Genomic DNA, 363,926 nt, shown 5'->3' with positions numbered 1-363,926 from the left:
CGCTGGGGGCTGACCACGTTTCGGGGGGGTTCCCCGCCTCGCTGCGCACGGGCGGGGGCGTCACCCAGACCTTCTTGGGGGCCTTCGGCCTCTGGTGACAGCCGCGGGGGGTGGGTGCCCGGCGGGCACCGACCCCTCGCGGATGTCACCTGAGGCCGAAGGCCCGCATGACGGTCTGGGTGACGCCGCCGCCGTTGCGCTGCGTGGCGGTGACCCGCACGGACACGTGGTCAGCCCGCTGCGGCGCGCTCAGGGACGTCGTCCAGACGCCCCCGCGCTCCTTGAGGTCCTGCCGGTGCCAGGTGCGCCCGTCGTCGTAGGAGACCTCCAAGCCGAGCGAGGAGACCCCGTCCCGGGCCGCGGCGCTGCCCACCACCACCGGCATGATCGCCAGGTCGGTCCGGCGTGCCGCGCGGCCCGCCAGGTCCAGGTCCGTTCCGTAGTCCAGCTGGACCAGCGGGATGGCCTGCACGCCCTCGGCCGAGCCGGAGAGGAAACTCCAGTCGGTGCGGGTGGTGGAGGAGTACGGGCTGTAGGCCAGGTTGGTCTCCGTCTCGACGACCAGCCGGTACGGCAGCGTCTGCGGTGACAGGTCGCCGGCGAAGAGCTCCGGCCAGTTCTCGAACTGGAGCAGCTGCCTGTCGCCCTGGTAGAGCGAGATCCGTTGCAACATGCCGGCGCCGCCGCTGTGCGCGGCTCCCGCGTCCCCGAACCCCTGGATGTAGGCGCTGATTCCGTACTCGCCGCGGAACGGGATGTCGTAGGTGAGCAGGCGTGGCCGGGTGATCGGCCCGAACCAACGGTCCTTCTGGACGCTGCCCGGCCGGTAGGTGATCTCGTCGGTGTTCGACCGCGACCAGTTGACGACGTCGGCGACCTGCTTCCACCTGATGCCCTCGCCCGCCGAGACCCAGTCGGTACGCGCACCCGGTGCGACCGGTTGGAACGGGAACGGGCGGGCCGCCGCCCACTCGTACGGCGGGAAGTCCATCCGCGTCTCGGCGGCCTGCTGGCCTGGCGGCGGTGCGAACTCGAGATCGATCCGCGCGAGGTCGCGGGGAGCCGTCCTGGCCGACGGGTCCCGGGGGACCCCGCCACGGTGGTAGTCCACGAGGTCGTACAGGTACGCCGACGAGGGGTGGGCGGTTACCGTGAGCCGTACGCCCTTGCGGCCGGCGGCGGTGATCTTCGTGATCAGGGTCTCTCCCTCGCCCCTGACCAGCGAGGCGACCGGGATCGGCCCGGCCGTCGTGCCGTCCGGGTTTCCGGACCACTCGCTGGCACGGCCCTCGCCGTCGTTGACCACCAGCAGCAGCGCCGCGCCGGCGGCGTGCGCCGCGGCCACCTGATCCGTGCGGGTCGCGGCGGCGTCGGCGCGGACGACCACGGCGCTGCCGCGGGCGGACACGCCTGTGTAGTCGGCCGTCGAGCCGGTGCCGGCGAAGACGGCGTCGAGGCGTACGGTGCCGTCGGGCAGCGGTCGGGAGCCGGGCTGCACGAGGGGGTCGCCGGCGCGGTGGCCGTTGTGGACGAGCTCCAGCGGCGTCTGCTCGGCGCGGATCCGGGTGGTGAAGACGAAACTGCCCTTCTTCACCGCGCTCCCGGTCGGCAGCGCCCACAGGCTGTCGTAGAGGGTGCCGGGCCAGAACGTCTCGCGCAGGGCGTTCGGGTCGCTGGGCGTCGGCTCGCTGGACGTGAAGGAGCGGTAGACGTCGATTCGACTGTTGGTGACGGCGGTGGGCTTCGCTGTCACCACCCGCACCTGGCGGGCCTTTGAGGCGTCGAGGTCCACGACCCGGTCGGCGGTCAGCTCCACCTCCGGGGCGGTGAGCATCGCGAGGCCGAGGGAGTGGGCGCCGTGCAGGCCCTCCACGTCGGCGGCGGCGACGAGAGTGTAGGAGCCGGGCTCCCAACGGCTGGTGAGCTCTCCGTCCCGCACCCACATGAAGGTGGAGACCCCGTCGGCGCTGACGATCTCCACCTCGCCGCTCATCGGACGACCGCTGCGGTCCTTCAGGTGGACGGTGAGGTCGTACTTCCTGGATTCCACCGCGACCCCGACCGCCGTGTGCACCGCACCGGCGGCGTGGCGTGCGGTGACCTGGGCGGAGAACCGGCCCGCGGCGAGACCCCGCGGGTCCACCACCACGTCGACTGCGGAGGCTCCCCGGGCCGGCACCGTAACCTGGCTGGCGTCCACCGTGAACGTCGTCCCGGGGGAGTCGCCACGATCGACGGCGAGATCAAGAGTAACCGGACTGTCAGTGGTGTTGGTGTAAGTGATCTTCCGGCTGATCCGTTGCGGCTGGGTACCGGGCGACCAACCGACCAGACCCGCGTCCACCGACCCGGTCGCGATGATCTGATCCTGGTGGTAGGCGGCGGCCACGTTCAGCCGCCCGCTGCCGGCCCGGTAGGCGTTGTAGTCCGGCGTACGCGCGCTGGTGCCCATCAGAGCGTCCTTGATCTGCTGCGCGCTCCATTGCGGGTGTTTCTGAGCCAGCAGAGCGGCGGCGCCGGCCACGTGGGGCGCGGCCATCGAGGTGCCGCTGTCCACCTGGTAGAAGCCCTCACCCCAGGGGATGTGCTGCGAGCGGGCCGCCAGCACGTCCACGCCGGGGGCGGTCATGTCGGGCTTCAGGGCGTCGTCGGTCATCCGCGGCCCGGCGCTGGAGAAGTCCGCCAGGTGATCGGTGCCGTCGACCGCGCCGATGGTGAGCGCGGCGTCCGCGGTTCCCGGCGCTCCGAGGGTGTACGGGTCGGGCCCGCCGTTGCCGGCGGCGACCACGAAGAGCGCGCCGGTCTCGGCGGTCAACTGGTTCAGGGACTGGCTCAGCGGGTCGTCCTGGGTGTGCCAGGCGCTGACACCCAGGCTCATGTTGATGACCTTGGCGTGTTCGGCACGCGCCGCCCACTCCATGCCCGCGATGATCCCCGAGATCGACCCGCTCCCGTTGCTGTCGAGGACCTTACCGATTACCAGTTGGGCGTCGGGCGCGACTCCCCGTTCCTTCCCGTCGGATGCGGCGCCCGTCCCGGCGACGGTCGAGGCGGTGTGGGTGCCGTGCCCGTTGCGGTCGACGACGTCCTCACCGGGGATGAAGCTCCTGGACGCGACCACGCGGTCCGCGAGATCCGGATGGGTCGTGTCCACTCCGGTGTCCAGGACGGCGACGCGGACGCCGCTGCCCGTACCCCCGGCGGCCCACGCCGCGGGGGCGCCGATCTGCGCCGTGGTGTCGGCGAGGGCCGCCTTCGCGCTGCCGTCGAGCCACACCCGGTCGACGCCGGCCGTGAAGGAGGGCGCCGGGGTGCCGGCGGACCGGCCGGTCGGGCGGGCGTACGCGTCGTCGCCGGTGAGGGCCGACCAGAAGTCGGCCGTCTGGGACCGGCGGGTACGGACCGCCTCGCCGCGCACGGAGGGGAGGTCCAGGACGGTCTCCGCACCCGGCAGCGCGGTTCCGCCGCGGCGGGCGACCGAGTCCGTCGTGCGGGTGACGATCAGCGGGAGTGCGCTGGTGCGCGCGTCGTCGAAGCCCTGGGCGACGAGTTGGGTGACGTCGAAGAGCTGCCGGTCGAGTCGTCCGGTCGCGAGATAGGGCAGCGCCTCGTCGGGATACACAAAGGTGTCCCCGTTCTCCGTGGCGACGCGTACGGCCCCGGTGGCGCCCGGCGCGCGCTCGACGTCCACGGTGGGCGGTGTCCCGTCGCGTCCCGGGGTCAGCGTCACCTTGTCGCCGGTGATCAGCGTGACCGTGACGGGTGCGCGGTGTGCGCCGCCGGCCGGGGCCGGTGGTGCCGGCGGCGGTGGGGACGCGGGAGCGCTGTGCGCCGCAGTGGGGGTGACCAGGGCGGCGACGAGAGTGACACCGACCGCCGCTGCCGCAGATCTTCGGATGGGAGAGAGCCGCACAGTGCCTCCAGAGTTGACCAGTTGGCGAATCTGATCACTTCCGGAGATTCATGTAAAGATCATCATCTTTGCCGGGAGGTTGCGAGATCGTTGCGGCCGGGCCGCCCGGTCCCGTGAATTCGGCATGGACTGACGTGCCGAGGTTGCGCCCTTCGGCGAAGATGGGCACATGTCTTCATTCGGTAGGTGGTGGGGCCGGCTCGGCGCGGTCCTCGGTACGGTCGTGCTGGCGGTCTTCGTGCCAGTGGCGGCCTGGGCGTCGACGGGCACCGGCGAGCTGGTGGTGGAGGCGGCGCGGCGGCGGTCCCGCGGCGGCGGCTTCGGCTTCCTCGGGCTGCTCTGCTGCCTGGTGGTGGTGGCGGTCATCGTGTTCCTAGTGCTTCGCCTGACCCGTAACCGTCGGGGCGGCCCGCCGCGCTGACCGGCCGCCGGTGCTCAGCCTGCGAGCGCCGCGATGGCCTGGGACAGGAAGCGCGCGGTGGCCTCACGGGTGCCGTCCCGCTTGACGCGGATGCGCTCGGCGGCGGTGACCAGCAGGGTCCGTACCCTGGCGTGCCCCTTGGGCGGTGGCGCCGGCGCCGGGCCGAGCTGGTCGGCGATGCTGGCGCCGAACGCGGCGGCCCGTCGCTGGACGGGGTCGGCGACGCTGCCCTCGGCGTAGCGGCGGACGGCGAGGCTGGGGTTCAGGCCACGCTCGTGGCCGAGGACGGTGCCGGCCTCGCCGTTCGTGGTCAGGAAGTTGATGACGTCGGCGACCGTGTCCGGGTGGCGGGTGCCCCGGAACGCCGCCCAGTACATCGACGCCCGCGCCCACTGCGCCCCGGACGGGCCGGGGAAGCCGACCACACCCAACTCGGCCCCGGTGAGTCGTTGCATCTCCGGTAGCTGGTGCGACCAGGCGAAGGACGCGGCGGTCAGGCCGGTCACGACCAGTTGCCGGGCCGGCTCGCCACTGTCGGCCTGCTCGATCAGCGCCGCGCCGGGCGTCGCCCGGTCGGCGCGGGCCCGCTGCCAGAGCTCGAACCAGCTGATCAGCTCGTCCGCGCCGAAGCCCAACTGCCGCCCCCGGTAGAACTCGCCGCCCTGCGAACGCAGCCACAGCCAGAGCGCGCGGTAGTCGCCGGACCCGTCCATCGTGCCGGCCACCCGGCCGTCGCCGGCCTCGGTGACCTGCGTCGCCCAGGAGATGTAGTCGGTCCAGCTCATCGCCGCGCGCGGCTCCGGCATCCGCAACTCCCGCAGCAGGTCCCGGTTGAAGACCACCCCGGCGAGGGTCTGCCCAGCGGCGACGGCCATCGTCCGGCCGTCCACAGTGCCGTAGCGGATCAGGCCCTCCGGCAGGCTGCGTAGGTCCACCCGGTGATCGGCGACTCGGTCGGTGAGGTCGAGGAGGATCTGGCGTTGGCTGTAGTCGGTGAGCACGGAGTCGTCGATCTGGATCAGATCCGGCACGTTGCCGCCGGCCGCCTGGGTGGCCAGCCGCTCGTAGTAGCCGTCGACGCCCTGCCAGGTGACCCGGAAGGTGACCCGGGGGTTGCGCGCCGAGTAGAGCCGCAGCACCTTCTCGGTGAGTTCCGCCCGCCTCGGGCCACCCCACCAGAAGACCGACAGCTCGACAGGCCCGTCCTGGCTGGACGTGGTGGCGCCGTCGCTGCACCCGGCCAGCCCGCCGGCAGCCAGCAGGGGAGCGCCGGCCAGCGCGGTGAGCAGGCGGCGTCGGCCCGGGTCGGCGTCGATCGGGGGTCGAACAACGGGCACGGGGGTCTCCTGGCACCTGCGTGGGCGGCGGTCGGACCATTCACGCAGGCGGCGCAGGAGGGTGTCAACGTCCGTCCGGTCACCCCGGCGTCCGCGCCCGGCGCGGGTGGGCGAATCAGGCTCCCCGATGCCGCGTGGTGTACTAGGGCGCGTGGAACTTCTGCACTCGGGCAAGGTTCGGGACGTCTACGCCGACGGCGACGACCTGATCCTGGTCGCATCGGACCGGATCTCGATCTACGACGTGGCGCTGCCGACGCCGATCCCGGACAAGGGTCGTCTGCTCACCGCGCTCTCGCTCTGGTGGTTCGAGCAGCTCGCCGACCTGGTGCCGAACCACGTCATCTCCGCCACCGACGTACCCGCCGAGTTCGCCGGGCGGGCCATCCGCTGCCAGCGGCTCGACATGGTCCCGGTCGAGTGCGTCGCCCGCGGTTACCTCACCGGCGGTGGCCTGCGGGAGTACGAGCAGACCGGCGCGGTGTCCGGCATAACCCTGCCCCGAGGGCTCGGCGAGGCGTCGATCCTGCCCGAGCCGATCTTCACGCCGTCGAGCAAGGCCCCGATGGGCGAGCACGACGAACCCATCACGTACGACGACGTGGTGGCGAAGGTGGGGCAGGACACCGCCGAGCGGCTGCGGCAGATCACCATCGACATCTACCGGCGCGGCGCCGAGCTGGCCGCCGACCGGGGCATCCTGATCGCCGACACCAAGATCGAGCTGGGCTGGGCGCCGGACGGCACCCTGGTCCTCGCCGACGAGCTGCTCACCTCCGACTCGTCGCGGTTCTGGCCGGCGGAGTCGTACCAGCCGGGGCGGGTGCAGTTCTCCTACGACAAGCAGTATGTGCGCGACTGGGCCACGGGCAGCGGCTGGAACAAGCAGGCCCCCGCGCCGGACGTGCCCGACGAGGTGGTCGAGGCGACCCGCGCCCGCTACATCGAGGTCTACGAGAAGCTCACCGGCAACCGCTGGGAGTGACCGCCGGGCCTCACTCCACCCAGTCGAGGGTGCGCTGCACGGCCTTGCGCCACTGGCGCAGCTCCCGCTCGCGCAGGTCCGGGGCCATGGACGGCTGCCACTGGGCGTCGGAGCGCCACTTCGCGCGCAGGGTGGCCAGGTCGGGCCAGAAGCCGACCGCCAGGCCGGCCGCGTACGCCGCGCCGAGGCAGGTGGTCTCGGTGATCCGGGAGCGGATGACAGGCACGTCGAGCACGTCGGCGAGGAACTGCATGAGCAGGGCGTTCGCGGTCATCCCGCCGTCCACGCGGAGCCGGCGCAGCGCCACGTCGGAGTCGGCGTCCATCGCGTCGACCACCTCGCGGGTCTGCCACGCCGACGCCTCCAGCACCGCCCGCGCCAGGTGCCCCTTGGTGATGTAACCGGTCAGGCCGGCGATGACGCCCCGTGCGTCGCTGCGCCAGTGCGGGGCGAACAGCCCGGAGAACGCCGGCACCACGTAGCAGCCGCCGTTGTCGTCCACGGTGCGGGCCAGGGCCTCCACCTCGGCCGCGGAGGAGATCAACCCGAGGTTGTCCCGCAGCCACTGCACGAGCGAGCCGGTGACGGCGATGGCGCCCTCCAGGGCGTACGCCGGGGGTTGGCCCTTGATCTGGTAGGCGACTGTGGTGAGCAGGCCGTGCGTCGAGGGGACCGGGGTGGCGCCGGTGTTGAGCAGCAGGAAGCTGCCGGTGCCGTAGGTGCACTTCGCCTCGCCCGGCTGGAAGCAGGTCTGCCCGAACAGGGCGGCCTGCTGGTCACCGAGCGCGCTGGCCACCGGCACCCCGGCGAGCACACCCTCGGCCGTGCCGTACACCTCGGCGGAGCAGCGGATCTCCGGGAGCATTGCCGCAGGTACGCCCATCGCGTCCAGCAACTCCGGGTCCCAGTCGAGCGTCGTGAGGTCCATCAGCATGGTCCGGCTGGCGTTCGTCACGTCGGTGACGTGCGCGCCTGTCAGCTTCCAGATCAGCCAGCTGTCCATGGTGCCGAACAGCACCTCGCCGCGTTCGGCGCGCTCACGCAGGCCGTCGACCTCGTCGAGCAGCCAGCGCAGCTTCGGCCCGGCGAAGTAGGTGGCCAGCGGCAGGCCCGTGCGGGTCCGGAACCGCTCCTCGCCGTACGTCGAGGCCAGCTCGCGCAGCAGCGGCCCGGTGCGGGTGTCCTGCCAGACGATGGCGTTGGCCACCGGGCGGCCGGTGGCCCGGTCCCAGACGACAGTGGTCTCCCGCTGGTTGGTGATGCCCACGGCGGCGAGCCCTGCCGCGTCGGTGCCGGCGGCCCGCAGCGCCTCGGCGACCACCTGCTGGACGTTGTCCCAGATCTCCTCGGCGTCGTGCTCCACCCAACCCGGTCGGGGGAAGATCTGCCGGTGTTCGCGTTGGGCCACGGCGACGATGTCCCCGGCGGAGTCGAAGACGATGCACCGCGAGGAGGTGGTGCCCTGGTCGATGGCGGCGACGTACTCGGGGGTCACCGCAGCACCGTACCCGGACCGGCGGTGCGGTGCGACCGCCGTCACGTCGGCCCACGCGTCGCCTACGATGTGCGAACGTGCGCGACATCGCCGTTTTCAGTGGAACCGCCCATCCCGACCTCGCCGCCGAGATCTGCGCCCATCTGGGGGTGCCGCTGCATCCGGTGCGGGTCTCCCGGTTCGCGAACGACTGCCTGGAAGTCCAGTTGCAGGCCAACTGCCGCGAGCGGGACGTGTTCCTGATCCAGCCGCTGGTGCCGCCGGTGCAGGAGAACCTGGTCGAGCTGCTGCTCATGATCGACGCGGCCCGGGGGGCGTCCGCCGGGCGGATCACCGTGGTGCTGCCGCACTACGCGTACGCCCGCTCGGACAAGAAGGACGCCCCACGGATCTCGATCGGCGCCCGTCTCGTCGCCGACCTGCTCACCTCGGCCGGCGCGGACCGGGTGCTCGCGATGACCCTGCACTCGCCGCAGGTGCACGGCTTCTTCAGCGTCCCGGTGGACCACCTGCACGCGCTGCGGGAGCTGGCCACCCACTTCCGGCGCTACGACCTGAGCGACACCGTGGTGGTCTCGCCCGACCTGGGCAACGCCAAGGAGGCAGCGGCCTTCGCCAGGTTGCTGGGCACGCCTGTGGCGGCCGGGGCGAAGCAGCGGTTCAGCGACGACCTCGTCAAGATCAGCGCGGTGATCGGCGAGGTGGCCGACCGGGACGTCATCGTGCTGGACGACGAGATCGCCAAGGGCAGCACGGTGGTCGAGCTGATGGAGCACCTGCGCGGCCTGAAGGTCCGCTCGATCCGGTTGGCCTGTACGCACGGACTCTTCTCCGGCGACGCCCTGCACCGGCTCAGCGACCAGGACGGCGTACTGGAGATCGTCTGCACCAACACGGTCCCCATCGCCGCCGAGAAGCGGGTGCCGAAACTCCAGGTGCTCTCGGTGGCGCCCGCCCTGGCCGAGGCCATGCGGCGGATACACAACGGGGAGTCCGTCTCGGCGCTCTTCGCCTGACCCGTCCTCGCCGATCCGGTGACCGCGGGATCGGCGCGGCGGGGCGGCGCCCGGGTCAGCGCGTGGTGCGGTAGTGGTCGGTGAGGCCGGCCATGATGCGGACAGTTGTGCCTGTGGTGCCGGTGGCGACCTCCATGGCGTCGGTCAGCTCGCGGGCCAGCCAGAGACCCCAGCCGCCGGCCGTGTCCGGCGCCGGTCGACTGCGGTCACCCAGCCGTTGCGGGCTGATCCCGTGCCCGTGGTCGGCGACCTCGCAGACCAGTGCCCCCGGCTCCTGCCAGAGCCGCAGCCAACCCCGCCCACCGCCGTGCCGCACCGCGTTCGTGATCAGTTCGTTGATCGCCAGCACGAAGTCGTCGAGCCGTTGACCGGTCAGCCCGCAGGCGTGCGCGCAGGAGGTGACCGAGTGTCGGATCTCGGTCACCTGGGCCTGGTCAAAGGCCTCGGCGATAAGGAGGGCGGGTTCGATGGGCACAACCGTACGCGGTGCGTGCGGATCTGCGTTCGTCATGGGCCCGTCCCGACGGCGAAGCTCGAAGTATTTCGCGGCATTTCCACCGTACGTCAGGGTTTCCCGAACCGCACTCGCCGGCCTACCGCGCGCCCGGCCCCGCTGTGGCATCCTGACCGCCATGTCGTCACCGTCAGGTGGTTTCGAGGTGCCACTCTGGCGTGCCCTGGCGGTGTTCCGGGTGGCGTCCCTCGGGTACGTCTGCGTGCTCTCGGTACGCGACGCCGACAGGTACGCCCACCCGTACGCCGCCGGCGCCCTGGTCCTGGTCATGATCGCCTGGACCACGGCGACTGCCATCGGCTACGCCCGCCCGGCCTGGCGGCGCTGGCCGCTGCTGCTGGCCGACCTCGGGGTGGTGGTGGCCATCGTGCTCTCCACTCCCTGGGTGGTCGGCCGGACGGCGCTCGCCCACGGCGTACCCACCCTGGGGGTGGCCTGGATGGCCGGCCCGGTGCTGGCCTGGGCCGTCTCCGGCGGACGCCGTCGCGGCACTGTGGCGGCGCTCGTGGTCGCCGGCGCGGACCTGGCCACCCGGGAACGGATCGGCCAGTCCTCGTTCACGGGCGTGATCCTGATGCTGCTCGCCGGGGTGGTGGTCGGGCACGTGGCCCGACTCGCGGTGGCCGCCGAGGAGCGGCTGCAACGCGCGGTCGAGCTGGAGGCGGCAACCCGGGAGCGGGAGCGGCTGGCGCGGGACATCCACGACTCGGTGCTCCAGGTGCTGGCGCTCGTGCAGCGGCGCGGCGCGGACCTGCCCGGCGAGGCCGGCGACCTGGCCCGGCTCGCCGGTGAGCAGGAAGCGGCGCTGCGGGCACTGATCGCGGGCACCGCCACCCCCGGCGGGTCGGACGCCGACACGGTGGACCTGCGGAGCCTGCTCGGGCGGTACGCCTCGTCGGCGGTGTCGCTCTCGGCCCCCGCCACCCCGGTGTCACTGCCCCGGCAGGTGGCCGGGGAGCTGGCGGCCGCGACCGGCGCGGCCCTGGACAACGTGGGACGGCACGCCGGCGGACGGGCCTGGGTGCTGATCGAGGACGAGGGGACGACTGTGACCGTGTCCATCCGGGACGAGGGGCCCGGCATTCCGGACGGCCGGTTGACCGAGGCCGCCGACCAGGGTCGGCTCGGTGTGAGCCAGTCGATCCGGGGCCGGGTCACCGACCTGGGCGGGACGGTCCGGATCATCTCGGCGCCGGAGGCCGGGACCGAGATCGAACTGACAGTGCCGAGGGCGCGACGATGACGCAGGTGCGGGTGATGGTCGTCGACGACCATCCGATGTGGCGCGAGGGCGTCGCTCGCGATCTCACCGAGGCCGGCTTCCTGGTGGTGGCGACCAGCGGCGAGGGGCGGCAGGCGGTCCGGGTGGCCGCCGCCGCCCGCCCCGACGTGGTCGTCCTCGACCTGCAACTACCTGACATCTCCGGGGTCGAGGTGATCCTCGGGCTGCGCGCGGCGCTGCCCGACGTGCGGGTGCTCATGCTCAGCGCCAGCGGCGAACAGCAGAGCGTGCTGGACGCGGTCAAGGCGGGCGCCACCGGCTACCTGGTGAAGTCGACCGCGCCTGCCGAGTTCCTCGACGCCGTACGCCGCACCGCGGCAGGCGACCCGGTCTTCACCCCCGGCCTGGCGGGGCTCGTCCTCGGCGAGTACCGCCGGCTGGCAGCCGGGCCGGTGGCCGGGCCGGGCGACGGTACGGAACCGGGCGCCCCCCGGCTCACCGACCGGGAAACCGAGGTGCTGCGACTGGTGGCGAAGGGGATGTCGTACAAGCAGATCGCCCAGCGGCTCGGGCTGTCGCACCGCACCGTGCAGAACCACGTACAGAACACGCTGGGCAAACTGCAGCTGCACAACCGGGTCGAGCTGACCCGGTACGCCATCGAACGCGGCCTGGACGACTGACCGGCCTCAGACCGAGCGCGGCGGCTCCGTCTCGTGGATGGCCAGCTCCTCGGCGCTCGCCCCGCCACCTGCCGAGCCGGCGTCGTACGCCACCGAGTCGGTCTCCTGGTCGGTGTGCGCCCCCTCGTCCGGTTCGACAAGCCGGCCCACAGTCGCGTCGGCCACAGTGCCGAGCTGGCCGTGGTCGTAGAGGGAGACCGGCGAGTTCGGGTCGGAGGTGGGCCCCGGGTCCATCACGTCGGCGTCGAGCTGGGCCTCCGCGGCGGCCTCCAGGTTGTCCGCCTCGAAGGCGATCTTCGGGTCGATCGTCCCGGCCAGCGGGTCGTCCGCCGGGCGTTCGTAGACCTCCCGGTCGAGCTTGTAGTCCAACGACTCGCCGTCGAGCTGCTCCTCGGCGGTGGTCCCGAACCGGTCCACCGCGACCGGCGTGCGGTCTCCGGGCAGCTGGGCCGGGTCCGGGCCGTCCGCCTCGCGCCCGGTGAGGACGTCGTCGTTGGCGGTCGAGTCGTCATCGGCGGTGTCCGGAAGCCCCTGGGACTCGGTGTCGGACACGGGGGTCGGGTACTCGTTGTCGCGCATGTCTGATCACTACCCGCTGCCCTCCCGCCGTAACCGGGCCATCCCCGCAGGTACGACGCGGAACCGGGCACCGGAGGTGAAAGCCCGGTCAGCCGGCCTCGTCGTCGGGGTGCAGCACGCACCAGACGACCTTGCCGTCCGGTACCGGGCTGCTACCCCACCGGCGGGCCACCGTGTCGATCAGCAGCAGCCCCCGGCCGCCCACCCGGTCCGGCGGGGACAGCCCCGCGAACGTCGGCTGTCGCGGGGAGTGGTCCCGGACCGCCAGGTGCAGGGCGCTGTCGTGCGGCGCCAGCCGCACCGTCATCGCCGTCCGGGCGTGCGCCACCACGTTGTTGACCATCTCGGTGACCGCGATGCACGCCGGGTCGACGAGGGTCGGCATGCCCCAGCGCTCACACCCGGTGGTGACCATCTCGCGGGCCTCCCGGGCGGCTCCCACAGCCGGAGCCAGGTCGGCGGTGAGCACCGCCGCCATCGGTGCCGCCGCGACCGCCGCCAGCGCGCCGTCCAGGGTGGGCCAGGCCGGGACGCCCGGTGCGGCGTCCGGCTGGTCGGGCCCGGCGACCGTCGGGTCGACGAGAAGCAGGTCCGCGGCCGGCCAGTCGGCGACCTCCCGGCGCACCTCGGCGAAGACGCCCCGCACGGCCGGGTCGGCGACCCGCAGCCCGGTCAGGTCGACCACCACCGGGCCGGGTCGGTCACTGAGCCGGGTGAGCAGCGCGGCGCGGACCACGTCCGCCGCGCCGGCGTCGAGCACACCCGTCAACCGGACCACAGCCGACGACTCGTCGATCTCGACGAGGCAACGCGAAGCGGTCGGCATGATCGCCCCATTGTGCGCGCCTGTGACGACTGCCGCATCCGGTCGGTCGACGCCCGACATCAGCGGACCAACCGGGATCGGCGGTTCATGGCGGCCATCGTGCCGACCGCGGTACCCGCCGCGGCGAGGCCGAACGCGGCGGTCATCCGCACCACCTGGCGACGCCGGCCGTGCCAGCCGCCGTCCCGGCGTGCCTCGGCGTCGGCGTCGAACACGTTGCCGCTGCTGTCCATCCGCGCGCCGGGACCGAACTGGGTGCGGTGGGCGTACCAGGCGAGGGTGCGTTCGACCAGGGCTGGCGCGAGCCGCCACTGAAGGCCGATGAGCCGGGCGGCGCCACCCGCGTACGCCTCGCGGCGCGGCCGGCGCAGCAGCCGGACGATCGTCTCGGCGACGACCTCCGGCGGGTAGACCGGCGGGGGTGGCGCGAGTTCGCGGCCTGTGTGGTTGGCCGTGTGCCTGAAGAACGGGGTGTCGATTGTTGCCGGCAGGACCGTGCAGACGGAGATCTGCCCCCGCCCGGTGACCCGCAGCTCCTGCCGGACCGTGTCGGCGAGCCCCCGGATGCCGTGCTTGGTGGCGTTGTACGCCGACTGGTAGGGCATCGCCACCTCGGCCAGCACCGAGGCGTTGTTGACCAGGACACCGCCGCCGGCCGCCTCCAGGTACGGCAGCGCGGCCTTGATGCCGTGCACGGCACCGAGCAGGTTGACCTCCAGCACCCGGCGGAACTCGGCGACCGGAATCTCGTCGAACAGGCCCACCGCGCTCACCGCGGCGTTGTTCACCCAGGCGTCGATCCGCCCGAACTCGGCAGCCGCCCGGTCCGCCAACTGCCGTACCGACTCCAGGTCGGTCACGTCGGTCGGCACGACAAGCGCCCGGCCGCCCAGCTCCCGGCAGCGGTGCGCCACCTCGCGCAGGGCCGGCTCGCTCCGGGCGGCCAGTACGACGGCGACGCCACGGCGGGCCAGCGCGTACGCGGTGGCCGTGCCGATCCCGCTGGACGCACCGGTGATCACCACTGTCGAATCGTCGAGACTGCGGGTCAGGGGCATTTCTCAGCGGTACCCCCGCCCGGGGCTGCTCATACCACCGGTAGGTGTCTGATCACGGCGTCGGCCGCGATGGTTGTCGTGGCGCAAGCGTCGGCGGCACCTGCGGGGACTGTTCCCGATCTGCCAGGTTTCGACTCCGGGCCCTCGGGTTAATGGGACGCTCTGACCGGGAGGACCACCGCCGAGGAAAAGATCGCAGGGAGGTGACCCATGCGCGTCGGCCTCGTCTGCGCGCACACCAGCTCGTACCGGCACGCCGACGGCCCGCCGGTCGGTACCCAACAGCACATCGCGCGGGTCGCCGCCGAGCTGGCCGGCCGAGGCCACGATGTCCGGATCTACGAGCGTCGGGACGACCCGGAGCTGCCGGCCACCACGGATGTCGACGGCTACCAGGTGCACCGGGTGTCCGCCGGCCCGCCCACCCCGTTGCCCACCGCCGAGCTGATCCCGCACGTCACGGCGTTCGGCCGCTGGCTGACCGACGAGTGGGCAGGTGCCTGGCGACCCGAGGTGGTGCACGGGCACTACTGGGTCGGGGGGCTGGCGGCCGCGCACGCCGTGCGGGAGACCGACATCCCTGTGGTACAGACGTTCCACTCACTCGGCGTCGAGCAGCTGCGACACCTGGGCGGCAGGTACGACGGCCCGGGGCAGCGCATCCCGCTGGAGCGGGCACTGACCCGGGCGGTGGACATCGCGGTCGCCCAGTGCAACGACGAGGTGGACGAGCTGACCCGGATGGGTCTGCAACGCAGCCTGGTGGCGATGGTGCCGGCCGGGGTGGACACCCAACAGTTCCACCCCGACGGTGAGGCCGCGCCGCGCGAGCAACGCTCGCGGATCCTCTCCGTCGGCGGGCTCTCCCCGGGCCACGGGCAGGAGGACCTGATCCGGGCGATGCGGCTGGTCGGCGACGCCGAACTGGTGATCGCCGGCGGGCCACCTGCCGAGGCGTTGGTCAACCACGCGGAGGCGCGTCGGCTGCGGGAGCTGGCCGAGCAGGTCGGGGTGGCCGACCAGGTACGCCTCGTTGGCGCGGTGCCACACGACCAGATGGCCACCTGGTACCGGTCGGCGGACGTGGTGGCCTGCACGCCGCACTACTCCTCGGCGGGCCGGGTGTCGCTGGAGGCGATGGCCTGCGGGGTGCCTGTGGTCGGCTACGCGATGGGCGGCCTGGCGGACGCCGTCGTCGACGAGGTCACCGGTCGGCTGGTGCCCCCCGGCGACGTGCGGACACTCGGGGTCTCGCTGCGCCGACTGCTGTCCGACAACGCCGGCCGGTTCGCGTACGGCCACGCGGCGGTGGACCGGGTCCGCAGCAGCTACACCTGGGACCGGACGGCTGGCGCGTTGGAGCGCCTCTACGAGCGGGTGGTGAGCCGGCGCAAGCCGGTCGAGGCGTGACGCGGGGAGGCGCCGGTCAGACGGGTCGGCCGGCGCCGACCATTGCCGGATCCCGGCGGCGCGGCGCCGCGCGGTGCTGCTGGGGTTGCGCGTACCGGGTCAGCCCGATCACCGCGGTCAGGGTGACCAGGAAACCCACAGCGGCCAGCCACTCCCGTCCGGGCCAGATCTTGTCGTTGAGCAGCAGCAGGCCGACGATCGCCGCGGGCACCGCCCCGGCCGCGTCCATCGCGGCGACAGCCGCGGTCGTCGAGCCCCGCTGCATGGCAAGGCCCAGCAGCAACTGCCCGACGATCGAGTGGGCGATCAGCAGGTAGAACAGGGGATCGGCGAGGAACGCCTCGGCGGACGGCGCGGAGGCCAGCGGGCGGGCCGCCACCGCCGCCGAGGAGAAGGCCAGCCCGGCCAGCGAACCGAGCGCCACCGACCCGGGCGCCCCGTGCAGCCGGACGGCGAAGACACCGACCACCGCGATGACACCCAGCGCCACCAGCAGCGCCACCGACCCGGCCGTGCCGAGCTGCTTCGACGGCGCCGGACGTGCGGACAGCACCAGCGCGGTGATCCCTCCGAAGAGCAGGGCCAGCAGCGCCACCTCGGCCACCGGCAACCGCCACTTCAGCACCACCACGCCGAGAATCGCTGTCACCCCGAGCCCGGCGGCCACGCTGGCCTGCACCAGGAACAGGGGCAGATCCCGCCGGGCCAGGAAGGCGAGCACGAAACCGCCGATCTGGCAGCTCAACCCGACCAGGTACGTCCGGTGCCCGGCCAGCCGCAGCAGCAGACCCGGATCGAAGGTGTGGTGGACCGTTGTGCGGGCCGCGGCCACCGACTGGAGCAGGTTGGCGAAGCCGTACGCGACGATCATCGCCGCGAGAAAGCACCAGCCGGAGGAGACCACCTGGCGAGGATAGAGGTTGCCGGGGGTCAGCGCTCGGCTGGTCGATGCAGCCGGGTGAGGATGTCGGCGTGCAGCGCACCGTTGGTGGCGACCACGCTGCTCTCGGTGCCCGGCTCGCCGGTCGGCGACTGCCGACCGTGCAGATCCGTGACCGTGCCACCCGCCTCCGTGATGATCGGAACCAGCGCCGCCACATCCCACAGCGACAGTTCGGGCTCGGCCATCACGTCGAGTGCACCCTCGGCCAGCAGCATGTAGCCGTAGAAGTCGCCGTACGCGCGGCTGCGCCAACTGGCCCGCATCAGGTCGAGCATCGCGTCGAGCCGCCCGGCGCTCTCCCACCCGGTCAGCGACGAGTAGCAGACGCTGGCGTCCTCGATCCGACGCACCGCGGAGACACCGATCCGCGTGCCGGCGGCCGGCCCCGGACCGGCGTACGCGCCCCCGCCCGCGCTGGCCCACCAGCGTCGGCCCAGCGCCGGCGCGGACACCACACCGACAGCCGGGCGCTCGCCGTCGTACAGCGCGATGAGGGTGGCCCAGACCGGCACACCCCTGACGAAGTTCTTCGTCCCGTCGATCGGGTCGACGATCCATCGACGGTCGTCGGGGCCGCTGGCCGGCTGTGCGCCGTACTCCTCGCCGAGCAGCCCGTCGGCCGGCCGGTGCTCGGCAAGCAGGGCGCGGATCTCCCGCTCCACGGCGGTGTCCGCGTCGGAGACGGGAGTCAGGTCGGGCTTCGCCTCCACCCGCAGGTCGAGAGCCCGGAACCGGGCCGTGGAGATGGCGTCCGCCCGGTCGGCGAGCAGGTGGGCGAGGGCGAGGTCGTCGGCGTACCCGGTCATGCCGGCAACCTAGCCGACGCCCGGCGGGTCACTCGTCGGGCCCGCGCCTGTCACCCTCGCCGGGCCCGCGCTGGTCGCTGTCGCCGCGCGCGTCGCCGTCGCCCGCCCGGGAGGCGAGCAACCGGCGGTACGACGCCAGCCGGCGCGGGTCGGCCTTGCCGGCGGCCACCCAGGCGTCCAGCCCGCAGTCGGCCTCGTCGGCCGTGTGCGGACAGTTCGGCGGGCAGTCGACGGTGCCCTCGACCAGGTCGGGGAAGCCGTGCAGCAGGCTGTCGGCCGAGACGTGCGCCAGCCCGAAGCTGCGGATCCCCGGGGTGTCGATGATCCAGCCCGGGTCGGTGTCGACGCCCGGCACCGGTGGCAGCCGCAGCGCCACCGCGCTTGTGGACGTGTGCCTGCCCCTGCCGATCGCGCTCACCACGCCTACCGCGCGCAGCGCGTCCGGAACGAGGCGGTTGACAAGCGTCGACTTGCCCACCCCGGAGTGCCCGACCATCACCGACACCTTGCCGCTCAGCAGCGCACGGAGCGCGTCCAGGTCCGAGTCCGGGCGGTTGAGCACGTACGGCAGCTCCAGCTCGGTGTAGTAGCCGAGCACCTCCTCCGGCCCGGCCAGGTCGGCCTTGGTGAGGCAGAGCAGCGGCTCGACGTCCGCGTCGTACGCGGCCACCAGGCAACGGTCGATGAACCCGGTACGCGGCGGCGGGTCGGCCAACGCGCTCACGATCACCAACTGGTCGGCGTTCGCCACCACCACGCGTTCCAGCCGGCCCTCGGCGGTGGTCTCGTCGTCGTCGGCGGTGCGGCGCAGCACCGAGCGGCGCTCGGCGATCCGGACGATGCGGGCCAGAGCGCCCTCCGCGCCCGACGTGTCCCCGACCAGGCTGACCCGGTCACCCACCACCACCGACTTGCGGCCCAGCTCGCGGGCCCGCATCGCGGTGACAGTGGGCAGGTCGGCACCGACCACGCCGCGCTCGGCCCCGGACAGCACGCACGTGTAGCGCCCCCGGTCGACGGCGATGACGAACCCGCCCACGGCGTCGGCGTGCTGCGGGCGGGTGCGCGTACGCGGGCGCGACGACTTGCCGGGTCGGACCCGTACGTCGTCCTCGTCGTACTCCCGCCGTCTGGTCGCCAGGACCTGCCCTCTTTCTCGCGTCAGTTCTTGCCGGTCACCATCGCTGACCATAGTGCCGGGAACTCGGGCATGGTCTTGGAGGTGCACCCCACGTCGTCCACCTCGATGCCGGGCACGGCGAGCCCGGCCACCGCTGCGGCGTGTGCCATCCGGTGGTCGTGGTAGGTGTGGAAGATCCCGCCGCGCAGCGGGCGGGGCCGGATCTCCAACCCGTCAGGTGTCTCGGTGATGTCCGCCCCGAGCCCGCCGAACTCGCGCGCGAGCGCGGCGAGCCGGTCGGTCTCGTGGCCCCGGATGTGCCCGACGCCTGTGAAGACCGACGGCGAGTCGGCAAGCATGGCCAGCGCGGTCAGCACGAGGGTCAGCTCGCCGACGTCGGACAGGTCGGCGGTCAGGCCGTGCACCACGCCTGTGCCCCGCACGGTCAGCCCGTCGGTGGAGAGGCTGACCTCGCCGCCCATCCGTTGCAGCAGCGAACGGAGCTGCTCGACCGGCTGCATGCTGCCATGCGGCCAGCCCTGGAGGGTCACCTCACCGCCGGTGACCAGGGCGGCGGCGAAGAACGGCACCGCTCCGGAGAGGTCCGGTTCGATCTCCCAGCCGCGCCCGCTGAGGGGGCCGGGCTCGACGGTCCACAGGTCGGGGGTGGTGTCGTCGACCGCCGCGCCGGCGGCCCGCAGCATCTGCACGGTCATCCGCAGGTGCGGCGCGGACGGCACCGGCGGCCCGACGTGGCGCACCACGACACCCCTGTCGAAGCGCGGGGCGGCCAGCAGCAGCCCGGAGACGAGCTGGCTGGAGGCGGACGCGTCGATCACCACCTCGCCGCCGGTGATCCGGCCGGTGCCGAGCACGGTCAGCGGGAGGCTGCCGGAGCCGGTGACGTCGATCCGGACGCCCAGCGAGCGCAGCGCGCCGACCAGCGGACCGAGGGGTCGGGTGCGGACGTACGGGTCGCCGTCGAAGGTGACCTGCCCGTCGGCCAGGCCCGCCACCGGCGGCACGAACCGCATCACCGTGCCCGCCAGGCCCACGTCGACGTGCGCGGGGCCGGCCAGCGGGTGCGGTCGGACCAGCCAGCGCTCGTCGTCGCTGATCGAGACGTGCGCGCCCATCGCCCGCAGGCCGGCCGCCATCAACTCGGTGTCGCGGGCGCGCAGCGGCCGGGCCAGCGTCGACGGGCCGGCGGCCAGGGCGCTGAGCACCAGGGCGCGGGCGGTCATCGATTTGGAGCCGGGCAGGCGCAGTGTCGCCGCCACCGGGTCGGACGCGGTAGGTGCGGTCCACGGCTGCGGCGGCCGGGTCGCGGTCAGATTCCCCACGGTTACATTCTGCCGTGCGGGCCGGTCGGCGGCGGGAACCGGCTGTCGTACTCCCGGTTGGCGGGACAGCCGACCGGGCGTCCGACGCACTAGCGTGTGTGCCATGTGTGGCAGGTACGCGACGACCCGGAGTTCCGGCGAACTGAGCGCGCTGTTCGAGTCGTCCGACGACACCGACGGCGGGGTCGGGCCGGATCACAACGTCGCGCCGACCGACCCGGTGCCGCTGGTCCGGGTGACCCCGGAGGGGCACCGCAGCCTGTGCGTGGGCCGTTGGGGCTTTCTGCCGCACTGGTCCCGTTCGGCGGCCGGGGCGGCCCGCATGATCAACGCGCGGGCGGAGACGGTGGCCACCAGCCGGGCGTACGCCCGGGCGTTCGCCCGTCGGCGCTGCCTGGTTCCGGCCGATGGCTGGTACGAGTGGGTCCGGCTTCCCGACGGCGGCCGGCAGGCGTACTTCATGACCCCCGCCGACGGATCGGTGCTCGCGCTGGCCGGCATCTGGTCGGTCTGGGAGTCCGGCACGGACAGCCGGTTGACCTTCAGCGTGCTGACGACGGCGGCGCTCGGCGAGTTGGCCGAGGTGCACGACCGGATGCCTGTGCTGCTGCCCGCGGACCGGTGGTCGTCGTGGCTGGAGCCGACGGACGAGCCGGAGCGCCTGCTCGCCCCACCGGCGTCGGACTGGCTGGCCGGTCTGGAGATCCGTCCGGTGGGTCCGGCGGTGGGCGACGTCCGCAATGACGGTCCGCGGTTGACCGCGCGGGTGCCTGTGGGTCCGGCGCCGCAGGAGCTGACTCTGTTCTGACGTTCACGCATCGTCGGGTGCCGATTTGGCAGGGTTGCGCGCTATTCGTCTCCCGGCCGTTCGGTCATGTTCCCGTCAGCCCCTTGTTTCGGCGCGCACAAGTGCGATAGAACACAGCGCCGGTAGTGGGTGTCGATTCGCACGGGGCGGACGACATCCACCGATCTTGCCGGTCCCACGGGGGAGGTGGGTGGATGACACGGGCACGTATGCCCCGCCCGCACGAGGTGGCTGCGGCGCGGCGAGATCCGAGACTGCTGAGAGCCTTACGGGAGCGGCGACAGGACGACGCGTGGCGCACCAGAGGCACATGTCAGAGCGTCGATCCGGAGACGTTCTTTCCAGCGCCGAACGAGCCGGCGGACGCCGCCGTCGCACTGTGCCGAACATGCGACGTGCAGGGGTCCTGCCTGGCCTGGGCGCTGGAGGTCGGTGACTGTCACGGGGTGTGGGGCGCCACCACGCCCCGGGAACGGCGGGCGATGCTCGTCGCGTGGCGCGGCGAGGTCGAACCCGACCCGGCCGCCGCCGACGAGGCCGGCCCACCGGTACGGGACCGGCTACTCACCCTGGTCCCGCTGAGCTGACCATCGGCCCGGTCGCCACCCGATCGGCATCGGAGCGGCGCAGAATGGGCCGGTGCCGCTCAGCGACCAGATAGACACCCCGCGCGGTCCGGCGCGGATCGACACCGACCTGCCGGCCCGGCCGGCCGCCGCGTTGCTGGTGCTCGGGCACGGTGCGGGCGGCAGCGTGGATTCGCCCGACCTGCTCGCGGTACGCGACGCGGCGGTCTCGGCCGGCGTGGCGGTGGTCCGGGTGACCCAGCCCTACCGGGTCGCCGGCCGACGCGCGCCGGCCCCCGCCGGCCACCTCGACGAGGCCTGGACGGCGGTGCTCGCCGCCGTCCGCGACAGGTACCCGGACCCGCCGGCACTTGTGGTCGGCGGGCGCTCCAGCGGCGCGCGGGTGGCCTGCCGGACAGCCCACGCGGTGGGGGCGGCCGGTGTCGTCGCGCTGGCGTTTCCGCTGCACCCGCCCGGCCGTCCGGAACGCTCGCGGGCCGCCGAACTGGACACCGGCCTGCCGACGCTCGTGGTCAACGGCGACCGGGACCCGTTCGGGGTGCCGCAGCCGGGGCCGTCGGCGCACGTGGTGACCCGGCCGGGGGAGACGCACGACCTGCGGCGGGATCCGGCCGGCACGGCGGACGTGGTGCGGGACTGGCTGCGCGCCCGGGGCTGGACGGCCGACTGAACCGGCCCGGGCGCTCGGGAGAACCGTGTCCGGTGCCGGGCGCGGGTCGTTGCATCCGATGGTGCCACCGGACCGATTCGGGCGGGAGGCGCCAACCCTCCCAGGCCCTTCCTGGTCCCAGCGCCGGCCGCCCGTCGGGGCCGGGACCAGGAACGGGGAGAGCCGGACGGAATGCCCCACCCGCCGTCCCGCGTTACTACCCCCGGACGACTTTTTCGAGGGGGGTGACCGGTGCCGACCGAGACACGGATCCGGGAACGGGACGAACGGGAGGCCCGGCAGCTCAAGCGGCTGCTGGACGCTCCGGAGTGGCCCGCGACGGTGGAACCGGGCGGGGTGGGAGCGGTGAGCACGGGCACACCAGCCGGAAGTGAATCTGTGGTCACGTCCGTGCGCGTATCCTCGGCGAGAAAGCATCCGACGCGAGGGGATGTGCGGTTGACCACCGAGAAGACGGACGAGCGCAGGGCCCGTTTCGAGCGGGACGCGATGCCATTCGTCGATCAGCTCTACGCTGCTGGGCTGCGAATGACACGCAACCCGGCGGATGCCGAGGATCTGGTCCAGGAGACCTACCTGAAGGCGTACGCCGCCTTCCACCAGTTCGAGCAGGGCACCAACCTGAAGGCCTGGCTCTACCGGATCCTGACCAACACCTACATCAACTCCTACCGCAAGCGGCAGCGCCAGCCCATCCAGGCGCCCACCGAGGAGATCACCGACTGGCAGCTCGCCGAGGCCGAGTCGCACACCTCCAGCGGTCTGCGTTCGGCGGAGACCGAGGCGCTCGACCGGCTGCCGGACAGCGACGTCAAGGAAGCCCTCCAGCAGTTGCCTGAGGAGTTCCGCCTTGCCGTCTACCTGACCGACGTCGAGGGCTTCTCCTACAAGGAGGTGGCGGACATCATGGGTACGCCGATCGGCACCGTGATGTCGCGTCTGCACCGGGGCCGTCGTAATCTGCGGAAGCTGCTCGAGCGCTACGCCTCGGAGCGGGGTTTCAGTGCCGCCCGCTCGTCGAAGGGCTCGACCGCTGCCGCTGCCGGCCGGGAGGTGTGACGTGAGCTGTGGGGAGCCGCACGAGACGGACTGCCGTGAGGTGCTCGCGGAGGTCTACCTCTACCTGGATCTGGAGTGCGCCGACGAGCGGCGGACGCTGATCCGGCACCACCTCGACGAGTGCGGGCCGTGCCTGCGCGAGTACGGGCTGGAGCAGGAGGTCCGCGCGCTTGTCGCCCGTTGCTGCGGCAACGAGACCGCACCGGACGAGCTGCGCGAGCGGTTGCGGGTCAAGCTCACCGAGCTGGTGGTCTTCGAGACCAGTGACTCCCGTGAGCTGGCCGACTGAGCGTCGCGCCATCCGACTGACGAAAACCGGTGGCCCGGGTCGATGTCGACCCGGGCCACCGGTGTACCCGGTGTCCGCCGGGTGCGGGCTGATCGGTGACGGGCCGTGCGGTCCGCCGCGCCGACTCAGGAGTTGGGACGCTTGCCGTGGTTCGCGGCGCTCTTCTTACGAGCCTTCTTCTTGCGGGACTTCTTCGCCATGCTGACCTCCTCGTGATGGGTCGGATCCCTCGTGCGCACAACCTCGGCGACCGTGCACCCTCCGGCCGCCCGGCGTCGGGTCCGACCCGCTGATGGTAGTGCGGCCGACGCGCGTCACCTTCCGCAGGGCTGACACCGGCAACCGGCCGCGCCGCTCCCGCACCCGCGTCCCACCGCCGCATGATTGGATACGTCGGCAGGCACATCGCGAAAAGGGAGGGCCTGGACATGGCCGAGGAGATCCGCGCCGAGATGGTGGCGAACGTCTGGAAGGTCGTCGCGACGACCGGTGACACCGTGTCCGAGGGTGACACCCTGGTGATCCTCGAGTCGATGAAGATGGAGATCCCGGTCATCGCCGAGTCCGACGGGGTCGTCCAGCAGCTCGCCGTGAACGAGGGTGACGTCGTGCAGGACGGTGACCTGATCGCGGTGATCGGTTGACCGGCCTGCTGATCCGGCGCGCCGAGCCGGTCGACTTCCCGGCGGTGGCGCGGCTGACCGTTGCCGCGTACGAGGCTGACGGTCAGCTCAAGGGTGAGAACGGGTACGGCGTGGTGCTGGCCGACGTGTCGACCCGGGCGGCCAGCGGCGAGGTGTTTGTCGCGGTGGACGAGGCGACGGGCGCGGTGCTGGGCTCTGTCACGTTCGTGCTGCCGGGCACCCCGTTCGCCGAGCTGTCGGGGCCGGGCGAGGCGGAGTTCCGGATGCTCGCTGTCGACCCGGCAGCGCAGGGGCGTGGCGTCGGCGTGGCGCTGGTCCGGGCGTGCGTGGACCGCGCGACCGGGTTGGGCTGTGCGGCAGTGGTGATCTGTGTCCGGGCTGGGATGGCCGTCTCGGCGCACCGGCTCTACGAGCGGCTCGGCTTCGTCAGGTCGCCGGAGAAGGACTGGTCGCCGGTGGAGGGCGTGGACCTGCTCGGCCTGCGGTTGGAGCTGCCCCGCGGCTGACCGGCCCGGCCGGTCAGCCGGGCGTGCCGCCCGAGCTGGCGGTGGCCGCCGTCTCGTCGGGCGCCCCGCCGATCGCGGCCAGCAGCTCGTCGGCCACCTCCAACGCGAGCCGGCGGCGGTCCGCGTCGGTCAGGTTCGGCGCGCGTACGGCGAACCAGCTGGTGTGCACGGCGAAGAGCGACAGGGCGGCGCGCAGTTGCGCGGCGGGGGAGTCGTCGCCCCGGCAGAGCGCGCTGGCGAGCTGCATCAGGCGGCCGCGCATCTGCTGGCCGGAGGAGAGACTCTTGAGCACTGTCTGGTTCTGCTCGAAGAAGCGCATCACCGACGGCATGTCGCCGCCGAACATCGTGTCGGCGTAGCGGGAGATCAGCACACGTCGGGTGGTCAGGGTCGGCGGCTGGGTCTCGGCCCAGGAGTTCAGCTCGTCCATCTGCTTCAGCCGGTCCTCGACGAAGCTGGCGACGATGTCGTCCTTGCTCTTGAAGTGGTAGTAGAGGGCGGCCTTCGTGACGTTGAGCCGCTCGGCGATCTCCCGGAGCGAGGTCTTCTCGTACCCCTGCTCGGTGAAGAGCTCGAGCGCGACGGCCTTGATGCGCTCTCGCGTCCCGCCTGTGCTCTCGCTCACGCACGCCCTCCAATTGGCTTGACCCGTTCTTGCTACCCAACTTACCGTGCGGCTAGTAAGGTAACTAGCCGGGCGGCAAGTAAGTGCGGCAACTCTCGGGGGGAGCTTACCCATGACTCAGGCAACCCAGGCCGGCGCACGACCCAACGTGAGGGTCGTGCTGTTCGGTCTGATGATCGCGATGATGCTCGCGATGCTCGACAACATGATCGTCAGCACCGCGCTGCCGCGGATCGTCGGCGAGTTCGGCGGCCTCGACCACTTCACCTGGGTCGTCACCGCGTACGTCCTGGGCACCACCGTCTCCACCCCGATCTGGGGCAAGCTCGGTGACCTGTACGGTCGCAAGTCGGTCTTCCTGACCTCGGTGGTCATCTTCCTCGTCGGCTCCGCCCTCTGCGGCATGGCCGGCTCGGGCATGTTCGGCGGGCCGCAGGACGGCATGGTCCAGCTCATCGCGTTCCGGGCCGTGCAGGGCCTGGGCGCCGGCGGCCTCATGGTCGGCGTGATGGCGATCATCGGTGACCTGGTCCCGCCCCGCGAGCGTGGGCGCTATCAGGGCATGATCGCCGGCATCATGGCCATCGCCATGGTGGCCGGCCCGCTGGTCGGCGGCTTCATCACCGACCACCTCTCCTGGCGCTGGGCGTTCTACGTGAACCTGCCGCTCGGCGGCGTCGCGCTGCTCGTGCTGATCACCACGATGCACCTGCCGAAGTACCGCACCGAGCACCGGATCGACTGGCTCGGCGCCGGGCTGCTCTCGGTCGGCATCACCGCGATCGTGCTGATCACCACCTGGGGCGGCAACCAGTACGACTGGACCTCACCGCAGATCCTCGGTCTGGCCGTGCTGGCCGCGCTCGCCCTCGTGGCGTTCGGCCTGGTCGAGCGCCGGGTTCCGGAACCGATCCTGCCGCTGGGGCTGTTCGCCAACCGCAACTTCGCGCTGATCTCGGTGATCGGCTTCCTGCTCGGCTTCGCGATGTTCGGCGCGATGAACTTCCTGCCGCTCTACCAGCAGACCGTGCAGGGGGCGTCGGCGACGAACAGCGGTCTGCTGCTCCTGCCGCTGATGTTCGGCATGCTTGTCGTCTCGCTGGTCATCGGCCGGGCGATCACGAAGAACGGCAGGTACCGGGCCTACCCGATCATCGGCGGCGTGGTGATGACCGCGGGCATGGCGCTGCTGACCCAGCTCGACCTGGGCACCAGCAAGCTGCAGTCCTCGCTCTACATGGTCGTGCTCGGCGTCGGCATGGGCTTCCTCATGCAGACCTCGATGCTCATCGCCCAGAACAGCGTGGAGCAGAAGGACCTGGGTGCGGCCAGCGGCGCGGCCACCTTCTTCCGGTCGATCGGCGGTTCGTTCGGCATCTCGCTGTTCGGCGCGATCTTCGCCAACCGGCTGGCCAACTCCAGCGCGGGCGGCGCGCTCGGTGGCAAGTCCGGCGCCGAGATGGACCTGGAGATGCTCAAGGATCTGCCCGCCCAGGCGCGGGAGCTGGTGCTCGGTGGGCTCGCCGACGCCATCTCGCACGTCTTCCTCTGGGCGGTGCTGTTCACCATCGCCATCCCGGTGCTCGCCTGGTTCATCAAGGAGATCCCACTGCGGACGGCGAACGAGGCCCCACCGCAGGCCTCTCCGGAGGAGGAGGCCGAGGTGGCCCTCGGCAAGGCACCGGTCGCCTGACCCAGGGGTGTCGCCGCGCCGCGCCGGGCCAGTCCCGGCGCGGCGTCCTCCGTTCCACCCCGCCCCTACCGTTGCCGTCACCCCGTGGGCGGCGGGTGCCGCGACTGTCCGTCGCCCGGTCGGCTCCTCGCCGTCTCGCCCGGATGGCTGTTCCGGCGGCCTCCCGGGTGACGTAGGCCTCGACGAACCAATCCATGCCCGGGCGCAGCCACGATTGACGCCTGCTGATGCTTAGCGCGGGCTGGCGGGGCACACGACATCGATCCTCGTTACTACACTCTCCGTCACCATGCTCCACAACGGATGGACGGGAGTGTCTATGCGCATCCACGCACGATTACGACGAAGGAGTCTGGCGGCGGCGGTGGCGACGGCCATCGTCGCGCAGCTGGCGATCTTCGGCGGTGAAGCGACGGCGAGCGACACGCCGCTCTGGCAGGTGGAGGTCGCGAAGATCCCTACCGCCGAGTACACGAGGGACGCCCGGCTGTACATCACCGAGGCCACCGAGGCGTTGCGCCCGTACGTCGGTGACGGGCTCGGGGACAGCCGGATCGGCCCGGTGCTGGCGGATGTCGGCAACCGCTACTTCGACGGTGCCCGGCTCGACAGCGACGCCAACGGCGAGGTCGCGTTCGACAACCTCCAGCACCTGGAGTCGTTCCTCAAGAGCCGGATGACCGGCGCCAGCCCGCCGAACGGGCAGGCGGAGCAAGCGCACATTCGTGCGCTGGTGGAGACGCTCACCGGCGTACGGCTGCTCGCCGACGCGGCGATCCAGGACGCCGAGGCGACCATCGGCCCGTTCCGGGCCAGCCCGCCACCCGCGCCCGCCCCAGCGGGGCTGACTGAGGCGTTCGCGGACCTGGCGGCAGCGAAGGTCGACCTGGCCAAGGCCGACGACATGCTCTACAAGGCCAACCCGGAACCCGCGACGATCCGGGCCGGCAGCGCCTGGCGCAACGGCTTCCACGTGCTGACCCGGCTGGGCATCACCTACGAGGGCGACCACGACAACGACGGTGTCGTGGACGTGGTGGAGCTGCGGTTCGGTGCCAGCCCGCTGCTGGTCGACTCCGACAGTGACGGTCTGACCGACAAGTTCGAGATCACCGAGCTCGCCGGTTGGACCATGCCGAACGCGGTCGACACCGACAAGGATTCGATCGCCGACGGCGCCGAGGACATCGACAACGACGGCCTCTCCAACCTCCAGGAGCAGGATCTCGGCACCTCACCCACCAACCCCGACACCGACGGCGACGGCGTCAACGACGGCACCGAGGTGGCGCGGGGCAGCAACCCGCTGGTCGCCGACCAGCCGCGTGCCCCGCCGGCCCCCGGCGCGGTGCCACCGATTGTCCCGGCGCCGAACCTCAGCGACACCGATGGCGATGGCCTCATCGACATCGCGGAGGACGAGGTTCTCACCGACAAGAACAACGTGGACAGCGACGGCGACGGCCTGTCCGATGGCACGGAGGTCAACGACTGGGGCATTAACGCTCTCGGTCAGGATTCCGACGGCGATGGGCTGCGTGACGACTACGAGGTCGCCAACGCCGAGTCCCAGGGCCTGGACCCGGGCCGCCCGGACGAGCAGATCAGCAAATGGACGTACGTCTCTGATTTCGCGCTGGGCCTGGTCGCGGGCGAGTTCGCGATGCGGGACTCGATGGCGTGGCTGGCGGGCAACGTCTGCTCCGGGGCCCTGAGCCTCATCCCGGTCGTCGGCTGGATCGTCGGCGCGGTCACCGACATCCGGGACGCCGTGGCCGCCGCGATCCGCGGCGACTGGGTTAGTGCCGGGTTCAGCGTCGTCGGCCTGATCCCGTACGCGGGCGACGCTGTCGCGATCCCGGCCAAGGTCGCCAAGTTCGCGCTCCGGTACCTGCACCGGATGGACGGCGTGGTCCGGTTCGTCACGCGCTACGACAAGCTCTCCGACGCGGTCAAGGACCTGGCTCTCGAGCTGATCCTCGGCGAAACCTACAACTACCTTCAGAGCGGCGACACCACCTTCAACTTCACCGCGTTGGCTGGCCGCTCACGCTTCAGTGATGCCGACATCCGCCAGCTGTCCCGCGGCGACCGCACCAAGTGGAAGTCGATCGAGGAAGCGATGAAGCTGCCCAACCACAAGCCGGGCGTGGCGGTCCCGCCCCAGTGGAACTTCACCGCTGGCGAGGAATACCTGAAGACGCTCCTGAGCAACTGCAAGCCACAGCACCAGGTGAACACGCCCGGTTACCCGCGGGCGGGGTCCAAGTGGCGCAAGGCCGACTGCGCGGAGGAGGACGCCGCCGACGGCTCGCTGACGTTGCACGAGGTCAAGACCGGTGTTCCCACCTGGACCGAGAGCCTGATCGACGAGTGCCTCAAGGACGCCTGGATCACCACTGACGAGGGCAGGAAGGTCCACGGCCAGGACGTCAAGAGGGTACATTGGCACTTCTTCGCGAGCGCCTCATACAACAGCATCGGTATCCACCCGCCACTGTTGGAGTGCTTGAAGAACAACAACATCGATTTCACGATCCACGCACCCAGCGAGGCGTAGTGCAGTGAGTCTGGAGATGGGCGTTGTCCCGTCCGGGGTCGAGCTGAGCAGGGGGACGGTGGTCTCCCTGCTCGGCAGGCTGCTGGGCGACGATCCGGAGCTACACCAGGGCGTTGCCGCCGGGAAGTACGCCGAACTGGTCCGGGACGGCGAGCGAATCAGCATGCAATGGTTCGTCCACCCGGGCGAGACTGGCGTGCGGGAGTTGGTGGTCTCGATCTGGGACGTCCACCCGCTCGGGCCGGCCGCGGGACTCCGGGCTGCGGTGACCCCGGTCGTCGAGGTGCTGCAGGAACTGGCGCAGGCGACCCGCGGTCGCTTCGTCGTCGAGGAGGGTGACGTCACGGGCGCGCCGCTCCGCCAGGTGCTCGACCTGATCTCCCCCGACGAGGACGGCCGAACGCCCACCGGGATGGTCCTCGGGAGCATCGCCGAGTCCGCCGAGGACTACCTGCGGCGCTACCTCGCCGCCGGGGATCAGCGGCTCGCCTGGCTGCACGGCGAGGCCACCAGGACCGGTGGCCCGCAGAGGCTCGACTTCTCCCGGGAGAGCCTGGCCCCGCTCTGGGGCTGGGCCATCGGCCGGCTCGAATCGCGCCCAGCCGACGCTCCCCGGGAGAAGGTCGTGCTGGAGGACGGGAGTGTCTTCCAGCGCCCGACGGACGCTGTCCTGCCGATGTGGTACGGGCGCAGCCCGCTCCTCGCGCCGCACATCTGGTCGGACGAGTCCCTCGCGCTGATTGACGCGGTCTCGTTCTACGCCGTGGAGTGTGTGCGCCACGCCGTACCCGGGTTGAGCTGGCAAATCGGGCGCGGAGAAACCCGGGGATACCTGTACGAAGGTCAGGCGGTGCTGGCCGGGCCGGGCCGCGACCTGGAGCCGGTCACCGCGCTGAAGCCGCTTCTCGGGAAGGTCTACTACCTGCGCAACCCCGACCCGGGGAACCCGCGCGTCCCGCCCGCCGCCGAGGACCTGCGGGACTGGTTCGACGCCGCCGTGGCAGAGCGCCGGACGGGCGGCTGATGACCGCGTAGGGCCGGCCGGCGGCGCGAGGGCCAGCCCCGGTCACGCCCGGTGCTCAGGGGCGGCGGAGGGGTCGGGTGAGGCGACGCCAGAGGCGGTGCAGCGGGTTGCGCGGGCGGGGAACGCCGGTCCCGGCGCGGAGCAGGCCGGCGGCGAGGGCGGTCGTCTCCCCGTCCAGGGCCGGGGCGGCCAGCGCCAGGTGGGCCAGCGAGGTGGCGATCGGTACCGGGCGGACCCGGGCCACCGCCGCCACGTCGGCCAGCCGCTCGGCCACTACCCGAGCCACGTCCGGCCGGACCGCCGGATCCACCCAGGCGGCGGTGACCAGGGCGAACAGCGCCGCCTCCGTGATCCAGTCCTCCACGCCCCAGACCAGGTCCACCAGCACCCGGCGTCGCGTCGAGGTGTCCCACGGCTCGTCGGTGCGGTGGTGCAGCAGACCCAGGCACGCCCACACCTGCACGCCGCGTACCCAGACCGACGGGTCGTGCGCGGCGAGCAGCCGGCCCACCGCGTTGGCGGGCGCCGCCGGCGGGTGCACCAGCAGGCCGAGCAGATCGGCCACGTCGAGGCCGGCCAGGCCGACCGCCGCGTCGTACGCTGCCGGGGGATGCGGCCACGCCGGGTGAGCGACCTGCCCGATCCGCTCGACCGCCGCCGCCGAGGGCTCCGGCAGCGCGGGCGTCGGGACGCTGTCCGCGTAGTCCCACAACCGCTGGGCGGACGCCCGGCGGGGCTCGCGAGGGTCCGGCTCCGGCGTGCCGGTGATCTCGATCCGTAGCCCGGGCGCCGTCGACGTGACCGTCCGCACGGCGCTCGGCGGCGCGGCCGCCGCCAACCGGACGGCGCTGCCCATGCCGTTGTCGTCGTCGGCCACCGCCCGGCGCATCGCGTCGATGAGTGGGCCACCGGCGGGCGTGAGCTGACCGAGCCAGGGCCGGCCCCGACAGCACTGGGCCAGGTCGCCGTGCTCGTGGCTGTCGTCCGGGTGGTCCCTGACGAAGTCGGCGAGCGCGACGAGGTGGGCCAGGTCGCCGTCGCGCTGATGCCGCAGGCGGTGGGCGGTGTGCACCGCGCAGTCGAACGACGGGTCCTTGGCCAGTGCCCGCTCGGTCCACTCCAACGCCTCGTCGAGCCGGCCGGTCTCGGCGAGGGTGCCGGCGATGTCCGCGTAGACGGCGAGGTCGTCGGGGTCCAGCGCGACGGCCCGGTTGAGGGCCGCGAGGGCGTCGCGGGTCCGGCCCGCGCTGCGGTACGCGTACCCGAGCCAGACCTCGCCCATCTTCGACGGTTGCACGCGTACGCCCCGGGCGGCCCACCGGATCGCCAGCGCGACCTCGCCGAGGCGCCGGGCCAGCGCGGACGCCGCACCAAGCAGCAGGCCGTGGTCGGGGCGGACGGTGACCGCGTTGCGGGCCAGCGTGAGGTACGGCGCCAGGGCCGCCCGACCGATCCGGGGCACCGGGTCGGGCAGCGCGGAGCAGACCTGCATGAGGATCCGGGCGGTGTGCTCCGGGTCGAGCCGCTCGGCGAGTTCGGGTGTGGTCACCCAGGGAACGGCTGCCCACTCGGTGCCGGGGGCGTACCCGGTCGCGGCGGCCAGCAGTTCGAGCCCCTCGGCGGGACGGCCGGTGGCAGCCAGCAGGTGGGCGCGGGCGACGACCGCGCCGACGAAGGTGTGGTGGTTGATCGGGAAGAGGTCGAGCCCGCCTCCGCTGGCGGCGGCCAGCCGGGCCAGCGTCTCGTGCACCTCCGGCAGGGTGGGTGCGCGGGCCAGCGCGCCGGCGAGGTGGCCGGCGGCGTGGTGCAGGTCGCCCTCGTCCAGCGCCAGCCGGGCAAGGGCCAGCTCCTCCGTCGCGGAGAGCGCGGGGTCGTCCCTTCCCTCGGGCACGGTGTCCTCTCGTCGCAGGTACAGCTGACAGAGCGGGCCAACTGTAGTTGATATTGGGATGATTAGGTGATCAACTGCGCACTACTGCTCGTTCGATTGCTCGGTTGCCCTGAAAGGTGCAAGACTGAGCAGGAAACGCGCGGCAACCGCGCAGGAGGGGAGTGTCAGTGACACGTGCAGGGGCCGGGATGGCCGCCGACATCGATGAGCAGCCGGCCGGCTACGAGCGTCTGCTGTCCGCCGCCAACGCCGGGGAGATCGCCCGGGTCGCGGCAGCAGTTGCCGAACGCCGCCCGCGGCACGTGGTCTTCACCGCTCGCGGCACCTCCGACCACGCCGCCCTCTACGGGGCGTACCTCACCGAGATCCGGCTCGGCCTGCCCGCCGGGCTCGCCTCGCCCAGCGTCGTCACCCTCTACGGCGCCCGCCCCGACCTGTCCGACGCGCTTGTCGTAGGCGTCAGCCAGAGTGGCGGCTCACCCGACCTGGCCGAGGTGCTGCGCGCCGCCCGGGCCTCCGGCGCGCTGACCCTCGCGGTGACCAACGCCCCGGACTCGCCGCTGGCCGACGTCGCCGAACTGAGCATCGACATCGCCGCCGGCCACGAACGGGCGGTGGCCGCCACCAAGACGTACACCGCCGAACTGCTCGCCCTGCTGATGCTGGTCGAGGGCGTCCGGGCCGGCGACGGCGTACTCCCGGCCGCCGAACGGAAGGCGCTCGCCGCGCTACCCGACCTGGCCGCCCGCACCCTGGCCGACGACACCCCGGCCCGGCTCGCGCCGCGCTACCGCTTCGCCCGGCAACTGGTCACCACCGGCCGGGGGTACGCGTACCCGACCGCCCGGGAGGCAGCGCTGAAGCTGATGGAGACCTCGTATCTGCCGGCGCTCGCCTTCTCCGGCGCCGACCTGCTGCACGGGCCGCTGGCCATGACCGACCCGGAGGTGCCGGTGCTCGCCGTGGTCGGCTCCGGCCCCGGTGGCCGGTCGATGGGGGAGGTGCTGCCCCGCCTCGGCGAACGCCGCGCCGACGTGGTGGTGGTGGGCTCCGCAGACGTTTCGGGCGCGACCCGGCTCGCCGTTCCCGAGGTCGACGAACGGTACGCCCCGCTGCTGGACATCCTGCCGTTGCAGCGCCTCGCGCTGGCGCTGGCGCTCACCAGGGGCGAGGATCCGGACGCGCCGCGCGGCCTGAAGAAGGTCACCGCGACGATGTGAGGCGTGGCGTGGCACGCTGGTCCCCGTGTCCACGCTGCGCGACCTCGCCGAGGAGCACACCCGTCTCCGTCCGGCCGACATCGACCACCTCCACCGGATCGCCGGCGACTGGCAGCTGCTGTCCGACCTGTCCTTCGCCGACCTGCTGCTCTGGGTGCCGGTCGACGCGGACGGCACGTTCCTCTGCGTCGCCCAGGTCCGCCCGACGACCGCCCCCACCGCGTACCAGGACGACCAGGTGGGGCGGATCGTCGGCGGACCGGAGGTGGCGCACCTCGGGGTGGCGTACTCCCAGGGCCGGATCTGGCGCGAGGGCGACCCGGTCTGGTACGGCGACGTGCCGGCCCGGCACGAGGCGATCCCGGTCCGGCTGCGTACCGCCGAGGGTGAGGCGGGCGAGGTGATCGCCGTGGTGGGGCGGGACACCAACCTCTCCACCGCGCGTACGCCCAGCCAGCTGGAACTGAACTACCTGACCACCGCCGACGACCTGGCCCAGATGATCGCGGACGGCACCTTCCCGCCGCCGCGACACCCGGGCGAGACCACCTCCGCGCCCCGGGTCGGTGACGGCCTGGTCCGGCTGGACGCCGGCGGCAAGGTCACCTACGCGAGCCCGAACGCGCAGTCCGCGTACCGCCGGTTGGGCTACGCCTCCCACCTGGTGGGGGAGGATCTGGCCGCGCTGCACCGCAGGCTGGCCGGTGACCCGTTGGACGGCACCGAAGCGGCGACAGGCATCCTGGCCGCGCTGCGCGGAGAGGCGCCGCCCCGGCGGGAGATCGACGCGCGTGGCGCCACGATGCTCACCCGGGCGCTGCCGCTGATGCCCGCCGGGGTGCCGATCGGCGCGCTGGTGCTGGTCCGGGACATCACCGAGGTCCGTCGCCGGGACCGGGCGTTGATCACGAAGGACGCCACCATCCGGGAGATCCACCACCGGGTGAAGAACAACCTCCAGACGGTTGCCGCCCTGCTGCGCTTGCAGGCCCGCCGGGTGTCCATGCCGGAGGCACGCGTCGCGCTCGAGGAATCGGTACGACGGGTCGCCTCGATCGCCCTGGTGCACGAGACGCTCTCCATGTCCAGCGACGAGGCTGTCGAGTTCGACGGCATCGTCGACCGGGTGGCGAGCGCGGCCACCGAGGTCGCGGCGACCGAGGTGAGCGTCGGCATGCGCCGGCGGGGCAGCTTCGGTGTGCTTCCGGCGGAGATCGCCACCTCGCTGGTGATGGTCCTCAACGAGTTGCTGCTCAACGCCGTCGAGCACGGCTTCCCGCCGTCGGACGAGGCGGATGAGCCATCCGGACCAGTGGCGTCGGGCGTGGTGCCGGCCGTCGTCCCCGAGGCCGACCCGTCGGAGCGGCCGGAGGTGGTCGTCTCGGCGCACCGGTTCCGCAAGATGCTGCACGTCTCGGTGGCCGACAACGGGCGTGGGCTGCCACCGGACTTCGACGCCGAGAGCGGCAGCCGGCTCGGCCTTCAGATCGTCCGGGCCCTGGTCACCGGGGAGCTGCGCGGCACCATCGAACTGCGCGCGGGCGCCAACGGGGGCACCGAGGCGGTGCTCGTCGTTCCGCTGGCCCGCAGCGCCCACGACGGCCGCGCGTAAACCTGACCCGCCGCCTGGTCGGCCGCCGCCGGAGCCGCCCGTTCCGACCGCCTGCCTGACGGCCACGGTCCCGGCGTGCCGGACTGCGCCGGGTCAGCGGTCGGGGCGGCTGGTCAGCAGGGCCACGGTCAGGCCCTGGCGCTGCCAGACCCGCGCGACTGCGAAGTCCTCGCGCAGCGCGTCCCCCTTGGCACCGGAGACGGTGGCCAGCGGCTCGGTGTGGCGGCCGGCGACGACCAGCCACACCCGTTCCGTGCCGGCCAGGCACTGCGCAGGCTGCGGGCACTCGGCGGCCCACAGGTCGCCCCGGCGGACCTCGTCCTCGGTGACCAGCACGTCGCGCGGCGGATCACCCAGGTGGTACTCGATGCCGAGGTCGAGAAAGAGCCAGCTGTGCCGGGGCGAGTAGACCACCGCGTCCCCGGGCCGTTGACCCTCGGCGATGACCCGCGCCGCGCCCGCGTAGTCCACCGGCGCGCTGCGCGGCCACTCGTGGGTCCGCCGTAGCGCGGCCTGGTCGGGAAGGCCGAGCAGACCGGCCAGGACCACCACGGCCAGCGCGGCCGGCGCGGCCACCGCGCCCAGTGCCGCGCCGGCCAGCAGGCAGGCGAAGGGCACCACGAAGACCAGGTAGCGGGGCACCCACAGGGGTACGACCGCACCCGCGGCGAAGAGCAGCAGCACCGGCAGCAGCACCGCGCTCAGCGGCAGCAGCGCCCGCCGCCCGAGCCGGGCCACGCCCAGCGCGGCGACGCCGACCAGCAGGCCACCCACCACACCGCTCTGGGCCACGCCCCCGGGCAGCGCGCTCAGATCGTCCAGCCGGGCCAGGTGGACCCAGTTCAGCTGCCGGGACTGCTGGGCCCGGGCCTTGACCAGCAGCGGACCTGCCACCAGGGCGACAGGTACCACGGCAACCACCCACCGCCACAACCGCCGATCCCGCCCGTCGGGGCGATCGGCCACCGTGGCGACGCCCGCCCCGGCCGGTCCGCACCACCAGGCCACCAGGACGACAAGCGCGTGCGCGGCGAGCAGCGTCAGCGCGATCAGGTGGATCAGACCGAGGGCGGTGACGGCGGCTGCATAGCCGGCCCAGCGCGCCCAGCTCGGCCGGCGCAGCGCGGTCACCAGCAGCAGGGTGGCGAGCACCGCGAGCATCGTGGCGAGGGCGTACGGGCGGGCCTCCTGCCCGTAGCGGGAGGTGCCGGGGAGCACCGCGAAGAGCAACCCCGCGAAGAGGCCGGCCCGCCTGTCGACAAGCGCCGCGCCGAGGACGGCGAGCAGTCCGGCGGCCACGGTCATCGCCAACACCGCAGGCAGGCGCAGGGCGATCGTGGAGTCGCCGGCGAACCTCGTCCAGCCGTGCATGAGCAGGTAGTACGGGCCGGTGGCGGCGTCGATGGTGCCGGCCAACCGGGCCAGCTCGCCGGGGGATCGGGTGGCCGCGCTCCACGTGGCCAGCTCGTCGCGCCACAGCTGGGCGGAGCCCAGCCCGGTCAGGGTCACCGCCAGGGTCAGCAGCGCCGGCGGAAGCCAGACGGGAACGCCCGACCACCGGACCCCCGTCAACCGTTGCCGCTTTTCGGACAATGCGCCCACATGTCGAGCCTGCCACAGGCCCGTGCCGGAAGCTGGCCCGTGATGTGGGATCCAGCACGCGGACATTGGCCGGCCCCCATGGGGTGTGGCAGCATGACCACATGACCGCCGCTGTCGTCCGCCGCTTCGTGGCACGTCGCCACGTCGATTACGGCCGCGTGCGCAGCGCGATCTGTCCGGCCTACTGACGACGCCCGACCAATCCGTCTCGGGCGCGCTCCGCGCCGGCTGTCTGAAGACACCGTTGTCCCGCCCGCTTCGCCGGGCCGGCCGCCGCGCCCCGCGTACCCCGAGGCACAGCAGACAACGGAGGACGCCGCGATGGCGGTCAGCAGCATCCCGGCCCGTTCCGGAGATTCGACGGCACGCCCGGCCCGGGCGCCGCGCAAGCCTCGGGGTGAGGGTCAGTGGGCGCTCGGCCACCGCGAGCCGCTCAATCCCAACGAGCGGATCAAGAAGGACGACGACCCGCTCAACGTCCGGGCGCGGATCGAGACCATCTACGCGCACCGCGGTTTCGCCTCCATCGACCCGCAGGATCTGCGCGGCCGGTTCCGCTGGTGGGGCCTCTACACACAGCGCAAGGCCGGCATCGACGGCGGGCGTACGGCGGTGCTGGAGCCGCACGAGCTGGAGGACGAGTTCTTCATGCTCCGCGTCCGCATCGACGGCGGGCAGCTCAGCCTGGCCCAGCTGCGGGTGATCGCGGACATCTCCCGGGAGTTCGCACGGGACACCGCCGACATCACCGACCGGCAGAACATCCAGTACCACTGGATCCGGGTCGAGGACATGCCGGAGATCTGGCGTCGACTGGAGTCGGTGGGCCTCCAGACGACCGAGGCGTGCGGCGACTGCCCGCGGATCGTGCTGGGCAGCCCGGTCGCCGGGGTGGCCCGCGACGAGGTGCTCGACCCGACGCCGGCGATCGACGAGATCGTCGCCAGGTATGTCGGTGACAAGCAGTTCTCCAACCTGCCCCGCAAGTTCAAGACGTCGATCTCCTGGCTGGTGGACACCCCGTACGAGTCGAACGACATCGCCCTGCTCGGTGTCGAGCACCCCGAGCACGGCCCCGGCTTCGACGTCTGGGTCGGCGGCGGCCTGTCCACCAACCCGATGCTCGCCCAGCGGCTCGGTGTCTGGGTGCCGCTGGCCGAGGTGCCGGACGTGTGGGCCGGGGTGGTCGGGATCTTCCGCGACTACGGCTACCGCCGGCTGCGCAACAGGGCGCGGTTGAAGTTCCTGGTGGCCGACTGGGGCGTGGAGCGCTTCCGCGAGGTCCTGGAGAAGGAGTACCTGGGTCGGACGCTGCTCGACGGGCCGCCGGCGGAGCTGCCGGCGAAGCCGATCGACCACGTAGGCGTGCACGAGCAGGCCGACGGGCGGCACTACGTGGGCGCCGCGCCGGTGGTCGGGCGGGTCTCCGGCGGGCAGCTCGCCCAGCTGGCCGACGTGGTGCAGGCGCACGGCAGTGACCGGGTGCGGCTGACCCCGTACCAGAAGCTGCTGGTGCTCGACGTGCCGTCGGAGCGGACGGAGTCGCTTGTCGACGCGCTGCGCGGGATCGGTCTGGAGGCCCGTCCGTCGGCGTGGCGACGCGGCACCATGGCGTGCACAGGGATCGAGTACTGCAAGCTCGCCATCGTCGAGACGAAGGCCCGCGGCGAGGAGCTGGTGGCCCGGCTGGAGCAGCGGCTGCGCGACTTCGACGCGGACATCTCGATCCACATCAACGGCTGCCCGAACGCCTGCGCGCGCACGCAGGTGGCCGACATCGGGCTCAAGGGCCAGCTGGTGGTCGGCCCGGACGGCCGCCAGGTGGAGGGCTTCCAGGTGCACCTCGGCGGCGGCCTGGGCATGGCGCAGGGGCAGACGGCCGGTTTCGGCCGCAAGCTGCGCGGCCTGAAAACCACCGCCGACGAGCTTCCGGAGTACGTGGAACGACTGGCCCGCCGCTACCTGGCCGGTCGGAGCGAGGGCGAGACGTTCGCCAACTGGGTGATCAGAGTCGACGAGGAGGAACTGCGGTGAGCAGCGAGAACCGAGCGGCACCTCTGTACTGCCCCTACTGCGGCGAGGAGGACCTGCGGCCGCACGAGGCGGGCCACGGCGCCTGGGAGTGCCACGCCTGCGCCCGGGTCTTCTCGGTGAAGTTCACCGGGCTGCTGTCGCGGGCGGTGACCCGATGAGCCTGGTCTCCGCTGCGGGCCTGGGCCTGGTGGGTCCGGGGGGCCCGACGCCCGCCGACCCGTCCCGGCGCGGCCCGGACGAGCTGCGCACGCTAGCCGAGGAGGCCGCCCGGGACCTGGAGGGCGCTCCGGCGCTGGAGATCGCCAGGTGGGCGGCGCAGACGTTCGGCGACCGGTTCTGCGTGACCAGCTCGATGGCCGACGCGGTGCTGGCGCACCTGGTGTCCCGGGTGGCCCCGGGAGTCGACGTGGTCTTCCTCGACACCGGCCTGCACTTCCCCGAGACGCTGCGGGTGCGCGACGAGGTGGCGCGGACGCTCCCGGTGAACGTCAGGTCGATCCGGCCGCGACTCACCGTGGGGCAGCAGGACGGCCAGTACGGTCCGCGCCTGTTCAACAAGTCGCCTGACGACTGCTGCCAGTTGCGCAAGGTGGAGCCGTTGGAGCGGGCGCTGTCCGGGTACGACGCGTGGGCCGCCGGCCTGCGTCGGGACGAGTCGCCGACCCGCGCCAACACGCCCGTGGTGACCTTCGACGCCCGTCGCGGCAAGGTCAAGGTCAACCCGATCGCGGCGTGGTCGCAGGCGGACGTGGACGGCTACATCGCCAGGTGGAACGTGCCTGTCAACGAGTTGTTCAAGCAGGGGTACGGCTCGATCGGCTGCTGGCCGTGCACCAGGCGGACGAAGGCGGGCGAGGACCCGCGGGCGGGCCGGTGGGCCATGTTCGAGAAGACCGAGTGCGGACTGCACGTCTGACCTCCCCGGTGTCGCCCCCGACCGGCCTCGACGCGGCCGGCGGGGCGGACCCGGTGGTGCTTGTGGCGCACGGCAGCCGCGATCCGCGGGCGGCCGAGGCCACCCGGGCGTTGGCCCGGGCGGTGTCGGCGGCCCGCCCCGGCGTCGACGTGTGGCCGAGTTGGCTGGACCACACCGAGCCTGGGCCGACCGAGGTGCTGCGTGCCCTGGCGGCGGCCGGTCACCGGCGGGCGGTGCTGGTGCCGCTGCTGCTGACCGCCGCGTACCACAGTCGGGTGGACATCCCGGCGGCCGTCGCCGAGGCGACCCGGTCCGGGCCGCCGCTGGCGGTACGGGTCACCGGCGTGCTCGGCCCGGCGGACGGGTCGGTGGACGCGGCACTGCTGGCCGGGCTGCGGCGTCGCCTCGGTGAGGTGTGCCCGGGTCGCTTCGACGCGCTGGTGCTGGCCGCAGCGGGCACCCGGGACGCGCGGGCGCGTGGCTCGGTGGGTCGGGTGGCGGACGCGCTTGGCGTCGAGTTCGGGGTGCCCTGCCGCGTGTCGTACGCCTCGGCGGCTCCGCCGGGGGCCGGTGTGGCGGTGTCCCGGTTGCGGGCGGCCGGTGCCCGGCGGGTGGCGGTCGCCGGGTACTTCCTGGCGCCGGGCCTGTTCCACGACGCGGTGGCCGAGTCGGCTCGGGCGGCTGGTGCGGTGGCGGTGTCCGCGCCGTTGACCGACGCGCCGGAGGTGGTTGATCTGGTGCTGCGCCGGGTCGACGACCGGTCCGGGCGGGTCGTGGCGCCGGCCGGGTGATTCCGGGCCGTCACCGCCGCACCCGTCTGCGGACAGCGGAACGCCCCGGCGGGCGGACCCACCGGGGCGTGCAGCTGTGTCGTTGGGATCAGGCGGAGTGAGCGCGCAGCACCCGGAGGCCGCCGCGCCGCTTGACAGCGCGCCGCTCCTCCTCGCTCATCCCGCCCCAGACGCCGGCGTCCTGACCCGACTCGAGCGCCCACTGCAGGCACTGGTCGGTCACGGAGCAGCGCCTGCAGACGGCCTTGGCCTGCTCGACCTGCAGGAGAGCCGGTCCGGACGTCCCGATAGGGAAGAACAGCTCCGGGTCCTCGTCGCGGCAGACAGCATGGTGACGCCAGTCCATGGCGGCAACACTCCTCATTCTGGATGGGTGGCAATTATTGCGTGGTCGTGCTTTTCCTATATGCATCAGCAATGCCGACGGTGACAGTTCGCGTCCGTCCATTCGGCAGTGCGTGAGCAGGCAGTTAGCTCCGGGGACCTGCTGGAACAGCTCAACCTGACGAGCATATCCAGGCAATGTCCCGGTAACTCAAGTTCGCTTGTGAATACTTTCACGAACATTGCCGATGTCAAGGGTGACGCTCGGAAAAACTCCGGGCGGTGAGCAAGCCCACAACCCATTTGTCCGGGTTCCGGTGCGTTCCCGGTTACCCGCCGTGCCACAGCCGAGGATCAATATAGTACAGTCCGCGTGACATTGCTGACATTTCCGGCACCTGCCCCTCGGTGTGGCGGCGCCGTCGCCGATGCGGTGTGGCGCCGCGTCGACCTACTGCAGTACCCGAGACCTAGCAGATTACTCTCAGTGCGGCGGGAACGGATGTGAATCTGACTTTCTCCCGCTCGCCGAGATAGTCGCCGTCCAGCTGGAACGCCTGCGGACGCGCGGAGAGCAGGGTGAACTCCGCCGTGTCATGGATTCGTAACACCTGACGACCTCGAGGATCGGGGCGCCGGGACAGGAACTGCGTCACTGTCCGTGTTGTGCTAGCCACCCGCAGCTGACGCAACGCCAGCACGTCGAGCCCGAGGTCGAACGACGCCTCGGGGTTCGGGTTCACCTCCCGGTCGCCCAGGTAGGTCCACGGCGCCGTGTTCTGGATGATGACGGTGCCCAGCTCGCCCTCCGGCGCCTCGCCCGGGCGCTCCAGCGTGATCGCCGGGTGTCGCCGATCCGAGGCGAGGAAGTACTGGTTCATGATCGAGCGCAGGTAGAGCGACGGAGTCGACACCCGACCCTTGCGCCGGGCCTGCTCGACCCGGTGGATGACCGCGGCGTCCAGGCCGAACCCGGCGCAGAACGTGAAGTAGCGGTCGTCCGCCAGGCCCAGCCCGACCGTCCGGTGCCGGCCCAGGCGCAGTCCTTCGAGGATCATGCTGGTCGCCTCCGGCCAGTCCCGGGGCAGGCCCACGGCGCGCGCGAAGACGTTCGTCGAACCGCCAGGGACTGTCGCCAGCGCGGGAAGTCGATCCGCCTTCGTGGCGCCCGTGGCACCGGCCGGCGGCTCGGCCGCCATCAGGCCGTTCACCACCTCGTTCACCGTGCCGTCGCCACCCAGGGTGACAACGAGGTCGACCCCCTCCACGGCGGCCTCCCGGGCCAGCGCCATGGCGTGCCCGCGACGGCGGGTGTAGCGCACGCTCAGATCGACTTCACTGCGCAGCGCCCGGACGAGCACGTCCCGGCTGCGTTCGCTGGTGGTGGTGGCCTTCGGATTGACCACCAGGACGGCCCGCATGGGCGGCACTGTACCTCCCGGTAGCCCAGGTATCGTGGCGCGCGTGACCATCGACTCGGCCCCGATTCCCGTCACGCTCCGCTGGGCGGTCCGGCTCCTGTGGGCGGAAGCGGTAGTCGTCGGGCTGATCGCCCTCTGGCTGATCTGGGCGGACCTCACGGCCACCACCACCGACCTGCTGTCGGCGGTGCTGGTGACGGTGTTTGCCGTCGGGGCGGCTGTCGTGCTCTGGGCCCTGGGCCGTGCGTTGCTGCGCCGCCGGGCCGGAGCGCGCGCCCCCGCCATCGTGCTCCAGCTGATGCTGCTGCCGATCGGCTGGTTCATGATCCAGGGCGGGCTGGGGTGGCTGGGCGTGCCGCTGATGGCACTCGGCCTGGGCGTGGCGTGGCTGCTGGTGAGCCCTCCGACGACCCGGGCTCTCGGCTTCGAGTGACCGGACCTGCCGGTCAGTAGCCGCCCGAGCGGCGGGTCAGCAGCGAGATCGTGGCCCGGCCGTCGGCGGCCGTGGCGGACGCCGACGTGGTCAGCGCGGTGAGCACCTTCCAGGCGAAGGACGACTCGGCGGGCAGGGTGGCGCCCCGCACGGTCGGCACCGTCACCTCGACCGTCAGCGCGTCCTCGGTGACGGCGAAGCGGCACTCCAGCTCGGCGTCACGGGTGGCGATGGCGAGCAGCATCGCGCACGCCTCGTCGACCGCGATCCGCAGGTCCTCGATCTCGTCGAGCGCGAACTGCAACCGGGCCGCGAGGCCGGCGGTAGCGGTACGGAGCACGCCTAGGTAACCGCCGTCGGCGGGCACCGTGAGGTGCACCACATCGTCGTCGGTCGTTGGCTGGCCGGTCAGTTGAGTCACGCCTCATCCCCCCGGTCGGGGACTCTACCCGGTCAGTCGCCGGAACGCGTGTTGGCGGCTGTCGCCTGACCGGCCAACTCGCGTAGCGCGTCACCGCTGAGCCGGTAGGGCACCCACTCGCTCATCTGCTGCGCCCCGATGGAGGCGTAGAACCCGGCTGCCGGATTCCAGTCGATCATCCACCACTCCAGTCGCCGGTAGCCGCGTCGTACGCAGATGTCGGCCAGGGTGGCGAGCAGCAGCCGACCAGCGCCGGTGCCCCTGGCCGCCGGCCGGACGTAGAGATCCTCCAGGTAGACGCCGTGCACGCCGGCCCAGGTGGAGAAGTTGAGGAACCACAGCGCGAAGCCGATCGGCTCGTCGCGCTCGTCGACCGCGACGTGGCCGAACAGCGCCGGAGCGGTCGAGAACAGGGCCGAGGTCAGCTGGTCGGTGGTGAGGTGGCACTCGTCCGGAGCGCGTTCGTACTCCGCCAACTCGTGCACCATGGCGACGACGGCCGGCACGTCCTCGGGACGTACCGGCCGGATCGTCGGGATGACCGGAGTGGTCACGCCTTCTTGGTCTCCCAGAAGATCTTCGCGATCTCGTCGATCTTGGCGAGCAGCTGGTCGGCGGTGGCCGGGTCGAGGCTGCCCTTGACGCCACCGGCGCCGGCGAGCTTGGTGGCCTCGTTGAACAGGGTGTGCAGGTTCGGGTACTTCTCGAAGTGGGGCGCCTTGAAGTAGTCGGTCCAGAGCACCCACAGGTGGTGCTTGACCAGCTCGGCGCGCTGCTCCTTGATGATGATCGCGCGGGTGCGGAACTCCGGGTCGGTGTTCGCCTGGTACTTCTCGCAGATCATTTTGACCGACTCGGCCTCGATCCGGGCCTGAGCCGGGTCGTAGACGCCGCACGGCAGGTCGCAGTGAGCGCTCGCGGTGACGCGGGGCGCAAGGATGCGGGGAAGTCGCATCGGGATCCTCCATGGGAAGTTTGCGATGATCAAAGGCGACATTACTCCTGAGAGTGCTCCCCGGACGGGATGGAGGTGAAACCAATGGACGCCGACCACCCGACGGAGGCGCCGCTCCTGCGCGGTCCGTTGACGGCCGTGTCGGTGACCGGCCCGTCCATGGCGCCGACGTTGCGGCACGGCGACGCGCTGCTGGTCCGTACGGGTGGGCGCCCGATCCGGCCCGGTGACGTGGTGGTCGCCGTGTTCCGGACGCGTCCGGAGTTGCTGGTGGTGAAGCGGGCGGTCCGGCCACAGGACGGCGGGTGGTGGCTGCGCGGGGACAACGACCTGGTCACCGACGACTCCCGGGCGTACGGGGTGGCCGACGTGCGGGGCAGGGTGGTGGCGCGCTACTGGCCGCGCCCCGGACGGGTGCCCCGCCCACCGTTATGACCCTGCTCACATCCGAGCGGAGGTGACGACACTATGCTCGGAAAGTGCCCGGGTGACCCCCCGCACCGCGTGCCACCGCTCGCCGCCCACCTCGCGGCGAGGCCGGCCGCCCCGTCTGCTCGACAGATCCTGGAGTCACCGCCATGTCTTCGTCCATCGTGGACCCCGCTGATCCCGTCTTCCAGCTGCACGTCGGCGGCAAGATGGCCGTCGCCTCGACGGTGCCGCTGACCAGCCGGGAGGACCTCTCCCTGGCGTACACCCCAGGGGTTGCCCGGGTGTGTGAGGCGATCGCCGCCGACCCCGACCTGGCCGACGACTACACCTGGGCGGCGCACGCCGTCGCGGTGGTCACCGACGGTTCGGCGGTGCTCGGGCTCGGCAACATCGGCCCGCGGGCCGCGCTGCCGGTGATGGAGGGCAAGGCGGTGCTGTTCAAGCAGTTCGCCGGCGTGGACGCGGTGCCGGTCTGCCTGGACACCCAGGACGTGGACGAGATCGTCGCGGTGGTGCGGGCGCTGGCCCCCTCGTTCGGCGGGATCAACCTGGAGGACATCAGCGCGCCGCGCTGCTTCGAGGTGGAGCGCCGGCTGGACGAGGCGCTCGACATCCCGGTCTTCCACGACGACCAGCACGGCACCGCAATCGTGGTGCTGGCCGCGCTGCGCAACGCCGCCGCCCTGCTCAACCGCAAGCTCGGTGACCTGCGGGTCACGGTGAGCGGCGCGGGCGCGGCAGGGGTGGCGGTGACGAAGATGCTGGTCGCCGGGGGCGTCAACCCCGACCAGGTGGTGGTCTGCGACTCGCGGGGGATCATCGGGCGGCACCGGGCCGAGCTGACCGGCACCAAGGCGGAGCTGGCGGCCACCACGAACGCCGACGGCCGCGAGGGCGACATCACCGAGGCGTTGCGCGGCGCGGACGTGCTGATCGGCGTCTCCGGCGGGCAGATCCCGGAGACCGCGGTCGCCGGGATGGCGCCCGGCGGGATCGTGTTCGCGCTGGCCAACCCGACCCCTGAGGTGCACCCCGAGGTGGCCGCCCGGCACGTCGCGGTGGTCGCCACCGGGCGCAGTGACTACCCCAACCAGATCAACAACGTGCTGGCGTTTCCCGGCGTGTTCAGGGGTGCGTTGGACGCTCGTGCCACCCGGATCACCGAGGGGATGAAGGTCGCCGCGGCGGACGCCATCGCCGGTGTGGTTGCCGAGTCGCTGACCGCCGAGGCGATCGTCCCGTCGCCGCTCGACCCGCGTGTCGCCCCGGCCGTCGCCGAGGCGGTCGCCGAGGCCGCCCGCCGCGACGGAGTCGCCCGCCGGTAGGCCGCACGGACCGGGGCGCTCGGGCGCAGCATGCGCCGCCGGCCTGTGCGTACGGGCCCTTCTTAACGAGCGCTCAGCTTGTTACCGTGCTGATCATGCGTGCTGCCTTCGCCTCCCGCCTCGACGACTCCGACCCACTGTCCGCGTTGACTGTGGGTGAGCGGCCCGAGCCGACCCTCCCGGAAGACGACTGGGTGACGGTGCAGGTCCGGGCCAGCTCGCTCAACCACCACGACCTGTGGTCACTGCGCGGGGTGGGGCTGACCGAGGCGCAGCTGCCGATGATCCTCGGCTGCGACGCGGTCGCCGTGGGCCCCGAGGGCAACGAGGTGGTCGTCTACCCGGTGGTGGTCACCCCGGGTGACCCGCGCGGGGTGTCCATCCTCTCCGAGCACTTCGCCGGGACGCTCGCCGAGCGGGTGGCCGTACCCCGGTCGAACCTGGTCCCGTTGCCCGACGGCCTGGCGGCGACCGACGCGGCGTGCCTGCCCACGGCCTGGCTCACCGCGTGGCGGATGCTGACCACCAAGGGCCGCGTCGAGGACGCCGACAGCGTGCTCGTGCAGGGCGCGGGCGGCGGCGTCGCCACCGCGGCCGTCGCGCTCGCCGTCGCCATGGGCAAGCGGGTGTACGCGACGAGCCGCGATGCCGCCAAGCGGGAACGGATCGCCGCGCTCGGCGCCACAGCCGTGGAACCCGGTGCCCGGCTGCCCGAACGGGTCGACGTGGTTATCGAGACGGTCGGCGCGGCGACCTTCGACCACTCGCTGAAGTCGGCCGCGCCGATGGCCCGGATCGTGGTGTCCGGCGCGACCGCCGGTCACGAGCCGACAGTCAACCTGCGTCGGGTGTTCGCGATGCAGCTGGAGATCCTGGGGACCTCGATGGGCACCCCGGGCGAGCTGTACGAGCTGCTGGCGTTCTGCGCGGACAACGCGGTACGCCCCGTTGTCGACAGCGTGGTCCCGTTCAGCCAGGTCGAGAAGGCCTTCGCCCGCCTGCACTCCGGCGACACCTTCGGCAAGGTCGTCGTCGACCACACCGCCTGACGAGCCGCCCCACCCACACAACCCCGCCGATCTTGCACTTTCGGTTGGTGATTTGCCGACGACATCCCTTATGTCGCGACGGTAAGTGCAAGATCGCGCAGGAGAGAGGGGCGCGGGCGCTCTCAGAGGTGGTTGTCGAAGGTGGCGATGTCGCCGCGCGTCGCGTCGGTGGAGATGCGCTCCTTCGCCGCCGCGTCGCCGTACAGCGACCAGCGGAGGAAGTCCACAGTCGTGTCCGAGACGACCCGCAGCGTCGCGCCGTCGCCGAGCAGCGCCCGCCCGTGGTCGCCCTTCGGCAGGCTCAGCATCGCCTTGGGCCAGGGCACCTTGTCGTAGGCGGCCTTGCCGGCCGCGTACTCGACCACCTCGTCCAGCTCGCCGTGCACGAAGAGCTGCGGGGCGGCCGCGCCGGCGAACGCGGTGCCCACGCCGAGCGCCGTGCCGGCGAACACCACGCCCGCGTCCAGCCGTTCGTCCCGGCCGGCGGTGAACAGGCCGATGGTGGTCACCCCACCAGCCGAGTGCCCGGCGGCTGCCACCCGTTCGGCGTCCAACCTGCCGCGCAGCGCGTCGCCGGCCTTGCCGTCGAGCGCCAGCACCTGCGTCAGCGCGTACGACACGTCTGCCGGTTGGTTGAGCACGTCAAGGATGTTGTTGTCGCCGCCCCCGGAGGTCTTCGGGAACGTCGGCGCGGCCACGACGAACCCCGCAGCCGCCCAGCGGGTCAGCAGCGTCGCGTAGTCGTCCGGCCGTCCGCCCAGGCCGTGGCTGAACATCACCACCGGGAACCGGCCCTCGGCCGCCGCCGCCGACCGCTTCGCGGCGCCACCGGCCTGCCCGGCCGCCGGATACCAGAGTGTCGTCGGCAGCGCACGGCCGTCCCGGTTCAGCTTCAGCTGGCGTACGCCCACCGCGAAGGCGCGCTGCGGGGCCTTCCCGGCGGGGACCTGCGGCGTCGGCGTGGCGGCGGCCTTCGGCTCGGCGGGTGGTGCCTGCTCGCTCCGACCCGGGCGGGCATCCGCCGAGCAGGCGACCAGGCCGGCCAGCAGCACGGTGCTGGCCATCAGTGCGGGGGTGACGCGACGTGACATGAATCCAATTGTGCCCTGCCCGACGGACCTGCCCCGCGGGCTTCGACGCGCTGTGGCCACCCGATCACGCGCCGCTGCGTACCCGCGTCAGGTGCCCTCAGGCCGCGGCGCCCACCGTCGGTCGGCCGGCGGCGTCGCGACCCAGGTACGCGACGCTGACCTCCACGTCGGCGGCGAACAGGTCGAGCTGCGAAAGCACGGGCGTTCGCGGGTCGGGAAGCCAGCCCCGGGCCAGCAGCAGGTCGGCCAGCCGGTCCGCGTCGTCGCGCCAGCAGTACCAGTCGACGTCGAGGTGCGGGCGGGTCACCGTGCCGAGCTGGAAGTCCATCGCCCAGCCGCCGCGCAGCCAAACCGGGATGCCGGTCGCCCCGGCCACCGCGACCATCTCGGCGATGCTCGCCAACTGCCGGCGCGCAAGCTCGTCCACCGAAAGACCGTACCGGTGTCGGCGGGGTCAGTGGGCCGGGCGGGACTCGTAACTGGTCAGGGCGGGGGAGTGGGCGTCGGCGGGGAGGCGGGCACCGGCGGCCCGGTCGCCGTAGAGGGTCCAGCGCAGGAAGTCGGTGGTGGTGGCGAGGACCTGGGCGAAGCCCGGGTGGCCCGGTGTGAGGTACGCGCCGTGGTCCTGACCGAGCAGGCTGAGGAACGCGGCAGGCCCGGGGGTACGCGCGTACGCGGCTCGGCCGACGGTCACCGGCACCACGGAGTCGGCCGTGCCGTGCACGAAGAGCACAGGCGCGGCCGATCCGGCGAAGCTGCCGGGCAGCCCACCCCCGGCGATGACGATTCCGGACCGCAACCGCGCCTGATGCCCCTCGGAGAACATGCCGGAGCTGGTGAAGCCACCCGCCGAGTGCCCGGCGGCGGCGATCGACGTGAGGTCGAGATGCCCGGCGAGCGGGTCGCCGCGCTCGGCGTCGAGGCGGCCCAGGTGCCTGATCAGCCGCCAGGCGTCGGCGGGCTGGTTGCGGACGTCGGCGCGGGTGAAGTGCGCGGCGCCCCGGCGGGTGTGCGGGTACGCGGGTGCGGCCACCACGAAACCGGCTGCCACCCAGCGGGTGGTCAGGCCGGAGTGCAGCTCGGGCAGACTGCCCAGCCCGTGGCTGTAGACCACCACCGGGAACCGCCCGGCCGCGACCCCGTCGGCCGAGGCCGGATACCAGATCGTCACCGGCAGGGGGCGTGCCGAGCGTGGATCGAGGGTGAGCGTACGCACGCCGACGGTGTACGACCCCTCGGGCGCCCGGCGTGACGACACCGGTCCGGTGGACCCGCCGGCCACGGCGCTCGCCGGTGCGCAACCGGCCAGCAGCAACGTCACCAGTGCGGCCGTGAGCCGCCCCGCCCCCATCGTTCCACGGTAGGTGCCCGGGCCGGCTCGGCGACCCCACCGTCCGGACCGGCTGTGCCCGCCACCCGGTCGGGTGGCCTCCGCCGCCCGGGTCGACCCGCCGGGGTGACGTGGGCGGGGGCGGTACGGCGCCACCGGCTTCGCTAGGGTCACCGCATGCCTGAGAACTACACCGACCCCAGCGGCAACACCGAGGCGTTCCGCGCCTTCTCCCAGACGCCGGAGGCGGCCGGCCCGGCGGACGCGCCGTCCCGCCTGCCGCTCATCGTCGGTGCGGCGGTGGTCGTCGTGCTGCTGGTGGCCCTCGTCGCCTGGCTGGCGATGGGCTGAGTCAGCCCGCCCCCACCACGTCCCGGGTCTGCCGGGCGATCTCCCGTTCCTCGTCGGTGCGGATGACGCAGACGCTCACCTCGGCTCCGTCGGGTGAGATCAGCCTGTCGCCCTCGCCGTCGTTGCGGGCCTCGTCGACGGTGATGCCGAACCGGTGCAGGCCGGCAAGCGCGGCCGCCCGCACCGGCGCCGCGTGCTCGCCGACCCCGGCGGTGAAGGCGATCGCGTCGACCCGGCCGAGCAGCGCGTAGTATGCCCCGACGTACTCGGTGATCCGCCGGCAGTACACGTCGAAGGCCAACGCCGCCGCGCGGTCCCCGGCGGCCCGGCGCTGGAGCACCCCGCGCATGTCGTTGACGCCGGTCAGGCCGAGCAGGCCGCTGCGGTGGTTGAGCAGGTCGTCGATGTCGTCGACCGACAGCCCACCCTCCCGGCGCAGGTGGAAGATCACCGTGGGGTCGATGTCGCCGCTGCGGGTGCCCATCACCAGCCCTTCGAGGGGGGACATGCCCATCGAGGTGGCGACGCTGCGTCCGTTGGACACCGCGCAGGCGCTGGCGCCGTTGCCCAGGTGCAGGGTGATGATGTTGAGCGTGTCGTACGGGCGGCCCAGCAGGTCGGCCGCACGGCGGGACACGTACGCGTGCGAGGTGCCGTGGAAGCCGTACCGGCGGATGCCGTACCGCTCGGCGGTGTCCCTGTCGATCGCGTAGGTCGCGGCGGCGTCCGGCAGGGTGTGGTGGAACGCGGTGTCGAAGACGGCGACCTGCGGCACGTCCGGCAGCGCCGCGCGGGTCACCTCGATGCCCGCCAGGTTGACCGGGTTGTGCAGCGGAGCCAGCGAGATCAGGTCCCGGATCGCGGTCAGCACCGCGTCGTCGATCAGCACCGGCTCGGTGAACTTCCGGCCGCCGTGCACCACCCGGTGCCCGACCGCCGTCAGTCCGGTCAGGTCCAGCCCGTCCAGGATCCGCCGGACGGCGTCGGAGTGGTCCGTCGGGCCGCCGTCGGGTTCACCGATGCGTTCGACGGTTCCCTGGTCGAGCACCCGGTCACCGTCGTAGTGGCGCCACTTCACCGACGACGAACCGCAGTTGAGCACCAGCACCCGGCTCACGAGGCCTCCTCGGTGGCTGCCTGGATGGCGGTGATCGCCACCGTGTTCACGATGTCCGGCACTGTCGCGCCCCGGGACAGGTCGTTCACCGGCCGCCGCAGACCCTGCATGACCGGGCCGACGGCGACCGCCCCGGCCGAGCGCTGCACCGCCTTGTACGTGTTGTTGCCCGTGTTCAGGTCCGGGAAGATGAAGACAGTGGCGTGCCCGGCGACGGGGCTGTCGGGCAGCTTCGTTGCCGCCACCGCCGGGTCGATCGCCGCGTCGTACTGGATGGGCCCCTCGACGAGCAGGTCGGGTCGGCGTTCCCGGACCAGCGCGGTGGCCTTGGCGACCTTCTCCACGTCGGCGCCCGCGCCGGAGCTGCCCGTCGAGTACGACAGCATGGCCACCCGGGGTTCGATGCCGAACCGGGCGGCGGTGTCGGCCGACGAGATCGCGATGTCGGCGAGCTGGGCGGCGTCCGGGTCGCGGTTGACGGCGCAGTCGCCGTAGACCAGCACCCGGTCGGCGAGCAGCATGAAGAAGACGCTCGACGCCACCGAGACGTCAGGCACGGTACGGATGATCTCGAACGCGGGGCGGATCGTCGCGGCGGTGGTGTGCGTCGCGCCGGAGACCATGCCGTCGGCTCGCCCGGTGGCCACCATGAGCGTGCCGAAGTAGTTGGGCTGGGCCACGATGTCGTGCGCCAGCTCGGCGGTGACGCCCCGGTGGGCGCGCAGCCGCGCGTACTCGGCGGCGAAGTCGTCCCGCCATTCGCTGGTGACCGGGTCGACGATTGTGGCGTCGCCGAGGTCGATGCCGAGCTCCCGGGTACGCCTGGCGATGTCGTCCGGCCGGCCGAGCAGGGTCAGTTCGGCGACGCCCCGGCGCAGCAGGATCTCCGCCGCCCGCAGGATCCGTTCGTCGGAGCCCTCAGGCAGCACCAGGTGCCGGGGCTTCGAGCGGGCGCGGTCGATCAGGTCGTTCTCGAACATCAGCGGGGTGACCCGCTCGGAGCGGCTGACCCGCAGCCGGCGGGCCAGGTCGTCGGTGTCCACGCAGCGTTCGAACGCACCGAGCGCCGCCTCGACCTTGCGCGGGTTGGTCGCGCTGGGTCGTCCCTCGATCCGGCTCGACGCCTCCACCGTGTCGTAGCTGTCGCTGCGCACCGAGAGCACGGCGACACCGGTGTTGAGCAGCTGCACCAGCCGCATCGCCCGGGGATCCGGATGTTCGCCGAGGGTGAGCACCACGCCGGCAAGTGAGACCTGTCCGGCGACGTGCGCGGCGCTTGCCGCGACCAGCAGGTCGGCGCGGTCACCGGGGGTGATGACCAGCGCCCCCTCGGTCAGGTGGTCGAGCAGGATGGGCACGTGCGCCGCACCGACGACGTAGTCGAGCACGTCCCGGCCGAGCGCGGCGTCGTCGCCGGCGAGCAGGGTGGCGTCGAGCGCCGCCGCCACCTCGGCCACCGTCGGCGCCGAGACCGTCGGGACCTCGGGGATCGCGTACGCGGGGACCGGCAGCTCCGGCAGCGTCATCGGACCTGTCACCCGGTTGGCGATCACCGCGAGCACCGTCGCGCCCAGGTCCGCCAGATCGTGGTACGCCCCACGCGCCGTCGCCGCGATCGCCTCCGGCTGCTGCCCGAAGCCGTCTACCACCGGGACCACCACGCTGCCGAACTCCGTGGCGAGCCGGGCGTTGAAGGCCAGTTCCCGAGGGCCGGCGCCGTCTCCGCCGTCGGCGAAGTCGCTGCCCACCACGACCACGGCCGGGCAGCGTCGCTCGACCGCCCGATACCGCTCGACGATCCGGGAGATCAGCTCCTCCCGGCGTCCCTCGGCGACCATTGCCGCCGCCTCGGCGTACGTCGCGCCGGTCAGCTCGGCCTCGGGCAGGTCGATCCGGTAGCGGTCGTGCAGCAGGGCGAGGATCGGGTCGGGACCGGCGCCGGAGACCAGCGGTCGGAACGCGCCGATCCGTTCGACCTGCCGGGAGAGGAGTTCCGCGAGGCCGAGGGCGATTGTCGACTTGCCGCCGCCGGACCCCACGCTGGTCAGATAGACGCTGCGGGCCACGCACCCACCCTAGAAGATCACCGCCGGGCCCGTCCGGGGTCCAATGGCCCTGTGACGTGTGCCCTCCGCCCGCCGTCCGTCGGGCGTGAGTGGTCCCCGACGACGAAAAACGTGCCGCCTTCGCCTCGCCAGGCTGCCGGGCCGGGTGGTCGAGGTGGCCCGGTCGATGGGTGACGCCCGCCGGTCGCCGGGTCGCGGCCACGATCCGGTCGGTCGACGGCGACTGTCGTTCCCGACCCGGCGCTCACCGGGGGATCCGACGATTGTTCTGCGTGCTCCGTCGGTCACGCTTAGTCATCGAGGCAGGCTGGGGGGTGCGGTCGGCATCTCATCTGCGGGGCGTCACGAGAGTCGAAAAAGTCTCACACCTAGACTCGCCTCCCATGACCGCCCGGCACCTGAGCAGCGACGATGCATCGACCGGGAGGTCGACGTCCGCAGGCATGCCCGACGGCGCTCCGACCGGACCAACCGCATCCGTCGACGAGCCGACAATGGTGATCGGTCCGTCCGACGGACCCACGGCACTGATCGCCGTCGTACCCCAGTCACCGCCGGTCTTCGTCGATCCCAGCGGCCGTCGACGCTCCCGCCTGCGCTGGCTCGCGTACGCCGTAGGCCTGGTGGGTCTGCTCTACACCGGGTTGGTGGCTGTCAGCTTCGCCGGCGGCGTGGTGGACCCGCGCACGGTGCTTCCCTTCGTGGACGAGGTCGAGCAACCCCAGCGGCCCCGGTCGCCGCAGGCCGAGGCGATCACCGTCACCCCCGACCCGTCGACGGTCCCCCGTGCGCCGACTGCCACGGTGGCTCCCAGCGTCGCCCCGGCGGCCCCCCGCTCGGTCGTCCCCAGTCGGTCGCCGAGCCGCACCCCCTCGTCGAGCGGCCGCCCCGCCAGGGCACCCGCCACGCCAACGCCCACACCGCGGCCGACGGTCCCGGCGGCACCGACACCCGCCGGCTCACCGTCGTCCCAGGACCCGCCGCCCTCGCCCGAGGAGACGCTCGTCGGGCCCGACGACCTACCCGCCGATGGCTGAGCCGACGACCGCGGCAGCCCGCCGCCGCCGCGCCGTACCGCCGCCGCGCTGGATCCTGTTCGGCATGGTGCTGGCGGTGCTGGCCGGCGTGCTCCTCGTGAACGCGTACACCAACGCGTCCTTCACCCCCGACCACCAGCGCAACAACGGCGGGCAACGGGAGGTCCCCACCTCGGTGGTGACCGGGGGACCGATCATCAGTGCCAACAGCGAGCAGGTCCGCTCCTACCGGCTGCCGGAGCGGACGATCGCGCTCACCTTCGACGACGGACCCAACCCCGTCTGGACCCCCGAGGTGCTGCGCGTGCTCGACGCCCACCAGGTCAAGGGCACCTTCTTCGTGCTGGGTTCGCAGGTCTCCCGGCACCCGGACCTGGCCCGCAGGCTGGTGGGCGGCGGCCACGAACTCGGCGTGCACACGTTCACCCACCCCGACCTCACCGAGCTGCCCGGATGGCGCCGAGACCTGGAGTACGCCCAGACGCAGCTCGCCCTGGCCGCCGTCACAGGTGTGCGGACCTCGCTGGTCCGGTTCCCCTACTCCTCGCACGCCGACGCGATCGACAACGAGGACTGGCCGGTGCTTACCGCTGCCGGTGACCGGGGCTACCTGACCGTGCTCAACGACACCGACAGTCAGGACTGGGCGCTGCCCGGCGTCGACCGGATCATCGAGAACGCGACCCCGGCCGGCACCTCGGGCGCCATCACCCTCTGGCACGACGCCGGCGGTGACCGCGCACAGACCGTCGCCGCCCTCGACCGGTTCATCCCGATGATGAAGCAACGGGGATACCGCTTCGTCACCGCGACCGAGGGACTGAACCTGGCCTTCTCCGCCGCCGGGGTCGAGCACCGGGTGGAATCCGGCGTGGCCGCCACCTCAGGGGACCGCTGGCGGGGCCGGATGCTGGTCTGGGCGGTCCGGGGCGCCGACCACGTGCTGAGCGTGTTCGGGATCCTCTTCGTGCTCGTCGGCGTGCTCACGGTGGGGCGTACCGCGGTGCTGTTCCTGCTCGCCGGGCGGCACGCCCGCCGCCGCCGGGCCAAGGACTGGACGTGGGGGCCGCCCGTCACCGCGCCGGTGTCGGTGATCGTCCCGGCGTACAACGAGAAGGAGGGCATCGCCGCCACGGTCCGTTCCCTGGCCAGCGGCGACCATCCCGGCGGGATCGAGGTGGTCGTCGTCGACGACGGCTCCACCGACGGGACGGCGGACATCGTCGACGCACTCGGCCTGTCCAACGTCCGGGTGGTCCGCAAGCCCAACGGCGGCAAGCCCAGCGCGTTGAACACAGGCGTCGCGCTGGCCCGCCACGACCTGATCGTCATGGTCGACGGGGACACCGTCCTGGAACCCGACGCCGTCCGCAGGCTCGTGCAGCCCTTCGCCGACCCGCAGGTGGGCGCGGTGGCCGGCAACGTGAAGGTCGGCAACCGGCGCAGCCTGATCGCCAAGTGGCAGCACATCGAGTACGTCATCGGCTTCAACCTGGACCGGCGCCTCTACGAGACGCTCCGCTGCATGTCGACAGTGCCTGGGGCGATCGGCGGCTTCCGGCGGCAGGCTCTGCGCTACGCCGGCGGGATGACCGACGACACCCTCGCCGAGGACACCGACATCACCATGGCCCTGGGCCGCGCCGGCTGGAAGGTGGTCTACGAGGAGACGGCCCGCGCCTGGACCGAGGCGCCGACGAGCCTCGGGCAGCTGTGGAAACAGCGCTACCGGTGGAGCTACGGCACCATGCAGGCGATGTGGAAGCATCGCCGCTCCATGTTCGACAGGGGCGCGTCGGGCCGGTTCACCAGGCGTTGCCTGTTCTTCCTCAGCCTCTTCGGGGTGCTCCTGCCGCTGCTCGCGCCGGTTATCGACCTGCTGGCCCTGTACGGCCTCTTCTTCCTCGACCGGACCGCCACGGCGGTGGCCTGGCTGGTCATGCTCGGCGTGCAGATGGTCACCGCGATCGTGGCGTTCCGGTTGGACCGGGAGAAGCTGGGCGTGCTGTGGGTGCTGCCGCTCCAGCAGTTCGTCTACCGGCAGTTGATGTACCTGGTGATGATCCAGGCGGTGGTCACCGCACTGACGGGCGGCCGGCTGGGCTGGCAGAAACTGCGCCGCACAGGCCTCGAACCGGTCGACTCCCGCACCGGCTGAGCGACCTACCGCACGACGCCGGGTTGTTCAATCCTCGTCGGGGTCGTCCAGGCGGGCAAGGTAGGTGGCCAGGCGCTCGATCGGCGTCTCGAACTCGGGGTTGAGGTCGACGAAGTCGCGCAGGCGCTCGCCCAGCCACTCCAGGGTCACCTGCTCGTCGCCCCGGCGCTCGACCAGCTCCTCGATGCCACGGTCGGTGAAGTACACGGCGTACGTCCTCGTGCTCGGCCCGGCGTGGGTGGCCGGGCGGTTGGACCGACGTGAGCCGGGGCAGGACCGTGGAAACGGCCCTGCCCCGGCTCACGCGGTGCGGTCAGGTCACGGGCGGGGAAGTGCCGCCTCGATCAGCGCGGTCTGCTCGACCTCGTGGGTCTTGGCCGAGCCGACCGCCGGGGCCGCCGCGGCCGGGCGGGAGATCCGCCGCAGCCGGACGTCCGTGAGGTGCTCCAGCAGGTTGAGCGCGACGAACGACCAGGCACCCTGGTTGGCCGGCTCCTCCTGCACCCAGGCGAAGTCCTCCGCGTTCGGGAACTGCGCCAGGGCGGCCCGGATCTCCTCCACCGGCAGCGGGTACAGCTGCTCGATCCGCAGGATCGCGGTGTCGTTGACGCCACGTTCCTGTCGGGCCTGGAACAGGTCGTAGTAGACCTTGCCCGAGCAGAGCAGCACCCGCTTCACCGCCTCCGGCGCCGGCGCGGCCGTGTCGCGCAGCACCGGCTGGAACGTACCTGTGGTGAAGTCCTCCACCGAGGAGACGCAGAGCTTGTGCCGCAGCAGCGACTTCGGCGTGAACACCACGAGCGGCTTGCGCTTGGGCGACAGGGCCTGCCGGCGCAGCAGGTGGAAGTAGTTCGCCGGGGTCGTCGGGATGGACACCCGCATGTTGTCCTCGGCGCACATCTGCAGGAACCGCTCCGGCCGGCCGGACGTGTGGTCCGGGCCCTGGCCCTCGTGGCCGTGCGGCAGCAGCAGGGTGACCGCGGAGCGCTGGCCCCACTTCACCTCGCCTGACGAGATGAACTCGTCGATCACCGACTGGGCGCCGTTGACGAAGTCGCCGAACTGGGCCTCCCAGGCGACGAGCGCGTTGATGTTCTCCACCGAGTAGCCGTACTCGAAGCCCATCGCGGCGTACTCGCTGAGCAGCGAGTCGTGCACGAAGAACCGGGAACGCTCGCCGTCGCCGGTGAGCGACATCAGCGGCAGGTAGTCCTCGCCGGTACGGGAGTCGACAACCGAGGCGTGCCGCTGCACGAACGTGCCGCGACGCGAATCCTGGCCGGCCAGCCGGACGGTCACGCCGTCGTGCAGCAGTGCCCCGAACGCGATGATCTCGCCGTAGCCCCAGTCGATGTTGCCCTCGACGGACATCTTGGCCCGTCTGTCGAGCAACTGCTGGATCCGCTTGTGCGGGGTGAAGCCCTCCGGCAGGTTGGTGTGCGCCTCGCCGATCGCCTTGACGACGGCGGCGTCGGTGGCGGTGTCGACCTGCGGCTCCGGCTCCTCCTCGCGGCGCGGCCGGTTCAGCTGGCGGGGCGAGGCGGCGGCGTCCCGGGTGGCCTTGAAGACCTTCTCCAGCTGCGACTGGTAGTCCCGCAGCAGCTCCTCCGCGTCCTCCACGGTGATGTCGCCGCGACCGATCAGCTCCTCGGTGTAGAGCTTGCGCACCGAGCGCTTCGAGTCAATGATCTTGTACATCTGGGGGTTGGACATCGACGGGTCGTCGCCCTCGTTGTGCCCGCGCCGGCGGTAGCAGACCAGGTCGATCACGACGTCCTTGTTGAACGCCTGCCGGTACTCGAAGGCCAGCCGGGCCACCCGGACCACGGCCTCCGGGTCGTCCCCGTTGACGTGGAAGATCGGCGCCTGGATCATCCGGGCCACGTCGGTGCTGTACAGGCTGGAGCGGCTGTACTCCGGCGCGGTGGTGAAGCCGACCTGGTTGTTGACCACCACGTGCACGGTGCCACCGGTGCGGTAGCCGCGCAGCTGCGAGAGGTTGAGCGTCTCGGCGACCACACCCTGCCCGGCGAACGCGGCGTCACCGTGCACCGACAGCGGCAGCACGGTGTAGCCCTCGAGCTTGAGGTCGATCCGGTCCTGCTTGGCCCGGACGATGCCCTCCAGCACCGGGTCGACGGCCTCCAGGTGCGACGGGTTCGCCACCACCGACACCTTGACGGCGTGCTCGCCGTCCGGGGTGGTGAACTTGCCGTTCTGGCCCAGGTGGTACTTCACGTCGCCGGAGCCCTGCGTCGAGCGCGGGTCCAGGTGACCCTCGAACTCGGAGAAGATCTTCTCGTACGGCTTGCCGACGATGTTGGCCAGCACGTTGAGCCGGCCCCGGTGCGCCATGCCGATGACGACCTCGTCCAGACCGTTCTCGGCGGAGCACTCGAGCACCTCGCCGAGCAGCGGGATCAGCGACTCGCCGCCCTCCAGCGAGAACCGCTTCTGGCCGACGTACTTGGTCTGCAGGAAGGTCTCGAACGCCTCGGCGGCGTTGAGCCGGTTGAGGACGTGCTTCTGCTCGTCGGCGGTCGGCTTCTCGTACTTGCGCTCTATCCGCTCCTGGATCCAGCGCCGCTCCTCCGGGTCCTGGATGTGCATGTACTCGATGCCGACCCGGCGGCAGTACGAGTCGCGCAGAACGCCGAGGATCTCGCGCAGCTTCATCCGCTGGCGGCCGGCGAAGCCGTTCACCGGGAACTCCCGGTCCAGATCCCACAGGGTCAGCCCGTGCTGGAGGACGTCCAGGTCCGGGTGCTTGCGGATGGTGAATTCCAGCGGGTCGGTGTCGGCCATCAGGTGACCGCGCACCCGGTACGCGTGGATCAGCTCGTGCACCCGGGCGGTCTTGTTGATCTGACCCTCGGAGTTGACGGCCACGTCGCGCACCCAGCGCACCGGCTCGTACGGGATGCGCAAGGAGGTGAAGATCTGGTCGTAGAAGCCGTGCTCGCCCAGGATCAGCTCGTGCATCACCTTGAGGAACTCGCCGGACTGCGCGCCCTGGATGATCCGGTGGTCGTACGTGCTGGTCAGCGTGATGACCTTGCTGACCGCCAGCTCGGCGAGGGTGGCCTCGGACATGCCCTGGTAGGGGGCCGGGTACTCCATCGCGCCGACACCGATGATCGCGCTCTGCCCCTGCATGAGCCGCGGCATCGAGTGCACCGTGCCGATGCCACCGGGGTTGGTCAGCGAGATCGTGGTGCCGGAGTAGTCCTCCATGGTCAGCTCGTTGCGCCGCGCCCGACGGACCACGTCCTCGTACGCCTGCCAGAACTGCCGGAAGTCCATCTGCTCGCAGCCCTTGATGGAGGGGACCACCAGGTTGCGGCTGCCGTCCGGCTTGGCCAGGTCGATGGCGATGCCGAGGTTGACGTGCGCCGGGCGGACCACCGCCGGCTTGCCGTTGGCCTCCGCGAAGGAGTTGTTCATCTCCGGGTGCTGCACGAGCGCCCGGACCATCGCGTACCCGACGAGGTGGGTGAAGCTGACCTTGCCACCTCGCCCGCGGGCGAGGTGGTTGTTGATCACGATGCGGTTGTCGACGAGCAGCTTGGCCGGGACCGCGCGGACGCTTGTCGCGGTGGGCACGCTCAGCGAGGCGTCCATGTTCTGGACGATCTTCGCGGCGACACCGCGCAGCGGCGTGGTCTGCGGACCGTCGGCGGTCGGGGCGGCGGCCTTCGCGGCAGGCTTGGCCGGGGCCGCCTTCTCCGGGGCCTTCTCGGCGGCCTTGGCCGGCGCGGCGGCAGGCTTGGCCGGTGCCGGCTGTGCGGCGGCGGGCTTGCCGGCCGGCTGTGCTGCGGCGCTCGGCTGGCTGACCGAGGCGGACGCCTCCGGCTGCCCGTCCGGCTCCGGAGCGGCGGCCGGCTTGCCCGACGCCTCAGCCCCGCGCGGTGTGGCGGCTCCAGGCGCCGGTCGATAGTCGGCGAAGAAGTCGTGCCAGGCCGAATCGACGCTCGTTGGGTCGGCGAGGTAGCGCTGGTACATCTCCTCGACGATCCACTCGTTCGGGCCGAAACCCGCCAGTGGGTTCTCCTGCGAAGTCTGCTGGGTCGACACGGCCGGTAATCGCCTCTTTCACGCGGGTTGTGTGTCACGCGGTGTCCGTCGCGCCCCCGAGTGGGGACTACGGACAGGACGACTCCCAGGCTACGCCGTACGGATCCCGCAGGCATTTCCGCCTCGGTCGGGTGGCCGGTTTCACAGAAGATGCCAGAAGTTCGGCAACCCCTGCGTCCACCGGCGGTGACTGCTATGGCCAACTGAGTACGGGTACCGATGTCCGGGGAGCGGTGGCCCACGAGGATCGGCCGCATGGATCACAACGGGGTACGGGGGCGCTACGGCCGGAGCATGGCGGTGGCGTCCGGTTGGTACGTGACTGTCGGCGCGGCCGTGGCGGTGGGTCTGGCGAGCGTGCCCAGCCCGCCGTCGACGGACTGCTCGGCCTGGTTCAGTTGCCTGTCGCCGGGGGAGTCCCTGGCGCTGATCATGCTGGTGTGGGGTGGGCCGGTGCTCGCCGGGCTGCTCGTCGTGACGGCGCTGGTGTCGGCGCTGCTGGTGCGCCTGGTCCCCTCGGCGGTGCTCGCCGGCACCCTGTCCGCGCTGGTCACCGTCACGATCTGCGCCGCCGTGTACGCGGGGCGCTCGTGAAGCGCCTCGGGCTCGGCGGCCTCTTCTTCGTCTGGCTGTACGGGGTGCCGTTCCTGCTCCTGGTGGGCCTGATCCGGCGAACCGCCAAGCCGTACGCGCCGACCCGGGAGGCGGCGGAGGCGTTCGGCGCGACCACCGACGCTCTGCTGATCGTCGGTCTCCTGCTCAACGCGCTCCCGTTGATCGGCCTGCTCTTCGCCGGGCTGGCCGAGGACGAGGGCTGGCACCGGCACTTCCGCTGGGCGATCGGCGGGATGGTGCTGCTCTACCTGCTTGTCGTCCTCGTCAGCCGGATGGCCACCGGCGTCCTGATCGGCCACACTCCCGCCGACGACGGGCCCGCCCCGGCGATCACGCAGTGCATACCGCGCAGCGGCGGCCACGGCTGCCCGGGCGGCTGACCGACCTGCCGTTGCGGGGTGGCGGCCGTGCCGCCGCCACCCCGGTTCGGTCAGGAGATGTCGCGCCGGCGCATCAGCAGGCTGCCGACCACACCGGTGACCACCGCGTACCCGATCAGCACGGCGGCGCCCGCCCAGCGCGGCGGGTTGCCGGGGATGTCCGCCCCGGTGACCATCAGCGACGAGGCGAGCGACGGCACCAGCAGTTGCAGGTTGTTGATCCAGTCGCCCCACCTGTCGGCCAGGATCGCGATGACGAAGATGGCGCCGATCGAGCCACCCAGGTAGAGCAGGATGCCTGTCACTGTCGCGCCGATCTGGCTGCGGATCAGCACGCCGATGCCGACGCCGAACACCGCCCAGAGCAGGTACGCGAGCAGGTTCAACCCGATGGCCCGCCAGGCCGCGTCGTTGCCCAGTTGCGAGTCCACCCCTACCGCGTTCAGCACCGCCGATCCGGCGACGAGGTTGAGCGCGGTGGTGACCAGCCAGAACAGCAGCGCCAGCACGCCGGCCGCGACCAGCTTGGCGACCATCACCGCGGTGCGGTGCGGGCTGGTGAGGAAGGTCGTGGTGACCGTCTGGTGGAAGAACTCGCTTGTCACCACGATGATGCCGAGCAGCATCACGATCAGCAGGCCGAAGAACTGCCCGGTGGTGAACAGGTTGGACGACAGCGCGTCCGGGCTGGCCGCCGCCTCGAACTGGGCGGCCTGCTCGGCCGTCACCTCGCCGATGTTGTTGCTGGTGAGGGCGTCGGCCTGCAACCAGTTGATGAGCAGGGTGAGCGCCCACAGGGGCAGCGTGATGAGCGCGAAGATCCACCAGGTGTTCGTCGTACGGATCTTGAGCAGCTCGGATCGGACGAGGTTCATCGGATGCCCGCCTTTCCGGCCGTCAGCTCCAGGAAGACCCGTTCCAGGTCGGGCCTTTCGGTGGTCAGTTCGTGCAGCTCCACACCGGCGGCCAGCGCGGCCCGGCCGATCGCCGGGGCGTCCACCCCGCTGACCAGCAGGACGCCGTTCTCGCCGGTGTCGACAGTCGCCGACTGCGCCTTCAGCGCGGTGGTAAGCGCCTCGGCCTGCGGGGTGCGGACCCGCACCTGGGCGCCCTGCGCCATCGACCCGAGCACCTGCTCGACCGGACCCTGCCGGACCAACTGCCCGGCCGCGATGATCACCACGTCGTCGGCGAGCAACTGCATCTCCGACAGCAGGTGGCTGGAGACCAGCACCGTACGGCCCTCGTGGGCGAGGTTCTTGAGGAACCCCCGCATCCACCTGATGCCCTCCGGGTCCAACCCGTTGGCCGGCTCGTCGAGGATCAGCACACGGGGGTCACCGAGCATCGCGGCGGCGATACCGAGCCGCTGCTTCATGCCCAGCGAGTAACCCTTGAACTTGCGCTTCGCCGCCGGGGTCAACCCGACCAGCTCCAGCGCCGCGTCGGCCCGCTCTTTCGGCAGCCCGGCCGCCGCGCAGATCACCCGCAGGTGGTTGATGCCGGTACGACCCTTGTGCGCGCTGGACGCCTCCAGGATCGCGCCGACGTGCCGCAGCGGGTCGGCGAGGTCGGCGTACCGGTGGCCGCTGATGGTGGCCGTACCGGCGGTGGGCGTGACCAGGTTCAGCAGCATCCGCAGCGTGGTGGTCTTGCCGGCGCCGTTCGGGCCGAGGAAGCCGGTCACCCGTCCCGGCGCCACGGTGAAGGACAGGTTGTTCACCGCCCGGACGTTCTTGTACTGCTTCGTCAGACCGGACACCACGATCTGACCGTCGCTGGTGGGGCTTCGCTGCCCGTCAGTCATCGTTCTCCTCCCGTGAGCGGCGTCGAGGTACGCCGTGGCACAGCGTGACGGTACCGAGCAACAAGGTCAATCAGGCTCGGTCCGTACGGCGTGGTCCACCTCGGGGTGGAGGCACTCATCCCCGCGGACGACGGCGAGGGGTCAGCGGGCGATCCAGGTGGCCCGGGCCGCGCCGAGCAGCGTGCCGTCCGGCCCGTACAGGCTTGTGTGCACCGACGCCTTGCGGCCGTCGACGCCGATCAACGCGCCGGTCACCACGCACTCGTCGCCGGGCGCGGGCCGCGCCGTGACCACCGCGGCGATCCGGCCCAGCAGGTACGGGCGGCCCGGCGCGAGCACCGTCCAGCCGCCGGGGCAGTCCAGGGCCGCCCAGACCGTGGCGTCGCCGATCTCGTCGGGTGCGCGGAACGGCGCGGCGGTCCGGCCGTCCGGAAGCCGGCCCGGGAAGATCCGCAGCCCGTCGGCCCGGTCCGGTCCGCAGACGTAGCAGCCGGGAAACGGATGCTCGACCAGGCCGGGATAGCCGGTCGCGGCGAGGCGCGCGGTGTCCAGGTCCACCGGGGGTACGACCGCGTCGACGGTCGCCACCTGTCGTACCTCGGCCACCAGCTCGCCGGCCGGGTCGCGGACCTCGCCGCCGGTGAGGCTCAGTTCGGTGTCCAGCGGCGGTGGCCGGCGCAACGTCACCTCGACCGGTCCGGTGCCGCCGGCCGCGGCGGCGAAGACTCCCGCGCTCCAGCCGCCGTTGCCGGAGCCGGGAGGCCCGTTGTAGCGGGACCCGATGAGCATCGTCGACCTCCGGTGGGGTGTTCCGGCACCGTCGCCGGTTCGTCCCGCAGCCTCGCACGACCACCTGTGGGACGCATCTGCCGGCCGGCGTTCACCCTGCCGACACCGGTGGTGCCCGTGGATGGCAACCCGGGGCACCTACACAGATCCCATGGCCGTTCTGCATGCCGCTGGCGCACCACTGACGACCAGCGGATACACCCTGCTGATCGCCGACGACCCCACCCAGGTCGCGGCCGCGCAACGCCTGCGCCACGAGGTGTTCGCCACCGAGTTGGGCGCCACCCTCAGGCCCGGCGGGGCCGGGTTGGACGTGGACCCCTTCGACGCCCACTGCGACCACCTCATCGTCCGCGAGGACAGCACCGGCGCGGTGGTCGGCACGTACCGGCTGCTGCCGCCCGGACGCATCGACCGGCGGTACGCCGAGGACGAGTTCGACCTCGCCGCGCTCGACCCACTCCGCGACGACCTGGTCGAGGCGGGACGGTCCTGCGTACACCCGGACCACCGTTCGGGCGCGGTCATCAACCTGATGTGGGCCGGCATCACCAGGTACCTGCACCTGCGCGGCTCCCGCTGGCTCGGCGGCTGCGCCTCGGTGCCGGTGGCCGACGGCGGTCGGACGGTCGCCGGGGTGTGGGCGCAGGCGCAGGCCCGACACCTGTCGCCACCGCCGCTGCGGGTCCGCCCGCTGCGCCCCTGGTTCGCCGAGCCGGCCGCCGTCGCCGCCGACCCGGCCGGACGGGTGGTGGTGCCGCCGCTGCTGCGCGGCTACCTGCGGCTCGGCGCGTGGATCTGCGGCGAGCCGTCGTACGACCCGGACTTCGGGTGCGCGGACTTCTACGTGCTCTTCTCGCTGGACCGGATGAACCCGCGCTACCTGCGGCACTTCCTCGGCGGGGTGCAGAGGTGACCGCCGTGTCGCACGACCTGTGGCGGCCCGTTTCCGGGTGTGACGAGGGGTGCCTGCCGACAGCCGGCGAGGTGCCCACCGTGCCCGTGGTCCGCCGGGTTCTCCGGCTGGTCGCGGCGACCGGCATGCTGCTGACCGGTGTGGGCCTGGCGGTGCTGCTGCCCGTACTCCCGGTTCGGGAGCGGCAGGCGGCGGTGCGTGGCTGGGCCCGGGGCACGGCGCGGGCGTTCGGCGTCCGCCTGGTGGTCCGGGGCCGCCTGCCCCGGCGGCGCGCGCTGCTGGTCGCCAACCACGTGTCGTGGCTGGACATCCTCGCCGTGCTGGCGGTGGCGCCGACCCGGATGGTGGCGAAGCGGGAGGTCCGTACCTGGCCCGTGGTCGGCGTGCTGGCCGCCGCGGTGGGCACGGTCTTCGTGGACCGGTCCCGGCCGCGGGAACTGCCGGCCACCGTGCGCCGGCTCGGCGACGCGCTGCGGGCCGGTCGGTCGGTGGCGGTCTTCCCGGAGGGTACGACCTGGTGTGCGGGCGAGGGCGACTGCCGCCCCGGTGGGGGGTTCCGCCCCGCGATGTTCCAGGCGGCGATCGACACGGGCAGTCCGGTGGTGCCGTTGCGGTTGGGCTACCGGTGCGAGGCCACCGGCTCGTCAACCACCGCCGCGGCCTTCCTGGGCGCGGACACCCTGCTGCGTTCGGTGGCCCGGGTGGTGGCCGCACGGGACCTGGTGGTCTCGGTGACGATCGCCGCCGCCCTGCACCCGGCCCGCGACGCCGACCGGCGGTTGCTGGCCCGGGCCGCCGAGTCGGCCGTACACCTGGTGACTGCTACCCCGACGCGGACCCGGCGGCGTCAGAGGCCCACCGCGACCCCTGCCGTCCGCGTGCCGGTACCGGCCGCAGGGAGCGAGCTGGATCTGGCGGCCTGAGGAAGCCGCCACCGCCCGCCGCCCGGGGGCCCGCCACCCGCACCCGCCGCGCGGGGCGGGGCGACACGTGACAGTCTTGTGCTATCGCGATGTATCGCGTTAGTGTCTTTCTCGTCGGGCGCGCGTCGGCGCCGTCGAGGGAGGACGCCATGGCCGGATGGACTGTCGAGAGCCCGCAGCGGCTCACCCTGGAGGGCCCGGTCACCCGACTGGACGTCCGACTGCTGAGCGGACGCCTCAACGTGGTCGCCGCCGACGGCCCGACCCGGGTCGACATCACCCACGTCGCCAGGCGGCCGGTGCTGGTCGACCACTCCGACGGCCGGCTCAGCATCCGCCAGGAACGGGGTCGGAGCTGGTCGGACGCGCTGCGCTGGCTCCGGTCGCTGCACCGCTACCCACGGGTGGACGTCTCCCTCGCCGTGCCCGCCGACGTCCTCGCCGACCTCGGCCTGGGGGCCGGCGCGGTGGTCGTCTCCGGCCTGCGCCGGCAGACCACAGTCGACATCGCCGCCGGTCAGATCACCCTCATGGGCCTGCGGGGCACCACCTCCGCGAAGATCACCTCAGGGCCGGTGGAGGCGCTCGGCGTACGCGGCGACCTCACCCTGGAAACCGTCTCCGGAGAGGTGATCATCGCCGACAGCGCCGCCGACCGGGTACGGGCGCAGACCGTCTCCGGCGCCATCACCTGCGATTTCGACAACCCCCGACGCAGCGAGATCCGGCTCACCACCATCTCCGGCAGCATCACCGTCCGGGTCCGCGAGGACAGCGACCTCGCCGTCCGGCTGAACACCGCCTCCGGTCGGATCACCAGCGGATTCCGGCAGGTGCGGGGCTCGACGTTCCCGCTGCCGAACAGCGAGGGGGTGCTCGGCGACGGCGAAGGTAAACTCTGGGCCTCCGCGACCTCGGGCAGCATCGCCCTGCTCGCCCGAGCGGTCGACGACGAATCCGAGGAGCTGCCGTGACCGCCGTGTTCAGCCACGGACGGCTCCGGCTCTACCTGCTCAAGCTCCTCGACGACGGCCCCAAGCACGGCTACGAGCTGATCCGCCTGCTGGAGGACCGCTTCCTCGGGCTCTACGCGCCAAGCGCCGGCACCATCTACCCCCGCCTGCAACGGCTGGAGGCCGAGGGCCTCGTCAGCCACACCGCGGCCGGCGGCCGCAAGACGTACGACATCACCGACGCCGGTCGTGCCGAGCTGCGCCAGCGGGCCGACGAGCTGACCGCGTTGGAGGCCGACATCGCCGCCTCGGTGGCGGACCTCTCCACCCTGGCCGGCGAGATCCGCAGCGAGGTACGCGGCTCGGTACGCGACCTCAAGCGGGAACTGAGCGAGGCGACCCGGCAGACCCGGCGTACCCGGTGGGACGCGCCCCCGCCGCCGCCCCGGCCGTCGTCGACCGACGGGCCACGCACCGCCCTGCTCGACGAGCTCGACGAGCGGCTGGCCGCGTTCACCGCCGAGGTCGGCCGGCTGGCACGGGCCCGGCAGTTCAGCGACACCCAGCTTCGGACGGCGATCCGTCTGCTCGACGGCGCGCTGGACGGTTTGCGCCGACTTCTGCGCTGAGCGACACGCCGACGGCGACTCACAGGGTTTTTGCAGGAAGCGTCCAGCGCCGGCGCAGTGAGGTCACCCATGATGGGGCCATGCCCGCTACCCAGACCGAGGCGCGACTTCTCGTCGTCGAGGACGACCCCAACATCCTCGAACTCCTCTCCGCGAGCCTGCGGTTCGCGGGCTTCGACGTGGCCACCGCGACAAGCGGCAGCGCGGCCCTGAACGCCGCCAAGGACCACAGGCCCGACCTCGTCGTGCTCGACGTGATGCTGCCCGACCTCGACGGCTTCGAGGTCATCCGGATGCTCCGCGAGGGCGGTACGCGTACCCCGGTGGTCTTCCTGACCGCGCGGGACGCCACCGACGACAAGATCCGTGGGTTGACCCTGGGCGGCGACGACTACGTCACCAAGCCGTTCAGCCTGGAGGAGCTGACCGCCCGGATCCGCGCCGTGCTGCGCCGCACCACCACCGGCGAGCAGACCCCCTCCCGGCTCACCTTCGCCGACCTGGAGTTGGACGAGGAGACCCACGAGGTGCACCGGGCCGGCCAGCGGGTGCAGCTCTCGCCGACCGAGTTCAAGCTGCTGCGGTACCTGATGCTCAACGCCAACCGGGTGCTGTCCAAGGCGCAGATCCTCGACCACGTCTGGAACTACGACTTCCGGGGCGACGACAACATCGTCGAGTCCTACATCTCCTACCTGCGGCGCAAGGTCGACACCACCCAACCCCGGCTGATCCACACCCTCCGCGGCGTGGGATACGTGCTGCGCAAGCCGGCGGCGTGAACCCGGTCCAGCAGGCCAAGGGGCGGGTCCGCAGCGTGCCGCTGCGGGTGAAGCTGGTCACCTCGGTGCTCACGCTTGTCGCCGTGGCTCTGCTGGTGATCAGTTCACTGACCGCCTACTTCCTGCGCAACTACCTCCAGGGCCAGGTGGACGGGCAGATCAGGTCGACCGCCCAGGGCCTCGGTCAGCTGCTCCCGAAGCTGCGCAGCGGGGAGGTCAACGCCATGCTGCCCAGCGACTACGTCGTGTCGCTCGCCGACGAGCGGCAGGTCTACAAGCCGGTCTACGACAAATACAGTCTCGATCCCGAGGAACTGCCCACCTTTGCGACGAGCCGCGACGGCTTCGAGGAGCTGGAGGGGGAGCCGCGGACGGTCCGCTCGCAAGACGGCCTCACCCGGTGGCGGGTCTACTACGCGGCCCAGCCGGACGGGTCGGTGCTGGCCGTGGGCCAGCCGCTGACCGAGGTGGACCGGGCGGTGAAGCAGCTCGTCTGGATAGACCTCCTGGTGGGCGGCGCGGTGCTGATCATGTTGGCGTCGGTCGGCGCGGCGATCGTCCGGACCAGCCTCAAACCGCTGGTCGAGATCGAACGGACCGCCGCCGCGATCGCCGGCGGTGACCTGACCCGCCGGGTTCCCGACCCGGAACAGGGCCAGGAGCATCCCACCTCCGAGCTGGGCCGGCTCTCGCGCGCGCTGAACGCGATGCTCACCCAGATCGAGGCGGCGTTCACAGCCAGAGCCGCCTCGGAGACCGCGGCGCGGTGGGCGGAGAGCGCCGCCCGGGATGCCGCCGCCGCGGCCCAGGCGTCCGAGGCGCGGGCCCGGCGCTCCGAGGAGCGGATGCGGCAGTTCGTGGCCGACGCGTCACACGAGCTGCGGACCCCGCTGACCACCATCCGGGGCTTCGCCGAGCTGTACCGGCAGGGCGCCGCGCGGGCGCCGGAGGAGACGGCGGGCCTGCTCCGCCGAATCGAGGACGAGGCGGCCCGGATGGGCCTGCTGGTGGAGGATCTGCTGCTCCTGGCCCGGCTGGACCGGGAACGGCCACTCTCCCTCGCCCCGGTGGAGCTGCCGGTGCTCGCCTCCGACGCGGTGGACGCCGCCCGGGCGATGGCCCCGGACCGACAGGTCGACCTGGAGATCGAACCCGGGTCGGGACCGCTCGTGGTCCTGGCCGACGACGCGCGGCTGCGTCAGATCATCGGCAATCTGATGACCAACGCGCTCACCCACACCCCGACGGACGCCAGGGTCAGCCTGCGGCTGCGCGCCGAGGAGGGGAACCTCGCCGTGGTGGAGGTGGCCGACACCGGTCAGGGCCTCTCCCCGGAGCAGGCCGAACGGGTCTTCGAGCGGTTCTACCGGGCCGACGCGGCGCGTACCCGCCGGGCCGACGGCAACACCGGCACCGGGCTCGGCTTGGCCATCGTCGCCGCCCTGGTGGCCGCCCACCACGGCTCAGTCGAGGTGGCCGAGACGCCGGGCGGTGGGGCCACCTTCCGGGTCCGGCTGCCCCTGCTGCCCTCCACCGACGACGCCGGCGAGTGACTTTCAGCCAACTTCCAGGACGGTTCCAGCTTGATCGCAGTGCCCGGGGAGAAGGTAGTGGCATGACCGAGTTCGAGTCCGACCCGCAGCGCCGGCCGGCCCCCACCGACGCCGAGCCGTCGCACCCCACCGCCGAGCTGCCGCGCGACGAGCGCGCGCAGTCCGACTCCCCGACCACTCCCGTACCGGTCGTCCCCTCCACCGGTGACGCGGCGACCACCGCCGCGCCTGCCGGCGCCACCGGGCACGACGCGCCGACCACCGCGTACGCCGGCCAGCCGGCCGCCGGGCAGCAGCCGACCGAGTACGAGCCGCTGACCGCGGCCACCCCGTCCGCGCCGCCCTACCCGGTCTCCGGCCACCCGACGCCCGGCCAGTACGGCTACCCGCAGCCGACGGCTCCCGGCGCCCCCTGGTACGCGGGTCAGCAGCAGCAGTCCGGCTGGGCCGGCGGGGGCCAGCCGGGTGCCGCCTACCCGCACCAGCAGCACGCGCACCAGCCGGGTCAGCCGGTCCCGCCGTGGGGTCCGCCTGTCGCACCGCCCGGCAGCGGCCCCCGGCCGAGCCGCATCGCGAAGTTCGCCGGCGCGGGCGTCGCCGTGTTCGCCCTGATGCTCGGCTCGGGCGTGGCCGGCGGGGCGCTCGCGCTCGCCCTCGACGGCGACGGCGGCGGTGTCACCCGCACCTACTCGGCGGCCCCCGTGCTCAACAGCGCGGACCTGCCGAAGATCGCCGCGTCCGTGCAGGACAGCGTCGTCTCGATCACCACCGACAGCGGTGAGGGCTCCGGGGTGGTGCTCAGCACCGACGGGTACGTGCTCACCAACAACCACGTGGTCGCCTCCGCCTCCGGCAACACCGTGCGGGTGGTCTTCGCCGACGGCAAGAACGCCGAGGCGAAGATCGTCGGCACCGACCCGAAGACCGACCTGGCCGTGGTGAAGGCCAACGGGGTGAGCGACCTCAAGGCGGCCAAGTTCGGTGACAGCGACGCCATGCAGGTTGGCGACCAGGTGCTCGCCCTGGGCAGCCCGCTGGGTCTGCAGGGCTCGGTGACCGCGGGCATCCTCAGCGCCCGCGACCGCACCATCCGGGCCGGCGAGGGCCAGCCGGACCCGAGCCAGCAGGGCCAGGCCGTCAGCTCCATCTCCGGCCTGCTCCAGACCGACGCGCCGATCAACCCCGGTAACTCCGGTGGCGCTCTGGTCAACACCCGGGGCGAGGTGATCGGCGTCAACACCGCCATCGCCACCTCCGGGCAGAGCACCGGCAACATCGGCGTCGGGTTCGCCATCCCCAGCAACAAGGCCAAGGACGTCGCGGGCAAGCTCCAGCGCGGCGAGAAGGTCAGCCACCCGTCGCTCGGGGTGGGCGTCAACCAGGCCGAGGGCGGCGGCGCTCTCGTCGCGTCGGTCACCGCGGGCAGCCCCGCCGAGAAGGCCGGCCTCCAGCGGGGCGACGTCGTCACCCGCTTCGGCGAGAAGGCGATAAACGACTCCGACGATCTGGTCGGCGCGGTGCAGGCCGGCAAGGTCGGCGACCGGGTCGAGGTGCAGTACAAGCGAAACGGTGTCGAGAAGACGGCAACCGTGACGCTCGCCGAGACGTCGTAACACCAGAAACCTGCTCCCTCCCTCCGGCGGCGGGTGGCGGGGCCAAGGGGGTTGGCTCCGTCACCCGCCGCTTCCTCTCATCCCGACGGCGGTTCACCCGATCCGGGTGAACCGCCGTCACCCGTGTGCACGGCAGGTTCGCCAGGACGAGCCGAGACGGGGGTGGGACCGGTGAATGCCGACGACGACCAGCGGATCCAGCGCGACGTCCTGGCCGAGCTGGCGTGGGACGCGCGGCTGCAACCGAACGAGATCGGCGTGACCGTCGACCAGGGCGTGGTCACCCTGCACGGGTTCGTGGACGGCGTCGCCCGGCGGTGGGCGGCGGCCCGCTGCGCGCAGCGGGTACGCGGGGTGCGGGCGGTGGCCGACGAGATCGAGGTACGGCTGGCGGGCACGCCGGGGCGTACCGACGCCGAGATCGCCGTCGCGGCCTCCCGGGCGTTGGAGTGGGACAGCTTCGTGCCCGCCGAGCGGCTGGCGGTGACCGTCGCCAACGGCTGGCTGATGCTGCGCGGCGAGGTGGAGTTCGGTTGGCAGCGCCGTGCCGCCGAGGGGGAGCTGACCCGACTGGACGGGGTGCGGGGCATCACCAACCTCGTCGAGGTGCGCCCGCCGGCGCCGCCCGCCGGCGATCGGCTGCGGCACGACGTCCAGCGTGCGTTGCTGCGCACGATCGGCGCGGACCGGGTGACAGTCGAGGTGGACGGCGACACGCTTGTCCTCGCGGGGGTGGTCCGCTCGTGGTGGGAACGCGACCAGGTCCAGCGGGTGGCCTGGTCCGCGCCAGGAGTACGGGTCGTCCACGACCAGCTCCTGGTCGGCGGGTGAGCGTCCGTCTTGTCCGGTTTACCCGCGACTTCACGGGGAAACCGCCGCGGACCACGCCGACCGGCGGCGACACCGGAACCGGGACAATCGGGGGAGGATCCGTGGCCGTGAACCACCCGCCCGCCGACCGCTCCGGAGAGCGGTCGTTGCGCATCGCGATGGTGGTCCCGCCCTGGCTGACCGTGCCGCCGCCCGGCTACGGCGGGTTGGAGCAGGTCGTCGCCGCCCTGGTGGACGCGCTGACCGCGCACGGGCACGCGGTGACCCTGTTCGGCGCCGGCGGTCAGCACGGCACGTCAGCAGGCGGTTTCGTCTCCACAGTCCCTGACGTCCAGTACGAGCGGCTCGGCGAATCGCTGCCGGAGCTGGCCCACCTGGCCCGGGTCAACCGACTGATCACCGCCGCCGACTTCGACGTGATCCACGACCACACCACAATCGGTCCGCTGGTCGCCGGCCGCCGGGCCGTCCCGACTGTCGCGACAGTGCACGGCAACCCCGTCGGGGAGTACGGCGACGTGCTCGGTGACGCCGACCGGGGCGTCGGCCTGGTGGCCATCTCGCACGCGCAGCGCGGCCTGAACCCCGGCCTGCCCTGGGCCGGCACTGTGCACAACGCGCTGGACATCCGAGGTTTCCCCCGCAAGACCGAGCCCGGCCCCGGGCCGGTGCTGTGGCTCGCGCGGTTCAGCCCGGACAAGGGCCCGGACGTCGCCGTCCGGGCGTGCCGCGAAGCCGGGCTGCCGTTGCTGCTGGCCGGCAAGTGCAACGAGCCCGCCGAGCGGCGCTACTTCGAGCAGGTCGTCGAGCCGCTCATCGACGACGACGTGACGGTCGTTCTCAACGCCGACCGGGCGCAGACCCTGCGGATGCTCGTCGACGCCCGCTGCCTGATCATGCCGATCCAGTGGGAGGAGCCGTTCGGCATGGTGATGCTGGAGGCGATGGCGACCGGGACCCCTGTGGTCGCCCTGAACCGGGGCGCGGTGCCGGAGCTGGTCCGGCCCGGCGTGACCGGGCTGGTGTGCGAAACCCCGGACGACCTCCCGGCGGCGTTGCGCGCGGCAGCGCAGCTCGACCCGCAGGACTGCGTGGCGCACGTCGCGGAGAACTTCTCGGTCGAACGGATGGCGTACGGCTACGAGGACGTCTACCGCCGCTTCGTCGCCGACCGGTACGACATCCGCGAACCGGCCCGCGTGTCGGCCCGCTGACCCGCCGAGGTGTGGAGCTGGGTCAGACGCCTACCGCGCCCAGCTCGCTGATGGCGACGTCGAGCCGCTGCGCGTACGCCGGGCTGATGCCGCCCTCGCCGAGGCGGATGGCCACCTTCTCCCGCAGCCGGGCCACCGGCGGCGCCAGCTGGTCCCGGCCGGAGCCGACCGCGACCGTCAGGTTCCGCAGCTCGTTGCGCAGGTCGAGGCCGACATCGGAGCGGATCTCCCCGGCGTTCAGCCCGTCGCCGATCAGCCGATCCACACGGTTGGCGGCCTCGATCAGGGTGCCGGGCTCGGAGGTGGTCGAGCGGGCGCTCGGCGGTGCGGACGGTGACGGGGTCGCGGGCCGGGACGACTCGACGGCCGACGGGCCGGACGACGGGGGCGCGACGGGGCCGGTCGACGGCTGCGTCCGGGGTGTCGATGGCTCGTCGGGCAGCAGGGCCACCCCGGCCAGTGCCACGCCGACCGCGAGGAGCGCCGGAACCAGCAGCGGCGCCAGCCGGCGACGGGGCCGAGCCGGGGACGGTGTCGCCTCCTCGGCGGGGGCGTCCGTCGCCGTGGGCCCGGGAACCGGTTCGAGGGGCATGGCCAGGGTGGACACCGGGGCGGGCCGCTCGCCCGGCAGCAGTTGGTCGCGCAGGGTGGTCGCCACCTGCCGTGCGGTCGGCCGACCCGCCGGGTCGCGGGACAGGCAGCGCAGGCAGATCCGGGCCACCGCCGGCGGTAGCTCCGGCAGGTCGGTGAGGGTCGGCGCCGGACCGTCGGCCAGCGCGGCGCTGAGCTGCTCCCAGGTGTCCGCCGGGTACGGGACCCGACCGGTGAGCGCCTCGTGCAGCAGGACGCCGAGCGAGTACACGTCGCTTGCCGGTTGGGCGGGGGCGCCGTCGAGCCGTTCCGGGGCCACGTAGGCGGGGGTGCCGAAGGTGCCGCCGTCCTCGTCCTCGTCCGGGGCGCCGATCCTGGTGGCGATACCGAAGTCGAGCACCTTGACGCCCGTCGCGGTCATCATCACGTTGGCCGGGGTGATGTCGCGGTGCACGATGCCGAGCCGGTGCGCGGCTGCCAGCGCGTCGGCGATCTGCGCGCCCACCTCGACCGCCTCGGCCCACGGCAGCGGCCCCTCGGTGAGCCGCAGCTCCAGCTCCTCGCCGCTGAGCAACTCCATCACCACGAACGAGGTGATCGAGCCGTCCGGGTCGACCGTCTCGCCGTAGTCGTGCACCGACGTGACGTGCGGGTGCACCAACTGGGCGGCGGCGCGGGCCTCCTCGCGCACCATGTCGCGGAAGCGGGCGTCGGCCGCCAACGACGGGGCGAGCACCTTGAGGGCCACGACCCGGTCCAGCACCTCGTCGCGGGCACGCCAGATGACCGACATGCCGCCGGCGCCGATCTGGTCGACAAGCCGGTACCTGCGGGCCAGTAACCGGCCCGGGTGCAGCGCTGCCTTCACGGATCGCACCTGCCTCGGGGTGGGAGCGGTATCAGGTTGCGCGAATGTGTCCGGCCTGTCAACGGCGTCCTGCTGGCCGTCGCCTGGCGGTGCCCGCTCTGCGCCGAATGCCGGTGGCGGCGGGCGCGTGCCAGGATGAGAGACATGGCGGGGGGACCTGTGGCGTTCGTGCTCGGCGGCGGGGGAGTCCTCGGCGCGGTCGAGGTGGGCATGCTGCGTGCCCTGTTCCGCGCCGGCATCAAACCCGACCTGGTGCTCGGCACCTCCATCGGCGCGGTGAACGGCGCGCTGGTGGCCGCCGACCCGACGGAGGCGGTGACCGACCGGCTGGTCCGGCTCTGGGCGTCGCCGGAGGCCAGCGAGGTGTACGGCGATTCCGTCGCCCGGCAGTTGCGCCGCTTCGCCGCCCGTACCCATCTGCACTCGCCGAGACCCCTGCGCCGGCTGCTCGAATCCGAGTTGGGCGTCGACACGACGTTCGCCGACCTGCGGGTGCCGTTTCGTTGCTGCGCCGCGCACATCGAGCGGGCCGCCGAGCACTGGTTCGACAGCGGGCCGGTGGTGCCGGCGGTGCTGGCGTCGGCGTCGGTGCCGGGGCTGCTCCCACCCATGGAGATCGATGGCGCGCACTACGTGGACGGCGGCATCGTCAACTCCATCCCGATCGGCGAGGCGGTGGCCGCCGGCGCCGGCCGGATCTTCGTCCTCCAGGTGGGCCGGATCGAACGCGAGCTGACCCCGCCCCGGCGGCCGTGGGAGATCGCCCAGGTGGCGTTCGAGATATCCCGCCGGCACCGCTTCTTCCGGGAGATGGCCGCGCTGCCCGAGGGGGTGGAGGTGCACGTCCTGCCGACCGGCGGGCTGAACCCGCGCGACGACACCCCGTGGGCGTACCGGGACATGGCGGCCGTGGGCCGGCGGATCAGCCGGGCGTACACCGCCTCGCGCCGCTACCTCGCCACCCACGTGGAACGCTGATGCCGCTGCCCCCCAGGTGGCTCCGCCGGTTGTTGATCGCTCCCGCCGTGGTGCTGCTGGCGTTCGTCGTGGTCACCACGCTGCCGGTCTGGGCGTTGCTCGCCGCCGCCGCGTCGCCGCTGGTCCCGGGCCGGTTCCGGCCGTTGCGGGTGCTCTGGATCGGCTGCGTCTACCTGGTGTGGGACGCCGCCGCGCTGCTCGCGCTGTTCGTGCTCTGGGTGGTCTCCGGCTGTGGCTGGCGGACCCGGTCGCCGGCCTTCCAGCGGGCCCACTACGTGCTGGCCGGCTGGTTCCTGCGGGTGCTGTTCTGGCAGGCCCGGTGGGCGTTGCGGCTCAGCATCGACGTGGTGGGCACCGACCCGGACACCGCGCTGCCCGGCCGGCCGGAGGTGGTGCTCTGCCGGCACGCCGGGCCGGGCGACTCGTTCATCCTGATCCACGGGCTGGTCAACTGGTTCCACCGGGAGCCGCGCATCGTGCTCAAGGACAGCCTCCAGTGGGACCCGGCTATCGACGTGCTGCTCAACAGGCTGCCCAGCCGGTTCATCGCGCCGACACCGGAGCGCGGCGAGGAGACGGTACGCCAGGTGGGGCACCTCGCCGACGGCCTGGACGACAACGACGCGTTCGTGATCTTCCCGGAGGGCGGCAACTTCACGCCCAAGCGGCGGCTGCGTGCCATCGCCCGACTGCGTTCGCTCGGCCTGGAACGGATGGCGCTGCGTGCCGAGCGGATGCGCCACGTGCTCGCCCCGCAGCCCGGCGGGATGCTCGCCGCGCTCGACGCCGCCCCGGACGCCGGGGTCATCTTCGTCGCGCACACCGGCCTGGACCGGATGCTCACCGTCGCCGACGTGTGGCGCGAACTGCCGATGGACAAGCGGATCGTGATGCGGTTCTGGTCGGTGCCTCCGGAGGACGTCCCGACCGGCAGGCAGGAACGCATCGACTGGCTCTATGACTGGTGGGCGCAGATCGACGCGTGGATCGCGGCCAACCGGTGAGTGCAGCGAAGCGGAGCCCCGCAGTCGCGAACGAAAAGCGGGCTCCGGTGAGCGCGAGGAGTGCAGCGAAGCGGAGCCCCGCAGTCGCGAACGAAAAGCGGGCTCAGCGGGACGGTGCCGCGTAGGGTGCGGTCGTGGACCAGATCTGCGTGGTGACGACTGTGGTGGATGCGCGTTCGGTCGCCGACGTGCTGGCGGCCGCGGCCGTCGCCGGGCGGCTCGCCGCCTGCGCTCAGGTCGGCGGTCAGGTGGACAGCACCTACTGGTGGCGTTCCGGTGTGGAGACCAGCACCGAATGGTCGGTGCAGTTCAAGACGGCCCCGGACCGGCTCTCCGCGTTGGTCGACCAGATCCGGGTCAGCCATCCGTACGAGGTGCCGGAGATCCTGGTGTCCAGGGTGGAGAGTGGCGACCCCGGCTACGCGACCTGGGTACACGAGCACACCCGACCATGAGTACGCGCACTCTGGGCCGCGACCCGGTGGTGTTTCGATGATGTGCGGGTGGACGACACCCGCTATCCCTGCCCCGCCTGCGGCGCCCCGGCTGACCTGAGCGCCGGCTGCGCCGGTTGCCGCCGCCCGCCCGACCCGGTCGCCGCCGAGGTGGTGCGGCTGGGTCGGGAGGTGGCCCAGCTTGAGCCGCGGGTGGAGCAGGCCCGTCGGACGTACACCGAGCTGGCCGGCCGGTTGGCGGCCACCTCGCGCCGGCGGGCCGAGCTGGCGGCGGTCGTCCGCGCCGGGGTCGCGGCGTCCGTCGTCGGGCCGGTGCCGCGAAGCGTTCCGGTGTCGACGGTCGGGAGGGAGCCGGCGCCGGGGGCGGCGGAGGCTTCGACGCGGACGATCCAGGGTCTGCTCTTCGTCCTCGGTGGACTCCTGCTGGGCACCGCGGCGGTGGTGTTCACTGCCGTCGCGTGGGCGTCGGTCGGGGTTGGTGGCCGGGCGCTGATCCTGGCGGCGTTCACCGCGCTCGCGCTGGCCGTCCCGCTGCTGGCGGTCCGTCGGGGGTTGCGCGGGACGGCGGAGACGTTCGCCGCGGTGGGGCTGCTGCTGGTGGTGCTTGACGGTTACGCGGCCTGGTCGGTGGACCTGGCCGGGGTGGCAGGTTGGCCGGGTAGCCGGTACGCCGCGCTGGTCGGGGGGGCCAGCGCGGCGGTCGCCGTGGCGTACGGGCGGTTCAGTGGGTTGGCCGGGCCGTGGTTCGCGGGGCTGCTGGGCGTGCAGCCGGTGCTGCCGTTGCTCGCCGCCGAGGCGCGGCCCGACGCCGGTGGGTGGGCGTTGGTCCTGCTCGGGGTGGCGCTGCTGGATCTGGCCGTGGTGGTGGCCCTGCGTGGCCGGCCGGGGACGGTGCCGTTGGCCGGCCGGGTGGTTGCCGTCGTCGGGCACGTCGTGGCGCTCGCCTGCGCCGCCGCCTGCGCCCTGGTGCCGTTGCTGATCGGCCGCTCCGCGGGCACCCCGCTGCTGGCGGGGGCGCCGCTGCTGCTTGTCGCGTTGGCCGCGCTCGGCGCGACCCGGGTGGTAGGCGGGCCGGTGCTGCGTGCGCTGGCCGCCGGCTTGCTGGTGCCGGTGCTGGCCGTCGCGGTGCTGCGCCCGGTGGCCGAGCTGCGGCCGGCGCTGCTGCTGATCGCGGCGGCGGTGGTGGCCGTCGTCCTGGTGGGTGCGGTGCGACTGCTGCCGGCGTCGATCCGGTCGGAGGGGGCCGGATCGACAACGGAAGGGCCGGTGGCGGCCGGGTCGGAGACAGCCGGGGCGGAGACAGCCGGGTCGGCGTCGGCCGGATCGGGGACAGCCGGGTCGGCGGTTGTTGGGGGCGGCGGCTTGTGGACCGGCCCGCGGGTGGGGGCGCTGCTGGTCGCGGCGGGAACCGCGCAGATTGCCGCGCTGATCACCGTCGCGCTTGCGGTCGCCGCCGTCGGCCGGTCGCTGCCGCCGTGGGGCGGGGCCGGGACCGGACCCGACCTGGACTGGGGCTGGCAGGTGGCGCCCGCCCTCGCGCTGGCGTTCGCGGCGACGGCGCTGCTGGTACCCCGCCGGGCGTGGGAGATGCTGGCCACTGTCGGCGCGGTGGCGGTGCTGCTCGCCGTGCCCGCCGGTTGGCCTGCCTCCTGGTCGGCCGTGCTGACAGTGGACCTGCTCGGTGGGGCCGCGTTGCTGCTCGCCGTGCTGGCCCGTCCGATGGCGCGACCGGGCACGCTGTCCAGCCGGGCCCTGGGCGGCACGGTCCTGCTCGGGCACGGACTGCTGGTGGCTCTGGCCGATCCGGTGGGTGCCCTTGTGGCGCTCGGCGTCCTGGTCGCTGTCGGTCTGGCACTCACGGTGCGGCGGGCGTCCGGGCCGTACCGCCTGGTGGCCGGTGGAGGCCTCCTTGTCGCGCAGCTCGCGCTGCCCGGGATCGCCGCGCTGGCGGCTTTCGTCGCGGGCGCGCAGCCCTGGTGGCAGGTCCGGCTCGCGTTGGCCGCCGCCGTGCTGCCGCTGGTCGCGGTCCTCGCGGCACGTCGCCACCGGGTGGAGCTGGCCGGGTACGCGGTGACCGGCGCGGTGGTCGCGGTGGCTGTGTCCGGCCTCGCGCCGCTGGTGGCGGCGGGTGACGAACCGATCGGGCTGTACGCGGCCCTGGCGGCGTTGGGCGTGGCGCTCGTGGCACACCGCGATCGGCCGGCGGTCGGGGGGACGCCGCTGGTCGGGGGGACGCCGGCGGTTGGCCGGCCGGGCGTGCTGGTGGTGGCGGGCGGTCTGCTGGCGGCGGTGGCGGTGCTGGCGACCCTGCCCGCGGTGCTGAACGCGCTCGCGTCGCCGTACGTCAGCGGGGGCTCGGTCTGGTCGGGTGCGCCGGCCGCCGTCGCGGACCCGGCGGGGTACCCCGCCGGGCTGGCGCTCGTCGCGTTGGCGGTGGCCGTGGTGCTGGCTGGTCGACGGGGTCGCCCGCCGCTGCTGGTCGCGCTGCCGTTCGCCGCTGCCGCGCTGCCGGTGCTGCTCGTCGCGGCCGGTGCGCCCTGGCCGGTGATGCCGGGTGCCGTGCTGCTCGCCGGTGTGGCCGCGCTGCTGTTCGCCGCGCTCGCCGCGCCGCGTCCGGCTCTCGCGCCGACCGCCGTACCCGTGGGGGTGGTGCTGGTCGCCGTCGGCGTGGTGTGGCTGCTCGCCACGCGGGCCGGCACGCTCGCCGCCGAGGGGGTCCTGCTGGTGGCGGCGGTGGTCGTCGCCGTGGGGGCGCGGGCTGTCGGGACGCGCGTCGCGGGGTGCCTCGCCACGGTGGGTGCGGCGTGCGCGCTGGCGGTGACCGCACTGCTCGCCGGCGGGCAGCCGCTGCGCGCGGCGGCGTACCCGCTGCTGGCGGTGGCCGCGCTGGTCCTGGCTGTCGCGGCCGTGACCAGCTCGTCCGGCGCTGTCGCGGCCGGCCCATCGCCGGTCGAGGCGGCCCGCCCGTCGCGGCCGGTCGAGGTGCTGGCGGCGCGGGCACTGCTCGGGCGGGTGCTGGACGCCGCCGCCCAGGCGGTGGCGCTCGTGGCGGCAGTGCTCACCGTCGAGGTGGCGCGGCACCTCGCGACCGTCTGCGTGCTCTGGGGTGTCGCCGTGGCGCTGCGGCTGCTGCGCCGTGGCGAGCCGGCCGGACGCCGGTGGGCGTTCGCGGGCATCGCCGCCGGCAGCGAACTGCTCGGGGCGTGGGTGTTGCTGGCCGCCGGCGGGGTGACGGTGGTGGAGGCGTACACCCTGCCGGCCGCGGCGCTGGCCCTCGGCGCGGGTCTGCTGGCGTTGCGGACCAGGCCGGGGCTGATCAGCTGGCCGGCCCTCGGCCCGGGGCTCGTCGCGGCGCTGCTGCCGAGCCTGGTGTCGGTGCTGGGCGGGCCGGATTCGCAGCCGTGGCGACGGCTGCTGCTCGGCGCGGCGGCGCTGGTGGTGGTGCTGGCCGGTGCGGCCCGCCGCTGGCAGGCGCCAGTCGTGCTCGGCGGTGGCGTGCTGGCCCTGCTCGCGCTGCACGAGTTGGCGCGCGGATGGGACCTGCTGCCCCGGTGGATCTACCTGGCTGTCGGAGGGCTGGCGCTGGTCGGGCTCGCCGCCACCTACGAGCGCCGCCGCCGCGACCTGGCCCGGCTGCGGGCCGCCGTGACGAGCCTCGGCTGAGGCGGGGGTAGGGCTCGCCCTACCCCCCATCCGGGGGTTGTCAGGGTTACTCTGCGCTACCGCTGCCGGGACACTTGGCAGTAGGCCCGAACCACCCCGGTACGGGCCCAAGTGGAACGGGAGCAGCGATGGCGCTCGGAGCGGTGGCAGAACCGCCGGTACGACGGCGAGGAAGTGACTACGCACAGTTGTCCCGACGGATCAGCCAGGCGGGTCTGCTCGAACGGCGCCCCGGCTGGTACGTCACCCGCATCGTGCTCACCCTCGGCGCCTTCGTGGCCGGTTGGGTCGGCGTGTTCCTGGTCGGCGACTCCTGGTGGCAGTTGGCGCTCGCGGCCGTGATGGCGGTGGCCACCACGCAGGTCGCGTTCCTGGGGCACGACGCCGGGCACCGGCAGATGTTCCGCAGGCGCGGCCCCAGCGAGTTGGTGGGGTTGTCGGCCGGCAATCTGGCGGTCGGGCTCAGCTACGGCTGGTGGGTCGACAAGCACAACCGGCACCACGCCAACCCGAACCACGAGGACGAGGACCCGGACGTCGGCGCGGGCGCCCTGGTGTGGACGCCCGAGCAGGCGATCCAGACGCGGGGGTTCGGTCGGTGGATGGCCCGGCGGCAGGCGTACTTCTTCTTCCCGATGCTGCTGCTCGAGGGTCTGAACCTGCACGTGGCGAGCATCCGGGCGATCGTCGGCCGGGAGAACGGCCGGTACACGACCCCGATGCGGCACCGGGCGGTCGAGGCGGTGCTGCTCGTCGCGCACACAGTCGGCTACGTGGCGTTGCTGTTGGCCGTCATGTCGCCGGTCAAGGCGCTGCTCTTCGCCGTCGTGCACCAGGCGTTGTGGGGTCTCTACATGGGCTGCGCGTTCGCGCCGAACCACAAGGGCATGCCGATGCCGACCGCCGAGGACGAGCTGGACTTCCTGCGTAAGCAGGTGCTGACCTCCCGCAACGTGCGGGGCAGCCGGCTGGTGGACACCGCGCTGGGCGGGCTCAACTACCAGATCGAGCACCACCTGTTCCCGAACATGCCCCGGGCCAACCTGCGCCGGGCGCAGCCCATCGTCCGTGCCTACTGCGTCGAGCAGGGCATCCCGTACGCGGAGACCGGGCTGGTCGAGTCGTATCGGCAGGCGCTCGGTCACCTGCACGAGGTGGGCCGGCCGCTGCGCGGCTGAACGGACCGGCTGCGGCGCGGCCGACGCGAGACGTACCGGTGGGGCGGCATCTCCTGATGCCGCCCCACCGCCGTCCCGTCTCCCGTCGGCACCGGTGGCGCGTCCGGCCCGGTGCAGGCGTCACCGGTAGGGTCTGGTCATGGCAGACCTGCTCACCGCGGACGCGGTGCGAGAAGAGCTGGGCGGGTTGTCCGACTGGTCGGGTGACCCGACAGGCATCGGGCGTACGGTCCAGCTCGGCAGTTTCCCGGACGCCATCGCGGTGGTGGACCGGGTGGCGGCGGTGGCCGAGGACCTCGACCACCATCCCGACATCGACATCCGATGGCGGACCCTGACCTTCCGCTGCGTCACGCACTCGGCCGGCGGGGTCACCCACCGGGACATCGAGTTGGCCCGGCGGATCGACGACATCGTCCGGAGTGCGGCATGAGATTCGAGATCAGCAAGGTTCTGGACGCCATCGAGGGGCGGGTCTGCACGGATCCGTCGCTGGCCCGGGCGGTGCTCGACCTGGCCGAGGTGATCCGTTACCAGGACATCGACGGCGGCCGACCGGCCAGCCTGCTGCGGCTCGGCATGGTCATCGACGCGCTCTCCCGCGAGCTGGAGGAGGACAGCGTCCAGGTGTACGCGGTCGTACACCGGGCGTTGCTCTCCGACGCGGACCTGACCTCGAACGAGCGGATGGTGGTTCGTCGTTGGGCCGACGACGGGCTCGTCGAGGTGCTCGACAACCCGGGTGACCGGATGCTGGAGGTGGCCGACCTGCTCGGGTTGCCGGTGCTCAGCCGGGTGCGTTTCGACGGGCTGCGCGGGCGGTTCCCGTGGCTGGTCGAGCAGCCCGGCCGGGTGGTCGCTCCGGTGCCCGGCGCGGGTGGGCCGGTGTTCATCGCGCACGTCGGTGGCGGGCACGCCCCGGTCGCCGGCAAGCGTTCGCCGACCGGGATGAAGCTGCTGGCCCGGCAGTGGCGGTGCCCGGAGTCGGGCTGCGCGCTGTTCGGCGGTGGCGGTGGGGGCGGAGCGTTCGCCGACCTGGCCGGAGGGGCGGACCGCAGCCCGGCCGCGCAGCCGCCGCCCTCGCTGCGCAACGGCGTGCCGACCTGCCCCCGACATGGCGCGCGTCTCGGCGACGGCGGGCCCCGGCCGCGTACGGAGGTGCTGGCGGTGCGCGTCGGCGGTCTGGTCCGGCGGCGGTTCGTGTTGAGCGAGGAGCAGCCGGTGGTGGCTGGCCGCGCGCCCGAGCAGGAAGGCGGGATCATGCTCGGGCAGTGGCTCAACGACGAGGCCCGGCGGTGGATCAGCAGGGGTCACGTCCGCTTCGAGCTGCGGGTCGGCGAGGTCATCGTGACCGACGTGAGCACCAACGGCTCGGGCATCCGGCCGGCCGGTTCGATGAACGAGGCGGACCGGATCCCCCTGGCACCGCAGCAGTCCCGGGTGCTTGGCGAGAACGACATGGTGGAGCTGTACCCGGGTGTGCAGATCGGCCGGGCCGAGGAGTTGCCGACCGGCGCCCCGTTCACGCCGACCTCGGTGATGGCCGAAGCCCCGACGATGGCCATGCGCCTGCCCCGTCCCTGACGCGAAAGGCGGGCGTCGGTGTCGACGCCCGCCTTTTTCGCGCGTTCCGGGTCAGCCGGCCAGCACCTCGGCGAGCTGGGCCACCGCCAGGTCGATCTCCTCCTCGCTGATGACCAGCGGAGGGGCGAGGCGGATGGTGGAACCGTGGGTGTCCTTGGCGAGCACTCCGCGCGCGGCGAGCCGCTCGCACGCCTCCCGGCCGCTCATCAGCGTCGGGTCGATGTCCAGACCGGCCCACAGGCCGCGGACGCGTACGGCGACGAGACCCTTGCCGACCAGGCCTTCCAGGCCGGCGCGCAGGCGCTCGCCCAGCTCCGACGACCGGCGCTGGAACTCGCCGGTGGCCAGCAGCCGGACCACCTCGATCGCCACCGCGCAGGCCAGCGGGTTGCCGCCGAAGGTGGAGCCGTGCTGGCCGGGCTTGAGCACGCCGAGCACGTCGCTGTTCGCGGCCACCGCGGAGACCGGCACGATGCCGCCGCCGAGGGCCTTGCCCAGGAGGTACATGTCGGGCACGACGCCCTCGTGGTCACAGGCGAAGGTCGCGCCGGTACGCCCCAGACCGGACTGGATCTCGTCGGCGATGAACAGCACGTTCCGGTCGGTGCAGACCTGGCGCACGCCGGGCAGGTAGCCCTCCGGCGGCACCACCACGCCCTGCTCGCCCTGGATGGGCTCCAGCAGCACGGCGACTGTGTTCTCGTCGATCGCGGCGGTCAGCGCGTCGAGGTCGCCGTACGGCACGACTGTGAAGCCCGGGGTGTACGGCCCGAAGTCGGCGCGGGCGTCCTCGTCGGTGGAGAAGCTCACGATTGTCGTGGTCCGGCCGTGGAAGTTGCCCTCGGCGACCACGATGTTGGCCTGCCCGGCGGGCACACCCTTGACCTGGTAGCCCCACTTGCGGGCCACCTTGATCCCGGTCTCCACGGCCTCGGCGCCGGTGTTCATGGGCAGCACGAGGTCCTTGCCGCACAGTTCGGCCAGTTCCCGGCAGAAGTCGGCGAACTGGTCGTGGATGAACGCCCGGCTGGTGAGCGTCAGCCGGTCCAGTTGGGCGTGCGCGGCGGCGATCAGCTGCGGGTGCCGGTGGCCGAAGTTGAGCGCGGAGTAGCCGGCCAGGCAGTCCAGGTAGCGCTTGCCGTCCACGTCGGTGAGCCACGCGCCCTCGGCGGACGAGATCACCACCGGCAGGGGGTGGTAGTTGTGCGCCGTCCAGCGCTCGGCGTCCCGGACCGCTCCCGGCGTACGCAGGATGTCATCCACGATCACTTGCTTGCCTTTCCCTGACGGAGTCGCAGCGTGCAGCACTTCGGTCCGCCGCCGGCCTTACGCAGCTCGGACAGGTCGACACCGATGGTTTCGTAGCCCCGGTCGCGCAGCTTGGCGGCGAGGTCGGTGGCCTGCGCGGGCAGTACCACGTGCCGGCCGTCGCTCACCGCGTTGAGGCCCAGCACCTCGGCGTCGGCCATGGTGGCGTGCACGGCGTCGGGGAAGAGCCGACGCAGCACTGCCTGGCTGCCGGGGGAGAACGCCTCCGGCAGGTACGCCACGGTCCGCTCGTCGAGGACTGTCAGCGCGGTGTCCAGGTGGTAGAAGCGCGGGTCGACGAGCTGCATGGTGACCACCGGGTAGCCGAAGACCTCCTGCAACTGGGCGTGCGAGGCGTGCGCCGTGCGGAAGCCGGTGCCGGCCAGCAGGTGGTCGCCGGCGAGCAGGACGTCGCCCTCGCCCTCGTTGACGTGCTTCGGGTCGTACATCTCGAAGCCGGCGGCCTCGAACCAGGCCCGGTAGGCGGGCGCCTCGTCGGCGCGCTGCGGGTCGCGGAACTGCACGGCCATCGCCTTGCCGTCGATCACGGTGCCGCCGTTCGCGGCGAAGACCATGTCGGGCAGGCCGGGCACCGGAGCGATCTCCTCGACGGTGTGGCCCAGATCGCGGTACGTCTGGCGCAGCTGCTCCCACTGCCGGACGGCCAGCGCGGCGTCGACCGGCGCGCTCGGGTCCATCCAGGGGTTGATGGCGTAGTCGACGGCGAAGTACGTCGGCCGGCACATCAACAGGCGCTGGCTGGTGGCGTCCATCGTCATTGGTCCTGCTCCCAGGGGTCGGGCGCGCCCGGCCACCGTGGCCCACGGGCTGGCGCCGTTGCTCAACGTTATGCGGCGTCAGCGGCAGGATCCACCACCGAGAGTTGCGCAGAGCGAACATTCGTTGCGTCTGAGCCACCGCCGGGAGCGATTCGTTGTGTCGGACGCGTGCCGTACCCCGGAAACACTTCAGGGGCGGCGAACCGCCGCCCCTGAAAGGGTGTCGCCCGCCGGTGAACCACCGGGTGTTCGGGCTACCGGCGAACCGCCGGCTTTTCGCCGGTTGCATCACCGGCGAGCGGAACAGTGCCCGCTAGAAACGGTCGACAAACTGTGAGTCGAGCCACTCGCGGAAGCGCTGCACCCAGTCGCCGTCGGTGGTCGGCCAGTCGAACTGGCCGGTCATCGCCAGTACGCCGAGCACCACCGCGGCGAGGCCGATCAGCACGCCGAACAGCGCGTCGGTCTTGCCGGCGATGTGCCGGCGGCGGGTGGCCATGAGGCCGAACACCGAGAGCACCGCGCCGAACGCGCCGAGCCCGATGCCGTAGCCGGCCAGGGTGCCGGTCAGCACGAACAGCGCGCCGGCGACGGCGACGATCAGGCCGAGGGTGGCGAGCAGGCTGGCCCGCGGCTTTGGGCCGCGCGTCACCTGCGGCTCCGGCGCGGTCCGGTCCGCAGTGGGGTCGACCGGGCGGTCGGTGGTGACCCGGTCAGTCGTGTCGGCGGGCCGGGTGGCGCGGTCCGTCGTGTCGGTCGGGGTCACCCGGTCCCGGTCGAGGTCGACGTCCCGGTCGGCGGTGCGATCACGGGTCGGGGTCGCCGTGGTCACGGCTCGGGCGTCGCCGTCCGCCGGTCGGGCGGTGGCGGCGCGGGCCACCGCCGCGCGCTCGGCGGCCCGTCGCTCGGTCTCGCTGGCCTGGTCGCCGGTCGCCGTGGTGCTGCGGTACGTCGTCTGGTCGGCGTCCCGGTCGGTCACCACCGGGCGGCCCGCGGTCTCGTCGTCCGTCCGGCTGCCGGTGAGCATCGTGTCGTTCCGGTCGGTGACCGGGGTGTCGCGGCCGTCCACGCGGCCGTCGAGGTTCTCGTCCCGCGTCGGTGCCGGCTCGGACCGGCGGGACAGCGAAGGAATCCTGACCACTACACACCTCCTGATGAATGCGTGGTGGCCGACGGAGAGGGTGGCATCCACGCGCTACCGCCCTGAAGTACCCACCTGGGTGTTTCCTGACACCGATTCCGGGTACGGCTGTCGCGCTCGACCCGGACGGGCCCGGGGCCCGGCCGGCCGCAGCTGACTATCCTTGGCACCCGTGCCAGAGGGACACACGATCCACCGCCTGGCGGCCCGGCACGCCGAGCTGTTCGCCGGGGACAAGGTGCACGCCGCCAGCCCGCAGGGCCGCTTCGCCGAGGGCGCCGCCCGGCTCTCCGGCAGCGTCCTGGAGGGCACCGAGGCGTACGGCAAGCACCTCCTGCACCACTACGCCGCCGACCTGACCCTGCACGTGCACCTCGGGCTGTACGGCAAGTTCACCGACGGGTCGGGCGAGCCGCCGGACCCGGTCGGCCAGATCCGGCTCCGGCTGGCCAGCGACCGCAACTGGCTGGACCTGCGCGGCCCCACGGCCTGCGAACTGCTCACCCCGCCCGAGGTGGCCGCGCTGCGGGACCGCCTCGGCCCGGATCCACTGCGCGGCGACGCCGATCCGCTGCGGGCGTACGCCCGGATCTCCCGCAGCCCGACGCCCCTGGCCGCGCTCCTGCTGGACCAGTCGGTGGTGGCCGGCACCGGCCTGATCTTCGTGACCGAGGCGCTGTTCCGGGCGGGGCTGCCGCCGACGATGCCCGGCCGGTTGCTGACCCGCGACGGCTGGGACGCGCTCTGGGCGGACCTCGTCGGGTTGATGCGGCTCGCGGCCGAACACGGCCGGATCGACACCGTGCGCGACCCGCACCTGCCCGAGGCGATGGGCCGGCCGGCCCGGGTGGACCGGCACGGCGGCGAGGTGTACGTCTACCGCCGCCCCGGCGCGCCCTGCCACGTCTGCGGCACCGAGGTCAGCCGTGGCGAGCTGGCCGGCCGCAACCTCTACTGGTGCCGTACCTGCCAGGCCGGCTGAGCCGTCAGTCGCCGCCGAGCAGCCAGCGGACCACCTCGATCTGGTGCGCGAACACGACGTCGCCGTCGATGCTCCAGGCGAGCGTCTGCCCGACCGTCCAACCGTGTACCCGCTCCCGGTCCAGCCCCAGCTCGGCGCTCAGCCGGTCGAGCCGGTGCCGGACGGCGGCCGGCGAGTGGCCCAGCTCCGGGCCGCGCACCATCGGCACGACCGAGAACTCCCGTTCGCCGGTAAGTGGCTTCGGGTCGATCGCCAGCCACGGTTCGCGGTCGGCGGCGAGCACGTTACCGGCGTGCAGGTCCTGATTGACGAGCACCTGGTCGCCCTGGCTGGACGCGAGGGCGGGGAGCAGGTCGAGCGCCGCGTCGAGCAGCCGCCGTTCGTACGGTCGGCCGGCCCGCTCCCAGCTGCGCGGTATCCGGTCGATCCAGCCGGCGGCCTCCTCGGCCAACCGGGTGAACGGCCCGCCGGCCGGTCGCCAGAGCCGGGGCAGCAGCCCGGTCACCGCGTCCAGCGCCCGGTCCATCGGCAGCTCGTGCAGGGCGGTGCTGGGTTGGCAGCGTTCCACAAGCAGGGCGCGGCGTTCCCTGTCGTGCGCGAGCAGGCGGATCGCCCCGTCGCCGTCCCAGAGGGCCAGCGCGTCGGCCTCGTACCGGCTGTCGTCGTCCGGGTACTGGAGCTTCAGCACCGCCACCGTGCCGTCGGGCAGTTCGGCGGGGAGAGCCAGAGAGGCGTACGCCTGCTCGAACGGCGGCCCGAGCCGCAGCGACCACTGCTCGGCGCACTCCGCCAGCCACCTCGGGAGCACGGCCAGCCAGTCCCGGCCGGCCGGTGACCCACGTACCCAGTCGAGACCCTTGGGTAGATCCATCCGGCCATCCTGGGGCATCCGTCGCGTCGGCGGGGCGCGCGGCAGCGGCGCGGTGTGACGCGAGCGGAGTTGACAGTGACCCGACCGCCGGAGCAGGGTTGATCAGTGACAACGATGTCAAAGGACATAACGCATGAATTAGTGCCGGGCGGGCCAACCTGGGTCCGCCGTTGCGTTCACAATGTCCCGGCGCGGACATGATCCGCACCGACCCCGACCGTATGTCCGTTCCTACCCGACGGTGAACAGCTGAGATGACCGACGTGCCCCCACCCGACGCCGACACGACCCCCGCTCCCGCCGGGTCACCCGATCTGCCCGGTCTGGACGAGTTCCTCGTCGACCAGACCCGGACTCTGCTCGACACGGCCCGCCACTCGGTGCGGCCCGAGGGCGGCTTCTGGTGGCTGGCCGACGACCGCACCCCGGATCGCGGCGAACCGGTCTTCACCTGGATCACCTGCCGGATGACCCACGTGGCCGCCCTCGCCCACCGCAATGGTGACCCTTACGCCGCCGCCCTCGTCGACCACGGGATCGCCGCGCTCACCACACTGCTGCGCGACGAGCGGTACGGCGGCTGGTTCAGTGCCGTGGACCAGCAGGGCACGCCCGTCGACGACCACAAGGCCGGCTACGACCACGCGTTCGTCCTGCTCGCGGCGTCGAGTGCCGCGCGCGCCGGACGACCCGGCGCGGACCGGTTGCTCGCCGACGCGCAGGCCGTGGTGCGGGACCGGTTCTGGGACGCCGCCACCGGCTCGGTCCGCGAGTCGTGGAACCGGGACTGGACGGTCACCGAGGACTACCGCGGCGCCAACAGCAGCATGCACATGGTCGAGGCGTTCATTGCCGCTGCCGCCGCGACCGGCGACGCGAGCTGGACCGACCGGGCCCTGCGCATCGCCGACCACCTCGTGCACGGCGAAGCCGCCCGGCACGACTGGCGGCTGCCCGAGCACTACACCGCCGACTGGACGCCGCTGCCCGACTACAACCGGGACCAGCCCGCCGACCCGTTCCGGCCGTACGGCTCCACGATCGGCCACTGGCTCGAATGGGCTCGACTGCTGCTCGACCTGGAGGCGGTCCTGCCGCAGCCGCCCCGTTGGCTGCTGGACGACGCCCGTGAGCTGTTCGCCGCCTCGGTGCGGCGCGGCTGGGCGGTCGACGGAGCCGACGGTTTCGTCTACACGATCGACTGGGACGACCGGCCGGTGGTACGCGCCCGGATGCACTGGGTGCTCGCCGAGGCCGTCGGCGCGGCGGTCACCCTGCACCGGCGCACCGGCGACGAGGTCTACGCCGACTGGTACCGGGTCTTCTGGGCGTACGCCCGCCAGCACCTCGTCGACGGCACCGGGTGGCGGCACGAGCTGGACCCGGGGAACCGTCCCGCCGACACCGTCTGGCACGGCCGACCGGACGTCTACCACGCGTACCAGGCGGTGCTGTTGTCCCGCTCGGCCCACGGCCTCGGCGGCCCCGGCCCGCTCGCCCCGGGCGAGGTGGCCGCGTGATCGTGGTAGCGGGGGAGGCGCTTGTCGACCTGGTGGTCACCGCCGAGGGGGAGCGGGCCGTTCCCGGCGGCTCCCCGGCGAACGTGGCGGTCACCCTGGCCCGGCTCGACGAGCCGGTGCGGCTGCTGGCCCGGATCGGCACCGACGGGTACGGCCGGCAGCTCACCGAGTACCTGGGCGCCAACCGGGTGGACCTGGGGTGGGCGGTGCGCGCCGAGGAGCCCACCTCGGTGGCGGTGGCCACCCTGGACGCCACCGGCCAGGCCAGCTACGAGTTCCGGCTGGCCGGAACGGCGGACTGGCAGTGGACGCCACGCGAGCTGCCCGAGCTGGCCGGATCACCGGCGACCGCCTTCCACACCGGGTCGCTCGCGCTCGCGCTGGCCCCCGGCGCGCAGGTGCTGGAGGACCTGCTCGCCAGCGAACACCGTCGGGACGGGCTGACCCTCTCCATCGACCTCAACCTGCGTCCGAGCATCGTCACGGACCGGGCGGCCGAGCAGGAGAGGGTACGGCGGCAGGTACGCCTCGCGCACGTGGTCAAGGCCAGCGACGAGGATCTGGCCTGGCTCCACCCGGACCGGACGCTCGCCGACGTGATGACCGAGTGGCGTGCGGCCGGGGTGTCCTGCGCGGTGGTGACCCGGGGTGGGGACGGCGTCGTCCTGCTCGCCCCGGACGGGTCGCTGCACGAGCAGCCGGCGGTGCCCACCACTGTGGTCGACACCGTCGGCGCCGGCGACTCGTTCACCGGCGGTCTGCTGGCCGCGCTGGTCGACCTCGACGCGCTCGGTGACCGTCCGGTCGAGCGGCTGGCCGCGGTGAGCGCCCAGCAGTGGGCTGAGGTGCTGCGGCGGGCCGCCACGGTGGCCGCGTTGACCTGCGCCCGCCGAGGCGCCGACCCACCCCGCCGCGCCGAGGTGGAGGCCCTCCTCGCTCCCACAGGCTGACCCTCCTTTGCTCTGCACCTGCGGATGCGACGGCTACGGTCCGTGACCGGTGCACATCGGGGTGCAGAGCAATGGGGGAGTAGGTGTCAGCTGCCTTGCCTGCGGTGCGAAGACGCGGTGCTCAACGCTCGCGGTGGCGGCACCGGGCGAGGTGGGGCCTGGTCAGGACAGGCCTCGGGGGAGGAGCTGGGTGGGGAGGACAGTGGTTGACGGAGGGCTGTCGTCGTCGCCGGCAATCCGCTGGAAGAGGCGTTCGGTGGCGACTCTCGCCAGCTCACGGGTGTCGTAGGCGACGACGGTCAGCGGCCTGGGCATCAGGTGGGCCAGCTCGAAGTCGTCGAAGCCGACAAGCGCGGCGTCACTGCCCCGCCGGTGCAGCTCCTGGAGCGCGCCGACGGTGAGCCTGTTGTTGGCGCAGAAGAACGCGGTGGGAGGGGCCGGAAGGTCGAGCAGTTCGGCGACCGCGCGGCCCGCCTCCTCCGGCGCGATGAGACGGTCCCGGACCAGCGACTCGTCCGGTTCCACACCGACGGCAGCCAGCGCGGCCCGCGCACCGACCAGCCGCTCGCGCATCGTGGACACGCTCGGCGCGCCGAGCAGGAGGCCCACCCGGCGGTGCCCCTCGGCCAGCAGCGCGCCGACGCCGGCCTGGCTGCCACCCCGGTTGTCCAGCAGGACGGCGTCCGCCTGCAACCCCTGCGGCGGCCGGTCCAGGAACACCACAGGCATGCCCAGCTCCACCTCCCGGCGCAGGAACGAGTGGTCGGGGCCGGCCGGCACCACGAGCAGCCCGTCGACCCGGCGCTGGGTGAAGTCCTGGAGCAGGGCGCGTTCCCGCTCCGGGTCCTCCTCCGACGAGGCGGTGATCAACATCGTGCCGTGCGCGGCGGCGATCTCGGCGGCCACACTGGCGATGGTGGCGTAGAACGGGTTGGCGATCTCCTCGATGAGCAGCCCCACCGTGGCGTTGAGCTGCCGCGAACGCAGGTTGCGGGCGATGTCGTTACGCCGGAAGCCCAGTTCGGCGATGGCGGCGAGGACCCGACCCACCAGTTCCTGCCCCACCGGTTCGTCGTTGACCACCCGGGACACCGTCTTCAGGCTGACCCCGGCATGCCGGGCCACGTCGACCATCGTCGGGCGGCGGCGTGCGGCCGGCCGGGTGGGGGTCTGCGTCACGGGGTGGTCCTCCACGGAGGCGCGGGTCAGCGGTCGAGGGCGGCGAGCGCGTCGACCGCCTTTCGGGCAGCGATGAGCACCGGATCCCACACCGGCGCGTACGGCGGAGCGTAGCCCAGGTCGAGCGCCGTCATGTCGTCCACCGTCATGCCGTTCCACAGCGCCACTGCCAGCGTGTCGATCCGCTTGGCCGCCTCGGACCAGCCGACGATCTGCGCGCCGAGCAGCCGGCCGCTGGGCCGTTCGGCGATCAACTTGACGGTCATCGGTCGGGCGCCGGGGTAGTAGCCGGCCCGGTTGGTCGACTCGGCGATCACCGAGACGAAGTCGAAACCGGCCGCCGATGCCTCGCGCTCGCGCAGGCCCGTCCGGCCCACCTCCAGGTCGCAGACCTTCGTCACAGCCGTGCCGATCACTCCGGCGAAGGTGGCGTACCCGCCACCGATGTTGATCCCGGCGACCCGGCCCTGCTTGTTGGCGTGCGTGCCGAGCGGCACGTGCACAGGCATTCCGCTGACCCGGTGCAGCGTCTCCACGCAGTCGCCGGCCGCCCAGACGCCCGGCACCTCGGCCACCCGCATCCGGCGGTCCACCCGGATCGCGCCGGTCGGACCGATCGGCAGTCCGGCCGCCTCGGCGAGCGCGGCGTTGGGGCGTACGCCGAGGCCCAGGACCACGACGTCGGCCGGAATCGGCCCCTCGGCCGTGACCACGGCGGACACCCGGCCGTCCCGTTGCTCCAGGCCGGTCACCGGCAGGCCGGTGCGGATCGTGATGCCGAGGCCCCGCATGGCCTCGGCGACCAGCTCGCCCATGTCGGCGTCCACCGTCGACATCGGTTGGTCGCCCGCCTCGACCAGGGTCACCGAGAGACCACGTTGGATCATGGCCTCGGCGATCTCGACGCCGATGTAGCCGCCACCGACCACCACTGCCCGGCGTGGCTGCGGCTCGGCGTCGAGCCAGAGGCGCAGGGCTGCCCCGTCGTCGAGGGTCTGCATGCCGAACACGCCGTCCGCGTCGGTGTCCGCCCACGGCGGCTTCACCGGCTCCGCGCCGGTCGCGTACATCAGGTCGTCGAAACGCTCGCGGACCTCGCCGCCGTCCTCCAGGTCCCGGGCCACGACCTCGCGGCGCTCCAGGTCGATTGTCGTGACCTCGTGGCGCATCCGCACGTCCATGGCGTACGTGGTGCGGAAGGTCTCCGGATCCCGGGCGATCAACGCGTCCGGGCCGGGCACCAGGCCGCTGATCCAGTAGGGGATGCCGCACGCCGAGTAGGAGGTGAAGTGACCGCGCTCGAAGACCACGATCTCCAGGTCGTCGCGGCCACGGCGACGGCGGGCCTGGGACGCCGCGGACATGCCGGCGGCGTCCCCACCGATGACGATCAGCCGTTGGGCCACGGGATCATCCTGTCACGAGGTATTCAGCCACGGGTCTGTCGTGCGACGTCCTGCACCACGTCGGTGAGCTTCCCGGTGCGGGCAAACACCGCACGCTGCCGGGCCGCGCCGGTGCCGTGGCGGCGCAGCCCACCCAGCAGGTCGGTCACCTCGGCCCAGTCGCCGTGCTGCTCCAACGCCGGCCGCATCCGCTGCACGAACTCGTCAAGCAGCTCCCAGGCCGGGCGGAGCTCCCCGGTGGTCACGTCGACACCCTCGCCCTCCAGGCCGTCGTGCGCGGCCCGCCAGTGCGCGCCGACCAGCAGGTGGTGGTCGGTCCGCAGCGCCTGGCGGCCGGCCTCGACGTCCGACATGGCGGTGGCCACCAGGGCCCGCACCAGCGCGGCGACCAGCACCGCGTCGTCCACCGACGGGCAGACGTCGCCGATCCGCAGCTCCACGGTCGGGTACTTCGCCGACAGTCGGGCGTACCAGTAGAGCATCCCCTCGTCGAGCATCACCCCGCTGGAGATCAACTGACGGATCAGCCGCTGGTAGTGCTCGTACGACTCCAGCCAGGGCGTCGGCGCCACCGACGGCCAGCGTTCCCACTCCACCGAACGCCAACTGGCGTAGCCGGTGTCCTCACCCCTGGAGAACGGGGAGTTGGTGGTGACGGCGTGCAGCAGCGGCAGCCACGGCCGTACGTGGTTGAGCACCTGCACACCGGTGTCCGGGTCCGGTACGCCCACGTGTACGTGCATGCCGTTGTTGCCGGGGCCGGGTACGAGCAGCCGGAACCGTTCGATCATCCGGTCGAAGCGGGGCTTGTCCACCACCGGCGGGACCGGGCCGTCCACCGGACCGGTGCCGATGGCCAGCAGTCGTACGCCGGCCCGCTCGGCGGCGTCGGCGAGCGCGCCGCGCAGCACGCCGAGGGAGTGTCGGATAGAGGAGAGTTCCAGGCCGGGCGGACTGCCGATCTCGATCTGGCTGGTCTGGAACTCGCGCTCCACCTGCCCGCGCAGTTCCGCCGGCACCTGCTCCAGTACCAGGTCGACGGCGGGGACCGCGGCTCCGGTGTGCGGGTCGACGAGAAGGAACTCCTCCTCGACACCCACGGTGAGCAACTCGGCCCCCGCAGTCGTTCCGCTTGGCGCCTCCGTCACCTGGCCCGTCATCGCGACACCACCGTCCGTTCCTGCCGTCCACGGTCCGTCCGCGTCGGTCGGGCCTTCGGTTACCCAACGTGGCGATGCCCGGAAACGTGATGGCGGCGCGTCGCGGGTCGTTTCTCCGGGTCGGTGCCGGCCGGCACACCGTTGCCGGGCGGCGTCGCGCCCCGCGGTGCCGGGCAGGGCCCGCGATTCGGTCAGGTGGCGTGACATGGGGTCCTATGCTCAGCCTGTGCCGGTACCGCTGGGGTTCTTCTGGGTCGCGTGGATGTCCGCGTTCGCCCAGCTCACCCTGCTCGCGGAACGCCCGACCGACCTGTTGGCGGGCGCCGCGCTCACTGCCCTGGTGCTGCTCACCACGCTGCTCGCGGCGCGGGTGCCGGGCCGTTCGGGGGCGGTGGGCGTCGCGCGTCGCTGGGCCGGGCTGCGGGCCCGCTCCCGGGGGCGTCGGATGCCCCGTCAGATCGACCCGGACGCCGCCGGACGGCCTCGCCCCCGCGCACCCGGGCTCCCCTCGGTCGCGTAGCGCGTCGCGCCGCGCGGCCGATCCCGCCGTCACCGGTCCTTTCGCCCGGCGGACACCGCCGGGAAAGGACCCCACCGGAATCGGACCGAGGGGTTTCCCATGCTCGCCTTCGCACCACTGCACGACACTGTCGCCGCCGCCGGCGCGGCGCTGTCCTGGCTCACCGATCTGCTCGAACCGCTGGCCGGCGGCATGGCCACCGCCGCCGCCATCGTGCTGTTCACGGTCGCCGTGCGGCTGCTGATCTCACCGTTGACAGTCGCGCAGGTGCGCGGGGAGCGGCGCCGCGCGGCGCTCGCCCCGCAGGTGCGCGAGCTGCAACGGCGGTACGCCGACGATCAGGCGACGCTTCAGCGGGAGGTGTTCACGCTGTACCGCTCGGCGGGCGCCAACCCGATCGCCGGCTGCCTGCCGTTGCTGCTCCAACTGCCGTTCCTGCTGGTGCTGTACCGGTTGTTCAGCACCAGCGAGGGCGGCACGGGGCTGCTGGACGAGCGGCTGGCCGGTGTGCCGCTGGGCCACCACGTCAGCGACGGGTTGACAGGTGCGGCCGGTCCGCTCTTCGCCGTTCTGCTGGTCCTGCTGCTGGTGTTGGCCTGGTGGTCGTCGCGGCGTGCGCGTCGGGCGTCGGCGGCGGTCGGCACGGTGGCCGGTACGCCCACCGAGGGGCCGGGCGCCGCCACGCTCGGCCGGCTGCTGCCGCTGTTGCCGTTCACTACTGTGCTTGTGGCGCTGGTGCTGCCGCTCGCGGCGGTGATCTACCTGGTGGCCACGACCGCGTGGTCGGCGTTGGAGCAGGTGGTGCTCCGTCGGCCGCAGGCGGTTCCGGCAAGCACCTGACAGATCGACGTTGACAACTGTCCCGGCGGGACGTACAACCACTGAGAGAGCGCTCTCTCGACCGTCCCCGCAAGAGAGGCACGTCCATGTCCCCACCTCCGGCGGCCCCCACCGCCCCGCCCGTCCGACGCCGCCTGCTGGCGTCCGCCCTGCTCATCGCCACCACCACCGCCCTGGCCGGCGTCGCCGTGACCGCGCAGGCGGCCGTTCCGCCTCCACCGACCGGCTGGAGCACCGTCTGGAGCGACGACTTCACCGGCGCGGCCGGCACCCTGCCGTCGGCCGCGAACTGGATCATCGACACCGGGCACAACTATCCAGGCGGCCCGGCGAACTGGGGCACCGGCGAGATCCAGACCTACACCGCCAGCACCGCCAACGTCAGCCACGACGGCGGCGGCAACCTGCGGATCACACCACTGCGCGACAACGGGGGCGGCTGGACCTCCGCCCGCATCGAGACCGTGCGCAGTGACTTCAAGGCCCCGGCCGGCGGTGTGCTCGCGATCGAGGGCCGCATCCAGATGCCGAACGTCACGGGTGCCGCGGCGGCGGGCTACTGGCCCGCCTTCTGGGCGCTCGGCGCGCCCTACCGCGGCAACTACCAGAACTGGCCGGGCATCGGCGAGTTCGACGTGATGGAGAACGTCAACGGCATCAACTCGGTGTGGGGGGTGCTGCACTGCGGCGTCGCTCCCGGCGGACCCTGCGACGAGTTCAACGGCATCGGCGCGTCGCGGGCCTGCCCGGGCGCGAGCTGCCAGTCCGCGTTCCACACCTACCGGTTCGAGTGGGACGCCTCCATCAGCCCGCAGCAACTGCGCTGGTACGTCGACGGACAGCTCTTCCACACCGTCACCCAGAGTCGCGTCGGTGAGCCGGCCTGGTCGCAGATGACCTCGCACGCGGGCTACTTCCTGCTGCTCAACGTGGCGATGGGCGGAGCGTTCCCGAACGGCGTGGCCGGCAGTGGTACGCCCACCGCGGCGACCGTCCCGGGTCGGCCGATGCTCGTCGACTACGTGGCGGTGTACCGCCGGGGTGGCGGAACCACCCCGCCCACCACTCCGCCGCCCACCACGCCGCCTCCCGGTGGCACGAGGGACGCGTACGGGCAGATCGAGGCCGAGGCGTTCAGCGCGCAGAACGGTGTGATCGTCGAGGCGTGCGCCGAGGGTGGGCAGAACCTCGGCGCGCTGCGCAACGGGGACTGGGTGCGGTACGACAACGTCGAGTTCGGCTCCACCGGGCCCCGGGACTTCGTGGCGCGTGTCGCCTCCGGGGCGGGCAGCGGGGTGAGCGGCCTGGTCGAGGTGCGGGTGGACAGCCCGACGGCGGCACCCATCGGCAGCTTCGCGATCGGCAACACCGGTGGCTGGCAGAGCTGGCGCTCGGTGCCCGGGAACGTCGGGGCGGTGACCGGGCGGCACGCGGTCTACCTCACCTTCACCAGCGGTCAACCGAACGACTTCGTCAACGTCAACTGGTTCACCTTCCGCCGCTGAGGCGGGCCTGTGCGGGTCTCCCGCCGCGTCGTCGCGCGGCGGGAGACCCAATCATTCGCGTCGGCCTCTGGACAGAAACAGTTAACTGTCTTAATAATTAGCGCCAACGTTGACGTACATGGATGCCCAGCCGGGCGCGGAGGGCCGCATGAAGCCTGCCAGATCCCTTGTCCTGTCCCTGGTCACCGCGGTGGCCGCGACGCTCGGCGCGGCCTGGGTCGCGCTGCCCGCCTTCGCCGCCGGTGCCACCGCCAGCTTCGTCAAGACCGCCGACTGGGGCTCCGGCTGGGAGGGGAAGTACACGATCACCAACGGCGGCGGATCGACGATCAACGGCTGGAGCCTCGTCTTCGACCTGCCCTCCGGCACCACCCTGGGCAGCTACTGGGACGCGACACTCAGCTCCGCCGGTCAGCGGCACACCTTCACCAACCGGTCCTGGAACGGCACGGTCGCCCCGGGCGCCTCGGTCTCCTTCGGCTTCCTGGCCAGCGGCTCCGGCGCCCCGACCGGCTGCCAGCTCAACGGAGCGCCGTGCGGCGGCGGCACCCCGCCCACCACGCCCCCGCCCACCACGCCCCCGCCCACCACGCCACCCCCGACGGAACCGCCCACCGGCGGGCTGCCGAAGCACCTGCTCACCGGCTACTGGCACAACTTCGACAACCCCGCCGTCGAACTGCGACTGCGCGACGTCCCCACCGAGTACGACCTCGTAGCCGTCGCCTTCGCCGAGGCCACCACGACGCCTGGCGCGCTCACCTTCGGTATCGACCCCGGGCTCTCCGCCGCGCTCGGCGGTTACACCGACGCGGACTTCACCGCAGATGTCCGTACCCTGCACAGCCGCGGCCAACGGGTCATCCTCTCCGTGGGCGGCGAGACCGGCCGGGTCACCGTCAACGACGCCGCCTCGGCCACCGTCTTCGCCGACACGGCCGCCACGCTGATCGCCCGCTACGGCTTCGACGGCATCGACATCGACCTGGAGAACGGGCTCAACCCGACGTACATGGCACAGGCGCTGCGCGCCCTGCGGGCCAAGGTCGGGTCGGGTCTGATCATCGCGATGGCGCCGCAGACCATCGACATGCAGAACCCGGCCGGCGGCTACTTCAAGCTGGCGCTCGACATCAGGGACATCCTGACGGTCGTCAACACCCAGTTCTACAACTCCGGGGCGATGCTCGGCTGCGACCAGAACGCCGCGTACGGCCAGGGCACCGTGAACTTCATAGTCGCGCTTGCCTGCATCCAACTGGAGGCCGGGTTGCGCCCCGACCAGGTCGGCCTCGGCCTGCCCGCCGGACCGGGTGCGGCCGGTGGCGGCATCGTCGCGCCGAGCGTGGTCAACGCCGCGCTGGACTGCCTGGCCCGGGGCACCAACTGCGGCAGCTTCCGGCCGCCGCGCACCTACCCCGGCATCCGAGGCGCGATGACCTGGTCGGTGAACTGGGACGTCAGCAACGGCAACGGCTTCGCCCGCACGGTCGCCCCGCACCTGGACACCCTGCCCTGAGCGGCGCCGACGCCCGTACCGGCGTCGGCGCATCACCTGCGCGGCCGGCGCACCACCCGGCCGCGCAGGGCACCATCCCCCCCACCACACCGGTCCCTGGAGGCCACAGTGAAACTCCGATCCCCCCGCGCGGCGACGTTCGCCGTCGCGCTGGCCGCCGCACTGGTGGCGGCCACCGTCGTGGCACCGCCGGCCGCGTCGGCCGCCACCGCCGCCTTCGCCCGCACCAGCAGCTGGAGCAGCGGGTACGAGGCGAAGTTCACAGTCACCAACAACACGTCCACGGCGATCACCTCCTGGGACGTGCAGTTCGACCTGCCGGCCGGCAGCACCGTCGGGTCCGCCTGGGACGCCCAGGTGAGCAGCTCCGGTCAGCACGTGACCGCCCGCAACCTGTCCTGGAACGGTGCCCTGTCGGCAGGTGCGAGCACCTCGTTCGGCTTCATCGTCGCCGGCACCGGTGACCCCACCAACTGCACGGTCAACGGCGCGTCCTGCTCCGGCGGTCCCACCACGCCACCGGGCGCCCCCGGCACGCCCGGCGGCCTGCGGGTCACCGGCACGACCGCCTCGGCGGTATCGCTTGCCTGGAACGCGGTGGGTGGCACGGTGACCGGCTACCGGGTGTACGAGGGCTCGACGGTGCGCGCCACGGTCACCGGCACCTCGACGACCGTCTCGGGCCTGGCCGCCTGCTCGGCGCACAGCTACACGGTCGCCGCGTACAACTCGGCGGGGGAGTCGGCGCGCTCGGCGGCGGTCGCCGCGAACACCACAGGCTGCACCGGTGGCGGCGGTTCGATGGCCGTCGCGCCCTACCTCTACCCGGGCTGGGGTGACCCGCCCGCCCCGGCGACCGTCATGTCGGCGACAGGCGTGAAGTGGTTCACCATCGCCTTCGTGCTCTCCGGTGGCGGCTGCACCCCGGCCTGGGACGGCGGCGGCCCGCTCACCGGCGGCGCGCACGCCAGCACCATCGCGGCGATCCGGGCGGCCGGCGGCGACGTGATCCCGTCCATCGGCGGCTGGAGCGGCAACAAGCTCGGCCCGAACTGCTCCTCGGCCAGCGCCCTGGCCGGCGCGTACCAGCAGGTGATCAACGCGTTCGGGCTCAAGGCGATCGACATCGACATCGAGAACAGCGACGAGTTCGAGAACGAGGTAGTACAGGACCGGATCCTCGGCGCGCTGAAGATCGTGAAGCAGAACAACCCGGGCCTGAAGACGATCATCACGTTCGGCACGTCGACCACCGGCCCGTCGTACTACGGCACCCGCCTGATCAACCAGGCCGCCGCGCTGGGCGCCAACATCGACACCTTCACCATCATGCCGTTCGACTTCGGTGGCGGGGCCAACATGTACCAGAGCACTGTCAACGCCGCCGAGGGGCTGAAGAACACGCTGAAGACGGCCTTCGGCTGGTCCGACGCGACGGCCTACGCCCACATGGGCATCTCCGGGATGAACGGGCTCTCCGACCAGCAGGAGTTGACCACGCCGGCCACCTGGACCCAGATCCGGGACTGGGCGAAGGCGCGTGGGCTGAGCCGGTTCACGTTCTGGTCGGTCAACCGGGACCGGCCGTGCCCGGGCGGGGGAGTCGTCTCCAACTGCTCAGGCATCGCGCAGAACACGTGGGAGTTCACGTCGATCAGCGCGCAGTTCAACTGAGCGCGACGCGGATCAGCGACCGGCGGTCACCGACCGCCGGTCGTCGCGTTCCCGGCGGCGGCGGACCTTACGGATCACCCAGGTGACGAGCATGACCGCGAAGACCGCGACGATCGCGTAGTTGAACCAGTCGCTGTAGCGCTCGACGTTCTGCCAGCGGCTGCCGAGCGCGTAGCCGGCGCCGACGATGAGGGCGTTCCACAGCCCGCTGCCGATCGTGGTGAGCAGGACGAACTCGCCGAGCGGCATCCGGTTGGCCCCCGCCGGGACGGACACCAGGCTGCGGACCACAGGCACCACCCGGCCGATCAGCACCGCCCACCGGCCGTGCCGCTCGAACCAGCGGTCGGCCTTCTCCAGGTCGTCGCGGTCCACCAGCGGGATGCGGTCCAGCCAGCGCTTGAGCCGTTCCTCGCCCAGCGCCGCGCCGAGCCAGTAGAGCACCAGCGCACCGACGAGCGAGCCGACCGTCGCGGCGACCACCACGAGCACGACGTTGAACTGGCCCTCGTGGGCCAGGAAGCCGGCCATCGCCAGCACGATCTCGCTGGGGATCGGCGGGATGATGCTCTCCAGGGCGACAAGCAACGCGACACCGACCGGGCCCATCGCCTCGATCACCGAGGCCACCCAACCGGTCAACCCGGTGAACTCGGACGGATCACCAGTCTGGGCGTACGCCATGGTCGTCCTTCCGGGTCGGCTGTCGGGGATCGGAGGGTGATACCCCGCAGCGCCGGTCCCACACCTGCGCTCAGTGCTCCGGGTGCAGCGCGGTGTCTGCCGGCCCCCGCCGCCAACCGGTGAACACCACGCTCAGGCCGGCGCGGACCGGAGCGCAGCAGAACGGGCCCGCCACGGCCTCGGCCGCCGGGTCCAGTGGGGCGAGCCGGACCAGCTGCCACGGCTCGTCGTCGGCCCGGGCCCGTACGGTGAGCGCGTCGCCGGCCCGGCTGACCCGGACGGTCACCTGCCGACCCGCCCACCTCGGCACGGGCCCCACCGACCAGTCGGAGAACTCCCTGGTCACCACCGCGCCGAGTTGCAGCTCGCCGTCGCTCATCTCGACGCCGGCCTTGGTCCAGGTCCGCTCGTCCACCCGCACCAGCGCGCCGGCCTGGTCGAACTGCCCGCTCAGATCCAGCCGGAAGCTCACCTCCATGGCGCTGCCGACCGGCAGCGGCGCCAGCAGGGCGGGGCCGTTGTCGTGGACGAAGCCGTAGCTGGTCCGCCGCCAGAAGTCGGTCTCCGCGGCGGCCTCGACGACCAACTCGCCGGCCGGGCCCTGCTCGGCGCGCAGCGGCGGGTTCAACCACCGGCCCTGGGACCAGTCCAACGGTTCGCCAGGCGGTACGAGGTCGGTGTTCATGACCGGCACGGTACTTGCCGGATCCGGTTTGCCGTCGTGGTCGTTGGGAGATGTTCCTCAGGCATGGGTGACCGTTGGTATTCCGAAGCCGTCGTCTACTGCCTCGACATCGACACGTACGCCGACTCGGACGGCGACGGGGTCGGTGACATCCGTGGGCTGATCGGCCGGCTGGACTATCTGGCCCGGCTGGGCGTGACCTGCCTGTGGCTGCACCCGATCCACCCGTCACCGAACCGCGACGACGGGTACGACGTCACCGACTTCTACAACGTGGACCCGCGCTTCGGCACCCTCGGCGACTTCGCCGAGCTGCTGCACCAGGCGCAGAACCGGGGCATCCGCGTGATCATCGACCTGGTGGTCAACCACACCTCCGACGAGCACCCGTGGTTCCAGTCCGCCCGCTCGTCGCCGGACTCGCCGTACCGGGACTGGTTCGTCTGGTCCGACACCGAGCCGGACGACAGGCACCAGGGCATGGTCTTCCCCGGCGAGCAGAAGGAGACCTGGAGCTACGACCGGACCGCCAAGGCGTGGTTCTACCACCGGTTCTACAAGTTCCAGCCGGACCTCAACTTCGCCAACCCGCAGGTCCGGGCCGAGGTCAAGAAGATCATGTCGTTCTGGCTCCAGCTCGGCGTCTCCGGGTTCCGGATGGACGCGGTGCCGTTCATCATCGAGCTGACCGAGCCGGGCAACCCGAACTCGCCGAAGGACTTCGAGTTCCTCACCGAGATGCGCCAGCACGTGCAGTGGCGGCGCGGCGACGCCGTCCTGCTGGCCGAGGCGAACGTCGAACCGGACCAGCTCCCGACGTTCTTCGGTGACGGCAGCGGCTCCGGCAACCGCATCCACATGCTCTTCGACTTCATGCTCAACGGCCGGCTCATGCTCGCCCTGGCGCGCGAGGACCCGGAGTCGCTGATCGAGGCACTGCGGGACACCCCGAAGCTGCCCGTCGGAGGTCAGTGGGCCACGTTCCTGCGCAACCACGACGAGATCGACCTGTCCCGGTTGACCACCGAACAACGCAACCAGGTGTACGCGAAGTTCGGCCCGGACGAGAACATGCGCATCTACGACCGGGGCATCCGTCGCCGGCTCGCCCCGATGCTCGGCAACGACAGGCGGCACCTCGAACTGGCGTACGCCCTGCAGTTCTCGATGCGCGGCACACCGGTGCTGCGCTACGGCGAGGAGATCGGGATGGGCGAGGACCTGTCGCTTCCCGGTCGGGAGGCGATCCGTACCCCGATGCAGTGGTCGTACCAGCCGAACGCCGGCTTCTCCACCGCGGACCCGGAGAAGCTGGTCCGCCCGGTGATCGACAAGGGTGAGTTCGGCTACCAGAACGTCAACGTAACCGCCCAGCGCAGCGACTCGAAGTCGCTGCTCGCCTGGTTCGAGCGCATGATCCGTACGCTGCGGGAGGCCCCGGAGATCGGCTCCGGCTCGACCACGCACATCGACGTGGCAATGCCCGCCGGCGTGCTGGCGCACCGGGCGGACGGGCCGACCGGGACCATGGTCTTCGTGCACAACCTCGGCACCGAGGACGTCGAGGTTGACCTGAGCAGCCTGGAGTCGGAGGCCGACATGCCCATCGACGTCCTCAGCGACAGGGGCTACGGCGAGTTGGGCAAGCTCGGTGCGGTGAAGGTCGCCGGGCACGGATACCGGTGGATTCGCCTATGCCGGGGTCGGGGGTTCTGACGCTAAGCTCCTCCGATCACCCCAAAGTTACCCGGAGGTAGTCATGTCGGAGGAGCCCCGCGTCGCCATCGTCACCGGAGCCGCGCGCGGTATCGGCGCGGCCACCGCCCGGCGGCTGGCCGCTGACGGTCTGACCGTCGCCGTTGTCGACATCGAGGAGTCGGCAACCAAGGAGACGGTGGACGCCATCGCGGCGGACGGCGGCCGGGCGCTCGGCGTGGGCGCCGACGTGTCCGACCGGGACCAGGTCGAGGCGGCGGTGGCCCGGATCGCCGCCGAGTTGGGCGCGCCCACAGTGCTCGTCAACAACGCGGGCGTGCTCCGCGACAACCTGCTGTTCAAGATGACGAACGCCGACTGGGACACCGTCATGGGTGTGCACCTGCGCGGGGCGTTCCTGTTCAGCCAGGCCGCCCAGAAGCACATGGTGGACCGCAAGTGGGGCCGGATCGTCAACCTGTCCAGCACCTCCGCGCTCGGCAACCGGGGCCAGGCGAACTACGCCGCCGCCAAGGCCGGCCTCCAGGGCTTCACCAAGACGCTCGCCATCGAGCTGGGGCCGTTCGGGATCACCGCCAACGCGGTGGCGCCAGGCTTCATCGTCACCGACATGACCGCGGCCACCGCCGCCCGGATGAAGGTCGACTTCGAGGACCTGCAGAAGCACGCCGCAGCCGAGATCCCGGTCCGCCGACCGGGCCGGCCGGAGGATGTCGCGCACACCATCTCGTTCCTGGTGAGCGAGGGCGCGGGCTTCGTCTCCGGGCAGGTCATCTACGTCGCCGGCGGCCCCCGGAACTGAGCCTGGTCAGGCGTGGTCGTGGCGGGTGCGCCACAGCCAGAACAGGCCGAGCACCGGCAGCACCAGCGGAATGTAGCCGTACCCGCTGCCGAACTGCGACCAGACCGTCTCGTCGGGGAAGAGTTCCCTGTCGACGAGGCTCAGGACGCCGACCGCGACCACGCCGACCAGCTCCACCGAGCAGCACGCCAACGCGACGCGCCGGCCGGTGTGCCCGGCCCGGGCCAGGCCCACCGCCGCCACGATGTAGATGAGCGCGGCCAGCGCGGACAGCAGGTACGCCACCGGCGCCTCGCCGAACTTCGTGGCGATCTGCAGGCCGGCCCGGCTCGTCGCCGCGATGGCGAACAGCAGGTAGACAGCGATCAGCAGTCGACCCGGGCCGGAGTTCGTGCGGGGCCTGGCCGTTTCGGTCTCAACCACCGAGCACCTCCCAGGTCTGCTGCAACCGGACCACCACCACCGGGGCCACCAGGCAGACGGCGCACACGATCGCCGACCCCCAACGGGTCGGCTCCATCCGGGCCAACACCCAGGCCAGCGGCGGCAGGCAGACAAGCGTGACCAGGTAGCCGAAGAAGGCACCGGGCTCGCCGGGCCGATCTCCGCCGCCCACCGCGACGAGCGCCAGCACGCCCAGCACGAGCAACGCCACCTCGAGGACGGCCAGACCGACGAACTGCCCCCGGTCCGGTGGCCGGTGGCGTACCGCCGCCACCAGCGCCCACGCCGCGACGAGCAGCGACAGCACGATCGGCACGGTCGCGACGATCCCGTCCACAGGCGAGTCGGCGCCCACGCCGGTCACCGGACCCACCCGGTCGTTGCCTCGGTCACCGGCACAGCCTACTAACCGTCGTAGTAAAGGCGTGCCCTGCCTCTCCGCGTGTGACGCGCGCCGTCGAGGTGCCGTGTGCCGCAAGTCCTCCGCTTCCCGGATTGGCGTCAGTCGCCTGCCTGCAGCCAGTAGACGGAGACGGCGAGGAGCGGTTCCGGTCCGTCGTTCCTGATCTGGTGCGGCACCGTGCTGTCGAACGCCGCGACGTCGCCGGCCCGCAGGACGTCCGTCCGGTCGGCGAACGTCAGGGTTCCGGTACCGGACACGATGATCCACACCTCGCGAGACCGATGGACGTCGAGGTCGTTCGAGGTGCTCGGGGCGACCGACCAGCGGGCAACCTCGAACGGGGCGGGCGCCGTCGACGGGAACGGCAGCAGGGCGCGGTATACGGGACCGCCCTCGGTGAAGTCGTACCAGTGCTCAAACGTCGCGACACCGCTGGTGATCGCTGGATCGGTGCTCGGCATGTCGTCGAGACTGCCTCGCCGCACCAGGTGCGTCTGGCGGCAATCGGACCCGGCGCTACCGGGATCAGACCAGGGTGGGCTGCTTCGATTGGTTGAACCCGCCGCCGTCACGGCCGCCTGTGCGACTAGCGTGGATCACGTCCGTGGCGTTGCCGCGGGCGGGGGAGACAGCGGAGGTACACGTGCTGCGATTCGGGTTGTTCGGCACCGGTCACTGGGCGATCGAGACGCACGGCAAGGCGTTGCACGCGCACCCGGACGCGGAACTGGTCGGGGTGTGGGGGCGCAACCCGGAGCGGGCCTCCGCGCTCGCCGAACGGTACGGGGTGCCCGCGTACGGCGACGTGGACGCGCTTATCGAGCAGTGCGAGGCGGTGGCCGTGGCGCTGCCCCCGGACATCCAGGCCGACATCGCGGTCCGGGCCGCCTCCGCGGGCCGGCACCTGCTGCTGGACAAGCCGCTGGCGCTCAGCGTCGCCGACGCCGACCGGGTGGTCGCCGCCGCCGAGGCCTCCGGGGTCGCCTCGGTCGTCTTCTTCACGCAGCGGTTCCAGCCGAACGTGACGGCGTTCCTCGCCGCCACCGCCGCGGTCGGGGGCTGGCAGCACGGGCGGACCGTCGCCTTCGCGTCGATCTTCCAGGACGGCAGCCCGTACGGCGGCTCGCTGTGGCGTCGGGAGCACGGGGCACTCTGGGACATCGCCCCGCACGCGCTCTCCATCCTGCTGCCGGTGCTGGGCCGGGTGACCCAGGTCGCCGCGATGGACGGGCCGAGCGGGATGGTGCACCTGCTGCTCACCCACGAGGGCGGTGCCACGAGCAGCGCCTCGCTCTCCCTGGACGCGCCACAGGAGTCGATGACCCGCGAGTTCGTGTTCTACGGGGAGAACGGCATCGAGACCGTGCCGTACGGCGAGAACGACGCCGCGACCGCGTTCGGCGTGGCCATCGACCAGCTCGTCGAGCAGGTCCGTGCCGGCACCCGTGACCACCGCTGCGACGTGCGGTTCGGCCGCGAGGTGGTCACCATCCTCTCCGCCGCCGAAACCGCCCGCACCGAATCCCGCACCATCCCCCTTCCGTAACCCCAACCAACCCCGGTCGGGAGGGGTGGGAGGAAATCGGTGGGGACGGGGGAGTGGGATCGGTAGGGTGGCGGGCATGTTCACGCATGCCCTGATCGAGGGGGTCGGTGCGCCGGCCGCCCGGGGTGCCCTGCTGGTGTCCCGTCCGCGAGTCCGGCGTCCGGCCCTGGCCGGCTGGGACGCAACCTGCCGCTGATCGGTCCATCCTCGCGGTGAGTCGGGGCCGTCGCCCCAACCCCGCTGATCTTCTGCAACGGCACGAGGCTGTCGCCTCGTCGTCGCGTACCCGTGCCATCGTCCAGGGCCGTCCGAGTCCCGATCCACTCGGACAGGCCCGGAATCCCGGCTGCCTGTCCAGCCCGTCGCCGAGTGGCGACAGACAGGACGACGACCCGTGGCGCCCCGCAACATTCGACGGACCGGACATGACAGGTCCCGTCGCGTACTCAGCCAGAACTTCCTCACCGACCGGGCCGCCGTCGCGCGGCTGGTCCGCGTCGCCGACCCCGACCCCACCGGGCTCCTGCTGGAGGTCGGCGCCGGCCGCGGTCAGCTGACCCGGCCGCTCGCCGCCCGCTGCGGGCGACTGACGGCGTACGAGGTGGACCCGGCCGCTGGCCGGGAGTTGGCCGCCGTCTGCGCGGCCCTGCCGAACGTCGAGCATCGGCAGGCCGACTTCCTCGCGGCGGAACCTCCACCGGAGCCGTTCGCGGTGGTCGGCAACATCCCGTGGTCGCTGACCTCCGCCGTGGTGCGCTGGTGCCTGGCCGCGCCCCGGTTACGTTCGGCGACCCTGCTCACCCAGTTGGAGTACGCCCGTCGGCGCAGCGGCGACTACGGCAGGTGGACCCGGCTCACCGTGCAGACCTGGCCGGAGATCGAGTGGCGGCTGGCGGGGCGGGTGCCGCGTACCGCGTTCCGGCCGGTGCCGGCTGTCGACGCCGGGATTCTGCGCATCGAACGGCGGCCTGAGCCGCTGCTGTCGGCGGCGGCGCTGCCGGCGTACCGGAGGCTCGTGGGGTGGGGTTTCGAGGGCCTCGGCAGTTCCCTCGACGCGACCCTGCGCCGGCACCACCCGCCGGCCCGGGTCGCGGCAGCCCTGCGGGCGACGCGGATCGCGCCGCAAACCCCTGTGGGGTACGTCTGGCCGGAACAGTGGCTGGTGCTGTTCCGGCTGCTGCACGCGCGGTGAACCGGGCGTCAGGCGAGGGTGGTCAGCGCCTCGCTCAACTCGGCAGGCGACTCGAACTGCTCCGCCGGCAACGCCTGCAACATCTGCAACATGGCCGTGCTGGCCCCGTTCTCCTGCCCCCAGCGGACGAGGTCCTCACGGGAGACCGGGTAGTCGAGCCCGGCCAGGTACTCCTGCAACTGCACCCCGGTGACGGTCATGCCGGTCGGCTACCCGCTCGGACCACACGTACACGCCGACGGCGTGTCGCCGGGCGGCGCGCCGACGGTTTGTCGGCGCGAGCGCCGGGTAGCCGCTGCCATGCTGGTTCAGCGGCTCGGCGCGCCGAGCGACTTCGACCCGTTGCTGGAGCGCGTCCGGGACGCCCGGGTGGTGATGATCGGGGAGTCCACCCACGGCAGCTACGACTACTACCGGCTGCGCGAACAGCTCACGCGCCGGCTCATCGCGGAGTGCGGCTTCTCGTTCGTGGCGGTGGAGGGCGACTGGCCGGACTGCGACCGGGTGCACCGGTCGGTGACCGCCTCGCCCGGCGGGGCCCACGATCCGCAGACCGCGCTGGAGGGCTTCGAGCGCTGGCCGACCTGGATGTGGGCGAACGCCGAGGTGTCCCGGTTCTGCCGCTGGCTGCGCGCGTGGAACCTGGAGCGGCCGGACGGTCAGCGGGCCGGGTTCCACGGCCTCGACGTGTACAGCCTCTGGGAGTCGATGCAGGCGATCTTCGACTATCTGGGGGAGGAGGATCCGACCTCGCTGGAGGCGGCGCAGGACGCGTACCGGTGCTTCGAGCCGTACGGCAAGCGGGTCGAGGAGTACGGCGCGGCCAGCCGGTTCGTCTCCGCGCGCTGTGAGGAGGAGGTCGTCCGGCTGTTGGCCCGTACCCGGGAACAGGCCATGTCGGACGGCCCGGACCGCTTCTCGGCCTGGCAGAACGCGGAGGTGGTGGCCGGCGCGGAGCGCTACTACCGGGCGATGGTGGCCGGTGGGCCTGACTCGTGGAACATCCGGGACACGCACATGCAGGACACGCTGGACCGGCTGCTCGACAGGTACGGCCCGGACGCGCGGGGAATCGTCTGGGCGCACAACACGCACGTCGGGGACGCGCGGGCCACCGACATGGCCGCCGACGGGATGGTCAACATCGGTCAGCTGGCGCGGGAGCGGCACGGCGACGATGCCGTGGCGCTTGTCGGGTTCGGCAGCTACCGGGGCACGGTGATCGCCGCGCCGCGGTGGGGCTCGCCGTCGGAGGCGATGGTCGTCCCGCCGGCCCGGAAGGGCTCGGTGGAGCGCCTGTTGCACGAGCTGATGCCGGAGCGGGCGGTGCTGGTCTTCGGTGGCGACGACCAGCCGGGGTGGGTCACCGGGACGGCGGACCACCGGGCGATAGGGGTGGTCTACGACCCGTCGTTCGAGTCCTGGGGCAACTACGTGCCCACCCGCCTGGGTGAACGCTACGACGCCTTCATCTGGTGCGACGAGACGACCGCCCTGCACCCGCTGCCCGTCCCAGCCGCCGCCGGTGAGATGGAGACGTACCCGGCGGGCGTCTGAGCACGGTCCGGACGTGACGAAGGCGCGGCGCCCGAGCGGACACCGCGCCTTCGTTCGTCTACCGGGTCACACCCGGGTCGGAGTGTGGCCCTCCAGGTGGGTGCGCAGGCCCTCGCCCTCGATGTCGACGTTCGGCAGGGCGCGGTCGAGCCAGCGGGGGAGCCACCAGGCGCGGTCGCCGAGCAGGGACATCACCGCCGGGACGATTGTCATCCGGACCACGAACGCGTCGATGGCCACGCCGATGGCGAGCGCGAAGCCCATCGACTTGATGATCGGATCGTCGAGGAACACGAAGCCGCCGAAGACGGACATCATGATCAGCGCGGCGGCGGTGACCACCCGGGCACCGTGGCCCATGCCGCTGATCGTGGCCTCGCGCGCGGTGTCGCCGTGCACGAAGTCCTCCCGCATCCGCGACACCAGGAACACCTCGTAGTCCATGGCCAGCCCGAACAGGATGCCGATCAGCAGGATGGGCAGGAAGCTGACCAGCGGCGCCGGGGTGTCCAGGCCGACCAGGTCCGCCAGGTGGCCCTGCTGGAAGATCGCCACGGTGATGCCGAACGTGGCGGCCACGGTGAGCAGGAAGCCGAGCGCCGCCTTGAGTGGCACCAGCAGCGAGCGGAACACCAGCATCAACAGCAGCACCGACAGCCCGACGACCAGCAGCAGGTAGATCGGCAGGGCGTCGGAGAGCTTCTCGGAGACGTCGATGCCGATGGCGGTGGCACCGGTGAGCAGCACGTCGACGCCCTGGACCCCGCCGACCGCGTCGCGGACCTCGTGCACCAGGGTCTCGGTGGCCTCGTCGGTCGGGCCGGTCTTCGGCACCACGCCGAGCAGCGCCGTCCGACCGTCCGGGCTGAGCTGCGGCGGCGCGACCGCGAGGACGTTGTCGGTGCGCTGGATCAGCGCGGTGACCTGCGGCAGCGCGGCTGCGGTGGCCTGCGCGTCGTCGCCCGCCACGACCACCGCGAGGCGGCCGGTGAAGCCCGGACCGAAGCCCTCGGTGGTGAGGTCGCTCGACACCCGGGCCGCGGAGCCCTCCGTCGCCGTGCTGGCGTCCGGCAGGGCCAGCCGCATGTCCGGCGTGGGCAGCGCGAGCAGCCCCAGGCCGAGCAGCGCGACCAGGATGACCGGTACGCGGAAACGGGTCACGAAGCGTGCCCAGCGGAAGCCGAACCCGGAGCGGTCCTCGACCGGCAGCTTCTCCTCGCCCACCGCGTCGCCCGGGGCTGCGGCGTCGACGGCCGAGCGCAGCCGGCGCGGGAGCACCCGGTTGCCGGCGAAGCCGAGCAGCGCGGGCTGGAGGGTGATCGCCACGAGCACGGCGATGGTGACCGTGGCGGCGGCGGCGAGACCCATCACGGTGAGGAACGGGATGTTGACCACGGCCAACCCGGCGAGGGCGATGACCACCGTGGCACCCGCGAAGACCACGGCGGAACCGGCCGTACCCACGGCCCGGCCGACCGCCTCCTCGGGGGACAGGCCCTCGAGCAGGTTCTGCCGGTGCCGGGACGTGATGAACAGCGAGTAGTCGATGCCGACCGCGAGACCGAGCATCAGCGCCAGGATCGGCGCCGTGGTGGTCAACTCGATGGCACCGCTGAGCGCGTACAGGCCGGCCATGCCGACGCCCACGCCGATCAGCGCGTTGAGCATCGTCATCCCGGCCGCCACCAGCGAACCGAAGGTGATGATCAGGACGATCGCGGCGACGAGCACGCCGAGCGCCTCGGTGGAGCCGATCTCCGGCTCGCCACCCAGCACCTCGCCGCCCGGGGCGACCTGCCAACCCTTCGCCTCGACGGCCGAGCCGACCTCCTCGTACGCGGTGCGCTGCTCGTCGGTCACCTCGTCGCCACCTGTGGCGAACTGGACCTGGATCAGCGCGTACCGGCCGTTTGGCGAGACCGCGCCGGCCTGGAACGGGTCGACGGCGCCGACCACGCCGGGCAGCGTGGCGGCCTGCTGGACCAGCTCCCGCACCACCGCCTGGCCCTCCGGCGTGGCCAGTTGGCCGTCACCCGGTGCCTTGACCGCGATGGTGCCGGTGGCCCCGCTGGCGGCCGGGAACTGCTCGGAGAGCAGGTCCAGCGCCTGCTGGCTCTCGGTGCCCGGCATGGTGAAGTTGCTCGCCGTCGGGCCGCGCAGGGTCGCCGCGGCGATGCCGGCGCCGACGAGTACGACGAGCCAGAGCGCGACGACGAGCCGTCGCCGGCGCAACGCGCCCCGGCCGAGCCGGTAGAGCAGGGTGGCCATCAGGATTCCTTGTCCTCGGTCGTGGGTGTTTGGGGCTGGGGTGCGTCGACGGGTTCGACGGCCCGCCGGACGAGGGTGAGCAGGGCGGGGCGCAGGTCGTCCTCGGGCACGTCGACGAACTCGGCGCACGCCTCGGAGATGCCGGCCAGCAGCACCAGCGCGGCGATCTGGGCGCTCGGCCGGTCGGAGTACCCGGCCAGCGCGTTCCGCAGCCGGTCGGAGATCTCCTGGATGTGCGTGAAGGCCGGCTGGCACAGCAGCTCGGGGAACTCGCCGCGCAGGACCGCGATCTCCCGGCGGAACCGGACCGCGAGATCGACGAAGCCGGTCGCGGCGACCTCCTGGGCAGCGGCCCCGGTCAGGCCGGCGAGCTTGTCGTCGAGGGACTGCAACATCGCGATGGCCGGGGCCATCAGCTCGGCGAGCAGGGCTTCCTTGTTGGCGAAGTGGTAGAGAACGCTGGCCTTGGAGACGCCGACCTCGCGGGCGATGTCCTGCAACGAGGTGCCCCGGTAGCCGGTCACCGCGAACTGTCGCGCCGCGGCGGCGAGGATCTCGCCGTGTGTCTCGGACACCGCTCTTGCCATCACCGGTCCACCTCCGTGGACCAGCATGCCTGACCGATCGGTCAGAGCCTGACCGATCGGTCAGAAAAGGCTGGTGGCGTTCCCCACACCACCTAGTGGTTTAGCCGGCGTGTTCGGCGTCGTACCTGGTCCGCGCCTCGGCGATGGCCCGGCGGTGCCGCTCGGCCCAGCTCGTCAGCGCGACAAGCGACTCGTACAGCTCCATCGCCATCGGGGTCGCCGTGTACTCCACCTTCGGGGGGACGGTCGGGTAGACCGTGCGGTGCAGGAGGCCGTCGCGCTCCAGGTTGCGCAGGGTCAGCGTGAGCATCCGGCGGCTGATGCCCTCGATGTGCCGCTCCAGTTCGGTGAAGCGCACCGGGCCGTTCGACGCGGCCACCAGGATGCCGATGCTCCACTTGCCGCCGACCCGGTCCAGCACCTCGCGGACGGTGCACGCCCGGGTCTGCCCGGGGGTGAACGGCACGTTCCCGGCTGCGCAGGTGAACTCCGCCCCGACCTGCGCGGACACATCGCTGTTCCTCTGGGACATCACAGTGCCTCCTTCCGCTCCGCCTCATGGTCACAGACGATGACGCCAGTAACAAAGCGTGCACCAAGGAGGAGGATTCTCGATGGACCGTACCGCCCCGGCCCGCTGGCCGGCCCTGCTCGTGCTCTGCGCCGGCAGCCTGATGATCATCCTGGATGGCAGTGTCGTCTCGGTGGCGCTGCCTGCCGTCCAACGCGACCTGGGTTTCACCGCCGCAGGCCTGGCCTGGGTGGTCAACGCGTACCTTGTCGCGTTCGGCGGGCTGCTGCTACTCGCCGGACGCCTCGGCGACCTGCTCGGCCGGCGCCACGTCTTCCTCGCCGGCGTCGCCCTGTTCACACTGGCCTCACTGGCCTGCGCGGCGGCCACCGGGCCGGCGCAGCTCATCGCCGCGCGCTTCGGGCAGGGCGTCGGCGGCGCGCTCGCCATGGCCGTCAGCCTCGGCATGATCGTCCGGCTCTATCCCGAACCGGCCGAGCGTGCCCGCGCCATCGCCGTCTTCAGCTTCACAGGCGCGGCCGGTGCGTCGGTCGGCACGGTGGCCGGAGGCGTGCTCACCGAACTCGCCGGCTGGCGCTCGATCTTCCTGGTGAACCTCCCGATCGGGGCGGCGATCCTGCTCGCGGCCATCCGCCGGCTCCCCGCCGAACGGGGCATCGGCCTGCGGTCGGGCCTCGACGTGCCCGGCGCGCTGCTCGCCACCGCCGGCCTGATGACAGCCGTACTGGCCATCGTGGGCACCGGCGAGCACGGCTGGACCAGCCCGCGGACCCTCGGCGCGGCGGCGCTCGCGGCGCTGCTGCTCGGCGGCTTCGCGGTACGCCAGCGGACGGCGGCCACCCCGCTGCTGCCGGGCCGGGTGTTGCGCGTGCCGGGCCTGGTCGCGGCGAACACCGTGCAGTTCCTCATGGTCGCCGCGTTCTTCGGCTTCCAGTTCCTGCTCGCCGTCGAGCTGCAACTGGTGCTCGGGCTGGACGCCGCGGCGACCGGCTGGGCGTTCCTGCCCACCCCGGTGGTGATCGCGGTGATCTCGCTCGGGCTGGCCGGGCGGCTCATCGCCCGCTGGGGTGCCCGCAGCGTGCTGCTGGCCGGGCTCGGCCTGGCGACAGTCGGCTTCCTGCTGCTCGCCCGGCTGCCCGCCGACGGCCGCTACCTGGCCGACGTCCTCCCCGCGATGGTGATCTTCGGGGTGGCCGGCGGCCTGACCCTGCCGGCGGTCACCACGCTGGCCATGGCCGGTGCCACCGATACGGATGCCGGGCTCGCGTCCGGGCTCGCCAACACCACCCAGCAGGTCGGCGGGGCGGTCGGGCTGGCCGCGTTGGCCACCCTGGCCGCCGCCCGCAGCGACGTCCTCCGGGCCGGTGGCTCGGCCGAGACGGCCGCCCTGGCGGCCGGCTACCGGACGGCGTTCGCCGTGGCCGCCGCCCTGGTGGTCGCCGCGCTGCTGGTGGCGCTGGGCACGCTGCCGCGACGGCAGGCCGGCCCGCTGACCGACGCCGATGCGCCGGCCGGCGACGGCGGGCACCGGAAACAATCCGGCTCGGAACAACGCGCCCGGTTGACCGACGACGCCGGGGCCGAGAGGGTGATCGGATGAGCGAGGCTGACGAGACCCGCGACGGGGTGGCCCTGACCAACCTGGACCAGCCCCTGTCCGACACCGCCGACGCGACCAAGCGCGACCTGGTCGACTACCTGGACGCGGTCGCGGACCAGATCCTGCCCCAGTTGCGGGACCGGCCGCTGTCGGTGATCCGGGTCCGCCCCGGCCAGCCGCCGTTCATGCAGAAGAACCTTCCCCGGTACACCCCCGACTGGGTGCGTCGGGTGCCGATCTGGGCGGAGGCGTCGCACCGGGAGATCTCCTACGCCCTCTGCGACGACAGGCGCACCCTGCTCTGGTTCGCCAACCAGAGGGCTGTGGAGTACCACCCGACTCTGAACACGGTCGCGGACCAGCACCGCCCGACCCACCTGGTGCTCGACCTGGACCCACCCGAGGGTGGTGGATTCTCCGCCGCGGTCGCCGCCGCGCTGCTGGTCCGCCAGGCGCTCGCCGACGCCGGCCTCTCCGGGGCGGTCAAGACCAGCGGCGCCAAGGGCGTGCACGTCTTCGTCCCGCTGGCCGGCGACCCCGGCGCCGAGGAGGTGGCCGCCGCCACCCGGGCGCTCGCCGTCCGCGCCGAACGGATCGACCCCGCGCTGGCCACCACGGCGTACATCAGGGAGGAGCGGGGCGGCCGGGTCTTCGTGGACGCCACCCGGGCTGGCGGCGCGACGGTGGCGGCCGCCTACAGCCCACGGCTGCGCCCCGGGGTGCCGGTCTCCTTCCCTGTCGACTGGGCCGACCTGACCGAGGTGAGCCCTGCCGACTTCACCATCCGGACCGTGCCGTCGCTGCTGGCCGGCGCCGACCGGTGGGCGGCAGCGATGCCGGCGCCGCAGCCGCTCCCCGAAGACCTGGTGGCGGAGGGCCGGACCATCCCGGTGGCCCGGGTGCAGGCCATGCACGAGGGCAAGCGCCGGGCCCGCGCCCGCCGCGAGGCCGGGTGAACGGCCTCGGTGATCTCGTACGCGGGCAGGGACGTGCGCTCAGCGGTCGGCTCGGCGTGGCCGGCTGACGGGAGCGCTGAGCATGCCGGTGATGGCGTCGACGAGGAAGTCGCCGACCTCGGGCCATCGCGGGTCTTCGCCGTCGCGTTCGGCGCGTGCCTCGACCTGCGCCGTCGCTGTGCTGACGATTCGGGTGATCAGGCGCGCCCGGCCGGCGACCACCTCCGGGTCGAGGTGCCGTAGCCGCGCGGCCAGTGAGTCGCGCAGCTGCAGCGCCTGTGGCGTGGTGTCCTGTGCCTCCCGCATGATCGGCTGGGTGGCGGGGTTGTGGAGTACGTGGTCGAGGAACCGGGCCCGCCAGCTCGGGCGCGGCAACTGGTCCAGGACCCGCATGCTCGGCTCCACGAGACCACGGATGTCGCCGAGGACGGAATCCTCGGCTGGGGGCATCCCCTCGCGTTGTTCCGCCACCTCGCGCACGTGGCGGGTCATGAGCGCCTTCAGCAGGCCCTCGCGCCCTCCGAAGTAGTACCGCACCGCCGAGTGGTTGGTGTTCCCGGCCGCCTCGGCCACCCGGCGGTCGGAGATCTCCGCGACTCCCGACTCGGCGAACAGCCGCTCCGCCGCGTCCAGCAGCGCGGTGCGGGCCGCCTCGGACCGCCTCATGCCCGGCCCCCTCGTGTCTTCGCCCGACTGTGACTCAGGTCAACCTAGCCGGATTCCCGGTCCCGGCCTTCGCCACCTACAGTTTGTAAGTCAACTGGCGTACAAACTGGTCTGGAGAGTGCATGGATACCGAAGCCGTGATCGAGGCTGCCGACGTGGTGGACGGCCGCCCGCCCGGCGCGGACCGCAAGGAACAGATCATCCGGATGGTCGCCCTGTTCGTGATGCCGTTCCTCATGGTCACGATGATGTTCGCGACCTACATGTCGACCATGCACTCGCCGCACCCCAGGGACATGCCGGTAGCGGTCGTCGGCAGCGGCGCCACGGCGCAGGCCGTCGTCGACGGGCTCAACGCCGCCCCGGGTGACAGCACCGAGGCCACGCTCGTGGCCACCCGCGACGACGCGGTCGACCTGCTGCACGACCAGGAAGCCGCAGGCGCGCTCGTGCTGCCCACCGCCGGCACCGCCGACGCGACGATCCTCACCGCCTCGGCGGCCGGAGCCTCACAGAACGCCACGGTCCAGCAGTTGCTCGCGCCGGTGGCCGTCCAGAACAGCTGGCAGAACACCACCGAGGACGTGGCACCGCTGCCCGACGGGGACCGGGCCGGCATAGCGGTCCTGTTCGCCGCCATGGGCATGATGCTGGCTGGCTACGTGCCGCTGAGCATCATGGTGATGGGCGTACCCCACCTGCTGCGGCTGCGACGGTTCCTGCCCGTACTGGCCGGCTGGTCCGCGGTCACCAGCTCGATCATCTGGCTCATCCTCGGGCCGATCGTGGGCGCCGTCGACGGCCACTACCTCACCTTCCTCGGCGTCGGCACGCTCGCCACCGCGGCCGTCGGCCTGGCCCAGCTGCTGCTCTCCAAGCTGGTCGGGCCCCTGGCGGTGCTGCCGGGCATGCTGCTCTGGGTCGTGTTCGGCATGCCCGCGTCGAACCTGGCGCTGTCCGTGCACAACATGCCCGGGTTCTTCCAGTTCCTGCACGGCGTGCTTCCGCTCCCGGCGGCAGGTGAGGCGCTGCGCTCGGTGCTGTACTTCGACGGCAACGGTCTGGGCACCCACCTGCTCGTCCTGGCCGTGTGGATCGTTGCCGCCCTGGCGCTCTGCCTGCTCAAGGAGCGCAGCGCGAGCGGCAACGTCATCCCCGGCGTACCGCCGATCCCCGACCCAGACGCGAAGGCCCCGGCCCTCGCCGGCGGGCCCCCGCGCTCCAAGCGATTCCGGTACGTGGCAGCGGCCGGCTTCCCGCTGGCCATCCTCGTGGTCGTCGTGGGCGCCATGGGATTCTCCATGCACAAACCGCAACCGCACGACATCCCTGTCGTCGTGGTCGCCGCCGCCCCGGGGCAGGCTCAGCAGACCGCTGCCGGTCTCAACGCGCAGCTTGACGGCATCCTCGACGTGACTGTCGCCGACACGGTGGACGAGGCCACCAGGCAGATCCGTGCGCGGGACACCGTGGCGGCCTTCGTCCTGCCGTCGGCACCCGACACCCCGGCGACGCTGTACTCGGCATCCGCCGCCAACGCCAGCCAGCAGTCCACGATCCGCTCGATCTTCCAGCCGATCGCCGCGGCCCAGGACCTTCCGCTCACCGTGACCGACGTGCAGCCCCTGAGCGAGACCGACACCGGCGGCAGCAACAGCATGTACGTCGGCATGTCCTGGATCATGGCCGGCTTCCTGTTCCTCGCCGTCCTGCGCGGAGGCGCCCCGCACGTACGCCGCCTGCCCCAGTTCCTGCCCCTTCTGGGCGGCTGGGCGATAGGCATGTCCGTCTGGTTGTGGTTCCTCTTCGACGTGCTCATCGGCGCGATCAGCGGCAACGCCCTGGAGATGATCGGCTACGGTGCCCTGACCATCTTCTCGGTCTCCCTGGCCACCGGCGTGCTCACCCGTACCGTGGGCCTGGCGGGCATCATCCCGATGATGGTGGTGCTGATGATGGCCGGCGTGCCCGCCTCCGGTGGTGGCATGTCGGTGTACCTGGTCCCTGAGGTGTTCCGCCCCCTCCAGGAGGTGCTGCCGCTGCCCGCGGCGGTCGACATCGCCCGATCACTGCGGTATTTCGACGGCGTCGGCGTCGGGCAGAACCTGCTGGTCATCGCCATCTGGGGCGCTGTCGGCCTGGTCCTGAACCTCGTGATCGACACGTGGCTCAAGCGCCGCGAGCGACGCTCGGGTGCCGACGGCGGCCCGGATGCCACCTCGGCGCCGGACACGCCCCTGAGGCTGGTGCCGGCCGACGCGCACTGAGCGGCACCGAAGCCCACCGCCGATCCTTCCGGGTCGGCGGTGGGCTTCTCGCTCAGCGCCCCTGCAGGCGCTTCACGTTGTCGCCGAACGTCCAGCCCTTCGACCCGTCCCAGTTCGCCGACCAGGTCATCAGACCCTTGAGACCGGGTACGGAGTTCCACGCCTGCGTGACAAGCGACGTCGACAGGTAGCCGCCGCCCGCGCCGATCTGCGCGGGCAGGCCCGGGACCTGCTTGTCGTACGGCACCCGGATGGTGGTGCCCTGGATGGTCAGGCCGTTGTTCAGGCACTGCGTCTGCACCGTGAAGCCCTGCACCGTGCCGGCGGGGTACGAGTCGCCGGCGCAGCCGTACATGCTGCCGTTGTAGTACTGCATGTTCAGCCACCACAGCCGGCCGTTGTCCACGTACTTCTTGATGATCGGCAGGTACGACCCCCAGATCGAGCCGTAGACGACGCTGCCGCCTGTGACGTAGGCCGTCTCCGGCGCCATGGTCAGGCCGAAGTTCGAGGGCATCCGGGCCAGCACCCCGTCGATGATCCGGATCAGGTTGGCCTGTGACGTGGACAGGGTGTTGATGTTGCCGCTGCCGGTCAGGCCGGTCTCGATGTCGATGTCGATGCCGTCGAAGTGGTAGGTCGTCAGGATCGGCACGATCGTGGCGATGAACCGGTCGGCCACCGCGCTGGAACTCAGGTCGATGCCCGCGGCGGCCCCGCCTATCGACATCAGGATGGTGGCGCCTGCTGCCTTGGCCTGGCACATCTCGGCCGGGGTGGCCACCTTGACGCCGGCGTCCATGCCGTTCTCCCAGAGCACCGTGCCGTCCGAGCGGATCACCGGGAAGGCAGCGTTGATCACGTTGTAGCCGTGCTGGCCGAGCCGGCTGTCGGTGATCGGGATCCAGCCGAGGCCGGGGTGTACGCCGTTGGAGGCGCCGTCCCAGTTCTCCCAGTAGCCCTGGAGCACCTTGCCGGTCGGTCGCGACTTCACCGCGCAGGTCCCGCCGGTCGGCGGGGGCGTGGTGGGCGGGGGCGTGGTGGGCGGGGGAGTGGTCGGCGGTGGGGTGGTGGGTGGTGGCGTGGTCGGCGGCGGTGGGGTGGTGGGCGGTGGGGTACTGCCGGAGCACGCGCCCAGGTCACGCCACAGCGACGGGGTCGAGGCCGGGTTCCAGCCGGCGCCGGGGTGGGCGGTGTGGGTGACCAGGGCCTGGTAGAGCCGGCCGCCGTAGGTGACCTGGGTGCCCGCCTGGTAGGTGGTGCCCTCGGCCCAACCCGGCGCCGTGCAGGCGACCATCGCGACGGCGTCGGCCGAGGACACGGCGGCCATGCTGCTGGGGACGAAGGCGACGGCGGCCGCGACGGTCATCGCCGCCCCGGCCACCACTGCGAGGATCCGACGGCTTCTCATGGCTCACTCCCCAGGCATCGACGACCCGCGACCTCCACATATTGACGTTCGTGACGCCTATTAGCAAGGGTTGTTTACAGATCCGGGGAAGTGGACGCGCACACGAACAAGGCCCCTGACCGGTGTTCCCGGTCAGAGGCCTCTGTCGTGCCGATCGTGTCTGGTGCCCCCGGCAGGATTCGAACCTGCGCCCCCGCCTCCGGAGGGCGGTGCTCTATCCCCTGAGCTACGGGGGCTCAGCGACTGGAGAAGACTAGCAAACCTCCTCCTGGAACACCGAATCGGTATCGGTGCCCCGATCGTGTCGCTGGCCCCGGTCAGGCGGCGGCGATCACCCGGCCGCAGCTGGGCAGCGGGTGCAGGACGATCCGTCGCGGGAGCCGGCGCGGCCACTCGTTGCGCGGCCAGGAGCCGTCCACGATCAGGTGCACCGTGCGCTCCTCCTCGCCGCTGAGTCGCAGCACGAAGTCGCGGGGGAGCGGCGGGTCCACGGTCGGCGTGGTGATCATGAAGCGCACCCGTCCGCGGGACGACACGGCGGAGATCACGTCGGCCGCCGGCATGGTCCCGCGCAGTCGTACCCGCCCGATCCAGTAGACCTCGGCGAGGTGCTCCTGGGCGGCCCGGGTGATCGCCGGATACTCGCTGCGTACCCACCGCTCGACCGCGCTGACGCAGAGCCCGCAGGCCCGTTCGCGGGGCTCACGCGGACCCAACCCCCAGGCCCGCAGGTACGCCCCGACCGCGCCCGCGTCCAGCGGCAGGTCGAACCGGCGCTGGATGAGCGTGGTGAGGCTCTGCCGCGTCCACAACTCCTCGTCCAGGCCGAACTCGTCGGGGTGGACGCCCCGCAGTACGTCGATCAGTTCGAGTTCCTGTTCGCGGCTGAGCATTCCCGGCTCGCCCTGCCGCTGTCCGCGACGGACGGCTGCCACCGCCCCGTCACCGCCGATGGTGTGGCGTCGGCACCAACTGGTGACCGAGCGCCGTGCGTCTCTGAGTGCAACCCCCACGTCTTGGGCAACGAGCCCGAATCGCAACTGGTCACGATATGTGGGGAGAAAACTCTCTAAGCAACGTAATCGCCTGGACCGCGCAAAACGCCCACAGGGGACACGGTGGACGTTCGGTCCCCGACATGGCACGGGCCCGCGCCCCGCCGGAGTGTGGCGGTGACGCGGGCCCGTCGTGCCCGTGGAGCGGTCAGCCCCCGGCCTGCGCCTGGAGCTGCCGGAGGTTGTTCAGCTCGCTCTGCTGGGTGGCCTTCATCGTCCGGGCCATCCGCAGCACCTCGGCGTTGTCGGTCTCGCCGAGCGCGGCGTCGATCATGTGGATGCCGCCCAGGTGGTGGGCGTACATCAGGGCGAGGAACTGGCGGTCCACCTCGATGCCCTTGGCGTCGCGCAGGGAGGCCATCTGCTGCGGGGTGGCCATCCCGGGCATCAGCCCGTTCTTGACCGTCGCCCCGTCGGACATCCACGACATCGGCGGCTGCGACCCGGTGGGGCTGAGGCCCCACTCGCGCAGCCAGGTCTGCATGGCGCCGATCTCCCCCTGCTGCCCGGTGGCGATGTCGACGGCGATCTGCCGCACCTCGGGCAGCGTCGCCGACCGGTACGCGACGAGGCTCATCTCCACCGCCTGGGCGTGGTGCGTCGTCATGTCCCGCGCGAAGCCCGCCTCGACCGAGGCGTCACCGGGTCGGGTGAGCCGGGGGGTGAGCAGGCCCCCGGCGTACCCGAGGAGCAGCCCCACCACCAGCAGGGCGGCAAGCGCGAGCAACCCGTAGCGCCGCGACGGTGCCTGACCGCCCTCCTCGGGGGCGGCCTCGACCTCGTCGTACTCGCTGTCGGTGGTGGCGGGAGCGGTCATCGCGGTCCTCGGTTACTGGGTCGGCTGCTGCTGGAGTTCGCGGGGGGTGGTGCCGGTCGCGGTGATGCCCGTGTTGCACAGAGCGGTCGGGCCCTCGACGGAGGCGTTCACCCGCAGGTCCTTGATGAAGTCGTCGATCCGCTTGTCGTCGGCGTTGTCGACCTTGAGCTGGTAGCCCCACGCCTGGAGCGAGATCGGCTTGTCCAGCCCCTCGTACGGGCTCATCAGCATCTTCTCGACGCCGCGCACCTTGCCGGCGAGCTTGTCGACCTGGTCCTTCGGCAGGTCCGGGCGGTAGGTGATCCACACCGCGCCGTGCTCCAGGCTGTGCACCGCGTGCTCGCTGGCGATCGGGGCGTCGTAGACGTCGCCCATGCAGTTCTGCCAGGCCGCGTTGTGCACGCCGCCAACGGGCGGCGAGTACTTGTAGGTGAGCGGGCCGGGCTTGTGCGACTCGTACTTCAGGCTGTCCGGGTCGCTCTTGCGGATGTTGACGATGCCGTCGATGGCGTTGGCCCGCTTGTCCCACGGCTTGGAGCCCTGGAACGACGCCCAGGCGCCGTAGCCGATGATGCCGGCGGCGAGCACGCCGACCGCGACGAAGAGCGCGATCGGGCCCCAGGCCCGGCCCTGGCTCACCTTGACCGGGGTGACCGGCTTGCGGGGGCCCTTGCCACCTGCCCGGGGCGTGCCCGCGGGCTTACCCGCCGGCTTGCCGGAGGCGGCCTTGGCGCCGGCCGCCGGCCGGCCCGCCGCCGGCTTCTTGCCGGTGCTGACCACGGTCGGGCGGCGCTCAGGGCCGCCCGGGGTGCTGATGCTCATCGTGCCTCGTCAAGTCGGTCGGTCAGGGGAGATGGCGGGCCGGTTGACGCGCAGGGTAGCCGCCGAGTGCCCGAGTCTACCCCCGATAACATGGGAGGGTGACTCCTGCAGAACTCGCCTCGGTCGTCCTCGCCGCCGCCCACGCCGTCTTCGAGCAGCGTGGCCTGGACCGCGCGGCGCTGCCGGGGCGCACCGTCGTGGAGCGGCCGCGCAACCCCGAGCACGGCGACTACGCGTCCACGCTCGCTCTGCAGTTGAGCAAGAAGGTGGGCGTCCCGCCGCGCGAGCTGGCCACCGCCCTGGCCGACGAGCTGAGCCGGGCGGCGGGCGTCAAATCGGTGGAAATCGCCGGCCCGGGTTTCCTGAACATACGGCTCGACGCCGCCGCCGCCGGCCAGCTCGCCCGGGTGATCGTCGAGGCCGGCGCCGAGTACGGCCGCAGTGACCGGCTCGCCGGGGAGAAGATCAACCTGGAGTTCGTCTCGGCGAACCCGACCGGCCCGGTGCACATCGGCGGGGTCCGCTGGGCAGCCGTCGGCGACGCGCTGAGCCGGCTGCTGCGGGCCACCGGCGCGCAGGTCGGCACGGAGTACTACTTCAACGACGCCGGTTCGCAGATCGACAGGTTCGCCCGCTCGCTGCTCGCCGCCGCCAAGGGTGAGCCGGCGCCGGAGGACGGCTACGGCGGCGCGTACATCGCCGAGATCGCGGCCGAGGTGCAGGCTCGCCGGCCCGACGTGCTGACCCTGGACGAGGCCGCCGCCCAGGAGGTGTTCCGGGTCGAGGGCGTCGCGCTGATGTTCGACGAGATCCGCTCCTCGCTGCGCGACTTCGGGGTGGAGTTCGACACCTACTTCAACGAGAAGGACCTGCACGACCGCGGTGAGTTGGACCTCGCCCTGGCCCGGCTGCGCCAGCAGGGGCACCTCTACGAGTCCGAGGGCGCCACCTGGCTGCGGACCACCGACTTCGGTGACGACAAGGACCGGGTGCTGCGCAAGTCCAACGGCGAGTGGACGTACTTCGCCGCGGACTGCGCCTACTACCTGGACAAGCGCGAGCGCGGGTTCGAGCGGGTCGTGATCATGTTGGGCGCCGACCACCACGGCTACATCGGCCGGATGAAGGCGATGGCCGCCTGCTTCGGTGACGACCCGGAGCGCAACCTGGAGATCCTCATCGGCCAGCTGGTCAACCTGGTGCGCGACGGCGCCCCGATGCGGATGAGCAAGCGGGCCGGCACCGTGATCACCCTGGAGGACCTGGTCGACGCGATCGGCGTGGACGCCTCCCGGTACGCGCTGGCCCGCTACTCCAGCGACTCGCCCATCGACATCGACATCGAGCTGTGGACCCGGGCGACCCGCGACAACCCCGTCTACTACGTGCAGTACGTCGCCGCCCGGACGGCGGGCGTGGCCCGTAACGCCGCCGAGGTGGGGCTCGTGCCGGGCGACGCCGACGCGTTCCGCCCCGAGCTGCTCGACCACGAGAAGGAGAACGAGCTGCTCAAGGCGCTCGCCGAGTTCCCGGCGGTGGTGGCCACGGCCGCCGAGCTGCGCGAGCCGCACCGGGTGGCCCGCTACCTGGAGGAGAGCGTCGCGGCGTCCTTCCACAGGTTCTACGACAACTGCCGGGTGCTGCCGCTGGGCGACGAGGAGGTCACCGACCTGCACCGCGCCCGGCTCTGGCTCAACAACGCCACCCGCACGGTGATCGCCAACGGTCTGCACCTGCTCGGCGTCTCCGCACCCGAGAGGATGTGATCGCGTGCGAGCGCGAGGAGTGAGCTTGCGAGCCCCGCAGTCGCGAAGCGGAGACAAGCGATGAGGGCTCACGAGGCTGGTGCGCTGCACGCGGACATCAGCAACCAGGGGCCGGCCTGGCTGCGTACCCCCGCCGACGTCAACGCCCTCGTGCCGGCGCTGTGGCCGCGCAGCGTGACGCGCGGCGCCGACGGCGCGGTCGCCGTCGCGGGCCTGAGCGTCCGCGACATCGCGGCCGAGTTCGGCACCCCTGTGTACGTCCTGGACGAGGCCGACCTGCGCTCGCGCTGCCGCGACTTCCGGGCGGCCTTCCCGACCGAGGACGTCTACTACGCCGGTAAGGCGTTCCTCTGCCGGGCGGTGGTCCGGATGATCGCCGAGGAGGGCCTGCACCTGGACGTCTGCACCGGAGGTGAGCTGGCCACCGCGCTGTCGGCGGGGATGCCGCCGGAGCGGATCGGCTTCCACGGCAACAACAAGTCGGTCGCCGAGCTGTCCCGGGCGCTGGACGCCGGGGTGGGCCGGATCATCGTCGACTCGTTCACCGAGATCGACAGGCTCACCGAGCTGGCCCGCGAGCGTGGGGTCCGGCCCCGCGTGCTGGTCCGGGTCACGGTCGGTGTCGAGGCGCACACCCACGAGTTCATCGCCACCGCCCACGAAGACCAGAAGTTCGGCTTCTCCCTCGCGGGCGGCGCCGCCGCGAACGCCGCCTTCAAGATCCTCGACGAGGGCGTCCTGGAGCTGCGCGGTCTGCACTCGCACATCGGCTCGCAGATCTTCGACGCCAGCGGCTTCGAGGTCTCCGCCCGCCGGGTGCTCGCCCTCCAGGCGCAGATCCGCGACGCGCGCGGGGTGGAGCTGCCCGAGCTGGACCTGGGCGGCGGCTTCGGCATCGCGTACACCACCCAGGACGACCCGGCGACACCGCAGGACCTGGCCAAGCGACTGCGCAAGATCGTCGACTCGGAGTGCGCTGCGGAGAACCTGGCCGTGCCGCACCTGTCGATCGAGCCGGGTCGGGCCATCGTCGGGCCGGCCGTGTTCACCCTCTACGAGGTCGGCACGGTCAAGGAGCTCGACGGCCTCCGCACGTACGTCAGCGTCGACGGCGGGATGAGCGACAACATCCGCACCGCGCTGTACGACGCGTCGTACTCGGCGACACTTGCCTCCCGGGCGTCGACCGCGCAGCCGTTGCTCGCCCGCGTGGTGGGAAAGCACTGTGAGTCGGGGGACATCGTGGTGAAGGATGAATTCCTGCCCGCCGACGTGCAGCCCGGAGATTTTGTCGCAGTGCCCGGCACCGGCGCGTACTGCCGGAGCATGGCCAGCAACTACAACCACGTGCCCCGGCCACCGGTGGTCGCGGTACGTGACGGCCACGCGCGGCTGATCGTCCGGCGGGAGACCGAAGAGGACCTGCTCGCATTGGATGTTGGATGACGTCACCTGTGCGCTTGGCACTGCTCGGCTGCGGCACTGTCGGCCAGGAGGTGGTCCGGCTGCTGCACGAGCAGTCGACGGACCTGGCCGCCCGCATCGGCGCCCCGCTGGAGATCGCCGGCATCGCCGTCCGGCGGCTCGGCCGTGACCGTGGTGACCTGCCGGTCGACGACGACCTGTTCACCACCGACGCGCTCGGCCTGATCAAGCGCGACGACGTGGACGTGGTGGTCGAGGTCGTCGGTGGCATCGAGCCGGCCCGGAGCTGGCTGGTCGAGGCGCTGCACGCCGGCAAGAGCGTGGTCACCGCGAACAAGGCGTTGCTCGCCGAGGACGGCGCGGCGCTGCACGACGCGGCCGCCGAGGGCGGCGCCGACCTCTACTACGAGGCTTCCGTTGCCGGGGCCATCCCGCTGTTGCGCCCGTTGCGCGAGTCGCTGCACGGCGACCGGATCACCCGGGTCACCGGCATCGTCAACGGCACCACCAACTTCATCCTCTCCGCAATGGACGCCACCGGGGCGGGCTTCGCCGAGGCCCTCGACGAGGCGACCGAACTGGGGTACGCGGAGGCCGACCCGACGGCCGACGTGGAGGGCTTCGACGCGGCGGCGAAGGCGGCGATCCTCGCCTCCCTGGCGTTCCACACCCGGGTCGCCGCCGCCGACGTGCACCGTGAGGGCATCACCGAGGTCACCGCCGCGGACGTGGCGAGCGCCCGCGCGATGGGGTGCACCATCAAGCTGCTGTGCATCGCGGCCCGGGGTGTCGACCCGACCGGCCGGGAGACGGTGAGCGTCCGGGTGCACCCGGCGATGATCCCGCGCAGCCACCCGCTGGCAAGCGTCGGCGACGCGTTCAACGCGGTCTTCGTCGAGGCGGACGCGGCCGGTCAGCTCATGTTCTACGGCCGGGGCGCGGGTGGCGCTCCCACCGCCAGCGCGGTGCTCGGCGACGTGGTCGCGGTGTCCCGCAACCGGCTCGCCGGGGTGCGCGCGGCAAGCGAGAGCGCGTACGCGGACCTTGCGGTCCGGCCGATGGGCGAGGCGCTGACCCGCTACCACGTCAGCCTGGACGTGGCCGACCGTCCGGGTGTGCTGGCCTCGGTGGCGGGCGTGTTCGCCAGGCACGACGTGTCGATCGCGACCGTGCGGCAGGGCTCGGCGAGTGGGTCACCGGGCCGCAGCGGCGACGCCGAGCTGGTCATCGTCACCCACGTGGCACCGGACGCCGCGCTCGCCGCGACCGTGGAGGAGCTGCGTGGGCTGGATACTGTCCGGTCGGTGACGAGTGTGCTGCGGGTCGAGGGCGGCGCCTGACTCGTTGGACCATCGATGGGACGCTTCCCGCGTCCCGCCAGGTGGGTAACCCGGGGTGTGCCATCGGAGCCTTCGGCAGGGTGGTCCAGGGTGACCAGGTGCTGGGGTCGAGACAGCGGTAGAGGCGAGGAGAACGACATGTGGCGGGGTTTGATCGAGGCGTACCGGGATCGGCTGCCGGTCACCGCGGCCACTCCCGTCGTCACGCTGCACGAGGGGAACACCCCGCTGCTGCCGGCACCCGTGCTCTCCAGCCGGCTCGGCTGTGACGTGTACCTCAAGGTGGAGGGCGCCAACCCGACCGGCTCGTTCAAGGACCGGGGGATGACCCTCGCCGTCTCCAAGGCGGTCGAGGCCGGCAACAAGGCCATCATCTGCGCCTCCACCGGCAACACCAGCGCCTCGGCCGCCGCGTACGCGGCGCGGGCCGGGCTGACCTGCGCGGTGCTGGTGCCGCAGGGCAAGATCGCGTTGGGCAAGCTGGCCCAGGCGCTCGTGCACGGCGCGAAGCTGCTCCAGGTGAGCGGCAACTTCGACGACTGCCTGTCGCTCGCCGCCAAGCTCGCCCAGGACCACCCGGTCGCGCTGGTCAACTCGGTGAACATCGACCGGCTGCACGGCCAGAAGACCGCCGCCTTCGAGATCGTCGAGGCGCTCGGTGACGCGCCCGACATCCACTGCCTGCCCGTCGGCAACGCCGGCAACATCTCCGCCTACTGGATGGGGTACGCGGAGGAGCGCGACGCCGGCAGCACCACCCGCGCACCGAAGATGTACGGCTTCCAGGCCGCCGGTGCCGCGCCGATCGTGACAGGTCAGGTCGTGCCGGAGCCGTCGACGATCGCCACCGCCATCCGGATCGGCAACCCGGCGAGCTGGACCAGGGCGTTGGACGCGCGGGACACCTCCGGCGGGCTGATCGCTGCGGTGACCGACCGGGAGATCCTGTCGGCGTACCGTCTGCTCGCCCGCGAGGTGGGGGTCTTCGTCGAGTTGGGCAGCGCGGCAAGCGTGGCCGGCCTGCTCCAGCAGGCCGCGGCGGGCACGGTGCCGTCCGGCTCGACAGTGGTCTGCACGGTGACCGGCCACGGCCTGAAGGACCCGGAGTGGGCGATTTCCACCGCGCCAGCGCCGCTGACCATCGCGAACGACCCGATGGCGGCGGCCCGCGCCCTCGACCTGGCCTGACCGCGCCACCGCTTGCGGTGGTGGCCGGCGGCGGGCCGGCGGCCTCCGGGACGGTGTGGGGGCGGCCGGGGTCGAGGTAGGCGAGTCGGGCACACTTTCGGGTATCCCCGCCCGCATTCTCGTTCAGGAGTGAGCCAGGCCGATGTCGCTGCTCGCCAGATTCAGCCTCGCCAACCGAGGGCTCGTGGCCCTCATCGCGGTGGTGATTACGGCGTTCGGAGCGTTCGCCGTGCCGTCGTTGAAGCAGCAACTGCTGCCGTCGCTCGAATTCCCTGCCGCGTTCATCGTGGCCGCCTACCCCGGTGCCGGACCCGAGATCGTCGAGTCGCAGGTCACCGAGCCGATCGAGAACGCCCTGCAGGGGATCCCCGGGCTGGACAAGGTCACCTCCACCTCCCGCGAGGGCTCCGCCACCGTCCAGGTGCAGTACGAGTTCGGCACCGACCTGGACGACGTGGTCAACAAGATGCAGACCGCGCTGAGCCGGATCGACTCCCAGCTTCCGGAGAACGTCGACCCGCAGGTCATCGCGGGCAGCACCGACGACCTGCCGGCGGTGGTGCTGGCCGCGGCCGGCACCGGTGACGAGCGGGCGCTCGCCGAGAAGCTGCGCGCGACGGTGGTGCCGGAGTTGGAGGCCATCGACGGGGTTCGCGCCGTCGAGGTGACCGGGGCCCGTGACGACGTCGTGGTGGTCACCCCCGACCCGGCCAAGCTGGCCGCGGCGAAGGTGCAGCCCACCGCGATCGGCGCCGCGCTGAAGACCAACGGCGTGTCGGTACCGGCCGGTGCGGTGACCGACGGCAGCGGCCTCGCCCTGCCGGTCCAGGTAGGTACGCCCGTCGCCACCCTGGACGACCTGCGCGGCATCGTGATCACGCCGGGCGCGACCCCGGTCCGCCTCGGTGACGTGGCGACCGTCGAGCAGCAGCTCGCGCAGGCCACCGCGATCACCCGCACCAACGGCAAGGAGAGCCTCGGCATCGCCGTCACCGCGGCGCCGGACGGCAACGCGGTGGCGATCTCGCACGAGATCCGGGACCAGCTGGCCGACCTCAAGAAGGCCTCCGGCGCGGAGCTGACAATGGTCTTCGACCAGGCGCCGTTCGTCGAGAAGTCGATCGAGTCGTTGACCACCGAGGGTCTGCTGGGCCTGCTGATGGCGGTCATCGTCATCCTGGTCTTCCTGCTGTCGGTGCGGTCGACGGTGGTGACCGCCGTCTCGATCCCGCTCTCCGTGCTGGTGGCGCTCATCGCCCTGTGGATCGGTGACTACTCGCTCAACCTGCTCACCCTCGGCGCGTTGACCATCGCGGTGGGCCGGGTGGTGGACGACTCGATCGTCGTACTCGAGAACATCAAACGGCATCTGGAGTACGGCGAGGAGAAGCAGCACGCGATCATCACAGGTGTTCGTGAGGTGGCTGGCGCGGTGACCGCGTCCACCCTCACGACGGTGGCGGTGTTCGCGCCTATCGCACTTGTCGGTGGGTTCGTGGGGCAGCTCTTCGCGCCGTTCGCGATCACCGTGACGGTGGCCCTGCTCGCGTCCCTGCTGGTGTCGCTGACAGTCATCCCGATCCTGGCGTACTGGTTCCTCAAGCCGCGCGGCGGCACCGCTGACGACGAGGCCGTGCGGCGCGCCGCGGAGGAGAAGGAGCTGCGCAACCCGTTGCAGCGGGCGTACCTGCCGGTGATCGGGTTCGCCACCCGCAAACGGTCGACCCGCTGGATCACCGTGGGGCTCGGCCTGCTGGTGCTCTTCGGCACCTTCGGGCTGGCGCAGAAGCTGGAGACCAACTTCCTGGACGACTCCGGTCAGGACACGCTCAGCTTCCGCCAGGAGCTGCCGGCGGGCACCGGTCTCGCGGCCACCGACGAGGCGGCCAGGAAGGTCGAGGCGGTGCTCGGGCGTCTCGACGGTGTCGAGACGTACCAGGTGAGCGCGGGTGGTGGGGACAACCCGTTCGGCGGCGGCGGCAACAACGTCGCGACCTGGTCGCTGGCGCTGGACGGTGACACCGACGCCAAGCAGATGCGCGAGAACCTGCGCGCGGAGTTCGACAAGCTGGGCATCGACAAGGAGGAAATCACCTTCGGTGGCGGGCAGGACGCCTCGACCAGCCAGCTGGAGGTGATCGTCCAGGGCAGCGACCCGGAGGTGCTGACCCGCGCCGCCGAGGCGGCCCGGTCGGCAATGGCCGGGGTGCCGGACGTCGAGGACGTGACGACAAGCCTGGCCGAGCGGGTGCCGCGGGTCGACGTCGCCGTCGACCGGGTCGCCGCCGGACGGGTCGGGCTCACCGAGGCCGCCGTGGGTCAGCTCGTGTCGCAGGCGTTCCGTGGCGCGCCGCTGGGTCAGGTGGCGCTCGACGGCCGCCAGCAGGACGTGGTTCTGCGGTTGAGCGCGAAGCCGCCGGTGTCGCTGGAGGAGCTGCGTGCCCTTCCGGTGGGACCGGTGAAGCTGGACGACGTCGCGGACATCACCCAGGCCGAGGGGCCGCAGCAGGTCACCCGGATCGACGGTGAGCGCAGCGTCTCGGTGACGGGCACGGCGACCGGCTCGAACCTGGGCGCGACAAGCCAGGAGTTGCAGAAGCGGCTGGACGGCATCGACGTACCGGGGGCGACCTTCACCATCGGCGGGGTCAGCGCCGACCAGGCGGACGCCTTCGGTGACCTGGCGCTCGCGGTGCTGGCCGCGATCGCGATCGTGTTCCTGATCATGGTGGCCACGTTCCGTAGCCTCACCCAGGCGCTGATCCTGCTGATCTCCATCCCGTTCGCGGCGACCGGCGCGATCGGCCTGCTGCTGGTCACCGGAACGCCGCTGGGCGTACCGGCGCTGATCGGTGTGCTGATGCTCGTGGGCATCGTGGTGACAAACGCCATCGTGCTGCTCGACCTGATCAACCAGTACCGCGCCCAGGGCATGGGGGTCCGGGAGGCGGTGGTCGAGGGTGGCAGGCGCCGACTGCGTCCGATCCTGATGACCGCCGTGGCGACGATCTTCGCGCTGCTGCCGATGGCGCTCGGGTTGACCGGCGAGGGCGGGTTCATCTCGCAGCCGCTGGCGGTCGTGGTGATCGGTGGTCTGCTCAGCTCGACGCTGCTCACGCTGATCCTGGTGCCGACGCTGTACACGATGGTGGAGCACAGCAAGGAGTCGCTGCGCGAGCGGCGGCGACGTCGGCGTAACGGCGGGTCGGCGACGACCGAGCCGACCGCCCCGGCGCCCGCCGAGCCGGACGGCCCGAACCAGGTGGCGGTGCCGACCGGTGCGTCCACGTCGGCCGGTACGTCTCGCTCGGCGTCGGCCGAGGGTTCGCAGCCGGCGGCGACGCGCCAGGCCCCGTCGGGCGCGTTGGTGGACGGCACGGACCAGTTCGAGGTGCTGCGACTGCCCCGGAGCCGTACCTCGCCGCTGCCCCCGTCGGAGCCGACCGAGTAGTCGGACGACATCGAACGGAACGCCCCCGGCAGGCTCGGCCCGCCGGGGGCGTTCGCCGTCGTCCATCCGGACACTCCGATGGGACGACGGAACCGGCACTTTGCGTCACGCATTGCATACTCCTAGTAGGTGTTTGGAGCGTCGGCGAGCGGGGCGGGCGGATGACCGAGAGCGCGCACGGGTGGTCCCGGCGCGATCTGCTGCGCCGAGGTGCCCTGGTGGCGACCGGGGCGATCGCCGGCGCGGGAGCCCTTGACGCGTGGTTAAGCCACCGCCGGCTGCCGCTGGCCGGCGGTCCGGCGAGCGCCACGATCGGCAACGGCCAGCAGGACGTCGGCTCCGGCGCCCTGCCTGTCGTCTGGTCGGTGTCGACGACGCGGCGGCTGGTCGCGCTCACCTTCGACGACGGCCCCGCGCCACAGTGGACGCCGATGGTGCTGGACACCCTCGCCGAGCACCGGGTGCCGGCGACGTTCTTCCTGGTCGGTGCCCAGGTCCGGCGGCACGGGGACGTCGTACGCGGCAGGCTCGCCGAGCATGAGGTGGGCAACCATAGCTGGCGGCACCGGGACCTGGCCCAGATGGACACCGCCGCGGTGTACGACGATCTGCGCCGCACCCACGACGCGATCGCCGACGTGACCGGGAGCCCGCCCCGGCTGGTCCGCCCGCCGTACGGCCACCTGGGCGGCGCGGTGCTGCAGGCGGCGGCACGGCTGGACTACCGGCTGGTGCTCTGGTCGTTGCAGATGGTGGAGCGTGAGTACCCGGGCGACCCGGCCGGTCACGCCCGACGGATCGTGGCAGGTGTCCGGCCGGGAACGATCCTGCTCGGGCACGACGTCGGCGACCCGCGGCGACTGGTGGCGCTGCGCGGCCTCCCCGACATGATCACCGGCCTGCGGGCGTGTGGTTACACCTTCGTCACCGTCTCGGCGCTGCTGGGAGCGGGTGTGACCCCCACGCAGACCGGGTAGGGTGCCGCTCCGTGGCGTCCACCCTCTCGGTCCTTACCGGCAATCGGAGCTTTCGCAATCTCTTCCTCGCCGAGCTTGTGGTCTTCGGCGCCGACTGGTTCGTCATGGTGCCGCTGCTGGTGCTGCTGCCGCAGCTGACCGGCAGCGGCGTGTGGGGCGCGCTGGTGCTCGCCGTGGACACCGGCATCGTGGCGCTGCTACTGCCGTACACAGGCACGATCGCCGACCGGTTCGACCGCCGGAAGATCATGATCGGCGCGAACGTGGCCTCGCTGGCGGGCGTGCTGCTGCTTCTCGGCGTACGGAGCCGGGACACCGCCTGGCTGGCGCTCGTGGCGATCGGCGTCGTCGCGGTCGCCAAGGCGTTCTACTCGCCGGCCGCCCAGGCCGCCCTGCCCAACGTCCTGGAGCCGCACGAACTCGCCGCCGGCAATGCCGTGGCCGGCTCGGCCTGGGGCACCATGACCGTGGTGGGCGCCTCGCTCGGCGGTGTGCTCAGTTCGGCCACCGGCCCGTACGCCTGCTTCTGGGTGGCGGCGGTGGGCCTGGCGCTCGCCGCGGGCCTGGCCACGCGGATCCGCCGGCCGTTGCAGGCGCCCCGCGACAGCGACCGCCCGGCCCAGCGGACCTGGGCGGCGGTCCGCGAGGCGCTCGGCTACATCGGCCACCGGCCGCGCGTGCTGGCGTTGGTCACTGTGAAGTCGGCGGTCGGCCTGGGCAACGGGGTGCTCACCGTGTTCCCGCTGCTCGCCGGCGTGTACGGGGTCGGTTCGCTGGGCGCCGGCCTGCTCTTCGCGGTACGCGGCGCGGGGGCGCTGGTCGGGCCCATCCTGATGCGTCGGGTGCTGACCAACAGGTCATGGCTGCTGCCCGGGCTCGCGCTGTCCATGTCGCTCTATGGGGTGTCCTACCTGGGCGCGTCGGTGGTCAGGTGGTTCCCGTTGGTGCTGCTGCTGGTCTTCCTGGCGCACTTCGCGGGCGGCAGCAACTGGGTGATGTCGAACTTCGCCCTCCAGGGGGAGGTGCCGGACCGGTTGCGAGGTCGCGTCTTCGCCACCGACATGATGCTCGCGACGCTTGCCATCTCGGTGAGCCAGCTGGCGGTGGCCCTGGTCGTGGACGTGGTGGACGAGCGTGTGGTGCTGGCCGGGTGCGGCCTGGTCACCCTCGTCTACGCGGTGGGCTGGCGGATCGCCACCCGCAAGCTGTCGCTCACCGACCCCAGCACCGAGCCGGTTCCGAACCCGGCCGGCTGAACCGGGCGGTCCCATGCTGCGGGCACCGGACCGGATCGTCGGTGCCGACCCCTAGCATGGGCGCGTGCCGACGAACTTCACCGCCGGGCCGGTCCGCGTCCGGGTTCCCGCGACCAGTGCCAACCTGGGCCCGGGCTACGACGCGCTGGGCCTCGCCCTCGGGCTGTACGACGACCTGGCGGCCGAGGTGGCGCCGGCCGGGGTCCGGGTGACGGTGACCGGGCAGGGCGCCGACGAGCTGCCCGACGATGACAGCCACCTTGTGGTACGCGCCATGCGAGCGGCCTTCGACGTGCTCGGCGCGCAGCCCGCCGGTCTGAGCGTGGAGTGCGTCAACCGGATCCCGCAGGCGCGCGGGTTGGGCTCCTCGTCCGCCGCGATCGTCGCGGGTGTGCTGCTGGCCCGCGCGCTTGTCGTCGACGGCGACCGGCGGATGGACACGGCGGGCGTGCTCCGCCTGACCGCCGAGATCGAGGGCCACCCGGACAACGTCGCCCCCTGCCTGCTCGGCGGCTTCACGGTGGCCTGGTCCGAGCCGGCCGGCGCCCGCGCGGTGTCCCTGCCGGTCGCGGCCGACGTACGACCGACGGTTTTCGTGCCGGCCGAGCGTGGCCTGACCGCCGCCGCGCGGGCCGCGTTGCCGGCCACGGTGCCGCATGCCGACGCGGCGTTGACCGCCGGACGGGCGGCGCTGCTCGTGCACGCGCTCACCACGGACCCGACGCTGCTGCTCCCCGCCACCGTCGACCGGCTCCACCAGGACTACCGCGCACCGGGGATGCCTGCCACATCGGCCCTGGTCAAAGCGTTGCGAGAGGTCGGTGTGGCGGCAGTGGTCAGTGGGGCCGGGCCGACCGTGCTGGCGCTCACCGACCCGCCGCCGGGCTTCGGGACGGGAACAGACTGGCAGATCTGGCAGTTACCGATAGACGACAGCGGCGCCCGGGTTGCCCGGGGTAGACTTGGACACGCCGAGCGGGACCCTGTTGCCGCAGGTCGGAAGAGTTGATTACGCTCTAGGCCTAGCACAGCCGCGAAGCACGCGATCTCCTGCGGGGCGGCGCACCCCCGAAGCTCTCGGCGGTCAGCCCGTCACCCCTGCCAAAGGCCCACGCCGCGCCGCAGTTTCCACAGGTCGCCGCAGACGGCGAGACCTGCTCACCGACCCTTGGTGAGTCGGGATACCGCCGGGCTGCTGTGTCACAGACTCCCGCGACGCGTCCTTGCGAGGCGGGTGCACCGAGGCCGCCCGGCCACCTGAGTTCCGACTCCGGGCAGTCCCGGCCTATCGAGGGAAGGAATCCATTGAGCGACACCACCGACGTGACGTCGGATGTTTCCAACGTCGCTGGCGATGCCACCACCGCCGCTCCCGCCCGTCGTCGGCGTAGCGGCACCGGTCTGTCGGCGATGCTGCTGCCAGAGCTGCAGAGCCTGGCCGCGTCGCTCGGCATCTCCGGCACGGCTCGCATGCGCAAGGGCGAGCTGATCGCCGCGATCTCCGAGCGGCAGGGCGGCAACGCCGCCGGAACCCCTCGACCGCGGGCCGAGGTCGCGGCTGCGGCCGCTCCGACCCGTGAGGGGGTACGCGCCGACGTGCGGGAGACCGCCGACCGGCCGGCAGCCGAAGGGCGCAGCGCCGACCAGGCGCCCGCCGAGCCGGCCGCCGGGACCGAGAGCCGGGGTCGTACCCGTCGTAGCCGCACCGCCACGGCAGAGGCTCGCACCACCGAGGCTCGCACCACCGAGGCTCGCAGCTCCGAGGCTCGTGGTTCCGAGGCTCGCAGCTCCGAGGATCGGGGTGTTGAGGCTCGCAGCTCCGAGGCTCGTACCGACGAGGCCGAGGCCGGCGAGCGGACCGATCGGGGCGAGAACCGCCGGGATCGGGCCGAGCGTCCGGAGCGTGCCGAGCGCGGCGAGCGTGCCGACCGCAACGACCGTTCCGACCGTGGCGAGCGTTCCGAGCGCAACGACCGTGGTGAGCGGGCCGAGCGCGGCGACCGGGGCGACCGCAACGAGCGTGGTGAGCGGTCCGAGCGCAACGATCGTGGCGAGCGTTCCGAGCGCAACGAGCGTGGTGAGCGGTCCGAGCGCAACGATCGTGGCGAGCGTTCCGAGCGCAACGACCGTGGCGAGCGCAACGACCGTGGCCAGCGCGCCGAGCGGGACAGCGACGACGACGACGGCGAGGGCGGCGGTCGGCGTGGCCGGCGGAGCCGTTTCCGGGACCGTCGCCGTGGGCGTGGGGAGCGCGCCGAGACCGGTGGTGACACCGGTGGACGTGAGCCCCAGGTCGGCGAGGACGACGTGCTCGTCCCGGTGGCCGGCATCATCGACGTGCTCGACAACTACGCCTTCGTGCGGACCACCGGCTACCTGGCCGGCCCGAACGACGTGTACGTCTCGATGTCCCAGATCAAGAAGTACGGCCTGCGCCGTGGTGACGCGATCACCGGTGCGGTCCGAGCGGCCCGCGAGGGTGGCAACAGTGGCGACCAGCGGCGGGACAAGTACAACCCGCTGATGCGGTTGGACACGATCAACGGGATGGAGCCGGAGGAGGCGCGTCGCCGCCCCGAGTTCTACAAGCTCACGCCGCTCTACCCGCAGGAGCGCCTGCGGCTGGAGACCGAGCCGCACATCCTGACCACCCGGGTCATCGACCTGGTCATGCCGATCGGCAAGGGCCAGCGGGCACTCATCCAGTCGCCGCCGAAGGCGGGTAAGACGATGGTGCTCCAGGCGATCGCGAACGCGATCACCCGCAACAACCCGGAGTGCCACCTCATGGTGGTGCTGGTGGACGAGCGGCCCGAAGAGGTCACCGACATGCAGCGGTCGATCAAGGGCGAGGTCATCGCGGCCACGTTCGACCGTCCGCCGCAGGACCACACCACTGTTGCCGAGCTGGCGATCGAGCGGGCGAAGCGCCTGGTCGAGCTGGGGCACGACGTGGTCGTGCTTCTCGACTCGGTGACCCGGCTCGGTCGGTCGTACAACCTGGCGGCGCCGGCCAGCGGCCGGATCATGTCGGGTGGTATCGACTCCACCGCGCTCTACCCGCCGAAGCGCTTCCTCGGAGCGGCCCGCAACATCGAGAACGGCGGCTCGCTGACCATCATCGCCACGGCCCTGGTGGAGACCGGTTCCATGGCGGACACGGTCATCTTCGAGGAGTTCAAGGGCACCGGTAACGCGGAGCTGAAGCTGGACCGGAAGATCGCCGACAAGCGCACCTTCCCGGCCATCGACATCAACCCGTCCGGTACGCGTAAGGAAGAGGTCCTGCTCGCGCCCGAGGAGCTGGCCATCATCCACAAGCTCCGCAAGGTGCTGCACTCGCTGGACTCGCAGGCGGCCATGGACCTCCTGCTGGACCGGCTCAAGCAGTCCCGTACCAACATCGAGTTCCTGATGCAGATCGCGAAGTCGACGCCGGGGGAGTAACCATTTCCGGTTGACCGACGACGAAGGGGCACGGCCATCGTGGCCGTGCCCCTTCGTCGTGCCCGCCCACCGTCCTTTGCTCTGCTTCAACCGGCGCAACACTTCGGGGCGCTTTGTGTTGCGTCCGTTGAAGCAGAGCAAAGGGGAACAAGAGGGTGCGGCCGGCCCTGCTCGCACGCCAGCAGAGGGGGTTCGGCGGGGGGCCAGGAGCCGGGGGTGGCGGAATTTTCCTTCGGTTCAGTCGACAGGTCTTGAAACTTCTATTCACTGCCGGGTTGACTGTCGTCCATGCGTACCCGCAGACGATCCGCCCGTCGCACCGGTGTCCTGCTGCTGACGCCGCTGCTCGCCCTGGCCGTGTCGCCGCCGGCCACCGCCGCGCCGCCGGCGCCGTCCGTGGCCGCCCGGCCCGTGGCGTCGCCGCCCGCGCCTCCGGCCACCGCCGCCGAGGACGCGCCTGCCGCGTCGTCCCACCCGGCCGATTCGGTAAGCCTCGCCGCCGACCCGACGGCCACGACCGCCGCGACCGCGCCGGCCGCCGCCACCGGCGGTCTGGAGCCGGCCGGCGGCCTGGAGACCACGAAGGCCACCCGGCCGGTCGCGCCGGGCGTGCAGCTCACCTCCTTCGACAGGTACGACGCCGACGGATGGCTGCGTGCCGACGCGCTCACCACAGACCTCGCCGGTGGCTCCACCGTCGACTACGTCAACTCCGGGGCGGTCAGCCGGGCCGAGCCACTGCGGACGGCGGTGGACGACTCGCGCGCGGTCGCCGCGGTCAACGGCGACTTCTTCGACATCAACAACTCGGGCGCCGCCCAGGGGGTCGGGATCCGCGACGGCGAGCTGATCCAGTCGGCGGTCAGCGGTCACCGCAACGCGGCGGCGATCACGGCGAACGGGCTCGGCCGGGTGATCGAGGTGAACTTCGACGGCACCGCGACCCTGCCCACCGGGCCGGTCCCGCTCACCCAGTTCAACAACCTGGTGCAGGCCGACGGCATCGGCGCGTTCACCGAGCTGTGGGGGACGTACTCCCGGCAGCGTGCCGTCGAGGGCGCGGCCCGGGTGGTCGAGGTCACCGTGACCGGCGGTCGGGTGGCGGCGGTGGCGGATGCGGCCGGCAGCGGCCCGATCGTCGCCGGCAGCACTGTGCTGCTGGGTCGCGACGCCGGCGCGACCGCCCTCGCGGGGCTCCGCCCCGGCGACCAGGTGACTGTGGCCTGGCGACCGAAGTCGTCCGACGGCAGCGACCTGCACGCGGCTGTCGGTGGCGGGAGCGTCCTGGTCCGCGACGGCGTCGTGCAGAGCATCGCCGACCCCACGCTGGCGCCGCGCACCTCGGTCGGGTTCAGCGCCGACGGAAGCAAAATGATCATGCTGACGGTGGACGGCCGTCAGGTCGACAGCCGCGGCGTCACCCAGACCGAGATGGGCCGGATGATGGCCGAGTTGGGCGCCCACCACGCGCTCAACCTGGACGGTGGCGGCTCGTCCACGCTGCTGGCCCGCGAGCCGGGCGCGTCGGCCGTGCAGGTGGAGAACGGCCCCTCCGACGGCAGCGAGCGGGCCGTGCCCAACGGCCTGGCGATCTACGCGCCGAAGGGCAGTGGCCGGCTCACCGGCTACTGGGTCGAGACGGCAAGCGACCCCACAGTCGCCCCGGGCGTCTCACCGGTGCGCGGTGGCCGGCCGGACCGGGTCTTCCCCGGACTGACCCGTACCCTCACCGCGGCCGGCTACGACGAGACGTACGGCCCGGCGGCCGGCGCGCCCACCTGGCGGGCCACCCCTGCGGTACGCGGCCGGGTCGACCGCGCCGGCGTGTTCCACGCGGGCGCGCCGGGGGCCAGCACTGTCACCGCCGCGCGGGGCCGCGTCACCGGCTCCCTGAACCTCACAGTCCTCGGCCCGCTGGCCCGGGTCGGCACCACCGTGCCCCGGGTCGGCCTCACCGGCCCCGACGGCAACGCCCTGGTAGGCGTGGTCGGGTACGACGCCGAGGGCAACACCGCGCCGATCGAGCCGCGGGACATGACGCTCGACTACGACAGGGAGCTGCTGCGGATCACCCCCACCGGCGACGGCAACCTGACCGTCACCGCGCTGCGGGACACCGGCTCGGCCCTGGTGACCGTCCACGTCGGACGGGCTAGCGCCGTCCTGCCGGTCACCGTCGGGCTGACCGACGTGCCGGTCGCCGGCTTCGACGACGCCGCCTCCTGGCGGTTCAGTCAGGCCCGGGCGAGCGGGTCGGTCGCGCCGGCCCCCGGGCACACCGGCACCGGCCTGAAGATGTCGTACGACTTCAGCCAGTCCACAGGCACCAGGGCCGCGTACGCCGACCCGCCCGCCTGGATCGAGGTACCCGGCCAGCCGCAGGCGTTCGGCATGTGGATCCACGGCAACGGCACCGGGGAGTGGCCCAGCCTGCACCTGCACGACGCACAGGACACCCAGCACGTGCTGCGCGGCCCCCTGATCACCTGGACCGGCTGGCGGTACGTGGAGTTCGCGGTGCCCGCCGGTGTGCAGTACCCGGTGCGGGTGCGCCGCTTCTACGTGGCCGAGACGAACGCCGCCGCGCAGTACACAAGCGAAGTGATCATCGATGACCTGGTGGCGAAGGTGCCCCCGACGGTCGACGTGCCGGCGGTGGCCCCGCGTACCGACCGGGTGGTGGTCCGCGACGGCACTGTGGACGGCGCGCCGTGGCGGTTCGCGGTGCTCTCCGACGCGCAGTTCGTCGCCGCCGACCCGGACAGCGACCTGGTCGCCCAGGCCCGGCGGACGCTGCGCGAGGTGAAGGCGGCCCGGCCGGACTTCCTGCTGATCAACGGGGACTTCGTGGACACCGCCTACCCGGCCGACTTCGCGCTGGCCAGACGGATCCTCGACGAGGAACTGGGCGACGCGCTGCCCTGGTACTACGTGCCAGGCAACCACGAGATCATGGGTGCCCCGATCAGCAACTTCGAGGCGGCGTTCGGTGCCACCTCCCGGGTGTTCGACCACAACGGCACCCGCTTCGTCACGCTGAACTCGTCCACCGGGACGCTGCGCGGCGGCGGCTTCGACCAGGTGCGGATGCTGCGCGAGACGCTTGACGCGGCGGCCACCGACAGGCGCGTGGGCTCGGTCGTCGTCCTGCACCACCATCCGGCGCGGGACCCCAGCCCGGCGCAGGCCAGCCAGCTCACCGACCGCAAGGAGGCGGCGCTGCTGGAGCAGTGGCTTGCCGACTTCCAGCACCGCACCGGCAAGGGCGCGCTGTTCGTGGGCGGGCACGTCGGCACGTTCCACGCCGACCGGGTGGACGGAGTGCCGTACGTGATCAACGGCAACTCGGGCAAGACCCCGTCCACCCCCGCCGAGCAGGGCGGCTTCACCGGCTGGACGGAGTTCGGCATCGACCCGGTCACCCCGGCCGAGGCCGACCGGGCGCGCCGCGACCCGCTCGCCGAGGGGCCGCCCTGGGTGGACGCGGAGTTCCACGCCCACGTGGACCGGCTCGCGCTGAACGCCCCGGCCAGCGTGGCGGTCGGCGTCCCGGCGACGGTCACCGCCACGCTCACCCAACCCGGCGGGCGTACGGTCCCGGTGGCCGCACCTGTCAGCGCCGACTGGTCCGCCTCGCCCGGGGTGCACATCGGCGGGTCGGCCGGGGTGCGTCCCTGGCACACGGCCCGCTTCGACCCGGCCACCGGCACCCTGACGGCACTGCGGCGCGGCGCCCCGGTACGCCTCACCGTCGCCGTCAACGGCGTCCTCGCCGACGCCACCGTCACGATCACCCGGTGAGCCGTCCGGACGGGCCCCCGCGCGCCCGGGGGCCCGTCCGGACACACCTCAGAAGTCGCCCTCGGCCACCTGGAACACGGTGAGGCCGAGTTCCCGCCACATCCGCACCACCTGGACGCGGTCGTCGAACACGCCCACCACCCGGTAGCGGTCCCGGATCTCCCGGTCGTAGATCTCCCGCTTGACGACCGAGTCCTTGCGGGAGTCGCCGACGGCCCGCAGGTGCAGCCCGAGGTAGGGGACCCGGACGTGCCGGGCCAGCCACGCCTCGGTGGCCGCCCGCGCGGTGCCGTCCCGCCCGGAACAGAACACCACCCCGTACCCGGCCGCGTGCATGGCCCGGACCGCCGCGATCACCGCCGGGTTCGGCTGGTCCTCACCCACCCGGGTCATGTCGTACGGGCTGCGGGACACGGCAAGCGCGACGGTGCCGTCGATGTCCACCAGGACGATCTCCGGCGGTTCGGAAGACGGCGGGTGCACGGCGGCGGGCCGGCCGGTGCGGGCCTGCGGCACCGGCAGTGGCAGGGCCCGCCCCGCCAGGTACCGGTCGTGCAGCCGTCGGATGGCGTCCGCGCCCACCTGCTCGCCCGCCGGGCGTGCGGCGTCGCGGCGCAGGCACTCGTCCAGGGGTACGTCGGTGAAGTCGTGCACCTCGAACTCCGCCCCGTGCCGGGCGGCCAGGTCGGCCCAGTCCCGCAGTGTCCGTGCCCGCAGGTTGGTGTCGTCCACGCACACGTCCGCCCGGGCCCGCAGCAGCGCCTCCACCTGGGCCCGCTGCACGACTGTGACCTGCGCCTCCGCCCACTGGGTGAAGAGCCGCTCGCCGTGCAGCATCCGGCGCAGGTCGTCCCTGTTCACCCGGACCACCGACGGCTGGAGCGTACGGGCGAACGTCGTCTTGCCCGAGGCGGGCAGGCCACGGGTGGCGATCAGTCGGGTCATCGGCGCCCCTCGGGCTCCACGGGCGTACCCCCGGCGGGGCACGCGACTGCGGTTCGTCGGGTGGACGAATGCCCCGCCGGGCGTCGGGAATGCGGACGGGTGGGCACGTGTTGACGATGCCGGACGAGGTGTGCGGCCCGATTGCCGGGTCGGCTCAGGCCCATGGCACACTGGTCAATCGGCCACCGGTTCCGGTTCACGCCCGAGCCCGTCGCGTACGGCGCGACGAGCGGTGACGGCGACCCGGCGACCACCAACGAGAGGACCGAGGCGAGATGAAGGCAAACATCCACCCGGAGTACGTGACCACCGAGGTCAGCTGCTCCTGTGGCAACACGTTCACGACCCGCAGCACCGCCAAGGGCGGGGCGATCCACGTCGAGACCTGCAGCGCCTGCCACCCGTTCTACACCGGTAAGCAGCGCGTTCTCGACACCGCCGGCCGGGTCGCGAAGTTCCAGCAGAAGTACGCCAAGGTTCAGGCCAAGAAGGCCAAGTAACTCCCCGTTCGGCGCCCGCGTCCGGTTTTCCACCGGACGCGGGCGCCGTCCGCGTTCCACCCGGTTTTCGCCTGGCCCGGCCGGCGCCCGCACCCTCGAAGGAGCATCCGCAGCATGAGCAGCGAGCGTCTGGCCGGCCTCCTCGACGAGTACGCCGAGTTGGAGAAGCGGCTGGCCGACCCGGCGATCCACGCCGACCAGGCCACCGCCCGCCGGGTCGGCCGTCGGTACGCCGAGCTGGTGCCGCTGCACAAGGCCGCAGGTGAGCTGGAGCAGGCGCGCGCCGACCTGGCCGCGGCCCGCGAGCTGGCCGCCGAGGATCCCTCCTTCGCCTCCGAGGCGGAGTCGATCGCGGCCTCCCTGCCGGTTCTGGAGGAGCGCCTCGCCGAGCTGCTCATCCCGCGTGACCCGCACGACGCCAAGGACGTGATCGTCGAGATCAAGGCCGGTGAGGGCGGCGAGGAGTCCGCGCTGTTCGCAGGTGACCTGCTGCGGATGTACACCAGGTACGCCGAACGCCACGGCTGGGTCACCGAGGTGATCGACGCCCAGGATTCGGACCTCGGCGGGGTCAAGGACGTGTCGCTGTCGATCAAGACCAAGGGCGTGCCCGAGGGTGGTAACGGCGTCTGGTCGCGGCTCAAGTGGGAGGGCGGCGTGCACCGGGTGCAGCGCGTCCCGGTCACCGAGTCGCAGGGCCGCATCCACACCAGCGCCGCCGGGGTGCTGGTGCTGCCCGAGGCCGAGGACGTCGACGTCACCATCGACGCCAACGACCTGCGGATCGACGTGTTCCGCTCGTCCGGACCGGGCGGGCAGTCGGTGAACACCACAGACTCGGCCGTGCGGATCACCCACGTGCCGACAGGCATCGTCGTGTCCTGCCAGAACGAGAAGTCCCAGTTGCAGAACCGGGAGCAGGCCATGCGCATCCTGCGGGCCCGCCTGCTCGCTGCCGCCCAGGAGCAGGCCGACGCCGCGGCCTCGGACGCCCGCAAGGCGCAGGTACGCACGGTGGACCGCTCGGAGCGGATCCGCACGTACAACTTCCCGCAGAACCGGATCACCGACCACCGGATCGGCTACACGGCGTACAACCTGGACCTGGCGCTGGCCGGTGAGCTGGACGGCGTCCTGGACGCCCTGACCGAGGCCGACCGCGCCGCCCGCCTGGCCGGCGACACCGAGCTGACCCGCCGCTGACCCGGCCGGCGCCGGCGGTCAGCTGGCGCGGGGCCGGGACTTGGCGCGCAGCATCTCCCGGTCGGCCACCTCGAAGGCGACGCTCAGCGCGTCGCGGAGGCCACCGCCGCCGGAGACCTCGGCGAAGCCGATGCTCACCCCGACCGGGGTGCCCGGCACCAGCGACTCCCAGTCTTCGGCGAGCACCGCCGCCTCGATCCGCCGGGCCACCTCGGCGGCCTCGGCCATCCCGGTGTCCGGCAGTACCACGACGAACTCGTCACCGCCGTAGCGGGCCACGAAGTCGCCCCGGCGCATCACCCGGTTGATCACCCCGGCGATGCGTTGCAGGACCAGGTCGCCCGAGTGGTGCCCGTGTCGGGTGTTGACCGCCTTGAACCCGTCCAGGTCGCAGACGCCGATCACCACCCGCTCGCCGCGGGTCACCACGGCGGTGATGTACCGCTCGAGTCGACGGCGGTTGGGCAGGCCGGTGAGCGGGTCGGTAAGTGCCTCACCCTCGAACCGGGCCGCCTCGCGGCGCATCTCCTCGTGGTCGATCCGGGCGGCGATGCCGTCGATGTAGACGTCGCGCAGCCGGTCGTTGCGCTGCGCGGCCAGTCGGAACGCCAGCCGGTCGGCGCGGTGCGCGGCCACGTGGTCCCCGGCGCGGGACAGCGCGATGCTGCGCAGCCGGGCCGGTTCCGCCGCGCCGAGGGTCTCGGTGGAGACCCGGATGGTGTCCAGCCGGGCCACCGCCTCGATCGGCCGGCCGGCGGCGACGGCCAGGCAGACCTGCCCGAGGTGCCGCATGTCGCGCGCCCGGGCGCTGTCACCGCCGTTCTGGAGCAGGTGGGACGGGTGGGTGTCGGGTGTCGGCTCCACCCGGTCGCCGAGCGCGGCCTGCCGGGCCGCCGCGTACCCGTACGCGGCGAGGCTGCTCGGGCGCAGCCGGTCGGCGCGACCGTTGTGCACGAACCGGGCCAGATCGGCGGCGACGTCGCGGAGCACCCGCAGGCAGCCGTCGCTGTCGCCGTTGTGGTCGAGTGCCACGGCGTTGCGCAGCCGGATGCCCGGCGCGGCGAACGTCTCCTCGGGGATCCCGGAGGTCACGCCCAGTTGCCGGGCGCGTTCGATCGCGCCGAGGGCGTACCCGTGGAAGCTGAGGTAGCTGTAGGCCATCGCCAGGTCGTGCCAGCCCCAGGCGGTGTCCCGGTCCGGGTCCTCCACGGCGCTCAGCGCCCGGGCGGCCTTCACCAGGTGGGTGACGCAGCGGTCCAGTGCGCCCTGGTGGTGCGCGGCGAGCGCCGCAAGGGCGTTGAGGTGCCCGTGCAGGTAGGGCTCGGCGAGGTCCCGGACCGCCGCCGACGCCTCTTCGATGGCCCTGGTGAACTCCGCCGTCCGACCGAGATTGATCAGCGCGGAGAGGCGTTGCACCATGGCGTCCGCTCGCGCCGCCGGGTCGTTGGTGGTGCGGATCACCCGCTCCAGCAGGCCGTACGCCTCCGCTGAGCGGCTGGCCTCCTGCAACGCCCGGGCGTGCGTCAGGGCGTCAACCTGGTCATCGACCCGGTCGAGCCAGCCCACCCGCCGACCTCCTGTCGTGTGCGTCTCGGCGCACCCGTTCGTCACGTAGCCCGCGACGCATCATGATTATCGCGTGACCACTCTGCCGCAACACCCCCCTGAAGGGACAGGGCGGCTCCGTCCGTCCGCCGCGGTGGCCCGCGCGGCCCGGGCGCTCGAAGCCTCGGGGGTGGGCCCGGCCCGGGTGGAGGCGGAACTGCTGGCGGCGTACGTGCTGGGGGTGCCGCGCGGCCGGCTGGCGCTCGCCGACGACCTGGGCGCCGACGAGCTGGCGCGGCTCGACGAGCTGGTCCGCCGGCGCGCCGGGCGGGAGCCGTTGCAGCACCTGACCGGCCGGGCCGCGTTCCGGCACCTGGAGCTGGCGGTCGGCCCGGGTGTCTTCGTACCCCGACCGGAGACGGAGTTGCTGGCCGGCTGGGGCGTCGAGCAGGCCCAGACCCGACCCGACCCGCTGGTGGTGGACCTGTGCAGCGGCTCCGGCGCCATCGCGCTGGCGGTGGCGCAGGAGCTGCCGGAGGCACGCGTGGTGGCGGTGGAGCGGTCCCCGCAGGCGCTGGCGTGGCTGCGGCGCAACGCGGCGGAACGGGCCGCGGCGGGGGACCGCCCGATCGAGGTGGTCGAGGCGGACGTGACCGCGCCGGATCTGTTGGCGGAACTGGCCGGTCGGGTGGACGTGCTGCTCTGCAACCCGCCGTACGTACCGGTCGAGGTGGTGGTGCCGCAGGAGGTTGCCGCGCACGACCCGGCGGAGGCGGTCTTCGGTGGGGCGGACGGTCTGGCGGTGATCCGGCCGGTGATCAGCCGGGCGGCGGCGCTGCTGCGCCCGGACGGCGTGGTGGGCGTCGAGCACGACGACACGCACGGCGCGGCGGTGCCCGGCCTGTTCGTCGCGGACGGCCGGTTCACCGCCGTGGCGGAGCATCGGGACCTCGCCGGCCGGCCCCGGTACGCGACCGCGTCCCGACGGGCGGACGGCCAGCACGCCCCGGGCGCGGCGGCGTGGCAGACTGACTCCTCGTGATGCTCTACGACTGCCGGTCGCCCGCCGATCGGGACCGCGGCATCGCTGCGGCCATCGAGGCGGTCAAGAACGGCGAACTGGTCGTCCTCCCGACGGACACCGTCTACGGGATCGGCGCGGACGCGTTCACCCCGTACGCGGTCAAGGCGCTGCTGGACGCGAAGGGCCGGGGTCGGCAGATGCCGCCGCCGGTGTTGATCGGGTCCCGGCACACCCTGGACGGGTTGGTCTTCTCGCTGCCCACCGCCGCGCGTGACCTGGTGGAGGCGTTCTGGCCTGGTGCGTTGACGATCGTGGTCGAGCACTCGCCGAGCCTCCAGTGGGATCTGGGCGACAAGACGGGCACTGTGGCTGTGCGGATGCCGCTGCACCCGGTGGCCCTGGAGGTGCTGCGGGAGACCGGTCCGATGGCGGTGTCGTCGGCGAACAAGACGGGTCAGCCCGCCGCGGTGACCGCCGAGGAGGCGCGCGACCAGCTCAGCTACTCGGTGCGGGCGTACCTGGAGGCCGGTCCCTGCCCGGACCCGGTGCCCAGCACGATCGTGGACCTGACCGGTGAGGTGCCGCAGTTGCTGCGGGCCGGGGCGATCCCGCTGGAGAAGCTGCGCGACGTGGTTCCGGATCTCGTCGACAGCCAGGGGGCCTGAGTGCCCCCGTTCACCGTGCTGCACGTCTGCATGGGCAACATCTGTCGGTCGCCGATGGCCGAGCGGCTGCTCGCCCTCGCGGTGCGGGAGCGGTTGGCGCGGCGTGAGCAGGACCCGGCGCGGGCGGAGGAGTTGCTGTTCAGCCACAGCGCCGGCACCGGTGGTTGGCACGCGGGCGAGGAGATGAACCCGCCGGCGGCGCGGCAGGTCGTCGGGCGCGGCGGGGACGTCGAGGGTTTCACCGCGCGCAAGCTGCGTTCGGACCACATCGACGCGGCCGACCTGGTGCTGACCGCGACCGCCGACCAGCAGGAGTACGTGGTGGCGTTGCGGCCGGACGCGGCGGCCCGCACGTTCGTGCTCGGCGAGTTCGGCCGGTTGCTCGCGGCGGTGGACGCGAGCGCGCTGCCGCCGGCCGAGGCGACCCCGGAGGCGGTGTACGCCCGGGGCGTGGCCCTGGTGGCCGCGGCGCAGGACGCCCGGCTGGGCGTCTCGGCGTTGCCTACCGACGATCTGGACGACCCGTGGGGTCGTGGTGACCAGTGCTTCAGCCGGGTCGCCGACGAGATCGAGGAGACGGTCCACCCGCTGGTCGGCGCGCTGCTGCCCTGAGCGCCGTGCGAGTTTCCTCCGGGTTTGGTGAAAACCCGGGGCGAAAGGGGCGTTCCGGGTCATTCTGAACGGGTCCTAGCGTGACCGGCTCCTGCGGGGAGAGCTGATGATCCGGGCCCATCTCGACAAACTGCTGACCGTGGTGATCGCCGGCGTACTGGCCGGGCTGGTGCTGGCCGTGGCCGCCCTGCCCGCGGCCCTGGTCTTCGGAATCGGCTTCAGCGCCCTGTCCACGCCCTACTCGGAGCTGCCGAACACCCTGCGGACGCCACCCACCGCGCAGCGCTCCAACCTCTACGCCAACGACGGCACCACCCTGATCACCTCCTTCTACCAGGAGGACCGGTGGGACGTGCCGCTGCGGGAGGTGGCGCCGGTGATGCGCCAGGCGATCGTGGCCGCCGAGGACGTCCGGTTCTACCAGCACAGCGGCGTGGACCTGCGCGGTGTGGTGCGCGCGTTCACTGTCAACAAGCGCGACGGCCAGACCCGGCAGGGCGCCTCCACGCTGACCATGCAGTACGTCCGCAACGTCCTGAGCAGCGACCCGCGGCTGACCGAGCGGCAGCGTCGGGCCGCCACCGAGGTCACCACCGCCCGCAAGCTCCAGGAGATGCGGTACGCCCTGGCGATGGAGCGGGAGCTGAACAAGGAGGAGATCCTCACCCGCTACCTGAACATCGCCTACTTCGGCGCCGGCGCGTACGGCATCGCGGCGGCGAGCAAGCGCTACTTCTCCCGCAGCCCCGCCGACCTCACCCTCGCCCAGGCCGCGCTGCTGGCCGGCCTGGTCCGCTCCCCGGACAGCGACGACCCGATCAACGGGGACGCCGACAGCGCCCTGAACCGGCGGACGTACGTGCTTGAGCAGTTGGTGGAGACCGGCCAGGTGTCGGCGGAGGCGGCTGCTGCGGCCCGGGCCGAACCGTTGCAGTTGCGGCCCAGCGAAACCCCCAACGACTGCACGGCGGTACCGGACGGGAACAACGACTGGGGGTTCTTCTGCGACTGGTTCACCAGGTGGTGGAGCGACCAGCCGGCGTTCGGGTCGACCGCCGACGAGCGGCAACGCACGCTGCGCCGGGGCGGGTTCTCCATCGTCTCCTCGCTGGACCCGGGGGTGCAGCGGGCCGCCACCGAGCAGGTCATGCGGATCTACCGGCCGACCGAGGCGCGGGCGGTGCCGACAGTCGTCGTGCAGCCCGGCACCGGCCGGGTGCTGGCGATGTCGGTGAACCGCAACTACAGCGTCGAGGACAACCCGGTCGGGCAGAAGAACCACCCGAACACGGTCAACCAGCTGGTCGCCGGCGGCGGCGCGATCGAGGGGTACCAGGGCGGGTCGACGTTCAAGCTCTTCGCCCTGCTCGCCGCGCTGGAGTCCGGGATGCCGCTGTCGACGGACTTCGTCGCGCCCACCCAGCTGCTCACCCGCTTCCCGGTGACCGGCCCGGGCAGTTGCGACGGCCGCTGGTGCCCGGCCAACGCCAGCCCTTCGTCGATGGACGGCCCACGCACCATGTGGACCGCGTTCGGCCGCTCGGTGAACACCTACTTCGCCTGGCTCACCGAGCGGGTGGGCGCCGACCGGGTGGTCGAGATGGCCGAGCGGCTCGGCATCGTGCTGCGTGCCGACTCCGACGCCCGGCTCGCCAGGTACGGCGCGAAGGACTGGGGTCCGTTCACCCTGGGCGTGGCCGCGACGACCCCGTTGGACCTGGCCACGGCGTACGCCACGGTGGCCGCCGAGGGGACCTGGTGCGCGCCGCTGCCGGTCGTCTCGATCACCGACTCGGGTGGCCGGCCGGTCGACGCCGCGAAGCCGGACTGCCGGCAGGTGCTCGACACCGACGTGGCCCGGGCGGCCGCCGACGCCGCCCGCTGCCCGGTCGGCGACCAGTCGATGTACGGGCGCTGCGACGGCGCCACGGCACCCGGCCTGCGCGCCCGGCTGGGCCGGCCGGTGGCCGGTAAGACCGGCAGTTCGGAGCGGTACGAGACGGAGACGGTCGTGGCGTTCACCCCGCAGCTCGCTGTCGCGTCGATGGCGGCGAACCCTGACGACCCCCGTGACGCGGTCGGTCAGGCGGTGCAGGCGCGGATGGTGGACGCGGTGGGTGAGGTCCTCTCCGTCGCCCTACGCGACCAGCCGGTCCGCGACTTCGTCCCCCCGAGCGAGCAGGCCGCCTTCCAGCAGACCAGCCCTCGGGGAGGCAACTGACCCCCTCGGTCCCGCGATCTTGCACTTTGTGTCGCCGTTCTGCGCTCCAGGTCCCTTTCATCCCGACTGAAAGTGCAAGATCGCGAGGGCGGGGCGGGGCGGGGCGGGGCGGGGTCAGGGGATTTGCTCGGCGTTGCGGGCTATGTTGCGGGCCATTCCGCCGAAGACCACCGCGTGGAACGGGGCCACCGAGCCCCAGTAGGCGTGCCCGGCGAGGCCGCGGGGCAGGAAGACGGCGCGTTGCTGGTAGCGGCTGCGGCCCCCGTCGGCCGGCAGGGCCCGCATCTCCAGCCAGGCCCGGCCGGGCAGCCGCATCTCGGCGCGCAGCCGCAGCAGCTCGCCGGGGACGATCTCCTCGACCCGCCAGAAGTCCAGCGCCTCGCCGACCTGGAGGCGGTGCGGGTCGCGTCGGCCCCGGCGCAGTCCGACGCCGCCGACGAGCCGGTCCAGCCAGCCGCGGATCGACCAGGCCAGGGGGAACGAGTACCAGCCGTGTTCGCCGCCGACGCCCTCGATGACCCGCCAGAGCGCCGCGGGTGAGGCGTCGACCGCCCGCTCACGCATGTCGGTGTACGTGGTGCCACCGGACCACTCCGGGTCGCTGGGCAGCGGCTCGGCGGGCGCGTCCGGGCCGCTCGCGTTCGACCAGCGGGTCTCCACCTGGGCGTCGCGTACCTTGGCCAGCGCCAGCGCCACCGCGTCGTCGAAGCCGGTCAGCCCGCCGGGCGGGTCCGGCACGTACCGGGCGATGTCGTGCTCGTGCGCGACGGCCTCGTGGATGAGGCTCTCCACCAGCGGGCGGGCGATGGCGTTCGGCACCGGCGTGATGAGGCCGACCCAGTGCGAGGAGAGCGACGGGGTCAGCGGCCGGACCGGCACGATGATCCGTCGACGTAGGCCGGCCACCCGGGCGTAGCGCTGCATCATGTCGAGGAAGGTGAGCACGTCCGGCCCGCCGATGTCGAAGCCGCGGTTGACCTCCGGCGGGAGCGCGGCGCAGCCGGCCAGGTAGCGCAGCACGTCGCGGACGGCGATCGGCTGGATCCGGTTGCGCACCCAGCGCGGGGTGACCATGGCGGGCAGACGCTCGGTGAGGTAGCGCAGCATCTCGAACGACGCCGAGCCGGACCCGATGATCACCGCGGCGCGGAGCACCGCCGTGGGGACCCCGCTGTCCAGCAGGATCCGGCCCACCTCGGCCCGGGACCGCAGGTGCGGCGAGGGGACCTCCGCGTCGGAGGCCGGCTCCGGGCCGCCCAGGTAGACGATCCGGCGTACGCCGGCCGCGCGGGCCGCCGCCGCGAAGTTGGTCGCGGCCGTCCGGTCGGCGGACTCGAAGTCGGGCCGACCCAGCGAGTGCACCAGGAAGTACGCGACGTCCACGTCGGCGAAGGCGGCGGGCAGTGTCTCCGGCCGGCTCAGGTCGCCCTCGACGATCTCGGCAGCCGAGGCCCAGGGCACGTCGCGCAGCCGCACCGCCTTGCGGGCGAGGCAGCGGACGGTGTGACCGTCGGCGAGCAGCAGCGGCGTCAGTCGCCCGCCGATGTATCCGGTGGCTCCGGTGACGAGGCATCTCACGGCTCCCAGTGTGCGGCCCCCTAGACTCGTTCGCTGTGGAGACCGAGACGAGCACCTTCTGGGGGCCGGATTTCGCCCAGCTCAGGGCCACCGACCCGGAGATCGCCGAGGTGGTCCTCGGCGAGCTGGACCGGTTGCGGGGTGGCCTTCAGCTGATCGCCAGCGAAAATCTGACCTCGCCCGCGGTGCTGGCCGCGCTCGGTTCGACGCTCACCAACAAGTACGCCGAGGGCTATCCGGGCCGGCGCTACTACGGCGGCTGCGCCGAGGTGGACCGGGCCGAGGAGATCGGCATCGCCCGGGCCAGGGAGCTCTTCGGGGCCGAGCACGCCAACCTCCAGCCGCACTCCGGGGCGAGCGCCAACCTGGCCGCGTACGCCGCGCTCGTGCAGCCGGGGGACACGGTGCTGGCGATGGACCTGCCGCACGGCGGGCACCTCACCCACGGCAGCCGGGTGAACTTCTCCGGAAAGTGGTTCCACCCGGTCGGCTACACGGTCCGCCCCGACACCGAGATGATCGACTACGACGAGGTGCGGGACCTGGCCCGGGCACACCGACCCAAAATGATCATTTGTGGCGCCACCGCGTACCCCCGGCTGATCGACTTCGCCCGGTTCCGGGAGATCGCCGACGAGGTCGGCGCGTACCTGATGGTGGACGCCGCGCACTTCATCGGCCTGGTCGCCGGCCGGGCGATCCCGTCCCCGGTGCCGTACGCCGACGTCGTCTGCGCCACGACCCACAAGGTGCTGCGCGGCCCGCGCGGCGGCATGATCCTGTGCCGGGAGTCGCTTGCCCAGCGGATCGACAAGGCCGTCTTCCCGTTCACCCAGGGCGGCCCGCTGATGCACGCGGTGGCCGCGAAGGCGGTAGCGCTGCGCGAGGCGGCCCAGCCGGAGTTCCAGACGTACGCCGGTCAGGTGGTCCGCAACGCGCAGGCGCTCGCCGCCGGCCTGGCCGCCGAGGGGATGCGCCCGGTGTCCGGCGGCACCGACACCCATCTGGCCCTGATCGACCTGCGGGAGGTGGGCGTGACCGGCGCCGAGGCGGAGAGCCGCTGCGACGCCGCGTCGATCACCCTCAACAAGAACGCCATCCCGTACGACCCGCAGCCGCCGATGGTGGCCTCCGGCATCCGGGTGGGCACGCCGAGCGTCACCACGCAGGGGATGCGCGAGGGGGAGCTGCGGCAGGTGGCCGCCCTGATCGCCCGCGCGGTACGCACCGATCCGGGCGCCCCGGGTGGCGCCGACGAACTGGCCCGTGTCGGTGCCGACGTGGCCGAACTGGTCGCCGCCTTCCCGGCGTACCCCCGTGGCTGAGCCCGGGGTGGTCGAGGCCGACACCGACCGGCGGTGGCGGCTGCGGCACCTGCCGGTGCTCCTGGTCGCGTCGGTGGCGCTGGCCGCGGTCGCCGCGGTGGTGGGCGGGGCGACCGGCGGCGTGACGGCCGCCTTCGGCGCGGCGGCCGGCGTCGGCGTCACGGTGCTCAGCTACACCCTCACGACAGTGGTGCTGGCCTGGGCCGACCAGATCAACACGCAGTTGGTGCTGCCGCTCGGGCTGGGCCTGTACGCGCTGAAGTTCACCCTCCTGGGTGTGGTCATGGTGGCTGTCGCGTCGACCGGTTGGCCCGGGTTGGTCCCGCTCTGCCTCGGCATCGTCGCCGGGGTGGCAGTGTGGACGGCGGTGCACATCTGGTGGCTGACCAGGGTGCATGCGCGCCGACCGCGGAGCTGACCTGGCGATCGGCCGGGCGTCGTCCCAGCTTTCGGACGCGCGGCAATGTGTCGGCCTCCGGTCATTCTCCGACGGGCGGAAGGGGAGTAGCGTGCCCACAGACGACGCGAGCCCAGAGATGCCCACACAACGACGGTTGTGCGGGGGGTGAGGCACAGCCTCGTCTTCCCGGCTGATATCGTTCGCCCCGTCATGGCTGGTGACCAAACCCCCCGTCCCGCCGGTGAACCGGACGACATTCCGTCCGGTGCCGGTCAGGGTTGGACCGCGCTCAGCTACCTCATCGGAGGCATGCTCGTGTGGGGTTTCATCGGCTGGCTGGTCGACCAGTGGCTCGACACCGGTGGCGTCGCCACCGGGATCGGCGTCGTGCTCGGCATGGCCGGGGGAATCATCCTGGTCGTCCGCCGACTCGGCACGCCTACTTAGGAAGGGACGCGGTGTTCGGACAGGCGAACGTCCTGGCGGCGGGCCAGGCGAATTTCCCACCCACGGTGGAGGACTTCTACCTGCCCAGCATCCTGCCCTGGGGTGCGCACGACTCGTACTGGTTCACCAAGATCACTGCGATGGTCTGGATCGCCGTCGGCGTCCTGATCATCTTCTTCCTGGCGACGTACCGGAAGCCGCAGTTGGTGCCGACCAAGAAGCAGTGGCTCGCCGAGTCGATCTACGGCTTCGTGCGCAACAACATCGCCGTCGACATGATCGGCCACGCGGGTGTGCGGTTCGCCCCGTACTTCACGACGCTCTTCTGCTTCGTGCTGCTGACGAACGCGTTCGCGATCATCCCGTTCTTCCAGATCTCGCCGAACTCGCACATCGCCTTCCCGGCGATCCTCGCGATCATCAGCTACGTGCTGTTCAACTACATCGGCATCCGGCACCACGGCTTCGTCAAGTACTTCAAGAACTCGCTGATCCCGCCGGCACCCTGGTACATCCTGCCGCTGCTGATCCCGATCGAGCTCTTCTCGACTTTCATCGTCCGGCCGTTCTCGCTCGCGGTTCGTCTCTTCGCGAACATGTTCGCCGGTCACATGCTCCTGCTGGTCTTCACGCTCGGCGGTTTCGCCATGCTGAGCGCCAACGCCTGGCTGGCTCCGGTCTCGGTGCTCTCCTGGGTGATGACCATCGCGCTCACCTTCCTCGAGTTCCTGGTGATCTGCCTGCAGGCATACGTCTTCACCGTCCTCACCGCCAGCTACGTGCAGGGCGCGCTCGCCGACGAGCACTGATCCACCGCACCAACCGTTGTCGTCCCGCGTGAGAGTCACGCGTGATAACCAGGAGGAACCACACCAATGGACGCTAGCGTTCTCGCCGCGGTAGAGGGCAGCACCGCCGCCATCGGCTACGGCCTCGCGGCCATCGGCCCGGGCATCGGCGTCGGCCTGGTCTTCGCCGCCTACATCCAGTCGACCGCCCGCCAGCCGGAGTCGTCCCGGATGACCCTGCCGTACGTCTGGATCGGCTTCGCCGTCATCGAGGCGCTGGCGCTGCTGGGCATCGCCTTCGGCTTCATCTGGGCCGGCTGATCCCGCCCATAGACCGGGAGGTAACCATGTACTTCCTCGCCGCTGAGGGTGGTGAGTCGACCCACAACCCGATCATCCCGCTCTGGCAGGAGATCGTGGTCGGTTCGGTCGCCTTCGCCGTGCTCTGCTTCGTGCTGATGAAGTTCGTCTTCCCGCGCATGGAGCAGACGTTCCAGGCTCGGGTCGACGCGATCGAGGGTGGCATCAAGCGCGCCGAGGCCGCCCAGGCCGAGGCGAACCAGCTGCTCGAGCAGTACCGTGCCCAGCTCGCTGAGGCCCGGACCGACGCCGCCAAGATCCGTGACGACGCGCGGGCCGACGCCGAGGGCATCCGCCAGGACATCCTCGCCAAGGCGCGGGAAGAGTCCGACCGGGTCATCCAGGCCGGCAAGGACCAGCTCGCCGCCGAGCGGGCCACCATCGTGCGTGAGCTGCGTGCCGAGGTCGGCACGATCGCGGTGGACCTGGCCAGCAAGATCGTCGGCGAGTCGCTTGCCGACGAGGCACGGCGCAAGGGCACCGTCGACCGGTTCCTGAGCGGTCTCGAGAGCACGGGGGCCCGCTGATGCAGGCCGCCAGCCGGGAGTCGTACAAGGCCGCGGCGGAGCACCTGGAGACGTACGTCCGCGGAGCGGAACCGTTGGCGGTGGCCAACGCCGCCGCCGGGATCCTCTCCGTCGCCACCCTGCTGCGGCGCGAGCCGCGGCTGCGTCGGGCGCTGTCCGAGCCGGCCCGGTCCGGCGCGGACCGTGCCGGCCTGCTCGGCGACATGCTGCGCGGCAAGATCGACGCGGGAGCGTTGGACCTGCTCGCCACGTTGGTGTCCGGCCGCTGGTCGGCACCGTCGGAGCTGCTCGACGGCGCCGAGCGGCTCGGCGTGGAGGCGCTGCTCGCCAGCGCCGACTCGGCTGGCGACCTCGGCGAGGTCGAGGACGAGATGTTCCGCTTCGGTCAGGTCGTCGTGGGTCAGCCGGCGCTCTCCAACGCGCTGGCCGACTCGGTGGCTCCGATCGAGCACCGGGCCGCCCTGGTCCGGGAACTGCTCGCCGACAAGGCCCACCCGATCACCGTCCGCCTCGTCGAGGCGGCGCTCGCCGGGTTCGGCGGGCGTTCCTTCAACGGGGCGCTCACCCGGCTGGTCGAGCTGGCCGCCGAGCGACGCGACCGGCAGGTGGCGTACGTGACAGTCGCGGCCCCGTTGAGTGACGAGGACGAGCGTCGGCTGGGTGCGAGCCTCAGCGCGATATACGGTCGAGAGGTCTCCGTCAAGCAGACGGTCGACCCCCACGTCCTGGGTGGCGTGAGCGTGCGGGTCGGCTCCGACCTGTACGACGGCACCATCCTTCGCCGCCTCAACGAGACCCGCAACGCGCTCGCGAAGCGCTGAACGGCTCTGCCGTCCCGTTCCGGGGCGGCTCCGCCGCGCAGCGCCCGGATTGACAGACGCCATTCGGACCGGTCGGTACTAGGTATCCCGGGCCCCTGAATTTTAAGGAAGCAGAGGATGGCCGAGCTGACCATCTCGACGGAGGAGATCCGCGGCGCTCTGGAGCGCTACGTCTCCTCCTACTCGTCCGACGTCTCCCGCGAGGAGGTCGGCACCGTCGCCGACACCGGCGACGGCATCGCCCACGTCGAGGGCCTGCCCTCGACCATGACCAACGAGCTCCTGGAGTTCGAGGACGGCACGCTCGGCGTGGCGTTGAACCTCGACGTCCGGGAGATCGGTGTCGTCGTCCTCGGTGACTCCGCCAAGCTGGAGGAGGGGCAGCGCGTCAAGCGCACCGAGCGGGTTCTCTCCGTTCCGGTGGGCGACGCCTTCCTCGGCCGCGTGGTCAACGCGCTCGGCCAGCCGATCGACGGCCTCGGCGACATCGCCAACGAGGGCTTCCGCGAGCTGGAGCTGCAGGCTCCGAACGTGATGTCCCGGCAGTCCGTCGACGAGCCGCTGCAGACCGGCATCAAGGCCATCGACGCGATGACCCCGATCGGTCGGGGCCAGCGGCAGCTGATCATCGGCGACCGGAAGACCGGTAAGACCACTGTCGCGCTGGACGCCATCCTCAACCAGCGGGACAACTGGCGCACCGGCGACCCGAAGAAGCAGGTCCGCTGCATCTACGTCGCCATCGGCCAGAAGGCCTCCACCATCGCCTCGATCAAGGGGCAGCTGGAGGAGGCGGGCGCGATGGAGTACACGACGATCGTCGCCTCCCCGGCGTCCGACCCGGCCGGCTTCAAGTACCTGGCCCCGTACACCGGCTCGTCCATCGGGCAGCACTGGATGTACGGCGGCAAGCACGTCCTGATCGTCTTCGACGACCTGAGCAAGCAGGCCGAGGCGTACCGTGCCGTGTCGCTGCTGCTGCGTCGCCCGCCGGGCCGTGAGGCGTACCCGGGTGACGTCTTCTACCTGCACTCCCGTCTGCTGGAGCGCTGCGCGAAGCTCTCCGACGAGCTGGGTGGCGGCTCGATGACCGGCCTGCCGATCATCGAGACGAAGGCCAACGACATCTCGGCCTTCATCCCGACCAACGTCATCTCGATCACCGACGGCCAGATCTTCCTGGAGACCGACCTGTTCAACCAGGGCGTCCGTCCGGCGATCAACGTCGGTACCTCGGTCTCCCGGGTCGGTGGCGCCGCCCAGGTGAAGCCGATGAAGAAGGTCGCCGGCTCGCTGCGGCTCAACCTCGCGCAGTACCGCGAGCTGGAGGCGTTCGCCGCCTTCGCCTCCGACCTGGACCGGGCCTCCCGGGCCCAGCTGGACCGCGGTTCGCGCCTGGTCGAGCTGCTCAAGCAGCCGAACTACTCGCCGTACCCGGTGCAGGAGCAGGTCGTCTCGGTCTGGGCCGGCACCGAGGGCAAGCTGGACGACATCCCGGTGGGCGAGGTGCGCCGCTTCGAGTCGGAGTTCCTCCAGTACCTGCGGCACAAGCACCAGGGCGTCCTGGCCGGGATCGCCGACAACCAGTGGAACGATGACATCATCAACTCCCTGGACGCCGCGATCGGCGAGTTCAAGCAGGTCTTCCTCGGCAAGGAGGACGAGCGCAAGGTCAACGACGCGCCGGCCGCCCCGCTGGAGGGTGACGAGAACCGCGAGACGGTGACCCGCTTCCGCGACGGCGCGACCGACCGCCCGGCCGAGAGCTGATCCCATGGCGGCCCAGGTACGCGTTCTTCGTCAACGGATCCGCTCGGCGAAGTCGATGAAGAAGATCACCAAGGCGATGGAGCTCGTGGCGACGAGCCGGATCGCCAAGGCCCAGGCCCGGGTGGAGGCGTCCCTGCCGTACGCCCAGGCCATCACCGGTGTGCTCACGGCGCTGGCGTCCAACGCGCGGATCGACCACCCGCTGCTCACCCCGCGCGAGCGGGTGCGGCGGGCGGGCGTCCTGTTGGTCACCAGCGACCGTGGCCTGGCCGGCGGTTACAGCTCCAACGCGATCAGGATGGCGGAGTCGCTGATCGCGCGGCTCAAGGCGGACGGCAAGGAGCCGGTGCTCTACGTCATCGGGCGTAAGGGTGTCGGGTACTACCGGTTCCGTGACCGGCCGATGGAGGCGAACTGGACCGGGTTCAGCGAGCAGCCGTCGTTCGAGGACGCCCGTACCGTCGGTGAGACGCTGATCAAGGCGTTCACGGCCGGCGCGGACGACGTGGACGGTGGCGCCGGTGCGGATGGCGTGCTGGGTGTCGACGAGTTGCACATCGTCTACACCGAGTTCCACTCGCTGATGACGCAGACCCCGGTCACGAAGATCATCGGTCCGATGCAGGTGGAGGACCGGCCGCGCTCCGAGGGGCTGCTGCCGGCGTACGAGTTCGAGCCGGAGGCGGAGGCGCTGCTCGACGCGCTCCTGCCGAGGTACATCAACACGCGGATCTACGCGGCGTTGATCGAGTCGGCGGCGAGTGAGTCGGCGTCGCGTCGGCGGGCGATGAAGAGCGCCACCGACAACGCCGAAGAAATGATCGACAAGTACACGCGTGAGATGAACTCGGCCCGGCAGGCCGGGATCACCCAGGAGATCAGCGAGATCGTCGGCGGCGCCAACGCGCTGGCCGCGTCGGGAAGTGAAGTGTGATGACTGCCCCAGTAGAGACCAAGACGGCCACGGGTCGCGTGGTCCGGGTCATCGGCCCGGTCGTCGACGCCGAGTTCCCGCGCGACGCCATGCCTGCCCTGTTCAACGCCCTCAACGTGAAGGTGAACCTGTCCGGCGGTGAGAAGACGCTGACCCTGGAGGTCGCCCAGCACCTGGGTGACAACCTGGTCCGCGCCATCTCGATGCAGCCGACGGACGGTCTGGTCCGTGGCGCGGAGGTGCAGGACCGCGGCGAGCCGATCACCGTTCCGGTGGGCGACGCGGTCAAGGGCCACGTGTTCAACGCGATCGGCGAGTGCCTCAACCTCACCGAGGGCGAGACCATCCAGGCGGACGACAGGTGGGGGATCCACCGCAAGGCCCCGGCCTTCGCCGACCTGGAGCCGAAGACCGAGATGCTGGAGACCGGCATCAAGGTCATCGACCTGCTCGCCCCGTACGTCAAGGGCGGCAAGATCGGCCTGTTCGGCGGCGCGGGCGTGGGCAAGACGGTGCTCATCCAGGAGATGATCACCCGTGTTGCCCGTAACTTCGGTGGTACGTCGGTGTTCGCCGGCGTGGGTGAGCGGACCCGTGAGGGTAACGACCTCATCGCCGAGATGACCGAGTCCGGCGTCATCGACAAGACCGCGCTCGTCTACGGCCAGATGGACGAGCCGCCGGGCACGCGTCTGCGGGTGGCGCTCTCCGCGCTGACCATGGCGGAGTACTTCCGGGACGTGAAGAAGCAGGAGGTGCTGCTCTTCATCGACAACATCTTCCGCTTCACCCAGGCCGGTTCGGAGGTCTCCACCCTGCTCGGCCGTATGCCGAGCGCGGTTGGTTACCAGCCGACCCTCGCCGACGAGATGGGCGAGCTCCAGGAGCGGATCACCTCCGTCCGGGGCCAGGCCATCACCTCGATGCAGGCGATCTACGTGCCGGCGGACGACTACACGGACCCCGCCCCGGCCACCACGTTCGCCCACCTCGACGCGACCACCAACCTGGAGCGGTCGATCTCCGACAAGGGCATCTACCCGGCCGTGGACCCGCTGGCGTCCTCGTCCCGGATCCTCGCCCCGGAGTTCGTCGGCCAGGAGCACTTCCAGGTCGCCACCGAGGTGAAGCGGATCCTGCAGCGCTACCGCGACCTGCAGGACATCATCGCCATCCTCGGTATCGAGGAGCTCTCCGAGGAAGACAAGATCACCGTGCAGCGCGCGCGGCGGATCGAGCGTTTCCTCTCGCAGAACACGTACGCCGCTGAGCAGTTCACCGGTGTGCCGGGCTCGACGGTCCCGATCAAGGAGACCATCGAGGCGTTCCGCAAGATCAGCGAGGGCGAGTACGACCACTTCCCCGAGCAGGCGTTCTTCATGTGCGGCGGTCTCGAGGACCTGGAGCGTAAGGCTGAGGAGCTGATGAAGGGCTGACCAGCCCCATCGGATTCGTCACCAAAAGACTGCCCCGGCCATGCCGGGGCAGTCTTTTGTTCATCTTCGCGCCCTACCATCGTCGCGGTCCGTTCCTCGTGGTCGTCGCTCCCGCGCCGGCCGCGCTACGGTCGTTCCGCGCGCTCATGTGACACGAGCGTTCATCTTTGCAACCTTTCGGCGACGTGCGCCCGTCTTTCCCACGTGGGCGTAACGAACGGAGATGCTCGTGGCTAAGGCCGGCAAGAGTGGCCGCAGGAAGTCCGTGTGGCGGGGCGTCCCACGCTGGGCCAGGGTCTGCACGGTGTTCGGCGCCGTGTTGACCCTGCTCAGCGGGGCGGCGTTGGTCGGCACCGAGGTGCTGATGGCCCGCTACGAGGGCGCGGTCGGCAAGGCCGACCTCTTCGGCGACCAGGCGGCGGGCGCCAAGGAGAAGAAGAGCGACATCAAGGGCCCCCTGAACATCCTGCTCGTCGGCATCGACCCGCGTACGCCCACGGCGGCGCCGCTGGCCGACTCGATCATGATCCTGCACGTGCCGGCCTCGATGGACCGGGCGTATCTCTTCTCGCTGCCGCGCGACCTCTACGTCGACATCCCCGCGTTCAAGAAGGCCAACTTCCACGGCGAGAAGACGAAGATCAACGCTGCCATGTCGTTCGGCAGCCGGGTGCCCGGCGCCAACCCCGACGCGGCACGCGGCTTCGAACTGCTGGCCACGACCGTGCAGAACGTGACGGGCATCAAGCGGTTCGACGCCGGTGCGATCATCAACTTCACCGGCTTCCAGAAGATCGTCGACGCGATGGGTGGCGTCGACATGTACATCGAGCGCGAGGTGCGGTCCGAGCACAAGCAGCCGGACGGCAAGCCTCGGCCGGGCAACACGCGTGGCGAGGGCTATGTCGGGCCGCAGGCGGTCTACACGAAGGGCACCCACCACCTCAAGGGATGGCAGGCGTTGGACTACGTCCGGCAGCGCTACCCGAAGAACGGTGTCCCGGATGCCGACTACGGTCGGCAGCGCCACCAGCAGCAGTTCGTCAAGGCCATGGTGGGTCAGGCGTTCAGCGCCGACGTGGTGGCCAACCCGATCAAGCTGGACAAGGTGCTCCGCGCGGCCGGACAGTCGTTGATCTTCAATGGCCGGGGCAACAGCGTCGTCGACTTCGGGCTCGCGCTGAAGGACATCCGCCCCAACACCATTCAAATGATCAAGCTGCCCGGCGGGGGAGTGTACGACGGTAAGAAGTACCTGGGTGAACAGTTCCAGGAGGGCGTCCCGGACTTCTTCACGGCCCTGCACAACGAGCAACTGGACCCGTTCCTCCTGGAGCATCCGGAATTCCAGAACAAGACCAAGTAGGCGGGGCGCTGTTTTCCCACCCGCGTGGGGAGCGCGCCGGAGTCACGGCTAGACTTTCGGCAATCCGCCGCCGCAGCAAGGAGACAGCGTGGCACAGCAGCTTCACGTCGAGCTCGTCGCCGTCGAGGAGAAGGTCTGGTCCGGTGACGCCGAAATGGTCGTCGCCCGGACGACCGAGGGTGAGCTTGGTGTCCTGCCGGGGCACGCTCCGCTGCTCGGCCAGCTCGCCGAGCCCGGCCAGGTCCGCATCAAGCTGGCCGGCGGTGAGCAGGTCGCGTACGACGTCGCCGGCGGCTTCCTCTCGGTGAGCGCCGACGGCGTCACCGTGCTGGCCGAGAGCGCTACCCCGGTTTCCGCGCAGAGCCGCTGAGCCATACCGGGGATGGAGATCGTCGAAGGGATCGGGATCGGCGTCGCCGTCATCCTCGTCGCCGTCCTCGTCCTCTTCGTCAGGCGGGCCGTGGTCACCCGCAGCGGTGGCATCATCCGGCTCAGCGTCCGGGTCACCACAGTCCTCGACGGTCGTGGCTGGTCGCCCGGCTTTGGCAGGTTCTGCGGTGACGAGCTGCGCTGGTACCGGATGTTCAGCTTCGCCCTGCGCCCCAAGCGGGTGCTGTCCCGCAAGGATCTCGCTGTCGAGCGCCGACGGCTGCCCGAAGGGCAGGAGCGGCTCTCCATGCCTGCCGACTGGGTGATCCTGCGGTGTACCAGTCACCACGCACCTGTCGAGATCGCCATGGCGCGGTCGACAGTGACCGGATTTCTCTCCTGGCTCGAGGCCGCCCCTCCGGGGGCGGTCTCGCCGCGTATGGCCTCCCAGGACTGGCCGGCTGCCTGAGGCTCGTCGCTCTTCGGGTTTCCGGGGGAGCCCACCCGGCTCCGGGCGGTCAGGCTTGATCCCTGCGCCGGGCGCGCTCCCCCGGAAACCCTGTGGTCGCTGCACGTCGATCTGGCGCGCTTTTTTGGATCTACTGCCGTTACCTGGTGGCGACCAGTTCCGCCTCGTAGCCCTGGTTGTCGGTGAGGTAGGCGGCGTAGGTGTCCGGGCCGCCGGCGTGCGGGTGGCGGTCGGGAAAGAGCAGCGACCAGCCGTGCGCCGGCGCGTCCGCGACCAGGCGGTCCACGGCGGCCGGCGGGCCGGCGTGGAATGCCAGGTGGTTCAGCCCCGGGGCGAGCCGGTCGTGCACCGGCCCGGAGAGCGCCGGTGACTGCTCCAGCACCAGGTAGGTCCCGCCCAGGCGCCAGGAGCGGCCGGCCGGCCACTCCTGGTAGGGCGTCCAACCCAACTCGCCGAGGAGCCAGCCCCAACTACGCGTGGCAGCGGCGAGATCGGGAACCCACACCTCCACGTGGTGCAGGGCGCCCACGCTCAGGGCTTACCACCCGGGACCCATAGCACATCTCCCGCCGGATTTGCCGTTCTTGACAGGATAAAGAGCAGATCGGAGAGCCGGTTGAGATACTTTGCCGGGAGCGGGCTGGTCCGGTCCGGATCGTGGCTGACCAGCGCCCACGCCGCTCGTTCCGCACGCCGGGCAGTGGTACGCGCCACGTGCAGCAGTGCCGCACCCGCGGTGCCGCCGGGGAGGATGAAGGAGTCGAGCTTGCTCAGGCGTGCGTTGTACTCGTCGCACCAGCCCTCCAGGCGCTCGACGTACTCCTCGGTCACCCGCAGCGGCGGGTACTTCGGGTCCGGCTCGACAGGGGTGGACAGGTCGGCGCCGACGTCGAACAGGTCGTTCTGCACCGACCCCAGCACCCCCCGCAGCTCCTCGTCGAGCTGCCCCAGGGCGATCGCGACGCCGATCGCCGCGTTGCACTCGTCGACGTCGGCGTACGCGGTGATCCGTGGATCGGTCTTCGGCACCTGCTCGTTGTTGCTCAGCCTGGTCATGCCGGCGTCGCCGGCCTTGGTGTAGATGCGCGTGAGGTGGACGGCCATGACGCACAGCCTACGGATACCGGACCTGACGATCCCGGCGCGTCCGGACGCCACGACGGCCTGGCCGGCGGTGGTGGGTCCCGGCGACGCCGGCGATCCGGCGGTCAGCGACGTCGACGTCATCCGGGTACGCGGTGACGCCCGGCTGACCGGCACCGTGCACGTCGTCGGTGCCAAGAACTCGGCGTTGAAGCTGATGGCCGCCGCACTGCTCGCTCCGGGCCGCAGCGTCATCACCAACGTCCCCCGGATCACCGACATCGCGATCATGGGTGAGGTGTTGCGCCGGCTGGGTTGCGACGTCGAGTTCGACGCCGACGATCCGGTCGACCCGATGGTCGCCCGAGGGGGTGTCGCCCGGTCCCGTTCGGTGACCATCGACGTGCCCGAGCAGCCGGGGGCGGACGCGGACTACGACCTGGTCCGCCGGCTGCGCGCGTCGATCTGCGTGCTCGGTCCCCTGCTGGCCCGACGGGGGTACGTGCGGGTGGCCCACCCCGGCGGTGACGCCATCGGCTCCCGTGGGCTGGACATGCACATCTCCGGGCTGACCCGGATGGGTGCGGAGATCTCCGGCGAGCACGGGTTCGTCATCGCGTCGGCGCCGCACGGGCTGCGTGGCGCCGACATCGTGCTGGACTTCCCCAGCGTGGGCGCGACCGAGAACCTGGTGATGGCCGCGGTGCTCGCCCAGGGCACCACGATGATCGACAACGCGGCCCGGGAGCCGGAGATCGTCGACATCTGCACGATGCTCAACCAGATGGGTGCGCGGATCTCCGGCGCCGGCACGTCCACGCTGCGGATCACCGGCGTCCCCGGGCTGCGCCCGGTGCGCCACGCCACGGTGGGGGACCGGATCGTCGCCGGCACGTGGGCGTTCGGCGCGGCCATGACCAGGGGAGACGTGACTGTCACCGGGTTGGACCCGGCCTTCCTGGAGGTCGCGCTCGACAAGGTGGTCGCGGCCGGCGGCCTGGTCGAGACGCGTGGGGACGGCTTCCGGGTACGGATGGACGACCGGCCCCGAGCGGTGGATGTCGTGACCCTGCCGTACCCCGGCTTTGCCACCGACCTGCTGCCGATGGCGATCGGGCTCGCCGCCGTCAGCGACGGCGCCTCGCTGATCACCGAGAACATCTTCGACGGCCGGTTCATGTTCGCCAACGAGATGATGCGCCTCGGCGCGGACATCAAGACCGACGGGCACCACGCGGTGGTCAGGGGTCGGGACCGGTTGTCCGGCGCGCCGGTGCGGGCCACCGACATCCGCGCCGGCGCCGGGCTGATCATCGCCGGGCTCTGCGCGGACGGGGTCACCGAGGTATCCCACGTGCACCACGTCGACCGGGGCTACCCGGACTTCGTGGCCGACCTCCGGGCGCTGGGCGTGGCGGTCGAGCGGGGTACCGCGCCGGAGGAACCGTCGCTGGAGATCTGACGCCGCAGCCTGCCTTCCGGTCAGGCGGCGTGCAGCGACGCGCGTACGTGCTTTCGCGCGTCGTGGATGCGGGACTTCAGGGTGCCGACCGGAATCGCGAGATGCTCGGCGATCTCGTCGTAGGGCAACTGGCACACGTCACGGAGAACCAGGGGGGCGACCAGTTCGGGTCGGTGCGCCTCCAGTCGTTCCAGCGCGTCCAGCAGGTCGAGTCGGGAACCCGCGATCACGCTCGTGGTGCGCGGGTCGGGGGCGTCGAGCGGAAGCAGCGGCGTGGACTGCTCGTCGGCCCGGCGCTTGAGGCTCCGGTACGTCTGCCGGGCGCAGTTGGCAGTGATGACGTACAGCCAGGTGGAGAACTTCGACCGTCCCGCGAAACCGCCAATGTTGCGGGCGACCTGTAGAAGGGCGTCCTGGCACGCCTCTTCGGCGTCCTGCCGGCACGGGAGGAGGCGGAGACACTGCCGTAGGACCTGCGGACCGATCTTCATCAGCAGCGCGTCAAGAGCGGCGGCGTCGCCCGTCGCGGCGCGATCGGCCAACTCCTCGATCGCAAGATCGTCTGACATGCTCAGGCCCCGTTCCTCAGCGTCTTGTCGGACATAATACGGGCGTGTCAGTGCCCGACAAGATCGGTCGATACCGCGTTGTGCGGCGTATCGGCTCCGGAGCGTTCGCCACGGTGTGGCTCGGCGCCGACGACGCGCTGGATGCCTCCGTCGCGATCAAGGTGCTGGCAGACAACTGGTCGTACCATGCCGATCTGCGGGAGCGGTTCGAGCAGGAAGCACGGATCATGCGGCGGACCGATTCCAGCCTGCTCGTCCGTGTGCTCGACGTCGGTGAGCTGCCGGACGGACGGCCGTATCTCGTGATGCCGTACGCGGCCGGTGGCACCCTCGCGGATCGGCTCGGCTCGGGGCCGATGCCGGTACGAGAGGCGTTGCTCGTCGCGGCCGACATCGCCAGCGCCGTCACGGTGCTGCACGAGGCCGGTGTGCTGCACCGCGATCTCAAGCCGTCCAATGTGCTGTTTCAACCGGCCGCGGGCCGGGACCGGGTGCTGGTCGCCGACCTCGGCCTGGCCAAGGCGCTCGCCAACGCGTCGGGCTTCACCATCGCCGCCGGCACACCCGGTTACATGCCACCCGAGCAGGCCACACCCGGTGGAGGTCTGGACATCCGGGCCGACGTGTACGCGATCGGCGCGACCACGTACCACATGCTGACCGGGAGCCCTCCCGAGCAGGCCGGCCGGGCGGGCAGGGGTGGCCGGGCGTTGCCCAGGCCGTCCCAGGTGCGGCCCGGCATTCCGTCCACAGTGGACGACCTGGTGCGACGTGCGCTGCACCACGATCCCCGGCAACGCTGGGCGTCCGCCGCGGTGATGCTCGAGGAGCTGCACCGGGTCATCGCGTCGATGGAACGGGACAAGGGTCGCGGCCGATTCGTGCGGCGGTCGGCACGGATCGTCGGCGTCGGGGTCGCACTGGTCGCGCTCCTGGCCACGGCGGGGTCCAGCTCGACAGTGCCGGCACGACCAGGCTGGGTACGCGTGGACGACGACTCTGGTGCTCTCTCCGTCGCGGTGCCGGCGAGCTGGGCCGGCGAGGTGAAGGACGCCGGCTGGAATCCTCTGGCGCTGCGACTTCCCGCCGGCCGCGCCCCGGGCCTCGTGGTCGCCCCGGACCTCACCGCCTGGCCGGATCCGGCGAGCGCGATACCCGGTGTCTTCGTCGGAGCGAGCAAGGCCCTGCTCGCCGGCGGCCCGGCACCCGCGTTGCCCAGCCACGTCGCCTGCGTCCAACAGCCCGACCGGACCGTGGACGTCGGCGGCAACCAGGCGCGGGTACGTCGGTGGACATCGTGTGGCGACTCGGTCTCGTTCAGTGAGGTGGTGCTCTCCGTGCCGCGGCGCGGCTATGGCGTCTATCTGCAGATCAAGCAGGTCGGCGACGCCGACCTGACCGACGACATCCTTGCCGGCCTGCGGTTGTCCAGCTCACTGGCACCGCAGGCCGGCCGGGTCGGTTCCGTCTACTCGTAGCAGTCCTGGTTCGAGTACTGAAGCGTCAGCTCGGTGACAGTGCCGTTTCGCGTCGCGATGCGGTAGACGGCCCTGTCGTTGCCGGGGGTCTTGGCGAAGCCGCGACCGTCGGTGGCGTCCCCGTCGACCGCCTTCCACGTCGGGTAGATCCGCAACATGTCCGCGCTTGACATGCCGATTCGCGCTCCTTCAGGCGTCTTGATGCTGCCGTACGCGTTGATGACGGCGAGCCCCAGAGTCCCGGAGAAAATCACCAGCCCCCGATCGGTCGGGGCGGACCTCAGATGTGTCGACGCGCAGCCGTTCCCGTTGGTGGGGAACGGGCGCAGCATTCCCGTCGCGGTGGCCTGCTGACGGGACATCCCGAGCCTCAGCGTGCCAAGGCCGTTCGGGCCCAGCATGAGCGGGGCGGTGGTGGTGGGCCTGCTGGACGGCCGCGCGGACGGCGAGGGCGGGGTGGCAGACGTCGGCGGGGGCGCCGTCGGCGTCCCGGTGGTGGGCGCGGTGGGCGCGGCGGTCGTCTGCTCCGGCGAACCGGCCGGTGCCGCGTCACCGCTGCGGTGCGTGGGTGACGCGCACGCCCCCAGGAGCAGGAGGCAGGTGATTGTTCCGACCACAGGCATTGCACGCATTGTTGACTCCTGGCTCGTTCCATCGGGTTGTCGTAGGGTTCGATGCACTGGCGCGGACGTTTGTTCGCCGCGCGGAGTCGTGAATCCGTCACACCAGCGCGGCATCATGTCACGACCCGTGCCCGACGTCCTGTCGTCAGGAGCCCTTAGCGGTCGTTCAGGCTCGCCGACTAGGGTGCAGGAAGGCACTCAATCGCAGCGAGGGAGAAGTAGATGGCGGGTCGACTCGCGGTCGTCGGGGCTGGGCTGATGGGTTCCGGCATCGCCCAGGTGGCGGCGCAGGCGGGCTGGCAGGTGACGCTGCGCGACCTGGACGACGCGGCCACCACCCGAGGGCTCGGCGGCATCCGGAAGTCCCTGGAGAAGTTCGCCGAGAAGGGCAGGATCGAGGCGTCCGAGGTCGAGGCGACGCTGGCCCGGATCACCCCGACCACCGACCTGGAGGCGGCGGCGGACGCGGACATCGTGGTCGAGGCGGTCTTCGAGCGGCTGGAGATCAAGCACGAGGTGTTCCGCGCGCTGGACAAGATCTGCAAGTCGGACGCGGTGCTCGCCACCAACACCTCGGCCATCCCGGTCACCCAGATCGCCGCGGTCACCGAGCGGCCCGAGGCCGTCGTCGGCACCCACTTCTTCTCCCCGGTGCCGATGATGCAGCTCTGCGAGCTGGTGCGCGGTTACAAGACGAGCGACGCCACGCTGGCCACCGTGCGGGCCTTCGCCGAGGAGATCGGCAAGACGGTCGTGGTGGTCAACCGGGACATCGCCGGCTTCGTCACCACCCGGCTGATCTCCGCCCTGGTGGTGGAGGCGGTCAAGCTCGTCGAGTCCGGCGTGGTGTCCGCCGAGGACCTGGACACGGCCTGCCGGCTGGGCTTCGGGCACGCCATGGGCCCGCTGGCCACCACCGACCTGACCGGGGTGGACGTGCTGCTGCACGCCTCGAAGAACATCTACACCGACACGGCCGACGAGAAGTTCTTCCCGCCGGAGCTGCTCCAGCGCATGGTCACGGCCGGTGACCTGGGCCGCAAGACCGGCAAGGGCTTCTACACGTACTGAGCGACGACGGCCGGGGCGGATCCCGCCCCGGCCGGCCGGTCAGCCGTCGCGCTTGGTGGTCCAGCGGAACGTCGTCAGGCAGAGCACCAGACCGATCACGCACCACAGGCCGAGCACGAGCGCGGTCCGGCCCAGCTCGAACGAGCCCCCCGGCTCCTGGGCGCCGAAGCTCTCCGGCAGGAAGACCGCGCGCAGTCCCTGGCACATCCACTTGAGCGGGAACAGCGCGGCCACCTGCTGCATCCAGGTGGGCAGGTCGGTGAAGATGAAGAACACCCCGGAGATGAACTGGAGCACCAGGGCGACCGGGGTGACCACCGCCGAGCCGCTGCGGGCGCTGCGGGCCAGCGACGAGATCGCGATGCCGCACAGGGTGCAGGCGGTCACCCCGAGCCCGGCGACCCAGCCGAAGGTCAACCACTTCCCGGCGGTGCCCGGCAGGTCGAGGTCGAACAGCGCCACCGCGACGGCCAGCAGGAGCGCGGTCTCGGCGATGCCGATCGCCACCACCATGATCACCTTTCCGGCGAACCAGACCCACTTCGGCATCGGCGTGCCCCGGTAGCGCTTGAGCACCCCCCGGTCCCGCTCGACCGGGATCCAGATGCCCAGGTTCTGGAAGCTCACGGTCATCAGGCCGGTCGCGATCATGCCGGTGATGAAGTACTGGGTGTACTTGACCCCGCCGCCGATCTCCCCGCTGAAGATCGACGCGAAGATCAGGATCATGATGATGGGGAAACCCATCGTGAAGACCACTGACTCCCGGCTGCGCAGGAACTGGGTGATCTCCAGCCGGCCCTGGCGCAGGGCGAGCGTGCCGGCGCCGGGCCGACGGCCACGGCTCGCGGTGACCGGCGTCGCCGGCCTTGTCGTGGTCGTCATCGCGCGTGTCCGATCATCGTGAGGTAGACGTCCTCCAGGGTCGGCCGACTCACCGTGAGGCCGGGGACCTCGCCGCCGTGGCGCGCGGCCAGGTCGGCCACGAAGGCCGTCGGCGTCTCGCTCTGCGCGCTCTCCAACGTCCCTTCCGGGGTACGCCAGGAGACAGTCGCGAGGGCCTCCTGCCGGTTGCCGAGCCGGTTCGGTGCGGCCACCTCGACCAGCCGCCCGCCGGCGATCACGCCGACCCGGTCCGCGAGGGCCTCCGCCTCGTCCAGGTAGTGCGTGGTCAGCACGATCGTGGTGCCGGCGGCGGCGAGGTCGCGGATCAGCTCCCAGAACTCTCGGCGGGCCTCCGGGTCGAAACCCGTGGTCGGCTCGTCGAGGAAGAGCAGTTCAGGGCGGCCGATGATGCCCAACGCCACGTCCAGGCGGCGCTTCTGGCCGCCGGAGAGGGTGTGGGTGCGGGCCTTCGCCTTGCCGGCCAGCCCGACCCGTTCGACCACCTTGTCCGGGTCGTCGGCGTCGGCATAGAAGCCGGAGAAGTGCCGGACCACCTCGGCGACTGTCAGCTCGTCGAACTCGCCAGTGCCCTGGAGCACGATGCCGACCCGGGACCGCCAGTCCGGATCGGCCTGGGCCGGGTCCGTGCCGAGCACCGTCACCTCGCCCGAGTCGCGGTGCCGGTAGCCCTCCAGGATCTCCACCGTGGTGGTCTTGCCGGCGCCGTTCGGGCCGAGCAACGCGAACACCTCACCGCGGTGGACGTCGAGATCCACGCCCGCCACGGCCACGTTGTCGCCGTACGCCTTGCGCAGCCCTCGGACGGAGATGGCCAGCTCGTCATCCATGACGTCCAGTGTGCGTCCTTGCTGCAAGGGCCCGCTGCCCGGGGTGTGGCGGTCAGCGCCACCGCGAGCCCTTCGGACCCGGACGTCCCCGACATGGACCTGTGTGGTTTTCCACAGCTCCTTTTACTGAACGGTAACTTAGACTCCGGCCATGGATGAGACGCCGAGCCGGTTGCCCGAGCGGGACCGCCCGTGGGTGATGCGCACGTACGCCGGCCACTCGTCAGCGGCCGCCACCAACGCGCTCTTCCGCCGCAACCTGGCGAAGGGGCAGACCGGCCTGTCGGTGGCCTTCGACCTGCCCACCCAGACCGGGTACGACCCGGACCACGAGTTGGCCGCCGGTGAGGTCGGCAGGGTCGGCGTGCCGGTGGCCCACCTCGGGGACATGCGGGCGCTCTTCGAGGGCATCCCGCTCGCCGAGATGAACACGTCGATGACCATCAACGCTCCGGCGATGTGGCTGCTCGCCCTCTACGGCACGGTGGCCACGGAGCAGGGCGCCGAGCTGGCCCGCTGCGCCGGCACCACGCAGAACGACATCATCAAGGAGTACCTGTCCCGGGGGACGTACATCTTCCCGCCGGCCGCGTCCCTGCGACTGACCGCCGACGTGGTCGCGTACACGCTGCGCGAGATGCCCCGGTGGAACCCGGTCAACATCTGCTCGTACCACCTCCAGGAGGCCGGTGCGACGCCCGTGCAGGAGGTCGGGTTCGCGCTCGCCACCGCCGTCGCCGTCCTCGACGCGGTCCGCGACTCCGGCCAGGTGCCCGCCGAGCGGATGGGTGACGTGGTGCAGCGGATCTCGTTCTTCGTCAACGCCGGTGTGCGTTTCGTCGAGGAGATCGCCAAGATGCGCGCGTTCGGCGCGCTCTGGGACGAGATCACCCGGGACCGGTACGGCGTCACCGAGGCCCGGCAGCGCCGCTTCCGCTACGGCGTGCAGGTCAATTCGCTCGGCCTGACCGAGGCGCAGCCGGAGAACAACATCCAGCGCATCGTGCTGGAGATGCTCGGCGTCACGATGTCCCGCGACGCCCGCGCCCGCGCGGTGCAACTGCCCGCCTGGAACGAGGCGCTCGGCCTGCCCCGCCCCTGGGACCAGCAGTGGTCGCTGCGGATGCAGCAGGTCCTGGCGTACGAGTCGGACCTGCTCGAATATCCCGACCTCTTCGCCGGCTCGCACGTGATGACAGCGCTCGTCGACGAGATCGTCACCGGGGCCCGCGTGGAACTGGACAAGGTGCTGGAGCTGGGCGGCGTGGTGGCTGCCGTGGAGACCGGCTATCTCAAGAGCGCGCTCGTCGCCTCGCTGGCCGAGCGCCGCCGCCGGATGGAGTCGGGAGCCGACGTGGTGGTCGGGGTCAACCGCTTCGCCGAGACCGAGCCGTCCCCGTTGACCGCGGCCGGCGCGGAGGCGGTCGAGCAGGTCGACCCGGCGGTCGAGGCCTCCGCCACGGACGCCGTACACCGGTGGCGGGCCGAACGGGAAACGGCCGCCGTCGACGCGGCCCTGACCCGGCTCCGCGCGGACGCCGCGACCACCACCAACCTGATGCCGGCCACCCTGGAGTGCGTGCGGGCCGGGGTGACCACCGGCGAGTGGGCCGGCGCGCTGCGCCAGGTCTTCGGCGAGTACCGGGCACCCACCGGCCTGGCCGGCGCCACCGGGACCGGCGGAGATCCGGGTCTCGCTGCGGTCCGTGAACGGGTCGCCGCCACCGCCCGGGAACTCGGCAGCGGACGACTGCGGCTGCTTGTCGGCAAGCCCGGCCTGGACGGGCACTCGAACGGCGCCGAGCAGATCGCGGTACGCGCCCGCGACGCCGGCTTCGAGGTCGTCTACCAGGGCATCCGGCTGACCGCCGGGCAGATCGTGGCCGCCGCCGTCGAGGAGGACGTCGACCTGGTCGGGCTCTCCGTGCTGTCCGGCTCGCACCTCGCCGCCGTGCCGGCGGTGCTCGACGGCCTGCGCGCCGCCGGACGGGCCGACCTGCCGGTGGTGGTCGGCGGCATCATCCCCGCAGGAGACGCCGACACGCTGCGGGCCGCCGGAGTGGCCCGCGTCTTCACGCCTAAGGACTTCGCGCTCACCGGCATCATCGACGACCTGGTGACGGTCATCCGGCGGGCCAACGACCTGCCCTGAGGTGGGGTCAGCGACCGGAGTACGTCATGCAGTCGGCCAGGTCGTTGTCCGGGCCGACCTTGATGGACGACGCGTGGCACTCCAACTGCTCGTTGTGCCGGCAGTCGGAGCGCTGGCAGGCGCCCACCTGGGCGATCAGGCTGTCCACGCCACCCCGCACCGGTGACTCGACGAAGGTGTGGCAGTGCGCGTGATCCATGCTGCCGATCGTGATCGCAAAGGCGTGGCAGTCACCCGACTGGTTGTACGCACACGCCGCGACCACGCACTCCTGGACCCGGGGCATCTCCATCGCTGTGGTCATGCCAACCTCCTCTAGGCTCTTGTCTGATTCTAGGCATTTGTCGGCCTTGCGTAGCGCGATATGTCCGCCCCGCCAATCGGCGCACCGAAGGCCGGTCCGGTGCCGTGCTCGCGGGGTGACCCGATGCCCTCGTCCGCGCTCTGGAGGGGCATTTCTCCCTCGCCGGGCGCGATCGCACAGTCATGATCGACGCCATGTCGCTGATGTGGCGGTGTCTCGGCGTCCCGAATGGCACCGTATCGGCGATATGGAGTGGATCAGCGCCCTGAGCGCCCTGAGCGCCCCCGCCCGGCGTGTCCGGGTGGGGTGTCTGTCCGGTCTGGGGTCGTGTGGGTTGTGACCGCTCGCACCGGTGCGGCGGAATCATGGCCGGCCGGGGGTCGTTACATACCCTGACGATCGCAGGACCACGGCTCATCGCCCGGCCCCACTGCCCGGCCTGCCCGCTCGTTGCAGACCCCCCAGGCACCGCAAGATGTGGGTGCCACCGCATGGGCCGCCGCCAGGAATGACCCCGGTCCGCCGGTCGTTGCAGACCCCCGGCACCGCCTCGATGCGGTGCCGCCGGCCCCGGAATGACCCCGGTCCGCCGGTCGTTACACAGACCCCCAGGCACCGCCAAGACGCGGGTGCCGCCGGATGGGCCACCCCGGAATGACCCCGGCCCCGGCTGGTTACACCCAGACCCCGGCGCCGCGAGCCCCCGCTCGCAGGCCGCCGACCTTCCTCAAAGACTTTGTGCAGCGCCGGACGAGGTGCTACACCCGCCGTTGAGCGGTGGGTGTCCTTACCCCCGAAGGAGCTACCCCCATGAACACGATCATGCGTAAGAGTGTGCTGTCCGTTGCTGGTCTGGCCTTCGCCGGTGGCGTCTTCGCCGGCCCGGTCGCCGCCCACGCCGCGACCCCGGTCGACGCCAAGCCCGCCGCCGCCGCGGTGCAGGTGGCCGCGCCGAAGCCGCAGGGCGACCAGTCGCACATCACCCTGAACGACGAGCAGACCGCCAACGTCAAGGCCATCATCGCCGCGACAAAGAAGGCAGACCTGCCCGAACGCGCCGCGGTCATCTCCATCGCCACCAGCCTGCAGGAGTCCAAGCTGGAGAACCTCGGCCACCTCGGCGACCGCAACGACCACGACTCGCTGGGCCTGTTCCAGCAGCGCCCGAGCTCGGGTTGGGGCACGCCGGAGCAGATCACCGACCCCGACTACTCCACCACCGCCTTCCTCAAGGGTCTCAAGCAGGTCGACGGCTGGCAGGACATGGCCTTGACCGACGCCGCGCAGACCGTGCAGGTCTCGGCCTACCCGGACGCCTACGCCCAGTGGGAGCAGCAGGCCACCGACCTCGTGGCCCAGCACTGGAACAGCTGACCCACCCACACATTCGATGGCCGGCACCCCCACACGGGGTGCCGGCCATCGGCATGTTCGACGTCAGACGCGGAAGCCGGCGGCGCGGGCCGCCTCCCGTTCGCGGCGACGTTCGGAGCGGCGGCGTACGAACCAGAAGACGAAGAACACCAGGCCGAGCAGGAACGCCAGGACCAGCACCGGCAGGATGATCGCCACCAGTGAGACGACCACGCTCGTGGCGTCCTCGGCGGTGCTGGCCACCGGGGCGCCGAACCCGGCGGTGGTCGCGTTGACGACCGGGCGTGCGGCGGACTTGAGCAGGTGGACGCCGAAAGCGAGCGCGACGCCTGTGGCCACCGGCACCCACTGGTGACTGGAGAAGAAGCTTCCCGGGTCGCTGACCGTGACCGTCTCCGACGACGAGCCCGCGCCGAAGGCCAGACCGCCTGCGGTGGGGCGGACGACGGTCTGCACGACGTCGTTGATGTGGTCGACGACAGGCACCTTGTCGGCCACCATCTCCACGGCGAGCAGGACGGCGAGGATGACGATGACCCAGCCGTTGCCGAGCCACGTCCAGCCGCTGGGCAGGTCGATGAGGTCGCTGTAGCGGGCGAGCAGGCCGAGGGTGAGCAGGGGTATGTAGGCGTTCAACCCCGCCGAGGCGGCGAGGCCGGTACCGGTGAGAACTTCGAGCACGGTCTCAGCATCGCATCGACGCGCCAGTGCCGCTCGGTGGCGACCGGCGGGTGCTCGGCTACCCTCGTCGGGTGCGGTTGGTCATTGCGAAGTGCTCGGTGGACTACGTCGGACGGCTCTCGGCTCACCTGCCGCCGGCCACCCGGCTGTTGATGGTGAAGGCGGACGGGTCGGTGTCGATCCATGCCGACGACCGGGCGTACAAGCCGCTGAACTGGATGAGCCCGCCCTGTCGGCTGGAAGAGGCGCCGGGCGTGTGGCGGGTCGTCAACAAGGCCGGCGAGGAACTGCGGATCACCCTGGAGGAGATCTTCCAGGACACCTCGTACGAGCTGGGTGTGGATCCGGGCCTGCGCAAGGACGGGGTGGAGGCGCATCTGCAGGAGTTGCTGGCCGCCAACCCGGGTGTGCTGGGTGAGGGGTACACGCTGGTCCGCCGCGAGTACATGACGGCCATCGGTCCGGTCGACCTGCTCTGCCGGGACGCCAACTCCGGGGCGGTCGCCGTCGAGGTCAAGCGGCGCGGTGAGATCGACGGGGTGGAGCAGCTCACCCGCTACCTCGAACTGATGAACCGCGATCCGCTGCTCAGCCCGGTCAGCGGTGTCTTCGCCGCGCAGGAGATCAAGCCGCAGGCGCGGGTGCTCGCCACCGACCGGGGCATCAGGTGCGTGGTCGTGGACTACGATAAGCTGCGCGGCATCGAGAAGGACGAGCTGACCCTCTTCTGACCGGTCACGCACCGGTCCGTACCGCGATTAGCGATTTCGGCAGGCCGACCACGCGCTCGACGAGCATCCGCGAGTCGGGGAAGTAGTGCCGCATCTGCGAGCGGTCCAGCAACTCGGTCCACAGCACCTGGTGGATCGCGGCCTCGTGGCTGCGTGTGGGTTTGTGGCCCAGTGGCCAGCGGCGGGCGAGCGCGGTGCGCAGTCGTACCGGGAGGAACTGCATTCCGGGCGCGATCCAGTGCGGCTCGATGGGGAAGTAGCGGTAGGGCGTCTGCACCCAGTGCCTGTCGGCCAGCGCACGGGCGGTGGCGGCGAACCGTAGGCGGCGTTCGTGCCCGCCCACGTGCTCCAGCACCGAGTTGGAGAAGACCAGGTCGTAGCCGCCCCTGGCGAGGCGTGCCGGCAGTTCGCAGGCGTCGGCCTGCTCGACGTGGGCCCATTCCGGCACGGCGACTGGCGGTTGTTCCAGGTTGACGACTGTCACGCGGGCCGGTCGTACGGTGGCGCGGTGCCAGGTGCCGAGCCGGCCACCGAGGTCGACAACGTGCATGTCCCTAAGGTCGGGGAAGGTGCGCGCCAGCCAGTCCGCGCGGTGCCGCCGCCGCCGAGCGCTCCACGACTGGTCACTGTCGACAAGGCGGTAGCGCAATCGATTAGGGCCCATTTAACGCAATGTACCGCCGCGCCTACCGGGTACAAACATGTGGATACGCCGATCCCGGTGGAGATCGGTTATCCGACACTCACCTGCCGTACATCGTCTTGATGACGCGGACGAGCCGTGCCACGTCGGTCGGCGTGCGGTCGAAGGTCATCGACGGCAGCAGCGACCGTGCGCGCCGCCTGGTGATGGCCTTGGCCCTGCCGAACTCGCGCAGCCCGTCCTCTCCGTGGATGCGCCCGAAGCCCGAGTCGCCGACGCCGCCGAACGGCAGCGTGGACATCCCCGCGAAGGTCAGGCTGGAGTTGACCGAGGCCATCCCGGAGCGCAGCCGCCGGGCGATGGATACCGCGCGGCGCCGGCCGAAGACCGAACCCCCGAGGCCGTACGGCAGGGCGTTGGCACGGGTGACGGCCTCGTCGGCATCGCGGACGCGGCTGATGGTGAGCGTCGGGCCGAAGGTCTCCTCCCGGACGGCCGCCGACTCCTCCGGGACGTCCACGAGCACTGTCGGGTGGACGTACGGCGGCTGCACCGCGTCCGGGCCGCCCAGTACGGCGCGTCCGCCCGAGGCGATGGCGGCGTCGATGTGGCGGCGGATCACGTCGAGCTGCGTGGGCATCGTGATCGGGCCGATGTCGGCACCCTCCGGCCCTACGGTCAGCCGGCCGGCGCGGGTCACCACCTTGTCGACGAAGGCGTCGAAGACGGGGTCGACGACGTACACCCGCTCGATGCCGATGCAGGTCTGGCCGGCGTTCGTCATGCCGCCCCACACGCACGCCTCGGCGGCGGCGTCCAGATTCGCGTCGCTGTCGACGATCATGGCGTCCTTGCCGCCACCCTCGATCAGCACGGGGGTCAGCGTCTCGGCGCAGGCGGCCATCACCTTGCGGGCCGTCGCCGTGGAGCCGGTGAAGGCCACCTTGTCGACCCCGGAGCGGCACAGCGCGGCACCCACGTCGCCCATCCCGTGCACGGCGGTGAACACCTGATGCTCGGGCACCACCTCGGCGAAGCTGTCCACCAGCCACTGACCGCTCGCGGGCGTGTACTCGCTCGGCTTGAGCACGACGGCGTTGCCGGCGGCCAGGGCGTACGCGGCCGAGCCGATGGGGGTGAAGACCGGATAGTTCCACGGCCCGATCACGCCGACCACCCCGTACGGCTGGTATTCGAGCATGCCGGAGAACTCGGCGAGGATGAGCCGCGACCGCGCCCGACGCGAGCCGAGCACCCGGCCGGCGTTGCGGGCGGCCCAGTCGATGTGCTCGATCGCGGTGACGATCTCGACGATGGCGTCGGCGACCGGCTTGCCGCCCTCGGCGTGTACCAGTTCGGCGAGCTGCTCGATCCGCTTGGCGAGCAGGGCCCGCCAGCGCAGCAGACGCGCACGACGGCCGGCGAAGCCGAGCCCCGCCCACCACTCGCCGGCGGCGCGGGCACGCTCGACGGCCTGTCGTACGTCGGCGTCGGTGGCGACCGGGAGGCGACCGGCCTCGGCGCCGGTGGCGGGACTGGTCGAGATCAGCTGGCCCGCCTCGACGAGAGGGGCGCCGGGGACATGCACTGCCGTCATGGCGGAAGCTTAGACCCGAATACTACTCACTGGTAGGCCGCGATTCGGATCGACGGGACGGGAGTCCCACCTACCCGCCCGCTCGTTGATCAGTGCAGGTCAGGCCCCGGGTGTCGAAACTCGGCCGCCCGAATCGTCGAACGGCGGGTAGCCGGGAGGTGACGAGGAGCTGACCGGCCGGTCGGTATTGACGATTACCGTGTGATGGCAGGCTGACGCGCGGAGTGACGGTGTGGGGTGGAGGGCTGACTGTCCATGGAGGAACATCCGGAACTGATGCCGCTGTTGACGGTCGCCGGTGGGCCGATGCGCGGGGCGAGCTTTCGGCTGCGGGCCGAACCTCAGGTGATCGGGCGGGCGCCGACCGGTCACGTGGTCATCAACGATCCGCACCTGAGCCGCCAGCACGCGGAGGTGTGGCTGGCCCCGGAGGGCCCGTCGCTGCGCGACCTCGGCTCGACGAACGGCACCTGGCTCAACGACCGCCGGATCACCGGGACCGAACTGCTCTCCGACGGCGACGTGATCCGGATCGGCCGCACCGAGCTGCGCCTGTTCGACCCGGGGGTCGCGCACACCGACCCGGTGGGGCTCCGGTTCGGTCCGCCCCGGCGCGACGTCCGGCCGACGTTGCCGCTGCCGCTGGCCGCGCCGCCCACCGGCCGGCGCTAGGCGGTCGCACACCGCGACGAGCGGGCGCCGCACCTGGCTGACGGCCACACCGGGCGGGAGTGCCGAGTGGGGCCGACGCACCTGGACCGGCGCGTACCGCCGTGGCAGCATGCCGCGGATGGAAACCGAGCAGCGGACCGTCACGGCCAACGGCATCACCCAGGCGGTACGCGTCGCCGGCCCGCCGGACGGCACGCCAGTGCTGCTGATCCACGGCAACTGCTCGTCCTCGCTGTTCTGGGAGCCACTGATCCGGCGGCTGCCGCCGACGCTGAGGATCGTCGCACCGGACCTGCGCGGCTACGGCGACACCGGGACCGCACCGGTGAACGCCACCCGTGGCCTGCGGGACTTCGCCGACGACGTGGCCGCCCTGCTGGACGACCCCGCGCTCTTCGGCGCCAGCGCCGCGCGTCCGGTGGTGGTCGGGCACTCCCTCGGCGGTGGCGTGGCGATGCGGCTGCTCGTCGACCACCCGCAGCGGGTACGCGCGCTGCTGCTCGCCGCGCCGGTCTCCCCGTACGGCTTCGGCGGCACCCGGGACCTGACCGGCACGCCTACCACCCCCGACTTCGCCGGGACGGGCGCCGGCACGGCGAACCGGGACTTCGTCGCCCGACTCGCCGCCAGTGACCGGAGCGCCGAGGCGCAGGCCAGCCCCCGTGCCGTGCTGCGGGCCACCTACGTGGCGGACCCGGCGGCGCTCGGCGCGGACGAGGAGTTGCTGCTGGACAGCCTGCTCTCCACCGCGACCGGCGACGACAACTACCCGGGCACGTCGGTGCCGTCGGAGAACTGGCCGGGCGTCGCACCGGGGGAGCGGGGCGTGCTCAACGCGCTCGCGCCCACCTGGTTCCGGCTCGCCGACGAGCTGGTCGCCGTGGCCGGCAAGCCGCCTGTCACCTGGGTACGCGGTGACGCCGACGTGATCGTGTCGGACACCTCGCTGTTCGACCTGGCGTACCTGGGGTCGCTGGGCGTGGTGCCCGGCTGGCCCGGTGAGCAGGACTGCCCGCCGCAGCCGATGGTCGGGCAGACCCGGGCGGTGCTGGAGCGGTACGCGGCGGCCGGCGGCGCGTACCACGAGGTGGTGTTGCCCGGTTGCGGGCACAGTCCGCACCTGGAACGCCCGGCGGAGTTCGTCGCGGAGCTGCTGGCCCTGACCGACGTGCCCGCCGTGTAGTGGAGCTGGGGCGCGGTGGGTGAAATATGCCACGGCGTCTCGACAACCGTGCGTCACGTGGCAGACTCGCGCGCATAACCTTAGCGGCCGTTCAGTGGCCGTACGGAGTGTCTGGGGAGGCCGGTCGTGGCGCGCGAGTTCAGCACCGTGGGTGTGGTGGGGCTGGGCACCATGGGTGCCGGCATCGTCGAGGTCTTCGCCCGCAACGGCATCGACGTGGTCGCGGTCGAGATCTCCGAGCCCGCGCTGGAACGCGGCCGGGCCACCCTCACCGGCTCGACCGACCGGGCGGTCGCCAAGGGCAAGCTGGCCGCGGCGGACCGGGACGCCCTGCACGAGCGGGTGCACTTCGCGGTGGGCCTGGACGCGCTGCACTCCGTCGACCTGGTCATCGAGGCGGTGCCCGAGCACCTGGACCTGAAGCAGCGGATCTTCGCGGAGCTGGACCGGGTCTGCCGGCCCGAGGCCATCCTCGCCACCAACACCTCGTCGTTGAGCGTCACCGAGATCTCGGTCGCCACCACCCGGCCCAACCAGGTGATCGGCATCCACTTCTTCAACCCGGCGCCGGTGATGAAGCTGGTCGAGGTGGTCCGCACTGTCGTCACCTCACCCGAGGTGGTCGCCGACGTCGAGGCGCTCTGCGCCCGGCTCGGCAAGGTCGACGTCACCATCAACGACCGGGCCGGTTTCATCGCCAACGCGCTGCTCTTCGGCTACCTCAACCACGCCGTCGGGATGTTCGAGTCGCACTACGCGACCCGGGAGGACATCGACGCCGCCATGAAGCTGGGCTGCGGCCTGCCGATGGGCCCGCTGGCGCTGATGGACCTCATCGGCCTGGACACCGCGTACGAGATCCTCGACACCATGTACCGGCGCGGCGGACGGGACCGCCGGCACGCCCCGGTGCCGCTGCTCAAGCAGATGGTGACGGCGGGACTGCTCGGCCGGAAGTCCGGCCGGGGCTTCTACACCTACGAACGGCCCGGCTCCCCGGTGGTCGTACCCGATGAGGCGACGCCGCCGGCCACGGAGGCCGCGCTCGCCGACGGCGCACGCGCCATCGCCAAGGTGGGCGTTGTGGGTTCCGGGACGATGGCCACCGGGATCATCGAGGTGTTCGCGAAGGCCGGCTACGAGGTCGTCTCGGTGACCCGCGGCGCGGAGAAGTCCGCGAAGGTCTGCGAGGCGGTGAAGACCTCGCTGAACAAGGGCGTGGTGCGCGGCAAGCTCTCCGAGGCCGACCGGGACGCCGCCCTCGGCCGGATCAGCTGGTCCGCCACGCTCGACCACCTCGCCGACGTCGACCTGGTGGTCGAGGCGGTGGTGGAGGAGCTGAGCGTCAAGAAGGCGCTCTTCGCCAGCCTCGACGAGATCTGCAAGCCGGGCGTCGTTCTGGCCACCACCACCTCGTCCCTGCCGGTGATCGACGTGGCGATGGCGACCCAGCGGCCGGCCGACGTGGTGGGGCTGCACTTCTTCAACCCGGCGCCGGTCATGCCGCTTGTCGAGGTCGTCCGTACCATCCGCACCTCCCCGGAGGCCACCGCCACGGCGCGGGCGGTCTGCGCCACGCTCGGCAAGACCGGCGTGGTCTGCGGCGACCGGTCCGGGTTCATCGTCAACGCGCTGCTCTTCCCGTACCTGAACGACGCGGTGAGGATGCTGGAGGCCAGCTACTCCACCGCCGACGACATCGACCACGCGATGAAGCTGGGCTGCGGCTACCCGATGGGCCCGTTCGAGCTGCTCGACGTGGTGGGGCTGGACGTCTCCCTGGCCATCCAGCGGGAGCTGTACCTGGAGCTGCGCGAGCCGGGCTTCGCGCCCGCGCCGCTGCTGGAGCACCTGGTCACCGCCGGCTACCTGGGCCGCAAGACCCTCCGCGGCTTCCGCGACCACTCGCACCGCTGACCGGGTCAACGCGGCAGGGTCCCGGCCGCGTCTGAGGGATGTGACCTTCGAGGAGTACGTCGCCAGCCGCGGCCCGGCCCTGGTCCGGCTGGCGCGGCTGCTGACCGGTGACGAGCACCGGGCCGAGGACCTCACCCAGGAGGTGCTGTCCCGGGCGTACGTGCACTGGCGCCGGATCTCCCGCGCCGACCGACCCGACGTGTACGTGCGCCGGATGCTCGTCAACGCCAACAACTCCTGGTGGCGGCGCCGGTCGAACCGCGAGCTGGCCGTCGACACCTTCGTCGACCGGCCACAGCGTGGCGACCTCGATGGCGAGGTGGCCGACCGGGACGAGATGTGGCGGCTGATCCTCGCCCTGCCGGACCGCCAGCGGGCGGTGCTGGTGCTGCGCTACTACGAGGACCTCGACGACGCGACGATCGCGCAGATCCTGGACTGCTCGCCGGTCACCGTCCGCACCCACGCGATGCGGGCGTTCGCGAACCTCCGGGAGCGCTGCGGCGTCCCGGCCAAGGACGGGAGCCGGCCGTGATCGACCTCGACGACCAGATCGCCCAGACCCTGCGGGAGCGCGCCGAGGGCGACGTGGACACCGACCGGTTGCTGCGGGGCTCGCGTGCCCGAGGCCGCCGCCGACAGGTGCACCGCCGGACGGCGGTGGGCACCGCGCTGTGCCTCGTCGGAGTGCTCGGCTTCGTCGGGGTGACCGGGACGGGCCTCGACGAACTGGCCGGCCGGATGCCCTGGAGCACCGCCACGCCCACGCCCACAGTCGTCCCGCCGCGCGCCGACGGAGTGCCCGGGGCAGCCACCGACCCCACACTTGTGGGCGCTGATCCGCAGGTGCTGCATTTCGGCCTCGACCCGGACCGGGCCCGATACCTGGGCTGGGAGGTGATCCGGGACCAGGTCGAGACGGTACGGCTCAGCGTGGCGGGCGGCGAAGAGGTGCGCGTCGACGTGAGCACGTCGATCGAGTTGCCCAGCAGCGTCACCATCAACGGCACCTCCGTGGAGGTGACGGAGCCGGGCCGCCCGACCTTCGACGGTGCGGTACGCCCGGCCGGCGGCATGGCCCGTGGGCTTGTCACGTTGTGGCAGCCCGCGCCGGGCCTGTACGCCCGTGCCGTCATGCTGCACGGGGACCGCGCCGTCCTGGACCGGGCGGTCAAGGCCCTGCGCTGGGGGGAGGCCCGACGATGCGCGGCGCCGCTGCGGCTCGGAGCCCTGCCCGACGGGGCGAAGGTCACCGTCTGCTCGGTCGACGTCGCCTCGTACCCGCGACTGGTCACCGCCCGGTTCAACCTTCAGCGGTCCCCGATGGAGAACATGTCGGTGGAGTACCGGTACGCGAGCCAGGGGGGCACCCACACCGAGGCGGACCGGACCATCGCCGGCCGACCCGCGCTGCTCTCCGCCAGGGGGACGAGGCTGGAGCTGGCCGGCATCCCCGGGACCACCGTGTACGCCGACTTCGGCTGGCCCTGGAACGGCGAGGCACCGGCGAACATCTTCACCGAGGCGGACGCGACAGCCCTGCTGGCGGACCTGGAACTGCCCGAGGACCCGACCCGGCCGCAGAGCTGGAAGTGACCCCGGCCGCCGGGCGGGCCGGCCGGGAGGTCGTCCCGCCCGACGGACCGTACGCTTGGTGACTGTGAGCCCCCGTCGCAATCGCCCTCGCCGGGACGAGAACGCCAACCTGGACGCCGATCGGGTCCGGCAGGGCGTCGCCTCGGTGCAGCAGTGGACCGACGGCGCCTGGCAGGTACGCGGCATCGGGGCGGGAGCATCGGTCAAGACGTACCGTTGCCCCGGTTGTGACCAGGAGATCCGACCCGGGGTGGCGCACCTGGTGGCCTGGCCGGCCGACGGCCTTGGTGACCTGACCGACCGGCGGCACTGGCACAGCGGCTGCTGGCGGGCCCGGGAGCGGCGCGGCCCGGCGGTGCAGCGCGGCCGGAGCAGCCCGCGTTACTGAGCGACCCGCCCGGGGCGCATCGCCTGAGCGACCTGGATCACCCTGTTGCCGCCTGGGCGGGCGGTGGCGGCGACTTCGCGACAGACTTGGGCGGTGAGCACACCGATCCGCGCGTCGTCGATCCTGCCCGGCCGCCGGGAGGACATCGAGCTGCACACCGCCGACGGGTTGCGGCTGGTCGGCGAGTTGGCCCTGCCGGCGGAGCGGCCGCCGGTCGCCACACTGGTCTGCCTGCACCCGCTGCCCACGCACGGCGGGATGATGGACAGCCACGTGTTCCGCAAGGCGGCCTGGCGGCTTCCCGCGCTCGCCGACCTGGCCGTGCTGCGGTTCAACACCCGGGGCACCAGCAGCGTGCGCGGCACCAGCGAGGGGGCCTTCGACGGCGCGGTGGGCGAGCGGTACGACGTGGCCGCCGCCATCGAGTACGCGGAGTTCGCCGAACTGCCGAACATCTGGCTGGTCGGCTGGTCGTTCGGCACCGACCTGGCCCTCATGCACGGGTGCGATCCGGCCGTCGCCGGGGCGATCCTGCTCTCCCCGCCGCTGCGCTTCTCGGCCCCGGACGACCTGGCCACCTGGGCCGCCTCGGGTCGACCCCTGACGGCTCTGGTGCCTGAGTTCGACGACTACCTGCGCCCGGCGGAGGCCCGGGAGCGGTTCGCCGCGGTGCCACAGGCCGAGGTCGTCGGGGTGCCGGGCGCCAAGCACCTCTGGGTGGGCGACGCGGAGACCGTGCTCGACGAGATCGTCCGCCGGGTCAACCCGGCCGTCGAGGTGCCGCTGCCGACCAGCTGGGACGGCCCGATGGAGTCCGGCGACGTCAGCGCGTACGCCGACCGCACGGTCGCCGCCTTCGCCGACACGCCCGTCCCGCAGCCTGGCGACTGACGGCTCAGCGCCGCTCCTGGCGGGGGAGCACCACCTCGCGCAGGATCAGTTGCAGCGCCGCCACCGTGGGGATGGCGATCAACGCGCCCACCACGCCCAGCAGGGCCACCCCGAGCAGCGCGGCCAGCAGGGCGGCCACCTCGTTGACCTCCACCGAGCGCCGCATCACCTTCGGGTAGATCAGGTAGTTCTCCACCTGCTGGTAGATGAGGAAGAACACCACGCACGCGATGCCTGTGGGCAGGTCGGCTGCGAAACCGACAAGACTCACGATCACCGCGCCCAGGGTGGCGCCGATCTGCGGGATCAGGTCGGTCACCGCGACCACCACGGCCAACGCGAACGGGTACGGCAACCCGACGATCAACGCGAAAACGAATGTGGTCGCGCCGGCCAGCACCGCGATGCTCAACGCCCCGACCATGTACGCGCCGACCTTGGTCAGGATCTCGTCGCCGATCAGTTGCACCCGCTCCCGCCGGGACCGGGGGACCAGCGCGTAGCCCAGAGACCGCAGCCGGTTGAAGTACGCAAGGAAGTAGATGGTCAGCACCAGCACGGTGAGCGTCCGGAACACCGTGCCGAAGATCAGTTGAGCGCCGCCGAGCACCCCGCCGAGCGCCCGACCTATCGTGTCGGCGTTCGCGGCGCTCTGCACCCGCTCCACCACGTCGTACCGCTCCACCAGGTCGTTGACAGTCGGATTGCGGCGCAACTCGTCGAGCAGGCTCGGGATCTGGTCGATGAACTGCCCGGACTGCGTCACGATCGGCGGGACCAGCGCCACCACGCCGCCGCAGAGCAGCAGCACCACTGTCAACGCGACCACCGCGACCGCCAGGCCGTGCGGCACGCCCCAGCGGCGTAGCCGCACCACCGCCGGGTTGAGGCCGACCGCCAGGAAGAGCGCGATCACCACAAGCACCAGGATGCCGCCGGCGTTGCGAATCCCCAGATACAGGGTGTACGCCAGCAACACACCCAACGCGCCGGTGAAGCCGATCAGGAAGCTGCTGCGCCGCAGCGGACGCCCCGGAGTGCCGAACTTGCCGGACGGGACAGCGGGCGGCTCGTCCGGGTCGATGCCCGGCGCGGGAACCGGCACCGGCGCCGGTGTCTCGACAGGCGTCGGGTCGATCGGTGGCTGGTCGGCGGGCGGGGGACCGGGGGTCACGTCCGGGTCGTCGGCCGACGGATTGTGCTGCGGCACCAGGACCTCCGGGGCAGGCGGTGGGACGGGCGGCGTCTCTTCTCGACGCGCCAGCAGCGTAGTCACCTCATGGTCGCGACCGACCACGAGACCGTCAATCCGCTGCCGTACCTGCCCCGAGCCGACCCACGGGCACGCGTGGAGGCCGTACCCGTCAGTCCTTCTCGATGGTGACCTTGCTGGGCTTGGCGCTGCGCTCGTCGGTGGTCGGCTTGCTGGGCCGCTTGCCGTTCTCACCGGTGCTGGTGATCTTGGTCGGCTTGGCGTCCCGACCACCCACGCCCGGAACGGCGGCCACGGTCGGCTCCCCGTCCACCCCGGCGCTGGCCGCGCCTCCGTCGACTGTGGTCACCGGCTCGGCCACCGGCCGGGTGGTGGACTGCCCGGCGTCCTCGGCACCGGCGTTCACCGGCTGACGGCTGTCGGCGGGCTCGGTCTTGAGGCCGGTGGCCGCACCCGACCCCTGCGACGTGCCCGCGCCGACGGTCGCCGCGCCGTCGTCGGTCGCGCTCGTGCTCGCATCGTCGCCGGTGTCCGGCGCGGTCGGGCCGTCCAGCGGGCCGGCGGTGCTCTGCAACCGCAGGTCGGCCATCTGCCGCTGGAGCTCGTCGGACTCCTGCCGCGACTTCCAGGTCTCCTGCCGCAGGTCGGCGAGCTGCTGCTGGGCCTGCGCGATCTCCAACATCACCTGGGCGAGCTGCTGCCGGCCGGCAGCCGCCTCCTGCTGGGTGGCGGCCAGGTGCTGCTGGGTGGTGGCGAGGTGCTGCTGGGTGGTGGCCGCGTACTCCTCGAACTGGCGACGTGAGGCCGCCACGTGCTCGTCGGCCTTGCGGCGCTTGTCGCCCGCCTCGGTCTCGGCGCGGCTCAGCAGCTCGGCGGCCTCCGACTCGGCGCGCTGGCGCATCGCCGCCGCGTCCCGTTCGGCCGCCTGGCGGATCGCCTCGGCGCCCTGCTCGATCTCGTTCTTGCGGGTGGTGTACTCGGTCTCCAGGGCGTCCTTACGCGTGGAGTACTCGTTCTCCAACTCGTCGCGGCGAGCCGTGACGCCCGACTCCAGCTCCTGCTGGCGGCTGGCGAACCCGGCCTCCAACTCCTGCTGGCGGGCCTTGTGCTGCTTGTCCAGCTCGTCGCGGCGTTTCGCGTACTCCTGCTCGGCCGTCGCGCGCCGCTGGGCCAGCTCCCGGTCAGCCGCCTCCCGCCGGGAGTTGACCTCCTGCTCCACCCCGGCCCGCCACGCGCCCAACTCCTGCTGGGTCTGCGCGCGGGCGTGCTTGACGTACGCCTCGGTCTCGGTGCGCATCCGCTGCACGTACGCCTCGGTCTCGGCCCGGCTGCGCTTGGCCGACTCGGTGGCCTGCGTGGTCAGCCGCTCCGCCTCCTGCTGCGCCTTCGCGCGAGTGGCGCGGCCGGCCATCGACGCGTCGTCGATGATCTGCTTGGCCTCCTGCTGCGCCTTGGCGTGGGTGGCCCGACCAGCCTCGGTAGCGGTGTCGGTGAGCCGCTTGGCCTCCTGCTGCGCCTTGGCGTGCACCTCCTTGGCGGCCTCGCGCAGCTCGCCGGCCTCCTGCCGCGCGGTGGTCAGCGCCTCGCGGGCGGCCTCGCGCAGCTTGGTGGCCTCCTGCTGGGCCCGGGTGTGGATCTCCTTGGCGGTGTCCCGCAGCTGGGTGGCCTCCTGCTGGGCCTTCGCCAACGCGTCCTGGGCGGCCTTGCGCAGCTTCGCCGACTCGTCCTTCGCCGCCTGGAGCGTCGCCTCCGCCTCCGCGCGCCGGGCGTTGCTGTGCCGATCCTCCTCGGCGCGCCGCGCGGCGAGCGCGATCTCGAAGTCCTTCAGCGCCCGCGCGGCCTGCTCGCGGGCCTCCTCGACGATGTGCTCGGCGGCGGCACGACGGGCCTCGATCTCCTCGCTGGCCGCCGACAGGATCTGCTCGGCCTGCTCCTCGGCGAGAGTGAGGATCGATTCGACCCGGGGGCCCAGGTGTCGGAACGACGCCCGGTCCACCACGTTCATCTGCTTGCGGACCTGGGTGAGGTCGCGTTGCAGCACCTCGACCTGGCCGGCGAGCTTGTGGATCTGTGTGTAGGCCTGTTCCCGTTCGGCGGCGAGTGTCGCGATCTCGTGCTCGGCACGCGCGACGTACCTGTCAACCTGTTTCTTCTCGTACCCCCGCAGAGCGGACTCGAAGCTGGGCTCCGTCGTCACGTCCCCGCCGAGAGCGAACAGTTCCTCGCCGTGCGACATGCCCCCATCCTCACACGCATCGCCCCCGGCTGGGGCGATACGGACGCCCCTTGTGGGAGCTAGTTCACTCCGTTGCCGGTACCGAATGCCAAGGGCTGGGAAACGCATACGGCGCGAGGTCACACCGGTTACCCGGTGTCACCTCGCGCCGTCGATGCCCCAAGCTGACGCCTGGCGTCAGCCGGCGGTCTCCGCGGTGACCCGGTCCTGACCGGCCTCGGTCTTCTTGGCCTCCGCCGGCTTGGCAGCCGGAGCGGCCGCCGCCGGCACGCCGGGCACGATGCCGGCGAGCCCGGAGAGCATCTGGCCGAGCTGCGAGGTGACCGCGTCCTTCTGCCGGGTGAGGTCCTCGACCTCGCGGCGGGCGGCCTGCGTGGTCAGCTCCGCCTCGGTGCGGGCCTCGGTGAGCAGGCGCTGCGACTCGGACTTGGCCTCGTTGAGCGTCTTCTCCGACAGGGCCTTGGCCTTGTCGACAGTCTCGGCGGCGTTGCGCTCCGACTCGACCCGACGGGCCTCGGCGCGCTGCTCGATCTCCTTGGCCCGCTCCTGCGCTGCCCGCGCCCGCTGCTCGGCCTCGCTCACCAGCTTCTGGGTCTGTGCGACCTGGGCGGCGTGCCGCTCGGACTCCTCGCGCTCCGCCTTCTCCCGACGCTCGGCCAGCTGAAGCTCCAGGGCCTGCAGATCCTTGTCGCGCTTGTCGCGCGCGTCGGTGAGCAGCTTGGTCGCCTCGGCCCGCTTCTCCTCCGCCTCGCGGGCGGCCTTGGCCCGCTGCTGGGTGATCTCCCGCTCGGCGGTGGCGCGCAGGGTGGCGACCTCCCGCTCCACGGTCGACTTCAGCTCGGCCACCTCGTGCGCGGTGACCGTACGCAGCTGCTTGGTCTCGCGGTCGGCGTCCGCGCGCAGGGTGTCGGCCTCGCGGCGGGCCTGCACCCGGACCTCGGCGGCCTCGCGCTCGGCGGCGGTGCGCAGGTTACCGGCCTCGCGCTCGGCGCTCGCCTTCATCGCGGCGGCCTCGGCGCGGGCCTTGTCGGTGATCTCGCGCGCCTCGAGGCGGGCGGCGGAGAGGATGCCCTCCGACTCGCGCTTGGCCTCGTTGCGGTGATCGTTCGCCTGCTCCTCGGCGAGCCGGAGGATCTGCTCGACGCGGGTGCCGAGCCCGGAGAGGGTGGGCCGGCTGTTCTCTTCGAGCTGCTTGTTCGTGTCGGTGAGCTTCTGCTCCAGCGCGCTCATGCGCTGCTCGGCCTGGCGGAGGCGACGCTGGGCGTCGTTCATCCGCTGCTCGGCCTCGGCACGGGCCTGCTCGGACTGGGTCAGCGCGGCGGTCATCCGGCCGAGGAAGTCATCGACCTGGTGAGTGTTGTATCCGCGCAGGCCGACGGTGAAATCTGGCTGCGAGTTCGCGTTATCGAAGAACGCGAGAGGGGAGGACTGCTGCTGGGGCATTGGGACATACTGGCAGACGCCCCAGGGTGCTTCGCAAGAGCGGTGCGCAGCTTTCGTGTCCTCTTTACATGGTCAACTCCCGCGTTCGGCGATGCCGGACCAATCGCCGATCTTGGCAGGTCCCGGGCGGGACGGACGCCACGCAGCGTGACATGGAAAAGGGCCACGGGGACGACCCGTGGCCCTTTGTTCGATCCGAAGCGATGTCGCGCTATTGGGGGCGGAAGAACAATGGCCCGATCACCGCATTGGCCATCCGCTGCTCATCCGTCCGGACGGTGGCCCGTCAGTGCCCCCGGAACCGGTTGATCGCGTCCTCGTACCGGGCCCGCATCTCCCCGTCCCGGACACCGAGGCCGTCGGTGGGGGCGAGGCAGCGCACCCCGACCTTGCCCTGGTGGGCGTTGCGGTGGACCTCGTACGCCGCCTGGCCGGTCTGCTCCAGCGGGTAGGTACGCGACACCGTCGGGTGCACCTTGCCGAGCGCCACCAGACGGTTGGCCTGCCACGCCTCGTGGTAGTTGGCGAAGTGGCTGCCGACGATCCGCTTGAGGTGCATCCACAGGTAGCGGTTGTCGTACTGGTGCTGGAACCCGCTCGTGGACGCGCAGGTGACGATGGTGCCACCACGGCGGGCCACGTAGACGCTTGCGCCGAACGTCTCCCGGCCCGGGTGCTCGAAGACGATGTCCGGGTCCTCGCCGCCGGTCAGCTCACGGATGCGCTCGCCGAAGCGCCGCCACTCGTTCTGGTCCTGGGTCTCCTCGTCCTTCCAGAACCGAAAGCCCTCGGCTGCCCGGTCGATGACCAGCTCCGCGCCCATCCGGCGGCACAGCTCGGCCTTCTCCGGCGAGGAGACCACGCAGACCGGGATCGCGCCGCCGTTGAGGGCCATCTGGGTGGCGTACCCGCCGAGGCCGCCGGAGGCGCCCCAGATCAGCACCACGTCGCCCTGCTTCATGTTGGCGCCATGGTGCGAGACGAGCTGCCGGTACGCGGTGGAGTTGACAAGCCCGGGGCTCGCCGCCTCCTCCCAGCTCAGGTGCCGCGGCTTGGGCATCAGCTGGTTGGCCTTGACCACGGCCAGCTCGGCCAAGCCGCCGAAGTTGGTCTCGAAGCCCCAGATCCGCTGCTGCGGGTCGAGCATCGTGTCGTCGTGCCCGGCGGCGTCCTCCAGCTCGACGGAGAGGCAGTGCGCGACGACCTCGTCGCCGGCCGCCCACCGGGTGACCCCGGGGCCGGTACGCAGCACCACGCCCGCCGCGTCCGAGCCGACCACGTGGTACGGCAGGTCGTGCCGGCGGGTCAGCTCGGAGACCCGGCCGTATCGCTCCAGGAACTTGAAGGTGGACACCGGCTCGAAGATGCTGGTCCACACCGTGTTGTAGTTGATCGCGCTGGCCATCACGGCGATCAGCGCCTCGCCCGGCGCCAGCTCCGGCGTCGGCACCTCCTGCACGTGCAGGGCCTTACGGGGGTCCTTGTCCCGGGTGGCCATGCCGTCGAACATCCGCGACTCCTCGGCACGGACGACCACACCCCGGTAGCTCTCCGGTACGGGCAGCCCGGCGAGGCCGGCCAGCTCGCGGTCCGGATCATTCGATTCCTCCGCCGCCATGATCGCTTCGAGGATGTCCTGCACGGTGACCTCCGGTTCGTCCGCACCCGCACGGGCCCGGGTGCTGCCATCGTCGGCGCCGGTGGGCACGACCGCCATGTCGGCATTCGACACATCCGGCACCGGTCGCGCTCCTGTGGGCCGGGACGTTACTGAACGGTAGCTAAAGCCGGAAGTCCTCTGTGAAAAACTGCATCCGCCGATGCGTGAAGGTGTCCAACCAACCCGCCAACCGCGCACTGACGTGCGCGCACCCCGTCCTCCAAGGGGGCGCCACCCCTCGTTGATCAAGAGCTTTCGGTCACCTGCGACGCGCGGGATGGCACCAGCCGCTTGATCAACAGGGGGGTCGGCGGGGAGGGTCAGTGGGGGGTGGCGGCGGGTTGGACCAGCTCGACCAGGACACCGCCCGCGTCCTTGGGGTGCACGAAGTTGATCCGGCTGTCCGCGGTGCCGCGCCGCGGCTCGTCGTAGAGCAGCCGTACGCCCCGCTCGCGCAGCGCCGCGCACGCCACGTCGATGTCCGCCACCGTGTACGCGACCTGTTGCACCCCCGGCCCGTTGCGGTCCAGGAACTTCGCGATCGTCGACTCGGGCGTGAGGGGGGCGAGCAACTGCACGCAGCCACCCTCGGTGCCCGGGCCGACGGCCAGCATCGCTTCCCGTACGCCCTGCTCGGCGTTGGTCTCGACGTGCACGCAGCGCATCCCGAACGTCCGCTGGTAGAAGTCGATCGCGGCGTCCAGGTCGGCCACGGCGATCCCGACGTGGTCGATCTTGCGAAGCCCGATGTCTGTGACGTAGTCCGCACCGGGCTCGACGGGGGAGTTCTCAGTCATGGCGCTAGTCTGGCCGAACAATCGTTAAGGCGTACAGCTCGGCACCCCCCTCGGAGGCAGGCATGGCTTCGGTGATCGTCAGCGGCGCGCGCACCCCCATGGGGCGGCTGCTGGGCAACCTCAAGGACCTTCCGGCCACGAAGCTCGGCGGCATCGCCATCAAGGCGGCCCTGGAGCGGGCCGGCGTGAGCCCGGACCAGGTCCAGTACGTGATCATGGGGCAGGTGCTCCAGGCCGGCGCGGGCCAGATCCCGGCTCGGCAGGCGGCGGTCGAGGCCGGCGTACCGATGTCGGTGCCCGCGCTGACCATCAACAAGGTCTGCCTCTCCGGCCTGGACGCCATCGCCCTGGCCGACCAGCTGATCCGGGCCGGCGAGTTCGACATCGTGGTGGCCGGTGGCATGGAGTCGATGACCAACGCCCCGCACCTGCTGATGGGCCAGCGCTCCGGCTACAAGTACGGCGACGTGGTGGTCAAGGACCACATGGCCCACGACGGGCTCAGCGACGCCTGGGACTGCTGCTCGATGGGCGAGTCGACCGAGCGGATCGGCACGAAGCACGGCATCTCCCGCGAGGAGCAGGACGCCTTCGCGGCCGCCAGCCACCAGCGGGCCGCCGCCGCGCAGAAGAACGGCCACTTCGCCGAGGAGATCACCCCGGTGCTGATCCCGCAGCGCAAGGGCGACCCGCTGGTGATCAGTGACGACGAGGGCATCCGCCCGGACACCACAGTCGAGTCGCTTGCCAAGCTGCGTCCCGCCTTCGCCAAGGACGGCACGATCACCGCAGGCAGCTCCTCGCCGATCTCCGACGGCGCTGCCGCGGTGGTCGTCATGAGCAAGGCCAAGGCCAAGGAGCTGGGGCTGACCTGGCTCGCCGAGATCGGCGCGCACGGAAACGTGGCGGGCCCGGACAACTCCCTGCACTCGCAGCCGTCCAACGCGATCAACCACGCCCTGAAGAAGGGCGGCCTGAGCGTGGAGGACCTGGACCTCATCGAGATCAACGAGGCGTTCGCGCAGGTAGGCATCCAGTCCACCCGGGACCTGGGGATCAGCGCGGACAAGGTCAACGTCAACGGCGGCGCGATCGCGCTGGGTCACCCGATCGGCATGTCCGGCGCCCGGCTGGTGCTCACCCTCGCCCTGGAATTGAAGCGGCGTGGCGGCGGCACCGGCGCGGCGGCGCTGTGCGGTGGCGGTGGCCAGGGCGACGCGCTGATCATCCACGTGCCGGGCAAGGCCGAGTCGGTTCAGTGAGCGCGAGGAGTGAGCCGGGTTTGCGAGCCCCGCAGTCGCGAACGAGGATCATGCAGTGAGCGAAGCTGTCGAGAACGTCCCGACTGCGGCCGCCGGATCGGTGCGCCGCAGCCGGGACGTACCCCGGCTCGTGGAGCGGGCCCGCGCGGGTGACCCCCGCGCGGTCGCCCGCCTGATCACCCTTGTCGAGAACGGCGACGCGCTGCTGCCGGAGATCGCCGCCGCGCTCGCGCCGTACGCCGGGCAGGCCCAGGTGGTCGGGTTGACCGGCTCGCCGGGCGTGGGCAAGTCGACGACCACCAACGAGCTGGTCCGCGCGCTGCGGGCACGCGGTCACCGCGTCGGCGTGCTGGCCGTGGACCCGTCCAGCCCGTTCACCGGCGGCGCGATCCTCGGCGACCGGGTGCGTATGCAGGACCACGCCACCGATCCCGGCGTCTACATCAGGTCCATGTCCAGCCGGGGGCACCTCGGCGGGCTGGCCGCGGCGACGCCGCAGGCGGTCCGGGTGCTGGAGGGCGCCGGCTGCGACGTGGTGCTCGTGGAGACCGTCGGCGTGGGGCAGGCCGAGGTGGAGGTCGCCTCGCTGGCCGACACCACGCTCGTGCTGCTCGCCCCCGGCATGGGTGACGCCATCCAGGCGGTCAAGGCCGGCATCCTGGAGATCGCCGACGTCTTCGTCGTCAACAAGGCCGACCGGGACGGCGTCGACGCCACCGTCCGCGACATCCAGGGCATGATCGCCCTCGGTGAGCGCGGGCCGGGGCAGTGGCGACCGCAGGTCGTCCGCTCGGTCGCCGCCCGGGGTGAGGGCATCGACGACATCGCCGCCGCCATCGACAAGCACCGCGGCTGGCTGGTCGAGCACGGCGAGCTGCGCCGCCGGCAGGAGGCGCGGGCCGCCGCCGAGATCGAGGCCATCGCGCTGGGCACCCTCCGCGCCCGGATCGGTTCGCTGCGCGACGGTACGGAGCTGTCGACGCTCGCCGCCAAGGTCGCCGAGGGTTCGCTCGACCCGTACGCGGCGGCGGACGAGCTGCTCGATCAGCTCGGCTCCTGAGCCGCAGCCCCGACGGCGCACCGGGCGGTGGCTCAGGCGGCCGTGAGGGCGTCCCGTGCGCATCTGGTGAGCAGCCACGGAAGGTGCGGCGTCCCGATCCGCCCGTTGCCGAGTGCGGTGAGGACCAGCGTGATGTCACCGACGCGCAGCACCACCTTGTCGCCGCTGGCGTACGCCTCGTCGCCGATGCCCGGCAGCGGGGTGACGACGCCACGGGCGTTGGCCCGCCACGCGATCTGCCCGGCCGTACCGTCCGCCCAGGCGGCGCGCAGCACGGTGCTGTTGTCGCGCTCGGAGCGGAAGTCGACGCGTCGCGGTACGCGTCGCACCCGTACCTGTTGACCGACGACCCGTGCCACGTCCTCGACGGAGATCGGAAGCGGCCCGGCAGGCACATGATCCACCTCGCCGAACACGTCCGTGACCAGCAGGCCGGTCCGCTCGGGTTCCGGGTCCGCCGACGACCGGACGGTCAGGGTGCCGACCCGCCTGCTCCACGGCCGGCCGGTGATCGTCACGACGTCGCCCGGCCGGCAGCGGGCTCCCCACCCGCCGGGCAGCCCCCATGCGGTGGTCTCGTCGGCGGTCCCGTCGTCGAGTACCAGGTGGATCAGTCGCCGGCTGTCCCGCCCGTGTGGGCGCAGCGCCAGCACCTGACCGGTGACGGTCACCGACCGCGTCCGGTCCACCAACGCGCCGCCCAGCAGGTATGCGGCACCGGCGAGCAGCACGTACCCCGGCAGCGCATACCAGCCGGAGCGACCGGCGACGCTCAGCACGAACGTTCCCGCGACCACGAGCAGCAGCGCCTGACCGAGCAGCGCGCGGGTGGTGCTGCCGTACCCGGGCCGTACCCGTGGATAGCGCGCCCGGATCCGACGCCAGCCGCCCCGGTACGACGACCAGAGCTCACGCTGGTCGCCGACGTCGAGGCCGAGCACGTCGAGGGTGCGGCGGGTGACGCCCAGCGCGGCCCCGTACGCGAGGTAGCGGTCCCAGACCGCCACCGCCGAGGGTGGCAGCTCGGCGAACTGTTCGTGGTTGCGCAGCCAGGCACCCACCGCGAGCCACCGGGAGGTGGCGTCCAGTCCCGCCGGGGTCGCGCGCTCGCCGACACGCTGCACGAGGCCCGCGAGCACCACGGCGACGGTGAGCGAGAGAAGGAACGTCCAGCGCAGGTGCGTGCGGTACACGGCCACCAGGCCGCAGACCACGCCCACCGTGGCCGCCCCGAGGTACAGCGCGGTCATCATCGTCCGCCCGAACCGACGCCGGGACAACCCGGCCGCCCGCGCGTCGGCGACCACTGCGGCGCGCAGTTTGCCGTTCCAGTCCTTCGACTCGTCCTCGTCGCGGAAGGCCAGCGCGGTAAGTGGCACCACCCCGTCGACGGCGAGCCCACGGACCCGCGCCAGGACCTGCCGTTCGTACGGTCGTAGGCCGCTCTCGTCCGGGTGCGCCCCGGCGAGATGGATGGTGGTGCCACGGGGGTCGGCGTCCGGCTGTCGCAGCTCGTACCAGCCGGCCGCGGCCAGGTCGAGCAGGATCGACTCGGTCGTTCCCGCGCCCGTCGACCCGCCGTTGACCAGCAGGCTCACCACGGCCGGCGGCTCCGGGCCGAGGTCCATCGTCGCCGGTCCGGCCGCTCGTGGTGCCGGGCGGGTGGCGATCCGGCAAGCTCCGTACGCGAGGAGCCAGAGCCCGACGGCGACGCCGGCGAGGATGAGGTCCGCCACGGCTCAGAGACCGACCGCGACGACGCCACGGTCCGAGTCGTCGGAGGTGAACAACTCGCGCCGGTGGAAGCCGAGCGGCCCGGCGACCAGGTTCGTGGGGAAGCTCTGGATCGCCGTGTTGTACTGCTGCACGGCGTACGTCAGGAACTGCCGGGCATAAGCGATCTTGTCCTCGGTGGTGGCCAGCTCGCTCTGCATCGCCGCGAAGTTCTCGCTCGCGCGCAACTGCGGGTACGCCTCGGCGAGCGCGACGAGACGACCCAGAGCCTGACCGAGCGCGTTCTCGGCGTCGGCCCGGCCCGGGTCACCACCGGTGTGCGTGATCGCCTCACCGCGTGCGGCCAGCACGGCGGCCAGGGTGTCGCGCTCGTGCGACGCGTACCCCTTGACGGTCTCGACCAGGTTCGGGATGAGGTCGTGGCGGCGCTTGAGTTGTACGTCGATCTGGGACCAGGACGCTTCCACCTGGTTACGCATCCGCACCAGCTTGTTGTAGACCCGCACCAGCCATACCCCGACCAGGAGGACGACCGTGGAGCCCGCCAGCGCGGCGGCGGTAATTGATGCCATGGCGGGCAAGATAGCGAACCGCCGCGAGGAGTGCGCGCACGTGTCCACCGGGGACGGTTGCCGCGCGCGGGAGGCAGTAGGCTCGCGGCGCGCGGGCTCCGCCCGTGCGGGGTCCCGGTCGGGGCCGGCGCGGGACGACGGCAGGGGAGCGGTACGTGAGTGACGAGGCGACGCGCGAGCTGGGCACGGTGTCGGCGGTGGCCGGTGGGACGACGAAGGTCTCCGACGAGGTGATCGAGAAGATCGCCGTCGCCGCCGCCAGCTCGGTGCCCGGGGTGGCCGAGATGGGTGGGGACATCGCGCGGTTCTTCAACGCGGTCCTCGATCGTGTCGGGCTGGACCAGGTCGGCGACGCCCGGCGGGGTTGCTCGGCCCACGTCTCCGGGGACGCGGCCGTGATCAATCTGGTGCTGGTGATCCAGGCCGGTCAGCCCGTGCCCGAGGTGACGAGCCAGGTGCGGGCCCGCGTGACCGAGGCGGTCGAGGCGTACGGGCTGCGGGTCGACGAGGTCAACATCCGGGTCGACGACGTGGCGATGGGCGGGCCGGCGACTCCCGTGGCGTGATTTCGGACGGGCCTGCCGTCCGCGCCCGCTGCGGTGCCCACGTTACCCACCGGTACGAGTTGACTTAGCGATCGTTCAGGTCAGGGCTCTACACTCGATGGGCAATCGAGGACCCGAGGAGGAGCCCCGCGCATGGACGCCGACGAGATCGACGCCGGACGGGCACGCTGGCAGGCCCGGTACGACGCCGCGCGCAAGCGTGACGCCGATTTCACCACGCTCTCCGGGATGCCTGTCGAGCCGGTCTACGGGCCGCCGGAGGGCAGCGCGTACCCGGGCTTCGAGCGGATCGGCTGGCCCGGCGAGTATCCGTACACCAGGGGTCTGTATCCGACCGGCTACCGGGGGCGGACCTGGACGATCCGGCAGTTCGCCGGCTTCGGAAACGCCCAGCAGACGAACGAGCGTTACAAGATGATCCTCGGCGCCGGCGGTGGCGGCCTGTCCGTCGCGTTCGACATGCCGACGCTTATGGGCCGCGACTCGGACGACCCGCAGGCGCTCGGCGAGGTCGGGCACTGCGGCGTCGCCATCGACACGGCCACGGACATGCAGGCGCTCTTCGACGGCATCGACCTGGCCGGCGTCACCACGTCGATGACCATCTCCGGCCCGGCAGTGCCTGTGTTCTGCATGTACCTGGTCGCCGCCGAGCGGCAGGGCGCCGATCTGTCCACGTTGGACGGCACCCTCCAGACGGACATCTTCAAGGAGTACATCGCGCAGAAGGAGTGGCTCTTCGACCCCGAGCCGCACCTGCGCCTCATCGGCGACCTGATGGAGTACTGCGCGGCCGAGATCCCGCGGTACAAGCCGCTGTCGGTCTCCGGCTACCACATCCGCGAGGCCGGCTCGACCGCCGCGCAGGAACTGGCGTACACCCTCGCCGACGGCTTCGGTTACGTCGAGCTGGGCCTGTCGCGCGGGCTGGACGTGAACGTTTTCGCGCCGGGTCTGAGCTTCTTCTTCGACTCGCACCTCGACTTCTTCGAGGAGATCGCCAAGTTCCGCGCCGCCCGCCGGATCTGGGCCCGCTGGCTGCGCGACGTCTACGGCGCCACCAGCGAGAAGGCCCTGTGGCTGCGGTTCCACACGCAGACCGCAGGGGTGTCGCTGACCGCCCAGCAGCCGGTCAACAACGTCGTACGCACGGCCGTGGAGGCCCTCGCGGCGGTGCTCGGCGGGACCAACTCGCTGCACACCAACGCCCTCGACGAGACACTCGCGCTGCCCACCGACGAGTCCGCCGAGATCGCCCTGCGGACGCAGCAGGTGCTGATGGAGGAGACCGGCGTGGTGAACGTCGCCGACCCGCTCGGCGGCTCCTGGTACGTCGAGGCGCTGACCGACAAGATCGAGGCCGAGGCGGAGGAAATCTTCGCCCGCGTCCGGCAGCTCGGCGGGGAGGGGCCGCACCAGATCGGCCCGATGACCTCGGGCATCCTGCGCGGCATCGAGGACGGCTGGTTCACCGGGCACATCGCCGAGTCGGCGTTCGTCTACCAGCAGGCCCTCGAGAAGGGCGACAAGAAGATCGTCGGCGTCAACTGCCACACCGGCACCGTCGCCAAGGAGCTGGAGATCCTGCGCATCTCGCACGAGGTGGAGCTGGAGCAGCGCCGGGTGCTCGCCGAGCGCAAGGCCGGACGGGACGACGCAGCGGTCAAGGCCGCGGTCGCCCGGATGGTCGAGGCTAGCCGCACCGACGAGAACATGATCCCCGCGATGCTCGACGCCGTCCGCGCCGAGGCCACCCTCGGCGAGATCTGCGACGCGCTGCGCGCCGAGTGGGGCACCTACCGCGAACCAGCCCGCTTCTAACCCCACCCCACCCCACCCCACCCCGCACCCCGCACCCTCCACCCCGGCGATCTTGCACTTGCTGACGCGGCAAACGGTGCCGAATGCCGCTTTTCGGCGACCGAAAGTGCAAGATCGCGGGGTGGGCTGCGGGGCGTGAGAGTTGCAACGTCGGAGTTGCGGGTGAGCTGAGAACCCGGGCCCGCGTGCGAGACTAGGTAACCATGAGCGACCCACGGATCACCTCGTCGATCTTCACCCGCGGCGCGGTCGACCTCAGCACGCTGCGCGGCCCCGCACCAGCCAGTACCCGCCCCGGCGCACCCCCGCAGGGCGGCCCGTCCACCGGCGCGCCAGGCGCGCCCGGCGCCGGCGGTGACGGCGCCATCGTCGACGTCACCGAAGAGACCATCCAGTCCGAGGTGCTCGAACGGTCGATGGCCATGCCCGTCGTCGTCTTCTTCGGCGCGGCCGGCTTCCCCGAGAGTGACGAGTTCGCCCCGGTGCTGGAGCGGCTGGCCGCCGAGAGTGGCGGCGCCTGGGTGCTCGCCCGGGTCGACGTGCAGCAGAGCCCGCGGATCGCCCAGATGTTCCGGGTCCAGGGCATCCCCATGGTGTACGCGGTGGTCGGCGGCCAGCCCATCGACGCCTTCTCCGGCGTGGTCCCCGAGGCGCAGCTGCGCCAGTGGCTCCAGGCCGTGCTCAAGGCCGGCGGCGTGACCGTCGCCGAACCGGAGGACCCACGCCTCGACGAGGCGGACGACGCCCTGATGAGCGGTGACCTGGACGCCGCCGAGCGGGCGTACCGCAAGATCCTCGCCGACTCCCCGGCGGACGCCGCGGCCGAGGCCGGCCTCGCCCAGGTCGGGGTGGCCCGCCGGGTGGCCGGCGCCGACCCGGCCACCGCGCTGGCCGCCGCCGAGAGTGCCCCCGACGACGTGGCCGCCCAGCTGCTGGCCGCCGACATCGAGGTGCTCAGCGGCCTGGCCGAGCAGGCGTACGCCCGGCTCGTCGGCCTGGTCCGGCGGACCGCCGGCGAGGACCGGGAGACGGTCCGCCAGCACCTGGTGTCGCTGTTCACCATCGCCGGGCCGGACGACCCGGCGGTCGCCTCGGCACGTCGTGCCCTGGCCAGCGCCCTGTTCTGAGTTCGTAGCACGCCAGCGCGGGCCGGCGTTCCGGCCGGCCCGCCCGACCACCGAGGACGGGAGCTCATGATGCGCCGGATCGCCGTCCTCGACGCGCCGACAAACCTCGGTCTACGGCCGCCCACGCCCACGTCGGTCCCGGGCTGCGCCAAGGCGCCCGGAGCGCTGCGCGACCACGACCTGCTGGCCCGGCTGCGCGCCCGCGACGCCGGATGCATAACCCCACCCCGCTACGACCCGGGTGACTGGCGGCCCGGCGACGGGGTGTGCCACGCCCGGGAGATCGCCGACTACTCCCTCGCCCTCGCCGAACGGATCGGCTCGATGATCGACCGGGGCGAGTTCCCGGTGGTGCTTGGCGGCGACTGCTCGGTGCTGCTCGGCTCGGCGCTTGCCATGCACCGCCTCGGTGAAGCCGTCGGCGGGCGGATCGGCCTGGTCTTCGTGGACGGGCACTCCGACTTCCGGCACCCCGGCAACGCCTCCTACGTGGGTGCCGCCGCGGGGGAGGACCTGGCCCTGGTCACCGGGCGCGGCCAGGCCGACCTGGCCGCCCTGGAGGGACGCCGACCCTACTTCCGCGACATCGACGTGGTGGTGCTCGGCATCCGGGCGCAGGACGAGTACCGGCTCGACCTCCAGGCGGCCGGGATCACCACCCGGCCGGTGCCGGCGCTGCGCGCCGAGGGCGCCGCCCGCACGGCGCAGTGGGCACACGAGCAGCTCGCCGACTGCGCGGGCTACTGGGTGCACATCGACGTGGACGTGCTCGACCCGGCGGTGATGCCCGCCGTGGACGCCCCCGACCCGGGCGGCATCGCCTTCGCCGAGCTGGAGATCCTGCTCGCCGGCCTGGTCGACACCCCGCACTGCCTCGGCGTCGAGCTGACCGTCTTCGACCCCGACTACGACCCGGACGGCTCGTACGCCGCCGAGATCGTCAACACGGTGGTCGCGGGTCTGGCACCGGTCACCGCCCCGGAGGCGGTGCCGCCGCGTCTGCTCCCGGCCCGACCCGCGCCCGCCCCCCGACGCGACACCGGCCGCACCACGTTCGCCGCCGAGCGGTCCGGGACGCCGCGACCCGCAGCCGGGGACGGGCAGCACGACCTGGGCGACCCGGCGGGTGCGCGGAACGGTACCGACACCGCCGTCCGGTCGCTGGCCGCTGTGCCAGCGACGGCCGAGCAGTCCGGCGCCGGTACGCCGACGGACAGCGAGTCGCCAGCTGACCTCGGGCCGGCCGATGTCCTCGCGCCGGTCCACTCCGGGCCGGCCGGCACCCCGGTCGAACCGGAGCCGGTGGGCCCACCCGCGTCGGCCGGCCCCGGCCTGCTACGCCGTAGTTCGCCCTCCACCCCCGAGCACCCCACACCCGCCTAGACCGACGGGTCCAGCGTCGCCGTCGCCGAGGCGGCACCCCACTGGACGTCAACCATCCCACCGCGGTAGCGGCGCTCGGATGTTGATCGCGGTCAGGTTTCCCGCAGCCCTGTCGGGCGATCTGAGCAACCGGTAGCCGGTCCGGTCAGCGCGGCAGCGAGCGTAGCGCCTCCACCACGGCATCGGGTGCCCGCAGCGGCACGAAGTGGTCGGCGCCGGGTATTAGCACAAGGCGGCAGCCGGGAATGCGCCGCGCGGCCTCGACGCAGGACGGGACGAACGACCGCCGTTCGAGATCGCCGAGCAGCAGCACGCAGGGAGTAGCAACGTCCTCCAGCCGGGACCACGCGTCGCCGTCGTCGACGAAGGTATCGCCCCAGTTGAGCCAGAACCGGACCGCCGAACGCAGCAGATCGACGACGAGCGGGTCGCGGCCGGCCCGGGCCCAGCGGGCGACACCCTGCTCGACGAAGGTCTCCGGGTCGGCGCTGTCCGGCTCGTCATCGGGATCGTGGGAGGGCGGGGCGCCGGAAATGCCGGGACATGCCAGCACCATCCCGCGAACCCGATCCGGCTCGGCGAGCGCGAGGTCGAGCGCTGTACCGCCACCCATGCTGCAACCGACGAACAACGCCGGCCCGACGCCGAGTTGGTCAAGCACCCGACGCAGGTCGTCCAACCGGGAGAATCGCCCGGCCGGCGGCGCGGAGCGGCCGAAGCCCCGCGCGTCGTACCGGATCAGCCGGTGCTGCCCGGCGAGTCGCTCCCAGACGGGGTTCCAGATGCGGGAATCGCCGACGCCCGGATGCAGTAGCACGACCGGTGGCAGGCCGCCCCCGGTGTCCTCGGCCCAGACGCACCCGTCCCCCACATCGATCAACTCCCCCATGGCGGCGAGCCTCAGGGGGTCGGGAGGGCGCGCAGGAAGCGTTCGGCGATCGGGACGGCGGAGGCCGTGCTGGCGCCACCCTTCTCGACGAACACGGCGAACGCCACATCGCCCCGCCAGCCCACGAACCAGGCGTGCGTGTGGGCCGGGTTGTTGTCGTACTCGGCGGTGCCGGTCTTGCCGTACACCTCGCCGCCCGGCACGTCCCTGAGCGCGGTGCCGGTGCCGGTGGTCACCACCTCGCGCATCATGGTGCGCAGCGCCGAGACGGACTCCGGCTTGAGCTGTTCGCCGGCCGGGGCCGGCTTGGCCGGCGCGGGGTCCACCAGAAGTTGCGGCTGCTCGAACCGGCCGCGCGCGACTGCCGCCGTGGCACCTGCCATGGCCAGCGGACTGACGAGTGTGGTGCCCTGCCCGAACGAGGCGGCGGCCTGCTCGGCGGGGCTCCCGCCGGTCGACACCTTGCCGGTGAACGCGTCGACGCCGAGGTCCCACTGACCCTCCAGGCCCAGCGTACGACCGGCGGCGGCCAGCCCGTCGCCACCCAACTTCGGGGCCAGCGTGGCGAACGCGGTGTTGCAGGACTTGGCGAAATCGGTGCGGAACGGCACCGAGCCCAACTCGAAGTTGTCCGAGTTCTTGAAGGACCGGCCGTCGACGGTGACTGTCTTCTTGCAGTCCACCGGCCCGTCGAGGGTGACCGCGCCCCGGTCCAGCAGGCCGAGCGCGCTGACCATCTTGAATGTGGAACCGGGCGGCACCTGGGCGTTGAAGGCCAGGTTCTCGCCGGCCGGCCCGGGTCCGTTCGCCACGGCGAGCACGGAGCCGTCGCTGATCCGTACCGCCACCAGCGAGGACCGGCGCGCCTCGGGACGCAGCGCGGCGTCGGCGGCGTTCTGGGCGGCCACGTCCACTGTCGTCTTGAGCGCCTGCCCGGCCTGGGGCTCGCGGCGGAACAACTCGGTGCCGGTGGGCTCCAGCTTGCCGCCCTCGGCGGGACGTTCGACCACCACTGTCAGCCCGGGGTTGCCGCGCAGCCGCTCGTCGTACCGGCCCTGCAACCCGCCATGCCCGACCAGGTCACCCACCACGTACCGGTCGGGGTGCGCGGCCAGGTCGTCGGCCTGCGCCGGGTCGACCGAGCCGAGCAGCGCGCGGGCGAACTCCCGGGTGGGCGCCAGGTCGAGCTTGTCGGAGACGAACTTGGTGCCGGGCAGGTCGTAGATCCGGGGCTTGATCTGGCGGTACGCCTCCTCGCGGAGGGTCACCACCTCGACGAAGTCGCCCGGCTCGGCCTTGGCCACCCGCTCGGGCAGGTCGGCCAGGTCGACAGCCGGGACCAGCGCCGGACGGATCGCCTTGAAGGCCCCGTCGAGGTCCTTGGCCAGTTTCTTGATGTCGGCGACCCCGTCGGGCTGCACACCCACCCGGACCACCGGGCGGGGTGCGACGATCGGCTGCCCGGCGGCGTCCAGCACGCCGGCCCGAGGGCTGGCCTCCCGGCGCAACCCCAGCCGGTCACCTGTGGTGAGCCGCTCGTGGACGACACGGGGCTCCCAGATCACCTGCCACTGGTCGTCGTCGCCCTGGGCGAGCCGCACCTCCCGGTCGTACGCCCAGCGGGTCTGACCGGGCAGGGTCCACTCCACCTGCACCGTCGCGGTCGCGATGTCCTTGGTGATCTTCGGGTCGCCGCGGCGGGTCAGTTTGGGAGGGGTGCCGGCCAGTTCACCGGAGAGTTCCTTGATCTCGCGGCTCACGTCGCCCGCCGGAACCTTGTTGCCGGTGGGGTCGACCAGTCCGACCGCCTGGAGGTCGCCGCTGCGCCAGCCGGCGAGGAAGGCGTCGACGGTGCGCTGCGGCCCGTCGTCGCCGGAGCAGGCGACCAGGACGCCGGCGGTGAGTAGCGCCGCCGTGGCGGCGGCCACCCGCCTGCGGACGGGGTTCGGTGGGTGGGCTCGGGGGTACGACAGGAGCATGACGCGAGGTCCTTCCGATCTCGGGCTGCCCTGCACGGTAGTACGAGAACGCTGTCCCCAACGTCCCGTGAAGTGGGCCTACGTGCGGAAAGACGGACCGCGCCGCTGTGATGAACATCGCGTGGCGGGGTATTCGCCAACCGGCCAACCTCGGACCCGCAACGGGTGAAAGGACAGAGTCCCGATCCGGACGTCCGGCCAGTGGTCCGCCGACGAACGCGCAATCCGGCAGGCCTAGGCTGGGCGGCAGAGTGACCCACAACGCGGTGGGTCGAGGGGAGTGGCACCGATGGACCGGCGTCCGGCGATCAAACCGGAACCCGACCTCCGGCAGGATGACTCCGGCCGGGACGACGACAGCTTCGATTCCGCGACCGACGGGGACGGCTACGGCCGACTCGACACGGGCGTCACCGGCCTCACCGGGTCGAGCATCGACACCATCTACGATCTGGGCCTGCCGACCGAGGCGTTGGCCGACGACGTGGAGGACGCCGAACTCGACGAGCCGGTACCGAACGCGGAGCGCCTGGTGGCCCAGGCTGTCGCGCTCGCCGGGGACGACCACGACGCGGCGACCCTGGTGGGTCGTTTCTGGCGGTTCGCCCCGGACGAGGAGCTGGTCGGCTTCACGGCGGAGGAGATGCTCGACGCGGCCCGGGCGCACCGGGACCTCGCCCAGCAGCGGGTGCCCGGCGAGCTGAAGCTGCGGATCCACGAGCCACACGCGGACCAGCACCACACGGTCGTCGAGATCGTCACCGACGACATGCCGTTCCTGGTCGACTCCGTGACCGCGCTGCTCAACTCGTACCACCTGGACGTGCACCTGCTGGTGCACCCGCTGGTGGTGGTCCGCCGCGAGCCGCTGGGCCGGCTCACCGAGGTCTCCGCCGACGTGGAGCCGGACGACGCGATCGCCGGCGACATCATCGAGAGCTGGATGCGGATCGAGATCGACCCGGTCCGCGACGCGGCCGAGCGGGACCGGCTGCGCCGTGAGCTGCAACGGGTGCTCACCGACGTGCGCGAGGCGGTGGAGGACTGGCCGAAGATGCGCCAGCGCGCCCTCGCCCTCGCCGACGAGCTGGCCTCGGCCCGCACCTCGGAGAACCGCCCACCGGTGCCGGAGAAGGACATCACGGACTCGGTGGAGCTGCTGCGGTGGCTCGCCCACGACCACTTCACCTTCCTCGGCTACCGCGAGTACCGGCTGGTGGACGCTCCGGGCGGGAACGCCCCGGACCCGGTCGACGGCAAGGCGCTGGAGGCGGTGCTCGGCACCGGTCTGGGCATCCTGCGCTCCGACTCGCCGGAGGCCCGGTCGCTGTCCTCGATGACTCCCGAGGCGCACGAGAAGGTGCTGGAGAAGCGCCTGCTCATCATCACCAAGGCCAACTCGCGGGCCACCGTGCACCGCTCCGCGTACCTGGACTACATCGGCTTCAAGATCTTCAACGAGGTCGGCGAGGTGATCGGCGAACGGCGCTTCCTGGGCCTGTTCTCCACCGCCGCGTACCGCACGAGCGTCCGCGAGCTTCCGGTGGTCCGCCGCAAGGTGGCCGAGGTGCTGGACCGGTCCGGCCTCAGCCAGCGCAGCCACTCCGGCAAGGATCTGATCCAGATCCTGGAGACGTACCCGCGCGACGAGCTGTTCCAGATCAAGACCGACGACCTGTACCACGCGGTGATCGGCGTGCTGCGCATGGCCGGGCGCCGGCAGCTGCGGGTGTTCCTGCGCCGCGACGCGTACGGGCGGTTCATCTCCTGCCTCATCTACCTGCCGCGGGACCGGTTCACCACGCAGAACCGGCTGCGCATGCAGGACATCCTGCTGCGCGAGCTGAACGGCGTCGGGGTGGACTACACGACCCGGGTCACCGAGTCGATGCTCGCCCGAATCCACTTCATCGTCCGTACCGACCCCACCCGGCCGCCCGGCGACATCGACGCCGACCTGCTGGCCGAGGAGTTGGCCGACGCCACCCGGCTCTGGGACGACGACTACCGGCTGGTGTTGGAGCGCAAGCTCGGCGACGAGCAGGCCAAGCACCTGTTCGCCAGGTACGCCGACGCGTTCCCGGAGGGCTACAAGGACGGGCACACGCCGTACGAGGCGATGAAGGACCTGGCGAAGCTGGAGCTGCTGGAGGAGCCCGGCCAGCTGGAGATGCACCTGTTCCGCAAGCAGCTCGCGCCCCGGCCGGGCACGCGGACGCCCGGCACGGACCTGACCGAGACGATGAACGTCCGGTTCAAGGTCTACCGGTACGGCGAGCCGATGATGCTGTCCGCCGTGCTGCCGGTGCTGCACTCGCTCGGTGTCCGGGTCGTCGACGAGCACCCGTACGAGGTGGACCGCATCGACGGCCGGGTCTACCTGTACGACTTCGGCCTGATGCTGCCCGAGGGTCACCAGGAGCTGTCCGAGGTGCGCCCGCACGTGGAGAACGCGTTCGCGGCGGCGTGGCGTGGCGAGGCCGAGGTGGACCGGTTCAACGAGCTGGTGCTGCGCGGCGGCCTGACCTGGCGGCAGGTGGTGGTGCTCCGGGCGTACGCGAAGTACCTGCGGCAGGCCGGCACCGTCTTCTCGCAGGACTACATGGAGCAGACCTTCATCGCGTACCCGAAGGTCGCCGGTCTGCTGGTGGAGCTGTTCGAGACCCGGTTCGCGCCTGGCGAGATGAGCGCCGAGGAGCGTCAGCAGCGCAGCGGCGAGCTGGTGGAGACGATTCGGACCGCGCTGGACGACGTGGCAAGCCTCGACCAGGACCGGATCCTGCGCTCGTACCTGACGCTGATCGAGGCGACCCTGCGGACCAGTTTCTACCAGCGGCGCTCTGACGGGCGGCCGAAGGCGTACGTGGCGTTCAAGCTGGACCCGCAGGCCATTCCGGACCTGCCGGCGCCGCGACCGAAGTTCGAGATCTTCGTGTACTCGCCCCGGTTCGAGGGTGTGCACCTGCGGTTCGGGCCGGTGGCCCGGGGCGGGTTGCGCTGGTCCGACCGTCGGGAGGACTTCCGGACCGAGGTGCTGGGCCTGGTCAAGGCGCAGATGGTGAAGAACACGGTGATCGTGCCGGTGGGCGCCAAGGGCGGCTTCGTGTTGAAGCAGAAGCCTGGTGACCGGGACGAGGCCGTCGCCTGCTACCAGGAGTTCGTCGGCGCGATGCTCGACGTCACCGACAACATCGTCAGCGGGCAGATCGTGCCGCCCGAGGACGTGGTGCGGCACGACGGCGACGACCCGTACCTGGTGGTGGCGGCGGACAAGGGCACCGCGACGTTCTCCGACATCGCCAACGAGATCTCCAAGAACCACAACTTCTGGATGGGCGACGCGTTCGCCTCCGGCGGTTCGGCCGGGTACGACCACAAGAAGATGGGCATCACCGCCCGGGGCGCCTGGGAGTCGGTGAAGCGGCACTTCCGGGAGCTGGGTCTGGACACCCAGACCGAGGACTTCACTGTGGTCGGCGTCGGTGACATGTCAGGTGACGTGTTCGGTAACGGGATGCTGCTGTCCGAGCACATCCGCCTGGTTGCCGCGTTCGACCACCGACACATCTTCCTCGACCCGGAGCCGGACGCGGCCACCTCGTACGCGGAGCGGCGGCGGCTGTTCGACATGCCCCGTTCCTCCTGGGAGGACTACAACCCGGAGCTGATCTCGGCCGGGGGTGGCATCTTCCCGCGTACCGCCAAGTCCATCCCGATCACGCCGCAGGTCCGGGCGGCGATCGGCCTGGACGACGACGTCACGCACCTCTCGCCGCAGGAGCTGATGAAGGCGATCGTCACCGCCCCTGTCGACCTGTTCTGGAACGGCGGCATCGGCACCTACGTCAAGGCGTCCAGCCAGACAAACGCCGAGGTGGGCGACAAGTCCAACGACGCGATCCGGGTGGACGGGCGCAGCCTGCGCTGCCGGGTGGCGGGCGAGGGCGGCAACCTGGGCTGGACCCAGCTCGGCCGGATCGAGTACGCGTTGACAGGTGGCCGGATCTACACCGACTTCATCGACAACGCGGCAGGTGTGGACACCTCCGACCACGAGGTGAACATCAAGATCCTGCTGAACACCGCGGTGGCCGACGGTGAGTTGACCACCGCCGAGCGGGACGAGCTGCTCGCGCAGATGACCGACGAGGTCGCCGAGTTGGTGCTGCGGGACAACTACGACCAGGCGCGGGCGATCAACAACGCCCAGGCCCAGGCCGCCTCGCTGCTGCCGGTGCACCGCCGCATGATCAACGAGCTGGAACGTTCCGGCGCGTTGGACCGCTCGCTGGAGGCGCTGCCGCCGGACGAGGAGCTGGCGGTCCGTAGTGAGTCCGGCCTGACCGCGCCGGAGTTCGCGGTGCTGCTCGCGTACGTGAAGATCGTCCTGGAACGGGAGATCCTCACCGACGGGTTGGCCGACGAGGAGTGGACGACCGAGGTGCTGGTCAACTACTTCCCGACGCCGATGCGCGAACGGTTCGCCGACCGGATGGGCCGGCACCGGCTGCGCCGGGACATCGTCACCACGGTGCTGGTCAACGAGGCGATCAACAGGGGCGGCATCTCGTTCGTGTTCCGGGTCGTCGAGGAGACCGCGGCCAGCGCGGCAGACGTGATCCGGGCGTACGTGGTGGTCCGCGAGGTGTTCGGGCTGCGGGACGTCTGGGACGCCGTCGAGGCCCTGGACAACAAGGTCTCGCCGGAGCTGCAGACAAGCGTCTACCTGGACACCCGTCGACTGCTCGACCGCGCGGTGCGATGGCTGGTCACCAACAGGCGTTCGCCCATCGACGTGCCGGCCGAGATCGCCCGCCTGCGCGACGGCGTGGCCCGGCTGCTGCCGGGGCTGGAGGAGCTGTTCTACGGGAGCGAACGGCAGGGCATCGCGGCGCACATCGACTCGATGACCGAACGTGGGCTGCCCCGCGAGCTGGCCGAACGCGCTACCCGGCTGATGTACAGCTTCGGCCTGCTCGACGTGGTGGAGACCGCCACCCGCAGCGGTCGGGACGTCGGCGAGGTGGCCCCGGTCTACTTCGTGCTGTCCAACCTGTTCCGGGTGGACTCGCTGCTGTCGAAGATCTCCCTGCTGCCGAGGGAGGACCGCTGGCAGACCCTGGCCCGGATGGCGCTGCGCTACGACCTGTACGCCGCGCTTGCCGCGCTCACCGCCGAGGTGCTCGACTCCACGCCGGAGAACCTGCCGCCGCACGAACGGGTGCAGCAGTGGGAGCAGTCGAACGCCACGTCGATCCACCGCGCCCAACGGGCGATGGGGGAGTTCGACGAGTCGCGGGCCGACCTCGCCGCGCTGTCCGTGCTGCTGCGCCAGATCCGCACCCTGGTGCGGACCTCCGCCGCGGCCTGATCCGGCACGCCGCAACGGTCCGGCCGGTCGGGTCACCCCGACCGGCCGGACCGCGTTCGTGTCGGCGGCTCACGCCACCAGGGTGGCGAAGACGACCACGTTGTCCGGGTAGCTCCGGACGGCCTCGTCGAACTGGCCGCCGCAGGTGACGACCCGCAGGCCAGGCCTGTCGTTCGGCCCGTACACCAGTTCGGTGGGGAAGGCCGTCTTCGGGTACGACTTCACCGAGTCGACCTGGAAGGTGGCCGGCTGGCCGTCGGCCCGCCGAACGGTGATCGTGTCGCCGGGGGTGAGCGCGCCCAGGTCGAAGAAGACGGCCGGGCCGAGCTTCGCCGAGTCCACGTGCCCGACGATCACCGCGTTGCCTGTCTCGCCGGGGCTCGCCCCCGGCTCGTACCAGCCGGCCTGGTCGGCCTGCTCCAACGGGGGGACCTGGACGGTGCCGTCCGGGTTGGTGCCCAGCGACATGATCGTCGCGTTGACGCCGATCCGGGGGATCTCGATGCTCGTCGGGGCGGAACGCGCCAGTGCGGGGATGGCGTCCCCCTGGCCGGCGGGCGCATCGTCGAGCGGCGGTACGTCGGTGTCGGTGGCCGCCGGTCCGGTGACCTCGGGGCCGACCTGGGACTGCGGCTGTGGTGGGCGGGGAGCGGGAGTGGTCTTCAGGGCCGCGCCGATCATGCCGGCCCCGATCATGGCGGCGGTGACGACGACGGCCGCGCCGGCGGCACGCCACGGTCTCCCGTGACGGCCGCCGGCCCGTGTCGTCGTCACGTCAGACGAGCGAACCATCGGTCCGCCGACGACGCATCAGCACGATCCCGCCCAGCGCGGCAGCGCCGAGCAGGCTCGCCCCACCGGTGGCCAGGCCACGGTCGGTGCCGGTGCTGACGCCGCCGTCACCGCCGTCGACGCCACCGTGCGGCAGCACGACCAGCTCGCCCTCGCCGCACGAGCCCTTGAGCTCGTAGCGACCCGGCTTCGCGTCACGGTCGACCTTGGCCTCGCCGTAGTAGACGAACTCCCGCTCGCTCTCCCAGCCCTTGTCGGAGTCGCGCTCGTCCGAGCCGTACTCGTCGTGGCCCTTGTTCTCCCAGCCCTTGTCGGAGCCGTACTCGTCCGAGCCGTACTCGTCGTGGCCCTTGTTCTCCCAGCCCTTGTCGGAGCCGTACTCGTCGGAGCCGCGCTCGTCGTGGCCCTTGTTCTCCCAGCCCTTGTCCGAGCCGTACTCGTCGGAGCCGTACTCGTCCGAGCCGTACTCGTCGTGGCCCTTGTTCTCCCAGCCCTTGTCCGAGCCGCCCTTGTCCGAGTCGCGCTCGTCCGAGCCGTACTTGTCGGAGCCCTTCGAGTCCCAGTCCTTCTTGTCCTCGTGGCCCTTGTCGCCGCGGCTGTCCTCGGCGTCCTGGCCGTGCTCCTCGCCCTTCCAGTCCTTGCTGTCCTCGTCGCCGTAGGCGTCGGCGGCAGCGCCGCCGCCCTGACCACCGGGCTGGGCGCCGTCGGCGGGCGGCTGCGGCTTGTCCTCGCCGTTCTCGCCCTTGCCGTTCTCGTCCTTGCCCTTGTCGTCCTTGCCCTCGTGGTCCTTGCCCTTGTCGTCCTTGCCCTCGTGGTCCTTGCCCTTGTCGTCCTTGCCCTTGTCGTCCTTGCCCTCGTGGTCCTTGCCCTTGTCGTCCTTGCCGTGTTCGTCCTTGCCCTTGTCGTCGTGGCCCGAGGAGTTCTCCTCCTCGCGCCACTCGCCGCGGTCCTCACCCCGGTCGTCGCGCGCCGGCTTGAGCTTGACCTTGCCGGTGACCTTGGACCACACGTACGCGTGCTCCTGCCGATCCGGGCAGATCTCGAGGAGCTTGACCTCTTCGCCAGCCTTGACGACGTGCGGCTTGGCGTAGACCTTGCCGTCACGGTCCTTGCCGCCGTCGTGGTGCCCGTCCGCGAACGCGATTCCCGGCGTGAACACCAGGAGCGAGGCGCCGCCGAGCGCGGCGCCCGCAACGACCTTCCCGAGCATCTTCTTAGCCATGACCTGCGTCACTCCATCCCTGTTGTCCTGAGCCCGGCGACAACCGAGCTAAGACCGACGTTAGACCGTTTCATGACCTATGAAGGGAAAGATTCGCGTTTTGACCTTTACTGCTGGTAAGAGGTAAAGGGGTGGTACGCGGCTTTCACGGCTCGCCGTACCGCTGCGGCCCGGTAGCGCCGGCCCCGGCCTGCTCGTGCCACACGGGGCCGCTCGGAGGTATCGTCCAGTTCCTCCGCCTCGACGCATCGAGCCATTGCCATGGAAGCGCTCCCATGCAAGAATCGGCGCACGCGGTTCGGGGAGCCACACCGCACAGGCAGTCACCGTCGAGGGCATCCGGTCCGCCGGGCGACGCTCTGCCGCCGACCGTCCGGCCGCGTGCCGTTCGATCACCCACCACCAAACGCCCGTCCGGGTCGGGCACCCCCGAAAAATCCCGTTGGCGTCGGCGGCCGTCCGTGCAGGACGCCCACCGTGCCGTCCCGCCGGGCCGTACGCGGGCCCGGTCTCGCCCAAGGAGATCAGTGGCATGAATGTGTGGAGAAGGCTGTCCGGCCCACGCCGGGCCCTCGCGCTCGCCGGCGCGGGTGCCCTGGTCGCCGGCGGGCTGGTGACGATTCCCGTCACGGCGGCGCAGGCCGCCACGCAGTGCGACATCGCCTACTCGTCGAACGACTGGCAAGGCGGCTTCACCGCGAACATCACCATCAAGAACATCGGCGACCCGCTGAACGGCTGGACGCTCGGCTGGACGTTCCCCAACTCCAGCCAGCGGGTGCAGCAGGGCTGGTCGGCCGAGTTCACCCAGTCCGGCAGCCAGGTCACCGCGCGGAGCCTGTCCTACAACGGCAGCCTCGCCACCGGCGCGTCGACGAGCATCGGCTTCAACGGCGCGTGGAGCGGCAGCAACCCGAAGCCGACCTCGTTCACCCTGAACGGCGTGGCCTGCAACGGTGGCACCACGCCGCCGACGACGCCGCCACCGACCACGACGCCGCCACCGACCACGACCCCGCCGCCCACCACGCCCCCGCCGACCACCACCCCGCCCCCGGGGACGAAGGTGGACAACCCGTACGCCGGAGTGCCCGGCTACGTGAACCCGGAGTGGAAGGCCAAGGCGGACGCCGAGCCGGGCGGAAGCCGCGTCTCCAACAACCCCACAGCCGTCTGGCTGGACCGGATCGCCGCCATCAACGGCACCCCGAACAGCAGCTCCAACGGCGCCTTCGGCGTGCGGGACCACCTGGACGAGGCGCTGCGCCAGGGTGCCGGCTACATCCAGTTCGTGATCTACAACCTGCCCGGCCGGGACTGCTCGGCGCTCGCCTCCAACGGTGAGCTGGGCCCGGACGAGCTGCCCCGCTACAAGGCCGAGTACATCGACCCGATCGCCGCGATCCAGAGCGACTCGAAGTACCGGAACATCCGGATCATCAACGTCATCGAGATCGACTCGCTGCCGAACCTGGTGACCAACACCTCCGGCCAGGCCGGCGGCACTGTCATGTGCGACACGGTCAAGGCCAACGGCGCGTACGTGAACGGCGTCGGCTACGCCCTCGCCAAGCTCGGCGCGATCGGCAACGTCTACAACTACATCGACGCCGGGCACCACGGCTGGCTCGGTTGGGACAGCAACTTCGGGCCGACCGCCGACATCCTGAAGACCGCCGCGGTCGCCTCCGGCAGCACCGTCAACAACGTGCACGGCTTCATCACCAACACCGCCAACTACTCGGCGCTCCAGGAGCCGTACTTCAAGGTCACCGACACCGTGAACGGCCAGACGGTGCGGCAGTCCAAGTGGGTCGACTGGAACTTCTACGTCGACGAGCTGTCCTTCGCCCAGGCGTTCCGCGACAAGCTGGTCTCGGTCGGCTTCAACTCCAACATCGGCATGCTTATCGACACCTCCCGCAACGGCTGGGGCGGCTCCGCCCGGCCCACCGGGCCTGGTGCGACGACGAGCGTGGACACCTACGTCAACGGTGGCCGGATCGACCGCCGGGCCCACGCCGGCAACTGGTGCAACCAGGCTGGTGCCGGTCTCGGTGAGCGGCCTCGGGCCAACCCGGCGACGGGTATCGACGCCTACGTCTGGGTGAAGCCCCCGGGTGAGTCGGACGGCTCCAGCTCGGAGATCCCGAACAACGAGGGCAAGGGCTTCGACCGGATGTGCGACCCGACGTACGGCGGCAACGCCCGCAACGGCAACAACCCGACCGGTGCGCTGCCGAACGCGCCGATCTCCGGTGCGTGGTTCTCGGCCCAGTTCCAGGAGCTCATGCGCAACGCGTACCCGGCCCTCTGACCGGATCGCCTTCACACCAACCCGCCGCCGGCAGTAGGTGAGGCACTGCCGGCGGCAGGTTCCCCGGGGTCCCCGGTCCGACCGTCACAGGTCGGGTCGGGGACCCCCCTTGTCACGTCCCGGTCAGGGCACCGTGCGTTCGATCGCCGCCCGGCCCTGCTCGGCCAGGTCGCGGCGGGCCTTGTCCAGGTTCTCCGGGGTGAGGTCCTGCCCGCGGGCCATCACCAGGTCCTCCGGCTCCCACTGCTGCTCGGCGCCGGTACGGATGTTGTCGCCACCGGCCCCGGTGCCCGTTCCGGTCGCACCGGTCCCGGCGGCGTACGGGTCGCCGATCAGGTCGTCGGTGTCCGGTGCGAGGTCCTCCGGCCGGTTGCGGGGCTCGGCGAAGGACGGTGTGTCCCGGTCCGGCCCGCCGCCACCGCTCAACTGCGGGACGGTGCTGTCGTCGTCCACCGCCGCGGCCATCTCCGGGCTCTCCTCCAGCGGCCGTCGGCCGTCGCGATCGGTCATGGTGTCGCCTCCTGTGTCCGGCGCGGTGCGTTATCCCCCTCGGCTACCCGGTGCGGCCACGGCCATGCGCGCGAGGCGGACGGTCAGCTGCCCGGTTCCCGCTCGTTGGGGGCCGGCGGCTCGGCCGGGCGCAGCCACTGCCAGAGCAGCATGAGCAGCCCGAAGGCGAGCATCGTCAACCCCGCCCACAGGTTGATCCGTACCCCCTGGGCCTTGTCGATCTCGGCCCGGCTGTCGAAGACGCCGATCAACGTCACGATGACCCCGTACGCCACGAAGAGCCCACCGATCACCCGGCGGATGTCGAACAGCCGGGCGGCGGCGGAGCGGCGCTGCTCCGCCTGCGTCTCGTCGATAAGCGGGTCCTGCGCCGGCTGGCCGTCGTTGCTCATCTGCCGACTCCTTTCCTAGAAGACCGGGATGTAGAAGAGGGCGGCCAGCGCGACAGCGACCAGGCCGAGCAGAACGGGGGAGCGGTACCAGGCGGCGTCCCCGGCGAGCACGTCGCCCTTCAGGTCGATGCCGCCCATGCCGTACACCAGCCCGCGCAGCTCCTCGTCGCGCTTGGGGGCGGTGAGCGGGGTGATGATGGCGGCGACCACCACCGCCGTGACGAACGCGAGACCGGCGCCCCAGAAGCTCTCCTCCAGGTCGGAGTTGAAGTCGACGACGCCGCCCTTGTAGAGCAGGTAGAGGCTCAGCGACACGAGGGTGCCCAGCAGCAGCGACCAGAAGCCGGCCAGGGCGGTCATCCGCTTCCAGAACATGCCGATGATGAACGTGGCGAACAGCGGCGCGTTGAAGACGGAGAAGAGCGCCTGGATGTAGTTCATGATGTTGCTGAATCCGGCCGCGATGAACGCGGTGCCGATGCCGATCACCACGGCCGCGACCGTCGCCCACCGGCCGATCCGCAGGTAGTACTCGTCCGACCGGTCACGACGGATGTACGCCTGCCAGATGTCGTAGGTGAAGACCGTGTTGAAGCCGCTCACGTTGGCGGCCATGCCGGCCATGAACGAGGCGAGCAGACCGGTGACCGCCACCCCGAGCACACCGTTGGGGAGCAGGTCGCGCATCAGCAGCGGGATCGCGTTGTTGTACTGCAGGTCGCCGCTCTCCGCGCCCAGACCCTTGACCGTCACCAGGGCCACCAGGCCGGGGATCACCGTGACCAGCGGGATGAACAGCTTCGGGTACGCGGCGATGATCGGCGTACGCCGGGCGGCGCTCATGTTCTTCGCCGACAGCGCCCGCTGCACCTCGGCGAAGTTCGTCGTCCAGTAGCCGAACGACAGCACGAAGCCGAGGCCGAAGACGATGCCGATCCACTGCGCGCCAAGCGGGTTGGCGGTGCTGCCGGTGTCCTGCCAGGCGTGCAGACCCGCCTCGCCGAGCTTCGAGTCGCGTACGGCGTCCATGAGGCCGCTCACCCCGCCGACCTTGACCAGGCCGATCACGGTGACCGGGATGAGACCGGCCAGGATGACGAAGAACTGGAGCACCTCGTTGTAGATCGCCCCGGACAGACCACCGATGGTGATGTACGCCAGCACGATCGCCGCGCCGACCACGATCGCCGTCCAGAGCGGCCAGCCGAGCAGCGCCTGCATCACCAGGGCCAGCGCGTACAGGTTCACGCCGGCGATCAGCACCTGGGCGACGGCGAAGCTGAGCGCGTTGAGCAGGTGCGTGGGGCGGTTGAACCGCAGCCGCAGGTACTCGGGGACGCTGCGGACCTTCGAGCCGTAGTAGAAGGGCATCATCACGATGCCCAGGAACACCATCGCCGGCACGGCGCCGATCCAGTAGTAGTGGACCGTCATCACGCCGTACTGGGCGCCGTTCGCCGCCATGCCGATGATCTCCAGCGCGCCCAGGTTCGCCGAGACGAAGGCGAGACCCGTGACCCAGGCCGGCAGGGACCTGCCGGAGAGGAAGAAGTCGACGCTGGTCCGGATCGCCCGGCGGGCCGCGAAACCCACTCCGAGGACGGTGACGAAGTACAGCGCCAGGATCAGGTAGTCCAACCCGTTCATGTTGAGCCGAAGACCGCCGCCGTCCATCCCGTCACCCCTCGTCCCGACGATGTCACCGGTTTAGCGCGCGCGCCCTATTACCCAGTTCGCGCTGTCTCACGCCTGCACGCCCTGTCTGGTGTGTTTCGGTCCGCCTCGGGTGGTCACGCCGGGTCGACAGCAAGGAGCGCCCCCGCCGTTGCGGCGGGGGCGCTCGGTGTGCGTCCGTGACTCAGCGACCCAGGACCCGGTCCAGGAAGTCGCGGTAGTTGCGGACCGCCATCCGCAGCTGCTCGGTGTCCGCCGAGCCCGCGTCCTGCCAGCCGCCCAGCGTGGTCTTCTGCGCCGCCAGCGCCGAGGAGAGAGCCTGGATGGCCTCCTCCACAAGCGCCTGCGCCTCGCCGGCCGCCGCGTGCGGATCGTCGACGAAACGCAGCTGCACGTCGCGCCAGCGGTCCCGGAAGCCCTGCGCGGAGTCCGCGTCGAGGAGGGTCGCCGGCTCGGCCGCGACCGTCGAACCGACGGGCCGCGACGTCCCGGCCGACTCCAGCGAGGTGCTGGTGTCGTCGGTGGTGACCGGCTCGGCGTCGGCGTCCGGGTCTACCATCTCCGGCGCCGCGCTGCCGTAGCCGGCCGCGCCCGCCGTGGCCGCGTCGACCCGGTCGACGTCGGTGCGGTACGCGTCGGTGCGGTCGACGTCGGTGTCGTCCACGTCGGTCCGGTCGACGTCGCGGTCGGTGCGGTCGACGTCGGTGTCGTCCACGTCGACGTCGCGGCGGTGCAGCTCGGCGGTCGGGTCGGCCCGCAGGCCCTCACGCTCGCCGTCCTCGGCGCCGTCTCCCGGCTCGGCGGTCCGCTCGGCCCGCGGGTCCGGCTGGTCCTGCGGACGAGGGCTGGCCAGCGCGGACGCGGCCACCGCGTCAGCCACAGTGGTGGCGCCGAACGCGGTCGGCAGCGGCCCCGGCTCGTGGAAGCCGCCCTCGTCGTTGACCCGGTCGTCCTGCCGGTCGCGCAGGTGGGTGTCGTCGGCCCGCTCGTCGTCGGGGTCGTCCAGGGTGTCCCGCTCGGTGCCGTCGGCCCGCTCGTGGTCGTTCAGGGTGTCCCGTTCGGTGTCGTCGGCCCGCTCGTGACCGCCGGCCGACTCGTCGAAGGTGCCCCGCTCGTCCAGAGCGTCCTCGGGCAGATCGGCGTGGCCGGCACGGTCACCTGATGGTGGTACCGGAACCGGCGCGGACCGCACGGCCTCCGGGTGGTCGTTGCTCACCTGCTGCTCTTCCTGGCGCATCGGTGGCCTCCTCAGCGGCTCGTGGCGTCGTGCGGGGTGTCCGGGTGGCGCTGTTCGGGCGTGTGGTGACCCGCCGGCTCCGTACCGAGCAGGTCGGTGAAGAGCGCCCGGTAGTGCACCACCGCCTGGCGCAGCTCCTCGGTGCTCGCCTCACCCCGCGAGTTGCGCAGGTGGATCTCGTGCGCGTCCCGGTAGTTGGTGAGGGTGCGGGCGTGCTCGACGGAGAGGTGGGCGATCTGGTCGGAGAAGTCCCCGGTGGGGTAGCCCTGCTCCTCGATGAGTCGGGTGACCAGCTCATCGGCGTCGCCAACGGTCTCGCCCGGGGAGTCGATGAAGCGGACCTGGAGTTCCTCCCAGGCCTCGGCGTACCGGGCCCGGGACTCGGGGGTGAGTGGGGTGAGCGTGAGCTCGGCGTGCCGGCGTTCCCGGTCGCGCAGTTCGCGCTCCGCGGCGGACCGGCTGTCCTGCTCGGCCACCACCCGGTCGTACTCCGGTCCGAAACGGTCGCGCAACGCGCGGCGGCGACCAAGCGACCGGACGGCCACGGCCAGCGCCGCGACGACCACCAGCACGACGAGCACGATGACGATTATCTGCGTGGACGACATGGGCTCCTCCTTCGTCACCTGGTATTCCCTCGGCGCACTGATCGCCAATCCCGATCCGGGGCACTTTCCTTGCCGCGCTGTGTCCGCTGTCCGGATAATGCCCGTCCCGTCCCCTTGCCGACGTGGCCCACGTCCCTGCGGCGGCCAAAAACTTGACTCATTCCAGAAAGCGCGCTTGGGTGGGGCGATGAGCGAGTCACCGGCCGGCAAACCGACCCTCACCACCCGGCAGGGTCACCCCGTGCACAACAACCAGCAGCAGCGGACGGTGGGGTCACGCGGTCCCGCGACGCTGGAGAACTACCACTTCCTCGAGAAGATCAGCCACTTCGACCGGGAGCGCATCCCGGAGCGGGTGGTGCACGCGCGCGGCTTCGTCGCGCACGGTGAGTTCGAGGCGTACGGGACGATCGGCGACGAGCCGGCCTCGACGTACACCCGCGCCAAGCTCTTCCAGACCCGGGGCAAGAAGACGCCCGTGAGCCTGCGGTTCTCCACGGTCATCGGCGGTCGGGACTCCTCCGAGGCGACCCGCGACCCGCGCGGCTTCGCGGTGAAGTTCCGCACCGAGGACGGCAACTGGGACCTGGTCGGCAACAACCTGCCGGTCTTCTTCATCAGGGACGCGATCAAGTTCCCCGACGTGATCCACTCGCTGAAGCCGGACCCGGTCACGTTCCGACAGGAGCCCAACCGGATCTTCGACTTCATGTCCAACACGCCCGAGTCGATGCACATGCTGACCTGGCTGTTCAGCCCGCGCGGCATCCCGGCCAACTACCGGACCCAGGACGGGTTCGGGGTGAACACCTACCGCATGGTCAACGCGGCAGGCGAGGGTGTGCTCGTCAAGTACCACTGGAAGTCGCGGCAGGGCATCGAGTCGCTGACCGAGGAACAGGCCGCCGCCATCCAGGCGGGCGAACTGGGCCACGCCTCCAAGGACCTGTACGAGGCCATCGAGCGCGGCGAGTACCCGCAGTGGGAGCTCAACGTCCAGATCATGAGCGACGACGAGCACCCCGAGCTGGACTTCGACCCCCTCGACGACACCAAGACCTGGCCGGAGGACGTCTTCCCGCTGCGCCCGGTCGGCATGATGACGCTCAACCGCAACGTCACCAACTTCCACAACGAGAACGAGCAGATCGCCTTCGGCACCGGTGTGCTCGTCGACGGCCTGGACTTCTCCGACGACAAGATGCTCGTCGGGCGCACGTTCTCCTACTCCGACACGCAGCGCTACCGGGTCGGTCCGAACTACCTCCAGCTGCCGATCAACGCGCCGCGCTCCGACGTCCAGGTGAACACCAACCAGGACGGCGGTCAGATGTCGTACGGGGTGGACAACCGGGGCGGCAACCCGCACATCAACTTCGAGCCGTCCTCTGTGGCCGGTCTCCAGGAGGCCGACGACTCGTACCGGGAGTACCGCCCGTTCGTCTCGGGTCAGGTCATGCGGGCGCCGATCGAGCGGCAGAACAACTACGGCCAGGCCGGCGAGCGGTTCCGCACCATGCCCGAGTGGGAGCGCGACGACCTGGTGAAGAACATGACCAACCTGCTGGGCCAGTGCGACAAGCACATCCAGGAGAAGATGGTCTGGCACCTGAGCCAGTGCGACGAGAGCTACGGCCGCCGGGTCGCCGAGGGGCTCGGCATCGCCGCCGACGCCTGACCCGTCCCGCACCACGACGAGCGCCCCGCCGGCCACCGGCGGGGCGTTCGGCCATTCTCGACCCACCGAATGTCGGAGCGTCGATCTCGGCGCGACGGGCGGTAGTGCAAAGGGCTGTCATTACGTATCCTGCCCAAGGCGCCCGCGCCGGTGTCCGGCGTCGCCGCCGGGCGCAGGTCGGCCGGTGCGTTGCCCGGCGGTGCCGGCGCCCCTCCTGCCACCCCTTACGGGCGAGGTCTGATGAGAACCCGCGACTGGCCGATCCGCTCGAAGCTGACCGCACTCGTGGTCGCGCCGGTGACCGCGCTGCTGGCCCTGTGGATCTTCGCGACGACGTTGACCTTCGGCCCCGCCCTGAATCTGCTCTCCGCCCGCACCCTGCTGTACGACCTCGGCCGACCCGGCGAGGCAGTGGTCACCGAACTGCAACGCGAACGCCGACTCTCGGTGGTGCAGCTCGCCGGCACCACCGACCTGCCGGCCCTGGTCGAGCAGCGTCAGCGCACCGACCGGGCGGTCGCCGAGCTGCGTCGCCGGGTCGACGGGGAGGCACTGCGCGACGCCGCCGACGACCTGCTGGAGGACCGCGTCGACCGGCTGCTCACCGCCCTGGCGGCACTGCCGAGCGGCCGGGACTTCATCGACGACCGGATGATGGACCGCCCCGGCGCGATCGGCCTCTACAGCGGCATGGTCTCGGCGGCCTTCCAGGCGTTCGCCGCGATGGCCAACCTGACCGACCCCGACATCAACCGGCAGGCACTGGCGCTCACCGCGCTGGGCCGGTCCCGGGAACTGCTCGGCCAGACCGATGCCATGCTGGCCGGCGTGCTGACCGCCGGCCGGTTCGCCCAGGGCGAGCACGCCCAGCTCGTGCAGGCCATCGGCAACCAGCGGTGGCTCACCGAGAGCGCGGTGGCCGACCTGCCCGAGGCGGGGCGCGTCGCGTACCAGCGGCTGACCGAAAGCCCGGCGTTCACCAGCCTGCGCGCCATGCAGGAGGCGTTGATCGCGGCCAACCGGACCGGCCGACCACCTGTCGACGCGGCGTCGTGGCAGGAGAGCCACGACGCCGTACAGCAGCAGCTACGGGACTTCGAGCTGTCCGAGGCGGACCGTCTCACCGACCGCTCGGTGCCGATGGCGGTCCGGATCCTGGTCCGGCTGGCCGCCGCCGGTGTGCTCGGACTCGCCGCGGTGGTGGTCTCGGTGCTGGTGGCCGTACGGGTCGGTCGCACGCTGGTCCGCCGCCTCAGCGGGGTCCGCACCGCCGCGCTGGAGCTGGCCGAGCACCGCCTGCCGGACGTCGTGGCCCGGCTGCGTCGCGGCGAGCAGGTAGACGTGGCCCGGGAGGCGCCCCCACTGGAGTACGGCAACGACGAGATCGGCGAGGTCGGGCGGGCCTTCACCGAGGTGCAGCGAACGGCCGTGCAGGCCGCGGTGGACGAGGTCGCTCTGCGGCGCGGGCTCAACGAGGTCTTCCTCAACATCGCCCGCCGCAGCCAAAGCCTGGTGCATCGACAGCTGCACCTGCTGGACCGGATGGAGCGCCGCGCCGAGGACCCGGACGAGCTGGCCCAGCTCTTCCAGGTGGACCACCTGGCGACCCGACTCCGGCGGCACGCCGAGGACCTGGTGATCCTCGCCGGCTCCGCGCCCGGTCGGGGGTGGCGCAACCCGGTCGCGATGGTCGACCTGATCCGGGGCGCCACCTCCGAGGTCGAGGCGTACGACCGGGTGGACATCACCGCCGTACAGCCGGCCGGTGTGCTGGGCCGGGCCGTCGGCGACGTCATCCACCTGCTCGCCGAGCTGATCGAGAACGCGACCGCGTTCTCTCCGCCGGACACCCGGGTCACCGTCGCGGGGGAGCAGGTGTCCAACGGGTACGCCCTGGAGATCACCGACCGGGGGCTGGGGATGTCCGCCGCGGCGCTGGAGAGCGTCAACACCCGACTGGCCAGCTCGCCCGAGTTCGACCCGACGCAGAGCGCCCGACTCGGCCTGTTCGTGGTGGCCCGACTGGCGGCCCGGCACGGGGTCCGGGTGAGCCTGCGCCCGTCCGGGGACGGCGGGGTGACGGCTGTGGTGCTGCTCCCCGCCGACCTGATCACCAGCGAGCCGCCCGCCGGTCCCGACCCGGCCACGTTGGGCGCCGAGCCGGCCGGCGCGGACCGACGGCTGGCCCGCAGCGCCCGTCGCGGTGGCGTTCCGCGCCCCCGGACCGCCCGTGGCCGGACGGTCACCGGCGACGCCCCGGCGGCCGGTCCCGCGCCCGCCGCCGTACCCGCTCGCCCGGCCCGCGGGCCGGGCGACGGGGAGGCGTCCCCGCCGGCCGGTGACGAACTGGACGGCCTGCCCCGGCGGGTCCGCCGGCAGACCCCCGCGACCCGACCGCGCTCGACAGTCACCGACACCCCGTCGCCCCGCTCGCCCGAGGAGGTACGCCAGGTGATGGCGGCCCTCCAGGCCGGCACCGCCCGGGGGCGCGCCACGGTCGTCACCCCGGCTCCCGCGCCGACGACGTCGGGTGTGGACACGCCCACCGTCGCGGCGAACCCGACCACCCCGGCGGCCCCGGCCGACCGGGCGAACCCCACCGAACGGGTCAGCGCAGATCCGACCAGCCGGGTCAGCGCCGATCCGACCCCGGGGACGGCCGCCGAGCAGGAGGCCGCCGTACCGGTGGCCTCCCCGACGCCCGTGCCCGAATCCTCTACCGCGACTGAGAGGGACGCCTAGTGCCGCATTCGACGAAGCAGAGCGCCAGCCTCGACTGGCTGCTCGACGAGTTGGTGGAACGGGTCCCGGCCGCCCGGGAGGCCGTGGTGCTCTCGGCGGACGGGCTGCTGCTCGGCTCCTCGGCCGAGCTGGAACGCTCCGACGCCGAACACCTCTGCGCCCTCGCCGCCGGGTTCTCCAGCCTGGCAAGGGGTGCCAGCCGGCACGTCGACGGTGGTCCGGTCCGGCAGACCGTCGTGGAGATGGAGTCGGCGTACCTCTTCGTCACCGCCGCCGGGCAGGGCACCTGCCTGGCCGTGGTGAGCGACGCAGACGCGGACATCGGCCTGGTCGCCTACGAGATGGCGATGCTCGTCATCCGGGTGGGAGAGAACCTCACCGCGCCGGCCCGACCGTCGGCGGGTGCCGGTGACGTGGGCTGAGCCGCCCGGGCCCCAGCACGAGTGGCTGGATGGCGACGCCGGGCCGGTGGCGCGTCCGTACATCATTACCGGCGGCCGGGTGCGGTCCGCGGCCGACGGATTCGACCTTGTCGCGTTCGTGCTGGCCGGCTCGGACCTCGACCCGACGGTCCATCCCCGGCTGCTCCCGGAGCATCGGCGGCTTGTCGCGCTGGCCCGCCAGCCGGTGTCGGTGGCCGAGCTGGCGGCCGAGCTGGATCTCGCGGTCGGGGTCGTCCGGGTGCTTCTTGGTGACCTCCTCGCCCAGGGCCTGGTCGCGGTGCACGAGCCGCCGGCGGCCGGCAACCTTCCCGACGACGACATTCTCAAGGCGGTGGTCAGTGGACTGCGTGCACTATGACCAGGCGGAATCCGGCGTCACCATCCCGTTGGCGCTGAAGATCCTCATCGCCGGCGGCTTCGGGGCCGGCAAGACGACACTGGTCAGCGCCCTGAGCGAGGTCCGCCCGTTGCAGACCGAGGAGGTGCTGACCGGGGCGGGGATCGGCACTGACGACATCTCCGGTGTGGAGGGGAAGTCGACCACCACCGTGGCGATGGACTTCGGCCGGATCACCATCAACGAGGACCTTCAGGTGTACCTGTTCGGTACCCCGGGCCAGGACCGGTTCTGGTTCCTCTGGGACGAGCTGGCGTTCGGAGCGCTCGGCGCGGTCGTGCTCGCCGACACCCGGCGGCTGGCCGACTGCTTCCCCTCCATCGACTACTTCGAGCAGCGGGGCATCCCCTTCGTGGTGGGCGTGAACTGCTTCGACGACGCCCGCCGGTTCAACCTGGAGACCGTACGCCGGGCGCTCGACCTGGACCCGGACGTGCCGATGGTGCTCTGCGACGCCCGGGACCGGCAGTCCGGCAAGATGGTGTTGATCTCTCTGGTGGAGCACGTGGCCCGGCAGCGGGGGGAGCCGGTGCCGACCGCCTGAGTCGCGCGCGTCGACCCGGATCGGCGCCGACGGGATGTCGCCGCCGATCCGGGTGCCGCAAAGCGGTTAACGCGCGGGATTCGCGGGCAGCCTCTGGTTGGATCGACAAAGGAAGCCGGCGGAGAGGCGAGACGTGAGTGCGCAGAGCGAGGTCGTCCACATCGGGGGCTACACCGCGCAGAGTGGCGGCCGGGGCAGCGGCATCGTCGCGGCCCGCCGCGACCCGGTCACCGGGGAGCTGACCCCGCTCGGCACGGTGGCGGTCACCCCGTCCCCCTCCTTCCTGGCGCGGCACCCCACCCAGCCCGTCCTCTACGCGGTAAACGAGCTCAAGGACGGCGAGATCAGCGCCTGGCGGGTCGGCGCGGACGGCGCACTGGACCCGCTCGGCAGCCGGCCGACCGGCGGCGCCGAGCCCTGTCACCTGGCGGTGCTCCCCGACGGTGGTCACCTGGTGGCCGCCAACTACGGGGGCGGCAGCGTCGCGGTCTTCCCGCTCGACGCGCAGGGCGTGCCGGGCGAGCGCAGCGACCTGGTGGTGCACGAGGGGCACGGCCCGGACCCGGAGCGTCAGGAACAGGCGCACACCCACATGGTCTCGCCGGGCCCGGGCCGGGGGCCGCTGCTCGCGGTCGACCTCGGCACGGACTCGGTCTACCGGTACGACCTGGACGCCGCGACCGGGCGGCTGGTGCCCCGCGCGCCACGGGTACGCACGGCGCCCGGCACCGGCCCCCGGCACCTGGCCCGGCACCCGGACGGCAGGCGGTGCTACCTCGTCGGTGAGCTGGACGGCTCGGTCACCGCGTACGAGCTGAGCGACGACGGCGCGTTGCACCAGCGGGCGCGGGTGGAGGCGAGCGAGCGCTCGGGTCACGTGCAGCCGTCGGAGGTCGCCGTCGGCCCGGACGGCCGTTTCCTCTACGTCGCCAACCGGGGGGTGGGCACGATCGCCGTCTTCGCCCTCGCGGGGGAGTCGCCCGAGTTGGTGGCGGAGGTGGACACCGACGGCGAGTGGCCCCGGCACTTCGCGCTCATCGGGGAGCATCTGTACGTGGCCGACGAGCGGGCGGACATGGTGCGCATCTTCCGGCTTGACGCCGACACGGGTGTCCCGGAGCCGGTCGGCGAACCGGTGCCGGTGCCGAGCCCGACGTGCGTGCTGCCGTGAACGTTGTGCCGGTTTGGCAACACCCCGACGCCGCGTCATCACGCTGAGTCGTTAATCAGCGATCAACTGTCTCTCCTGCGTAACTTTAGTCCGAACGGTTGTGGCACGGACGGCACGTTGTACGCAAGATGGTCACCGTGTCAGCAGGCCGCCATCGCATGCGTTCGAAACTCCATCTAGCAGCCGCCGCCGCGACGGCGACGGTGCTCGTCGTCACGACCGGCGTCTGGTTCGGCTATCGGGAGCTGATCCAGCCCAGCTGCTCGGGCGAGATCAGGCTCGCCGTGGCGGTCGCCTCCGAACTCGCGCCAGCTGTGGACGCCGCCGCGTCGCAGTGGGTCAAGGACGGCGCGGCGGTGGGCCCCACCTGCATCCGGGTGGACGTGTCCGCGTCCGACCCGGTCGACGTGGCAGCGGTGGTGGCGGCTAAGCACGGCGCCGTACTCGCCGGCGTGGGGCAGGCCAGCGGCACCGCCGTGAGCCCGGACGTCTGGGTGCCCGACTCCTCGACCTGGCTGCTGAGGCTGAAGAAGGAGGCGAGCGCGTTCGCCCCGACGAACGGCGCGTCCATCGCGCGCAGTCCGATCGTCGTGGCGATGCCCCAGCCGATCGCCACGCGGCTGGGCTGGCCGAACAAGAAGTTCAACTGGACGGACCTGCTCAAGCAGGTGAACAACACGGGTGCTCCGCTGCGTACCGGCATCGTCGAGCCGACCCGGGACGCGGCCGGCCTGTCCGGTCTGCTCTCGCTGACCGCGGCCGCCAGCGCCGCCGGCGGCGACGCCCAGCGCAACACCGTAGGCGCGCTGCGGGCACTGGCCACGGGGCGTTCCTCGCTGCGCAACGACCTGCTGGCCCGCTTCCCGACCTCGAACGACGCGACGTCGATCGCCAGCGGCCTCGGCGCGGCGGCGCTCTCCGAGGAAGACGTGATCGCGTACAACAGCAAGAAGCCGCCGGTGCCGCTCGCCGCGCTCTACATGGAGCCGGCGCCGATGCCACTGGACTACCCGTACGCGGTCCTGCCCGGCATCGAGCCGAGCAAGGCGTCCGCGGCCCGGGTGCTGTTCGAGCTGCTCACCAGCCCCAGCTTCCGCGACCGGCTGGCCGCGCAGTCGCTGCGCGGCCCGGACGGCAACTGGGGTGACGGCTTCAAGGCGCCGCAGGGAGCGCCCAGTCCGTCCGGTGGCGCACCGACCGCGCCGGCGAACGGCGGCACCGCCGCGGGCGGCCTGGACCCGGCCGCCATACAGCGTGTCGTCTCCAGTTGGTCGATCGCCACCCAGTCCGGTCGGATGCTCGCCGTCATCGACGTCTCCGGCTCGATGAAGCAAGCGGTGCCCAGCGCCAACAACCGGAGCCGGGAGGAGGTCACCGTGGACGCGGCCCGTCGCGGTCTCGGCCTCTTCGACGACTCCTGGTCGATCGGCCTGTGGACCTTCTCCACGAAGCTGGTAGGCAACCGGGACTACAAGGAGCTGGTCGGCATCGGTCCGCTCTCCGGTCAGCGGGCCCAGCTGGAGGGGGCGCTCGCCACCATCAAGCCCTCCAGCGGCGACACGGGCCTGTACGACACCACACTGGCGGCGTACAAGGCGGTGCAGGAGGACTGGCAGCCCGGCCGGGTCAACTCGATTGTGCTGTTCACCGACGGCGAGAACGAGGACAGCAACGGCATCTCCCAGGGGCAGCTGCTCGCCGAGCTGAAGCGGATCGCCGATCCTGAGCGGCCGGTCCAGGTCATCATGATCGGTATCGGCGAGGGCGTCAGCAAGGCCGAGCTGGAGTCGATCACCAAGGTGACAGGTGGCGACGTCTTCGTCACGAAGGACCCGAGCGAGATCGGCAGCATCTTCCTCAGCGCCATCGCCCGGCGCCCCCCGGCGCCGCGCTGATCCGACGCACAGCCCAAAAGGGCCCGTCGTACCGCCATCCGGTACGACGGGCCCTTTTCGCTGCTGTGGCGGTGAAGATTCGGGGCTCCGGCGGTGAAGAAAAGTGACGGCAATACGTCCGAAGCAATCGGCAGTCATAGTTGTCGGGGCAGGATGTCGAGGTGTTCCGGCATCCTCGGTCCGCCTCCGGTCGGCCCTGTCGGCCGGGGCCGTCCTGAGCAGAGTGGGAGGGCCGGTGAGCGCGGCGACACTGTTGACCCCGTCGAGCACGTCGGCGACGCCGGAGACCCGCCCGCGTGGCCTGGTGGCGCGCGCCGACGAACGCTCGTACGTCCGGGTCCTCGTGGTGCTGGACACCACCATCCTGATCATCGCGCTGCTCGTCGGGTACGTCGCCCGCTTCGGTGACGAGGAGCCGAGCGGCTCGAAGATCCCGTACGTGCTGGTGGCCCCTGGTCTGGTGCTGGCCTGGTTGCTCTCGCTGAAGGCGTTGGGCTGCTACGACGACCGAGTGGTCGGCTACGGCGCGGACGAGTACCGCCGGGTCAGTTCCGCCAGCCTGCGGCTGGCCGGGGCGATCGCCATCGCCGGGTACATCGCCGACGTCGGCGTCTCCCGAGGCTTCCTCGGCATCTCCTTCGCGGTGGGGACGGTAGGGCTCGAGGTGACCCGGTTCGCCGCCCGCAAGCGCCTGCACCGGGCCCGTTCCCGTGGTGCCGGCTGGTCCCGCAAGGTGCTCGTGGTCGGCGACACCGCGCACGTGTTGGAGCTGGTGCACACGCTGCGCCGGGAGCCGTACGCCGGCTACCAGGTGGTCGGGGCGTGCATCCCCGACGCGCTGCTCGCACCGGTGGCGCAGCGTCTCGGTGACGTACCGGTGGTGGGGTCGTTCCGGGGCATCCCGGAGGCCGCCACCGCGATCGGGGCGGACACCGTTGCGGTCACCGCCTCCGGTGAGCTGACGGCGGCGCGGCTGCGGCGCCTCGGCTGGCAGTTGGAGGGGACGGGCGTCGACCTGGTCGTGGCGCCCGCGCTCACCGACGTGGCCGGCCCCCGCATCCACACCCGGCCGGTCGCCGGGCTGCCGCTGATCCACGTCGAGGCGCCCGAGTTCCGGGGCGCGCGCAAGCTGGTCAAGGGCTTCGTCGACAGGTCGGTGTCGTCGCTGGCGCTCGCGCTGCTGCTACCGCTGATCGTGTTCATCGCGTTGGCCATCAAGGTGGACAGCCGGGGTCCGGTGCTGTTCCGCCAGGTCCGGGTCGGTCGGGGTGGGCAGGAGTTCGGGGTTCTCAAGTTCCGCACCATGGTGGTGAACGCCGACGCGCTGCTCGCCGAGCTGACCGCCCGCAACGAGACCGACGGCCTGATGTTCAAGATGCGCGACGACCCTCGCGTCACCCGGGTCGGCCGGCTGCTGCGCAAGTGGTCCCTGGACGAGCTGCCGCAACTGGCGAACGTGCTGCTGGGGCAGATGAGCCTGGTCGGGCCGCGCCCGCCGCTGCCCTCGGAGGTGGCCCGCTACGACGGCGACGTGGCGCGACGGCTGCTTGTCAAACCCGGCATGACAGGCCTGTGGCAGGTCAGCGGCCGGTCCGACCTGAGCTGGGAGGACGGCATCCGGCTCGACCTCTACTACGTGGAGAACTGGTCCCTCGCCGCCGACCTGACCATCCTGTGGAAGACCTTCGGCGCGGTGGTGAACAGCCGCGGCGCGTACTGACGGCGTCGGTCAGGCCTGCGGCCCGGTCCAGTCCAGGCAGACCACCACCGCGTCGTCGACCAGGTCGCCGGCCACGAACGCCCGCAGGTCGCCGATCAGCGACCGGACGGCGTCCAGCGGCTCCATCGGCCCGGTCCTGCGCAGGAACCGGTCAAGCGCCGTTTCGCCGTAGCGGACGTCCTGCCCGGTGGCCTCCAGGACCCCGTCGCTGACCACGAAGAGCCGGTCGCCGCGCTCAAGCGTGAACGTCTGCTCGTGGTAGTCCGTCGCCTCGAACATGCCAAGCGGGAACTGCGCCTCCAGGGGCTGCTCGGTGACCTCGCCGTCGCGGAGCAGGACCAGTCGGGGGGAGCCGGCGTCGACCACTGTCATCACCCCGGAGCGCAGGTCCAGCTCCATCAGCAGCGCGGAGAGGTGCTGCTCGCCCCGGTACAGGTCGTAGAGCGCCTGGTCGGCGAGGGCGGCCTGGTCGGCCAGGCTCAGACCGGCCCGGCGGGCGTTGCGCAGGGCGTGGGTGGCAAGTGAGGTGAGCAGCGACGCCGCGACACCCTCGCCGCTGCCGTTGACAGTCGACAACCACAGCCGCTGCCCGTCGTCCGACCAGTCGAAGCTGTCGCCGCGCACCGCGTACGCCGGTTCGAGTTGGCCGGCCAGGCTGAACGACGGCCGGATCCGGCTGCGGCCGGGCAGCAGGTCCCACTGCATCTCCGCGGCCAGGGTGAGTCGCTGGCTGCGCCGTGCCGCGCGGTAGACGTCGGTGCCGGCGGAGACGGCGGCCAGCTCGTGGGCCAGCGCGGTGGCGACCTCGTCCAGCTCGCCGAGGACCGTCGGGTCGTCCGGGACCGGCGCGAGCCGCAGCACTCCCCGTCGCTCACCACGCATGCTTACCGGGAACCAGCCCGTGCCGTCGACGAGCAGCGGCGACTGGTGGTCGAACGAGCGCCAGGCGGGATGTCCAGGGCCCGTGATGGGGTCACCCTCGGTGAGGGGCAGCAGGTGTGAGAGCCGGTAGTCGACCTGGTAGAGCTCGACGTCGGTGATCCCGTACGACCGGGCGAGAACGGTCGCGACACCACCGACCAACCGGTCGGCCGGTGTCTCGTTCAGGGCACGTCGTGCCTGATTGACCGGTTCGCTCATCACCACTCCCTCGCTCAAAGCTCGACCACCTGTGGGTTCGGAGTACTCTCGGGCCACCATGGCCGAACTGAACGGTCCGTCGGACCCCGAGACGAGTATGGCTGCCGCGTTGGATGTGGTGGCGACCTCCCTGGTGGGCGTTTGGGAATCCGCCCGGGAGGAGACCACCAACCGACTCTCCGGAGCCCAGTTACGGGCTGTGATGGTGGTCGAGCAGTCCGACGGAATCAACCTGCGTCGTCTGGCCAACCGGCTCGACATGCTGCTCAGCTCCGCCAGCCGGCTCTGTGACCGGTTGGTCGCCGCCGGCATGCTGGAGCGGGAGCCCGGCCGCTTCGACAGGCGGGAGATCTCCCTGCACCTCACCCGGGATGCCCGCCGGCTCCTCGCCGAGCTGCGCGCCGACCGTCAGGCGCGGCTCGCCACCGTGCTGGCCGCGATGAGCCCGGAGGGTCGCGACGCGCTCCTGCGCGGGATGCGCGAATTCGACGAGACCGCTCGCCGGCAGCAGGCCCAGGTCGTGCCGGGGCCGGGCGGACCGGAGGACCCGGACCGGCCCACCGGCCGGGCGGACTGGCCGGACGACCCGGACCGGCCCACCGGCCGGGCGAGGGACCGGTCGGGCGATGCGGACCGGCAGACCCGCGGAACGTGGACGGGCGCGCCCGGCGGGCCGGAGCGGACGGTCGACGGTCACCGGGAGTGGCCCACCGGCGAGCCGCCGGTGGCCCGGACCGCCTGAGCCGCGGCGGTGGGCGTCGCCGGTCAGGCCGGTGCCGCCGCGCACACGGCCAGCATCGCGATGTCGTCGTGGGCCCGCCCGTCCGACCACTCGTCCACCAACTGGAGCAGCCGGTCGACAAGCGCGGTCGGCGGCAGGCCGGCCGCCGAGGCGAGCGCGGCACGCAGCCGCTCGGCACCGAACATCTCCGCGTCGCCCCGGCCGCCCCGAGCCTCGGTCACCCCGTCGGTGTACGCCAGCAGCAGGTCGCCCGGGTCGAGGTGGACCCGGGCCTCGGCGAACCGGGGTGCGGGCAGCGCCCCCACCGGCATCCCGCCGACCGGCACCGGGGTGACCGTGCCAGCGGGCGTGACAACCAGCGGCGCCGGGTGCCCCCCACCGGCGATCCGGACGTCCACACCGGCCGGCCCCTGTTCCAGGGAGCCGAGCAGCAGGGTGGTGAGCTGGCTGCGCCGCGCCGCGTCGGGTGCGTCGAACAACGCCCGGTTGAGCAGCTGGATCAGCTCCAGCGGGCGCTGCTCGACAAGCCGCAGTGTCTGCAACGACTGGCGGACCCGGCCCGTCAGCACTGCCGCGCCGACGCCCTTGCCGGACACGTCGCCGAGCGCGAACAGGGCACCGTCGCGGTGCGGGAAGACCTCGTAGAAGTCGCCGCCGATGCGCAGGGTGTCGCCGGCGGCCCGGTAACCGCCGGCCAGGCGCAACCCGGGCACCGTGGGCAGCTCCGGTGGCAGCAGGCTGGTCTGCAGCACCCGGGCCAGGTGGGCCTGTTCGCCGTACAGCTCGGCGGTGGCCAGCGCGGCGCCGGCCCGGGCGGCGAACTCGCGCGCCAGGTCGATGTCGCGCCTGTCGAAGCCCGCTCGCCCGGTCTGGCGGATCAGCAGCAGGGCGCCGGCCGGGCCGCCGGCGGTGCGCATCGGGCTCACCAGCACGGTGCCGGGTCGGCCGAACCCGGGCGGCAGCACGGAGGCCAGGTCGGCGAGGTCGGCGTCCAGCCAGGGGCTCGGCTCGGTGAGCTGGCCGGCCAGCGCCTCGGCCAGCCCGGGGACGGTGCCGGTCAGCTCCGCCCCGGCGAGCCCCGCGCTCGGAGAGGGCTCACCGTCGGCGTACCGGACCCAGCGCAGGTGCGGGTCGGTGGGCGTGGACGGCCAATGCAACGCCACCGCGGCGTCGGCCAGAAAGGGGACGGCGAGGGTCGTGACGGCCCGCAGCGTCTGGTCCCGGTGCAGGGACGATCCGAGTCGACTGCCGGCCTGGGCGAGGAACGCGGTGCGCGCGCGCTCGGCCAGCAGGGCGTCGTTGCGGGTCTGCTCCTCGGTGACGTCCCGGATGTACCAGGCGTACCGGTGGCCGGCGAGCTGTCGCCGTGCGCCGCGCAGCCGGCGGCCGCCGTGCTCGCCGTCGAAGTGTTCGGCGTCGTCCCGGACCGCCCGGGCCAGCGCCGGCACCGGGCACCGGCCCAGCTCGGTGCCCGTTGTGATCTCCGGGAGCAGTTCCGCCGCCATCGCGTTGACCAGGGTCACCCGGCCGGCCTCGTCGGTCGTCAGCACAGCCTCGGCGAGCCCGTCGAGCAGTTCGCGGGCGAGTCGGGAGTCGGTCGGAAGCGGCTGCTCGACCCTCCGGCGGGGGACGCGCCCACCGCCGCTGACCGGACCGGTGATGCCGCCCCGTTGGGTCGTGGTCACCGCCCGACGCCGGCCCGCGTCTGACCACCTGTGCGCATGCTGCTCCTGGACTCCTCGCCTGCGGTTCGTTGCCTGTCGGCAAGCGTACCGAGGCCCGGTGACCGAGGCCCAGCGTCCAGCGCCGGTCAGCTCGGGCGGGAGAGCCACCCGGCGGGCCGGGCGACGATGTGGCGGACCACCGAACCGGCGGCTCCCACTGCTGCCGCCTCCGGGCCGAGCGTCGACGGCCGGACCGTGACGGGTGACCAGGCGGCGGTCAGGACCCGGCCGGCGATCTCGGCGAGCACCGGCGGGCACAGCCAGGGCGCCAGCGGGGCGTACCCACCGCCGAGGACCACGGTGTCCAGGTCCAGCAGGTTGACCACGGTGGCCACCGCGACACCGAGCGCCGTCCCTGCGTCGTGCAGCGCTCGCAGCGCGCCCGGGTCGCCGGCGTCTGCCAGTTCGGCCAGCCGGGCCGTCGCGGTGTCCGCGGGAAGCTCCGCGCGGGCCAGCCCGGCGGCGGCCACGATCGCCTCCTGACCGGCGTACTGCTCCAGGCAGCCCCGTCCTCCGCAGCGGCACGGACGCCCCTGCGGGTTGACCGGCAGGTGTCCGATCTCGCCGCTCCAGCCCCGGACGCCCCGGAACAGCGCGCCGTCGAGCACGATGCCGGCGCCGATGCCGACCTCGCCGGAGATGTGCAGGAAGCTGGCCGGGCCGGGAGGCCGGGAGTGCAGCTCGCCGAGGGCGGCGAGGTTCGCCTCGTTGTCCACCACCAGGGCCGGTACGCCGGGCACCTGCTTGGTCAGCGCCTGGTGCTCGGCGAGCAGCGCGGGTACGGCGACGTCGCGCCAGCCCAGGTTCGGCGCGAGCCGGACGAGGCCGGCGTCGTCCACCAGACCTGGCACCGCGAGCGCCGCCCCGGCCAGGGTGAGGCCCTGGCGGGCGGCGTCGGCGCGGGCCTGCCCGGCCAGCTCGACGAGGTGGGCGAGAGCGTCGGCGGGCGCGACCGGGCGCAGGTCGGCCCGGTGCACGGTGCGGTGCCGCACCTGCCCGGCGAGGTCCACCACGCAGACCGTCAGGTAGTCGACGTTGACCTCCAAACCGAGCCCGGCCGGGCCCTGGTCGGCCAGGACCAGCCCGCGGGCCGGTCGACCGGCGCCGGCCCGGGGGGCGGGCTCGGCCTCATCGACGAGCCGGCCGGCGAGCAGGTCCTCGACCACCGCGGAGACGGTGGCCCGGGTCAGGCCTGTGGCGGTGGCCAGGTCGGCCCGGGACGGGGGGCGGTCGGCGGCGGCGATCCGGCCGAGCACCAGGGCGAGGTTGAGTTCGCGAAGGCTGCCCTGACGGGCTGCGCCGGCCGGGGCGTGGGTGGGGCTCACCCCTTGACAGTGCCATAGGGCGGGCAAATAATTCAATCGTTGAACAAATAGCGGACACCACCACCCGGAGGTTGCTCATGGCACCCCGTCCCACCCCCGCCGACAAGTTCTCCTTCGGGCTCTGGACCGTGGGCTGGCAGGCCCGCGACCCGTTCGGTGACGCGACGCGTCCCGAGCTCGACGCGGTCGAGGCGGTGCACCGGCTCGCCGAGCTGGGCGCGTACGGCATCACCTTCCACGACGACGACCTGGTCCCGTTCGGCGCCGACGCCGCCACCCGCGACCAGCACATCGCGCGGTTCCGCAAGGCCCTGGACGAGACCGGCCTGGTGGTGCCGATGGTCACCACGAACCTCTTCACCCACCCGATCTTCAAGGACGGCGGCTTCACCAGCAACGACCGCGACGTGCGCCGGTACGCGCTGCGCAAGGTCCTGCGCCAGCTCGACCTGGCCGCCGAGCTGGGCGCCAGCACCTTCGTGATGTGGGGTGGCCGCGAGGGCTCCGAGTACGACCTCGCCAAGGACGTCCAGGCCGCCCTGGACCGCTACCGCGAGGCCGTCAACCTGCTCACCCAGTACTCCATCGACAAGGGCTACAACCTGCGGTTCGCCCTGGAGCCCAAGCCCAACGAGCCGCGCGGCGACATCCTGCTGCCCACCATCGGGCACGCGCTCGGCTTCATCTCGCAGTTGGAGCACCCGGAGCTGGTCGGCCTCAACCCGGAGGTCGGCCACGAGCAGATGGCCGGGCTCAACTACGCCCACGGCATCGCCCAGGCGCTCTGGCAGGGCAAGCTGTTCCACCTGGACCTCAACGGCCAGCGCGGCATCAAGTACGACCAGGACCTGGTCTTCGGCCACGGTGACCTGATGAACGCGTTCGCCCTGGTGGACCTGCTGGAGAATGGCGGCCCCAACGGCGGGCCGACCTACGACGGGCCGCGGCACTTCGACTACAAGCCCTCCCGCACCGAGGACATGGACGGCGTGTGGGCCTCCGCGGCGGCCAACATGAGCACCTACCTGCTGCTCAAGGAGCGTGCGGCGGCGTTCCGCGCCGACCCCGAGGTCATCGAGGCACTCGCCGCCAGCAAGGTCGGCGAGCTGAGCACGCCGACGCTCGGCGACGGCGAGGGCTACGAGGAGTTCCTGGCCGACCGGTCCGCGTTCGAGGACGTCGACGTGGACGCGGTGGCCGCAAAGGGCTTCGGCTTCGTCCGGCTCAACCAGCTCGCCGTCGAGCACCTGCTCGGCGCCCGCTGAGGCCCCGCCATGCCGTTGGTCGCGGGCGTTGACTCGTCCACCCAGTCCTGCAAGGTGGTGATCCGGGACGCGGAGACCGGCGCCCTGCTCAGGCAGGGCCGGGCACCGCACCCGGACGGCACGGAGGTCGACCCGGAAGCCTGGTGGCAGGCGCTGCGCAGCGCCGCCGACCAGGCCGGTGGGCTGGCCGACGTGGTGGCGGTCTCCGTCGCCGGCCAGCAGCACGGCATGGTCTGCCTCGACGAGGACGGCCGGGTGGTCCGCCCGGCGCTGCTGTGGAACGACACCCGGTCCGCCGACGCCGCCGCCGACCTCATCGAGGAGGCCGGCGGCGGTGCGGCCGGGCGTCGGTTCTGGGCGGACGCCACCGGAAGTGTGCCGGTGGCCAGCTTCACCCTCACCAAGCTGCGGTGGCTTGCCACCCACGAGCCGGAGCTGGCCGCCCGGGTGGCGGCGGTGTGCCTTCCGCACGACTGGCTGACCTGGCGGCTGGCCGGCGCGGCGGGGTTGGACGCGCTGCGGACCGACAGGGGTGACGCCAGCGGTACCAGCTACTGGTCGCCGGCCACCGGCGACTACCGGTTCGACCTGCTGGAGCGGGGCTTCGGCAGGCGGCTGGTGGTGCCCCAGGTGCTCGGTCCGACGGAGTCGGCGGGCAGACTCGCCGACGAGCTGGGTGGGTCGGGCGGCGCGCTGCTCGGCGCGGGCACCGGGGACAACGCCGCCGCCGCGCTCGGCGTCGGCGCCGTACCGGGTGACGTGATCGTCTCCATCGGCACCTCCGGCACCGTGTTCAGTGTCGCCGACGTGCCGGCCGCCGACGAGAGCGGTGCGGTGGCGGGCTTCGCCGACGCGTCCGGTCGCTTCCTGCCGCTGGTCGCCACGCTCAACGCCGCCCGGGTGCTGGACGCCGCCGCCGCGTTGCTCGGCGTCGGCCTGGACGAGCTGGCCGAGTTGGCGCTCTCCGCGCCGGCCGGCGCCGACGGGTTGGTCATGGTCCCGTACCTGGAGGGGGAGCGGACGCCGAACCGCCCACTCGCCACCGGCGCGGTGCACGGCCTGACCCTGCGCACGTCGACCCCCGCGCACCTCGCGCGGGCCGCCGTGGAGGGCATGCTCTGCGCGCTCGCCGACGGCCTGGACGCGCTTACCGCGCAGGGTGCCACGGTCCGCCGGGTCATCCTGGTCGGCGGCGGCGCCCGGTCCGCCGCCGTCCGCCGGATCGCACCGCAGGTCTTCGGCTGCCCGGTGGTCGTCCCACCGGCCGGGGAGTACGTCGCCGACGGCGCCGCACGGCAGGCCGCCTGGGTCGCCCTGGGCGGTCCGACGCCGCCGGTGTGGGAGCTCAAGGGCACCGAGGAGTACGCGGCCGAGCCCGTGCCAGCCGTCCGCGAGCGGTACGCGGCAGCGAGCGGACTGGTCCTCGACCGCCGCTGACCTGTCGGAGTCGACGCGGGTGGGAGCCGGCCGGCACCCACCCGCGTGACGAGGTGCTCGACCGCGTCTGGTTGGCTGCCGGTCATGACGGTGACCAGTGACGGGTCCGGCCGGGGCGGGACCCGACCCGGCCGACGCCCGCACGGTCGGGTCGGCGGCCCGGGGCACCGGTTGTACAGCGTCGTGGTGTTCGTGCTGCTCGCCTCACTGGACAACGTGGCGATCGGCCTGGTCCCGCCGCTGTACGGCCCGATCTCCGACGCGTTCGACGTGTCGGGGCGAATGCTCGGTCTGGTCACCGCCGTCAGCTTCCTCGTCAGCGCTGTGGCAGCGGTCGGCTGGGCGTACGTCGGCGACCGGACCAACCGTAAGCCGCTGCTCATGGTGGGCACCCTGCTCTGGGCGGCGGGCACCGGCGGCAGCGCGCTCGCCGGCGGCTACCTGACGTTCTTCGCGGGACAGCTGGTTGCGGCGGTCGGCCTCGGAGCGGTCGGCTCGGTCGGCTTCTCGGTGGTCACCGACCTGATCTCACCGACGAGGCGCGGATTGGTGATGAGCTTCTGGGGGCTCTCCCAGGGCGTCGGCACCCTGGCGGGCACCCTCGTCGGAGGGCTGCTCGGCGCGACGGACTGGCGGCGGCCGTTCCTGGTCCTGACCGGCGTCGGCCTGGCCGCCACGGTGGCCTACCTGTTCACGTACGACATCCGGCGCGGCCAGAGCGAGCCGGAGTTGGCCGGCAGGCTGGACGCCGGCGCCGAGTACGACTACCGGATCAGCCGGGCCGACCTGCCGCGCATCCTGGCCCGGCGGACCAATCTGTGGCTGATCCTGCAGGGCCTGACCGCGCAGGCGGCCTTCGGTTCACTGGTGTGGTTGCCGGTGCTCTTCGCCGAACGGGCCGAGGCCCAGGGGTACTCGGAGTCGACAGCCGTGGTGGTGGGCAGCGTCTTCGCCACGTTGTTCCAGCTCGGCGGGGTGCTCTCCATCGTGGGTGGGCTGATCGGTGACGCCGTGCAGCGGCGTACCCCGAGGGGCCGTGCGCTTGTCGCAGCCGTCGGCATCCTCGCCGCGCTGCCGTTCTACCTGGTGTTGTTCTTCGTTCCGGTGGCCATCGACGTGCCCGACGGCGCGGGCGGGGGAGCGGTGGTCGGTGCGGTGCTGGCGAGTGTGTTCACCGAACCGACTGTCGGGTTGAGCCTGCTCACCGCCGTCGTGGCGCTCGCGCTGACCTCGGCCAACTCGCCGAACTGGTTCGCCCTGATCGCCGACGTCAACCCGCCGGAGCACCGGGGCACCGTCTACAGCCTGGGCAACCTGGTCAACGGCGTCGGCCGCGCGGCCGGCAACGGGCTGGTCGGGGTGGCGTTCCAAGGGCTGCGCGCGGCGTTCCCGCCGCCGCTGAACTTCGCCGTGGGGCTGGCGGCGTTCCAACTCTTCTTCATCCCCACAGGCATCATGTACTGGCTCGCCTCACGCACCTCACCGGCGGACATCGACAACGTGCACGACCTCCTGCACACCCGCGCCGACCGCCTCTGACCCCGCCCTGCCCGCCCCGGTCCACCGCGATCTTGCACATTCTGTCGCGGCAAAACGGGCATACATTCTATTCCGCCAGCCGAAAATGCAAGATCGGCGCGGGACGGGGCCGGGCGGGGGTCGGATCAGGGGCGGAGCCAGACTGTCACGTCGGTCGGGACCGCGCCGTCGTCGTCGAGCGGCCCGCTGGCGGCCAGCACCTCGGCGCCGGCCGGGACCGGCACCGGGGCGTCACCGAAGTTGGTGAGCACGGTCAGCTCGCCGTTGCGGAAGGTGAGCACCTCGTCGCCTGAGGACAGCCACTCCAGCGTGCCCCGGCCGAGCCCGTGGCCGCGGCGCAGCCGCAACGCGGTGCGGTACAGCTCGTACGTCGAGCCGGGTACGCCGCGCTGCCGGTCCAGGGCGTACTCCGCCCAGGAAGCGGGTTGCGGCAGCCAGCTCGCGTCGGTCGGCCCGAAGCCGTACGACGGGGCGTCGGCCTCCCACGGGATCGGGACCCGGCAGCCGTCCCGGCCACGCTGGGTGTGCCCGCTGCGTACCCAGGTCGGGTCCTGGCGGGCCTCGTCGGGCATCGTGGTGTGCTCGGGAAGCCCCAGCTCCTCGCCCTGGTAGAGGTACGCGGAGCCGGGCAGGGCGAGCATCAGCAGGGTGGCCGCGCGGGCCCGGCGCAGGCCGAGCGCGGCGTCCGGCTGCGGGTCGCCGACGCCGATGCCGTTGGGCCGGCCACCGGGCAAGACGACAGGCAGGCCGAGGCGGGAGGCGTGCCGCACCACGTCGTGGTTGGACAGCACCCAGGTGGTCGGCGCGCCCACCGAGTCGGTGGCCTCCAGCGAGCGGGTGATCACGGCGTACTGGGCCGGTGCGGTCCAGGCGGCCAGCAGGTACTCGAAGTTGAACGCCTGGTGCATCTCGTCCGGGCGGACGTAGCGGGCCAGCCGCTCGGCCGGCTCCACCCACGCCTCGGCGACGAGGACCCGCTCACCTGGGTAGCTGTCCAGGACCTGTCGCCACTGCCGGTAGATCTCGTGCACGCCCTCCTGGTCCCACATCGGCGGGCGCGGCTTGTCCACCTCATTGCCGGAGAGGATCTCCTGCGGCTCCTGCCAGTCGGCCAGGTCGGCCTGCTTGACCAGGCCGTGCGCCACGTCGACCCGGAAGCCGTCCACCCCACGGTCCAGCCAGAATCGCAGCACGTCGAGGAACTCCGCGTGCACCTCCGGGTTGTCCCAGTTGAGGTCGGGCTGGCCGGTGTCGAACAGGTGCAGGTACCACTGGCCGGGGCGCCCGTCCGGGTCGACGGTGCGCGTCCAGGCCGGACCGCCGAAGACGCTCTGCCAGTCGTTCGGCGGCTGGTCGCCGTCCGGGCCGCGGCCGTCCCGGAAGATGTAACGGGACCGCTCAGGGCTGCCCGGGGCGGCCGGCAGCGCCGCCTGGAACCAGCGGTGCGCCGAGGACGTGTGGTTCGGCACGAGGTCGACGATCACCCGCAGGCCACGCGAGCGCGCCTCGGCGATCAGCTTGTCCGCATCGGTGAGGGTGCCGAACAGCGGATCGACGTCGCGGTAGTCCGCCACGTCGTAGCCCGCGTCGGCCTGCGGCGACGGGTAGAAGGGGGAGAGCCACACCGCGTCCACGCCCAGCTCGACCAGGTGGTCGAGGCGGGCGGTGATGCCCGGCAGGTCACCGATCCCGTCGCCGTCGGAGTCCGCGAACGAGCGGGGGTAGATCTGGTAGATGGCGGCCTCGGTCCACCAGCCGGTGACCGGGTGACCGGAGGAGGGCTGCTGCGTCGGATCGGTGTTCAGGGTCGTCTCCCGTGTCGCGCTGTGGTTGATGTGTCAGTGTGCCCGGGGTGGTGCGGTGGAGTCCCGCACGACCAGCCGAGTGGGCAGGATCACCGGTGAGTCGCCGTCCGCGCCGCGTTGGCCGACGATCGGGCCCAGGGTACGGGCGCCGAGCGGGTCGAGCAGGATCCGCGCGGCCAGCCGGCCCTGCTCGGCGGCGGGCTGGGCGACGGTGCTGAGCCCCAGCACTCCCGCCAGGTCGTGGTCGTCGATGCCGATCACGCTCACGTCCTGCGGCACCCGCAGCCCGGCGTCACGTAGCGCGGTCAACGCGCCCATCGCCATCTCGTCGCAGGCCGCCACGATCGCGGTGGGCGGCGGGCCGCCACGCGCCAGCAGTTCGGCAGTGGCCCGGTTGCCGCCGTCGATGGTGAACGTCGACTCGACGTCCAGGCTCGGGTCCGGGCGCAGGCCTGCCGCCCGCAGCTCCGCCTGGTAGCCCCGGCGACGGTCGAGGTGGGTGGTGAAGGCCAACTCGTCGTCCGGGTCGCCGGAGATGTGCGCGATCCGCTGGTGGCCGAGGTCGAGCAGGTGCCGGGTGGCGGTCCGCGAGGCGGCCACGTCGTCGATCCGTACGCACGGCCACCTGGGGACGCGGCTGCCCGAGCTGATGGTCACCCCGGGCAGGTCCAGGCTGGCCAGCGCGGTCAGGTCCGCAGGCCGCAGCGGCGTGGCGACGAGCATCATGGCGTCGACCCGTTTGTGCAGGTTGGCCGTCCGCAGCACCCGCTGGCGTACCTGCTCCCGGCCGCCCAGGTTGTAGAGCAACAGGTCGTAGCCGGACTCGTGGAGGTACTCCTCGACCGCCTCGACGACGGTGCTGAAGAACCAGCGGGTGATCCGGGGGACCACCACCGCCACCGTGCCGGTCCGGCCACCGGCCAGCCGGGACGCGCTCGGCGACACCTCGTAGTCGAGTTGTTCGGCGGCGGCGAGCACCCTGCGCCGGGTGGCTGCCGAGACCGTCGGCAGTCCGCGCAGTGCCCGCGAGACGGTGGCCGTGGACACCCCGGCCAGCCGGGCAACATCATCAATCCTCGTCACGGTTTCCCCCGCTCGGTGCCGGCGCCCACCGCCGTCCCAAGGGGCCGGACGGCGGCGGGCGCGCGGTCAGCCCTTGACGCTGCCGGCGAGCAGACCTCGCACGAAGAAGCGCTGCAGGGACAGGAACACGATGAGGGGTACGACGATCGAGACGAACGCTCCGGCGGTCAGTCGCTGCCACTCGTTGCCCCGGGTGCCGGCCATCTCGGCCAGCCGGACGGTCAGCGGTGCGGTCTCGTTGCCGCCCCCGGCGAAGATCAGCGCCACCAGCAGGTCGTTCCAGACCCAGAGGAACTGGAAGATGCCGAACGCGGCCAACGCCGGGGTGATCAGCGGCAGCACGATGGTGCGGAAGATCTTCGGGTGGGTGGCCCCGTCGACACGTGCCGCCTCCATCAGGTCGCCCGGGAGCTGCGAGATGAAGTTGTGCAGCAGGAACACGGCGAACGGGAGCGCGAAACAGGTGTGCGCGAACCACACCTGGGCGAACTTCTGCTCGTCGACCAGGTCCCAGGCCGGCATCAGGGTGACACCGCCGACTGTGACGCCTGTGGAGAAGAACTTCAGCAGCGGCACCAGGGCCATCTGCAACGGCACGATCTGCAACGCGAAGATAGCGATGTAGAGCCAGTCCCGGCCCCGGAAGTTGATCCACGCCAGCGCGTACGCGGCGAGGGCCGCGAAGGCGAGCGGGAAGAGCACCGACGGGATGGTGATCGCCAGCGAGTTGATGAAGTAGCTGGCGAGCTGCCCGGAGGACGCCGACCGTCCGAACAGGACCTGCTCGTAGTTCTCAAGGGTGAACTGCGGGTTGGTGAACGCGGTCCACCAACCTGTCGTCTTGATCTCGTCCTCGGGTCGGAGGGAGGAGATGAACAGACCGAAGGTCGGGATGGTCCAGACCACCGCGATGACGATCGACACGAGCGTCGCGGTACGGCTGTTCAGCCGCTTGCGGACCCGACCGGCGGTGGTGGACGGGCTGCCGTCGGTCTTCTGGGTGCCGGCGGCGACGGTGGGCGTTGCGGTCGTCATCTCAGCCCTCCCGCTGTTGACGGAGGTTGCGGATCTGGTAGATCACGACCGGGATGACCAGGATGAAGAGGAACACCGCGAGCGCGGAGCCCTGCCCGTTCTGGCCGTACCGGAAGGCCTGGTTGTACATCTCGCTGGCAATCACGCTTGTGTCGTAGTTGCCGTTGGTCGAGGTCCGGACGATGTCGAAGACCTTGAGCGTGGCGATCGTGAGCGTCACGACCACGACGATCAGCGCGGGTCGGATGCTCGGCATGGTGATCTGCCAGAACATCTGCCACGGGCTGACCCCGTCGAGCCGGGCGGCTTCGACGATGTCACCGGGGATCGCCTTGATCGCCGCGGAGAGCACCACCATGGCGAAACCGGCCTGGATCCAGACCATGATGACGATCAGCAGCAGCGTGTTCAGTGGTGATTCGAGCAGCCACTGTTTCGGCTCGCCGCCGAGACTGACGACTATCTGGTTGAGCAGGCCGATCTGGTCGCCCTCGCCGCGGTAGGCGTAGACGAACTTCCAGATGATGCTCGCGCCGACGAACGAGATGGCCATCGGCAGGAAGATCAGGGACTTGGCCACCGACTCGAAGCGGGCCTTGTCCACGAGTACGGCGTACAGGAGGCCGAAGCCGGTCGCCACGAGCGGGACCAGGAGCACCCAGACCAGGGTGTTGATCAGGACCCGGATCATCGAGTTGTCGGAGAACATCCAGCCGTAGTTGCGTAGCCCCACCCATTCGGTGCTGCTCCCGTTCATCAGGGAGAGCAGCATGGTGCGGATCGCGGGCACGACCAGACCGATGGTGAGCAGCAGCAGCGTCGGCAGCAGGAAGAAGAGCGCGAAGAGCCCCTCCCGCTGTTTGGGCCGGCGGGGCAGCGGAGCGCCTCCCACGGAGGCGGCGACGAGCTGCGCCTCCCGCCGCCGGGCGAACCAGGCCGGCACGACGTCGAGCAGCAGGAGCAGACCGCCCACCACCAGCACGAAGGCGAGCAGCCCGTACATCAGCATGAGGAGCTTCGGCTGCTCATCGGCGAAGTCGAACTCCATCAACCCTCCATTTCGGGTCCGGATCGGCCGGTGGCCCGGCCCGTGAACACGGGCCGGGCCACCGCCGGGATCACTTCGGCCAGCTGCTCTCGATGCCCTGGAGCACCGGGGCGGTCTGCTTGCCGTTCAGCCAGTCGACCATGCCCTTCCAGAACGTTCCCGCGCCGACGGCGGCCGGCATCAGGTCGGATCCGTCGAAGCGGAAGGTGCCCGTCTTGTCCTGGAGGATCTGGACGGACAGCTTGTCGATCGGGCTGGCCACGTTGGCGATGTCCAGCTTGTTGTTCGCCGTGACCCAGTTGCCGAGCTTCGCGCGGCTGTTCACGTACTCGGCGGAGGCGAGGTACGTCTGCACGGCCTGCACCTCGGGACGGTCGGCGTAGGCGACGACGAACTCGCCAGCGCCCAGCACCGGCTTGCCCTTGGCCGGGTCGATGGCCGGGAAGTAGAACGCGAACGCGTCGCCGTCCTCGGCCACCTTGGTGCCCTCGGGGAACTGGTTGGCGTAGAACGACGCCTGGCGGTGCATCGCGCACTTGCCGGTGGTCACCGGCAGACCCGCCTCCTGGAAGGCGGTGGTGGTGATGCTCTTGACACCGCCGAAGCCGCCGTTGACGTACTTCTCGTTCTTGAGGATGCTGCCGGCGCGGTCGACCGCGTCGACGATCTTCGGGTCGTTGAACGGGATGGCGTGGGTGGTCCACTGGTCGTAGACCTCGGGGCCCTGCGTACGCAGGATGACGTCCTCGATCCAGTCGGTGGCCGGCCAGCCGGTCGCGTCACCGGACTCGACGCCCACGCACCACGGCTTCATGCCGCTGGCGGCGATCTTGTCGCTCAGGGCGATGAGCTGGTCCCAGCTGGTCGGAACCTCCCAGCCCTTCTCCTTGAACGTCTTCGGCGAGTACCAGACGAAGGACTTCACGTTGGCGCCGAGCGGCACGCCGTAGAGCGTCCCGTTGACGGTGCCGTACTTCAGCCAGTCGGCCGGCATGTTCTGCTCGGCCAGGGCCTTGGTGTCGGCGCCCAGGGACTTCAGCTTGCCGGCGTCCGCGAAGCGCTTCACGAGGCCCGGCTGGGGCACGAAGGCGATGTCGGGGGCGTTGCCGCCGTCGACGCGGACCGGCAGCTGCGCCTCGAACTCGCCGCTGCCCTCGTACGCGATCTCGATGCCGGTGCAGTCGGTGAACTGCGACCAGGAGCGCTCCAGCAGGTCGGCCTCGGCGTCACGGATGGACGCGTAGATGGAGACCTTCTTGCCGTCGTTGCCCTGGTACTTCTCGTATGCGGCGCACTCCGCGGAGCCCGCCTTGTCACTCTTCTTGTCGTCGCCGGTACCGCAAGCGGTGGCGCTGAGCGCCAGCCCGAGTACACCGGCGATCACGAAGGCCTGGCGTGGTCTGGCAAAGACCGCCATGCCGTCCTCCTTCCTAGCCGGCGCGGTCGTGCTCGATGACCAGTCGCCGGTCCGATTGGGCGTGCACACATGTAAGCGCTTGCATCCGGTCCGGTCCACCCCCTGTCAGACACGAGCGAGTAACAATCCGGAAACCTCGGGGCCGCCTGATGGGCGCGCTCCCGGGCCACCTCTTCGACTCTTTCGAAGATTGACGATATCTGTCAGGCTGATGCCACCTCATCGAAGGTTTTCGACATAGGAGGAGCTGTATGCGCAAGCGGTGGATCAGCCTGCTCGTGACCGGTCTGCTCGTCGGAGGAGTGCTCACACCGGCGAGCCCGGCGCTGGCCGCGCCGACCTTCAAGGTGCCGTTCCCGTGCGGTCAGTCGTGGTCCGGGCAGACCCGGTCGGACCACAGCCCGGCGTACGCCGTCGACTTCAACCGCACCGACGACGTCGGCGACCCGGTGGTCGCCAGCGCCCCCGGCACGGTCGACCGGGTGACCGACCTCGGCAACACGAGCTACGGCAAGTACGTCCGGATCAACCACGGCGGTGGTTACAGCACCTACTACGCGCACCTCAACGGCTTCAACGTCTCCGTCGGGCAGACGGTGGGCTACGGCAAGGTGCTCGGCTGGGTGGGCAGCACCGGCGGGTCGACGGGCCCGCACCTGCACTACGAGCAGCGCCTCAACGGCAGCGACATCCAGGTGAGGTTCAACGGCACCCTCGCGCTGTACTGGGGCACCAAGAGCTACACGAGCAACAACGGCTGCTCCTCGGGCACCGGCAACGCCACCGTCGACACCAGTGGCACCCCGTTGACCGTCCGCTCCGGCCCCGGCACCGGGTACGCCTCCGTGGGCACCGTGGCCGACGGCACCCGGGTGACCATCGCGTGCCAGACCAGCGGCACCAGTGTCACCGGCACCTACGGCACCAGCACGATCTGGGACCGCATCGGCGCCGGCCGCTTCATCGCCGACGCGTACGTCTACACCGGGTACGACGGCTACATCCCTGGCATACCTCGCTGCTGACCGGCGAACGACAGCGTCCCCGGCGGGTACCGCCCGCCGGGGACCAGCCCGGTCTCAGGCGTTCAGCCGCCAGATCGAGAAGTTCAACGCGGCAGCGAAGGTGACCCACGCCCAGTACGGCAGCAGCAGCGCCGTCGCCACGCGGGAGACCCGGGCGAACAGCACGACGGTCAGGGCGATCGCCAGCCACATCACCACGATCTCGGCGAACGCCAGCCCGTACTGCCCCGCGCCGAAGAACAGCGGTGTCCAGATCGCGTTGAGCACCAGCTGGGCCGTCCAGGCCCAGAGGGCGGGGGAGAAGCCGACCCGCCGCCAGACCAGCCACCCGGCCACCGCGATCAGCGCGTAGAGCAGCGTCCAGACCGGGCCGAAGAGCCACGAGGGCGGCGCCCAGGCGGGCTGGCGCAGGCTTGCGTACTCGCCTGTGGTGCCCTGGACCCCCAGGCCGCCGATCGCGGCCGCCACGAAGACCGCCGCCGCGAAGCCGGCGAGGGCCCACCACGAGCGTCGGCCGGAGGCGACAGGCGCGTCCTGAGATGTCTCCATGGTCGAGATATTTCCTCCGGGGGTCAGGTCAAACCCGGCGCACAAAAAGCGCCGGGGCCGCCGCGGCCGTTGCTTCTGTCGGGAGGACGAAGCTCCGGTCGCGGCGACCCCGACGGGTCCCGGTTTTTTTCAGGTCGTGCGGACGTCAATTGAAGATGCTGACACCACCCGGGCCGACCAACAGCCCGACAACGATGAGGACGATGCCCCACAGGATCTGCCGGCGGAACAGCGCGAGGATGCCGGCGACCACGAGTACGACTGCGAGAATCCAGAGAATCAGCTCCATGACCTCTGACTACCCGACTGGCCGATTGGGGAAACCTGGTCCGTATCAAGTTGATCGCCGACGTGGAAGACGCTGTACGCCTGCTTGATCACGGGGTGGGCGACGTTGCGCACGCGTACGCCGCCGGGGGTGGTGCCGCGCTCGGTGCCGGCGTGCGCGTGCCCGTGCAGGGCCAGCGCCGTGGGCGCCGAGTCGATCGCCTGCCCGAGCTGGTACGACCCGAGGAACGGATAGATCTCCAGGGGCTCACCGGCCAGGGTGTCCGGCACCGGTGAGTAGTGGGTGAGCGCGACGAGCATGTCGCAGTCGAGCGAGCGAAGCGCCGCGCCGAGGCGGTCGGCGCTGTCGGTGGTGGTCCGGACGAAGGCCTTCATCTCCGGCTCACCGAAGTCGCTCGCGCAGCGTCCGGCGAACCCGCCGCCGAAGCCCTTGACGCCGGCGATGCCCAGCCGGCCGCCCGCGCAGTCCAGCACGACGCCGTTGCCCTCCAGCACCGTGATGCCCGCGTCCTCGAGCACCTTGACCACCTGTGGCACCTGGTCGCACTGGTGGTCGTGGTTGCCCAGCACTGTCACCACCGGCACGGCCAATCCACCGAACTCCTGCGCCACGCAGCGCGCCTCGGCCTCGGTGCCGTGCCGGGTCAGGTCCCCGGCCAGCAGCAGCACGTCCGCGCAGTCCGGCAGCTCCTCCAGCGCCGGGCGGAACCGGCCGACCACGTCCTCGTCCAGATGCACGTCGCCCACGGCGGCGATCCGGATCACCATGGAATCTCCCTCAGGGCAGTTGCTCGATCTCTGTGGGCGCCTGGGCGCGGATCACCCCGATGTCGCTGGTGATCGGCACGTCCGGAAAGCGCTCGGACACGCGGCGCAGGATCTCTTCGCGCCGGTGCGGGCTCTCCACCTCGCCGGAGAGCACGAGGGCGCGTTCCCGCCGGACGACGGTGATCCCCTGCTCGGCGACGGAGGGGTCCTCGGCGAGCAGCCGCTGGATCTCCGCTTCGACGTACTCGTCCGGTGGCCCGGCGCCGCTGTCGCGTTGGTGGGTCACTGTGTCCCCTCTCCTGGCTGGGTGCCGGCGAGCGGCACCACCTCCAGCCGGTCCAGCAGCACGAGGAACGCCTCGGCGTACGGCGAGTGCTGCGTCTCCTTGCGTACCCGTTCCCAGTCGATCTGCTCCCGGAGCGAGCGGGCCAGCGGCAGGCCGCGGGCGAAGTCGCAGTAGTGCTGGGAGAAGCTGAGCAGCTTGTGCACCATCAGCTGGGTGGCGGACAGGACCGGCATCTGGATGGCGTCCACCGGCCGGATGACCGTGTCGGCGAACGTCTCCTCGGTCACCGGCGTCTCGATCGGCCGATGGATCAGGTCCACCATCCGCCCGTCGTCGAAGACCTTCACCAGCCAGTCCTCCGGTGGACGCTCGGCCACGAAGCCGGCGGCCACCAGGGCCTCGAGAGACCGCTCCACGTCGGCCTCCCGGATCAGGAAGTCGACGTCGTGCTCGCTGGAGTGGCCGCCGTGGGCGTACACGGCGAAGCTGCCGCCCAGGGCGAACGGGATCTCGGACTGCTTGAGCACGGCGGCGACCTTCTTGAGGGTGTGCACCAGACTCTCGTCCCCGCGCTCAGCCATCTGGTTCTCCCGTCGGTCGTTGTGGTGGACAGGCGGTTGGATTTCGAACTCCGGTACCCGGCATTCCGGTCGGCCACACCTGCTCGCGTCGCGGTCGGGTGCCAACAGGGCCAAACCAGCATGAACCAGACAGCGCGCGTGCGCGGGTCGGATAACCTGTCGAGGGTGGCCAGATCATCGGGGATGCGACGCGGCAAGACCCGGTTGCGCACCGTCGCCCTGATCGGCATCGACGGGTCGGGCAAGACCACCCAGGCCCACCGGCTGGCCGACGCGCTGACCGCCGCCGGCCGCCCCGCCGCGTACCGCCGCAACGCCAGCGGACGTCGCTGGCTCGGCCGGGTCGCCAACCGGCTCGGCCGATCGGACGCCCAGCGGCTCGTCGGGCGCGACGGCGTGCTCGCTGTGGAGTCCGTGCTGCGCTGGCTCGCCATCGCCATCGCCCTGCTCAGCTGCCTGCTCACCGGCCGCACAGCGGTGATGGACCGCTACTCGGCCTGCCAGTACGCCAGCATCCGCGCGCACGGCGGGCACCGCTGGGAGCGGCTGGCCCGGGCCGGCTACCGACTCTTCCCGACGCCGCAGGTGACCTTCCTGCTGACGGTCGACCCGGCGGAGGCGTACCGGCGGATCGAGGCGCGGGGCACCGACCACGAGACGATCAGCTGGCTGACCGCGGCGGACACCGCCTACCGGACCCTGCCCGAGTACCCGAGCTTCGTGGTCGTGGACGCGGGACGCCCGGCCGAGGAGGTGACCGAGCAGATCCAGGCCCACCTGGCGACCTGGCTGCCGTCGGAGGCGCGGTCCGACCTGACCCGCCCGCCGTCCGACGTGCCGCCGCGCGCTCCGACGCCGTCGGAGCCGCCGCCCCGCACCGACCTGCCGGCACGCGGTGGCCCGACCCCGCTCGTGGCTCAGGCCCGCCCGTAGACGGGAACTGTGGCGCCGCTGGTCGGAGCGGAGTCGTCTGACGCGAGGAAGCGGATCACCGGCGCGATCTCGGCGGGAGTGACCCAGCGCGAGTGGTCGGCGGTGGGCTGGGCGGCCCGGTTGGCAGGTGTGTCGATGACGCTGGGCAGGACGGTGTTGCAGCGCACGCCGCGGGACCGGTACTCGACGGCCACGGCGTTGGCGAAGGCCAGCACCGCCGCCTTGGCCGTGACGTAACCGGCCGCGCCGGGGAACGGGGCGACAGCCGCGCGGGCCGAGACGCAGACCACCGCGCCGCCACCGCCGGCCACCAGGTGCGGCAGCGCGGCCTGGGTGGCCAGGTAGGTGGGCCGCAGGTTGAGGGTGAGCATCCGCTCGAACTCCTCGACAGGTGTCTCGTGGACCAGGCCTCCGCTGGCGTACCCGCCGACCAGGTTGACCACCGCCCGCAGCGGCGCCGCGGGTTCGCCGGCGGCGGCCTCGACGGCCCGGGCCGCGCCGGCCGGGTCGGTCAGGTCCGCGGTGACCGGGACCAGCGCGCCCGCCGCCGGCTCCGACCCGGGCAGGGCACCCCGCCGGGGTACGACCACCCGCCAGCCCGCCTCGACGAACGACGCGACGACCGCTCCGCCGAGCCCTCCGGAGCCTCCGGTCACCAGCACGCTGCGCTCCGCCATGCGCCACACGCTAGCGTCCGCTCCGGTGGCCCGTCGGACGACCCGTGCTCTGCCCGCAGCAGAGTTGTTGGCGTGCTCGGGCGGCGGCGGCGCAGGATCGGCGGATGCGGATCCTCATTCTCGGTGGCACGCGGTTCCTCGGCCGGGCGCTGGCCCGGTTCGCCGTCGCGCGGGGCCACGACGTGACCTGCGCGGCCCGGGGTGTGTCAGGCGTCGCGCCGAGCGGGGCGCGGTTCGTCGCGATCGACCGCGACGACCCGGCGGCGCCGGCGTCGCTCGCAGGCGACGGCTTCGACGCGGTGGTGGACGTGACCCGCCAGGTCAGCCATGCCCGGCACGCGCTGGCCGCGCTCGCCGACCATGTGGATCACTGGTCGTTCGTGTCGACCATCTCGGTGTACGCGGACAACGCCACGCCGGGGCAGACCGCGGCGGACGCGCCGGTGCTGCCGCCCGCCCCGCCGGACGTGGACGCCCCGGTCGACCCGGACAACCGCTGGTACGGCGAGTGCAAGGTCAGCATCGAGCGGCTGGTCCGGGAACGGATGGGCGAGGACCGCTCGTTCATCTGCCGGGCCGGGTTGATCGTGGGCGCGGAGGATCCGAGCGACCGCTTCCCGTACTGGGTGCGACGGCTGGCGCGCGGCGGGGAGGTGCTCGCACCGGGACGGCCGACCGACCGGGTGCAGTTCGTGGACGTGGACGACCTGGCCGGTTGGTTGCTGCACGCCGCCGGTGCCCGCCTCGTCGGCACGTACGACGGGGTCGGCCCGGCGATGTCCCGGGAGGAGCTGCTGAACGGTGTGGCGGCCGGGCTGGGCGTCGCCGACCCGCACCTCACCTGGGTCGACCAGGACTTCCTGCTGGCCCGTGACGTCCGCGAGTGGTCGGGGGAGCGGGCGCTGCCGCTCTGGGCGCGGCTGCCGGAGTGGGCCGGCCTGATGGACCGGGACGCCCGGCCGGCGCTGGACGCTTCACTGACGGTCCGGCCGCTGTCCGACACCGTTCGGGCGACCGCGACCTGGATGACAGCACGGCCCGACGACGTACGGCAGGGTGGACTGGACCCGGCGGAGGAGGCGGTGGTCCTGCGGGAGTGGCAGGCTGTACGGGACGGGTGATGCCTGTCGACGACACTTTTTCCCACCCCTGACAGTCATAGTTGACGCTCACGCTTGGTGAAAGTAAGTTTCATCCGTGGCGAAGAGTGCGAAGATTTCTGCGAGTCACGAGCCCGGTGGGCTGATCGTCCACATCAGCGGGCTGTTGCCGTCGCTGTCGCCCGCCGAGCAGCGCGTCGCCCGGCTGGTCGTGTCCGACCCGGCCGCCGCCGCACGGCGGACCATCACCGACCTCGCCACCGCTGCGGAGACGTCGGAGGCGACAGTCATCCGGTTCTGCCGCTCGGTGGGCATGGACGGCTACCCGCAACTGCGCATCCGGCTCGCCGCCGAGGCCGCCCGCCGCATCGAGCCTCCGGACGCCCGGGTGGTCGGCGGCGACATCCCGCCCGGCGCCGACCTCGCCCAGATCATCGCCACCATCGCGTTCAATGACGCCCGCGCCGTGGAGGAGACCGCCGAGCAGCTCGACCCGGCCGTCTGTGAGCAGGTCGTCGAGGCGATCAGCGGCGCCGGCCGGATCGACATCTACGGCGCCGGCGCCAGCGGGTTCGTCGCCTCCGACTTCCAGCAGAAACTGCACCGCATCGGCCGGATCGCCTTCTACTTCCCGGACGTGCACACCGCGCTGACGTCCGCCGCGCTGCTCGGCCGGGGCGACGTCGCGGTGGGCATCTCGCACACCGGCACCACCTCCGACGTGATCGAGGTGCTGGAGCAGGCCCGGACGCGGGGCGCCGTCACAGTGGCGCTCACCAACTTCCCCCGCTCGCCGATCACCGAGGTGGCCGACTTCGTGCTGACGACCGCGGCGCGGGAGACCACCTACCGCTCGGGCGCGACCGCCAGCCGTCTGGCCCAGCTCACAGTGGTCGACTGCCTCTTCGTCGGTGTGGCCGCCCGCAACCGGTCCCGGGCTCGCAAGGCCCTCGAGGCGACCGCCGAGGCGGTCCAGTCGCACCGGGTGGGCGCCAACCGGAGGCGGGCATGACGGCCGGTGCGATCGAGCCGGACGAGGACATGCCCGCACCGCCCGCCCGCCCGACGGTCCGGGTGGGCGCCCCCACCGAACGGCGTAACCCGCTGAGCGCCGACCTCGACCTGATGTCGACCCGGGACGTCCTCACCGTGATCAACGACGCCGACCGGCGGGTGCCCGCGGCGGTCGCCGCGGTGCTCGACGAGATCGCCGCCACTGTCGACCTGGCCGTCGACGCGCTGCGCGGGGGGCACCGGGTGCACTACTTCGGCGCCGGTACGTCCGGCCGGCTGGGCGTCCTCGACGCCGCCGAACTGGCCCCCACCTTCAACTCGCCCCGGCACTGGTTCTGCTCCCACCTCGCCGGTGGCCCGGACGCCATGTGGCGGGCCGTGGAGGACGCCGAGGACGACGAGCGGGGCGGTGCGGTCGAGGCCGCCAGTTGTGTGCGCGCCGGTGACCTGGTGGTCGGTCTGGCCGCCAGCGGACGCACCCCGTACGTCCTCGGGGCGCTCGCCACGTCCCGCGCCAAGGGCGCCTCGACGGTGCTCCTCTGCGCCAATCCGGAAGCCGAGGCGGCCCGGTCGGTCGACGTGTTCATCGGGGTGGACACCGGACCGGAGGTGGTCACCGGGTCGACCCGGATGAAGGCGGGCACCGCACAGAAACTGGTGCTCAACACGTTCTCGACGGCCGTCATGGTGCGCCTCGGGCGGGTCTACTCGAACCTCATGATCGATATGGTGGCCACCAACGCGAAGCTCCGCGGGCGAATGATCTCGATCCTGATGGAGGCGACCGGCTGCTCCGAGGAGGTTTCCCGGCGGGCGCTCGCCGAGGCCGACGGCGACCTGAAGACCGCCTTGGTGTCGCTGGTCTCCGGCGCCGAGGTCGGTGCCGCCCGGGCCGCCCTGGCCCGTTCCGCCGACCAGGTACGCGGCGCCCTCGCCCTGCTCGCCTCCTAGCCCCGCACACCCCGGGAAGCGAACGGGGCTCCGGATTGTTCATCGGGGCGGGGGGTAATACCACCCCCGTGGATGAACCGACCGGTCCACCGGTGCGTATCTGGCAGTGACCAGGATCGCACCACGCTGGTGACCCGGGTCGCTGTGCCCCCGCGGCGGGCGGTGTTGCCATGGTTGCGACCCGTACGTGGTGTGCGCAGCGGCGAGCCACCCACCGGGGTGCTGACAGCAAACATGGACCGCGCTCTCAGCTACTACTCAGGCATTCGTGACACTTTCGACTCACCACATGGAATCCCCGACACGTCTCATCTGTTGTGTAGGTGTCAGCACCGATGGGCACAACGGAAGTTACCAGGGGCTGACGGACGTGGGGAATGGCAAGGAACCGGGCAACCGGCGCGAGCGAGGGGACCGTGGGCAACGTGGACAAGAACATCGGCATGCGAACCGACGAGGTTGCCGAGGAGCGCGACCTGGTCGGCGTCTACCTGCACGAGATCTCCCGGACGCCACTGCTGGACGCCGCCATGGAGGTCGATCTCTCCAAGGCGATCGAGGCCGGCCTCTACGCCGAGCACCTGCTCGGTGAGGACGCCGTTCCCGACGGTGTCGACCGGGACGACCTGGATCGGCTTGTCGTCGAGGGCGAGCGGGCGAAGGACCTCTTCATCCGCGCCAACCTGCGACTTGTCGTGTCGATCGCCCGCCGTTACGTGCGTTCGGGCATGCCCATGCTGGACCTGATCCAGGAGGGCAACACCGGCCTCGTCCGGGCGGTCGAGAAGTTCGACTACGAGCGGGGCTACAAGTTCTCCACCTACGCCACCTGGTGGATCCGCCAGGCCATCAGCCGGGCGATCGCCCAGCAGGAGCGCACCGTCCGTCTGCCGGTGCACCTGGTGGAGGACGTCAACCGGATGCGCAACGTGACCCGGCAGCTCACCCGTGAACTGGGCAGCGACCCGGAGCCGGAGCAGATCGCCGCGTCGCTCGGCGTCACCGTCGAGCGGGTCAACGAGCTGCGCCGCTGGTCGCAGGACACCGTCTCGCTGGACACCCCGGTCGGCGACGACGGCGACACCAACCTGGGTGACCTGGTCGCCGACAGTGACGCCCCGTCGCCGGAGGACATCGTCCTCAGCGGTCTGGAGCGGCAGCGCATCGAAGGGCTGCTCAACCACCTCGACGACAGGTCGGCCGGCATCATGCGGGCCCGCTACGGGCTTGAGGACGGCCGCGAGCACTCGTTGACCGAGGTCGCGTCCCGGTTCTCGCTGTCCCGCGAGCGGATCCGGCAGCTGGAGATCCAGGCCCTCGGCCGGCTCCGCGAGCTGGCCCGGGCAGAGGGTCTGCAGGCCGCCTGACCTGGTAGTAATGACGGCGAACGGCCGGCGTCCGATAGGGGGACGCCGGCCGTTCGCCGTTTCCGCTAGCGGACCCGCCCGTAGCCCTGGATCGGCATCATGTTCATGCCGCGCTTGAGCACGTTGCGACCGGGGCTCGGCGCGTCGATCACCTGGCCGTCGCCCACGTAGAGAGCGACGTGGCCGAGCCCGTTGTAGAAGATCAGGTCGCCCGGGCGCAGGTCGCCCCGGCCGATGTGGGCGACCGCTCCCCACTGCATCCGGGTGTTGTGCGGCAGGGACTTCCCGGCGGCCCGCCACGCGGCCGAGGTCAGCCCCGAGCAGTCGTACCCGTTGGGTCCGTCGCTCGCCCAGACGTACGGCTTGCCCAACGCGCCGAAGGCGTATCGCACCGCGACCCCGGCGCTACCGGAGACGTTCGGCACGTTCCTGGCCTCCGCCGCCGCGGCCCTGGGTTCGGGACGCTCGGTGGCGGCGCCGTACGCCTGACGGCGCAGCTCGTACAGCTTCGCCAGGTCCTCCTCGATGCGCTTCTTGCCGGCCGCCAGCTGGCGGGCCTGTGCGGCCTGCCTGGTCAGCGTGGCGTCGAGGCGGGTCTTCTCGTCGAGCAGGCGCCGCTGGTTCGCTGTGTAGCCGGAGATGCGCTCCTGCCGCTGACGGGTCAGCTGGTCGAGGGCACCGAGACGATCCAGCAGCGCGGCCGATCCGCCGGGACGCAGCAGCGCGTCGGCGGTCCGTAGACCGCCACTCTTGTATGCCGTGGTCGCCAACTCGGCGACGTCGGCCCGGCTCTGTTCGGCCTGCTGTTCCAGTGGGCCGATGCGGGCCTGTAATCGGGCCACCGAGGCCTCGTTGGTCTTGATCTCCTCCCGGAGCTTGTTGTACGCCTCGACGACCCGCTCGAGTTCGCCCGAGGACGCTTCGATCTGGCGGGTCAGGTCGGCGGGGGTCGGCTCTGCGCGGGCCACCACCGGCGGGGCGATCAGCGCGGCCGACATCCCGGCCAACGCGACGATACGCAGCACGTTTCTCAGGGATGACAAGAGCGGAAAGCCCCTCTCCCACGGCCGCCGTCGGGCTGCTGACGCCCTCGGCGGCACCGTCCGGGGCCATCCGGGTGGACGGCGCTGGGCCGGGCCGGCTCGCCCAACCTAACCCGGGACGCCTGTTACGCGCAGTTGAAGCAGGGGTCAATGTTGGCAGAGTGGTCGGTCGGGCGGGTGCGTCAGGTGGATCTGGGGTTGTTCGTGACGCTCGCCGACGTGAGGCGTTCCGTACTTTTCACGAACTCTGACGGATATAAGACTTTCGTCGTTCCCGGCGTATGCCGCCGGATAGCTGGTCTCCATAACCGATAAAAGGTGAAATGGAGGCGGTTTCTAGTCGATGTCGTCCGGCCGGGTGACCTGTCGGAAGCCGGTAAATGCCCTGGTGAGGTGGCAGTGCCACAACACAATGGGGACCGGAGTCGGGATTCCCGTCGATACGCGTCATCCGCGACCGACGGGGGCAACCGACGAACCGCCCCACGGGAGGAACCGTGAATCGTGAAGGCGCAAAGACGCGACCGCCGCGAACGGTGCCCGGCGCCAGGTCGACCCTGCTGTACGCACGACCCGGCATCATCGTCACCGTCGACCGGTTCACCGTCGGCCGGACCAGCTACCGGATCGCCGACCTGACCCACCTGCGCACCACCAGAGGCCCGCACGACCGGATCGCCGTCCGAGCCGTCGTCATCACCGCCGCCATGCTCGGCGGCGTGGGACTGCTGCTCGGCTTCACCGGCGGCCTGCAACGGCTGACCGCCGGGGCGTACCTCATCCTCGGGGCGGTGTTTTTGCTGCCGGCGGCCCTCGCCCTGGTCGGCGACCGGTGGCGGCCACCACCGTACGAGTTGTGGGGGTGGCACCGTGGCACCGAGGTGCTGCTCTTCAGTGCCGACGACGAGCGGCAGTTCGGCCAGGTCACCCGGGCGCTGCTGCGCGCCCGCGAGGTCAACCGGTACGGCGGCTGGGTCGATCCGCTCGCCGGGACCGACCCGTGGCGGCCCAACCGCTGAGCGTCTCGGGGACGCTCAGCCGGCGACCGGCTCCGGGGTCCGCTCCTCGCGCGGGGCGGCCGCCCAGGCGCTGACCCGGCGCTCGGCGTAGAACGAGACGAACGGCACGGTGCCGGCCAGCATCACCAGGATCATCCGCTTCAGCGGCCAGTCGGCCCGGCGGCTCAGGTCGAACGCGGCCGCCAGGTAGACCATGTAGAGGAAGCCGTGCGCCTGCCCCACCGTCTCCACCACGACCGGGTTGTCGAACGCGTACTTCATCGGCATGCCGATCACGACCAGCAGGATCAGCGCCACGCCCACGATCCAGGCGATCACGCGGTATCGGGTAAGGGCAGCGCCCACCTTCGTCCGTCCTTCCGAAGCCCGGCTCAGCCGGGGTAGTCACCGGGCCGGGCGCCCGGATTGGCGTTCAACCATGACAGGTAGTGGTTGTAGGCGGCCAGGTCGGCGTCCTCGGCACCCGCTGCGGAGGCGGGCACCCGGGCCACCCGCACCGGTCGGCGTACCGCCGGTCGGGACCCTGGGGCGTCGGCCGGCGCCGGCTCGACGGCCGGGACCTCGGCGGGGTCGGCCCCTGCGTCCCCCTGCGCGCGGCGTCGGGCCAGCTTCACCTCACGCCACCACACGTAGACCACGAAGCCGGCGAAGACCGGCCACTCGACCGCGTACCCCCAGCTCAGACTGTTGCCGGCGGTGGCCCGGCTGATCTGCCACCAGCCCAGCCCGAGGAAGCCCACGACCAGCACGACCATGGCCACGTGGCGTGCGATCCACGCCGGGGTCCAGAGCCACCTCATGGTGTCGAGGGTACCGGGGAGGACGCCGCTCTCCGACACCGTGTCGTAGGTGCCGCGCGGTCGGATGGTTTGGCGTCACCCGGTGTGGGCATCCGTCTAGACGCCAGCCCAAACGAGACCAGGGGGGCGATGATGACCGGCAGCACCGATATGAGCCCGGAGCAGCGGGTGCCCGAGTGGGGCGGCGACCACCTCGCCGACCCGGCAGGCGACGACCTCGACGGCGACACGCTCGGCGTCGACCCGACGGAGCTGAGCGACGAGGATCTGATCCGCGAGATGCACAGCCTGCACCGCACCCGGCTGGACACCCTCCGGCACGCCGCCGACTCGGCGCTCGCCAACCACCTTCGGCGGACCGCCGAACTGGAGACCGAGTACCTGGCCCGGCACCCGGGTCGCGAGGTCGACCCCAGCCGCCTGCGGGACGTCTGATGCCGGCCCGCGCGGTGCGCGGCATGTCCGCGCCCCCCGAGGTGGTGTTCAACACCGCCACCGACCCTGCCCGCGCCTCGGCCTGGCTGCCGGAGGCGCTCCGTGCCGACGGCAGCCCGCCGGCCGAGGTCGACGGCGAGGAACTGCGGGCCCGCTGGAGCGGGGACGCGGACTGGTCCGCCGAGATCCGGGTGGATCCGGCGGACTCCGGTGGCGCCCGGATCCAGCTCGACCTGGCCGACGGGAACGGCGGGCCCGACCCCGACCAGCTCGTCGACGAGGCGTTGACCAACCTGATCCGCGAGGTCGCGGACAACCTCCAGGCCGGCTGACACCGTCGTCAGCCGTACCGAATCACCACTTACGCACACCACGACCTGGGAGGAGACCGGGTGACCGACACCGGCCTGCGACAGAAGGCGACGCGGCTACGCCGGGCGTACGCGCCGCACGAGCACCGGCCACTCGGCGGCTACCTGGCCGCGATGGGCACCTACGCCGGAGTGGCCGGGGCGCTCGCCGGCCTGGTCAAGGCGACCGGACGGCCGGTGCCCGAGCGTCCCGCGCCGGCCGACGTGGTGCTGCTCTCCATCGCCACGCACAAGCTCAGCCGCCTGCTCTCCAAGGACGCCGTGACCAGCCCCCTGCGGGCGCCGTTCACCAGGTACGACAGGCCGATCGGCAGCGGCGAGGTGATGGAACAGGTCCGCGACTCGGGCAGCCCCACCCGGCACGCCATCGGCGAGCTGCTCAGCTGCCCGTTCTGCCTGGCGGTCTGGGTGGCCACCGGGCTGACCGGCGGCCTGGTGCTCGCGCCCCGGCTGACCCGGCTGGTGGCCACCGCGCTGACCGCGGTGGCCGCGTCCGACTTCCTCCAGATGGCGTACGCGGCCGCGCAGCAGGCCGCCGAGGGCGGGCACGACGAGGACTGACGGAGAAGACACGAAGAAGGGGCCGGCGTCCGCCAGCCCCTTCTCGTTGTCCGTCAACGCTGCATGCCCGACCAGCCGTGCGGCGATTCCGGTTCCCGTTCGTCCTCGTCGGCGCCGGTGATGATGTCCCGGTCCACCGCCGTGCGGTCGTGCTCGTTCGCGAAGTCCGGCTCGGGGGTGGTGTCCATGCCCTTCGGCGGTTGTCCCAGTGCCGGGACCTTCTCCTCGTGGTCCTCGTGGTGCGTCATGACGGTGTCCCTTCTGCGGTCGCTCAGGCGACAGAGCCGCCCAGCAGTTCACTCGCCTCGTCCACCGCGTATTCGCCCTCGGGGAGCGCGTCGATCCGGGCGAGCAGGTCCGGCGGAAGCTCGGTGGCCACCGCCCGGCGGTAAATCTCCGCCTGGGTGACCCGCTCCTGACCCGAGTAGATGTCGTCGAGCAGGTCGTCGAGGGCCCGGGTGTCCGGCTCGCCGGCCACTGATGCGTCATCGGTCACCTCGATCAGCTACCCGGGCCGGAATCGGTCAAACGTCACCCCGTGGCCCGCGTACAGACAGCGCCGCCCCCGGCCTTGTGGGCCGGGGGCGGCGCTGGTGTCGGTGTGCAGGTCGCCTCTCGGCGAGTGGCACGACGCGGCTCCAGCCGAACGGTATTCCGCGAGGGCAATTTAGGTGAGGCCCGGGGACACTTGACACACCGACACCTCAGTTAACCAGGCGACGCCCGTCCGTGTTCCGCGCACCGCCGTGCCGGCCGTCACACCGGTCAGGCCGGGGTCGGGAGGGTGGCGCGGCGGGCCCGCACGGCGGTGGCCAGGTGGTCGAGCACGTCCGCCGTCTCGTCCCAGCCGAGGCAGGCGTCGGTGACCGAACGGCCGTACACCAGCTCGCGGGTGGGGTCGAGGTCCTGCCGGCCGGGCAGCAGGAACGACTCCAGCATCACGCCTGTGATGCCGCGTTGCCCGTCGGCCAGTTGGCCGGCCACGTCCGCGGCCACCAGCGGCTGATTGCGGTGGTCCTTGCCGCTGTTGGCGTGACTGGCGTCGATCACCAGCCGCTCCGGCAGTCCGGCGGCGCGGAGCAGGTCGAGCGCGCCGGCGACCGATCCCGCGTCGTAGTTGGGCCGGCCACCCCCTCCACGCAGCACCAAATGCCCGTCGGTGTTCCCCCGGGTGTGCATGATCGCCGGGGTGCCGGAGAAGTCGATGCCGGGGAAGACGTGCGGCACGCCTGCGGCACGGATGGCGTCCACGGCGGTGCCGATGCTGCCGTCCGGGCGGTTCTTCATCCCGATCGGCATGGACAGGCCGGAGGCGAGCTGCCGGTGCACCTGGCTCTCCACCGTCCGGGCGCCGATCGCGCCCCACGCCACAGTGTCCGCGATGTACTGCGGCGTGATCGGGTCAAGGAACTCGCAGCCCACCGGCAGGCCGACCCGCAGCACGTCGAGCAGCAGCGCCCGGGCCCGTCGCAGGCCGGTGTTGACGTCCCCGCTGCCGTCCAGGCCAGGGTCGTTGATGAGCCCCTTCCAGCCGACTGTCGAGCGGGGCTTCTCGAAGTAGACACGCATGACGATCAGCAGGTCGTCGGCGAGCCGGTCGGCGGCCGTGCGCAGCCGGTGGGCGTACTCGAGGGCGGCGGCCGGATCGTGCACCGAGCAGGGGCCGACCACCACCAGCAGGCGGTCGTCCTCGCGGTCCAGTACGCGACCGACCGCGCGCCGGCCGGTCAGCACGGCCGAGGCGAGAGCGGCGTCCAGGGGCAGCTCGTGGTGCAGCAGGGCGGGCGTGGTCAACGGCACGACACGGTCGATCCGCTGATCGCTTACCCGATCGGTCTCCGGGGTCGTCACGGTGGGCATCCTTCCGCCGACCGTGACCGGGGCCGGTGCCCGGGACGAGCCGGCTGCTCGTACGCAAAAGGGCAGGAACGACAGCTCCTGCCCAGCCGGCTCGGTCCGTGGTGACGTCAGATCATGGTGAAGTCACCGGCGTGCGAGCCGGCTGCCTAAACCATCGATACGAACGCGTCACGGGGGCCAGCGTACCCGACCCGACGGCGAGGACCGGTGTGTCGTCCCAAGATGCGGAGTGAACACCGCGTGCCAGCGCCGGGCTCGGGGTAACAGGGGAGCCATGACTGACGAGCAGAGCGACCAGGACCGCGTGGAGTCCCGCGCGCACCTCCTCCCCGAGGAGGCGGCGGTGGGCAGCGACGACCCGCAGGCGCAGGCGGAGGCCATCCTCGCCGAGTCGGACATCCGCGAGGCGGACCAGAACGCGGCACCGGACACGGTGCTGGAGCGCCGCACCTCCGATCAGACGGTGGTCGCCGTCGAACCCCCCGACTGACCGTCCACCCCGCGCGCCCGGCGTGACCCCCGGTAGGTGTGGTCCCGCAACCAGGCCAGCGGGCCTGTCGCCCGCAGTTCTTGTGGCAGGTTGCGCACCGGGTCGAACGCGAGCGCGGCGTCCTCCCGGGCGCTGAGCTGGGCGCCGATGCTCACCTGCCCGACCGGCCGCCACGGCCCCACGGCGGACGCGACCGCGAGCACCAGGCGCGGCGCGTCCGCCCGGGTCGCGGCGGCCACCGCCGTCAGACTGCGGCCGAGGTCCACCGACTCGGGGTCGGCAAGCACGGCCAGCCAGAGCCGACGCCTGCCCACCCGGTAGCACGTGATCGTGCTGTACGTCCCGCTGAAGGCGCGGCGGGGCAGCGGCAGGTTCCGCACCAGCGGGGCCGCGCCGCTGGAACTGACCAGCAGGTCGAACGGGCGTCCGGTGTCGGTGCGCAGGCGCAGCGCCAGGCCCAGCACGTCCGGCCAGCTGCCGGGCGTGGGCGTCCCCTTGGACAGCCGGACGGTGGCTTGGTACCGGCCGGGGTCGTCCAGCACTGCGACACCTGTGGGTGGTCCGGGCGTACCCCAGATCAACACCTCGCCGGTGAACGAGCGACCGGCGGGATGCAGCAACCGACCGCGGCGCAGCCTGCCGAGCGCGGCGGCGGCGCGCTCGACGGTGCCGGCGGGCCGGGACGGGCGTGGCGTGACGGTCATGCCCCTCCGGTACCCCGAGCGGCGGCCCCGATGCCGGTCGGTCGGCTCGCCGACCGACCACACGTCACCTTTCCGCCCCCGAGATCGGATAGCGTCGTGCCATGCCCGACAGCGGTTACCCCTGGCCCATCGAGACGTCCCGACTGGACAACGGCCTGCGCGTGGTGGTGAGCGAGGATCGCACCGCGCCCGCCGTGGCCGTCAATCTCTGGTACGACGTCGGCTCCCGGCACGAGCCGGCCGGGCAGACCGGTTTCGCCCACCTCTTCGAGCACCTGATGTTCGAGGGCTCGGTGAACGTGGCGAAGACCGAGCACATGAAGCTGATCCAGGGCTCCGGCGGCTCGCTGAACGCCACCACGAACCCGGACCGGACCAACTACTTCGAGACGGTCCCGGCCGAGCACCTGGAGTTGGCGCTCTGGCTGGAGGCCGACCGGATGGGCGGTTTGGTCCCCGCGCTCACCCAGGAGACGCTCGACAACCAGCGCGAGGTGGTCAAGAACGAGCGGCGCCAGCGCTACGAGAACGTCCCGTACGGCGACGCCTGGCTTCGGCTGCTGCCGCTGCTCTACCCGCCGGGGCACCCGTACCACCACTCGACGATCGGCTCGATGGCCGACCTCAACGCCGCCGACCTCGCCACCTTCCAGGCGTTCCACGAGATGTACTACGCGCCGAACAACGCGGTGCTCACTGTCGTCGGCGATGCACAGGCCGCCGAGGTGTTCGCGCTGGCCGACAAGTACTTCGGAGCGCTGCCCGCCCGCGACGACATTCCGCCCGCACCCGACGGCCGGACCGTCCCGGCGACCGGGCAGCCCGCCACGGAGACGGTGACCGCCGACGTGCCGGCCCCCCGCGTGTACGTCGCGCACCGCGGTCACCCCTTCGGCAGCCCCGGGTACGACGTGCTCACCGTCCTGGCCACCGTGCTCGGCAGCGGCCGGGGCAGCCGGCTCTACCAGCGGCTCGCCGACGGCGAGCGGATCGCCCAGCCGGACCTGGTGGGCGCGTACGGGGTGGACCTCGCGCACGCCCCCGCGCCGCTGATCGCCACCGCCACCGCCCGCCCCGGGGTGAGCGCCGAACGGCTCGCCGAGGGGCTGGCCGAGGTCGTCGACGAACTGGCCACCGTGCCGGTGACCGCCGCCGAACTGGACCGCGCCAAGGCGTTGCTGAGCACCGCGTGGTGGCGGCAGATGTCGACGGTGGACGGCCGCGCCGACACGCTCGGCCGGTACGCCACCCAGTTCGGTGATCCGGCCCGTGCCGGCGAGCGGCTGCCGGCCTGGCTCGCCGTGACCGCCGAGCAGATCGCCGAGACCGCCGCCGAGGTGCTCGGTGCCGCCGACCGGGTGACCCTGACCTACCTGCCCGAGGAGACCGCATGACGCTGATCGCCGACCGTCCCGGCCCGGGCGCCGCCCGCCCGTACCGGTTCCCGCCGGTGGTCCGCCGCACCGTGGCCGGTGGCCAGGTCGTCGCCGCGCACCTGCCCGGGCAGACGCTCGCCGTCGCCCTGCTGCTGCTCGACGTCGGTGCCGGCCGGGAACGCAACGGCAAGGAGGGGCTGGGCGGGGTGCTGGCCAAGGCGTTGGAGGAGGGCACCGCGCAGCGGGACGCCACGACGTACGCGCTGGCCATCGAGGCGCTCGGCACCGAGCTGGTGACCGGGCTGGACTGGGACTCGTTCCAGGTCAGCGTCCAGGTGCCGGTGGACCGGCTGACCGCCGCCGTGGAACTGCTCGCCGAGGCCGTCCGCACACCCCGGCTCGACCCGGCGGACGTCCGGCGGGTCCGCGACGACGAGGCGACAGCGCTGCGGATGGACTGGGCCAACCCTGGTCCGCGTGCCGACGCCGCGCTGCGCGCCGACCTGTTCGGCGCGGACAACCGCTGGGGACGCCCGATGTACGGCGACCCGGATTCGGTGGCTGGGCTGGACGTGGAGGACGTGACGGTCTTCCATTCCGAGTGGTTCCTGCGCCCCGGCACCCTGGTCGTCGCCGGTGACCTGGACCGGATCGACCTCGACGCGCTGGCCGCCGCGGCGTTCGCCGGCACCGGCGGTGGTCCGGTCGACAGGGGTGGCCCGATCGAGGTGCCGTTGCACACCGAGCGGCGGATCATCCTGGTGGACCGGCCGGGCTCGGTGCAGTCCACGCTGCGGTTGGGTCACCCGTCACCGCACCGCGCGCACCCCGACCACGTGCCGATGACGCTCGCCGGCACGGTCCTCGGCGGGGCGTTCACCTCCCGGCTCAACCACCTGATCCGCGAGGTGCGCGGCTACACGTACGGCATCCGGGGCGAGTTCGCGTCGTCCCGGCGGTTCGGCCGGTTCACGGTCAGCTCCGGTGTGCAGACGGCGGTCACCACGCCGGCGCTGGTCGAGGCGGTAGGTGAGATCACCCGTACGCAGGCCGGCGGGGTGACCGAGGAGGAGTTGGCGGTGGCGCGTTCCTGGCGGGCCGGGCAGCTCTCGGTCGAGTTGCAGAGCCCTCGGGCGATCGCCTCGGCGTTGACCACGCTCGTGGTGCATGACCTGCCTGACGACTACCACGCGCAGCTGCGGGAGGCCCTGCTCGCCGCCGACGTGGACCAGGTGTCCGCGGCGGCCTCCACCCACCTGCACCCTGACGCGCTGACCCTGGTGGTCGAGGGCGACGCGGCGGTGATCCGGGACGACCTGGAGGCCGCCGCCCTGGGCGACCTGATCAACCACCCCTGACCCTCCCCGCCCTCCTTGGTTGATCGTGAGCTTGTTGTCCTCCGCCGCGGCGTGTCGTCACCACAACTTCATGATCAACCGGGTGGGGCGGTGTGATGCGGGACCCGGGGGGTGGGAAAGGGCTCCCGGTTGTGGGGGAGGGCTCGGTAGCCTCGCGGTCATGAGGATCGGCATTGTGGGGGCCACCGGCCAGGTCGGTGGCGTTATGCGGCAGGTGCTGGCGGAGCGGGAGTTCCCGGCGGAGCAGGTGCGGTTGTTCGCCTCGGCGCGGTCCGCCGGGCGTGCGCTGCCGTGGCGCGACGGCGAGGTGGTCGTCGAGGACGCGGCCAGCGCCGACTACTCGGGGCTGGACATCGTGCTCTTCTCGGCGGGTAAGGGCACCGCCCGGGAGCTGGCCCCCCGGGTCGCCGAGGCCGGCGCCGTCGTGATCGACAATTCCTCGGCGTTCCGGATGGACCCGCAGGTCCCGCTGGTGGTCGCCGAGGTCAACCCGCACGCCGCCGCCGACCGCCCGAAGGGCATCATCGCCAACCCCAACTGCACCACGATGGCCGCGATGCCGGTGCTGCGCCCGCTGCACGCCGAAGCCGGCCTGGTCGGCCTGGTCGTGTCCACGTACCAGGCGGTCTCCGGCGCAGGGTTGGCCGGCGTCGCCGAGCTGGACGAGCAGGTCCGCAAGGTCGCCGAGCACGCCGCCGGCCTCGCCTTCGACGGTTCGGCTGTGGAGTTCCCCGCGCCGCGGTCGTTCGCCGAGCCGATCGCGTTCAACGTGCTCCCGCTGGCCGGCTCGATCGTCGACGACGGCTCGTTCGAGACCGACGAGGAGCAGAAGCTCCGCAACGAGAGCCGCAAGATCCTCGAGATCCCCGACCTCAAGGTGTCCGGCACCTGCGTCCGGGTGCCCGTCTTCACCGGCCACTCGCTCCAGATCAACGCCCGTTTCGCCAGGCCGCTCACCCCGCAGCGGGCCCACGAGCTGCTCGCCGACGCCCCCGGGGTCGCGCTGACCGCCGTTCCGACGCCGTTGCAGGCCGCCGGTCAGGACCCGACCTACGTGGGCCGGATCCGCGCCGACGAGACCGTGGAGTACGGGCTGGCCCTGTTCTGCTCCAACGACAACCTGCGCAAGGGCGCCGCGCTCAACGCGGTGCAGCTCGCCGAGCTGGTCGCCGCCGAGCGTCGCTGACCCGTCGCGTCACCTCGAGCCCCCGCCGGTCGCCGGCGGGGGCTCGGTCACGTTCCGGGCTACTGCCGGCCGGGCGTGCTTGGATGGACGGAACCCGACGTCCCCTGGGAGGAAACCGTGCCGGACGACCGCACCCAGCAGGCGTTGACCGATCTGATCGCCGGCCGCTCGATGGGCGTGCTGGCGACGATCAAGCGGGACGGGCGGCCGCAGCTGTCCACTGTGGTCTACTCGTTCGACACCGACGCCGGGCTGATCCGGGTCTCCGTCACCGAGGGGCGGGCCAAGACCGCCAACCTGCGTCGGGACCCGCGGGCCAGCTTCCACGTCAGCAGCGAGGACGGCTGGGCGTACGCGGTGGTGGAGGGACGCGCCGAGCTGACCCCGCCCGCCGCTGAGCCCGGCGACGCCACGGTCGAGGAACTGGTGGACCTCTACCGGGCGCTGAGCGGCGAGCACCCGGACTGGGACGAATACCGCCAGGTGATGGTCGACGACCGGCGGCTGGTGCTGCGCCTGCACGTGGAGCGCGTCTACGGGATGCCGCCCCGGGGCTGAGCCCGACCGCTCACCCCGGCTCGATCACTGTGACGCCGGGCCAGCGCTGCGCCGGGCGGTGCCGGGCCAGCCGCCGCCGGGACCGGGCCACATCCACCCGGGCCGGGTTGTGCCGCCACACCCCGCCCAGCAGGTCCGCCAGACCGTACGGCGCGCAGATCTCCAACCGGCCGGCCGCGTCCAGGCGGACGGCGACCGCCGTCGCGTACTCCGGCCAGGTGGCGACCGCCTCGGCCACGCTCCGGTACGGGGCGATCGGGTCACCGCCGAACTTCGCCGCGTACCAGGTGTGCACCGCCGCCTGGTTGCGCGCCTCCCACGGTGGCTGCTGCCACGCCGCCGTGAGCCGGGCGGTGGCGAGGTCGTCGTCCTCGCGGGTCAGCCGGGTCGGGTCGAAGAAGACCACGTCCACGTCCCGGACCGTCGCCGGGTCGAACCCGTCGCCGTACCGCTCGCCCCAGACCAGGTCGCGCAGGGCGCCCGCGCCGATCCACGCGTCCGGCAGACCCGAGTCGCGCACCACTGTCAGCGCCCGGGTCAACCACCTGTTGCCGGCGACCAGTTCCCGCAGTTCCCGCTCGTGCGCCACCGGCCCACGGTAGGCGGCGGAACCCGGGCCGCGCTGCCCCGGCGGGCGGGTGTCACGTCAACCGGCGGGTATACCTGCCTGCCGCGCCGACGTCGCGGGACATCGGGGAACCGGTGGCGTTACCCCCTGCCGAGCGGCGGGTAGACGGGCCGTGCCGACACCGAGAGGGGAGCACCATGACAACGGTCGGAGAGTTCATGACGACCCGGTTGGTGACGATGGACGGCAACGACACGCTCATCGCGGCCGCGCAGGAGATGCGGGACAGTGCGATTGGTGACGTGGTGGTGACCGACGGCGACAACGTGGTCGGAATCGTCACGGACCGGGACATCACCGTTCGGGGTGTCGCGGAGAACATGGACCCGGGGTCGACCCGGCTGAACGAGATCACCACCCGTGACGTGATCACGGTGAGCCAGTACGACGACGCGGTCGCCGCCGCGGATCTCATGCGCACGTACGCCGTACGCCGGCTGCCGGTGATCGACGACGGACGCCTGGTGGGCCTGGTCTCGATGGGTGACCTCGCGGTCGAGCGCGAACCGCAGTCGGTCCTGGCCGACATCAGCGCCGACGACCCGAACAACTGACCGTCCGCCGCGGGCACGCCGGCCCTCCCCTCGCGGGAGGGCCGGCGTCGCGCGTCAGGGGTCCCGCGCGGCTCACCCGATCCGGGCGAGGTTGACGGTGTACCCGGCGGGGACCCGTGCGGGGACGTGCCAAGCCGGCCGTGCGCGCGACGCGAGCGCGCCGGGTGGGATCCCGGGCCCGGCGAACTGGGAGGAGTGGACCCGATGGTGGACGCGACCACGAGGTTCTTCGAGGACCTGGACCGGCGGGGGTACGAGCCCCTGCTGGCGAAGGCCTCCGGGACGCTGCGCATCGACCTGCACGAGGGCGCGCAGACCCGGCACTGGCTGCTGGCCATCGACCACGGCCGGCTGGAGGTGAGTCAGGAGGACCAGGAGGCCGACACCGTCATCGGGGCGAGCCCGGCCCTCTTCGAGGACATCGCCACCGGCCGTGAACACGGCATTGCGGCCCTGCTGCGCGGGGACATGACGGTCTCCGGTGACGCGCGGCTCGTCGTGCAGGTGGAGCGGATCTTCCCGGGTTCCCCGGACGCCCGCGGGCCGCGTCGGCGCTTCACCGAGGAGGTGTACTGATGGGGCAGAGCAACACGGTCCGGATCCTCGACGGCAGCACGTTCGTCGTCTGCGAGGACACCGGCGACATCGAGGCGACACCGAGCGAGCCGACCGGGCTGTTCTCGCTGGACACCCGGTTCCTGTCCACCTGGGTGCTCACCGTGAACGGTGAGCGCCTCAACTCCCTCTCCTTCGACGACCTGCAGTACTTCGAGTCCCGGTTCTTCCTGGTGCCGGGCATGGCCACGCACTACGTGGACGCGAAGTTGTCGATCATCCGGGAGCGCGCGGTGGGCGGCAGCTTCCGGGAGCAGCTCACCATCCTCAACCACGACGAGAAGCCCGTCGACCTGGAGATCCGGATGGAGGCGGCGTCGGACTTCGCCGACCTGTTCCAGGTCAAGGACGAGATCCTGAACAAGAAGGGCGAGAACTACTCCGAGGTCGAGCCGGACAGGTTGCGGTTGGGCTACCGCCGGGGCAACTTCCGGCGCGAGACGGTCATCTCCTCGTCGACCGAGGCCCGTTACGACAGCAGGGGTTTCGCGTACACCGTGCATCTGGAACCCAACGAGCAGTGGAACACGGCGATCGACGTGCGAACCCACGCGCTCGGGCCCGGAGGCCGGGACCTGCGCATGGGAGTCCGGGCGCACGGCGCCGAGCGGCTCGCCCTCCAGCACGACCTGGAGCAGTGGATCGCCGACGCCCCGAAGGTCAACAGTGAGCACGGTCGGGTCGCCAGCACGTACCGGCGCAGTCTCATCGACCTGGCGGCGTTGCGCTTCTCGCCGCTGTCGCTCGGCGGCGCCACGCTGCCCGCGGCCGGCCTGCCCTGGTTCATGACCATGTTCGGCCGGGACAGCATCCTCACCTGCCTTCAGACGCTGCCGTTCACCCCGCAGCTGTCGAAGACCACGCTGCGCATCCTGGCGTCGCTGCAGGGCAGCCGGTTCGACGACTTCCGCGACGAGGACCCCGGTCGGATCCTGCACGAGATGCGGTACGGCGAGACGGCCGCGTTCGAGGAGCAGCCGCACTCGCCGTACTACGGCTCGGTGGACGCGACCCCGCTGTTCGTCGTGCTGCTCGACGAGTACGAGCGGTGGACCGGGGACGTCGCGCTGGTCAAGGAGCTGGAGCAGGAGTCCCGGGCCGCCCTGAGGTGGATCGACAGCTACGCCGACCTGATCGGCAACGGCTACATCTGGTACGAGCGGCGCAACACCGAGACCGGCCTGGAGAACCAGTGCTGGAAGGACTCGTGGGATTCGATCTCCTACGCCGACGGCACGCTGCCGCCGTTCCCGAGGGCCACCTGCGAGGTGCAGGGCTACGCGTACGACGCGAAGGTCCGCGCGGCGCGAATGGCCCGCGAGTTCTGGGGTGACCCGCGGTTCGCCGACCAGTTGGAGCGCGAGGCCGCGGAGCTGAAGGAGCGGTTCAACCGGGACTGGTGGGTGGCCGACGGGGAGTACTACGCCCTGGCCCTGGACCCGGACGGCCGCCAGTGCGACGTCCTCAGCTCCAACATCGGTCACCTGCTGTGGAGCGGGATCGCCGAGCCGGAGCGGGCGGAGAAGCTCGCGGAGCACCTGGTGGGGCCACGGCTCTTCACCGGTTGGGGCGTACGCACACTTGCCGAGGGCGAGGCCCGGTACAACCCGATCGGCTACCACAACGGCACGGTCTGGCCGTTCGACAACTCGTTCATCGCCTGGGGTCTGCGCCGGTACGGCTTCGCCGAGGAGGCGGCCTGCATCGCCAACGGCATGTTGGACGCGGCCACCTACTTCGACGGGCGGCTGCCGGAGGCGTTCGGCGGCTACCCCCGGGAGTTGACCAAGTTCCCTGTGGAGTACCCGACGGCGTGCAGCCCGCAGGCCTGGTCGACGGGTACGCCGCTGTTGCTGCTGCGCACCATGCTGGGCCTGGAGCCGCACGAGGGGCACCTGGCGGTCGAGCCGCGGCTGCCGGTGGGGATGGGCCGCATCGAGGTGCTTGACATTCCTGGTCGTTGGGGTCGGGTGGACGCGTTCGCCCGGGGTCGGGTGGACCTGAACAACCTCGCCGACTGACCGGACGGGCCGGCCGACCGGGCGGCGGCGCGCAGAGGCGTCGCCGCCGGTCGGCACCCAGGCGATCCCCAGCTGGGCAGGGTAGATTCTGCCAATGCCGGAGCTCGTGTACCCGCCCGTTATCGCCGCCGCCAAGACGATGTTCCGGGTCCTCGACCTGAAGATCAACATCGAGGGCGCCCATCACGTACCCCGCACCGGCGGGGCCGTGCTGGCCAGCAACCACGTGAGCTACCTCGACTTCATCTTCGCCGGTCTCGGCGCGAACCCCTCCGGTCGGATGGTCCGCTTCATGGCCAAGCAGTCGGTCTTCGCGCATCGGATCGGCGGGCCGTTGATGCGCGGGATGAAGCACATCCCGGTGGACCGGGACGCGGGCGCGGCGTCGTTCCGCGCGGCGGTGGCCGCGCTCAAGAACGGCGAGGTGGTGGGTGTCTTCCCGGAGGCGACGATCAGCCGGTCGTTCACCGTGAAGGAACTCAAGAGCGGCACGGTGCGGATGGCCCGCTCGGCGAAGGTGCCGGTGCTGCCTGTCGCCCTGTGGGGCACACAGCGACTCTGGACGAAGGGCCGCCCTCGCACGCTGACCCGCCGGCACACGCCCATCACGATCCTGGTGGGCGAGCCGATCCACCCCGCCGACTATCCGGACCCGAACGTGCTGGCCGCCGAGCTGACGACCCGGCTCACGGCGCTCGTCGAGCGGGCCCAGCGGGAGTACCCGGACGCCCCCTCCGGCCCGGACGACACCTGGTGGCTGCCCGCGCACCTGGGTGGCAGCGCCCCGACGCCCGAGGAGGCCGCCGCCATGGACCCGGCCGGGGAGCAGCGCAGCCCCAGCGTCTGAGCGGCGGGCCGGTGACCAGATCGGTCCGCATCCGGGCGCGATGGTGTCTGCCGTCTCGGCTACCAGCAGCTGCTGCGGGTGGAACGCGCCGAGCACCTCATCGGCCACGGCACGACAGTGGAGTCGGCCGCCCGAACGGTCGGGTTCACCGATGCCCGGATGCTGCGCCGCCTGCGAGCCCGGTCCACGGGGTCTGCTCCGGCCCGGCCCGGTAGTAGTCGTCGCGGGAACGGAACTCCACAGGCAGTGAGCCCGGCAGCGTGACCCGGGTGTCCCCGGCGAGCAGGCCGGGGCCGGCCCGCAGCAGCAGCACGTCGCGTTCCTGCGCCGACAGGTCGACCAGTTGCGGCCGGGTGAGCCGGAACATCGCCACCGCGCGGCGGACCTGCTGGGCCAGCGCGGTGACTTCGCCGACCGGCCCGCCGAGGGCCAACGCCGGCTGCTGGATGGTGCGCAACGCGTCGCAGACGATCAGCAGTTGCGCGGGGGTGTCCCCGGCGGCCGGCGGCAGCTCCAGACGGGACGGCCACTGCCAGCGGATCTGCCCGCTCATCAGCCCCGGCAGTCGACCGGCGAGCCGGGTGCGGGGCGTGTCGTCGGCGACCAGGGAGAGTTGCGAACCGGTGCCCACCCAGCAGACCCGCTGGTCGGTGACGGTCACCGAGACCGGACCGGGCAACCCCCAGCCCCGCCGCGCCTCCGTCGGCCCGAGCAGGTAGCCGGCGACAAGCATCTTGTACCGGCCGAGCACCCGTTCACCGGGCCTGGGACGCAGGTCGTACCGGCGGTCCAGGACCGGCCCCACGTCGTCGTCCATGGTGTCGAACCGGTGCGGCCCGATAAAGAAGGGAGACGCGTCGCAGTGCATCGTCACGACCTTCCGGTCAGCTGGCTGTCTCCAAAGCGTGGCGGACGCGACAGCCGCTGTCATGACGCCCGTTAGGGGGTCGGCCGGTCGTGCGTCGCCTGTGACCGGTAGATGCCAATCTCCTCCGGGCGGACTAGGCCGTCCTCGATCGCCCGGGCGAGCAACGCCGCCTTTGTGGCAGCCGGACGCCCCGCCCGGGTGTACTTGATCCGCGCACGGTCCACGTACTGCTTGACCGTGTGTTCGCTGATCTGCATCCGCCGGGCCACCGACGCCTTGGACATCGACTGGAACCAGAGCAGCAGCGCCTCCCGTTCCTTGTCCGACAGCATCGGCCGGTCCGGTCGCGGGTCGCCGACCATCGCGCCGGCGAGCGCCGGCGGCACGTACGGGCGGTCGCTCGCGGCGGCCAGCACGGTCGCCACGCAGTGCTCCCGGCCCTCGTGCTTGGCCAGGAACGCCGCCGCTCCCGCGTCCAGCGCCGCGAGCATCGTGTCCGGGTCGGTGTGCTCGGAGTAGACCACCACCCGCCGCCCGGCGGCGCTCAGCTCGGCCAACTTGTCCAGCGCCATCCTGCCGTGCAGCCGCAGGTCGAGCAGGACCACGTCGGCGTGCGGGGCGGCCCGCAGCACCTCGTCCGGGTCGTCCCCGGTGGCCAGCACCGTCAGTCGCGCCTCGGTGGCGAGCCACGCGCGGACCCCCTCGACGACCACCGGATGGTCGTCGACGATCGCCACGCCGACCGGCCGCCCGCCGGTCATCTCCGCCACCGGGTCTGCGCCCATCTGATGTTCCCGTCCCGTTCGTAGAGGTGCTGCACCGGCCCGTCGTCGTACTCCCCGGGCGGTGGACCGGTCGCCTCCGGCGCCGGCCGGTCCGGCGTGACGAGGCTGACCACCACCTCGTCCGGGCCGGACACCACTGTCAGCCGGGCCCAGTCGCGGGCGCCCGCGAGGAGGGCGGTGAGCGGGTCGGCCAACTGGCGGCGAATCTCCACCGGCAGCGGCGGCGGACTGCCGATGGTGACCAGGTCGATCGGGAGCCCGTTGCGTTCGGCCAGGTCGGCGGCTGCCCGCAGCTCGTGCAGCAGGGGGTCCGGCACGTCGTCGGACTCGGCGATCAGGCGGCGTAGCCGGGCGGCGGCGAGCACGCACCGCCGCTGCACCTCCGGGTCGTCAGGGTCGGCCTCTCCGGCGGCCAACTCGCCGAGGACCCGGCCGGCCGTCGCCCCGACCAGCGAGAGCCGGTCGCGGCGTTCGCGCAGGCCCCGTTCGGCGGCGTCCCGTTCCGCGGCGATCGTGTGCATGGCGGCCGCTGCGGCGGCCCGGTCCCGACCCAACCCGACGATCATCGTGCTCCCCACGAAGATCGCCACCGGGAGCGAGAACGTGCCGTAGACGTACATGACGTACCGGGCCAGGTCGGCTTCGTCGATGCCGTGCCCCAGGACGGTGACCAGCGCGATCAACGCGTGCACGGTCAGCAGCGCCACGAGCCCGGTGACCCGCCGCCCCCACAGCGCCAGCAGGAAGAACCAACCGAGCGTGCCCCACACCCAGTTGGCGGCCGTGAACAGCTGGCGCTCGCCGGCGGCGGCGAAGACCGCCGCGTCGACGACGACCAGAAAACCGGCAAGCGGCCACGGTGGTAGCGGTGTGTCACGTAGCAGGAGCACCCCGGCCGTCGTACCGGCCGCGAGGACCAGCACCCAGCCGCCGATCACCACCACCGGCGCGGCGAAATCCGCGCGGGCGGCCAGCACCGCGGGCAGCCCGATGGCGAGGTGCCAGGCCAGCGCGATGGCGACGGCGACGATCCGGGCACCCCGGTCGGACGCGTGGGCCACCGCGGCAGGCGCGGCGAGAGCCTCCGCCTGGGTCGACTCGCGGGGCGCCGGCACGTCGAGCCGGACGGGTGCCGGCGCGGTGGCGTCGAGGTCAGCCGACACCGGGCCACTCCAGCCGGATCCGGGTGCCCTGACCGGGCGTCGAGTCCACCTCGGCCCGTCCGCCGACCGTCGCCATCCGGCCACGGATCGACTCGCGCAGCCCGTACCGGTGCGCGGGGACGGTGGCCGGGTCGAAACCCGGGCCGTCGTCGGCGACCTCGACCACGACGGCGATCGCGTCGCGGGTGAGCCGCAGCGAGGCCCGCGCCCCCGGGGCGTGCCTGGCCACGTTCGACAGCGCCGCGTAGGTGCTCTCGGTGATCGCGTCGGCCACCCCGGCGGGCACCGCGCAGGGTGCCAGCTCCACGCTCACCGGTAGCTCGGGCAGCCGGTCGGGCACCCTGCGCAGCCGCCCGTCGAGGGACACCGGGCCGTCGCCGGCCACCGGGCCGGTGTCGGCCACCGCGACGAGGGTACGCAGGTCGGACGCGCACCGTTCGCGGAACGCGGCCGACGGCCCGGCCACCGCGCCGAGCCCCACCATGGTCAGCGTGCCGAGCACCGTGTCGTGCAGGTCGCGGTTCTGCTGCCGTTCGGCCTCCCGGGCGGCGCGGGCGACAAGCGCCTCCCTGGTCAGCCGCTGATGCTCGGCGAACGCCCGGTCGGCGCGGCCGATCCGCCGGCGCATCACCGCTGTCATCATCGCCGTGCAGCCGGTCTGCACCAGCAGCGTGGCCGCGTGGGCGCGTGCCTCGGTGGGGTTGCCGGCGGAGTACGTGCCCACCGCGTACGTGGCGGTGACCAGCAGCCCGGCCGGAACCGACCATTGCGGCGTGCCGGTGGCCTGTGCGTTGATCACCGTGGTGCTGGCGAGCACCGCGATCCAGCTGCCCTCGCCGGGAAGCACACCGGGCGCCACCAGCACGGGGATGAGCAGGCAGACCACCGCGGTGATCGCGACGTCAGCGGCGGTCAGGGCCGGGGTGAATCCGTGCCGCAGCGCGCGGATCGCATACCACAACGACCAGCCGGTGAGCGCGGCCACGACCGGCAGCAGCAGGGCCGTCTCGACAGGTGGGGTACGCACCGACAGCGCCACCGCCGCACTGACCAACCCGCAGGTCAGCCGCAGCAGCGCCGGAGTCGTGGTGAAGATGAGGTTCAGCACGCCACCGGCCGGATTGTCCAGCGCGGGCGGCGGCACGCTCGGGGCGGCAACGGCCGGCATCGGGAAGTGTCCTTCCGACAACGACCCGGTCCGGGTCCGCGCGGCAGAGATCGACGTCGGAGAATAGCACGACCGGTGGCCGTCGATCATCCCTTGTGCGCGGACTGTCGCTAATGTGTCACTCTGTGCTGCGAGGCTGGAGCAGATCCCACTTGTTGCCGTACAGATCGGCGAACACCGCCACCGAGCCGTACGGCTCGTGCCGCGGCTCCTCCAGGAAGCGCACCCCGGCCGCCACCATCCGCGCGTGGTCCCGGGCGAAGTCCTCGGTGTAGAGGAACAGGCCGACCCGCCCACCCGTCTGGTCGCCCACCCGGGCCCGCTGCTCCGGACCGCGCGCCCGGGCCAGCAGCAACGCCGTCTCCCGGGCACCCGGCGGGCGCACCACCACCCAGCGCGAGCCGTCCGCTCGGGGAGTGTCCTCCACCAACTCGAAGCCGAGGCTACCGACGTAGAAGTCGATCGCCTCGTCGTACTCCCCGACCAGCAACGCGACAAGTCCCAGATGCGCCATGGGGGCATCATGCCCACTGCCGCTCCGGACCGGGCCGGCGGCGTCAGCGAGGGTCGGAGGCGTCACGCCGGCCCGGGAACCAGGCCCGGCCCGCGGTCGTCCCACAGTCATGCCAAAGGGTCGCAATGTCCTGGTGGTGGCGCTGCTCGGGGTGGCCCTGAGTGGCTGCGGGGAAACGGTTGGCGGGCCGGTCGACGATCCCGGCCCGGCCGAGATCGTCGGGTCGTGGACCTCCTGCGCCGAGGCGGCCCCGCAGGCGGGCGCGGAGATACCGGCCCCGCCGGCGGACACCGGCTCGCCGGCACCGCCGGCCTCCGCGCGGAACGGGCCGGAGATCGGGCGGATCGACAAGGCGTTCACCCCGGCCTCCGCGGTGCTCTGCGGCAGGGAGATCCGGCCGCGTCCCGGCGGCGGGCAGGAGCAGGTGGCCACCGAGCGCCACGCCGACGAGATCGACGCGCTCGTCGAGGCGCTGCGCCTGCCCGACCAGCAGCGGCCGAGGGGCGAGTTCGCCTGCACCCTCGACATGATCGTCCCGCCGTGGCTCGCCCTGCTCGACGAACGGGGCCGCTGGCTGCGCCCGTACCTGCCGACCGACTCCTGCGGCAAACCGCGCGTCGAGGTGCGAACCGCGCTTGCCGGACTGCGACTGACCACCGTGGACACCCGTACCGTCGGGTCCGTCGAATCCCCTGAGGCGGCCGCTGCCGGCTGCGCCCAACACTGGGCGGACATGGTGTGGGTGGAGACCACAGACGGCCGCCGCCCGGGACCGCCCGTGCCACCCGCCGCGCCGACCGACGGGCCGCTGCGCCTCTGCGTCTACCAGGTACCCCCGTCCGAGCAGGGCGGCGGCAAGCCGGCGGGCGACTTCGTGTACGGCGGACCGCTGCCGCGCGAGCGCCAGGCGGGCGTGCTGCGGGCACTGGGCAACCGGCGGGCCGTTGTCGACTGTGCCACTCCGGCGTCCCGCTTCGCTGTGCTGCGACCGCTGGACGGCACCGGCGGCCCCGACAGGTACGTGGAACTCGACGGCTGCCGGCGCTTCCTGGTGGTGTCGCCGACCGGCGGGTCGGGGCTCGGTCAGGGCGACAGCACGCTCGCCGGCCTGCTCGGTCCCCTCTGAGTCGCGCAGGTGGAAACGTCGCAGGCGTGCCGTACGGTCCGATCATGCCAGCCAGAATCGACCTCACACTCGACTCCACCAACGCGCAGGTGCTCGCCGCGTTCTGGAAGACGGCCCTGGGCTACATCGACGAACCGCCGCCACCGCCCTTCGCGACCCGGGCGGAGTGGCTCGCCCAGTTCGACCTGCCGGAGGACGACCCGGCGGACGGGGCGTGGCTGTGCGATCCCGACGGAGTCGGTCCGCGCCTGTCCATCCTCGACGTGCCCGAGCCCAAGACGGCCAAGAACCGCCTCCACATCGACATCCGGGTGGAGGGCAGCGGAAGCCCCGACGAGCGGTGGGCGCGGATCATGGCGGAAGCCAACCGCCTGGTCGAGGCGGGTGGGCTCGTCCTGGAGGAGGTCGACAGGCACCACGTGGTGATGGCCGACCCCGAGGGCAACGAGTTCTGCGTCGCCGCAACCGCGGCTTGACGGGGCGGCCTACGCCCACTGGTCGTCTCGGGTGCGGATGACCAGCACCACCCCGACGCCGCCGAGGACGGCGAACACCAGCCCGGCCGGGATGGCCGTCCAGGACATCAGGAACGACAACGAGCCGTTGGTGTGCCCGTTCGCCGCCACGAACTTCTCCGGGGCCGCCGGGTCCACCCACAGGGCCATCGTCGGTCCGGGAGTCCGGTGGCAGCCGGTCCCACCGGCACAGGGGATCCAGGTGCTGTACTGCTTCGACTCGTACAGGTAGGAGACCTCGATCCGGTCGATGCCGCTGCCCCGGCCACCGTCTCCTGCCCGGTCGGACACGTGGGCCGTGACCGGCACGCCGTCGGCCCGCAACCGGTCCGCCTCCGACGACACGTGCCACCGGTATGCCAGGGCACCCCCGGCCAGGCCCAGCCCCGGCAGCAGCATCGCCATCGAGATCAGCAGGATCCGCATTCGCGGGCGCATGCCAGCCGGGGTCGGTGCCGGGGATCCGCGCCGTCGTCTCGTCACGGTGCACATCCTCCGACGCGGGCGCAACCTGCCGCCCGCGCCGGAGGTGGCCCACCTGTCAGTTGCCGAGAGTGACGTGCAGGATGCGTTCGTTGCTGTTGTTCGGAGTGCTGTCCTTGTCGCCCTGGTTGGTGGTGGTCAGCCAGAGCCCACCGTCGGGGGCGGGCTCCACCGTCCGCAACCTGCCGTACGTTCCGCTGAAGTAGGTCTGCACGTTCGTCAGGCTGCTGCCGCTGATCACCGCGCGATACATCCGGGCACCCCGTGCGCAGGCCACGTAGAGGGCGTCCCGCACGATCGTGATGCCGGAGCAGGACCCTTCCGCGGTCGGGTAGGTGCGTGCCGGTGCGATGAATCCGGCCGTGCCACAGGTGCCGCTGGTGCCCTCGCACGCGGGCCAGCCGTAGTTGCCGCCCTTGGTGATCAGGTTGGTCTCATCCATGATCGAGTTGCCGAATTCCTGCTCCCACAGTCGACCCTGCGAGTCGAACGCCAACCCCTGCGGATTGCGGTGGCCGTAACTCCACACGTAGTTGCCGAACGGGTTGTCCGACGGGACGGTGCCGTCCGGGTTGAGCCGCAGGATCTTGCCTTCCAGACTCGACCGGTCCTGCGCGTAGTTGCCGTTCTGCGCGTCGCCGGTGCTCGCGTACACCTTGCCGTCCGGGCCGAACCGCAGGCGACCGCCGTCGTGGTACTTGTTGCGCCGGATGCCGCTGAGTAGCACCTGCTCGCTCGCCGTGTTGAGCGCACCGTTCTCCAACCTGATCCGGACGACCCGGTTGTCGGTGGGGGAGGTGTGCATGATGTACAACCACCTGTCGCTGGTGAAGCTCGGCGAGATGGCCAGACCCAACAGGCCGCCCTCACCGTCGGTGCTCTGCACGTTCGGCACCGTGCCCAGGTTGGTCTTCGCCCCGGTGGTGGGGTTGAGCTGGATGATGTCGTGCGCGTCGCGGCGGTTGTAGAGGACGCTGCCGTCCGGCAACGTCACGAGCCCCCACGGGATGTCGGTGTCGGTGGTGACCTGCCGTACCCCGCACACCGCGTTTCCGCATCCGGCGCCGGTGGTCACCGTCGCGGTGCCGCTGCGCGGAGACACGTTGTCCTGCGCGTCCCGGGCCACCACCTGGTACTGGTAGGCGGTGTTCGCCGCGAGGCCGCTGTCGGTGAACGTGGTGACCGGGGGAGCGCCGGTGACCGTGCCGACCTTCACGCCGTTGCGGAAGACGTCGTACGCCCGTACCCCGATGTTGTCGGTCGACGCGGTCCACCGCAGCGTGACACTGGTGCCCGAGGCGGTGCCGGTGAGCTGCTGCGGAGCGGTCGGCGCCTGGGTGTCGGCCTGGCACGGCGGCGGCGTGATCGACACGGTGGTGCTTGCCTGCGACACGTTGCCGGCAGCGTCGCGGGCGTTGACGTACAGTCCCCAGGTCGCGCCGGCGACCACCGTGAGGCTTGTGGACAGCGTCGTGCCGCTCACCGACTTCATGAGCTGACCGTCGTGGTAGACGTCGTAGAAGGCGACAGCGACGTTGTCGGTCGAGGCGTTCCACGCGAAGGTCACCGAGTTGCAGGTCAGGCCGCTCACCCGCGGGCTGCCCGGTGCGGTGGGCGGCTGGCTGTCGGCACTGCCCAGGGCCGTCGTCCACCGCTGGTTGGCCTGCCCGTGGCAGGTCCAGAGATTGACGGGGGTGCTGTTGGCGGTCGCCGCGCCCGTCACGTCCAGGCACAGACCGGACTGGACGCCGACGATGGTCCCATCGGTGTTGATCCGCCAGCGCTGGTTCGCGCCACCTGTGCACCCGTTGATCTGGATGGCGGCCGGCGAGGTGGTGTCCTGCCCCACCACGTCCAGGCACATCGTCTCGTCGTACACCCGCAACTCACCGGCCGAGGTTAAGGTCCACGACTGGTTGGCCTGCCCGTTGCAGTCGTAGATGTTGAGGCCCGTGCCTGCCGTCCGGACGTTGCCGACCACGTCCAGGCAGCGGCCACTGCCCACGCCGACAACCGTCGCGGGAGCAGCCGCCGCAGCGGGCACGGCGACCGCCACGGTCAGCAGTGTCACGGCCGCCACCGCCGCCGGTAGCAACCGTCGGCGGGACTGGCGTGGTTTGGTGCGCGCGAAGAATCGCATCCGTCCTCCATGATCGTCGACCGGCCGCCCCAGGCGACCTGTCGCCCGACCATGTCGAACAGTTGGCATCGACCATCAAAGATGAATTACCCACCCAAGTCAACAATGTCGCTCGATGATGGACAAAACCGGAGGCCGACGCGACGTCCGCGCCGCCGCAGGTCGCCGTTGTCGCGACCAGGGCTGCGTCGGAGGTACGCCTCAGAGTTGCTGGACGATCTGGATCGGGTTGCCGTCCGGGTCGGCGGTCCAGGCAATCAGCAGACGGTCCAGCCACGGGTGCGGTGCGGCCAGGGCGGGGGAGCCGTTCGCCGTGAGTGCGGCGTACGCGCCGGCGGTGTCGTCGGTCCAGAGGATCACCGCGGCCCGTTGCCCCTGCGGCACCGGGTCGAGTCCGTGGTCGTCGCGCGTCGAGGCCACCGAGGCGACACCGATCCGGTAGCCGTCGAGCGCGAGGTCGACGTGGATCGGCTCGCCTTCGGTCGGCACCCGGAACGTCTCGGTGAAGCCGAGACCGGCGTAGAAGGCGGCGGCGCGGGGGACGTCCTCGCTGAAGAGAATCACCTGAGGAGCCCGGAACGTAGACACGGATCGACGCTATCCCCGGCAGGGCCGGGCCGCCACGCTCACACGTAGTCGCACTGGGGGTTCGGCCCCGACGTCACCTCGATGATGGCGTCGAGCCTGTCCCGGGTGCTCGTCAGCTCGGCGATCTGCGCGTTGATCCGGTCTCGCTCCGCCGCCAGGCGTGCGCGCGACTCCGGGGTGCTGACCCCGGCGTCCACGCACGGCAGGAGCTCCGCGATCGTCCTGCTGGACAGTCCCGCGCCGTACAACTGCTGGATCAGCCGCACCCGGTCGACCGCCGCGTTCCCGTAGCGCCGCTGCCCGCTCTCGGACCGCGTCGAGACCAGCAGGCCCTGCTCCTCGTAGTACCGCAGCGCGCGAACACTGACCCGCGTCTGGTTCGCCAGATCCCCGATCCGCACAGTGACCCACCTCGCAATACTTGCCTCTGACGTCAACGTGAGGTTCTAGCCTAGCTCCATGCAGATCAACGGCACGAAAGCCCTCGTAACGGGCGCCAACCGTGGCCTCGGCAAGGCCTTCGCCGAGGCTCTCGTCGCCCGCGGCGCCACCACCGTCTACGCCACCGCCCGCCGCCCCGACAACATCGACATCCCCGGCGTCGTACCACTCCAGCTGGACATCACCGACCCGGCATCCATCGACGCCGCCGCGGCCGAGGTGGGCGACCTGGACATCCTCATCAACAACGCCGGCATCTCCACGAACGCGCCACTGCTCGGGCCCTCCACGGAGAACATCCGCCGCGAGTTCGACACCAACTTCTGGGGCACCCTCAACGTCACCCGCGCGTTCGCCCCGAGGCTCGCCGGGGGTGCCATCCTCAACGTCATCTCGGCGCTGAGCTGGTACGCCTTCGCCCCCGCCAGCAACGGCTACGCCGCCTCCAAGGCCGCCGAATGGTCTCTCACCAACGGCATCCGACTCGAGCTGGCCGACCAGGGAACCCAGGTCACCGCACTGGCGCTGGCCATCGCCGACACCGACATGATGGCCGCCGTCGACATCCCCAAACTCCCACCCCACGAGGTGGTGGCCATCGCCCTGGACGGCCTCGAAGCGGGCAAGCTCGAAGTGATCGCCGACAGTCCCACCGCCAAGGTCAAGGCCTCGCTCTCCCGCGACCCCGCCCTCTTCTACGCCGACATCCCCGGCGCCCTCTTCGGCTGACACCACCACCGGCTCAACCCGGTCGGGGAATCTGAAGAGCTGCGGCGGGCAGCCAGCGGGGGTTGGTCCCGCCGGGCGCCCGCTCCGTAGCTCACCAGATCCGGATCCGATGTGGGTGCCGCCTCCACGAACGTGGTGTCGATACCGAGGAGCGCCAACCGCTGCATGGTCAAGAGCCGTACCGGTCGGGTAAGGCGGATCTCCTCGATGAACGGGCCATCGATGTCCGACGAAGCGGGTAGGCTCCGCCGGTGAAGGACGAGGGGCGTGTTCGTGGAGTGATGTTCGACGCCGGAGGTGTCCTGACACGACCGATCGGCGGTCGGTGGAATCCTCGGTACGACTTCGAGGGCATCGTCATGACGCATCACCCTCAGGTGCGGGAGGGCCTGTTTCCCGAGGCCATCGAAGCCGGGCAGCGCTTCCTGGATGCGTCAACCGCAACGGCCAACCGCACCGATTATCACCGGACGATGCTGGCGGCGCTCGGCATCGACTGCCCATCGGAGCAACTACTGCAGCATCTGGAGGCTCCGGCCGCAGGGCCCACCATCGAGCCCTATCCCGACGTTCGTCGCGTCCTCGACCAGCTACAGCTCTGGGGCGTTCGCATGTCGATCGTCTCCGACAACTGGGCCGGGCTGGAGGCGACGTTCGCCAGTCTGGACATCGGGCACTACTTCGAAGGTTTCGCGATCTCCGAGGTCCTCGGCTGCCGCAAGCCCGACCCGCGGATGTACGCCGAGGGTAATCGCCTACTCGGCCTTGAGCCGCACGAGTGCCTGTTCATCGACGATGACCCGCAGCTCGTGGCCGCCGCCAAGGACCTCGGATATCACGGCGTCACGCTCGACCGAGATGCGCAGCAGAGCACCACGAGCGATGTCATCGTGTCGTTGAGCGATCTCCTCCCCATCATCGAGGCCCGGCGAGCCGCCGACAGCACCTGGTGAGCCGCGTCAAGATCCCCAAGACCGAGCGGTTCCGATGCGGCACAGACGCTCTGCTGGTGGAGACGGTGCGCCCGGTAGGGTTCGAACCTACGACCTTGGGATTAGAAGTCCCCTGCTCTATCCGCTGAGCTACGGGCGCGCGGCGTGGATGTCGCGCCAGAAGGGTACCGCCAACCCACCGCGCGTCGGGCCAACGGGTGGCCGCGTCCACATTGCCGAGCAGGGTCTTACGGGGGCGGGGCGACGGGCATCCGGGTTCCCGCTGGCCGGCCCGGCACCGGACCGTACCCTCGGCTGGTGCTGCTGGATCCGGACGCCGAGAGCGGCGTCGCCTACGAGCTGTGCCAGGTCGTCGGCCGTGCCATTCTTCCGTACCGTACGTCGGCGGGCTTCGGCACCGCGTTCTTCTTCCGCAGCGGTGACGACCCTGTGGGGGAGACGCTGGTGACGGCGGCCGACCTGGTCGGTTTTCCGGACGGTGAGCTGGGCCTGCGGGGGAGCGTCACCGAGCCGGACGGGGTCGCCCCCGACGCGCTCGTCGACGGCGAGATCGTGCCCGGCTGGTCCCGCTACCCCGGCGACGGGGTGGCGGTGCTACCTACCGCCGGCCTGCACCGGCACGCCGGCGACGGCGGCTGGCGGTGGCGGGTGCAGCCGGTGCCGGCCGCGATCGCCGCCGGGGCCGAGGTCGTCGCGCGCCTCGGCGCCGACGCCAGTTCCGCCTTCGTGCTGGCCCAAGGGGTACGGGAGGACGGGTCGCGCCCGCTGGAGGTCGCGATCGAACGGGTGGTCCGCGACGGGGACGACGTGCGGATCACCGACGACCTGCCACCGGGGTACGTCGGCGCGCCCGTCTTCGTCGTGCAGGTCGACGCCACCGGCGAGGTGTCGCTGTACTGCCTGGGCCTGGTCCTGCCCGGCGTCGACGGTCACCGGGTGGCGACCTTCGACCGGATCGGCGCGGTCCTGCCAGCGACGCCCGGCGACGCCTGAACCGGCTGGCTCAGCCGTTGGGCGTTGCCAGGCCCGCCGGGTCGGCCGTCGGCTGTCGACCCCCCGGGATGGAGGTCCCAGCGGTGTCGGCGGGCTCGTCGGCCGGGGCGGTCGGGCCGGCCGCCAGGAACGCCTCGGCCCAGCGGCCCACCTCGTCGAAGACCTTCTTCCGGACGGCGGGGCCGGAGAGCGTGAGATCGTGCAGCCCGCCGTCGAAGCGGGCCAGTGTGACGTGGCGGCCGAGGCGGGGCGCGTACCGGACCATGTGCTCGACGTCCAGCACGGCGTCGGCGAGGGTCGCGTTGTCGTGCCACTTTGTGCCCCGGAACGAGCGGGTCGAGCAGGCCAGCAGCACCGGCACCTGGATGTCCAGCCCCGCGCGCAGCCGGCGTTGACCGGTGCGGATCGCGTTCAGCCAGCCGGCCCGCACGGGGAACCCGGCCAGCGGCTTCCACGCCAGGTCGTAGGTCCACTCGCCGCGGTGGTCGGCGTGCAGGCTCTCGCCGTACACCGTGCCCAGCCCGAACGGCAGGATGCGGTGCGGCGCCCGGCGGCCCAGCCGGGAGACGGCGGCCGCGAGGGGTCTGCGCACCGCCCAGGGTGCGTTGATGTCGAAGAAGGGGCTGTTGAGCACCAGGCCGTCGACGGTGCCGGCGTCGCGGCGGGCGTCCGCCCAGAGCGAGATGATCAGGCCGCCGGTGGAGTGACCCATCGCCAGCAGCGTGTCGTGCCCGTCGTCGGACCGGATGATCTCGGCGGCGGCGTCCAGCTCCGGGAAGTAGTCGCTGATGTCGCGACAGAAGTTCGGGGTCTGGCCGGGGAGCAGGCTGCGGCCGTACTTGCGCAGGTCGAGGGCGTAGAAATCCCAGCCACGCTCGGCGAAGAAGTCGGCCAGGTGGGTCTGGAAGAAGTAGTCGACGAAGCCGTGCACGTAGAGCACGGCCCGTCCGGTAGGGCGCTCCGCCCGCCGCCGGACCAGTGTCGCGACGACAGGCCCCTCGTCGTCGGTGCCCAGGTCGATCGTCTGCCGCTCGTACGGCGGCCCCAACACGTCCGGTTCCACGACCGCGACGCTACGCCGCGAACCTACCCGGCGGTAGCCCGCGCCCTGGCCCGCCCCGCGATCCTGGCCTGCCCCCGCGATCCTGCTCCTGTTGCCGTGGCGCAGCCACTGCGAGCTGCGTGCGCGGCCCGGAAGGTGCAGGATCGCGGGGCACGAGGCGTGGGTCAGACCGTTTCCGCGTCGGCGCGGCTGGGGTCGGCGGCGGGCAGCTGCTCCTGGCCGTCGGCGAGGTCCAGCTCACTCTGCGGCGGCGGGACGTCGCGCAGGTGCTTGTTGTGCCGGGGCTCCTGGCGGGTCTTGGCGTCGTTGAGCTTGCGGCGCAGGTCGTCGCGGACGTCGTTGAGGGCGGCGTGCAGATCCTCCTCGGCGGAGGTGGTGACGATCTTCTGTCGGCCGGCGATCCAACACTCCAGGGTGACCTTCTGCCCCCGGGCCTCGCGGTCCTTCACCGACACCTCAAGCTCGGTGGCGTCGGCGTGGAAACCGGCCAGCCGGGCGTCGAGGGTGGCGAACTGCTCGGCGATCCAGTTGCGGTCGCCCTGCGAGAACCCGGCACCCACCCGCAGGCACTCGGCCACGGTGGCGGGGTTCGCCACGGCGCTCATCGCTGCGCCTCGGTGGTGGGTGCGGAGCCGATGGTGGTGATCATCATGGCGCTGACCTCTCGTCGACGTGGAGCTGTCGGTGGTGCGTTGATCAAGTCCTTACCCAGTTCGGTCGGCCCCGGAAACCGTCGACGGCGCGTCGGCCGTACCACATCCGGGCGTGATCAGGGCGTTGTCCACAGGTGGCCTCGTCGTCCACAGGCCCGGCGATCGTGCTGGCGGCGTCCGGCGCCGACGCCCAGGCTCGGTGGCGAGTCGACTCGCGCTGGCAGGCTTCCCGATCCCCTGGAGGGACGATGTTCGACACGTACGTCACGATCGTCGGCAATGTGCTGACCACGCCCGAGTGGCGTCGTACCACCCAGAGCAACACCCTGGTGGCCAACTTCAAGGTCGCCTCCACCGCCCGCCGCCTCGACCGCGACAGCGGTCGCTGGGTCGACGGAAACTCCCTTCGCGTACGCGTCAACTGCTGGCGCAAGCTCGCCGAAGGCGTTGCCGCCTCGGTGATGGTCGGCGACCCGGTGGTGGTCTGCGGGCGGCTCTACACCCGCGACTGGACCGACGACGCCGGCAACCACCGCACCCTCTACGAGTTGGAGGCGGTCGCCGTCGGTCACGACCTGTCCCGAGGCCGTGCCCGCTTCCTGCGTAACCGCCCGAGCATGACCACCAGCACCGTCGAGGACGCGGAGGCCGAGAGTCGGGTGCACGGCGAGTCCACCGAGCCGGTGCCCGCCGGCGAGGCCCCGGTGCTGCCCGACGACCGCCCGCTGGACGACGACTTCGAGCTGTCCGACTTCGGGGCCTCAGGCACCGGCCCGATGGGTGCCACCCTGGCCGGCGGCGGCTCGTTCAGCGGGTCGTTCGGGGGTGACGTGCCGGCTGGGCGGGCCGACGACCTGGCCGGGCTCGACGACGACGAGCTGGCGACCCCTGCCGAAGCGCCCGACAGTGACCCGGACGACGACTCGGACGACGAGTTGGGGCCGGTGCCGGACGAAGGCGAGCCGGCTGCCGCGCCTACCGGTCGGCGGCGACGCGGCCGGGTTCCGCAGCCGGCGTGACCGACAGGTGCGGGCCGAGCCGCAGAGCCGCCGGCTGACGTCGCTGCGGTGCTCCGGGCGGCGCGTCCGCTGACGCCGCTGGTGGTGCTCCGGCGCCCGTGGCACGACGGGGGCGGGGTGGCGACGCGGTCGGCGTCGTCACCCCGCGTGGGCAACCGTTCGGCGCGCGGCGTACCTGTCGGCGGGCCCCGGGCAGGCCAGCGGCACGCGCGGTTGCCCCGGCCGGCGCCGGGCACTCGTCTAGGCTGGCCGGCCGGAGGTGGTGCGCGTGCGACGGACAGCGCCGGTGGCGAACGCGGTGGGTCTGCTGGCCGGGTACGCGCTGGACAGGCTCATCGGCGACCCGCGCCGGTGGCACCCGGTGGCCGGCTTCGGGCAGGTCGCCGGAGCGCTGGAGCGCCGCCTCTACCGGCCGGACCGGACGGCGGGTACGGCGTTCACCGCGCTGGCCGTGGGCGGGCCGGTGGTGCTCGGGGTGGTCGCCACGGCAGCCACCCGGCACCGGCCGGTGACCCGGGCGGTGCTCGTGGCAGCGGGCACGTGGGCCGTGCTGGGCGGTCGTACGCTGCGGCACGAGGCGACCGTCATGGGTCGTACGCTGCGCGCCGGCGACCTGCCCGCCGCGCGGCGACGCCTCGGTCACCTCTGCGGCCGGGACCCGTCGATGCTGGACGAGCCGGAGTTGGCGCGCGCAACCGTCGAGTCGGTCGCCGAGAACACCTCCGACGCGGTCGTCGCCCCGCTGTTCTGGGGTGCGGTCGCCGGCCTGCCCGGCCTGCTGGGCTACCGGGCGGCGAACACCCTCGACGCGATGGTCGGGCACCGGTCGGCGCGCTACGAACGCTTCGGCACCCCGGCCGCCCGGCTGGACGACCTGCTCAACCTGGTGCCGTCGAGGCTCACCGGGCTGCTCACCGTCGCCGTCGCGCCGGTGGCGAACGGCGACCGGGAGCGGGCCTGGCGGGTGTGGCGGCGGGACCGCAACGACCACCCGAGCCCCAACGCCGGGCAGTGCGAGGCGGCGATGGCCGGTGCGCTCGGGGTCCGTCTCGGCGGACGCAACGTCTACTTCAGCCGCTCCGAGGTGCGTCCCTTCCTCGGCGACGGCCCCCGCCCCGAGGCGCGGCACCTCAAGCGGGCCGCCCGGATCTCCGGCGCGGTAGGTCTGGCCGCGCTGGGGCTGGCCGCCGTGTACCCGGTGACAGTCGGCCGTCTGGTCGCCGCCGTGGGTCGCCGCGGGCTCGGTGGCGCGGCTCGCCGTGGGTTCGGCGCCGTCGGGCGGGGGACCGGGCGGTGAGCGGCGGACTGCTCGTCGCCGGCACGACCTCCGACGCCGGCAAGAGCGTCCTCACCGCAGGCATCTGCCGCTGGCTGCACCGCAAGGGCGTGCGGGTGGCGCCCTTCAAGGCGCAGAACATGTCGAACAACTCGGCTGTCGTCGTCGGGCCGGACGGGCGGGGCGGCGAGATCGGGCGCGCGCAGGCCATGCAGGCCGCCGCCTGCGGGTTGGCACCCGACCTGCGGTTCAACCCGGTGCTGCTCAAACCGGGCAGTGACCTGGCCAGCCAGGTGGTGCTGCTCGGCGAGGCCGTCGACACGATCACCGCCGGCACGTTCCGGCAGTTGCGTCCCCGGCTCGCCGAGACCGCGTACGCGGCGTTGGCGCAGCTGCGCGCCACGTACGACGTGGTCGTCTGCGAGGGTGCCGGCAGCCCCGCGGAGATCAACCTGCGGTCCGGCGACTACGTCAACATGGGGCTGGCCCGACACGCCAACCTGCCCACGATCGTGGTCGGCGACATCGACAGAGGCGGTGTCTTCGCGTCGATGTTCGGCACGGTGGCCCTGCTCGACCCCGAGGACCAGGCGCTGATCGCCGGCTTCGTGATCAACAAGTTCCGGGGTGATCTCGGCCTGCTCCAACCCGGACTGGACATGCTGCGTCACGTCACCGGCCGTCCCACCTACGGGGTGGTCCCGTGGGCGCTCGACCTGTGGCTCGACGCGGAGGACTCCCTCGCCTACGGCCGGGTGCTCGGCCGGCCGGCCGCCCCGCGCGGCACCGAATGGCTGGACGTGGCAGTCGTGCGGCTGCCCCGGATCAGCAACGCCACGGACGTGGAGGCGCTGGCCACCGAGCCGGGTGTCCGCGTACGCCTCACCGTCGAACCAGCCGAACTGGCCGCCGCCGACCTCGTCGTCCTGCCCGGCTCCAAGTCGACAGTCGCCGACCTCGCCTGGCTACGCGAGACAGGGCTCGCGGACGCGGTTGCCGCACACGTGGCCGCCGGTAAGCCTCTGCTCGGTCTCTGCGGCGGCTTCCAGATGCTCGGCCGCGCCATCCACGACCCGGTGGAGAGCCGGCAGGGCAGCGTGCCGGGGCTCGGAATGCTGCCCATCGAGATCACCTTCGATCCGCGCAAGACCGTCCGGCAGTCGGTGGGCACCGCCCACGGCGGCGTCCCGGTGCGCGGCTACGAGATCCACCACGGGTACGTCTCGCAGGCCGATCCCACTCTGGCCCCGCTGCTGACAGGTGCCGACGGTGCCGGCGAGGGCGCCGTTCTCGGTGCGGTGCACGGCACGCACTGGCACGGTGCGTTCGAGTCCGACGCGTTCCGCCGTTGGTTCCTCACCGAGGCGGCCCGGCTGGCCGGGCGTACCGGCTTCCAGGTCGCACCGGACACCAGTTTCGCCGCGGCCCGGGAACGCTCACTCGACCTGCTCGGCGACCTGGTCGAGGAGCACCTCGACACCGACGCCCTCTGGCGGCTCGTCGAGTCCGGCCCACCTGCCGGCCTCCCCTTCATCCCACCCGGCCCTCCACCCTCCTGACCCACCAGGCGGGACGCCGGCGGTGTGCGGCACGGGCAGGCGCGGCGCGGGATTCAGGGGCGGATGTCGGCGGGGCGGTCGCTGGTGGGAAGGCCTGCGGCCAGCCAGGCGTCGACGCCGCCGATCATGTCGGTGGCCCGACGGAGGCCGAGGGTCTGGAGGCTGGCGGCGGCCAGGCTGGAGCTGTAGCCCTGCCGGCACACCAGGATGATCTCCCGGTCGTAGCCGGTGGCCTCCGGGATGCGCCAGGCGCTGGCCGGGTCGAGGCGCCACTCCAGCACGGTCCGGTCGATGACTATCGCTCCGGGCAGGTCGCCCTGTTCGCGGCGCTGTGTCTCGGTGCGGGTGTCGACAAGCAGGGCCCCGCCCCGGACCGCCTCGACGGTCTGTTGCGGAGTCAGTCGGTGCAGCCCGGCTCGGGCCTGTTCGAGCAGGGCGTCGATGCCGGGGCTCATCACGTCTCGGAGCACCACCCGATGATGCCGATTCCGATGCCACCAGGGACGGCGAACGGGTCGGGCGTCACCCGCCGCCACCCCAATTCCCCCGGACGTGACGTGTGGCCGACCTGGACGGTCAACCACACGTGTCGCAGTGGCTCGATCACCTGGCCCACGGCGGCGACGGCATACTGCGACCGTGTCCGAATCCGCCAGCCCACCGACCGCTCACCACGGCGGGTCGACGCCGGACGGGGTGACGGCCCACGGCGGGACCGGGAGGCTGCCGGTGGCGGTCGTCGAGGCGTACTCCGAGTTGGCGCGTCGGGTGCTCGCGGGCCCGGCGCGATTGGGGCGGACCCGGCTGGTGGCGGTGGACGGGCCGAGCGGCGCGGGCAAGAGCCGGTTCGCCGCGCGCCTCGCGGAGGCTCTGGCGGCGCTGCCCGGTGGACCGCCGCCGGTGGTGCACACCGACGACCTGCTCGACGGTTGGGACGACCAGCTCACCTTCTGGTCCCGGCTCGACGAGGAGGTGCTGGCGCCGCTGCGCGAGGGGAGGGCGGGTGCCTACCGTCGCTACAGCTGGGTGCGGCGACGTTTCCTGCCCCGCCCGGTGTCGGTGCCGGTGGCGCCGGTGCTGCTGCTGGAGGGGGTCAGTGCCGCCCGCGCGGTGGTCCGGCCGGAGGTGACGCTTGCGGTGTTCGTGACGGCGCCCGCCTCGTTGCGGCTGGCGCGGGCGGTACGGCGGGACGGCCCGGAGATCCTGCCCGAGTTGCGTCGGTGGCACGTGGGGGAGCGGGCGCACTTCGAGGCAGACGACACCGCCGCCCAGGCCGATCTGGTGGTCGACGGGGCGCCGACCCTGCCGCTCGACGGCGGCCGGTACTACGTGCGGATCCGCTGAGCGGGCATGGACGTCGGCCACCGGCTGGGGCACGATGCGAGGAGCTACGGCGAAACGGGGAGCCCACCATGACGGCAGCGGACGCGCCAGCGCGGCGGCGGATCACCCTCACCGGCATCAGTTCGCGGGCGTGGGAGCATCCGGCCGACCGGGGCGCTCTCGTCGCGTTGCGGGAGCTGCGCGGGTTCGACGACGTGGTGCGCGCGTTCTTCGGGATGTGGAACGAGCGCGGTTTCCGGCTGTCCGTGCTGGCGTCCGGCATCCGGGTCGACCACCGCCAGTATCCGGCGGTGTGGCAGCGCTACACCGAGGCGGCGGCGACGCTCGACCTGGCGGAGCTGCCCGAGGTGTACGTGACGCAGTCGCCGTGGCTGGGCGCCGAGGCGGTCGGGCTGGACCGGCCGTTCATCGTGGTGAACTCCGCCTGCGTGCAGCAGCTCGACGAGGACGAGCTGCGCTGCCTGATCGGCCACGAGCTGGGGCACGTGGGCAGTGGGCACGCGGTCTACAAGACAATGCTCATGATCCTCACCCGCTGGGCGGCCAACCTGAGCTGGCTGCCGGTGGGCGCGTTCGCGCTGCGGGCGATCATCGCGGCGATGCTTGAGTGGTGGCGCAAGGCGGAACTCTCCGCCGACCGGGCCGGCCTGCTCGCCGGGCAGGACCCGGCCGCCGCGCTGCGGTTGCTGATGAAGCTCGCCGGTGGCGGTGACCTGTCCCAGATCGACACGACCGCCTTCCTGGAGCAGGCGGCCGAGTACGCCGGTGGCGGCGACCTGCGCGACAGCCTGCACAAGATCCGGATGACGGCGTGGAGCACCCACCCGGTGCCTGTGGCGCGGGCGGCGCAGCTGCGGCAGTGGATCGACTCCGGGGCGTACGGGCGGGTGCTGGCCGGGGACTATCCGCGCCGCGACGACGACTCCTCGACAAGCGTCTCGGAGGAGGTCAAGGCCGCCGCCGAGTCGTACCGGGAGGAGTTCGGCCGCTCCACCGACCCGCTCGTCGGTCTGCTGCGCCGCCTCGGCGACGGTGCCAGTGACGTCGGCGAGTGGGTGGGCGGCACCGCCGGCCGGGCCCGGTCCTGGATGGATGCCGCCACCGAGGCCGCCGGCCGCGCGCAGCGCGCCAGCCGGACCGCCCCCGGCGCGCGGGCGGGTTCCGGCCCGTCGGGCGGCGACGGTACGGGCTCCGCCGACACGCCCCGGTAAGGCCGGCATACGATTCCGGTCATGACCTCACCGATCATGTCCGAGTCCGAGGTGCGGGCCGCCGTCGAGCGGGAGATGCCCGGCGTACGGGCCGACCTGGAACGCCTCGTCCGCATCCCCGGCATCGCCTTCGACGGTTTCGACCACTCGCACGTGGAACGGTCCGCCGAGGCGGTCGCCGAACTGCTGCGCGGCTGCGGCCTGGACGTCGAGATCGTGCGCTCCGGCGGTCAGCCCGCCGTGATCGGGCGCCGGGCCGCCCCGCCCGGTGCGCCCACCGTGCTGCTCTACGCCCACCACGACGTGCAGCCGGTCGGCGACCGGTCGCTGTGGGAGTCCGACCCGTTCGAGCCGGTCGAGCGGGACGGTCGGCTCTACGCCCGGGGTGCGGCCGACGACAAGGCCGGGATCATGGCGCACATCGCGGCGCTGCGCGCGTACGGGGACGCGTTGCCTGTCGGTGTGGTGCTCTTCATCGAGGGCGAGGAGGAGTTCGGCTCCGATTCGCTGGAGCGGCTGCTCGTCGAGCACCGCGACGAGATCGCCTCGGACGTCATCGTGATCGCCGACTCCACCAACTGGGACATCGGCGTACCGGCGTTGACGACCTCGCTGCGCGGCGTCGTGAACTGTTTCGTCGAGGTGTGCACGCTGGACCACGCCGTGCACAGCGGCATGTTCGGCGGTGCCGTGCCGGACGCGCTCACCACGCTGGTCCGGTTGTTGGCCACGCTGCACGACGACGCCGGTGACGTGGCGGTCGAGGGGCTGGTCGGCCGGGTGGGCGCGACTGTCGACTACCCGGAGGACCGGTTCCGGGCGGAGGCGGGGCTGGCCGAGGGCGTACGCCTGATCGGCACCGGCCGGATCACCGACCGGATCTGGACCAAGCCGGCGGTTGCCGTGCTCGGCATCGACGCGCCGTCCACGGGCGAGGCGCCGAACGCCCTGGTGCCGGCCGCGAAGGCGAAGCTGAGCGTCCGTCTCGCCCCGGGGGACGACCCCAAGCGGGCGTACGAGGCGGTGCGCGCGCACCTGGAGAGGCACGCGCCGTGGGGCGCGCAGGTGACTGTCAGCCTGGAGCACGACGGCGACCCGTGTGTGATCGACGCGTCCGGCCCGATGTTCGACGCGGCCCGGTCGGCGTTCCGGGCCGCCTGGGACGGCACCGACCCGGTGGACATCGGCATCGGTGGTTCGATCCCGTTCATCGCGACGTTCCAGGAGATGTTCCCGGAGGCGGCGATCCTGGTGACTGGCGTGGAGGATCCGCACGCCCGCGCGCACGGCCCGAACGAGAGCCTGCACCTGGGGGAGTTCGCCCGCGTGTGCCTCGCCGAGGCGCTGCTGCTGGGCCGGGTGGCCGCGGCCGCCGCCTGAGAACGGCAAGTTCGCGTCTGATCTGCCTGTTTGCGGCGTGTCGCCGCTGGGATTGCTATAGGCTTTCGAACATGAGTACGAACGAGGTGATGGCCCGGTTGGGGGCCGCCGTCAGCGCGCTGGGGGACGTCGACGTCTCCGCGTGGTCCGAGGACACGCTCAACGAACAGCTCGGTGATCTCTCCGCCGCACTGGTCGCCCTCGACTCGGTGCTCGCCCGGGTCGCCGGCGAGGTCCGCGCGCGGGGGCTGCGCATCGAGGAGCCCGTCTCCGCCTGATCCCGCCGCCGCTCGCGGGCGGCGGCACCACTCCGACACCGCCCGGGCACGGCAATGCCCGGGCGGTGTCGGAGGCGACTGGCAGGATGGGCGTCGTGCGGTTCCTCGATCTGGCGGCCACCTCCGCCGCCGTCACCGCCACCAGCGGCCGTCGGGCCAAGGTGGAGTTGCTGGCGGACGCGCTGCGCCGGCTCGACCCGGCCGAGGTGGAGGCCGGCGCGGGCTACCTCGCCGGTGAGCTACGCCAGCGGCAGACCGGGGTGGGTTACGCGAGTCTGCGTGACCTGCCGCCCCCGGCTGCCGAGGCGACGTTGACCGTGGCCGCCGTCGACGCCGCCATGGAGCAGCTCGCCGCGGTGCAGGGCACCGGTTCGCAGGGCCGGCGGCGGGCGCTGCTCGGTGCCCTCTACGGCGCGGCGACCGCCGACGAGCAACGTCTGCTCACCGCCCTGTTCGGCGGCGAGCTGAGGCAGGGCGCCCAGGCGGGGCTGCTCGCCGACGCGGTGGCCCGAGCCGCCGACGTGCCCGTGGCGACGGTGCGTCGCGCCCTGCTGCTCGCCGGTGACCTGCGGGCGGTGGCGGTCGCCGCGCTCTCCGGTGGCGCCGCCGAGCTGGCCGGGTTCGGCCTTCGGGTCGGCCGGCCGCTGGCACCGATGCTCGCGCAGAGCGCCCCCTCGGTCGACGAGGCGCTCGCGGCGACCGGCACGCCGGCGGTGGTCGACGTGAAACTCGACGGCATCCGCATCCAGGTGCACCGGTCCGGCGCCGACATCGCCGTCTTCACCCGCAGCCTCGACGAGATCACCACCCGGGTGCCCGAGGTCGTCGCCGCGGTCCGCGCCATGCCCGGCCGGGAGTTGGTGCTCGACGGCGAGGCGATCGGCCTGGACGAGTCCGGCCGTCCGCTGCCGTTCCAGCAGACCTCCAGCCGGGCGGCCCGACGCACCACGCCCAGCACCACGGGGCGCACCCCTGTCGCCCCGGCGGTGCTCGCGGCCGCCGCCAGCACCGGCACGAGTGTGCTCACCCCGTACTTCTTCGACCTGCTGCACCTCGACGGGGAGGATCTGATCGACCTGCCCGGCCGGGACCGGTGGGCGGCCCTCGCCGGCGCGGTGGACGCGTCACTGCTGGTGGGGCGGGTCGAGGTGGACGACCCGGAGCAGGCCGGCGCCGCGTACGCCGCCGCTGTCGACGCCGGCCAGGAGGGCGTGGTGGTCAAGGACCCGGGCGCGCCGTACGACGCCGGCCGGCGCGGCGCCGCCTGGGTCAAGGTCAAGCCTCGGCACACCCTCGACCTGGTGGTGCTCGCCGTCGAGTGGGGCAGTGGCCGACGCAAGGGCTGGCTGTCCAACCTCCATCTGGGCGCCCGTGACCCGCGCACCGGCGGGTTCGTGATGCTCGGCAAGACGTTCAAGGGGCTCACCGACGAGCTGCTGCGCTGGCAGACCGAACGGTTCCTCGACCTCGCGGTGGACCGCGGCGACTGGGTGGTCCGGGTCCGCCCCGAGCAGGTGGTGGAGATCGCCTTCGACGGGGTGCAGACGAGTTCGCGTTATCCGGGCGGGATGGCGCTGCGGTTCGCCAGGGTGCTGCGGTACCGCGACGACAAGTCCGCCGCCGAGGCGGACACCCTCGACGCCGTCCGTGCCATCCACGCCGGCCGGGTGAGCGGCTGACCGGGCCCGGTCAGGCGGGCGTGCTCGGCGTCGGCTCGGCCGCCCGGTCCAGGGGCCGGCGCTCGGTGTCGAGGCCGGCGGCCCGCCGGGCCTCCCGGCGTGCCACCCAGCCGTAACCGAACAGGGCCATCACGGCGAAGAGCCACCACTGAACCACGTAGCCGAAGTTCTGCCAGTTGTTGGCGTGCCCGACCGTCACCGCCTTGAACGCCGGGTCGGCGGCCGGTGTCTGCTCGTCGAGCAGCAGGTACGCGCCGTACACCGGGTAGGGCAGCTCGCCGGCGAGCCGCGGGACGGCGATCCGTCGGGTCTCCAGCCGCCCGTCCCGCCGGTCGACAGCGCCGGCGCCGCTCTCGGTCTCGTGCACCCGGCCCACGACTGTCACGTCGCCGGTGGGCGCGGCGGGCACCGGAGGCTGGGCTGTCGCGCCACCAGGCGCCGGTGGGATCCAACCCCTGTCCACCAGCAGCGCCGTGCCGTCGGAGAGCACAAGCGGAGTGAGGACCTCGAAGCCCACCCGGCTGTCCACCGTCCGGCCCCGCACCAGCACCGTGTTCGTGGGGTCGTACCGGCCGGTGACGGTGATCCGGGTCCAGACCTTCTCCTTCGCGGGGGCCGGGCCGGCCTTGCCCGCGCCGCCGGTGGGCGCGCTCAGCGCCTCGGTCAACGGCACCGGGGCCATCCGCTGGCCGGCGTCGATCCGTTCGTTGACCTCGGTACGCCCGCGGTAGCGGTCCAGCTGCCAGTTGCCGAGCCACACCATCACGGCGGCGGCGACCAGGGTCAACGCGAGGGCGCCCAGCCAGCGTGGGCTCAGCAGGAACCGGTACACGGCACCGAGGCTACCCGTATGACCGGGGCCACTGTCCGCGACCGGGCCGGGACGGTGCGCGCGGCAGTGGTTGGCGGTGCTCGCCGGTCGGGACGGGCGGGTATCGTCACGCCGACGGATCGACCTCCTCGGTTGTCCGTCGCGTACCCGCCGCCGCCCGCGAGGAGTCGATGATGACCGTGGTGCCGCGCCTGGTGCTCAGCGCGCCGTCCTCCGGGCACGGTAAGAACGCGCTGGCGATCGGGCTGCTCGCCGCACTGGCCGAGCGGGGTGTCGACGTCGCCGGGTTCAAGCTCGGCCCGGATCATGTCGACGCCGCGTACCTGGGCCTCGCCGCCGGCCGGCCCGGCCGCGTGATCGATCCCCGCCTGGTCGGTGTCGACCGTCTCGCCCCACTCGTCGCGCACGGCGCGGCGGGCGCCGGCCTCGCCGTGGTGCAGGGCAGCATGGGGCTGTACGACTCGGTCGGCGGCCGTCCCGAGCAGGAGTCCACGGCCGCCGCGGCCGCCGCGCTGCGCAGCCCGGTGGTGCTGGTCGTCGACGTCGCCGCGATGGGCCAGTCGGTGGCCGCCCTCGTGCACGGCTTCCGCTCGTACGACGAGCAGCTCTGGCTCGGCGGGGTGATCCTCAACCGGGTGGCGTCGTCCCGGCACGAGGGGATGCTGCGCGAGGCGCTCGACGACGTGGGTGTGCCCGTCTACGGGGCGCTGCGTCGGCAGGACCTGCCGGCCGTGCTGCCGTCCCGGCGGCACGGCGTGGCACCTGTGGTCGAGTCCTCCGCCGACGCGGTCCGCGCGGTGCGCCGGCTCGGTGAGGCGGTCGCCGCCACTGTCGATCTGGAGCGGCTGCTCGGGTTGGCCCGGTCCGCCCCGCCCCTTCCGGCGCCGGCCTGGTCCCCGCAGGAGGCGCTCGGCGCGTTGGCCGTTCCGGCGGACCGGCCGCTGGTGGCGCTCGCCGGTGGCCCGGGTGGCAGTTTCAGCCACCCGGAGACCGCCGAGCTGCTGCGTGCCGCCGGCGCCGAGGTGGTGACAGTCGATCCGCTGCGCGACGAGGCGCTGCCGGTGGGCACCCGCGCGCTTGTCGTCGGCGGCGCGCTGCCCGAGGCGTACGCCGAGCAGTTGTCGGCGAACCGGCGGCTCTGCATCGCGGTGGCCGAGTTGGCGCGTACCGGCCGGCCGGTCGTCGCCGAGGGCGCGGGCCTGTTGTGGCTGGCCCGGGAGTTGGACGGGCTGCCCATGTGCGGGGTGCTCGACGCGGTGGGTGTCAGCCGGGACGGCCTGGTGGTGGGCTACCGGGAGGCGACGGCCCAGACGGACAGCGTCGTCGCCGCGGCCGGCACGGTGCTGGTGGGGCACAAGGAACACCGGGCGGTGCTGACGCCGCGTGCCGGTCAGCGTCCGGCCTGGAGCTGGGACGGCGGCACACCCGAGGGTTTCGTGTGGCGCAACGTGCACGCCTCGCAGCTCACCCTGCACTGGGCGGGTCACCCGGCGACCGCAGCTCGGTTGGTGACCGCCGCGGCGGCCGAACCGGTGGACGAGGTGGTGCCCGCGCAGCCCGGTGGGGTGCCTGCATGATCGGTCAGGTGGCGGTACGCCGCTTCCCGGAGTTGACGGTGTCGACCCCGCGTACGGAGGTGCGGCGGGTCACCGCCGCGGACGCGGCGGCGGCCGGGGAGATCTTCGCCGACCGGCTGACCCGGCGGTGGCTGCCGCTGGCCGACGACTCCGGCCCGATCGACGGGCACGCCTGGTGCACCGATCTGGCCCGGCAGCGGCGCGACAGCGGCGACGGTGACCATTACTCGGTGCTCCGCCGTGAGGACGACCTGGTGGTGGGTGCGCTCTGGACGCGGCGTACGGACTGGGGTGCCCGGGCCACCGAGGTCTCGTACGCGATGGCGCCGCACGCGCGTGGCTTCGGGCTGGCCGCCGAGGCGGTGGACGCGGTGGCCATCGCGTTGATCCTGGAGCACGGCTTCCAGCGGGTCGAGCTGCGGGTGGCCCCCGGCAACCTTGCCTCGCGTCGCGTCGCCGAGAAGGCGGGCTTCAGCTACGAGGGCCTGCTGCGTAACGCCGGGTTCGTCCGCGGTGGCCGGGTGGACCTGGAGCTGTGGTCGTTCGTGGCGGCCGACCTGCGCTGAGTCCCGCCGTTCTCAGCCGACGATGGCGTCCGACGGTGGCGTGAACTGGCGGGTGGGTTGTCCCTTCAGTCCGTCCCGCAGTGTCTCGGCGACCGCCGCGATGGGGATCTGGGACTGCCCGTCACCTACCGCGTTGAACGGGTTGTCGGGGTCGGAGATGAAGCTCGCCGCCGCGAGTTCCGGTGTGTAGCCGACGAACCAGGCGGACCGGGTGCTGTCGGTGGTGCCGGTCTTGCCGGCGACCGGGCGACCGACCGTCCCCCGGACGCTGTCGGCGGTGGACCAGCCGCCGCAGCCACCGCGTGCCGGGGTGTCACCGGTCGGGCAGCGGGCCGCGTCGGTGGCCGCCCGGGCGGCGTCCGCGCTTACCACCTGCCGGCAGCGGGGCTTGGCGACCTCGCGGTGGATGCCGCCGGGGGTGGCGTACGTGGCGGGTGTGCCGTCCCGGTTCATGATCGCCTGTACGGGGATCGCCTCGCAGTACCTGCCGTCGGCGGCGATGGCGGCGTACGCGTTGGCCATCTCCAGCGGTGTGGCGTCGGAGACGCCCAGGGTGAACGCGCCCCACTTCTTCGCCTTGCCGGGGGACGCCTGTTCCCGGTCGACGTCGGTGCGCCACCGCAGCCCGAGCTGTTCGGCCAGTCGGACGGCCCGGTCGGCGCCGACCTTCTCCTCCAGCCACACGAAGTAGGTGTTCACCGACTTGCCGAAGCCGGACCACATGGTCTGCTGGCCGGTCATCGCGCCGCTGGCGTTGGAGGGCGCCCAGCCGTCGTACACGGCCGACTTGTAGCGGTACGGGGCGTTGAACGACGTGGAGAGTGTCATCCCGGAGTCAAGTGCGGCGAGCATCGGGAACATCTTGAACGTCGATCCGGCCTGGTAGCCGGGCAGGTCGCCGCCGCCGAGCAGGGGTGCCACGGTGTTCGGGTAGTTGGCCTTCACGTTCGGCCCGGCCTCGGGGTTGGAGCTCTGCGGGTTCTCGGCCAGGTCCAGTGAGTAGGTGCGGTTGACCGCCATGGCCTTCACCCGTCCGGTGCCGGGTTCGGAGACCACGATGCCGTTGGCGAACGGGCTTCCGGTGCCCTCCTTGGCGCCGACGTTCTTCTCGGCCGCTTCCTGGATCTTCGGGTCGATGCTGAGCACGATCCGGTAGCCGCCGCGGCGCAGCTTGTCGATCCGTTCCAGCCGGTTCGTACCGAACGCGGGCTGCGCGCTCCACCAGTTCTTCAGGTAGTCGCAGGCGAATCCCCAGCTGTTGTACTTCTCCGGGATCGCGGCGCAGTCGTTCGGCGGGTTGGTGAGCTTCAGCCGGATCGGTTCGGACTTGGCGGCGGCGGCCGAGTCGGGGGACATGTAGCCGAGCTGGCTCATCCGGTCCAGGACGTAGTTGCGCCGTCCGGTGGCTTCCTTCTGGTCGGAGTCGGCCGGGTCGTACTCGGACGGCGACTTGACCAGCCCGGCGAGGGTGGCCGCCTCGACGGGGGTGAGGTCCTTGGGGGTCTTGGAGAAGAAGATCTCACTGGCGGCGTAGATGCCGTACGCCCGGTGACCGAAGTACGCCGAGTTCAGGTACCGCTCCATGATGTCTTCCTTGCTCATCTCCTTCTCCAGGTCCAGGGCCATCCGCATTTCCTTGACCTTGCGCAGGCTGGTCTGCTGGGTGGCTTCCTGGACCTGCTTGGGGGTGGTCGCGCTGTCCCGCAGGGCCATCCGGACGTACTGCATGGTCAGGGTCGACGCGCCCTGGGAGCCGCCGGAGCGGGCGTTCGCCACGAAGGCGCGGGCCACGCCCTTGGGATCGACGCCGTGGTGCTGGTAGAAGCGGGAGTCCTCGGCGGCGACGATCGCCTGCTGGATGTTCGGCGACATGTCCGACAGCTTGGTGTACTGCCGGTACTCCTCGTAGAACATCGTCAGCACGGTCTTGCCGTCTGGCGCGTAGAGGTACGAGGTCTCGGCGGGCAGGGCTGTGGTCAGCAGCTTGGTCTTCTGCTCCACGGCGTGCGCGGTGGCCTTGGCGCCGAGCCCGGTGAGGGCGACGAGCGGGTACGCGGCGGCGGCGATCACGATGCCGGCGATCAGTCCGGCGCGCAGGAGAGGGACGAGTCGACCAGCGGCAGCAAGGGGTCGGTTGCTCACAGGGTCAAGTTATGACATTTCCGATACGTACATGAGAAGAACTCTTAAACCGGCGAGTGGTGACGCGGCTTACGTCGAGATCGGCTGTCCCACGGGCCGCCTTCCCGGCAGGATCGCGGACATGCCTGATCAGCCGAGCGCGCCGATCGCCGGCGGGACCGAGCCGGACCTCGCGCACCACGGCGACGCGGAGGCGACAGCCGGCCTGGTCGACCTCGCCGTCAACGTGCGTCGGGCGCCCCTGCCGCAGTGGCTGGCCGGGCCGATCACCGCCAGCCTCACCGATCTGGCCCGGTACCCGGACCCGGCGCCGGCCCGCGCCGCGGTCGCCGCCCGGCACCGGCGTCACCCGGACGAGGTGCTGCTCACCGCCGGGGCCGCCGAGGGCTTCGTGCTGATCGCCCAGGCGCTGCGGGGCGTCCGCCGCCCGGTCGTGGTGCATCCCCAGTTCACCGAGCCGGAGGCGGCGTTGCGGGCCGCCGGCCACCAGGTCGAGCGGGTGCTGCTGGATCCCACCGAGGACTTCCGGCTCGATCCCGGTCGGGTGCCCGCCGACGCCGACCTGGTGATGATCGGCAACCCGACGAATCCCACCTCCGTACTGCACCAGGCGGAGACGGTGGCCGCGCTGGCCCGCCCCGGCCGGGTGCTCGTGGTTGACGAGGCGTTCGCCGACACCACGATCGCGCCCGGGCGCACCGGCGAGCCGGAGTCGCTGGCCGAGCGGCGCGACCTGCCCGGCCTGCTCGTGGTGCGCAGCCTCACCAAGACGTGGGGCCTGGCCGGCCTGCGGATCGGCTACCTGCTCGGCGCGCCGGAGCTGCTGTCCCGGCTGGCCGCCGTCCAGCCGTTGTGGGCCGTCTCCACCCCGGCGCTGGCCGCCGCGTCGGCCTGCGCCACGTCCGTCGCGGTCCGGGCCGAACGCGCGATCGCCGCCGATCTCGCCGCCGACCGCGACCATCTGGTCGCCCGCCTGGCCGACCTGCCAGGTGTACGCGTCGCAGGCCGCCCCGCCAGCGCGTTCGTGCTGCTGCACCTGCCCGGTGCGAGCCGGATCCGGTCAGCCCTGCGGGACCGGGGCTGGGCGGTGCGCCGGGGCGACACGTTCCCCGGCCTCGGCCCGGACTGGCTGCGGGTGGCGGTACGTGACCGAAACACCACCGAAGCGTTCGTCGAGGTGCTGCGCGAGACCATGGAGGCATGATGTTGGAGAACACGATCGCGGCGATCCGACCGCTCGACGAGTCGGCGATGGCCGCCGCCCGGGAGCTGCACGGCCGGCTCACCAAGCCGGCGGGCTCGCTGGGTCTGCTGGAGGAGCTGTCGGTACGCCTCGCCGGCCTGGCCGGCGCCTGCCCGCCGCCGCTGCCCGAGCCGGCCGCGGTCGCGATCTTCGCGGGTGACCACGGGGTGCACGCCCAGGGCGTGTCCCCGTGGCCGCAGGAGGTCACCGGGCAGATGATCGGCAACTTCCTGGCCGGCGGGGCGGTCGTCAACGCGTTCGCCCGCCAGGCAGGCGCCTCGGTCACCGTCGTCGACGTCGGTGTGGCCACCCCGCTGCCCGCCCCCGAGGTCTCCGGCACGGCGGTGCTCGACCCGTCCGCGCCCCGACTGGTCACCGCGTCGGTCCGCAGGGGCACCCGGGACTTCACGGTGACCGCCGCGCTCACCAGGGACGAGGCGCTGGCGGCCGTGCGGACCGGCATCCGGATCGCCGACGAGTTGATCGACGCCGGTGCCGGCATCCTGCTCACCGGCGACATGGGCATCGGCAACACCACCCCGGCCGCCGCGTTGATCGCCGCGTTCACCGGCGCCGACCCGCTCGACGCCACGGGCCGGGGCACCGGGGTCGACGACCCGACGTACGCGCACAAGGTGGCGGTGGTGCGGGCCGCGCTGGCCCGGCACACGCCCGACCCGGCCGACCCGCTGGGTGTGCTGGCCGCCGTCGGCGGGCTGGAGCACGCCGCGCTGGCCGGCCTGATCCTGGGCGCCGCAGCCCGCCGTACGCCGGTGCTGCTGGACGGCGTCATCGCGGTCTCCGCCGCGCTCGCCGCCGCCGCGTTCGCCCCGGACGCGGTCGGCGCGATGGTCGCCGGTCACCGCTCGGCCGAGCCGGGTGCGACCGTGGCGTTGCGCCACCTGGGTCTCGACCCGCTCATCGACCTGGGGCTGCGCCTCGGCGAGGGCACCGGTGCGCTGCTGGCGCTGCCAGTGGTCACCGGCGCAGTGCGGGTGCTGCACGAGGTGGCCACCTTCGACTCCGCAGGCGTGGCCGAGAAGTGACAAGTCCGTACCCTCTGGGTCTGCGTCTCGACGGGCGGCGGGTGGTGGTGGTGGGCGGCGGCGCGGTCGCCACCCGGCGGGTCCCGGCGCTGCTGGACGCCGGCGCGGATGTCCTGCTGGTGGCGCCGGAGCTGACCCCGGCGCTGCGCGCCCACGTGAACGCCGACCGGCTGCGCTGGGCGCCGCGCCGGTTCGCGCCGGAGGACCTGGACGGGGCGTGGCTGGTCCAGGTCGCGATCGACGACCCGATCGCGGCGGCGTCGGTGAGCGCCGTCGCCGCCGAGCGGCGGATCTTCTGCGTACGGGCCGACGACCGGGCGGCCGCCACGGCCTGGACCCCGGCGGTGACCCGGCAGGGTCCCGTCACCGTGGCGGTGCTGGGCGGCGGGGATCCCCGGCGGGCGATGAGTGTCCGGGACGCGATCCGCGACCTGCTCGCCGTGCGCGACGCCGCTCCCATCCGGGACCGGCCCGACGCCGAGGCCACCTCCGCTGCGACGGTCGGGCGGGTGGCGCTTGTCGGTGCCGGTCCGGGCGACCCGGAGTTGATCACCGTGAAGGGCTGGCGGCTGCTCACCGAGGCCGACGTGGTGGTCGTCGACCGGCTGGTCCCCGGGCTGCTCCTGGACGAGCTGCGCCCCGACGTCGAGCTGGTGGACGCCTCGAAGATCCCCTACGGCCCGTCCCGGGCGCAGGAGGAGATCAACCAGATCCTGGTCGACCGTGCCCTGGCGGGCGCCTTCGTGGTCCGGCTCAAGGGCGGGGACCCGTACGTCTTCGGGCGGGGCGGGGAGGAGTTGCTGGCGTGCGCGGAGGCCGGCGTACCCGTGACTGTCGTGCCGGGGGTGACCAGCTCGATCGCCGCTCCGGCCGCCGCCGGCATCCCGGTCACCCACCGGGGGGTGGCGCACGAGTTCACAGTCGTCTCCGGGCACCTGGCACCCGACTCGCCGGCCTCGCTGGTGCGCTGGGACGCCCTCGCGGGCCTGCGCGGCACGCTGGTGATCCTCATGGGGCTGAAGAACCTCGCCGCCATCACGGCCACCCTCATCGCGCACGGGCGTTCGCCACGGACACCGGCCGCCGTGGTCCAGGAGGCCACGACTGGCGGCCAGCGGGTGCTGCGGTCCACGCTCGACGCGGTGGCCGCCGAGGCGTTGGCGGCCGACCTCCGTCCACCCGCCGTCGTGGTGGTTGGCGACGTGGTGGGTGCCCTCGACGAGTGATCGGTGGCCCGGGGCCACGCGGCCCCCGGGCGGTGCGGGCGGTGCGGGCGGTGCGGGCGGCTCGGGCTGCGGAGACTGGCTGCTCCCCGCGGGTCCTTTGCTCTGCTTCAACCGACGCAACACCGAGAAGGCGTTTGTGTTGCGTGCAGTGAAGCAGAGCAAAGGACCCGCACGGGGCCAGGGTCAGGGCCGGGGCCGGGGCCGGGGTGGTGACGGCGGCGCTCGGGTGACCGGTACCCGCCGGTGCTGTCGAATCGAGGCGCCTGCCGAATTGACGACGGGCCGGAGCAGCGCTGCTCCGGCCCGTCGTGGTCTGTCTGTCGAACTACTGCTTGAGCATGTTGTCCAGCAGCAGGGCGCAGCGGATCAGCCCCAGGTGGCTGTACGCCTGCGGGTGGTTGCCCAGCCCGCGCTCGGCGAGCGGATCGTACTGCTCGGGAAGCAGCCCGGTCGGGCCGGCGGTGAGCACCATCTGCGCGAACAGCTCCTCGGCGTCGGTGCGGCGGCCGGTGCGCAGGTACGCCTCGATCAGCCACGCCGTGCAGATGTGGAAGCCGCCCTCACGGCCGGGCAGCCCGTCGTCCCAGTGGTACCGGTAGACGACCGGGCCGCTGCGCAGGTCCGCCTCGATCTTCAGCACGGTGGACAGGAAACGCGGGTCGTCACCCGGGAGCAGACCGGACAGGCCGATCCACAGCGACGACGCGTCCATGTCCTCGTCGCCGTACGCGACGCTGTACGCCTCGACCTCGTCGTGCCAGCCGTGCTCCAGCACGTTGGCGCCGATCCGGTCGCGCAGGTCCTTCCACTCGGGTCGGTCCTCGCCACCGTGCTGGCGCATCACGTGCAGCGCCCGGTCGACTGTCATCCAGCACATCACCTTGGAGAACACGTGGTGCCGTGGTGGCAGCCGGGCCTCCCAGATGCCGTGGTCGGGCTCGTGCCAGCGGCGGCGGACCGCCTCGACCATGTTCTCCAGGACCCGCCACTCGTCGTCGCGGACCGAGCCACGGGCGTCGGCGACGGCCGCGATCAGGTCGGCGATCGGGCCGAAGACGTCCAGTTGGAGCTGGTGGTTGGCGAGGTTGCCGACGCGTACCGGCCGGGAGCCGGCGTACCCGGGCAGTGTGTCGATGACGGCCTCGGCGCCCAGCTCGTACCCGTCGATGGTGTACAGCGGGTGCAGGCGCTCCGGGTGGCCGCCGGTGCGCTCGATGCAGCCGTCCACCCAGCGCAGGAACGCCTCGGCCTCCTCGATGGAGCCGAGGTCGACGAGCGCGCGGGCGGTGAGCGCCGCGTCGCGCAGCCAGCAGTAGCGGTAGTCCCAGTTGCGGACGCCGCCCAGCTCCTCGGGGAGCGAGGTGGTGGCCGCGGCCAGGATCGAACCGGTGGCCTCGTGGCAGAGGCCGCGCAGGGTGAGCGCGCTGCGGGCGACCAGGTCGCGGGAGGTCGAGGGCAGCCGCAGCGAGGCCACCCAGTCCTTCCACGGCTGCTCGGCCGCGGTCTGCCGCTCGTGGATCGGCACCCGGTGGTGCTCCAGGCTGTGCGTGCCGAAGCGCAGCTCCAGCACAACCTGCCCGCCGGCGGCGGAGAGGTCGACGACGGCCTTGGCGGTCTCGTACCCGCCGTCGTTGTTGACCTGCCACTCGACGCCGGGGGAGTACAGGGCGATCGGCTCGTTGGAGCCGAGCACCAGCAGGCCGTCGCCGAGCGGCTGCAACTGCACGGCGACCTGGCCGAACTCGGGCCGGGGGGCGAACTCCAGCCGGGCCTTGCCGTGGCCGGTGAGCACCCGGACGAGGGTCGAGTCGCCGGTGACGACGGCCGGACCGTCGGGGGTGGTCTCCCGGGCCGGCTTGTCCAGCCAGTCGGTGACGGTGAGCCCGGACCACCGGGTCTCCACGGTCATCGTGCCCGAGCGGTAGCGCTGACCCAGCGGGATGCCCCCGCGTTCCGGGGCGACGCTGAAGTGACCGGCCGGGCTGCCGCCGACCAGGTCCGCGAAGATCGCCGCCGAGTCGGGCTTGGGGTGGCAGAGCCAGCTGACCTTGGCTTCGGGGGTGAGCAGCGCGACGGTACGGCCGTTGGAGAGCATCGAGTGCCGCTCGATGGGCACCGCACGCTCACCGAACAGCCAGTGCCGGCGGGTCTCCAGCAGCAGCCCGAGCGTGCGGGCCGCGTCGAGCGGCTCGGCCACCCGGTAGGCGGCCTGGGTCTCGCCGGGGCCGATCTTGATGCCGAGGTCCGGACCGTGCAGGTTACCGAACGCGTTCTCGTCGGTGACGTCGTCGCCGATGAACAGCACGGCGCTGGCCGCGAGCTGGGTCCGGAGCTGGTCGATGGCGGTGCCCTTGTGGGTGGCCACCACGGAGAGCTCGATCACCTCTTTGCCCTGGGTGACGGTGACCCCGTCGAAGGTGGCCGGGCCGGTGCGGACCGCCTCGATGGCGGCGGCGGCGACCTGCGGGTCGACCCCACGGGTGTGCATGGCGACGCTTGCCGGCTTGCGTTCCAGCCGGATCCCGGGGTGCTCGGCGGCGATCTCGCGAAGCGCGTTGCGCACCCGCTGGCGTACCGCCACCAGCTCGGGGGAGAGTCGCTCGACGAAGCCGATGTCGAACTCGGAGCCGTGGCTGCCGACGAGGTGCACCTCGCTGGGCAGGCGGGAGAGCGCGGCCAGGTCGCGCAGCGCCCGGCCGGAGACGACAGCCACTGTGGTCTGCGGGAGCGCGGCGAGCGCGCGGATCGCGGCCACCGACTCGGGCAGGGGTACGGCGGTGCTCGGGTCCTCCACGATCGGCGCCAGTGTGCCGTCGTAGTCGCAGGCGATCAGGAGCTGGGGGACCCGGGCGATCCGGCCGATGGCGGAGCGCAGCTCAGGGTCCATCACCTCGGTGACGATCGGCGCTCCGTCGTTGACGGACGTGTTCACTCGGCCTCCGCCTCGGAAACACCCAGTTCGGAGAGGAAAGACTTGGCCCAGTGCCCCACGTCGTGGGTACGCAGGTGACGTTGCATTGTCCGCATCCGGCGGCGTGCCTCGGTTTTCTCCACGTGCACTGCCCGGAGCAGGGCGTCCTTGACCGCGTCCGGATCGTGCGGGTTACACAGAAAGGCCTGACGCAGCTCCGTTGCGGCGCCAGCGAATTCACTGAGCACGAGCGCACCGCCCTGGTCGGCGCGTGATGCGACGTACTCCTTGGCTACCAGGTTCATTCCGTCTCGCAGCGGTGTCACCATCATCACGTCGGCAGCAACGTACATCGCGGCCAGTTCACTGCGACTGTACGACTGATGCAGGTAATGCACCGCCGGCACGCCGACCCGGCCGAATTCGCCATTAATCCGACCAACCTCGCGCTCTACCTTGACTCGAAGTGCCTGGTAGTGCTCGACGCGCTCACGGCTCGGTGTGGCGACCTGCACCATAACCGCATCGGGAACTGTCAACTTTCCGTCAGCCAGAAGTTCGCGGAAGGCCTTGAGCCGCAACTCGATGCCCTTGGTGTAATCCAGCCGGTCCACGCCAAGGATGATCGTCTTCGGGTCACCCAGCTCGGCGCGGATCTGCTTGGCGCGGGCCTGGACCGCCGGATCGGCGGCCATCCGCTCCATCTCCTGCGTGTCGATCGAGATGGGGAAGGCGCCCGCCTTCACCTGCCGCCCGTCGACCTGGATCATCTGCCCCTCGTAGCGCAGCCCGAGCAGGTGCCGGGCCAGCCGGACGAAGTTCTGCGCGGCCAGCCGCTGCTGGAAGCCGACCAGGTCGGCGCCGAGCAGGCCGCGCAGGATCTCGGTGCGGAACGGCATCTGCATGAACAGCTCGATCGGCGGGAACGGGATGTGCAGGAAGAACCCGATCCGCAGGTCCGGTCGCAGCTCCCGCAGCATCGCCGGGACGAGCTGGAGCTGGTAGTCCTGCACCCAGACCGTCGCGCCCTCGGCCGCCACGTCCGCCGCGGCCTCCGCGAACCGGGCGTTGACCAGGCGGTACGCCTCGCGCCAGCGGCGCTTGTAGGCGGGCGTCTCCACGGCGTCGTGGTAGAGCGGCCAGATCGTCGCGTTTGACTGGCCCTCGTAGTAGCGCTCCAGCTCCTCGGCGCTCAACGGCACCGGGTGCAGCCGGATGCCCTCCAGGTCGAACGGCTCGGGGGCGGCGCCTGTGCCACCGGCCCAGCCGACCCAGGTGCCCTGGTGTTCGGCGAGTACGGGATGCAGCGCGGTGACCAGCCCTCCGGGGCTGCGTCGCCACTGCCGTCCCTCGGGTGTGCTCACCTCGTCGACAGGCAGACGGTTCGCCACTACGACAAAGGAGCTACGGACGGTCACGATCGGCCACCTCCGGGTACTGACGGGTCCACCGCGATGAGCGTACTGAGCGTAGCTGCGGCCTCTGGGCCCCCGTGCCGGAGTCTCCTACCCGCCTCGGACTCGCCGAATCCTTGAGGTGATCTTGTCGACAGCCGCCCCGCTCGGAGGCGACGATCCGGCTCGCCGCGTACTCCTCGGGCGGGGTGATGTGGGCGAAGCTCGCCGTACCTGTCAGGATTGACGATGGCGTGCGCGCGGCCGGCTCCCGGCCGGCGGCGGCGGGTGGAGGTCCGAGCCCGCGCCGCGCCGCCGATCAGGCGACAGCAAACCGACGGAGGTAGCCCGCACCGTGGCCCAGTACATCTACGTCCTGGAAAAGGCGCGCAAGGCGCACGGCGACAAGGTCGTGCTCGACAACGTGACGCTGAGCTTCCTGCCGGGGGCCAAGATCGGTGTGGTCGGCCCGAATGGCGCCGGTAAGTCCAGCCTCCTCAAGATCATGGCAGGGCTGGACAAGCCGAGCAACGGCGAGGCCCGGCTCATGCCCGGCTACACAGTCGGCATGCTCGCCCAGGAGCCTCCGCTCAACGACGCCAAGACCGTGCTCGGCAACGTCGAGGAGGCGGTCGCCGAGACCAAGGCCAAGCTGGAGCGGTTCAACAAGATCGCCGAGCAGATGGCGACCGACTACTCCGACGAGCTGATGGAGGAGATGGGTCGGCTCCAGGAGGAGCTGGACCACGCCGACGCGTGGGACATCGACTCCAAGCTCGAACTGGCGATGGACGCGCTGCGCTGCCCGCCGCCGGACGCCGACGTGACCCAGCTCTCCGGTGGTGAGCGCCGCCGGGTGGCGCTCTGCAAGCTGCTCCTGGAGGCCCCCGACCTGCTGCTGCTCGACGAGCCCACCAACCACCTGGACGCGGAGAGCGTCTCCTGGCTGGAGCAGCACCTGGCCAAGTACGCGGGCACCGTCATGGCGATCACCCACGACCGGTACTTCCTGGACAAGGTGGCCGGCTGGATCCTGGAGCTGGACCGTGGCCGGGCCATCGGCTACGAGGGCAACTACTCCACCTACCTGGAGAAGAAGGCCGCCCGCCTGGCCGTCGAGGGTCGCCGCGACGCCAAGATGAAGAAGCGCCTCACCGAGGAGTTGGAGTGGGTCCGCTCCAACGCCAAGGCCCGCCAGACCAAGTCCAAGGCCCGCCTGGACCGGTACGACGAGATGGCCACCGAGGCGGAGAAGACCCGCAAACTGGACTTCGAGGAGATCCAGATCCCGCCGGGTCCGCGCCTGGGCAGCACGGTGATCGAGGCGCAGGGCCTCAGCAAGGGCTTCGGTGACCGGCTGCTGATCGACAACCTGTCGTTCTCGCTGCCCCGCAACGGCATCGTCGGCATCATCGGTCCGAACGGCGTCGGCAAGACCACGCTGTTCAAGACCATCGTCGGGCTGGAGGAGCCGACCGCCGGCGAGGTGCGGGTCGGTCCGACCGTCTCGTTGTCGTACGTCGACCAGAACCGGCAGGGCCTGGACGGCGACAAGACCGTCTGGGAGGTCGTCTCCGACGGGCTGGACTACCTGATGGTGGGCAAGGTCGAGATGCCGTCGCGGGCGTACATCGCCGCGTTCGGCTTCAAGGGACCGGACCAGCAGAAGCCGACGAAGGTGCTCTCCGGCGGCGAGCGCAACAGGCTCAACCTGGCGCTCACCCTGAAGATCGGCGGCAACGTCATCCTGCTCGACGAGCCGACGAACGACCTGGACGTGGAGACGCTCTCCAGCCTGGAGAACGCGCTGCTGGAGTTCCCCGGCTGCGCCGTGGTCATCTCCCACGACCGGATGTTCCTGGACCGGGTCGCCACGCACATCCTGGCCTGGGAGGGCGACGACCAGGACCCGGCCAAGTGGTTCTGGTTCGAGGGCAACTTCGAGGCGTACGAGAAGAACAAGATCGACCGCCTCGGCGCGGAGGCCGCCCGGCCGCACCGGGTGACGTACCGCAAGCTGACCCGCGACTGACCGGCCGAGACGGTGTCTGACCGGTTCGTCTACCACTGCACACTGCGCTGGTCCGACCTGGACGCGTACGGCCACGTCAACAACTCGCGCTTCCTCACCCTGTACGAGGAGGCGCGGGTGGCGTTGATGTTCGCCGGCGGCCGGGCCTGGGGGGTGGGCTCGTTCGCCGACGGTGTGGTGATCCGCCGGCACGAGGTCGACTACCTGCGCCCTGTCGACTACGCGCTGGGTCGGGCCACCGCGGAGGCGGCGCCCACCGTCCGGATCGAGCTGTGGGTCGAGGAGATCAAGGCTTCCCGCTTCACCGTCGCCTACGAGCTGTACGACGGCGACGTGCTCGCCAGCCGGGCCCGCTCGGTGCTTGTGCCGTTCGACCTGACCCGTCAGGTGCCCCGGCGGATCACCGCCGAGGAGCGGGACTTCCTGCTGACGTACGCCCCGCAGGGCGGCGGGGCGTGACCCGGCCGGGCACGGAACCGGGCCGGGTGGCGTCGGCGGCGCACGGCCTCACCGGCGCGGTCGACGCCGGCGCGTTCCTGGCCCGGCTGGTCCGACTCGACCCGGCCGCGCCGGTCCGGCTGCGGCCGGCCGGCGCGACCGGGCGCGTCGCGCTCTGGGCGCGGCTGCCGTGGCAGGTGCTCGTGGTGCGGACGGTGGCCGGCGGCCCGGCCGACGGCGTCGCCGACGACGTCACGGTGGCCGCCGCCGAACTGCTGGCCGAGCTGGAACGCGGCGGTACGTCGTTGCCGACGCGTCGGGACGCGCAGTGGCGGTGGCCGCTCCCGCCGGCGCGCAGCCAACCGGTGGAGGTGCTGCCCGCCGCCGAGCTGCGGCGGATCGCGGACGCCGCGGCGGGCACCCTGCGGACGGCGAGCGAGCAGGGTGTGGCCGGCCGGGCGGTCGGTCAGCGTGCCCTGCGGGACGCGCTGCTGGATCACGTCGCGGTGGTGGTCACGCCCGACGGGCCGCCGGCGCCGCCGGTGGAGGTGCCGCAGCGGTTGGTGCAGGGGCTGGTCCGGATGGGCTTCCTCGGCGCCGCCGGCCCGGGCGCCGCCGTGGACGAGCCGGCCGTGCAGGTGCGGGTGGCGGGCCGTTGGGTCGGCCTGGTGGGACCATACGGAGCGGCCTGGTTGCAGAAGGCCACAGACCTCGCCGTAACACCCCTCATGACTCGTCCGAACGGATGACCCCGGCTCATTCTTCTGGGCTGGGGCGGTCGTTGGGGGGGTGCTTCAACTCGGCTGTCCGGGTACCGTCCATCCTCGGATCCAACGCACCGTAGGCGACTGGATCCGCTGGGGAGTGAGGTGCGCGAGCGATGCCGTGGTGGTCATGGCGCCCCGGTCCCGCCGACGGCGGCGATCCGGAAACCCGAAGCGGGATCACAGTGGAGAGCGCGGTCCGGGTCGGACCGCCAAGCCCCCGCCAGCCGGGGGACGACTGCCCGTCCAATGAGCGGCCCGTGCTGACGGAGATGCCCGCCACCGTCGAACCGGTCAGCCTGCGTCGGGTCTGCGACGCACTCGACCTGCTCGACGTCCGGTACCTTGCCGACGGCGACGGCAACCTGTTGGCCATGTGGGAGCGGCACGCCGTCCTGGTCGCCCTGGAGGGGCCGGAGGACGAGATCCTGGTGATGCGGGCCCGCCCGCACGCCACCGTCCCACCGGACTGGGCCGACCGGGCCTACCGGGTGGTAAACGAGTGGAACCACACACGCCGGTTCTGCAAGGCGTACATCGGCGACCCGACCGAGCGCGGGCAGCTGCCGATCTACGCCGAGCTTCAGGTGCCCCTCGGCGCCGGCACCCACGACGCGCTGCTCGTCGAGATGCTCGACTGCGGCGCGGCGGTGGCCACCAGCTTCGTGGACTGGCTGCACGACGAGGGCGCTCTGCTCTGAGGCGCCGCGCGGGCCTGGTGTCCGGCCGGGGCCGTCAGGCGGGCTCGGCCGGGTCGTCCATGGCGTTGACCATGAAGTACGCGGCCCGCTCCAGATAGTCCCAGAGCGCACCGGCGATCTCCGGCTCCAGGTCGAGCCGGTCCACGGCGAGGCGCATGTGCAGCAGCCAGGCGTCCCGCTCGGCTACGCCGATCCGGAACGGGGCGTGCCGCATCCGCAGCCGTGGGTGACCCCGCTGGGTGGAGTACGTGTTCGGCCCACCCCAGTACTGCATGAGGAACAGGGTCAGCCGGTCCGCGGCCGGCCCCAGGTCCTTCTCGGGGTACATGGGTCGCAGCAGGGGGTCGGTGGCGACACCGACGTAGAACTCGTCCACCAGCTTGCGGAAGGTGGGCTCGCCGCCGACCGCTTCGAAGAGGGTCATCGACGCACTGGGACGGTCGGATTCACCTGCGGGGTTCACCGTTCCATCCTGCCAGGTACGCCCCGCACCGGCCGGACCCGTACGCCGTGCGTCGGATCACGCCCGGCCCGTACGTCAGCTCAGGGCGTGCCGGCGGCGGCCCGTGCCCGCCTGGGGGTCGGCGGCAGGCGTGCTGCCGGAGGGCCGGTCGCCCTGGTTCGCCGCCTGTTCGGCGTTGGCCGCGACCGCCGCCGCGATCGTGCTGTCCACCGTCTGCCGGTCCGGCCAGCGCAGTGAGGCCACCAGCATCAGCAGCACCCCGGCGGCGCTCCACACGCCCACCACCAGCGGGATCGAGAAACGGTCGGCGAGCAGGCCGGTGGCCAGCACCGCGACCCCCTGGATGACCTGGACCCCGGTGGCCATCACACCGAAGGCGCGTGCCCGGAACTCGGCGGGCAGGGCCTGGACGAACAGGCCGTTGGCCATCGGCAACATGCCCGCGACCGCGAACCCGCAGAGCGCGGCGAGCAGCGCCACCACCGGTGGCGCCGGGTTGAGCAGTGCCGGCACCAGCGCCAGCGGGGCGAGGACGGCAAGTGGCCGCATCAGGGCCCGCCGCCGGGACGGGCCGAACAGCCGGCTCACGAGCAGCCCGCCGAGGATGAACCCCACCGGGTTGGCCACCATGATCAGAGCCTGCGCGAGGCCCTCGTCCATGCCGCCGCCGTCCTGGTTGGCCCAGCCCGCCGCCAGCCCCTCCGGGACGATGGAGAAGAGCATCGCGCTGAACACCAGCACCGCGATGGCCCGCAGCACCGGAGTGCCGAACACGATCTGGAACCCCTGGGTGGTCTCCCGCAGCAGGTGGCTGCGGTGGGCGCTGGTCATCACGGGGGCCCGGTCCCGGACGCCGAAACGCACGAGCAGCGCCGAGGCGGCGAACGTCGCCGCGTTGATCAGCAGTGCGAGGGCCGGGTCGAACGCGGCGACGGCCGTGCCGAGCAGGTAGCCGAGGACCTGCGCGGCCTGCCCGACGCTGCTGTTCAGCGACAGGCCGACCACGAGCCGGTCGCCGGCGAGGATCTGCGGCATCAGGGCGGACTTCGCCGCCTGGCTCGGCGGGTTGGCCAGCGTGGCGGCGAAGATGAGCACGAGCACCGCCTGGACCGGCAGGCCCGGGATGGCGATGAACAGCATCAGCGTCATCCGGATCAGGTCACACGCGACCATCACCCGCCGGTACGGGTACCGCTCGGCAAGCGCGGCGAGCAGAGGGCCACCGAGCAGCCACGGCAGGAAGCTCACGGCGAAGGCGGCGGCGGAGAGCGCGACGGACTCGGTCTGCTGGTAGACGAGAAGCGTGACGGCGGCCTTCGCCACGTAGTCACCGATCCACGAGAGGGCACCGGCCGCGAAGACAGCCCGGAACTCGCGCTGGGCGAACACTTCGCGAAATGTGGCCGGGCCTTCCGCGGAAGGTCGCTCGTCGGGCACCGTCGCCTCCATCGGCTCCCGGCGCACCGCTCGTGGCAGCCGGCCGGGAACACTCGTCAGATCTACGGATCAGCGAGGATGTGACCACGCTCCGGCGGGAACGCGTGCACCGAATTCTGCCCGATCGTCTGACAACTAGCTAGGGCGAACGGCTCGTTCGTCGCATCCCCGACTGAACGAACGGACGATACCTGAGGGGCCGGGCGGACCGCGACCCCTGTATCGACCGGACAGGCCGTCCGGGTCAGGTGGCGCCGCCCTGACCGGTCTCACCCTCGGGCAGCGGCCGGCTCGGTACGCCGGGATAGATGCGGGCAGCGGCGATCTGGGCGGTGATCCCCGAGTTCTCCAGCGCCTCGGCAAGCCGCCGGCGCAGCTCCCGGCCCACCGCGAACTGCCCGTCGGCAGTCGTCTTCACCACCGTCCGGATCACCGCGCCGTCCACAGTCATCTGCTCGACGCCCAGCACCTCGGGCGCCTCGACGATCTCCGGCGACAGCTCCGGGTCCATCGCGATCGACGCGGCCGCGGTCCGCAGCACGGCGGTGGCCTCCTCGGTGCTGCTGAACCCGATCGGCAGGTCCACCACCACCAGGGCCCAGCCCTGGCTCTTGTTGCCCACCCGGATGATCTCGCCGTTGCGGATGTACCAGAGCACGCCCCGACCGTCGCGGACCGTCGTGACCCGCAGTCCGACCGACTCCACCACACCCGTCGCCTCGCCCAGGTCGACGTTGTCGCCCACGCCGTACTGGTCCTCGATGAGCATGAACAGACCGGCGATCAGGTCCTTGACCAGGCTCTGCGCGCCGAAGCCCAGCGCGACGCCGACGATCCCGGCGCTGGCCAGCAGCGGGGCCAGGTCGAAGCTGAACTCGCGCAGGATCATCAGCAGCGCGATCCCGAAGACGAACGCCGTGGTGAGGCTGCGCAGCACCGAGCCGATGGCCTCGGCCCGCTGCCGCCGTCGCTCCGGTACGAACTCGGCCGGGTCGACAGCGGCGGTGGGCACCCGCTCGCGCAGCGGCCGCAGCATCGTCGGCACCGCGCCGTCGGTGGTGGTCCGCACCAGCCGGTTGATCGTCCGGTGCAGCGCCCAGCGGGCCACCATCGCCACGACCAGGATCAGCAGCACCCGCAGCGGCTTGAGTAGGATCCAGTAACTGCCCTCGGCGAACCATTGCGACCGGGTGACCTCGTAGATGAACTCGCAGGAGGAACTGCCCTGACAGTTCACCGACCCGACGGTGGACAGGGCGAGGGGCATCACGCTGGCGGCACTCACCCTGTCTTCGTACCGCAACGAACCGGACCGCCGGTCGCCGACCCACCGGCGGGTGACGTGCCGCCGACGGCGGCACCGGAACGGGGCGAACCGGCCATCCTGACAGGTGCGGTAGAGAGCTTCATGTCCGGCCCCGGATTAGTGCGTGCAATCCGGGGTCCGATCAGGGACTATTGGCGCAACGGACGTCGGTGATCGGCCGGCGTCGACCGTGTGGGTCGTCATGCCCGACCCCGGTCGACGGCGGTACGCAGCAGCCGCTGAACCGGGAGGGTGAGCGCGATGCCTGACATACGACCCACGGTGGGCTCCGGCGCGCTTGTCCTCAACGCCACCTACGAGCCGCTGTGTGTCGTGTCGGTGCGTCGAGCCGCGATCCTCGTGCTGTCCGCGAAGGCGGTCTGCGTCGCCGACGGGGACGGCATCCTGCACAGCGCCCGCGACGCGCTCCCGGTGCCGTCGGTGGTCCGGCTGACCCGTTTCGTCCGCGTCCCGTACCGTACGCACGTCGGGCTGTCCCGCCGGGCGATCTTCGCCCGGGACGGCTGGCGGTGCGCCTACTGCCGGGGCCCGGCCGAGACGATCGACCACGTCTTCCCGCGCAGCCGGGGTGGCCGGCACGCGTGGGAGAACGTGGTGGCCGCGTGCGCCCGCTGCAACCACACGAAGGGCGACAAGACGCCCGCCGAGCTGGGCTGGCGGCTGCACGCGCTGCCGGCCGCGCCGAAAGGGACCGCGTGGCGGGTCCTCGGGCACCGCGCTCCGGACCCGCGCTGGGCCGACTGGCTCGACCTGCGCGAGCCCGAAGCGGCCGCCTGACCGCACCCGCCCCGGCCCTGGCGCCCGGTCCCGCCGGTCGGCGGTCCGCCGCGTGGCGCGCTCGTGACGGTCGACCGCCCGTCCGTACGCGATGGGCGAGCAGCCTGTCGATCTCGGGCAGCATCCGCGGTCCCGGCATCACGATCCCGGCGAAGCCGTGCAGCGCGTAGCCCGGGTGCGGCGTGAGAGTGTCCAGCCGGGCGTGGTCGAAGTCGTCCCGGTGCTCCTCGAACGCCTTCGGCGCGAAGCCGAACGCCCTTTCGAACTCGACCCGGCCCAGGTCCAGGTGCGGGACGCGGGCGGCGCCGAACCGCTCGCCGCGTCCCTCGGGCAGTGGCGCCTACGGCTCACCTGGCGTGGCCGGGCCATGCTCTCCGGGGCCGCCCGGCTCGCCGAGTACCTCGACGCCGTTGCGGACGGTCACCTTCCCCGGGCCTTGACCAGCGAGGCGAAGACCACGACATTGTCCGAGTAGCCGGTCTCCCCGCCGACCCAGCGACCGCCACAGGTGATCAGGCGCAGGCTCGGGCGGCTGAAGTCGCCGTACACCTCGTCCACCGGCAGTCGCCCCTTGTCGAAGCGCTGCACCGAGTCCACCTCGAAGACCGCCACGCTGTGGTCGGTGCGCGTCACCTCGATCCGGTCACCGGAGCGCAGCTCACGCAGTTGGTGGAACACCGCCGGACCGGTCGTGGTGTCGACGTGGCCCACGATCACCGCGGGGCCGTACTGCCCGGGTGTGGGGCCCTGGTCGTACCAACCGGCCTCCTGGGCGCGGGCCGCGTCGGGCACGGCGATGGTGCCGTCGGCGGCGATGCCCACGTCGTGCACAGGCGCCCGCAGGTCGATCGTGTCGATGCTGAGGCTCACCGGGTGGCTGGCCGGCAGGACCGGGAACTTCTTCGGCGGTGGCCGCAGGCCGGCGCTGAGCCGGTCGGGCAGGATGTTGACCCCGGTGACCTGCTCGACGCCGAGCATCGCCACGATCAGCACCATCAGCCCCGCGATGGCCAGCACCGGCAGTCCCGGTCCGGTGCCGAACCGGCCGCGCAGCAGCGACGGTGTGGCCGTCCGCGTCGGCGGCAGCGGACGGGCGGCCGGGTCGGTGGTGGCGACGCTCGCCGACACGGCCTGCCCGGCGACCCGGCGCAGCCGGCGCGACGCGCGGGCCACCAGCCGGCCGGACGCGCGCAGCGCCGGCCCGGCCCGGAAGCGGGCGCGGCGATCCGACCGCGTACGCGCGGATCTGCGGGTCATCGTTGGTCCGGCTCAGGAGCCGGCTCCGGCCCGGCGCCGTCCGCCCGCCATGCCGAGCGCCACCGCGGTGGCCACCAGGGCCACGCCGCCGAGCACCAGCAGGGAGCCCGTGCCCCGGCCCCCGGCGGTGCCGCCGCCCCCGGTCGCCGGTCCCTTGCTGGGCGAGGCCATGTTCAGCACGGTCAGCATCGTGGAGGCCGTCTGGCCGTTCTGGCAGCGCAGGTCGACCGGATAGTCACCCGGTTCCTTGTTGCCCGGGACGGTGACCTCGCCCTTGAGGAAGCCGTTGTCCGATCTGAGCATCACGTGCCCGAACGCGTCGGAGTGCACGTTGGCCTGCCGTTCGTTGTTGTTGTCGCAGCTCGCGCGGATCGTGACCCGGCTGCCGGCCGGGACGCTGTTAGGTGTCACCTCGACGAAGGTGTTCTCACCGGCGCGTGCCGGCGTGACAGTCATCAGGACGAACGCCGCGACCAGCCCGACAAGTGTCAGTGCGGACGAGAGCGCGCGGTTGATCGTGCGGATTCCCTGCATGATTTCCCCCCAACCGGCGACGACCGCCGGAACCCTCCCCTGGGCACGCGCCTGCTTTCCCCCCACCCAGCCCCCAAACCCCGCCCGACCCCGCCCCGGCCCCGCCCCAGCCCCGCGCGATCTTGCACTTTCTGCCTCGACAAACGTGGCAGAAGAGGACACAAGGGCGACAGCAAGTGCAAGATCGGCGCGTGCAGGGGGTGGGGTTAGGGGGTTTGGGGGGTTAGGGGGTGCCAGGTCAGGGGGGAGGAGAGGACCATGGTGCTCGACGGTTGGCCGTACGGGGCGAGTCTGTCGATGACTCTCTCGAACTCGCCGATGGAGCCGGCGGCCACCTTCAACATGCTGCACGCGTCCCCGGTGATCCGGTGGATCTCCAGGATCTCCGGCCAGCCGGCCACCGCCGGGTCGTGCAGGATGCAGCGCGCCCCGTAGCAGGACATCCGGATCATCGCGACCACGGTGCGGCCGGCCCGGGTCAGGTCGACGTGGGCGTGGTACCCGGTGATCACACCGGACTCCTCGAGCCGGCGGACCCGCTCCGCAACCGCAGGTGGGGACAGGTGCACCCGCCGCGACAGCTCGCTGAAGGAGAGCCGCGCGTCGGCCTGCAGCTCGCGCAGCAGCGCCCAGTCCATGTCGTCCACGCTCAGACCTTACTTTCGTGAACCCGACTCGCCTAGCTGCCTTTGGCTTGCCAGCCAGAGCCCCTTCAGCGCCGTTGATCCGGCATTCCGTAGGCCGATCCGACCGCGGGATCATGATGTCGGCCAGTCCGGGGGAGGGAGAACGATGGTGGATCAGACGGAGCGGCGGGCGCCGAACCGCCCCGCCACGGTGCGACCGGTGACCCCGAGGCAGCGGGCCGCCCGGGCCGCCCGCAACGGGGGCGAGCCGACGCTCGAGTTCGCCGAGCGCGTGCCGTACGACGCGTACGTGCAGGCAAGCACCCTGCACCAGTTGCAGCAACCACTCAGCAGCGATCCGGGCGAGATGTCCTTCCTCATGGTCAGTCAGATCATGGAGCTGTACTTCGGGCTGACCTGCCACGAGCTGCGGGAGACCCAGCGCCTGCTCCGCGCCGACCAGGTGTGGGACGCGCTGGCCCCGCTGCGCCGCGCCGCCCTGCACCTGGAGGGACTGAACGCCGCCTGGCAGGGCCTGCGGTGGATGACCCCCGCCGACTTCAACAGGTTCCGCAACCTGCTCGGTGAGGGCTCCGGTTTCCAGTCGGCCATGTACCGGCACCTGGAGTTCCTGCTCGGGCTCCGCGACCCGGCGCTGATCCGGCCGTTCCGCAGGCAGACCGAGGTGCACGCCGCGCTGACGGCGACGCTCGCCGCCCCCAGCCTCTGGGACGACGTGGTCGCGCTGCTCGCGCGGCGCGGGTTCGACGTCCCCGCCGACCTGCTGGGCCGGGACGTGGCGGTGGAGCACGACGCGCACCCGTCGGTCGAGGCGGCCTGGGTGCGCATCTACGGCGACCCGGGCCCGGACAACCACCTGCGGCTGCTCGGCGAGGCGTTGAGCGGGGTCGCCGAGGAGTTCGGCGACTGGCGGTGGAATCACGTGAAGGCGGTCCAGCGGACAATGGGCGCCAAGGTCGGCAGCGGCGGCTCCGCCGGGCTGGCCTGGTTGCAGCGCAGCATGTCCCGGGTGGTCTTCCCGGAGCTGTGGTCGGCCCGTACCGCGATGTGACCGGAGAGCGAGACATGCACACCTCACAACAAGAGGCACTTCGCCTCGATGAGACCGACCCGGGCCACCGGCACCTGTTCCACGTGCCGCCTGCCGACGGCGGCGACCACCCCGAGGCGGCGTACCTGGCCGGCAACTCGCTCGGCCTGCAACCCCGGGCCACCCGCGACGAACTCCTCGCCGACCTGGACGCCTGGCAGCGGCTCGGCGTCGAGGGGCACCTGGAGGCGCAGCGGCCGTGGCTGCCGTACCACGAGCTGTTGACGGCGCCGGCCGCCCGACTGGTCGGCGCCCGGCCCGCGGAGACCGTGGTGATGAACTCGCTCACGGTCAACCTGCACCTGCTGATGGTGAGTTTCTACCGCCCGGCGGGGGCCCGCACCCGCATCGTCATCGAGGATTCCGCGTTCCCCTCGGACAGCTACGCGGTACGCAGCCAGGCCCGGTTCCACGGCCTGGACCCGGACGACACAGTGGTGCGGCTGCGCCCGCGCCCGGGTGAGGACGCGCTGCGCACCGAGGACGTGACCGACTACCTGGCCGCCGAGGGTGACCGGGTGGCGCTGGTGCTGCTCGGCGGGGTCAACTACCTGACCGGCGAGCTGCTGGACATCCCGGCGATCACGGCCGCCGGCCGGGCGGCGGGTACGGTGGTCGGCTGGGACCTGGCGCACGCGGTGGGCAACGTTCCGCTGGAACTGCACGACTGGGACGTCGACTTCGCCGCCTGGTGCTCCTACAAGTACCTGAACTCCGGGCCGGGTGCCCTGGCGGGCGTCTTCGTGCACGAACGGCACCTCGGCGACGGGGACCTGCCCCGCTTCGAGGGCTGGTGGAGCACCGCGGCGGCGACCCGGTTCGAGATGACGCCCGTGTCCCGGCCACCGGCCACCGTGGAGGCCTGGCAGATCTCCAACCCGCCGATCTTCGCGATGGGTCCGGTGCGTACCTCGCTGGAGCTGTTCGACACGGTAGGGATGACCGCGCTGCGCGCCCGCAGCCAGCGGCTCACCGGCTGGTTGGAGTCGCTGCTCGACGAGGTCACCGCCGGCCGGCCGCTGCGCGTGGTCACCCCGCGCGACCCGGCCCGGCGCGGTTGCCAGCTCTCCGTGCGCATCGGCTCCGGCAGCGCCGCCGAGCTGACCAAACGCCTCCGGTACGAGCACGGCGTCATCGCCGACGCACGCGAACCGGACGTCGTCCGGTTCGCCCCGGTGCCTCTCTACTCCACGTACCTCGACTGCTGGCGGGCCGCCGCCGCGCTCGCCGCGACGGTGGGGCAGGTGACCTCATGACCGCCCGGCGCGACGAGACCGCGATCATCGGCGCCGGGTTGGCCGGTTGCCTGGCTGCCTGCTTCCTGGCCCGGCGTGGCTACCCGGTGGCCCTGTACGAACGGCGGCCCGACCCTCGTACCGGCACGGCCGAGCGGGGCCGCTCGATCAACCTGGCGCTCTCCGAGCGCGGGCTCGACGCGTTGCGCCGGATCGGCCTGGCCGAGCAGGTGATGGCCGACGCGCTGCCGATGCGCGGCCGGATGATCCACCCGGTGCAGGGGGAGCCGCAGTTCCAGTCGTACAGCGCGGGCGGTGACCGGGCCATCAACTCGATCAGTCGGGGCGCGCTGAACAACGCCCTGCTGGACGCGGCGGCCGCGCTGCCCGGGGTGCGGATCGTCTTCGACCACCGGCTGGTCGGGCTCGACCCGTCCGACGGCGCGCTGAGCTTCGAGACGCCGCAGGGCACCGTCGACGCCAAGGCGTCGGTGGTGCTGGGCGCCGACGGCGCCGGCTCGGTGGTACGCGGGCAGTTGCTGGCGTCCGGGCTGCTGCGCGAGAGCGTGGACTTCCTCGACTACGGCTACAAGGAGCTGACGATCCCGCCGCTGGGTGGGGACTTCGCCCTGGAGGAGGACGCGCTGCACATCTGGCCGCGCGGCACCTCGATGATGATCGCGCTGCCCAACCCGGACCGCTCCTTCACCTGCACGCTGTTCTGGCCCAACGAGGGCGCCGGCAGCTTCGCGGCCCTGGACAATCCGCTGGCGATCGAACGGCACTTCGCCGAGCACTACCCGGACGTGGTTCCGCTGGCCCCGACCCTCGTGGACGACTACCAGCACAACCCGGTAGGCGTGCTCGGCACGGTCCACTGCACCCCCTGGCAGGTGAACGGCACTGTCGGGCTGCTCGGCGACGCGGCGCACGCCATCGTGCCGTTCTACGGCCAGGGCGCCAACTGCGCCTTCGAGGACGTGGTCGAGCTGGACCGCTGCCTCGACGAGTGCGCCGACGACTGGGCGGCGGCGCTGCCGCTGTTCCAGCGGCGCCGCCAGGAGAACGCGGAGGCCATCGCCCAGATGGCGCTCACCAACTTCGTGGAGATGCGCGACAAGGTCGCGTCGCCGGTCTTCCAGCTCCGCCGCAGGGTCGAGCACGCACTGGAACGGGCACTGCCCGACCGGTACGTTTCGCAGTACGAGCTGGTGTCCTTCACCACCACCCCGTACGCCGAGGTGCGCCGCCGGGTGCGCCGGCAGCACGCGGTGCTCGGCGCGGTCGCCGGCGGTGCCGCGCTGCTGCTGATCGGCGCCGTCGGCGCGGCACTGAGCCGAGGGAGGCGCGGATGACCGGCACCTGGGACCCACGGCTGATGGCCGGCCACCCACCGTCCGGGCCGCGACTGTTACGCAACTTCGTCGGCGGCGAGTTCGTCGACTGTGGGTCGACGTTCACCAAGGCCAGCCCGGTCACCGGCCAACCGGTGTTCGAGGTGGTCGAGGCATCGGCCTCCACTGTGGACGACGCAGTCGGCGCGGCCCGGGCCGCGCTGCGCGGGCCGTGGGGCCAGATGGGGGAGCGCGAGCGCGCCGAGGTGCTGCGCCGGGTCGCCGACGAGCTGGAACGCCGCTTCGACGACCTGGTGACCGCCGAGGTCGCCGACACCGGCAAGTCCATCGCCCAGGCCCGCACGCTTGACATCCCGCGCGGCGCGGCGAACTTCCGGGCGTTCGCGGAGATCGTGGCGACCGCACCCACCGAGTCGTTCACCACCGTCACCCCGACCGGCGGCAGGGCGCTGAACTACGCGCTGCGCAAGCCGGTCGGCGTGGTCGCGGTCATCGTGCCGTGGAACCTGCCGCTGCTGCTGCTCACCTGGAAGGTCGCCCCGGCACTGGCCTGCGGCAACGCCGTCGTGGTCAAGCCCAGCGAGGAGACTCCCGCCTCGGCGACGCTGCTCGCCGAGGTGATGGCCGCCGCCGGCGTACCGGCCGGGGTGTTCAACCTCGTGCACGGCTTCGGACCGGACTCGGCAGGCGAACACCTCACCAGGCACCCGGGCGTGGACGCGATCACCTTCACCGGCGAGTCGGCCACCGGCGGCGCGATCATGCGGGCTGCCGCCGACGGGGTGAAGGCGGTCAGCTTCGAGCTGGGCGGCAAGAACGCCGGCCTGGTCTTCGCCGACGCCGACCTGGACGCCGCGGTGGCCGGGTCGGTGCGGTCCAGCTTCACCAACGGCGGGCAGGTGTGCCTCTGCACCGAACGCATCTACGTGCAGCGGCCGGTCTTCGAGGAGTTCACCGCCCGACTGGCGAAGCGGGCCGGCGAGCTGGCGTACGGCTGGCCGACCGACGAGGCCACCGCCACCATGCCGCTGATCTCCCACCAGCACCGGGCCAAGGTGCTCGGCGCGTACGAGCTGGCCCGGTCCGAGGGCGCCGAGGTGCTGACCGGGGGCGGCACGCCCACCTTCGGCGACGCCCGTGACGGCGGGTCGTACGTGCAGCCGACAGTGCTCACCGGGCTCGGCCCGGACGCCCGTACCAACCGGGAGGAGATCTTCGGCCCGGTGGTGCACGTCGCGCCGTTCGACACCGAGGACGAGGCGTACACCCTCGCCAACGGCACCGAGTACGGCCTGGCGGCGACGGTGTGGACCAGGGACGTGGGGGTCGCGCACCGGGCCGGCGCCCGGCTGGACGCCGGCATCGTCTGGGTGAACACGTGGTTCCTGCGTGACCTGCGCACCCCGTTCGGCGGGGTGAAGGCGTCGGGCATCGGCCGTGAGGGCGGCGTGCACTCGCTGAACTTCTACTCCGAACTCACAAACGTCTGCGTGGACCTGTCGTGAGCCCCAGCGAGGGAGCGGGTATGGAAGCTGACATCGAGGCCGCCAACCGGGAGCTGGCCGACGCCCGCAGCACCGGCAAGCCGTGCCCGCCGCTGCGCGGCCGGCTGCTGCCCGAGGGGGACGTCGAGTCCGCGTACCGCGTGCAGCAGCTCCAGGCGCGGGCCTGGCAGGGCCGTGGCGAACGCCGCGTCGGCGCGAAGATCGGGCTGACGTCCCGGGCGGTGCAGGAGACCTTCGGGGTGTTCCAACCGGACTTCGGGATGCTCACCGACGCCATGGCGGTCGGCGACGGGGCCGAGGTGCCCATCGACCGGCTGCTCCAGCCGCGGGTCGAGGCGGAGATCGCGTTCGTGCTCGACAAGGACCTGGCCGACCCGCAGATCACGACAGTCGACCTGATCCGCGCTGTCGACCACGTGCTGCCGGCCATCGAGATCGTCGACTCGCGGATCGCCGGGTGGGACATCTCCATCGTGGACACCGTCGCCGACAACGCCTCCAGTGGGCTGTTCGTGCTCGGCACCACGCCGCGCCGGCTCGCCGACGTCGATCTGCGGCTGTGCGGAATGGTGCTGGAGCACGCCGGTGAGCCGGTTTCGGTGGGCGCGGGAGCGGCCTGCCTCGGCAACCCGCTGCACGCCCTGCACTGGCTGACCAGCACCCTCGCGCGCGCCGGCGACCCGCTGCGCGCCGGTGACGTGGTGCTCTCCGGGGCGCTCGGCCCGATGGTGCCTGTCACGCCCGGGGCGGCGTACGAGGCCCGGATCTCCGGTCTCGGCTCGGTGCGTACGGCCTTCACCCGAGGGGAGTCAGCGTGAGCGTCGGCGTGGCGGTGCTCGGTTCCGGCAACATCGGCACCGACCTGATGATCAAGGTGTTGCGGCTCAGCGACAGCCTGCGGATGGTGGCGCTGGCCGGCATCGACCCGGCCTCCGACGGCCTGGCCCGCGCCCGCCGGCTCGGCGTGGCCACCACCGCCGAGGGCGTCGACGGGCTGGTCGCGATGCCCGAGTTCGCCGACGTCGAGCTGGTCTTCGACGCCACCTCGGCCGGCGCGCACCGCCGCCACGACGAGGTGCTTCGCGCGCACGGCCGCATTGTCGTCGACCTGACCCCGGCCGCCATCGGCCCGTACGTGGTGCCGCCGGTCAACCTCGACGAGCACCTGCACGAGCCGAACGTCAACATGGTGACCTGCGGCGGGCAGGCGACGGTGCCGATCGTGGCCGCCGTACGCCGGGTCACCCCCGTGGCGTACGGGGAGATCGTGGCGTCGATCGCGTCGAAGTCGGCGGGGCCCGGCACCCGGGCCAACATCGACGAGTTCACCGAAACCACGGCGCGGGCCATCGAGGTGGTCGGAGGGGCCGAGCGGGGCAAGGCCATCATCGTGCTCAACCCGGCGGACCCACCGCTGCTGATGCGCGACACTGTCTACTGCCTCTGCCCGGACGCCGACGCCGACACCGCCGCCATCGCCGCCTCGGTTGCCGACATGGTGGCGACGGTCCAGGAGTACGTCCCCGGCTACCGGCTCAAGCAGGACGTGCAGTTCGACCGGGTGCGGGCGTACCTGCCGACGCTCGGACGGCAGCTCACCGCGTTGCAGGTGTCGGTCTTCCTGGAGGTCTCCGGTGCCGGCCACTACCTGCCGGCGTACGCCGGGAACCTCGACATCATGACCTCCGCGGCCCTGCGCACCGCGGAGCGGCTGGTCGCCCTGCGCTCTCCGGAGGTGGCCGCGTCATGACCGACCTGTACATCCAGGACGTGACGCTGCGCGACGGCATGCACGCCATCGCCCACCGGTACACGGTCGAGCAGGTGCGCACCATCGCCGCCGCGCTGGACGCCGCAGGAGTGGCCGCCATCGAGGTGGCGCACGGCGACGGGCTCGCCGGTTCCAGCGTCAACTACGGGCACGGGGCGGCCAGCGACGCCGAGTGGATCTCCGCCGCCGCCGAGGTGCTCACCACGGCGAAGCTGACCACGCTGCTGCTGCCCGGCATCGGCACGATCGCCGGCCTGAAGGCGGCCAAGGCGCTCGGGGTGACGAGCGTTCGCATCGCCACGCACTGCACCGAGGCGGACATCTCCGCCCAGCACATCTCCTGGGCGCGGGAGAACGGCATGGACGTGGCCGGATTCCTGATGATGTCGCACATGAACGACCCGGCGGGGCTCGCCGGGCAGGCCAAGCTCATGGAGTCGTACGGGGCGCACTGCGTCTACGTCACCGACTCCGGCGGTCGGCTGCTGATGTCCGACGTGGCGCAGCGGGTCGACGCGTACCGGCAGGTGCTGGAACCGCAGACGCAGATCGGCATCCACGCCCACCACAACCTGTCCCTCGGCGTCGCCAACAGCGTCCTCGCCGTCGAGCACGGTCGGATCTCCGGTTCGACACCCGTCGGCCCGGACGCGCCCCACGGCCGGACGGTGCGCGTCGACGCCTCACTCGCCGGCATGGGCGCGGGCGCCGGCAACGCGCCGCTGGAGGTCTTCGTGGCGGTCGCCGAGCTGCACGGCTGGAAGCACGGCTGCGACGTGTTCGCGCTGATGGACGCCGCCGACGACATCGTCCGCCCGTTGCAGGACCGGCCGGTCCAGGTCGACCGGGAGACGCTCTCCCTGGGGTACGCCGGGGTCTACTCCAGCTTCCTGCGGCACGCCGAGCGGGCCTCGGCGAAGTACGGGGTGGACGTCCGGTCGATCCTGGTCGAGCTGGGTCGGCGCCGGATGGTCGGCGGCCAGGAGGACATGATCGTGGACGTGGCACTCGACCTGGCCGGCGCAGAGGCCGGTGCGCGCGCCCCGCAGTCGCGAACGGAAGGTGGCTCAGTGTGAGCGCGAGGAGTGAGCCGGGTTTGCGAGCCCCGCAGTCGCGAACGGAAGGTGGCTCAGTGTGAGCGCGAGGAGTGAGCCGGGTTTGCGAGCCCCGCAGTCGCGAACGGAAGGTGGCGCGGCATGATCGGACCGGACATCGCGGGGATCGCCGAGAAGCTGGGCGCGGCAGCCGACACGGCCACCGCGATCCCGCAGCTCGCCGCCGAGACCGGCCTCGACGTGGACGCCGCGTACGCCGTGCAGGCCGCCCTGATCCAGCGTCGGGTGACCGCGGGCGAGCGGGTGGTCGGGCTGAAGATGGGCCTCACCAGCAGGGCGAAGATGGCCCAGGTCGGCGTGGACGAGGTGATCTGGGGGCGGCTCACCAACGCGATGCGGGTGCCCGACGGGGGCGTTGTCGACCCGGCCGCGTACATCCATCCCCGGGTCGAGCCGGAGGTGGCGTTCCTGCTGGACCGGCTGCCCGAGCCGGGTGAGCCGGTGGGCGACTTCGCCACTGCGGTCCGCGCGGTCGCCCCGGCCATCGAGCTGATCGACTCCCGGTACGCGGACTTCCGCTTCTCGCTGCCGGACGTGATCGCCGACAACACCTCGGCCGCCGCGTTCGTGATCGGGCCGTGGTCGCCGGTGCCGACCGGTCTGGACAACCTGGGCGTGCTGCTGGAGGTCGACGGTCGGGTGGCACAGGTCGGCTCGACGGCGGCGATCCTCGGCGACCCGCGCCGGGCGCTCGACGAGGGCATCCGGCTGGCCGGTCGGCACGGGGTGCGGCTCGAATCCGGCTGGGTCTTCCTGGCCGGGGCCGCCACCGCCGCCGTTCCGCTGCGTCCCGGCGCGCATGTCCGTGCCGTCGTCGAGAGGCTCGGCACGGCCTCCCTGCGGGCGTCGGCGTGACCGCCCGCGTGGTGCCCGGCAAGGCCGTGCCTCGGGGGGCTTTTCCGCACGTCAAGGTCGCGGGTGGGTTCGTGTTCGTCTCCGGTACGTCGTCGCGGCGGCCGGACAACAGCTTCGCGGGTGTGTCGGTCGACGAGTTCGGCACCACGAACCTCGACATCCGGGCGCAGACGCGGGCCGTGATCGAGAACATCGGCGACCTGCTGCGCTCGGTCGGCGCGGACCTCACCGACCTCGTCCAGGTGACCTCGTACCTGGTCAACATGAACGACTTCGGTGGTTACAACGAGGTCTGGGCGGAGTTCTTCGACGCGTCCGGGCCCACCCGTACGACAGTCGCGGTGCACCAGCTGCCGCACCCGCACCTGCTCATCGAGATCCAGGCCGTGGCCCTTGTTCCCTCGGGAGGTCAGTCGTGAGTGAGATCGCCGAGCCGTTCAGCTTTCCGGGCTGGATCGCCGACAACCAGCACCTGCTCAAGCCGCCGGTCGGCAACAAGGAGATGTTCCCCGGCGGGGACGACTTCATCGTGATGGTGGTGGGCGGGCCCAACCAGCGCACCGACTTCCACGTCGACCCGTACGAGGAGTTCTTCTACCAGGTCAAGGGCAACATGCACATCAACCTGATGACCCCGGAGGGGCCGCGTACGGTGCACGTGCGCGAGGGTCAGATGTGGATGCTGCCGCGCAACACCCCGCACTCGCCGCAGCGCCCCGAGGCCGGCTCGATAGGCGTGGTCGTCGAGCGGGTCCGCGAGGAGGGCACCCTGGAGACCTTCCAGTGGTACTGCCCCGAGTGCGGGCACAAGGTGCACGAGGTGCAGTTGCAGGTCCGCGACATCGCCGCCGACCTGCCGCCGGTGTTCCAGGCGTTCTACGCCGACGAGGCGGCGCGCACCTGCGCCAACTGCGGCGCCCTGCACCCGGGCAAGGGCTGATGCCCGCAGGCCTGGTCGACGTGCACACGCACGTCGTACCCAGGGGGTGGCCGGACCTCGACGCCGCGTGCGGTGGGTCCGGCTGGCCCTGGTTGCGGGTGGACTCCGAGCGCGCCGCCATGATCATGGTGGGGGAGGTGGAGTTCCGCCCGGTCGGCACCGAGTGCTGGGACGCGTCCCGCCGCCTGGCCGACATGGACGCCGACGGCGTGGCCGTGCAGGTGGTCTCACCGACTCCTGTCTTCTTCAGCTACGACCGGCCGGCCGACCAGGCCGTGAAGGTCGCCCGGATCTTCAACGACCTGACCCTGGAGGTCACCGCCGCCGGCGGTGACCGGCTGGTGCCGTTCTGCCAGGTGCCGTTGCAGGATCCGGACGCCGCCTGCGCCGAACTGGACCGCAGCCTGGCCGCCGGGCACGTGGGCGTGGAGATCGGCAACCACGTCGGCGACCGGGACCTGGACGACGCCGGCGTGGTCACCTTCCTCACGCACTGCGCCGAGGTGGGGGCGCCGGTCTTCGTCCACCCCTGGGACATGCCGGGCGGCCCGCGACTGGACCGGTGGATGGCCCGTTGGCTCACCGGGATGCCCGCCGAGACGCACCTGTCGGTGCTGGCGATGATCCTCGGCGGCGTCTTCGACCGGGTGCCGGAGACGCTGCGGATCTGCTTCGCGCACGGCGGCGGCAGCTTCCCCTTCTGGCTGGGACGCGCCGACAACGCCTGGCACCGCCGTGGCGACCTGGTCCGGGGTGCGTCCGCCGCCCCGCCCAGCAGCTACGTCGACCGGTTCAGCGTCGACTCGGTGGTCTTCACGCCGCCGGCGCTGCGGCTGCTTGTCGACACCATGGGGGAGGACCGGGTGCTGGTGGGCAGCGACTACCCGTACCCGCTTGGCGAACGCCCGGCCGGCGCGGTGGTTCACGCGGCCGACTTCCTCACCGACGCCCAGCGCGACAAGCTCCTGACCACCAACGCCCTGCGCTTCCTGCACGGCTGAGCGTCTCCGCCACCAGATCGTGGACAGTACTGTCCACGACCTACGGGTCGAGCGGGCGGGAAGTCCGGCGTGTGTCGGACGCTTGGGGCCCGTCCCAGCGGGCAGGATGAGGGCATGGCCGAGCCGCACGACCTGACCGCGTTGGAGCAGGCCGCCGCGATCGCCCGCGGCGAGCTGACCAGCGCCGACCTGGTCGAGCACTCCCTGAACAGGGTGGCCGCGCTCGGCGACACCGTGGGCGCGTTCGTCACCGTCACACCGGACCTCGCCCGGGAGGCCGCCCGTGCGGCCGACGCCGTGCCGGTCGGGGAGCGCGGCCCACTGCACGGCGTGCCGACCGCGATCAAGGACCTGACGCTTACCGCCGGGGTCCGCACCACCTTCGGTTCGGCAGCCTTCGCCGACTTCGTGCCGCCGGTCGACGCCGACGTGGTCCGGTTCATCAAGGCCGCCGGTCTGGTCAGCCTCGGCAAGACCACCACCTCCGAGCTGGGCTGCTCGCTCTACTCGGAGGGCCGCGTCGCGCCGCCGGCCCGCAATCCGTGGCAACTGGCGTACACCGCCGGTGGTTCCAGCGGCGGCGCGGCGGCGGCGGTCGCGGCCGGCCTCGTCCCGGTCGCCCAGGGCTCCGACGGCGGCGGATCGTTGCGCATCCCGGCGTCGCTCTGCGGCCTCGTCGGCTACAAGCCCAGCCGTGGCCTCGTCTCCGGTGGGCCCGTCGGCTCCGGCGCGTTCGGCCTGCCGACCAGCGGCCCACTCGGACGGACCGTCGCCGACGTCGCCGCGCTGCTCGACGTCATGGCCGTGCCGGTGCCGGGCGAGCCCTACCTGCCGCCGCCCGCGCCGCCGGACGGCTTTCTGGCCGCCGCCCGTCGGGCCGCGCCCGGCCCACTGCGGATCGGCCGGTTCATCACCCCGATGCTCGCCGACGAGCCCGTCCACCCCGACTGCGTCGCCGCCGTGGACCGGGCCGCCGCGCTGCTCACCGCGGCGGGCCACGAGGTGGTCGAGGTGCCAGCGCCCCTCGGGCCCGAAGCGTGGCCACTGTTCGAGATCATCTGGTACGTGCTGGCGCTCTCCCCGCTGCCCGCGCAGCGGGAGGCGGAGCTGCTGCCGTTGACCCGGCTGCTACGCGCCAGGGGCGCCGACATCTCCGCCGGCACGCTCGCCGCCACCCTCGGCGAGTTGCAGGGTCAGGTCCGCCTCGGTGCCCGCCGCACCGCGGGCTGTGACCTGCTGCTCTGCCCCACCCTGGCCGTCCCGCAGGCGCCGGTGGGCTGGTTCACCGCCGACGGAGACCCGGCGGCCGACTTCGACAGGCAACGCCGGTTCTCGCCCTACTGCGCCATCTTCAACGTCACAGGCGATCCCTCCGTCTCCCTGCCGCTGGGCACCACCACCGACGGTCTGCCCGTCGGGGTGCTGCTCACCGGCCGGTACGGCGACGACGCGCGCCTCATCGCGACCGCTGCGCAACTGGAGAACTCCAGTGGCGGATGGGATCGGCACCCCGCAATCTGGCGGGCCGTCGACTCCGCTAACGTGAATGGAGACGGAGTCGACAGGTCGACGTCATGATCGTCCATCCGACCCGAGTGTTCGAGGTCCTTCTTCCGCCTGGGGGCGTTGGGATTGTCTGTTACCGAGACGTTGCTGATCTTCGTCGGCATCCCGGCAGCCGCGGTGCTGGTCATCGCCGGCCTGGCGTACGCGGGTAGCCGTGGTGGTGCCACCGGCGGTGGCGGTGGCGCGAAGCGCTACCGCCCGGGCCGACCCTTCGACTTCACGCCGGTGTGGTTCCTGGGCCGCCCGGAGCAGCTGGCCGACTCGGCCGGCACCGCGCTGACGGCGGGCGCGCAGGCACCCGCGCTGACCAGCAGCAAGCTTGAGCAGGCCAGCGTCGAGGCGCCGGCCGGGGGAACCGGAGGCGCAAGTGACCGTTGGTGAGAAGCAGGCCGGGTCGGAAAATCCGCCCGAGGTGCTCGACGGACCGTTCTCGACCCGTCAGCTGCTGCGCATCGACGAAGCCCTGCGACTGGCCGACCAGGGCACCGGCCTGGTGTTCTCGGTGTTCGTCGGCGGTCTCGACGAGCCGATCCGTGAGCACGCCCAGCGGCTGCACCGCCAGCTCGCCGACCCCGACAAGTCGGTGCTGATCGCGGTGTCGCCCAACCAGCGCCAGCTGGAGATCGTCACCGGTCGGCACGCCCGCAAGCGCATCCCCGACACGTACGCCAAGCTGGCCGCCCTCTCCATGGTCGGCGCGTTCAGCGGCGGTGACCTGGCAGGTGGCATCATCAACGGCCTCGACCAGCTCGCCAGCCACGCCGGCAAGGGCTGACCCAACCTCGTACGACGAAGCCCGGCCCGCGTTCAGCGGGCCGGGCTTCGGTCTGCCTGGCGGGTCAGCTCTGCTGGGCGTCCTTCGCGCGCGCCCGGAGCGCCCGCACCACACCGTCGCGGCCCTCGGCGACCATCCGGCGCAGCGGACCGGGGTGCCCGTCCTCGGCCAGGAACGCGTCGCTGGCCGCCACCGTGTCGTCCTCCACCAGGTACGTCGGGTACGCGAGCTGGGCGAACTCCTGCGCCGGCTCGCTGTCCCGGGTGGCCCACACCTGCGCGACAGTCGCGAAGTACCGCTCCCGGTACGGGGCGACCAGGTCCACCTGCGTCGGGTGCGCGAAGCCCTGCAACAGCGCCCGGTGCCGCCAGTTGGGCAGCGCGTCGGGGCCGGTCAGCAACTCCCACACGGCGGCCTTGTTCTCCGCGGTCGGCACCAACGCGTGCGCGTACGCGGCCTCCCGCTCGCCGCTTGCGGTACGGTCCCCAGCCAGTTCCGCCTCGATCTCGGCCGGCTCGGCGGCGCCGTTCGCCACCAGCGCGCTGAGTACCGTCCACCGCAGCTCCGTGTCCACGGTCAGACCCTCCGGCGCGCCGGAGCCGTCCAGCCAGCCGCGCAGCGTCGCCAGGTCGTCCTCGGAGCGGGCCGCCGAGGTGAACGCGCGCGCCCAGGCCAGCTGGAACCCGCTGCCCGGCTCGGCGGCGGCGAGCGCGTCACGGGCCGTACGGGCCAGGTCGGCCCAGCCGGTCGGCGCCCAGGCCGGGTCGGCATACACGGTGAGCGCCGTGGTCGCCTGTCGCAGCGTGGCGGTGACCAGGTTGATGTCGGTCTCCGCGGGCAGCCCGCTGAGCGTCAGCGCCACGTAGTCGCGGGCGGACAGCTCGGCGTCGCGGATCATGTCCCATGCGGCGGTCCAGCACAGCGCGCGGGCCAGCGACGACTCGAAACCACCGATGTGCTGCACCACGTTCGCCATCGACCGCTCGTCGAGGCGTAGCTTGGTGTAGGTCAGGTCGTCGTCGTTGAGCAGCAGCACGTCGGCGGCGCGGACGCCACGCAGCTCGGGCAGCTCGGTCCGCTCGCCTGTCACGTCCACCTCGTACCGCTCGCGGCGGACCAGCCGCCCGTCGGCCAGGTCGTACAGGCCCACACCGATCCGGTGCGTCCGCAGCGTCGGGTACCCGGACGGCGCCTCCTGGCGGACCGCCACCTGCTCGTACGTGCCGTCCGCGCCGATGCTCACCTCCGGGCGCAACGTGTTGACCTGCGCGGTCTCCAGCCACTGCGCGGCGAACTTGCGCAACTCCCGGCCGGAGGCCGTCTCCAGCTCGGTGAGCAGGTCGTCGAAGGTGGCGTTGCCCCAGGCGTACTTGCCGAAGTACGCCCGCAGGCCGGCGACGAACGGCTCCTCACCCACGTACGCCACGAGCTGCTTGAGCACGCTCGCGCCCTTGGCGTAGGTGATGCCGTCGAAGTTGACCTCGACGGCCTCCATGTCCGGCATCTCGGTGTAGACCGGGTGGGTGGAGGAGAGCTGGTCCTGCCGGTAGCCCCAGTTCTTGCGGATGGACAGGAACGTCGTCCACGCCTCGGTGAACCGGGTGGCGTGGGTGTTGCACCAGTGGCTGGCCCACTCGGCGAACGACTCGTTCAGCCACAGGTCGTTCCACCAGCGCATGGTGACCAGGTCACCGAACCACATGTGGGCCATCTCGTGCAGGATCGTGTTGGCCCGCTGCTCGTACTCGTAGTCGGTGACCTGCGAGCGGAACAGGTAGTGCGACTCGGCGTGGGTGACACAACCGAAGTTCTCCATCGCGCCGGCGTTGAAGTCGGGCACCCAGAGCTGGTCGTACTTGGGCAGCGGGTAGCGCACCCCGAACTTCTCGTGGAAGAAGTCGAAGCCCTGCCTGGTGATCAGGAACAGGTCGTCGGAGTCCAGGTAGGACGCCATCGACGCACGGCAGAACAACCCCAGGTCGATGCCGTCGTGGGTGTCACGCACCTCGTGGTACGGCCCGGCGCAGAGCGCCGTGATGTAGGTGCTCATCCGGGGCGACTCGGCGAAGTGCAGGGTCTTGAGCCCCTCACCGGCGGCGTCCTCGCCGCGCACCGGCATGTTGGACACCACCCGCCAGTGCGTCGGCACCGTCGCGTGCCAGGTGTAGACGCTCTTCAGGTCGGGCTGGTCGAAGCAGGCGAACACCCGCTGCGCGTCGGCCGTCTCGAACTGGCTGTAGAGGTACGTCTCGCCGTCCACCGGGTCCACAGTGCGGTGCAGCCCCTGCCCGCTTGTCGAGTAGACGAAGTCGGCGTCGACCACGAGCGTGTTGTCGCTCTGCAACCCGGTGAGGGTCAGGCCCTTCTCGGCCGACCAGTCGGAGAGGTCGACCGGGGTGCCGTTCAGGGTGGCCGAGCGGACCGACTCGGCGGCCAGCTCGATGAACGTGCTCGCGCCGGGCTCGGCACAGCGGAACCGGACCTCGGTCGTGGACCGGAAGGTGCGGCCGTCGGCCGCCAACACGGCGGTCGACAGGTCCAGACTGATGTCGTACCCGGTCACATCGAGCAGATGTGACCGCTCGGTGGCCTCGACCTGCGTCAGGTTGCGCACTCCCGGCACTGTTCGTCTCCATCCCACATTTCGCCGTACGCCCGGCGGCGCCCGTCTGCCGCCCGCTGGTGGCGGCGGTCCGGATCCGAGTCTTCCATGACGGTGCGTCCGGCGGTGGCCGAGGTCACGGTCCCATTCGGGTGCCGACCGGTGGGGCACGGGGCGAAGATTCCCCCAGACGCCGGATCGCCGGCGTAACCCCGCCGCGAAGGGATCTCACAGTGACCGATCGCGTCACCGCCGACATGTGGTTCGACCCGGCCTGCCCGTGGGCGTGGATCACGTCCCGTTGGCTGCTCGAGGTCGAGCGGGTTCGTCAGGTGGACATCCGTTTCCACGTGATGAGCCTGGCCGTGCTCAACGACGGCCGAGACGAACTGCCCGAGGATTACAAGGAGTTCCTGAAGACCGCCTGGGGGCCGGTGCGGGTCTGCATCGCCGCCGAGCAGCGGTACGGGAGCGACGTCCTGCGCCCGCTCTACACCGCGTTGGGCACCCGGATCCATCTCGGTAAGGAGGAGCGGGGACACGAGCTGTACGTGGCCGCGCTCACCGACGCCGGCCTGGACCCGGCGCTGGCCGAGGCCGCCGACAGCACCGAGTACGACGAGGCGCTGCGGGCCAGTCACGAGGCGGGCATGCGCCCGGTCGGGCAGGACGTGGGCACCCCCGTCGTGCACGCGCCCGGCCCGGACGGCAGCCCCGTGGCGTTCTTCGGCCCGGTGATCACGCCCGCTCCGAAGGGGGAGGCCGCCGGCCGGCTCTGGGACGGTGTCCTGCTGGTCGCCGGCACACCAGGCTTCTACGAGCTCAAGCGCACCCGCGAGCAGGGGCCGATCTTCGACTGATCCGCCTGTGACACGCGCCCCCGTCCGGACACCGTCGGCTGCCCGGGCGGGGGCGTGTCGCGGCGGACGCCTGGTGCGGCTGTGGGACCGGAGGCGGCCGCGGCGTCACCGGTGGGCGGGCGGCGTCGTTTCCCTCGGTGTCCGCCGCAGCGACCCGCAGGGCCGCACCCCGCAGCTCGTGGAGGCTTTCCCAATGGCCAAGCACCGTGCGTCCGGTGACGATCAGTTGACCCGGCAGGGGGTGATCGAGACTCCCGGCGCGGCCTACTGGTCGGTCGACGACTCCCGCTGGCCGGCGGTCCGTCCCGACCTACCCGCCGACGTGGTGGATCTGCTCGCGCCGCCCATCGTGGTCGGCGTGGCCCGGGTTCCGGTGACCTCCCGCCTGACCCCGCCCGCCGACGACGCGTCGGCCGACGTGGCGGCGTCGCTCACGGCTCCCACGCCGCCCATGGCGCCGGTCCTCGCATCCGTACCGCCGGCTCCGGTCCTGTCGTCGGCGGCCGCGCCGGCCGAACCCGCGCCGCCGCCACCCGCGCCGACGCCCCCGCGGCCGGTGCCGACGCCGCCGCTGAACCCCCGGCCCGTGCCCGCGCCGCCCCCGGAGCGTCCCGTGCCGGGGCCGCCCGCGTCACCCCGCCGCAACGCGGGCACCGGGCCGGCCGCGACCGGCCGCAGGGGTAACGGCGGGCCCGCCGTGGCGGGCCGGCACCGCCGGGGCACCTCGGGCCGCGCTGGCTGACCACCGCGCCGCCCTCGCGGGGCTTTCATCTGGTGGACGCTGCGCGGGTCCCCGTCGGCTCCGACGCGGTCGCCGGTAGCGTCAGCGGGCATGACGGTCGTGCACCCGATCAACCGGGCCTGGATCACCACTGGCGGCACTGGCGCGCAGAACTACGACGAGTTCGCCGACGACGCGGAGATCACCGCAATCATCGAGGCGAACCCGCACAGTGCCCTCGGCATCGAGATGCCGCACCGGGCGCCGGAGAGCGCGGGGAAGTCCTTCCTCGACGCCCTGCCGGACGCGGTGGCCCGCCTCACCGAGGCCAAGGCGGACGGCAGCTACACCCCCGCCGAGCAGGTGGTGGTGCTCTACCGGATCAGCGCCCCGGGCGAGTCCCCGGCGTACGGGCTGTTCGCGATGGTGGACACCGACCAGATCTCCACCCGGGCCGACGAGCCGGGCCTGGTCATCCGCAACGAGGACGTGTTCATCGCCAAGGTGCGCGAGCGGGTGGCGCTCGCCGAGGCGCTCGGTCACCTGCTCTCACCCGTACTCCTGCTCCAGACCGGGTGCGGTGACGAGCTGCACGCCGCGCTCGCGGCGGCGACCGACGCGGGCGGTGCGCCCGCCGCGACGGACACCGACCAGGCGGGGCGCACGCACGCCATCTGGCTGCTCGGCCCCGGCCCGGAACAGGCCGCGCTCACCGCCCTGGCGGGCGGCGGTGAGCTGGTCGTCGCCGACGGCAACCACCGCAGCCTGGCCGCCCAGACCGGCGGGCTGCCGCGCTTTCTGGCAGTGGTGACCACCCCGGCGTCAGTGGCCATCCAGCCGTACAACAGGCTGGTCAGCGAGCTGACCACCACGCCTGCCGAGCTGCTGGACCGGTTGCGGGCGGCGGGCGCGCAGGTCGAGCCGATCGACGGGCCGGTCGAGGTCCCGACCGCCGGCGGCGTCGTCCACCTCCGGCTGGCCGACCAGGGGTACGCGGTGCGTCTGCCGGCGGGCGCCGCCGGCCGCCTGGAGAACCTGGACCACGCCCTGGTCGAGCGGCTGCTGCTGCGGGACGCGCTGGGCCTGGACCCGGGCGACAAGCGGATCACCTACGTGGGTGGGGACTACCCGGCGAGCTGGCTCACCGGCGAGGTCGACGCGGGTCGGGCCGAGCTGGCCATCCTAATCGCCCCGGTGACCGTCGACGACTTCGTCGCGGTGAACCTGGCCCGGGAGAAGATGCCCCGTAAGAGCACCTGGTTCACCCCGAAGGCGCGCGGTGGCCTGGTGGTCGCCGAGCTGCCCCGCTGACGACCCGCCCACCCGGCCGTGTGACGAACCCGGCTCTCCGACGCCGCCCCCGCGACGTCGGAGAGCGCGGCCTGAGAGACTGCGCGGTATGCGCGTCTACCTGGGATCCGACCACGCCGGTTTCGAGTTGAAGGTGCACCTGGCCAACCACCTGGCCAAGCAGGGGTACGACGTCGTCGACGTCGGTCCGCACGCCTTCGACCCGGACGACGACTACCCGACGTTCTGCCTGCACACGGGTGACCGGGTGGTGGCCGACGAGACCTCCCTGGGGGTGGTCATCGGTGGCTCCGGCAACGGTGAGCAGATCGCCGCGAACAAGGTCGCCGGGGTCCGTGCCGCGCTCGCCTGGAGCGTCGAGACCGCCCAGTTGGCCCGGCAGCACAACGACGCGAACGTGGTGGCGGTAGGCGCCCGTCAGCACACCCTGGACGAGGCCACAGGCATCGTCGAGGCGTTCCTGAACACGCCGTTCTCCGGCAACGACAGGCACGCCCGGCGGATCACCCAGGTGGCCGAGTACGAGCGGACCCGGCAGCTGCCCGACCTGCCCTGACACCGGGCGGGTCAGCGCGGCGAGCGGGGCAGGTCCTCGCGGGGCACCCAGTTGCGCCGGACGACCACCACTCGCGCCTCGGCCTCGGCCAGGTCGTCGTCGGTGGGGCGGGCCGCGTCACGCGCCCGTAGTGCCGCGCTTAACCCCACCTGGGACGAGCCGGAGCCGACCAGCCCGCGCAGCCCTCGTTCGCCGTCGCGGTCGTCACCGCCCTGGCCTCGACGCCGCGGCGGTGGCGGCTCGTCACCGTCGTGCACCCCGGCTGTGCTGGCGGTCGAGCCGTCGGCGCCCCGTCCACCCGGGTCGGGGTCGGAATGGTGGCGCAGGCGTCGCCGTCGCCGGTCCGGGTCACCCATCAGCCGACCGTACCCTGCCGGCCCCGGCTCGGACGGGGTCGGCGGGAGGGTTTGTCGGGTGGCTACCCTCGAATTCAGGCGGTGGTGGTGCCGTCGGTCAGGGGGAGGACGAGATGGCAGACCAGACGCAGCCGTGGGCGGAGCGGACCGTGGAGGTGCCACCGCAGGCCGGCGTCGGGGTCCCACCGCAGCGCGACGGTTTCCGGCGTGGGGTGGCCCCGGTGGGTCAGCCCCGCACGCCGCGCACCGAACCGTTCCCGGTGGTCGGGCAGGAGCCGACCGGCACGGGCTGGCCGGGCGAACCGGCGCCGCGCCGCCCGTTGAGCTGGCACCTGGCGCAGCTGCGTCGGGGCGGTGAGTGGAGTACGGCGGCCGGCCTGTTCGCGTTCGTGTGCTGGGGGATCTGGGCGCTCTCCGGTGGAGGTGACCTGTCCGGGCCGCTGCTGGTGCTCGTGTTGAGCCTGCTGGTGGCGGTCGGCCTGTTCGCGCTGTCGCGGCTCGTCGGCCGGGTGGTGCTGGAGCGTCAGCTGGGGCGGGTGCGGCGCAGCGCCCGAGGCGCGCACCTGGCGACCGCGATCTTCCTCGTTGGTCTCGGGGTGGCCTGGTTGCAGCAGACCGAGTGGGTCGTCTCGGCCTGGAACTGGATCTCCTCGAACTGATCACGAGGCGCGCACGGGCGGGTCGGCCCGAGGCCGCCCGCCCGTGCACCCGGTCGTCTCCCCACCAGGCAGGGGTGCTGTTTACCCGTCCGGCCACGGTTCATCCGTGGCCGGACGGTTCGTGTGCGTTGCGGAGCGTCAGTGGCTGCCGCCGTGCCCCTCGGCGTCGGCCCTGGGGGAGGCGACCCGGGCGGCCGGGTCCTCGACGCCGGGCTCGCCGCCGTCCGGGGCGACCATCCCGTCGTAGTTGTAGAGCGGGCCACCGTCGTCGTGCTGCTTGGTGGTCCTGATGTAGCGGTGCATCATGCCGTCGATCTCCACCTCGACGAGGGCGTCGCCGCCGACGTCGAGGGTGCTGCCGTCACGAGGTCCGCCGATGAGGTGTGCCGTTGTCGTCGTGTCCATGCCGTAGCCCTACCCCGGCGCCCGCAATCGGAAACGGGCCAAATACGGCCATAGCCTCCGGTCGTCGTCGGCCCGGGGGTGGTGCCGCGCCCGTGGCTCCGGGCGCGGCACCGTCGCGCGTCAGCCGGCGGCGGGTTCGGCCGCGGCGTAGTCGCGGGCCACCCGGACCAGCTCGACGAGACCCCCCGCGTACTCCTGGGACTCGGCGTGCGCCTCGTCGAAGGGCGGCTGGAAGCCGACGCCCTCCCACTGGCCGGTCTCCGCGTTCCAGCGGTCGTTGCCGACCTCGAAGTCCCAGGCGAAGATGCCCAGCTCGTAGTAGAGCTGGTCGGCGGAATTGCCGGCGGCGGAGTAGAGCACGTCGGCGACCGGGCCGGTCTGCGACGGCCAGGTCACGGTGCCGCGCTCCTGGGCGATGGCGCCGACGATCCGCCGGGCGCTGTTCAGGAACAGCGTCGACTCGTCGATCGACGGCCGGGGCAGGGTGACCCGCCCGTCGGCCCGGTACGCCCCGGGCGGCCACATGAAGTACCCGCCGTAGGAGTGCACGTTCATCGCGAACTTGATGTTCGGGTGGGCCTTCGCGAGCGCGACCACGTTGCGGCTCTCCGCCTCGGACAACTCCGAGGTGCCCGCGTACGTGCCGGACAGGCAGTTCGCGCTGGCGCCCACATAACCGTCGAAGTAGGACCCGACCGTGTAGTTGCGGTTGACGTCGACACCCCACGAGTTGCGGTTCTTCGGGTCGCGGGCCGCCCCGGTGCAGTGGTTGACCAGGTTCTTGCGCTGCATGTTGAAGTCGTTGAACGAGTAGTTCGCCCCGTCCGGGTTGACCGTCGGGATGACGAACACGTCGACCTGTTCCAGCAGCGCCCGGGTGGCCGGGTCGGTACGGGCGTTGGCCAGCATCCGCTCGGCGAACTCCAGCGTCACCAGCGGCGTGGCCCACTCCCGGGCGTGTTCCTGGGAGTACGCGAGCACACCGACGCGGGAGCCGTCCCGGTGTACGCCGAGGCGCAGCGCCTGCACCGTCCACGGCTTCGCCGGCACCTCGGTGCCCTGCAGGCCGTCGTCGAGCCGGGCCGGGCCGGCGACCGGCATCGGCAGACCCGTCGAGCCGTCCTCGACTGTGGCCCGGAACCGGTTCGGGTGCCGTGCGGTGATCGCCGCCGCGACCTCGTCGGTGGTGCTCACCGTCTTGCCGGCGGTGTCGGTGGCCAGTGAGACGGTGAGGACGCGATCGCGGTAGGTGACGGTGAGCGGCCGGTTCCGGCGGCCCGGGTCGACCGTCCGCACCTGCACGCCGTTCATGCCCTGGTCGCCGAAGCGCACCGACTCGACCACCACGGCGGCGACCGCCGGGTCACCCAGGTACGCCACGGCGTTACGCCGGTACCCCTGGGTCTTGTTCGGCAGGTCGATCACGTCGACCAGGTCCCGGTACTGGCGGGCCAACCGCTTGATCCGCGCCTGCACGTCCACAGGCGTCAGGTACGCGTCGATGAAGTCCCTCTGGTAGCCGGCCGGCAGCGGAGGCGGGGTGGCGTTCGGCCAGAGCGACGGCGTGACGACCCGGCTGACCCCGCCGAGGCTGGACGTGGCGGTCAGCTGGACCGGCCGGCTCGGCACCGGCTGGGGAAGGTTGTAGTGGTACTGGTATTCGCCGGAGTCCTCGAAGCGGTACAGCGGGAACGAGCCGGTGGCCCCGTCGGCGGTCCGCCAGCTGACGGTGATCTCGACGTCCGGGTCGTCGGTGGCGGTGGTCGCGACCTGTGCCTGCAGGAACGTCTGCCCGGAGGCGGTCCACCAGTACGCCTGCTGCACCTGGAGCGTGTCCACCGCCGCGGCGGTGGTCGTCCGCTGGTCGGCGGCCGGTGCCCGCAGCCCGGCCCTGGTCCTTGTCTGCGCGGCGCGGACGCTGTCGGCGAAGTGCCGGCTGCCGTCCCCGGCGCGCTGCACGATCTGCACCGCCGTGGCGCCCTGCGCGGTCAGGTCGGCGAGTTGGGCGCCGGTCAGCACCAGGTCGGCGAGGATCCGGCTGTCCCGTGTCCGGGGCCGGTTGGCGAGGTCGGCGCCGGTGGCGACGAGCCGGTCGAGCTGGGCCTGGTCGCGCAGTTGCACCCGGACCAGGGCGGTCTCGGTGGCGGTCAGGGTGATCGGGCTGGCCGGGGCGGCGGGTGCCGCCGATCCGGAGCCGGGATGGGACAGCACCGCGCTGATCAGGATCGCTGTGGTAGCGGCAGCTGTCCACCGTCGTCGGACGATCATGTGCCCTCCTGTGACGGACGTCGATGTGGCTTGGTCCTTACACCAGTCCATTGATCGGCATCTGTCAAGGAGTGTCGTTGGCGCGCGCTGGGCCGCCCTCGGGCAGTGGCGCGCGGCGGTCTACTCCACGTACGCCAGTTGGACGAGGGTGGTACGACGGCCGCGCCGCACCAGCCGTCCCCGCCCGGGCGGCTGGACGGAGAGGTGTGCCTGGGGCCAGAGCTGGCCCTCCTGCCGCTCGCCGGAGAGCAGCAGGCCGGCGCAGCCGACCTCCTTCATCCGCTGCGGCACCGGCTCGTGCACGGCCCGCCCCGCGCCTCCGCTGCGCCGTGCAAGCACCAGGTGGAAGCCGAGGTCCTTGGACTGCGGCAGGAACTCCAGGAACGGCGCCAACGGCCCGGCGCCGCCACCGGGCAGTAGGTCGTAGTCGTCGCACAGCACCACGATCTCCGGCCCCTTCCACCACGAGCGGTTCCGGAGCTGGTCGACGGTCAGGGTGTCCGGAGGAAGCCGTTTGCGCACCTCGCTGGCGACACCCTGCACGAGACCCGCGGCGGCGGTGGCGGTGCCGGCGTACGCGCCGAGATAGGCGTCGGGCACCGCGTCCAGCATGGTGCGCCGCAGGTCGATGACGGCGAAGACCACCTGGTCGTCGGTGAACTGCGCGGTCAGGTCCCGGACCAGCAGGCGAAGCAGGGACGTCTTGCCGCTGGCCGAGTCGCCGAAGACCAGCAGGTGCGGATCGGTGCCGAACAGGTCGAGCAGGGTGGGCCGCAGCTCCGCCTCGTCGAGCCCGAGCCGGACCCGCCCGTCGGCGGGGAGCCCGCCGGACACCTCGGCGTACCCGATCATCGTCGGCAGCATCCGGATGGCCGGGGCCGACGGCCCCGTCCAGGCCGTCGCCACCCGGGACACCAGATCGTCAAGCCCCTTCGGCAGGGTGCCCACGTCGTCGCTGCCGTCGATCCGGGGCAGCGCGATGTGCGCGGTCAGGGCGTCCTGGGTCAGGCAGCGGCCCGGGGTGTCGGCGCGCAGGTTCTCGGCGGCCTGCCGCTTGATCGTCGAGTCCAGCGGGTCGTTCAACCGGAACTCGATCTTCGAGCCGATCACCGCCTGGAGCTGCATCCGCAGGTCCGACCACCGACCGGCGGTCAATACCAGGTGTACGGCGTAGCCGAGCCCACGGGCGCCGATGTCCTGTACGAGGTCGGCGAGATCCTCGAACTCCGCCTTGAGTACCGGATAGTTGTCGATCACCAGCACCACGTCGGCGGCGGGCAACTCGGGCAGCCGCCCCTCGCGGTGCATCCGCCGCATCGTGTCGATGGAGTCGATGCCGTGGGCGGCGAACAGCTCCTCCCGTTCGGTCATCACCATGCTGACCTCGGTCACCGTGCGGCGGATCCGGTCCGGGTCCAGACGGCCGGCCACCCCGCCGACGTGGGGGAGCCCGGCCAGCGCGTTCAGCGCCCCGCCGCCGACGTCGACGCAGTAGAACGCGATGTCCTGCGGCGTGTGGGTCAGCGCGGCACCGGCCACCAGGCTGCGCAGCAGCGTCGACTTGCCTGTCTGCGGCGCGCCCAGGACGCAGACGTGCCCCCCGCCACCGGAGATGTCCAGCACGAACGGCTCCTGCTTCTGCTCGGTGGGCCGGTCGAGCAGGCCGAGCGGAATCCGCAGTTGTCCGCGTCGCTCCATCGGGGCCACCAGGCCGTACGCCGGATCGGTCTCCAACGGGCCGACGACGGCGTCCAGTGGCAGTGCGGCAGGCAGCGGCGGCAGCCAGATCCGGTGCGCCTGCCGCCCGTGGTCGCGCAGCCGGTTTACCACCACGTCCAGGGTGCTCGGCGCCGTGACGCTCTCGTCCGCCCCCGCCGCCGATTCGTCGCCCGTCAACAGCTTCGGCGGGTGCCGGGCCACGTTGTACATCAGGAACATCATCGGGTCGGGTGGGGCGTCCACCACCTCCTCGCCGGCCGGCGGCCGGTACGGGCCGGACACGTACGCCGCCTTGAACCGGTCGAAGACCGTGGTGTCGACCTTCAGGTACCCCGAACCGGGCAGTGGCGGCAGCCGGTACGCGTCGGGCACCCCCAGCACGGTGCGGCTCTCCTGCTCGTTGAAGGTGCGCAACCCTAGCCGGTACGACAGGAACGACTCCAGCCCGCGCAGCCGACCCTCCTCCAGCCGCTGCGAGGCGAGCATCTGGTGGATTCCGATCGACCTGCCGATCCGGCCGATCGCGATGAACAGCTCGATGAAGTCCGGTTTGGCGGTCAGCAGCTCGCTGAACTCGTCGATGATCACCATCAGGTTGGGCAGTGGAGGCAGCGGCCGACCCGCGTCGCGCCGCCTGTTGTACTCGGTGATGTTGGGCAGTTGGCCGGCGTCGAGCAGGATCTGCTGGCGGCGCTTCATCTCCCCCTGGATCGCGTCGTGCAGGCGGTCCACCAGCCCGGCGTCGTCCGACAGGTTCGAGATCATCGCCGAGGTGTGCGGCAGGTGTTCCAGCCCGGCGAAGGTGGCGCCGCCCTTGTAGTCGACCAGCACCAGGCTCAGCCGTTCGGGCGGGTGGGTCATCGCGAGGGTGAGCACCAGTGTCCGCAGGACCTCGGACTTGCCGGAGCCGGTCGCGCCGACGCAGAGCCCGTGTGGGCCCATGCCGCCCAGCGCGGCCTCCTTGAAGTCCAGGTGCACGGGGTTGCCGTCCGGGCCCACCCCGAACGGCACGGTGAGGAAGTCCGGCAGCATCCGGGGCGCCCACAGCGAGCGCACGTCGTAACTCGCCTCGTCGACGATGCCGAGCAGGCCACGCAGATCGACTGTCGCCTCCAGCGGGGCGTCGTCCACCAGGTCGGCCACCAGCCGCAGCGGCGAGACCCGCCGGGCCAGCAGCTCCATCTCCGCCAGGTCGAGCCGGTCGACCGTGCCGGTGGGCGCGCCGCGCAGCCGCTCGCGCTGGGCCTGGATCGCCGGCGCCCGACTGTCGGTGACCTTCCGCAGGTCCTGCACTGTGACCCGGTCGTCCTCGCAGAGCACCCGTACGTCCACGTGGGACGGTTCGTGCTGCCGGTCGTCGACGAGCACCACCACCGCCATGCCCAGGTCTTCGGGGGCGATACCGGCTTCGAGGCGGCCGAGCGGGTCGGCACGCCCGGCCGAGATCTGGTCGACCACGACGACCAGCCGGCCGCCCCGGAACCGGTGCTGCGGGTCGCCCAGTCGCCGGGCCCGGCTGACCTCACCGACGCGCCGGGACAGCTCCGCGGTCAGCAGCGACGCCAGCGCCATCGGCTCGGAAGCCACGAGCCGCTGCGGGGCCGGACCGTCGTACTCACTCGGGTGCAGGCAGTGCGGGAGCCACTTCAGCCAGTCGAACTCCAGCCCGGCGGTGCCGCCGAGGAGCCAGGCGAGGCGTACGTCGTCCGGGGCGTGCAGGGTGGCGAGCTGCGCCACCAGTACCCGGATCAGGTTGCGGGTGGCGGCCGGGCTGCCGACCACCGAGACAACGCCGGTGACCGGCACCGCGATCGGCATGCCGTCGAGCAGCCGGTCCCGGTCGACCACCAGGCGTGCGGCGGCCAGGGTCACCGGGTCCAGATCGACGAGCGGGTTGTTCTCGTCCGCCTGGAGGGTGACCCGGCGCCAGAGGCGGTCCTGCCCGTGCCCGACCCGCAGCACCAGGAAGTCCGGGTCGGTCAGCCGCCGCTCCCAGCGCCGGTGCGGGTCACGGAGAAGGTCCGGGAGCACCTCCGGGGCGGGGTGCCGGTGCCGGGCCGCGGCCCGCTGGGTGACCGCGTCCGCCCGGATCTGGTCGCGTACCCGGTCGATGTACTCCAGATAGCGCTGCCGTTGCCGACCGAAGCGTCGAGCCGCACCCGTGCGCTGGGTGACGTACGCGGCGATCCCTCCGAACACCGTGGCGATGAGCATGCCGAACCCGGCGATCATCATGATCGGGTTCTGGTTGGCCATCATCATGAGCAACATGCCGGCACCGCCCATGATCGGGAGGAAGACCTGCATGACGCCCGCGAACCCGCCTCCACCGTCGGGCATCGCCGGTGGTGAGACCACGTCCAGCGCGGTCAACTCCGGCTCCGCTGGCGGAACCCGGGCCGGTCGGTGGATCACCCGCTGCGTCATCGCGACCCCTTCCGGGCCGGACCGGTCGGTGCCCCGGCCGGGTTACCGGTAGTGCTCCGACTGCCTAGAGTAGTACCGGTCGACACACTGAGCCGACCGCGCGGGGACGGAGGGTCATGGCAACCCGATTCACCCGGGTGACAGTTGTCGCCGGCGGGCGGAGCCTCGACATCAGTCTGCCCGCGGCCCGGCCGGTGCTGGAGTTCGTTCCGCAGATGTGCGAGCTGCTGTCGCTCGCGCCCGAAGCCGCCGGCCGCTGGCAGCTGTCCACGGTGGGCTCGGGCGGGTTGGATCCCCGCCGGTCACTGGACGAGGCCGGGATCATCGACGCCGAGACGCTCTACCTGACCCCGCCCGAGCAGGCGGCCCTGCCACCGCTCGTCGACGACGTCGTGGACGAGGTACGGACCGAACTGGACGGTGACGGCAGCGAGTGGCGCGACTCCGCCCGGATGACGGGCAGCGCCGCGCTGGCCGGTGTCGTGGTGCTGACCACCACGTACGCGCTGGCCACCATGCCCGTCCCGGTGGCCGTGGCCCCGGCGCTGCTGTTCACGGTGGCCGCACTCGCGGCGCTGGTCGGCCGCGTGCTCGGCGCGCCCGCCGGCACGCTCCTGATGGCCGCGGCCGTGCCGGCGTGGCTGGTCGCCGGCGTCATGCTCGCCCGGGCCGCCGGCTGGCCCGAATCGGCCTGGTTCACCACCGGCGCCCTGGGCGCCGGGGTCGGCGCCGCCCTGTTCGCGCTCGTGGGTGAGCGGTGGTACGGCGTCGCGGCCGGCGGGTTCGCCGTGACGGTTCTCGGCGGGCTCGGCACCGCGCTGCTCGCCGCCGGGCTCGATCCGCAGCAGGTGGCGGCGGTGGGCTCGGTCGTGGTCGTCTTCGCGGTGGGGCTGGCGCCACAGCTCGCGCTCGGCTCGGCCGGCCTCGTCGATCTGCTGCGGCGGCAGGAGGAGAGCCAGTGGGTCGGCCGGCACCTGGTCGCGGCGGCGGTCCGTCGTGGACAGTCGGTGCTGTCCGGTGTCGTGGTGGGTGTCGCGCTGGCCGCCACCGCCGCCTGCGTGGTGCTGCTGACCGGGCCGGCAGGCGTCGGGGTGGTGCTGGGCGGGGTGCTGGCGCTGGTGTTCGCGCTGCGGTCGCGCGTCTTCACGCGTACAGGTCAGGTGTTGCCCATGCTCGTGCCGCCGGTGACGGCGGCCACCGTGGGGGTGCTCGGTGGCGTCCGGCTCACCGGCGCCGACGAGGCCGTGACGGCGTGGTTGACGGTGGCCGGCGCCCTCGTGGTGGCGGCGGTGGTGCTCGGGGCCGGCCGTCCTCGGTTGGACGACGTCGGAGCCGCCCGGTTGCGACAGCTCTTCGACCTGGCCGAGGTGCTCGCGGTGGTCAGTCTCGCGCCACTGGTGATCGCGGTCTTCGGCGGTTTCGCCTGGGCGGCCGGCTGAGTCGCACTCGACAGCAGCCGTCAGTCAGCGCGATCGGCGCTGCGCGGGCACGATCACCATGGTCGGGGTGTCCGCGAGTTGCGTGGCGGCGGCCGGGCCCAGCCCCCGTTTCTGGCGTTGCGCGGCGAGCAGTCCACCGATGCTGGTGATCGCCCACACCGCGACCAGCAGCAGGGCGCCGACGACGAGGCTCGCGATCACGGCCGCGTACGGGCGGCGCAGGTCCCGCGGACCGCGTCGCGACCCGTGCAGGAGCGCGGCCTTGGCGGTGGCGGTGCGCAGCGCGTGCGCCTCGACCACCACCCGGTCCCGGCTGTCAGCCACGGCCGCCCCCGTCCCGGTCGTCAGTCACTGTCGTGGCCCCGCGCCGCGTCGTTCGCGGCCGCCACGTCGTCCTGGTCGGCCGGCTTGATGCTCCGCGCCACCGCGACGGTGACCTCGGTGAGGACCTGCTCCATCTCGGGGTGTGGTGTGGCGGCGCTCAGCACGGCCGTCCAGGTGGTGCCGGGCAGCGGCAGGAAGAGCTGCAGCACCGCCGAACGCACCCGGGTCAGGCCGCCCGGTGGCACCGTGGACGCGACGTCCCGGTGCAGCACGCCCGGCCCGGCCGGGGTCTCGACCTCCTCCGCCGTGCCGGTGCGCGGCAGTGTCTGCCGGACCAGGGCGAGGCCCGCCGGCTGGGGAGCGGAGTTGAACCAGCCCAGGTGCAGCCCCGCGCTGCCGACCGTGCCGCTGGACATCCGACCCAGCTGCACCAGGCTCAACGCGGCGCCGGCACGCTGACAGTCGGCGACGAGCTGCTCGAGGAACTGGAGAACCGCCCGACGTTCGGCGGCGCGCAGCCGCTGCCCGAAGAACCGGTCGTCGACCATCCGGGCGGCGCTGCGTTGCCACGATTCCGGATGGGTGTCGAGCAGCGCCCAGTCCGAGGGAATCCCGATGAACCACGCGAATTCCGGATGCGGGGCGTGCGGATTGAGTTTCAGATCATGGGCCGGCAGCGGATCGAGCATGGAGACGTCGCTCACGCGCCACCCCTACGATTCGGTCGGGCGCAGCGCGGCGGCGGTCTGGGTGTCGAAATCGGCGACCATCTTGCCGATCGCGCTGGCGAGCCCGCCCCACTCGCCGATGTTGTTCATCAACTCGAGCAGGCTGGTCTTCCACTCATCCCGGAAATCGGAGATCGCGTCCTGGATATCGGCATGATCACCAGTGAGCCCGGCGCAGTCGACCACGCCGCGATGATCCGTTTCCAACTGATCGGCGAGGGTGGTCAGATTTCCGCCTAGGCTCACCAACGTCGCATAAGGATACTGAACGTACGTCATCCCGCCTCCCCGTCATCAGTCAGTAAGACTAACAACTCACGTCTATACGGGAGGACCCGATGACCGACTACCGACATATCGGCCGGACGATGGTACGGGCTCTCGACCCCCGTATCACCGCGCGGTTGCGGGCCGAGCGGGAGCGCCGCGAGATCCTCTCCGCCCGGCTCCGTCCGGGGACGATCGCCGTGGTCGGGCCGGGCTCGGGCACCGGCCGCTCCACGGTGGCGGCCCTGCTGACCTCGGTGTTGGCCCGGTATCAGGGCGGCGGGGTGCTCGCCGTGGACACCGGCCGCGGCGGAGGCCTGCACGCCCGGCTGGCGGTCCGGCCTGCCGGGTCCACCGAGGTCGTACTGGCCGCTCTCGGCCTGCGGGGTGCGACCACCGGCCGCCGCCCCGCCATGGGTCAGCGGTGGCTGCGCGAGCGCTCGCGCTTGCCGAGCGGGCGATGCTGCTGGCCGGCCCGCCCGGCAGCGCCGAGCCACCGGTCCGGGCCGCCGAGTACGGCGCCGTCTCGGCCACCCTCAGCCGCTGGTTCCCGGTACGGGTCGTCGACACTCCGCCGCTCACCGGGGATCCGGTCGTACCGGCTGTGCTGACCCGGGCCGACCGGGTGGTGCTCGTGGCCCCGAGCGACGACCGTGGCCTGCGGTGGCTGGTCGACTGTCGGTCGTGGATCGTTCCGCTGCTGCGCGAGCCGTTCGACCGGATCGGGGTGCAGGTGCTGGTCTGTCGGGACGCGCGACCGCCCGATGCCGCGGCCCGGCTGTCGCCTGGCGGTTCCGGTGGCGTTCCGACCTTCGTGCTGCCGTTCGACCCGGCGCTGCGGGATGCCGCCGCGCTGCGCTGGGCCGATCTCTCCGCCCGCACCGAGGCGATAATCCTCGACATTGCCGCGCAGACTGTGCGAGATATGCGACTCAGGTAACGCGCAATGAGCATTGCGCGTCTATGTTCGAGTGACTGTGGGTCGAGTTCACGGGAAGGACTTCGGATGGGCGCGAAGTTTTCGATCACCGACAATGCGGTAAATCAACACTCGTCAAATCTGGACACTTCGGTCGCCGCGTTGAACAGTCAGGCACGATCGTTCATCAGCGCGATCGAGCCGCTGCCGGCGGTGTGGAAGGGTGCGGCATTCCAGAGTTGGGACCAGCTGACGCAGCGGTGGAACACCGCGATGGCCGACCTCAACAAGGCATTGACCGACATCACGAGCCGGGTTGGCTCCGCGGGGCAGCTCTACGACACCTACCACTCGGAGCAGACCAGCCAGTTGCAGTCGACCATGGGGTCGGCCAACTGGGACGGCGCGAAGTTCCGCGGCTGACGGGGAGGTTACGGAGATCATGGGTGACGTCTTCAGCTACGACGAGTCGACCGCCGGGTCGGCGCAGGGCGATATCGCTTCGGTCGCCAACGGGGTTCAGGCGAGCCTCGACGATCTGACCAACTTCGTCACCCGGGTGAAGGCCAACTGGGAGGGCGACGAGATGGAGATCTACAACGGTATTCAGACGCAGTGGAACACCGCGGCGGACACCGTGAAGCAGATCCTCGACTCGGTGAAGCAGGCCCTGGGTCAGACCACGACGTCCGTGCAGGAGATGCGCGGTCAGGTACGGGGGACCCTGCAGGGCTGACCCGTCAGGGTGTCGTCGTCCGGGCGCCTTCCACGTCCGGGCACGCCGTGGCGGCAGGTGGTGCCGGGGCGGGGCGTCGTACGAGCGGTCGTCCCCGCGCCGGGGCTCAGTGGATGGTTGCGGGCTTGTAGGCGTGGACACGGGGAAGGTCCGGGCGGGATGGCTGAGTTTCCGGCGCATCTGTTCAGGATGGAAGGCGACCCGTCGGCGATCCGGTCGTCGGCGACCAAGTGGCACGATTTCGGGTCGGCGGCGAGCCAGGCCGCGGGTCAGATCACCGGTCTGGACACCGGTCAGTTCGTCGGACCCGAGGGTGACCTGTTCCGCGAGGGGCTGAACGCCGAGATGCCGGGGCATCTGCGGGTCACCGGTGACGCGTTCGGCAAGGTGTCGACCGGGCTGACGACATTCGCGGACTCGCTGTCGTCGTTGCAGGATCGGATGCGTCCGCTGGCGCAGCGCGCGCCGGGCCTCTGGGCGGCCCTGCAGGGCGCGCGGGGGAGGGCGGACCGCGCCGAGCAGGCGGACCGGCGCCACGAGCAGGAGGTGGCCGACCGACCGCCGGAGCAGACGACGACCCAGCCGGACACGTACCGCTCGGACAGCGGGGCGGCCGGCGCGGCGCTGTCGCAGGCCCAGCGGGACTGGGACGAGTGCGTGGCGCAGGCAGGCGCCCTGCGGGGTGAGTTGTCCACTGCGGTGCGCGACTGCGTACGGGTGGTCAACGACGCCAAGGGCCTGCGCTTTAAGGAAAATCCGAAGTGGTGGGACCTGAAGGGTCAGTTCACCAACTTCGTCCGAGACAACCAGGAGTTGCTGCGGCAGCTCTCCGGCGCGCTGAAGATCGTCTCCCTGGTGGCCGGTCTGCTCTCCTTCATCCCCGTCCTCGCCCCCATCATGGGGCCGATCGCCATCGCCGCAGGCGCCGCCGCCCTGCTCATCGACGCGTCGCTCTACGCGGCGACCGGCAAGGGCAGCCTCACCAACCTGTTGATCGACACGGTGCTCACGGTGGTGCCCATCGGCCGACTGGCCAAGCTCGCCAAACCCGCTATGGCGCTTGCCAAGCGCGGGTTGCCGGCCCTCGCCAGAGGCCTCGGCAAGGCGCGGTCGGCGATCCCGAGCATGCCCCGCGCGAGCATTCCCCTGGGTCTGCGCAGGTGCGCCGGTGATCCGATCGACGTGGCCAGCGGCGAGGTGGTGCTCACCCAGGTCGACGCCGAACTACCCGCTCTGCTCCCACTCGTCCTGAGCCGTAGCCACCTGTCGTCGTACCGGATCGGCCGGTGGTTCGGGCCGTCCTGGGCGTCCACCCTCGACCAGCGCGTCGAGGTCGATGACGACGGAGTCTGCCTCGTCGCCGAGGACGGGACGGTCCTGACCTACCCGACGCCGTCGGCCACCGGGGCGGTCGTGCCGGAGACGGGACCACGCTGGCCGCTCACCCCGACGGCCGACGGCTACCGGGTCGACCAGCCGGAGACCGGTCTCGCCCTGCACTTCCGGACGGTGCCCGACCACCCGGAGCCCGAGGGCGAGGGGGAGCCCGTCCAGGTGCTGCCCCTGTGTGCCGTCACCGACCGCAACGGGCACCGGATCGACCTGGCATGGCAGGGCGGGGAGATCACGGAGATCCAGCACACCGGCGGATACCGGGTGGCGGTGGACAATCTGCACGGCCGGGTGGCGGCGCTGAGCCTGCTCGACGCGGATCTCTCCGGTGACGCCCGGACGCTCGTGCGGTTCGCCTACGACGAGGCCGGTCACCTCGCCGAGGTGACCAACGGTTCGGGGCGTCCGCTGCGGTTCGGGTATGACGGCGACGGCCGGCTGACCCACTGGCAGGACCGCAACGAGCAGGAGTACCGCTACACCTACGACGAGCAGGGACGCTGCGTCGCCGCCACCGGCTCGGGCGGATTTTTGTCCGCGCGGTTGCGCTACGACCCGGTGGCCGGCAGGACGGCTGTGGACGACTCGTTCGGCCACACCACCCTCTACGAGCTGACCGACCGCGGCCAGACCCGACGACTCACCGACCCGCTGGGCAACGTCACTGCCTTCACCTGGGATCACTTCGATCGAAAGCTGACCGAAACCGATGCTCTCGGGCGGACCACTCGTTGGTCCTACGATGACGACGGCAACCTGGTCGAGGTCACCCGCCCGGACGGCAGCCGGGTGTCCGCGTCGTACAACGACCTGCGTCAGCCCGTGGTGGTCACCGACGTCGACGGCGCGGTCTGGCGGCGCGAGTTCGACGAGCGCGGCAACTTGACGATGGTCACCGACCCGACCGGCGCCGTGACCCGCTACCGGTACGACGAGGCCGGTCACCTCACCGAGGCGATCGACGCCCTCGGCAACACCCTGCGGGTGACCACCGACCCGGCCGGGTTGATCAGCCAGGTCACCGAGCCCACCGGCGCGGTGACGAGTTACCGGCGCGACCCGGCAGGCCGGGTCTGCGAGCTGACCGATCCGCTCGGCGGCACGACCCGCATCGGCTGGACCACCGAGGGGCGGCCCGCCTGGCGGCGTACCCCGGACGGCGCGAGCGAGGAGTGGACCTACGACCCGGAGGGCAACCTGGTCACCCACACGGACCAGTCCGGGGCGACCACCGAGTTCGAGATCGGGCCGTTCGACCTACCGGTGGCGCGTACCGGGCCGGACGGCAAGCGACTGTCGTTCACCTACGACACCGAGTTGCGGCTCACCACTGTCACCAACCAACAGGGCCTGGCCTGGCGCTACGACTACGACCCGGCCGGGCGGCTGATCGCCGAGACCGACTTCAACGGGCGGACCCAGACCTACACGCACGACGCCGCCGGCCGCCTGGTGGCCCGCACCAACGGCGCCGGGCAGGCCGTCGAGCTGGTCCGGGACCTGCTGGACAACGTCGTGGAGAAGCGCACCGCCGAGGGCGTCACGACCTTCGGGTACGACCCGGCCGGCCGGTTGCTACAGGCCACCTCGCCGGATGTCGATCTCCGGATCGACCGGGACCCGCTGGGTCGGGTGCTCGCAGAGATCCGCGACGGTCAACCGGTCACCTCGTCCTACGACGCTCGCGGTCGGCGGACGCGCAGGCGTACCCCCGCCGGGGTGGAGAGCGTGTGGGAGTACGACGCCGGCCACCGGCCGGCGGTCCTGCGCACCGGCGGCGCGACCGTGACCTTCACCCACGACGCGGCCGGCCGGGAGACCCGGCGGGCGGTAGGCGGTCTCGCTCTCACCCAGAGTTGGGACGCCAACCACCGGCTGCTCGCCCAGGTCCTCACCGTCAGTCCCGCGGACCCGGCCGCGGTCCCGGATCTGGTCGCCCACCGGGCCTACCGCTACCGCGCCGACGGCTTCCTGACCGACGTCGCCGACCAACTCACCGGCGCGCGCCGGCTGGAGTTGGACCGGGCCGGCCGGATCACCGCCGTGCAGGCCGCCGACTGGACCGAGCGGTACGCCTATGACGAGGCCGGCAACGTGGCCAGCGCCGCTTGGCCCGGGTCGGATGACCGCGGCGCGGCCCGGGGCGATCGGGAGTACACAGGCACCCTGATCCGGCGGGCCGGGGACGTGCGGTACGAGTACGACGCGGCCGGCCGGATGACCCTGCGGCAGCGCCGGGAGCGCTCGACCAAGCCGTCGACCTGGCGCTACTCGTGGGACAGCGAGGACCGGCTGACCGCCGTCGTCACACCGGACGGCACCCGCTGGCGCTACCGGTACGACGCGCTCGGCAGGCGGGTCGCCAAGCAGCGTCTCGACGCCGGCGGCGAGGTGGTCGAGCAGGTCGACTTCGCCTGGGACGGCGCGCTGCTCGTCGAACAGACCCGTCGCGGTGAGGACGGCGAGCGCAGCAGCACCTGGGAGTACGCCCCCGACACGTTCACGCCGATCAGCCAGACCGATGGGCTGGCCGCTCAGGACGAGGTGGACCGCCGCTTCTACGCGATCGTGACCGACCTGGTCGGCACGCCCACCGAACTGGTCAGCCCGGACGGTGCGGTCGCCTGGCAGCAGCGCGCCACGATCTGGGGAGTCCCGACCCACGTCAGCGCCACGGGTGTCGACTGTCCACTGCGCTTTCCCGGCCAGATCCATGATCCGGAAACCGGTGCCTCGTACAACTACCACCGCTACTACGACCCGGCGACCGCCCGCTACGCCTCCACGGATCCGCTCGGCCAGCAGGCGGCACCCGATCCGCACGCGTACGTGAGCAACCCGACGTACGAGATCGATCCGTTCGGACTGGCCCCCTGCATACCGAACGCACTAGCGAAGTTCGGAAAGTGGATCAACGGAGGCAACAACTTCATCCGGATCGGTCGAATCATTCCGGGCACCCCGGTCCGGGTGTCGCTGGGCCCCGCGCCCAAGCACTACAAGAAGTTGGGCGCGTTGGGAAAGGCGCTGTCGCCCGTCCACCTGCACCTCGAGTTGCGCAAGGTCGGAATTGACCTGAACTGGCTCGGCAAATCCTATTACAAGAGTTGGTAGCTGATGGCTCAGGAGATGGGTAGCGAGATCGACCCCGTGATGGCGAGGCTCGGAGCGCGTGGTTTCGACGTGAACGTCGAGACCGAGGACGAGGTGCGCACGTACCGCGTCGCGGGCAGGGGCTTCCACCTGCGGGTGGGTCTGGGGCGCAAGGGAGCCCTGCTCGACTTCGTCGTCGACCGGGACGGGCAGTCGCCCGAGCTGCGGTACAGCATCGACACCGACCTGTACGACGTGTCCGAGCCCCGTCAGCAATGGTTCGGGGACGAGATCCAACGCGACATCGCTTCGTTTCTCGACGCGCTGGAGAACGGAAGTCTCACGGTGACTCGCGGGCGGAACAAGACCGCGATCGTCTTCCCGTACGAGGGGAGGTACGTGCGGGTGGAGCGGGGGCGCGTCTTCACCCGCCGGCGGGAGTACGACAGCCTGGCGGACGCGCAGGCCGGTGACCAGTTCCAGCCGTTCGGCGCGTAACCATCGCCCGCCCCCGCCGGCCGGCTCCCGGCGCCGGGCTGAGGAGCGTGCGGTTTGTCCGCCGACCCCGTTTCTGCGGCAACGCCGCTGACCCGGGTCGGAGTTCGTTGGAGCGGGCGACGGGAATCGAACCCGCACCGTCAGTTTGGAAAGAGCCAACCCCAGGCGCGTACGTTCAACGCGACGCATACCACCGGTGGGACACGTAGCTTGTGCGCAGTCCCCGCGCCCACCGGTCCGCTACGCCGCCCTGGAGGTTCATGATGTGTCCGACGTTCCGCACGTCCGGCGGCGTCATCGCGACGGCGGAGGCGTGATGACGACGGTCGAGGTGGACGGCGTCACGCTCGGGGTCGAGCACTTCGGCGACACGGCGGCGCCGCTCGTTCTGCTCGCGGGCGGCACGACCATGCTCTCCTGGCCCGACGCGCTCTGCGAGGCGCTCGCGCGCGGCGGGCGCCACGTTGTGCGGTACGACCTGCGCGATTCCGGCGCGTCGACCACCGTCGATCCCGAGGCTCCGGCGTACACACTGCGCGATCTTGCAGCCGACGCCGTGGCGCTCGCCCGCGAACTCGACGACCAGCCGGCGCACCTGGCAGGCATCGGCGTCGGCGGGATGGTCGCCCAGGTCGCCGCGCTCGACCACCCGGACGCGTTCTCGGCGCTCACCCTCGCCGGAACGAGGCCCGTCGCTCCAGGCTCGGTCGACGACGACCTGCCTGACCATGACGCGGCGACGATGAAACGGCTGTTCTCGCGTTCGATGCCCGATTGGTCCGACCGCGCCGCAGTGGCCGAGTTTGCCGCCGCAGGCGCAGAGATCCTCGGTGACGACCCCGTCGCCGCGCGCGCGACAGCCGAGCGCAGATGGGACCGTACGCCGGGCACGGAGCCCGCGGTGCAGATGGCCAACCACCTGGGCATGGTGTTCGCCAAGCTCGACTGCAAGCCGCGCTGGCGCGAGCGCCTGTCCGAGCTCGCGATCCCGTCGCTGGTGGTGCACGGTCGCCGCGACCCGTTCTTCCCCGTCGGCAACGGCGAAGCGCTCGGGCGCGAGATCCCCGGTGCGCGGCTGCTCGTGCTCGAACGGGCCGCGACGGCGATCCCCGATGCGGCCGCCGGTGAGGTCGCGGCGGCGATGCTCGCGCTCTAGCAGCGGAAACGCCCCTCGGTATCTCTCACCACTCCCTCGCCGTCCGTGGACCTCTTGCGGACCTGGCCTCGCTGGCGGATCTCCTCGTCCGGGGAGGTTGGTGGCCCTTGTGGTGCCCGGCGAGGTGATCCGCTCCCGGTGGGCCTGGCTGGCTTTCGCCTTCACGACCTGCGGCATACCGGCAACACGCTTGCCGCCGCCTCCGTGGCCAGCACGGGGGAGCTGATGTACCGCCTGGGACACGCGACCAGGCGGTCTGCCTGGGCCTTCGTGGGTGGAGCGGGCGACGGGAATCGAACCCGCACCGTCAGTTTGGAAGACTGAAGCTCTGCCATTGAGCTACGCCCGCGCTCGGCCCCGCCGAAACGGGACGCGCCGACAGCGTACCCAATGATCGCGCCGGGCGCGCAGCCGCGCCGCCCCACGGCGCCGCGTCGCGTCGCGCCCCGCTCAAGATCCGCACAACGACAGGGATGTAGTGGTCTCCGAGACCCTGCGAGGCCACTCTTTCCCCGACGTTGTGCGGATCTTGCGGTCCGGGCAGGGCCGGGGCCGGGGCCGGGGCCGGTCCGGGCAGGGCCGGGCGGCGCAGCGTCGGTGGTGGGTGCGATGCGCCGATTTCCGGGATTCTGTCCGGGTGGGGACGCCCCGGCACCGCCTGAGGCGCGTGGACGGCATAGACTGCACGTCGCCACGGGGTGTGGCGCAGCTTGGTAGCGCACTCGCTTTGGGAGCGAGGGGCCGTGGGTTCAAATCCCGCCACCCCGACTGTTGTCCGCGTCCGGTCGCCCCGGGCGCTAGCAGCCGGCCGCGCCGGCTCGCCTACACTCGATGGGCCAATCGAAGGCCCAGAATCACAACCCAGATCCGTCAAGGAGTACGCCTGTGAAGAGCACCGTCGAGACTCTGAGCCCGACGCGCGTGCGGCTCGCCATCGAGGTGCCGTTCGTCGAGCTCGAGCCGAGCCTCAAGAAGGCGTACCGGGAGATCGGTTCGCAGGTCCAGGTTCCCGGCTTCCGTCGGGGCAAGGTGCCGACCGCGGTGATCGACCAGCGGGTGGGCCGGGGGACCGTCCTCAACGAGGCGGTCCAGGACGCCATCCCGGAGAACATCATGGCCGCGGTACGCGAGCACGACCTGAAGACGCTCGGGCGTCCGGAGGTCGAGATCACCGAGTTCAACGACGGTGACTCGCTGAACTTCACCGCCGAGGTCGACGTCCGCCCGGAGATCACGCTGCCCGACGCGAGCACCATCGAGGTGACCGTCGACGAGCTGCAGATCGACGAGAGCGAGATCGACGAGCAGGTGAAGAACCTGCGGGAGCGGTTCGCCACCCTCAAGACGGTCGAGCGGGCCGCCGCCGAGGGCGACTACGTGCAGATCGACCTGAACGCCACGGTCGACGGCGAGGACGTGCCGGGCGGCCAGGCCAGCAACATCTCCCACGAGGTGGGCAGCAAGCAGCTCCTGCCGGGCCTGGACGAGGCCGTGGTGGGTCTCGCCGCCGGTGAGAGCACCACCTTCACCACCCAGCTCGTCGGCGGCGACTTCGCCGGCCGGGACGCCGAGGTGGCGGTGACCGTGCGCACGGTCAAGGAGAAGGAGCTGCCGGAGCTGAACGACGAGTTCGCGCAGATGGCCAGCGAGTTCGACACGATCGAGGAGCTGCGCGGCGACCTGCGGGCGCGGGTCACCCAGGGCAAGCAGGTCGAGCAGATCTACGCCGCTCGGGACAAGGCCCTGGCCCAGCTCGTCGAGGCCGCCGAGGTGCCGGCACCGGAGGGTGTCGTCCGCGAGGAGGTCGCCAGCCGCAAGCAGGCGATGGTCGACCAGCTCGAGCGGATCGGCGCCTCCCTGGAGGAGTACCTGGCCGCCGAGGAGAAGACCGAGGAGCAGATCGACACCGAGCTGACCGAGGCGGCGACCGAGGGCGTCAAGGTGCAGCTCCTGCTGGACACGCTCGCCGACGCGGAGGACGTGCAGGTCTCCGACGACGAGTTCGGGCACGAGATCGTGCACCGGGCGCAGCGCGCCGGCATGGCTCCGCAGCAGTACTACGACCAGCTGGTGCGCTCCGGCGCGGCCGCCGCGGTCTTCGGTGACGTGCGGCGGGGCAAGGCGCTCGCGGCCGTCATGGAGCGGATCACGATCAAGGACTCGGCCGGCAACGAGGTCACCCTGGACGCGCTGCGCGCCGCCAACGAGGCGGAGCACAACCACGAGCACTGATCGTCGGGTGCGGCCGCCGTCCGCCGCTGCGCGGTGGGCGGCGGCCGAATCCGTTCCGGGGTACGCCCGGACGCCCGCGCCGCGGGTGCGCCTGACACAGCTGCGCTGAGAGCGAACAGTGCCCCGACCGGGACTCTGCCGCCCCGCACAGCGGTTAGTGTCGGGAAAGACGGTACGGAGAGCGAAGGGCTGCCATGACCGACATGCACATCCCCAAGAAGTCGCTCCGGGCGATTGACGCGCGCGGTGGCGACTCCATTGGCAACCTCGACGACTCGGTCTACAACCGGTTGCTCAAGGAACGCATCATCTTCCTGGGCAGTGAGGTGACCGACCAGGTCGCCAACCGCATCTGCGCGCAGCTGCTGCTGCTCGCCGCGGAGGACCCGGACCGCGACATCAACCTGTGGATCAACTCGCCGGGTGGCTCGGTCTACTCCGGCATGGCGATCTACGACACCATGCAGTTCATCGACAACGACGTGTCGACCGTGGCGATGGGCATGGCGGCCTCCATGGGCCAGCTGCTGCTCTGCGCCGGCACCAAGGGCAAGCGGTACGCGCTGCCGCACGCCCGGATCATGATGCACCAGCCGTCCGGCGGTCTGGGCGGTACGGCGTCCGACATCGCCATCCAGGCGGAGCAGATGCTCTACACGAAGCGGATGTTCCAGGAGCGGGTCGCGCACCACACCGGGCAGAGCCAGTCGCAGATCGAGGCGGACTCGGACCGGGACCGTTGGTTCACCGCCCAGGAGGCCATGGACTACGGCTTCATCGACAAGGTGATCATCGGGGCCGCTCAGGTTCCGGATGGCGCCGGGACCCTGAGCTGAGGAGCTGACGATGACCGATCTGAGCTTGCCGCCCCAGTTCGCGGCCGTGCACAACCGCTACGTTCTGCCGTCGTTCGTCGAGCGCACGTCGTACGGGGTCAAGGAGTCGAACCCGTACAACAAGCTCTTCGAGGACCGGATCATCTTCCTCGGTGTGCAGGTGGACGACGCGTCGGCGAACGACGTGATGGCCCAGCTGCTCACGCTGGAGGGCACCGACCCGGACCGCGACATCATCATGTACATCAACTCGCCCGGTGGCTCGTTCACGGCCATGACGGCGATCTACGACACCATGCAGTACGTCCGTCCGGACATCTCGACGGTCTGCCTGGGGCAGGCCGCCAGCGCGGCGGCTGTGCTGCTGTCGGCGGGTACGCCTGGTAAGCGGATGGCTCTTCCGAACTCGCGGATCATCATCCACCAGCCGGCCACCGAGGGCGGCTACGGGCAGGGCTCGGACATCGAGATCCAGGCTCGGGAGATCCTGCGGATGCGGACGCAGCTGGAGGACATGTTGTCCCGCCACTGCAACCGCCCGATCGAGCAGGTCCGCAAGGACATCGACCGTGACAAGATCATGACGGCCGAGGAGTCCAAGGAGTACGGGCTGGTGGACACGATCCTGACCAGCCGCAAGAAGGGTCTGCTGGCGGCCAACGCGGCCAGCTGAATCAGTACCGGGTCAGGGGTTGGCCGGGGCGTTCGTTCCCGGCCGACCTCTGACACACCCGTTTTGGGGGTCGGAGAATGTCCCGCCAGCGGGTAACGTCGGGTCCGTACCGCTTCGCCGGTTGGGCCGGTGTGGCGAACCAAGCCGGGCGGCGCGCAGCGTCCGCAGGTCAGGGCCGGGTCTCCGGCCGATGAGTGCAGGGAGAACGTAGGTGGCACGGATCGGTGACGGCGGCGACCTACTGAAATGCTCCTTCTGCGGCAAGTCGCAGAAGCAGGTGAAGAAGCTCATCGCGGGCCCTGGGGTCTACATCTGCGACGAGTGCATCGATCTCTGCAACGAGATCATCGAAGAGGAGCTGGCCGAGTCCGGCGAGGTGAAGTGGGAAGAGCTTCCCAAGCCGATGGAGATCTGCCAGTTCCTCGACAACTACGTCGTCGGGCAGGATCAGGCCAAGAAGGCGCTCGCGGTGGCGGTCTACAACCACTACAAGCGCATCCAGGCCGAGGCGGCGGGTGCGCCGGGCTCCGGCAGTGACGCCGTCGAGTTGGCCAAGTCCAACATCCTGCTGCTCGGGCCGACGGGGTGCGGCAAGACCCACCTGGCGCAGACGCTCGCCCGGATGTTGAACGTCCCGTTCGCCATCGCGGACGCCACGGCGCTCACCGAGGCGGGCTACGTCGGTGAGGATGTGGAGAACATCCTCCTCAAGCTGATCCAGGCCGCGGACTACGACATCAAGCGCGCCGAGACCGGCATCATCTACATCGACGAGGTCGACAAGATCGCCCGTAAGTCGGAGAACCCGTCGATCACGCGGGACGTCTCCGGCGAGGGTGTGCAGCAGGCGCTGCTCAAGATGCTGGAAGGCACTGTGGCGAACGTGCCGCCGCAGGGCGGTCGTAAGCACCCGCACCAGGAGTTCATCCAGATCGACACCACGAACGTGCTGTTCATCTGTGGTGGTGCGTTCGCCGGTCTGGATCAGATCATCGAGTCCCGCACCGGCCAGGGCGGCACCGGTTTCGGCGCCCGGCTCCGGTCGGTGTCCGACCGGTCGACCGATGACATCTTCAGCCAGGTCATGCCGGAGGACATGCTCAAGTTCGGCCTGATCCCCGAGTTCGTCGGCCGGCTCCCGGTGATCACCAACGTGCGCAGCCTGGACCGCAGCGCCCTGGTGCGCATCCTCACCGAGCCGCGCAACGCGCTGGTGCGGCAGTACCAGCGGCTCTTCGAGCTGGACGGTGTCGAGCTGGAGTTCGACGAGCCGGCGTTGGAGGCGATCGCCGACCAGGCGATGCTGCGGGGCACCGGTGCCCGTGGTCTGCGGGCCATCATCGAGGAGGTTCTGCTCTCCGCGATGTTCGAGGTCCCGAGCAACCCGGACGCCGCCCGGGTGCTGATCACCCGCGAGGTGGTCCTGGAGAACGTCAACCCGACGATCGTTCCGCGCGAGTTCACCGGGCGTCGGGCCCGGCGGGACCGCGAGGAGAAGTCGGCCTGATCCTCCCCGTGTCACGCCGGTCGCTCACTCCTGACGCGGCCGGCGTGATCGCGTTCGGCGGTCCCACTCGCCCGACGGGGTGACGGTCACCATCATCAGCCGGGTCGGCTGGTCGGTGTCGTTGCGGTATCCGTGCTCGCGGTCGGCGTGAAACTCGATGGTCTCGCCGGCGCGGACGGGGTGGTCCTGCCCGTCGACCCGGACGACCACGGCGCCGTCCAGCACGTGCAGCACCTCCCGGGTGCCGCGCGGGTGGTCGAGGGAGCGGTGGGCCTCTCCGGGCGCCATCCGCCAGTCCCAGAGTTCGACGAGGTCCGGTTCGCCCAGTCCGCTCAGCAGGTGGCCGGTGCCGCCGTGCTCGCCCTGCCAGAGCAGCGGCGCCTCGGCGGCGGGGGTGATCTTCACGGTGTGTTCCTCGGCCGGTTCGAGCAGATGGGCGATGTTGACGCCGAAGGCGTCGGCGACCCGGCAGAGAGTGCCGACGCTCGGGTTGGTCCGGGCGCCCTCGATCTGCACGAGCATCCCCTTGCTCACTCCGGACCGGCCGGCCAGCTCCTCGAAGGACCAGCCTCGGGCGGCCCGTAGGTCGCGTACCTGCCGGGCGACCGCGGATGTCACCGCGCCCACCCGGTCGCCCCCGGTGTCGGTCATTAAACTATCCCTCACGGTCACTATTATGGTACGACAGACAGATGCTTCCCATTGTCCTCGCCGCGGTGTCCGCGATCGCGTTCGGTGCCGCCGACTTCTCCGGCGGGAAGGCCTCCCGCCGTGCCGACCCGATCGCCGTGACAGTGGTCTCCCAGCTGCTGAGCGTCCCGCTGCTGGTCGTCCTGGTGCTGCTGGTGCCCGGCACCCCGACGACCGGGGACATCGTCTGGGGGCTCGCCGCGGGGGTGGCAGGCGCGGCCGGGGTGATGCTCCTCTACCGCGCGCTCGCCGGCGGGATGATGGCCGTCGTCGCGCCGGTCACCGCGATCACCGCCGCCGTGGTGCCGATCGTCGCCGGCCTGTTCACGGCTACCTTCCCGGGCGGCCCGGCCCTGACCGGAGCGGGCCTCGCCGTGCTTGCCATCGCGCTTGTGAGCCTGGGGGAGGGCGGCGGCCGGCGAGCCGCTCCGACCCGGCTGATCGGGCTCGCCCTCGCCGCCGGGGCGCTCTTCGGCGTCTTCTTCGCGCTCCTCGGCCAGGCCGACGAGAGCGCGGGCATGTGGCCGGTGGCGGCGTTGCGGGTCAGTTCGATAGCGTTCGGGCTCGCGCTGGCCGCGGGCACCGGCGTCCGGCTGCGGCTCGGCCGGCGCGTACTGGTCTGGGCGGCCGTCGCCGGCCTGCTCGACGGCGCCGCGAACGCGCTGTTCCTGGGCGCGGCGTCCCGAGGTCACCTGAGCATCATCGCGGCGATCGCCGCGCTCTATCCGGCGAGTACGGTGCTGCTCGCACTTGCCGTCGACAGGGAACGTCTCCGCCCGGTCCAGGTCGCCGGGCTCGGGTTCGCCGCCGGAGCGCTGGTGCTGGCGAGCATCTGACGCTGTCCCCACCGGCCCGTGCGGTCGTACCCTGAGCTCATGCGCGTCGCCGTCTGCCAGCTGAACGCCCGGGACGACCGCAAGGCCAACCTGGCCGCCGCGGAGGTCCTGCTGGAACGCGCCGCCGCCGGCGGCGCGGATCTCGCCGTCCTTCCGGAGTACGTCGACTATCTCGGCCCTGCCGCCGGGCTGCCGGAGCCCGAGCCGGTCGACGGCGAGGTGGGCGGCTTCTTCGCCGGGGTGGCCGGCCGGCTCGGCATGTGGGTGATCGCGGGCTCGTTCCACGAGGCCGGGCCGGACCCGGAGCGCACCTGGAACACCTCGCTGGTCTTCGACAGGTCTGGCAGCCTGGCCGCGAGCTACCGCAAGATCCACCTGTACGACGTGGAGATCCCGGGCCGGGTCTCCTACCGGGAGTCGGCGACGGTGGCACCCGGGACGCAGCCGGTGGTGGTCGACGTCGAGGGTCTGCGGGTGGGTCTGTCGATCTGTTACGACCTGCGCTTTCCGGAGCTGTACCGGGCACTGGCCACCGACGGTGGCGCCCAGCTGCTTGTGGTCCCGGCGGCGTTCATGATGCACACCGGCCGGGATCACTGGGAGGTCCTGTTGCGGGCCCGGGCGATCGAGAACCAGTGTTTCGTGGCGGCTGCCGGTCAGACCGGCGACCATGAGCCCGGCCGCACCTGTTTCGGGCGCAGCATGGTGGTCGACCCGTGGGGGACCGTCCTCACGCAACTGCCGGACGGGCCGGGGGTGGCGGTGGCCGACCTTGATCTCGACCGGCTCGCCGTCATCCGCAATGAACTGCCCAGCCTGGCCAACCGCCGGCTCTGAGCCCTCAGCCCTCGAGCAGTACGCCGATGACCGCGAGCCCGGCGATGGCCGCGGCGGTGACCAGCAGCGCTGTTGTCATCCGCGATCGACCCCGCCGGGCCAGCCGCCCGACCGAGAGCACCAGGACGACAAGCACGACCGCGCCGATCACCACCTGCCAGAACGGCAGGAGGAGACCGAGCAGCGCCTCCTCGGCGACCACCGTGGTGCGAGGCCCGGAGTCATCCATGCCTGACACTCTGGCACGCCCGGCCGTCCCGCGTCGCCGGGTGGGCCGACGAGTCCTGCAGCGGGATCGCCCGAACCAGTGATGAACCCTGATTTGCCTTCTCCGGGCCGCCCGCGTAACTTTCTCTCTGCACGGGGGAGGCCGGACAAACCGGCCGAGAACGGGCGCCAGGCTCGTGGCGGGAACGCCGAGCGAGACTGAGGATCGGGCGGTGCGGAACACCTCGGATACGGGGTTGCGAACGCGAAGCCGACCGGGTAGAGTTCTGAAGCCGGCAGGAGCCGGGCGGAGAGCCGCGAAGCGGCGATCGGCCGGTCTGCGGCTTCCCACGACAGCAGCGACCGCCGGATACGGCGTGCGTCATCGTGGGTCCGGGCGAACAAGATTGATCACCTCGGATACGAGGTTGACAATGAAAGTTCGACCAAGTAGGTTTGAGCGGTTGCCCCGAAACGGGTGCCACTGAGTGTGGTGTTTGGTTCGGTGTGTGGTTGTTCTTTGAGAACTCAACAGGGTGCTTGTAAAGCCAGTGCCAATTATGATTGATACCCCGGACTGGTCAGTTTTTCTGGCTGGTTGGGATTCCTTTGGCAACATTTGTTTGTTGCCGGGACAGCTGTTCCACAATTTTTTGTTGGAG

The 363,926-nt window shown here is 71.9% G+C and carries 331 protein-coding genes, 4 tRNA genes and 4 pseudogenes; 201 read left to right on the top strand and 138 right to left on the bottom strand.

Annotation, left to right across the window (positions count from 1 at the left end; genetic code table 11):
- Positions 1-145: 145 nt before the first annotated feature.
- Positions 146-3,913 carry a S8 family serine peptidase gene (locus AB0N27_RS24815; protein WP_364374241.1) on the bottom strand — a complete coding sequence of 1,256 codons (3,768 nt, stop codon included), beginning with the start codon at positions 3,911-3,913 and terminating at the stop codon, positions 146-148.
- A 169-nt stretch (positions 3,914-4,082) separates the two neighbouring features.
- Here AB0N27_RS24815 and AB0N27_RS24810 point away from each other — a divergent pair, with 169 nt between their 5' ends.
- On the top strand, positions 4,083-4,334 hold the full coding sequence (locus AB0N27_RS24810; RefSeq protein ID WP_357984266.1) for a hypothetical protein: 252 nt from the start codon (positions 4,083-4,085) through the stop codon (positions 4,332-4,334).
- A gap of 14 nt (positions 4,335-4,348) precedes the next feature.
- On the opposite strand, the gene AB0N27_RS24805 is transcribed toward AB0N27_RS24810, so the two are convergent.
- Positions 4,349-5,671, bottom strand: a complete 1,323-nt coding sequence (locus tag AB0N27_RS24805) for an extracellular solute-binding protein (RefSeq protein WP_364374237.1) — start codon at positions 5,669-5,671, stop codon at positions 4,349-4,351.
- A gap of 151 nt (positions 5,672-5,822) precedes the next feature.
- On the opposite strand from AB0N27_RS24805, the gene AB0N27_RS24800 reads away from it, so the two are divergent.
- Positions 5,823-6,656 (top strand): phosphoribosylaminoimidazolesuccinocarboxamide synthase, encoded by an 834-nt coding sequence (locus AB0N27_RS24800; RefSeq protein ID WP_364374234.1) that lies wholly within the window; start codon positions 5,823-5,825, stop codon positions 6,654-6,656.
- A 10-nt stretch (positions 6,657-6,666) separates the two neighbouring features.
- On the opposite strand, the gene glpK is transcribed toward AB0N27_RS24800, so the two are convergent.
- Positions 6,667-8,151: a glycerol kinase GlpK gene (gene glpK / locus AB0N27_RS24795; protein WP_364374231.1), complete on the bottom strand. Its 1,485-nt coding sequence runs from the start codon at positions 8,149-8,151 to the stop codon at positions 6,667-6,669.
- A 77-nt stretch (positions 8,152-8,228) separates the two neighbouring features.
- Between glpK and AB0N27_RS24790 the strand changes: the two genes are divergently transcribed.
- Positions 8,229-9,167 carry a ribose-phosphate pyrophosphokinase gene (locus AB0N27_RS24790; protein ID WP_357984278.1) on the top strand — a complete coding sequence of 313 codons (939 nt, stop codon included), beginning with the start codon at positions 8,229-8,231 and terminating at the stop codon, positions 9,165-9,167.
- A 55-nt stretch (positions 9,168-9,222) separates the two neighbouring features.
- On the opposite strand, the gene AB0N27_RS24785 is transcribed toward AB0N27_RS24790, so the two are convergent.
- Positions 9,223-9,678, bottom strand: a complete 456-nt coding sequence (locus tag AB0N27_RS24785; RefSeq protein WP_364374227.1) for an ATP-binding protein — start codon at positions 9,676-9,678, stop codon at positions 9,223-9,225.
- Positions 9,679-9,799: 121 nt separating this feature from the next.
- Here AB0N27_RS24785 and AB0N27_RS24780 point away from each other — a divergent pair, with 121 nt between their 5' ends.
- Complete coding sequence (locus AB0N27_RS24780) at positions 9,800-10,924, top strand: DUF5931 domain-containing protein (protein ID WP_364374224.1); 1,125 nt, start codon at positions 9,800-9,802, stop codon at positions 10,922-10,924.
- Entirely contained in the window at positions 10,921-11,586 is a 666-nt protein-coding gene (locus tag AB0N27_RS24775) for a response regulator transcription factor (RefSeq protein WP_364374222.1), read from the top strand. The genes AB0N27_RS24780 and AB0N27_RS24775 overlap by 4 nt, the downstream gene beginning before the upstream one ends.
- Before the next feature lie 6 nt (positions 11,587-11,592).
- On the opposite strand, the gene AB0N27_RS24770 is transcribed toward AB0N27_RS24775, so the two are convergent.
- From AB0N27_RS24770 to AB0N27_RS24760, 3 genes are all read right to left on the bottom strand, one after another.
- Positions 11,593-12,165 carry a DUF5709 domain-containing protein gene (locus AB0N27_RS24770; protein ID WP_203175605.1) on the bottom strand — a complete coding sequence of 191 codons (573 nt, stop codon included), beginning with the start codon at positions 12,163-12,165 and terminating at the stop codon, positions 11,593-11,595.
- Positions 12,166-12,253: 88 nt separating this feature from the next.
- On the bottom strand, positions 12,254-12,991 hold the full coding sequence (locus AB0N27_RS24765; protein ID WP_364374219.1) for an ATP-binding protein: 738 nt from the start codon (positions 12,989-12,991) through the stop codon (positions 12,254-12,256).
- Between the two features lie 59 nt (positions 12,992-13,050).
- On the bottom strand, positions 13,051-14,049 hold the full coding sequence (locus tag AB0N27_RS24760; RefSeq protein WP_364374216.1) for an SDR family oxidoreductase: 999 nt from the start codon (positions 14,047-14,049) through the stop codon (positions 13,051-13,053).
- 210 nt (positions 14,050-14,259) lie between these two features.
- On the opposite strand from AB0N27_RS24760, the gene AB0N27_RS24755 reads away from it, so the two are divergent.
- A complete protein-coding gene (locus AB0N27_RS24755) occupies positions 14,260-15,459 on the top strand; it encodes a glycosyltransferase (RefSeq protein WP_364374213.1) in 1,200 nt (399 codons plus the stop codon).
- Positions 15,460-15,475: 16 nt separating this feature from the next.
- Here AB0N27_RS24755 and AB0N27_RS24750 read toward each other — a convergent pair whose 3' ends face one another.
- Genes AB0N27_RS24750 through aroA form a run of 4 tightly spaced genes read right to left on the bottom strand, consistent with a single transcriptional unit; the run spans position 15,476 to position 19,671 of the window.
- Positions 15,476-16,330 carry a hypothetical protein gene (locus AB0N27_RS24750; RefSeq protein ID WP_364374323.1) on the bottom strand — a complete coding sequence of 285 codons (855 nt, stop codon included), beginning with the start codon at positions 16,328-16,330 and terminating at the stop codon, positions 15,476-15,478.
- 59 nt (positions 16,331-16,389) lie between these two features.
- Positions 16,390-17,208, bottom strand: a complete 819-nt coding sequence (gene hisN / locus AB0N27_RS24745) for a histidinol-phosphatase (RefSeq protein ID WP_364374210.1) — start codon at positions 17,206-17,208, stop codon at positions 16,390-16,392.
- A 28-nt stretch (positions 17,209-17,236) separates the two neighbouring features.
- Entirely contained in the window at positions 17,237-18,400 is a 1,164-nt protein-coding gene (gene rsgA / locus AB0N27_RS24740) for a ribosome small subunit-dependent GTPase A (RefSeq protein ID WP_364374207.1), read from the bottom strand.
- Positions 18,370-19,671, bottom strand: coding sequence for a 3-phosphoshikimate 1-carboxyvinyltransferase (gene aroA / locus AB0N27_RS24735; protein WP_364374204.1), 1,302 nt, complete (start codon positions 19,669-19,671; stop codon positions 18,370-18,372). The genes rsgA and aroA overlap by 31 nt, the downstream gene beginning before the upstream one ends.
- Before the next feature lie 103 nt (positions 19,672-19,774).
- On the opposite strand from aroA, the gene AB0N27_RS24730 reads away from it, so the two are divergent.
- The 7 genes from AB0N27_RS24730 (at position 19,775) to AB0N27_RS24700 (ending at position 24,234) form a co-directional block, all read left to right on the top strand.
- Positions 19,775-20,479: an SOS response-associated peptidase gene (locus tag AB0N27_RS24730; RefSeq protein WP_364374201.1), complete on the top strand. Its 705-nt coding sequence runs from the start codon at positions 19,775-19,777 to the stop codon at positions 20,477-20,479.
- 194 nt (positions 20,480-20,673) lie between these two features.
- Positions 20,674-21,066 (top strand): WhiB family transcriptional regulator, encoded by a 393-nt coding sequence (locus AB0N27_RS24725; protein WP_364374198.1) that lies wholly within the window; start codon positions 20,674-20,676, stop codon positions 21,064-21,066.
- Positions 21,067-21,118: 52 nt separating this feature from the next.
- The gene (locus tag AB0N27_RS24720) at positions 21,119-21,736 is read left to right on the top strand and encodes an alpha/beta family hydrolase (protein WP_364374195.1); all 618 of its coding nucleotides are present in this window, start codon (positions 21,119-21,121) and stop codon (positions 21,734-21,736) included.
- A 231-nt stretch (positions 21,737-21,967) separates the two neighbouring features.
- Entirely contained in the window at positions 21,968-22,795 is an 828-nt protein-coding gene (locus AB0N27_RS24715; RefSeq protein WP_357984315.1) for a sigma-70 family RNA polymerase sigma factor, read from the top strand.
- A 1-nt stretch (position 22,796) separates the two neighbouring features.
- Entirely contained in the window at positions 22,797-23,084 is a 288-nt protein-coding gene (gene rsrA / locus AB0N27_RS24710) for a mycothiol system anti-sigma-R factor (protein WP_089019138.1), read from the top strand.
- Positions 23,085-23,506: 422 nt separating this feature from the next.
- Complete coding sequence (locus tag AB0N27_RS24705) at positions 23,507-23,728, top strand: biotin/lipoyl-binding carrier protein (protein WP_364374320.1); 222 nt, start codon at positions 23,507-23,509, stop codon at positions 23,726-23,728.
- Entirely contained in the window at positions 23,725-24,234 is a 510-nt protein-coding gene (locus AB0N27_RS24700; protein WP_364374190.1) for a GNAT family N-acetyltransferase, read from the top strand. Before AB0N27_RS24705 ends, AB0N27_RS24700 begins: the two co-directional genes overlap by 4 nt.
- A 13-nt stretch (positions 24,235-24,247) precedes the next feature.
- Here the strand turns inward: AB0N27_RS24700 and AB0N27_RS24695 are convergent, their stop codons facing one another.
- Positions 24,248-24,859 carry a TetR/AcrR family transcriptional regulator gene (locus tag AB0N27_RS24695; protein ID WP_364374187.1) on the bottom strand — a complete coding sequence of 204 codons (612 nt, stop codon included), beginning with the start codon at positions 24,857-24,859 and terminating at the stop codon, positions 24,248-24,250.
- 112 nt (positions 24,860-24,971) lie between these two features.
- On the opposite strand from AB0N27_RS24695, the gene AB0N27_RS24690 reads away from it, so the two are divergent.
- The 3 genes from AB0N27_RS24690 to AB0N27_RS24680 all read left to right on the top strand — a co-directional run bounded on the left by AB0N27_RS24690 (position 24,972) and on the right by AB0N27_RS24680 (position 30,136).
- Positions 24,972-26,552, top strand: coding sequence for an MDR family MFS transporter (locus AB0N27_RS24690; RefSeq protein ID WP_364374184.1), 1,581 nt, complete (start codon positions 24,972-24,974; stop codon positions 26,550-26,552).
- Between the two features lie 319 nt (positions 26,553-26,871).
- Entirely contained in the window at positions 26,872-29,112 is a 2,241-nt protein-coding gene (locus AB0N27_RS24685) for a hypothetical protein (protein ID WP_364374181.1), read from the top strand.
- A 16-nt stretch (positions 29,113-29,128) separates the two neighbouring features.
- Complete coding sequence (locus tag AB0N27_RS24680) at positions 29,129-30,136, top strand: hypothetical protein (protein ID WP_364374178.1); 1,008 nt, start codon at positions 29,129-29,131, stop codon at positions 30,134-30,136.
- 55 nt (positions 30,137-30,191) lie between these two features.
- On the opposite strand, the gene AB0N27_RS24675 is transcribed toward AB0N27_RS24680, so the two are convergent.
- A complete protein-coding gene (locus tag AB0N27_RS24675; protein WP_364374175.1) occupies positions 30,192-32,027 on the bottom strand; it encodes a tetratricopeptide repeat protein in 1,836 nt (611 codons plus the stop codon).
- Between the two features lie 188 nt (positions 32,028-32,215).
- On the opposite strand from AB0N27_RS24675, the gene AB0N27_RS24670 reads away from it, so the two are divergent.
- Positions 32,216-33,247, top strand: a complete 1,032-nt coding sequence (locus AB0N27_RS24670; RefSeq protein WP_364374317.1) for an SIS domain-containing protein — start codon at positions 32,216-32,218, stop codon at positions 33,245-33,247.
- A 25-nt stretch (positions 33,248-33,272) separates the two neighbouring features.
- Complete coding sequence (locus tag AB0N27_RS24665; protein WP_364374172.1) at positions 33,273-34,859, top strand: histidine kinase N-terminal domain-containing protein; 1,587 nt, start codon at positions 33,273-33,275, stop codon at positions 34,857-34,859.
- 93 nt (positions 34,860-34,952) lie between these two features.
- Here the strand turns inward: AB0N27_RS24665 and AB0N27_RS24660 are convergent, their stop codons facing one another.
- A complete protein-coding gene (locus tag AB0N27_RS24660) occupies positions 34,953-36,431 on the bottom strand; it encodes a glycosyltransferase family 39 protein (protein ID WP_364374169.1) in 1,479 nt (492 codons plus the stop codon).
- Positions 36,432-36,782: 351 nt separating this feature from the next.
- Here AB0N27_RS24660 and AB0N27_RS24655 point away from each other — a divergent pair, with 351 nt between their 5' ends.
- From AB0N27_RS24655 to AB0N27_RS24640, 4 genes are read left to right on the top strand one after another with little or no spacing between them, the layout of a single operon-like run.
- Positions 36,783-38,495, top strand: coding sequence for a nitrite/sulfite reductase (locus tag AB0N27_RS24655; RefSeq protein ID WP_364374166.1), 1,713 nt, complete (start codon positions 36,783-36,785; stop codon positions 38,493-38,495).
- Positions 38,492-38,653 (top strand): hypothetical protein, encoded by a 162-nt coding sequence (locus AB0N27_RS24650; protein WP_167517323.1) that lies wholly within the window; start codon positions 38,492-38,494, stop codon positions 38,651-38,653. The genes AB0N27_RS24655 and AB0N27_RS24650 overlap by 4 nt, the downstream gene beginning before the upstream one ends.
- Positions 38,650-39,411, top strand: a complete 762-nt coding sequence (locus AB0N27_RS24645) for a phosphoadenylyl-sulfate reductase (RefSeq protein ID WP_364374162.1) — start codon at positions 38,650-38,652, stop codon at positions 39,409-39,411. Before AB0N27_RS24650 ends, AB0N27_RS24645 begins: the two co-directional genes overlap by 4 nt.
- Positions 39,412-39,419: 8 nt before the next feature.
- Positions 39,420-40,202, top strand: a complete 783-nt coding sequence (locus AB0N27_RS24640; protein WP_364374314.1) for a CbiX/SirB N-terminal domain-containing protein — start codon at positions 39,420-39,422, stop codon at positions 40,200-40,202.
- Positions 40,203-40,290: 88 nt separating this feature from the next.
- Here the strand turns inward: AB0N27_RS24640 and AB0N27_RS24635 are convergent, their stop codons facing one another.
- Entirely contained in the window at positions 40,291-40,548 is a 258-nt protein-coding gene (locus AB0N27_RS24635; protein ID WP_007072794.1) for a WhiB family transcriptional regulator, read from the bottom strand.
- Positions 40,549-40,996: 448 nt separating this feature from the next.
- Positions 40,997-41,947: a diacylglycerol kinase family protein gene (locus AB0N27_RS24630; protein ID WP_364374158.1), complete on the bottom strand. Its 951-nt coding sequence runs from the start codon at positions 41,945-41,947 to the stop codon at positions 40,997-40,999.
- Positions 41,948-41,990: 43 nt separating this feature from the next.
- Here AB0N27_RS24630 and AB0N27_RS24625 point away from each other — a divergent pair, with 43 nt between their 5' ends.
- A complete protein-coding gene (locus AB0N27_RS24625) occupies positions 41,991-42,380 on the top strand; it encodes a hypothetical protein (RefSeq protein ID WP_364374155.1) in 390 nt (129 codons plus the stop codon).
- Positions 42,381-42,393: 13 nt separating this feature from the next.
- Here AB0N27_RS24625 and AB0N27_RS24620 read toward each other — a convergent pair whose 3' ends face one another.
- The 3 genes from AB0N27_RS24620 to sodN are packed head-to-tail and all read right to left on the bottom strand — an operon-like array spanning position 42,394 to position 43,756.
- A complete protein-coding gene (locus AB0N27_RS24620; RefSeq protein ID WP_364374152.1) occupies positions 42,394-42,801 on the bottom strand; it encodes an ATP-binding protein in 408 nt (135 codons plus the stop codon).
- A 32-nt stretch (positions 42,802-42,833) separates the two neighbouring features.
- Complete coding sequence (locus AB0N27_RS24615; protein WP_364374149.1) at positions 42,834-43,355, bottom strand: GNAT family N-acetyltransferase; 522 nt, start codon at positions 43,353-43,355, stop codon at positions 42,834-42,836.
- Positions 43,352-43,756 (bottom strand): superoxide dismutase, Ni, encoded by a 405-nt coding sequence (gene sodN / locus AB0N27_RS24610; protein ID WP_364374146.1) that lies wholly within the window; start codon positions 43,754-43,756, stop codon positions 43,352-43,354. Before sodN ends, AB0N27_RS24615 begins: the two co-directional genes overlap by 4 nt.
- 84 nt (positions 43,757-43,840) lie before the next feature.
- Between sodN and AB0N27_RS24605 the strand changes: the two genes are divergently transcribed.
- From AB0N27_RS24605 to AB0N27_RS24595, 3 genes are all read left to right on the top strand, one after another.
- Positions 43,841-44,191: a S24/S26 family peptidase gene (locus AB0N27_RS24605; RefSeq protein WP_364374143.1), complete on the top strand. Its 351-nt coding sequence runs from the start codon at positions 43,841-43,843 to the stop codon at positions 44,189-44,191.
- Positions 44,192-44,334: 143 nt separating this feature from the next.
- Entirely contained in the window at positions 44,335-45,513 is a 1,179-nt protein-coding gene (locus AB0N27_RS24600) for an NADP-dependent malic enzyme (RefSeq protein WP_364374140.1), read from the top strand.
- Positions 45,514-45,599: 86 nt separating this feature from the next.
- Entirely contained in the window at positions 45,600-46,562 is a 963-nt protein-coding gene (locus AB0N27_RS24595) for a zinc-binding dehydrogenase (protein ID WP_364374137.1), read from the top strand.
- Between the two features lie 122 nt (positions 46,563-46,684).
- Here AB0N27_RS24595 and AB0N27_RS24590 read toward each other — a convergent pair whose 3' ends face one another.
- From AB0N27_RS24590 to AB0N27_RS24580, 3 genes are all read right to left on the bottom strand, one after another.
- Positions 46,685-47,653: a chlorophyllase gene (locus AB0N27_RS24590; RefSeq protein ID WP_364374134.1), complete on the bottom strand. Its 969-nt coding sequence runs from the start codon at positions 47,651-47,653 to the stop codon at positions 46,685-46,687.
- A 97-nt stretch (positions 47,654-47,750) separates the two neighbouring features.
- Positions 47,751-48,080, bottom strand: coding sequence for a hypothetical protein (locus AB0N27_RS24585; RefSeq protein ID WP_364374131.1), 330 nt, complete (start codon positions 48,078-48,080; stop codon positions 47,751-47,753).
- 27 nt (positions 48,081-48,107) lie between these two features.
- Complete coding sequence (locus AB0N27_RS24580) at positions 48,108-49,004, bottom strand: alpha/beta hydrolase (protein ID WP_364374128.1); 897 nt, start codon at positions 49,002-49,004, stop codon at positions 48,108-48,110.
- Between the two features lie 156 nt (positions 49,005-49,160).
- Here AB0N27_RS24580 and AB0N27_RS24575 point away from each other — a divergent pair, with 156 nt between their 5' ends.
- Positions 49,161-49,334 carry a hypothetical protein gene (locus AB0N27_RS24575; protein ID WP_364374125.1) on the top strand — a complete coding sequence of 58 codons (174 nt, stop codon included), beginning with the start codon at positions 49,161-49,163 and terminating at the stop codon, positions 49,332-49,334.
- Between the two features lies 1 nt (position 49,335).
- On the opposite strand, the gene AB0N27_RS24570 is transcribed toward AB0N27_RS24575, so the two are convergent.
- On the bottom strand, positions 49,336-50,451 hold the full coding sequence (locus AB0N27_RS24570) for an acetate kinase (RefSeq protein WP_364374122.1): 1,116 nt from the start codon (positions 50,449-50,451) through the stop codon (positions 49,336-49,338).
- Entirely contained in the window at positions 50,448-52,517 is a 2,070-nt protein-coding gene (gene pta / locus AB0N27_RS24565; RefSeq protein ID WP_364374119.1) for a phosphate acetyltransferase, read from the bottom strand. The genes AB0N27_RS24570 and pta overlap by 4 nt, the downstream gene beginning before the upstream one ends.
- A 383-nt stretch (positions 52,518-52,900) precedes the next feature.
- Here pta and AB0N27_RS24560 point away from each other — a divergent pair, with 383 nt between their 5' ends.
- Positions 52,901-53,554, top strand: coding sequence for a hypothetical protein (locus tag AB0N27_RS24560; protein WP_364374116.1), 654 nt, complete (start codon positions 52,901-52,903; stop codon positions 53,552-53,554).
- Complete coding sequence (locus tag AB0N27_RS24555) at positions 53,547-55,712, top strand: bifunctional polysaccharide deacetylase/glycosyltransferase family 2 protein (RefSeq protein WP_364374113.1); 2,166 nt, start codon at positions 53,547-53,549, stop codon at positions 55,710-55,712. Before AB0N27_RS24560 ends, AB0N27_RS24555 begins: the two co-directional genes overlap by 8 nt.
- Before the next feature lie 27 nt (positions 55,713-55,739).
- On the opposite strand, the gene AB0N27_RS24550 is transcribed toward AB0N27_RS24555, so the two are convergent.
- Positions 55,740-55,919 (bottom strand): DUF6104 family protein, encoded by a 180-nt coding sequence (locus tag AB0N27_RS24550; protein WP_357495886.1) that lies wholly within the window; start codon positions 55,917-55,919, stop codon positions 55,740-55,742.
- A gap of 111 nt (positions 55,920-56,030) precedes the next feature.
- Positions 56,031-59,786, bottom strand: coding sequence for a multifunctional oxoglutarate decarboxylase/oxoglutarate dehydrogenase thiamine pyrophosphate-binding subunit/dihydrolipoyllysine-residue succinyltransferase subunit (locus AB0N27_RS24545; RefSeq protein ID WP_364374109.1), 3,756 nt, complete (start codon positions 59,784-59,786; stop codon positions 56,031-56,033).
- Positions 59,787-60,041: 255 nt separating this feature from the next.
- Between AB0N27_RS24545 and AB0N27_RS24540 the strand changes: the two genes are divergently transcribed.
- Together AB0N27_RS24540 and AB0N27_RS24535 are read left to right on the top strand one after the other, a co-directional pair.
- Positions 60,042-60,380: a hypothetical protein gene (locus AB0N27_RS24540; RefSeq protein WP_364374106.1), complete on the top strand. Its 339-nt coding sequence runs from the start codon at positions 60,042-60,044 to the stop codon at positions 60,378-60,380.
- The gene (locus AB0N27_RS24535; RefSeq protein WP_364374103.1) at positions 60,377-60,781 is read left to right on the top strand and encodes a hypothetical protein; all 405 of its coding nucleotides are present in this window, start codon (positions 60,377-60,379) and stop codon (positions 60,779-60,781) included. Before AB0N27_RS24540 ends, AB0N27_RS24535 begins: the two co-directional genes overlap by 4 nt.
- Before the next feature lie 50 nt (positions 60,782-60,831).
- Here the strand turns inward: AB0N27_RS24535 and AB0N27_RS24530 are convergent, their stop codons facing one another.
- From AB0N27_RS24530 to AB0N27_RS24520, 3 genes are all read right to left on the bottom strand, one after another.
- On the bottom strand, positions 60,832-61,656 hold the full coding sequence (locus AB0N27_RS24530) for an ABC transporter permease (protein WP_364374100.1): 825 nt from the start codon (positions 61,654-61,656) through the stop codon (positions 60,832-60,834).
- A complete protein-coding gene (locus tag AB0N27_RS24525) occupies positions 61,653-62,588 on the bottom strand; it encodes an ABC transporter ATP-binding protein (RefSeq protein ID WP_364374097.1) in 936 nt (311 codons plus the stop codon). The genes AB0N27_RS24530 and AB0N27_RS24525 overlap by 4 nt, the downstream gene beginning before the upstream one ends.
- Before the next feature lie 141 nt (positions 62,589-62,729).
- Positions 62,730-63,377, bottom strand: a complete 648-nt coding sequence (locus AB0N27_RS24520) for a hypothetical protein (RefSeq protein WP_364374094.1) — start codon at positions 63,375-63,377, stop codon at positions 62,730-62,732.
- 151 nt (positions 63,378-63,528) lie between these two features.
- On the opposite strand from AB0N27_RS24520, the gene AB0N27_RS24515 reads away from it, so the two are divergent.
- From AB0N27_RS24515 to AB0N27_RS24475, 9 genes are all read left to right on the top strand, one after another.
- Positions 63,529-64,293 carry a GNAT family N-acyltransferase gene (locus AB0N27_RS24515; protein WP_364374091.1) on the top strand — a complete coding sequence of 255 codons (765 nt, stop codon included), beginning with the start codon at positions 63,529-63,531 and terminating at the stop codon, positions 64,291-64,293.
- The gene (locus tag AB0N27_RS24510; protein ID WP_364374088.1) at positions 64,290-65,216 is read left to right on the top strand and encodes a lysophospholipid acyltransferase family protein; all 927 of its coding nucleotides are present in this window, start codon (positions 64,290-64,292) and stop codon (positions 65,214-65,216) included. Before AB0N27_RS24515 ends, AB0N27_RS24510 begins: the two co-directional genes overlap by 4 nt.
- A gap of 149 nt (positions 65,217-65,365) precedes the next feature.
- Complete coding sequence (locus AB0N27_RS24505) at positions 65,366-66,190, top strand: DUF4097 family beta strand repeat-containing protein (protein ID WP_364374085.1); 825 nt, start codon at positions 65,366-65,368, stop codon at positions 66,188-66,190.
- Entirely contained in the window at positions 66,187-66,798 is a 612-nt protein-coding gene (locus AB0N27_RS24500) for a PadR family transcriptional regulator (RefSeq protein ID WP_364374082.1), read from the top strand. The genes AB0N27_RS24505 and AB0N27_RS24500 overlap by 4 nt, the downstream gene beginning before the upstream one ends.
- 80 nt (positions 66,799-66,878) lie before the next feature.
- On the top strand, positions 66,879-67,580 hold the full coding sequence (locus AB0N27_RS24495) for a response regulator transcription factor (RefSeq protein ID WP_184178241.1): 702 nt from the start codon (positions 66,879-66,881) through the stop codon (positions 67,578-67,580).
- The gene (locus tag AB0N27_RS24490) at positions 67,577-69,133 is read left to right on the top strand and encodes a HAMP domain-containing sensor histidine kinase (protein ID WP_364374077.1); all 1,557 of its coding nucleotides are present in this window, start codon (positions 67,577-67,579) and stop codon (positions 69,131-69,133) included. Before AB0N27_RS24495 ends, AB0N27_RS24490 begins: the two co-directional genes overlap by 4 nt.
- 62 nt (positions 69,134-69,195) lie before the next feature.
- Entirely contained in the window at positions 69,196-70,746 is a 1,551-nt protein-coding gene (locus tag AB0N27_RS24485; protein ID WP_364374074.1) for a trypsin-like peptidase domain-containing protein, read from the top strand.
- Between the two features lie 171 nt (positions 70,747-70,917).
- Positions 70,918-71,577 carry a BON domain-containing protein gene (locus tag AB0N27_RS24480; protein ID WP_364374071.1) on the top strand — a complete coding sequence of 220 codons (660 nt, stop codon included), beginning with the start codon at positions 70,918-70,920 and terminating at the stop codon, positions 71,575-71,577.
- A gap of 158 nt (positions 71,578-71,735) precedes the next feature.
- Positions 71,736-72,791 carry a glycosyltransferase family 4 protein gene (locus tag AB0N27_RS24475; RefSeq protein ID WP_364374310.1) on the top strand — a complete coding sequence of 352 codons (1,056 nt, stop codon included), beginning with the start codon at positions 71,736-71,738 and terminating at the stop codon, positions 72,789-72,791.
- A gap of 22 nt (positions 72,792-72,813) precedes the next feature.
- On the opposite strand, the gene AB0N27_RS24470 is transcribed toward AB0N27_RS24475, so the two are convergent.
- Positions 72,814-74,250 (bottom strand): serine/threonine-protein kinase, encoded by a 1,437-nt coding sequence (locus AB0N27_RS24470; protein WP_364374068.1) that lies wholly within the window; start codon positions 74,248-74,250, stop codon positions 72,814-72,816.
- Between the two features lie 144 nt (positions 74,251-74,394).
- Here AB0N27_RS24470 and AB0N27_RS24465 point away from each other — a divergent pair, with 144 nt between their 5' ends.
- From AB0N27_RS24465 to AB0N27_RS24435, 7 genes are all read left to right on the top strand, one after another.
- Positions 74,395-75,228: a patatin-like phospholipase family protein gene (locus AB0N27_RS24465; RefSeq protein ID WP_364374065.1), complete on the top strand. Its 834-nt coding sequence runs from the start codon at positions 74,395-74,397 to the stop codon at positions 75,226-75,228.
- The gene (locus tag AB0N27_RS24460; protein ID WP_364374063.1) at positions 75,228-76,232 is read left to right on the top strand and encodes a 1-acyl-sn-glycerol-3-phosphate acyltransferase; all 1,005 of its coding nucleotides are present in this window, start codon (positions 75,228-75,230) and stop codon (positions 76,230-76,232) included. Before AB0N27_RS24465 ends, AB0N27_RS24460 begins: the two co-directional genes overlap by 1 nt.
- Before the next feature lie 134 nt (positions 76,233-76,366).
- Positions 76,367-76,687, top strand: coding sequence for a divalent-cation tolerance protein CutA (cutA, locus tag AB0N27_RS24455; RefSeq protein WP_139587248.1), 321 nt, complete (start codon positions 76,367-76,369; stop codon positions 76,685-76,687).
- Positions 76,688-76,735: 48 nt separating this feature from the next.
- Complete coding sequence (locus AB0N27_RS24450) at positions 76,736-80,350, top strand: hypothetical protein (RefSeq protein WP_364374059.1); 3,615 nt, start codon at positions 76,736-76,738, stop codon at positions 80,348-80,350.
- Between the two features lie 128 nt (positions 80,351-80,478).
- Complete coding sequence (locus AB0N27_RS24445) at positions 80,479-81,528, top strand: acyl-CoA desaturase (protein ID WP_364374056.1); 1,050 nt, start codon at positions 80,479-80,481, stop codon at positions 81,526-81,528.
- Positions 81,529-81,667: 139 nt separating this feature from the next.
- Positions 81,668-81,961, top strand: coding sequence for a 4a-hydroxytetrahydrobiopterin dehydratase (locus tag AB0N27_RS24440; RefSeq protein WP_364374053.1), 294 nt, complete (start codon positions 81,668-81,670; stop codon positions 81,959-81,961).
- A complete protein-coding gene (locus AB0N27_RS24435; RefSeq protein WP_364374050.1) occupies positions 81,958-83,112 on the top strand; it encodes an FHA domain-containing protein in 1,155 nt (384 codons plus the stop codon). Before AB0N27_RS24440 ends, AB0N27_RS24435 begins: the two co-directional genes overlap by 4 nt.
- Before the next feature lie 51 nt (positions 83,113-83,163).
- On the opposite strand, the gene rocD is transcribed toward AB0N27_RS24435, so the two are convergent.
- The 3 genes from rocD to AB0N27_RS24420 all read right to left on the bottom strand — a co-directional run bounded on the left by rocD (position 83,164) and on the right by AB0N27_RS24420 (position 86,340).
- The gene (gene rocD, locus AB0N27_RS24430) at positions 83,164-84,378 is read right to left on the bottom strand and encodes an ornithine--oxo-acid transaminase (protein WP_364374307.1); all 1,215 of its coding nucleotides are present in this window, start codon (positions 84,376-84,378) and stop codon (positions 83,164-83,166) included.
- Positions 84,378-85,193 (bottom strand): dimethylargininase, encoded by an 816-nt coding sequence (gene ddaH / locus AB0N27_RS24425; protein ID WP_364374304.1) that lies wholly within the window; start codon positions 85,191-85,193, stop codon positions 84,378-84,380. The genes rocD and ddaH overlap by 1 nt, the downstream gene beginning before the upstream one ends.
- Positions 85,194-85,512: 319 nt before the next feature.
- A complete protein-coding gene (locus AB0N27_RS24420; RefSeq protein ID WP_364374047.1) occupies positions 85,513-86,340 on the bottom strand; it encodes a DMT family transporter in 828 nt (275 codons plus the stop codon).
- Between the two features lie 172 nt (positions 86,341-86,512).
- Here AB0N27_RS24420 and AB0N27_RS24415 point away from each other — a divergent pair, with 172 nt between their 5' ends.
- Entirely contained in the window at positions 86,513-87,322 is an 810-nt protein-coding gene (locus AB0N27_RS24415; RefSeq protein WP_364374044.1) for a DNA-formamidopyrimidine glycosylase family protein, read from the top strand.
- 4 nt (positions 87,323-87,326) lie between these two features.
- Here AB0N27_RS24415 and AB0N27_RS24410 read toward each other — a convergent pair whose 3' ends face one another.
- A complete protein-coding gene (locus AB0N27_RS24410) occupies positions 87,327-88,193 on the bottom strand; it encodes an aminoglycoside phosphotransferase family protein (RefSeq protein ID WP_364374041.1) in 867 nt (288 codons plus the stop codon).
- 254 nt (positions 88,194-88,447) lie between these two features.
- On the opposite strand from AB0N27_RS24410, the gene AB0N27_RS24405 reads away from it, so the two are divergent.
- The gene (locus AB0N27_RS24405; protein ID WP_364374038.1) at positions 88,448-89,713 is read left to right on the top strand and encodes an AGE family epimerase/isomerase; all 1,266 of its coding nucleotides are present in this window, start codon (positions 88,448-88,450) and stop codon (positions 89,711-89,713) included.
- Positions 89,710-90,663 carry a carbohydrate kinase gene (locus AB0N27_RS24400; RefSeq protein ID WP_364374035.1) on the top strand — a complete coding sequence of 318 codons (954 nt, stop codon included), beginning with the start codon at positions 89,710-89,712 and terminating at the stop codon, positions 90,661-90,663. Before AB0N27_RS24405 ends, AB0N27_RS24400 begins: the two co-directional genes overlap by 4 nt.
- Before the next feature lie 162 nt (positions 90,664-90,825).
- On the opposite strand, the gene AB0N27_RS24395 is transcribed toward AB0N27_RS24400, so the two are convergent.
- The 3 genes from AB0N27_RS24395 to AB0N27_RS24385 form a co-directional block, all read right to left on the bottom strand.
- Positions 90,826-91,797, bottom strand: coding sequence for a LacI family DNA-binding transcriptional regulator (locus AB0N27_RS24395; RefSeq protein ID WP_364374301.1), 972 nt, complete (start codon positions 91,795-91,797; stop codon positions 90,826-90,828).
- A gap of 71 nt (positions 91,798-91,868) precedes the next feature.
- Positions 91,869-93,248 (bottom strand): FAD-dependent oxidoreductase, encoded by a 1,380-nt coding sequence (locus AB0N27_RS24390; RefSeq protein ID WP_364374032.1) that lies wholly within the window; start codon positions 93,246-93,248, stop codon positions 91,869-91,871.
- A gap of 23 nt (positions 93,249-93,271) precedes the next feature.
- Positions 93,272-94,408, bottom strand: a complete 1,137-nt coding sequence (locus tag AB0N27_RS24385; protein ID WP_364374029.1) for a glutamate--cysteine ligase — start codon at positions 94,406-94,408, stop codon at positions 93,272-93,274.
- A 226-nt stretch (positions 94,409-94,634) separates the two neighbouring features.
- On the opposite strand from AB0N27_RS24385, the gene AB0N27_RS24380 reads away from it, so the two are divergent.
- The 5 genes from AB0N27_RS24380 to AB0N27_RS24360 all read left to right on the top strand — a co-directional run bounded on the left by AB0N27_RS24380 (position 94,635) and on the right by AB0N27_RS24360 (position 100,466).
- Complete coding sequence (locus tag AB0N27_RS24380) at positions 94,635-94,928, top strand: DUF6412 domain-containing protein (RefSeq protein ID WP_364374026.1); 294 nt, start codon at positions 94,635-94,637, stop codon at positions 94,926-94,928.
- Positions 94,929-95,027: 99 nt separating this feature from the next.
- Positions 95,028-95,768, top strand: coding sequence for a membrane protein insertase YidC (yidC, locus tag AB0N27_RS24375; protein ID WP_364374023.1), 741 nt, complete (start codon positions 95,028-95,030; stop codon positions 95,766-95,768).
- Positions 95,769-95,854: 86 nt separating this feature from the next.
- Positions 95,855-97,273, top strand: a complete 1,419-nt coding sequence (locus AB0N27_RS24370) for a carbohydrate-binding protein (protein ID WP_364374021.1) — start codon at positions 95,855-95,857, stop codon at positions 97,271-97,273.
- 148 nt (positions 97,274-97,421) lie between these two features.
- Positions 97,422-98,792 carry a cellulose binding domain-containing protein gene (locus AB0N27_RS24365; protein WP_364374018.1) on the top strand — a complete coding sequence of 457 codons (1,371 nt, stop codon included), beginning with the start codon at positions 97,422-97,424 and terminating at the stop codon, positions 98,790-98,792.
- Between the two features lie 108 nt (positions 98,793-98,900).
- Positions 98,901-100,466, top strand: coding sequence for a cellulose binding domain-containing protein (locus tag AB0N27_RS24360; protein WP_364374015.1), 1,566 nt, complete (start codon positions 98,901-98,903; stop codon positions 100,464-100,466).
- A 12-nt stretch (positions 100,467-100,478) separates the two neighbouring features.
- Here the strand turns inward: AB0N27_RS24360 and AB0N27_RS24355 are convergent, their stop codons facing one another.
- A complete protein-coding gene (locus tag AB0N27_RS24355) occupies positions 100,479-101,150 on the bottom strand; it encodes a DedA family protein (RefSeq protein WP_364374012.1) in 672 nt (223 codons plus the stop codon).
- Positions 101,151-101,220: 70 nt separating this feature from the next.
- A complete protein-coding gene (locus AB0N27_RS24350; protein WP_364374009.1) occupies positions 101,221-101,835 on the bottom strand; it encodes a DUF1349 domain-containing protein in 615 nt (204 codons plus the stop codon).
- A 63-nt stretch (positions 101,836-101,898) separates the two neighbouring features.
- Between AB0N27_RS24350 and AB0N27_RS24345 the strand changes: the two genes are divergently transcribed.
- Together AB0N27_RS24345 and fabG are read left to right on the top strand one after the other, a co-directional pair.
- Positions 101,899-103,551 carry an alpha-amylase family protein gene (locus tag AB0N27_RS24345; protein WP_364374005.1) on the top strand — a complete coding sequence of 551 codons (1,653 nt, stop codon included), beginning with the start codon at positions 101,899-101,901 and terminating at the stop codon, positions 103,549-103,551.
- A 43-nt stretch (positions 103,552-103,594) separates the two neighbouring features.
- Positions 103,595-104,353, top strand: a complete 759-nt coding sequence (gene fabG, locus AB0N27_RS24340; protein ID WP_364374002.1) for a 3-oxoacyl-ACP reductase FabG — start codon at positions 103,595-103,597, stop codon at positions 104,351-104,353.
- A 6-nt stretch (positions 104,354-104,359) separates the two neighbouring features.
- On the opposite strand, the gene AB0N27_RS24335 is transcribed toward fabG, so the two are convergent.
- The 3 genes from AB0N27_RS24335 to AB0N27_RS24325 all read right to left on the bottom strand — a co-directional run bounded on the left by AB0N27_RS24335 (position 104,360) and on the right by AB0N27_RS24325 (position 105,661).
- Positions 104,360-104,776 (bottom strand): hypothetical protein, encoded by a 417-nt coding sequence (locus AB0N27_RS24335; protein WP_364373999.1) that lies wholly within the window; start codon positions 104,774-104,776, stop codon positions 104,360-104,362.
- A complete protein-coding gene (locus tag AB0N27_RS24330) occupies positions 104,769-105,161 on the bottom strand; it encodes a hypothetical protein (RefSeq protein WP_364373996.1) in 393 nt (130 codons plus the stop codon). The genes AB0N27_RS24335 and AB0N27_RS24330 overlap by 8 nt, the downstream gene beginning before the upstream one ends.
- 137 nt (positions 105,162-105,298) lie before the next feature.
- Positions 105,299-105,661, bottom strand: coding sequence for a cupin domain-containing protein (locus tag AB0N27_RS24325; RefSeq protein WP_364373993.1), 363 nt, complete (start codon positions 105,659-105,661; stop codon positions 105,299-105,301).
- Between the two features lie 185 nt (positions 105,662-105,846).
- On the opposite strand from AB0N27_RS24325, the gene AB0N27_RS24320 reads away from it, so the two are divergent.
- Positions 105,847-106,746, top strand: a complete 900-nt coding sequence (locus AB0N27_RS24320; RefSeq protein WP_364374298.1) for a Gfo/Idh/MocA family oxidoreductase — start codon at positions 105,847-105,849, stop codon at positions 106,744-106,746.
- A gap of 394 nt (positions 106,747-107,140) precedes the next feature.
- Positions 107,141-107,938 (top strand): ErmE/ErmH/ErmO/ErmR family 23S rRNA (adenine(2058)-N(6))-methyltransferase, encoded by a 798-nt coding sequence (gene erm, locus AB0N27_RS24315; protein WP_364373990.1) that lies wholly within the window; start codon positions 107,141-107,143, stop codon positions 107,936-107,938.
- 8 nt (positions 107,939-107,946) lie between these two features.
- Here the strand turns inward: erm and AB0N27_RS24310 are convergent, their stop codons facing one another.
- Entirely contained in the window at positions 107,947-108,138 is a 192-nt protein-coding gene (locus tag AB0N27_RS24310) for a DUF2795 domain-containing protein (RefSeq protein WP_234585931.1), read from the bottom strand.
- Between the two features lie 100 nt (positions 108,139-108,238).
- Here AB0N27_RS24310 and AB0N27_RS24305 point away from each other — a divergent pair, with 100 nt between their 5' ends.
- Positions 108,239-109,495, top strand: coding sequence for an erythromycin esterase family protein (locus tag AB0N27_RS24305; RefSeq protein WP_364373986.1), 1,257 nt, complete (start codon positions 108,239-108,241; stop codon positions 109,493-109,495).
- A gap of 66 nt (positions 109,496-109,561) precedes the next feature.
- On the opposite strand, the gene AB0N27_RS24300 is transcribed toward AB0N27_RS24305, so the two are convergent.
- The 3 genes from AB0N27_RS24300 to AB0N27_RS24290 form a co-directional block, all read right to left on the bottom strand.
- Complete coding sequence (locus tag AB0N27_RS24300; RefSeq protein WP_364373983.1) at positions 109,562-111,763, bottom strand: MMPL family transporter; 2,202 nt, start codon at positions 111,761-111,763, stop codon at positions 109,562-109,564.
- Positions 111,763-112,350 (bottom strand): helix-turn-helix domain-containing protein, encoded by a 588-nt coding sequence (locus tag AB0N27_RS24295; RefSeq protein ID WP_364373980.1) that lies wholly within the window; start codon positions 112,348-112,350, stop codon positions 111,763-111,765. Before AB0N27_RS24295 ends, AB0N27_RS24300 begins: the two co-directional genes overlap by 1 nt.
- A 100-nt stretch (positions 112,351-112,450) precedes the next feature.
- Positions 112,451-112,885, bottom strand: a complete 435-nt coding sequence (locus tag AB0N27_RS24290; RefSeq protein WP_364373977.1) for a helix-turn-helix domain-containing protein — start codon at positions 112,883-112,885, stop codon at positions 112,451-112,453.
- A 79-nt stretch (positions 112,886-112,964) separates the two neighbouring features.
- Between AB0N27_RS24290 and AB0N27_RS24285 the strand changes: the two genes are divergently transcribed.
- On the top strand, positions 112,965-114,482 hold the full coding sequence (locus AB0N27_RS24285; protein WP_364373974.1) for an MFS transporter: 1,518 nt from the start codon (positions 112,965-112,967) through the stop codon (positions 114,480-114,482).
- Positions 114,479-115,438, top strand: coding sequence for an ATP-dependent DNA ligase (locus AB0N27_RS24280; RefSeq protein ID WP_364373971.1), 960 nt, complete (start codon positions 114,479-114,481; stop codon positions 115,436-115,438). Before AB0N27_RS24285 ends, AB0N27_RS24280 begins: the two co-directional genes overlap by 4 nt.
- Positions 115,439-115,477: 39 nt before the next feature.
- On the opposite strand, the gene AB0N27_RS24275 is transcribed toward AB0N27_RS24280, so the two are convergent.
- Entirely contained in the window at positions 115,478-116,104 is a 627-nt protein-coding gene (locus AB0N27_RS24275; RefSeq protein WP_364373968.1) for a TetR family transcriptional regulator, read from the bottom strand.
- A 122-nt stretch (positions 116,105-116,226) separates the two neighbouring features.
- Here AB0N27_RS24275 and AB0N27_RS24270 point away from each other — a divergent pair, with 122 nt between their 5' ends.
- Entirely contained in the window at positions 116,227-118,371 is a 2,145-nt protein-coding gene (locus AB0N27_RS24270) for an ABC transporter permease (RefSeq protein ID WP_364373965.1), read from the top strand.
- A 52-nt stretch (positions 118,372-118,423) separates the two neighbouring features.
- Here AB0N27_RS24270 and AB0N27_RS24265 read toward each other — a convergent pair whose 3' ends face one another.
- The 5 genes from AB0N27_RS24265 to AB0N27_RS24245 form a co-directional block, all read right to left on the bottom strand.
- Positions 118,424-119,782, bottom strand: coding sequence for a glycosyl hydrolase family 18 protein (locus AB0N27_RS24265; RefSeq protein ID WP_364373962.1), 1,359 nt, complete (start codon positions 119,780-119,782; stop codon positions 118,424-118,426).
- Between the two features lie 161 nt (positions 119,783-119,943).
- Positions 119,944-120,018: transfer RNA gene (locus AB0N27_RS24260), tRNA-Arg, on the bottom strand.
- Between the two features lie 81 nt (positions 120,019-120,099).
- On the bottom strand, positions 120,100-120,795 hold the full coding sequence (locus AB0N27_RS24255; RefSeq protein WP_139586631.1) for a winged helix-turn-helix domain-containing protein: 696 nt from the start codon (positions 120,793-120,795) through the stop codon (positions 120,100-120,102).
- A gap of 190 nt (positions 120,796-120,985) precedes the next feature.
- On the bottom strand, positions 120,986-121,654 hold the full coding sequence (locus tag AB0N27_RS24250) for a DUF305 domain-containing protein (protein WP_364373958.1): 669 nt from the start codon (positions 121,652-121,654) through the stop codon (positions 120,986-120,988).
- A gap of 12 nt (positions 121,655-121,666) precedes the next feature.
- Positions 121,667-122,476, bottom strand: a complete 810-nt coding sequence (locus AB0N27_RS24245) for a DUF3105 domain-containing protein (RefSeq protein ID WP_364373955.1) — start codon at positions 122,474-122,476, stop codon at positions 121,667-121,669.
- Between the two features lie 98 nt (positions 122,477-122,574).
- Here AB0N27_RS24245 and argS point away from each other — a divergent pair, with 98 nt between their 5' ends.
- The 10 genes from argS (at position 122,575) to AB0N27_RS24195 (ending at position 141,127) form a co-directional block, all read left to right on the top strand.
- Positions 122,575-124,242 carry an arginine--tRNA ligase gene (argS, locus tag AB0N27_RS24240; protein ID WP_364373952.1) on the top strand — a complete coding sequence of 556 codons (1,668 nt, stop codon included), beginning with the start codon at positions 122,575-122,577 and terminating at the stop codon, positions 124,240-124,242.
- A gap of 60 nt (positions 124,243-124,302) precedes the next feature.
- Positions 124,303-125,688: a diaminopimelate decarboxylase gene (lysA, locus tag AB0N27_RS24235; protein ID WP_364373949.1), complete on the top strand. Its 1,386-nt coding sequence runs from the start codon at positions 124,303-124,305 to the stop codon at positions 125,686-125,688.
- A gap of 8 nt (positions 125,689-125,696) precedes the next feature.
- Positions 125,697-127,007 carry a homoserine dehydrogenase gene (locus tag AB0N27_RS24230; RefSeq protein ID WP_364374295.1) on the top strand — a complete coding sequence of 437 codons (1,311 nt, stop codon included), beginning with the start codon at positions 125,697-125,699 and terminating at the stop codon, positions 127,005-127,007.
- Positions 127,008-127,145: 138 nt separating this feature from the next.
- Positions 127,146-128,195, top strand: a complete 1,050-nt coding sequence (gene thrC, locus AB0N27_RS24225) for a threonine synthase (protein ID WP_364373946.1) — start codon at positions 127,146-127,148, stop codon at positions 128,193-128,195.
- Between the two features lie 142 nt (positions 128,196-128,337).
- On the top strand, positions 128,338-131,646 hold the full coding sequence (locus AB0N27_RS24220; protein ID WP_364373943.1) for an efflux RND transporter permease subunit: 3,309 nt from the start codon (positions 128,338-128,340) through the stop codon (positions 131,644-131,646).
- A gap of 161 nt (positions 131,647-131,807) precedes the next feature.
- Complete coding sequence (locus AB0N27_RS24215; RefSeq protein WP_364373940.1) at positions 131,808-132,623, top strand: polysaccharide deacetylase family protein; 816 nt, start codon at positions 131,808-131,810, stop codon at positions 132,621-132,623.
- Between the two features lie 11 nt (positions 132,624-132,634).
- Positions 132,635-133,879, top strand: coding sequence for an MFS transporter (locus AB0N27_RS24210; RefSeq protein WP_364373937.1), 1,245 nt, complete (start codon positions 132,635-132,637; stop codon positions 133,877-133,879).
- Between the two features lie 64 nt (positions 133,880-133,943).
- On the top strand, positions 133,944-134,888 hold the full coding sequence (thrB, locus tag AB0N27_RS24205; RefSeq protein WP_364373934.1) for a homoserine kinase: 945 nt from the start codon (positions 133,944-133,946) through the stop codon (positions 134,886-134,888).
- A gap of 296 nt (positions 134,889-135,184) precedes the next feature.
- Positions 135,185-137,326 carry a transcription termination factor Rho gene (rho, locus tag AB0N27_RS24200; protein ID WP_364373931.1) on the top strand — a complete coding sequence of 714 codons (2,142 nt, stop codon included), beginning with the start codon at positions 135,185-135,187 and terminating at the stop codon, positions 137,324-137,326.
- Between the two features lie 288 nt (positions 137,327-137,614).
- Entirely contained in the window at positions 137,615-141,127 is a 3,513-nt protein-coding gene (locus AB0N27_RS24195; protein ID WP_364373928.1) for a phosphodiester glycosidase family protein, read from the top strand.
- Between the two features lie 48 nt (positions 141,128-141,175).
- On the opposite strand, the gene AB0N27_RS24190 is transcribed toward AB0N27_RS24195, so the two are convergent.
- The gene (locus AB0N27_RS24190; RefSeq protein ID WP_364373925.1) at positions 141,176-142,072 is read right to left on the bottom strand and encodes an AAA family ATPase; all 897 of its coding nucleotides are present in this window, start codon (positions 142,070-142,072) and stop codon (positions 141,176-141,178) included.
- Between the two features lie 275 nt (positions 142,073-142,347).
- On the opposite strand from AB0N27_RS24190, the gene rpmE reads away from it, so the two are divergent.
- Together rpmE and prfA are read left to right on the top strand one after the other, a co-directional pair.
- Positions 142,348-142,572 (top strand): 50S ribosomal protein L31, encoded by a 225-nt coding sequence (gene rpmE / locus AB0N27_RS24185; protein ID WP_007464546.1) that lies wholly within the window; start codon positions 142,348-142,350, stop codon positions 142,570-142,572.
- A gap of 114 nt (positions 142,573-142,686) precedes the next feature.
- Positions 142,687-143,775: a peptide chain release factor 1 gene (gene prfA / locus AB0N27_RS24180; RefSeq protein WP_357989456.1), complete on the top strand. Its 1,089-nt coding sequence runs from the start codon at positions 142,687-142,689 to the stop codon at positions 143,773-143,775.
- An 18-nt stretch (positions 143,776-143,793) separates the two neighbouring features.
- Here the strand turns inward: prfA and AB0N27_RS24175 are convergent, their stop codons facing one another.
- Positions 143,794-145,341, bottom strand: coding sequence for a GGDEF domain-containing protein (locus AB0N27_RS24175; RefSeq protein WP_364373920.1), 1,548 nt, complete (start codon positions 145,339-145,341; stop codon positions 143,794-143,796).
- A 73-nt stretch (positions 145,342-145,414) separates the two neighbouring features.
- Between AB0N27_RS24175 and prmC the strand changes: the two genes are divergently transcribed.
- The 4 genes from prmC (at position 145,415) to AB0N27_RS24155 (ending at position 149,842) form a co-directional block, all read left to right on the top strand.
- The gene (gene prmC / locus AB0N27_RS24170) at positions 145,415-146,362 is read left to right on the top strand and encodes a peptide chain release factor N(5)-glutamine methyltransferase (RefSeq protein ID WP_364373917.1); all 948 of its coding nucleotides are present in this window, start codon (positions 145,415-145,417) and stop codon (positions 146,360-146,362) included.
- Entirely contained in the window at positions 146,362-147,009 is a 648-nt protein-coding gene (locus AB0N27_RS24165) for an L-threonylcarbamoyladenylate synthase (RefSeq protein WP_139582721.1), read from the top strand. The genes prmC and AB0N27_RS24165 overlap by 1 nt, the downstream gene beginning before the upstream one ends.
- The gene (locus tag AB0N27_RS24160; protein WP_364373914.1) at positions 147,010-147,621 is read left to right on the top strand and encodes a phosphotyrosine protein phosphatase; all 612 of its coding nucleotides are present in this window, start codon (positions 147,010-147,012) and stop codon (positions 147,619-147,621) included. It abuts the gene before it with no gap.
- A gap of 106 nt (positions 147,622-147,727) precedes the next feature.
- Positions 147,728-149,842, top strand: coding sequence for a transglycosylase domain-containing protein (locus AB0N27_RS24155; RefSeq protein ID WP_364373911.1), 2,115 nt, complete (start codon positions 147,728-147,730; stop codon positions 149,840-149,842).
- Positions 149,843-149,956: 114 nt separating this feature from the next.
- Here AB0N27_RS24155 and AB0N27_RS24150 read toward each other — a convergent pair whose 3' ends face one another.
- Positions 149,957-151,420, bottom strand: coding sequence for an SDR family oxidoreductase (locus AB0N27_RS24150; protein WP_364373908.1), 1,464 nt, complete (start codon positions 151,418-151,420; stop codon positions 149,957-149,959).
- A gap of 35 nt (positions 151,421-151,455) precedes the next feature.
- Here AB0N27_RS24150 and glyA point away from each other — a divergent pair, with 35 nt between their 5' ends.
- The 13 genes from glyA to AB0N27_RS24085 all read left to right on the top strand — a co-directional run bounded on the left by glyA (position 151,456) and on the right by AB0N27_RS24085 (position 162,432).
- Positions 151,456-152,745: a serine hydroxymethyltransferase gene (gene glyA / locus AB0N27_RS24145; protein WP_364373905.1), complete on the top strand. Its 1,290-nt coding sequence runs from the start codon at positions 151,456-151,458 to the stop codon at positions 152,743-152,745.
- Positions 152,738-153,163: a hypothetical protein gene (locus AB0N27_RS24140; protein ID WP_364373902.1), complete on the top strand. Its 426-nt coding sequence runs from the start codon at positions 152,738-152,740 to the stop codon at positions 153,161-153,163. Before glyA ends, AB0N27_RS24140 begins: the two co-directional genes overlap by 8 nt.
- 192 nt (positions 153,164-153,355) lie before the next feature.
- Positions 153,356-153,592 carry an AtpZ/AtpI family protein gene (locus AB0N27_RS24135; protein ID WP_030488045.1) on the top strand — a complete coding sequence of 79 codons (237 nt, stop codon included), beginning with the start codon at positions 153,356-153,358 and terminating at the stop codon, positions 153,590-153,592.
- 11 nt (positions 153,593-153,603) lie between these two features.
- Complete coding sequence (gene atpB, locus AB0N27_RS24130) at positions 153,604-154,401, top strand: F0F1 ATP synthase subunit A (protein ID WP_357989463.1); 798 nt, start codon at positions 153,604-153,606, stop codon at positions 154,399-154,401.
- A gap of 66 nt (positions 154,402-154,467) precedes the next feature.
- Entirely contained in the window at positions 154,468-154,701 is a 234-nt protein-coding gene (locus AB0N27_RS24125) for an ATP synthase F0 subunit C (protein ID WP_030488047.1), read from the top strand.
- 26 nt (positions 154,702-154,727) lie between these two features.
- Positions 154,728-155,267, top strand: coding sequence for a F0F1 ATP synthase subunit B (locus AB0N27_RS24120; protein WP_364373897.1), 540 nt, complete (start codon positions 154,728-154,730; stop codon positions 155,265-155,267).
- Complete coding sequence (locus AB0N27_RS24115) at positions 155,267-156,088, top strand: F0F1 ATP synthase subunit delta (protein WP_364373894.1); 822 nt, start codon at positions 155,267-155,269, stop codon at positions 156,086-156,088. Before AB0N27_RS24120 ends, AB0N27_RS24115 begins: the two co-directional genes overlap by 1 nt.
- 117 nt (positions 156,089-156,205) lie before the next feature.
- Positions 156,206-157,858: a F0F1 ATP synthase subunit alpha gene (gene atpA, locus AB0N27_RS24110; RefSeq protein WP_364373891.1), complete on the top strand. Its 1,653-nt coding sequence runs from the start codon at positions 156,206-156,208 to the stop codon at positions 157,856-157,858.
- 4 nt (positions 157,859-157,862) lie between these two features.
- On the top strand, positions 157,863-158,792 hold the full coding sequence (locus tag AB0N27_RS24105) for a F0F1 ATP synthase subunit gamma (protein ID WP_364373889.1): 930 nt from the start codon (positions 157,863-157,865) through the stop codon (positions 158,790-158,792).
- Entirely contained in the window at positions 158,792-160,228 is a 1,437-nt protein-coding gene (gene atpD / locus AB0N27_RS24100) for a F0F1 ATP synthase subunit beta (RefSeq protein ID WP_139582683.1), read from the top strand. Before AB0N27_RS24105 ends, atpD begins: the two co-directional genes overlap by 1 nt.
- Positions 160,229-160,451: 223 nt before the next feature.
- Positions 160,452-161,594, top strand: coding sequence for an LCP family protein (locus AB0N27_RS24095; RefSeq protein ID WP_364373884.1), 1,143 nt, complete (start codon positions 160,452-160,454; stop codon positions 161,592-161,594).
- 88 nt (positions 161,595-161,682) lie between these two features.
- Complete coding sequence (locus AB0N27_RS24090; RefSeq protein ID WP_112584025.1) at positions 161,683-161,964, top strand: F0F1 ATP synthase subunit epsilon; 282 nt, start codon at positions 161,683-161,685, stop codon at positions 161,962-161,964.
- A gap of 12 nt (positions 161,965-161,976) precedes the next feature.
- Positions 161,977-162,432, top strand: coding sequence for a DUF2550 domain-containing protein (locus AB0N27_RS24085; RefSeq protein WP_364373881.1), 456 nt, complete (start codon positions 161,977-161,979; stop codon positions 162,430-162,432).
- A 139-nt stretch (positions 162,433-162,571) separates the two neighbouring features.
- Here AB0N27_RS24085 and AB0N27_RS24080 read toward each other — a convergent pair whose 3' ends face one another.
- Complete coding sequence (locus AB0N27_RS24080) at positions 162,572-162,967, bottom strand: VOC family protein (RefSeq protein WP_364374290.1); 396 nt, start codon at positions 162,965-162,967, stop codon at positions 162,572-162,574.
- On the bottom strand, positions 162,964-163,536 hold the full coding sequence (locus AB0N27_RS24075; protein WP_364373879.1) for a cob(I)yrinic acid a,c-diamide adenosyltransferase: 573 nt from the start codon (positions 163,534-163,536) through the stop codon (positions 162,964-162,966). Before AB0N27_RS24075 ends, AB0N27_RS24080 begins: the two co-directional genes overlap by 4 nt.
- Between AB0N27_RS24075 and murA the strand changes: the two genes are divergently transcribed.
- A complete protein-coding gene (murA, locus tag AB0N27_RS24070; RefSeq protein ID WP_364373876.1) occupies positions 163,535-164,977 on the top strand; it encodes a UDP-N-acetylglucosamine 1-carboxyvinyltransferase in 1,443 nt (480 codons plus the stop codon). The two genes, AB0N27_RS24075 and murA, sit on opposite strands and share 2 nt — an antisense overlap.
- Before the next feature lie 20 nt (positions 164,978-164,997).
- On the opposite strand, the gene AB0N27_RS24065 is transcribed toward murA, so the two are convergent.
- The gene (locus AB0N27_RS24065) at positions 164,998-165,546 is read right to left on the bottom strand and encodes an RNA polymerase sigma factor (protein WP_364373874.1); all 549 of its coding nucleotides are present in this window, start codon (positions 165,544-165,546) and stop codon (positions 164,998-165,000) included.
- 44 nt (positions 165,547-165,590) lie between these two features.
- On the opposite strand from AB0N27_RS24065, the gene AB0N27_RS24060 reads away from it, so the two are divergent.
- Positions 165,591-167,024, top strand: coding sequence for a serine/threonine-protein kinase (locus tag AB0N27_RS24060; RefSeq protein WP_364373871.1), 1,434 nt, complete (start codon positions 165,591-165,593; stop codon positions 167,022-167,024).
- Here the strand turns inward: AB0N27_RS24060 and AB0N27_RS24055 are convergent.
- Positions 167,015-167,647, bottom strand: a complete 633-nt coding sequence (locus AB0N27_RS24055) for a hypothetical protein (protein WP_364373868.1) — start codon at positions 167,645-167,647, stop codon at positions 167,015-167,017. The genes AB0N27_RS24060 and AB0N27_RS24055 overlap by 10 nt on opposite strands.
- A gap of 222 nt (positions 167,648-167,869) precedes the next feature.
- On the opposite strand from AB0N27_RS24055, the gene AB0N27_RS24050 reads away from it, so the two are divergent.
- Positions 167,870-168,718 (top strand): 3-hydroxyacyl-CoA dehydrogenase family protein, encoded by an 849-nt coding sequence (locus tag AB0N27_RS24050; protein ID WP_364373865.1) that lies wholly within the window; start codon positions 167,870-167,872, stop codon positions 168,716-168,718.
- Between the two features lie 39 nt (positions 168,719-168,757).
- Here the strand turns inward: AB0N27_RS24050 and AB0N27_RS24045 are convergent, their stop codons facing one another.
- Both AB0N27_RS24045 and AB0N27_RS24040 read right to left on the bottom strand, forming a co-directional pair.
- A complete protein-coding gene (locus AB0N27_RS24045; protein ID WP_364373862.1) occupies positions 168,758-169,603 on the bottom strand; it encodes an ABC transporter permease in 846 nt (281 codons plus the stop codon).
- Entirely contained in the window at positions 169,600-170,451 is an 852-nt protein-coding gene (locus AB0N27_RS24040) for an ABC transporter ATP-binding protein (RefSeq protein ID WP_364373859.1), read from the bottom strand. The genes AB0N27_RS24045 and AB0N27_RS24040 overlap by 4 nt, the downstream gene beginning before the upstream one ends.
- Before the next feature lie 151 nt (positions 170,452-170,602).
- On the opposite strand from AB0N27_RS24040, the gene AB0N27_RS24035 reads away from it, so the two are divergent.
- Positions 170,603-172,603 carry a protein meaA gene (locus AB0N27_RS24035; RefSeq protein ID WP_364373856.1) on the top strand — a complete coding sequence of 667 codons (2,001 nt, stop codon included), beginning with the start codon at positions 170,603-170,605 and terminating at the stop codon, positions 172,601-172,603.
- 7 nt (positions 172,604-172,610) lie between these two features.
- On the opposite strand, the gene AB0N27_RS24030 is transcribed toward AB0N27_RS24035, so the two are convergent.
- Positions 172,611-172,907 (bottom strand): DUF1540 domain-containing protein, encoded by a 297-nt coding sequence (locus AB0N27_RS24030; protein WP_364373853.1) that lies wholly within the window; start codon positions 172,905-172,907, stop codon positions 172,611-172,613.
- A gap of 810 nt (positions 172,908-173,717) precedes the next feature.
- Here AB0N27_RS24030 and AB0N27_RS24025 point away from each other — a divergent pair.
- Complete coding sequence (locus AB0N27_RS24025) at positions 173,718-174,281, top strand: hypothetical protein (RefSeq protein ID WP_364373850.1); 564 nt, start codon at positions 173,718-173,720, stop codon at positions 174,279-174,281.
- A 63-nt stretch (positions 174,282-174,344) separates the two neighbouring features.
- Here AB0N27_RS24025 and AB0N27_RS24020 read toward each other — a convergent pair whose 3' ends face one another.
- Positions 174,345-174,962 (bottom strand): DUF4126 domain-containing protein, encoded by a 618-nt coding sequence (locus tag AB0N27_RS24020; RefSeq protein ID WP_354822747.1) that lies wholly within the window; start codon positions 174,960-174,962, stop codon positions 174,345-174,347.
- 71 nt (positions 174,963-175,033) lie between these two features.
- Here AB0N27_RS24020 and nucS point away from each other — a divergent pair, with 71 nt between their 5' ends.
- On the top strand, positions 175,034-175,693 hold the full coding sequence (gene nucS, locus AB0N27_RS24015) for an endonuclease NucS (RefSeq protein ID WP_139582662.1): 660 nt from the start codon (positions 175,034-175,036) through the stop codon (positions 175,691-175,693).
- 4 nt (positions 175,694-175,697) lie between these two features.
- On the opposite strand, the gene AB0N27_RS24010 is transcribed toward nucS, so the two are convergent.
- Positions 175,698-176,357, bottom strand: a complete 660-nt coding sequence (locus tag AB0N27_RS24010; protein ID WP_364373845.1) for a class I SAM-dependent methyltransferase — start codon at positions 176,355-176,357, stop codon at positions 175,698-175,700.
- 79 nt (positions 176,358-176,436) lie between these two features.
- On the bottom strand, positions 176,437-177,933 hold the full coding sequence (locus AB0N27_RS24005; RefSeq protein WP_364373842.1) for an aldehyde dehydrogenase family protein: 1,497 nt from the start codon (positions 177,931-177,933) through the stop codon (positions 176,437-176,439).
- Positions 177,934-178,188: 255 nt separating this feature from the next.
- Between AB0N27_RS24005 and AB0N27_RS24000 the strand changes: the two genes are divergently transcribed.
- The 7 genes from AB0N27_RS24000 to AB0N27_RS23970 all read left to right on the top strand — a co-directional run bounded on the left by AB0N27_RS24000 (position 178,189) and on the right by AB0N27_RS23970 (position 184,580).
- Positions 178,189-178,605 carry an FHA domain-containing protein gene (locus AB0N27_RS24000; protein ID WP_364373839.1) on the top strand — a complete coding sequence of 139 codons (417 nt, stop codon included), beginning with the start codon at positions 178,189-178,191 and terminating at the stop codon, positions 178,603-178,605.
- A 118-nt stretch (positions 178,606-178,723) separates the two neighbouring features.
- Entirely contained in the window at positions 178,724-179,788 is a 1,065-nt protein-coding gene (locus AB0N27_RS23995; RefSeq protein ID WP_364373836.1) for an alpha/beta hydrolase, read from the top strand.
- Positions 179,789-179,914: 126 nt separating this feature from the next.
- Positions 179,915-181,705 (top strand): 3-hydroxybutyryl-CoA dehydrogenase, encoded by a 1,791-nt coding sequence (locus AB0N27_RS23990; protein WP_364373834.1) that lies wholly within the window; start codon positions 179,915-179,917, stop codon positions 181,703-181,705.
- A gap of 40 nt (positions 181,706-181,745) precedes the next feature.
- The gene (locus AB0N27_RS23985) at positions 181,746-182,240 is read left to right on the top strand and encodes a SigE family RNA polymerase sigma factor (RefSeq protein WP_364373831.1); all 495 of its coding nucleotides are present in this window, start codon (positions 181,746-181,748) and stop codon (positions 182,238-182,240) included.
- Positions 182,237-183,301 carry a hypothetical protein gene (locus AB0N27_RS23980; protein ID WP_364373828.1) on the top strand — a complete coding sequence of 355 codons (1,065 nt, stop codon included), beginning with the start codon at positions 182,237-182,239 and terminating at the stop codon, positions 183,299-183,301. The genes AB0N27_RS23985 and AB0N27_RS23980 overlap by 4 nt, the downstream gene beginning before the upstream one ends.
- A 64-nt stretch (positions 183,302-183,365) precedes the next feature.
- Positions 183,366-183,689 (top strand): hypothetical protein, encoded by a 324-nt coding sequence (locus tag AB0N27_RS23975; RefSeq protein ID WP_364373825.1) that lies wholly within the window; start codon positions 183,366-183,368, stop codon positions 183,687-183,689.
- A 93-nt stretch (positions 183,690-183,782) separates the two neighbouring features.
- A complete protein-coding gene (locus AB0N27_RS23970) occupies positions 183,783-184,580 on the top strand; it encodes an alpha/beta hydrolase (RefSeq protein WP_364373823.1) in 798 nt (265 codons plus the stop codon).
- Between the two features lie 4 nt (positions 184,581-184,584).
- On the opposite strand, the gene AB0N27_RS23965 is transcribed toward AB0N27_RS23970, so the two are convergent.
- The 5 genes from AB0N27_RS23965 to mce all read right to left on the bottom strand — a co-directional run bounded on the left by AB0N27_RS23965 (position 184,585) and on the right by mce (position 191,929).
- Complete coding sequence (locus tag AB0N27_RS23965; RefSeq protein ID WP_364374287.1) at positions 184,585-185,664, bottom strand: AI-2E family transporter; 1,080 nt, start codon at positions 185,662-185,664, stop codon at positions 184,585-184,587.
- A 280-nt stretch (positions 185,665-185,944) separates the two neighbouring features.
- Positions 185,945-188,029, bottom strand: a complete 2,085-nt coding sequence (locus AB0N27_RS23960) for a hypothetical protein (RefSeq protein WP_364373820.1) — start codon at positions 188,027-188,029, stop codon at positions 185,945-185,947.
- A 177-nt stretch (positions 188,030-188,206) separates the two neighbouring features.
- Complete coding sequence (locus AB0N27_RS23955; protein ID WP_364373817.1) at positions 188,207-189,472, bottom strand: DivIVA domain-containing protein; 1,266 nt, start codon at positions 189,470-189,472, stop codon at positions 188,207-188,209.
- Between the two features lie 286 nt (positions 189,473-189,758).
- The gene (gene ccrA, locus AB0N27_RS23950) at positions 189,759-191,114 is read right to left on the bottom strand and encodes a crotonyl-CoA carboxylase/reductase (protein WP_364374284.1); all 1,356 of its coding nucleotides are present in this window, start codon (positions 191,112-191,114) and stop codon (positions 189,759-189,761) included.
- 338 nt (positions 191,115-191,452) lie between these two features.
- Positions 191,453-191,929 (bottom strand): methylmalonyl-CoA epimerase, encoded by a 477-nt coding sequence (mce, locus tag AB0N27_RS23945; RefSeq protein ID WP_364373814.1) that lies wholly within the window; start codon positions 191,927-191,929, stop codon positions 191,453-191,455.
- 62 nt (positions 191,930-191,991) lie between these two features.
- Between mce and AB0N27_RS23940 the strand changes: the two genes are divergently transcribed.
- Complete coding sequence (locus AB0N27_RS23940; protein ID WP_364373810.1) at positions 191,992-193,191, top strand: acetyl-CoA C-acetyltransferase; 1,200 nt, start codon at positions 191,992-191,994, stop codon at positions 193,189-193,191.
- A 55-nt stretch (positions 193,192-193,246) separates the two neighbouring features.
- Positions 193,247-194,251 (top strand): methylmalonyl Co-A mutase-associated GTPase MeaB, encoded by a 1,005-nt coding sequence (gene meaB / locus AB0N27_RS23935; protein ID WP_364373807.1) that lies wholly within the window; start codon positions 193,247-193,249, stop codon positions 194,249-194,251.
- Positions 194,252-194,283: 32 nt separating this feature from the next.
- On the opposite strand, the gene AB0N27_RS23930 is transcribed toward meaB, so the two are convergent.
- Together AB0N27_RS23930 and AB0N27_RS23925 are read right to left on the bottom strand one after the other, a co-directional pair.
- Complete coding sequence (locus AB0N27_RS23930; RefSeq protein WP_364373804.1) at positions 194,284-195,987, bottom strand: hypothetical protein; 1,704 nt, start codon at positions 195,985-195,987, stop codon at positions 194,284-194,286.
- Positions 195,988-195,990: 3 nt separating this feature from the next.
- Positions 195,991-196,557 (bottom strand): LemA family protein, encoded by a 567-nt coding sequence (locus AB0N27_RS23925; RefSeq protein WP_364373801.1) that lies wholly within the window; start codon positions 196,555-196,557, stop codon positions 195,991-195,993.
- Between the two features lie 155 nt (positions 196,558-196,712).
- Here AB0N27_RS23925 and AB0N27_RS23920 point away from each other — a divergent pair, with 155 nt between their 5' ends.
- The 4 genes and pseudogenes from AB0N27_RS23920 to AB0N27_RS23905 form a co-directional block, all read left to right on the top strand.
- A complete protein-coding gene (locus tag AB0N27_RS23920; protein ID WP_364373798.1) occupies positions 196,713-197,123 on the top strand; it encodes an Asp23/Gls24 family envelope stress response protein in 411 nt (136 codons plus the stop codon).
- Positions 197,124-197,255: 132 nt separating this feature from the next.
- Complete coding sequence (locus AB0N27_RS23915) at positions 197,256-198,944, top strand: methylmalonyl-CoA mutase family protein (RefSeq protein ID WP_364373795.1); 1,689 nt, start codon at positions 197,256-197,258, stop codon at positions 198,942-198,944.
- A gap of 203 nt (positions 198,945-199,147) precedes the next feature.
- On the top strand, positions 199,148-200,071 hold the full coding sequence (locus AB0N27_RS23910) for a tetratricopeptide repeat protein (RefSeq protein ID WP_364373792.1): 924 nt from the start codon (positions 199,148-199,150) through the stop codon (positions 200,069-200,071).
- Positions 200,072-200,137: 66 nt separating this feature from the next.
- A pseudogene (locus AB0N27_RS23905) lies at positions 200,138-201,103 on the top strand (arginase family protein); the annotation flags it as partial.
- A 496-nt stretch (positions 201,104-201,599) separates the two neighbouring features.
- On the opposite strand, the gene AB0N27_RS23900 reads toward AB0N27_RS23905, so the two are convergent.
- Together AB0N27_RS23900 and AB0N27_RS23895 are read right to left on the bottom strand one after the other, a co-directional pair.
- On the bottom strand, positions 201,600-202,343 hold the full coding sequence (locus AB0N27_RS23900; RefSeq protein ID WP_364373789.1) for an alpha/beta hydrolase: 744 nt from the start codon (positions 202,341-202,343) through the stop codon (positions 201,600-201,602).
- Positions 202,344-202,354: 11 nt separating this feature from the next.
- The gene (locus AB0N27_RS23895; RefSeq protein ID WP_364373786.1) at positions 202,355-204,322 is read right to left on the bottom strand and encodes a penicillin-binding transpeptidase domain-containing protein; all 1,968 of its coding nucleotides are present in this window, start codon (positions 204,320-204,322) and stop codon (positions 202,355-202,357) included.
- A gap of 289 nt (positions 204,323-204,611) precedes the next feature.
- Here AB0N27_RS23895 and AB0N27_RS23890 point away from each other — a divergent pair, with 289 nt between their 5' ends.
- Positions 204,612-209,693: an NAD-glutamate dehydrogenase gene (locus AB0N27_RS23890; RefSeq protein WP_364373783.1), complete on the top strand. Its 5,082-nt coding sequence runs from the start codon at positions 204,612-204,614 to the stop codon at positions 209,691-209,693.
- Positions 209,694-209,762: 69 nt separating this feature from the next.
- Here the strand turns inward: AB0N27_RS23890 and AB0N27_RS23885 are convergent, their stop codons facing one another.
- Together AB0N27_RS23885 and AB0N27_RS23880 are read right to left on the bottom strand one after the other, a co-directional pair.
- Positions 209,763-210,467 (bottom strand): class F sortase, encoded by a 705-nt coding sequence (locus AB0N27_RS23885; protein WP_364373780.1) that lies wholly within the window; start codon positions 210,465-210,467, stop codon positions 209,763-209,765.
- Between the two features lies 1 nt (position 210,468).
- The gene (locus AB0N27_RS23880; RefSeq protein WP_364373777.1) at positions 210,469-211,707 is read right to left on the bottom strand and encodes a hypothetical protein; all 1,239 of its coding nucleotides are present in this window, start codon (positions 211,705-211,707) and stop codon (positions 210,469-210,471) included.
- A gap of 532 nt (positions 211,708-212,239) precedes the next feature.
- Here AB0N27_RS23880 and AB0N27_RS23875 point away from each other — a divergent pair.
- Complete coding sequence (locus AB0N27_RS23875) at positions 212,240-214,024, top strand: glycoside hydrolase family 6 protein (RefSeq protein WP_364373774.1); 1,785 nt, start codon at positions 212,240-212,242, stop codon at positions 214,022-214,024.
- A gap of 123 nt (positions 214,025-214,147) precedes the next feature.
- On the opposite strand, the gene AB0N27_RS23870 is transcribed toward AB0N27_RS23875, so the two are convergent.
- From AB0N27_RS23870 to AB0N27_RS23850, 5 genes and pseudogenes are all read right to left on the bottom strand, one after another.
- A complete protein-coding gene (locus AB0N27_RS23870; protein ID WP_364373771.1) occupies positions 214,148-214,534 on the bottom strand; it encodes a hypothetical protein in 387 nt (128 codons plus the stop codon).
- An 83-nt stretch (positions 214,535-214,617) separates the two neighbouring features.
- A complete protein-coding gene (locus tag AB0N27_RS23865) occupies positions 214,618-214,926 on the bottom strand; it encodes a hypothetical protein (RefSeq protein ID WP_354822689.1) in 309 nt (102 codons plus the stop codon).
- A 15-nt stretch (positions 214,927-214,941) separates the two neighbouring features.
- Positions 214,942-216,600 carry a sodium:solute symporter family protein gene (locus tag AB0N27_RS23860; RefSeq protein WP_364373768.1) on the bottom strand — a complete coding sequence of 553 codons (1,659 nt, stop codon included), beginning with the start codon at positions 216,598-216,600 and terminating at the stop codon, positions 214,942-214,944.
- Positions 216,601-217,336: 736 nt separating this feature from the next.
- Positions 217,337-217,525: pseudogene (locus tag AB0N27_RS23855) on the bottom strand (hypothetical protein); the annotation flags it as partial.
- Positions 217,526-217,848: 323 nt separating this feature from the next.
- Positions 217,849-218,445 (bottom strand): hypothetical protein, encoded by a 597-nt coding sequence (locus AB0N27_RS23850; protein WP_364373765.1) that lies wholly within the window; start codon positions 218,443-218,445, stop codon positions 217,849-217,851.
- Between the two features lie 187 nt (positions 218,446-218,632).
- On the opposite strand from AB0N27_RS23850, the gene AB0N27_RS23845 reads away from it, so the two are divergent.
- From AB0N27_RS23845 to AB0N27_RS23810, 8 genes are all read left to right on the top strand, one after another.
- Entirely contained in the window at positions 218,633-220,123 is a 1,491-nt protein-coding gene (locus tag AB0N27_RS23845; protein ID WP_364373762.1) for a catalase, read from the top strand.
- A gap of 240 nt (positions 220,124-220,363) precedes the next feature.
- Positions 220,364-222,865 (top strand): nitrate- and nitrite sensing domain-containing protein, encoded by a 2,502-nt coding sequence (locus tag AB0N27_RS23840; RefSeq protein ID WP_364373759.1) that lies wholly within the window; start codon positions 220,364-220,366, stop codon positions 222,863-222,865.
- On the top strand, positions 222,865-223,287 hold the full coding sequence (locus AB0N27_RS23835) for a roadblock/LC7 domain-containing protein (protein ID WP_357989127.1): 423 nt from the start codon (positions 222,865-222,867) through the stop codon (positions 223,285-223,287). Before AB0N27_RS23840 ends, AB0N27_RS23835 begins: the two co-directional genes overlap by 1 nt.
- Entirely contained in the window at positions 223,274-223,666 is a 393-nt protein-coding gene (locus AB0N27_RS23830; RefSeq protein ID WP_364374281.1) for a DUF742 domain-containing protein, read from the top strand. The genes AB0N27_RS23835 and AB0N27_RS23830 overlap by 14 nt, the downstream gene beginning before the upstream one ends.
- Positions 223,647-224,249 (top strand): ATP/GTP-binding protein, encoded by a 603-nt coding sequence (locus tag AB0N27_RS23825; protein ID WP_364373756.1) that lies wholly within the window; start codon positions 223,647-223,649, stop codon positions 224,247-224,249. Before AB0N27_RS23830 ends, AB0N27_RS23825 begins: the two co-directional genes overlap by 20 nt.
- A gap of 133 nt (positions 224,250-224,382) precedes the next feature.
- Entirely contained in the window at positions 224,383-225,420 is a 1,038-nt protein-coding gene (locus AB0N27_RS23820; protein WP_364373753.1) for a lactonase family protein, read from the top strand.
- A gap of 137 nt (positions 225,421-225,557) precedes the next feature.
- Entirely contained in the window at positions 225,558-227,315 is a 1,758-nt protein-coding gene (locus AB0N27_RS23815) for a substrate-binding domain-containing protein (RefSeq protein WP_364373750.1), read from the top strand.
- A 235-nt stretch (positions 227,316-227,550) separates the two neighbouring features.
- The gene (locus AB0N27_RS23810) at positions 227,551-229,035 is read left to right on the top strand and encodes a sugar transferase (RefSeq protein WP_364373747.1); all 1,485 of its coding nucleotides are present in this window, start codon (positions 227,551-227,553) and stop codon (positions 229,033-229,035) included.
- 9 nt (positions 229,036-229,044) lie between these two features.
- On the opposite strand, the gene AB0N27_RS23805 is transcribed toward AB0N27_RS23810, so the two are convergent.
- On the bottom strand, positions 229,045-230,175 hold the full coding sequence (locus AB0N27_RS23805; protein ID WP_364373744.1) for a PP2C family protein-serine/threonine phosphatase: 1,131 nt from the start codon (positions 230,173-230,175) through the stop codon (positions 229,045-229,047).
- Between the two features lie 58 nt (positions 230,176-230,233).
- Here AB0N27_RS23805 and AB0N27_RS23800 point away from each other — a divergent pair, with 58 nt between their 5' ends.
- On the top strand, positions 230,234-230,917 hold the full coding sequence (locus tag AB0N27_RS23800) for a MarR family winged helix-turn-helix transcriptional regulator (protein WP_364373741.1): 684 nt from the start codon (positions 230,234-230,236) through the stop codon (positions 230,915-230,917).
- Between the two features lie 23 nt (positions 230,918-230,940).
- Here the strand turns inward: AB0N27_RS23800 and AB0N27_RS23795 are convergent, their stop codons facing one another.
- Together AB0N27_RS23795 and AB0N27_RS23790 are read right to left on the bottom strand one after the other, a co-directional pair.
- Positions 230,941-232,602 carry a SpoIIE family protein phosphatase gene (locus AB0N27_RS23795; RefSeq protein WP_364373738.1) on the bottom strand — a complete coding sequence of 554 codons (1,662 nt, stop codon included), beginning with the start codon at positions 232,600-232,602 and terminating at the stop codon, positions 230,941-230,943.
- A 125-nt stretch (positions 232,603-232,727) separates the two neighbouring features.
- Entirely contained in the window at positions 232,728-233,966 is a 1,239-nt protein-coding gene (locus tag AB0N27_RS23790; RefSeq protein ID WP_364373735.1) for an ROK family transcriptional regulator, read from the bottom strand.
- 77 nt (positions 233,967-234,043) lie between these two features.
- Here AB0N27_RS23790 and xylA point away from each other — a divergent pair, with 77 nt between their 5' ends.
- The 3 genes from xylA to AB0N27_RS23775 all read left to right on the top strand — a co-directional run bounded on the left by xylA (position 234,044) and on the right by AB0N27_RS23775 (position 238,207).
- On the top strand, positions 234,044-235,231 hold the full coding sequence (gene xylA, locus AB0N27_RS23785; RefSeq protein WP_364373732.1) for a xylose isomerase: 1,188 nt from the start codon (positions 234,044-234,046) through the stop codon (positions 235,229-235,231).
- A gap of 9 nt (positions 235,232-235,240) precedes the next feature.
- Positions 235,241-236,668, top strand: coding sequence for a xylulokinase (xylB, locus tag AB0N27_RS23780; protein ID WP_364373729.1), 1,428 nt, complete (start codon positions 235,241-235,243; stop codon positions 236,666-236,668).
- 84 nt (positions 236,669-236,752) lie between these two features.
- Positions 236,753-238,207 carry an MFS transporter gene (locus AB0N27_RS23775; protein ID WP_364373727.1) on the top strand — a complete coding sequence of 485 codons (1,455 nt, stop codon included), beginning with the start codon at positions 236,753-236,755 and terminating at the stop codon, positions 238,205-238,207.
- Between the two features lie 125 nt (positions 238,208-238,332).
- Here AB0N27_RS23775 and AB0N27_RS23770 read toward each other — a convergent pair whose 3' ends face one another.
- From AB0N27_RS23770 to AB0N27_RS23750, 5 genes are all read right to left on the bottom strand, one after another.
- Positions 238,333-240,012, bottom strand: coding sequence for a glycoside hydrolase family 13 protein (locus AB0N27_RS23770; RefSeq protein WP_364374278.1), 1,680 nt, complete (start codon positions 240,010-240,012; stop codon positions 238,333-238,335).
- Positions 240,013-240,045: 33 nt separating this feature from the next.
- Positions 240,046-241,095 carry a LacI family DNA-binding transcriptional regulator gene (locus AB0N27_RS23765; RefSeq protein WP_364373724.1) on the bottom strand — a complete coding sequence of 350 codons (1,050 nt, stop codon included), beginning with the start codon at positions 241,093-241,095 and terminating at the stop codon, positions 240,046-240,048.
- Between the two features lie 66 nt (positions 241,096-241,161).
- Positions 241,162-242,130, bottom strand: a complete 969-nt coding sequence (locus AB0N27_RS23760; RefSeq protein ID WP_364373721.1) for a carbohydrate ABC transporter permease — start codon at positions 242,128-242,130, stop codon at positions 241,162-241,164.
- A 1-nt stretch (position 242,131) separates the two neighbouring features.
- Positions 242,132-243,178 carry a sugar ABC transporter permease gene (locus AB0N27_RS23755; protein WP_364373718.1) on the bottom strand — a complete coding sequence of 349 codons (1,047 nt, stop codon included), beginning with the start codon at positions 243,176-243,178 and terminating at the stop codon, positions 242,132-242,134.
- A gap of 70 nt (positions 243,179-243,248) precedes the next feature.
- Positions 243,249-244,595, bottom strand: coding sequence for an ABC transporter substrate-binding protein (locus AB0N27_RS23750; protein ID WP_364373715.1), 1,347 nt, complete (start codon positions 244,593-244,595; stop codon positions 243,249-243,251).
- A 251-nt stretch (positions 244,596-244,846) separates the two neighbouring features.
- Here AB0N27_RS23750 and AB0N27_RS23745 point away from each other — a divergent pair, with 251 nt between their 5' ends.
- Positions 244,847-245,620 (top strand): peptidoglycan DD-metalloendopeptidase family protein, encoded by a 774-nt coding sequence (locus AB0N27_RS23745; RefSeq protein ID WP_364373712.1) that lies wholly within the window; start codon positions 244,847-244,849, stop codon positions 245,618-245,620.
- A 54-nt stretch (positions 245,621-245,674) separates the two neighbouring features.
- On the opposite strand, the gene AB0N27_RS23740 is transcribed toward AB0N27_RS23745, so the two are convergent.
- The 5 genes from AB0N27_RS23740 to AB0N27_RS23720 all read right to left on the bottom strand — a co-directional run bounded on the left by AB0N27_RS23740 (position 245,675) and on the right by AB0N27_RS23720 (position 248,134).
- Entirely contained in the window at positions 245,675-246,169 is a 495-nt protein-coding gene (locus AB0N27_RS23740; RefSeq protein ID WP_364373710.1) for a TspO/MBR family protein, read from the bottom strand.
- Positions 246,170-246,314: 145 nt separating this feature from the next.
- Entirely contained in the window at positions 246,315-246,458 is a 144-nt protein-coding gene (locus AB0N27_RS23735) for a GPGG-motif small membrane protein (protein WP_007464364.1), read from the bottom strand.
- Positions 246,449-247,225, bottom strand: coding sequence for a metallophosphoesterase (locus AB0N27_RS23730; protein ID WP_364373707.1), 777 nt, complete (start codon positions 247,223-247,225; stop codon positions 246,449-246,451). Before AB0N27_RS23730 ends, AB0N27_RS23735 begins: the two co-directional genes overlap by 10 nt.
- Before the next feature lie 10 nt (positions 247,226-247,235).
- Complete coding sequence (locus tag AB0N27_RS23725; protein WP_364373704.1) at positions 247,236-247,511, bottom strand: hypothetical protein; 276 nt, start codon at positions 247,509-247,511, stop codon at positions 247,236-247,238.
- Entirely contained in the window at positions 247,508-248,134 is a 627-nt protein-coding gene (locus AB0N27_RS23720) for a nucleotidyltransferase (RefSeq protein WP_364374275.1), read from the bottom strand. Before AB0N27_RS23720 ends, AB0N27_RS23725 begins: the two co-directional genes overlap by 4 nt.
- Positions 248,135-248,257: 123 nt before the next feature.
- Between AB0N27_RS23720 and AB0N27_RS23715 the strand changes: the two genes are divergently transcribed.
- Positions 248,258-249,025 carry a dTMP kinase gene (locus tag AB0N27_RS23715; RefSeq protein ID WP_364373701.1) on the top strand — a complete coding sequence of 256 codons (768 nt, stop codon included), beginning with the start codon at positions 248,258-248,260 and terminating at the stop codon, positions 249,023-249,025.
- On the opposite strand, the gene AB0N27_RS23710 is transcribed toward AB0N27_RS23715, so the two are convergent.
- Positions 249,010-249,702: an SDR family NAD(P)-dependent oxidoreductase gene (locus AB0N27_RS23710; RefSeq protein WP_364373699.1), complete on the bottom strand. Its 693-nt coding sequence runs from the start codon at positions 249,700-249,702 to the stop codon at positions 249,010-249,012. The two genes, AB0N27_RS23715 and AB0N27_RS23710, sit on opposite strands and share 16 nt — an antisense overlap.
- 104 nt (positions 249,703-249,806) lie before the next feature.
- On the opposite strand from AB0N27_RS23710, the gene AB0N27_RS23705 reads away from it, so the two are divergent.
- From AB0N27_RS23705 to AB0N27_RS23690, 4 genes are all read left to right on the top strand, one after another.
- Complete coding sequence (locus AB0N27_RS23705; RefSeq protein ID WP_364373696.1) at positions 249,807-250,823, top strand: NAD-dependent epimerase/dehydratase family protein; 1,017 nt, start codon at positions 249,807-249,809, stop codon at positions 250,821-250,823.
- A 76-nt stretch (positions 250,824-250,899) separates the two neighbouring features.
- On the top strand, positions 250,900-251,814 hold the full coding sequence (locus AB0N27_RS23700) for a MurR/RpiR family transcriptional regulator (protein ID WP_139583574.1): 915 nt from the start codon (positions 250,900-250,902) through the stop codon (positions 251,812-251,814).
- Complete coding sequence (gene murQ / locus AB0N27_RS23695) at positions 251,811-252,767, top strand: N-acetylmuramic acid 6-phosphate etherase (protein ID WP_364373692.1); 957 nt, start codon at positions 251,811-251,813, stop codon at positions 252,765-252,767. The genes AB0N27_RS23700 and murQ overlap by 4 nt, the downstream gene beginning before the upstream one ends.
- A 377-nt stretch (positions 252,768-253,144) precedes the next feature.
- Positions 253,145-254,134 carry a sigma-70 family RNA polymerase sigma factor gene (locus AB0N27_RS23690; protein ID WP_357993907.1) on the top strand — a complete coding sequence of 330 codons (990 nt, stop codon included), beginning with the start codon at positions 253,145-253,147 and terminating at the stop codon, positions 254,132-254,134.
- Between the two features lie 65 nt (positions 254,135-254,199).
- Here the strand turns inward: AB0N27_RS23690 and AB0N27_RS23685 are convergent, their stop codons facing one another.
- A complete protein-coding gene (locus AB0N27_RS23685; RefSeq protein WP_364373689.1) occupies positions 254,200-255,177 on the bottom strand; it encodes an NlpC/P60 family protein in 978 nt (325 codons plus the stop codon).
- Between the two features lie 497 nt (positions 255,178-255,674).
- On the opposite strand from AB0N27_RS23685, the gene AB0N27_RS23680 reads away from it, so the two are divergent.
- Positions 255,675-256,196 carry a DUF6232 family protein gene (locus AB0N27_RS23680; RefSeq protein WP_364373686.1) on the top strand — a complete coding sequence of 174 codons (522 nt, stop codon included), beginning with the start codon at positions 255,675-255,677 and terminating at the stop codon, positions 256,194-256,196.
- Between the two features lie 15 nt (positions 256,197-256,211).
- Here AB0N27_RS23680 and AB0N27_RS23675 read toward each other — a convergent pair whose 3' ends face one another.
- A complete protein-coding gene (locus AB0N27_RS23675) occupies positions 256,212-256,541 on the bottom strand; it encodes a DUF3817 domain-containing protein (RefSeq protein ID WP_354822632.1) in 330 nt (109 codons plus the stop codon).
- A 26-nt stretch (positions 256,542-256,567) separates the two neighbouring features.
- Complete coding sequence (locus AB0N27_RS23670) at positions 256,568-256,996, bottom strand: hypothetical protein (protein ID WP_364373682.1); 429 nt, start codon at positions 256,994-256,996, stop codon at positions 256,568-256,570.
- Positions 256,997-257,125: 129 nt separating this feature from the next.
- Between AB0N27_RS23670 and AB0N27_RS23665 the strand changes: the two genes are divergently transcribed.
- From AB0N27_RS23665 to AB0N27_RS23655, 3 genes are read left to right on the top strand one after another with little or no spacing between them, the layout of a single operon-like run.
- A complete protein-coding gene (locus AB0N27_RS23665) occupies positions 257,126-257,431 on the top strand; it encodes a DUF6158 family protein (protein WP_364373679.1) in 306 nt (101 codons plus the stop codon).
- Positions 257,431-257,763 carry a hypothetical protein gene (locus tag AB0N27_RS23660; RefSeq protein WP_364373676.1) on the top strand — a complete coding sequence of 111 codons (333 nt, stop codon included), beginning with the start codon at positions 257,431-257,433 and terminating at the stop codon, positions 257,761-257,763. Before AB0N27_RS23665 ends, AB0N27_RS23660 begins: the two co-directional genes overlap by 1 nt.
- A 60-nt stretch (positions 257,764-257,823) precedes the next feature.
- Positions 257,824-258,363, top strand: a complete 540-nt coding sequence (locus AB0N27_RS23655; RefSeq protein ID WP_364373673.1) for a DUF1360 domain-containing protein — start codon at positions 257,824-257,826, stop codon at positions 258,361-258,363.
- A 53-nt stretch (positions 258,364-258,416) separates the two neighbouring features.
- Here AB0N27_RS23655 and AB0N27_RS23650 read toward each other — a convergent pair whose 3' ends face one another.
- From AB0N27_RS23650 to AB0N27_RS23640, 3 genes are all read right to left on the bottom strand, one after another.
- The gene (locus AB0N27_RS23650) at positions 258,417-258,611 is read right to left on the bottom strand and encodes a hypothetical protein (RefSeq protein ID WP_354822622.1); all 195 of its coding nucleotides are present in this window, start codon (positions 258,609-258,611) and stop codon (positions 258,417-258,419) included.
- Positions 258,612-258,634: 23 nt separating this feature from the next.
- The gene (locus AB0N27_RS23645; protein WP_364373668.1) at positions 258,635-258,859 is read right to left on the bottom strand and encodes a hypothetical protein; all 225 of its coding nucleotides are present in this window, start codon (positions 258,857-258,859) and stop codon (positions 258,635-258,637) included.
- 269 nt (positions 258,860-259,128) lie between these two features.
- On the bottom strand, positions 259,129-260,223 hold the full coding sequence (locus AB0N27_RS23640; protein ID WP_364373665.1) for a 3-deoxy-7-phosphoheptulonate synthase: 1,095 nt from the start codon (positions 260,221-260,223) through the stop codon (positions 259,129-259,131).
- A 274-nt stretch (positions 260,224-260,497) separates the two neighbouring features.
- Between AB0N27_RS23640 and AB0N27_RS23635 the strand changes: the two genes are divergently transcribed.
- Positions 260,498-260,713, top strand: coding sequence for a hypothetical protein (locus tag AB0N27_RS23635; RefSeq protein WP_354822616.1), 216 nt, complete (start codon positions 260,498-260,500; stop codon positions 260,711-260,713).
- Here AB0N27_RS23635 and AB0N27_RS23630 read toward each other — a convergent pair.
- On the bottom strand, positions 260,680-261,417 hold the full coding sequence (locus AB0N27_RS23630; protein WP_364373661.1) for a phosphodiesterase: 738 nt from the start codon (positions 261,415-261,417) through the stop codon (positions 260,680-260,682). The two genes, AB0N27_RS23635 and AB0N27_RS23630, sit on opposite strands and share 34 nt — an antisense overlap.
- Before the next feature lie 101 nt (positions 261,418-261,518).
- Between AB0N27_RS23630 and AB0N27_RS23625 the strand changes: the two genes are divergently transcribed.
- The 4 genes from AB0N27_RS23625 (at position 261,519) to AB0N27_RS23610 (ending at position 265,895) form a co-directional block, all read left to right on the top strand.
- Complete coding sequence (locus AB0N27_RS23625) at positions 261,519-262,811, top strand: pitrilysin family protein (protein ID WP_364373658.1); 1,293 nt, start codon at positions 261,519-261,521, stop codon at positions 262,809-262,811.
- Positions 262,808-264,151, top strand: coding sequence for a pitrilysin family protein (locus AB0N27_RS23620; RefSeq protein ID WP_364373655.1), 1,344 nt, complete (start codon positions 262,808-262,810; stop codon positions 264,149-264,151). The genes AB0N27_RS23625 and AB0N27_RS23620 overlap by 4 nt, the downstream gene beginning before the upstream one ends.
- Before the next feature lie 160 nt (positions 264,152-264,311).
- Positions 264,312-265,337, top strand: a complete 1,026-nt coding sequence (locus AB0N27_RS23615) for an aspartate-semialdehyde dehydrogenase (protein WP_364373651.1) — start codon at positions 264,312-264,314, stop codon at positions 265,335-265,337.
- A 117-nt stretch (positions 265,338-265,454) separates the two neighbouring features.
- Positions 265,455-265,895, top strand: a complete 441-nt coding sequence (locus tag AB0N27_RS23610; RefSeq protein WP_364373648.1) for a PPOX class F420-dependent oxidoreductase — start codon at positions 265,455-265,457, stop codon at positions 265,893-265,895.
- 10 nt (positions 265,896-265,905) lie between these two features.
- On the opposite strand, the gene AB0N27_RS23605 is transcribed toward AB0N27_RS23610, so the two are convergent.
- Positions 265,906-266,484, bottom strand: a complete 579-nt coding sequence (locus AB0N27_RS23605) for a nucleotidyltransferase family protein (RefSeq protein WP_364373645.1) — start codon at positions 266,482-266,484, stop codon at positions 265,906-265,908.
- Between the two features lie 176 nt (positions 266,485-266,660).
- Between AB0N27_RS23605 and AB0N27_RS23600 the strand changes: the two genes are divergently transcribed.
- The 4 genes from AB0N27_RS23600 to AB0N27_RS23585 all read left to right on the top strand — a co-directional run bounded on the left by AB0N27_RS23600 (position 266,661) and on the right by AB0N27_RS23585 (position 270,560).
- Positions 266,661-267,077 (top strand): CBS domain-containing protein, encoded by a 417-nt coding sequence (locus AB0N27_RS23600; RefSeq protein WP_357990259.1) that lies wholly within the window; start codon positions 266,661-266,663, stop codon positions 267,075-267,077.
- Positions 267,078-267,281: 204 nt separating this feature from the next.
- Positions 267,282-267,653 carry an SCP2 sterol-binding domain-containing protein gene (locus AB0N27_RS23595; protein WP_364373641.1) on the top strand — a complete coding sequence of 124 codons (372 nt, stop codon included), beginning with the start codon at positions 267,282-267,284 and terminating at the stop codon, positions 267,651-267,653.
- Positions 267,653-269,713 (top strand): glycogen debranching N-terminal domain-containing protein, encoded by a 2,061-nt coding sequence (locus tag AB0N27_RS23590; RefSeq protein ID WP_364373638.1) that lies wholly within the window; start codon positions 267,653-267,655, stop codon positions 269,711-269,713. Before AB0N27_RS23595 ends, AB0N27_RS23590 begins: the two co-directional genes overlap by 1 nt.
- Positions 269,714-269,807: 94 nt before the next feature.
- Positions 269,808-270,560 (top strand): lysophospholipid acyltransferase family protein, encoded by a 753-nt coding sequence (locus AB0N27_RS23585; protein ID WP_364373635.1) that lies wholly within the window; start codon positions 269,808-269,810, stop codon positions 270,558-270,560.
- Positions 270,561-270,705: 145 nt separating this feature from the next.
- On the opposite strand, the gene AB0N27_RS23580 is transcribed toward AB0N27_RS23585, so the two are convergent.
- The 5 genes from AB0N27_RS23580 to AB0N27_RS23560 form a co-directional block, all read right to left on the bottom strand.
- On the bottom strand, positions 270,706-271,428 hold the full coding sequence (locus tag AB0N27_RS23580) for a hypothetical protein (protein WP_364373632.1): 723 nt from the start codon (positions 271,426-271,428) through the stop codon (positions 270,706-270,708).
- Positions 271,429-271,499: 71 nt separating this feature from the next.
- Positions 271,500-272,213, bottom strand: coding sequence for a response regulator transcription factor (locus AB0N27_RS23575; RefSeq protein WP_364373629.1), 714 nt, complete (start codon positions 272,211-272,213; stop codon positions 271,500-271,502).
- Positions 272,186-273,328: a hypothetical protein gene (locus AB0N27_RS23570; protein ID WP_364374272.1), complete on the bottom strand. Its 1,143-nt coding sequence runs from the start codon at positions 273,326-273,328 to the stop codon at positions 272,186-272,188. Before AB0N27_RS23570 ends, AB0N27_RS23575 begins: the two co-directional genes overlap by 28 nt.
- A gap of 37 nt (positions 273,329-273,365) precedes the next feature.
- Positions 273,366-274,544 carry an ATP-binding protein gene (locus AB0N27_RS23565; protein ID WP_364373626.1) on the bottom strand — a complete coding sequence of 393 codons (1,179 nt, stop codon included), beginning with the start codon at positions 274,542-274,544 and terminating at the stop codon, positions 273,366-273,368.
- 118 nt (positions 274,545-274,662) lie between these two features.
- Positions 274,663-275,058 (bottom strand): VOC family protein, encoded by a 396-nt coding sequence (locus AB0N27_RS23560; protein WP_364373624.1) that lies wholly within the window; start codon positions 275,056-275,058, stop codon positions 274,663-274,665.
- 109 nt (positions 275,059-275,167) lie between these two features.
- Here AB0N27_RS23560 and AB0N27_RS23555 point away from each other — a divergent pair, with 109 nt between their 5' ends.
- Positions 275,168-276,184: a hypothetical protein gene (locus AB0N27_RS23555; protein WP_364373621.1), complete on the top strand. Its 1,017-nt coding sequence runs from the start codon at positions 275,168-275,170 to the stop codon at positions 276,182-276,184.
- A 44-nt stretch (positions 276,185-276,228) separates the two neighbouring features.
- A complete protein-coding gene (locus AB0N27_RS23550) occupies positions 276,229-276,660 on the top strand; it encodes a VOC family protein (protein ID WP_364373618.1) in 432 nt (143 codons plus the stop codon).
- 9 nt (positions 276,661-276,669) lie between these two features.
- On the opposite strand, the gene AB0N27_RS23545 is transcribed toward AB0N27_RS23550, so the two are convergent.
- The 4 genes from AB0N27_RS23545 to AB0N27_RS23530 all read right to left on the bottom strand — a co-directional run bounded on the left by AB0N27_RS23545 (position 276,670) and on the right by AB0N27_RS23530 (position 280,311).
- Positions 276,670-277,125 carry a DUF3592 domain-containing protein gene (locus tag AB0N27_RS23545; RefSeq protein ID WP_364373615.1) on the bottom strand — a complete coding sequence of 152 codons (456 nt, stop codon included), beginning with the start codon at positions 277,123-277,125 and terminating at the stop codon, positions 276,670-276,672.
- Positions 277,126-277,240: 115 nt separating this feature from the next.
- On the bottom strand, positions 277,241-279,322 hold the full coding sequence (locus AB0N27_RS23540; RefSeq protein WP_364373612.1) for a PQQ-dependent sugar dehydrogenase: 2,082 nt from the start codon (positions 279,320-279,322) through the stop codon (positions 277,241-277,243).
- A 201-nt stretch (positions 279,323-279,523) separates the two neighbouring features.
- Entirely contained in the window at positions 279,524-279,910 is a 387-nt protein-coding gene (locus AB0N27_RS23535) for a VOC family protein (RefSeq protein ID WP_364373609.1), read from the bottom strand.
- A 38-nt stretch (positions 279,911-279,948) separates the two neighbouring features.
- Positions 279,949-280,311: a MerR family transcriptional regulator gene (locus tag AB0N27_RS23530; RefSeq protein ID WP_364373606.1), complete on the bottom strand. Its 363-nt coding sequence runs from the start codon at positions 280,309-280,311 to the stop codon at positions 279,949-279,951.
- A gap of 58 nt (positions 280,312-280,369) precedes the next feature.
- Here AB0N27_RS23530 and AB0N27_RS23525 point away from each other — a divergent pair, with 58 nt between their 5' ends.
- Entirely contained in the window at positions 280,370-281,080 is a 711-nt protein-coding gene (locus AB0N27_RS23525; RefSeq protein WP_364373604.1) for an SDR family oxidoreductase, read from the top strand.
- Positions 281,081-281,331: 251 nt separating this feature from the next.
- Entirely contained in the window at positions 281,332-282,033 is a 702-nt protein-coding gene (locus AB0N27_RS23520; protein ID WP_364373601.1) for an HAD-IA family hydrolase, read from the top strand.
- Positions 282,034-282,099: 66 nt separating this feature from the next.
- On the opposite strand, the gene AB0N27_RS23515 is transcribed toward AB0N27_RS23520, so the two are convergent.
- Positions 282,100-282,172, bottom strand: a tRNA-Arg gene (locus AB0N27_RS23515).
- 158 nt (positions 282,173-282,330) lie between these two features.
- On the opposite strand from AB0N27_RS23515, the gene AB0N27_RS23510 reads away from it, so the two are divergent.
- Positions 282,331-283,026, top strand: a complete 696-nt coding sequence (locus AB0N27_RS23510; protein WP_364373598.1) for a hypothetical protein — start codon at positions 282,331-282,333, stop codon at positions 283,024-283,026.
- A 10-nt stretch (positions 283,027-283,036) separates the two neighbouring features.
- Here the strand turns inward: AB0N27_RS23510 and AB0N27_RS23505 are convergent, their stop codons facing one another.
- Both AB0N27_RS23505 and AB0N27_RS23500 read right to left on the bottom strand, forming a co-directional pair.
- Entirely contained in the window at positions 283,037-284,089 is a 1,053-nt protein-coding gene (locus AB0N27_RS23505) for an alpha/beta hydrolase (protein ID WP_364373595.1), read from the bottom strand.
- A 164-nt stretch (positions 284,090-284,253) separates the two neighbouring features.
- Complete coding sequence (locus tag AB0N27_RS23500) at positions 284,254-284,694, bottom strand: HPF/RaiA family ribosome-associated protein (protein WP_364373592.1); 441 nt, start codon at positions 284,692-284,694, stop codon at positions 284,254-284,256.
- A 296-nt stretch (positions 284,695-284,990) separates the two neighbouring features.
- Here AB0N27_RS23500 and AB0N27_RS23495 point away from each other — a divergent pair, with 296 nt between their 5' ends.
- The 3 genes from AB0N27_RS23495 (at position 284,991) to AB0N27_RS23485 (ending at position 288,596) form a co-directional block, all read left to right on the top strand.
- Positions 284,991-285,761, top strand: a complete 771-nt coding sequence (locus AB0N27_RS23495; RefSeq protein ID WP_364373589.1) for a single-stranded DNA-binding protein — start codon at positions 284,991-284,993, stop codon at positions 285,759-285,761.
- A gap of 268 nt (positions 285,762-286,029) precedes the next feature.
- A complete protein-coding gene (locus tag AB0N27_RS23490; protein WP_364373586.1) occupies positions 286,030-287,058 on the top strand; it encodes a cobalamin biosynthesis protein in 1,029 nt (342 codons plus the stop codon).
- Positions 287,055-288,596 carry a cobyric acid synthase gene (locus tag AB0N27_RS23485; RefSeq protein ID WP_364373583.1) on the top strand — a complete coding sequence of 514 codons (1,542 nt, stop codon included), beginning with the start codon at positions 287,055-287,057 and terminating at the stop codon, positions 288,594-288,596. The genes AB0N27_RS23490 and AB0N27_RS23485 overlap by 4 nt, the downstream gene beginning before the upstream one ends.
- A gap of 53 nt (positions 288,597-288,649) precedes the next feature.
- On the opposite strand, the gene AB0N27_RS23480 is transcribed toward AB0N27_RS23485, so the two are convergent.
- Positions 288,650-289,051, bottom strand: a complete 402-nt coding sequence (locus AB0N27_RS23480) for a rhodanese-like domain-containing protein (RefSeq protein ID WP_364374269.1) — start codon at positions 289,049-289,051, stop codon at positions 288,650-288,652.
- Between the two features lie 241 nt (positions 289,052-289,292).
- On the opposite strand from AB0N27_RS23480, the gene AB0N27_RS23475 reads away from it, so the two are divergent.
- The 5 genes from AB0N27_RS23475 to AB0N27_RS23455 all read left to right on the top strand — a co-directional run bounded on the left by AB0N27_RS23475 (position 289,293) and on the right by AB0N27_RS23455 (position 294,488).
- Positions 289,293-289,940: a hypothetical protein gene (locus AB0N27_RS23475; protein WP_364374266.1), complete on the top strand. Its 648-nt coding sequence runs from the start codon at positions 289,293-289,295 to the stop codon at positions 289,938-289,940.
- A 68-nt stretch (positions 289,941-290,008) separates the two neighbouring features.
- A complete protein-coding gene (locus AB0N27_RS23470) occupies positions 290,009-291,151 on the top strand; it encodes a M48 family metallopeptidase (protein ID WP_364373580.1) in 1,143 nt (380 codons plus the stop codon).
- Between the two features lie 36 nt (positions 291,152-291,187).
- Positions 291,188-292,531, top strand: a complete 1,344-nt coding sequence (locus AB0N27_RS23465; protein ID WP_364374263.1) for a dipeptidase — start codon at positions 291,188-291,190, stop codon at positions 292,529-292,531.
- A 71-nt stretch (positions 292,532-292,602) separates the two neighbouring features.
- Positions 292,603-292,809: a hypothetical protein gene (locus AB0N27_RS23460; RefSeq protein WP_139585616.1), complete on the top strand. Its 207-nt coding sequence runs from the start codon at positions 292,603-292,605 to the stop codon at positions 292,807-292,809.
- Between the two features lie 86 nt (positions 292,810-292,895).
- Positions 292,896-294,488 carry an ATP-dependent DNA ligase gene (locus tag AB0N27_RS23455; RefSeq protein ID WP_364373576.1) on the top strand — a complete coding sequence of 531 codons (1,593 nt, stop codon included), beginning with the start codon at positions 292,896-292,898 and terminating at the stop codon, positions 294,486-294,488.
- Between the two features lie 10 nt (positions 294,489-294,498).
- On the opposite strand, the gene AB0N27_RS23450 is transcribed toward AB0N27_RS23455, so the two are convergent.
- Positions 294,499-295,320 (bottom strand): SURF1 family protein, encoded by an 822-nt coding sequence (locus AB0N27_RS23450; protein WP_364373573.1) that lies wholly within the window; start codon positions 295,318-295,320, stop codon positions 294,499-294,501.
- Between the two features lie 173 nt (positions 295,321-295,493).
- Here AB0N27_RS23450 and AB0N27_RS23445 point away from each other — a divergent pair, with 173 nt between their 5' ends.
- Both AB0N27_RS23445 and AB0N27_RS23440 read left to right on the top strand, forming a co-directional pair.
- Positions 295,494-296,897 (top strand): cobyrinate a,c-diamide synthase, encoded by a 1,404-nt coding sequence (locus tag AB0N27_RS23445; RefSeq protein ID WP_364373570.1) that lies wholly within the window; start codon positions 295,494-295,496, stop codon positions 296,895-296,897.
- Positions 296,894-297,463 (top strand): GNAT family protein, encoded by a 570-nt coding sequence (locus AB0N27_RS23440; protein ID WP_364373567.1) that lies wholly within the window; start codon positions 296,894-296,896, stop codon positions 297,461-297,463. The genes AB0N27_RS23445 and AB0N27_RS23440 overlap by 4 nt, the downstream gene beginning before the upstream one ends.
- 12 nt (positions 297,464-297,475) lie before the next feature.
- Here the strand turns inward: AB0N27_RS23440 and AB0N27_RS23435 are convergent, their stop codons facing one another.
- On the bottom strand, positions 297,476-299,605 hold the full coding sequence (locus tag AB0N27_RS23435) for a transglycosylase domain-containing protein (protein ID WP_364373563.1): 2,130 nt from the start codon (positions 299,603-299,605) through the stop codon (positions 297,476-297,478).
- A 121-nt stretch (positions 299,606-299,726) separates the two neighbouring features.
- Between AB0N27_RS23435 and cobC the strand changes: the two genes are divergently transcribed.
- Genes cobC through cobA form a run of 3 tightly spaced genes read left to right on the top strand, consistent with a single transcriptional unit; the run spans position 299,727 to position 303,120 of the window.
- Positions 299,727-300,809 (top strand): Rv2231c family pyridoxal phosphate-dependent protein CobC, encoded by a 1,083-nt coding sequence (cobC, locus tag AB0N27_RS23430; RefSeq protein ID WP_364373560.1) that lies wholly within the window; start codon positions 299,727-299,729, stop codon positions 300,807-300,809.
- Positions 300,809-301,894 (top strand): nicotinate-nucleotide--dimethylbenzimidazole phosphoribosyltransferase, encoded by a 1,086-nt coding sequence (gene cobT / locus AB0N27_RS23425; RefSeq protein ID WP_364374260.1) that lies wholly within the window; start codon positions 300,809-300,811, stop codon positions 301,892-301,894. Before cobC ends, cobT begins: the two co-directional genes overlap by 1 nt.
- Positions 301,891-303,120 (top strand): uroporphyrinogen-III C-methyltransferase, encoded by a 1,230-nt coding sequence (gene cobA / locus AB0N27_RS23420; protein ID WP_364373557.1) that lies wholly within the window; start codon positions 301,891-301,893, stop codon positions 303,118-303,120. The genes cobT and cobA overlap by 4 nt, the downstream gene beginning before the upstream one ends.
- Positions 303,121-303,445: 325 nt before the next feature.
- On the opposite strand, the gene otsB is transcribed toward cobA, so the two are convergent.
- Both otsB and AB0N27_RS23410 read right to left on the bottom strand, forming a co-directional pair.
- Positions 303,446-306,007 carry a trehalose-phosphatase gene (otsB, locus tag AB0N27_RS23415; RefSeq protein ID WP_364374257.1) on the bottom strand — a complete coding sequence of 854 codons (2,562 nt, stop codon included), beginning with the start codon at positions 306,005-306,007 and terminating at the stop codon, positions 303,446-303,448.
- A gap of 41 nt (positions 306,008-306,048) precedes the next feature.
- Positions 306,049-307,449 carry a trehalose-6-phosphate synthase gene (locus AB0N27_RS23410; RefSeq protein WP_139585604.1) on the bottom strand — a complete coding sequence of 467 codons (1,401 nt, stop codon included), beginning with the start codon at positions 307,447-307,449 and terminating at the stop codon, positions 306,049-306,051.
- A gap of 331 nt (positions 307,450-307,780) precedes the next feature.
- Between AB0N27_RS23410 and ettA the strand changes: the two genes are divergently transcribed.
- The 4 genes from ettA (at position 307,781) to AB0N27_RS23390 (ending at position 311,360) form a co-directional block, all read left to right on the top strand.
- Positions 307,781-309,457: an energy-dependent translational throttle protein EttA gene (gene ettA / locus AB0N27_RS23405; protein WP_364373553.1), complete on the top strand. Its 1,677-nt coding sequence runs from the start codon at positions 307,781-307,783 to the stop codon at positions 309,455-309,457.
- Between the two features lie 12 nt (positions 309,458-309,469).
- A complete protein-coding gene (locus AB0N27_RS23400) occupies positions 309,470-309,916 on the top strand; it encodes a thioesterase family protein (RefSeq protein ID WP_139585602.1) in 447 nt (148 codons plus the stop codon).
- A complete protein-coding gene (locus AB0N27_RS23395; protein ID WP_364373549.1) occupies positions 309,913-310,644 on the top strand; it encodes a hypothetical protein in 732 nt (243 codons plus the stop codon). The genes AB0N27_RS23400 and AB0N27_RS23395 overlap by 4 nt, the downstream gene beginning before the upstream one ends.
- Positions 310,645-310,775: 131 nt before the next feature.
- Positions 310,776-311,360 carry a YbjN domain-containing protein gene (locus AB0N27_RS23390; protein ID WP_357990570.1) on the top strand — a complete coding sequence of 195 codons (585 nt, stop codon included), beginning with the start codon at positions 310,776-310,778 and terminating at the stop codon, positions 311,358-311,360.
- 34 nt (positions 311,361-311,394) lie between these two features.
- Here AB0N27_RS23390 and AB0N27_RS23385 read toward each other — a convergent pair whose 3' ends face one another.
- From AB0N27_RS23385 to AB0N27_RS23375, 3 genes are all read right to left on the bottom strand, one after another.
- The gene (locus AB0N27_RS23385) at positions 311,395-311,784 is read right to left on the bottom strand and encodes a globin (protein ID WP_364373545.1); all 390 of its coding nucleotides are present in this window, start codon (positions 311,782-311,784) and stop codon (positions 311,395-311,397) included.
- Positions 311,785-311,898: 114 nt separating this feature from the next.
- Positions 311,899-313,272 (bottom strand): MFS transporter, encoded by a 1,374-nt coding sequence (locus tag AB0N27_RS23380; protein WP_364373542.1) that lies wholly within the window; start codon positions 313,270-313,272, stop codon positions 311,899-311,901.
- A gap of 232 nt (positions 313,273-313,504) precedes the next feature.
- Entirely contained in the window at positions 313,505-314,527 is a 1,023-nt protein-coding gene (locus tag AB0N27_RS23375) for a mechanosensitive ion channel family protein (protein WP_364374254.1), read from the bottom strand.
- A 300-nt stretch (positions 314,528-314,827) separates the two neighbouring features.
- Here AB0N27_RS23375 and AB0N27_RS23370 point away from each other — a divergent pair, with 300 nt between their 5' ends.
- Complete coding sequence (locus AB0N27_RS23370) at positions 314,828-315,364, top strand: HNH endonuclease (protein ID WP_074313833.1); 537 nt, start codon at positions 314,828-314,830, stop codon at positions 315,362-315,364.
- Between the two features lie 148 nt (positions 315,365-315,512).
- On the opposite strand, the pseudogene AB0N27_RS23365 reads toward AB0N27_RS23370, so the two are convergent.
- Positions 315,513-315,644: pseudogene (locus tag AB0N27_RS23365) on the bottom strand (DUF6194 family protein); the annotation flags it as partial.
- Positions 315,645-315,647: 3 nt separating this feature from the next.
- Here AB0N27_RS23365 and AB0N27_RS23360 point away from each other — a divergent pair.
- Positions 315,648-315,839: pseudogene (locus AB0N27_RS23360) on the top strand (MerR family transcriptional regulator); the annotation flags it as partial.
- Here the strand turns inward: AB0N27_RS23360 and AB0N27_RS23355 are convergent.
- The 3 genes from AB0N27_RS23355 to AB0N27_RS23345 form a co-directional block, all read right to left on the bottom strand.
- Positions 315,785-316,558: a class F sortase gene (locus AB0N27_RS23355; protein ID WP_364374251.1), complete on the bottom strand. Its 774-nt coding sequence runs from the start codon at positions 316,556-316,558 to the stop codon at positions 315,785-315,787. The pseudogene AB0N27_RS23360 and the gene AB0N27_RS23355 sit on opposite strands and share 55 nt — an antisense overlap.
- Before the next feature lie 75 nt (positions 316,559-316,633).
- Positions 316,634-317,155 (bottom strand): hypothetical protein, encoded by a 522-nt coding sequence (locus AB0N27_RS23350; protein ID WP_364373539.1) that lies wholly within the window; start codon positions 317,153-317,155, stop codon positions 316,634-316,636.
- A 206-nt stretch (positions 317,156-317,361) separates the two neighbouring features.
- Positions 317,362-317,802 (bottom strand): Lrp/AsnC family transcriptional regulator, encoded by a 441-nt coding sequence (locus AB0N27_RS23345; RefSeq protein WP_364373536.1) that lies wholly within the window; start codon positions 317,800-317,802, stop codon positions 317,362-317,364.
- A gap of 148 nt (positions 317,803-317,950) precedes the next feature.
- On the opposite strand from AB0N27_RS23345, the gene AB0N27_RS23340 reads away from it, so the two are divergent.
- The 14 genes from AB0N27_RS23340 to AB0N27_RS23275 all read left to right on the top strand — a co-directional run bounded on the left by AB0N27_RS23340 (position 317,951) and on the right by AB0N27_RS23275 (position 331,010).
- On the top strand, positions 317,951-318,853 hold the full coding sequence (locus AB0N27_RS23340; RefSeq protein WP_364374248.1) for a tryptophan 2,3-dioxygenase family protein: 903 nt from the start codon (positions 317,951-317,953) through the stop codon (positions 318,851-318,853).
- Positions 318,854-318,867: 14 nt separating this feature from the next.
- Positions 318,868-320,148: a kynureninase gene (gene kynU / locus AB0N27_RS23335; RefSeq protein ID WP_364373533.1), complete on the top strand. Its 1,281-nt coding sequence runs from the start codon at positions 318,868-318,870 to the stop codon at positions 320,146-320,148.
- Positions 320,145-321,482, top strand: a complete 1,338-nt coding sequence (locus tag AB0N27_RS23330) for an NAD(P)/FAD-dependent oxidoreductase (RefSeq protein ID WP_364373530.1) — start codon at positions 320,145-320,147, stop codon at positions 321,480-321,482. Before kynU ends, AB0N27_RS23330 begins: the two co-directional genes overlap by 4 nt.
- Before the next feature lie 23 nt (positions 321,483-321,505).
- Positions 321,506-322,987 carry a 2-hydroxymuconic semialdehyde dehydrogenase gene (locus AB0N27_RS23325; RefSeq protein WP_364374245.1) on the top strand — a complete coding sequence of 494 codons (1,482 nt, stop codon included), beginning with the start codon at positions 321,506-321,508 and terminating at the stop codon, positions 322,985-322,987.
- Positions 322,988-323,007: 20 nt separating this feature from the next.
- On the top strand, positions 323,008-323,805 hold the full coding sequence (locus tag AB0N27_RS23320; RefSeq protein ID WP_364373527.1) for a fumarylacetoacetate hydrolase family protein: 798 nt from the start codon (positions 323,008-323,010) through the stop codon (positions 323,803-323,805).
- The gene (locus AB0N27_RS23315; protein WP_364373524.1) at positions 323,802-324,737 is read left to right on the top strand and encodes an acetaldehyde dehydrogenase (acetylating); all 936 of its coding nucleotides are present in this window, start codon (positions 323,802-323,804) and stop codon (positions 324,735-324,737) included. The genes AB0N27_RS23320 and AB0N27_RS23315 overlap by 4 nt, the downstream gene beginning before the upstream one ends.
- A complete protein-coding gene (gene dmpG / locus AB0N27_RS23310) occupies positions 324,734-325,834 on the top strand; it encodes a 4-hydroxy-2-oxovalerate aldolase (protein WP_364373521.1) in 1,101 nt (366 codons plus the stop codon). Before AB0N27_RS23315 ends, dmpG begins: the two co-directional genes overlap by 4 nt.
- 120 nt (positions 325,835-325,954) lie before the next feature.
- The gene (locus tag AB0N27_RS23305; RefSeq protein ID WP_364373518.1) at positions 325,955-326,728 is read left to right on the top strand and encodes a fumarylacetoacetate hydrolase family protein; all 774 of its coding nucleotides are present in this window, start codon (positions 325,955-325,957) and stop codon (positions 326,726-326,728) included.
- Positions 326,725-327,147, top strand: a complete 423-nt coding sequence (locus AB0N27_RS23300) for a RidA family protein (RefSeq protein WP_364373515.1) — start codon at positions 326,725-326,727, stop codon at positions 327,145-327,147. Before AB0N27_RS23305 ends, AB0N27_RS23300 begins: the two co-directional genes overlap by 4 nt.
- The gene (locus AB0N27_RS23295; RefSeq protein ID WP_364373512.1) at positions 327,144-327,668 is read left to right on the top strand and encodes a 3-hydroxyanthranilate 3,4-dioxygenase; all 525 of its coding nucleotides are present in this window, start codon (positions 327,144-327,146) and stop codon (positions 327,666-327,668) included. The genes AB0N27_RS23300 and AB0N27_RS23295 overlap by 4 nt, the downstream gene beginning before the upstream one ends.
- Positions 327,668-328,669: an amidohydrolase family protein gene (locus AB0N27_RS23290; RefSeq protein ID WP_364373509.1), complete on the top strand. Its 1,002-nt coding sequence runs from the start codon at positions 327,668-327,670 to the stop codon at positions 328,667-328,669. Before AB0N27_RS23295 ends, AB0N27_RS23290 begins: the two co-directional genes overlap by 1 nt.
- A gap of 114 nt (positions 328,670-328,783) precedes the next feature.
- Positions 328,784-330,247, top strand: coding sequence for an amidase (locus AB0N27_RS23285; RefSeq protein WP_364373506.1), 1,464 nt, complete (start codon positions 328,784-328,786; stop codon positions 330,245-330,247).
- 72 nt (positions 330,248-330,319) lie between these two features.
- On the top strand, positions 330,320-330,616 hold the full coding sequence (locus AB0N27_RS23280) for a hypothetical protein (protein ID WP_357990690.1): 297 nt from the start codon (positions 330,320-330,322) through the stop codon (positions 330,614-330,616).
- A complete protein-coding gene (locus AB0N27_RS23275) occupies positions 330,603-331,010 on the top strand; it encodes a DUF5130 family protein (protein ID WP_357990619.1) in 408 nt (135 codons plus the stop codon). Before AB0N27_RS23280 ends, AB0N27_RS23275 begins: the two co-directional genes overlap by 14 nt.
- A 64-nt stretch (positions 331,011-331,074) precedes the next feature.
- Here the strand turns inward: AB0N27_RS23275 and pepN are convergent, their stop codons facing one another.
- Complete coding sequence (gene pepN / locus AB0N27_RS23270) at positions 331,075-333,624, bottom strand: aminopeptidase N (RefSeq protein WP_364373502.1); 2,550 nt, start codon at positions 333,622-333,624, stop codon at positions 331,075-331,077.
- 221 nt (positions 333,625-333,845) lie between these two features.
- On the opposite strand from pepN, the gene AB0N27_RS23265 reads away from it, so the two are divergent.
- The 4 genes from AB0N27_RS23265 to AB0N27_RS23250 all read left to right on the top strand — a co-directional run bounded on the left by AB0N27_RS23265 (position 333,846) and on the right by AB0N27_RS23250 (position 337,060).
- Positions 333,846-334,472, top strand: a complete 627-nt coding sequence (locus tag AB0N27_RS23265; protein ID WP_364373499.1) for a disulfide bond formation protein DsbA — start codon at positions 333,846-333,848, stop codon at positions 334,470-334,472.
- 193 nt (positions 334,473-334,665) lie between these two features.
- A complete protein-coding gene (locus tag AB0N27_RS23260; protein WP_364373497.1) occupies positions 334,666-335,214 on the top strand; it encodes a hypothetical protein in 549 nt (182 codons plus the stop codon).
- Positions 335,215-335,304: 90 nt separating this feature from the next.
- Positions 335,305-336,504, top strand: coding sequence for a DUF1015 family protein (locus AB0N27_RS23255; protein WP_364373494.1), 1,200 nt, complete (start codon positions 335,305-335,307; stop codon positions 336,502-336,504).
- Positions 336,505-336,592: 88 nt separating this feature from the next.
- Positions 336,593-337,060: a ribose-5-phosphate isomerase gene (locus AB0N27_RS23250; RefSeq protein ID WP_364373491.1), complete on the top strand. Its 468-nt coding sequence runs from the start codon at positions 336,593-336,595 to the stop codon at positions 337,058-337,060.
- Between the two features lie 11 nt (positions 337,061-337,071).
- On the opposite strand, the gene AB0N27_RS23245 is transcribed toward AB0N27_RS23250, so the two are convergent.
- The gene (locus AB0N27_RS23245; protein WP_139586722.1) at positions 337,072-337,416 is read right to left on the bottom strand and encodes a hypothetical protein; all 345 of its coding nucleotides are present in this window, start codon (positions 337,414-337,416) and stop codon (positions 337,072-337,074) included.
- Positions 337,417-337,529: 113 nt separating this feature from the next.
- Between AB0N27_RS23245 and AB0N27_RS23240 the strand changes: the two genes are divergently transcribed.
- A complete protein-coding gene (locus AB0N27_RS23240) occupies positions 337,530-338,075 on the top strand; it encodes a hypothetical protein (RefSeq protein ID WP_364373487.1) in 546 nt (181 codons plus the stop codon).
- Between the two features lie 138 nt (positions 338,076-338,213).
- Here the strand turns inward: AB0N27_RS23240 and AB0N27_RS23235 are convergent, their stop codons facing one another.
- The 3 genes from AB0N27_RS23235 to eccCa all read right to left on the bottom strand — a co-directional run bounded on the left by AB0N27_RS23235 (position 338,214) and on the right by eccCa (position 344,894).
- On the bottom strand, positions 338,214-338,480 hold the full coding sequence (locus tag AB0N27_RS23235; RefSeq protein WP_364373485.1) for a hypothetical protein: 267 nt from the start codon (positions 338,478-338,480) through the stop codon (positions 338,214-338,216).
- A gap of 120 nt (positions 338,481-338,600) precedes the next feature.
- Positions 338,601-340,748: a M14 family zinc carboxypeptidase gene (locus tag AB0N27_RS23230; RefSeq protein ID WP_364373482.1), complete on the bottom strand. Its 2,148-nt coding sequence runs from the start codon at positions 340,746-340,748 to the stop codon at positions 338,601-338,603.
- 120 nt (positions 340,749-340,868) lie between these two features.
- Positions 340,869-344,894, bottom strand: a complete 4,026-nt coding sequence (eccCa, locus tag AB0N27_RS23225; protein WP_364373479.1) for a type VII secretion protein EccCa — start codon at positions 344,892-344,894, stop codon at positions 340,869-340,871.
- A 116-nt stretch (positions 344,895-345,010) separates the two neighbouring features.
- On the opposite strand from eccCa, the gene eccD reads away from it, so the two are divergent.
- Positions 345,011-346,333 carry a type VII secretion integral membrane protein EccD gene (gene eccD / locus AB0N27_RS23220; protein ID WP_364373476.1) on the top strand — a complete coding sequence of 441 codons (1,323 nt, stop codon included), beginning with the start codon at positions 345,011-345,013 and terminating at the stop codon, positions 346,331-346,333.
- A gap of 24 nt (positions 346,334-346,357) precedes the next feature.
- Here the strand turns inward: eccD and AB0N27_RS23215 are convergent, their stop codons facing one another.
- The 3 genes from AB0N27_RS23215 to AB0N27_RS23205 are packed head-to-tail and all read right to left on the bottom strand — an operon-like array spanning position 346,358 to position 347,664.
- Positions 346,358-346,657, bottom strand: a complete 300-nt coding sequence (locus AB0N27_RS23215; RefSeq protein WP_364373473.1) for a hypothetical protein — start codon at positions 346,655-346,657, stop codon at positions 346,358-346,360.
- A gap of 20 nt (positions 346,658-346,677) precedes the next feature.
- The gene (locus AB0N27_RS23210) at positions 346,678-347,361 is read right to left on the bottom strand and encodes a hypothetical protein (protein ID WP_364373470.1); all 684 of its coding nucleotides are present in this window, start codon (positions 347,359-347,361) and stop codon (positions 346,678-346,680) included.
- Between the two features lie 9 nt (positions 347,362-347,370).
- Positions 347,371-347,664 carry a hypothetical protein gene (locus AB0N27_RS23205; RefSeq protein WP_364373467.1) on the bottom strand — a complete coding sequence of 98 codons (294 nt, stop codon included), beginning with the start codon at positions 347,662-347,664 and terminating at the stop codon, positions 347,371-347,373.
- A gap of 412 nt (positions 347,665-348,076) precedes the next feature.
- Between AB0N27_RS23205 and AB0N27_RS23200 the strand changes: the two genes are divergently transcribed.
- From AB0N27_RS23200 to AB0N27_RS23175, 6 genes are all read left to right on the top strand, one after another.
- Positions 348,077-348,592, top strand: coding sequence for a hypothetical protein (locus AB0N27_RS23200; protein WP_364373464.1), 516 nt, complete (start codon positions 348,077-348,079; stop codon positions 348,590-348,592).
- Positions 348,593-348,658: 66 nt separating this feature from the next.
- On the top strand, positions 348,659-348,994 hold the full coding sequence (locus tag AB0N27_RS23195; RefSeq protein WP_167517510.1) for a WXG100 family type VII secretion target: 336 nt from the start codon (positions 348,659-348,661) through the stop codon (positions 348,992-348,994).
- Between the two features lie 19 nt (positions 348,995-349,013).
- On the top strand, positions 349,014-349,307 hold the full coding sequence (locus AB0N27_RS23190) for a WXG100 family type VII secretion target (protein ID WP_167517511.1): 294 nt from the start codon (positions 349,014-349,016) through the stop codon (positions 349,305-349,307).
- Between the two features lie 159 nt (positions 349,308-349,466).
- Positions 349,467-353,813 carry a DUF6531 domain-containing protein gene (locus AB0N27_RS23185; protein WP_364373460.1) on the top strand — a complete coding sequence of 1,449 codons (4,347 nt, stop codon included), beginning with the start codon at positions 349,467-349,469 and terminating at the stop codon, positions 353,811-353,813.
- 69 nt (positions 353,814-353,882) lie between these two features.
- A complete protein-coding gene (locus tag AB0N27_RS23180; RefSeq protein WP_364373457.1) occupies positions 353,883-354,290 on the top strand; it encodes a hypothetical protein in 408 nt (135 codons plus the stop codon).
- A 316-nt stretch (positions 354,291-354,606) separates the two neighbouring features.
- The gene (locus AB0N27_RS23175; protein ID WP_364373454.1) at positions 354,607-355,446 is read left to right on the top strand and encodes an alpha/beta hydrolase; all 840 of its coding nucleotides are present in this window, start codon (positions 354,607-354,609) and stop codon (positions 355,444-355,446) included.
- 275 nt (positions 355,447-355,721) lie between these two features.
- Here the strand turns inward: AB0N27_RS23175 and AB0N27_RS23170 are convergent.
- Positions 355,722-355,795 (bottom strand) — tRNA-Gly (locus AB0N27_RS23170).
- Positions 355,796-356,140: 345 nt separating this feature from the next.
- Between AB0N27_RS23170 and AB0N27_RS23165 the strand changes: the two genes are divergently transcribed.
- The 5 genes from AB0N27_RS23165 to clpX all read left to right on the top strand — a co-directional run bounded on the left by AB0N27_RS23165 (position 356,141) and on the right by clpX (position 360,694).
- Positions 356,141-356,214: transfer RNA gene (locus AB0N27_RS23165), tRNA-Pro, on the top strand.
- A 117-nt stretch (positions 356,215-356,331) separates the two neighbouring features.
- A complete protein-coding gene (gene tig / locus AB0N27_RS23160) occupies positions 356,332-357,678 on the top strand; it encodes a trigger factor (protein WP_364373451.1) in 1,347 nt (448 codons plus the stop codon).
- A gap of 194 nt (positions 357,679-357,872) precedes the next feature.
- Entirely contained in the window at positions 357,873-358,514 is a 642-nt protein-coding gene (locus AB0N27_RS23155; RefSeq protein WP_007464111.1) for an ATP-dependent Clp protease proteolytic subunit, read from the top strand.
- A 10-nt stretch (positions 358,515-358,524) separates the two neighbouring features.
- Positions 358,525-359,187, top strand: a complete 663-nt coding sequence (locus tag AB0N27_RS23150; RefSeq protein WP_121652300.1) for an ATP-dependent Clp protease proteolytic subunit — start codon at positions 358,525-358,527, stop codon at positions 359,185-359,187.
- A 211-nt stretch (positions 359,188-359,398) separates the two neighbouring features.
- Positions 359,399-360,694, top strand: a complete 1,296-nt coding sequence (gene clpX, locus AB0N27_RS23145; RefSeq protein ID WP_139588132.1) for an ATP-dependent Clp protease ATP-binding subunit ClpX — start codon at positions 359,399-359,401, stop codon at positions 360,692-360,694.
- A gap of 24 nt (positions 360,695-360,718) precedes the next feature.
- Here the strand turns inward: clpX and AB0N27_RS23140 are convergent, their stop codons facing one another.
- Positions 360,719-361,345: an XRE family transcriptional regulator gene (locus AB0N27_RS23140; protein WP_364373445.1), complete on the bottom strand. Its 627-nt coding sequence runs from the start codon at positions 361,343-361,345 to the stop codon at positions 360,719-360,721.
- A 41-nt stretch (positions 361,346-361,386) separates the two neighbouring features.
- On the opposite strand from AB0N27_RS23140, the gene AB0N27_RS23135 reads away from it, so the two are divergent.
- Both AB0N27_RS23135 and AB0N27_RS23130 read left to right on the top strand, forming a co-directional pair.
- Complete coding sequence (locus AB0N27_RS23135; protein ID WP_364373442.1) at positions 361,387-362,220, top strand: DMT family transporter; 834 nt, start codon at positions 361,387-361,389, stop codon at positions 362,218-362,220.
- Positions 362,221-362,259: 39 nt separating this feature from the next.
- Entirely contained in the window at positions 362,260-363,057 is a 798-nt protein-coding gene (locus tag AB0N27_RS23130; RefSeq protein ID WP_364373440.1) for a carbon-nitrogen hydrolase family protein, read from the top strand.
- Between the two features lie 4 nt (positions 363,058-363,061).
- Here AB0N27_RS23130 and AB0N27_RS23125 read toward each other — a convergent pair whose 3' ends face one another.
- Positions 363,062-363,286: a hypothetical protein gene (locus AB0N27_RS23125; RefSeq protein ID WP_364373437.1), complete on the bottom strand. Its 225-nt coding sequence runs from the start codon at positions 363,284-363,286 to the stop codon at positions 363,062-363,064.
- Between the last annotated feature and the right edge of the window lie 640 nt (positions 363,287-363,926).

Source organism: Micromonospora sp. NPDC093244 (assembly GCF_040683695.1).
Classification (GTDB): domain Bacteria; phylum Actinomycetota; class Actinomycetes; order Mycobacteriales; family Micromonosporaceae; genus Micromonospora.
This window is presented reverse-complemented; position numbering and strand designations above follow the sequence as displayed.

Coding starts and splice junctions, on each gene's coding strand:
- dmpG (WP_364373521.1), top strand. CDS start 324,734: ATGACCGACCTGTACATCCAGGACGTGACGCTGCGCGACGGCATGCAC.
- AB0N27_RS23445 (WP_364373570.1), top strand. CDS start 295,494: ATGACCGTGGTGCCGCGCCTGGTGCTCAGCGCGCCGTCCTCCGGGCAC.
- AB0N27_RS24560 (WP_364374116.1), top strand. CDS start 52,901: ATGACCGCCCGGCACCTGAGCAGCGACGATGCATCGACCGGGAGGTCG.
- AB0N27_RS23380 (WP_364373542.1), bottom strand. CDS start 313,272: ATGGAGGCGACGGTGCCCGACGAGCGACCTTCCGCGGAAGGCCCGGCC.
- AB0N27_RS23805 (WP_364373744.1), bottom strand. CDS start 230,175: ATGAGCGAACCGGTCAATCAGGCACGACGTGCCCTGAACGAGACACCG.
- AB0N27_RS24540 (WP_364374106.1), top strand. CDS start 60,042: ATGGATCACAACGGGGTACGGGGGCGCTACGGCCGGAGCATGGCGGTG.
- AB0N27_RS24645 (WP_364374162.1), top strand. CDS start 38,650: ATGAGCCTGGTCTCCGCTGCGGGCCTGGGCCTGGTGGGTCCGGGGGGC.
- AB0N27_RS24730 (WP_364374201.1), top strand. CDS start 19,775: ATGTGTGGCAGGTACGCGACGACCCGGAGTTCCGGCGAACTGAGCGCG.
- AB0N27_RS23465 (WP_364374263.1), top strand. CDS start 291,188: ATGTCCGAGTCCGAGGTGCGGGCCGCCGTCGAGCGGGAGATGCCCGGC.
- AB0N27_RS23755 (WP_364373718.1), bottom strand. CDS start 243,178: ATGGAGTTCGACTTCGCCGATGAGCAGCCGAAGCTCCTCATGCTGATG.
- AB0N27_RS23745 (WP_364373712.1), top strand. CDS start 244,847: ATGCGCAAGCGGTGGATCAGCCTGCTCGTGACCGGTCTGCTCGTCGGA.
- AB0N27_RS24135 (WP_030488045.1), top strand. CDS start 153,356: ATGGCTGGTGACCAAACCCCCCGTCCCGCCGGTGAACCGGACGACATT.
- AB0N27_RS24690 (WP_364374184.1), top strand. CDS start 24,972: ATGACTCAGGCAACCCAGGCCGGCGCACGACCCAACGTGAGGGTCGTG.
- AB0N27_RS23960 (WP_364373820.1), bottom strand. CDS start 188,029: ATGTCGCACGGCGAGGAACTGTTCGCTCTCGGCGGGGACGTGACGACG.
- AB0N27_RS24345 (WP_364374005.1), top strand. CDS start 101,899: ATGGGTGACCGTTGGTATTCCGAAGCCGTCGTCTACTGCCTCGACATC.
- AB0N27_RS24155 (WP_364373911.1), top strand. CDS start 147,728: ATGATCCGGGCCCATCTCGACAAACTGCTGACCGTGGTGATCGCCGGC.
- AB0N27_RS24325 (WP_364373993.1), bottom strand. CDS start 105,661: ATGCCGAGCACCGATCCAGCGATCACCAGCGGTGTCGCGACGTTTGAG.
- murQ (WP_364373692.1), top strand. CDS start 251,811: ATGACGGCCGGTGCGATCGAGCCGGACGAGGACATGCCCGCACCGCCC.
- AB0N27_RS23800 (WP_364373741.1), top strand. CDS start 230,234: ATGGCCGAACTGAACGGTCCGTCGGACCCCGAGACGAGTATGGCTGCC.
- AB0N27_RS24465 (WP_364374065.1), top strand. CDS start 74,395: ATGGCGGGGGGACCTGTGGCGTTCGTGCTCGGCGGCGGGGGAGTCCTC.
- AB0N27_RS23890 (WP_364373783.1), top strand. CDS start 204,612: ATGGACCGGCGTCCGGCGATCAAACCGGAACCCGACCTCCGGCAGGAT.
- AB0N27_RS23455 (WP_364373576.1), top strand. CDS start 292,896: ATGGGCGTCGTGCGGTTCCTCGATCTGGCGGCCACCTCCGCCGCCGTC.
- AB0N27_RS24785 (WP_364374227.1), bottom strand. CDS start 9,678: ATGACGAACGCAGATCCGCACGCACCGCGTACGGTTGTGCCCATCGAA.
- AB0N27_RS23255 (WP_364373494.1), top strand. CDS start 335,305: ATGACGGTCGTGCACCCGATCAACCGGGCCTGGATCACCACTGGCGGC.
- AB0N27_RS24685 (WP_364374181.1), top strand. CDS start 26,872: ATGCGCATCCACGCACGATTACGACGAAGGAGTCTGGCGGCGGCGGTG.
- AB0N27_RS24780 (WP_364374224.1), top strand. CDS start 9,800: ATGTCGTCACCGTCAGGTGGTTTCGAGGTGCCACTCTGGCGTGCCCTG.
- AB0N27_RS24125 (WP_030488047.1), top strand. CDS start 154,468: ATGGACGCTAGCGTTCTCGCCGCGGTAGAGGGCAGCACCGCCGCCATC.
- AB0N27_RS24365 (WP_364374018.1), top strand. CDS start 97,422: ATGAAGCCTGCCAGATCCCTTGTCCTGTCCCTGGTCACCGCGGTGGCC.
- AB0N27_RS23500 (WP_364373592.1), bottom strand. CDS start 284,694: ATGAGCGCCGTGGCGAACCCCGCCACCGTGGCCGAGTGCCTGCGGGTG.
- eccD (WP_364373476.1), top strand. CDS start 345,011: ATGGCAACCCGATTCACCCGGGTGACAGTTGTCGCCGGCGGGCGGAGC.
- AB0N27_RS24350 (WP_364374009.1), bottom strand. CDS start 101,835: ATGAACACCGACCTCGTACCGCCTGGCGAACCGTTGGACTGGTCCCAG.
- AB0N27_RS24285 (WP_364373974.1), top strand. CDS start 112,965: ATGGACCGTACCGCCCCGGCCCGCTGGCCGGCCCTGCTCGTGCTCTGC.
- AB0N27_RS23245 (WP_139586722.1), bottom strand. CDS start 337,416: ATGGGTGACCCGGACCGGCGACGGCGACGCCTGCGCCACCATTCCGAC.
- AB0N27_RS24405 (WP_364374038.1), top strand. CDS start 88,448: ATGACCGACGTGCCCCCACCCGACGCCGACACGACCCCCGCTCCCGCC.
- AB0N27_RS23440 (WP_364373567.1), top strand. CDS start 296,894: ATGATCGGTCAGGTGGCGGTACGCCGCTTCCCGGAGTTGACGGTGTCG.
- AB0N27_RS24575 (WP_364374125.1), top strand. CDS start 49,161: ATGCCTGAGAACTACACCGACCCCAGCGGCAACACCGAGGCGTTCCGC.
- mce (WP_364373814.1), bottom strand. CDS start 191,929: ATGACTGAGAACTCCCCCGTCGAGCCCGGTGCGGACTACGTCACAGAC.
- AB0N27_RS24010 (WP_364373845.1), bottom strand. CDS start 176,357: ATGGGCCCTAATCGATTGCGCTACCGCCTTGTCGACAGTGACCAGTCG.
- AB0N27_RS23290 (WP_364373509.1), top strand. CDS start 327,668: ATGCCCGCAGGCCTGGTCGACGTGCACACGCACGTCGTACCCAGGGGG.
- prfA (WP_357989456.1), top strand. CDS start 142,687: ATGAGCAGCGAGCGTCTGGCCGGCCTCCTCGACGAGTACGCCGAGTTG.
- atpD (WP_139582683.1), top strand. CDS start 158,792: ATGACTGCCCCAGTAGAGACCAAGACGGCCACGGGTCGCGTGGTCCGG.
- AB0N27_RS24725 (WP_364374198.1), top strand. CDS start 20,674: ATGACACGGGCACGTATGCCCCGCCCGCACGAGGTGGCTGCGGCGCGG.
- AB0N27_RS23185 (WP_364373460.1), top strand. CDS start 349,467: ATGGCTGAGTTTCCGGCGCATCTGTTCAGGATGGAAGGCGACCCGTCG.
- AB0N27_RS23195 (WP_167517510.1), top strand. CDS start 348,659: ATGGGCGCGAAGTTTTCGATCACCGACAATGCGGTAAATCAACACTCG.
- AB0N27_RS23525 (WP_364373604.1), top strand. CDS start 280,370: ATGCAGATCAACGGCACGAAAGCCCTCGTAACGGGCGCCAACCGTGGC.
- AB0N27_RS23630 (WP_364373661.1), bottom strand. CDS start 261,417: ATGACCGTCACGCCACGCCCGTCCCGGCCCGCCGGCACCGTCGAGCGC.
- AB0N27_RS24655 (WP_364374166.1), top strand. CDS start 36,783: ATGGCGGTCAGCAGCATCCCGGCCCGTTCCGGAGATTCGACGGCACGC.
- AB0N27_RS23470 (WP_364373580.1), top strand. CDS start 290,009: ATGACGGCAGCGGACGCGCCAGCGCGGCGGCGGATCACCCTCACCGGC.
- AB0N27_RS24750 (WP_364374323.1), bottom strand. CDS start 16,330: ATGATCGTCGCGTACGGCTTCGCCAACCTGCTCCAGTCGGTGGCCGCG.
- AB0N27_RS24040 (WP_364373859.1), bottom strand. CDS start 170,451: ATGGATGACGAGCTGGCCATCTCCGTCCGAGGGCTGCGCAAGGCGTAC.
- AB0N27_RS24410 (WP_364374041.1), bottom strand. CDS start 88,193: ATGGATCTACCCAAGGGTCTCGACTGGGTACGTGGGTCACCGGCCGGC.
- AB0N27_RS23375 (WP_364374254.1), bottom strand. CDS start 314,527: ATGCCCCTCGCCCTGTCCACCGTCGGGTCGGTGAACTGTCAGGGCAGT.
- AB0N27_RS24515 (WP_364374091.1), top strand. CDS start 63,529: ATGGCCGTTCTGCATGCCGCTGGCGCACCACTGACGACCAGCGGATAC.
- AB0N27_RS24025 (WP_364373850.1), top strand. CDS start 173,718: ATGAACACGATCATGCGTAAGAGTGTGCTGTCCGTTGCTGGTCTGGCC.
- AB0N27_RS24605 (WP_364374143.1), top strand. CDS start 43,841: ATGGACGCCGACCACCCGACGGAGGCGCCGCTCCTGCGCGGTCCGTTG.
- AB0N27_RS23620 (WP_364373655.1), top strand. CDS start 262,808: ATGACGCTGATCGCCGACCGTCCCGGCCCGGGCGCCGCCCGCCCGTAC.
- AB0N27_RS24355 (WP_364374012.1), bottom strand. CDS start 101,150: ATGGCGTACGCCCAGACTGGTGATCCGTCCGAGTTCACCGGGTTGACC.
- AB0N27_RS24680 (WP_364374178.1), top strand. CDS start 29,129: ATGGGCGTTGTCCCGTCCGGGGTCGAGCTGAGCAGGGGGACGGTGGTC.
- AB0N27_RS23625 (WP_364373658.1), top strand. CDS start 261,519: ATGCCCGACAGCGGTTACCCCTGGCCCATCGAGACGTCCCGACTGGAC.
- AB0N27_RS23230 (WP_364373482.1), bottom strand. CDS start 340,748: ATGATCGTCCGACGACGGTGGACAGCTGCCGCTACCACAGCGATCCTG.
- sodN (WP_364374146.1), bottom strand. CDS start 43,756: ATGCGACTTCCCCGCATCCTTGCGCCCCGCGTCACCGCGAGCGCTCAC.
- AB0N27_RS23660 (WP_364373676.1), top strand. CDS start 257,431: ATGCCGGCCCGCGCGGTGCGCGGCATGTCCGCGCCCCCCGAGGTGGTG.
- AB0N27_RS23895 (WP_364373786.1), bottom strand. CDS start 204,322: ATGCTCCTGTCGTACCCCCGAGCCCACCCACCGAACCCCGTCCGCAGG.
- AB0N27_RS24265 (WP_364373962.1), bottom strand. CDS start 119,782: ATGAGAAGCCGTCGGATCCTCGCAGTGGTGGCCGGGGCGGCGATGACC.
- AB0N27_RS24115 (WP_364373894.1), top strand. CDS start 155,267: ATGCAGGCCGCCAGCCGGGAGTCGTACAAGGCCGCGGCGGAGCACCTG.
- AB0N27_RS23385 (WP_364373545.1), bottom strand. CDS start 311,784: ATGACCCTCTTCGAAGCGGTCGGCGGCGAGCCCACCTTCCGCAAGCTG.
- AB0N27_RS24190 (WP_364373925.1), bottom strand. CDS start 142,072: ATGACCCGACTGATCGCCACCCGTGGCCTGCCCGCCTCGGGCAAGACG.
- AB0N27_RS24760 (WP_364374216.1), bottom strand. CDS start 14,049: ATGCCCCTGACCCGCAGTCTCGACGATTCGACAGTGGTGATCACCGGT.
- AB0N27_RS23650 (WP_354822622.1), bottom strand. CDS start 258,611: ATGACGCACCACGAGGACCACGAGGAGAAGGTCCCGGCACTGGGACAA.
- AB0N27_RS23350 (WP_364373539.1), bottom strand. CDS start 317,155: ATGCAGGGAATCCGCACGATCAACCGCGCGCTCTCGTCCGCACTGACA.
- AB0N27_RS24055 (WP_364373868.1), bottom strand. CDS start 167,647: ATGCCTGTGGTCGGAACAATCACCTGCCTCCTGCTCCTGGGGGCGTGC.
- AB0N27_RS24445 (WP_364374056.1), top strand. CDS start 80,479: ATGGCGCTCGGAGCGGTGGCAGAACCGCCGGTACGACGGCGAGGAAGT.
- AB0N27_RS23880 (WP_364373777.1), bottom strand. CDS start 211,707: ATGGCTAAGAAGATGCTCGGGAAGGTCGTTGCGGGCGCCGCGCTCGGC.
- AB0N27_RS23750 (WP_364373715.1), bottom strand. CDS start 244,595: ATGGCGGTCTTTGCCAGACCACGCCAGGCCTTCGTGATCGCCGGTGTA.
- AB0N27_RS24555 (WP_364374113.1), top strand. CDS start 53,547: ATGGCTGAGCCGACGACCGCGGCAGCCCGCCGCCGCCGCGCCGTACCG.
- AB0N27_RS23665 (WP_364373679.1), top strand. CDS start 257,126: ATGATGACCGGCAGCACCGATATGAGCCCGGAGCAGCGGGTGCCCGAG.
- AB0N27_RS24370 (WP_364374021.1), top strand. CDS start 95,855: ATGTCCCCACCTCCGGCGGCCCCCACCGCCCCGCCCGTCCGACGCCGC.
- AB0N27_RS24035 (WP_364373856.1), top strand. CDS start 170,603: ATGGATGAGACGCCGAGCCGGTTGCCCGAGCGGGACCGCCCGTGGGTG.
- AB0N27_RS23495 (WP_364373589.1), top strand. CDS start 284,991: ATGTTCGACACGTACGTCACGATCGTCGGCAATGTGCTGACCACGCCC.
- AB0N27_RS24635 (WP_007072794.1), bottom strand. CDS start 40,548: ATGGACTGGCGTCACCATGCTGTCTGCCGCGACGAGGACCCGGAGCTG.
- AB0N27_RS23840 (WP_364373759.1), top strand. CDS start 220,364: ATGAGAACCCGCGACTGGCCGATCCGCTCGAAGCTGACCGCACTCGTG.
- AB0N27_RS24270 (WP_364373965.1), top strand. CDS start 116,227: ATGGATACCGAAGCCGTGATCGAGGCTGCCGACGTGGTGGACGGCCGC.
- AB0N27_RS23135 (WP_364373442.1), top strand. CDS start 361,387: ATGCTTCCCATTGTCCTCGCCGCGGTGTCCGCGATCGCGTTCGGTGCC.
- AB0N27_RS23735 (WP_007464364.1), bottom strand. CDS start 246,458: ATGGAGCTGATTCTCTGGATTCTCGCAGTCGTACTCGTGGTCGCCGGC.
- AB0N27_RS23635 (WP_354822616.1), top strand. CDS start 260,498: ATGACTGACGAGCAGAGCGACCAGGACCGCGTGGAGTCCCGCGCGCAC.
- AB0N27_RS23595 (WP_364373641.1), top strand. CDS start 267,282: ATGGTGGACGCGACCACGAGGTTCTTCGAGGACCTGGACCGGCGGGGG.
- AB0N27_RS23140 (WP_364373445.1), bottom strand. CDS start 361,345: ATGACCGACACCGGGGGCGACCGGGTGGGCGCGGTGACATCCGCGGTC.
- lysA (WP_364373949.1), top strand. CDS start 124,303: ATGAGGGCTCACGAGGCTGGTGCGCTGCACGCGGACATCAGCAACCAG.
- murA (WP_364373876.1), top strand. CDS start 163,535: ATGACGCACAGCCTACGGATACCGGACCTGACGATCCCGGCGCGTCCG.
- AB0N27_RS24250 (WP_364373958.1), bottom strand. CDS start 121,654: ATGACCGCTCCCGCCACCACCGACAGCGAGTACGACGAGGTCGAGGCC.
- AB0N27_RS24435 (WP_364374050.1), top strand. CDS start 81,958: ATGAGATTCGAGATCAGCAAGGTTCTGGACGCCATCGAGGGGCGGGTC.
- AB0N27_RS23260 (WP_364373497.1), top strand. CDS start 334,666: ATGGCCAAGCACCGTGCGTCCGGTGACGATCAGTTGACCCGGCAGGGG.
- AB0N27_RS23900 (WP_364373789.1), bottom strand. CDS start 202,343: ATGGGGGAGTTGATCGATGTGGGGGACGGGTGCGTCTGGGCCGAGGAC.
- AB0N27_RS24530 (WP_364374100.1), bottom strand. CDS start 61,656: ATGAACCTCGTCCGATCCGAGCTGCTCAAGATCCGTACGACGAACACC.
- AB0N27_RS24395 (WP_364374301.1), bottom strand. CDS start 91,797: ATGGTCGACGTGGCCCGGCATGCCGGGGTCAGCCTGAAGACGGTGTCC.
- AB0N27_RS23330 (WP_364373530.1), top strand. CDS start 320,145: ATGACCGCCCGGCGCGACGAGACCGCGATCATCGGCGCCGGGTTGGCC.
- AB0N27_RS24245 (WP_364373955.1), bottom strand. CDS start 122,476: ATGAGCATCAGCACCCCGGGCGGCCCTGAGCGCCGCCCGACCGTGGTC.
- rpmE (WP_007464546.1), top strand. CDS start 142,348: ATGAAGGCAAACATCCACCCGGAGTACGTGACCACCGAGGTCAGCTGC.
- AB0N27_RS24005 (WP_364373842.1), bottom strand. CDS start 177,933: ATGACGGCAGTGCATGTCCCCGGCGCCCCTCTCGTCGAGGCGGGCCAG.
- AB0N27_RS24215 (WP_364373940.1), top strand. CDS start 131,808: ATGACCGAGAGCGCGCACGGGTGGTCCCGGCGCGATCTGCTGCGCCGA.
- AB0N27_RS24105 (WP_364373889.1), top strand. CDS start 157,863: ATGGCGGCCCAGGTACGCGTTCTTCGTCAACGGATCCGCTCGGCGAAG.
- AB0N27_RS23155 (WP_007464111.1), top strand. CDS start 357,873: ATGACCGACATGCACATCCCCAAGAAGTCGCTCCGGGCGATTGACGCG.
- AB0N27_RS23850 (WP_364373765.1), bottom strand. CDS start 218,445: ATGTCGTCCACGCAGATAATCGTCATCGTGCTCGTCGTGCTGGTGGTC.
- AB0N27_RS23560 (WP_364373624.1), bottom strand. CDS start 275,058: ATGGCGCATCTGGGACTTGTCGCGTTGCTGGTCGGGGAGTACGACGAG.
- AB0N27_RS24220 (WP_364373943.1), top strand. CDS start 128,338: ATGTCGCTGCTCGCCAGATTCAGCCTCGCCAACCGAGGGCTCGTGGCC.
- atpA (WP_364373891.1), top strand. CDS start 156,206: ATGGCCGAGCTGACCATCTCGACGGAGGAGATCCGCGGCGCTCTGGAG.
- AB0N27_RS23325 (WP_364374245.1), top strand. CDS start 321,506: ATGGCCGGCCACCCACCGTCCGGGCCGCGACTGTTACGCAACTTCGTC.
- AB0N27_RS23640 (WP_364373665.1), bottom strand. CDS start 260,223: ATGCCCACCGTGACGACCCCGGAGACCGATCGGGTAAGCGATCAGCGG.
- kynU (WP_364373533.1), top strand. CDS start 318,868: ATGCACACCTCACAACAAGAGGCACTTCGCCTCGATGAGACCGACCCG.
- AB0N27_RS23925 (WP_364373801.1), bottom strand. CDS start 196,557: ATGGCATCAATTACCGCCGCCGCGCTGGCGGGCTCCACGGTCGTCCTC.
- AB0N27_RS23540 (WP_364373612.1), bottom strand. CDS start 279,322: ATGCGATTCTTCGCGCGCACCAAACCACGCCAGTCCCGCCGACGGTTG.
- AB0N27_RS24075 (WP_364373879.1), bottom strand. CDS start 163,536: ATGGCCGTCCACCTCACGCGCATCTACACCAAGGCCGGCGACGCCGGC.
- AB0N27_RS23600 (WP_357990259.1), top strand. CDS start 266,661: ATGACAACGGTCGGAGAGTTCATGACGACCCGGTTGGTGACGATGGAC.
- AB0N27_RS23740 (WP_364373710.1), bottom strand. CDS start 246,169: ATGGAGACATCTCAGGACGCGCCTGTCGCCTCCGGCCGACGCTCGTGG.
- AB0N27_RS23320 (WP_364373527.1), top strand. CDS start 323,008: ATGGAAGCTGACATCGAGGCCGCCAACCGGGAGCTGGCCGACGCCCGC.
- AB0N27_RS24590 (WP_364374134.1), bottom strand. CDS start 47,653: ATGTCACGTCGCGTCACCCCCGCACTGATGGCCAGCACCGTGCTGCTG.
- AB0N27_RS23710 (WP_364373699.1), bottom strand. CDS start 249,702: ATGGCGGAGCGCAGCGTGCTGGTGACCGGAGGCTCCGGAGGGCTCGGC.
- AB0N27_RS24810 (WP_357984266.1), top strand. CDS start 4,083: ATGTCTTCATTCGGTAGGTGGTGGGGCCGGCTCGGCGCGGTCCTCGGT.
- AB0N27_RS24770 (WP_203175605.1), bottom strand. CDS start 12,165: ATGCGCGACAACGAGTACCCGACCCCCGTGTCCGACACCGAGTCCCAG.
- AB0N27_RS24630 (WP_364374158.1), bottom strand. CDS start 41,947: ATGCGGGCCGTCCTGGTGGTCAATCCGAAGGCCACCACCACCAGCGAA.
- AB0N27_RS24670 (WP_364374317.1), top strand. CDS start 32,216: ATGGCCGCCGACATCGATGAGCAGCCGGCCGGCTACGAGCGTCTGCTG.
- AB0N27_RS23585 (WP_364373635.1), top strand. CDS start 269,808: ATGCCGGAGCTCGTGTACCCGCCCGTTATCGCCGCCGCCAAGACGATG.
- AB0N27_RS23130 (WP_364373440.1), top strand. CDS start 362,260: ATGCGCGTCGCCGTCTGCCAGCTGAACGCCCGGGACGACCGCAAGGCC.
- AB0N27_RS23955 (WP_364373817.1), bottom strand. CDS start 189,472: ATGCCCCAGCAGCAGTCCTCCCCTCTCGCGTTCTTCGATAACGCGAAC.
- AB0N27_RS24295 (WP_364373980.1), bottom strand. CDS start 112,350: ATGGCAAGAGCGGTGTCCGAGACACACGGCGAGATCCTCGCCGCCGCG.
- AB0N27_RS23705 (WP_364373696.1), top strand. CDS start 249,807: ATGCGGATCCTCATTCTCGGTGGCACGCGGTTCCTCGGCCGGGCGCTG.
- AB0N27_RS23150 (WP_121652300.1), top strand. CDS start 358,525: ATGACCGATCTGAGCTTGCCGCCCCAGTTCGCGGCCGTGCACAACCGC.
- AB0N27_RS24775 (WP_364374222.1), top strand. CDS start 10,921: ATGACGCAGGTGCGGGTGATGGTCGTCGACGACCATCCGATGTGGCGC.
- AB0N27_RS24440 (WP_364374053.1), top strand. CDS start 81,668: ATGGCAGACCTGCTCACCGCGGACGCGGTGCGAGAAGAGCTGGGCGGG.
- AB0N27_RS24065 (WP_364373874.1), bottom strand. CDS start 165,546: ATGTCAGACGATCTTGCGATCGAGGAGTTGGCCGATCGCGCCGCGACG.
- xylB (WP_364373729.1), top strand. CDS start 235,241: ATGCCGTTGGTCGCGGGCGTTGACTCGTCCACCCAGTCCTGCAAGGTG.
- AB0N27_RS24505 (WP_364374085.1), top strand. CDS start 65,366: ATGGCCGGATGGACTGTCGAGAGCCCGCAGCGGCTCACCCTGGAGGGC.
- AB0N27_RS24525 (WP_364374097.1), bottom strand. CDS start 62,588: ATGACTGACGGGCAGCGAAGCCCCACCAGCGACGGTCAGATCGTGGTG.
- AB0N27_RS23460 (WP_139585616.1), top strand. CDS start 292,603: ATGAGTACGAACGAGGTGATGGCCCGGTTGGGGGCCGCCGTCAGCGCG.
- otsB (WP_364374257.1), bottom strand. CDS start 306,007: ATGGACCCTGAGCTGCGCTCCGCCATCGGCCGGATCGCCCGGGTCCCC.
- AB0N27_RS24275 (WP_364373968.1), bottom strand. CDS start 116,104: ATGAGGCGGTCCGAGGCGGCCCGCACCGCGCTGCTGGACGCGGCGGAG.
- AB0N27_RS23125 (WP_364373437.1), bottom strand. CDS start 363,286: ATGGATGACTCCGGGCCTCGCACCACGGTGGTCGCCGAGGAGGCGCTG.
- AB0N27_RS23910 (WP_364373792.1), top strand. CDS start 199,148: ATGAGCGACCCACGGATCACCTCGTCGATCTTCACCCGCGGCGCGGTC.
- AB0N27_RS24765 (WP_364374219.1), bottom strand. CDS start 12,991: ATGCCGACCGCTTCGCGTTGCCTCGTCGAGATCGACGAGTCGTCGGCT.
- AB0N27_RS23580 (WP_364373632.1), bottom strand. CDS start 271,428: ATGCACTGCGACGCGTCTCCCTTCTTTATCGGGCCGCACCGGTTCGAC.
- AB0N27_RS23875 (WP_364373774.1), top strand. CDS start 212,240: ATGAATGTGTGGAGAAGGCTGTCCGGCCCACGCCGGGCCCTCGCGCTC.
- AB0N27_RS23775 (WP_364373727.1), top strand. CDS start 236,753: ATGACGGTGACCAGTGACGGGTCCGGCCGGGGCGGGACCCGACCCGGC.
- AB0N27_RS23555 (WP_364373621.1), top strand. CDS start 275,168: ATGCCAAAGGGTCGCAATGTCCTGGTGGTGGCGCTGCTCGGGGTGGCC.
- AB0N27_RS24120 (WP_364373897.1), top strand. CDS start 154,728: ATGTACTTCCTCGCCGCTGAGGGTGGTGAGTCGACCCACAACCCGATC.
- cobT (WP_364374260.1), top strand. CDS start 300,809: ATGTTGGAGAACACGATCGCGGCGATCCGACCGCTCGACGAGTCGGCG.
- AB0N27_RS23205 (WP_364373467.1), bottom strand. CDS start 347,664: ATGACGTACGTTCAGTATCCTTATGCGACGTTGGTGAGCCTAGGCGGA.
- AB0N27_RS23250 (WP_364373491.1), top strand. CDS start 336,593: ATGCGCGTCTACCTGGGATCCGACCACGCCGGTTTCGAGTTGAAGGTG.
- AB0N27_RS24475 (WP_364374310.1), top strand. CDS start 71,736: ATGGTGGTCCCGCCCTGGCTGACCGTGCCGCCGCCCGGCTACGGCGGG.
- AB0N27_RS23550 (WP_364373618.1), top strand. CDS start 276,229: ATGCCAGCCAGAATCGACCTCACACTCGACTCCACCAACGCGCAGGTG.
- AB0N27_RS24580 (WP_364374128.1), bottom strand. CDS start 49,004: ATGGGGGCGGGGCGGCTCACGGCCGCACTGGTGACGTTGCTGCTGGCC.
- AB0N27_RS24755 (WP_364374213.1), top strand. CDS start 14,260: ATGCGCGTCGGCCTCGTCTGCGCGCACACCAGCTCGTACCGGCACGCC.
- AB0N27_RS23860 (WP_364373768.1), bottom strand. CDS start 216,600: ATGGACGGCGGCGGTCTTCGGCTCAACATGAACGGGTTGGACTACCTG.
- AB0N27_RS23690 (WP_357993907.1), top strand. CDS start 253,145: ATGGCAAGGAACCGGGCAACCGGCGCGAGCGAGGGGACCGTGGGCAAC.
- AB0N27_RS23190 (WP_167517511.1), top strand. CDS start 349,014: ATGGGTGACGTCTTCAGCTACGACGAGTCGACCGCCGGGTCGGCGCAG.
- AB0N27_RS23240 (WP_364373487.1), top strand. CDS start 337,530: ATGGCAGACCAGACGCAGCCGTGGGCGGAGCGGACCGTGGAGGTGCCA.
- AB0N27_RS24000 (WP_364373839.1), top strand. CDS start 178,189: ATGGAGGAACATCCGGAACTGATGCCGCTGTTGACGGTCGCCGGTGGG.
- AB0N27_RS23670 (WP_364373682.1), bottom strand. CDS start 256,996: ATGAGGTGGCTCTGGACCCCGGCGTGGATCGCACGCCACGTGGCCATG.
- AB0N27_RS23615 (WP_364373651.1), top strand. CDS start 264,312: ATGAGGATCGGCATTGTGGGGGCCACCGGCCAGGTCGGTGGCGTTATG.
- AB0N27_RS24280 (WP_364373971.1), top strand. CDS start 114,479: ATGAGCGAGGCTGACGAGACCCGCGACGGGGTGGCCCTGACCAACCTG.
- hisN (WP_364374210.1), bottom strand. CDS start 17,208: ATGACCGGGTACGCCGACGACCTCGCCCTCGCCCACCTGCTCGCCGAC.
- AB0N27_RS23845 (WP_364373762.1), top strand. CDS start 218,633: ATGAGCGAGTCACCGGCCGGCAAACCGACCCTCACCACCCGGCAGGGT.
- AB0N27_RS23915 (WP_364373795.1), top strand. CDS start 197,256: ATGGACGCCGACGAGATCGACGCCGGACGGGCACGCTGGCAGGCCCGG.
- AB0N27_RS23370 (WP_074313833.1), top strand. CDS start 314,828: ATGCCTGACATACGACCCACGGTGGGCTCCGGCGCGCTTGTCCTCAAC.
- AB0N27_RS24050 (WP_364373865.1), top strand. CDS start 167,870: ATGGCGGGTCGACTCGCGGTCGTCGGGGCTGGGCTGATGGGTTCCGGC.
- AB0N27_RS23565 (WP_364373626.1), bottom strand. CDS start 274,544: ATGCCGGCCGTTGCCGCCCCGAGCGTGCCGCCGCCCGCGCTGGACAAT.
- AB0N27_RS24085 (WP_364373881.1), top strand. CDS start 161,977: ATGGAGATCGTCGAAGGGATCGGGATCGGCGTCGCCGTCATCCTCGTC.
- AB0N27_RS23545 (WP_364373615.1), bottom strand. CDS start 277,125: ATGCGGATCCTGCTGATCTCGATGGCGATGCTGCTGCCGGGGCTGGGC.
- AB0N27_RS24045 (WP_364373862.1), bottom strand. CDS start 169,603: ATGACGACCACGACAAGGCCGGCGACGCCGGTCACCGCGAGCCGTGGC.
- AB0N27_RS23575 (WP_364373629.1), bottom strand. CDS start 272,213: ATGGGCGCAGACCCGGTGGCGGAGATGACCGGCGGGCGGCCGGTCGGC.
- AB0N27_RS23870 (WP_364373771.1), bottom strand. CDS start 214,534: ATGACCGATCGCGACGGCCGACGGCCGCTGGAGGAGAGCCCGGAGATG.
- AB0N27_RS23730 (WP_364373707.1), bottom strand. CDS start 247,225: ATGGTGATCCGGATCGCCGCCGTGGGCGACGTGCATCTGGACGAGGAC.
- yidC (WP_364374023.1), top strand. CDS start 95,028: ATGCTCGCCTTCGCACCACTGCACGACACTGTCGCCGCCGCCGGCGCG.
- AB0N27_RS24030 (WP_364373853.1), bottom strand. CDS start 172,907: ATGACCACAGCGATGGAGATGCCCCGGGTCCAGGAGTGCGTGGTCGCG.
- AB0N27_RS24385 (WP_364374029.1), bottom strand. CDS start 94,408: ATGACGGGCCAGGTGACGGAGGCGCCAAGCGGAACGACTGCGGGGGCC.
- ddaH (WP_364374304.1), bottom strand. CDS start 85,193: ATGGACGCCACCAGCCAGCGCCTGTTGATGTGCCGGCCGACGTACTTC.
- AB0N27_RS23390 (WP_357990570.1), top strand. CDS start 310,776: ATGCCGTGGTGGTCATGGCGCCCCGGTCCCGCCGACGGCGGCGATCCG.
- AB0N27_RS24300 (WP_364373983.1), bottom strand. CDS start 111,763: ATGGCCACCCTGCTCTACCGGCTCGGCCGGGGCGCGTTGCGCCGGCGA.
- AB0N27_RS24305 (WP_364373986.1), top strand. CDS start 108,239: ATGCTGGTTCAGCGGCTCGGCGCGCCGAGCGACTTCGACCCGTTGCTG.
- rsgA (WP_364374207.1), bottom strand. CDS start 18,400: ATGGTCAGCGATGGTGACCGGCAAGAACTGACGCGAGAAAGAGGGCAG.
- AB0N27_RS23305 (WP_364373518.1), top strand. CDS start 325,955: ATGATCGGACCGGACATCGCGGGGATCGCCGAGAAGCTGGGCGCGGCA.
- AB0N27_RS23760 (WP_364373721.1), bottom strand. CDS start 242,130: ATGACGACCGCAACGCCCACCGTCGCCGCCGGCACCCAGAAGACCGAC.
- eccCa (WP_364373479.1), bottom strand. CDS start 344,894: ATGACGCAGCGGGTGATCCACCGACCGGCCCGGGTTCCGCCAGCGGAG.
- AB0N27_RS23285 (WP_364373506.1), top strand. CDS start 328,784: ATGGCCGAGCCGCACGACCTGACCGCGTTGGAGCAGGCCGCCGCGATC.
- AB0N27_RS23235 (WP_364373485.1), bottom strand. CDS start 338,480: ATGGACACGACGACAACGGCACACCTCATCGGCGGACCTCGTGACGGC.
- AB0N27_RS24485 (WP_364374074.1), top strand. CDS start 69,196: ATGACCGAGTTCGAGTCCGACCCGCAGCGCCGGCCGGCCCCCACCGAC.
- thrC (WP_364373946.1), top strand. CDS start 127,146: ATGTGGCGGGGTTTGATCGAGGCGTACCGGGATCGGCTGCCGGTCACC.
- AB0N27_RS23175 (WP_364373454.1), top strand. CDS start 354,607: ATGACGACGGTCGAGGTGGACGGCGTCACGCTCGGGGTCGAGCACTTC.
- AB0N27_RS23940 (WP_364373810.1), top strand. CDS start 191,992: ATGGCTTCGGTGATCGTCAGCGGCGCGCGCACCCCCATGGGGCGGCTG.
- AB0N27_RS24095 (WP_364373884.1), top strand. CDS start 160,452: ATGCTCGTGGCTAAGGCCGGCAAGAGTGGCCGCAGGAAGTCCGTGTGG.
- xylA (WP_364373732.1), top strand. CDS start 234,044: ATGGCACCCCGTCCCACCCCCGCCGACAAGTTCTCCTTCGGGCTCTGG.
- AB0N27_RS24495 (WP_184178241.1), top strand. CDS start 66,879: ATGCCCGCTACCCAGACCGAGGCGCGACTTCTCGTCGTCGAGGACGAC.
- AB0N27_RS24520 (WP_364374094.1), bottom strand. CDS start 63,377: ATGCTCATCGGGTCCCGCTACAACGGGCCTCCCGGCTCCGGCAACGGC.
- AB0N27_RS23480 (WP_364374269.1), bottom strand. CDS start 289,051: ATGAGCCCCGGCATCGACGCCCTGCTCGAACAGGCCCGAGCCGGGCTG.
- AB0N27_RS24165 (WP_139582721.1), top strand. CDS start 146,362: ATGCTCTACGACTGCCGGTCGCCCGCCGATCGGGACCGCGGCATCGCT.
- AB0N27_RS23995 (WP_364373836.1), top strand. CDS start 178,724: ATGGAAACCGAGCAGCGGACCGTCACGGCCAACGGCATCACCCAGGCG.
- cobC (WP_364373560.1), top strand. CDS start 299,727: ATGCCTGATCAGCCGAGCGCGCCGATCGCCGGCGGGACCGAGCCGGAC.
- AB0N27_RS24195 (WP_364373928.1), top strand. CDS start 137,615: ATGCGTACCCGCAGACGATCCGCCCGTCGCACCGGTGTCCTGCTGCTG.
- AB0N27_RS24600 (WP_364374140.1), top strand. CDS start 44,335: ATGTCTTCGTCCATCGTGGACCCCGCTGATCCCGTCTTCCAGCTGCAC.
- fabG (WP_364374002.1), top strand. CDS start 103,595: ATGTCGGAGGAGCCCCGCGTCGCCATCGTCACCGGAGCCGCGCGCGGT.
- AB0N27_RS24310 (WP_234585931.1), bottom strand. CDS start 108,138: ATGACCGTCACCGGGGTGCAGTTGCAGGAGTACCTGGCCGGGCTCGAC.
- AB0N27_RS23865 (WP_354822689.1), bottom strand. CDS start 214,926: ATGAGCAACGACGGCCAGCCGGCGCAGGACCCGCTTATCGACGAGACG.
- AB0N27_RS23590 (WP_364373638.1), top strand. CDS start 267,653: ATGGGGCAGAGCAACACGGTCCGGATCCTCGACGGCAGCACGTTCGTC.
- AB0N27_RS24460 (WP_364374063.1), top strand. CDS start 75,228: ATGCCGCTGCCCCCCAGGTGGCTCCGCCGGTTGTTGATCGCTCCCGCC.